We start from the raw sequence: 333,270 nt of genomic DNA on the forward strand, positions 1-333,270 counted from the left end.
CGGTGACAGCGGTGGCAGTAGCTGGGGTGGCTAGTCCGCAGTATCACTAGTTCAACCTGCCATGTTTCAAAGATCCGGGCCTGATACGCTCAGGCGGTTCATCCGAACGATTTCCGGTGTGTTGGCGCTGTTCTTTTTTGCAGCGCCGGCATCAGCCGCCGAATGGCGTGCATTGGTGATCGGCATCGATGACTACCGGCACGTTTCCCCGCTCAAGGGGGCCGTGAATGATGCCAAGGACATTGCCAGCACGTTGAGCGCCGCCGGTGTCCGCGATCTCCAGACGCTTTACAACGAGGAGGCAACCCGTTCGGGGGTTCTGACCGCTTGGCAGGAGCTGATTGAGAGATCCGCGGAAGACGACGTTCTTGTCCTGTCCTACGCAGGGCACGGAGCGCAGGAGGACGAGTGGGTCGAAGGCTCGGAAACCGACGGTCTCGACGAGGTTTTCCTGCTGGCCGGATTTGATGTTTCCGCTCCAGGCAATGGAGAACGGCTTCGCGACGATGATGTTGCCGCCATGCTTCGCGCGGCCGGTGGGCGCAGCGTCCTGGTTCTGGCTGACAGCTGTCACTCGGGCACCATGACAAGGTCTATCGATCCGCGCATTACCCGGCTCGGTACACGCCTGATCGGATTGCCGCCTTTTGAAAACGATGTATTGCGCGAACTGCCCTTGCACCCTGTTTTGGAGGACAAGCAGACGGGAGGCAGTGATCTGCAAGAACTCCCGAACGTCATTTATGTCGGGGCGACCGTCGATGGTCAGGTGATCCCTGAATTGATGATCGCAGGCGAACCCCGCGGCGCTCTGAGCTGGTCCTTTGCCAGAGGCGTGGAGGGACGAGCCGACCTCAACAGGGACGGCGGCATTTCCATGCAGGAACTCACCCTGTTCTTGAAGGAAACCGTGCGCGTTGCGACCGAGGGCAGGCAGACACCCAGCCTGACCGTTGGCGGCGAAACGCGTGCTGCGGTGCTGCCGCGTGTAAAGGACGACATTCTCGAGCGAGGCAACGCGCAGCTGACCATATCCGCAAGCACGAACGAAGCGCTGCCAGTTCTAAACAGTTTGTCTCAGCGCCATTCCGGGGCGCTCAGCATCGTGGATGACGGAAACGCGGATCTCTTCTGGGATGTGGAAGAAGGCGACGTTCTGACGAAGTTCGGCGATGTGGTCCTCAGAGAGAGAGCCAGCAATGCCGACAGGTTCGGCGATGTCGTTTCCAAGTGGCTCTTTTTGTCCGAGCTTTACGCCCTGTCCCGCGAACGCCAACCGGTGGAAGGTTCATTGGCTCCGGCGGTCGGACACATTCCAGAAGGCTCGCCCTTGCGCGTCGGACTGAGATCGGAGGACAGCGGTTTCATGGCTGTCTTTGCGCTCGAAGCTGACGGGACATTGCGTCTGTTGGCTCCGGACAAGAAAGCTGATCCGCTCGGCAAAGACACCAAGCTGGATGCCAATGCGCCCTACGTCCTGAACCTTCGTGCAGCTCTTCCGTTCGGCGCTGACCATATCGTGCTGATCCGCTCCCGCGAACCGATGCCACAGCTGGTTGGTGTCCTATCCGCGATGGAAGGGCGCCCGCTCGACCCGACCTTGTCTCCAAAGCTTCTGAGTCTCATCGGCAAATCGGCTGAAGCCTTGGGAATAACAGGCGTTTACACCGAGCCGGCCGGTTAACAGAGCGCGTAAACGCGGGGTTTCTCAAGGGATTGGCCGCCAAAAAGCGGCTTTGTGTGACCATAGCCACATTCAAATCGCTATAGTCTGCTATTATTTAACAAGGATTGGCGCCGGCCTCGAAAACGAGAGCGTGGCGCAGAACGCTGATTGATTGGAGACTGTGATGACACTTTTATTTAGTCGTTTCACCAAGCGAAGTTTGAACGCCAAGGGATTGGCTGCTGCATTTGCGTTTTCCGCTGCCGCGACCGGGGCTGCTTTAGCCGAACCGGTTGCTCTGGTACTCGACAAGTCGGAAGGCGTTTCCGTCTCCGCATTCTCGGAGTTGGTGCCAGGCGACGTTGTCGACCTTGGCAAGGAAGGGCATATCGATCTGCTTGATTATTCCGCCTGCCAGGAAGTTCGCATCAAGTCAGGTACTTTGAGCGTTTCTTCGGAGAGCATTATTCTCGACGGCGGTGAAACGCAGGTTCTGCGTGCAGGCAATTGCCTTCAGGCCGACAGTGGTTCCAATACGCAGACTGCCGACAAAGGGCTGACGGTGACGCTTCGCGGCCTGACGCTGGAAAACAAGAAAGCGGCATCTCTCATGCTGCGTTTCGACGAGAAGGCAAAGGACCAGTATGGTTCGGTATTCGTCTCCTTCGGTGGCGGTGAACCGAAGCGTTTTGACGTCCTCGATCATATCGTGACCGAGATGCCGGATCGAGGCAGCGAGGAAGAAGCCGTTGAAGTTGAACTGTTTCTTCAAGGAAAAGCGCCTGATTTTGGCGTTGAGATGCGCAAGATCACGATTGATCCGGTCCAGGTTGGACGGAAGACTGCGGTCGTCATCGTGAAATGACCTCAGCGGGCCAGCCAGCGGATACAGCCTTTGGCCGAAAGCAGCTAGTTTTCCTGATTGCTCTTGTAGCGATAGCTGCCAGTATTGCCTTGGGCTTTTCTGCGAAAAAGGCCATTTGGGAAGGCTGGGTGATTGATCGCCTGTTTCAGGCCCGGACCATGCTCACGGATGCAGGAGAAAACAATCCGGCTCCGGTTGCCGTGGTTGGCCTGGACCAGGCCTCGCTTGATTCTGAACGTCTGTCTCCCATACCCCGCGTCCTGATGACACCCGTTCTTGCCGAGGCCGGGCAAGCGATACTTGATGCCGGAGCTGTGGCTCTGGGTTTCGATTTCGTTTTTGCCTACAGCGCCGACAGCTTTGCGGACCCGAGCACAGGCGAAGCGCGACTGAGCGGTTTCGATCGCCCGTTTCAGGCTTTTGTCTATCGAAACCGGGGACGGATCTTTATCGCCCACACGGAAATTGGTGTACCCCACCGCAGTTTTTCCGCGGCGATCGGGGAGGGCGGTGTCCGATCGGTCATCGTTTCGACGGACATTGACGGCGTTGTCAGGCAGCACACGCCGGAAACACCGCTGAATGACTCGGACCATCTGATAGACGCTTTGCTCGGTGTCGCGGGGTCCGATGTCTCCGAAGCCTATACCGCGATCCCGACCTCCAGGCTTGCGACATCTCTTCCGTATTTCTCTCTGATTGACGTTTTGACCCTGAAGCAGAACGAAGAAGGCCGGCAGCAGCTGAAGGAGTTCGCAAACGGCAGGATCGTTCTGCTCGGAGGATTGCTTCCTTTCGAGGATGAGCATCTCTATTCGGACCGGTTCCTGCCGGCGACCGCAGATGACAATGCAGAAACGGGGCCGGGCGGCCGGCCAAGGGTTCAACCGCAAACCGCCGGTGTCTTCATTCTGGCTGACCTGATCGGGTCTGCCCTGTCAGGCCGCACAGCGATAGCACCCCCAGCCGGTGTCCTTAGTGTGATCGCGGCCCTATTTGCGGTTATCGGCGCTGTCGTCGGGCTGTTTCTGCCCCTGGTGGTGTTGCCGGTGGCAGCGGTGCTGGGAACATTGGCGGGTCTTTTCCTCAGCCTGGTTGGTCTGGAGCTGGGCATCCTCTTGTCTCCAGGCGTGGCACCGGTCAGTTGCGTCGGTGCGATGGTTATCTCCGCGGTCGGCAAGGTTATCGTTCTGCAGCGCCGCCAGCGGTCATTGGTCAGGCTGTTCGGGCACTATCTGGCTCCCGACGTGATCAAGCATATGGCTCGGTCCGAGCAATTGCCCGAGCTGGGAGGCGACACGCGTCATGTCGTCGTTGCCTTCATCGATATCGTCGGGTTTACGAAGATGTCGGAGAAGCTCGCGGACCAGGATGTGGTGCGCGTGGTCAATGCTTGTTTCGACGCAATCGGACAATCGATAACCAAGCATCAGGGCTACATCGACAAATACATTGGCGACGCCATCATGGCGGTCTGGAATGCTCCGAACACCGTTGAAAATCCCGAAAAGGCCGCCGTCGACGCGGCCCACGAAATCATCAACCTGCTCGACCATATCCGGCAGATCACCGACCAGCAGGAGTTGGATTTGCGCATTGCCTTGAATGCGGGACCGGTTTTGGTCGGTGACATTGGCGGTGAACACCGCCGGTCATTTACGGTGATGGGCACGACCGTCAACACGGCAAGCAGGATCGAATCCGTTGCCAAGGACAAGAAAGTGCGCCTTGCCATCAGCCAGTCGGTCGCTGACGGATTGCCAAAAAGCTATCCCTTGAGTGAAATTTGGACGGGCCAGTTGCGCGGACTCAGCACGGACCTTTCCGTCTATACGCTTGATGTTGCTGAAATCTATATGGAATCTGCGCCGAAGGACGCCGAGCGGCAATCCGGGCAGGAGAGTTCCAATCTGGTTGAATTTCCACGCTGATTGCCGCAGCGGCAATCCGACACCGGTCGCTTTGCATCTGGCGCTATCATCCGGCATGATCTGTAAAGTCGCTTGGACAAAAAAGGTGGCGATCTAGCCGCAAGAGCGCTCAGAACTGCGCCCGGGATACCCAGATGGCTCAATGGCCTGACAACCAAAATGCCGGTCAACATCGCCCGGAATTCGACCGTACGGTGATCCGGCCCGCCGGACAGCCGGCGCCGCCGCCACCAATTGCGCCGGAAGCACAAGCCCCTCGTGTAACCGAAAGTCGCGCCCAGGCGCCAAAAAAGTCTCCGTTCTTTGTTTACGCCATTCTAGCGGTTCTGTTTCTGGTCATCGGCGGTGGGATAGGAGGTCTGGCGCATCTCTTTTCCTCCGGTGCAATTTCCTTTTCTGCGCCTGATACGGCCGTGGTCGACCAGACAGCGCCGCCAACACAAGAGACGGCACAAACCGAACCGAAGGCTGAGGATACGGTCGATGCCACCACTCCCGACGAGGTCATTGAGACAGTCACACCGGAGACGACTGCCGATGCCGGTTTGACGTCCGATGAGGAACTGGACGTTCCGGCCGATCCGTTTTTCGACATGGCTGTTTCAGCCGTTATCCCCCTTGCTGGTGACCCGGTTTTGTTGAGCGATGGCGCATCGGCGGAGAGGATCGAGCTTTCCGAACGGTCTGTGCCGGAGAACACCGAAGCAAAGGGCGTTGCCAAACTGCCTACCCCAACCGCTTTCGTGCTCGACAGCCGGATGCTGAATGAAGACGGTGATCTGGTCATCCGGGCACCCGGCAGCGAAACGGATTTTCAGTTCGGCAACTTCGGCGGCGGAGAGGAATCCGACGGATTGGTAGTTGAAGACGAGGGCGAAACGGGAACTGAGGCCGCGCCTGATCTTCCGGTGTTTTTAAAGCCACCAACCGATACCCTGAACCTTTACCTGACCGAACGGCCCATTGGGCAAGGACCAAGCCGGATTGAAGTCCGCACCGAAGTCACCAAGGCCGGTAAGCTGGAAGCCTTTTTGAAGGATCGCGGGTTTGACGGTGATGCCTCCAAGCCGCTTGTGACATTTGTCGAAGAGGAGTTCGGGAAAAGCGATTTGGTCGCGGGCGACAAGATCGCGATCAGAGGTTCGAGGATGCCCAACCGGCTTGGGCGCATCGGAGACTATTATCGTCCCGTTCAGCTGTCGCTCTATTCAACGGAGGGATATCTCGGAACGGCGTCCTACTCGGCAAACAGGGATGGCGAAGCCTATGTCCACGGTGCCGATCCCTGGTTCGGCAAGGAAATCGCGCGAAAGAAAGTCGCGGGCGATCAAAGCGCAACAGCCGGCAAGACGCACCGGCTGATCGATGGGCTTTACGCGACCGCGGTAAGGAACGCCGTTCCCGCATCCATCGTCGGTGAGGCGATCGCCTATCTGGCGCCATCCACGGACCTCAAGAGAGCGATCAAACCGGATGAGCGGTTCACGCTTGTCTTTACCGACGCGCCACGCGATGAAAAGCGGGGCGGGGGCAGGGTGCTGTTTGCCGGCGTCCGCACGGGAGATGAATGGTCCGTCCGGTGTTATGTCCTGAAAGCGCCCGGCAACCGCGGCTTTGCCTGCGTCAGCGAAGGCGGCAAGATCAGTCTTTCCGGGGCGATGCTTGTTCCGGTGAAGGGTGTTTTGACATCAAAGTTCGGAATGCGGTTTCACCCGATCAAGAAAACGCAGCGCCTTCACGCAGGCGTGGATTGGGCAGCACCGACCGGCACACCCATCCGGGCCGCGTTTTCCGGCAAGGTCACGTATAAGAACGTGCGCGGCGGATATGGAAACTTCATTGAGCTCACGCACAAGGACGGCATCACCACCCGGTACGCCCACATGCACGAATATGCAGATGGTATCGAGATGGGTTCAGTTGTTCAGGCCGGCGACCTGATCGGTTATGTCGGAACAACAGGCCTTTCGACAGGACCGCATTTGCACTTCGAGATCCGGCAAAGAGGCGAGCCGACCGACCCGCTTGCTTTCGAAATGGAAACCGGCGCAGACGCACCGCAATCGGTCGCGAGCAGCGACCTCAAGAACTACCGTGGCACAATCGGTGAAATCCTGAGCACGAACTGAGGCAGAACCACAGCTGCCGGCAGCCGCAATATGGAGTGCGGCTGCCGGAGTTTCTTGTCAGCTTCAGCTGGCGCCTTCCGGCTCGATCTCAAGCCCTTCGTCGCCTGCCTTGATCGAGACTTTCGATATCTCCTCGCCATTCATTTGTGCCGTCAAGAAGGCACGCGAGAGCTTGGGCAGGAGATCGTTCGTCAGGATGTTGTCGATCATCCGTCCACCGCTGTCCGGATCCCGGCAAAGCGACACGATATGGGCGACCACGTCGTCGCCGAACGTCAGCTCCGCCTCCCTGTTCTCTTTCACCCGCTTGACGATCCGGTTGAGCTGCAGCCGTATGATGAAGCCGAGCATGGACGGCGACAGCGGGTAATACGGGATGGTGACAATCCGGCCAAGCAGGGCGGGCGGGAAGACGTCCAGCAGCGCAGGGCGCAGCGTTTCTGCAAGCTCTTCCGCGTCCGGTGCATTCGGGTCGGTCGCTGCCATGTTCGGGTCACTGGAAACCGGCGCGTCCAGCATGTGTCCCGCGGCATTCATGATGATGTCGGTACCGACATTGGACGTCAGCAGGATCAAGGTGTTGCGGAAATCGATCTTCCGCCCCATGCCGTCTTCCATCCAGCCCTTATCGAAGACCTGAAAGAAGATCTCGTGGACGTCGGGGTGAGCCTTTTCGACTTCATCGAGAAGCACAACAGAATAGGGCTTCCTTCTAACGGCCTCTGTCAGCCGTCCGCCTTCGCCATAACCGACATATCCTGGAGGGGCTCCCTTGAGGCCGGAAACCGAGTGGGCTTCCTGGAATTCGGACATGTTGATCGTAATCAGGCTGTCCTCGCCCCCGTAAAGGGTCTCCGCCAGCGCAAGAGCCGTTTCCGTCTTACCGACACCTGACGGGCCGCACAGCATGAACACGCCGATCGGCTTGTCCGGGTTCCCAAGTTGGGCACGGCTGGTCTCGATCCTCTTGGCGATCATGGCAAGTCCGTGTGCCTGGCCGATCACGCGCTTGTTGAGGCTGTCGGTGAGATTGAGAATGGTCTCCATCTCGTCCTGGACCATGCGGCCCACGGGAATGCCCGTCCAGTCGGAAATGATGCTGGCAACCGCCTCGTCATCCACATAGGCATAGACCATGCGGTCGTCCTCGGGGATCTGCGAAAGCTCGGCACGTTTTTCGGCAAGCGCGGTTTTGATCGCCTCTTCGTCTTCCAGATCAACGTCCAGATCGAGCTCGATATCGTCAATCGAAACGAGAGCCGGTCCTTCGTGCTCAGGATCTTCGATGTCGGAACTTTCCGGATGCGGGGCGGGTTCGCCGCCCCTTAGCTGCGTCAGCGCGGCATTAAGACGCCGGATGCCGGCAACCAGGTTGCGTTCGTGCTCCCAGTCCTCGCGAACCTTCTCGATATCGTTTTCGGTCTCGTCAATGGCCACATTGAGCGCGTCAAGCTGCTCCTGATGCTCCATGCCGAGTTCCGTATCGTTGGTGAGCGCCTGTTTTTCGGTCTCCAAAAAGCCTTTTCTGGCAACAAGGTCAGACAGTTTCGCCGGTTGCGCTGCCTGGGAAATGTTAACCCGCGCAGAGGCCGTGTCCAGAACGCTGACCGCCTTGTCCGGAAGCTGGCGGGCCGGAATGTAGCGGTGTGACAGCGAGACGGCGGATTTGACGGCGCTGTCCAGGATCCGTACCTGGTGGTGCTCCTCCATCGGCCCGAGCAGCCCGCGCACCATGGCAAAACACTTTTCCTCATCCGGCTCATCCACCTGGACGGGCTGGAAACGCCGGGTCAGGGCAGGGTCCTTTTCAAAATGCTGCCGGTACTCCGACCAGGTGGTGGCGGCAACAGTGCGCAGTGTTCCACGGGCAAGTGCCGGCTTGAGCAGGTTGGCCGCATCGCCTGTTCCGGCCGCGCCTCCCGCTCCAATCAGCGTATGCGCCTCATCGATGAAAAGAATGGTTGGAACGATCGAGGCGTGGACGGCGTCGATAACAGCCCTAAGGCGCTTTTCGAACTCGCCTTTCATGGAGGCACCCGCTTGCAGCAGGCCGAGGTCAAGAGCGCAAAGGCGCGTTCCAATCAGGGCCGGCGGCACATCGCCGGCAACGATCTTCTGGGCAAAACCTTCAACGATTGCGGTTTTGCCGACACCCGCTTCCCCTGTCAGGATCGGGTTGTTCTGACGGCGACGCATCAGCACATCGATCACCTGGCGGATCTCTTCGTCCCTGCCGACAATCGGATCGAATTCCTCCGCCCGCGCTCTCGCGGTGAAGTCGACGGTAAACTGCGTAAGGGCATCTTCACCGACACCGCTTCCGGGGGCTGCTTCGGCCGCTTCAGCACCGGGAGCTGCTGCGGCTGTCGCCGGGCCCGACCCATCAATCGGTCTCGCTCCTGTTTCGGCAGAGGCGCCGGCAATCTTATCGAGATCCCTGATCAGGATGTCGCGGTTCAGGTTCTCCAGAGCTCCTGAATAGCTGCGGAACTGGCGCCACGTCGTCTTGTCGCCCATCGCCGCGATCAGCACATAGGCGGACCGTATCTTGTAGTCACCGTAGCGCAGCGTCCCCTCGAACCAGGCACGCTCAAGCGCCTCCTGGAACGGGGCCGCCATGGACGGAAGCTCCGTCTGATTGATCTTGAGCTCGGCGATGGCTTTTTGCAGATCGCCGTGAACCTCGCCGACATCAATACCGAAATGGCGCAGGATGTGAATGAAATCGGTGTTTTCGTCGCGCGCGAGATAGTAAAGCCAGTGCAGGATTTCCAGATGGCGGTGACCGGAACTTTTGGTCAGGCGCATCGCCTTTTCCAGGCAGTCGTAACTGACCGTCGTGAGTTTGTTGGCAACTGTTTCAACAAGAATGTCGCTCATGGCATCGGCCTTTCAAATTTGAGACCTATTGATAAACAGCGGTATGCCGGCGCACCGGACGGAAACGGGTGTCCGTCAGCATGTCGGCTTCTTCGTCGGTCTCGTCTTCTTCGGAAATTTCGGCTTCCGCGGGCTTGAGCCAACCGATATGGCCAAGGGTCGCGGAATTGTTTCGATCCATCTGGACCGCAGAGGCACATCGTCTGGGAAGAGCGAGTTCGATCTCGTACTCGATCTCGAGGCCCAGATAAAAATCTATGAGATCAAAGAGTTTTTCGGTCCATGGGTTTGGTTTGGTTCGCGTTGGCGGGAGAAACTTGCGGTACTCCTCAAGAGATTTTGTGAAGATCCGGATGCGGATCTTGTCGCTAACGCTGTAGATCCTGGCTCCAACAATCGTGTCCCTACCAAGCTGCCCGACCCCGCCGGGGCCGAAGCCGCCGATGCTGAGCTGGTCATCAGGCTCAAGATGCAGCCAAGTTCCAACACATTGGTCGATATCCACCCTTACGCCGAAGACACCGGCAATGAGTGACTTGAGGCGTGCCGCGCTCTTGACCTTAGGTGATGTCAGTCCTGCATAAAGAAGTTTCAGCCTGTCATCGATCCGGTCCAGATCGGAATAAACCGGACTGCCGATACCGATGCCTGAACCAAGATATGCAAGGAACCGGTCATCGTCCTGGCGGTCATGCTGCACGATCGGCCGGGCATCGGCCCAGGCGCGGAAAAAGAGCTGAATGAAGCGGTTGTTGAAGACGTCAAGGAAACGCGGAAAGCTGTCTTCGCCGCGCAACCCGCGCATGATCGCTTCATCAGTCAAGGCGGAGGGCAGCGCACCTTGCGGGCCAAGGAGCCCGAGGAAACGTTCCATCAAGACAAGTCCACCGTCTGCATCCCGAGTCGCGCGCTCAATCGTTGACGTTGCGAATTCGCTGGAAGGGTCTTGTCCGAAACGGACGATATCTTCCATCAGGCGCCGGCTTTTGCCGATCCGTGGGGGGGCGGGTTCGTCCTCTTTTTTGGGGTCAATGCCGTTGGTGTCGGCGCCGGGAGCTGTCTGTCCCTCCAGCATGCGCAAAACGGCAAGGAGATCATGCCCGCCGGGATGCTCTCGAATGCGCTCGCTAAGCGCTGCCAGCAAGGACGCATATTGCTGCTGCACCGGAACTTCTATCCGCGGTTCAGCTGGCGGTTCAGGCTCTTCCGCAGGGTCCTCCGTGACCGGGGCTTCAGCGGTTTCTTCCTGTTCCGAAGGGTCCGGTTCTGAGACGTCCGAAGGTGCCTCGGCTTCGGACGGCTCGACATCGCTTTCTACCGTGTGCGGTTCGGGCGCGGGCGATATTATCGCGTCTTCAGCCGCTTCAAGGCCATCAGGTGTTTCCGTCTCATCCGTATAGGGGGCGGGCAGGGGCTCCTGGTCGGTGTCTTCGCTATCGGGCCAGACGGAAGGAGACGATGCGAATTGCACAACGGTCTTGTCGCCCGATGCTGCGGGCGCCTTGGGTCTGACCTGCGTGGTCTCTTCCTTGTTGTCGGCGTCGCTCATAGGATCCCTTTTGCGCCGATCCTCGGCGGCCACTTCATGATTGTGCCGCGTTCCGTCGTTGCGATCACGCATTGCGTGAAGTGATTGATGGACGCGTACTCGGCGATAAACCGGTCAAGAACAGCGCCGAGAAGAAATGCGCTCGCACCTTCGAAAGCCTTGTCGTCGAGCGTGACCGTGACTTCAAGCCCGCGGGCGACACCTGTTCCCGATTTTTGCTGCAGGCGACGCACCACGGGACGTGTCGAAACAGATCTGACCGACTGCGCCTGGCGGTCGGCAGCATTGTCGGAAAGAGGCGCAAAAATGCTCAGGATATCCGCGAAGGACCGGCCGTCGCGGCCGGCGGCATCATGAATCAGCCCGGTGTGGTTGAGAGCAAGAATGTTGATAAGCCGCCAGGAAATTGCACCGGCATGCCCTTCTTCGCCAAGTCTTTCATTGTACGACAAGAGTGGCGGGCGAGGCGATGTTGGTCCGGCAACGCAATCGACCTTGAGGCTGACATCTTCCAGGATTCGAAAGTCGCCAATGGACGACTTATCCGGATTCGTGCCGACAGGCAGGTCTGCGGCCAGGGCCCGGTTGGAGGCCATGACTTTCAGAGAGAGTTCCGCAAGCCTCTTGTTGCCGCTTTGCAGAAGGGCTGCTGCTTGCGCCCCGCTTGAAATCGTGACGAAGGTTTCCGTACCGATATAGGAACTGGGCTGCATCCGCCGAACTTCGCTGGACGACTGGCGGCGAGGCAGGCGGCGAATGGTATAGAACCATTCATGTCCGGCTTTCTCCGTGTCCGGGGCAACGCTGTAAAGCGGTTCGACGACCCTTTTCTCGCCTCCTGAAAAATGTGCGTTCACCTCGGTGACGGAATGCACTTCGTAGTCGAGAGGGCGCGTCCGGTCCGTTATCACGGCGAACTCGTGTTGCCCTTTCTTGATCGGCACCCGGTCGGTAGGCCGCTCGAACAGATTGACGGCCGGTGCGCTATGGAGCGAGAAGATCTTGTGCTCGACATGGGCCGGCAGGCGCGTATCAGCCTCGTCAAATACGAAAACAATCTCGAATGACTTTGCCTTGACCCGATCCAGATAGCGGCGCAGACCGGTGAGGCGAAAGCCAAGAAAGCTGCGTGGAAAGTTGAAGTAGTCTCTGAGGTAATCGAAACCGACGAACATACGACGGTCATTACGCAAGAGAGCGTCTTCCTCATCGAAGCCCAATTGTTCGATTGCGGTGATCGGCAGCCGCTGCAGGGTCGCTTGACCGAACGCATCTTCCGTTCGCAGGTAAACTGCGATCGTATGGCCGAAAATCTGTTCGTAGATTTTGGCAGCGAGGTCAATCGGGCCGATCAGCCGGATCGGTAGCTCGTCGATCCGGCAGCCGGAAACCTGGTATTCGGGTTTCTTGAGCGCCTCTTCCTCGGAGACTTCATTCTCCGGGTCTTCCGCCATCCGGTGCGTGAGCTTTATGGAAAGTCCGGCACGTGCGCGCCGGTCTTCCGCCATATCAGCACCCAGTCCGGACACCTGCGCTGCTGAGCTCAAATACTTGGCGCCCGTGAGTTGCAAGGGCGTCATCACAATTGGGGCTGCCAAGGTGAAACGGCATCTGACTTCGCCCTGTCTTTCCCGAAAGACGGCCTCCATCGGCGCATGCCGGTCGATCTTGATCCCGGCCCTAAGGTTGGCATCGCCGTATTTGGGCGTAACGCGGGCGAGCACCATGGAAGGAATGGGGGCTAGTGCGGTCGGGTAAAGTTGCTCAAAAAGGTTGGACGTAAACTCGGCGAATTCATGCTTCATCTTGAGCTGAACGCGCGCCGCCAGGTAAGCGGTGCCTTCCAAGAGCCCCGACAGCATCGGGTCGGAGCGGTCTTCCAGCAGCCCGCCAAGACGTTCGGCAACGGCCGGGTAAGCCTCCGCAAAAGCTGCGCCCTGTTCGCGCAGATAGATCAGTTCCTGATTGTAAAGGTCCAGAAATTCCCGGTTCATCCAGTCGCCCCGATAATCTTGATGCGACCGAAAGCAGGGTCGACATCAGCTATGAATTCGCTGCCGATCCGGACCGGATCGCAGCGGATCTCGGCCTTGATCAGGAACCGGACCTTGAAGGTTTCGCTCTCTACGTTTTCATCGCGCACGACCTGCAGGGTGCGCGGCTCCATCCGCGGCTCGAAGCGAATGAGCGCCTCACGGATATCGTCAGCCAGTCTTTCGATCCGGATCGTGTCGACGACATGCACCGAGAGGTCCGGGAGGCCGAAGTTCAAGATGGAGTTTTCCACTTCCGGAAAATCGGAAAGATCCTGGGTGGAATTGAGATTCACCGTATTGAGCAGCGCCTGGAGGTCGCGTCTGACTTCAGCCAGAAGGGTTTGTTCGGACACTCCGTAGGAGCGTGACAAGCGACGTCCCGATTTGAGCGATTTGGCCTTGGAGACCTCTTTCTGGCGCTCTTGTGCTGCCTTGTAGTCCGGGTCGTCCATCGCCCGGAAGGCCCACATCAGCGGCGAGTGCATTTTCACATTTGATTTTGCCATCGGCAACGCTCACGCGACTCCAGCCCCGAATGATCCGCAAGAGGCCTGACGGCAAGAAACTGGTTCTTTCGCCCTGTTTGAAGACCACGCCCCTAAAAAACCGGCTGCCGCCCATGCGGGCGGCAGCCAACTCGGCAAATGCCTTATTTCTTTTCGTTCGCAGCAATGTCCCATGCGAATTCCGGAGCTGCACCCTTGGAACCATCCGGCTTCTGTTCGGTGTAGATGAGTTTGTATTCACCGAAGTTCAGCGTGGTGTTTTCCGTGATGCGGTCGTCGGAACCGCTGCCGCCGGTCGAAATGCTGGTGACAATGATGTCCTTCATTTCGATCTTGATGTACTCGAGCGGATTGTCGCCCGCAGCCTTGCGGCAGTAGAACCAGCCAGCCGGGATGTGTTTACCCGTCGACAGGTGCTGCATCAGAACCGGTGTCGATTTGTCGACGTACTTGGTAATGCTCAGATCCTGGAAATGTGCCTTACCGGAACCGGAACCGGAACCCATGTGCGTGGTGCCGGACTGCGATGCGCCCCAGGACCAGGACAGAATGTCGATCTCGTCCTTGTGGGTTTTGTCCTGAGCTTCACCCTTGATGCCTTCAAGTTTCAGAAAATAATCAACAGCCATTTTGAATAATCCTCTTTGTAGTTATGCCGGAAATGATTGGCCGGCGTCGTAATTCCAATTATTGACATCTACCTCGGACCTTCTGGTCCAAACCCCTGGGCGCGTTCGCGTCTCGTTTGCACCTCCACCCGGTAAAACCGGGGTGCATCCTGGAGGGATGCCTGCCGGTCGGACGGGCAATCGCCCGACCGGCAATTCTTGAAAATCAATTGCCGTCTTGCGGAATTCTCGAGGCGAGGCTCATACCGATATCCATGCCTTCGAGTTGATAGTGCGGGCGCAGGAAGAACTGGGCCCTGTAGTAACCCGGATTTTCCTCGTCATCGATAATCGTGACCTTTGCCTCGCGGAGCGGCTTACGTGCTTTGGTTTCCTCGGTCGAATTGTCCGGGTCGCCGTCAACGTAGTCCATGATCCAGTCGTTCAGCCAACGCTGCAGCTGTGCAGATTCCTTGGTCGAACCGATCTTGTTGCGCACCATCACTTTCAGATAGTGGGCAAACCGCGTGGTTGCGAACATGTAGGGCAGCCTTGCTGAAAGGTTGTCCGAAGCGGTCGCATCCTTACCGTCAGGTCCGGAGAACTGACGCGGCTTGAAGACCGACTGTGCACCCAGGAAGGCAGCCTGGTCGGTGTTCTTGCGGTGGATCAGCGGGATCAGGCCAAGACGCGAAATCTCATGCTCGCGGCGATCGGAAATCGCGATCTCAGCCGGACATTTCTGATCAACGCCACCGTCATCCGTTTCAAAGACGTGCGTGGGCAGGTCTTCCACAAGCCCGCCGCTTTCAACGCCGCGGATACGAACAGTCCAGCCGTACTCCTTGTAGGCACGGTTGATGTTGGTTGCCATGGCGTAGGCGGAGCTCATCCAGCCATAGTTTTCGTGGCTGTCTTCGCCGAACTCTTCCTCGAACGCGAACTCTTCCACGGGATCGGATTTCGCGCCGTAGGGCTGACGTGCCAGGACACGCGGCAGCGAGAGGCCCAGATAGCGGGAATCTTCCGATTCCCTGAGCGTACGCCACTGTGCATGGATTTCGGTGTCGAAAACTTTGGACAGGTCGCGCTTTGCCGGCAATTCAGTCCAGCTTTCCATTTGCATGAGCTGAGGATCAGCCGCTGCAAGGAAAGGAGCGTGTGCCGCTGCTGCGATCTTCGCCATACCGCGCAAGACTGTAATGTCCTGCGGGTCGTAGGAGAACTCGTAGTCGCCGACAAGACAACCATAAGGCTGACCGCCAAGTTGGCCGAATTCGGCTTCGTAGATCTGCTTGAACAGCGGGCTCTGGTCCCACTTGGCACCACGATAGCTCTTGAAGACGCCGGCAAGTTCCCGTTTGGAAATGTTCAGGAACTGCAGTTTCAAAGACGCATCTGTTTCCGAATTGTGGACCAGATAGTCGATGCCACGCCACGCGCTTTCAAGTTTCTGGAACTTGGGAGCGTGGATGATCTCGTTCACCTGCGCCGTCAACTTCTCGTCAAGCTTGGCGATCATCTCGTCGATCGTGTCATACACGTCGTCCTTGATCAGCGCCTGGTCCGAAAGAGCCTCCGACAGGAACGTCGACATCGCGTTGTCAACGAGTTCGTTGGCCGTTTCATTCTCGCTCTTGATGCGGAAATTCTGTTTCAGAATGGAAGCGAATTCCTCGGGGCTTTTTTCACCCGTGGCTTCGCCGGCAGCTGCACCACTCGTTTGAGCGCTCGTATCGGTGTTGCTCATTTATGCCTCCTCTTTGTCGCCTTCCGCAGCGCCATCATCCGACTTCCCCTTGTCGGCTTCCATCTGCTGGGCAAGCGCAGCCATCAGCGCGGGGTCGCGTGTCAGCTCCTCCAGCTGACTGATTGCCTGAACACGACCGTCCATCATCGTGCGCAGTGACGCCAGGCTGTTGCGCGCATCCAGCAGTTTCTTGAGAGCCGGAACCTGCTCTGCAACCTTGCCGGGCGTGAAGTCGTCCATGTTCTTGAATTTCAACTGGACGCTCATCTTGGAATTGTCTTCACCTGAGAGCTTGTCTTCCACCGTGAAGGACGTGCCAGGTTCAATGGCTTCCATACGCTTGGTAAAATTGTCCATGTCGATATCGAGGAACTTGCGCTCATCAATGTCAGACTTTTCAACGCCAGGGCTATCTCCCGAAAGATCGGCCATAACGCCCATCACAAAGGGCAGCTCGACTTTCTGTTCCGCGTCAAATGGATCTTCGTAAAAAATATGGACCCGCGGAGGCCTGTTGCGCTTAATGAAGCTTTGCCCGCTATTTGATGCCATTGTACTTGCCTTTCGTATTCTTGACCTCGGAATAAAGTTGGTCAAATTCAGTCAAATACTCGCGCAGGGCGTATTTAATATTTTTGCCTGTTAATTCTGCGCTTTATCTAATGATTTACATTTACTTCGTTTGCTTCGGATTTGAAGTGATCACAGTCACATCATCGTCGCTTTACAATTTTTCCTCAAATATTGAGGACCTGTTGGGCTCCTGTGTCAAGGACAAGAGTGCAAACTCCAAATGCGTAAATGCCTCTCGTCCGATTGAGATGATCTTCACCTCATTCATCTTCTGGTCGCAGGAACAGGTTGAGCAGGCCGGTAAAGGATCCGGAACTCATGTTCTGAGCTTCGTCCAGAAGCATTGGTATCGGGCTCGTTGGCTCGTTTGCCGAGTAGTAGCCCTTGACTGCCGAGATACCCTTGATCGCGTCAGCACGGCTTTCGATTACCAGAACGGAAAAGTCATCGATGTTGCCTAGATCACGTTCTTCGCCTTCGTTGAGTTCGAGCAGTCTGTCGTTTGAAAGCTGGAGTCCGCTGGCGCCGAGAATGAGCGAGACCTCATCAAATCTTCGCGGCATCAGTATCTTCAATGCGTCGAGGTAGGACTTGCCGACGAGACCACGCGCCTCGCGCACCAGAAACAGGGCAGGGTGCGAGGGCTCACGATTGGCAAAATAATCTTCAACCGCGTCGAGGATCAGTTTGGCCTGGGCAGCATTCCTGATTTCCAGATTTGACGTCGCAGACGGACCGGCCTCGGCAGAGTCTTCTGAATCGGTTCCCTCAGCAGCCTCTTCAGCTTCTTCCGGGGACATGCGTCCCAGACGTAGATTCAGTTCAGCTTCCATTTCGTTCAGAAGCGTGCAGAGGTTCTCATAATTGGGAGGCGCAGCCTTTGCCTCGGCTTCCTTCAGCTTGTCGGTACAGGTCTGAGCGATTGCCTCAAGTTCGTCGGGCAATTCGGACAGATCCTTCAGGACATCGTCGATGACCTCCTGCTCCAGTTCGCCTGAGGTTAGCGCAGCCTCGATCGCGCCGAGGGAGATTGTATGTTCATCGGGGCGGGCGGTCGCATCACCATTTGCGATTTGTATTGCGCGGTAGCTGATCGGGCCGCTGCGCCGGGTCTTCAAGAGAGGTGCTGCTTCTAGCGGCAGAACAACGGTCGGGCGATTGTTGAGCGATTCGAGCGCTCCAACGCGCTCCATGAAGCCGAAGTCCGCATCCATCGGGTGAACGGTATCCCAATGGTCTTCGAGCAATTTTCGCACGATCCTGATGACGTTTGCGAACAGGTGCAACTGGCCGTTCAACAGGGCGAACTGGGACAACATGATCAGCAACCGGAGGTCTCTCGATTGCTTGAGGAAGCCCTCCATTTGCTTGAAGATGTCGGTGAACTCGATTTCGGACCGGTCGAAGTCGGTAAAACGCTCGGGCAGCATCTCTTCGCAGGAATCCATGAGCGCTGCAAACGCCGGCTCTGTATCGTAGAGATCCGGGCCGCATCCGGCGCCAGGCGACAATTCGCTGCCATATGTTTCCGGATCGAAATTCATCTAAATGCTCTGCCCCAAGAATGCATGTCCCTGCCGGATTTCGCTCCGGCAGGGCAAATTTTGAAAAACTTTATTGTTCGAAAACCAGTTTGCTCTCGACCCGGCGGTTGGCGGGGTCATTGACGTCGGCGACCTTCGGACGCGTTTTACCGTATCCCACGGTTTTCAGACGGTCTCGGCCAACTCCGATTGAAACCAGAAACTCGGTAACTGCCTGTGCTCGATCTTCGGAAAGCCGCTGATTGTAATTCAGCGAGCCGATCCCGTCGGTATGACCTTCGATGACGAAAACTGCGCTCGAAAGTTCAGGATCGGCAATGCCCTTGGCAAATTCCCGCAGGTTCGCCTGTGCCGTCGGACTGAGACGTGCTGAAGCGTATTCGAAGGAAACAAGCAGGTTGAAGCCAGCGTCAATCGCTTTTGTGTCCGGATCGACAACGAGTGTTTCGGCGGTCTGGCCTTCACCGTTTTGAGCATCCGGATTTTCGGGTGTGACGGCGACCTGGCCGCCTTCCTGTTTGGCGGCATCCGGGTTGCATTCGTCCCGTGTGCCGATGCAAAGGGCGCGTGTTGCGCCGCTTGGTTTCAGCGAACGGGTTTTAAGCTGTTTAAAGTGCTGGGACACTTCGTCGGCCGAGTATGTGGCATCTTGCGCAAAAGCGGTTCCAGCGCCAAGGCCGGAACCGGCAATGACGATCGAAAATGCTGCTGCAAGAAGCATCGGGCGCGGCCGAAAAAGACCAGTCACATTGTGCTTGCGCGTGCTTGCACAGGTGGTTTTGTGTTCGGTCACGATTTCATTCCTCCCTGTTGGGGTTCGTGCGTGGTGTGTCGCTAGGGCGTCAACAAACATCGTGGCAGAAAATCTAAATATTACTGTGGCGAAAGTCACTAAAGTACGTTTTGATGAGAGTATGTCCGATTGCTGGGAATAAGCAAGAGGATTGAGGCGTGAGAATTTGGTGAGATAAGTGTGAAAATTTAGTCGGATGGTAAAGATTCTAAGGAGTCACCTTTTTTTATGCGATACATTTAGTTAAGCCGTCAAACAACGCTTGGTAAATTTCGAAATCGGCGTTTAAACTATTTGCAACATTTGTGTTATCGAGCACATCATTTTTGCCGGAAACGCCGTAGGTATTTGTCAGACGGCTGCGTATTGAAGATGCCGTCGGCAACTGAAGTATTTCCGAGGAGAACTCCGTGGCCACTGGACAACTCAGACAAACCAACCGAATGGCCGAATTGAAGACGGTCTTTGGCGAGGATGAGCTCTCCCTTGTCTCTATTGATTGCGACGAAGGATTGAGTGACGATTTTGAAATCCGGCTGGACGTTGTCAGCCAGCAGGAAGATTTGGATTTCGATCAGGCAATTGCGACACATATGACCGTGAGGGTCGACACCAATAATGGCGATACCCGGTTTTTCGACGGGCTTTTGACGGATGCCCGATGGGCTGGTCACAAGGACGGCTATTATCGGTACAAGCTGCTTCTTCGGCCCTGGTTCTGGCTTCTCACCAAGAATGCCAATTGCCGGATCTTCATGGACAAGTCGGCCCCCGAAATCATCAAGGAAGTTTTGGGCGAGCACGATTTCTCGGACTTCGAGGACAAGCTCACCGAATCATACGATCCCATCCACTACTGTGTGCAGTATCGGGAGTCGGATTACGACTTCTGTTGCCGTCTCATGGAAGAATTCGGGATGTCGTATTTCTTTGAGCACGATGACGGCAAGCACGTGATGATTTTGGCTGATTCGAAGTCATCCTACAGTCCCATCGAGGGCGATCCGGAGATCCCGTTTATCCCGCTCGGCGGCGAAAGCCAGCGCGATGAGGAGCACCTGTACGACTGGGTTCCGGGCCGCAAGTTCAGGACCGGCAAATTCGCAGTCAACGACTACGATTTCGAAAAGCCGGGTGCCTCGCTTGAGGCGGACAAGGACGCCGGTTCCGCGTACCGTGCCGGATCTCTGGAAAATTATGACTATCCGGGTCGGTACAAGGAAAAGGACAAAGGCACAAAATACAGCAACATTCGTTTGGAAGCTGAGCAGGCCGCCGACAATCGCATCGAGACTGCCGGTGAAGTGGCACGTCTTTATCCAGGTGGTTTGTTCACTCTGAAGGACCATCCGCATGGCCCGCAGAACAAGGAATACCTTGTGGTCAGGGCAAACCATCACATCATTGCGGAAAGCTATCGCTCAGGCGAGGCTGGTACCCAGGGCGAGGCCTACACGGGCATCTACAATGTTCTGTCGACCGACATTCCGTTTCGCACACCGGCGCGAACAGCCAAACCGCGTATTCCCGGACCGCAGACAGCCAAGGTTGTCGGTCAGGGCGAAATCGACGTCGACGAGTACGGTCAGATCATGGTCGAGTTTCACTGGGACCGTGACAAGACCCAATCGCGCCGCGTTCGCGTTGCGCAGGTCTGGTCCGGAAAAAACTGGGGCGGCATCTATATTCCGCGCGTCGACCAGGAGGTGATCGTCCAATTCCTGGAAGGCGACCCCGACCAGCCGATCGTGATCGGAACGGTCTATAATGCCGACAACATGCCGCCTTACTCGCTGCCCGGTGAAAAGAATAAGGCCGGTGTAAAGTCAGACTCCACCGTCGGTGGCGGCGGTTACAACGAGTTTGTTCTGGACGATTCCAAGGGCCAGGAGAAAGTCGGTATCCACGCTCAGAAGGACATGGAAACCGTTGTAGAAAACAACGACGACCTTCACGTGAAAAACAACCGGACGACAAAGATCGACATGAACCGAACCGAAGAAGTCGGTGTCAACGTCACCGAAGACATTGGTATGATGTGGACCGTTGAAGCTGGTGTGATGATCGAGTTCAAGGTCGGTTCCAGCAAGATCGTCATGACACCGGCATCCATCGATATCAAATCCCCGATCATCAACATTCAGGCGGACGGGTTTTTGAACGCCAAAGGTGCAATCACCACGGTTGAAGGCAGCGCATTCCACCTGGTCAAGGGCGGCGTGGTCATGATCAACTGATGCTGACATTCGATGAAACTGTTGGACCGCACACGGAGCAAGTTTGATGGGATCTCGTATCCGCTTCACAAAGGCAAAACAGGTTTTTGAAACCTATCCGGAGCTTTCGGAAAAAGTAGCGCTTCCCACTGCTGACCCGACGCCCCAGGAGTATGCGCAGTCGTTGCTCCAGGGGACGGAGCCGACATCGTCCCTGACGTTTTTCGCGCATGCGCTGCCGAAGAGGGAAGCCGTCTGGTGGGGCACAAAATGCGTGACCGGTCTTGACGACAAAAGGAGCGCAGAGGACGAGGCGGTGCTCGAACTGGTGGAAAACTGGGTCCGCGAGGGCGATGAAGAGGCGCGTGTCGCCGTTCACAACGCGGTAGAAGATATGAACGGCAACAGTCCGTCGCTGTGGATCGGCCGCGCTGCGAGCTGGTCGGGCGGCTCGCTTTCTCCCAATCCCGATTATCGTGTGGACATGCCACCACATCTGACGGCCGTCGGCGTAAATGTCGCCATGCAGGTTGCGATAGGATCGCTCGGTCCAAAAGCCCGCACAGATGCGCTTGAAACCTGCATATCTGCAGGACTGTCCTTCGCAGAAGGCGGTGTCATGCCCGTCGTGCATGTTAAAGGTCAAGACGTCACTTGAATCGGCCGGGAGAACGGTGGGAATGCGCATAACGCTCCAGATCGAAAACGTGGACCGGTTACAGACCGGTGGACAGGTGTCCTATTCCTGTTCCGATCGCGGATTCGATATCGGCCGTCACGAGCATCTAGACTGGAGCCTGCCCGACCCGCAGCGCGTTGTTTCGGGTAAGCATTGCGAGGTCCGCTACGAGAGTGGACAGTTCGTACTCGTTGACGTTTCGACAAACGGCACGTTTCTCAACGGCAGCCCGAACCGGATGGACAAGGCGCATGTGCTGCGCTCGGGCGACCGTGTCATGATCGGCGATTATATCATTGCCGTGACGCTGGACGGCGAGGCAAGTGCCGGAGCCGGGTTCGGCGGCGCGGCAACTGCAGCCCCCGAACCGGCCTTTCAAGCCCAAACACCACACTGGCAATCGCCGGAACCTGCTGCTCCGGCAGCACACGAATCGCAATGGCCCTCAGCGTCACCCTCTGCACCGCCTCCGTATCCTGTTCAGGAGGGCGGTGGTCCCTGGGGGCCTCCGACAACAGGCATGGAAGGGCGCCACGCTCCGCCATCCCAGGCGCCGGGTATCGGCACGCCGGCTGACGACGTCTGGAGCCAGCAGGGACACGGCTGGGGCAGTGCCGACCCCGGGCTCTACGATCCGCAATCGCGCCCCCCGGACGCGCAACCGGTAAGACCCGCGCAAGCCGATCCGATGGATCACCTGGCCGCACAGCCGGAGCTGCATTCGCCGGAGCCGACGCCGCAGCCGCCGGCACCGGCCGCAAGCGTTTCTCCGCAGGCACCTGCTTTCCCGGCAGCCCCGGACGCACCGGCATCACAGGAGCCGTCCGAGCCCTTGTTCAAAATGCCGGACTTGGCTGCCGCGGAAGAACCGGTTGCACCTGCGGACGAGGACAAGGCGCCACCACCACCACCGCCGCCGCCGCCTGTACCGGAGCCCGCGCCTGAAATCGTAGCCCGCGAATCCGTTCCAGCCGATCCGATTGATTCACCGTTTCCAGAAGCGCCGGCAAAGAGTGAACCAGCGGCGGAAGAAACGCCTGCCCAACTTTCAGAAACGGCGCCTGAAAGCAACGTCCAGACAGAACCGGACGTCGCACCAGAGGCAGCGCCGGCAAGTCCTGCAGCGCAACCCACACAAGCCGAAAACGCCGTCTCGCCTGAGCAGCAATCAGGTGCACCCGTCAGCAGCCCGGATCTTCTGAAGGCCTTTGCAGAAGGTGCGGGTATTCCCGAGGCCGTGCTTGCGGACCGTGACCCGGAAGAATTTGCGAAGGAACTCGGTGAAATACTCCAAGGCGTTACCGGCGATCTGATGGGGTTGCTTCAGGCCCGCAGTCAGGTGAAGGCCATGACCCGCAACGCCAACCGCACGCTTATCAGCCGCAGCGGTAACAACGCGCTGAAGTTCTCGCCGACCCCGCAGATGGCGCTGCAAACAATGTTGGCGCATAATGTCGAGGAAACCGGTTATCTGCCCATGTCCAAAGCCATGAGCGAATCGTTCAAGGACATCCAGAAACACCATGTCTGGACCTATGCCGCCATGCAAAAGGCGGCAGCACGTTTCGACAGCACCTTGTCGCCTGGCGCGATTGAGGAAGAAGGGCAGGTCGCCAAAAGTACTTTTGGAAGCCAGAAGGCCAAACTCTGGGAGCGCATGCAGGAGCGTTGGAACTCGCTCTCCAGTGCGTATGATGATGGTCTGGTCGGCGTTTTCACGCAATACTTCACGGAAAGCTACGAAGAATTATCAAGTCAAGAACCCGAGCAATAATCCGGGCGATCATACTTTAAGAATTTTTGACATTCCAAGGACGCGCCGGCGCCTGAAAGTTAAGGGAGCAGAGCCTTTATGTCGTGGTATAGCAAGGTTGCATGGACCGAGGGCCTGTTTTTAAGGCCGCATCATCTACAGCAAAGCGACCGCTATGCGGAGCATTTGCTGGATGAACGTGTCAGGCTTGCCTCGCCTTATCCCTGGGGTTTTTCGGAAATCGAGATTGACCAGGATGTCGGCCAGCAGTGCCGATTTGCGCTGCGTTATGGCCGGGGGATCTTTCCGGACGGTACGGTGTTCAATTTCCCTGCGGACGGCACGCCACCTCCGGCAATCGATGTTCCTGAGGACGCTGCCGGCCAGATCGTCTGGCTGGGTATTCCGGAAACGACCGTGAACGCGGTGGAGGTGTCCAACGGCAGGGAAGATGCGGCAACGCGTTACATGCAGGGCCGTGAGACGATCATCGATTCGACTTCCGCCATTCGGCAGGAAGAGGAAATCGACGTCGCTCATCCGCGTCTGGTTTATTCCATTCGCTCGACGCCTCATCCAGGTCATGTCTGCCTGCCGGTTGCCCGGATCACCGAGATCAAGGACCGCATTGTCATAACGGATGGAACGTTTGCACCACCTGTTCTTGCGTGTCATGTCCATCCGGTCGTCACAGGCTGGATCGATTCCGTCATCGGCTGGGTCGAACGCAAGCTCAGCGAACTGGCGCGATATGCTGCCGATACGTCTGCCGGAGGCGGTTTGCAGAATTTCGATTATCTGACGCTGCAGATGCTCAACCGGCTTCATCCCCAGCTCATGCATTTGAGAAAATCGGCCTACGTGCATCCGGAGCGGCTCTATTCTGAGTTCCTTATGCTGGCCGGTGAACTGGCAACCTTTGCCACTGAGGAGCGCCGTGCGCGGAATTATCCGGTTTATGATCACGATAAGCTGCACGACATCTTCAAGCCGGTTCTCGCAGACATTCAGGCGTTTCTGTCCGCCGGCTACGACCGCAGGGCGATCCGGCTGCCGCTGGAACAGCTTGCGCCGAACGCTTTCAAGTCGACCATTGTCGACCGCAATCTGTTCTCTCAGGCGAGCTTTGTCATCGAAGTCGCCGCACGCCGCCCATTGACGGAAATCCAGAACGAGTTTCCGCGACTGTTCAAGGTCGGGCCGTTCGGCCAGATGCGGCAGATCGTCTATTCAAACTTGCCGGGCATTCCACTGATCCATATGCCCGTGCCGCCCGCGCAGATCCGCGCTCTCACGGACCGGGTCTATTTCCGGCTCGACAAGACCACGCCGCTTTGGCGCGAGTTCAGTCAGGATTCGGCAATCGGACTGCAGTTTTCAGGCAACTGGCCGGACTTGCAGCTTGAATTCTATGCAATTCGGGAGGGCCGGTAATGTCCGACAGCGACGATCCCTTTGGCGTTTCCAAACGCAAGGGAAAAACGATTGTCCGGCCCAATCCCGGTGGCCGTTGGAGCGAAACACCTCCGGCGAACGCACCGCAACAGCCCTCTGCGCCGCCGCCACCTGCTTCGCCGCCTGGACAGGCAGCACCGCCGCCGCCACCGCCGTCTTCTCAGCCGCCGGGAGCACCGGACCCTTGGCAGGGTGGTCGCGGAACCGGACCAGATCCTTATGCACCGACACCGGCTGGCTATGAGTATGGTCAGCAAAAGGCGCCGGACATCAGAACGCCACCACCGGCGCAGCCGACACCGCCACCTCCGCAGCAACCTGCTGCCGCATCGCCGCCTCCCGGACACCAGCCTGCAGGCCAGTTGGCACAGACGCCGGACATAAATCAGATACGGGTCGCCAATCGCAATCCGATTTCGCGCGCCGCCGCTCCCTTGCTTCTCCTGTTGGGTCGTCTGCATCTGACAATGACCGACGCCCAGTTCGATGCCTTGATGCGCGACGTCTACAACGCAATCAAGACGTTTGAAAAGGAGCTGCGCAACGCGGGCATCACCGACGACCAGATCCAGTCGGCTGCCTACGCGCTTTGCGCGACGTCGGACGATATCGTCCAGAACCTGCCTTCGGCGGGCCGGCATCAGTGGACGCAATATTCCATGCTGACCCAGTTCTTCGGGCAGGCGACCGGTGGTGTCGAGTTCTTCCAGGTTCTGGAAAAGGCCAAGCAGGACCCGGGGCGCAATTACGGCGTTCTTGAAGTCATGCACTCCTGTTTGTCGCTCGGGTTTTACGGCAAATACCGGGCAATCCAGGGAGGACAGCAAGGGCTCGAACGCGAACGCCGGGACCTGCATGAAATTCTGAGACGTGTGCGGCCCCGTCCGGGCGACGATCTGTCTCCGCACTGGCGCGGACTGGAACTTCTGCAAAAGCGGACCCGGTTCTCGGTACCGATCTGGTCTGTCGCAGCAGTCGCCGGTGCCTTGCTGCTCGGTGGGTATGTCACCTTGATGCTGCTGCTATCCAGCGGAAGTGAAGTGTTGGCGAGCCGGGCTGTGGCACTCTACCCGACAGGACCGATTGAACTTGCCCGTGAGGGCTATCAGCCGAAGCCGCCGCCGCCATTGGCTCCACCTGCAGATGCGACGATCGATACGGTGTCCGCGCAGCTTGCCGGTATCGACGGATTGGAAATCTCCCAGGCCGGACCGGCGATCATGCTCAGGATGCGTGCACAATTCGATGTCGCCGCAGCGACGTTGCGTCCGGAATTCCAGCTGCTGGTTGAACAGGTCAGTCAGACCCTGGACAATGTCGACGGCGAAATTCTTGTGGTCGGCCACACGGACAGTGACCCGATCCGCAACAATCCGCGCTTCCCGACCAATTGGCATCTGTCTGTAGAGCGCGCGAAGAGCGTCGCAGGGGTGATGCAATCCATCCTGCAGACACCGGACAGGGTCCAGGTGGAAGGCCGCGGCGCAGACGAGCCCATCGCTCCCAATACCAGCCGCGACGGCAAGGCGCTCAACCGCCGGGTGGAGGTGTTCCTGAAGCCTCCCACCAAGGGTTTGGTGATCAATAACTAAAGCTACTCCGGGACAACGCAGAACAAGGCAACATCAATGAAATTCTGGCTCGGAATAACTGCAATTGTGATCGGCATTATTGCCCTTATCGCCCTTATCTGGTTCGGCGGGCCGTTTCTTGCCATCGCGGGTGTGCGTCCGTTCGAACCGCTCTGGGTGAGATTGCTTCTGGCGTTTCTCATTCTGGCGACCATTGGTGGCTGGACGGCTTACAGGATCTACAAGCGCATTGCGGCCAATCGGGCACTGGAACAAGAAATCCTTCAGCCCAAGGCCAGTGAGGAAGATCTTCAGATCATGTCGGAGCGCATGAAAGATGCGCTGAAGACACTCAAGACTGCCAGCGGCAATACGCGGACCTATCTCTACGATTTGCCTTGGTATCTGATGATCGGTCCTCCCGGCTCCGGGAAAACCACGGCGCTGATGCATTCCGGTCTGAAATTCGCCAATTCCAGAGGCAAGGGTGAAGCCCAGAAGCTCGAAGGCCTTGGCGGCACGCGCTACTGCGACTGGTGGTTTGCGGAAAACGCGGTTCTGATCGATACCGCGGGCCGGTATACGACGCAGGATTCCGACGAGGAACACGACAGCGAATCCTGGCTCGGTTTCCTAAAGATCCTGCGCAAGGCCAGACCGCGCCAACCTGTCAACGGCGTGATGGTTTCCATCAGTCTAGAAGACCTGATGACGCTTTCCGATGCGGAGTTGAAGCTCCATACGGACGCGATCCGGGCTCGGCTGATTGAACTCTACAAAACGCTGAAGATCGACTTTCCGGTCTATGTGATTTTCACCAAGGCCGACACGATTGCGGGCTTCATGGAGTTCTTCGGCTCCTATCCGGAGAGCCGGCGCAATCTCGTCTGGGGCGCGACCTTCCAGACGCGCGAAAAAAACAAGAACATGGTCGCCGAAACGCCGGCGGAGTTCGATCTGCTGATCGAGCGTCTCAATGAGGAAATGGCCGACAGACTTCAGGAAGAACCCGACCCAAGGGCACGCCTGATGCTCTACGGTTTCCCGACGCAGGTGGCCGCACTCAAGGATCGCATTACCGGTTTTCTGAACGCCATTTTCGAACCCAGCCGCTATTACCCGAACGCGGTGCTCAGAGGGTTCTATTTCACCTCCGGTACGCAAACCGGTACGGCGATCGACCGCGTCATCGGGTCAATGAAACAGGCGTTCGGCACGGCCTATCAGGCTGCAGCGCTTTCGGGTCAAGGCAAGAGCTATTTTCTGCGTGATCTGCTCACCAAGGTGATCATTGGGGAAGCCGGTTGGGTCAGTCACAATCGCCAGGCCGTGCGCATGGCAACCGCGGCACGTATTGCGGCTTATTCGGCCATTGTTTTGCTCACGCTTGGGCTCGGCAGCTTATGGGCGGTCAGCTATTTCAACAACCGCGCGCTGATCGATGAAACCGCCAAGGCCATGGCTGCCGTGCGGGCCGAAGGCGAGGGGGTGCTGGAGCAAAGGGTCGTGCGCGACGATGCCTTGCGCGATTCAGCCTACATCCTGTCGCTTCTGCGCGCGCTTCCGGCCGGCTATGACAGCCGAAACGATCCGACGCCGCTTATGGAAAAATTCGGCCTGAGCCAACGCGAACGGCTGGAAGCGGCCGGTATCACGTCCTACCGCAGCGGGCTGGAACGGCTCTTGCGGCCGCGTCTTCTGCTTCGGATCGAAGAGCAGATGACCGACGTCCTGGATAACCGGACAGGACCGGGCGGCCAGGATATCGATACTCTCTACAATCTGATCAAGCTCTATCGCATGGTTGCCGGCGACGCGCCGGAAATCGACAAGGACCAGATCAAGAATTCCTTCCGCGCCGACTTCCTGCAAAGTTTCCCGGGACGCCAGGGAGAAGTGCTCCGCAACGAGCTGAATGCCCATATTGCCGCGATGCTGGATCTTGATTTCGGTGGCAACGTGCTAACGGACCAGCTTGACGGCGTGCTTGTAGCCGAGGTCCAGCGGGAACTGGCCAGGGTCAGCCTCGCGGAACGCGGCTACGCCTTGCTGAAATCGAGGTCGAAGGGCCTGACCAGCGAAGACTGGATCGCCGAACAACGCGGCGGTCCGGACATGGAAACCGTGTTCGAGACGGAAAACGGCGATACGCTCGATACTGTCGTTGTCGACCGGTTTTACACCTATCCCGGCTTCCATTTGTCGGTCCTGCCAAATCTGGCAGGCATTCGCGAAGAACTCGAACGTGACAAATGGGTCTTTGGCGACATCAGCGAGGCCGATGCGTTTTCCGACCAGTACCAGTCGCTTCCCTCTGAAATCCTTGCGCTTTACACCAAGGATTACATAGCGGCCTGGGAAGGCGCGCTCAGCAACTTGAAATTCAAGTCGATGCGCAATGACAAGCCGCTCTACACGACGCTGCAGGCAGTCTCCGCGCCGACGTCGCCCGTGGTCCAGTTGCTGGAAAGCATCCGCAATGAAACCCTTTTGACGCAAGACCTCTCCGAGCAAGGCATCGCCGGTTCTCTTGGTGGCGGAAATGCCGGGGAGGCGGGAACGGAAGCCGCGCAGAAAATTTTCCAGTACTACGTTCTGGACAGGTCAGGAGGACTGAAGCGTATCGGTCTTGAAGCCGGTATCAAGGCGCTCGCGCCGGGCGGTGTGTCGAGTGCACTCGATGCCGCGACCGGCGGTGACGGCCCGGCCATCATTCCGGGCAAGGCAGTTGAGGACCATTTCCGTCCCTATCACGTGCTTGTCGAGGGGGAGAACAGCCGTAAGATCGACGCACTGCTACTCAACTTCAAGAACATCCTCGACAATCTGCTGGTCGTTGCCAACAACCCGGTCCAGAGCGAGACCGCCAATTCCAATGTGCAGATCCAGGCATCACTTCTCAGAAGCAACGCCACGCGTTTCCCGCAACCGTTCGACAAGCTGATCCTGCAGTCGGCCAAGGAATTTGATGAGGAGTACAAGGAAACCTCGATCACGCAGCTCAACGAAAAACTGAAGTCCCAGGTAGTTGAAGAGTGCCGCCGGATCGTCGCGCGCAACTATCCGTTCACGAACGGGCGGTCGGAAGTGCCGATGACGGAGTTCGCCAAGCTCTTCTCGCCGAACGGCATCATGCAACAGTTTTTCGATCAGAACCTGAAAGCGCTCGTCGACACATCTTCTCGGCCCTGGAACTGGAAACCCGAAGTCACGCAGGCCGACCGTCTGTCCAACGCGACGTTGCGCCAATTCGAGCGTGCGGATCTCATCAAGCAGGCGTTCTTCCCGACCGGCAACGCGTTTCCTTCTATCGGTCTGCAGGTCGTGCCAAGGGCTTTGTCCCAGCAGGCCGACGCAGCAAGCCTTGAAGTCAACGGCAATCTGGTTCTGGTCACGCGCGGCCCCGGCTTCAATGCAGACATTGAACCGCTGCCTGCAAGCTTCGATTGGCCGAGCAATACTGCCACACCGCGTGTCGTATTGGTCATTCAGCCGGAAGTTCCGGGCTACCGTTCCCGCCAGGAGGTGCATGGTGATTGGGCGTTTTACCGGTTCGTTCGCGCCAACAGGGTCAGCTCGGGCCAGAACAAATTTGTTATTCGGAAAACGCTCGGCGGAAGACAGGTTGCCTTCACGGTGACACTCCGCACAAAACCGAACCCGTTCTTCCTGTCCGCCGTCGGCGACTTTACGTGCCCGACGAGTTTCTGAAGGACGCTGAATGGACATTCAGAACGGATATTTCGGAAAGCTGCCTGACCGGGCCGACTTTGTGATTGGGAGATGTCCGGAGGGCTTCCTGCGACATTGGGAACCGTTTTTGATGAAGGGACTTGCACAGTCGAGACAAGACTTGGGCAGCGCGTGGGAAGAAACTTATATGACCATGCCTGTCTGGCGGTTCTGGCTGGTTCCGGAGATCGAAGGCGGGACGATGCGCGACGCGGTTGCCGGCGCTCTCATGCCGAGTGTCGACAAGGTCGGGCGAAAGTTCCCGCTGACGGTTGCCTCGCCGGCCAGGACGGGAGACGACAACGGCAGACCGGAGGAGGCCTGGTATGACCGGGTCGAGACGGTTCTTCTCGACGTCCTTGATGAGGAAAGCAGCCTCCAGGCGTTCCAACAAGCTGTCGCCACACTTGAGGACCCCTCGGCCGTCAGCGCCGATGATCCATCGCTGGCATACAGCACCCTTGCGGCGGCACCGGAAACTGATGGCAAGATCCAATCGTTTTTCTGGTGCCGGGCGGGCGACCAATTTTTTGGATTTCAGTGTTCCGGATTACCGGACGCGGAAGCATTTCGCTGGCTGCTCCTCCCTGAAGAGCATGGCGAAGACACGAGCGAAAGTGAAACGGCAGGGCACACGCATGGGCGATATCATCCGGAGGATAATCGGACATGACACTTTCAGTGCACGAGGATTTGCAAGGATTTTCGTTCGGATTGACCCATGTCGGGCGTGTTCGCGAAGAAAACCAGGATGCCTTTTACTGCGACGAGAACAAGGGTGTCTTTGCAGTCATGGACGGAGCGGGTGGTCTGAACGGTGGAGCCATTGCCTCCGGGCTCGTGAAAGAAGCTTTGACAACGATCAGAGTGCCGCAAAATGCAGTGGATCTGCTTGATCAGTTCGAAGGCCGGGTGATCGACGCCAAAGAGCAGATCGAGAAAGCGTCTGCAAAAGCAAACGGTGCTGCGATGGGAACAACGATCGCCGCGCTTTTAACCTTCGGCTCCAATTTCGCCTGTCTGTGGGCCGGTGACAGCCGGGTCTACCGGTTCCGGGACGGGAAAATGGAGCAACTGACAACGGATCACACAGAGGCCCAGGAACTGGTCGATCAGAATGTGCTTACGGAAGAAGAAGCCAAGCTGTTTTCAAGGCGCCACGTGATCACCCGCGCAATCGGATCCGGCGTTGACCTTGAGCTGGAGCTGGTCTCCGGAAATCTGCGGCTCGGTGATCGCTTTCTTTTGTGCTCGGATGGCTTGACGGGGCATCTCGACGATACAGTTATTTCAACATTCATGCTGGACGGTACCAAGAAATCGGTCGCACAGGGTCTGCTGAACGGAGCACTGGACCAGGGGGGCGCAGACAACGTAACCGTGGTCGTCGTGGATATTGACCGCGTCTCTTATGATGAAGGAGAAGTCCGCTGATGAATCCCGACGATCATTTGCTGCCGTCCGGGTCCAGGCTCAACAATCTTTACGAGATTGAAGAGCATATTGCCGACGGCGGTATCGGGACAGTGTATCGTGCGAGGGACGTTGAGAGCGGCGATCCGGTTGCCATCAAGGTTCTTCTTGCTCGAATGGCAAAGGATCCTCTGATCCTCGATCTTTTCAAGCGTGAAGCCAAGATCCTTCGAAAACTGAAGCACGATGCGCTGACGCAATACTTTGTTTTCGCCAAGGAGCCGACGCTCGGTGTCTATTACCTTGCGATGGAATTTGTCGCTGGTCCCTCGCTTAAGTCGCGCCTGGAAGCTGGGCCACTTGAACCGGAGGCTGTCTACCGGCTGGTCATCAGGCTCGCGTCCGCGCTTCAGGCCGTGCATGATCGGGAGGTCATCCACCGCGACCTGTCCCCGGACAATATCATTCTCCAGAACGGTGACGTTGGCCAGGCGAAAATCATCGATTTCGGTATATCGCGCGCCAATACGGCCGGACCGACAATCATCGGCGACGGCTTTGCCGGCAAGGTCAACTATGTCTCGCCGGAACAGGTCGGTCTGTTCGACGGCAAAGTGACGGCGAGAAGCGACATTTATTCGCTGGGGCTCGTCATCACCGAGGCACTGACCGGCAAACAGCCCGATATGGGGGGCACCCAGGTCGAGATGGTTGAAAAGCGGCGGGCGGTGCCGTCGCTTGAGGGGGTAGACAACCGGTTTCGACCGCTTCTTGAAGCCATGCTTCAGCCTGAACCGGCGAACAGGCCTGCCTCCATGGCGGAGATCGCGGAATGGACGCTTGGTGCTCCTATGCGCCAGCCGATTGAAGACAAGACAATCATCAGACCTTCGGGACCACCTCCAGAGCAGTCCGTTCTGGACCAACCTAACCAGCCGGCGCAATGGGGACGCCGTGTGCTTGTCGCCCTGTCTCTTCTTGGATTTGCAGGAGCAGGTGCGGCGGGGGTCTATTTCCTCGTCGGACAAACGGTCCCCGACCCGAACCAGAAACCTGTTTTGATCGCTGAGCCGCGCGAAAACGCGCCGCCGAAGCCGATCGCTCAGATCGACGATGGGGCAGAGGACGACGACGGCGGCGGCTCGACAGCCCAATCGGGTGGCTCCGGAGAGGGAACGGACGCCACTGGTAACAGCGAGGATTTGACCTCCCAAAAGGGAACCGAGATTGCTTCGCTGCCGCCCAATACCCTGGATAACGGGCAACAGCAAAATACTCCCCCCTCAACAAACCTGAGGCCGGAAGATCGTATCCGGAACTATGTGAACAACTACCAGGCGGGCGACTGTATGTATCTGCAGCCTGTCCAGATCGCCAGCAGGTCCGCCGAAATCGAAGGCTTTGCATCCAGAACGCCGCCATTCATCACTTTCGACAGCGAGTTCACCCAGACGCAGGGCTTTGAGGCCAAGATCCAGGTCAATCTTGTGAGCGATGCGCAATGCCCGGCGATTTCCTTTCTGAGGGCGACACCACAAGGCAATGAGCAGACTGAACTGCGCCTTGATATGCAAAGAACGGTCATTCCGAACGGGGAAAATATGGCCGGAAGAATCTCCGGCTATGATCCCTCGACCGGTGAATTGGGTCTGATTTTCGTCACCAGCAACGGAGAAGTCGTCAATCTGTCTCCCTATTTGCAGAGCGATGACGGCGGTGCAGGATTTGTTGTCCCGCTGAACCTGAAAACACCGTCCGACGAGACGGGGTTGATTATTTCAATGGTTGGGTCGGACATGGCTGCAAATTTGTCGAAGCGCCGGGAAAAGCAGGCAAATGCCTATTTTGAAGCCCTGCAGCAGGATCTGCCGGTCTTGCGGGCAACGGCAACGACGGTCAAAGTGGTGCCTTGACCCGTTTGCTTGACCGGGACCTGACGACGTTGACCTGATGAAGCGCTATACGAAACCGATCCATGTACCGCAGCCGTTGAAGCATCGCACCGCGGACAGTTCGCTGGCCTTGATCAACGTCGTCTTTTTGCTGCTGCTGTTCCTGCTCGTGTCGGGCACGCTTCGTCCGCCGCTGCCGGAAGAGTTCGAATGGGCGGAGACGATCTCTGAGGACGGAAGGGGAGACATTCAGAACAGCCTTGTTCTGTCGCGAACCGGTGCCGTTTGGTTCGATGGCAATGCGCTCGAAGATGAAGACCTCGAAACAACGCTCGCTGACCTCGCTCAAACCCGGGACAGCTTGTCGGTGCAGGTGGATCGCAGAGCGAAGATGGAAGCCGTTGCGATGCTCGCGAAACAGCTTCAATCGGCAGGTATCAAACAGCTGAGTTTCGTCACAATTGAAACGGATCGACCGTGACGACCGCCGTCTACAATCAAACCGGCGAAGCGCGGATACCCGCCTATGTCTGGACGGCGGGGCTGGGCTTGTCGGTCGGGGCCCACCTTGCGGTGGTCATTTACGGGCTGCCCTATTTGTCGTGGGATACGGAGCAGCTTCCCGAACCGGCTGCGACCGAAATCACCATCGAGAGCAATGATCTGAATTTTGAAACCGCGGCGGTCGTGGAGTCGGTCGCTGCAGAAACCGCAACGCCGGATGCTGTCGCGGTTCCACCTTCTGAAGCAGTACCGGTACCCGTCGAACCGTTGCCGAGCGTTGAAACGGTACCCGATTCAAGCGATGTCCTGACACCGGCAGAAACCGTCGCGGCAAATCCGGAAACCGTGCTGCCTGACCAGGTTGAAACCAGTCAGGTGGAGCCGGGCGCGGCTGTTTTGCCGGAGCGTATCGAAACGAGCGAGGCCCAAGCCGTTCCTCAATCAGCCGCTGAGCCCCTCACAAGCGCGGCCGCTGAACAGGTTGTTGCAACAGCGCCGGAAACCGCAGCCGTTGCGCCGAGCCAATCAGTGGCCGTCAGCGTCGCTCCGCCTGTAAGCACTGTTGTCGTCGGTAAAGAGATCGAACCTGCGGCCGTCCAGCAGGTGCCTGAAACCCCCACGGTCGTGACTGCGCAGCCGTCAACCGCGATTGTACTACCTTCAACGGTCCCAACCGATGATGAAGGGATCGTGGTCGTGACCGCACCGGCGACGACGGCTCAGCCGACAAACACCACGCAAACCCAGGCAGAAACGGCCAATGTGAGCTCGGTAACTCCCGTCCAGTCCGTTGAGCAGGCGTCAAGCCCGGTTGCAGTGGCCCCCGGATCGGTTGTCGCTCCGGTGACTGCCGCACCTGCGACCGCCCCGTCCGTTGCCGTTTCCAGCAGTTCTCAGGTCAGTACCGTGACTTCTGTTACGGCGCCGGTGGTCACGTCGAACACGCTGCAGGTCGAAGCCGGATCAGTGCAGGCGGTTGATCCGGTCGAAGAGCAGATTGCGGCGATACGGCCGTCTGAAATAGGTTTGCCGTCAATCGAGCCGAGCGATCCCGATCCGTCGAATGTGCCTGCGGCGCCTGTTACCACCGACCCGGCGTCGAATGTGTCACCAACGGAAATCGCGACAATCGATCCGCTTGCGGACGTTACGGCCTATGTTTCCAGCTATAACGTTGGCGAATGCGCGCATTTGACTGTCATGTCCGCGGGGACCGACACCGCGCAGGTGACAGCCTTCGGTGCGACCATCGCGCCGTTTGTTCAGTTTGATCAGAAGTTCAAGGCCGACCAGGGCTACGAGGCTAATATTGAAGTGCGTCTCGTCACGGGACGGCAATGCGCGCTTCTGAATGCACTCGGACCCGAAAACGGCGTCGAAGCTGCTGGCCTTGTTGAGCTGGACAACACCGTTGTGAAAAGCGGCACGCGCGTTTCTGGAGTCATCCAGCGAGATTTGCCGATCGGTCGCATCGCACAGGCGGAAGCTGCTGGTCTTGAGCTGAACGGGAAGGGACCGCCCGAGCTCTATCTCATTGACGATGCCGGCCAGATCCACGACGGCAGGAGTTTCGTGCGCCATGAGACAAGCACTGTGAGGGTTGGAGGGTGGCGATTTGCGGTTCCCGTGACGCTTATCTCTGGAAGTCCATCCGAGACCGCGCTGATCTTGACGGTCTGGAACCGGCCGAAGAGCAATCAGCCACCGGAGTTCAGAAGCTTGCCGGCGGATCGCATTGCAAGCGTGCTCGCTGAACCCGGCGTTTACTCGCTGTCCGCCTTCAAGGTCTCACGTTGACGGCGCCGGACTTGCAGCACCGGCAGTGAAAACGCCGGTCAGCAGAACTTCAAGCGCCGCACGTTCCTTTTCCAGCCGGGTTTCGAACCAGGTCACCGCGACGGAAACGGGGATAGCGACGGCCAGCCCGCAGGCCGTGGTCAAGAGAGCAACCCAGATGCCACCTGCAAGTGTCGCCGGGTTTGCAGAAGATCCGGATTCCTGGAGCGTCTGGAAGGTGTCGATCATCCCGAGCACGGTCCCGAACAGGCCGAGCAAAGGCGCGATCTGAGTAACAAGGTCGAGGGCCTTGAGCCAGCTTGCCAGGTGAAACAGGCGGTCAGCCGCACGCGCGGAAATCTCCTCGCGCAAACGTTCCTCGCGAATATCGCGTTCCTGCGCATTCATGGGTTGCTGGTCCAGCATCTGGATCGCATCCATGGCGCCGCGCACGAGAGCGGCTGACAAGGACCTGTCTTTCAAAAGCGCCTGGGTAGCCTTGGCACGTTCTCCGGTCCGCCACAACGTAACAGCCTGCCTGACAAGAACATGACGCCCGACCCGCGCATTTGAGAACTGGAAAGCCTTTGCAAGAATGGCGGCAAGCGCAAGAACGGAGATGGCCAGGAGAACCAGAACCACCGGTCCTCCAAGTTCGAGCAGCGAAGAAGACGACTCAACCATTCAACGACCGTTCCTTCCGGCAGGTAGTGTCACGATCAGTCTCCGAACTGGATTGCGGTACGGTTCTTCAAATCGAGGAGATCCGGGCAGTAAACATCCGTGACGCTTGCAGGCACACAGTTCAGAACGTCATTGATATGCAGCCTGGAAAGGCTGTCGCAGGCCTTGCCGGCAAGGTCAAACTGCAGGACTTTGGTCTTTCCGGCCGAAATGCGTGAAAAATCAAGGCGAAGAAACTGATCGACCAGACCGTCGACATTAAAGGCCACGATTTCCAGGCCAAGCTGGTTGATGGGTCTCTCAAGGCCATTGGTCGCGATTACGGAGAGCCGGCAGCCGCCATCTTGTGTCGGTTGGACATGGTTGAGTTCAAGACTGATCTTGCCGGTCGGATCCTGTGCCTGCGCCGGCGCCGCCAAAACGGCCAGAACATACCCCAGTAAAATCAGACAAGCCGGTATTCGCATGTAACCCCCCAAAAAACTCCAAGTCGAAAACCTTGGCTGAAACAGCCTGTTGCGGTCATCAGACACAAATATCAGTCATAAGACAACAGCACTGTCCAGTCTTCTGCACCGTCTGTTTCAATCTTGAAAAAATCGGCTTCGATCAAGCCCCGTTGCCAGCACTGATCCCCGTCGAACAAGACAAATTTCTCTTCACGTATGCAGAGTGTGATGTCACCCCCGAGGCGGCTTTCACCAAAACCGTCGGCAACGTGAAGATAATATTTTTCTTGCTTAAGCGGTTCCTGAAGGATCTGACTGCAGGCATTGGCCGTGATTGTCCACCAGCCCTCCGTGCGCAATCCGTCTTCCGTGTCAAAACCGATCGCAACATTCACCAGATCGACAGATCCATTGCACACTCTGAGGCCTGCCTGCGCCGGCAAAGCACCAAGCAAACCCGACAGGAAGACAGAGACCGCAAACGTCAGCCCCACGGGCCATCGATTGCCCGATCGTAAAAGACTTCTGGACGAGAATGTTTGTGCCATAAACGGGTCACCAGGTCGGTATTCGTACCGTAACGCTAAGGAAATAAAGGCTTATGGTCAATTTGGCTTTTCCTGTTGAGCTTTATAGCGAAGTACGTGACATTAACGGGATCAGTGTTGCGGAAAATCTTTAAGAACCACCGATGCTTTCGATACACAGTCCAATTGGCAAACGACGGCGGATACCGCTGACGCCGCTGATCGACGTGATTTTCATCCTCGTCATGTTTTTCCTGCTGTCTTCGTCATTCGGGATATGGCGCCCGCTGGATATCAGCTTGGGCGGAGAGGAGGTTGCGGAACGCACCGAAAGCACGGCTGTTTCCACGCCGCCGGTCCTGATTGTTTTGAAGGTTCTGCCGGCAACAGGGGCCCAAGAGCTGATCGTGAACGGGCTGACCATAGAACTTGACGGACTGGCCGGGGAGCTGAACAGGCTTGCCGACGCCGGTGCCCAGACCGCGGTGCTGGTTCCGGACGATGCCACGGACTTTCAGCAAGTTGTCCGTATTCTCGATGAAGCGAAATCCTCCCGGATCAAAAGCGTCAGCCTGAAGCTGCAATAAACGCGGGGCAAAACAAAACGGCCCGGCGTGTTGCCGGGCCGTCTATGTTTTTCAGGTGGCTGGCTCAGCGGCCGATTGCGCCACCGATGATGCCACCGACAACACCGCCGATGAAGGCTGCGCCTGCAGGGTTCACGCCACCGCCGCGATTGTTGTTCTGCGTGTTCGTGGCGCGCTGTGGCTGTCTGTTGTTGTTGGTCGTGGTCGTCTGCCGCGTTGTTGTGCTCCGCGACGCCGAAGCCGCCCGCTGCTTGCGCTTGATTTCAGCGATGTAGGCAGTGTACTGCGCGGCCGTCTGGTTGGTCAGCAGCAACTGCTGTGCCGCGGTGAAGTATCCGGACGGAACCTGACCGTTAGCCGTCTGCCAGGCAACGATGCCGGCACGTGTCTTCGGACCGAAGGCACCATCAGGACGGCCGACATTGTGTCCCGTAAGGTTCAGGCGTGTCTGGATTTCCCGCCGTGCAGAGCGGTTCCATCCAAGCGCTGCTTCTGTTTCTGCCGTACCGGGAATTGCGGTCTGCGGGTTCGGCAGGGTCGCACTCGCACCGGCGGCATTCGCTGCCGGAGCTGCTCCAGGCGTGGTCGCCGGGTTGACTGCGGCCACCTGAGAGCTGGTGCTCAGGCGCTTGATCGAGTTGCGCGCAAAGTCAGCGAACGTACCGTTCGGATAGGCCGACAGGTAGGATTCGTAGTCGGCAATCGTGTCGCTTGATTTGGCAGCTTCCCAGATCAGCTTTTCACGTTCCCAGTCAAGATTGCGCTGTGCGGTTGCCGGAGCAGGTGCTGCAACAGCCGGCTGCTGCGGAACTTCGGTGGCCGTGTTGCCCAGGGAGGCGACTTCGGTGCCCTCAGCGGACGCGACGCTCTTGTTCAGGAAGACTTCGCCGATAAGGGAAGCATTCACCCAGGGGCGCTGACGCTTTTCCGTGGCATCATAGACATCACCGGTAACGCGGGTCATCACGGTCTGGATGGAGGCGTTGGGCGTATCGATGTGGCGGATGAGAGCCGACGTGAACGGGGAATTGCTGCCTTCGCCGTCGAGCGCAACATCGCCCGGGCTGGTCGCAAACGCTATCACGGAACCTTCACCGCCGGTTTCCTCGACCTTGATCTCGGCAAGACCTGCGCCGACGTTACCAGACCGGCTGGGGCCCATGCGGCGAGCGAGTGTGCGCGCCAGCGGGTTGTCGCGGCAGGCATCCAGGAACACCATCTGAACCTTCACGTCCTTGGACATCTGGCGCATGATGAAGTCGACCGAGATCGTTTCGAAATCGAGAGACGTTTCGTCTTCGATCTTGGCGTCGATCGGAACCAGCAGGTTCTGTCCGGCAACCTGCATGCCGTGGCCGGCATAAAACAGGAGCGCGATTTCCGCACCGTAGGCTTTCTTGGCGAACTCCATCACGGAACGGCGCATGTCGTTATAGGTTTGGTCCTGACCCGCGACGACTTCGAAGCCGAGACTCTTCAGCTTTGTAGCCATCTGTTCCGCGTCGTTTGACGGGTTGGGAAGGGGTACTGTGTGTTCGTAAGCACCGTTGCCGATAACCAGGGCAACGCGCTTTGCAAGTGCCGGGGCTGTTCCCGCAATGAGTATTGCCAGCACGGCGATCATTCGTGTGAACATGTCCTGTCCTCTCGTCGATCAATGTTGCCTGTCGGATTTTCCGATCTTCGTTGGAGGTTTGTTTCCTCTTGTTTCCAGAGTTACCCCTGCGGCATGAATTCTTCTGTAATACGTGTCACAACTATTTGTTTTGGTGAAATCATACTTAAAACCAATGGATCGCTGTTCCACCCAACAGCTTCCGTATTATTTCGAATTCCGCATCGCATTATATCCAATCTCAATTCGCAATACCACGATTCCTCGCAGTTTTCCGGGCTTTTTTCTATCACATCTGTGTAGGTTCCGAGGCACCTTTGACAAATTTAGAAAAGTTGACTGGTTCCGGCGAGTCAGATCCCGAAAGATTTCTCGTTTTTTCCCGAAACACCAATTGAGTGACGAAGATCACGCTTCCTTGCGACCCGGGTCCAAGTTCGTGCCGAGCTGTCATTTGCGGACAATCACTTTGGATATCCAGGCTCGACTGGAAGCGTTACAGCAATCTTTGACTGTCGGGATGTGCAGACGGAGTATCTAGATCAGCTGATACGGCACGGCAGCACACGGGCAGGCAGTTCATGCCCACCGGCAGCGGATATCGAAATAGAATTTGTAGAAGAGAAAATGGCACGCCCAACGGGACTCGAACCCGTGTTTCCGCCGTGAAAGGGCGGCGTCCTAGACCGCTAGACGATGGGCGCGCGGTCGACGCGGCTGCGTCGTGGGGAGGCTTATAGGCGGGAATGAACCCGCCCGCAAGAGCCTTCGTGACAATTTTTTGCAGGCCCGGCATTCCGGGCCCGCGTGTGTTGCAAAAGTCCCGGAATCACCACTCGCCGGTGTTCGGCATGGAAGCCCAGGGCTCTTTGATTTCAAGAGCTTCGCCCTTCTGAAGCAATTCGAAGGAAATATTGTCCGGCGAACGAACAAACGCCATGTGACCGTCGCGCGGCGGGCGGTTGATCGTTACGCCCTTGCTCTGAAGGTTTTCACAGAAGGCATAGATGTCATCGACCTCAAAAGCCAGGTGACCGAAGTTGCGGCCGCCCGAGTATTCTTCCGGATCCCAATTGTAAGTCAGTTCAAGCAACGGAGCCTTGTTTGCCTTGGCAGCATGGATGTCGTGCGGCCCGGCAAGAAAGATCAGCGTGAAGCGTCCCTTTTCGCTTTCGTGACGGCGGATTTCCGTCATGCCCATCTTGTTGCAATAAAAGTCGAGGGATTCTTCAATGTCGGTTACACGAACCATCGTGTGCAGATAACGCATAGCTTGTCCTTTTCCTCAGACGAGGGATCTAGCGAGAGGTGGCCGGCCGGCTCATGACACTCATCACCAGCCTTTCAGATGCCAGGGACTTTGTCGCCCATTTATTCAAGGATGACGGCCTCAGCATCGTGGCGTTGACCGGTGCGGGAATTTCAACGGAATCGGGAATTCCGGATTTCCGGTCCCCGGGAGGGATATGGTCCCAGCGACAACCGGTTCAATACCAGGATTTCATAGTTTCTGAAAAGAGCCGGCTCAAGGATTGGGATCAGCGCTTTGAAATGATGCGTTTTTTCGACCAGGCCGAGCCGAACGCAGCACATCTTGCGCTCACCGCGCTCGCCCATAAAGGCGCACTAAGGTGTCTCATCACGCAGAATGTTGACGGACTGCATCGAAAAGCAGGTTTCCCGGCGGACAAGCTGATCGAGATTCACGGCAACTCGACCTATGCCACGTGTCTTGACTGTGGCAGGCGGGCCGAACTGGAGGGGCAACGCACATATGTGGACGCCGGCCAAAGCCCGCGTTGTGACGAATGCGGCGGCTTGCTCAAGGCCGCTGTTGTCAATTTCGGCCAACAGATGCCCGAGGCTGAACTGGAACGGGCATTTCAGGCTGCCCAGACCTGCGACCTGTTCCTGGTGCTCGGATCGTCCCTGGTCGTCCATCCCGTCGCCCAGTTGCCGGTGACCGCCGTGCGCTACCGTGCCGAACTCGTGATTCTCAACGGGCAAGAAACACCGCTCGATTCGCTCGCTTCTACTGTCATTCGGACACCATTGGCGCAAACTTTTGCAAATTTCGGCGAATAAAAAGCGCAAAACCTGTAAATGGTCTGTGGTTAGTTCCACAATTTCGCTTCTCGCAATTAGTCGCAATGTTATCCTTTTATTAGGAATCGGCTGTGAGGTGAGTCGCAACTTGCCCTCAGCTTAATGATGCGGACGAGAGACGGGATAAAATCGCTATGGGGGTCAAAACCGCACGCGAACCCCGCGCGCTAGACACGGCAACAGAAGACGTAGCCGTTGATGTATTCGAGGTTGCCGGAACCATAAAATGGTTCGATGTCGGAAAGGGCTACGGCTTCATCGTACCGGACAACGGCGAAGGCGACATACTGCTTCACGTGACCTGCCTCAGGCGGGACGGTTACCAGACAGCATATGAAGGGGCACGCGTCGTTTGCGAGGTTCTGGATCGTCCGCGCGGACTTCAGGCCTTTCGCATTCTGTCGATGGACGAAACAACTGCGACCCATCCTTCGCAGCTGCCACCGTCCAGAACCCATGTTCAGGTCGTTCCCGAAGGCGGCTTTGAAAAGGCGACCGTCAAGTGGTTCAATCGGGTCAAGGGCTTCGGCTTCCTGACCCAGGGCGAGGGCACCGAAGACATTTTCATTCATATGGAAACACTGCGCCGGTTCGGGATTACGGAATTGCGTCCTGGCCAGGATGTGATGGTGCGCTTCGGCGAAGGCCCGAAAGGCCGGATGGCCGCCGAAATCCGGCCAATGGGAGCAGGGACCCACATCCCGGCGTCGCACTAGCGGCCACGCTCATTCATCGTTACTTTGCGGCCGGACCTGATCCGGCCTTTTGTTTGCCGCTCTTCTGCGCTGAATTGAAACAAAGACACAGCTTCGATAAAGACCAGGGACGCCGGTCCGGATGGCACCGGATGTCTGTCTGGCACGAATAAGGTTCAGCATGGTTTTTCGTATTTTCCGAGTGATAACGCCTTTTTTCCTCGCACTCCTCGTTAGTGTCGCGGCAATGACAACCGCCTCCCGGTCGCAAAACGCACAAGAAACGCTGCGCCAGGAAAACCTCGTGGTTCAGTCCGGAGACCAGACCCACCGGTTCTTGGTCGAGGTGGCCGAAACCGATAGGCAACGCTCGCGCGGGCTGATGTACCGCGAAGAAATGGCGGCCGACCACGGCATGCTCTTTATTTTCGACGGCGAGGGCGAGCGGTTTTTCTGGATGAAGAACACACCGCTGCCGCTGGACATTATCTATATTGGCGCGACCGGTGAGATCGTCAGCATCGCCGCAGACACGACACCCTTTTCCGAAAAGGTCATCCCGTCGGGCGAAGCGGCGAAATTCGTGCTGGAACTCAACGCCGGCACGTCAGCGAGCCTGGGCATTGATGTCGGCGACAAGGTTTCGAGCCCGTCGATGGCGGGTGAGTGAAAGGCAACCACAGTTATGATCCGACTGTTCTTAGCAGTGGGAAAACCGATATGACGCCTCTTGACGCCTGCACCGAACGCGGATACACCGCACGCATTCAACGGATCGGGGTATAGCGCAGCCTGGTAGCGCATCTGGTTTGGGACCAGAGGGTCGCAAGTTCGAATCTTGCTGCCCCGACCATTTTCTCCTGACAGTTTCATTACTTGACCGCGCCGGGTGCCGCGCTTTTCTGTCGCTTGTTGGCGCTTTGGTCAGGGTTAAAAAACACTTAATAAACGGTGTCGAAACGAGAAGCCGGTGGCTCGGTTTGTTCGAATTTGGGACGAAAATCGCTCGATTGACGAACCAAAATAAAATCGTCCTCGACGCTCGCTATCGCGTGCACGCTAAACTTCTGAAAAATATAAGAAAAAACATTTGGCCAGAAACGGTGTGCTTTGGCCGGACACTTGCTTTGGATCCCTCAAAACAAGGGACTGAAGGAGTAGCGCCGTGTTCCCGAAAACCTCTAAGCAACCTGCCGGCGGCTTTTTCGGCAGATCGAAGACACCGAAGAAACCGAAAACACCACTCTTGGAAGATGTGTACCTGTTCGACTTGAATGCCGTTGCACCGGGTGCCTTCGGGCAGATCGACAACGACTTTGCCGACTACGTTCAAAGCTTTGCCCGCTTCAGGTCCTGCTATCTGATTTCGAGCCTGAGCTACAACGAGGTGATGCTCAGACTACCGGAACGGTTGAGGCAGGCCTTCAAGGGCGTTTATGTCTCTTCTGGAGCCGAATACTGGAGCGGCGACGAGGTGGTCGAACGGCAGGACCACGAGTTTTCAGACGACCTCTATGAGTTTCTTGCAAAAGCTGTTCAAAGCAGCAACTACCCGGACAAAAAGCCTCCGCTGATCGAGCAGGGGCCCTCCACATTGCGGGTCTGTCTTGCCGGCACGCAGTCGACAATCGGCGAGCTGAAGGCCTACCTGCAGTGGGAGACCGAACACCGGGAGATCCCGGTGCTCATCCGGGAACTCAAGGCACGGTTTCCGGATCACAACGTCTACCAGGATACGGGCGAGAGTTTTGTGATCATGCCCGATTCCTTTTCGAGCGCGCAGGTTCATGAAAGCATTACAAGCCGGCACAAGAACGTCCGGCTGATCGGATGTTTTTCACCTGGGTCCGTCGAAAGCTTCGCAGATCCTCTGTGCAAGATGTTGAGCAGCGCCGGTCTGCTGACGGTCGTAGGCGGGCCGAGCGATCTCAGTCATCTCCTGAGCTACGAATTCCGGCGCAATTCGGAGCACGCCCGGCTATCTCTTCCGGCCCGGCGTCACGCGTCCGGAGTGCACTAGCTGCCCATTGTTCGATGCGTTATCGGCGACGAGGCCGTAGCGGCGAAGCCCGTACCTGGACTTCTCGTTGTTCCTTGCCGGCTTGAGTTTCCGTTTGAGTTGCACTCAGATGGACCATCTTTGCTCAAACAGAAACAGGGATACCATGGACACTTGGGTGGCGCAGGCAGTTGGCAGGATCAACGCGGATTCGCACAGGTCCGCGGACACACACCTGTTCAAACTGCAGGTGCCGCGCCTTGAAGGCGTGGACATTTATCTGAAAGACGAAAGCACGCACCCGACCGGCAGCCTGAAACACAGGCTGGCGCGCTCGCTATTTCTCTATGCCTTGTGCAACGGCAAGATCAGGGAAGGGACGACCGTGGTGGAGGCGTCCTCCGGCAGCACCGCCGTGTCTGAAGCCTATTTTGCAAGAATGATCGGCGCACCGTTCATTGCTGTCGTGCCGGAAAGCACGGCGCACAGCAAAATCCGCCTGATCGAGCTTTATGGAGGAAAGATCCACTTTGTCGGGTCTGCACCCGAAATGCATGACGCTGCTGTCGAGCTGGCGCGCTCGATTGACGGCTATTTCATGGATCAGTTCACTTATGCGGAACGGGCGACGGACTGGCGCGGCAACAACAACATCGCCGAAAGTATTTTCCGGCAGATGGAATTCGAACCGCATCCCGTTCCCAAAAGGATTGTGATGAGCGCCGGGACAGGAGGCACGTCCGCAACGCTTGGCCGGTACGTGCGCTACAAAGGTTTCGACACGGCATTGACGGTGGTCGACCCGGAATACTCGGTGTTTTACGACAGCTACTTCACCGGCGACAGCACGCTGACCTCGGACAAGTCGAGCCGCATTGAAGGCATTGGTAGACCGGAAGTGGAACACTCGTTTCAGCCCGATGTCATCGACGACATGATGAAAGTGCCCGATGCCGCCAGTGTTGCGACAATCCTGTGGCTGGAAAAACTGATCGGGCGCAAGGCCGGTGGCTCGACCGGAACAAACCTCTGGGGCGTCCTGTCATTTGCCAGGAACATGATGGACGCCGGCGAGCACGGCTCGCTTGTGACCCTGATGTGCGACAGCGGTCAACGCTACCTGGACACCTATTACGATCCGGACTGGGTGCGCGACCATATCGGTGATTTGAGTGCGTATGAAAACGAATTGGAGAGCTGGAACTAGACCGTTTCCTTTGCGCAAGGAGCGGTACCCGGCGAACTGTGCTTGCAAAGTCAGCTTTCTGAAAATCGGGCGGACCTCAGTTCAACCGGTCGAACTTCAGCGGTCAAACGCCTGCAGCAACAGCGACATGACATTCAAAAATTCGTCCTGACGATCCTGCGGCAGTTCGTTCACACTGGAAACGCCGTAGTCCAGGGTCAGGATCATGTCCCACATTTCGCCGAGATTTGCCTCGTCTACCGCAGCCTTCAGCTTGATCGGAGACGGCGATGACGGAATGGCATGCTCGGGAACATACGCTCCGATATTTTTGTATAGTTTATGATGCATATGTCCCGCTCTTTGTTTCTTGAGTGCTTCGACTTCTCGTATGGCCGTGGAACCGGCTCTTGAAAATCGTTGAAGTCAGCAGGCTGCAAAGCTCAACGGTCGGTATCGAACTTCACGCTAAAGTAGCTACTAGCACACAATGCAGGTAACTGTCATCTCAAGCACGGACGATAATCCTCAGAGTGTAAACAGCTATTTTGCCCACGCACAGTTGAGGTCCCACGCGGGTCTTTGCGGCGGGCAAGTCCAACAACGGTGTTGACTTCCGGCCAAAAGGCGGGAAAAAGCTCCTAAGAGAATGTGAGACCTTGAAGATCTGTTTTAGGGACACCGTCATATGGTTGCGCGCATCTATCGTCCGGCGAAAACAGCAATGCAGTCCGGCAAGGCCAAGACCCACCGCTGGGTCCTGGACTATGAGCCGGAAGTCGCAAAGTCTGTGGAACCGCTGATGGGTTACACGTCGTCTTCCGACATGAAGCAGCAGGTTCGCCTGTACTTCGACACGCAGGAAGAAGCCGTCGCTTATGCCAAGCGCCATGGTATCGCCCACCGTGTCGAGAAAGCTCATGAGCGCAAGGTCAAGGGCGCGGCCTACGCGGATAATTTCAAGTTCAACCGGGTCGCCCCCTGGACACACTGAGACGCGGTTTCCGCATTGCGCGGTTCTGACGCTTTTGGTCCGAAATGGATTGCCTGTTGAAAGCGTCATACACGGATCGACATGATCCGCACAACCGTTGTTTAAGAACATGCGCAGCCGGTTTTCGGCTGTTACACAATCAGGCCCCGTAGCTCAGCTGGATAGAGCACTCGCCTTCTAAGCGAATGGTCGCAGGTTCGAATCCTGCCGGGGTCGCCATTCTCCCGCCAAGTATCTGAAAAACATGAGTTATCGCAACCTGTGTATCCAGGTTGTTTAACGTCACGATGATGACGAAGTCATAGCCGCATGCGCGGAACATCGTCCGGATCGAGCTTCAACTCGATCAAAAGCGGCCGGTCGCGCGCTTCAATCGCCAAAAGAGCGGCGTCCAGATCCTCGGCAGAGGCAACCACAAGGCCTTTGCCGCCTAGCGCAGTGGCAACCTCCGCAAAGGAGGGCCAGTCGAACATGGACAAACCCGGATCCATCTTGCGGTCAAGGAACTGAATGTGTTCAGCACCGTAAGCGGAATCGTTACACAGGATTACGATGAGGTCCTGTTTGAGCCTGACGGCCGTGTTGAATTCGTTGACCCCGCCCATCATGAAGCCACCGTCACCGGTGAAGAGCACAACCGGTCTGTCGGGCGCAGCAAGCGCGGCGCCGATTGCTTCCTGCAGACCCAGGCCGATCGATCCGAAATTGACCGTTGCGAGAAAGCTCTTGGGGCCGGGGGCTGAGATCCGGCACCAGACCTCGGTCATGAAGCGCCCACCGTCGGTGGCAAGGACCCGGTCCTTGGGCAGGATTTCCTCGAGCCGGTCGAGAGCATGTTCGAAGTTCACGAAACCGGGTTTGGCCTTTGCCGGATCTCCGGCCGGATGGGCTGTAAGAGCCGGGACGTCCAGTTCTCCTGTAAATCCGCTCGGTGGAATTTCCGCTTCATCGAGCCACCAGACGATGTTATCGGCCGTCAGGCCCGCATCGGCGATCAAGGCTGCATCCGGGTGGTAATTCCGGGCGACTTCAGTACCGCTTTCGTTGACTTGAACCACGCGCTTGTTCTTCATCAGCTTGCCCTGATCGGTGGTGAAATGGTGCAGGCTGGCTCCGAAGGCGACGACGCAGTCGCACTTGTCGATAACCTCATAGGCGGCGGGTGTGCTGAGCGTGCCGAAGATATCGATGTTGTAGGGATGGCCGTTGAAGAGGCCCTTTGCCTTTAGCGTCGTCGCAAGCGGGGCCTCGAGCCGGTCCGCGAGACGGATGATCTGGTCGCGCGCGCTTGTCGCGCCACCACCCGCCAGGATGATCGGGCGCTTGGCCGAGGCGATCATGCCGATGGCAGCATCCACATTGTCTCCTTCGGGCACATAGGCGGGATTGTCGAAAACCTCGAAGACTTTTGTCTCGTGCGTTGCTTCCTGCCACATGTGGTCGGCGGGCATGTTGAGCACGATCGGGCGCTTTTCGATCCGGGCACGGTAAAAGGCGTGGGCGATATCGTAGGAGGCAGTATGCGGCGCGCGGACCTGCTCAAAGCCGGCGCCTGCGACTTTGGCGAGCTCGCGCTGATCGATGTTCTGCAGGTTCTGCGGTGTCATGACGGGCGTATCGCCCGCCAGCAGCACCATCGGGATATTGCCGCGCGCGCCCTCGGCAAGCGCCGTGATGCAGTTGGTGAGAGCCGGGCCGTGGGTTACTGTTGCAACACCCATCCGGCCGGAAACATGGGAATAGGCAAGGGCCATCAACACCGCGCTGCCCTCATAGGCGACCGGCACGAATGTGCCGCCGCAGGCGCGCACATAATGGTCCACCATGAACAGGTTGGCGTCGCCCATGAGACCGAACAGCGTATCGATGTCGTGATCCTGTATAGATCGCGCAATCGACTGAAAGGCATAGGTTTTTTCATCGCTCATTTTCGAACCCGAAGCTTGCTGGTTCACGATTGAATTCGCAGGAACCGGAAGAGAGATGCACTCACCGGTTGGCGGCGATCCGTTTGGCTCGATTTATGAGCGGTAGGTCAATCATTTGTCCAGCCACCTGAAAGACAGCCTTGCCCGAGGTCGCGGCGTCTTCACTGGCCGCCAGCACACGGTCAGCCCAGTCGAGTTCTTCAGCGGTCGGCGCAAAGACCTCGTTCAGCACTTTCACCTGAGCCGGATGAACCGCATAACCTCCCGAAGACCCGAGGCTTCTGGCATAACGCGCCGCGGTTTCCAGTGCGTCCAGATCCCGGAAATCAGCCATGGAGGCCGGGACAACAAGAGGGGAAATATGCGCTGCGCGAGCTGCCTGGATTACGTCGAATCCGGCCCGGCGGAGCAGGTCTTCGCTCGTCTTTGTGCCCATCTCGGTGGCGTAATCCTCGACCCCCAATGTCAGTCCTACCATTCTGGGGGACGCCGCTGCGATTTTTTCCGCGCTGAGCACCGCACCGGGAGATTCCAGCATTGCGACCAATCGGATCGACCCCTTGGCAAGGCCGCGTTCCACCTCCAGTTCGCCCACGACATTGTCGATGGCGGCGACATCGCCGGCGCTGTTGCAACGCGCCAGATGAAGCGCCGAAACACCTGCAATCACCGATGCTTCCAGATCTCGGATCGCGTCCAGCCAGAGCGGATTGATCCGCACCGTCACATCGACGTCAGGCGAGAGCTGCTTGACGGCGTGCGCTAGTGCGTTGCGTGCTTCTGTCTTGCGGTCTTGCGCAATGCTGGCCTCAAGATCAAGCACAACGGCGCTAGCGCCGCGCGATGGAACGCTTTTTACGAAACGGTCTTCCAGAACCGGCACAAAGAGCAGGGACTTCCACATCAGAAAATGCCCCTTTCTGCGAGCAGGGCGCGCTCTTTGGCGTTATAGCCGAGCTCGGCCAGCAAATCGGCCGTATCCTGACCAAGCCCGGGCGCGGGCCGCCGGACCGTCCCGGGCGTCTCACTGAGGCGCGGAAACACCTGGTGCATGGGTAAGCGCTCCATGTCCGGATCGTCATAGTCCTGCAGGACGCCGCGGCCGCGGATATAGGGATGATCAATCAGGTCGGCGATGTCGCAGATGGGGCCGACGGTGACACCTTCGGCTTCGTAATAATCGAGGTTCTCTTCCAGGGTGCGTGTCTGCATTGCCTCTGAAATGATCGCGTCGAGGCTCTCATGGTTCTCCACGCGGGCACGGGACGTCGCATAGCGTGGATCCTCGATAAGCTCCGGTCGTCCAATGGCGTGGGCGAGTTTCTCCCACATGGATTGCATGGAGGCCGACATCACCACGTGTTTGCCATCCTTTGTTGGGTAGAGATTGCGTGGTGCGGCGACGTCGCTGCTGTTGCCGCGCCGGACCGGGCCCTTGCCGGTGGCCTCATAGGCGGCGGCCCAGGGACCGAGAATGCCGAACAAGGGCTCGAACAGGGAAAGGTCGATCACCTGGCCTTTCGTGTCTCCCTTCATGCGCGCGATAACGGCGGCGAGCACCCCGCCAAAGCCGGCCATGCCTGCGACCATGTCGGCCAGCGCCAACGGTGGCAGGAGCGGGGGCTTGTCTTCCCATCCGGTCATGGTGGCAAAGCCCGACATGCCCTCGATCAGGCTGCCAAAGCCGGGCTTCTTGGCATAAGGGCCTGTCTGACCCCATCCGGAAACGCGCGTGATGATCAGGTTCTCGTTGCGTTGCCACAGAACGTCCGGACCGAGGTTCCACTTTTCAAGGGTTCCAGGGACAAAGTTCTCGGTCAGGATATCGGCCGTCTCCACCAGCTTCAGCAGGATTTCGCGCCCTTCTTCGCTGCGAACGTCCAGCGACAGGCTCTTCTTGGAACGGGCATAGACTTTCCACCAGGCCTCGGCTTCGCCGAAACGGCGCAGGTCGTCACCGGTGCCGGGCCGTTCGATCTTGATGACTTCGGCGCCGAAATCGGCCAGCATGTGCGTCATCATGTTGCCTGCCGCGAGACGGGTCATATCGACCACACGCAGCCCGTGGATCGGACCTTCGGCATCTGGGGTGTAGGGCGTTTTCATCGACAATTCCCTTGATTATCCGTCGGAAAGACGTGCGCGGTCGCGGACCAGGATCCAGGCGACGAACGGCGTCGCAACGACAAGGACGAGGGCGAAGACATGATCGAAAATGGCTGCCGGATTGCGGCTGAGCAGCACGACGGACTGCCGGATCGAGAGCTCGATCATTGGTCCGAGCACCAGTCCGATGATGAAACACACCACGGAAATCTCGAGCCGGACCATCAGGTATCCCAGCACTGCGAAACCCAGCATCAGCCAGACTGCAAAGAAGCCGCCCTGGCTGACATATATGCCGACCACGCAAAGCAGCAGTACGATCGGGTAGACCACATAGGGCGGAACTTTGACGATCAGGGCAAAGACGCGGAGGCCAAAGCTGCCAATAACCAGAACCATGACATTCGCCATGATCATCGCGGCAAAGAGGCCATAGATGAGCTGCGCGTCGCGTTGGAAGATCAGCGGACCCGGTGTGACGCCGTGAATAAGGAATGCCCCGACCAGAAGGGCTGCCGTGAGATTTCCCGGAATGCCCAGTGTCAGCAACGGGATCAGGTTCGCGCCGGAAACAGCGGAATTGGCACTCTCGGTGGCTGCGATGCCCTCAGTCGCACCGGTTCCGAGTTTCTCCGGTTGCTTGGAAAATCGCTTGGTTGCTGCATAGCTGAGGAAGGCGGCAAGCGTGGTGCCGAGGCCCGGCAAGGCGCCGATGGCCGTGCCGATCCCTGCACCTCGGAATATCGGCATCTTCAACGCGAGGAATTCGGAGAGGGTTAGCCGGTCTTGCCTGGCTTCCGTGGCGACCGCTTCGACATCGCGGCGACGGTAGTGACGGCCTTCTTGCAGACGCATGATAATTTCCGGCACTGCAAGCACGCCGATGGCAACGGCGGCCAGCGGCAAGCCGTCGAACAGTTCCACAAAGCCGAAAGTGAAGCGGGGCGACGCGGTTTCCGGATCGACGCCGACCGTTGCCAGGAGCGCGCCGAACGCAGCCGCAAAAATTCCTTTTGCCAGGGACTTGCCGGAGAGCGAGGCGATCAGGGTCAGCGATATGATCAGGATCGCGGCAAGTTCCACCGGTCCCGCCTGAAGGGCGAAGATCGCAAGGGTTGGTGCAAGCAGGATAAGCACCAGGTCAGAGCAGCTGTCGCCGACAACGGATGAATAGAGTGCCGTTTGCAAGGCCTTGCGGGGCTTGCCAGACTTGGCAAGCGGATGGCCGTCGAGGGTCGTCGCAGCCGAATGCGGTTCACCTGGCGTGTTCAGAAGGATCGCACCGATGGCGCCGCCAAAGCCACCTCCCTTCATCACGCCGACCAGCATGCCGATCGCGGCAAGCGGGGCCATGGTGAAGGTGAGGGGGATGGCAACTGCAATGGCCATCGGCGCGTTTAGACCCGGGATCGCACCGATCACGATCCCGATCAGGACGCCGAGCGCCACCGACAGGAAAGTGGTCAACGACAAGGCATCCAAGAGGGCGGTGATAATGAAATCCATCAGGGGTTCCTCAGAACGGATCTTTCAACGCGTCTTCACGGGAGCGGCAGGCGCAGGCCCCACCAAAATCCTATGTAGATTGCCAGTGGTGCGGCGACGGCATTGAACAGATAGACCCACAGTGGTGCGCCGGTATGCAGCAACGTGAAAAGAACCAGACCCGCGGGCGCGGCAACGAGAAAACCGACATAGGGTCGTCCGGCCCAGTCTCCGACCCATTGCATAAGTACCAGCATGAAAGCCACAGAGAGCACAGAGGCGGCCAGATAAGCGACGTCTACCCGCGTCAAACCTCGGCCCGGATCGCCATGAATCTTCAGGTTTTGAACCGTCAGCACGGCACCCATGGCGACCATCAACCATGCAAGGGATTTCGGTGCCAGACTTGGTGGCAGGCCGAAGCTGCCGCCGTCATTCACCTGTGCCGGAATAATCCAGAAGATCAGCAACAGACCGAAGCCCGTGATCACAAGACCGAGGACAAGATCCTGGTTGAGTTCCACCGGCCGGGTAGGGCCGGTGGTGCGCTTCGTTCCACCTTTGCCGGCCATTGGAGTCACTCCTTGATGGCGGCCAGGAGCTCTTGATAGGCGACTGCATCTTCGGCAATGGAAGCTGCAGTGGCTGCACCGTCCTGGAAGGTCTCGAAGCCACGAAACTTGTTGTTGACGAAGTCGCGGAACGCTTCGGACTTAACAGCTTCTTCAAGGGCGGATTCGAGCTTTGCCCGCGCTTCCGGATCCATATCCTTCGGGCCAAAGAACACGGCAGCTTCGCTTGCCGCTACATCGTACCCGAGGTTCGACAGCGTCGGAATGGAAGTGTGTTCAGCAATACCTTCCGGGTTCAGGGCAGCAACCACCTTGAGTGCGCCGTCCTCATACATGGGGAGAGCGTTCGAACCGGAAAAGGCAAGGTCGACATGGCCACCAAGGACCGCTTGCCGCGCGCCAGCGCCTCCGCGGGTTGGAACAATGTTCACCTCGATACCCTCTTTGTTACCGATGTATTTGATGATGGCGCGGTCGAGCGGGATGATGGAAGCATAGTTCAGCCAACCGCGATCCTTTGCGGTCGCGATCATCCCGGCCCAGTCATCAAAAGTGGCGTCCTTCGGGCTCGCGAATACGGTACGGTAGCCATGCGTGGTGGCAACGAAGTCTACATCGTCTGCCGTGTAAGCAACATTGCCGGTAAGCGGCGTAAAGGCAAAGGTTGTCGCAACCGCGAAACCGATCGTGTAGCCGTCAGGCTTCTGCCTGCGTACATATTCGGTAGCGACAGCACCACCGGCGCCCCCCTTGTTTTCAACGATCAGTTTCTGGCCCAGGATGCTTTCCATCTCGGTTGCAAGAATGCGCGCAGCAGTGTCGCTGCCACCGCCTGCGCGGAAACCGACGACGAGCGTGATCGGCTTGTCGGGATATTCGGCATAGGCCGGAGCGACCATCGTGAACGCGGCGGCTGCGGCCAGTATGGTTCTCAAGATTTTCATGTGTCTCCTCCCGGAAATTCCGCCGAAGTTGATCCGGCGTCTGATGCCGGACACTAGGTGACTTTCACGTTAGCGAGAAATACAATATTAGAATACTGACTATTTCAAAATGCAATGGCTTTGGAGGCTGTATACGTGATCGAGAATAAGCACCTGCGCAGCTTTCTGCGGGTTCTGGATCTCGGTGGGTTCTCGCGCGCTTCCCGCTCTCTCAACATCGCCCAGCCGGCGTTGAGCCAGCACGTACGGCGTCTCGAAGAGCAACTCGGCGTCGCTCTTCTGATAAGAGGTGCTCAGGGCGTTACACCAACGCGCGCAGGGCGCCAGTTTGCAGAAAAAGCGCGCGCCATCCTGGATATGGTCGATAGTGCGGAGCGTCAGTTCAAAGGGGGACCGGACACATTGTTCGGTGAGGTGTCACTCGGTCTTCCAGGGTCTGTCTGTCCTGTTCTGGCGAGCCCGGTTATCGTTGCGGCAAAACAGCAGTTTCCGAACATACGGCTGATCGTTTCCGAGCTTATGAGCGGAGATCTTGCGGACATGCTGCGCGAAGGCCGCATGGACATTGCTGTCCTGTTCAATGTCCTGGAGACCGACGACTTCACCTCATGTCCGCTCGCGGTCGAAAACCTTCACCTCGTGGGTGCGCCGGCAGACCGCCTTCTTTCCGGGGAAACTGTCAAGGCGGGTCAAATCTCCAAATTGCCCTTGGTCGGAACGCGGCCGCCGCACGGATTGCGGCTGCTGGTCGAACGATGGTCCAACGAAACCGGGATTCCACTCGATTTCGACGTCGAAGCCGATGCGCCGGCAGTTTTGACCAACATGGCCGCGGAAGGGGTGTGTTATTCCATCCTGTCGCCCGCCGCGATCCAGCGGGACCTTGAGACAGGACATCTTGCCAGCGCCAGGGTGGTCGATCCGCCAATTGAACGCACAGCGTGCCTATGCAGTTCCAAGCGATTGGCCCCGGACCCCGCACGTACCGCGATTTTCGACCTGGTCCGGGAAACCGCGCAAGAAATGCTGAAGACCGGCGTATGGAGTGCAACTCCATTCGAGCCAAAAGAGGCGAAGCAAGTGCCCTGACGGGATTCAAAATGGCTATACGCAGGAAAGTGCTGCGGTGCTTTTGAATGTTCCTCAACTAGCGCGTGGCGTATTGACGGATCATGTGTCCGCCGTCGACGTCGAGGATTTGTCCAGTCAGATAACCGTTCGTCAGTGACGACAAGACTGCATGCGCAATCTCGGTCGGAACACCAACGCGTCCGACCAGCAAACTTTCACCCGTGCTCTGATACATTGCTTCGCGTGCGTCATCGGGCATAGAGGAATAGGCTTCGGAGCGGACCATGCCGGGCGACATGCAGTTGACGCGCACATTGGGACCAAGCTCCAGCGCCATGGCACGCGTCAGAGCCTCGACCGCTCCGTTGACGGCTCCGAGGCCGGCGCAGTTTTCGCCGGGGCGGCGGCTGAGGACACCTGAAAACAGCATGATTGATCCGCCAGAACGTATCTTGGGCAACACCTCGCGCGCGGTAACGTATGGCCCGAAGAATTTGGCATCGAACATTGCGCGTAAAGGCCCTGTTTCTGCCGTCGCAAAGGGTCCGTGAGCTGCGCTGGACGCTGAGATGACCAGGTAGTCGATCTCCGGCAAGGCTGTGGCCCAGGCTTTCACGGCGGCCTCGTTGGTCATGTCAACCTCGGTGTGGGCCGTGCCATTGCCAATCTCTTCGGCGGCCATGGCAAGCCTGGAGGCATTTCGGCTTGCAAGAATGACCTTTGCGCCCTGATGAGCAGCCATTTCTGCGACTGATCGTCCGATACCGGAGGCACCGCCGACAACCAGGATGGTTTTTCCTTCAAGAGTGAACATCACGATTTCCTTATTCTGCGGAGAGTTCCAGAACGCGAGCCGGTTTGGCCTTTCCCTCGAGCATTCCGCCGGTGGTCAGCACGATGTAGCTGCGCCCTCGCTTGGTCACGGCCGTACATCCGTCACAACCCTGTGCGAGCAACGTTGACATGTTTCCGCTCGGATCGACCGCCAGCAATTTCTCGGCATGGGTCGTGAAAATCACGCGGTCGCCATCGATCCAAAAATCATCGATCGGACCAGTTTGCGCGAACATCTCGATATCCGAGCATGGCTCTCCAGCCCTGACGGAGACGGTGTAAATCGCGCCGCGGCCGCTGTTTGACATCAACAAACGATCGCCGTCCAACTTCAGTCCGTTGACACCTGGTATCGAAGAGGGAAGGTCCGGGTTCTGTGCCAAGGTTTCATGTTTCAACCAGGCTGCGACGGATTTCGATTTCGGGTCGTAGACCCAGATCTTTCCTGCAATGGAATCGGCGATCAGAACGCGCCCGTCCGGTAGCGCGGTCATGCCGTTCAGGAAGAGGGCATCAGGCATCATTATTGTGTCGATCACCGCGCCGGTGCTGTCCAGATGAAGCAGTTGCTGGGTCCGGGTAAAGCTGGGCCCTTCGGTGAAAGATGTCCCATGTGCAGCAATCAGGTATCCGTCGCCTTGACTTAAGATACTGACTGGATGCACCTCCAATGTCGTGAAGGTGCTTTGCACATTTTCGGCGTTCAGTCTCAGCAGCTCTCGCCCAAAGTAACTGGTGACCGTCAGGTCGCCGTTCTCTGAAGTGGTAAGGTTTTCCAGAAAGGTCCCGGCAGGAAACTCGGCGAGTGTCCTGGCAGTCTCAGACAATGCAGGCGTCGTGCTCAAGAGTGTGGCCAGAAGCAATCCTGAGAGTTTCCAAGTCGACATAGGTGTCTCCCAATCCGTGTCTGCGAAAGGACTAGTCAGGAGATTGCCATAAGTGAAATGCATAATTATCATGCAGTATGCATCAGAATAATCTTCGTTCGATTGATCTGAACCTGCTCAAGGTTCTGAGTGAAATAGAAAGACAGGGTAGCGTGACGGGCGCAGCGCACGCCCTGGGTTTGGGACAGCCAGCAGTGAGCCAGTCCCTTGCAAGGCTACGCGCAACATTGCAGGACGACCTCTTTGTGCGCGGACCGAACGGCATGACCCCAACTCCCCGCATGCTTGAACTGATCGGGCCCATGCGCACTGCTCTCGACCAGATCGAAGACACGCTTTTCGGGTCGCAAACCTTTGATCCATTAGCCACGGACACGCGGTTTATGGTCGGCGCAACGGACTACACCGCTGTTATGCTCGGTTCCAGGATCATGCAGATCCTGGCTTTGGAGATGCCCCAGGCAAATCTTTCGATCCTGCGCACAGACAAATTCGATGCGGAAAAAATGCTCGCAAGTGGCGAAGTCGACATTGCACTTGGCATGTTCCCGAAGAAGGGCGACTGGATAAAGCGCAGGCGCTTGTTCAGCGAGCGTCATGTCTGTGTCTTCAATCCGAGCCTGTTGACGTTGCCAACCCGCTTGAGTGTCGAAGACTATGTTGCACATGACCATCTTCTCATCTCGCTCGATGGATCGCCCAGCGGGTTTGTGGATGGCATTCTGGAGACGCTGGGTCATCGGAGACGCGTTGCAATCACCTCTCCGTATTTCCTACAAAGCGCCTATATCCTTGAAAGCCTTCCTTTAATCGCCACACTTCCGGAGCGCTTCGTGCGCTGTTGCCCGAGCCTCTCCCACATGGCGTTGAGAGATTTGCCGTTTGATGTGCCGAGCTTCGACATTTCCGCTGCCTGGCGCGGGGGCGATGAACGCAATCCCAGACTGGCGGCTTTGATCAAGGTTGTTTTGGAGGCGGCCCGGCAAAGCGATTGAGTTCGGCGTTGCAGCGAAGAACGGTCCGTTTTACCGAAAGATAGGCGCACTGGTTGCGCGTAAAGTGACTGTTAGTCATTCAATCGCAGCCCTTGATATCCAATGTTGAGAGTTTGTCGAGAGCGGATATCGTCGAAAAAACAACGCTCTCCGAAAGCTGAATTTTTTGATTGTTTGGTCAAGTTTTAAAGCAAATCTTTTGTGCGGTGCAAGATTCGAGGAAAGATTAACTTATTCACATCTTATCAACATCTACGTATTCAGCTGTTGAAAGTCACGAATTCTACTGGACCTCAACGGCAGATGAGAGCACCATAATACCCACTACTGGTTCGGAACCGATGGCGGGGTGGCAACCGCATAACGGCCCGAAACGCCAGTAGCCCATGCCGGGGCTGGTGAGCAATCCGTCACACGATTGTGCAAGCAGGTTTCCGGGTGCCACATGGGATGCGCCGGACGCATTCACGTGAAGCGAAGGGCGTCCCGGTAGTCCGGTTAGCGGCGGGTAATCCGCAAGATCGGCGCGGACTTGAGATCATTCGGTCTTATGGCCGTGGGCCAGGAGTTCTCTGACGAGGGTTCTGGTCAGTGTAAAAGCGGAGAGTTTTGGCGCGTGTCGACTGCTCAGCGTCATGAGTCAAAGCACAATCTTCCTTTCACGCAGGGGGGCGCTGGTTTCGGCCAGCGTCCTTTTTCTTTGCCAATTTTGTGAGTGGCTCAGTTGGAAAGGCACAGCCAGGCAAGCGCCGCGAGCCTTTGAGTGCAGCGCGCTATCGAAAATACAAATGGCGTGAGGGTAGATGGGCTCGTGCCGACGTCCAGGTCGCAGAGCCGAGCGGCAAGGCAGAGGAGACTGGTACCTCTTGCCATTTGCGCTTAGTGCAAACTAACGGGAAAATCACCGGCCCAATCCCGCAGGCCGGTGCTTTCCGTTTCTGCGTGAGAAGTACCTTTAGACTCTTTCGGCCTTGCTTTGTTCAGCGTTCGACTGACCGACCATCAGCGGAGTGATTTTGGTTTTCAAAATCATGTCCAGTTCTTCGGAGCCGTCTTCCAGCGATTGGAGCGCCATGTCGAGGCAGTAGGAGCAGAACGTGCGTCCGTCCTTGTCCGCCTCTTTTTTCGTGTAGCGGATCATCCGCTTGATCGCTTCGACCGCTGGTTCCTGCTCAACCGCAGGGCGATCTGATTTAGTGACTGTCTTTGACATTATACTACCCACCAGTATTCGATTTTCATTTCGCAGCATAGCTGCCGTAACCATCCAAGAGAAGCATGATGTTGCAGCGTGACATGAGCGTGATAAGGTATTGTTGTAGTTCAGGTTGTGTGGCATTCGCGGTTGCGTTTCCAAGCTTCTGACAACGTGTGATTCAAATACGGGGAATTGATGGCAAACGCCTCCTGCTTTGCATGTCTTGGGCGTCCTTTGCTCCTGAGCAAGAACGAAGAACCTGTAGCAGTCAAAACTCGTAAAGCATTGGCGATTATGGGTTATTTGAGCCGCGTAAGCGGCATGAGTTCGCCGAGGGAATCACTCGCCGACTTGCTGTGGAGCAGTGCCGAGCGGGCCAAGGCCATGCAGTCTCTCCGACAGGCCTTGCGCCAGTTGAAGACGGCTGAAGAGGAAGCGGGATTCGATGTTGTCCAGTCCTCGAGCGGGCACGTAAAACTCGATCAATCTGCATTTTCATGCGACCTGACACAGCTTTTGCTGCTGTTAGAGAACGGCCGGGCAGAAGATTTCCGGAAGGCTGAAGAGCTCTGGCGTGGAGATTTTCTGGCTGGATTCGACGATATCGATCCGGAGTTCTCCGACTGGCTTCAAGTTGAGCGGGAGCGCGTACGCTCCGAGGTGGTTACAGCCGCATTCAGGCATCTGAACCAGATTTCGACAGTCGACGGCGGACTTCAGGTCGAGGCCGGTGCACGCTTCCTGTTGAAAATTGACCCAGCGCTCGAAGCAGCTCACCGCGTTCTGATCCGCCTTTACCTGAAACTTGGTCAGCGCGAACGCGCCGAACAGCAACTCAAAACCTGCGAGCGCGAGATGCGCCTGCATCTGGACGCCGAGCCCGATCAGGAAACACGGGCCCTTTTGGTGGAAGACGCCCCGTCCGGCGAGGCACCATTAGTGGCCAGCAGCGACAGCGCGACCAGCTCCGTTGTCCTCAACAACAACGACAACGTCATTCGCTTGCCGGAAATCTCGATTGTCACCACCGCGCTGACGGAAGGGACAATGATTGACGCCCGAAATCTCAAAGATGAGATCGTGGCTGGGTTGTCGTCGTTCAGATCGTATGACCTCTATCAGGCTGAATATTTCGGCGATGCTTCCATGCCCGATTCGACCCTCGTGCAAGGTCACGATCTTGGGAGTTACCTGCTTCGCTTCCGGCATAACGAACGAAATGGCAAGATTGCAATTCAATACGAAGACAGAACCGATGGGCGGATCATCTTCAACGAGATTGTGGATCTGACGCAGTGGGAGAGCTTGCAGGCTGCCGCAAGTCAGACAATCAGCCGAATTCATTTGTTTACGACCGGAAAGCTTAGAAATCCGAGCAACAGCGCGGCGTTTGCCCGCTGGTGTCAGGCTGAGGCGCTGATGTGGGACTTTGATCCCCAGTCGGATTGGAAAGCGCTGCAGCTGCTCAACGAGCTGGAGGAGAAGCACAGCAACTTCTCAATGGTTTTTTCCGCAAAAGCCATGATCAACATGAAACAGCTGACCCACTATCCGATCGAAAATCAGCAACTGGGTTTGGCCATGGACGAGATCCTGTCACTCAGCGAGCACGCTGTGATGCTTGATCCCTGGCAGCCCATGAACCAGCGCGCCTATGGTTGGGCTCTGATGCAGTCCAATATGTCGGATCAGGCAAGAAGGGCTTTCTTGCAGGCGGGCCGTCTCAATTCCGTGGATCCTGCAAACCTGATGTCCGTTGCAGAAGGACTTGCCCTGTCGGGAGACGTGCAGCAGGCAAAGGAAAAAGCACAGTTGGCCATGTCCTTGTTTACGACAGTGCCGCGGGTCTTTTTCGAATATTACTCGAACATTCTGTTTGCAGCCGAAGACTATGAAGCTTCATTGCAGTTCATTGAAAAAACATCACTGAAGAGCATGTCCGGACTGACGACGCGGATTGCGGCACTCATTTGCGCCGGAAAAGAACGCGAAGCCCTGGAAGTGCTTCAACGATACAATGACCGATACGCGAACGTGGTTCAAAACACGGGGTTGGGTCAGCAGGACCCGGATGAATGGGGCAAACAGGTCAACTTCTTTCAAGATCCCAAGACGCGCCAGAACTACGAGAAGGGCGTGGATCTAGTTAAGCGGTTTTTCTTTGGAGATCGCGCCTGTTTCTGATGATGCGTCTGAAAACATCCCCGCCACAGATGCCAGGTACTCGCTGTCGCCTTCTGACAACCGGCTTTGATTGAGGCGGTAGGGCAACGCCACGGGATTGTGGTGATCACCGTCAACGATTTCAAACTGGATGAGGCTGGTCACCTGCTTCGGCAGCCCGATTTCGGCAAGCGTTTTTTCCGGCGCGCTTTTCAGTTTCCGGAATTTGTCAGGATCAAGCCGTGCTTCGGCCAACAATCTCCCCAGAGCGGCGATGTTTCGTTGATGATAGGGAAAGCGCGCCATCAGATAATCCTCGCCTTTGGGAAAACAGTTAAGCCCAGCAGACGTGGTCTGCTGGGCTGCAACTTTTACTCAGGAATGTCGTCATACATGCAGGTGCCGAGCGCAAGTCTTCCGAGTTCTTCGAAATAAGACTCGTCACCGGTTTCAACACGATGCGCATCGATTTCAGCCGGAACGATGAGGTGAACCAGGTCGGCTGTGTCGGCATAAATTGTGACGTCTGCTTTGACACCGATTTCGTTCAAAACTTCACTTGGGTTTTCAACGAGCTGCTCGCGAGAAGCAGTATCCTGGATGATGGCACCAAGTTTCGCGCCAATTTCCATTTCACTTTTTGATGTCGTTCCTGCGTGCATAGTGAGCCTCCTGAAGTTAAAGTTGCTTTTTGACTTAGCAGGTGGGTGGATGGTCACGTCGCTAAGTCGAAATAAGTCAAACTTTAGTAAAAATTAATTAGATAACTATTTTTACTGTTGCTTGACCGCTTTCGAGAAGACTATAGAACGAAGAAAAAATATTGCTCAATAGAGGGAAAGTCTTTTTGCAATCAATGCAATTGTAAGGCGAGGGCAAGTATTTTGAAGATACTTAAGTGCACTTAATCCGAAGAGCAGAAAGGAAGCGGTCATGAGGGCAGATCAGACGGATGGACCGCATCTATCGGACCAGGTGAAATCTGATCTGAGGCGAGTAGGTCTATTGCTGCCAAGCACGCATCCTCAATCATCCGACGTCGAGCAAGTGCATGGCGATCTGGGTTTGTTTTTGCCGCTGCTTGCTCGATATGATGTGCGCTTGGTGCCTTTCGCGAGAAAGGGCTGCCCGATCCGTTTTTGCACGGCTATTCTGAAGCAGCAGCGTGGTGAGAGCCGTGCCGAATTGAGCTTGCCGAAACCTATTCCAGCAGGCGGGCAAGGCAACACGTTAGTTGTTGCAGCTCTTGGTTGTTTGGGGGAACTAGCTGAGCGATTGAGTCTTTGTTCGCTTGGGCAGGACGATCCGCGGGGTAAGGCTCGTGAGGGCCTGCTACCAGAAGTAGAAATTGCAAAGGTCTTCGGCTTAAGTGAAACTCCTTTAGGAAACTCTGATGCACATGTTGGGCCAGTTGGCGGCAAATCTGCTAAGGGCGAGGCCAGTTGGCGGGAAGTGCCAGAAAATCTGGTTGATTTGACGCTGCTCGGAGGAGGGGGCAAGGCTCAATTTCCGAGCACTGGTGTTCTGTTCGGCGATCTTGGAGGTATTGCCAATAAGAAGGCCGGATTTGCCTCCACGGTCGGCTGCGCAGTTTGGAGCGATCGCGACGGCGCAAGAAGCCGGGCGCTATTGGAATTGGTTGAGCGGGATGCCGTAGCGCAAGCCTGGTACAACCGCCTGGGGATAACTCGACTGAATCAGGATCAAGTTAGGTCGATTTTGCCGGATTTGCTCGTCGAATTTTTGGAGCAGGAGTCTCGTCAATGGACACTCTGCAGGGTTGATACGGACCTTTGTGCTCATGCAATGATTGCGGTCTCCTGCGAGGCCGACGGAAAAAATGCGGCATTTGGCTCGGCGGCAGGTTGGACGATGACCGAAGCCGCCAATGCTGCTCTCCGGGAAATGCTTCAATCGGAAAATGCGCTTCAGTTAATGGCAAGGGCATATCCCGAGCACGACGGAAAACCCTCCAAACGACTGACGCCTCCGAGACAGCTCGTCTACGCGCGGCAAAAATCCATTCTTGATGACTTGCCGTTTGCTTGGAACGGCCCTTTTTGTGACGAGCAACTGGATAGTACCAGATTTACTTACGAAGATCTTGTGCAAAGCTGCTTGGAACAGGGCCTTGAAATCTGGGAGTTCGACGCAACACGGCCCGATCTGAATATTCCATGCATAAAGCTGCTGTCCAAGGATCTATGCAGTTGGGAGCCCAGGTTTGGCAAACGAAGACTGTTTGAGGGAGTTGTTGAGCGCGGATTGCGGGCCCAGCCTGCTACAGAGGCTGAATTCGCACGCCGGCCATTCCCATTTTGAGGCCGTCGTAGAAGAAGCAATTGACAGGGTGCAGGCCTGGCAGTAGAAAAACCTGACTCTCGAACTCAGCTTTTTTTGAGGCGAGTGTCCGGGCGATAACTGGGTCGTCCGATCTCTGGAAGAAACTGGGCGGGGACAAACCCGCCCTTTTTTATTGCGGCGCCGGACGACCATCCGACACGGGTCTAGAAAGCGTCATGACCCAGAAATTGCGCCACTTGCCGTCGTTGCGGTTTGTCCTGGCGATGCCAACCCTTGTGACATAGGGATTAAGCAGATTTTTGTTGTGACCTGCTGATCCTTGCCAACCCCGGAAGGCGGCTGGGAGATCCGCATACCCCGCCCCAAGATTTTCCGCGCCTGCATAGTTTGCGTAGCCGGCCTTGTCGAGCCTCTGTGACAGGCCAAAGGCACTGTGTGCCCATGTGTCCATACTGTCCCGCTCGGCGATATGCCGTGCCATGTTTTGTGAAACGCCATCGAGCGCAGCGTCATGTCGAAGAGCGGGAAGTCCGTTTTCTTGTCTGTAGGCATTGATCAGCGACAGCATTTGAGAGGTGTTGACGGGCTGATCTGTCAGGACGGTCGTGTCTTCCAGATCGCTTCCACCCGGCAGAACTCCGCATGCCGTAATAGCAAAGCAGGTAATGACTACAAACAAAAAACGCGTCGATAGAGTGCGCATGGCGGCAAGTTGGTTCACATCTCGTCTCCGGGCCAGGTGACGCCTTCGTCGGCAAAGAAATGGTACGGGCCCGGGAAATTCTCAACATAGGCCATGTGCGTTACGATTCCGGTCTTTTCCGTATGGTAATGCAGGAAGTATGCGGCCGGTTCGAAATTGAACATGGCAGCCCCATCAGGTGAAAGATCAAGCGCAACCTGATGGCCGGTGCTGGGCGCCAGCGTCATGACCTTACCAGCAAAACTGGTGATGATCGGCCTGTGGATATGGCCACAGAGTATCCTGTCGACATGAGCGTGTGGTTTAAGCACCTCTTCCAGCGCATCCGCGTCGATGAGCCCCATATTGTCCATATGAACAATACCGGACAAAGAAGGCGGATGATGAAGCGCGACAAGGGTCGGTTTCGTGCTTTCCCTCAAGGTGGCGTCCAGCCAGGTGAGCTGTTCCTGGCCCAATTGTCCTTGCGGGCGACCGGGAAGATGGGAATCGAGAGCGACAAGGCGTACCGCCCCGATTGTCGCGGCATAGAAGATCTTGCCATCCTTGGTCCCCTGGAGCCCGGGAAAGTCGGCCATCTCCCGGCGCATACCGTCGCTGCTATCGTGGTTTCCCGGCATCAGGTAGACCGGTGCTTCCAGCCTGGAGAGCAACTCCCGCGCGACCGCGTATTCTCTTGGATCGCTGCGGTCCGTGAGATCGCCGGTGACCACAATCGCATCCGCCTTTGGGCTGAGCGCCTGCAGGGACCGTATTGCGCGCTCGGCCATCATGTTTGTGTCCGAAACCCGGTAGCAGGCTAAGCCTCGCGGACGAAGATGCAGGTCAGTAATCTGTGCAATCAGTGTCATCGGAATTCTCGAAGACTCATTTTGGGTTCATTGATACCGGACGATAGCCTAGCGCCGGGTGAGGGCAAGCACTTGTTTCCCTTTTTGTAAAGCTCATGTAGGAGAGGTTTCCAGGAACGCAGACGCATCGGGCGGTCAGACTTCGTCAGGCATCGGAAAAGCGATTTTATGGCAGACAAGAGCGACGATCAGACAAATCATTCGCCGGGAAGTTCAAGCAAACCCGCGGACGGACCGGCCGCTGAAGACGTGGCGGTCGAACAGGAAGCGTCTTCAGAAGCTTCCGTCACGGACGAGGCACCGCCAGTGAAAACCGCTCCAGCCCTGCGCAAACCGTTTTGGCTGAAAGTGTTCGGACACGATATCACCGCACCCTTTTTGCTCCTGCTTTTGTCGCTCGTTCTTTTTGCGCCCGGTCAATGGACAGTTCCCCCGCTCGACAGGGACGAACCGCGCTATACCCAGGCAACGAAACAAATGCTGGAAACGGATGACTACATTGACATTCGCTTTCAGGACCAGGCACGGCACAAGAAACCTGTCGGAATATACTGGCTTCAGGCTGCAGCGGTGAAACTGACAGGACATGATGTCGAAGCGCCGTTGTGGGTCTACCGGCTCCCCTCCATCATTGGGGCAACCCTCTGCGTGTTGGCAGCCTTCTGGATGGCGCGCGCTTTCATGGGCCCTGCCGGAGCCCTTCTGGTTGGCGGATTCGTTGGGCTTGCCATCATCGTCGGCGTGGAAGCCCGGCTCGCCAAGACCGACGCAGTCCTGTTCGCAACTATAATCATTGCCCAGGGCGCGATGGCGCGCATGTGGCTCAAAGATCCCGGCGAACGCATGTGGGGGCTGAGTTTCATATTCTGGACCGCTCTTGCTGCTGGCGTCCTGATCAAGGGACCAGTCGGACTGATGGTCGTCGGTCTGACGATCGTCGCACTGATGGCCATGAAGCGGAAAGTGGCCTGGTTCAAGGCAGCGGCACCGTTGGTCGGCTTTCTGTGGTTCCTGCTTCTGGTCTCGCCATGGTTCGTGGCGATCTGGATTGCAACGGACGGCACATTCTTTACCGAAGCCATCGGTAGGGACCTGCTTGGAAAAGTCGGTCAGGGGCAGGAAAGCCATGGGGCACCGCCGCTGACGCATTTTGGTGCCATGTTCGGTATTTTCTGGCCATTGCCGGCATTCCTGCTGCTGTCTATTCCGCTGATCTGGAAGGAACGGGCAAGTCCGCTCGTCGTTTTCTCCTTCGCATGGTTTGTGCCGAGCTGGATTGTTTTTGAGTTGGTTGCCACCAAGCTGCCGCACTACACAATGCCCTTGTTGCCTGCGCTGGCCATGCCGGTTGCAGCGGCTCTGCTGGATGGAGCAGGCGAGCACGCAAAAAAATGGATGCGCGTCGTCGCGGCCCTTCTGACGGCGGTTCCGCCTGTCGGGCTGGCGGTGATCGCTTTCGCCGGACCGTTTGTGCTGGGCATCTGGCCGTCGCCGCCCGGTGCCATTGTGATGGCGCTGGGAGCTGTGTTCGGCATTGCCGCAGCTTCAAAACTGTTGCGCGGTCCGGCGCTCTATGCCTTTCCCGGCGTGACGTTTAGCGCTGCATGTATCGCGATCGGCTTTTGGGGGTTCGTTGGACCGGCTCTTTCGCCCATCTGGGTCAGCCCGCGTCTTGTTGAAGCACTGGATCATATTCCCGGGTGCGAGAACCAGAGTGACCGCCAGGTCGTTACCTCCGGCTTTCATGAGCCGAGCTTCATCTTTTTGGAAGGAACGGAAACGCGCATCATTTCGCCGAAAGGGGCTGCTGAGTTTCTGGCACAGGCAGACGAAGGAGATTCCGCTTCCTGCCGTGTCGCCGCCATAGAAAGCCGGGAAGAAGCGGCGTTTTTGGCCTCGGCAAAGGAGATTGGTCTTGTGCCGGAGGTCAGAAAGAGGGTAGACGGCCTCAATATTAACGGCGGCGACAATGTCGATATCGCGCTTTACCAGAAAGCCGATAAGGGAACGGGTGCAGAAAGCGGCAATGACGAACAGCAATAACAGTTTCTGGCGAATACTCTCGCGCATGCGCGGCAATATTCGGCGGGCGCGCATGCTGTTTTCCGGCCGCAAGGAGCGGGCACGCCATATTCTTGACCCATTGCCCCCGGGCCAGCGGCCACAGGATATCTTCGCAATCTTGCTATTGACCGTCGGCGTTGCGGTCGTCGTTTTCGATGTTCCGACCTATCCCTGGCTCCGTTCGCTGCCTGGCGAATACCGCGAAGCGTTTCGCGCGTTCACCGATTTCGGCAAGGCGGACTGGATCCTGATCTCCACCGGTCTTACCTGCCTGTTCCTGCTGGCACTTGATGCAGGCCGCTACGCATTTCGTATCCGCATGGCGATCGGGTCGGTTTTTACCTACGCGACCTTCATTTTCTATTCCGTGGCCGCCACCGGTCTCATCGCAATAGCTTTCAAGTGGTCGCTCGGCCGTGCGCGCCCGAAACTCTACGAGCAGGTCGGTCCGGTCCGTTTCGATTTTCTTGCCTTTGATGGAACCTACACAAGCTTCCCGTCGGGACATTCCACGACCGTGGCCGCGTTGGCGACGGCGCTTGCCTTCATTTTCCCGGCTTATCGCTGGCTTATCGTCGTCGCGGCATTCTGGGTCGCTTTCAGCCGCGTGATGGTTGGCGCTCATTATCCGAGCGACGTCATTGCCGGGACGCTCCTGGGCATGACCTTTACATTCTTCACGGTCAGAGCCATGGCGAGGCGACGGATCGGGTTTCACTTTTCGACTTCGGGAAAAATCGAGCCGAACATGAATTCAAGATCGGCGAAGGCGTGTGTGCGTGCCGTCTGGCAAGTGGTGCGAGGTCAGCGGGGGGCTGATCGTGTCATGGTCGAGACATCCAAGGCGGAAGAAGCAGAACGGGCAACTCCATGACTACTAGCTTTCTTGAAGGCCTTGCGGCCAGCAAGGGCGCCCTTGCTGTGACAGTCGTGGTCCCGGCAAAGGACGAGGCTCAGAACCTTCCCATTCTCCTTGATGAGATCGAGGCGGCGCTCAAGGAGCGGCGCTTTGAGGTCATCGTTGTCGACGACGGCTCGACGGATGGCACCGACATAGTGCTTCAAGACTACGCCGCCACACACGACTGGCTGCGGCCGGTTCGTCACGAGGCATCCTGTGGCCAGAGCTGTGCCGTCAGAACGGGCCTGCACCATGCCCGCGGCGACGTTGTTGCGACGATTGATGGGGACGGGGAAAATAATCCCGCCTATATTCCCGAACTTCTCGACGCACTCGACGCGGCAGGTCCGGAGACCGCGCTTGCGGCCGGTCAGCGCCTTGGGCGCAAGGCCAGTCTCGCGAAGCGCTACGCTTCAAAGTTTGCCAACAAGATCCGCGGTGCCATTTTGAAAGACAAGACGCGCGACAGCGGTTGCGGTCTCAAGGCACTCCGCCGGGATGTTTTTCTGCAGCTTCCGTATTTCGACAGTTGGCACCGCTTCCTTCCGGCCCTTGTCATTAGGGAAGGCTTCGACGTAGTTCACATCGACGTTCAGGACCGGCAGCGGCGCCACGGATCCTCCAAATACGGGATCTTTGACCGCGCACTGATTGGTGTGCTTGATCTGTTTGGCGTCTGGTGGCTGCGGCGGCGGCGGAAGAAGGTTCCGACCGTCCGGACCCTGACCTGATCGAAACTTGAATCAAACAGCATAACGGGCAATGCCCCCATTGGACCGATTGGACGTACCCGATGAGCGCTCTTTACGACTGGCTGTACACCGTTTTTGTCGAACAATTCGACTTCTGGATCATCCTGGGCTTCTTCGCCCAGGCCATGTTCATGATGCGGTTTGTGATCCAGTGGATTGCGTCTGAACGTGTCGGACGGTCTATCGTCCCGGTCGCCTTCTGGTTCTTTTCCATTGCCGGAGGCACGCTTCTTCTGATCTACGCAATTCAGCGGCAGGACCCCGTCTTTATCGCAGGACAAGGCCTTGGACTGATCATCTACTTCCGGAACCTGTGGCTGATTTTCAAGGAAAAGCGCCAGGATCCGACGATCTGATTGAGCCGCACCTGTTCACCTTCGATCAGCTGAATGCCTTGTTCAGAGCCTGCTCGATATCCCTGATCAGATCGTCCGGGTCTTCCAAACCAATGTGAAGCCGGATTGTGCAACGGTTCTTGTCGTACGAAGTGGCGCTGCGGCATCCCTTGAGCTTGGCCGGAATGGCAAGGCTTTCAAACCCGCCCCACGAGTATCCGAGCCCAAAGAGCGTGAGGGCGTTCAGGAAAGAGTTCGCCTGGTCATGGGTCGTCCCGTCGACAAAGTCGAAGCCGCAAAGGCCGGAACTGCCCGAAAAGTCACGCTTCCAGATTTCGTGGCCAGGATCAGTGGGAAGGGCGGGATATCTGATCCGCCCGACTTGCTGCTGATCCTTCAGCCAATCAAGAACTGCAAGCGTGTTGCGCTGGTGCCTTTCCAGTCGCACCGAGAGGGTCCGTAACCCGCGCAGGCCCAGATAAACATCATCAGGTGCAACATGGCTTCCCATTGCTCCATGTATCGCATCAAGCCCGGCCCAGGCCTTTTCGCTTGCAGCGATTGTGCCGAGCATCGCGTCTGAGTGTCCGACAATGTACTTGGTGGCGGCCTGGATGGAGAGATCGACGCCAAGGGACAATGGCTGGAGGTAAAGCGGGGTTGCCCAGGTGTTGTCCATCAGGACGGTCGCGCCAATTTCCTTTGCGGCGGTCGCAATCGCCCGGATGTCCTGCATTTCAAAGGTGAGCGACCCCGGGGCTTCCGTAAATACGGCTGCCGTTTCGGGCCTGAAAAGGGACTTGATGTCTGCACCGAGAAGCGGGTCATAGTACTCAACGTCAACGCCGAATTTGGGCAGCACGGTATCGGCCAGGTGGCGTGTGGGCTGGTACGCCGTGTCCGTGATCAGGATATGGTCGCCAGCCTTCACGCAGGAAAGAATGGCCAGTGCCACCGCGTTCAAACCCGAGTTGGCAAGTTTAACCCCAGCAGCCCCTTCCAGTTCCCTGAGAGCGTCTTCCAGGGAATTGGTTGTCGGATTGCCACGCCGGGCATAGGAGTATTTCTGACCTCCAGGGCGCATTGTCTCGACATCCGGGTAGAGCACTGTGGAGGCGTGCACGACCGGCGGATTGACGAAGCCGTGGAACGCATGCGAATCGCGGCCGGCATGGGCGAGCAAAGTGTCGTTTGTCAGCTCTGACTTAGAGACAGGATCGGTCATTTTGTCCTTCTTGAATGGCGGCCCTTCACCGACGCCTTATCGGTTTCATTTGCGGGTCTCTATCCTGAAATTCGGCGCACGATATCTGAAAGGCGGATATGTGCAAGATCACCGGTGCAGCATCCGGGGCCGCTTTGTCTGAAACTGTTCTTGCGTTAGATGATGCGTTGACCCGGTAAAGTGTCTGCGGACACAAGGTCGACCAGAGAGTGCTTCAAGACGCGCCAGCATCGGCAAAGCATTTCTCGCTGCAGCTGGCTTGAAGGGCGTATCAAACGGACCTCAGTCTTCGGCGCTGCTGGACGGTGAGAGCCCGGCTGGATAGGACTGGTGTCGTCATTTGCTAAATCGACGCTGCAAAGAGGGCCGTCGCAGCGTTCAGTTTCCTTTGCAATTCGTTCAAAATGATTTGTAACTTAATATTAGGGTTAACGCCGCAGCGGTTTGCTGGAAATTCCATGAACCCATTTTGGGCATTGAATGAATTCGATTTAGCCATGTTCGCTATTTGTGCAGTATTGGGTGACCAATTTGTGCCCGAGGCTGCGAAATTTGACGAGATAATGACACCAAGTACTTGACCCGAAGTGCCAAATGCCATCGTATGGGCACGTCGGTTGGGACGGGAGAAATCTGGAGGAAGCCGCCGCAAAGGCGAGCGCTCGTCTGGTACGAGCCGAAAGAGGGTTTTTTCCGATCAATTCCGGCACAAAAAAAAGTATGGGTAACAAATAAAGGCTGCATATCCATGTCCAAAAAAATCCTTCCACTCGTACTCGGCGCTGCAATGGGCGTCGCTGCCACCACGGCTGCGGGTGCGACAACCTTGGAAGATGTCAAGGCTAAAGGCTTCATCCAGTGTGGTGTGAGCCAGGGTTTGCCTGGCTTCTCCAATCCGGATGCACAGGGGAACTGGACCGGTCTCGACGTTGATCTCTGCCGCGCCATGGCTGCCGCAGTGTTCGGCGATGCGTCCGCTGTAAAATTCACTCCGCTGTCTGCGAAAGAGCGTTTCACCGCTCTGCAGTCTGGTGAAGTCGATGTTCTGTCCCGTAACACCACCTGGACCATGTCTCGTGACACCCAGCTGGGCCTGAACTTTGCCGGCGTGAACTACTACGACGGTCAGGGTTTCATGGTCCGCAAGGATCTCGGCGTGACATCCGCTCTTGAGCTGTCCGGAGCTTCTGTCTGCACCAACACTGGTACGACGACCGAGCTGAACGTTGCTGACTACTTCCGTGCCAACAACATGCCGTACGAAATCGTCGCTTTCGAAAAAGCTGACGAGGTTGTTGCTGCATATGATGCCGGTCGTTGTGACGTTTACACCACGGACGCCTCCGGTCTCTACGCTCAGCGTCTGAAGCTGACCAACCCGGGCGACCACATGGTTCTGCCGGAAATCATTTCCAAAGAGCCACTTGGTCCGGTTGTGCGTCAGGGCGATGACGAGTGGTTCAACGTTGCCAAGTGGACGCTCAACGCGATGATCAACGCTGAAGAACTCGGCGTGACGTCTGAAAACGTTGACAACATGAAGTCTTCCGACAACCCGTCCGTCAAGCGTATGCTCGGCGTTGAAGGCGCGTTTGGTGAAGGCATCGGCCTGTCCAACGACTGGGCGTACAACATCATCAAAAACGTCGGCAACTACGAAGAAACCTTCAACGCCAATGTCGGTCCGGACACTCCGCTCGGCATTTCCCGCGGTGTGAACGCACTGTGGAGCAACGGTGGTTTCCTCTACGCTCCGCCGATCCGCTAATCCTCGATTGATTTGAGGATGAAAGGGGTTCCGGCGGCAAACTGCCGGAACCCTCAATAACACAAATCCACGCACCAAAAGCCGTACAACCGGCACAGGCGTGGGGGGAACAAACTGCTTCGAGGCCGATAGGGGAGCGCGACAACGCGCGTGCAGAAGCAGGTAAGACGCGAAAGAGGAGAGGCATCTAGCCGGGCTCTTTCCGTGAACTTGGGCGAGGTTCTATGTCAGTAATGGAGCAGGACTCGGCGGGGGCGCCGGCGCGTGCTTCGCTGGTGAATGATCCCAAATATCGTGGCTACTTCTATCAGCTTCTGCTGGTGGTCTTGCTGGTCACCTTGGGCTACGTCATCGTGACGAACACAATCGCTAACCTGGAACGGCAGAACATTGCCTCAGGTTGGGGATTTCTTGAAAACACCGCCGGTTTCGGCATCATCCAATCGCTTGCACCTTATTCAGAAACGTCGAGTTATGGGCAGGCGATCTTTGTTGGCTTCCTGAACACGGTCCTGGTTGCGGTTGTCGGTATCTTCTTCGCAACGATCATCGGTTTCATCGTCGGAATTGCCAGGCTTTCCAACAACTGGGTCATCAGTCGCATCGCTTATTGCTATGTGGAGCTGATCCGCAACGTGCCGTTGCTGCTCCAGATCTTCTTCTGGTATTTCGCAGTGCTGCGCGCGGTGCCTCAGAAGCGCGAAAAATGGTCGTTTTTCTTCGACACGTTTCACCTGAATATCGCCGGTCTGCGCGGACCCAAGCCGATTTGGGAACCAGGGGCGGAGTTTATCGGTTACGCGCTGATCATCGGCATCGTCGCAACGATCGCTGTGTCCCGGTGGGCGCGCAAGAAGCAGGATGCGACTGGCGAACAGTTCCCTGTTTTCTGGACCGGTCTCGGTCTGATTGTCGGCCTGCCAATTATCACCTACTTCGTGACCGGCATGCCGATGACACTGGAGCATCCGAACTTCGTTGAAGAAGGTCCTATCCTTCGGCGTGGTTTTGAGCTCGGTGTCGGCTTCAACCTGATCCCGGAATTTCTGGCATTGACCGCGGCTCTGGCGATCTACACTGCGGCCTTTATCGCTGAAATCGTGCGTGCAGGCATTCAAGCGGTCAGTCACGGCCAAACCGAGGCGGCAAACGCGCTTGGTCTGCGTCAGGGCCCGACCTTGCGTCTGGTTATCATCCCGCAGGCTATGCGGGTGATCATTCCGCCACTGACCAGCCAATATCTCAACCTGACCAAGAACTCTTCTCTGGCGGTTGCGATTGCCTTCCCGGATCTCGTTTCCGTCGGCGGCACGGTCTTGAACCAAACCGGACAGGCGATCGAAATCATTGGTATCTGGATGGCTGTTTATCTGTCTCTCAGCCTGATCACGTCGGCCTTCATGAACTGGTACAACCAGCGCATGGCGCTCGTGGAAAGATAGGGAGAGCACCATGGCCAATTCTGACACATTTCAGATCCGAACCGAGGAAGCGCCGCTGCTGCCGGCGCCGGTCTCGACCACCGGTGTGATCGGATGGATGAGGAAAAATCTGTTCTCATCCATCAGCAACACCATTCTCACGATAATCGGCATCTGGCTCGCATACTCGATCATCGCCCCGTTCATACAGTTCGCCTTCGTCGACGCTGTCTGGACCGGTGAAAACCGTGAAGCTTGTCTGCCGCAGGACGGCGGGCACAGCGGGGCCTGTTGGGCTTACGTTGAAGCTTATTTCCCGCAGTTCATTTACGGGCGCTATCCGACCGACCAGACCTGGCGCGTGGACATCGTATTCGCGTTGTTTGCGCTCCTTCTGGTGCCGCTTGCGATACCCAGTGCGCCCTTCAAGCGAACGAATGCGATCCTGTTTCTGGTCGTCCTCCCGATCGTCTCGTACTTCCTTCTGACCGGCCTGGTCATCGGCGGTGCTGTTGTCCTGCCGATCGTGGAGACTGCGGTTTGGGGCGGATTGCTTGTGACGATGGTCATCGCGGTGACCGGGATTGTTGCCTCGTTGCCGTTGGGCATTGCGCTGGCGCTCGGGCGCCGGTCGAAAATGCCGATCATCAAGCTCGTCTCGATTATCTTCATCGAGTTCTGGCGCGGGGTACCGCTGATCACCGTGCTTTTCATGTCTTCGGTGATGTTGCCGCTGTTCCTGCCGGAGGGTGTGACCTTCGACAAGTTGCTGCGCGTTCTCATCGGTGTGACACTGTTCTCGGCAGCCTATATGGCGGAGGTGGTGCGCGGCGGTCTTCAGGCGATCCCGAAGGGGCAGTATGAAGGCGCAATGGCCTTGGGGCTTCGCTTCTGGCCGATGATGTATCTCATCATTCTGCCTCAGGCGCTCAAGCTCGTGATCCCGGGCATCGTCAACACCTTCATCGGTCTGTTCAAAGACACGACCCTGGTTCTGATTGTCGGCATGTTCGATCTTCTCGGCCAGATCCAGTCGTCCTTTACCGATCCGACATGGTCGACCCCAAGCCAGGGCCACACCGGCTATCTGTTCGCTGCGATTGTGTTCTTCGTCTTCTGTTTCGGTATGTCCCGATACTCCATTTTCATGGAGAAGAAGCTGCACACGGGCCACAAACGTTAGCAAAGAAACGAAATTCGGGGCGCGCGGTCATACGCAGCGCCCCGGCCTAAAGACTTCTGGAGTGAAAATTCATGACCGAGAATGCTGTAAACGCAGAAGAGCTTGCCGCCGATCGTTCAAAGATGACGATTTCCGACACGGATGTCGCGATCGAAATCAACAACATGAACAAGTGGTACGGCGACTTTCATGTGCTGCGGGACATTAACCTGAAAGTCATGCGCGGCGAGCGGATCGTTATCTGCGGACCGTCCGGTTCCGGTAAATCAACCATGATCCGCTGCATCAACCGTCTGGAGGAACACCAGGCGGGTCAGATCGTGGTGGACGGGATCGAATTGACCAACGACCTGAAAAAGATCGACGAGATCCGCCGTGAAGTCGGCATGTGCTTTCAGCACTTCAACCTGTTTCCGCATCTGACGATCCTGGAGAACTGCACGCTGGCACCGATCTGGGTACGCAAGATGCCGAAGAAGGAAGCCGAAGACATCGCGATGCACTACCTGGAGCGCGTCAAGATCCCCGAACAGGCCCTGAAATACCCGGGTCAGCTCTCAGGTGGTCAGCAGCAGCGTGTGGCAATCGCCCGCTCGCTGTGCATGAGCCCGAAGATCATGCTGTTTGATGAGCCGACATCCGCTCTCGATCCGGAGATGATCAAGGAAGTTCTCGACGTGATGGTCGGTCTTGCCGAAGAAGGCATGACCATGCTTTGCGTAACCCACGAAATGGGCTTTGCGCGGAAAGTGGCGAACCGCGTGATCTTCATGGATCAGGGCCAGATCGTGGAGCAGAACGAGCCGGAGGATTTCTTCGTCAACCCGCAGCACGAGCGCACGAAACTGTTCCTCAGCCAGATCCTGCATCACTAACCGGACGCCTTAATGCGTCCGGCAAGAATTGCTCGCAGTATCCTTGTCTGGTTCCTGCTGCTTGCCGCAACGCTCACAATTATTATCGGCCTTGGGACGCTTGTTCCAAGGCCGTTCTCTTTTTCTGCCGAAACGGGTGAACCTGGGACCGCAGATCAGCGCCGTATTCTCGTGCTCACCAATCCGATTCACACGGACATAGCCCTTCCGGCCGATCCGGACGTTCTTGAAGCCCTGTCCTTTGTTTCAGAAGAAGGACTGGATCTCGATTATACGGGTGTCTTCTGGATCATTATCGGTTGGGGCGGACGGTCCTTCTACATTGAAACGCCCACATGGGCCGACCTGAAACCTGGCCCCGTCATAGACGCTCTGACATGGGACAGATCAGTGATGCATGTGCGCCGCGCCGGGCAGATTTCACCGTCCAACGAAAGCGTGCGCGCAATCGATTTGAACAACGCGGAGTTCGATGCGCTGCTCAACGGCATCCAGCGCAGTTTTGAGCCAGGCGAGGAGGGCCGTCCGCGGTCAATACAGGGCGCGGCTTACGACGCACACGATATCTTCTTTCCGGCAAAAGGCGGCTTTAATGCGCTCATGGGGTGCAATACGTGGACAGCGCGCATGCTGCGCATTTCCGGTGTGCGCACCGGTCTCTGGACCCCGCTGCCGTTCACGCTGAACTGGTCGCTGGATCTGCACAACGCCGGCCGGCAGGCGAGCCCAGCTACCGAATAAACCGGTGCATCCGGAAAAGTCTAGGATCCGTATCCTACGCCTCTTCGGAAATCACGTCCGTGTCGTCCCGGCCACCCCATTCGACCCATGAACCATCGTAAAGCGCGAGGTCACGCCCACCGAGGATTGTGAGCGCAAGGGTCAGAATTGCAGCAGTCACCCCGGAACCGCATGTTGTCGTGACAGGTTTTTGCGGATCGACACCCGCTTCCTGGAAAAGTTGAGCGAGCTCTTCGCGCGACCGGAAAACGCCGCTCTCATTGATCAGATGCGTGAAGGGGAGGTTGTGCGCGCCCGGCATGTGACCGGCACGCAGACCTGCGCGCGGTTCCGGCGCGGTGCCGGCAAACCGGTCGGACGATCTCGCATCGACAACCTGGCGCGAACTTGATGCGATGGTGCTGCGCATCTGCGCCAGATCGGCCACGGCACCGTGGTTGAGCCGGGACGAGAAGTGGCTTTGAAGCTTGCGCGTTTCGTCGTCGGTTACCGGGCGGTTTTCCGCTCGCCATTTTGGAAACCCACCATCCAGCACGTAGACGCTTTCTGCACCCATTGTCCGCAGCGTCCACCAGACGCGCGGAGCGGAATAAAACCCGAAATCATCATAGACGACGATTGTCTGGCCATCGCCGATGCCAAGTTTGCGCATCGCCGACGAGAACGCATGCGGTGCCGGCAACATGTGCGGCAGGTCGCTGTTCTTGTCGCAGATGTCATTGACGTCGAAGAAGACGGCGCCTGGTACGTGGGCATGGGGATAGACCGGAGGTGCATCCGGATGCGTCACGGGCGGCATCCAGGCATTGATCACGGCGAGATCGGGAGTATTAAGATGATCGGCCAGCCATTGGGTGGAAACAAGCGGATGGTCGGACATTGCAGCTCCTTAAGTCACGTAGATTCCCCGGGCTTCGTGCAAGTCTTCGAAGGATAATTCCGGATTGCGCTGTAAGTGAATGTGATCTGGACCCTTGGGAACATCGACCCAGTCGGGCTTGTGTTTGAGACTGGTATGGACGGTTTCAGGTGGTCTTGGCAACACTTGCAGAAACATTTGCAACATTCCGTCGGTTCAATCCTTCAGACCTATACGGACCCTTCTGTTCTGTTTGCCCTTGTTTTCGATCTTTCCAAGAGAAAGCTCGCCTATCTCCGAAGTGCGGGAAACGTGGGTGCCGCCACAGGGCTGCAGATCGACATCACCGCCAATCCGCACCAGCCGGACTTTTCCTGATCCGCGTGGCGGCTTGACCGACATGGTTTTCACCAGTCCCGGATTGGCATCAAGTTCCGCGTCGGTAATCCATTCGGTCGTCACCTCATGATCCTCAGCGGCGAGTGCGTTGAGCGTCGCAATCAGTGTCTCCTTGTCAATCGCTCCGCTGTCCATGTTGAAATCCAGGCGGCCCTCCCGGTCTCCGATCTGTCCGCCTGTCACCGGAAAGGGGAGCGCAACGGAGAGGAGGTGAAGCGCCGTATGGACCCGCATCAGCCGGTATCTGCGCGGCCAATCGATATGCGCGGTCACTTTGGTCCCGGCCGCCGGGAGTGTTTGTCCCTCCGTTGGCACATGAACGATGGTTGACTTGTCCGCGTCGTAAACGGCTGTTGCAATCTCGATCCGGCTTCCGTCGGCGAGTTCCAGGTAGCCGCTATCACCCGGTTGACCGCCACCGGTCGCGTAAAAAACCGTCCGGTCGAGAACAAGTCCGCCTCTATCGTTTATTTCAGCGACTTCCGCTTCGCACGTGCGCAGGTAAGCATCGTCGCGAAACAAGGGTGTGGTCATGAGGAACTCCCGGTGGATCGATCTGGATCAAAAGGATTTGTTGCATCGGATCACCGGAGAGACCGGGTTTGCAAGTGCGGCAAATGTGTTTTTGGCAAGTTCAGCGGTTCTGGGACGCATTATTTTGCGAAACAGTAGTCCATAACGATGGAAGCTGCCGCCATGTTGCCCATGTGCAGGGCCGTGGGCGTGTTCTGGTGCCCCGCATAGACGAGGTCACCGGCTGCGTAAAGACCGGCCTCTGAGGTTCGAAAGCCATCGTCGACAGCGACGTAGCCGGCATCCGTCAGCGATGCTCCAAGGTTCGCGACCAACTCGGGCAGTCGCTGGTTGGGAAAGACAAGTAGGCAATCCATTTCGATGGATTTTCCATCGGACATTTCGACCTCTGTCAGATTCCCGTCCTTGTGATGTACCCTTTTTGGCAGACCGTGCTCGATCTCGGCGCCCAGCTGTCTGATCTGTGCCAGGCGCTCCTCGCTCACGGAGATTTCCGGTGCAAGAAAGTAGGTTAGCTGGTCGGTCCAGTGCCTGTAAATTTCCGCCGCATCCACAACCTCGGGGCGGTTGGCATAAATGCCCCAACGTTGTCCGTGCCACTCAATCCCGTGACAAAAGGGACAGTTGATGATGCTGTGTCCCCAGCACGCACCAAGGCCTTCAAGATCAGGAAGACAATCCGTCATGCCTGTCGCAAGCACCACGATCTCGGCTGTCACGATGGAGCCATCTGTCAGTGTCAGCCGAAAACATCCGTCTTGCCGCTGCAAGCCGGTGATTTCGGCATCTTCGAAACGAGCATATGGATAGGACTTGATATCGCGGCGAATGGCCTGCCGGACATCCACCGGTGGCTTTTTGTCGAAACCCGGCAATGCACCGACAAACGGAGACGAGGCATTTCTGGGGGGCGTGCCGGCGTCGAACACAATTGTCTTCATCATTGAACGCGAAAGCGTCAGCGCCGCTGCAAGCCCGGCTGGGCCAGCACCAATGATTGCAACTTGCGTATCCATCAGCAATGATCTCCTGGTTCAGCTGTTGGCTTTGGCGACAAGCAGTTTCAGTGCGAAGCTGCCCATGATCCCGGCAAATACCCAGTCGAAAACGCGCATGAAGGACGGCGACGATCTGAGAAAACCTGAAAATGCGCTGGCACCGAGCACCATCAAAGCACAAATGGGCAGTCCAAGGGCAACGAAGTAAGCGCCCAGAAACAAAAGCTTGCCGACCGCATTCGGATCGCTCGCGCTGACGAATTGAGGCAGGAACGTTACGAAGAACAAGACGATCTTTGGATTGAGTATGTTGACGCCCAGGCCTTGAAGCCAAACGCGGTGGAATGGCTGTTGAGGCGTTTTGACTGTTTCGAGCGATAGCGAGGACCCGTTTCGGATCGCCTGGTAGGCGAGCCAGATCAGGTAGGCTGCACCGACGATCTTCAAGACAGTGAAACCAATTTCGGAGGCTGCAAGAAGGGCGGAGACGCCGACCGCTGCCAGGACGGTATGGATAACCAGACCGCAAGTTGCTCCCAAAACCGCTGCGATGCCTGCTTTTCTTCCCTGTGTCAGCGTTTTTCCCATGAACAGTGTCATGTCCGGTCCGGGGGTGATCGTCAGGATCAGGGCCGCCACGGTGAAAGCGCCAAGGATGGTTGCCGAAGGGATGAATTCTGGAAGCATTTGAGCCGCCTGGATTGGTTTACCTGCGTCAGCAATTCACACTAACAGCGTCGAATGTCAAACAGGTACGCGCCGTGTGCAGCCACTCACAAAATGGGGGAGAGCAGTCTCGCTCCTTGCGCGAGCACACGAAAGATATAGCTGCGCGACCGAAAAGCATCTGGCCACGTCAGCCTTGAATTCTTGAAGTCCTCTTCCAGCATTGATTCGACATTCGTGATCATGCGCTCGTGCGTGAACCACAATGTCAGTTCGAAATTGATCTGAAAGGAGCGGTTGTCGAAGTTCACCGTACCGATCGAAACCAGATCGTTATCGAGCAGAGTAACCTTCTGGTGCAGGAACCCGTCCGTGTAGCGATAGACTTTGACACCGCGCTGAACGAGCGTGTCTTCATAGGCGTGGCTGGCAAGCCAGACGGTCCAGTGGTCGCGCTTTTCTGGAAGCAATATCCGCACATCGACACCGCGCATGGCCGCTGCCGCCAGCGCTGTTTGCACATCGAGCGAGGGCACGAGGTAAGGCGTCGTGATCCAGAGGCGCTCTTTTGCCCTTGCTGCTGCCTCCACAAAGGCGATGGCACATTCTTCCAGCTTGTCGGCCGGGCCCGTCGGCATGACCAGGACGGATTCATCGCCCGGCATCGGAATTTCGCTCACCCGTGGCAACTCGATGCGTTCACCGCTGGCCCAGAGCCAGTCCTCCACGAAGGAAAGGGCGCAGGCAACTGCGGCCGGACCTTCGACCTTCACATGGGTGTCGCGCCAGCGACCGAACCATTTGTCGCGTCCCACATATTGGTCGGCCACGTTGTGGCCACCGACGTAGGCTTCCCGGAAGTCCGTTACGACCAGTTTGCGGTGATTGCGATAATTGAGCCGCATCGGCCCGAGCAGCTTCAGGAATTTGTGGTTCTCGTTGAAGCCGCACACTTCCAAGCCCGCGTCCCTGAGCTTCTTAATGTAGTCACGCGACAGGGAATGACTTCCGACATCGTCGTAAAGGAAGTAGACCTTGATGCCGTCTTTTGCCCGCTTGATCAGGGCATCTGCCATTTCGCGGCCAAGTGCGTCTTCATGGATCGCGAAAAACTGGAAAAAAATAACACTTTCGGCACGGGCAATCGCGTCCTTGACGGCATCGAACGTCTCCGTACCGTCGATGAGCAGTTCCGCGGTGTTTCCGGCAAGAAACGGAACGCCGGCAACCCGTGTCAGGACCGGCCAGTCGCGTGTCTCCTCGTGATCCGTCAGCCCAAGCTCGTCGGCGCGTCGCGCTCGTTCTGTCCGCCCGAGCGTGGTTTGTATTTTGGCGTAGTCGGAAAACGACTTCCAGCCGAAGACGAAATAGAGCGGGACCGTCAGGTAGGGCAAAAAGAACAACGACAGCAGCCACGCGACCGAGCCCTGGGAAGTCCGCGAATTCATAACTTCCCGGACAGCGCAAAGGCTGGCGGTGATATACATTGCCGCGACGAAGGTGGCGACCAGGCCGAGATTGTTGGCCATCATGTCGAGGACACCGACATCGGTGACAGCGTCCTGGATCACCGCCTCTGCGTCGGCGCCATCCTGTTTCAGGGTCGGATCGTCCTGCCCCATGATCGTTCGTGCTGCAAGAGGGTCGATCACGCGAAGGGGGCTTGTATGTCCACTTCACGCACCAGCCAATCAGGAATCGGGAGGTTCTTCGACCTCAAGAATTCCGGATTGTATAGTTTCGACTGATATCGAGTGCCGTGGTCACACAGGATGGTAACTATCGTTTTGCCAGGGCCGATTTCCTTGGCAAGACGCCGTGCGCCGGCAAGATTGATTGCCGATGAGCCACCAAGGAGCAACCCTTCCTTTTCGGCTAGATCGAAGACCAGCGGAAGGGCGTCTTCATCCGCGATCGTGTAGGCATGATCCACCTTGACGTCGTGAACGATGGGCGTGCTGCGGCCAAGACCAATGCCTTCAGACACAGACCCGCCCTCGGAGGCAACTGCTTCTCCTGTTGTGAACAGGGACTGCATTGCCGCACCGCGCGGGTCTGCGCAACCAATGACGATGCCGGGCTTGTTCTCCTGAAGATAGGTAGAAACACCCGCCAGGGTGCCACCAGTTCCGACAGCGCAAATAAACGCGTCCACGCGGCCGCCCGTTTGCGCCATGATTTCAGGGCCGGTCGTCATATAATGTGCCTTGCGATTGTCGAGGTTGTTCCACTGGTCCGCAAAAATGACGCCATTGGGCTCACTCTTTGCCATTTCATCGGCCAGCCGCCGGGCAATGTGCTGGTAATTGTTCGGGTCTTTGAAGGGCTTTGCCGGGACTTCCACGAGCTCCGCACCGCAAAGACGCAGCATGTCCTTCTTTTCCTGGCTTTGCGTTTCGGGAATCACAATGACCGTTCTGTATCCGCGCGCGCTCGCCACCAGGGCAATCCCGATACCGGTATTGCCAGCAGTCCCCTCGACAATGACGCCGCCTGGTTTCAGGTCGCCGCGCGCTTCTGCTTCCAGAATCATTTGCCGGGCCGGCCTGTCTTTGACAGACTGCCCAGGGTTCATGAATTCGGCTTTGCCAAGAATTTCGCAACCGGTTTCTTCAGATAATGCCTTGAGGCGGATCAGGGGCGTGTTGCCAATTGCGTCGACAACGGAAGCGGACACGGTCATTTTCTTAATCCTGGCTGATCTGGCCAGAAAGCGAGGCATGGCCAGATAATATGCAATGGATTCCGGACGCTAAAGGCAGCAGCACTCCGGATCAAGTTTGCAATTTAAGGACTTGGTGGAAGAATGCCAGCGAGTGATTGAATTTGAAGTCGCATTTTTCCCGAACCTATTGAAAGTGAGCATGGAGTTGTTCTTCAAAACCCCTAGATGGAAATTCAAATTCGAATATTTTTAGTGTAAGTGATGATCCGGAAAACGTTGCACAACGTACCGGCGATAGAGCAACATCTGTGTTTGGACTTAAATGAGAGCGGTAATGGAAAAGAATGTGACCGGAATGGACGAACTGCTGGCCGGCTATGCAGCCGGTACACTGTCCTATCCGGCGCAGGCGCTGATCGGCGCTCATCTGGAATTGAGCGATCTGAACAGGAATTACGTCTCTTCCCTGGAAAGCCTGGGGGGCGTAAGCCTGACGGATGCTGAACCGGTGGCGCTGTCGAACCGGGACGAGAACCTGTCTGCCATCTTTGGTGACAATACGCCGTTCGCAAATGACAATGCGTCTGCTGCGAGCGACGAAGGTCCAGTTCCCCAATCCTTGCAGTCGATAGTCGGCAAATCCTTGGATGGTCTTCCCTGGAAGACGCTTTTGCCCGGCGTCAAAGAGTGCAAGTTCGGCGAAGTTGACGGTTGCTCCACCAGCTTGCTGTGGGTGCGTGCAGGCCGGGCGATGCCGTCCCATACACATCACGGCACTGAATTGACGTTGGCCCTTCAGGGCGGCTTTAAGGATGATGACGGCCACTACATAGCCGGAGACGTTGCCTTCGCCGATGGCGACGTCGACCACAAGCCGATCGCCGACGATGGCGAGGACTGCATCTGTTTTGCGGTAACAGCCGGACGTCTCGAACTGACTGGCCCGGTCGGCCGGTGGTTCGCACCATTTATGCGCTGAAGACAGATCCGCTACCCTTGGTTTTTGCGTAAACTACGCAAAGGCCAAGGAGATACTATTGCCTCAGATCAACTACATCGGAAGACCTCAAGACGGAGCCGCCTGGATCACGGGTGCAAGCTCCGGCATTGGATACACGCTTGCGCTTGAGCTGGCGAAGAACGGTTGGAAGGTCGCAGCGACCGCCCGTTCCGCAGATGCTCTTCAGGAGCTGTGCGACAAGGCGCAGGGCTTTCCGGGCGAAGTCGTCCCGTTTCCGGGTGATGTAACTGACACCACTCACATGGCAAACCTCTGCAGGGAGATCGAGAGCAGATTCGACGGAATTGCGCTTCTGGTCGCCAATGCCGGTATTTATTTGCCGCAGGACGGTCTGGACGCGACAACGGAAGCCTTCAGGTCAAGTTTTGATGTTAATCTTATGGGGACGGTCAACGTCGTTCTTCCTGTCATCGATGTGATGAAACCAAGGGGCAGGGGACAGATCGCCGTTGTTTCGTCTGTCGCCGGATACAGCGGACTTCCGACATCGGCAGCCTATGGTGCGTCCAAGGCGGGCCTGATTAACATGGCTGAATCCCTGAAATTCGATCTGGATCTTGCAGGCATTCGCATCCAGGTGATCAATCCGGGTTTCGTCGACACACCGGCCACAAAGTCAAACCCGTTTCCCATGCCGCATCTCATCACGGCAGAAGAAGCGGCCGGCGAGATTGTCAAAGGCTTGCAGCATCCGACAAAATTTGAAATCGCATTCCCGCGCGCCTTTGTCAGACAGTTGAAAGCGCTGCGTTTCTTGCCATACCGGGCGTATTTTGCGCTGATCTCACGAACGACCGGATGGTCGAAAAAGAAAACAGGCCGGGTAAATCCCGGCCTGACTGAAGGTCGCATGAACAGTGCGGATGTCAGGGGGCCTTGACGTAAACCATCTGGCGCACGTCGATGTTGCCGGCGCGAAAGCCGGCTTCGCAATAGTGCAGGTAAAACTCCCAAAGACGTTTGAACCGATCGTCAAAACCGAGCGGGCGGATTTGGGGCCAGGCCTGGCGGAACCTTTGCCGCCACTCCGCGAGCGTGCGGGCATAGTCCTGGCCGAAGATTTTCTGTTCCGCCAGATCCAGTCCGAGGGACTTGCCGATTTCGACCAGCTTTCCGGGCGGCGGCAGCATTCCCCCCGGGAAGATGTAACGTTGGATGAAATCTGTTCCGCGACGGTAGTCGTCGAACATCTTGTCCTGGATCGTGATGATCTGAAGACCGGCTTTTCCACCCGGTTTCAGGCACTTGGACAATTGTTCGAAATAGGTCGGCCAGTATTTTTCACCAACTGCTTCAAACATTTCGATTGAAGCGATCCGGTCGAACACGCCTCTTTCGTCGCGATAGTCCTGGAACACGACATCCACTTTTTCGTTGAGGCCGGCCTTGAAGATGCGCTCGCGGGCATAATCGAACTGTTCCTGCGAAATTGTCAGAGCCCTGACGTGGGCACCGACCGTCTTGGCAACATGTTCGGCAAAACCACCCCAGCCGCAACCGATCTCCAGAACGCTATGGCCCGGCTCGATGCCGGTTTGTCTGACCAGGGAAGCGTACTTTTCGGCCTGCGCCTGTTCCAGATTGTTGGTTTCATTGCTGTAGATCGCCGAGGAATAGGTCATCGAGGGGTCGAGCCATTCCTTGTAAAAGGCGTTTCCAAGGTCGTAATGCGCCGAAATGTTCCGTTTGGAGCCGCGCCGCGTGTTCGAGTTGAGCCAGTGGCGGACCGACAGGAGTAACCGTGTCACGGGACGCCCCTGAATGGCTTCCATGGTCGATTCCTGATTGATACAGAACACTTCCAGGAAGGTGGTTACGTCCGGCGACGACCAGTAGCCGGCCATGAAGGCCTCACCAACGCCCACGTCGCCGGACTTGACGGCCATGCGGAAAAAACGCCAGTCATGAATGTTCAGGACCCCGTGTGGACCTGCTTCGCGCCCGTGGATGAGGAAGTTCCGCCCGTCCGGAAACGAGATCTCAAGCGAGCCGTAACGGATTCTCAGCGCGAGACCTGCCGCCATGCGGGCAAGGCGAGGGGCCCCCTTTAGTGCGCTGCGCAGATTGTTGTTGGTCAGGACAACAGGTTCACTCATCGCAAAACCTCTTGAGAATATTATTTGTCAGAAGCGAGCGACATTGTGCGCTCTGCAGGCCCGTTGCGGACTGCGTCCCCAGCCGGACGTGGATGAAATGGTACACGCTTGAGCCAGATTTTAAAGGCTTCCCAATGAATCGCGAGAATGACTTTCATCGAAAGGAATGGAACACGCGCACATTCCTTCAGGATCGAACGGGTCGATAACGCAGATCCTTCGCCGGCAAACGTCGCCGAGAGGAGCGGGCCGGTTCTGTCTTTTTCCAGGATTCGTACCCTGACCGTTTCCCCGGGCGGCAGCATTCTGAAATGATACTGCTGTTCCATACTGACAAACGGAGAAACGTAAAATTCCTTGCTTTGTTGCTGCCGGACACCGGCATCACTCAATTCGCCGTCTTTAATCGGAAGAGCGTATGTATGTATTCCGCCAAATGTGTTGCGAACTTCATAGACGATCGCCGTCAACCGCTCGTCTGCGTCATAGGCATAGTAGACACTGAGCGGATTGAAGCCGTATCCGACCAATCTTGGATAGCCGAGCAACAGGATTTTCGCGGGCGCTTCTATCGACTTCTGTCTCAAAAGCGATTCCACATGCCGCCTGAGACTGCTTCCGTCGCGCGCGCCATGGTCTTTTTCATGAAACGAAAGAAGATTGAAACGGTTCACGGAGAACAACCGGCTCATGCGCGACGCCGCATCAAGCCGATCGATATCAAGAAGCAGCGAGAAAACCGAATAGCTGAACCGGTGTTCTCGGGGTTTCATGCGGTGATGCATGACCTTGCCGGAATAAAGACAAGCAGCGGCTTCCGGCGGCGGTCCGTTCCCGACGAGCGTATTGGAAGCCTTTGCAGTCATTCGGCTGCTTCCAGAAATTGTGGCTGCTCGGTCTCTGTTTCCCAGGGAATTTGAGCGCCAAGCTGTTTGGCAACTGCAAGCCCTGAGGCAAGCCCGTCCTCATGGAACCCGTGGCCGTTCCACGCGCCGCAAAACCAGGTGTTGTTGACACCTTGTATTGTGCCGAGGCGTTTCTTTGCCTTCAGGGCGCGCGCGTCGAACTGCGGGTGATCATAAACGTATTTTTCGAAAGTCTTTTCAGGTGCCGGCGCCTCGAACGGGTTCAAGGTCACAAACACCGGTTTGCTGCGGTCGATGTTCTGAAGACGGTTCATCCAGTAACTGACCGTCACGTCGCGTGTCTCTCCGGCATCGCGGTCGGACATGTAGTTCCAGGACGACCAGACTCGCTTGCGTTTCGGCATTAGGTCTTCGTCTCGGTGCAGATACACTTCGTTCGGACGATAGCGGATCGATCCAAGGATATCTCGCTCGTCATCACTCGGATCACCAAGCATTGCCAGGCTCTGATCGGTATGGCTTGCCAGCACCACCTGATCGAAGACATCCGTATGGCCTGACTCGTCCTTCACATGGACCTTGTTGTCGCTGCGCGTGACTTCCGCAACAGGCGAACCCAACCGCATACTTCCCGCAAGAGGGGCCAGCAGCCGGTTTACATAGTTGCGACTACCGCCGGATATCGTGCGCCACAGCGTGGGTTCGAAAGACAGGAGACGATGGTTCTCGAAAAAGGCAACGAAACTTTCCGCCGGATAGTCGCGCATCTCATTGATCGGTGTCGACCAGATTGCCGCGCCCATGGCCAGGAGGTAATCGTTTATGAAACCCTGTGAATAGCGGTGTTTTTCCAGATAGCTTCCGAGTGTTACACCGGTCAGCTGTCCCGCATGCAGGTCAATAACCGACTGTTTGTTGAAGCGGAACATGTCCCGAAGCATAAGAAGAAACCGGGGCGAAACCAGATTTGAGCGTTGCGCAAAGATAGAATTGAGTGAGTCTCCCGACCATTCCAGCTTCCCGTTGTCCGCAGACAGCGCAAAGCTCATGTCGCTTTGCTCGGTGGCGACACCAAGGTGGTCGAGCAGCGCCGTGAAATTTGGATAGTTGCGTTCGTTGTATACGATAAAACCAGTGTCGACCGAGATCGGCGTACCGTCGTAATCAATATCGGCTGTAGCGCTGTGTCCCCCAGCTCGTGCTCTTTTTTCGTAAAGGATGACTTCGTGTTCTTTGCTGAGGGCCCAAGCTACACTGTTTCCGGAAATTCCGGAGCCGATGACGGCAATCCGCATGGTTTTTCCTTTTGTATGACTGGTCGGTCCGCAAGGACCTGCGGCCAGTGAAGTGGATTAGTCGTGTTCTGAAGCGAATACGGTCCAGGAAAAAGAGCAGATCACGCAGAGTGATGAATTTAATGAATAATTTTGCCCGCGCGCAGTCTCAATGGCGGTTTCCTGCGCGCCGTGATTGTTTTCAGGGTGTCAAAAGTGCCTGCGCATTTACGACAAAAAGCCCAAAACACAACGGGTCCGCTACAGGAGCGGACCCGATAAGTGTAAAAGGCGTCGTAATAAAACTGAATTCAATCAGGCTTGCAAAGTGTCGACGAGCCAATTCCAGGCAACTTCGACCCGGGTCCTCGCCGCATCGAAGAACGCGACAACGTTATCCCAGATCATTTGGCCGAAATCTGCGACCTGAAGCATTGTGCCGCGTTTGACGGGCTCGCTGTCAGTCTCGATCAGTTCTACGGTCGTTGCGTCCGGGCCGTCATTGACCACACGGCGCGTAACCATCAAGGCGCCTTCTGTCACCAGACGCGACTCATCTTTGCCAGCAACAACGGTGTCCTGATCCATGGATCTGACAACAACCGCGCGTCCATCTGGCAAAAGATGGGTTTCGTTCGTGTTGACTTCGGAATCGTAGATGACTTCGCCATATGAATCGATCAATTCGACCCACACCACATCTCGGCCTTCGAGTTCGATTTCACCGACCCAGATTGTGAGTTCGCTTTCCAGCGGATCTTTCTGATCAACTGTGGCTGAAGCGACGGTTACGGCAAGTCTGTCCTCAGGCAACGTAATTGTTTCCTGGGGCAGATTTTCTGCCGCTGCGCTACCCGCCAGAGCGAGGATGAGACCAAGCGCAAAGGTTCCTGCTTTCGTATTCCGTTGCATGTTCGCCTCCCAAGGCTAATACAACCAGCTCTATCGCGCTTGGGGCACTTGCGAATTCGGTCTGTTTCGACTCTTTTCCGCAATGATTTTCTAAATTTAGTGTGCGTGCGCCCCACGCTGCGCGATCACGATTTTGCCATTATCGCACCACAATCTACCTTTTGAGTGTAATGCACATCACATTTTTCAGAGATGACGCTTACTTTCCGTTAATAAATGTGGTTTCCGGCTGGTCCTTCAAGATCAATCACCGTGACGTGACTGAATCCCTCCTGTTAAAAATATCTAAGTAATTCGATTACGTCTGTATTGGTGGACGTGAGTCCAATATTGAAATCACATTAGATGGTAACTTCATTTCAAATTCTGAGCAATCTAAAATGATGTCCTAGCGTTAATTGGCGTGCCGGAAATAAGCGCAGATTGACCACGGAAAAGATCGTGCCGAACGCCATTCAATCGCGACGGCCTAGTCTCGACTGTCTAAGCCCGGTGCTGGGACAGTCAGTTACTCAGCGTTTTCCAGATATGCGTCGATTGTTTTTCGCAGCGCCTGAACGCGACCGGCATCTGTCGACCTGGTTCCGGATTGCAGGACGAAGCCCAGTCTCGTTTCCGGTGTCTCCACTCTTGTGGAAGGTGAGACAGATGAGCAGGATGCGTGGAGTTCGTCGACACCGGCCCGGCTGAGTATGCGTTCGGCATTTTCCTGCGTCACGCCAGAGCCGGCCATGAGTGAAATGCGGCCGCGTGCGGATCTGACCGCTTTTTCGAGCACACCAAGTCCCTGATCGGCCGTCGGGCTCTGTCCTGATGTCAGGATGCGTTCGAACCCGAGATCGATGGCATCCTCGATGCCTTTTCCCGCATCAGCTAGCGTGTCAAAGGCGCGGTGGAGCGTTGCGTTCAGGATTGTTCCGCGCAATGCGGCGCCGAGAAACTCTCGATCAAGACGGCGATCCTGATCTGTCGCGCCAATAGCAATTCCGCGCAGTCCTTCCTGTTCAGCAGTCTGAATGTCACGAAGCATCAGCGTCTTTTCAGCGTCCGAATATCTGAAATCGCCAGACCGGGGTCTGATCATCGCGTAGACCGGAACCGGCAGTCTTGAGGCAGCGGCCATCATTCCGGCGGACGGGGTCAGTCCGCCTTCGGCAAGGGCCGCACAAAGTTCTATGCGGTCTGCACCGTTCTCAGCAGCGATCCATGCTCCTTCGATTGTATGGACACAGACCTCCAGCAACACCGTTTTCATTCCGCCAGACCTTCAAACATGCGGCGTGCAAAGATACCTGCGCCATGCAGACCGCCGTTTTCCGCGAACCGGCCTCGTACCACGAGCGGTGTTTGATAGCGGGCCAGTACGAGCGCACGCGTCTTGCGGTCGATGAGGTCGAGCAGCTCCTGATCGTTGGACAAACCACCGCTTACGGGAATGACGTCCGGCCCCAAGGTGTTCACAAGAACTGACAGCGCACGCGACAGCAGGGTTGAAAAGGCATCTATCGTGTCGGTCGCCGCCGGATCGTTCAGATGCCACGCATCCGTGATTTCCTTGCTTGTAAGCGAAATGCCGTGAAGCGATCTATGGATGCGCTCCATCCCGCGGGCGGAGCAGGTCGCATCGACGCACCCTATCTGTCCGCAGCCGCATTGGTAGTGGTCGATCCCTGACAATTGACCGCCTGCGCTTGGATCGATAACCGGCCCGTGTCCCCATTCGCCTGCCATTCCGCCGAAACCGGTGACGAGGTGACCATTGACGACAACGCCTCCGCCTACGCCAGTTCCCAGGATGATCCCGAAAACGACGGGTTTGTTCCGACCTGTTCCATCAACTGCCTCTGCAAGCGCGAAGGCATTCGCATCATTTATCACCGCAACCGGACGGCCGAGAGCGGTGGACAGTTCCTTTTCAACTCGCCGATTGTGCAAGCACGGAATGTTTGCGACGTCCGCGATACCCGTCCGGTCGTCGTAAGCGCCTGCGAGAGAGACCGAAACCGGACGGTTTTCTGTGCCGGCGCAATTCTCGACCGCCTGGACGAAGTCCGTCCAGCTGTGGCCAGGTGTTGCAACGCGGCCTCGTTCTGCAACCGTTCCGTCGGATTGCAGCACGCCGTGGCGGATGAAGGAACCGCCGATATCGAAACAGGTGACCATCGCCTGTTCAGTCACTCCTCAGATGGAACAATTTACGACCAAATATAATACCAATATGCAACCAATTTGCTGTGCAGTAAACCGGAAAATATGTTTCGGCCAACGCGACACCATTCCTGAGGCTCATATTGGATTGCGACGCCAGCAACGTTTCTGACAGGTCTGACCAAAGCGCGCCTCAGGTATGGACGCATACATGAGGCCGGACCCTAAAGGGACGCCGCCTACAGAAACGCCCGCAGGTTGCCATTGTGCAGGATCAGGGCATTTTCGGCTTCACCGACACTCAGATCTTCACGCAACATCAGGGCGGCCACCTTCACCCGACCGTTTGCCTGGCTGAGCGCATCAGATGCTGCTTCGGCGCTACAGTTCGTAAGGTCTTGAAGAATTCGCTGCGCGCGAGCACGCAGTTTCTCATTGTCGGCGACGAGATTGACCATATGCCCACGGACAGCGTGCCCCAACCGCAGCGCGACCAGGGTAGAGATCATGTTGAGAGCCACTTTTTGGGCGCTGGCAGCGCCAAGGCGTGTGGACCCTGCAATAATCTCCGGAGGCGTTTGCAGGAGAACAGGCTTATCGACTTCCTGCAGCAGCGGCGTATCGGCATTGTTGGCAATTCCGATTGTCACAGTTCCAGCGGTCTTTGCCGCGCGCACCACGCCGAGCGTATAGGGCGTCGAACCACTTGCCGACACACCGATCAGAACGTCATCTTTTCCGAGGCCGGCCGAGAGAAAATCATTCTTTCCGGCGTCGTCGTTGTCCTCATGTACGCCGGCAAGATTTAAGAGATTTTCAGCGCCGCCAGCATAGAGAATACGCATTCTTTCGGGCGGAAAACCAAAGGTCCCTGGTAACTCAAGGCAATCCGCGAGCGCTGTCAGACCCGCGCTTCCAGCACCTGCATAGCCTATCTTTTTACCTGCCTCCGCGGCCCTTTGCAGCGCTGTGGCTGCTTTTGCGATTTGCGGGATCGCCGAAGAGGCGGCATTGAGAGCCTCGATTTGCCGCTCCAGCAAAAGCGACAAGACGTCTTCGTCCGTCTTTTGGGAGAGGCCGATGGATTGCGGATCTCGGTCTTCGGTCGTCGGCAGTTTCATGTTCTGGAAACTCAAAAATTCAGGACATTCATAGCACGAAGCTTAAGGCTGCGAACATGCCCGGTTCGCCTTGGGAAAAGGGGAGGACTCGGGTTCTAAGGGTTGAGGTGGTTCCTTTTAACACTTGATTTTAGGTTTCGATAGAGTTTAAATTGGTATCTGAAAGGTATTATTTTTCGAGCCGAGGCGCCACCTTCAATGACGGATTTCATTTCCATGCTGGAAAACGGCGACTGGCTGGCAGGGTCGAGCGGGCCAAGATATCTGCTGCTGCGCCGGCGTATCCTTCAGGCAATTGATGACGGCGTCCTGAAAGAGAATGAGCCGCTGCCTTCCGAGCGCGAGATCGCGGCCATCACCGAATTGTCCAGAGTGACGGTTCGTAAGGCGGTGGCTGGCCTGGTTGAAGATCAGATTGTTGTCCAAAAGCGCGGCAGTGGTTCTTTCGTCGCTCCGAAAGTGCAAAAGGTTGAACAGCGCCTTTCAAGCCTGACATCGTTCAGCGAAGACATGGCGCGTCGCGGACTGGAAGCGAGCAGCGAGTGGCTGCGGCGCGGCCTGTTCCCGGCCTCCCCGGAAGAGATCTTTACCCTGGGTCTCACCTCTGGCCAGCGAGTCGCGCGCGTAGACCGGCTACGCAAGGCCGATGGCATACCAATGGCAATTGAGCGGGCGTCACTTTCTGAAACCGTGCTTCCGAACCCGGAGCAGGTCTCCACGTCTCTTTACGCAGTCCTGCGATCGTCGGGAATGCAGCCGGTTCGGGCCATTCAGCGCATTTCGGCAAGAAACCTCGAACAAATGGATGCGGAAATCCTTGGAGTGCCGGTCGGTTCCGCCGGCCTCAAGATCGAACGTGTCTCTTATCATGCGTCTGGCCATGTGGTGGAGTTTACCCGCTCCGTCTATCGCGGAGATGCCTATGATTTCATTGCCGAACTCCAAATCTCGGAAGACTAGTTTCATGGTTGCCACCAAGACGCAGACCACGCCCACCCACATGCGCCGGGAAATCGAGGAAATACCGCAGGCCGCGCGCCGGCTTCTGTCGGAGGCACACCCCAAGTTTCGTGAAATCGCGGGAAAGGCGGGGGCTCCTGTTTTCCTTGCAAGCGTCGCGCGCGGATCGTCCGACCATGCCGCTACATTTCTGAAATACGCCTCGGAAATTTATCTCGGACTTGCGATGGCGTCGCTCGGGCCATCGGTGTCCTCAGTCTATGGACGGCACGTCAAACTCGATCAGGCGCTGGTCATTGCGATATCGCAATCGGGTGCCAGCCCGGACATTCTGTCCGTTGTTGAAAACGCGACAGGGCAGGGCGCCGTGACGGTCGGTCTGACCAACACGGCCGAAAGCCCGCTTGCAAAGCTTTCAACGTCGGCGGTTGATATCTGTGCCGGACCGGAGAAAAGCGTCGCTGCGACAAAGACTTTCGTCAATTCCGTTCTTGCCGGACTGCTCCTTCTGGCTGAAATCGGGGGGGACGAAATCCTGCTGAAGGCACTTGAAGAGGTTCCGGGGCATTTTGAAAAAGCGATCGGTAAGGATTGGACCGCGTTGGCCGCGCCGATAGAGGCCAAGGGGTCTCTCTACGTGGTTGGACGTGGACCTGCCCTTGCCGTCGCGAATGAAGCGGCTTTGAAGTTCAAGGAAACCTGCCAGATCCACGCGGAAGCTTATTCTTCAGCTGAAGTCATGCACGGTCCGATCTCGATTGTCGAAAACGGGTATCCGGTGCTTGCGCTAGGCGTCCGCGATGCAGCGGAACAGGGATTAGCAGAAGCCGCCGACCGCATGGCTGCGCAAGGCGGTGACGTCTTTGCAACGACCGCCAAGGTCGTAAGAGCCCAACCTCTGGAATTTGAAGCGACAGCGCATCCATTGACCGATGCGATCGTCCAGATCGTTACGTTCTATGCCTTTATCGAATGGTTCGCCCGCGAGCGCGGCTTCAATCCCGATGTTCCAAAACATCTGAAAAAAGTCACCCAAACGGTATGACAGGAACAACTGCGTATAGGTGCCGCCAAGTCTTTGATGGCGAAACGCTCCATCCCGAAGCTGCTCTTCTGGTTGAGGGAGAGACTGTGGCGGGCATTTGTGCGGTTGTTGAGGTTCCTGAAGACTGCGCAATTAAAGATCTTGGTGACGGAATTCTCTCTCCCGGATTTGTTGATCTCCAGGTCAATGGCGGTGGCGGCTTGATGCTGGGCGACGTCAAGAGCGTGCACGATGTGGAGCGGATCTGCGCGGCGCATCTGCCGCTTGGAACGACAGCGCTGACACCGACGCTGATTACCGACACACCAGAGACGACACGCAAGGTCGTCGAACTGGGGATTGAAGCCTGGGAGGCGAAAGTTCCCGGCTTTCAGGGTCTGCATCTGGAGGGGCCGCATCTTTTCAAAGGTCGAAAGGGCGCTCATGACGCTGATCTGATCAGGCCAATGACGGAAGATGACCTTGCGCTCTACCTGTGGGCCGCCCTTCACCTGCCCAGCCTGATGATAACGGTGGCACCTGAAACGGTTTCGCCCGACCAGATCAGGTCCCTCGCAGAAGCCGGAATACGTGTCAGCCTTGGCCATAGCGGCGCAAGCTACCAGGCTTGCCGCGAGGCCATGGAGGCCGGCGCGACCTGCGTTACGCATCTTTTCAATGCGATGAGCCCCTTGCAGCACCGGGAACCGGGATTGGTGGGGGCCGCGCTCGACCTCGGCGGGCTGAATGCGGGTCTGATCGCGGACGGCGTGCATGTAGACCCGGCCGCTATTCGTGTCGCACTGAGATCCAAGTCAGGGCCGGGCCGAATTTTTCTTGTAACAGATGCCATGTCACAGACAGGAACTGATGTGACATCCTTTCACCTTGGCGGGCGGGAGATTTTCCGGCGTGACGGCAAGCTTACGCTGGCAGACGGCACGCTCGCCGGGGCCGATATCGACCTTCCGTCTTCAATCAGTTACCTGACGGCGACCGTTGGTCTGGATCTGGCATCTGCGCTTGCAATGGCGACCAGCTATCCAGCAGACGTCATCAAACGCCCCTTGGGCCGGTTGGCGAAAGGCAGCCAGGCGGATTTCTTGCGTTTGGATGACAAGGGCAAAGTTGGCGGCGTTTGGATTTCCGGTCACGAGATCGACGCGTAATCCAGCACTGCCACCCTGCACGAGAGCCCGGTGCCGGCCGCTCAGCGCGCGGGTGAGATCAACGGCTGCAGCCGATCCTTTTCAAAGTGGTTTCAAACCCAATCCGGACCGTTGGCGGGTCCGTACCCTGGCGCTTGCCGCATTCAAATACGTCCGTTGCCCTGGCTATTGCGTCAGGTCAATGTGAGCGCAGGCGAGCCGTCATAGCATTTCCCCCGTATCCGGCGCCCGGATGTTTCCCGGTATGTCTGGTGAGGGAGAGGTTATGTTTCAAGTGCGATTTCATGGCCGGGGTGGCCAGGGTGTGGTCACTGCTGCCGAACTCCTGTCGATCGCAGCATTCAAAGAAGGCAAACACGCCCAGGCTTTTCCGAGCTTCGGATCGGAGCGAATGGGAGCGCCCGTCGTTTCCTATTGCCGAATTGCCGAGGGTGAAATCCGGTCCCGTGAACCGGTATCCCACCCTGACGCCCTCGTAATCCAGGATCCGACCCTGATCCATTCCGTTGACCTGTTTTCTGGTCTGGATGGCAAGGGGTATGTGCTGATCAATTCAAAAAAGACTTTTGAGGATCTTGGCATAGCCGACTATGCGGCGGGCTTTCCGCACAACCATTTCCGGGATGTCGGCGCAAGCGAAATCGCCCTCAAACACATCGGCAGGCCGCTCCCGAATGCCGCACTGCTGGGCAGTCTTGCAGCCATGAGCGGCCAGGTTTCGATCGACGCGGTCACCGAGGCGATTTCCGAGAAGTTTCCGGGCCAGATCGGAGCGGCCAATGTCGCCGCTGCACGCGAGGCTTACGAAGTCGCGGCAGCATAGGAGAGAATGAAATGCTGAAACAGCTGGAAGGATCTGCTGCTGTCGCCCAGGCCGTTGCACTCTGCCGTCCTGAAGTTGTCTGCGCCTATCCCATCACACCGCAAACGCACATCGTCGAGGGTGTCGGTGAGCTGGTGAAGTCAGGCGAACTGACGAACTGCGAATACATCAATGTTGAGTCGGAGTTTGCGGCGCTCTCCGTTGCCATCGGAGCGTCCGCTGGCGGCGCACGCGCCTATACGGCCACGGCCAGCCAGGGACTGCTGTTCATGGCGGAAGCTGTCTATAACGCTTCAGGCCTTGGGTTGCCGATTGTGATGACGCTCGGCAACAGGGCGATCGGCGCACCGATCAACATCTGGAACGACCACACCGACGCCATGTCGATGAAGGACGCCGGATGGATTCAACTTTTTGCCGAAACCAATCAGGAAGCCGCCGATCTTCACATTCAGGCCTTTCGGCTTGCCGAAGAACTCAGTTGCCCGGTGATGGTCTGCATGGACGGCTTTATTCTGACGCACGCCTACGAACGGGTGGATATTCCCACACAGGAAGAGGTTGATGCGTTTTTGCCGCCTTACGAACCTGTGCAGGTTCTCGATCCGGCCGATCCCTATTCCATTGGGGCCATGGTCGGGCCGGAAGCTTTCACCGAAGTCCGGTATCTGGCGCATCGCAAGCAACTTCAAGCGCTGGACCTCATTCCCGAAATCGGCTCCATTTTCAAAGACGTCTTCGGACGCGATTCCGGCGGTCTCGTGCATCCTTATCGTACGGACGATGCGGAGACGATCTTCGTCGCGATGGGCTCCGTCAATGGCACAATCAAGGATGTCGTTGACGCAGAACGCGAAAACGGGCGCAAGGTCGGATCCGTATCCATCTGCTCTTTCCGGCCGTTCCCCCTTGAAGAGTTGAGGCTCGCGCTTGAGGGCGCAAAGCGGATCGTCGTCGTGGAAAAGAGCCTTGCGCCAGGCCTTGGCGGTGTTCTTGCCTCCAACGTCCGCATGGCGCTCAGGGAAGCGCCGCATCCTGTTCACACGGTCATCGCCGGTCTTGGAGGGCGTCCCATCACGATGAAGGGCATCGCGGAGGTATTGCAGTCCGCCGAGGCCGGAACCTTGCCGGACGTGACCTTCCTCAGTCTCGAAAAGGCGGTTGTCGAACGGGAGGTCGCCCGTTCGGCGGACATGCGCCATTCAGGTCCGACAGCAGAAAGCATCTTGAAAGCGATCCAGAACCGGTCGGCACAAGAACGGAGCAATGTGTCATGAGCGAAGAAACGGCACTCCAGCGGGTGAAGTTCTATCAGACAGGAACGCATACGGTCGGCAACCGCCTCATGGATGAGGAAGCGCGCAGCGTTCAGTCCTCCATCGATCGCTCCAATGCGATCACGTCCGGACACCGCGCCTGTCAGGGGTGCGGGGAGGCGCTCGGCGCTCGCTTCGCACTTGATGCCGCCATGCGGTCTGCCGAGGGCAATCTTGTTGCCGTCAATGCCACAGGGTGTCTGGAGGTGTTCACGACACCTTATCCGGAAACGTCCTGGCAGGTTCCCTGGCTGCATTCGCTTTTCGGAAATGCTCCCGCTGTCGCAACTGGCGTTGCTGCGGCGATGCGGCGCAAGGGCCGGGCTGCGACGAAAGTGATTGCACAGGGCGGCGACGGCGGCACCACAGATATAGGTTTCGGATGCCTGTCTGGAATGTTCGAGCGCAACGATGACGTCTTGTACATCTGCTATGACAACCAAGCCTACATGAATACAGGCGTACAGCGTTCCTCTGCAACGCCGCCTGCAGCCCGAACCGCGACGACACCGGCCGTGGGCGATGCCCCCGGCAATGTCTTCGGGACGGGCAAGAACATGCCGCTGATCGCCATGGCGCATAACATTCCCTATGTCGCCACAGCGACGGTCGCCGACCTTCACGACCTGGAAGTGAAGGTCACGCGGGCGATGAGCATGTCGGGATCACGTTATATCCACGTGCTCGTGACCTGTCCGCTCGGCTGGGGTTCGGCGACCAACCACACGATCCTGCTCGCGCGGCTTGCGGTGGAGAGTGGTCTGTTTCCGTTGTTCGAAGCGGAACATGGCGCGGTCGTGCGAACGCAGAAAATTCGCAGGAAAGTGCCGGTAGAGGATTACCTAAAACTGCAGAAACGTTTTGCCCATCTCTTCAAGAAGGGCGCTGAAGATACCGACCGGATCGCCGCGATCCAGCGCATGGCCGACGCGAACATCGACCGCTTTGATCTTCTCGGTGAAAGGACGGCACCATGACCCACGAGCTGCCATTTGCCATCACGCTCGATCCCAGCACCAGTCTCGCAAACAAGACCGGATCATGGCGCACGGAACGGCCCGTTTATCTGGATCGTCTGCCACCTTGCAACAATGCCTGCCCGGCCGGTGAGAACATCCAGAAATGGCTGTTTCACGCCGAAGAAGGCGATTATGAGCAGGCGTTTCAGGTCATCATGGAAGACAACCCCATGCCGGGTGTCATGGGTCGCGTTTGCTATCACACCTGCGAAACCGCCTGCAATCGCGGCCAACTCGACGAGCCGGTCGCGATCCACGCGATCGAGCGTTTTCTCGGACGTATGGCATTCGAGAAGGGGTGGAAGCCGGTTATGTCCGCGCAAGACACCGGCAAGCGTGTGCTCGTTGTTGGCGCTGGTCCAAGTGGTTTGAGCGCCGCCTACCACCTGCGCCGTTTCGGTCATGACGTGACAATCCGCGAAGCCGGACCGATGGCAGGCGGCATGATGCGTTTCGGCATCCCGAAATACCGTTTGCCGCGCGACGTGCTGGACTACGAGATCCAGCGTATTCTCGATACGGGTGTCAAACTGGAACTCAACACGAAAGTGGAAGATATCGAGGCGGCGTTCGCGGATGAGGGCTTCGACGCGGTCTTTGTCGCTGTCGGTGCGCACCTGGCGAAACGGATTGATATTCCAGCACACGCAGCCGGCAAGATCCTGGATGCGGTCAGCGTTCTGAAGGAAATGGAATCCGGCGGAGAGCCGCCAAAGCTCGGCCGCCGCGTCATTGTCTACGGCGGCGGAAACACCGCAATGGACGTCGCGCGCACAGCAAAACGTCTGGGTGTGGACGAATCCATGATCGTTTACCGCCGCTCGCGCAAGGAAATGCCGGCGCACGACTTCGAGGCGACTGAAGCGGAGGACGAGGGTGTCCTGATGCACTGGCTGCGCACGATCAAGGACATCGACGGGACCAGCGTGACGGTCGAGAAGATGGTGATCGACGAAAACGGACGGCCGCAGCCAACCGGCGAGTTCGAGACCATTGAAGCCGACACGTTGATTCTTGCTCTCGGACAGGATGTCGACACTTCGTTCCTGGAAAAGGTCGACGGCGTCGAGATCGCCAGGGATGGCGTCGTGACGGTCAACAAACAGATGATGACCGGGCGCAAGGGCCTGTTTGCCGGTGGCGACATGGTCCCGGCCGAACGCACGGTGACCGTCGGCGTCGGGCATGGCAAGAAAGCCGCGAGAAACATCGATGCCTGGCTCTGCGGCGAAACCTATCAGGCGTCGCAAAAGCCCGAACTTGCGGCCTTCGAGAACATCAATCCCTGGTATTATGACGATGCTCCGCAAAGTAAGCAGGACCAGCTTGATCCGGTGCGTCGGCAGACCGGTTTTGAAGAGGTTCTGAAGGGTCTGACAGAAGACAACGCGCTCTACGAAGCACGCCGCTGCCTGTCTTGCGGCAACTGCTTTGAATGCGACAATTGTTACGGCATCTGCCCGGACAACGCGGTCGTCAAGCTTGGCCCGGGCAACCGGTTCGAGTTCAACTACGATTACTGCAAGGGTTGCGGCCTTTGCGCTCTTGAGTGTCCATGCGGCGCCATCAAGATGGTGAAAGAAGGCAGCTAGAGCCTTTGCACGGGGCGTCAGCTTCGCATGCGAACATGGTCCGGATCGTAGGGAGACGGGCGGATGACCGTTGCGGCAATCCGCTCGCCGCAAAGATCTACTTCCATCATCGTCCCCTCGACTGAACGCTCAGGGTCGACAAAGGCGTAGGCGAGGTTCAGTCCGACCCTGTGTCCCCAGTCCCCGGAGGTAACCGTCCCGACAACCTCGTCGGCTGCCATCACGGACGCGCCACCATGTGCAGGCGCGCTGTTTGTCTCCAGGCTGAGCGTAACCATTTTCCTGGTCGCACCCTTGCTGACAAGATCCTCAAGTGAAGGCTTGCCGACAAAGTCATCCTTGGAAAGCTTCACAAACCGGTCAAGGCCGGTCTCAAAGGGATCGAATTCGGTCAACAGGTCCGCCTTCCAATGGAAAAATCCTTTTTCCATTCGCATGGATTCCACCGCGCGTGCGCCAAAGAGCGACAGACCGAATGGGTCCCCGGCTTTCCGAAGAGCAAGATAGGCAGCGTAGAGCGAGGCATTCGGCACGTGGATCTCGTAAGCCAGTTCCCCGGAAAAACTCACCGACATGACGGTCGCTGGTGCAAAGCCGACAAAACACTCCCGCACGCTCAGCCAGGGAAATGCCTCCTTCGACCAGTCGCCTCGTGCGCAGGCCGAAAGGACCTTGCGCGCATTCGGTCCTGCAAGCACCAGGATCGTCTGCTCGTTTGTGAGGCTTTTGATCTGAACATCTTCGCCCTCGCGAAGGTGTTGTGACAGCCAATCCATATCGTGGAATTCGCTGGCCGCTGCCGATCCGTACCAGATGCGCTCCGGGCCTCTGTCCGTTTTCGGCAGGTTGGCGATGGTCGCCTCGCATTTGATCCGGCCATGATGATTGAGCAGATAGGTAAGGCCCACGCGGCCTTCGCGCCTTGGTAGCGTTCCGCAAACCAGTCGGTCCAGAAAAACGTGACGGTCTGCACCGGTAATTTCAAACCTGTTGAAGCCGTTGACTTCGCACAGGCCAACATTGTCGCGAACGTTTAGGACTTCTTTCTGGATAACGTCGAAGGCCTCGTCGAAACTGAAGCTCAGGGACGGGTGGAAGTCTTTGTGCGGTTTGATGTAATCAACGCGCTCCCATCCGTTTACGACCGTGAATTCCGCGCCTTCTGCTTCCAGAACCGGCGTGAGCGGCGTGGTCTTGGCCGGGCGCCCGGCAGGCCGGTGCTCATGCGGAAAGTGGAAGCGGAATTCGTTCTGATAGTCCTCGATCGCCTTCAGGGACGTAAGTTCGACATTGGCGTGGCCGGTGAACCGGCGCGGATCAAGGCACCAGGTGTCGTAGCAGGCTTCTCCGTGGACGATCTGCTGGGCAAGTAGCCAGCCATGACCGCCACCTTCTCCGAGCCCGGCACGCAGGCCGATGATGCAGAAAGCGTTGCGTTTGCCGGGGATCGGGCCGACAAGCGGAGCGCCATCGATTGTGTAGGTAATCGGCCCGTTTATGACCGATCTGATGCCCGCTTCCATGAGCGCCGGCATGCGTTCGAATGCACCTTGCAATACGTCCATGATGCGGTCGAGGTCGTCCGGGCAGAGCGCATTGACGAAGTTTGGGTCAATCCCGTCCATCCCCCAGGTCTTGCACCCCTGTTCATAAAATCCGAGAAGCAGCCCGTTTTTCTCCTGGCGGCAATAGTAGTCGCTGATCGGGCATCTGATCAGCGGCATCCGATGGCCTGCTGAAACGATCTCCGGAATGTCCTCCGTCAGGAAGTACTGATGCTCCATTGAAGCCACCGGATGATGGACGTCCATCATTGCAGCAACTTCGTTGACACGGTAACCGCACGCGTTCACGACGATGTCGCAGTCGATATCTCCCTGTTCGGTGTGCACTGTCCAGGTGTCGTCGGCATGTTGGGTGAGGTCGGTGACTGGCGTGTTCCGGTAGATTTGTGCGCCGGCTTTCCGCGCGTGATAGGCGAGGGCCTGGCACAATTGCGCCGGATCGATATCGCCGTCGAGCGGATCCCACAGTCCACCCAGCAGATTGCCTGTCGAGACGAGCGGATGACGACGAGCGCATTCGTCCGCGTCAATAACCTCAAAGTGGACATCCATTCCGCGGGCCATTGAGGCGAAATGCCGATAGCCCTGCAACTGGGCTTCAGTGTTGGCAAGCCGGATCCCGCCGTCGCCATGGTGATAATTGATCGGATACTCAGGATTTTCGGCAAGTTCCTTGTAAAGCCTGATGGAGTGGGTCTTCAGCCCCACCATGGTCTGGTTCATACCAAAATTGGTGACCTGTGCGGCCGAATGCCAGGTTGTACCGCTGGTGAGTTCGTTGCGTTCAACCAAAACCACATCGTTCCATCCTTCACGTGTAAGGTGGAAGAGTGTTGAGCAGCCGGCGATGCCGCCGCCGATGACGACAACCTTGGTGCGCGATTTCATATGGGTGACTCCGGGGCCATGTTGAAATCGCATAGAGCAGCAGCGTATCGTAGCCGACAATACGGCGAGTGATAATTTCGAAAAATTGAGAATTTAGCGCGAATAAAACAGAATTAGTTCCAATTCGGTTGCGCAGCCACAGCGGATCTTTTTGATAGGCGTATCAACGCAATCTGGAGGAACGCAAATGGCTGGAGGCCGGACGAAAAGGGGAGGCCGCAAGGAACGCTTGGCGCTACGGGCTGCCAAGCCATTGGTCGACCCGTGTCCGCCAGGCCAGTCGGGCGGACGGTACCGACCGCTCGAAGACGAAGACTTGAGGCAGATCTATCAGACAGCCTTGGATTTGCTGGCGAAACTGGGCATGGGCGAGGTGCCGGACCGGCTCAAGGAAGATCTGCTGGCGGCTGGAGCCACGGAGACAGACAATGATCGCCTGCTATTTCCGGAAGATCTTGTTCGGTCCGCAATCGATGGTGCCGCAAAGACATTCACATTCCATGGACGCGACGATTCGCGATCGATCGTGGTCGGTGGAGACAGGGTGTATTTCGGGACTGGCGGCGCGGCTGTTCAGACGCTCGATATGGAAAGCGGTTTGTATCGGCCTTCCACCCTCGAAGACCTCCACAATTTCACCCGTGTCCAGGACGTTCTGCAAAATGTCAGCTGGTTTACACGCTGTTGCGTTGCCACTGATGTGGAAGACGTCTTCGATCTCGACGTTAACACCGTCTACGCCCTTTTGAAGAACACGACAAAACCGGTCGCAACGTCCTTCACGCTTCCAGAACATGTTGGTCCGATCGTGGACATGCTGGATATCGCCGCCGGCGGGCCGGGGGCGTTCGCAAAACGTCCGTTCTTAAAAGCCCATATCAGTCCCGTCATTTCACCGCTGCGCTATGGAGAAGACGCCGTTGGCGTCGTTTATGAATGCATCCGGCACAATATTCCGATGTCGTGCATCACAGCTGCCCAGGCTGGTGCGACTGCGCCGGCGACGTTGGCCGGTTTCCTTGCACAATCGCTGGCGGAGACACTGGCGAGCCTGGTGATGGTTCATGCCATTCAGCCCGGCTTTCCGATGATCTTCTCAAACTGGCCGCTGGTCATTGATCTCAGAACGGGCGCGTTTTCCGGCGGCGGTGGTGAAACCGCTGTTCTCAATGCAGCCTCGGCGCAATTGACCAACTGGCTGGGGCTGCCTTCCGGCGTCGCGTCTTCGATGACGGACGCCAAGGCGATCGATGCGCAAGCCGGTGTCGAAAAAGGCGTGACCTCGCTGGCAGCTGCCCTTGCTGGTGGCAACCTGATCTATGAAAGCTCCGGTATGACCGCGTCGCTATTGGGCGCCAGTTTTGAAGCCTTCGTGCTTGATGACGAAATGCACTCCATGACTTACCGGGCGCTGCGCGGTGTTGAAGTTTCTCCTGAAAGCCTGGCCTTTGACGCAATCTGTGAAGCGGTTTTGGGGGAAGGACACTTCCTGGGTGGCCAGAACACCTATCAGGCGATGGAGCGTGACTATTTCTATCCTTCGCTGGCAGACAGGGACGAACCGAGGACCTGGGCGCAAAACGGTGCGCAGGATGCTTGGACAAGGGCACGCTCTCGCGCTGCGGAGATCCTTGCCGGTCATCACCCGGCCTACCTGACCGCGGAACAGGATCAGCGCATCCGGGAGAAGTTCAAAATATTTTAGAAGAAAGCAGATAAAACAACGAATTAGTCGATTAACTTGAAGCTGTCTGTTAGCCACGAATTTGATCGATGAAACGGCGCGATGACAGTTTCCAGGATGAGGTTTCTGATCGTTGTGTCGACAAGATCCAGAACGGAGCGCGAGCAGTCCGTATTTGCCAACAGCGCCAGCGTGCGCGCAAATCCTTTTCCGGGAAACCGGTGCATGTCGACATCTGAATGGAACCGCCGGGCCCGCGAGAACAGTAGCGGGGTTGTGATCGTCCAGCCTGTTCCGGCAGCCACCATGGCCAATAGGGTCTGATTGTTTCCGCATTCGAAGCGATGCGGCTGGGTAATGTCCATCCGTCTCAACTGAGCCTCGATCTGCCTGGCAATAAAGAGGTTGCTGGAAAACCGCAGAAACGGGAGATCCGCGCCGCCGCTGACGATTTCCCGGGGCGATCGGTCGACGTTTTTGGGGCAGACCAGAACAAAGGGATCGCGCAGGAGCGGCCGGTCGATGAAGTCCCGGGTCCGTTCAGTCGACTCTGCTGCAATTCCGATATCCAGCTGACGGTTGCGCAGCATTTGAACGATCGTATGGCTGAAATCCGTATGATAGAGAAAGTCGCAATTGGGCATGGTTTCAAAGAGGCTGACTGCTAGTGCGGGGATTATGTCGCTGTCGAAATCCTCGATTGTCCCAACCCGCAGGTAACTTGCCTCCGACATGTTTCCTGCTGCGGCTTCGGATTTGGCTTTGCGAAGGTCATGCAGGGCATTGTCGATATTGCGAAGAAAGATCTTTCCTTTCGGCGTCAGAACAAGCGGACGTCGGGAGTGATCAAATAGCTCGACGCGAAGCGTCTCCTCAAGGCTGCGCAGGTGGTGTGAAACGGTGCTTGCCGACAAACCGGTCTCTGAGGCGACCGCCTGGAGCGATCCTCTTTGGGCGCACAACTGGAACAGTTCCAGTCCCTTGAGACTGAGGTCCTTGATGTCAGTGTGTTGGGGCATGGATCTACCGCAAATATTTCATTGCAAAAATTTAAGCTGATTTTTTCAAATTAATACTGCTATCTTTTCAAAAAACCGAGTTGACCCTGTATATGTTGGACATTGTGTGGAAGCGTTGCCGCAAGAAAAACAAGGGCTCCGGACAATCAAAATCACGTGCGGGAGGCACGCACCCAGACCTACTTCACAAAACAAGTTCGTTCTTCGGATGATCCGGTCCATAATGTTGGACATCCTCGAGTGATACGAAAAGAACGAAACTAGTTTCATTTGCCGAAAGGGGAGAAAAATATGAAATTTGGGGAACTAACAGCTGGATCAATGAACCGTCGCAGGTTCTTGCAGACAACAGGCGCAGCCACGGTGCTGGCAAGCGGCGTCCTGTCGGGAACCGCGCAGGCCGCTCCCAAACGCGGCGGAGTTATCCGCGTCGCCAAGGGCCACGGCCAGACCACAGACACACTTAACCCGGGAACATGGGAAAACGGCTTCGTTATCGCCATGGCCTATGGCTATAACGGTTACCTGACCGGCGTTGCCCCCGATGGCTCGGTCGAGCCGCAACTTGCTGAAAGCTGGGAAGCCGATCCTGAAGCCAAGATCTGGCGCTTCAAAATGCGTCCTGGAATCACTTTCCATTCCGGCAAGGACGTGACCGCTGAAGACGTCATTGCTTCGATCAATTTCCACCTGGGTGAGGATTCGACCTCCGCTGCAAAACCGTTGCTGAGCTCTATCGAGAATATCAGCGCCGACGGTGGCGACGTGGTCTTCACGCTCTCGTCCGGTAGCGCGGACTTCCCGTTCACCTTCACCGACTACCATCTGCCCATTCTTCCGGCCAAGGACGACTCCATCGACTGGCGATCCGGCGACGGTGCAGGTCCTTACAAGCTCAGCAATTTTGACCCGGGCGTCTCGGCGACACTTGCGCGCTTTGAAAACGACTGGGACAGCGAGCGTGGCTTCTTCGACGGTGTTGAACTGCTTTCCATCGTGGACCTTAACGCCCGCACGACGGCCCTGATCTCGGGCGATGTGCATGTGATTGACAAGCTGGACCTGAAAACGGTCGGTCTCATGGGCCGCCGTCCGGAGCTGACAATCCACTCGGTTGCCGGCAACCAGCACTACACATTCGCGATGTCCACCAACAAGGACCCGTACACCGACAAGAACGTGCGGCTTGCCCTGAAACACGCCGTCAACCGCCAGGAAATGGTCGACAAGATCCTGTTCGGCTATGGCGCGGTCGGCAATGACCACCCGATCGGGCAGGGTCAGCAGTTCTTCAACAGTGAGCTGGAGCAACGCACTTACGACCCCGACAAGGCCAAGTTCCACCTGAAGGAAGCTGGCATGGACAAGCTGTCCGTTGCCCTTTCGGCAGCAGATGCGGCCTTCCCGGGCGCGGTCGATGCCGCGGTGCTTTACCAGCAGTCGGCAGCCAATGCCGGCATCGACCTGGAAATCAAGCGGGTGCCGAACGACGGCTACTGGTCTGACGTCTGGATGAAGGATCCGTTCTCTGCCGTTTACTGGGGCGGACGCCCGGTCGAAGACGCGATGTTCTCAACTGCCTATGCAGCAGGTGCTGCCTGGAACGACAGCTTCTGGGACAATGCAAGGTTCAACGAACTCCTGCTCGCAGCGCGCGCGGAACTCGACACCGACAAGCGCCGCACGATGTACTACGAAATGCAGGCCATCGTGAACGAAGACGGCGGCGTGATCATCCCGATGTTCGCCAACTACGTCTTTGCGACCGGCAAGGACATCGTGGTGAGCGACAGCATGGCGTCCAACTGGGATATGGACGGCGAGCGCTGGATGGAACGTTGGTCCTTCGCTTAAGGTAATATCCGGTGAGGGCGGGGTTCCTCGTCCTCACCATTCCTGCATGAATACGTCAGCCGACAGCTGCACCCATAAGGCGATCAGCTGCATATCGCGCGCACGCACGAACGCTCCGGTTGCAGGCGTTTCCATTTAAGCATTTTGAATGAAGAGGTGGATGGCTCCCCAGGCCGGACTCGAACCAGCGACCCAGCGATTAACAGTCGCTTGCTCTACCAACTGAGCTACTGGGGATCACCACAAACAGGGCCGATGCATCACCGCCCCGTCGATGGAGATGCGTATATCAAAGGCGTCATCCGTTTGCCAAGCCCCTGAGGGCGTTTTTTTCATCAAGCCGTCACTTTTTTGCCTGCTGTGTGGAAAAGCGTAAAGATAACAGGTTTCTAGAGACTGACGGCGGATTGGAAAACCAGGGTGAGGGCAGGCACCGTTTCTAAGTTCCGAGCGGGCCTTTCTGCCGTGGTTCGGCGCGCCAAGACGCACGATGTTGCGCTTTGGTGCGGCCAGCACTGGAATTCTCAGCCCGCGAGCGCGCTTGTCTCAAGCCAGATAACGGTTTAGGAAGGATTCTGACGGTTCCGGAAAGGGTTATGCCCGATCCGGATGAAACGGGAATCCGGTGCCTGCGAAAAGCGGTAATCCGGAGCTGCCCCCGCAACTGTAAACGGCGAGCGAGCGCACACGAACCACTGGTCCTGAGTGACCGGGAAGGAGTGCCGGACGCATCGAGCCGTGAGCCAGGAGACCGGCCGTCACAAAAGCAACCCTTGACGCTGTCGGGTGGACGGCCGGGAGAAAGATGTGAGTGAACACAAAGGGCCCCGGTCCACACTTGTTTTCGGCGGTGCACGATCCGGCAAGAGCCGGTTTGCCGAAAAACTGGCCTTAAACTCCGGTCTTGAAAAAACCTACCTGGCGACAGGCCAGGCCTTCGACGCTGAAATGACAGAGCGCATTGCCGCGCATCGCCAGCAGCGCGGCGAAGGTTGGATGACGGTCGAAGAACCGATTGATGTTGCAGCTGTTCTTGAAAACGAATGCCAAGCCGGCCGTGTGGTTCTCGTCGATTGCCTGACGCTCTGGCTGTCCAATCTGACCTTTGCGGAGAAGGATATTGCCGTTGAGACGGCAAAGCTTTGCAGCACGGTATCGCAGCTTCAGGGTGCAGCCATTTTCGTTTCGAACGAAGTCGGCATGGGGATCGTGCCGGAGAACCGACTTTCAAGGTCGTTCCGCGATGCGCAGGGACGGCTCAATCAGGATATCGCAGAAGCTTGCAGCCAGGTTGTCTTTGTGGCCGCCGGTCTGCCCCTGCTTATGAAGCCCAACACACAACTGGACATAACGCTATGACAATCAACAGCTTCGCTCAGGGACAGAAAATTCCTGCGACAATCGTCACCGGCTTTCTGGGTGCGGGCAAGACGACGCTGATCCGCAATCTTTTACAGAACGCAAATGGCAAGAAGATAGCGCTCATCGTCAACGAGTTCGGCGACATGGGGTTCGACGGGTCGCTGGTGAATGGCTGTGCTGACCCCGATTGTGCCGCTGAAGAAGTCGTGGAACTGACCAACGGCTGCATCTGCTGCACGGTTGCCGATGACTTTCTGCCGACCATGGAAATGCTGCTCTCCCGCGAAACGCCGCCGGAGCACATCGTGATCGAGACATCCGGCCTGGCGTTGCCCCAGCCGCTCGTGCGCGCCTTCTCCTGGCCGAGCGTCAAGACGAAAGTGACCGTCGACGGTGTCGTGACCGTGCTGGATGCGGCCGCGCTCGCCGAAGGCCGGATTGCGCTGGACGAGGCGGCGCTCGAAGCGCAGCGCGCGGCTGACGAGGCACTCGATCACGAAAGCCCGGTGGAGGAATTGTTCCAGGACCAGCTGCGTTGTGCGGATCTGGTCGTGCTCAACAAGGCGGATCTCGTTGCCGGTGACGCATTGAAGTCCGTCGAGGAGCGGATTCAGGCCGAAGTCCGTCCGGCGGTTCATGTCGTTGCATCCGAAAAAGGCACGCTGCCGATCGAGGTGTTGCTCGGACGCGGGTCTGCAGCAGAAGACGACATGGCAGCGAGACACGAACACCACCATCACCACGACAATGACGAAGACGGTCACGATCATCATCACCACGATCACGATGATCATCATGACCACCACCATGATCATCATCACGACCATCACCATCACGACGATTTCGAAAGTCACGTTCTGGATGTTCCGGCCTTCGACTCCCTCAAGACTGCGGAAACAAATGTTCTCGAGGCGATGGCGTTGAAGGGAGTGCTCCGGATCAAGGGCGCTATTCAGATCAACGGCAAGGCGGCACCTGCCATGGTTCAGGCCGTTGGTCCACGTGTCGAAACCTGGTTTGCAGCAGGCGCGGAAAGCTCGGGCAGGCTGGTCGTGATTGGCTTGAAGGGCTTCGATCTTGAGGCGGTTCGCGCAGCCCTTGGGCGTGTCAGGGCGGCTGCCTGATTGCTGAGCGAAAGTAGGCAAGCGGCCCTCAAACGGATAGCCGTTCGAAAGACAAGAAACAGAAGACGTAACGATGCACATACTCGCCAGCCAGACCCGCCGGATCGACGATGGAGGAGACGCCGTCGATCTGGGGCAGGGGCCAGCAGATATCCTGTTCCTGTCCGCGGCTGACACCGAACTCGGCAGTTTTTCGGCGGCGCATGCCGGGCTTGGATCGGACCGCTCGAGCCTGCGGCTTGCGAACCTGATGGCGCTTTCGCATCCCTATTCGGTTGATCTTTATGCTGAGCAGACCGTGCGCGGTTCCAGGCTGGTCATTCTGCGTATTCTTGGCGGCGTTGAATACTGGCGCTACGGCCTGGAACGCATCGAAGAGGAAGTGCGCGCATGCGGCATCGATCTCATCGTCGTTCCCGGAGACGACAAGTGGGATGATGCGCTGACCGGCAGGTCGACGCGATCGGTTGACGAGGTTCACAGGTTCTGGCGGTACTGCGTTGAGGGCGGGGCTGCAAACTACGCCAATGCGCTGCGTTTTGCCGCCCACCTGATCGGGATTGGCGAGGAACCGGCGCATCCTGTTCCGTTGCCGCGTGCTGGACTGTACTCCAAAGATCAAGCCACGCCTGACTTGGAAACGCTCAGGGCAACCTGGAAGGATCCGACCCGGCCGGTCGCCGCCATCACCTTCTATCGCGCGTTGGTACAAGGGGCGCAGACCGCACCTGTCGATGCGCTGATCGACGCACTCGACCGTTCGGGCATCAACGCATTGCCTGTCTTTGTCTCGAGCCTAAAGGAAGCCGAGTCCGTCGCCATTCTGCAAAGCCTGTTTGACGGGTGCGAGCCGGATGTTGTCTTGAACGGCACCGCTTTTGCCGTCTCCCAAGCTGGTAGGGCGCATCAGTCGACACCTCTCGACAGGATTGGGAAGCCAGTCCTGCAAGTGGTCTTTTCGTCGTCATCGAAAGAAGGCTGGCAAGAGAGCGACCAGGGCCTTTCCATCCGCGACCTGGCAATGCATGTCGTCCTGCCTGAAATTGACGGCCGCATCCTGACGCGCGCGGTTTCATTCAAGGAAGAGGGCGTATTTGACGAAGCAACCCAGTCGACCCCGGTTCGCTTTACGCCCGTTGCCGACCGCATCGAGTTCGTCGCCGATCTTGCTGCAAACTGGGCAAGGCTCGGCAAATGTCCTGCCCGTGACAAGAAGACGGCTTTGATCCTGGCAAACTATCCGAACAAGGACGGGCGCCTTGCCAATGGTGTCGGGCTCGATACACCCGCTTCCTGCGTGGCCCTGCTGGACGCGATGCGGACGGAGGGGTTCAACACAGGCGAAGCGCCGGGATGTTCAGCCGCCCTGATGGATGTTCTGACCTCTGGTGTGACCAATGCGCTCGACGGGCGTGCCAGCAAAGCGATTTTCGAAACGCTGCCGCTGGTCGATTATCATCGGTTTTTCAAAGTGTTGCCGGTTTCCGTCAAAACGGCTGTCATGGATCGCTGGGGCAACCCAGAAGAGGATCCGCATCTGGCTGACGGGAAATTCCAGCTGGCATTGCACAGGTTCGGCAACCAGGTGGTCGGCATTCAGCCCGCGCGCGGCTACAACATTGATCCGAAAGACACCTACCACGATCCGGATCTCGTGCCGCCGCACCACTATTTCGCGTTCTATATCTGGCTGCGCGAAAGTTTTGGAGCCGATGCGATTGTCCATCTGGGAAAACACGGCAATCTGGAATGGCTGCCGGGCAAGGCCCTGGCCTTGTCGCAGGACTGTTTCCCGGAAGCGGTTCTTGGACCGGTTCCGAACATCTATCCGTTTATCGTCAACGACCCTGGCGAGGGTGCACAGGCCAAGCGCCGGACCTCTGCCGTCATCGTCGATCACCTGACACCACCCCTGACGCGCGCCGAAAGCCATGGTGTTGCAGAAGAGCTGGAAACCCTGCTTGATGAATACTATCTCGCCAGCGGCGTTGATCCGCGACGTTTGAAGGCGCTCACCCGCGACATTCTCGATGCCGCCACCCGCCATGGCCTCGACAAGGATATCGGTCTTGATGAGACCATGGACGAGGACACGAGACTGGCGCGTTTGGATGCGCATCTGTGCGATCTCAAGGAGCTCCAGATCCGAAGTGGCCTCCACATTCTTGGCCAAAGCCCTAATGGTGATCAGCTGACGGATCTTCTTGCAGCGCTCGCCCGTGTGCCGCGCGGCAAGGAAGGCCATCAGATCAGCTTGCAGCGCGCGCTTGCACGCGATCTGTCCTTGCACGATTTCGATCCGCTCGATTGTAATTTTTCCGATAGCTGGACCGGACCAAAACCGGATGTTCTCAAACATGTCTCAGATGCGCCCTGGCGCTCCAACGGGGACACTGTTGAACGGATCGAGCTGCTTTCCCGCGACCTGATTTCAGGCGAAGCGGTTCCGGAACAAGACTGGCTGGAAACCCGGGCCGTCCTTGAAGAAACAAACGGATCGCTGCGCAGATCGGTGGTCACGTCTGGTGATGCTGAAACCGTTGCCGTGCTCACGGCGTTGCGCGGAGGATTTGTTGAGCCAGGTCCTTCCGGTGCTCCGTCGCGCGGCCGCCCAGATGTCCTACCGACCGGAAAGAATTTTTACTCTGTCGACGTACGTGCGGTTCCGACCGAGACCGCCTGGCGGCTTGGCTGGCAGTCGGCGGGATTGGTAGCGGAGCGATACTTTCAGGAAGAAGGCGAGTGGCCGCAATCGCTCGTGCTCACATGCTGGGGAACGGCCAACATGCGCACCGGTGGCGACGACGTCGCCCAGGCGATGGCACTGATTGGTGCCAAACCCGTTTGGGAGCAAGGGTCGGGCAGGGTGACCGGCTTTGAGGTTCTGAAACTGTCGGAACTCGGACGGCCACGCATCGATGTCACCTTGAGGGTCTCGGGGTTCTTCCGGGACGCGTTTCCGCACCAGATGGATATTTTCGACAGTGCGGTCCGCGCAATCGGGGCTCTTGGCGAACCGGCGGACGCCAATCCGATCGCCTTGCGCATGAAATCCGAAGCGCGGCGCCTTGAGAGCGAGGGGGTGGCCGCCGACGATGCTGTGCGCCGCGCGGGTTACCGTGTCTTCGGCTCGAAACCCGGCGCTTACGGCGCCGGACTTCAGGCGCTGATCGACGAGGGCATCTGGGAAGAGCGCGGCGATTTTGCCGACGCCTTTCTGACCTGGGGCGGATACGCCTATGGCGGCGGCGTATCGGGCAACAGTGCGCGGGGAGAGCTTGAGCAGCGCCTGACGTCGGTTGATGCAGTCCTGCACAATCAGGACAACCGCGAACACGATCTTTTGGACAGCGACGATTACTACCAGTTCGAGGGCGGTCTGGCGGCATCGGTTGAAGCGCTGAAAGGCGAAGCCCCGAAGATCTACCACAATGATCACTCGCGCCCCGAACGCCCAGTCATCCGGTCGCTTTCGGAGGAAATCGGCCGTGTTGTACGCGGGCGTGCGGCCAACCCCAAATGGATCAGCGGGGTCATGCGCCACGGTTACAAGGGCGCCTTCGAAATGGTGGCAACGCTCGACTACCTCTTTGCCTTTTCCGCCACGACCAGCGCAGTCGGTGACCATCACTTCGACCAGCTGTATGATGCCTATCTCAACAATGAAGATGTGCGCGAGTTCCTGCAATCAGCCAATCCTGCAGGCTATAGCGAGATGCTCACACGTTTTCAGGAAGCAATCGATCGAGGCCTCTGGACGCCGAGGCGCAATTCGACCCATTCTGATTTGAAAGAAATGAAACTCACATTCGAGGGGACCGCTGCGCCGTGACCGCCGACAAAGACAAGCCCGAGCTGAGCGAAGAAGAGCTGAATGCCCGCCATGCGGAAAAGATGCGCAAGAAGAAAGCCGCGCGCGACAAGATCATGGCGACCAAGACCATCGAGAAGGGTCTGCTGATTGTTCATACCGGCAAGGGCAAGGGAAAGTCGACGGCCGGATTCGGAATGGTGTTCCGCTCGCTTGGCCATGGGCACAAGGTTGGCGTCGTTCAGTTCGTAAAGGGCCGTATCGAGACCGGCGAACGCATGGCGCTGGAACGCTTCTCCGATCTTGTGACGATCAAGCGGATGGGCGAGGGTTTCACCTGGGAAACCCAGGACCGGCAACGCGATATCGACGCAGCCGAACAGGCCTGGGAAGCGGCCAAGGAGATGATCCTGTCGGGCGACTACCGTCTGATCTTGTGCGACGAACTCAACATCGTGCTTCGTTACGACTACATCGACATTGCCAAGGTGGTCGAGTTTTTGAAGAACGAGAAGCCGAACGACGTTCACGTGGTCATAACAGGCCGCAATGCCAAGGACGAACTCATCGATATCGCCGATCTCGTCACCGACATGACGCAGGTCAAGCATCCATTCCGGTCCGGCGTGAAGCCGCAGGAAGGCATTGAGTTTTAAGCCCAAAAACTAAAGTGTCTCCGCTTCGAATTGTGGGTAGAGCCAAGGGAGCCAAGCGGCAATGAGCAAACTCTTCGACAATGCCGCACGGTCCGCATCGCCGGCACATGAGGAACTGGTTCGAAAATACGAACTCTACAGGACGGTGGTGGAGTTTTTGGCGGCACTGACCTTCGTTATTGGCAGCATTTTCTTTTTCTACCCGAGTCTTGAGTTTTCCGGCACGTGGCTTTTTTTGATCGGCTCGATCCTGTTCGCCGTGCGGCCGACGATACGGCTGTTGCTCGAATTGCAGCTGGCAAACCTGCCGGTGCCGACTGAATTCCGCCCCTATGGTGCTGCAAAGCTCACTGAAGACGGCGATAGATGAGCCACACCACTCCTGCAATCATGATCCAGGGTACAGGATCGAATGTAGGCAAAAGCCTGATCGTTGCTGGATTGTGCCGGCTGTTCACCAATCGCGGTCTCAACGTCCGCCCGTTCAAGCCACAGAACATGTCCAACAACGCGGCAGTGACCGCAGATGGCGGCGAAATCGGCCGCGCGCAAGCCTTGCAGGCCATGGGCTGCCGCGTTCCGCTTTCCGTTCATATGAACCCCGTTCTTCTGAAGCCGGAAACGGACACTGGTGCCCAGGTCATCGTCCAGGGCAAGCGCTTCGGGACCATGAAGGCGCGCGAATACGGAAAGCAGAAAGAAAAGCTTTTACCGAAGACTCTGGAGAGTTTTTCAAAGATAGGGTCAACGGCAGATCTGATCATCGTTGAGGGGGCCGGCAGTCCCGCCGAAATCAATCTGCGCGCCGGCGACATCGCCAATATGGGGTTTGCGGAAGCTGCGGACCTGCCGGTCATCTTGTGCGCGGATATTGACCGGGGCGGGGTGATTGCGTCCGTAGTCGGGACCCATGCCGTTTTGGAACCCGCAGAACAGAACCGCATCAAGGGATTTTTCATCAACCGTTTCCGAGGCGACCCGAGCTTGTTCGATGACGGCATGCGTGAAATTTCAGCGAGAACCGGATGGCAGGGGATTGGCGTCGTGCCCTGGATTGCCGATGCGGCAAAGCTTCCGGCAGAAGATGCGCTCGGTCTTGAAGACGGGTTCGGAAGCGGGGGGCTGAAGATTGTCGTTCCGGTGATATCCAGGATCGCCAATTTCGATGATCTCGACCCGCTTCGGCTCGAACCCGGTGTAACGCTCGAACTGGTTCAGCCGGGGCAGGCGCTGCCGGGCGATGCGAATGTTGTCTTGCTGCCTGGTTCAAAATCGACGGTTGGCGATCTGGCGTTCCTGCGCCGTCAGGGATGGGATATCGATCTGAAGGCGCATCATCGCCGGGGTGGGCAAATTTTGGGTGTCTGTGGCGGCTACCAGATGCTCGGGCGGACCATCTCCGATCCTGATGGCATAGAGGGCGCTCCGGGGACAGTCGAAGGGCTCGGCTATCTTGACGTCGAAACCGTGCTGACCCCTGAAAAGTCAACGGTTTATGCGGAAGGTATTCATGTCACCAGCAACGCGCCGGTGTCCGGATACGAAATCCATATCGGCCGCACCTCCGGTCCAGATTGCGAACGGCCAATGATGCGCTTGAAAGACGGTCATCCCGATGGTGCGGTATCCGCAGATGGCCTGGTTTCGGGCACTTATGTCCACGGTCTCTTTACGCACGATGCCTTCCGCGCGGCCTATCTGAAATCCTTCGCTGTTGCCTCGGACCTTGCGTATGACCGAAGCATCGACCGGATTCTCGATGACTTGGCGGGGCACCTTGAGGGTGTTTTGGACACCGAAGCGATCCTAAGTATCGCCAAAACCTGAGAAACTAAAACGAACTCAGCAATGACCCCTTCACTCTATGAAATCCCGGTGAATGCCGCCGGGCGGCTTTTTATCATGCCCAAGCCCTCGGGCGAGTGGCTCGATGATGACATCAAGAAGCTGAAATTGATGGGCATCGACCACATTGTGTCGATGTTGACACCGGAGGAGGCAGATAGCCTCGCGCTTGCGAACGAAGGTCAAATTTGTAAACGAAACGGGATCAACTTCACCAACGTTCCGGTTGTTGATCGGGGTATACCGGAGGTTGCAATCGCAAAGGAACTTGCTTTATCTATAAACGCCGACATGCACGCAGGATCGAGGGTCGCGATTCATTGCCGGGCAGGCATTGGCAGGTCGGGTGTTGTAGCCTGTTGCGTCTTGATAGGTCTCGGAAGTCAGGCGGAGAACGCCTTGGAACAAGTGTCTGCGGCGCGCGGTGTCTTAGTGCCGGATACAATAGAACAAAGGAAATTCATTCTGGAATTCTCTTGAAACACTATTGGACAATTTTCCTTTTTTTGTTCTGCCGTAGTCAGTGGAGAAACTCATGACTGTTAAGGTGGGTTTAGTTTTGGTTCGCTTGTTCACGATATATTATTTCATGAGTATACTTTATTTTGTTCCGGCGACGATTTTGAATATTACTTCTGATGAGCCTATTGATATGCATTCTCTGTCTGTCATGTGGCAATTTTTGATTTGTATTTTGGTATTCCTCTATCCTCGCGTTGTTTTGATCGGTCTGCGCTTTCCAAAGGATGAGACCGAGCCTGAAGAAACCTACAACGTTAGTGTTGTTCAGTCAGCGGGCGTCGCGTTGATCGGTTTGGGATTCGCAATGTACGGGTTGCAGGGCCTGGTGAATTTCCAGTTTCTCCGATGGATGAGCGCGGAACACAATTTCGGAGCTATCACTCTGTCAGCTCACGAAATTGCTTCGTTTTGGACCTCAGTGTTCGAGGTCGTCGGCGGCATGTTGTTGATCGCGATTTCCGGCGGAATCTCCGACCTCATTAGCTGGCTGCGCGAACTCAAACCAAATATCGATACTGGTAGGGAAGAAAAATTGGACAATTAAGACGCGAATACGGCGAACAATGCGATTGCTAGAGCCTGAATGGTGCACGCGCCAATCATCACCATCCCGGCCCGATCAATATCGTTTCCATTCGTTTTGTGCCGCCCACGCTCGTTCAGATAAGGATCCTCCACCGTATAGCCCGGATAGGCGCGCGGGCCCGCAAGAGCGATATTGAGTGCGCCTGCCATCGCAGCTTCCGGCCAGCCGGCGTTAGGCGAGCGGTGTTTTCCGGCATCTGCAAAAATGCACGCAAGGCTTTTGCCGATCGAACCGCGCGCAATCGGTGCCGAGAATGCGATGAAAAGTCCGGAAAGTCGCGATGCTGGCAGGTTGATCAGGTCGTCAAACTTGGCCGACGCCCAACCGAAATCGAGGTATGTCTCGTTCTTGTGGCCGATCATGCTGTCCGCCGTGTTGACGGCCTTGTAGATCAGCAATCCAGGCAACCCGAAGAGTGCAAACCAGAACACCGGCGCAACGACGCCGTCCGAAAAATTCTCCGCGCAGGATTCGATTGCAGCCCGTGAAACACCGGCCTCGTCGAGCTGCTCCGGGTCGCGCCCGACGATCATGGCAACGGCCTTGCGGCCCCCCTCAAGGCCGCCCTGTTCGAGCCCGTCGCGAACCGCGGCAACGTGCCGGTAAAGACTGTTTTGCGCAATGAAAATCGCCGCGGTTACGACAATCAGTGTCTCGCCATAGGGAACAACGGCAGCAAGCGCGTGAATGGCCGCTCCTGTGATCAGTCCGCCGACGATAAGACACAGCAGCGCAACGACGCCGCCAAATTTGCGCCGGGACGCTGTCATGTCCGGCAGGTTCAGGCGTTTGTCGAAAAAGGAGATGGCCTTGCCGATCCAGACCACGGGATGAGGCAACCGACGCCAAATCCAGTCCGGGTCGCCGACGACAGCGTCAAGCAGAAGCGCGGCAAGAAGCAGCCACAGCGCATTGTCGTAGATCAGCATGGGCTGTCGTTAGAGCAATTCCGGCGAAAGGGAAACCCGGTTTTCCCTCCGCGCCTTTGCCGGTCGCGCACTCACACCTCTTTCATGGCTTCAGAAAGTGCATCGGAAAGCCGCTGCAGGTTTTCCGGCCCACCCGGCAGGCCGAGGCGGATCCAGGTTGGCGCGTAATCGAACACCCGCGTCCAGATATGGCGCCGCGCCAAGGCCTCGTGAAGGCCCTTGGCATTGCGAAGCCCCGCAAGTGCATAGAGCGGCGTACCGCCAAACACACTGAGATGGTTTTCTGATAGGGCAATGGTCAGATCGGCCATCTCATCCGCGAGGGTGCGAATGGTTGCTTCGCGCCATTCCGCGTCACGCAGCGCCTTTGCGCCAATTTCCAGGGCCGGGCCGCTGACGCTCCAGCTTTCCAGGTGAGACGACACCACCCCGGTGATCGCCGGCGGTCCGGCGAGGAAACCCAGTCTGAGGCCTGCCAGTCCGTAGAATTTCCCGAAAGACCTCAGCACGATGACATTTTCCTCGCCGACATGAGGCAAAATGCTCGCACCCGGGACAGTATCGGCAAAGGATTCGTCGAGCACGAGATAGCCGCCGCGCTCGGTCAGGGTCCGGGCGATCTCAAGCAGGCTCTTGACGTCGATCAGTTGTCCGTCCGGATTGTTCGGATTGACCAGAATGACGATTTTCGCGTCAGCCGGCTGCGCGTAGACGCTCGAAAGTTCAACGGGCGTCCGTCCGCTGCGTTCCCAGACGGCCTTGTGACTGGGGTAGGTGGGCGAGGCAAGCGCAGCAGGACCATCCGGCAAAATCAGCGGCAGAAGCGACAGCAGGATCTGTGTCCCTGGCGCGGCGACAAGATCGAGATGATCGGGAACCTGGTAGCAGCGCCGGGCTGCCGAAACGAGCTGCTCTTCAGCAACACGGGAGGGTAGGGACGTCCAGGTCTTTGCAGCCAACTCCCCCGGAATTGGATAGGCGTGCGGGTTTATCCCCGTCGACAGGTCCAGCCAGTCGTCCTTGGATCCGCCGAAACGTTCGATCGCGAGAGACAAATCACCGCCGTGTTTCACGATGTCACCCTTTGCAGTTTGCCCGCCGCTTCGTTGCAGATCCGGCGCGTGCTTTCCGTCCTTGTTTTGCCGAGACTTATCCGATTTGGAACGCTTGGTCAGTGCGTGAAACGACATGCCATTGTCAGAAACGCAAATTGACAGGAAATTTTTGGAATTTATAAGAACAAATCAGGAACAAAATGGAGTGCACGATGGCCGCAGAACGCCGGAGCCGGGGTCCGAAGGAATTTGATCGGGAAACAGTCCTCAATGCCCTGTCGCATGCGAGGAAATCACTGGTGGAGGCGAAGCGGGCCATGCGGCCCAAATCGGGCCTCGCGCGCACCGCGGAGGCGGTGATCCTCGAAATCGACGAGTTTGCCTATGTTCTGACAGGAGACCGGACCCACTTTCATGCATCTCCGCATGGATCACCTGCGCGGAAAAGCTGAAGCGGTCGATCTTACGCAGGTCAGACGCCCGACAGGGTCTCTTGCATCAGATGATCGACGATCCGGTTGAGCGTTTCCGGCGGAAGGATACCGTCATCGGCAACGTCACCTGCAAGTTCCAGCTGCTTTTCCGCTGATGTGCCATGAAGCGCAATGGTGCGGATATGCTCCACTTCTTTCTCGCAACCGAAATGGACGGCGTCGGGCCTGACCAGTTCAATCAGTTCCTCGGCGAGATCGACGAAGGGAGTGGTTTCGTTGCGGCCGAAATCGATCAGGCTGGCCGATGTTCCGTGCCGCTGTGCCTGCCAGCGGTTTTCCGCAAGCAGAAACCTCGAATAGGGACGCCAGCTCTGGTTAGCCCGGCGCAGGCGATAGAGCATGCGGCAGATGCATCTGAAGAGGGCTGCGATCGCCACAGCATCTTCAAGACGCGTACAGACATCGGTGATCCGCATTTCGAGTGTCGGAAACCGGTCGGACGGGCGCAGGTCCCACCAGATTTTGGTGGCGTCCTCAAGAACACCGGCATGGCTGAGAATATCAACGATGCGGCGGTACTCGTTGTAGCTCTCGAATCGGGGCGGCAGGCCGGTGCGCGGCAGTTCGCTGAAGACTGAAAGCCGGTAGGACTTCAGCCCGGTGATGCGTCCGCGCCAGAGCGGCGATGATGTGCTCAGGGCCAGCAGATGCGGCAAAAAATAAGAGAGCTGATTGAAGAGATCGATCCGCAGCTCGTCGTCCTCGATCCCGACATGCACATGCATCCCGCAAATCAGCATCCTTTTGACCACCAGCTGCATCGTGCGGGCAATCTGGTTGTAGCGCTCCTTGTCGGTGTGAGGCTGGTCGGTCCACTCGGCAAAGGGATGGGTTGAAGCGGCAATCGGCGCGAGATTATGGTCTGCTGCGACCCTGGCGACCGTCTTGCGGAAATAAGCTAGTTCGGCGCGGACTTCGCCAAGTGTCATGCAGACCGGTGTGCCGATCTCGATCTGGCATTGCAGAAATTCGGGACTGACCCGTCCTTCAAGCGCGCTTTCGCAGGCCGCAAAAAGTTCCTTGGGAGGCGAACTCGCCAACTTGCGGCTGGTTTTGTCGACAAGAAGGTATTCTTCCTCGACGCCGACGCTGAAACTGGGCTCAATCATCATAATAGCATCCGCAGTTTTGCCTTATCAAGTCAAGGCCCTACAGCAGATGCAGAAATGGGATGCCTGAAGCCGGCGCGGCATTGTCGTCACCAGATATTGCCTGCACCTGGTGTGTAGCTAGCGCTGACGACCGCGTTCGCGATCAGCGTGTCGCATTCAAGAACGCCGGAATGCTTTGTGAGCGCAACATTGCTTTCGGTCATGGAAGCCGCCACCTTGTACTTGCTGCCAGCTGAAATCTCGACAGTGTGCATGCCCTGGATCAGGACGCTCTTGGGCGCGTTGATGATGACATCCTGGTTCTGGACCGTGATGACACTCTCCAGATCGGCGATGCGTGCCTCCAGGTCGTTGATCCGCTGGCGCAAGGTCTCCACGAGGGCTTCGATGTTGGTGTCCTGGGAAACAAGCTGCGGCGACTTTTTTGGCCGCGGCGGTTCGACGCGCTTCATGGCTGACGTGGTGACCAAATGCGGCTGTTTGGCTGGTTGAGGTGCTTTCCCGCCTGGCGTTTTCATGACAAATCCCCGGTCTGCTTGGAAATATCCGGAACGCTAGCATGACGTTGGGGAAAGGGGTAGCGACAGCGAGACGCAATCGCCTGGCAAGTTCCTTGGGGACATAGAAATGCTGAAGAGATTGGAGGCCCCGACCGGAATCGAACCGGTGTACACGGATTTGCAATCCGCTGCGTCACCACTCCGCCACAGGGCCACCGTGTGGTGTGCGGTCAGGCTTATCAACGAGTTGCAGGGATTGGTCAAGAGGGGATTTGTCAGGGTAGGCATTTTCCACACGCCCATCCGCCGTTGCGTTCAGGCCTGATATGCGATGACTTCGTCCGTTATGAGAGCACGGCCTGAGCGCGCGATTGAGGTGATTGCTTTCCGAACCGATACAGGGTCCGGCAAGACGCATGTATGTTGAGCGTTGAGTTCCTTGGACATAAGCTCGTGAAATGAGAGCTTTAAGTGTATTCCTGATCGCCTTTTTTGCGTCGTTCAGCCCGGGTCATGGTGCGCCAGTCACCGGCAACGAACTGCTTGAAGCCTGCACCGGCGAGGATGTGACACAGGCAGCCTTCTGTGCGGTTTACATCGACGGTGTGCGGGATGGACTAGTCGGTGGATCGATAAACTCAATGCAATCGGTTGGAGCGAAGTTCGACGACATCGCTGACTTCAATTATGCGGTCAACTTGATGCTGGGTTTCTGCATATCGGAGCAATCGGCGGCCGAGCAGCAAAAGGATGCCGTCGTTGACCATCTTCAGCGAAACCCGGGGAGCCTTTATGTCAACGCGCATCGCTTGGTTTTGCGGGCGTTTCGGGAAGCCTTCCCGTGTACGGAAGACCTTGTCACGCAGCCACCGGAATAAGCTGAACGCGCTGGTTTGATCTCATTGCGGTTAGCGCGCGCCGGGCAGTTTCTGCGTTTTTTCAGTCACAGGGTCCGAACCTATGAGGGATCTGGCGGGACGGATACTTGTCAGGCCGCTTTCGCCTCGCTAATGAACGTCATCAGGAGGCGCCGGTTATCCGGCAAGTCAAAGTGAGGGCCGAAATGACGGACTATAGCCAGTCCCGCCGCAAGATGGTGGACAACCAGCTGCGCACAAACGATGTGACCGATCACCGGATCCTCGATGCCATGGAAGCTGTGCCGCGGGAGCGTTTTGTCCCGGCGTCGAAAAAGGCTGTTGCCTATATCGACGAGGACCTTCCGATCGGACCGGCCGATTCCGGACGCGCCCTGATGAAACCGCACATTTTCGCCAAGCTTCTGCAAATGGCCGACATCAAGTCGGATTACGTGGTTCTGGTGGTCGGTGCAGGCACCGGGTACAGCGCGGCGGTCATTTCAAAGCTGGCTGCATCCGTTGTCGCGTTGGAAGAGAACGAGGATCTGGCGAAATCGGCGACAGAAGTACTGGTCGATCTTGGGATCGAGAACGCTGTTGTCGTCGAGGGCCCGCTCGTGGAGGGATATGCCTCGGAAGGACCTTATGACGTGATTGTCGTAGATGGGGCCGTCGAAACATTGCCGGATGTGCTGGTTGAACAGCTGAAATCGGATGGCCGTCTGGTGGTTGTTGAAGGCCAGGGCGGTGCAGGCACAGCTCGTGTCTACCAGAAATCGGGAGACGCGGTGAGCAGCCGATTCGGGTTCAACGCATCGGTCAGCCTTCTGCCCGGATTTGCGAAAGCGGAAGAGTTCGTGTTTTAGGCGAAAGCCGGTCGCGAGCGGACGGATCTCGTTAACACCTTGCGTGTTATAAAACTGAAACAACAGTTTAACGGGTGTGTGGACTTGTTGCCATAAAGCCGCACTCCCAGAAATTCGGACTTTCGCACTCGCAAACGGTTGAAGATTGATACCCATCAGTTTACTCAACAAATCCGAGTGTGTTGATCCTGAAGGAGCGTTGGGTGTCTTGTCGTACGACAATTAGGGCAGTGGGCATCGCGCTTGGGTTGATGAGTGGCGTTGCCGCCGTTTCGTTGGCTGGAGCTATGGGCTCTCCGGCAAAAGCGGAAACGATTTGGCAATCGCTCGCATTGGCCTATGCAAATAATCCCAGTTTGAATGCTGCACGTGCGCAGTTGCGCAGCACGGACGAAGGCGTACCTCAGGCACTGTCCGGGTGGCGGCCAACCGTATCTGCATCGGCTTCCGGTGGCCGGATTTTTTCCGAAACCGATAATTTTTCGAACGTTCGGAACAATGCGTCGATCTCGTTGACGATCAGCCAGACACTGTTCAACGGCTTCCGCACGGTCAACTCGGTGCGTCAGGCGGAAGCGATTGTACGGGCGCAACGTGAGAGCCTCGTCTCCACCGAGCAGGACACGCTTCTCGATGCCGCGACGGCTTATGTCGACGTGATCCGCGACACGGCCCTTGTTTCCTTGCAGCGCAGCGACCTTGCGTTCCTCCAGGAACAGGTGCGTGCTGCCCGAGATCGCTTTGATGTCGGCGAGGGTACGAGAACCGACGTCAGCCAGGCCGAAGCCCGCGCGGCTGAAGCGCGAGCGAGCCTGAACACGGCGATGGCCAATTTGAATTCGAGTCGGGCGATCTACCGTCAGGTTATCGGAATTGAGGCGCGCAATCTTTCGGCCGATGCCCGGATCGGCAAGTACGTGCCCAAATCACTTGAGAACGCTCTGCAACTCAGTGAGGCGAACCAGCCACTGATCAGGCAGGCTCAGCACCTTGTTGATGCTGCCATCTTCAACGTCAAGGCAATTGAGGGGCAGCTGCTTCCGTCGGTTTCGCTTGATGGCAGCCTGTCGCGCAGCTGGAATCCGAGCGCAAATGCGACGATCACCGACTCGGCCCAGATCTCCGGCACCGTGAGCATTCCGATCTACCAGGCAGGAAGTGTCTCTTCCAGCGTTCGGCAGGCAAAGGAAGATCTCGGCCAGACCCGCCTTCAGCTCGATGTCACACGTGACCAGATCAGGGCGAACGTGATTTCCGCATGGGGCAATTACCAGGCGGCCGAGGCATCCATCGTTGCAGCGCAGGCCGCTGTTGAAGCCCAGCAGCTTGCCCTCGAAGGTGTGATCGAAGAACAGCGCGTCGGTCAGCGGACCACACTCGATGTTCTCGACGCGCAGCGGGAACTGGTCAATCAGCAGTCGAACCTGGTGACCGCGCAACGGAACAGGATCGTCAGCGGATATCAGCTTGTAGCCGCCGTTGGGCGATTGGACGCTGCATCTCTTGGTCTGAATGTCGCCCGCTACGATCCGGCTCAGCATTATCAGGCGGTGAGGGGCAAGTGGTTCGGTCTCACGACACCTGACGGGCGTTAAACGGTCCAATTTCAGCAAGAATCAGACGGCTGAAACCGCTCCGGTTTCGGCCGTTTTCGTTTCTGGGAAGGGCCAGGCTCGTGAAACGGAGGCGTTGTTGCAGCGCGGACGGTTTTCCACTTCTCGTGTGTTTTTGCGGACATAAGAGGGGATAAGGCACCTGTTGCAGGTGCGTTTGCTTTGCGGGCTGAGAGTTGAACAGCATAATTTCGTTTAACGAATCATTCAGTTCGTTTGAATGTGACGGAGCGTAGCTGAATCTCACGGGGGAAATCATGGCAGAGGCGAAAAAGGCTGACGAGCCGTCGATGGAGGAAATCCTCGCATCGATCCGCCGAATAATTTCCGACGAGGATTCGCAAAACGCCGATTCCGGCGAGGCTGGCACGAGTGAAGAAGCAGAAACTCCGGTAGAAGAAGCGGTTGAAGACATGGGTGACGCCTCCGAAATGTCCCAGGACGACCTGGACAAACTGTTTGATACAGCTGGCAGCGGAGACGACGACAGTTCTGATGACGCAGACGATATGGCTGCGGCAATGGAGGCTGACGCCGCCGAAGACGAAGGCGATGACGATGTCCTGGAGCTGACGGAAGAACTTGCTGTTTCAGAAGACGACGAGATGGAAATCGTCGAGGGGCTGGCCGATACGTTCGACAGTCCTGAGGGCGACATCTCGTTTGCGCAGGAACCTGAGCCCGAGCCGGAACCCGAGATTCCGGATCCGGAGCCCATTCCGCTTGCGTCGATGGAAACTGCACCGGTTCCGGACGACCTTCCCGTTGTGGCCGACGACGCGCCGCTCACATCCAACAACACCGGTGAGGCAGTCCACGCGGCTTTCGACAATCTGTCGAACATGTTTGTCGGTTCCCAGGCTCAGACTGTCGAAGAACTCGTTAAGGAAATGCTTCGTCCCATGCTGAAGGCATGGCTCGACCAGAATCTTCCAGGAATGGTCGAGCAGATGGTGCAAAAGGAAATTCAGCGTGTGACGCGCCGCCGATAGGCGACTTTTCGGAACTATGCGTCCTTGCCCTGGCCGGCGCGAATAGAGAGGCGACAAGCCCTGTAGCCGCCATCGGAAATTTCAGAACACAGATCGTACCACTCGCATCCGGTACAGGCGGCGCGGACCGAACCGTCAAGAAACGCTGTCCGCAAAACCGAAATCCGTTCTGGTGTCAGCAGCAAAACACCACCGTTTTCAAGATCAATGCCCAGAACACGGCCGACCTGCGCGAGCGCGCGAGTGTCACGGTCTCGCACGCTGTCGTCGTGACAATGGCACCCGTCTTCTGACAGCATCGGTCGGCAGATATCGTCCGGTCCGCTAACGATTTCAATCGCTTCGCCCGCATTCAGCCGCCGAATGATCTTGTTGTAACCGTGGACGAAGTCCGGCGTGTAACCCTTGCCGAGATAGGTCAGCATGCAAAGCAAGTGGTGCGGACGGATTGAGATCGTCATGTGATCGTTATGACAGTATCGGCGCGCCAACCCAAGCCGATGTTTTGCTATAGCTCGAAACTGGCGCAGATGCGCCGCTTTGTCGGTCGGAAACAACGTCAAACCGGTTGACTTGCGGAGACGCTTCCGATTTACACGGGGGCTCACGAAATTCGAATTCATCCTCCCATTGAGTGACCCTGATGCTGGAAAAGACCTACGATGCGGCCAGCGTTGAGCCGCGGATTTACGAAACCTGGGAAAAGGCGGAGGCCTTCAAGGCCGGAGCTGGTGCCAAGGACGGCGCCTCTGCCTTTTCCATCGTAATTCCGCCGCCAAATGTGACGGGGTCCTTGCACATGGGCCACGCGCTGAACAACACGTTGCAGGACATCCTGATCCGCTGGAAGCGGATGCAGGGTTTTGACGTGCTTTGGCAGCCGGGAACTGACCATGCCGGGATCGCCACGCAGATGGTGGTCGAGCGCGAGCTGATGGAAGCCCAGCAGCCAGGCCGCCGCGAGATGGGGCGCGAGGCATTTGTCGAAAGGGTCTGGGAGCAGAAACGAAAGTCCGAGGGAACAATCCTCGGTCAGTTGAAGCGCCTCGGTGCGTCCTGCGACTGGAGCCGGACCGAGTTCACGATGTCGCCCAACTTGTCAGCGGCGGTCCTCAAGGTTTTTGTCGACCTCTACAATGAAGGCCTGATCTACCGGTCCAAGCGTCTCGTCAATTGGGATCCGAAATTCGAGACCGCGATCTCGGATCTGGAAGTCGAGAATATCGAAACCGACGGCCACATGTGGCATTTCAAGTATCCGCTGGCCGGTGGCGAAACATATGAATATGTCGAGAAGGACGAAGACGGCAACGTCACGCTTCGCGAGACCCGGGACTATATCTCGATTGCCACGACACGCCCTGAAACCATGCTTGGTGACGGCGCAGTCGCGGTTCACCCGAAGGATGAGCGCTACAAGCCGATCATCGGCAAGCTTTGCGAGATCCCCGTCGGGCCGAAGGAAAACCGGCGTCTGATCCCGATCATCACCGATGACTATCCGGATCCGGAGTTTGGCTCCGGTGCGGTCAAAATCACCGGTGCGCATGATTTCAACGACTATGGCGTTGCGCAGCGGAACAACATTCCGATGTATCGCCTGATGGACACCAAGGGTGCAATGCGTGCCGACGGTGCACCATATGCCGAAGAAGCGTCAAAAGCGCAGGCGATTATCGACGGCGCGAAGTTGACCATCAACGAGGTTGACCTCATCAACATCGTACCGGACGACCTGCGCGGTCTTGACCGTTTCGAGGCGCGCAAGCGCGTCATCGAGCAGATCACGGCGGAAGGCCTCGCCGTTACGGTTCCTGCCAATCACCCTGAAGTTGCGTGGATGAAGGGACAGGCACCGGAGTGGCATCCGCTGGGGCGGGCAATTGTCCGGCCGCTGGAGGAAGATGCCGAGGGGCCGGCCGAACTGCCGCTGGTGGAATCCAAGAAGATCATGCAGCCTTTCGGCGACCGCTCGAAGGTCGTGATTGAGCCGATGTTGACGGACCAGTGGTTCGTTGATGCGAAAACGCTCGCCGGACCTGCGCTGAAAGCCGTTCAGGACGGAACCACGAAATTCGTCCCCGAGAATTGGGACAAGACCTATTTCAACTGGCTGAACGACATCCAGCCCTGGTGCATTTCGCGCCAGCTCTGGTGGGGCCACCAGATCCCGGTCTGGTACGATGAAGACGGTAACGAATACTGCGCCCAGACGGAGGAAGAGGCTCTAGAAAAGGCTGGCGGCAAGGCCCTTACGAGGGATGAGGACGTTCTCGATACCTGGTTCTCCTCGGCGCTGTGGCCGTTCTCAACACTCGGTTGGCCGCACAAGACGCCGGAGCTTGAGCGCTACTACAAGACAGATGTTCTGGTGACCGGGTTCGACATCATCTTCTTCTGGGTTGCCCGGATGATGATGCAGGGCATTCACTTCATGGATGAGGTGCCGTTTCACACGGTCTATATCAACTCCATCGTTGTCGACAGGGCCGGGAAAAAGATGTCGAAGTCTCTCGGCAACGTCCTCGACCCACTTGAGCTGATTGACACCTATGGCGCTGACGCGACCCGATTTGCGCTTGCAAGCCAGGAGGTTCAGTCGCGCCGGACCCTTCGCATGTCCGACCAGGCAGCTGAAGGCGGCCAGAGGTTTGCAACGAAGCTTTGGAACGCTGCCCGTTTCGCCGAGATGAACGGCTGCGCCCGCGTTCAAGGCTTCGATCCGGCAACGACCCAGCACACGCTCAACCGCTGGATTGCAACCGAAATGGGCCGCTGTGTTGCTGAAGTCACCGCGGCGCTCGACGAGTACCGGTTTAACGATGCAGCCGGTGCGGTCTACCGCTTCACCTGGAACACGTTCTGCGATTGGTTTCTCGAACTCGCCAAGCCGGTCTTCAACGGCGACGATGAAGCGGCAAAAAGCGAAACGCGGGCGACAACCGCCTGGGCGATCGATGAAATCCTGAAGGTTCTCCATCCTTTCATGCCGTTCCTGACGGAAGAACTGTGGGAGCGTCTCGGAGACGAGGGTGCAAAGGCCGGCAACCTGCTGATGCTGACCGAGTGGCCGGAAGAGCGGGTTTTCGATGCAGCGGCTGCTGATGAAATCAACTGGCTCGTCAATTTGATCTCTGAAATCAGGTCCGTTCGCGCGGAAATGAACGTTCCCGCCGGAGCTAAGGTTCCCGTTGTTATCAATGGTGCCAGTGACATCACGGCTGCGCGGCTGAAAACGCACGAATCTGCAATTCTCCGCCTGGCGCGCGCTGAGTCCGTTTCGCTTGCAGACGCCGCCCCCTCCGGTTCGGCACAGATTATTGTCGGAGAGGCGACTGTGTGCCTGCCGCTCGCCGGGGTTATCGATCTGAGCGCCGAAAAGGCACGGCTGAACAAGGAAGTCGGCAAACTGGAAGGTGATATCTCAAAAATCGAGAAGAAGCTCGCCAACCCGAAATTTGTCGAAAAAGCACCGGATGAGGTCGTCGAAGGCGAACGCGAAAAGGTGACCGAGGCCAAGGCAAAGCTGGACAAGGTTCAGACCGCATTGAACCGGCTGGCGGACATCGGCTGACATATGGCACAGGTTCCGGAGAGGGCAGTGTCTTTTCCGGGCCGCAATTCGGTGCTACGCACCCGAATCTGAAGTTCATCTCGTTCTTCGGCTTGCTCTGAACGGACGTCAGCTTCAAAAGGGTGACTAGCAAGTTTTTGTTTCTAGAGCGTTTTTCGATATTGAAATACACATCGGCGGATGCTGCAAATTGAAGCGTATTTCAAATTGACCACACTAGCGCGACGGCAAAAAAAGCAAGTATCCTAGCACCAGCGACTCAGTAACCTGATGGCAGACGTGATCGAACCAGGAAAATTGGCAAAGCGGATTGTTGCGAGCGCGGCTTTTGCTGCGTTTTTGGCACTTTGTGCAGGCAGCACTGCGCAGGCAGAAAAAATAGAAAACCCTGTTGCAGTATTCTCCGGCCTCGACAAGATCACTGGGCGGATCATTTCGTTCGATGTCTATATCGGGGAGACGGTGCAATTCGGTGCGCTTCAGGTCACCCCCAGAGTGTGCCACACACGTCCCCAGACTGAATCGCCATTGACGACCGGATTTGTTCAGGTCGACGAAATCACTCTGAACAACGAAGTCCGCCGCATCTTTTCCGGCTGGATGTATGCCGCAAGCCCGGGCCTGCACGCAGTTGAGCATCCCGTCTATGATATCTGGTTGACCAACTGCAAACTGGCGTCAACGGTTCCGCCGCCCGAGGACTATGACGGGCCGCCGATCAAAGGCGTTGTTGCAGAGGGCGAAGATCCGCTGGCGGGCCCGGATGATGGCGTTGACAGCGGTCCCGCCATTCCCAGAAAAAAACCGTTTCAGGGTTAGGAAACACGCCCTTCAGGAAACCCTGCGCGGGGCGTAACCCGGTTGTCTCATCTCGAACCCGGTCTTGGTCGTCTTGAAGCCAAGTGTCTCATAGAACCTGTGGGCGTTGTGATTCTGCGCGCCGGACAGCAGCATCACCTTGAAACAGCCGGCATCCCAGCAGTGATCGATTGCATTTTCCATCATTCGTTTGCCGATGCCCCGTCCTCGGCACGAGGACAGGGTGACAACATTTTCGATCATCGCGTAGGAAGCGCAGCCTCTTGTAAGATTGGGCACGATGACAAGCGTGAGAGTCGCCACCGCTTCTCCGGCAAGAAAGCCGAGCAGAATTGTCAGGCCGGGCTGATCGAGCATGATTTGAAAGGTTTGCTCGCGCTGCTCTGCTGTCGCACGAACATCTTCGGGGTTGAGATCGTGGTAGAGCGCTAGAATGTCGGCAAGGTCGTCGGGGCGAGCGGGCCGGATCAGCAATTGGTCAGGCATAAACAAAAAAGCCCGCCGGACAGGCGGGCTCTCCAGAAGCAGTCTCAGTCGATGTCGACATAATCATCTGGCGTGAGGCCAAGCCGTCCGTCGACATATGTGCCGCAACGACCGAGGAGCTCATCCATGTCATTTTCGAAAAAGTGATTGGCACCGGGAATTGTCGCATGGTCGATCACGATGCCCTTTTGGGTCTTCAGCTTGTCGACCAAGGTCTGGACATCTTTTTGCGGAACAACCTTGTCATTGTCGCCGTGAATGATCAGGCCGGAGGACGGGCAGGGAGCCAGGAACGAGAAATCGTGCAAGTTCGCGGGCGGTGCCACAGAGATGAAGCCTTCGACTTCCGGACGGCGCATCAATAGCTGCATGCCGATCCAGGCGCCGAACGAAAACCCGCCGATCCAGCAGGCGCGGGCGTCCGGATGCACGGTCTGGACCCAATCGAGCGCTGCAGCCGCGTCGGAAAGTTCTCCCTGCCCATGATCGAAAGCGCCTTGCGACCGGCCGACACCGCGGAAATTGAACCGCAGAACCGCAAAACCGCGCCGTGCGAACATGTAGTACATCTGATAGACGATCTGGTTGTTCATTGTCCCGCCGAATTGCGGGTGGAGATGCAAAACCAGAGCGATTGGCGCGTTGCGTTTTTTGGCGGGATGGAACCGGCCCTCGAGCCGGCCGGCGGGACCGTTAAAGATCACCTCAGGCATGAAGCGCTATGTCCTTGTCATTTTGTCGCGCCGATGATGGGAGGCGCACGAAATTGAGTTTTATATACGTGATTTCCCGTAAGTCTAAACTTGACTCTTTGCCTCCAAGTTTCTAGAACCTTGTTTAGAATTATTCGAAAGTTTGCGTCACACTCCGAAGACAGGCAACGCTCGGTTCGACCGGTTGGGGGGTGTTATCGTCATCACAGCGAAAAATTTCAAGTTTTTCGAACATGTGTTTGGCATTTCAGCGAATTTTCGATGCATGGAAACCGCTGAAACCGACCGTTGAGACCTGATGCCGCATCACTCAGCCCCGATTTATCTCGATTTCAACGCCGGTGCGCCGATGCGCACAAGCGTACGCGAGAGCATGGTCGAGGCTCTGGATGACACGGGAAACGCGTCTTCTGTGCATTCACACGGTAGACGAGCGCGTGGGCGCATCGAAGCCGCAAGGGAAGACGTTGCGCGCTTGTGTGGCGCGCGGGCGCGCGCCGTAACCTTCGTTTCGGGCGGAACGGAGGCCAACGTGACGGCGCTTACGCCGGTCTGGCAGGATCAGGGCGCGCCGGTCTATCTGGACAAGCTGTTCATGAGCGCCATTGAGCATCCGTCCGTCATGACGGGTGGACGCTTCCCGGTTGCCGATCAGGCCGTTGTCCCGGTTGACACGAACGGTGTGATCCTCCCGGAAGCACTGAAGCAGGTGGCCAAGGACGCCGAGCCGAGCCTGATCTCCGTGATGGCGGCAAACAACGAGACCGGCGTCATCCAACCGCTGGCCGAAATTGGCGCGATCGCGCAAGAACATGGTCACTTCTTCCACGTGGACGCCGTGCAGGCGGCAGGACGGATGCCGATCGATCTGGACAGCTGGCAAGCCGATGCGGTGACGCTTTCCGCACACAAGATCGGCGGGCCGCAAGGAATAGGCGCCCTGGTCGTGCGCTCAACCGCACGGGTTCCGGCACCCTTGATGATCGGTGGCGGTCAGGAAAACTGGCGCCGGGGTGGAACGGAGAACGTCGCCGCAGTCGCCGGGTTCGGGGCGGCAGCACGCGAAGCACTTGAAGAAACAGCAGATACGCGCCACCTGCTGGAGTTGAAGACCCGGATGGAAGCGGGACTGCGTCGCATTTGTCCGTCAACGATGATTTTTGGCGAAGATGCCGAACGGCTGGCGAACACAACCTGTTTTGCCGTTCCTGGAATTTCTGCTGAAACCGCGTTGATCGCCTTCGACCTGGAGCGCGTATCAGTTTCATCGGGATCTGCTTGCTCGTCAGGAAAGGTATCAGTCTCTCATGTCCTGACTGCAATGGGTGTCAATGAGGATCTTGCGCGATGCGCGTTGAGAGTCAGCTTGGGCTGGAACACAACCGGGACCGACATCGAACGGTTTCTGGACGTCTGGCCGAAGATCGTCGACCGGCTTAATCCGGAGGCACGCCACGAAGCGGCGTGACCGGGGAACATGGCGGAGCTCCGCCAATTAGACGGCGCAGGAGAGAGTTGGTCCTGCCGCCAGCACTATCAACGAACGGGCATCGCGCCCGTCGAATGGAGGCAAGGGATGCCAGCTGTACAGGAAACCATCGATCAAGTGAAAGCTATCGATGTCGACCAGTATAAATACGGCTTCGTGACCGACATTGAGTCGGAAAAAGGGGCCAAGGGTCTCTCCGAAGAGACAATCCGCTTTCTGTCCGCCAAGAAGAACGAGCCGGAATGGATGACGCAATGGCGTCTCGATGCCTTGCGGCGTTTCAAGCAGATGGACGAGCCCAATTGGGCACGTGTCTCCTACCCGAAGATCGATTTCGACGACCTTTATTACTGGGCCGCACCGAAGTCGGTGGAAGGTCCTAAGAGTCTCGATGAGGTTGATCCGGAGCTTCTGGCGACCTACGAGAAGCTGGGCATTCCGCTTGCCGAGCAGGAAATCCTTGCCGGGGTCGAGCCGAAGAACCGCGTCGCGGTCGATGCCGTTTTCGACTCCGTTTCGGTGGTCACAACCTTCAAGGAAGAGCTGAAAAAGGCCGGCGTCATTTTCTGCTCGATTTCCGAAGCCGTGCGCGAATATCCGGACCTGGTAAAAAAGTATCTCGGCTCCGTGGTGCCCGTCACCGACAATTACTACGCGACCCTGAACTCGGCGGTCTTCTCCGACGGTTCGTTTGTCTATATCCCGGAAGGCGTCCGCTGCCCGATGGAGCTGTCGACATACTTCCGCATCAACGAGCAGAACACGGGACAGTTTGAACGCACGCTGATCATCGCTGAAAAGGGATCCTACGTTTCCTATCTGGAAGGCTGCACGGCCCCGCAGCGCGATGAGAATCAACTCCATGCAGCTGTTGTCGAGTTGGTTGCTCTGGACGACGCGGAAATCAAGTATTCCACGGTTCAGAACTGGTTCCCGGGCGACAAGGACGGCAAGGGCGGCATTTACAACTTCGTCACCAAGCGTGGCGACTGCCGCGGCAAGAACTCCAAGATCTCATGGACCCAGGTCGAGACCGGCTCCGCGATCACATGGAAGTATCCGTCCTGCATTCTGCGCGGCGACAATTCCCGCGGAGAGTTTTACTCGATCGCAGTATCGAACGGCTACCAGCAGATCGACAGCGGCACCAAGATGATCCATCTGGGCAAGAACACATCAAGCCGAGTGATTTCCAAGGGCATTTCCGCGGGCAAATCGGAGAACACCTATCGCGGCCTGATCTCTGCGCACCGCAGGGCGTCCAATGCCCGCAACTTCACCCAGTGCGATTCGCTGTTGATCGGCCAGGAATGCGGCGCTCATACGGTGCCGTATATCGAAAGCAAGAACGCTTCGGCCCAGTTCGAGCACGAGGCGACGACGTCGAAGATTTCGGACGACCAGATGTTCTATTGCCTGCAGCGTGGCCTGTCGGAAGAAGAGGCAGTGGCACTGATCGTCAACGGCTTCGTGAAGGACGTCATCCAGCAGTTGCCGATGGAGTTCGCCGTTGAGGCTCAGAAGCTGATTTCGATCAGCCTGGAAGGATCCGTGGGCTGATCACCAGCCAACCCGAATGAACTATTTGGGCTGGAAAAGCCCGCTGTATTACGAGGACATATCTCATGCTTGAGATCAAAAACCTTCACGCACGCATCGCGGAAGACGAAACGGAAATCCTGCGCGGCGTCGACCTGACCGTCAAACCGGGCGAAGTCCATGCCATCATGGGGCCGAACGGCTCCGGCAAGTCGACCCTGTCCTACGTTCTGGCCGGCAAGGACGATTATGAGATCACCGAGGGCGAGGTCCTGTTCAACGGTGAGAACATGCTTGAGATGGAGCCGGACGAGCGCGCGGCAGCCGGTATGTTCCTGGCATTCCAGTATCCGATCGAGATCCCGGGCGTAGCCACCATGGAATTCCTGAAGACGGCGATGAACGCTCAGCGCAAGGCGCGCGGCGAAGATGCGCTGTCCATCCCGGATTTCATGAAGCGGGTGAAGGCAGCAGCCAACCATCTAAATGTCTCCATGGACATGCTGAAGCGGCCGCTCAATGTCGGTTTTTCCGGTGGCGAGAAAAAGCGCGCGGAGATCCTGCAGATGTCCCTACTAGAGCCGTCCCTGTGCGTGCTCGACGAAACCGACTCCGGGCTCGATATCGATGCGCTCAGGGTCGTATCGGAAGGTGTCAACAAATTGCGCTCTCCGGACCGCGCCATGGTGGTGATCACGCACTATCAGCGTCTTTTGGATCATATCGTTCCGGACGTGGTGCACGTTCTGTCGAAGGGCAAGATCGTCAAGTCCGGAGACAAGGATCTGGCGCTTGAGCTTGAAAAGAACGGTTACGCAGATTTCGTTGACGCCGCTTGAGGGAGCACACTGAAATGAATGCCAGCATGCCTGTCAGACACACTCAGGCCGAAAGCGACCTTTTCGAACGCTTTGAAACCAGCAAGTCCGCTCTGAGTGGATCGGTCGCTGTCACCGCGCTTCGCGAGGCTGCCGTCGACCAGATCCGCGATCGCGGACTGCCGCACCGCCGCGTCGAGGAATATAAGTACTCCGACCTTCGCGCCTTCCTGAAGTCGGCGGCTCCGCTTTCCGAAAGCGCTGACGTAGCGGCTGCGAAGGCGGTTCTGGATGCGCAGGACAGCTATGGAGAGCTTGAGCGGTATCGGATCGTTGTCGCCAATGGCGTTTACCTGCCGGAGCTTTCCGACACGGATGCGCTCGCAGGTGAGGGCGTCACGATAACCGGCCTCAATGAGGCGCTGGCTGGTGAACATGGAGCGCAACTCCTGTCATCGCCGAAGTCCGCACTGAATGACGGGCTTATTACGCTCAACACCGCTTTCGTTCAGGGTGGTGTGATTGTCGATGCAGCCGAAGGTGTGTCGCTGTCCAAGCCGGTTGAATTGGTTCAGGTCGCCACATCGCGCGGTGCCCAGGTCACCCGTAACAAGGTGACTGTCGGCAAGGGAGCAAAATTGAGGCTCCTGGAGACATTCGCTGGCGACTCAGGCCAGGGTGAGATCAACTCTGTGTTCGATTACACCGTCGCGGACAATGCATTTCTCGCAACCACCCGGCTTATCATCGGGGGCGGAGACGCTGCCCGCCTGTTCACGACGATCGCAACGCTTGGCGCGGAAGCAGAGTTCAAGTCGCTTGGTTTCATTGCGGGCCCTCGTTTCACCCGTAACCAACAGTTCATCAACTTCACCGGCGAGAATTCCGAAGCGAAAATCTACGGTGTGACGATGGCAGGCGGCGACGATCTCGCGGATCAGACACTGATCGTCGATCACGCCGTTCCTCATTGCAACAGCCGTGAGTTCTTCAAGACCGTTCTCGACGGACGCTCGAAGGGTGTCTACCAGGGGCGGATTAACGTTGCCCAGCACGCCCAGAAGACAGATGGCGAAATGATGACCCAGGCTCTGCTCTTGTCTGAAGAGGCGGAGATGGCAAACAAGCCGGAGCTGGAAATCTTTGCCGATGACGTGATTTGCGCGCATGGTGCGACCAGCGGTCAGATTGACGAAGACCTGCTGTTCTATCTACGTGCCCGCGGTATCCCCGAAGCTGAAGCCAAGACCCTGCTGGTGCTTGCGTTCCTGTCCGAAGCGATCGAGGAATACGACGAAGACGATGTCACGGAAGGCCTGGAATCGCGCGTACGTGACTGGCTGGCAGGCCACTAGACCAACTCAAGTTCGATCGGAAACGGTCGAACAGTGAAAAGTTGATCTTTTTCAGTGTGATAGAACATCGTGTGTTCGGACGAACGCACGATGCTTCAGGCCACTGGCCGATTGGTAACAAGGAGCAGCGCCGCATGACGGTCGCGACTGCACAAGAAACACTTCAGTCCCCCGGCTACGATGTCGAGGCGATCCGCCGCGACTTCCCGATCCTGTCGCGTGAAGTGTATGGCAAGCCGCTGGTTTATCTGGACAACGGTGCATCTGCCCAAAAACCGAAAGCGGTCATCGATGCCGTGACCAAGGCCTATTCGGAAGAATATGCCAACGTGCATCGCGGTCTGCATTTCCTGTCCAATACGGCGACCGACAATTACGAAGCGGCGCGCGAAAAAGTGCGTCGGTTCTTGAATGCCAAATCCGTCGATGAAGTTGTCTTCACGAAGTCGACGACGGAAGCAATCAACCTTGTTTCATATGGCCTTGGTCCGGATTTCTTCGGCGAGGGCGATGAGATCGTTCTTTCGATCATGGAGCACCATTCGAACATCGTGCCGTGGCATTTCCACCGTGAACGGCATGGTTCTGTTCTGAAATGGGTCTATGTGAAAGAGGACGGCACGTTCGATCTCGATGCGTTCGTGGATACGTTGAGCGACCGGACGAAGCTTGTCGCCATCACGCACATGTCCAACGTTCTCGGCACCGTGGTTCCAATCAGGGAAATCTGCGAAATTGCGCACGAACGGGGCATTCAGGTTCTGGTCGACGGCAGCCAGGCGGCGGTCCATATGCCCGTCGATGTTCAGGAACTTGGCTGCGACTATTACGTCTTTACCGGCCACAAGGTTTATGGTCCTTCGGGGATCGGTGTTTTGTGGGGCACTCCAGAACGGCTGAACGCATTGCGCCCGTTCAACGGCGGCGGTGAAATGATCCTCGATGTGACTGAGGACGTGATCACCTACAATGATCCTCCGCACCGTTTCGAAGCCGGAACGCCGCCAATCGTGCAGGCGATTGGCCTTGGTGCCGCGCTCGACTATATGGACGCGATCGGGCGCGAGAACATCGCGCGCCACGAAGCGGACCTGAAGGACTACGCCCACAAAAAGTTGCGGGAAATCAACTCCCTGCGTATCTTCGGCGATGCCCCCGGCAAGGGAGCTATTGTATCGTTCGAAGTGGAGGGGGCACATGCCCACGACGTCGCCACGATCATCGACCGGGCAGGTGTGGCTGTGAGGGCAGGCACACATTGCGCGCAACCACTCTTGGCAAGATATGGCGTAACCTCTACATGTCGGGCAAGCTTCGGGCTTTACAATACGCGTGAAGAGGTGGACGCGCTGTATGAGGCCTTGTTGAAAGCGCAGAGTTTTTTCGGGTAAGGACGGACCCAGCATGGAAAACGCAACGACCATCGACACCAATGCGGACGGTGAAGAGCTGCAGGCGGAAGTTTCCGCGAAGACCACGATCCCGACAGAGGAACTTGATCGCCTGACTACCGACATCGTCGGTGCGCTGAAATCTGTCTACGATCCGGAAATCCCCTGCGATATCTATGAACTGGGCCTGATTTACAAGGTCGACATCGAAGACGACCGGTCCATCAATATCGATATGACGCTCACGGCGCCCGGCTGTCCGGTCGCCGGCGAGATGCCCGGCTGGGTAGAAAATGCGGTTTCAGCTGTGGCAGGCGTGGGACCAGTCAATGTCGACATGGTATTCGATCCGCCGTGGACTCCGGAGCGCATGTCCGACGAGGCGAAAGTTGCACTCAACTGGTATTGAGTTGCAAACCTTTTATCCGGTAAGCTGAACCCCTATATCAGGATTTAGTCATCAGGAGCTGATCGAGGAAAGAATGGCTTCCGCGGGAAAATTCCAGGTCATGAGCATGACCGATTCTGCAGCCGAGCGGGTGAGGGAACTTGTCGAAGATACCGACAAGGACGCCATCGGCTTGCGTGTTGGTATCAAGAAGGGCGGCTGCGCCGGCATGGAATACACCATGGACCTGGTGGAAGACGCCAAGCCCGGCGACGATGTGATCGAGGACAAGGGTGCAAAGCTCTTCATTGATCCGTCGGCTGTGCTCTTTCTTCTGGGAACGGAAATGGACTTTGAAGTGACAAAGTTCCGCTCCGGTTTCGTGTTCAAGAACCCAAACGAAGTGTCGGCTTGTGGCTGCGGCGAATCTGTTTCGCTACAGGCTGCCGATTCAACGACTTTGGCGCGCTGACCCGCTTGGCAACCCAACTTTCCTGAACGAGAGTTTCAATGCAACTGTTTGACCGGCTCAAGTCCCATGCCGCGCCGCAATGGGCTGACTACACGCAACATGCGTTCGTTGAGCAACTTGGGACCGGCAAACTGCCGCTTGCGTGTTTCAAACATTACCTCGTTCAGGATTACCTGTTTCTGATCCAGTTTGCCCGAGCCTACGCATTGGGGATCTACAAGAGCCCGACAGTCGCTGATATGCGCCATTCATTGGAAGGCGTGAAAGCTATTCTCGATGTTGAGCTGGAGCTTCATATCGAGATCTGCGGCAAATGGGGCATGCAGCGGGAAGAAATCGAAAAGGCGCCTGAGGATACGCCGACAATGGCCTACACGCGCTTTGTTCTGGACGCAGGAATGGCCGGCGATCTGCTGGATCTTCAGGCTGCACTGGCACCGTGTATTCTGGGTTACGCGGAAATCGGCAAGAACCTGCAAGGGGCTGGCTGCGATCATCCCGAAAATCCCTATCAGCGGTGGATCCAGGAATATGCGGGCGACGGGTACCAGGAACTGGCGAGTGGATTTGAGGCCTGGTTCGAAGCCACCGGCGCGCAGGTGCTGACCGACGCGCGATACCCGCGTGTTCTGTCACTGTTTGAAAAGGCTTGCAGGCTGGAAAGCGACTTCTGGCAGATGGGCCTTAACGCCGCAGACTGAGTTTCTGGAAACGCGGTTGGGCGCTACTCCGCTAAGCGACGTTTTCCTCGCCGGCAGCGGCTTCCAGGTCTTTTTCTGTTTTGACCAGGTTCCGGCCCGCTCTTTTGGCGGCATACATGGCTTCATCGGCGCGTGAGACGATTGAATGCGCCGTGTCCGTGCTTTCGAAAATGGCAATGCCGACGGAGATTGTCACACGTCCCAGGTTCTCGCCGGTTGAGCGCTTCACCAGTTCTTTCGACATGACGGCAGAGCGGATGCGTTCGCCAATCTGCACTGCTTCTTCAAGGTCCAATTGCGGCAGGATAATCGAGAATTCTTCGCCGCCGTAGCGGCAGGCAATATCCTGGGTCTTGATGTTCTGTTTGACCGCAAGTGCTACCAGACGAAGAACCTGGTCACCGGTCTGGTGACCGTAGGTATCGTTGAACTTCTTGAAGTGATCGATATCCGTCATCAGCAAGGCGAAGCCTCTGCCGGATTCCTTGGAATGATCGATGACTTTCTCGATCGAAACTTCGAAGTGCTTGCGATTGTTGAGCGTCGTCAGTTCGTCTGTCAGGGATTCGTAACGAATCGCTTCGAGCGAGGACTGCAGGTTCTCAATATGCTTCTTGGATTCCAGAAGCTGGCTCTCCAGTTTCCGATTGGATGCCACGGCGTTCTGCGTCGACTTGACAAGATGTGTGACATACAGCTGGAGCTTTTTCGGATCCGCCACACCCTTGATCTTTTCGCCAGCCTGTTCAAGCGCACTGCCATAGTCGGACGTCGCATCCGCGCTCAACTTCAGCGAGTCGATCAGTTCCTCGACGTCTCGTGAAACCTTTGTTCCGACTTCATCAAGTCGGTCGCCCAATCTGGTCGGTGAGAGGAACCGTCCGTAAAGGTTGAGCATTTCATCTGTGTTGATGCGACCGCTGGCTTTTATTGTTTCGTTGACTGCGCGATTCAATCCTTGATTGTATCCGGCCGAGTAAGTGTACCAGAGTTCGTAAGCACGAGGGTATGCCGGCAGCGTGTTTTTCTTGATGTAGCCTATGGCGGACTCACCGTAATTGATGGTCCTTTTATGGTCGTCTTCTTCCGACATAAAACTTCTCTCGCCTTTGACTTGCGAATCCGCCCCACACGGCCACAAGTTATAAGTCCAAACTCGGCTGGAAGTTTTAAGGAGCGGTTAAGCTTAAGGCTTTTCCCGCATCAAAAGTAACGTTAGGAAGCCTTTTTAGGGCGAGGTTCCCGCAACAGGAATGCCGGGATATGAACGCCTGCGCTGAAGGCAGGCTCAGATTTGTCGCTTTTCGGCTTTTTCCCCGAAGCTTTCTGGGGCAGCGTTGAGACTGGCGCCGGTGCAGTATTTTCGGTCTGGGCGTCGATCACGTCGGTTTCCGTGTCACGTGGTTTTGATTGCGAACGGCGGCGGCTGGACGACTTGGCCTGAGACGCATCGTTGTCGTTGCTGGAATCCACGTTCTTGCCACCTTTGCCGGCTCTGCGCCGTGCCTTGCGTTCTTTCGCTGCGGCTTCAAAGTCAATCGGATCTCCAAGCCAGTCGATCGACTTGTTGATAAGGGACTCGATTGCTTCAAGATACTTTCTGTCTTCGCCTGTCACCAGCGTGTAGGCGCTTCCCGAACGGCCCGCGCGGCCTGTCCGTCCAATGCGGTGAACATAGTCCTCCGCGTTGCTGGGAACATCATAGTTGAAGACGTGGCTCACCTCGGGAATGTCCAGTCCGCGTGCGGCAACATCACTTGCAACAAGCAACTTGATGTTTCCTTTACGGAAATTGTCCAGCATCATCATGCGTGTGCGCTGGTCCATGTCGCCGTGCAACGCACCGACGTTATACTCATGCCGTTCAAGCGAACGGAAGAGGGTAGAGACATCGCGTTTGCGGTTACAGAACACAATTGCGTTTTGAAGTTCTTCCGCGTCATCCAGCAATTCGCGCAACGCAGCACGTTTGTCGTAATCCTTGGACGGAGATGCTTTGAGCGCCTGGCTCACATTTTCTGCCGTCGACGAGGTGGGTGCGACTTCGATCCGCGCCGGATTTTGCAGGAAGGTGTCTGTAAGGCGTTGAATCTCCGGCGGCATGGTCGCGGAAAAGAACAGTGTCTGACGGGTGAACGGGATCAGTTTGCAGATCCGCTCGATATCGGGAATGAAGCCCATGTCCAGCATGCGGTCGGCTTCGTCGATGACAAGGATCTCAACACCCTGCAGCAGGAGCTTGCCGCGCTCGAAATGATCGAGGAGGCGGCCGGGCGTTGCAATCAGCACATCCGTTCCCCGGTCAAGCTTCTTGTCCTGATCCGCAAATGAGACACCACCGATCAGGAGGGCGACGTTCAGCTTGTGGTTCGTGCCGTATTTCTCGAAGTTTTCCTGAACCTGCGCAGCAAGTTCCCGCGTCGGCTCCAGAATAAGTGTCCGCGGCATGCGCGCCCGGGCGCGGCCCTTTTCAAGAAGCGTCAACATCGGCAAAGTAAAACTGGCAGTCTTGCCTGTCCCGGTCTGGGCAATGCCCAGAATATCGCGCCGCTCCAGAACTTGCGGGATTGCTCCTGCCTGAATGGCGGTGGGTTCTTTATAACCAGCTGCATCAACTGCAGCGAGGACCTTCTCGCTAAGACCGAGAGTATCAAATGACATAGAGCGGTTTGCCCGGATGTTGTGATTGTTGATAGATGGCACCTAGGTAACCATTGGCGCCATCGTGCGCACACACTACATTCATGCGCTGTGGTGTCAATGCATTGCAGAGGTAAAATGCCAAGAAATTCGAGTATTTCTGCGCAAGATTTGCCATCTCAGTTAATAATGCCGCTCAAGACCACTACGAAAGTTGCTATTGCGACATTTGATCGGCTGCGTATCACGCTTCGGCACTGCGCTGAAGTTAAATAAATGTAATGGTGATTTCGCGCTTCCAATGCATGCGTTTCTTCATGTGTACCAGGAAACGGACTTGGTATGTCATCAGCCGTTGAAGCTCTAACGCGGTCTCAAGTCACACTCACCCAATCGCTCTGCGGGAAGGCAATGCGATCTAGTGAAATCTGAGTTCCTTAGATGTCAAGATCGTCGGCGAACTCGGCGTTTTCCTGGATAAACCGGAAACGTGCCTCCGGTTTGTTGCCCATGAGTCTTTCAACTGTGTCGTTGGTGACACCGATTTCCATTTCATCGACGTCGACCTTGAGCATCGATCGTTTTGACGGATCCATGGTCGTTTCTTTCAACTGTGCCGGCAGCATCTCGCCAAGGCCCTTGAACCGGCCGATCTCGACCTTCGACTTCCCCTTGAAGGCTGTCTCGAGCAATTCGTCCTTGTGGGCGTCGTCTCGTGCATAAAGCGTCTTGCCGCCTTGGCTGAGTCGGTAAAGCGGAGGAACGGCGAGGTAAAGATGACCACCTCTGATCAATTCCGGCATTTCGCGGTAAAAGAATGTGATCAGCAAGGACGCAATATGGGCTCCGTCAACATCGGCATCAGTCATGATGACGATTTTTTCGTACCGCAGATCGCTTTCCCGGTATTGCGATCTGGTGCCGCACCCAAGTGCCTGAATGAGATCGGCAAGCTGCTGGTTCGCGACCAGTTTGTCCCGGCCTGCGTTCGCCACATTGAGGATTTTACCGCGCAAGGGAAGGACGGCCTGGTTCGAACGGTTTCGAGCCTGCTTCGCGGATCCGCCAGCGGAATCGCCCTCGACAATGAACAGTTCAGTTCCGTCGGACTGGTTGGCAGAACAATCGGCCAGCTTGCCCGGCAAGCGTAGTTTGCGGACCGCGGTCTTGCGCGCGACGTCTTTCTCCTGACGTCTGCGCAACCGTTCCTCGGCCCGGTCGATGACCCACTCCAGAAGTTTGTTTGCCTGGTTCGGCGACGCTGTCAGCCAGTGGTCGAAGGCGTCGCGAACCGCCGTTTCAGCGATGCGTGTTGCTTCGTTGGTCGCGAGTTTGTCCTTGGTCTGGCCAACAAACTCCGGCTCGCGGATGAAAACGGATAACATTCCGCCTGCAGAGGTCATCACATCATCGCCGGTGATGATGCTGGCTTTTTTGTTGTTCGTCAGCTCACCGTAAGCCTTCAATCCGCGCAGGAGCGCATAGCGGAACCCGGCCTCATGGGTGCCGCCCTCAGGCGTCGGGACCGTGTTGCAGTAGGAATTGACGAACCCGTCGCCGGCAAACCAGCTAACCGCCCATTCCACAGAGCCGTGTTTTCCGGTCTTGTCGGTCCGTCCGGCAAAAATTTCCTCCACGACCCGGCGTTCAGAGGTCAGGCGTTCGGAAAGAAAATCCTTCAGGCCTCCGGGAAAGTGGAAAACAGCCTCTGTCGGCGTCGCTTCTTTTTCGGAGATCAGTTCCGGTGCACAGTGCCAGCGAATCTCGACACCACCGAAAAGATAGGCCTTTGAGCGCGCCATCTTAAGCAGCCGGGCGGGTTGAAACCTGGCTCCTTTGCCGAAGATCTCCTGGTCGGGGCGGAACCGTACCAGAGTGCCACGACGGTTCTGCGTATCGCCGACCATCTCAAGCGAACCCTGGGCCTGGCCTCTGCGGAAAGTCTGTCGGTAGAGCTTGCGGCTCCGCGCAACCTCGACGACGAGTTCCTCAGACAAGGCATTGACCACGGACACACCGACACCGTGAAGACCGCCGGAGGTCTCATAGACCTTGCTGTCGAATTTGCCGCCCGCATGGAGCGTGGTCATGATGACCTCGAGCGCGGATTTGTCCTTGAACTTGGGGTGCGGATCCACCGGGATACCGCGGCCATTGTCGATGATCGTCAGAAAACCGTCAGCTGACAGGGAAACATCGATCCAGGTCGCGTGACCGGCAACGGCTTCGTCCATCGAATTGTCGATGACTTCTGCGAACAGGTGATGGAGAGCCTTTTCGTCGGTACCGCCGATATACATACCCGGCCGCCGGCGAACCGGTTCAAGTCCCTCAAGAACTTCAATGTCTGCGGCCGAATAGTCCTCTGTCACAGGGGCTGCGGCGACTGCTCGCGGCTTCCGCGGAACGGGATTGGACACCTCCTGATCCATGGGGGCCGAGACAGCCGCGTTACCGGCAAACAAATCGTCTTTCGCACTCATTCCGTATCGCCTGAGAGGTTTAATGCTCTGATTGCTGATGTTCAGCGCCGTTACCTACACCGAATCACACTCAAGTTTGAAGGACAAATGTAGAACGGCAAAGCTTTTTGCCCTGAAGGTCCCGTTTTCAACAGGCCTGGCCGGTTACGCATCACGGAAACCGAACATCAACCAGACTGTGCTCAACTTATGTCGCGGGGAGGTGCAAGAACAGCACAGGAATTGTGCCAATTCGGCAACACTCGCAAACAGAGTCGTGCCTGAGAGGCTTGAATGAGCATGCTGCCCATGTTCAGCCATGTTTGAGCAGCAACCGTTACGCTAAAGTTCGGTTGTCCGGCGATCGATGTATGCATTGATGGTCAGGCAGGGGCCGAAGAAGAAACCCGCAAATGGTCTCATTTGGGCCCAGAATGGCCCAACTTAGGCCGAATTGATTGGCCACCTTAGGTCACTCAAAAAAGAACCGTCTGGGTGCAACCCGACGGGATGAAGAGACAGGAAATGCGCGAGGCGCGGACAAATAAAATGGCCGTCATAGACGAGCGGCGCACCGATGAAGTTCGGCCCGCGCGTAATTGTGTGGCAGGCATGCACAAGACGATTTCGATGCTCAATGGTGTTGGAAAACGGGTATCTGTGCTCGCGGTCGTGATCGCGTTGGGTCTTTGCGGCACAGCGGCGGCGTTCGACGGACAGCCGGCCCCTGACGTTGCCATTGGATCCACGGACCTGTCGCCGAGTGAGGCACTGCGCGCGGGAGCGCGGCAGTACTATTCGGGCGACAAGGAAGGTGCCCTGCATTCTCTTCAATACGCTGCTGAAAACGGTCAGCCCATGGCCGCCTGGAAACTTGGCGAGATGTACTCCAAGGGTGACGGCGTCCAGGAAGATGACTTCAAGGCGTTCCAATATTACAGCCAGATCGTCCGTGAACACGGTGAAGACAGTCCGAATGCACCCGATGCACCGTTCGTTTCAAGCGCGTTTGTCGCTCTGGGAACGTATTACCTGAACGGGATTGAAGGCGCCGTTCCAAAGAACGAAGCCCAGGCCCGGCAGGTTTTCACCCATGCGGCGTCCTATTTCGGTGATGCGGATGCGCAATATGAACTTGGCAGGATGTATCAGGACAATAACAGCCGCATGGCAGTTCGCTGGTACAATCTTGCGGCCTTGAAAGGGCATGTCGGCGCACAGGCAAGACTTGGCGAAACCTTGTTTATGATCGGCTCTTCCGATCGGAAAAAAGCGCGTGGTCTCATGTGGTTGACTGTGGCGCGAGAGCAGGCAAGCGGCGTGGATGCCGGCTGGATCAACACCATGCACGAGCAGTATTTTGCGGTTTCCTCCGAACCCGTCCGCCAGAAGGCGCGCTCCCTGGCTGATGGCTGGATAGAGCAGAATCGGCCGGACATGTTCACAGCGCAGCAGCTCGAAACCCAGTAGCCTAAGGTCTGCGTCTGCGGCTCAGTTCCAGCAATCAGATGCTTGTGTATTTGGCGTCCTAGCCGAGGTCGACGCCATTTGAAGTCGGGCCAACCTCTCCTGGCGTGGGCCGGGTCGGCATCATATCTACTGGTTCAAGATCTTCCGCATCAAGTTTGGAAAACGGGCAGGGGGCATTGCTGATCTTCCAGGACGTGTTGTTCAGGACCATCGAACAGGTCGCCATCTTCAGGCCGTTGGGGCTCTTCAGACAGATCGATTCTCCAATACCGTAGTCTTCACCCTGGTAGCGGCAGGTGCAGGAAACGTTCTGGGCAAGCGCTGTCGTCTGGAAGAACAGCACCAGCGCCGATCCGGCCAGTAACTTCTTGAAAAAATTGCCAAATGAAGATTGTTCGGCGACCGCGCAGGAAGCCGGATTTGGCGTTGGTCCGCTTTGTGTTAGCGCGGACAGGATATGTCGAAGCGTTATCCCATTACTGAAAAGATTAGCACGGAGAAGCATTCCTGCAAGTGTGCAGCGCGACAACACCGCTGCCTGATTATGTCCGGCTGGGTAAATTGCCTGCCGTGAATGCCGCGACGGTATCAGGCCGCGAGCTGCACCCAGACCGGCACATGGTCGGACGGCTTTTCCCATCCGCGCACATGTTTGTCGATGCCGCAGCCGCTCATGAGATCGGTCGCTTGTGGCGACATCAGGATATGATCGATCCGGATGCCGTTGTTTTTCTGCCAGGCACCGGCCTGATAATCCCAGAACGTGTAGGTTTCGTCTGCCTCGGTGCAGGCGCGGACTGCTTCGGTAAAGCCTAAATGGGTGAGAGATCGGAAGCGTTGCCGGCTTTCGGGCTGAAACAGGGCGTCGTCGACCCAGTTTTGCGGGTTCCGCGCGTCGACCGGGTCGGGAATGACATTGTAGTCTCCCAGCAGCAGATAGGCGCTTTCCTCCCGCAGCCTTGCTTCGGCATGTTCAAGCAGTCGATCCATCCAGGCAAGTTTATAGGGAAACTTCTCGGTCCCGAGCGGATTTCCGTTGGGCAGGTAGAGACAACCGAACCGGACGGACCCGGTATCGGTTGAAACACTCGCTTCGATGAAACGCGCCTGTTCGTCACTCTCGTCGCCCGGCAGACGGCGCTCAACGTCTTCCAGCGGCTGCTTGGAGAGGATCGCGACGCCGTTGAAACCCTTCTGTCCATGCGTTTCGACATTGTAGCCGAGGTCTTCAAAGGGCTGACGTGGGAAATTCTCGTCGACCGATTTGATTTCCTGAAGGCAAGCGACATCCGGAGAGGCTTCCTTCAACCAATCCTGGACCGTGTCGATGCGCGCCTTGACGCCGTTGATGTTCCAGGTCGCAATTTTCATCGGTCAGACTGCCTCGTTTCCCATCCCGCCCGATGACACGGATGGGAGCAAATAGGTTTCGTTCTGCGGCGAATGTCAGCCGGTATCAGATTGTGAAACTCGTCCCGCAACCACATCCAGCGACTGCGTGCGGATTGTTGATCTGAAAGGACTGTCCGATCAGGTCATCGACGAAATCAATCTCGGACCCGCCCATGTACTGCAGGGAAACGGAATCAATCAGCACGGTGGCGCCTGGCTTTTCAATCACCAGGTCGTCGTCTTCCACGGAATTGACGACGTCATATTTGTACTGCAGCCCTGAACATCCGCCGCCTTCGACGCTGACGCGCAACATGCTGCCATCAGGTTCCTTCGACAATATTCTGGCAATGCGCTTGGCAGCGCGTTCGCTGACTGTTACTCGATTTTCAAGTGTTTCGGTCATGGTCTACCGACTCGCTTAGTCTCTTGCCTGTCGCCAAGAGTGTGAAACATGATTTATTCAGATAAGTAAGTTTTGAAGCCGCCCGCGTCAATCTGCGGTGTTCGGCCAGGACGGGTGAAAGTGTTGTGAACGGTGACGGCGCGCAAATGAAGACGGAAATTGGTTTCGGGGCGCAGACCCGGGCCGACTACGCAGAAAACCCGTTCCAGAGCAGGGGACGGTTGTTTCCCGAGCCGGAAAGTCCGACGAGGACGCCGTTTCAGCGCGATCGCGACCGGATAATCCATTCTTCCGCCTTCCGCCGCCTGAAACACAAGACCCAGGTTTTTGTCTATCACGAGGGTGACCATTTCCGGACGCGTCTGACACACACGATCGAAGTGTCCCAAATCGCGCGCTCGTTGGCGCGTGCTCTGCGCCTTGACGAGGATCTCGCAGAGTGCCTTGCCCTGTCTCACGACCTTGGCCACACCCCGTTCGGGCACGAAGGCGAGGATGTCATGCATGACTGCATGGAACCGTTCGGAGGCTTCGATCACAATGCGCAATCGCTGCGCGTCGTGACGCATCTGGAGCAGCGTTATGCGGAATTCGACGGATTGAACCTGGCCTGGGAAACATTGGAAGGGCTTGTAAAACACAACGGACCACTGGTGGACCGGGACGGCAAACCGTTGGGCAAATTCAAGGGCAGCGAACTCCCGTTTGCAATCAGGGAATATGCAGCGCGGCAGGATCTATTGCTTGAAACCTGGCCGGGCGGGGAAGCCCAGGCTGCCGCGATTGCTGATGACATTGCCTATGATGCGCATGATCTGGACGACGGATTGCGGGCTGGCCTGTTCGCGATCGAGGACATGCGCGGCGTGCCGTTTCTTGCAGATATTCTGAGCGAAGTGGACGGCAAGTATCCCGGTCTTGAAGAAGGGCGCCGGATCCACGAAATCGTGCGCAGGTCAATCACCAGAATGGTCGAGGATGTCATCCGGGAGGCCGTTTCCAATCTATCTGAACTCAATCCGAAGAGTGCCCAGGACATCAGGATGGCAAGGCGAGGCATGATCGGTTTTTCGGCTGACATGGCTCAGGCTGAAAAGGAAGTGAAGAAGTTTCTTTTTTCCCACGTCTACCGGCATGAAGACGTGTTGGCGGTGCGCAGGTTGGTATCCCGCGTCGTGCGGGACTTGTTTCAGAAATTCATGTCCGACCCGGAACTGATGCCGTCGCCCTGGAACCAGGGGCTCCACGGATCTGGCGAGACGGAGGTCGCCAGAAGAATTTGCGATTACATTGCCGGCATGACCGACCGCTATGCAATAGAAGAGCATCGCAGATTGTTTGACGACACTCCCGATTTAGGGTAGGCGCTTGATCAACTTCACAGCCCTGTCGCGCCGGAGGAGAAATCCATCGAGCGCCCGGGGGTTTTGTGTTTGAAAGACCAAATCAGACCGGTGCTCAATGAACATTTTTGCGGACTTCACGCAACGCGTAAAAAAAACACTACAAAGCCTTGATCTAAAGGATGCAAATGGAGCTTCACCGGACTTGTCACGTGTCGTTGTTGAAGCGCCGAGAGATCCGGCGCACGGAGACTTCGCCACGAATGCTGCAATGGTTTTGGCAAAGCCACTTGGAATGAAGCCGCGTGATCTGGCCGAAAAACTTGTCACTGAACTCAACCATGACCCTGATATCACCGAAACGACCATTGCCGGTCCGGGGTTCATCAACCTGCGGGTTGCCCCGATCGTATGGCAGCGGATTTTGGGCAGTATTCTCAATCTCGGCCAGGACTTTGGCGCAGTCGCAAGGACGCCGCAGCCAAAGGTCAACGTGGAGTACGTGTCCGCCAATCCCACAGGCCCGATGCATGTCGGACATATCCGTGGCGCGGTTGTTGGCGACGCCCTCGCCAATTTGCTGGGCTTCGCCGGCAACGAGGTGGTCAAGGAGTATTATATCAACGACGCCGGCTCGCAGATCGACACGCTCGCACGCAGCGCATTCCTCAGATATCGCGAGGCGTTGGGGGAAGATATCGGTGACATACCCGCGGGTCTTTATCCGGGGGACTACTTGAAGCCTGTCGGCAGTCTGCTGGCTGAAAAATTCGGCGATACTCTGAAGGGCCAGCCAGAAGCTGAGTGGCTGCCGGTTGTCAAAAACGCGGCAATTGATGCAATGCTTGATCTGATCCGCGCAGACCTGGCCGCGCTCGGAGTGAAGCACGAGCTCTTCTATTCCGAAAGAACCCTGCACGAAAAGGACGGCGTAAACGGCTCGAAGATCGACGTGATGCTGGACGGTTTGCGTGAAAAGGGTCTGATTTATCAGGGCACTCTGCCACCGCCCAAGGGACAGGTGCCCGAGGACTGGGAAGACAGGGAACAGACGCTTTTCCGGGCCAGCGACTTTGGCGATGATACGGATCGCGCTCTCAAGAAGTCAGACGGCTCGTACACCTATTTCGCCGCAGATGTCGCCTATTTCCAGGACAAGTTCGAACGCGGCTTTGACGAGACAATTTACGTCTTGGGCGCCGATCATGGCGGCTACGCGAAGAGACTGGAGGCCGTCGGAAAAGCTATTTCGGGTGGCAAGACGGAGGTAATCGTCAGGTTCTGCCAGCTTGTGAAGCTGATGCGCGATGGTGAGCCGGTCAAGATGTCGAAGCGTTCGGGAGACTTTATCACCCTGCGTGAAGTCGTCGACGAAGTCGGACCGGATCCCGTCAGATTCATGATGCTCTATCGGAAGAACGATGCTCCGCTCGATTTCGATTTCAAGAAGGTAACTGAACAATCAAAGGACAATCCCGTCTTTTACGTGCAATACGGACATGCCAGGTGCCGGTCTGTTTTGCGTCAGGCGGCGGAAGAGTTGCCGGATCTGGACGCCAGGGACGATGCCCTGTCAACGGCGGACTTCACGCTGCTGGAGGACAGTGGCGAGCTCGAATTGATCGCAAAGATGGCGGAGTGGCCCAAAGTGGTGAACGCGGCGGCCGAAACACACGAACCACACAGAATCGCATTTTATCTACATGAACTGGCAAGTTCTCTGCACGGGCACTGGAATAGAGGCAAGGAAATGCCGCATTTACGTTTTATTGACGCCGGTAACTCGAAATTAACCCTGGCACGTCTTGCATTGGTTCGTGCAATATCTTTGGTGCTCGCTTCAGGTCTTTCGATTCTCGGTGTCAACGCCCCTGAAGAAATGCGCTAACAAATTAACGTGGCCGACCGCGTCGTAGGTAGCAAGACGCAACGGTGGAACTGAACCGGTTTTCGTAAAGCACATGGCAAAAGATTACGAAAATAAGCAAGCTGATCTGCATGCGTCTGCAAACGACGCGGGCGCTAACAAGCCTGCGCTGGAAGATCCATTGCTGGAACTTGCCCGGATCGTCCAGAAGAACAAGGAAACGGGGACGAATGTGACCAGCGGACGGGTTGGAAACACAGACTATTTTGCAGGCTTGGATGATTTCGCGGCAGATGTCGACGGGCCGCCGAAACCCGAGCCGACACGCGTCGAGCCTTCCTTTGCTCCGCTCACGCCAGAACCCGAAATCACTGAACAGGATATTCCACCGCAGCCCCGGCCGCAGGCGCCAGTTATTGGTGAAATCGCAAATCAGTTCATCGCGCGCCCCCGTCAGTCGCAACTCGACGAAACTCCGCGCGGCGATGCTGGACAATCCGGTCTTGCGGAAGCAAAAGCACCAGGCAACGTATCGCCGCTTTGGCCCAAACTGAACGACCCTCAGCCTCGCGAGACTCCGGAACCGCATATTCCGGCACCGCAGATTCCAGAACCACAAGTTCCGGAACTGCAAAGTCCGGCGCCGCAAATTCCGGCACTGGACCCGGCACCGAAAGTGCAGCTTTCCACGTCTCCAGCCTTTCCGGTCGAAACCCCTGCACCGGCACCGGTACCTGCTGAAGCAATAAAACCGGCCCCAGCGCCCAGTGAGTCTTTGGTGAAGGCACCGGTGATCTCGAACAAGGCGCCCGGGCTGGCTCCCGACGTTGCACTTGATCTGGAGCAGAACCTGACTGCCGAGCTGGAAGATGAACTGATCGGCGCATTGCGGCAGTCAGTGGATGAGGACCTTGGCACCGAGGACCCAAGCGGTGCGTCGGAACCGGTTGAAAGCGACCCATTCGCGGAAATCACCGAGCCTGAAGAACCCGTTCAGACAACAAGCCCTACGGCGACCGATTCGTTTGCGGCAAATGACAGGTTCCACTTCGAAGCGCCGAGAAAAGCCTTTGAACTTCCTGGCAATGCGGCTGCGCCTCTCGATGCACGGATCAAACCTGCACCGACGTCAACAGAAAGTCAGTTTCAGCCAGTTCGTCCGCGAGTTGAGCTGGAGCCGCGCCCAGAGACAGACGCGGATTTGTCTGTTGATAAGCAGCGCCCTGCCATTGATGAAAATGATCTGGTCGCTGCGTTGAACCCGGTGAAACCGGATCCGAAGCCGTACCCAGTGGCTGCACCGGCAAAGGAAAAGGAAAGTCCTGCCGGAATTGAAGCACTCTTTGCCGATCTGGACTTTCCGGACCCCGTTGACCGCTTACAAACTGAAACCAATGTCGACGACGCATCGCCGGAGCCGGTAGAGCCGAAAGACTCGTTTGAACCAGATGAACCGGTCGAGACGGCGGACGACATCGACGATATGGCCTGGCCGGATGCGGTTGAAGCCGTGCCGCAAACGGAAGATGATGAGACGCCACCGCCGCCGGAGGGCTATGATCTTGATGCCGTCGCGCGTGCTATGCAGGAGAGCGATCCGACCCTGAACGGTGCCGGCGTTTTGCCGCCGCACCCCACAGAAGAGCAGGCAGCGATACCCCAGGCAAGAGGGAGATCACGGCGTGGCCTTTATGTGACCGCTGGTGTGCTTGCCGTTGCAGCTTTGGGCGGTGCCGGGTTTTTCTTCTATGACGGCGACTCGGTGCAGGTGCCGAGCGGCCCGCCGCCGGTCATCAGCGGCCTGCAGGAACCTCTGAAAATCTATCCCGAATCGTCGCAACCTCCTGCAACGGATCAACAGCCGATCAAGTTGAATTATGATCGCGTCAACAGCACCGACGAAGCAGCGCCTGAGCGTCTGGTCGTGCCGGAAACACCGCAGCCTGTCGATTTGCCACCGGCGCCAGCAGGCGCGGAAGGCAACGCAGAGCTGGCACCGGGCGCACCCAAACGGGTAAGGACACTGGTGGTCCGCCCGGATGGAACGATCATAAACCAGGACAGCCCTGAGGCCGCCGCATCAGCGGCAACCGGCACCGAGCAACCTGTCCCGGATGCATCCGCCGCTCCAGCCCCAGCAACGATACCGACGGCAGCCGCACCCGCGATCTCGACGCCGACAGTGAGCGTGGAACCACCGCGCGTCGTTGAGACAACGCCTGTCGTCGCTGATCCCGCCCCAGCGGAAACTGTTGTTTCACCAGCGCCCGAAGCAACGCCGGCTCCGGTGGAAACGCAGATAGAAACACCGGCTGAAATTGCTTCCGCAGAACCGGCAGCGCCGACGACGCCGGCAATCGTCGCTGGGACAGAAGAACCGGTCGCGGCCGTGGCCGAGCCGGTGGAGGAGGTGGCAGCGCCTGCACCTGTTCCGACTGTCGTGCCCAGAAAGAAGCCGGCAGCGCCGGTACAAGTGGCAAGCGCACCCGCAGCGCAAGCGGCTCCAGCCGCAACGACGCAGCGCGACGGACCGCTCAACCTGACAAACACGGCGAACACACAAGCTGCGGCACCTGCAACGTCGAACACGACAAGCACCAGCGGATCGATTGCGTCCGGAACGTATATTGTTCAGGTGACCTCACAACGTTCAGCTGATGCTGCCAGCAGCGCATATAGCAGTTTGCAGCAGCGCTATCCGAGTGTTCTTGGAAACCGGAATGCTGTTATCGTTTCAGCCGATCTCGGCGATCGGGGTATCTTCTACCGTGCCCGGATACCGACCGCTTCGAGGGACGAAGCCAATTCGCTCTGTGAAAGCCTCAAAGGCGCAGGCGGCGATTGCTTCGTCCGACGCCAGCCCTGACGGCACGCCGGCAAACAAACAAATATCGAAGAAATTGAAAGGCCGGTTTTCCCGGCCTTTATTCTGCTGCGGAAACGGCTTCGGTGTTGCCGCGTCCGGTCAGTCTGGGTGCCATGTTCTTGTAGATCCGGGCGATGGCATCCATGGCAATCCTGACGGCAGGCTCGCGCCGAACATCCCTGTGCACGATGATATGTTCGGGATTTGTCAGGTCGTCGAGAGGCCCGGTGAGCGGGACAAGGTCCGGATGACTGTCCGCCATGAACACGGGAAGCAGTGCCAGGCCAGACCCTGAAACCGTCATGTTCAAGAGAGTGGTCATCGTATTGGTGCGTATCTTTGGCCGCACAATCTCTTTCGTTTCCATCCAGCGAACATGCGCGGGATACCAAAGATCGTCCGGTGCAAAGCCGAGCCAGTTGCAATCCGAATACCGCCGATCGGTCAAAGCTGACGGGTGTTCAGTCACAAAGGTTCTCGACCCGTATACGCCATAAGCCAAATCGCCGAGCTTGCGTGCGATGAGCGTGTCGGTTTCAGGCAGACAGTTGCGGATCTGCAATTCAATCCCGCGGGTCTGATGGTCTGCATCGAGGTGGCTGGAAATAATCTCCAGCTCGACATCCCCCAAAAGGGCCGTGAGGTCTTCAATTCCATCGGTAAGAACCCGGGCACGCACTTCGTCGACGGCAACGCGCACAACTTTCAAAGCTGAGCCAGACAAGTCCGGCAGCACCCGGCTCGCGGCGTCCGCGTTCCGTCGCATGTCCGCAGCAAGCGGAATGAGACGCAAACCGGCTTCTGTCGGCTTGAGGCCGCTTGGTGTCCTGTCGAACAGCCGTGCACCAACCCGGTCTTCGAAACTTTTAAGCCGCCGGCTTAGTTGCGGCTGACTGAGGTTTAACGCCTTCGCCGCACCCGATAACGAGCGCATGCGCGCGGCCGCATCAATTAATTTGAGGTCGTCCCAGTTCATGGGAGAGCTATACGAAAATACAGGAAGGCGATCAAGTGGATGCGTATCTGCATAGCCGTCATTGGAATTTTGCAGCTACTTCCGGCTCCAAATAACTGCTAGCCATTGGATCTCAGGAGCCCAGGAACCGCAATGCCGCCGAATTCGATCTACATGCGCCGAGAAAACACCGTGCTCGCCTTTGCGCTTGCGCTTGCCGGAATGTCGGCATTCACACCCGTTTTCGCGGCAGGAAAAATTGCCGATGGTCTGTTGCCGGTTGCTGTTCTGGTCTGGCTGCGTTTCCTGGGCGGCGCTGTGACGATTGTCGGCTTCGGGACGATCCGCCGCACACCGATATTCAGGCGGCTCAGCCCGCTCTGGAAGCTGCATCTGATGCGTGCCTTTTGCGGTGTCGGAGGTCTCGCCTGCACAATCTACGCAGCCAGCATACTTCCATTGGCGGATGCAACGGCAATCGGCCTGACCAAGGGGATCATTGCGATCGCACTGGCCGGCCTGATCCTCAAGGAATTGATCACAGGCCGTCATTGGATTGCCGGTCTCCTGTGCGTGATCGGTGCCTATCTTGTCGTGCGCTCAACAGGGGCCGACGGCGGCGCGTCTCAGCTTGCCCTGGACGGCGTCCTGGCAGCGCTGCTGGCAGCTGTGTTCATGGCCTGTGAAGCCCTGATCATGCGCTATATCGCACAACGCGAAGACACGGTCACGATCCTTGCTTATGTGAACGTCTTTGCCTCGGTCCTGCTGACCGTTCCGGTTCTCTGGATCATCAGCGTTCAAGATATCCCGTGGAGCAGCCTTGCGGCATTTGCGTGGCTAGGGCCACTGGCGATTGTTGGCCAATCGCTCAACATATCAGCTTACCGGCGCGCCGGTGCTGCAACTCTGGCACCGGTTTATTACGGCAGCGTCGTGCTTTCGGCGATCTTCGCTTATGCCGTATGGGGCGAGATCCCGACACCGCTGGCCGCGCTCGGTGCCTGCCTCATTATCCTCGGTGGCCTGGTACTGACACTCCCAATACCTTTCAGACGTGCGCGAAAAGTTTCCTGATCCTATCCGCAGTCATCCGTTCAGCAGCCGGTTAGCCAGGAATGGCAGGCTTTCGTCCAACCGGTAGTCGATGGACGAATGGTTGTCGTTGAACTCCCGATAGACGTGATCAACTCCGGCAGCGTCGAGTTTTCTGTTCAGTTGGCGCGCGCCGTAAACGAGATTGTACTGATCAACGGAACCGCACTCGATCCAAAGTCCTTTCAACGAGGCGAGGGCCTCATGGTACTGGTCAACGATCCGGACGGGATCCCACGCGAGCCAGGCGGCCCAGCGCTCCTCGATGAGTTCACAAGTTTCCAGGTCGACCGGCAGTCTGATGCCGCAAAAGACTTCAGGGTCAGGATCCGGATCGTAGGTTGCCGCCATGGCAAAAGTCATGAGATCATGGAGCGAATTGCCCGGATATTTGGGACCTTGCTCGAAGTCGGTCACGAAAGCCTCGATCGATCCCGCCTTTGCGATGGCGCGCAAGGCACTCGGCATTTCAGGCAGGTAGCACAGCTCGAAGGCCATGTCGCCGGAATGGCAGGCCGCCGCCGACCAGACGTCAGCGTGCTGCATGGCATGAACAATCGCGCCATAGCCACCTGAGGATTTTCCAAAAATTGCCCTCAGTCCCGGACCGCCGCATTTGAACCGGCCTTCAACCTCTTCCAGCATCTCGGTCGTAAGCCATGTCGCCCAGGGGCCCATGACCTGACTGTCGATATACTGGTTTCCCCCAAGGCGCGTGAAACAGTCCGGAAATGCGACGACGACCGGCGGCAACTCGCCGTCGTGAATGAGACGGTCCAGGCGCTCGGGCACGTTTTCTCCGAAATTCTTCCAGTTGACATGGGCCGGACCGCCTGCGGTAAACCCGACGATATCGACCAGAAGGGGCAATCCGCTGCCGTCATGGCCGTTGGGCGTATAAACCACGATCTCGCGTGTCGCCGTGTCGCCCAGGCGGTTCTGACCGAGAATTTCGGAGCGGTGCGATATCCGGTGGAGTTCGCCTGCGGGAATGTCGAGACGTGCGCGCATGGATGCCTCCTAGGTCAGCCTGCCTGATGTCCGAGGGATGTCAGTAAAAGACGTTAGATGGAATGTAGCCGTTCTGCATCGGGTCTTCCAGAATTCCCAGAAGGATGAACATTTCTCTCGCTTCCGGTCCGACCCACACGAAGACCAGAAGGAACGTGCAGGCCAGTACGAGAGTGTGTTTTGCCAGGTTCATTGCCGAGCGCTCCGATCATGAGTGCCTAGATTGCAAGTTCAGGGGATCGGCGCAAGTCTGGTGCCCGGCTTTCTTGACGGGTTCGGAGTGGCCCGCTAATCCGGAAGACATGACCAAAGCCTTTGTTTCCGGCTGTGCCGGTCCGATTCTGACAGACGACGAAATCGCCTTCTTCAGAGAGGCCGATCCCTGGGGCCTGATCCTGTTTGCCAGAAACGTCGAAACGCCCGATCAGCTCAAATCGCTGACGGCATCGTTCCGTGAAGCGGTCGGAAGGGAAAACGCCCCGGTGCTTGTCGACCAGGAAGGCGGGCGGGTACAGCGCTTAAAGCCACCCAATTGGGTGAAATACCCCGCGCCAAAGCTTTATGGTGACCTTTATGCAAGCAATCCGGAAGCGGGTGTGCGTGCAGCCAGACTTGGCGCCCAGCTTATCGCCAATGATCTTTTCGAAGTGGGAATAACAATCGACTGTTTGCCCTGCCTGGATATCCGGTTTTCCGATACCGTCGACGCGATTGGTGATCGGGCGATTTCGGGTGATCCGGATGTTGTGATCCGCCTCGGTCAGGCCATGATCGAGGGCGCGGTGGCTGGTGGCGTTCTTCCGGTGATCAAACATATTCCAGGCCACGGCAGGGCCAAGGTGGACAGCCATTTTGAGCTGCCGCGCGTCGATGCCCCTCTTTCAGAGATGAAAGACGTGGATTTCCGCCCTTTCAAGGCACTTTCCCACGTGTCATTGGGGATGACAGCCCATATTGTGTATGAAGGGATCGATCCGGAGACGGCCGGTACGCAAAGCGCCACTATTGTTCAGGAGGTCATCCGAAAGGAAATCGGCTTTGACGGGTGCCTGATGAGCGATGATATTTCGATGAAGGCGCTTGGCGAGACGTATTTTGAACGCTCAAGGAAGATCATTGAGGCCGGGTGTGACATCGTCCTGCATTGCAACGGCGACATGAATGAGATGGCCGCCGTTGCCGAGGCGGTTCCGGAGCTGGCAGGTGTATCCGCGATCAGGTGCGCTGACGCTCTGAAGGGTTGGAAAGCACCGGAACCCGGATTTGACAAAAGCGTTGCCTGGGACGAATTTCGCGCACTAACCGGGGTGCATGGCGTGTAACCGGAGCTGGAATGGCAGAATTGGAAACCCAGAGACAGATTGCCGAGGATGGATCGTTTGACCTCCTGAGCTCCGTCAATTCTGTAGAGCAGCGCGCGACTTCGGATCCTCAACTCGTTGTCGATGTGGATGGCTTCGAAGGGCCGCTGGATTTGCTGCTCGGTCTTGCACGCACGCAAAAAGTGGACCTGGCGCGAATATCAATCCTCGACCTTGTTGAGCAATATCTCGAATTTGTCGCCGAAGCGCGGCGCATGCGGCTGGAGCTGGCAGCAGACTATCTTGTGATGGCGGCCTGGCTGGCATTTCTGAAGTCGAAGCTGCTGCTGCCGGAACAAAAGGATGAGGACGAACCGACGGGTGAGGAGCTTGCAGCAGCCCTTGCATTCAGACTGCGCCGTCTTGAGGCAATGCGTGAAGTGTCCGGCAAGCTGTTGAACAGGAACCGCCAGGGACGCGAGGTTTTTCATCGCGGTGCCCCGGAAACCATGTCCGTTCAGCACAAGAGTATCTGGGAAGCCTCTATCTACGATCTTTTGTCTGCCTATGCGACGCAACGTCAGAGACAGTCTGTCACATCGGTTCGGGTCCTAAAGAGGACCGTATGGTCCCTACAGGAGGCGCGCGAGCTTTTGACCAAGCTTGTTGGCCGTGTCAGTGAGTGGGCACCTCTCAACGCCTATCTGCGTGACTATCTCTACGACAACAAGGACTGGGCGACCGTGGTCGCCAGCTCGTTTTCCGCAAGCCTGGAAATGGTCAGGGAAGGGCAGGTGGAGATCCGCCAGGGAGAGGCGTTCTCGCCAGTCTATATACGCTCGATCGTAAAGGATGCGGACGATGACGTCTGAGCCCGAACGAGACGACGAAACCGTTGTGTTGAAGGCCGGCTCGTCCGAAGCAATCAATGATCTTTCTGGCTTACGAATGGTCGAAGCCCTGCTATTCGCGTCGTCTGATCCCTTGTCGCTCGAAGAGCTTACGCTGCGCGTGCCGGAGGGGACCGATGTCCTCGGACTTCTGGAGCAGTTGCAAAAACTCTATGCGCCGCGGGGCGTCAATCTCGTCAGGGTCGCAGGCAAGTGGTGTTTCAGGACGGCGGAAGATCTTGCCTATCTGATGCACCGCAATGTCGAAGAGCAGCGCAAACTGTCGCGCGCGGCTTTGGAGACACTCGCAATCATCGCGTATCACCAACCCGTTACGCGCGCCGAGATCGAGGAAATTCGGGGCGTTTCGACGTCCAAGGGCACACTGGATGTGTTGCTGGAGACCACCTGGATCCGCATGCGAGGACGCCGCCGGACCCCCGGGCGTCCTGTTACCTATGGCACCAGCGAGCAGTTCCTGGTTCATTTCGGCCTGGAAAGCGTCAAGGATCTGCCGGGTCTTGAAGAGTTGAAAGGGGCCGGATTGCTGGACAGCGCGGTCCCGGCTTCGTTTGCAGTTCCGACACCCAATGACGATGTGACTTTGACCGAAGACGAAGATCCTTTAGAAGACGGGTCTCTCTTTGGTGAAGATGCGGATGACCCCGCAGGAGCTTGATGTCACAGGAAGATACGTCACCTAACTCAAAAGGTCTCGGGAATTCGCTCGACTGGGGCGCGCGGGGAACGGCGAGCGCGACCATTGCTGCCGGCCTGGTGTTTGAAAACATCTCGCATGACTACGATGGTGTCGCATCGGTCCGGGACTTGAGCCTGTCGATTTCTCCTGGTGAAATTCTGTGCCTCATTGGCCACTCCGGATGTGGCAAGACCACACTGATGCGGATCGCCGCCGGTGTTGAGAGGCAAAGCCGCGGCAAAGTGCTCATCAACGGCAGGGAAATCGCCGGGGACGCAGTATTCCTGCCCCCGGAGAAACGCGGCGTCGGACTGATGTTCCAGGACTATGCGCTCTTCCCGCATATGAGCATCCTTGCAAATGTGATGTTCGGCCTGACGGGACTGCCAAAAAAAGAAGCCGAGACGGCTGCGTTGTCGGCACTGGGTCGCGTCGGTCTTGCCGACTATGCGGCCGACTTTCCCCATGCACTGTCCGGTGGTGAGCAACAAAGGGTTGCCCTTGCGCGTGCGCTTGTGCCGCGCCCGGGTATCCTGCTGATGGATGAACCCTTCTCGGGCCTGGACAAACGCTTGCGCGACAATGTTCGCGATCAGACACTCGACGTAATCCGCGAAACCCGCGCCACCTGCATCATCGTAACGCACGATCCGGAAGAGGCGATGCGCATGGGTGACAGGATTGCGCTTATGCGAAGAGGCCGGCTTGTGCAGCACGGACCGGCTGCCGAACTCTATAACGATCCTGTAGATCTGTTTGCAGCACGTTTTTTCTCTGAAGTGAATCAGGTTGAGGGAAGGGTGACCTCAGCCGGTGTTGAAACGCCGCTCGGAGTGGTGAAATCAAACGGTGCTGCGCAGAACGAAAAAGTCGATGTCTGCATAAGGCCGCAGGGGATCTGCCTGAACAAGGCCGGATTGTGCGGCGTTCCGGGCCGAATTGTCTCAAAAAGGTTTGTCGGTGAAGTCGATCTCTTGTCGATTGTCATTGATGGTCTCGACCATCCGCTGAAGGCCAGGGTGCGCGCCGGCAGCGCCTGGGAGCCTGGAATGGACGTTGCAGTCGATGCTGATCCAAAGGATGTGCTTGTTTTTTCGCGCAAGGAGTCCCAAGTCTAGGCCAAAGGATGTTCAATTAGAATCGATTGAACCTTCAAAAGTTGATCGGCTTCACTTATGGGACCGTACTCTGAGACACAAATCTGGCCCTATTTGTCATCATTCTGTCTAAGAGCGGAAAATGTTCTTCAGGTGTATGTTGCAGGGTCAGGACCGTTTTTGTACAAGGGCCGTAGGGCTTTAAAGCCAATTATCAGGAGTTTGGCGTATGGGCATTAGTATTTGGCAGATCTTGATCATCGCAGTGGTGGTGGTTCTGCTGTTCGGACGTGGCAAGATTTCCGAACTTATGGGCGATGTTGCCAAGGGAATCAAAAGCTTCAAAAAGGGCATGGCCGAAGACGACACTGCCGACGCTCCGAAGACCATCGATCATCAGGCCGGCGACGCAGCACCGTCTGCGAAAGCTGAAGATCAGACCAAGGCGAGCTGATCTTAATCTGCATCGCGTCTCCTTAAGGGACGAGAGTTCTCATGTTCGATATCGGCTGGACCGAACTCATGGTGATTGCGTGTATTGCAATCATCGTCGTAGGGCCAAAAGACCTTCCGCGCATGTTGCGCACGCTTGGGCAAACACTGGGAAAAATGCGGCGCATGTCGCGTGAATTCCAGTCGACGTTCAACGATGCCTTGCGTGAAGCAGAGCAGCAGGCCGATATTGCCGACATGAAGAAGCAGGTCGAGGATGCGGCGAACTTCAACCCATTGGGTGATCTGAAGAAATCGATCGAGGAAGACGCAGCACAGAAAGCGTCAAGACCGATGACGACGAAGCCTGCTTCGGCTCAGTCGGAAACAACCTCTGAGGAAGCAAAACCGGTCGAGAGCGCAAAAGCGCCGGCAGATGAGCCGCCCGCGCCTCCACAGGACAAAGCTGCGGACAAACCGGACAAGAAACCGGCGACGGAAGACGTGAAGGCATGAGCCAGGAAGATATCGACGCTTCAAAAGCGCCCTTGATCGAACATCTGATAGAGCTGCGCCAGCGGCTGATCTGGTCGATTGCGGCTATCCTGGTCATGTTTGTGGTCTGCTTCTATTTTGCGCAGGACATCTACAATGTCCTGACGATCCCTTACCTGAGAGCGGTCGGTGAGGGGCACCCCGTGGAGATGATCTTCACAGCCCCCCAGGAATGGTTTTTCACCCAGTTGAAACTGGCGCTGTTTGGCGCGCTGTTTCTGGCCTTTCCGGTGATCGCCAGCCAGATCTACATGTTTGTCGCGCCTGGCCTCTACAAGAACGAGCGTGGCGCATTCTTGCCGTTCTTGATCGCAACGCCGATCCTGTTTCTGATTGGCGCGTGTCTTGTGTATTTCCTCGTCATGCCGATGGCGATGGGATTCTTCTTGTCACAGGAGCAGCTTCCCGGAGAAGGACAGGTCGCAATTCAGCATCTGGCCAAGGTCAGCGAGTATCTCGGGCTGATCATGATCCTGATCTTTGCGTTCGGCCTGGTGTTCCAGCTTCCGGTTGTCCTGACCCTTATGGGCCGGGCTGGCTTGGTCTCATCCGAGGATCTGAAGAAGAAACGCAAATACGCGATCGTTGGCGCATTTGCAGCTGCTGCAATTTTGACACCCCCCGATCCGATCTCGCAGATCGGTCTTGCGCTCCCAACGCTGCTTCTCTACGAAGTCTCCATTCTGTCGGTGAGGCTGGTTGAACGCCAGAGAGCGCAGCGAGAAGCTGAACGTGAAGCGGAAGACGCAACGGCTTAGCCGGTTTTCCATCGCGTCCGATTGCCTCCCGGCGGAATGAAGTGACAACGACCGTCGTTCGGGAAGCGAAGATGTTTGATATTAAGTGGATACGGGAAAACGCAGACGCCTTTGACCAAGCCTTGGCAAAACGGGGTTTTGAGGCCTCCGCTGCCAGGCTGATCGCGCTGGATGATTCCCGTCGCTCCCATATCACCAAGCTTCAGGAAGCGCAGGAACGGCGCAATGCAGCCTCCAAGGAAATCGGCAAGGCCAAAGGCTCGGGCGATGACGCCCGGGCGCAAGAGCTGATTGACGAAGTCGCTCAGATCAAGGCGTTCATCCAGTCGGGCGAAGAAGAAGAGCGCAAGCTGAATGCGGATCTGGAGACGGCAATGGCCGTTATTCCGAACCTGCCGCATGACGACGTTCCTGTCGGCGAAGACGAGAGCGACAACACGCTTTACCGGACGCATGGCGAAAAACCGGTCTTTTCGTTCAATGAGCATCCGAAAGAGCATTTCGAACTTGGTGAAGCGCTCGGCGACATGGATTTCGGAACAGCTGCCAAGCTGTCCGGGTCGCGTTTCGTGCTTTTGAAGGGGCAGATCGCAAGACTTGAGAGAGCCCTTGGCCAGTTCATGATCGATCTGCACACGCAGGAAAACGGCTATACCGAAGTATCTCCGCCGCTGCTGGTGCATTCCGATCCGCTTTACGGCACAGGCCAATTACCGAAGTTTGAGGAAGATCTCTTTAAGACCACGACGGATCATTACCTGATCCCGACGGCAGAAGTTCCGCTGACCAACCTGGTGGCCGGTGAAATCGTTCCTCAGGACAGCTTGCCGCTGCGCGTGACCGCGCTGACATACTGTTTCCGCTCTGAAGCCGGTTCTGCCGGACGCGACACGCGCGGAATGCTTCGCCAACATCAGTTTCAGAAATGCGAATTGGTCTCCGTGACGACACCGGACGAGTCGCTGAATGAGCTGGAACGCATGTTGAACTGCGCGGAGATGGTTTTGCAGCTGCTTGGTCTGCGCTACCGCGTCATGACGCTATGTACCGGCGACATGGGATTCGGTGCCCGCAAGACCTACGACATTGAAGTCTGGCTGCCAGGTCAAAATGCCTACCGTGAAATCTCGTCCTGTTCTGTTTGCGGTGATTTTCAGGCTCGGCGAATGAATGCGCGCTATCGACCCACGGACAGCAAGCAACCTGTCCACGTGCATACGCTGAATGGCTCGGGGATTGCGGTCGGGCGTGCGCTTATCGCTGTCCTTGAAAACTACCAGAACGGTGATGGTTCGGTGACGGTTCCGGAAGCTCTGCGGTCCTATATGGGCGGGCAGGAGCGAATCGGTTAGGCGCACGGGCACCGGTTCAGCAGAAGAAAAGTGGCTTTGGGCTGCGGAATCATTTCGTGCCGCCCGGATCTCATGTCGCAACGGCCATGACTGGTCAAACGCAAACCTTGAACTGATTTCGCAGGAGGCAGGGGTTCCATGCGCATCTTGATTACCAACGATGACGGCATTCACTCTCCGGGCTTGGCGGCACTGGAAAGAATTGCCCGGACGCTTTCCGATGATGTGTGGGTGATCGCGCCCGAGACAGACCAGAGCGGTGTCGCCCATTCACTCACGCTCAGTGATCCGCTTCGCTTGCGTGCCATCGACGAACGGCATTTCGCATTGAAAGGGACCCCAACGGACTGCGTCATCATGGGGGTCCACAAAGTAATGCCGGAACGGCCGGATCTGGTCCTTTCAGGCATAAACCGCGGACAGAACCTTGCAGAAGACGTCACCTATTCAGGCACCGTTGCAGGTGCGATGGAAGGTGCGATCCTTGGCATTCGGTCAATTGCAGTTTCCCAGGCTTACAATTGGGATGTGAAAGCGGAACCGAACTTTTCGGTAGCGGAGACACACGCGCCAGAGCTCTTCGCCAAACTGATCGAGTTTCCGTTGCCGCAATACTCCCTGATCAATGTCAATTTTCCCGCCTGTGATCCTGATTCGGTTAAAGGCACAAAGGTCACGGTCCAGGGGCATCACGAACAGAGCGGGCTTTCCATTGACGAGCGCCAGGACGGCCGCGGTTATCCCTATTACTGGCTGCGTTTTCGTGAGCGCGGCAAATCGGTTCTTGATAATTCGGACCTTCAGGCGATTGCGGATGGATATGTGTCTGTTTCACCGCTACGCATAGATTTGACGGCCCACGACCTGGTGAGTGATTTGGCTGGGGCGCTCAAGTAACCCTTGTTGGGAGTATTGCATGGCCGGTTTGCCACCCGGCGAAGAACGCACGGAGTTTTCGTCCGCACTGCCAGATGAGGCGGAAGCACGGGCAGCGCTCGTACTCGCGTTACGACGGCAGGGTATTGGTGCTCGCGATGTCCTGTCGGCGATGGAAAGGGTCCCAAGACGGCTCTTTCTGCCCGCACGGCACCATGGCCTTGCCTACGAAGACGTGGTCCTTCCGATTGAGTGCGGCCAGACTGTATCGTCGCCCACGCTTGTTGCATCCACTATCCAGGCGCTTTCGCTCTCTGCCGACCATTCAGTGCTCGAGATTGGCACCGGGTCGGGCTATCAGGCGGCTGTCATGTCCCATTTGGCAGCGCGGGTAGCAACGTTGGACCGGTTTGCGACCCTGACGGATCTGGCGCAAAGACGCTTTGCAGCACTTAAACTGCAAAACATTTTTGCGCGGCAAGCAGATGGCCTTGAAGGCCTGAAACAAAAAGGCCCGTTTGATCGCATTGTCGTAACTGCCGCCATTGAGGCCATTCCGGACAATTGGGTGCAGCAGCTCAAGCCCGGCGGAATTCTGGTTGCCCCCGTCGGCCAGGCCAATCAACCCCAGTCACTGATCCGATTCGTCAAAACAGAAAGCGTGATGACCGCCGAAACGCTGATGCCGATCCGAACCGTCATGTTGCGACCCGGCGTTGCACTGAAGCTCTGACCACAACACTGCACTTGCTGGACGTCCGGAAGCGCGAATCTGCGGCGCCGATTCCGCGCGCGATTTACTATGTTCGGCTCGGCCAGAAACGCAGCGTGGCAGGAACATGTAGAGAAAAAGGCCGAATTCGGGGCAATCTCCGGTCGTCTTTAGTCTTTATAAACCTTACTGGCGTCTACTCTTAACCATAACAGCCATTGTTAGCGGTATGAGTTAGGCGATGAAAAAGCGGATGCGTACCCTCCGCGGGGACCTACTGGGCAAAGCGGCAACTGTATCACTGGTCGCAGCATTACTTGCAGGATGCTCCAGCGCGGTCGAGCGTTTCGGTGAACCACCATATTATACGGGTAATACCGAAAATCAGCGTGAGATACTGAACGGCGCAACACCCCAGCCAAGCTATCAGGATATAGCGAACGGCCCGGGTGGCACGCCTGCCGGACTTCCGGCTTCCAGTTCGGCACCTGTGACAACAGGTTCGATCTCGAACAAGCCTGCAGCGATCCAATCGGCTCCGTTGCCAGCGCCGACCCAGACCGCTTCGTCAGCCCGAAAAGCACCGGTCCAGACGACGCCTGTAGCGACCTTGCCGGCACCTGAAACGGTCTCGAGTGCGAATGGAAAAAGCTGGAAGGGGTGGACCTCTGCTGGCGGGACTCGGGTTCAGGTCCGCCAGGGCGACACTCTGAACTCGATCGCGCGCAGATACGGTGTTCCCGTTCAGGCGCTGGCTTCGGTGAACGGCATCGGGAACGCCAATCAGGTCCGACCGGGCCAAAGCCTCGTTATTCCAACCTACGTCTATTCCGACCGCAACGGCCTTGCCAGTGCGACGGAAGGAGAAAGCGGTAAGGTGAGGCTGCCAAGCGCAGGCGGAAACGGCCGGGTTGTCACCGGATCGATTTCCACGAATTCCGGATCGGCTCCAAGCCCGGATCGCAAACCTTTCAAGCAGCAGACTTTTGCTGAGATCAGCACGTCCGAGACAGTTGTCCAGGAAACAGAAGTAATCCAGGTCAGTGCGCTCCCCAAGCGCAAGCCCGCAGTCGGCCAACGTCCGCTCATCACGGCATCGACAAGTTCGAAACCCACGACTGCGACGCAGCCGTCAGCTGCTCCGAGTGCACCGGTTCAGTTGGCGTCGCTGCCTAGTCCCGCGCTGACCCAGGAGCCGCGTCCGACCGAACCGATCAAAACACCTTCCGTTGCGAGCGTTCAGGAAGACGTTGAAGTCTCGAGCGAAAAATTTCGCTGGCCGGTCCGCGGACGGATAATTTCCGATTTTGGTACAAAGCCGGGTGGCGGCAAGAATGAAGGTGTAAATCTCGCGGTGCCGGAAGGAACGCCCGTCAAGGCGGCTGGCGACGGGACGGTCATCTATTCAGGAAACGAACTGAAAGGTTACGGCAACCTGGTTCTGGTGCGCCATAGTGAAGGTTGGGTGTCGGCATACGCTCATAACAGCGAGCTGAAGGTCAAGCGTGGCGACAAGATCCGCCGCGGTGACGTGATTGGCCTTGCCGGCGCAACCGGTTCGGTCAGCCAGCCCCAGGTTCACTTCGAATTGCGCAAGGGCAACAAGCCTGTCGACCCACTGAAACACCTGCCGCAGCGCTAACGAGCGGCAACACACACTCCGAAAAACCCGGCAATTCGCCGGGTTTTTTGTTTCAGGAAAGCGACTTGCCGAGCCGTCCAGCCAGATCCTGAATAAATTGGTAGGCGACACGACCTGAACGGCTGCCTCGGGTCGTCGCCCATTCAAGGGCTTGAGCGCGCAGATCATCTTCGGGGAGGCCCAGACCATAAAAGTCCGCATAGCCACGAACCATTTCCAGATAATCATCCTGGCTGCACTTGTGGAAACCAAGCCAAAGTCCGAACCGGTCGGAGAGGGAGACCTTCTCTTCAACCGCTTCTGCCGGATTGATCGCGGTTGATCGTTCGTTTTCAATCATGTCCCGCGGCAGCAGATGCCTGCGGTTGGACGTCGCGTAGAAGATCACGTTCTCGGGGCGCCCTTCAATGCCGCCTTCCAGGACAGCCTTGAGGGATTTGTAGGAAGTGTCGTCGTTGTCGAAACTCAGATCGTCGCAAAACACGATAAAGCGGTAAGGTGCGTTCCGGATCACTGACATGAGTTTCGGCAGGGATTCGATGTCTTCCCGGTGAATTTCGATCAGTTTCAGCTCGCCTGCTGCAGGATCGCGATTGATGGCTGCGTGGGCAGCCTTGACCAGAGAGGACTTGCCCATCCCGCGCGCACCCCACAAAAGCGCATTGTTGGCAGGAAGGCCGTCTGCAAACCGCCGTGTGTTGTCGAGAAGAAGATCGCGCACATGAGACACCGCGCATAAGAGCTCGATATCGACCCTGTTGACCTTTTCGATCGGAAGGAGATTGCCAGGCTCGGGGGTCCAGACAAAGGCCTCGGCGGCCTGCCAGTCCGGGTCGCCGGCACTCGCGGGAACGGCGCGGCTGATCAGGTCGATCAGGGTGTCGAGTTTGGCGTTTAAAGCGGCAAGATTGTTTTGCTCACTCATAATTCTTGCAACCCCTGTTAAAAAGGCCCATGTGAGGCCGTAGCGGCTATTAAGGTGCAGGGTTTGGTCGCGGTTGAGACGAAAACCGCTTGATAAAAGCGGCGAAGATTCCGAAAGGGGGTGCCCTTTCAACACTTCGCCACGACAGAAACCTTGGCTTCAATAGACGCTAAAACATGTTGCGCGACCAGTAGCATGGGGCAGGTAACTCGAAAACGTCAGTTATTCCCATACCGGTACGCCGGAATCGGCTTGCAAAAGCTTGAAATGAGGCGCGCCGCCGTTATAGTCCGCGCACCAGAATTCAGAGCGTTTTGTTGGCGGGCCATGTGGCTCGTCGATTCTTGAAAACGCCCCTTAGGAGAGTTGAATGTTGATCACCCCAGCCTATGCGCAGTCTGCCGGAGCAGCAGGTCCAGGCTTCTTGATTCAAATCCTGCCGTTCGTGGCGATTTTCGCGATCATGTACTTCCTGATCATCCGGCCGCAGCGCCAGCGAATGAAACAGCATCAGGAAATGGTCGCCAATCTGCGCCGCGGTGACACCATTGTGACCACTGGTGGGATTATCGGCAAAGTATCGAAGGTGGTAGACGATAGCGAACTACAGGTGGAATTGTCCGAAGGCGTCAAAGTACGCCTGGTACGGTCCATGGTTCAGGAAGTGCGTTCGAAGTCCGAGCCGGCCAAAGACAATTCCTGACGGGGCACCTGAACCGCATCGATCTATCCGCCGGGCCGGTTTGCCATCGGCCTGGCTGCTTTTAAGGCTCTGTTATGCTTCATTTCGCCCGCTGGAAAATCGTGCTGATCGTGCTTGTGGTCGCTGCAGGCATCATCACGACCCTGCCGAATTTCTTTTCCGCCAAGCAACTTGAAAGCTGGCCGGACTTCCTGCCGAAAAACCAGATGGTTCTGGGTCTCGATCTGAGGGGTGGTGCCTATCTGCTCTACGAGATCGACAAGCAGGATTACATCACCAACCGCATGAAAGCGCTGGTGAGCGATATCCGGACCACGCTCCGGGAAGACCCGAGGATCGGATATACCGGACTGGGTGAGCAAGGTGACGGCGCGCAGGTTCGCATTCGAGACCTGACGCGCCTGGCCGAGGCAGAAGAGCGGCTTGAGCCCCTGGTCAATCCGCTGGTGTCCAGCATTTTTGGCGGGCAACAGGTCAACGAATTCGAAATGACAGTCAATGACGACGGGCTCATTCGGTTCACCTACACCGAACAGGGCCTTGAAGACCGGATGACCAACATCGTCCAGCAGTCAATTGAGGTGATCCGGCGCCGCGTCGATGAACTCGGCACGACGGAACCGAGCATTCAGCGCCAGGGTGCTGAAAGAATTCTCGTGGAAGCGCCGGGCGAAGACGATCCTGAAAGACTCAAAGCGGTGATCGGCAGAACGGCGAAGCTGACGTTCCACATGGTCGACACCTCCATGACCGGTGAGCAGGCCCTGCAGAGCCGGCCACCAATTGGCACCGTGGTGGTTATGTCGCAGGATGATCCGCCGTTCCCGTACCTGCTGGAAGAAGTTCCGCTCCTTGAGGGCTCTGATCTTGTCGACGCCCAGGTGAGTTTTGATCAGCGCACCAATGAACCGGTGGTCAATTTCCGCTTCAACCAGTCGGGCGCGCGTAAATTTGCGCAAATCACAACGCAAAACGTGAACCGGCCGTTCGCGATCGTACTCGATGACGAAGTTATCTCAGCGCCAGTTATTCGGGAGCCGATCACCGGTGGTTCGGGTCAGATTTCGGGAGACTTTACCGTTGAAGGCGCAAACGACCTAGCAGTTCTTCTGCGGGCCGGTGCGTTGCCTGCGAAGTTGACGGTTATTGAAGAGCGCTCGATCGGGCCGGGTCTTGGAGCCGATTCCATCGAGGCCGGACAACTTGCCTCCATCATCGCAGGCGCTGCCGTGATCGTCTTCATGATCCTTGCCTACGGCAGGTTCGGTATCATCGCCGACTTGGCGCTAACGGCCAACATCTTCCTCATATTTGGTGCTCTGACGGTTCTGCAGGCGACGCTGACCCTGCCGGGGATTGCGGGCATCGTGCTCACGATCGGTATGGCGGTTGATGCCAACGTTCTGATTTTTGAGCGAATACGGGAAGAATCGCGTGCGGGCCGATCCGTGATTTCGGCCATTGATGCCGGTTACAGCCGCGCGCTCGGCACAATTCTTGACGCCAACATCACGACGCTGATTGCGGCTGTCATTCTGTTCCAACTCGGATCCGGACCCGTGAAAGGCTTTGCCGTCACGCTGGCGATCGGTATCTTCACCACCGTTTTCTCGGCCTTCACGTTCAGCCGGTTGCTGGTGTCGCTATGGATACGACACCGCCGCCCGTCCGAACTGCCGATCTGATCCGGGAGAAAAAAATGCTGCTAAGACTTGTTCCGGACAACACCAAGATCAAATTCATGTGGCTTCGCAAGGCCAGCTTTCCGCTGTCCATCGTGCTCGTGATTGCGTCCCTGACCGGTTTCTTCACCGTTGGTTTGAACTACGGCATCGACTTCAAGGGCGGTACCATCATCGAAATCAAGACCGATGGCCCGGCTGATATCGGCGCCATCAGGTCTGAGCTTTCCACCCTCAATCTGGGCGATGTCCAGGTCCAGGAATTCGGCGCGTCTGACGATATCCTCATTCGTGTCGAGGAACAGCCGGGCGGAGAGACGGCGCAACAGTCGGTCGTTGCCAAGGTGAGAACGATTTTCGCCGATGACAATGTCGATTTCCGCCGTGTCGAAGTGGTCGGGCCGCGCGTGTCCGGGGAGTTGGCGCGGGCAGGGGCGCTTGCCGTTGCCGCCTCGCTGTTTGCGATCCTGATCTACATCTGGTTCCGCTTCGAGTGGCAATTCGCGATTGGTGCGATCCTGACAACGGCAAACGACGTTGTCATAACGATCGGATTGTTCGTCCTGCTTCAACTCGATTTCTCCCTTTCGAGCATCGCGGCCGTCCTGACGATTATCGGGTATTCACTCAACGATACCGTGGTGGTGTATGACCGGATTCGCGAAAACCTGCGAAAATACAAGAAACGACCGCTGACAGACATCCTGGATCAGTCGATCAACGAAACCCTGTCCCGGACGACAATGACCTCTGTCACCACGTTGCTGGCGCTGATTGCGCTTTATGTCTTCGGTGGTGAAGTCATTCAGTCCTTCACGCTCGCCATGATCTTCGGGATTATCATCGGTACCTATTCCTCGATTTTCCTGGCTGCACCTTTCCTGATTCTGCTCAAGCTTCGTCCGGACGCCCTGTCTTCCAAGGACGGAGACGATGAAAAGGGTGCCAAGGCGAACGCCACGGTCTGAAGGATAGGTCGGGATGGAAATCCGGGACGCGCATTTTCCAGGGCGGGCGCCGCTGGATGCCTATGGCAATGGCGGCTTCCGCTTCGCGAACATGTCCCACCGCGGATCGATTCTGTGCGTTCCAAGCGGCATCTACGGTTGGAACATTTCTGGTCCTGCCGAGTTCAGCGAACTGGCCTTTCAGCGTGTTTTTGAAGAGCAGCCGGACATTGAAGTTCTACTGGTTGGAACGGGCACGGATTTGCATCCGCTTGCGGCGGATCTGAAAGACCGTTTCCGGGAAGCCAATATCTTGGCAGACCCGATGTCTACCGGAGCTGCAGTGCGCACGTTCAATGTGCTCTTGTCCGAAGATAGGGCAGTCGCTGCAGCTCTTTTGGCGGTGGACTGAACCGGAAAGCGAACCATATGGGCGATCATGACCACTGATTTTGATCATGCCGCCGACGTTGTGCGCCAATATGACAAGGACCGGTATCTGAGTGCGTTGCTGGCGCCGCAGACGCACCGTCCGGCGTTGCTCGCGCTATATGCATATAACGCCGAGATTGCCCGGGTCCGGGAGATTGTGTCCGAGCCGCTGCCGGGGGAGGTCCGTCTTCAGTGGTGGCGAGATCTGCTGGAAGGCACCGAACACGGCACGGCTGCTGGAAATCCTGTCGCAAGTGCGCTGCTGCAAAGCATCGAGACCTACAAGTTGCCGCGTCCGGCGCTCGTTGCCATGGCTGAAGCCCGGATCTTCGATCTCTACGACGATCCGATGCCCAGTTTGAACGATCTGGAAGGCTATGCCGGGGAAACCGTTTCCGGGCTGATCCAGCTGGCCTGCCTTGTCCTGAACGAAGGCAAGGATGCCGGGACGGCCACGGCTGCAGGTCACGCAGGGGTTGCCTACTGCCTGACTGGACTGATGCGCGCATTGCCCTGGCACGCCTCCAGGCGGCAACTGTTTTTGCCCCGTGACGTGATCGAGCGGCACGGTCTTGATCCGGAAAGTCTGTTTAGGGGTGAAACCACCCCGCAGTTGAAGGCCGTGCTCAAGGAAATGCGTGAGCATGTACGCCATCACCTCGGGCGCGTCGGCGATTTCGCAAATCAGGTGCCCGAGAAATGTCAAAACGCATTTCTGCCGCTTGTCCTTGTGAAACCATTCTTGACGAAACTCGAAGCCGAGGGGTTCGATCCCTTGCGTCAGGCGGCTGAGATATCCCAATTGCGCCGCCAATGGTTGCTCTGGCGCGCATCGGGACAGATATTCAAGAGCCTCTGACGGTCGTGACAAGCCTATTCAGCGGCAAGTTTTTGCAGGCCGAGATCGGACATCCAGGCAGCAAAATCCACCTTCGCCCGGTCGGTCATGGCGCGTTTCTTCGCCTTTGCCTTCTCTTTGCCTTTCAAACGTTTGCCGTCTTCGCCCGTTTTGGGGGCCTCGACCGGCGGAAACAGACCGAAATTCACGTTCATCGGTTGAAAGGAACCCGGTTTGCCGGCCCCGTCATTGCGTGAAATATGGCCGCCGGTAATGTGCCCCAGGAGGGCCCCCATGGCCGTCGTTTCCGGTGGCGCAATGATGTCCCGGCCGGACGTTTCCATGACGGTGAAGATCCCGGCAAGACATCCGACACTGGCTGATTCAACGTAGCCTTCGCATCCTGTGATCTGGCCCGCAAAGCGTAGTCTGGGATCTGCTTTCAGCCGAAGCGAACCGTCCAGCACTTTTGGTGAGTTCAGGAAAGTGTTGCGGTGCAAGCCGCCAAGACGTGCGAACTGGGCACTTTCGAGGCCAGGGATCATGCGGAAAATATCCGCCTGTGCGCCATATTTCAGCTTCGTCTGAAAGCCGACCATGTTGTAGAGCGTTCCAAGCGCATTGTCCTGTCGAAGCTGGACAACGGCATAGGGCTTTATGTCCGGTTCGTGCGCATTAGTCAGTCCCATCGGCTTCATCGGTCCGTGGCGGAGGGTTTCGCGGCCCCTGGACGCCATGATTTCAATCGGCAGGCAGCCATCGAAATAAGGCGTATTGGCTTCCCATTCCTTGAAATCGGCGGTATCGCCGGCGAGCAAAGCGTCGATAAAGGCCTCATATTGATCGCGGTTCATCGGACAATTGAGGTAGTCCTTGCCAGTGCCGCCGGGACCGACCTTGTCGTAACGGGACTGAAACCAGGCCTTGTTCAGGTCAATGGACTCGAAATGGACGATTGGTGCAATCGCATCGAAAAAAGCAAGGGCATCTTCTCCGCTCTTTTCCAGAACGGCATTTGACAGGGCCGGCGACGTGAGCGGACCGGTCGCGATGATCACCTTGTCCCACTCGCTCGGTGGAAGCCCCGCAATCTCTCCACGCTCCAGCGTGATATTGGGATGCTGTGTCAGGGCCTCCGTCACAGCGTCGGAAAATCCGTCGCGGTCGACGGCTAGAGCGCTACCGGCCGGAACCTGGTGCGCATCGGCGCACGCCATTATCAGAGACCCGAGTTGCCGCAATTCGTGGTGGATGAGACCGACAGCATTTTGCTCGGAGTCGTCGGAGCGGAAGGAGTTGGAACAGACCAGTTCGGCCAGACCATCAGTCTGGTGAGCGTCGGTTTTGCGAACCGGACGCATTTCGTGAAGAACGACCGACAGTCCTGCCTGGGCCATCTGCCACGCGGCTTCGGATCCGGCCAAGCCGCCGCCAATAACGTGGATGGGGGTCATGCATATTCCCTGGAATTGATGCGGAACATCTCGGAGCGGCAGGCTCCAGATAGTCCCGTCAGTTTCTGATGCCCTGATTACAGGCTCAGGCTAGTGTCCGCAATGTTTTCGGTGCCTGCAGCACGACGGGAGCCCCGCAATCCGGGAAGAAATCCAAGGCGTCAGACGGCGACAATAAGCTGTGTTTGACAGAAACCGGGCAGGTAGAGCGACAAGCCGTGCCATGGCGGAAGGTGCTTTCAGGTTTGAGCCATCGATCTCGGTTTCCCTGTCCAGCGACAGTTCAAAAAAAACGCCTGCCGGTGGGAGGAGGTACCGGCAAGCGTTTTTTGGGTCTCTGCCAAAGTCTGGCAGAGTATGTGCAGTCAGAAGGCTGGGAGGAGAACGCCTTCAGACCGCCAAGCTTTGAGTTACTTCACGGACTGACGTGCGTACCGAGCGATGTCGGAGCGGGCGATGCCCAGGTCGTCCAGTTCGCGGTTGCTCAGGTTGGACAGCTCGTCATAGGTCTGACGGAAGCGTTTCCAGTTGTTGAATTTGCGTACAACGTTATCGATCATGGTTTAGGCCTTTCGCTATCTCATGGCCATGGCACCGCGGATCGGCGTCTGGCCCGTTCGTTTCTTACAATCGGAATATAGGAAAATTGTGCGCTGCGAGGTAGTGAGAAAATTGCGAGGCAGATATGCAAAAAGCGCAATTCACCAGATAGTTAACGGATATATCTGCATTGAATGCATATCAGAAATGCGAAATGAAACATCAATATCTCGCAAGTGCGAGATAGACGCTGTCGAGGTTCGAATTGTAAAGGAGATGGGGGAGCCAAGGGCTGAACAAACGAACGCCCGCCAGTGGGAGGAGGTACTGGCGGGCGTCGTTTCGACGTGGCAGGGCTGGGAGGAGGATGCCCTGCGTGTCACACGTCCTTAGGCTGGGAGGAGGTTGCCCTTGGACGCGATCTCTGAATTTCTTAGCCGTTCAATCCACGGCGAGCAACGAACTTGATGTCGCTGGGGCTAATGCCAAGGTCCTGGAGTTCACGCGCCGACAGACGGGACAATTCGTCAACCGCACGGCGGTAATTTACCCAGGCGCTGTATTTTTTACGCGCAGTGTCAAACATCTTCTTCTTCCTTATGCGGCAGCGTTTTTCGCCATCCGCGTCGTTGTTGATTTCTTATATAATTCACCATCTGAAATAAAAGAAGTGCCAGAAGCGCATGACAGACATGCAATTGGTGCAATGCAATAAACTTTATGTGATCAAGGCTTTTGAAATAACCGAAAGGTACGAAAAAACAGTGCGCTGCACATGTAAGTGCAGCGCACATAAAATCAAGGGTGTGGTTGGTATCCGCTACTCGGCAGCGTCTGGCGCTCTTTGCGGGCGGCGTTGCAAAAGTTCACCGAGAAACTGGCCCGTATAGCTTCCAGAAATCTCGGCAACGTCCTCTGGCCGTCCGGTTGCAACCACAGTACCGCCACCGTCTCCGCCTTCCGGGCCGAGATCGATGATCCAGTCCGCCGTCTTGATGACTTCGAGATTGTGTTCGATCACAAGAACGGTGTTGCCCTGATCGACCAGCTCGTGAAGAACGTCAAGCAGTTTGGCAACGTCATGGAAATGCAAACCCGTTGTGGGTTCGTCCAGAATATAGAGCGTTCGGCCTGTCGAACGTTTTGAGAGTTCCTTTGCCAGCTTGACGCGCTGTGCCTCGCCGCCCGAAAGCGTCGTCGCCTGTTGACCGACCTTTATGTAACCGAGGCCGACCCTCGCAAGCGTTTCCATCTTGTCGCGCACCGCTGGAACAGCAGAAAAGAACTCAGCAGCTTCTTCGACTGTCATGTCGAGCACGTCAGCGATGGATTTTCCCTTGAATTCCACCTCAAGCGTTTCGCGATTGTAGCGTTTTCCCTTGCAGACGTCGCAGGTCACATAAACGTCCGGTAGGAAGTGCATCTCAATCTTGATAACACCGTCGCCCTGGCAGGCCTCGCAGCGGCCGCCCTTAACGTTAAACGAGAACCGGCCGGGCTGGTAACCACGGGCCTTGGCCTCCGGCATTCCGGCAAACCATTCCCTGATCGGTGTAAATGCGCCGGTATAGGTTGCCGGATTGGACCTCGGTGTGCGTCCGATCGGGGACTGGTCGATGTCGATGACCTTGTCCAGCATTTCCAGGCCTTCGATACGGTCATGGGGAGCAGGGTTGTCCCGTGCGCCATTAAGACGGCGCGCCGCAGCCTTGTAGAGCGTATCGATCAGGAACGTGGATTTGCCGCCGCCAGACACACCTGTAACGCAGGTAAAGGCGCCGAGAGGTACATCGACATCGATATCCTTCAGATTGTTACCGCGCGCACCTTTAACGGATAGCTTTCGCTTCTTGTTGATCTTCCGCTGTCCATCCGCGCGTGTGATCATCCGTGCCCCGGACAGATATTCGCCCGTTAGCGACTTTGGATTTGCCATAACTTCGGCGGGGCTTCCCTTCGCCACGACATCGCCGCCGTGTACGCCGGCGCCTGGACCGACATCAACCACGTAGTCGGCTGTCAGGACCGCGTCTTCATCGTGCTCCACGACAATCACCGTGTTGCCGAGGTCGCGCAGGTGCTTCAGGGTCTCCAGGAGACGTGCATTGTCCCGCTGGTGCAGACCGATGGACGGTTCGTCCAGCACGTACAAAACACCCGTCAAGCCGGAGCCGATCTGCGACGCCAAGCGGATGCGCTGGCTTTCGCCGCCCGAGAGTGTCCCTGACGATCGGGACAGGGTCAGGTACTCCAGTCCGACATCATTCAGAAACTTCAGTCTTTCCCGGATCTCTTTCAGGATGCGGCCCGCAATTTCAGACTGTTTGGCGTTCAGCTTGTCGGGAAGGGCGTCGAACCAGTCGCGCGCCTGGCGGATCGAAAACTCCGTGACCTCGCCGATATGTTTGCCCGCGATCTTGACCGCGAGCGCTTCCGGCTTCAACCGGTAGCCACTGCAGGCAGGGCAGGCATGGTCCGACTGAAACCGCGCAAGTTCTTCTCTGACCCATGAGGATTCAGTTTCGCGCCAGCGGCGCTCGATATTTCCGATGACGCCTTCGAAGGTCTTTTCCGTCCGGTAACTGCGAACGCCGTCGTCATAGACGAACTCGATCTCCGTCTTACCGGTACCGTGAAGGATGGCGTCCTGCACGTTTTCCGGAAGGTCTTTCCAGGGCGTCGACATCGTGACCTTGAAATGATTGCAAAGCGCTTCAAGCGTTTGCGCGTAGTAGGGCGACGTGGAACCCGTCTTGGCCCAGGGCAGAACCGCACCTTCGCGCAACGAAAGCGAATGGTCGGGGACAACAAGATCTTCTTCAAACGCAAGCGTTGTCCCGAGGCCGTCGCATGTCGGGCAGGCGCCGAACGGATTGTTGAAAGAGAACAATCTCGGTTCGATTTCCGGAATGGTGAAGCCGGAAACGGGACAGGCAAACTTTTCCGAAAAGATCAGCCGTTCCGGATCGCCCTTGTCGTCCGTTTTGTCGGCAAATTCGGCAATCGCGATGCCATCCGCCAATTTCAGGGCTGTTTCAAGAGAGTCAGCAAGGCGGCCAGCGATATCATCGCGCACGACAAGACGGTCCACGACAACATCGATGTCGTGCTTGAATTTCTTGTCCAGGGCAGGGGCTTCTGAAATCTCGTAAAACGTGCCGTCGATCTTGACGCGCTGAAAACCCTTTTTCATCAGCTCGGCAAGTTCCTTGCGGTACTCTCCCTTGCGCCCGCGCACCATCGGGGCAAGAAGGTAGAGACGCGCGCCGTCTTCCAGATCCATGACCCGGTCGACCATCTGGCTGACCGTCTGGCTCTCGATCGGAAGCCCGGTTGCGGGCGAGTAGGGAATACCCACCCTGGCAAACAAAAGGCGCATGTAATCGTAGATTTCGGTCACAGTTCCCACAGTCGAGCGTGGGTTCCTGGACGTTGTCTTCTGTTCGATCGAAATGGCAGGTGAGAGACCGTCGATCTGGTCGACATCCGGCTTCTGCATCATTTCCAGGAACTGACGCGCATAGGCGGACAGGCTTTCAACGTATCGCCGCTGGCCCTCAGCATAGATCGTGTCGAAGGCAAGCGACGACTTGCCCGAACCGGACAGCCCCGTCATGACGATCAGTTTGTTGCGCGGCAGATCCAGGTCTACGCCTTTGAGGTTGTGTTCTCTGGCGCCCCGGATACTGATCATCCGCGTCGGATCGTTTTTCCAGTTGTCGTCCACCCGATCACCCTTCGACGTCGTCATTTTTGTTGTCCTGCCCAAAACCATGGCGAGACCGGGGCAGCAAACGGCCACCGGCAGTTCGGATCGGCAGAACTCAATGTGTGTGTTCTGCTCCCGATATAGCAGTTAAATCCGGAACATCCAGTGAGGCGAGTTGGCGGCCTGAAAGAAAGGTCTTCCGCCCATGATGTTCCATTGAAACAGTATTACAAAAGTGATAAGAACAAAACAAGTACATTTACACCTGTTCTAGACGGCAGTCGCGACGCTACCGCGTTGAACCGATGCGGAAAGATGGCTTCATAACCTCAATCCGCACGGCGTTTCAAGGTGATGGTAGGACAATCTGAACGTAGATTGTGTCACCGTTGGCTTGTGGAAAATGGGTGTGGATTTGTGAAAAAGAGGGCGAAACGGTTGGCCTGCCGCTACGGTTCTGTTTTCTAGCTGCAGGTCAGGCGGAGCCGCCCGGCTCAAGAATATGTGAGAAACAGACCCGGGCAATCGGATATCCGCTTGGAACAAACAGGAGTGCAGGATGGCGGGCAGCGTCAATAAAGTCATTTTGGTCGGCAATTTGGGTGCCGATCCGGAGATCCGGCGGACACAGGATGGTCGGCCGATCGCTAATCTGCGCATCGCCACATCGGAAAGCTGGCGGGACCGAAATTCCGGCGAGCGCCGCGAAAAGACCGAGTGGCACCGCGTGGTCATCTTCAACGAGGGTCTATGCAAGGTGGCTGAGCAATACCTGCGCAAAGGATCAAAGGTCTACCTGGAAGGGCAACTTCAGACCCGCAAATGGCAGGATCAGTCAGGTCAGGACAGATACTCGACGGAAGTCGTTTTGCAGGGCTTTAACTCGAACCTGACAATGCTTGATGGTCGCGGTGAAGGCGGTCAGTCCGGAGGCCTGCCGGACTACGGCAATGACTCCCAGGGCGGAGGCGGCTTTGGCGGCGGTGGTTCCGGCGGTTACGGTGGCGGCTCCAGCGGGGGCGGCTTTGGTGGCCAGGGTGGCGGCGGTGGCGCCGGCCCGATGGACGACGAGATCCCGTTCTGATGAAATTAAGTGCCGGGAAGCCGTTCCAATCGGAACAGTCCCGGCATTTTCTTTTGCGTCGGTACACTAGGGTACGGACCCATAAATGAAGCCGATTTGGCGGCAGAAATGGCGAAATCTCGCAAGGAAACGTGTGAAGAGCGGGCTTTGTGCCCGGTCAAGCACGGTGACGCTGCGAGGCGAAGCTATTTTGCCGTCCTTCGGATTTGTCCGTTTTGGCCATCTGCTGCGTCGCGAAAGGCTTGAAAATGAACCACATTTCCTGCGCTTTCGCTCCTTTCATCTGGCCAAAACGATCCAAACCAAACCGACTTCCTTTATGGGTCCGTACCCTAGTCGCCGTAGTTGGGGTTATACCGCGTACGCGGATCGTCGACGAGGTCGAAATATTCTTTGTCGGTTCCAAGTCCGCAATGATAGACGGCTTCCTCGGCGCGCGTATCACCGCCGTGGCCCGGAGCGCCGTTGAGGTGGGCCAACTCGTGGATAATGGTGGCGAGCACGGTCCAACGTCCCATTCTGAAAGCCCGGTCTGCAATCCCGATCTCGCCGTTGTCGAAATACGCTTTGCCGTAAAAGGGCGCCTCGATGCCGGGCCCGTAACTTATCCAGATGCTGTCGTCATTGATCATGCTGGTGAGCGTGCGACTGTTCGGCAGCGAGCGGAAATAGGCATCGCAGCTCGGATTGTTTTTGACCATTTTGAACAGCTTGTTACGTGACCATTTCAGCTGACCGTATTGCGCGGAATCGAAATTGGTGAAGCCCGCCTGCAGGGAAATGTGATCCCCGATATTGAATTGAAATGGCATTCTCCGCGCTCCAGGTAGCCGTTACCGTTTCTGTCGCCTTGTTCCTAGAAAAGTCTCGATGGGTTGGCCGTGACGAGGATCACGCGGTAAAGCTTTTTGGCCGCAGCGGTTTGCGCCAAGCGCCGAGATGGCAGGACAAGACTGAACGGCGGATGCCGCACTGAGCCGGCGTCTTGCAATTCCGACAATGGAACAGCGGCAAATTCGTCACACTGATTTGATTTTAAACGGTGCAAATACCTGTTGCCCTTAACCCTCTAATCAAGCCTGTTATAGTATTAACCAGTTTGTTCTCCGTGTTTCGGACCGGCTGGATGGCGGATTACTGCGCCCGAGAGAGACCAAGAGACACGGAGCTGAACTGCGCGATTCGTTTTTGAAAGTGCAGTTTCTGTTTCTTGGCGGGGACGGGGGTTCGGTTGAAGGGCGAAAGACCGAACGTGGCTTAGATTGTGGGATTTCTGGGTTTAAGCAATGCAACTTGAAAATAAGCAACACGCCAAAAAGGTGCTGAGGACTGACAGCGCATCGCTTCGCGCGACAGCGTCAAATTCTCTGAAGGCATGTCTGATGGCGACCGTCCTGGCTTCCGGGGTCAGCATGGTCATGAGTGAACCTGTTGCCGCGCAGGGATTTTTCCAGCGCATGTTCAACCCTGAACATCACCGCAAACAACAGGAACGGCAGCGGCAACAGCAACTGCGCCAGAAAGTGGCAACGGTAAAGGTTGCCGCGCCGCGGTACCTCAACTATTCCCCGGATGCCTTGAAGCGGGTTTCGTTGACAGCGCTTTCCGAAAAGAAAACCGCGGAGGTCGCTCCTTCGGCGGATGTTCTGGAAACAACGGAAACTCTTTCTGTCGAAAACGACATCGGTCCTACGGAGACACCGGTTCTGACCGAGTTCGACAAATCCCGCTCGTCCCTGAAAGACCTTTCACTAACTGTTCTGCCCGAGGTTGGCGATGCGTTGCTCGCATATTATCGGGAGCATCCCGATTTTGTCTGGATCGAAGACGGCCGCGTGACGCTCAAGGCCGCGCAGATGCGCAAGGCCCTGGCTGGCGCTGACAAATACGCGCTGGTTCCGCAGGACTATTTTGTTTCGCTCCCATCGACATCGGGTCTCGACGAGAGCGAAAGAACTGCAGCAATGATGCAGTTCGAAATGGAGCTGAGTGCAGCCGTTCTGACATATGTTCTGGACGCGTCGCGGGGGCGCGTTGATCCGAACCGGATTTCCCAATATCACGATCTGCCAAGGCACGAAGTCGACCTTGTCGCAGCGCTGTCAGATATTGAGGCGACTTCCGATGTCGCAACTGCCCTGGAAGAGCATCAGCCTCAAAACGACCATTTCCGGCAACTCACGGCGGAGTTGGAGCGCCTCAAGGCGGAAGACGAAGCCGTCGATCAAATCGTCATCGCACCCGGCACCTTCCTCAAATCGGGCAAATCCAGCCCCGAAATGAAGAATATCGTCGCTGCGATCCAAAAGAACGGTTCGCCCGAGCTGAAGACAGCTCATGCCGATACGCTTCAAGCCTATGACGGTTCCGACCTTTACGCACCTGAACTGGTAGCCCTGGTCAAGGCCTTCCAGAAGGAAGCGGATCTCACGGCAGATGGTATTGTCGGCAAAAACACGATCAAGGCGCTTGTCGGAGAAACCAACGCGGCCAAGATTGCCAAGGTAGAACTGGCGATGGAACGCAGCCGCTGGATCCCCGAACAACTCGGTGACCGCAAGGTGTTTATCAACCAGGCTGCCTTTACCGCAACCTACATCGCGCCCGGGGAAGAGCCTCTTTCCATGCGGGTTGTTGTTGGCAAGAAATCCAATCAAACCAACTTCTTCTACGACAAGATCGAGGTTGTTGAGTACAACCCTTATTGGGGAGTCCCTTACTCGATCATCGTCAACGAGATGATCCCGAAGCTTGCGAAGGACCCGAGTTATCTCGACCGCGCCGGCTATGAAGTCTCGACCCCAGGCGGGCGCAAGGTTTCTTCCGCGTCGGTCAATTGGTATGCGGTTGCCTCCAAGCAGCAGTCGATCAATGTCCGTCAGTATCCGGGCCGGTCAAATGCACTTGGTGAAGTGAAGATCTTGTTCCCGAACGAGCATCACATTTACATGCACGACACGCCTGCGAAGAAACTCTTCGACAAAGACGTGCGCGCCTTCAGCCACGGTTGCATTCGCCTGCATGATCCCAAGGGCATGGCGGCAGCTGTTCTGGGCAAGTCCAAGGATTATGTGACATCCCGGATCGCAGAAGGCCGGAACGAGCAGGAACAGGTTACTGGCGACCTGCCGGTTTACGTTTCCTATTTCACCGCGTGGCCTGACATGGATGGAGAAGGCATCGCCTACTTCAGCGATATCTACGATCGCGACCGGTATCTTCTGAAGGCAATCGAAAAGACGGAAGCTGCCCGGGCAAAAGCCAGATCGGCAACCTAGACAAACACCGAAAGAACGCCGGGCAAATCGTCCGGCGTTTTTGCTCTTCAAGCGGAACCGTGCCCGCAATTGCGCGCTGTGCCAGCAAACGCTTTGATTTCATCGCGGACATTGTAAGCTCTATTGAAACTGTCGCACCGGATGGAGCCTGGCAGAAGCACTCCTTTTGCGGCCAATGCCGAGACGTTGGCCTATGGGCCGTGAAGGGTGTTTCGGTTTCCAGTCCGAAGAAACGGAAATGGAAGTGAGCGGAAATGACAGATCTACATATCGCAGAGTTGAACATTGCCCGGCTCAAGCATGACATCAATGATCCGAGGATCGCGGATTTCGTCAACAATCTGAACCGCGTGAATGCAGTTGCCGAACGCAGCGACGGGTTTGTCTGGCGGCTCAAAAACGAAGACGGCAACTCGGTATCGATGTCCGTTACGGAAGATCCCCGTGTGATACCGAACCTGTCGGTTTGGGAAGATGTTGCGTCGCTGGAGAAGTTCGTTTTTCAGACAATCCACAAACGGATATACGCTCGCCGGGCGGAGTGGTTCGATGTCATGGACAAAATGCACTTCGTCATGTGGCCGGTCGCCGTCGGGCACAAGCCTGGACTGGAAGAAGCCATGGATCGGTTGGAAAAGCTCAATAGGGACGGACCCTCGGACGAAGCATTCGATTGGCAACACGCCAAATCGGCCGAGCTGTGGCGCACAGAACGGTGCACCGGTTCTGCGGCATGAACACAGGTACCAGTAACATGACCAAGGAATGGCCGCTCTGGGAGGTGTTTATACGTGGACAACACGGGTTGAATCATCGCCACGTCGGATCGTTGCATGCGCCGGATGAGGCTATGGCGATCCGAAACGCCCGCGATGTCTACACCCGCCGTAAGGAAGGGGTCTCGATTTGGGTTGTCCCTTCCGAACGGATCATGGCTTCCGATGCAGGTCCCGCAGATGCGGATGCTCCCGAGACGGGCAAGATATATCCGCACCCGAGTTTTGACCGCGACGATCACAAGGAAGACTAAGCTTACGGCCGGTTGTCGACCACGCGTTTTGCCTTGCCTGCAGAGCGTTCTACCTGACCGGGTTCGGTGACGTCGACCGATGCCGATACGCCAACAACGCTCTTGATATGATGCGACAATTCCTTGGTCGAGGCTGCACGCGCGTCAGCTGAAGACGCTTCCGGGAGAGCTTCCACGTGGACAGTCATGACGTCCAGCCTGTCGGATTTGGTAAGCTCGATCTGGAAGTGGGGCGACAGGCCGCTGCACTTCAGGATTTGTTCCTCGATCTGCGTTGGAAAGACGTTGACGCCTCGCAGAATGATCATGTCGTCGGAACGACCGGTCACTTTTTCCATCCGGCGCATGGAGCGGGCGGTGCCGGGGAGCAGCCGCGTCAGGTCCCGCGTGCGATAGCGAACCATCGGCAGGCCCTCCTTGGTCAGCGTCGTGAAAACGAGCTCGCCGATCTCACCATCCGGCAGGACCTCTCCCGTCTCGGGATCTATGATTTCCGGGTAAAAATGGTCTTCCCAGATGTGCAGCCCGTCCTTGGTCTCTACGCATTCGTTGGCAACTCCCGGACCCAGAATTTCGGACAGGCCGTAGATGTCCACGGCATGCATGTCGAAGGCCTGTTCGATTTCTGCCCGCATGGAATTGGTCCAGGGCTCAGCTCCGAAGATGCCTGTCGCCAGCGACGTATCTCTGGGATCGAGACCCTGCTTGGCGAATTCATCCAGTATTGCCAGCAGGTATGACGGCGTCACCATGATGATCCGCGGCTTGAAGTCCATGATGAGCGTGACCTGGCGTTCCGTCATGCCTCCGGAAACCGGTACGACGGTGCAGCCGAGCTTTTCAGCACCGTAGTGAGCCCCAAGGCCACCGGTAAAAAGCCCGTAGCCATAGGCGACATGGATTATGTCGCCCGGACGTCCCCCGGAGGCGCGGATTGAGCGCGCCACGAGATGCGCCCACATGTCAATGTCGTTGGCGGTGTAGCCGACGACAGTCGGTTTCCCCGTCGTGCCGGAAGAGGCATGAACGCGGACGATCTTGTCGCGCGGAACGGCGAAAAGGCCGAATGGATACTGATCGCGGAGATCGGCCTTCGTTGTGAAGGGAAAGTGCCTCAGATCCGCAAGGCTTTTCAGATCCGTTGGATGTATGCCCTTTGCATCGAACGTCGTCCTGAAATGAGGCACATTTTCGTAGGCGTGGGTGAGGGACCATTTCAGTCGTTGCAATTGCAGGCTTTCGATTTCGTCCCTTGACGCGATTTCAATCGGATCGAGATCACCCGGCCGCGGTGCGAGATCTTCCATGAGTTCCTCCGTTGGGACGATTGGTTTTGAAACAGTTATGCACGGCGAATTTGCAAGGTCAAAGACGATAAGGGTCATCTTCTCCAAGCAGCCGAAATGTCGAGCAACGTCATGAAAAACATAAGGTTTTCCCGATGAGCTGGTTCACGGTGCCGGATCGGGCAGCTACATGGATTCAGGGGATGTTTACTTTAATGACGTAAAGTCAGCCTCAAACGTGCCGAGTGACAGTAGAGCGTTATGTTTTTCCGCAAATCAGCCAACGAAGAATATTCCCTGGACATGCCTCTTGAGCTTGAGGAAGGCCCGCCGACAATGGCGCACAAGCGTCTATTGCAGGTCTTGTCTCTCGGCGCGGCTGCGTTCCTCGGCTGGTCTGTGGTCGGGCAAGTTCGGGAGGTCGCAAAGGCCTCCGGCGAAATCGTTCCGGCAGGCAAGATACAAACCGTTGGTCATCTGGAGGGTGGAATTGTAGCCGAGGTCCTCGTTGCGGAGGGCCAGCTTGTGGAAGAAGGCACGCCGCTTGTGCGGCTTCAGGAGACAGCAACATCAAGCGATCTCGAAAAAGTGCAGACACGTTTGCAGTTCTTGGCGCGCGAAGAACAACGTTTGGCAAGCCGGTCCAATGACGACAGCGATTCCGGTCTGCGCCTTGCCGGCGAATTCAATTTCAGCGAAGCGCAACAGGCAGCCCTCAACGCGCAACAAAAAGCGCTGGAACAGGAGCAGCAGGCGCTGAAAGCCCGGATCAGCGAACGAGAAGCCGAACTTGCAAGTGTCCTGGAACGGATTTCGCTCCAACAGACCCAGGTCGAGATCGAAGAGGAAAAATATTCGATCCAGCAGACACTATTCGATCAGGGCTACACATCGAAGAGGCGGTTCCTGGATGCAAAGTCATCGCTCCAGATTGCCCAGAGCCGTATGAGCGAGCTGGTCGGATTGCGAGGACGGGCCGAGGCCCAGATTGCAGAAGCAAAGGCGAGCTTGAAACGCTCGATCGCAGCGGCAGAAGAAGAACTTGCCGAGGAACGCAGCCGCGTCGTCCAGGAGCGCAGTGAACTGGCATTTGAAGCAGAAAAACAGCGAGACCGCTTCGACCGCCTGTTTGTTCGCGCGCCGGCGAGCGGGCACGTCAAGGCCCTGAACCTGAAAGGGCCGGGCAGCGTTCTTGCGCCGGGAGACGTGGTTGCCGAAATCGTGCCGAGTGACAGCGACCTGGTTGCGGAAGTTCGCGTGTCTCCAAGAGATATCGGCCACGTGGAAGTCGGTGATGAAGCGGAGATTGCCATCACGACCTTTGATCCGAACATTCAGGGCACGCTGACGGGTGAAGTCTCTGTCGTTTCCGCGTCCAGTTTTCGCGACGAATACGGCAACTATTACTTCAAGGCCAAGATACCGCTGTCGTCGAACATGATCGGCGAGGGCGCCCGTGCCGAGACGATCTCACCGGGCATGGTGGTTGACGCCAAGATCGTGACCGGATCGAAATCGGTTATGCAATACATGCTGAAACCGGTGACGCGGGCGATCGGTGATCCGCTGAGTGAGCGATAGTTCTGCGCGTATCCAGTCCGAAGCGATCGAACGCGCAACAGCCGATTGTTTTGAACCGTCTAAAGCAATTCGGCGTCGATCTTCAGACTGCTCCCAACGGCCTTCAAATCCAATGACCGAAAGGCGCCGGCTTTCCTTAGCTGCGTCTACCGGTTGGTTTTAATCCTTGCTATGGACTACCAGCGGATCTCTTCGATTTGAGCGAAATCCACCTTTGTGCCATCGGTGAAGTCGATCGACCCGACTGCGTCATCTGACAGTTCGAGCCTGCCGTTTTCCGTGTCGGTGTTCTCGATTGACCCGCTCGTGATCGTCACGGTCCAGTCCGTACCGTATTCACCGGCTGACGTGACGCCGGGACCTCCACCAAGATCGATAACATCCGTCCAGCCGCCACCTGTGCCGCCGAAAATGTCATCATTTCCGTCGCCCAGGCCGTGCATGAAAAGGTCTGACCCATCGCCGCCGTAGAGCGTGTCGTCGTCGGCACCGCCAATTATGATGTCATCACCGGATCCACCCGAAATCGTGTCCTGGCCACCTTCGCCGAACAAAAGGTCTCGACCGCTGTTCCCGGTGATCGTATCCGCACCGGCAATGGCACCGCCTTCGACCCGGTCGCTAAATTCCCCGGTCTCGATGGTGTCGTTGCCGCCGATGCCATCGACAGAAAAAGATTGGCCGGAGCCGCTAAAACTCCCGCTCGCCGTTCCACCTGTCATTTCGTAGTCGTAGTTGCCAGTCACTGAAATCGAGAACGTTTCGGAGACTTCGCCACCACCCGAGGAGGTGGCAGTCACGGTTAGATCTATCGAGTTCTCGACCTGGCTATCAAAGAAGGAATGGCTGGCGATCGTGACAACGCCGTCTGAATCGATGCTGAACCGGTCGTCGTCGAGCGTGTAAGTGACGTCACCGCCGCCAGGGTTCATGGCCGAAACGGATATTCCGACTTCCGTGCCAACGTCCGCAACTTCATGAATAGTATTTCTCGATGTATTTGCATCGGAGAGCATCAGGTCTGTGCTCATGGTCAGGTCACCAGATGCGACATCGCCGTCTGCAAAACTGTAGTTTTCGACGTTGGAGACCGTTTTCGTCCCATCGGGTGATCCCGTTCTGGTGTCGATTACGGTGTAGCTGCCATCGCCATTGTCGTAGAAATTATAGTCGCTTTGCGCCCCGGACAGAACCATCGTGTCGGAACCGGCGCCACCATCTATGGTGTCGTTGCCGCCAAAGCCGTAGATGACATCTTCGTTTGCTGTGCCGTTGATGGTGTCACTGCCACTTGTCCCCAGTTCGATACCTACCGTTTCTTCGTAGGTCTGGTTGTCCGAATCCGTTACCTGAACGGTCACGGTGTCGCTCAGTGCCGTGCTGGCGTCATGCTCGGCGGCGAGAGAAATGTCACCGGTGTTGGTATCAATCTGGAATGCTCCGTCACCATCATCAGTGAAGGAAAAGTTGAACGTGTCGCCCGCGTCCGAATCAACAACTGTCGCAATGCCTGCGACAACGGAATCTGCGGCAAGGGTCGATTCGCTCACACCGTCAGAAACGATGACCGCATTGTTGCCCGGATCACCCCAGTTGCCGCCGCTCACGGGGTTCTGGGTCATGCCCGTCACGGAGGTCTCGCCAGTGATCGTGATCTGGTAGGGGCCTGAGGTTGATCCGGTTGCCGGGTAATCTCCGGACGTCTCCAGGGACTCGCTGTCGCTCAGCCGCCAGCTGCCGATGACAATCATATAGTCGCCGGCTTCAAGTCCACTCTCGCTGATATAGGAATCATAGGAACTCGTGCTGCTGTCGCTGCCCCGCGCGCCATCGTCATTGCTCGACACGAGCGTAAAACTGCCGCCACCATTGTCCTTGTAAAGATAAATCTGGCTGTCCAGGCTGCCGGAGTTGAAGCCATTAGCCAAAACATCGATCGTCAGGTCACCGCCTTCGTGACTGATTGACCAGTGATCTACCGAACGGGTTCCGGACCCACCGTCTACGATTTCACCCGTAACAACAGCATTCCCGCCTCCCGTCTCCGTCAGGGAGAGGTTTTCGTTGGCTGAGAAGCTCAGATCCGTCGGTGCATCATTGAGTAGATCCGCGGCGGCAACGGTACCATCCGCAAATGTGAAGTTCTCGACATTTGTGACTGTATCCGTCCCATCCGGCGATCCTGCGCGGTTATCGACGATGGTGTATGTGCCGCTGTCTTCGGTGATGGTGTAGTCGGACAGATTTCCTGAATATGTCGCTGTGTCGGTCCCTTCGCCGCCGTCGATCGTATCGTCGCCGCCACTGCCTGCCAGCGTATCACTGCCTGCGCCGCCGACGATATTGTCGTCGCCTGCAGAACCGGTGATGGAGTCGTCGCCATCTCGGCCCTCGATCTTGTCAACACCGTTCAACGTGACACCGGTGAAATCCCAATCAAGGTCGACGTCGCTTCGTTGAGCCCGCAGCGTTTCACCGCTCACCGCGCTGCCGTCGATTTCTTCGATGCCTTGTGTCGCGGCATTAAAGGTATTTTCCAGCTCGAACTCCGTTCCGGTGTCGGCTGAAAGAACAAGCCTGTCCGTTCCAGATGTGCCCGTATCTGAAATGGTGTCGGCTCGGCCATCCCCACGCAGAAGATAGGTGTCGCTGCCTTCTCCGCCCATCATTGTGTCGTTGTCGGTCCCGGCGCCGCCGTCGAGCGTATCGTCGCCCGTGCTGCCCATCAGCGTGTCGGTGCCGTCGCCGCCGTCAAGATCGCCGCCATCCGTATGAGCTGTGATGGCGTCGTTGCCGGAACCTCCGGTAATGGTGGTTTCCGCCACCCCCGTATCGGTCATCGTCACGCCGGTGTCGGCAAGTTCCAGATCTTCAACCACGTCAGCGACGCTGATGGTGAACGTTTCCTGCGACGTGGAGCCGTCCGTTGATGTCGCGGTCACGGTCAGGGAGACAGTCGGTTCCGTCTCATAGTCAAACGCAGCACCAGCCGCGACCGTTACGGTACCGTCCGCTTCAACATCGAACCGGTCGTCATCTACGGAGTAAGTCACAGTATCAGTTGCGTCACCATCAGACGCGGACGCTGTGATCCCGACGGCAGTACCGGCGGCAGCGTTCTCGGCGATTGAGTTCGCAGCCGCATCCGTGTCGGTAACAGCAGACGTGTCTTCCTCATCGACGTCGGAGACGCTGATGGTGAATGTTTCCTCGGAAGTTGATCCATCCCTGGATTCAGCCGTCACCGTCACATCGACCGTGCCTTCGGTCTCGGCGTCGAAAGTCGCACCTGTTGCGACGGTCACTGTGCCGTCGGCAGCGACCTCAAACCGATTGTCGTCGATGGAGTAGGTCACGGTGTCGCTGACATCGCCGTCCGTCGCCGAAGCCGTTATGCCTGTTGCCGCTCCGGCAGTGGCGTTTTCGGCGATTGTGTTAGCAGCGGTATCAGAGTCCGTGACGGCAGAAACATCTTCCTCATCGGCGTCTGAGACGTTGATCGTGAAGGTTTCCTGGGAAGTCGATCCGTCCGTGGATTCAGCTGTGACGGTCACGTCGATGGAACCTTCGGTTTCAGCGTCGAAAGCCGCGCCTGTTGCGACGGTCACTGTGCCATCGTCAGCAACGTCAAACCGGTCGTCGTCTACTGAATACGAGACAGAATCGGAAACGTCATCGTCGCTGGCGACGATAGTCACGCCGACTTCGGTCCCTTCCGCCGCATTTTCGGCAATTGTGTTCGCGTTCAGGTTCGTGTCCGAGACATCTGAAATGATGAATTCGTTGACGTCGGAAACGGTAATCGTGAAGGTTTCCTGGGACGTGGAACCATCGGTCGACGAGACCGTCACTGTGACATCGATTGAGCCTTCAGTCTCGGCGTCGAAGACTGCGTCGCTTGCGACGGTCACTGTGCCATCGGCAGCGACCTCGAAGCGGTCGTCGTCGACAGAGTAGGTGACCGTGTCAGTGACATCGCCATCGGAAGCGGAGGCCGTAATGCCGGTGGCAGCTCCTGCAGTGGCGTTCTCTGCAATCGTGTTGTCGGCTGCGTCCGTATCGGTGACAGCAGACACGTCTTCCTCATCGACATCCGAGACGCTGATTGTGAAGGTCTCTTCGGAGGTTGACCCATCCGTGGATTCAGCGGTGACAGTGACATCAACCGTACCTTCAGTCTCAGCGTCGAACGCGGCACCGTCCGCGACGGTCACCGTCCCATCGGCGGCGACTTCAAAGCGGTCGTCGTCCACGGAATAGGTGACCGTGTCGGTGACGTCGCCGTCGGCAGCGGAGGCGGTAATGCCTGTTGCGGCACCGGCTGTGGCATTCTCTGCGATCGTGTTGGCAGCGCCGTCCGCATCGGTAACGGCCGAAACGTCCTCTTCGTCAACGTCCGATACGCTGATTGTGAAGGTCTCTTCGGACGTCGACCCGTCCGTTGATTCAGCTGTCACGGTGACATCAACCGTGACCTCGGTCTCGGCATCGAAGACTGCGCCGCTTGCGACGGTTACTGTGCCATCCGCGGCGACTTCAAATCGGTCGTCGTCTACGGAATAGGTGACCGTGTCAGTGACATCGCCGTCGGTGGCCGAGGCGATGATTCCAGTGGCAGCTCCTGCAGTGGCGTTCTCTGCGATGGTGTTGTGTGCTGCGTCCTTATCGCTGACAGCAGACACGTCTTCCTCATCAACGTCCGAGACGCTGATTGTGAAGGTCTCTTCGGAAGTCGATCCATCCGTTGATTCAGCCGTGACAGTGACATCGACCGTGCCTTCCGTCTCAGCGTCGAAGACGGCATCGCTTGCGACGGTCACCGTGCCATCGGCGGCGACTTCAAATCGGTCGTCGTCGACAGAGTAAGTGACCGTGTCAGTGACATCGCCATCGGAAGCGGAGGCCGTAATGCCGGTGGCGGCTCCTGCAGTGGCGTTTTCGGCGATTTTGTTAGCGGCGCCGTCCGTATCCGAAACGGCCGAAACGTCCTCTTCGTCAACGTCCGAGACGCTGATTGTGAAGGTCTCTTCGGACGTCGAACCATCCGTTGATTCAGCCGTGACAGTGACATCAACCGTACCCTCGGTCTCGGCGTCGAAGACTGCACCGCTTGCGACGGTTACTGTGCCATCGGCCGCAACTTCAAAGCGGTCGTCGTCGACAGAGTAGGTGACCGTGTCAGTGACATCGCCATCGGAAGCGGAGGCCGTAATGCCTGTAGCGGCACCGGCTGTGGCATTCTCGGCAATTGTATTGTCGGTGGCATCCGCGTCGGTGACAACCGAAACGTCCTCCTCATCGACATCCGAGACGTTGATTGTGAAGGTCTCTTCGGAAGTCGATCCATCCGTTGATTCAGCCGTGACTGTGACATCAACCGTGCCCTCGGTCTCGGCGTCGAACGCGGCACCGTCCGCGACGGACACCGTGCCATCGGCCGCAACTTCAAAGCGGTCGTCGTCTACGGAATAGGTGACCGTGTCAGTGACATCGCCATCGGATGCAGCCGCATTGATGCCGGTGGCAGCTCCAGCGGTTACGTTTTCGGCGATTGTGTTAGCAGCGCCGTCCGTATCGCTGACAGCAGAGACGTCTTCTTCATCCACGTCCGAGACGCTGATCGTAAAGGTCTCTTCGGAAGTTGATCCATCCGTTGATTCAGCCGTGACTGTGACATCAACCGTGCCTTCTGTCTCGGCGTCGAACGCGGCACCGTCCGCGACGGTCACCCTCCCATCGGCGGCAACTTCGAACCGGTCGTCGTCTACGGTGTAAGTAACAGTGTCAGTGACATCGCCATCGGAAGCGGAGGCCGTAATGCCTGTGGCGGCACCGGCTGCGGCATTCTCTGCGATGGTGTTGTCGGCTGTGTCTGTATCGGTGACAGCAGACACGTCTTCCTCATCAACGTCCGAGACGCTGATTGTGAAGGTCTCTTCGGAAGTTGATCCATCCGTGGACTCTGCTGTCACAGTGACATCAATTGTGCCCTCGGTCTCAGCGTCGAAGACTGCGCCTGCTGCGACGGTTACTGTGCCGTCGTCCGCGATTTCAAAGCGGTCGTCGTCGACTGAATAGGTGACCGTGTCACTAACATTTACATCTTCAGCGTGAGCTGTAATGCCGACGGTCGTACCGGCACTGGCATTCTCGGCAATTGTATTTGACGCACTATCCGTGTCGGTCAAATTGTTTATGTCTTGCACGACAAGATCGCCGGCGAGGGTATCGCCATCCAGGAACCGGAAGTTTTCGACGTTTCGGACCGTGTCGGTACCGTCGGGCGAACCTGGTCGTGTATCCGTGACGGTGAAGCTACCGTCCGGGTTTTCAACCACATCATAGTCGTCGCGATTGCCGCTGAAGGAGGCCGTATCGTTGCCGGAGCCGCCGTCCAGCTCGTCGTCGCCCGCTCCGCTCACGAGCGTGTCGTTGCCTTCGCCGCCGTCGATTTCACCGCCATCTTCATGCGCTACGATCGTATCGTCACCGGATCCGCCCGTAATAGAGGTTTCCGATACACCTGTATCGGTGAACACCACGCCGCCGCCGTCGAGCTGCAAGTTCTCGGCAATGTCATCAAAGGTGACGGTGAATGTTTCGCTTATCGAGCGGCCGCCACTGTCGGTGGCTGTCACGATGACATCGACAGACGGTTCGGTTTCAAAGTCGATGCTTTCGCCCGCCTTTAGGCGCAACATGCCGTTTACAATCTGAAAACGGTCATCCGAGACGAAATAACTATGCGTGTCGCCGGCATCTGGGTCGGTGATCGAAAGGGCGCCGACAATTGCACCAGCTGAGTTTTCGCTAAGCACAACGCTTTGGTAGTTTGCGAGTGTTGCGTCGGCATAGACTGACAATCCCTCGCCATGAATCGTTCCGAGGAAATCGCCGCCCGTTCTGCCCTGGCTGCTGCCGCCGCCAATGGTGCCCACGCCAATGTGGTTGCCGCCGTCCCAATCGCTGTCCGTCCAACCGATCTGCTGCGCAACCAGACTGTTGGAGTCATTCATTTCATCAAGCGCAAGCACGCCCGACATCAACAGCGAGATGGTGTCGGTATCCTTGTTCAATTCCAGCGCGATGTTGTACTCGGTATCCGCCAGGATGTCGGCGCTCAGCTCAAGGTCGTTGCCATTGCCTGCATAGACATTGATGCGGCCATCCTCGATGACCACGTTGAGACCGCGTCCACCGCCACCGGTTTCAAACAGTGTCTGGGCAGTGGTGACATCGGACGCCGTGGTGAACGACATTGTAAAAACGTTGCTATCGGTCTCAAGCCCCATGTCAGAGATACTGGCGGCGCTGGTGTAACCGTCGGCGGCGACAAAATCGGCACGGTTGTCGATATTCAACGTGAGCGCGGTCGGTGCTTCGTTCACATCCTTGACCGCGATTGTGACGGCTTCTGAGTAGGTGAGGCCGTCTGCGTCCTTCACCTGGATCGTGACGACATGCTCGTCAGCATTTTCGTGATCGAGTGCGGCGCCGTCTTTCACACGGATTTCATTGCCGAAAATCTCAAAGTAGCCGGATGGATCATCGGTGATTTCGTATGTGTGGCTGTCACCATCGTCCTCATCCGTCGTGGACAGCGTAGCAACCACCGTGCCTGCAGCACTGTTTTCGTCGACAGCGGGCTGGAGATAGTCGTCGAGCGCTGCGTCTGCATAAACAGACAGGCCGTCGCCATTGATGGTTCCAAGGAAGTCCCCACCAGTGTTCCCCTGGCTGCTTCGACCGCCTATGGTGCCGACACCGATGTGATTGCCGCCGTCCCAGTCGCTGTCTGTCCAGCCGGTTTGCTGGTCAGCTAAGCTGTTGGAAACATTCATTTCGTGAAGTGGCAACTCGTCCGACATCAAAAGCGTAAGCGTGTCGGTATCCTTGTTGAGTTCAAGCGCGAAATTGTAGTCGGTCTCTGGCGAAATCTCGGCGCTGAGTTCAAGGTCGTTCCCGTTGCCGGCATATATGTTCAGGCGGCCATCCTCGATGACCACGTTCAGTCCATAGACGTTGCCGCCGGTTTCAAACAGCGTTTGCGGCGTGGTGACATCCGATGCTGTCGTGAAAGACATGGAGAACACGTTGCTATTGCTCTCCAGACCCATGTCCGAAATGCTGGTCCTGGAAACATAGTCTTGAGCAGCGGTGAAATCGGCCGCGTGTTCAGGATCCAAAATGAGCGCCGCTGGAGCCTCGTTCACGTCATTGACCGTGAGCGTGACAGCTTCGGAGTAGGTCAGACCAGCAGCGTCTTGAACTTCGATCGTGACGATATGCTCGCCAGCTGTTTCGTGATCGAGATCGGCGCCGTGCTTGACCCGGATTTCGTTGCCGACAATTTCGAAAAAGCCGGACGGGTCTTCCGTGATTTCATAGGTATGAGTGTCGTCTGCATCCTTGTCTGTCGTGGACAGGGTTGCGACAACCGTTCCCGCGGCACTGTTCTCGTCAACGGCGCCGCCGGCAACACCAATATCGGTCGGAGCCTCGTCAATCACGTTGGTTACGTCGATTGAAAATTTTTCTGAAGAATTGGATCCGTCAGACGAAAGGGCCGTCACCGTAAGGTCGATCGAACTTTCGGTCTCCGCATCGAAAACTGCACCATCTGCAATCGTTACGGTTCCGTCGCCGGAAACGACAAAACGGTCGTCGCTGACGGAGTAGATGACGGCATCTGAGATATCGGAATCTTCAGCAAAGGCGGTGATCCCGACTTCGTCGCCGGCACCCGCGTTCTCGGCGACGGCATTCTCAGCTGTGTCGATGTCGGAAACGTCGGAAACCGAGTGCTCGTTGATGTCTGAAACGCTCAGGTTGAACATCTGGGAAGACGTTGAACCATCGCTGGAAATTGCCGTAACGGTGAAGGAGACGTCACCTTCCGTGTCGGCGTCGAATGTGGCGCCTTCCGCGACGGTGACGACACCGTCGTTGTCGATTTCGAAACGCGGGTCGTCCACCTGGTAACTGACTGTGGCAGTTACATCCGGATCCGTTGCTTGCGCAGTTATGCCGACTGTTGTGCCTTGCGTAGCATTTTCGGCAATCACGTCTTCGGTGGCGTCAATGTCGGTAACCGGCGAAACGTCGCCTTCATCGACATCGTTGACGGATATCGTGAATGTTTCCGTACGGGTCTCGCCATCAGAAGCCGTGGCGAGAACCACAATATTGTGCGTTCCGGCCGTTTCTGCGTCCAGTTCTCCTGCGACGGAGACGATGCCGGTGACAGGGTCGATCGAGAACAATCCATCCGCATCGTTCAAAAGGCTGTAGGTTACGCTCGCTCCATCAGCAACGCCGGCATTTGCCGTGATGCCGGTCGCGTCGCCAACCTCTGCGTCTTCATTGACGGCATTTTCATCAACGTCTGTGTCGGAAATGGCCGTGAGCCCAGAACCAACGGTATCTGTTTCTACTTCACTTGTCTGCGAGGCGGCCGATTGACTGGACGGTGCCGGGGTGTCGGCTTGCGTTCCGTTTGTCTCAGGTTGCGGATTTGTCGCTTCGGTTTGGACCGGTCGGGGGTCGATCTCTGACCGTTGGCTTCCGGTGCCGCTATTTGAGGGACTGGGGCCGGCATTGTTTTCACGCTCATGAAGGTCCGGCGCAAGCGCGGCCCCGGACAGGCTCGCCGCTGTCTGTGCGAAACCGTCGGCAGATCCGCTGTTTGCTTGAGAATCGACACTCAGATCGACCGGAATGTCTTTGGCGAGATCGAAAGCCTGCGGTGCTTGACCGCTTTCTTCAGCGATATTGGCGTCGCCTTCGTGACTTCCAAGGTGCAAGTTGGAGTTGACCTGCTCACTGGACAAGCCCTTGTCCTGGGTCAGGTGGTAGTCATGGGCTTTGTCGAGATGCTGATCGCGCGTGTCGAGCAACCCGGAATGGAGATAGTTTTCCGAATTGATTGTGGTTCCACTGTCCGTGTCGCCGTCCGCCTTACGGGGCGTCGTCTGCTGATCCCGATTTTCGGTGTCGTTTGCCATCCGGTTGAAAGCCCGCACAATTTCCGATGATGCCACTCAACGACGTCGTCCTTAATAAAGCTGTAAAATGCGCGCTGAAATGCGGGGCTGCATTTGAATAAATTTCTGAAAACACAGCGTAAGGTAAACTGTTTTTAAACCGGAGCACCACACTTTGGTTAAGCGTGGACACGACTCTGGTTAACTTATGCTGAAATCGGTATTTTCCTCCTTCTTTCTGCCGCGTTTGAAGGTGAAGCACTCACCTAGCGGCAAGTGGATTTCCTCGCCACGGTTGCCGCGTGACGTCGTTGTCGCTTCTGTCTTCGCAAATGTCCTCGGATTGGCGATGCCGCTCGCTATCCTGCAGGTCTATGACCGGGTCCTTCCCAATTCGTCCACCGACACGTTGCTGGTTCTCATGCTGGGAGTGGTTTGCGTGCTGCTCGCAGACGGCCTCATCAAAATTGCCCGCGCCGCTGTTGTCGGCAAACTGGGAGCCAGTTTCAATCACCAGGCGCACAAGGAATTATTCCGGCGTGTCCTGGATGCCAAGCCAGAGTGTTTTGCCAGCACGCCGGTCTCCGTTCAGGTTCATCAGCTTCGCTCGTTACAGTCGATTTCAGATCACTACGGTGATCAGGGCCGATTGCTTGCCATCGATCTTCCAGCCGGTGGAATTTATCTCGCCGTGCTGATTTTCATTGCCGGACCGCTCGCACTCGTGCCGGTCTGCCTGCTTGGTCTTTTCATGTTGTTTGCCCTTAACCGCAACAAGGTGCTGCAAAAAGTCGTCGCCGACCGGGCAACCCAGGACGACCGCAAGTCCGATTTCATTCTTGAGGTGCTGTCCGGCGCAAAGACGGTCAAATCCCTGGCAATGGAGGCTCTGATCATTCGGCGCTTTGAGCGCCTGCAGCGGGACACGGCTAAACTGAGTTCAAGATATATGCGCCTGGCGGGTCAGGCACGGGACGCCTCGGCGCTCTTTGCCACGATGACAACCGTGTTTGTTGTTCTGTTCGGTGCCGTCATGGTGATCAACAACGGATTCAGCATCGGTGGCGTCGCGGCAAGCACATTGCTGTCGGGTCAGTTCGTTCAACCGTTTTTGCGGGCGATCAATCAGCTCACGGACATGCAGCGTCTGAAGCACGATTATAGCCAGGTGCAAACACTGTTCGACCTTCCAGAAGTGGAACAAAGTGAAACGCTCGCGGCCGAAACGGACGGATCGATCCGACTGGTCAACGTCTCGATGAATAGGGGCAGCAGCAAGCGGCAGGTGTTTTCGAACCTGAACCTTGCAATTGCATCTGGAGAATTTGTCGGCTTTCGCGGTTCGGATGGCAGCGGCAAGACGACACTGATGAAGTTTTTCTCCGGAGAACTGTCTCCGGAGGAAGGTCAGGTGCTTATTGGAAACTATGACTTTGCGGGCCCTTACAAGCATGCGCTCCGAAAGTCGATTGCTTATATCGACAGCAACTCTGCCGTCTTCAACGGTTCGATCCTGGACAATATTACGATGTTCGGCGCCGTATCGGATATTGCCCACGCACGCATGGCCGCAAAACTGATCGGGCTGGAAAAAGAAGTGAACCTGCTGCCAAGGGGCTACGACACGCAACTGGGTGCGGATCTTGGAGGCAAGATACCGGCGTCGACGATGCAGCGTATTTGTATCGCCAGGGCATTGGCCGGCGAGCCCAAGATTCTTATCCTGGACGAAGCAAACGCGCAGCTGGACCGGCAAGCTGAAAAAGGCCTTGTGGAAGCTTTAAGACGCCTCAAGGGACATCTTACGGTTCTCATCATTAGCCATCGCCCCTCAATGCTCGCCGTCGCCGACCGGCAATTCCAGTTACAAGATGGTCAGCTTCACGAGTTGACCGAAAATGAGCGGACGCCTCAACCGAATTCTGTGGGGCTAACGGCATGACTCGGGCGCTTTTCGACCTTGAAGAGCTGAACGCCGGAACAAACCCGGTGCATCAGCAGTGGAGCGAGTTGTCCGAGGAACTGGCAACAACCACCGTTGGCGATACCGCCTTCAGTAAGCTGGGAGAGGGGACGACCCCTGCCGAAAAGTGCCTGGTGCCGTTGCTGCGCGAGATGCACTGGCAGGGCAATGACCGGTTGCTCTTCGAGGCACTTCCGCATTTCGACCGGATTGACAGTATTCAGGATCTTCGTACGGTCCTGACACGGATCAACGTCGTTACGACGCGATACCGGGGGAGTACGGCGGAACTGGCGGGTTCACAGCTTCCCTGTTTGCGTGTTGCCGGCGGCGACATCCAGGTCATCGCCACCAGGACCGACAACGGCGACTTTCGCGCGTATTCTGGACAGTCCGGAGAGGCTGTCGTGTTGTCGGCAAAAGATGTTTCCAAGTCAGAGGTGTACCTGGTCGCGGAGCAAACCGAGGAACAGAGCCAGGTCAGAAAAAACAGAAGCTGGTCTTCGACGGCTTCGAAACAGTTTCGCGCCAGCATCGTATCCATTCTGGCAATCGGGTTTGTCCTCAATCTCATCGCACTTGGCCCGCCATTGTTCATCATGGCCATCTACGACAAGGCGATGGGCGCAAAGTCCCTCGACGTACTGCTCACCATGGCGGTCGGGATTGGCATCATCCTCTTGAGCGAATTCGCGCTCCGCAAGACCAAGAATGCCCTCCAATCCTATCTTGGTGGGCGCATCGACGCGATTGTCGGAAACAAGACGTTCGAGCGGATCCTCCATCTGCCATACGCAATGCTCGCTGAAGCGCCGATCGGAACGCAGGTGATGCGATTGCGGTACTTCGACAGTGTGCGTGACATTTTTCAAAGTTCGCTCTTCAGTGCGATGGTCGACATTCCTTTCACCCTGATTTTCATAGTCGCGATTTTCCTGATTGGCGGACCTGTCGCGTTTCCGCCGCTCGCACTGCTTGTGATCTATGCGCTGACAGCAGTCTATGTGCTGCCGAAGGTGCAGCGGGAAGTCGCCGCCGTCGGAGAGCAGAAGTCCAAACTGAACAGCTTCATGATCGAGACGTTCCGCAATCAGCGCGCGCTCAGGAATCTCTCTGCCGAGGAAGCCTGGCTTGAACGTTTCTCGAGCTTGTCAGCGGGCTTCAACAAGCTGAACGTGCACGCCCGTAACCTGACGCACACGCTCCAGATCGCTTCGCAAACCCTCATGACGATTTGCGGAGTGTTCGTGTTGGGCATTGGCGCATTGCAGGTCATGAACGCGGATATGAGCCTCGGCGCGCTGATTGCAACGATGGCGCTGTCGTGGCGCGTGCTCAACCCGATGAACCAAGCATTCCTGAGTATCACGCAATTGGCGCAGAGCAAAACCGTTCTTGAGCAAATCAACAACCTGATGAAAGTACCGCTGGAGCGGGAACCAGGCCATCTGCCGAAAATAACCAGGGACATCGAAGGAGATCTGAAGATCTCCTCGCTGGTGCTCAGATACCCTGGGGCGACCGAAGCGTCGCTGAAAGGGGTGGAACTGACGGTCAACCAGGGCGAAATGATCGCGATTACCGGGCCAAGCGGCTCGGGCAAGTCGACCCTCTTCCAGGCCATTACGGGCCTCTTTCAGCCGCAGGTCGGATCCATCCTTTTCGACGGGCTTGACGTGCGGCAGCTCGACACCGCGGAATGGCGGTCAAAGATCGGCTATGCCCCGGTAGAGCTGGATTTCTTCTATGGCACGGTCAAACAGAATCTTTTGCTCGCAGAGCCTGGAGCAAGCGACAGGAGATTGCGCGACATAACCGGCCGGCTTGGGCTGCTGCAATACCTTGAAGAGAGTTTCGAGGGTCTCGAAACCCGTCTCAACGGCGAAATCCTGAAGCAGATCCCGGATAACATGAAACAACGGATCGTGCTTTCCAGGGCACTTGTAAAGGACGTTCCGCTCTATCTGTTCGACAACCCCGGGACACATCTGGATTTTGACGGCGACCGCAGGTTTATGGAGATGATCCAGGCTCTGCACGGCAAATCGACGATCATGATCAACACGCAGCGACCGAGCCATATGAAAATGGCCGATCGCGTCGTTGTCTTCAATTCAGGCCAGATTGCGATGATGGGACCACCCAACCAGATCGTTCCTGTCCTAATGGGGCACTCTGCAAAGGCTGGCTGAACAGCGGGCCCAGAAGGCTAAACCGGGTAGCTCACATCCAACCTCACAATCAGGACGAACCGGTTGCGCGGATCCCGTCAATACTGTTCTGGAATGCGTCACCGGCTATGATCGCGTCGGCATAGGCATTCCCGAGTTTTTGTCCTTCAGACACGTCCATCGGGTAATGGACGCCGGCAATCACGCGTCCGTGGCCGATTCTGGTGGCGAGATCGAGCAGCTCGTCCGACTTTTCCGGAAAGACTTCTGCAAGCAGTCTTGCATAGACAACAGCCCGAATGGCGTGTCCGCTCGGATAGGACGCAACCGGTCGAGCGTCTCCCAACGGGTCAACAACAGAGTTTATTTCGAATGGACGGGGATAATCATAAACGGCTTTTACGGCGTCGTAGTCCGTTCTGACCTCATCGATCGCAGTGTCGATAATGGTTTTAAGGGCAGGGCCATCCACCTCGAAAATGGCATTGCCGATAACAAGTGCAAATCTTTCAAGGTTCAGCGTTGTTTCCACGAATTTCGCCTGTTCCGGCGTTCGCGTTTCCTGCACCCACAGGACAGTAGACAGTTCCTCGTGGAATTTAGGTGTGCCGAGGGCAGGAGGCTCAATGATGAGATTATGCGCATCGACGCTTGCAGGCGGCAGCAATGGCGCGGCCGTTTCAAGCGCTTGTGCCTGGGACGCTGTTACGGCGAAAACAATTGCCAGCGCTGGAAGGGTTCCAGTGAATTTATTCATTCTTTTGTACCTCCGCACGAATTTCGGGAACGTTTGTGCTTTTGCTTCCTTGACCCAAAGATGTGCGAATTTGGCGCAAATACAAATTAAGTTGCGGTAATGTTAAGTGTTTGTAATACCGAGATTACTCTAAAGTATAACGATTATTGTTAGACGTGTTTTTTAATCGCTCCAATAGCACTGATGTGTGATCTCTTTCGTGCGTTGACGGATCTTGAGGAGATCATTTGCGGCTTTGTCGGAAAGAAGGGTAGATCAAAGAATGTTGCAGTTAGCGAGAGCGTATTCGGCTGTTTTGTTCGATATGGACGGCACGCTTTTAGACTCTCGCGCGGTCGTAGAGCGGGTCCTGTCAGAGTGGGCTCTTGCCAACAGGATCGACCCGGTTTCCATGCTTGCCGTATCGCATGGACGAAGGACAATTGACGTGGTTCGGGAATTTGCGAGTGCTGATGTGAACTGTGAAGCAGAGGCGGCCAAGATAGAGGCGGCCGAAACCGCGGATGTCCGGGGTATTGTGGCAATCCCGGGGGCTGCTGATCTCATAGGCAAATTGCCGCCGCACAAGTGGGCCATCGTAACGTCCGCCGGCCGCGATCTCGCCCTTCGCCGGATAAGCGCAGCCGGTCTTCCGCTTCCCGAGGTGCTGGTAACAGCAGAAGATATCGAGCGCGGAAAACCCGATCCGTCGGGCTATTTGTTGGCTGCAGAAAGGCTCGGCACGAATGCCGGAGACTGTTTAGTCTTTGAAGATGCGTCCGCAGGCATTCAAGCAGGTCTAAATGCAGGTAGCGACGTGGTTGCGATCGGGTATGCCAGCGCGGACGGATCCAAGGCTGACTGTCCTTTGATTCCAGACTTCCGCTCGATTGATTTCCGGCTGACTTAAATCGGATTCAGGTCGCCAAGATCTTGAGTTTTTCGGGCTTTGCGTATTTTCAGGGCAATCTTTCGGATCGTACGTGCCTCGGTGAGCAAGCTTGACCAACGCTTCTGAAGATCGTCTTGCGTATAAGTTCGTTCGCCGTCAAATGAAAGCGCGCTGCACAGATACAAAGCTTTCTCGTAGTTGTTCCATTCAGCGCCCGTCATCAAGTTTCCTGCAGCGCGTTTCCAGGACGTCGAAAGGTGCATCACGGATTGAATGTCCTTCCGTTTGATTGAAGAGACCAGCCTGCGAAACAGGTAGGGCTCAGACGCCAGGTAATTGTTTCTTGCGCGGTTGGCCGCGCCCAAAACCCTTGGCGAGAACCGCCGCCAGATGAAAAAGAGGCAAAGCGACAAGACCCCGAGAAATGCGATCAGACCAATGAGGCTGCGCCACTCGGTTGTGGCTGGGGCGTCAACAGGTGCACTTGCCGCTCCCGAGACCGCTATCGGGATTGCTGGTGCGGTCACCGTTTCAATCTTTCCACTGTCCAGATTGTACCAGGAAAGGCTGATTTCGGGGATTGTGTAGTTGCCGGCAGTTTCAGCGACGAGAGCAGTTTCCGTCGTTCTGCTTCCGGACAGAATGCCCCGGTCTTCCTTTTCCTGAAGCACCGGTTCCTTCGGATAGCTTGCAAGGCCCACGATCGTGTTCTCCTCCTGAACGGGTGGGACGAACATTGGCGAAACGCCTGACACGGTTACCACAGTGGTGATTGTCAGGGCGTCGCCTTCGCGCATTTGGTCCGGGGTCCCGTCGACAGACCGTTCCAGGGTTACAGAATTCGCGCCCAGAAAAGGATCGAGTGTTTCTGCCCCGGGTGGAACTTGTCCGATGATTTCAAAGCCTCCAGACGCCGCCACGACCGAGACCGGTTCGCGCGTTTCGGGATCGGCATAGGTGACTTTGATGGTTCCGGCAGGGATCTGAAACGTCCCAGCCGCCATTGGATAAAATCTGTAGGTCCTCGATACGCCGGACCATGTTTCGCCGTTTACTGTCTCGCTTGTCGGCCCCGAGGCTCTCGACGGCAGCCGCACCATGACATTCGGAGCTTCAAAACTCGGGAACTCAGGCGGTGCGGGCAGCCACGTCGGTACAAGGATACTGACGCGATAGATGACCGGTTGCCCTGGAATGGCGCTATTCTTTTCCAGGGATGTCCTTATTTCGGGCGCGACGGCGTCTTGCCCCCACGCCGACAGGCTCAAAACGGGGAACACGCAAAGAAACACCAGAAATCGCTTCATCGTGCCCCCTGTGCGTTTTCGAGCGCAAATCGGCTTTTCAGAAAGTCGCCGGTACGTGTGTCGACGGTACGCATCCATTGTTCTGCGGTTTCCGGCATGGTTTCGCCGCTCTGCTGTTGGCTTTCGGCACCACGACCGGCCTCGTTGTCGTAAACGATGTCATCGGCGCCGATGCCGCTTTCCTCCCCGGTATCGGATTGCTCACGGGTTCTTTCGATGTAATCGAGAATGTATTGGGAGAGCTCCAGATTTGATTGAGCAGCCGTGTTCATCGGATCCCTGTCGACGGCCTTTTGAAAAGCGGCAATTGCCTCGCGATAAGAACGGGACTTGATCAGGGACATGCCTTCACCCATCGCGTCATTGGAGCTTTCCAGCCAGGCATAGAGTTCCGCCGCTTCTTCATATTTGCCGAGCTTGTAAAGCGAGAAGGCCTTCCACTGCGGATCCTGGAAAAGCTCTGAAGCTCTTTGATAGTCTTTCGCTTCAAAGGCGAGACGGCCTTGCTGGTCAGGCGTCAAAAACCAGTCACGCCAGCCATCAGCCCGGGCTTCGACCGGTGGCTGCAGCAGAACCGATAAGAGCAGAATGGCTGTCCAGCGCATTGTCCAACCACGCCTGAACCAGAACAGCAGAACGATTGCCGCAGGCCATGCAAACAGGGCGCCTCGGTCACGCCACTTTGACTGCTCGTCTTGCGACAAGGCTGCCTGGTAGGCGGCATCGATGTTCTTGAGGACCAAGTCAACGTCACGCTTGTCAATTGAAACCGTAACGACTGGGCCGACGTCAGTGTTCTTTAGCTGCTCGATATCGTTCGCATCGCGGCTGAATATCCAGAAGTGAAGGCTAATCCCTCCTGCTGCGTTTTGGTCGGCGAAAAGCGTCTGATCGGCATCTGAAAGAGTGTCGAGAAGAAAGAGAATAGACCCTGGCTCCTCCTGTCCCTCAAGCAAAGACAGCGCAAGCTCGAGCGCTTCACTTGCGGAACTGCCTTCCTTGGGCATGACGCCGGGGTCCAGTCCTTCCAGAAACGGCTTGATGACTTCCGGGTCTTCGGTCAGCGGAACGACCTGATGCGCGGAACCCGAATAGGCGATCAAGGCCGTTTTGGCACCGCTCCGCTCTGCCAAGAGATCCAGCGTCTTCTGCTTGGCTCGTTCCAGCCGGTTGGGTGGCACATCCGGCTGCATCATCGTGTCCGTGACCTTGAGCGCGACGACGAGAGGAGCGGTGTCCGAGACAAGCGGGTTTGCGACGCGCGACCAGGACGGACCGGACGTTGCCAGCGCCAACAGGGCCAGAACGATTGCGACTGTGTCTATTGGGCGCAAATGGTTCCGGTGCTCCTGACCAACCGTCAGTGCAGCAGCAAGATGTGGTGCAATCACGCTCGGCAGTTCGGTCTTGCGGGACGCTTTCCTGCGAACGTGCCACCAGAGAAGTGCAATCAGTGGAAGCGTAAGCAGCCACCAAGGGCGCAGAAAGTGGAATGCCTGGAGGTTTTGAATGAATAAGTCGAGTGTCATGCGGACCTCCGGCGAAGGGAGGCCAATTGCATCGTCAGAAGGGCAAACAAACCGATAAGCAATGCACCTGCGAAAAAATAGTGCCCAAGGGGATCCCGCGGTCGATAGCTCGCAGTTTCAACTTCCCTGGGAGCAAGCGCATCGATGCGCGTGTAGATTTCGACCAGCGCATCTTCGTCATTTGCAAAGTAATAGCGTCCGCCGCCGGCCTCGGCGATCTCTATGAGGCTTTGTTCGTCCAGACGTTGTTCGCCAGACCCTTCCGGATCGCCAACTCCAATAGTGATGATCTCGATCCCGTCGTTGGCAGCAATGCGAGCCGCATTGGTTGACGCCATTCGGCTTCCGGTGTCTGAACCGTCGCTCAAAAGGATCAGGAGCCTTTGGTCGATCTGACTGGCTTGAAAGGTTTTGATGGCAAGACCGATGGCGTCCCCGATGACGGTATGCGGTCCGGCCATGCCGACCTCGGTTTGGTCGAGCAGGGCCTTTACGGACGAAAGGTCTTCGGTAAACGGAGCCTGAACATACGCTTTTGATCCGAAGATAATCAAAGCAACCCTGTCGCCGTCGCGCGCGGATATGAAGTCACCGACGACACGTTTGACCGCGTCTAATCTCTGGGCTCTTTCGCCATCGGCAGACGGGAAATCGATCTGATCCATCGATCCGGAAATATCGATCGCGAGCATCACGCCGCGCGCCGCTTTCTCCTGAACGATTGGGTCTCCAACATGTGTTGGCTGCGCCAGCGCACATACCAGCAGGCACCAGGTAGCGGTGGCTGAGACAATTTGAAGGAGCGAGCGGCTGACCACCACCGAGCCGGCGGTCGGATCCTTGCCGGCGGCTGACGCGATTTTCCGGAAGAAGGGAAACCTGACAGATGAGACGCGCTCCTTGTGCTCCGGAACCAAAAAATAGACGAGCAGCGGAAGCGGAAGCATCAAGAAGGCAAACGGCTGGGCGAATTCAAGCATTCAGGTTTTCCCTCCGATGCGTCTTGATCCACTCTCTAATGAGCGTGCTAGCCTGGTTCCCAGCGAGTTCCTTGCCGTAAGCAGCAACTTCCAACGCTTTTCCGGGGCCATTGGAAAACCCATCCCCACCATAGGCCTTGTCGAGAAAGGCCAGCCATTCGCGGCCGAATAGAGAGGCGACCCTGGCTCTGGGGTAGGCAGCCAGGGCGGTCCGCCGGACAAGTCGCGCCATGGCGGGTGCATCACCTTTGCAAAGCTCAAGTTCCTTCAAGGCTTCCCGGCGATAGGCGTTTCGCCGCCAAATGCGCCAGATCTGCCAGATCAATAGGGAGACAAGCAGGAGTAAAAGCAGGCCAAGCCAAAGCCAGCCTGCCGTCTGCGGTACCATGGATACGGGAGGTGGTTCCGGCACCGGTTCAAGCAAGGCGATGAAGTCTGGCAGATTGAGGCCTTCCCACTCTTCCTTCATTGGCCTCGGCCTTTCTTTTCCGGACGCAGTCCGGTCAGGCGCCGAAGCTGGCTGGCCGTGTCGTCACCTGCGCTCAGCGGCAGAACCGGCACGCCGTATTTCTGCTGCCACTTGAGGATTTCAGCTATTCGGCCGGACGCGAAGTCTGACAATCTCCTGAAGGTGTCGGTCGTGCCGGTATCCAGCTCGACCTGCAGTTCTCCATCTGAAACGACGAGTTTCATGTTCTTCGGAACATCATTCGAGACTGGATCGGTCACGGGACACAAAACCACGTCATTGTGCCTTGAGAGGGCACCGATAAGTGTTCCGGTCCGTTGATCGAGACCGTCAAAATCGCTGATGACAACGACAAGGTGGTTCCGGCGGGCAATGCGGGCCACTGAGGTGAGTGGCTGGTTCAAAAGCATGGGTTGATCCACGCTTTGCGCGTCTGCCCGAAGCATCCGGTTTGCACGTTCAAGCGCGACCAGAAACCTGTTGAGCGCAGCCCGGCTCCGCTTCGGGCGAAACTCGGACACATGGTCGTCACCGAACACGACACCGCCGACACGATCAGACTGATCAAGAACTCTGAAGGCAATTACGGCCGCCGCTTCGGCAGCCGTTACGGATTTCATATTCCGCCTGGTCCCGAAAAACATGGACATGCGTTGATCGACAACCAGAAGAGCCGGGCGGTCTCTTTCCTCGCTGTAGATCCTCACATGTGCCGACCCTGTCCGGGCGGTGACTTTCCAGTCGATCGTTCGCGGATCATCGCCCGGCAGGTAGCCACGCAGCTCCTCGAAATTGAGCCCGCGTCCTCTCAGTCTGGATGCATGCCGGCCATTGAGTACGCTTGAAACAGGTTGGCTCGGGAGAAGTCTGAGTTTTCGTGCCTTTCCCTCGAGCGATCGCAGGTGTGCCAGGTCGACTCTGATCCGCGTGTCGACAGGAGCAGACGCGTCCGGGGCGCGTGCTGTGAGACCGGCTCTGGCCCGTGCGGTCATGTCACGCATCTTCGCCTCCTCAAGTCAGTGCGACCTGGGTAATGATCTCATCGACCACCTTGTCCGGAGAAACCCCGTCGCCATCTGCTTCGAAGCTCAGCGTCAGCCTGTGCCGCAAGACATCATGCGCAATCGCCCTGATATCCAGCGGATCGACATAGTCGCGCCCGCCGAGCCAGGCATGGGTTCTGCTGCACTTGTCCAGTGCGAGCGACGCGCGCGGGCTCGCGCCGATATCGATCCATCCGGCAAGGTCAGCGGTGTATTTTTCCGGCGTTCTTGTGGCCTGAACCAGATCCGCCATGTAACGGGCACTCGCGTCGGAAACATGGATGGCGGCGATCTCGGTTCGCGCCGCGAAGACTGCCTCCTGCGGGATCGGAGTGGGTGCGACTTCTGCCTTGGCCGCGGACGCGTCCTCATTCCCTTGAGATGCTATCGCGGCGGTTTCCTCGGCGCGCACCAGCTCGATGATCTTGATCTCATCTTCGGTCGGAGGATAGGTGATCAGCACGTGCATCAGGAACCTGTCCATTTGCGCTTCGGGAAGCGGGTAGGTCCCTTCCTGTTCCACCGGGTTTTGTGTTGCCATCACCATGAACAGCGGTTCCATCTTGTGCGTTTTGCCGCTGACCGTGACCTGACGCTCCTCCATCGCTTCCAGAAGTGCGGCCTGGACCTTGGCCGGAGCCCGGTTGATTTCGTCCGCCAGAACGATGTTGGCGAAGATGGGGCCCGCTTCAAAACGAAACGTGCCGCCGCCGGCGGACTGATGATACACTTCCGTACCGGTCACGTCGGACGGCAACAGATCCGGCGTGAACTGAATACGGCTGAATTCGGCCTGCATGTTTTTCGCCAAAGCCTTGATTGCGCGTGTCTTCGCAAGACCCGGCAGGCCTTCGACCAAAAGATTACCGTTTGCCAGAAGGCCGATGATCAGCCGGTCGATAACGTCCTCCTGGCCGATAATCGCACCTTGCATGCGTTGTTTGAGCTGCTGGATCTGTTGAAGAGCGTCTGACATTTTACGGGCTCCGGTCACGGTCATGACAGGTCAAGTATCTGGATTTAAGCGGCTTTTGCTCAGTCGCTCACGCCGGACCAGACACGCTTCCAGTCTTCCGCCATATCAACGATCAGCCAATCGCGGGTGTCGGCCTCGTCAAGACCCCTGACCAGCTTGCCAACGTGACTGTCCCGATCGTAGGCCCATTCACGCTCTCCATCCGTGTGGTGCACAATCAGGCCAAGGCGCGGTCCGTCGCCGGCAGTCGCCCATTCCAGCATTTCAAAGTCACCATCGGAATTACCGCCGACAAAGATAGGACGTTTTCCAATCTTGCTGTCAATTCCGACTGGTTTTCCGGCCCTGTCGTCGACAAAGGCGATACCAGGGTCTTTCAAAATGGTGGGGACGCCGTCAACCACCTCGTAGCGCGTCTTGCCCGCGCTGCCGATGACGTTTTCCGGCGGAACTCCATAGGCGTCTTCAACGAAGGCTCGCATGAAATGAATGCCGCCACCGGAAACGAGATAGGTCTCAAAACCCTGATCCCGCAGATAACGAAGCAGCTCCAGCATTGGCTGGTACGTCATCTCGGTATAGGCAAGTTCACTGGTCGGATGTTTGGCAGTCTTGAGCCAGTCCGCGACATCGGCCTGAAACTCAGGCACGGACAGGCCGGAGTGGGAAACCATGACGATCTCAAGGAGACCTTCCTCACCAGACTTTGCAACGGCTTCCATGTCGCCGGAAGCTGCGGCCTTCAACACGTCACTGGTCAGGATTGAAGGATCGTCCTTGGCTTTTTCCGCCAAGCGATCTAGGGCGTAGAGAAGTTGAAAATAAACGGGTTTTTCAGACCAAAGCGTTCCGTCATTGTCAAAGACGGCAACTCGGTCCGCCGGCGTGACGTAGTTCGCAGAGGCGGGATCGGAAACGTCCTCGACAAATTCAAGGATTCGAGACTTGGCGTCGCCTTCATGCCAGGAGGGAAGGGGGTCGGCTGCCACAGATCCGACGGAGACTGCAATAGCCGCAACAAACAAAGGAAGTCTCATTTATTCCTCCAAGGCCTGAAATCCAGTCAGTGCCCGATCCACAATGGGACCGGGCACTTGAAACGGGGATTGGCGGCGGGCTAAAGCCCGCCACCTGTCTGCTTGCGTTGGAGTTCTACTGCGCGCCGTGGGGCGTGCTGAGTTTTTCCATGACCTGGTCGAGCGAGAAGCTCGCAGCCTTCTGGCGTGGTGGGAATTCCTGGAAGGTCGACAGGAATTGCCCGACATATTGTTGCGCCGGGACCAACAGATATGCCCGGTCGATCAACCAGTCGTAGTAGGTGTTCGAGGTCTGGTAGGATCGCTCATAAGGATCGCGCCGCAAGTTGAAGATAAGCGGCACGCGCAGAGCGGTAAAGGGTTCGATCCAGGCCCGGAACGTCTTGTATTCCTTCTGCTCCATGAAGATCATCTTCCAGTCGTTATAGCGGAGCGCCGTCAGGTCACCATCGTCTGAGAAATAGAAGATCTCCCGGCGCGGGCCTTCCTCGGTATCGCCCAACAGAACGGGAAGGAAATTGTAACCGTCCAGGTGCACCTTGTATTCGCGGCCAATAGCCTGCACGCCACCCTGGATCAGCTGTTCCTTGATGTCGGGCACACCGGCAGCCGCCAGATAGGTCGGCAGCCAGTCCATATGGTGCATGATTTCGTTGGAAACACTGCCGGCTTCAATCTTGCCGGGCCAGCGAACCATGGACGGCACGCGCCAGCCACCTTCCCAGTTGGTGTTCTTTTCGCCGAAGAACGGCGTCGCAGCGGCATCCGGCCAGGTGTTGTAGTGCGGGCCGTTATCTGTCGAATAGTGAACGATGGTGTTGTCGGCAATGCCGAGTTCATCCAGAACATCAAGAAGCTGACCAACATGCAAATCATGTTCGATCATGCCAGCGGTGTATTCGTCGACATGCTTGCCGGCGATCTGATCCGCCTGGTCCCGCATTTCTGGCTTCACATGTGTGCGGAAGTGCATCCTGGTCCCGTTCCACCAGACATAAAACGGTTGGCCTTGTTCGTGCGCTCGCTTGATGAAGTCGATCGCGGCCGCGACGGTTTCCTCATCAACGGTTTCCATGCGCTTTCTGGAGAGCGGGCCAGTGTCTTCGATGGAGCCATCCGCAGATGACTTTATGACGCCGCGCGGACCGTATGTTTCGCGGAATGTCCGCCCGTCCGCCATGACCGCGTTACCGGGATAGTCTTCGTTTTCCGGTTCTTCCTCGGCGTTGAGGTGGTAGAGATTTCCGAAGAATTCGTCAAAGCCGTGGTTCGTCGGAAGGTGTTCGTCCTTGTCGCCAAGGTGGTTCTTGCCGAACTGCCCGGTCACATACCCCTGTGCCTTCAAAAGACCGGCAATCGTCGGGTCTTCTTCCTGCATGCCGAGATCGGCACCCGGCAGGCCGACTTTGGAAAGGCCGGTGCGGAACACGCTTTGTCCCATAATGTAGGACGAACGTCCGGCCGTGCAGGACTGTTCACCATAGTAATCGGTGAACATCATGCCTTCCTTGGCGACCCTGTCGATGTTGGGCGTTTCATATCCCATCAGGCCGAATGTGTAGGCGGAAATATTCGATTGCCCCACATCGTCACCCCAAATGACGAGAATGTTCGGCTTGTCTTCCGATTGCGCTAGAGCCGGCGCGTATTCGGCCAAAGCAAATGCCCCGGCCGCGCAAACTGCCAGTTTTGCGGCCAGCAAATTAAACCTGAATTTCATGACTCATTCCTTCCCAGATGCAATGGTTACGTTTCAAAAAAGTTAAACGCTCCAATGCCTTGGTTGTCGGCTTCAACATGAGAGGACGAAACTACCGTTGCGTCAATATTGAAGCTCAGATTTAATTATTGCCAGTTGAAGAAATCCGTCGCGCGAAGTCGATTTGTGTCTTCGCAAGGCGGCAGATGTCGCGCAAGAAACCCTCTTGGAAAGAGTAACAGTGACTATTTTTGCGAGGGTCGCGCAAACTCCGGAATGAGACGCTCGGGAAAAGCGATGCAAAGGAACTTGAACACTCCCAGCTGAACGAGAGCGACCTACGTAGACCTGACACGGACCGGTGAAGGTCCTGGGGCCACACGAACGTCAGATGGAAATTGCAAACGGTCTAACCTGCGTGTGAAAGAAGCCAGTCGTAGAGCTTTTGAGATGCGGCCAGAAAGTGGTCCTGGGATTCGCGAATGTAGTAGTTCCAGGGACTGGGAGGCCGGTGATCAAACGGTTCTACAAGGAGCTCGCGATCCTTGTATGTCATTGCAAGATCAATCGGCAACACGGCGACACCTGCACCATGTGAGGCCAACTCCAGAGCAATGTTGGATGCATTTGTCCTGATGGATCCTTCAAGGTCCAGGCTGTGCAGGTCAAGTGCGCGGGCAAACTCTGTCCAGTATTCCTGGCGCCCGGACACCACGATTTTTGGCACGTCGGCAAGTGTCGCGGGTTCCTTTAGCTGGCTAGCCAATTCCGGCGTGCACAAAAGCGCGAGATTTTCGCGCATGAGGAGACGTGCATTGAGCGGTTCCTCGGCAGTTCGGTTCATGAAGATGATGATGTTCGTATCCGGGTCGCCCGTATGGTCCCAAACTGTTCCCTGAAGAATAATGTCGATGTCAGGATGACTGGATCGAAAATCGGCAATCCTGCGCGAGACCCAGTTTTCCGCCAGGCTCATCGGTGCCGCGATCTTGACGGTTTTGTATTGCCGGTCGATGCGCACCGAGTTCGTGGCGGCATCGATCATCAAAAGGGCCTGCCGAAGCGTGGGCAGATAGGCTTCACCTGCCTCCGTGAGCCTGAGGCTTCTCGGATAGCGCACGAACAATTCGACCCCGAGGTGCTTCTCAAGCGATCTGATATGCATGCTGACAGCGGCCTGTGTCAGGCCCAACTCGTCGGCTGCCTTCGTGAAACTCAGGTGCCTTGCCGAGCATTCATACGATCTTACAAAATTCAGGGGCGGCGGCTTTTTGCTTGGCATTTTCGGGCCTTTAGAGGGCATTCTTTGAAATGACCCTATAATTTTTATGGCTTGGGCGAAGAAAACTCAAATGCGCTGGTGACTAATCCTCCATATTGTTTCCGGTGGAGGCGCCTCAAATGCTCAAGGACCTAAAAGGTGAGGGACGAGAGTCACAGCTTGGGTCGGCACAACGCTTTGTGCTGGATACCTCGCCTGAAACGATCCCGGAACCTGCGTTGCAGGCAGCAAGCTTGCTGATGCTGGACACGCTCGGCGTCTGCATTGCGGCCCAGCCCATGGACGCGGGAAGAATTGCCCGGGAGGCGGCAATGCGGCTTTACAATTCCGCAGAAGCTGCAGACCGGGCGCCGATGATGTTCGATGGCCGCGAGGTCAGCCGGGCCGGTGCTGCTTTTGCAGGCGCAACCCAGATCGATAATCTGGATGCGCATGACGGTTACAATCCGACAAAGGGCCATATGGGTGTCGTTATGGTACCGGCCCTCGTTGCAGCGGCTTGGGACGATCAGAAGATGCCAGGGCGCGAAGCGCTCAGCGCCTTGGTCGTCGGCTACGAGATTGCAGGCCGGGCAGGGATTGCATTGCACGACACTGTTTCCGATTACCACACATCCGGTGCCTGGAACGCACTCGGTGTCGCTGCGCTTGCTGCTCGAATTCAGGGCTTGTCGCAAGAAGAACTGCGCCACGCCTGGGGGGTTGCGGAGTATCACGGCCCGAGAAGCCAAATGATGCGCGAAATTTCCAATCCGACAATGCTGCACGATGGCTCGGGAATGGGAGCTCTGGTTGGTATGTCGGCAGCAGTTCTTGCGAAAATGGGATTTACCGGTGCTCCGGCGATAACCATCGAAGCGCCTGAATGTGCCTGCCACTGGCAGGACCTGGAGCATTTCTGGCAAATCGAACATCAGTACATCAAGCCTTATCCGGTTTGCCGTTGGGCCCATGCGGCAATCGACGCTGTCCGCGAGTTGCGCATTGAGCAAGGGATGAGGCCCGAAGACATCAAGGGTATCGAAGTCCGCAGCTTTCAAAATGCGATCAGGCTCTTCGATCGTGTGCCTGAAACAACGTCACAGGCTCAATACTCACTTGCTTTCGCCGTTGCGGTGATGGCGGTCCACGGAAAAATTGCCCTGGACCATATTTCGGGCAATGGTCTGAATGATCCGGACGTTGCGCGTCTTGTCGGGTGCACGAGCGCCATTGAAGACACCCGGCACGAAGCAAACTTTCCGTCCGGCCGATGGGCCGACGTCACCGTGCATCTGAGGGATGGACGCAGCCTGCATAGCGGAGATACCCATGCACGAGGGGGACCGGAGCGTCCGTTCTCGCGCAAAGACATCATCGAAAAGTACAATGAGTATGCGTATCCTATCCTGGGAAACGACCGGGCCAATGCGATCCGTGATGCGGTCCTTTCTCTCCCCGAAGATCACGCGCGCTTTTCCGACCTTAGCCGTCATCTTTTTGCCGCGCCCTGAAAGACGATGCCTCGACACCTGTTGAAAAACCAACTTTCCTCCGATTATTCAGAACGGGCCGACATGCCCAAAACGTATGGTTCAGGCTCTCCACAAGGCCGGACGAACTGAGGAGACCTGTCAATGTCAACGCCACATGTTGTTCTGCACATGGAGGCACCGGATGCTGCACTCTCGCTGGTCAAGTCTCGGTGTCCGGATGTGACCGTCAGCGCCTGCGATACCTATGACGGGCTGCCGCAGCACATCAGTGAAACGCGTGCTGAAGTCGTTTACTCGGTGCGCTTTGCCGGAACGCCGGGCTTTCCGCGTGCAACTCTGGTGGAAAGCGACACCGTGCGTTGGGTTTCCGTTGGAGGCTCCGGAACCGATCACCTCGCCACTTGGGACCCGGCCCGTGTCACGGTGACCAATGCTGCGGGTGTCGCCGCCGACATGATGGCAGAATACACGCTCGGAGCACTGCTTTACTTTTCGCTTGATTTGCCGGGATTCCGCGGGGCGCAAGCGGACCGGAACTGGATTGCCGGCAAGGTTCGGCCGCTGGAAGGACAAACGCTTCTCATTCTCGGCGTTGGCCAGACGGGACAGGCCATTGCGAGACGGGCAAAGGCCATGGGTCTGACCATTCTTGGTGTCCGTGCAAGGCCAACGTCAACTCCCGATGTCGACGAGGTCTATCCGGTAGACACGCTCGACGAGATCATTCCGCGAGCCGATGCCGTGGCGGTGTGCGTTCCGCTTCTGGAGCATACGCGCGGGCTACTGAACGCAGATCGCATTGGTCTGATGAAGCCCGGTGCGGTCCTGGTGGATGTCTCCAGAGGTGGCGTGGTTGACCAGACCGCGCTTGCAGGGGCGCTTGCCGCACAACGGCTGAGAGGAGCTGCCCTTGATGTATTCGAGGCGGAACCGCTCCCAGAGGACAGTCCGTTTTGGGACATGGACAATGTAATTGTCACGCCCCATTGCTCCTCGGTCTATGACGGCTGGGAGCTGAAGTCCGTGGAAATGTTCTGTAACAATCTGGTCCGCTTTCTTGCCGGTGACGCATTGAAAAATGTTGTCGATCCGCAGCGCGGCTACTGATCGGAGGTATACCATGGCCAGAGAAAGGCGTGCCGGCGGACGCAGGTCGAAAGCTGCACGGGGAAGCGATACAATCCCGCAGCTTCCGCTCAAGCCGCTCTCAAATCCGCAAGCTCCCGTCGAGTTGCTGAATGAAGAACAGATTCAGGCGCTCCATGACACCTCCATGCGCATTCTCTCCGAACTCGGCATACGCGTCATGGGTGAGAGAGTGCTCGGCATCTTCGAGCGGGCCGGTGCGATCGTGGATCGCGAAACGTCAACTGTTCGCATCGATGAAGACATGGTGATGGAAGCAGTTGCGACCGCACCAGAACGGTTCACCTTGACGCCGCGCAATCCTGAAAAAAGGCTGGAAATTGGCGGCGACGCGCTGTGCTTTGGTCTCGTTGCCGGGCCGCCCTATGTCCATGACAGGATAAATGGGAGGCGCTCCGGGAACTTGAAGGACTACGAGAACTTCATCCGTCTTGCGCAACACTTCAACGCAATTCATCTGATTGGCAATCAGGTGACCGCGCCACAGGAATTGCCGGCCAACAATCGACACCTGGACACTTACCTTGCCAATCTGACGCTGTCAGACCTCTCGTTTCATTGCACCGCAATCGGACGGGGCCGTGCCATGGACGGGATCGAAATGATGGCTATTGCCCGCGGACTGTCGTTGGACCAAATCGCCGAAGATCCGGGCGTAATCACCATCATTTCGATAAATTCTCCAAGGCTTTTCGATGAGGAAATGGGCGAAGGCCTGATCGCAATGGTCGAGCACGGGCAACCGGTGACGATCACGCCGTTTACACTGATGGGAGCCATGGCGCCGGTAACACTGCCTGCAGCGCTGGCACAGCAAAACGCCGAAGCGCTGTTCGGCGTGGTGCTCGCGCAACTGGTGAAACAGGGTGCGCCCGTCATGTACGGAGCGTTCACCTCCAACGTCGACATGCGGAGCGGGGCACCGACATTCGGAACCCCGGAAAACACCAAGGCCAACATGATCGCCGGGCAATTGGCACGGCGCTACGGTCTGCCTTACCGGACCTCCAATGCGAACACATCCAACGCGGTTGATCTGCAGGCTGCCTACGAAACCGGAATGGCCACCTGGGGTGCAGTTATGGGCGGCGGCAACATGATCTATCACGCCGCGGGATGGCTGGAAGGCGGGCTAACAGCGTCGTATGAAAAACTGATCCTGGATGTCGAGATCCTTCAGAACATCATCGAGTTCGTGCAACCCGTTGAATTTGGCGAGGAAGAGCTCGGTTTTGAAGCAATCAAGGCTGTGGACACGGGCGGCCACTTCTTTGGAACCGATCACACCATGGCCAGGTACGAAACGGCATTTTACCAGCCGATGCTGTCCGACTGGACGAACTACGAGAACTGGGAGATCGCCGGCGCGACCGAAGCCGTGGATCGTGCGACAAACCTCTGGCAACAGGCCCTGAAGGAATATGAAGAACCGCCCCTTGATGCGGCAACAAGAGAAGCGTTGGAAGCTTATGTTGCTCGGCGGAAAGAACAAATCGGTGACGGGTCTCCGTAAACCCCGAGCTCGAAATGTATGATGGAATTCCGCAAATCTCGGGCTCCGGAGCAATCGAAACGGTTCCCTTAAAGGGTGTTGAAAAGGCGCCCCGGAGCACCCGCCGGCACCTTTAGACCGAGCAATCGGCAAAGTGAATAAACCATCGCTTGGTTCGAAGTGACGACGGGTTTGCCTGTGGCCGCTTCCACATCTTCAATCACTTCGACCGAGCGCATGTCCGTGCAGGAGAGGACGATTGCCTCTACGCCTGGGCCATCGGCCTTCAGGGCAAGGTCCGAAACCTCGCCAGGTAGCAATTCGCCTTGACCATAATTCCCGAGCGCCCGGCCAATATCGGCGCGCTGCACCGTTTCGATATCGTTGCCCGCCAAAAACGAGACGGCCTGGTCGTTGATTTCTCCGAGATAGGGAGAGGCGAAGCCAACCTTCGTCGCACCAAGTTCCCGGAGTGAGGCCACAAGGGCGCCGGCTGCAGTGATAGATAAAGCACCGGACCGGTCCGCAATCCGGGCTGAAAGATCCCGGTCAAAGGCAGAACCATGCGTGAGCGTGGCAGAGGTGCAGCCGTAAAGAATGGCGGCGGGCCGGACGCCGGAGATCAGATGCAGCGTTTCGGAAATGTCGGATGACCCGAGGCCGGCCATCTGGGCCGAACCGGGAATTTCGTCGACATCGTAGCCTCCCATGCGGGCGAAATGGAATGTCACGCCAGCCGGGCGCATGAGCTGCAAATCCGGTTCCAGATTGCAGTTTGTGAATGGCACCAGCACGCCGATCTTTGGACCGCTGCGATCATCCATCATCTTAGTGTCTCCAGCGTCTTGGCCATCCGATTCATGGCGTCGGCAGGTCCAACGGTCGCGCGCAGACAATCGGGCAGACCGTACCCGGCCATTCTGCGCAGGATCAGCCCTTGTGAACGCAAGGTCTCCTCGGCGGTCGTGGCAGCTTGTGCGGACGAAAAACGGATCAGCAGGAAATTCGTCGCGCTTTCAGGCACCACGTAGCCAGCCTGGCGCAAGCGCTCGGAAATTTCCTCGCGCCTCTCCGAGGTCTTTCGAACAACGTCAAGCAAATAGGCCCTGTCCCGCAGAGCGGCACTTGCCATGCATTGAGACAAAAGTGGAATATTGTTTGGATTCAGAAGTTTGCGAACTTCTGTTGAGACGTATTTTGGAAACATGCCCCAGCCAACTCGCGCTCCGGCCAATCCGTACGCCTTCGACAAGGTCCGCGTGACGACCGTATCCCCGCGAGCGACAAGGGTGAATATCGGCGCATGGTCCTGATCATCGAATTCCGCATAAGCCTGGTCCACGACCAGCAGTATGTCAGACGAAAGAGACTCACGCAGGCGCACGATCTCGGCATTTGGTATCCTGGTGCCGGTCGGATTTCCCGGATTGCAGACAAAGACGATACGTGTCGACGGAGAAACTCTGGACAAGATCGCGTCAACAGAGACTGACAGATCCGGCTCAGGTGCGCGCACGTACTCGGACCCTGCCTGCTGGGCTGCCGTTGCAACAAACAAATATCCGTACTGCGTTCCGAGAACCGTATCTCCCGGACCCGAATAGGCTCGTATGATGCAGCCGATGAGCTCCATCGAACCGGCGCCACACAGGATTTGAGCCCGGTCGACGGGATGGGTTTCCCGGATTGCCGTACAGAGCTCGCGCCAGTCCGGATCAGGATAGAGTTCATTCCCGTTCATCGCGGTGCGGGCTGCAGACAGGGCGCGCGGGCTCGGCGGGAACGTGCTCTCGTTCTGAGCCAGGGAAACAGCACCGGGTTCTCCGAGATCCGCTAGGGCATAGCTGTCCATGGCTGCGACAGTGTTTACCGCCCGGATCATGACATGACACCATAATCACGCGCTGCGGCTTCTGAAGACACCACACCGCTGCGCAGGTCTTCTTCGGTTTGCTCCGGATCGCGTTTTTCGGGCGGCCCGAAACCGCCTCCACCGGGCGTGTCGAAAATCAACCGCTCACCCGGCTCAACACGCAATTCGCACTTTCCCGGGACGTCCTCGTTCCTGCCAGTCACGCGTATTCGACCGGCCGAACCCGGCAGTCCGCCAGCGCGGCCGGCGGCAGCATTTTTGATGCGTTCGACAGACAAAAAGACCAAAAAAGGTTCGTCGATTGCAGAAGTCATTTCGATGCGCTGACCAAGGCCGCCCCGGAATTGGCCGGGCCCACCGGTGTCCGGCAAAAGTTCCCGCCGCCAGATGGTAACTGGCGCAGCCGCCTCGGTCATTTCGACCTGGCTGCCGAAGACGCCGGAAGGATAGGCGGTCGCCGACAGACCGTCCAGATGGGGCCGTGCACCCGTTCCGCCATTGTGAACCAGTTCAATTGCAAATTCCGAACCGCCGGCAAGGGCTGCGTCCGCGGTATGGCGCAAAGGAAGATCGTACATGGAGGAAGCGCCCTCTGCGGGCACCTTGTCCGGGACGGCCTGGTGTAGACAGCCGAAAACCAGGTCCGGCATCATTTGTCCCAAGGTATGGCGCATGGCGACCGGGGCCGGGCGCTGAGCGTTCAGGATACAATCCGTCGGACCGTTCACGGTGAAGGGGGCGAGAGAACCGGCATTGTTCGGAATATCCGGGCCGATGATGCAGCGCATAGCAAAGACTGCATAGGCTGTGGCGTAGTTCAGCGGGACGTTTATTCCCTTTGGCGACAAACCCGACGTGCCTGTGAAATCGAGATGCAGCCGATCCTCAGCCACCGTCAGGGTAGCCGCCAGGGTCAGTGGCCGATCGTATCCGTCGACAACAAGTTCATTGCGATAGACACCGGACGGTATGTCGGCGATGGCCGCCAGCGTCCCCATCCTTGAGGTATCGATGATGTGGTTTCCGAGGATGGTAAGGCTGTCGATTGCGTAGCTTTCCATCAACTCAACGAGACGTTTCGCACCAGCTTCGCAGCAGGCAATCAACGCGTAAATGTCGCCTTCATTGGCGATCGGTTCGCGGGAATTCGCCCGGACAATGTCCATGAGCAGGACATTGACCTGACCTTCATCGACCAGTTTGCAGGGCGGAATGAGAAGACCCTCGTCGAAGATATCGGATCCCTCCGGACCCATGCCCTGTCCACCAAGGTCGACAAGATGCGAGGTGCACGATGTGTAGCCGACAACCTTGCCCTTGAAGAAGACCGGCATCATCAGCAGGAAATCATTGAGATGGCCGGAGGCAAGCCATGGATCGTTGGTCATGAAAATGTCGCCTGGTCGCATGTCTTCCACGGCGAAATGGGCGCGCAGGTGCTGAACGGCTTCTGCCATCGTGTTTATGTGACCCGGAGTGCCCGTGACAGCTTGCGCAAGCATCCGGCCTTCGGCATCAAAGATGCCTGCCGAGATATCACCACATTCGCGCACAATCGGCGAAAAAGCGGCTCGGATCAGGGTCTGGCCCTGTTCTTCCACCAGTGCCAGCAGACGGTTCCACATGACCTGCAGGTGAGCTTTTGACTTCGGGTTCATCGTGAGCTCCTCCGGCTCAGAATTAAGTTCGACGCCGAGTCGACGGTCATCTCGAAGTCCGCGCCGACAAAGGTTGTTGTCTGCGGCTCAACGATCAGCGCCGGACCTTGCAACGTATCACCGGGCAAGAGCTGTTCCCGCAGAACAAACCTGGCGTCGACCACGCGGCCTGTGATATCGCAATAGACCTGCCGGCTTGCTTCGGGGATGACAGCACGACCAACCGGTTCTGAACGGGGCGTTGCAAGAGAGGGTGCTTGGGTTGAATGCCTGACTGCCCAGTTCAGGATCTCAATCTCCATGCCGGGAACCGGACGCGAGAATTGCTCCGCATAGGCTGCCTCAAAAGCGGTGGTCAGCGCGGGAACATCCTCGCTTGCCAAGTCCCGGTTCGGCAGGGCGATTTCGATTTCGTGTCCCTGGCCTTTGTAGCGCATGAAGGCACTGCGAAAGGTTTCCACCTCCGCGGTTTCAGCTCCCTGCCGCACGACGTCACTTGCTTCTGAGATCATGTCCGCAAACAGCGCGTTGATGACGGCGAGCTCGATCGACGTCAGAAGCGTATAGCGGCTTCGCACAATTTCGAACGCGATCGGTGCGTAAAGAAAACCGACCGCCGATCCGACACCCGGATTGGGAGGCACAAGAACGCGCGGCACGCCTGCGCTGCGTGCCACGCGGCATGCATGCAGGGGCCCATTTCCACCGAATGCGATCATTGTTCTGCTGCCGAGATCCTTGCCGCTTTCCACGGCGTGTGCGCGCCCGGCACTGGCCATGCTTTCGTCCACAATGCGGCTTATGCCGTCCGCGGCGCCGTTGGCATCAAGATCAAGCGGCTGACCGATGGTCTTCAAGATCGCGGTGCGCGCTGCTTCGACATCAATCCGAAACTGGCCTTCGGCAAATGTTTCGGCGCGGATATATCCAAGCGCTGCGTCCGCGTCCGTGACCGTAGGCTCTTTGCCGCCACGCTGAAAGGCGACAGGTCCAGGTTCGGAGCCGGCACTTTTGGGGCCAACTGTCAGCCGGCCCAAACGGTCAACTCCGGCGATAGAGCCTCCACCCGCGCCGATCTCGATCATTTCGATAACCGGTATGCGAACCGGCATGCCTGAGCCCTTGATAAAGCGCTCTGCACGTCCGATCTCGAACTGGCGGGAGGATTGGGGTCGACCTCCGTCGATCAGACAGAGTTTGGCTGTTGTCCCGCCCATATCGAAGGACAGGACTTCACTGAGGTCCGCGGCGCCGGCAATCCTGCTTGCCAAGATAGCGCCCCCCGCAGGACCTGATTCCACCAATCTGATCGGATAACGGGAGGCGGTGTTGAGCGTCGTCATGCCGCCACCTGCCGTCATCATGAGGATCTCGCAGGTGAGCCCTTCGGCTTTAAAGGCATCCGCGAAACGATCGAGGTAGCTTGCCATCAGCGGCTGAACGTATGCATTTGCAACTGTGGTGCAAAGCCGGTCGAACTCTCGTGCCTCCGGGCTTACCTCGGAGCTCAGCGAGATAACGAGTTCGGGACGGAGTGCGTTCAACAACGCGCGCAGGCGTTGTTCATGCGCCGGATTGGCATAGGCGTGCAACAGGCAGATTGCGACCGCTTCCGCACCAAGCGTGTCCAGTTGCTCTGCCAGTGGTGCTACAGCCTCTTCATCGAGCGGAACAAGAACTTCGCCGTGAACGGACATTCGCTCCAAAACTGTCAGGGAGCGCTCTCTTGGGACAAGCAGGTCCGGTTTGGTCAGGTTGATGTCGTACTGGCTATAGCGACGCTCGTAGGCGATTTCGAGAATGTCCCGAAACCCTTCGGTTGTCACGGTGGCGACCCGTGCGCCACGCCGTTCAAGCAGGGCATTTGTCGCCAGCGTGGTGCCGTGCACGAACCCGCTTACTGAGCTGATCTCGACGTCAGCCTGCCGCAAAGTGCGGCGAACGCCCTCAAGCGCGCCTTCAGCCGGGTTCTGGTGCGTTGTCAGCGTTTTTGTGGAGGCCAGAACCTTTGCGGAGGCATCCATCAAAACGGTATCGGTGAATGTGCCACCCACGTCGGTAGCCAGTCGAAGACCGGAAAAATCAGGCATTTGGGGAATCCGAAAACTGGACGAGAATCTATCGGCGCTGCGGCGTCATTTGACAACCAGGTCGCTTCCAGTCGACCGCCTTAAGTAAGAGGCGGCGCTCGCATGCCAAGTCCAGTTTTCGATACCGGTGATCATCAAAACAGACTGCTTGAGCATCAAGCAGGCCGTCAAGGAAAACTTGACACAAGGATCATTTGCCAATGCCCCAAATTTAATTGTGCATGCCGCCTGTTGAAACTGCGTTAGTGGATAAGGACGGAACGGTTGATCTCGGGAGGAGAAACACATGCGTGAACATGCTCAAGCCGTGGTGGTCGGCGGTGGCGTCGTTGGCTGTTCCATCCTCTATCACCTTGCAAAACTTGGATGGACCGAAACCGTCCTTCTTGAGCGCGACGAACTGACGTCCGGATCCACCTGGCACGCAGCCGCCAACATTCACGGTTTGCATGACATAACCAACGTGTCGCGTCTGCAGCATTACACAATGAACCTCTACAAGACCCTGGAAGAAGAAACGGGGCAGGGATGCGGTGTTTTCCAGCCCGGCTCTCTCTACCTGGCCCAGACCGAAGACCGGGAACATCAGCTAAGGCTTCAGGAAGCCAAGGCGCGGCGATATGGCATGAACTTTCATGAAGTAAGTGTCGATGAAGCCGAACGCTTGCACCCGCTGGTCGATTTCGACAGGGTTCGCTGCATCATGTATGAGCCAGATGGCGGCAATGTCGATCCATCTGGTGTCACCCATGCCTATGCCAAGGGCGCGCGCCAGATGGGCGCCGAGATACTCCGGTTTACGGCTGTCACCGGGACCGACCAACAGCCTGACGGAAACTGGGTCGTGCGCACCGACAAGGGTGACATCCGCACGCCCTGGGTTATCAATGCGGCTGGTCTTTGGGCGCGAGAAGTCGCGGCCATGGCGGGAATTGAGTTGCCGCTCGTTCCAACGGAACATCAGTATTTCGTCACCGAGACGATGGGCGAAATCGCGTCGATGGACCGCCGCCTGCCGTCGGTGGCAGACCGCGACGGCGAATACTATCTGCGGCAGGAAGGCCTTGGGCTGCTCGTTGGAGCTTATGAGCGCGAGATGCGGTTCTGGGCGGAAGAGGGAACACCACTCGACTTTGCGCATGATCTCTTTCCAGATGATCTCGAACGCATTGAACCCAACATGATGCGGGCCATCGAACGGGTCCCGGCCTTGGCGACGGCCGGCATCAAAAGGGTGATCAACGGACCGATGATCTGGTCTCCCGACAGCTCGGCGCTGTTCGGGCCGATGCCGGAACTGAAGGGGTACTTTTGCTGCAACGGCATTATTCCCGGCTTCAGCCAGAATGGTGGCCTTGGCAAGCTGGCAGCTGAGTGGATCATTGAGGGGGAACCCTCCATGGATCTCTTTGGCTGGGATCTTGCCCGCTACGGCCACTGGGCTGGCAAGAGTTTCACGAAGGCCCGGGTTCAGGACCAGTATGCACACCGCTTCAAGATCCATTTCCCGGGCGAGGAGAGGGATGCCGGGCGCCCGGTTCGCACGCGGCCCGTCTATACAGTGCAAACGGAGATGGGAGCAAAGTTCGGACTGAATTTCGGCTGGGAGCATCCGCTCTATTTCGATGCCGGGACACCGGATAGCGCAGGATTTACCCGCCAGCCCTGGTGGGACAGCGTCGGCCGCGAGGTGCGGATGCTCCGGCAAACGGCTGGTATCATAGATATCTCGAACTTTGCGAAGTATCGCGTATCGGGACCGGACGCCGAGGCGTGGCTCAACGCGGTATTTGCAAACAATATGCCGCGTGACATAGGACGATCCCGCCTGACGCCGCTGATCGGTGAACGGGGAGGCATCGCCGGCGACTTCACCGTCACCAGGATTTCCGCTGACGCGTTCATGGTGATTGGTTCCGGCATGGCGGAACGCTTTCATCAGCGGTATTTCCAAAAAGTACCGCTGCCGAATGGGACAAGTTTCAGCAGCGAGACAGAAGCCATGTGCGGTTTCAATGTCGCGGGACCGCGCTCGCGTGACATTTTGCGGCAATTGACCGAGGCTGATCTTTCGAATGAAGCAATGCCTTTCATGCGTTCGGCGGTGCTGAAGGTTGCCGGCGTCGAATGTCTTTCCCTAAGGGTGTCCTTTACCGGCGATCTCGGATGGGAACTGCATTGTGCCGAAGCCGACCAGGCGAAGCTCTATGAGGCTTTGTTGGCGTCGGCAGCTGCGTTTGATGCCGGTCCTGTCGGAGGCCGGGCATTGTTGAGCCTTCGCCTCGAAAAGGGATATGGCTCCTGGGGCCGCGATTATTCTCTGGAATGGTGGCCGCAAGAAAGTGGTCTTGCCGGATTGATCGACACCCACAAAGATTTCCTGAACAAGAAGGCCTATCTGGCAGTTGCAGACCTGCCGCCTCGCGAGACGCTCCAACTGTTCGAACTGGACACGGAAGATTGCGATGCGTCAGGTGGCGAACCGATCTTTCTGGAGGACGGAACACCGATTGGACAGGTCACCTCAGGTGGTTACGGGTTCAGCGTCGGCAAGTCGCTTGCGCTCGGGTACATCCGGACCGGCTCTGTGTCGCCTGGAAGCACGGTTCGCATTGCAGTGCTTGGTCGGCCGCATGTTGCGCGCGTTTTGACGGAACCGCCGTTCGACGCGCAGGGCGCGCGCTTGCGCGATCGGCCTGCTGCCCCGGTGGCTGCGGAGTGATCGCAGTACGTGCTTCCGTGACCAGGGTCGACAGTGCCGATTGCCAAACAGGAGTGACCAGAACCTGAATTCGGGAAACGTGCAGACGCAGACGGCAAAAGCGCATATGCTAACGCGCGAGTGATCACCGCCAGACGCACCTTTCATATGATTGCAACCACCTCGAAATCAGTTCCAAACCATCTTTCCAAACGCGAAATCGCCGAGATTTCGATCAGAAATGCCATCGAGACCGGTCTTTACAAACCGGGTCAGGTGGTCAGTCAGCGGCAGATCTCGGAAGACCTCGGTCTGAGCGTGACGCCAATTCGCGAAGCGATTCTGGTTTTGACCAGCAACGGCATTGTCGAGCGTCACAAGCATCAATCGATCAAGGTCTCGGAAGTGAACTCCGAGAAACTGCGCCAGCTCTTTTCGGTGCGCCATATGATCGAGGAAGAAGCGGTTCGGCTTGCCGCGACCAACGCGGACGACACTCTTGTCGGCGAGCTGCAGCGCCTGAACGATATGCTGTCGAAATGCAGTGAGGAAACCGATCCGGAGGAAATCAATTCACTGGATCGAAGGTTTCACGGTCTTGTATTTGGAGCGAGCGGGAACGAGGCCCTTGTCTGGACCATAGACAGGGTCAAGAGCTCGTTTCCAATGTACGCACTCTGGCGCGAGCCGGGCCGTGTTGCGACCTCTGCACATGAACACCAGCAGATTATCGATGCTTTGCGGGAGCGTGACGGTGAAAAGGCCGCATCAGCACAAAGAATGCACCTGTCCAAAGGCCTCGACGCGACAATTGTCTATCTTGAGCGCAAATTGAAAGCGACCGCTTCACTGGCAGAATGACGCCGACAGAACGCAGGCCTTCCTCCCAATAAGACATGAGCTTGTGCCCATAATTTAAGCGGCTTTCCGAAAATTTAATCGAAAAGTCGGCGCTAAACACGTGACTCAAGATCAATTATATATAATATATAACTCAAAGAAGAAGCCGTTCTGGAGCCAATGAGGTCAGGGTATGTACGCAGGCAAGTACAGGTTTTCGCGGAGAGCTGAAGTCCTCGGAAAGTCGGTCTACGATCACGCAGAGGGCGCGATCATGTTGAGCGTCGGGTCCGCTTATCCGCCAATACTGCCCGATCTCTCCAGGGAGGCCAGCGACTCCGCGAAGGCCTATGTTGCAGAAGTGATGCAATACGGCCCGCTGATGGGGCTAGCCGATCTTCGGGAAGCCATCTCAGACTACGTCGCTGCGGATGGTGTAAAGTGCACCCCGAACGAAGTCTTGATCACAAACGGCGCCAAACACGCCACCGACTTGGCTTGCCGGGTCTTCACAGAGCCCGGCGACAAGATCATCGTCACCGCTCCGACATACATGACGACCTTGCAGTGTCTGCGCTCGCACGGGCTTACCTTCGTTGCGATCCCACAAGACAAAGACGGAATGAGAACAGACATCCTTGCTGCGCGCCTGGCAACGATGCGCGCAAATGGCGATGCTCTTCCCAAACTGCTTTTCGATGTTCCGGATTTTCATAATCCAACAGGCATTACAATGTCTCTGGAACGGAGAAAGGCACTTCTTGCGCTCGCAGAAGAGTATGATTTTGTGCTCATAGAAGACGATCCTTATCGCCGGATCCGCTTTGAGGGCGATCCCGTTCCACCTATCAAATCCATGGATACGAACGGACGTGTGATTGCCGTTGGCACGGTCTCGAAAATCCTGGCTCCAGGCTTGCGCGTCGGATGGGCGATCGGGCCCAACGAAATCGTGCGGCGCATGGCCATGCAAAAGGCGGACGGTGGGTCCTGTCCCTTCACGCAGCGTCTCGTTGTGGACGCGATCAGGTCAAACAAGCTCGCGGAACACATTGACCTCGTAACCGACCACATGCGGGTTCATCGCGACACAATGATCGACGCACTGGCGGAGTTTTTGCCAGACGCTCAGGTTCGACGCCCGAACGGAGGCTACTTCCTTTGGGCAGAACTTCCCGAAGGCGTGTCCGGTGATGCCTTGGCCGAAAAAGCGGTGGAACACGGCGTTGAAATCGGCAGTGGACGGCTTTGCTTCCCGAACGAAGACCCGGGAAATTTCATCCGTTTTTCATACAGTTACGTCGATCCGAACACAATACGGGAAGGAATTCGCCGGCTCGGAGAAGCCTACAGAAACATGGCAATCGCTGCCTAAGCCCCAGCCGGTTAATCCAACTCAAGTCGAGCAGGTCCTATCGAAACGCAAGGAAAAAATCCAAACCCTAGGAGAACAGCATGACCATCAGCCTGAAGTCGTTTGCCGCCGCGGCGGTGCTGACCGCATTTTCGTTGCCGGCCCTGGCCGAAACCTGGGATATGTCATTGCCCTGGCCAGACGGCAACTTCCATACAAAGAACGCGCGCACCTTTGTGGACGCGGTCTCTGAAGCGACCGAAGGCCGGGTCACCATCAACGTGCATCCTGGCGGCTCACTTGGTTTCAGCGGTCCGGAAATGTTGGGAGCGGTTCGCGACGGGCTGGTTCCGATCGGAGATGTTTATCTCAGCCAGCAGGTCGGCGAAGCACCGCTGCTGGGCATCGAGTCCATTCCGTTTCTGGTCAACAGTTACGAGGAGCTGAAAGAGCTCCACAAATACTTCCGCCCGGTTGTTGAGGAAATTGCCGCCGCCAACAATCAAAAGGTGCTTTATATGGTGCCGTGGCCCGCGCCCGGGATCTTCACCAGCGTGGATGCAAAGTCATTGGACGACCTGGCGGGCATCAAGATACGAACCTACAACGCAACCACCACCGAACTGTTCAATGCCATCGGCATGACAGCGGTGCAGCTACCCTGGGGTGAGGTCGTACCGTCGCTGGCAGCCGGAACGATTGACGGCGTTACCACTTCGGCGTCCTCTGGTGTTGATGGTGCCTTCTGGGAATTCCTCGACTTCTTCTATCCGACCGGTCACGTCTGGTCGTCCGACGCGATCACGGTCAACCTCGATTCCTGGGCGGCGCTCAGCGAAGCCGACCAGAATGCGATCCTGAAAGTTGCGGCCGAACTGGAGCCAACGTTCTGGCAAGTCAGCGCCGATGAAGACGCCGCCAAGATGGCAACGCTCGCGGAAAACGGACTGGCAACCGCGGAAGTCAGTGAAGACATGATCAACGCCATGCGCGCAGCGACGGCGAACATGATCGAGGAATTCCTGGCCGAGACACCTGAAGCCAAACCGGTGCTCGACGAATTTTTCGCCGCTTCAGGCCGGAACTGAGTCAGGTAAAAATGGCACCCGGTGCAGCAGATGCACCGGGTCCAGATCCGGGGGGCACGACATGCAAATCTTATCCGTTATAGACACCATTTCGCGCTGGTTTGCCGGCCTTGGCGCTCTGCTGGTCTGCGGCATTGCTGCTCTGATTATCGCGGAAGTCGTTGCACGATCGACTTTTGGGGCGTCACTAAGCTTTGCCTGGGAATACGCGGCGTATTTCTATGCCTCTGCAGTCTTTCTCGGTGCGGCCTACACGATGCGGACCGGTGGTCATGTCAGGGTGGCGTTGCTGCGCGGTTTGCTGTCAAAACGCGGCCAACACATCATGGAAATTGCAGCGACGGCCGTTGGAACCCTTTTTTCCTTCTACCTTGCCTACGCGTTGATCCAGTTTGCCTATCGGTCTTTTTCCCGCGGCAGCACGTCGCCGACGATAGACGAAACCCCTCTGGTGATCCCACAGGGTGTCCTGGCACTCGGCGCGACCCTTCTTGCATTGCAGATGGTTGCAAGGCTCGTCCGTTTGTTCATTGACGAAGCGCCTGAAGACGATGCCACCCGCGAAAAATTTACGGTCGAATGAGACCAGGCGCTGAGGAGACACGCCCATGACCGCCTATATTATCCTCACGATCGTAACCGTCCTGCTTGCAGCGCTTGGCATTGGCGTCTGGATCAGCTTCGGTCTCTTCATTGTCGGTTTCGTCGCGCTCGCGGTGTTCCGGAACATGCCGATCGATCTGCTAATGGGGCAGCTGACATGGAATGTTTCAACCACGCCGGAACTGATCGCGCTGCCGATGTTCATTCTGATGGCCGAGATTTTGTTTCGGTCCAAACTGTCTTCGTCGTTGTTTTCAGGCCTGACCCCTTGGACGACGCGTCTTCCCGGCCGTTTGCTGCATGTGAATGTTCTGGGCTGTACATTGTTTGCGGCGGTCTCGGGGTCCTCGGCCGCAACCACGGCCACGGTCGGTCGCATCACCATGACCGAATTGATGCGGCGCGGATACGATCGCGACCTGGCGATGGGTTCGCTGGCGGGCGCCGGAACACTGGGCTTCCTGATCCCTCCATCGATCATCATGATTATCTATGGGGTCCTGGCCGAGACGTCGATCTTGCGCCTCTTCATTGCCGGTATCGTTCCGGGATTTCTTCTGGCAGGCGCCTATATGGGCTTCCTTGCGATCCGTTCAAGCATGAAGGACAGCGAGTCTCCATCGGAGGAGCTGACTGCCAGTTGGGCCGACAGGCTGACCGGATTGAAACATCTCGGCCCTGTGTTGTTCCTCATCTTGGTCGTGATCGGTTCGATGTATGGCGGCATAGCCAGTCCATCCGAAGCCGCCGCCGTCGGGGTCGTGGGCGCCATGATCGTCAGCGCTCTTCAGGGCACATTGACCTGGAAGAACATGGTTGACGCCGCGTTTGGCGCGATCAGGACAATTTCCATGATCGGCCTTATCATCGCCGGCGCGAATTTTCTGTCGAGAGCAATGGGTTTTCTCGGTGTGCCACGCACGATTTCCGCGGAAATTGCGGCGCTGGAACTGTCACCCTTCGTGCTGATCGCACTTTTGCTGGTCTTTTACGTAATCCTCGGAATGGTGCTGGAGGGAATGTCCGCGATCGTGATGACGCTTCCAATCGCGTTGCCGTTGATCCTCGATGCGGGCTTCGACAAGATCTGGTTTGGTGTCTTCCTCGTGATTGTCGTTGAGATGGCCCAGATCACACCGCCGGTCGGCTTCAACCTGTTTGTGATACAGGGGCTGACGGGCGAAAAAATCAGCCGTATCGCCTGGGCAACCTTTCCGTTTTTCCTGATCATGGTTGCGCTGGTATTCTTGATTACCATCGTCCCGGGCGTCGTGACTTACCTGCCAAGCGTCGTCTCTTTCCGGGGCTGACCGATCGAGGACTGCACACCATGGCACATATAGACCTCAACTGTGATTTGGGCGAAAGCTTCGGCGCTTACACCATCGGCAACGACGCCGAAATGCTGAAACTCATCTCCTCGGCCAATATCGCCTGCGGATTTCATGGAGGTGATCCACTGGTAATGCATGACACCATCATGCAGGCCAAAGCAGAAGACGTCGGCATCGGGGCGCATCCCGGGTTCAATGACCTTTGGGGTTTCGGAAGACGGCGGATCTTGGTGCAGGACACGTCCGAAATCGAGAAGATGCTGATCTACCAGGTCGGGGCTATTCAGGGGATGGCGCACGCCTGCGGAACAAAGGTCACCCACTACAAGATACACGGTGCTTTGGGAAACATGTCCTGTGTCGATCCGGATCTGGCAATGGCGGCGGCGCGCGCGGTGAAAGCGGTCGCGCCCGATCTGATATTCGTGGTTTTGCCCATGAGTGAACTGGAAAAGGCGGGCGAGAAACTTGGCCTGCGCGTCGCACGGGAAATCTTCGCCGACCGCGCCTATGGAGATGACGGCATGCTTGTGCCTCGCGGGCAGCCTGGAGCGATGGTCGAAGACCCTAAAGAAGCCGCCGAGCGCATCTTGGGATTTGTCGAAGACGGCGCGATCCGTTCGCTGTCGGGAAAGCGCATTGAAGTACCCATCGACACGATTTGTGTGCATGGTGACAGCCCGGACGCAGTGGCCATGGCAGCGGAAGTCCGGCGCCGCCTGACGGATGCCGGTATCGAAATTCGGTCCATGGCAAAGGGACTTGCTTGAACCGAAACTCAGCGTGCCGCACAGTGAAAACACCATGCAATCAAGCAAATTTCCGAGGTTTCGTGCGAGCGGTGATACGGGTCTGACCGTTGAGCTCGGCGATCGAGTGGACCAAGAAACGAGCGCGCGGGTTCTGTCGCTTCGACAGGCGATTGAATCGCGCGGCCTGGCCGGCGTTGTCGAAGTTGTCCCTGCCTATCTGTCACTCCTGGTCCATTACACGCCACTTGAAACCAGTCAGTCCTGCTTGATTGAGGACATTCGCGCCTTGGCGGACAGTCTGAAGGGCGGGGCTGCAGCGATAGACGCGCGATCCTGGGTTCTTCCGGTGTGTTTTGACGACCCTGAATTCGCGCCCGATCTGGAGCATGTTGCGAGTTGGGCCGGCCTGAAACCCAGCGACGTTATCGCTGACATGATCAGTGTCGAGCAGACGGTCTACATGCTCGGGTTCGCTCCCGGACAACCCTATCTCGGGGATTTGCCGGATCGCCTTGCAATTCCCCGGCGGATGGATCCCATTACGGGCGTTCCGGCAGGATCAGTGCTGATTGCGACGGGAAAGACGGTGATTTACCCGGTTCAGAACCCGACGGGTTGGTACATTGTCGGAAAAACGCCAATACCCGTGTTTTCTCCCGCGTCGGCTACACCTGTTTTGCTGCAACCAGGCGACAAGGTGCGTTTGCGATCGGTCGGGAAAGCCGAGTATCAGGATATCGCGGATCGATTGCGCAACGGTGAAACTGTTCCCGGTCTGAGAGCGCACGCATGACAGTGCACCTTCAGTTCGAAGCCGCCGGGTTGATGACTTCGGTGCAGGATCTCGGCAGGTTTGGCTCGCAGGCTCTTGGCATTCCGACTTCCGGAGCACTGGACCCAATTTCACTGCGGATTGCCAATGTTCTGGTCGGCAACGAGGAAAGTGCCGCCGGGCTTGAACTCCGTTTTCTTGGACCGCGGATCAGGGTGGTTGGCGGAAAAGCAAGGGTCGCGCTTATCGGCACGAGCGCCGGACTTGAGGTTCTCGAGCCTGAGCGGCGAGCACTTCCGCCCGGCCAGAGCGTTACTCTGGCGGATGGCGAGCTTTTTCGCGTCGGGACGGTTTCGGATAGCTCCTGCTGTTACCTGGCTTTTGCCGGAGGATTTGAGCTTCCAGCGCCGTTCGGCAGCCAATCCACTTATCCGCCAGCGGCTCTAGGTGGATTTGAAGGACGGTACCTGCGTGACGGCGACCGTGTTCCGCTGAGCGGTCAACTCCTTGGCGAGGCACCGGAGCGCGGAATTGAGCTTGATTTATCGTTGTGGGGAGATGGTCCGATACGCGTCGTTCCCGGTCCCCAGGATGATTATTTTTCCGAAAATGCATGGGAAACGTTTCTGGGCTCGGACTATGAAATCGGTCAGGCCTCGAACCGCATGGGATTGCGTTTGGTAGGGCCCGAACTGGAACACACCAAGGGGTACAACATCCCTTCGGACGGGATCGTAACCGGCTCCATTCAGGTGCCGGGAAGCGGTTTGCCGATCATTTTGCTCTCCGATCGGCAAACAACCGGCGGCTATCCGAAAATTGCCAGTGTGGCGTCAGTCGATCTGCCGCGCCTCGGCCGAACCAGACCAGGAGCCCGTCTCAGCTTCGAGGCGATTGACGTCGAGACGGCAGAAACCTTGCGCCGGGAACAGGAAGTCCGCATTCGACGGCAGATCGACGCAATCAAGATTTTACCGGCCGGCGCTGAAGCCCTTCAGCAAAGACTTATGGGATCAAACCTCATAAGCGGAGTTATCAGAGGATAGCGGGTCCCCCTGCAAAAGGACGCTCGCAAAATATCGGTACTTTTGGCTCGAACCGGTGAAGTTGCCAAGTGAGATCGTCGCGCATACGCCGGTCTGCAACGAGTAGCACGAGTTCCATTGGGACGGCTTCAAGGCGTGAAGCGGTTCTCAACGAAGATCAAGTCAATAAGTTTTCTCGTAGATCGCGCATTGTTCGGCGACGTCGAGGTTTGCCACATGCGCAATTTCCGATTCTTTGTGGGCACGGTAGACAGGCGCGAAACGCTCCGGGAACCAGCCGGTGACGACGGGGTTTGACGCAAATCTTTCCAGGGCGGCGTCCAGTGTTTGCGGGAGCCGGATGAAACCGCGTTCAGCAAGCGCTTCCGGAGCAAGCAACGAAAGATCTTCTTCGGTCGGAACCGGGGCTGATAGCTGGTCTTCAACGCCCTGGCATCCTGCATGAACAATCGCCGCCAGTGCCAGGTGAGGGCAGGCCGCCGCATCACCCGCGCGGTATTCAATATTGAACTGCTTTGCGATGGAGGCCGGGTCCTTTGCGGTAACCGGACAAACGCGCAGGCTCGCCTCCCGGTCCCTGTATCCCAGGTTGTTATAGGCAGCAGACCAGCGATGCGGTGTCAGGCGCAGGTAGGATATGACCGAGGGGGCTGTCAGGGCGAGAATGCTGTCCAGGTATTTCAGGACACCTGCCGCAAAGGACGATGTCAGGTCCGACATGCCGCAAGTGCCATTGGGGTCATAGCTCACCGGGTTGCCGCTTGGGTCGAGGAAACTCATGTGAATGTGGACGCCGTTGCCGACGCTGGCCGGGTCACGGATTGGCGTATAAGTCGCGTCAAAGCCAAGGTGCTTTGCTGTTGAACGGGTGAGTTCGCGCACAATCACGGCCGCATCGGCGGCACGAACACCCTCTTCAGGACCGATCACCACTTCGATCTGGTTCTGGCCGTATTCCTTCATGATGCTGTCGGGTGTGAACCCTGCGGCAGCAATCTGCCCCATCAGCATTTCGCAAAGCTCTCTGTGGGCTTCAAAACCCCTGCGTCCATAGCCTTCGCCGAGCAACTCCGTGTCACTCTTGACCTGGAATTCATGTTCAAACGCTGCCAGCAAACGGACACCGGCAACACCTTCCAAACGATCAAGAGCGGATTTCAAGATCGAGCGCGTACAAAGTTCCCAGGGATCGCCTTCAAGAGTAACGATGTCGCCAAGCATGAAGCGTTCGACTCTTTCACCGAACTGCGCGTTCACAGCAACCTGCCGGTCTGGGATCAACAGGAGATCGCCCAAGGCACCAAACGGGCTCTCGGCAATGTTGTCGAAGCAGTTGATCTGCACGTTTGTCGGCGTCCAGCCAACGCCGCGTTGGAGCCGTTTTTCAAGCTGGTCAGCGGGAAAAGCCTTGCCGCGAACTTTGCCCGCCAGATCGCAGGTCGCCGCGAAAATCAAATCGGTCATGTCTCGCTCTCTCCGTCAAATTGCCGTGCCGCGTCCCAGGCTTCGATCCGCTGACGTGTGTTGTCCCAGTTGTCTTCCGCCACGCGCGTCACAAGCGCTTCAGTCACTGCAAGCGCCGCAGAGTAGCTGTCCCAGATGGTGCCGATTTCAATCGGGACTGCAAGGACTTCCGACGCATGACGGGTGGCGGGCGAAAGCCATTTGTCGGTCATCAGGATGACCTGGGCCTTCCGCTCCAGTGCCGCCTGTTCCGCCAACCGGGTCATGTTGGTTTGGTAACGGCGGAAATCCACAATGAAAAAGACGTCGCCCGGTCGCATGCGCAACAGATATTCCGGCCAGCCTTCCGGGTCACGCGGCAGGTGATAGACACCCTGGCGGGCCTGGCGCAAATGGAAAGACATGTGCTGGGCAACCGTGTCACTGATCCGGCCCCCGATCGCATAAACATTGCGTTTCGGGTCAGACAGAAGCGCACAGATCCGAGTGAATTGTCCTTCGGTGATTGCCTCTGTCGCAGATTGCATCTGTTTGGCTGCCCGCGAAATGAATTCGCCAAGGTAGCCGCCTTCGATGCGCTTGCCCGTTTCGCGGATCTCGACCGGTGAGCGGTCGCCTTCCTTCAGTTCAGCGATCAGGCGCCGCTGCATTTCCGGGTAACCGGAAAGACCGAGTTTCGTTACGAATCGTGAAATCGATGGGGGCGATACCTCTGCGCGCTCTGCCAGTTCCTGGATCGAAATAAGGCCGGCATACGGGTAGTCGGACAAAAGCGCAGTGGTAAGTTTTCGCTCTGATTGCGTGAGATTATTTGCGAATGTTTCGATAATGCTGCGGATCGACATGGGTCATTGATGTCTGTAAAAATTTTTTCAGTCAACTAAAATTACTTGACTATGAAAAGTTAATTTCTCTTACTTGAGGACATGACCGTAGCGCAAGCAGACCGATCCGTGCTGTTGACGACTGCCGATCCGGACCCCGTCGGAACGATTAATTTCGACAGCCCGGCGCCGGTCATCCTGGTTTGCGAGCATGCAGGGCGGGCCATTCCCGGGAGGCTGGGTGATCTTGGTATCTCGGCAGATGTCCTGAACAGTCATCGTGGCTGGGATATCGGTGCGGAAGCCGTGGCGCGCGACGTTGCCAGCCAATTGGATGCACCCTTGATCTTGCAGCGGTACAGCCGGCTGGTGATTGACGCGAACCGACCGCCGAATTCACCTTTCGCCATTCCGACGGTCAGCGACAACGCCGACATACCCGGAAATCGTGACCTGTCGGAGGATGATCGACAACTGCGGATCACCTCCATTTTCGAACCGATGAATCAGAGGATCGATGAGCTTTTTGCTGCCTCACCACGTAAGGCTGCCTTTTCAATCCATTCCTTCACGCCTGAGCTTGGCGGCGTCGAACGCCCTTGGCACGCCGGTTTTTTGAGCCGCAAGAGTATCGCCAGTTCTGAAGCGCTCATGAACTCGGTCGCCCGCGGCGCGCCAGGAATGCTTATGGCACTCAACCAGCCATACCGCATCGAAGACGATACCGACTGGTTCATTCCGCATCATGCGGAAACCCGGAACTTGCCTCACTGCCTGATCGAAATCCGCAATGACCAGATCCAGACACCGGAAGGTGTCGCGTTTTGGGCCGGGTTGCTGAGCGATGCGATCACCGATCTCCTGGAGACCTTGCCATGACGCTCACCCGCGAGCTGCCTCTCACGACTTCGCAGTCTGCGCTCCTGTTCATCGATGTTCAGAATTTTTCGGCGCACCGAAACGGCGCCGAATTCAAGGACCTGGGTAAAGACGAGTTTCAGGCGAAATATGGCTGGTTCTTCGATGAGCTCGACGCGCGCGTCATCCCGAACATGGCCGCGATTCAAGCTGCGTGCCGGTCTGCGGGTGTGGAGGTCATGTATACGACGATCGAAAGCCTGACACTCGACGGCCGGGACCGTTCACTGGACTACAAGATCACCGGGTTCCATGTCCCCAAGGGCTCTTGGGATGGAAAAGTAATCGATCAGATTGCGCCGCAAGGCGACGAAATCGTGCTTCCAAAGTCATCGTCATCTGTCTTCGTCTCCACCCATATCGACTACATCCTGCGAAATCTTGGTGTGCGGCAGTTGGTGATTTCCGGACTGATTACGGATCAATGCGTGGAAAGCGCAATTCGGGACGCCTGCGATCTTGGCTATTTGGTAACGCAGGTGACGGATGCCTGCCTGACATACTCGCAGCAGCGGCACGACAATTCTCTTCAGACAATCAAAGGCTATTGCCGTCAGGTGACGACGGCGGAGCTGATCGCTGAACTTGAACGGGTCAGCGATGATTAGCACGGCATCCGCCCTTCCTCTGGAGACCCATCCGGCACGCCTTGCTGCGGCAAACTGGGTTCGAACCGCGATATGCATCTTGCTTCTTGCCGCGGTCGTTGCCTGCCTGACATTGGCATTCGGGCGAACCGGTGAGCGCATTGCTGTGCAGCTTTGCGTGAATGTCACGGCCGTTGTCGCCCTCGGATTGTTCTGCGGAAACACCGGTATCGTGTCCTTTGGACATGGTGCCTTCATGGCACTTGGCGCCTATCTGTCCGGCATCCTGACCATGCCCGCCGGTCTGCAGCGCACGGCCCTTCCGAACTTGCCGGACTTCCTCGCAGCACATGAACTGAGCGTCTGGCTTGCCCTGCCCATCGTGGCGATTGCCGGACTGTGCTTTGCTGCGGTAACCGGCAGCGCGATCGCACGTCTTGCAGGGGCTTCTGCCACGATCGCAACGCTGGGTCTTTTAATCATCACGCATGGGATCGCAGTCGGAGCCCGCGAAATAACGCGCGGCAGTCAGACATTTTTCGGTGTGCCCCGCGTGACGGATCTGACGATTGCGCTTGGTGCGGCACTGGTTTTCATCGTGATTGCACGGCTCTATCGGGAGAGCCGCCACGGGCTTTTTGCGCGCGCAGCGCGTGATGATCCGGACGCGGCAAGTGCACTCGGTATCAGTCCGCGGCGCACACGCTTCGTTTCCTGGTGCCTGTCGGGAGCGCTGGCAACCGTGGCAGGAGCGCTCTACGGACATATGCTGGGCGCGTTTTCACCGGCATCCTTTTATCTGTCGCTGGTTTTTGCGCACGTCGCCATGATGATTGTCGGTGGCATGGCCTCGGTCGGTGGCGCGGTTGCCGGCGTTATGGTGGTCACGCTGCTTCAGGACACCGTTCGCCAGTTCGAAGGTGGCGCCGAGCTTTTGGGGTTTGTCTTTCCGGAGTTTTTCGGTCTGACCACAATCGCGCTCGGCCTCGCGATATTGCTCGTTATCTGGCTTCGGCCCCAAGGCCTTGTCGGCAGCTTTGAGCTTGGCCCCGGCGCAGACGCTCCTTTCCTGCGTCGTATTGGCCGCGGAACGAAACCGGCAAACGACCCTGAAAAGGTGGCGGAGACCATGCTCCAGGCCCGATCGCTTTCCAAGAGCTTTGCCGGGGTGAGGGCGGTAGATGATGTCAGCTTTGATGTCCCGACAGGACGGATCACGGGTCTCATCGGTCCAAATGGTGCAGGCAAGTCCACCCTGGTCAATCTGTTGACCCATCAGTACGACGCCGATGCAGGAAAGGCTCTGATCAACGGCACCGAACTGACCAAGGTCCGCCGCGAGGCTGTTGCCGGCAAAGGCGTGTCGCGTTCGTTCCAGAATTTGCGCCTATTTCGGGGGCTCACCGGATATGAAAACGTACTGGTCGGATCCTTGGCTGCAGGACGTTCCAGGCAGTTGGCGGCGCCGGTTGCCATTCGAGAGCTTGGCGACCTGGATCTTGGCGAGGTTGCCGGCAAAACGGCCGACGCCCTTCCTTACGGAGCCCGCAAACGCCTCGAGATTGCGCGATCGCTTTCGCAGGATCCATCGATCCTGCTGCTCGATGAACCGGCCGCCGGCATGAACCCCGCTGAAACGGATGACCTTGCCGACCGGCTGGTACGCACCAGCGAGGCGAGGGGGCTGGGAATACTTCTCATCGATCACGACCTGAAATTCGTGAACCGTCTTTCGAACTGGATCGTGGTCATGAACCGCGGCGAAGTGATCGCCCAGGGTCTGCCTGAAGACATAAGAACCAATCCGTCGGTCATAGAAGCCTACATAGGCCGGGGCCGGACGGCAGCGGAGGCACAGTTTGTGCCCAACAAAACCACCAGAGTGCTAACAGTCGGAGTTGATCAATGAAACTGAAATTCGCTTTTCTGGCGGCGGCTAGCGCCGCTGCAATAACGGGTACAGCAGTTGCGGATGAATACGTGATTGGTGTCATGTCAGCGCAATCTGGCTATCTTGCTCCTTACGACGGACCGGCCTATGCCGGCTTCCAGTTCTGCATCGATGAAAAAAATGCCGCCGGTGGCCTCAACGGCAACCTCAAGGTCAAGACAATCGTCAAGGACACGCGGTCCGACATCGCAGAAGGCGTCAAGGTCGTTCAGGAAATGATCGATGAAGGGGCGCAGTTCATCGTTTCTTCCGCAGACGCCGACCCGACAATCGCAGCTGCTCAGATAACCATGGCGGACAACATCCCGACGATGACTTTCGCGGGGACCGCACCGGTTCTGACACAGGTTGGCCCGCATGTTTTCGGCAGCTACCCGGCAGACAATCAGCAGGGGGCAGTTCTGGCAAGTTATGCGCGCGACCAGGGCCTGGAGCGAGTCTGGCTGGTGAAGTCACCCGACAGTGCCTACACCCTTGGGGGTCCGGAATATTTCGGGTCCGCATTTGAATCCCTTGGCGGCGAGGTCATCGGCGAGAGCCTTTATTCGCTCAACCAGCCCGACTTTTCTGCCATCGTGACCAACATCAAGGCCGCTGACCCGGCACCCGACGTTATCGTGACCTGGGCTTGGGAACCTGATTTCCCCGCGTTTATCAAGGCTCTGCGCGGCGCAGGTGTTGAAACGCAGGTTATGGGAGGAGACGTTCTCGACACGCCAACCGTTCGCGGTCTCGGCGAGGTGGTCGATGGTGTCGTCCACACGTCCGGTGGGTTCCCGGACGAAGGCTCGGCCTATGCCGATTTCATCGCGCGTTTCGAAAAGGCAACAGGCACCACGCCCGACAACAACTACTACGTCAACGGCTGTGACATCGCCAACATGATCGAACAGGCGGTCGCTGCTGCCGGATCAACCGACCCGGCGGCCGTCAGTGCAGCCATGGCCGAGATCAAGGACGGGGAGGGCGTGATGTCGAACTTCACATTCGCGGGTACCGATCGCATGCCGCTTCGGGACGTGGTCGTCGCTGGCATCACAGCGGACGGCAAGAAGGAGTTCATCCTGCGGTCAACCGCCGATCCGGAAACTCTCCCGAAACCCTGAGGCCATAGATGGAAAACGCTCTTGAAATCCGCAATCTCGACATTCGCTATGGCGCCGTTCAGGCGGTGCGCGATGTCAGCCTGACGGTGAATGCCGGTAAGGTGACCGCCCTTCTGGGCGCTAACGGGGCCGGCAAGACCACGACCGTCATGGCCGTGGCCGGAGCCCGGAAGATTGCGGCAGGGAGCGTTTCCATCTTTGGAAAGGACATGACCGGCGCACCCGAAGACGCCATTGTGCGCTCGGGTGTCGCCATCTCGCCGGAAGGGCGACGGGTGTTCGCTTCTTTGAGCGTGGAGGAAAACCTGACGCTTGCAGGCTCCGTCCTCGGCGACTCAGCGCTCATGGCGGAGAGGCGCTCCGCGATGATGGAGCGCTTTCCGATCCTGTCGGAGCGGCGCACACAACCTGCCGGATTGCTCTCCGGCGGTGAACAGCAAATGCTCGCGGTGGCGCGCGCCTTGATGAGCATGCCGAAACTGCTGCTGATGGATGAACCCTCGCTCGGCCTGGCGCCGCAAATGGTCGACCAGATTTTCGCGATTGTCGAAGAATTGCGGAACGAAGGAATTTCCATCCTGCTCGTTGAGCAAAATGCGGCCTTGTCTCTCGAAGTCGCCGACCATGCTGTGGTTCTGGCTAATGGTGAGGTTGCAGCCGAAGGGCTCCCGGAAGACTTGAAGAACAACAGCCTGCTTCACGCAGCTTATTTGGCGGCCTGATCTGATGGAACTTTTGCTGCAGCAGACGGTGAATGCGCTAAGCCTCGGCGGTGTGTACGCCATGCTGGCACTTGGGTTGGCCATCGTGTTTTCGATCGTCCGCCTCATCAATTTCGCCCACGGCGAGATCATGACGTTCGGTGGATACGGCATCTTTTTGTCGCTTGTGTTCGGATTTCCACCAGTCGCCGCATTGATCATCGGTCTGGCTGCCGCCGTGGTCATGGCATTGGCGATGGAGCGCACGGCCTTCCGCGCCATGCGCGGCGCAGATGTGGTTTCGTTGCTCATCACTAGCTTCGCGGTGTCTGAAATTCTGAAAGTTCTCTTTCAAAACGGGATTTCGGCCCGCCCGGTGCCCATTACCTTTCCCGCATCCTGGTCCGGCACCTATCAAGTAGGTGACATCACGTTTGGTGTCGTTCCGACGGTTTCCATCCTGGTCACTTTGGCGGCACTGGCGGGCCTGACATTCCTGTTGCGCAGGACAGTTTCCGGCATGGCGATGCGTGCGGCGGCAGAGGATATCGAGATGCTGCGGTTGCTTGGCATTCGCGCAAATCGCGTCGTGGCTGTGGCATTTGCCTTGTCGGGTCTGCTTGCCGGAATTGCCGCGGTGATCTGGACTGCACAACGCGGGTCAGTCGATCCGATGATGGGTTTCTTCCCCGTTTTGAAAGCGTTTATTGCCACGGTTCTGGGTGGATTGGGGAGCTTGGGCGGGGCCGTTCTTGGCGGTTTCGCGATCGGGATTGTGGAAGTTCTGGCGCAAGCCTTTCTGCCCGAAACGCTTGCACCCTACCGCGATGCCATCGTGCTGGCAGCCGTCATAGCAGCATTGCTCTGGCGCCCGGACGGTTTGCTCCCCGCAGCAAAGACCAGCAGGTCCTGAGCATACGCAAGAAGATTAGGCTCACTTGTTTGCCAAAGCATTCGACAAACGCTGACTAAGTCTCGTCCGTGCTGCGATCCTGCGAAACATCCGGGACGAAATTTCCGAGCATGAATTCTGACAGTTTCTTGAAATCTCTCTGATCCGCAAATGGATACGCACGGTTCAAAAAAGCAGCATTGAGGTCAGGCCGCGCAGCCAACGCTTCGTCGAGTGCAAGTTCAGCCTCCTTTTCCTGACCCAGGGCCTTGAATGCAGCCGCTTCGGCTGCTTTTGCCCAATGGGGTGCATTCGGCATGCGCAACGACCTTTGGGCCCAAGAGAGCGCTGTCTCAGGCTGATCGATAATCAGGTTAGAAAAACAGAGTAGAACGCAGACTGACCAACCCTGAGGATCACGGGGGCTTAGTTCAAGCACCGTTTCAAAGTGTTTGATTGCAGCTCCGGCTTTTCCGCTCAATGAAAGCGAATACCCTTTTCCGAAATGGCCATAGGCATGATTGTGGTTGAGAGCGATCGCTTCATCATAGGCTGAGATCGCCTCATCGTACTCTTGCCGAGCAAGATGCGATCGTCCGAGCGCAACATAGGAAAATGCATCCCGTTGATCCAGCTGTACGGCCTGCCGCGCGGCCACCAGCGCCTGTTCGAGTGCATCGGATCCCATCACACCTTCTTTGTATGCGTGGCACAACGCATAGGCCAAGCCGGCGTGAGCAAGTGCATAATCAGGATCGCGCTCGCACGCGGATCTTAGAACGGAAACTGCTTGCTCATGCAGTCCGCTTTTCTGTTGCCACAAGAGCCAGAGGCCTTTTTGTGTGCTTTCCCATGTTGTTAAATCTGTTTCGGGTTTTCGTCGAATTCGATCCCGTTCCGCAGAAAGCAGTTCAGGTTCAATCGCTGCAACAATTCGGTCCGTGATCGGATCGAGATTTTGCAACGAAGACTGTTCCAGGGTGCACCTTTCGCTCCAAATCTGGGACTGAGAACCGGTCGAGACGATTGAAACCTGTAGTCGCCAGGCGCTCCCGATGCGTCTGACATTGCCTTCAACAATGTAATCTGCCGACAAATCTTCAATTGCCGCATCCAGGTCTTTCTGGTTCAGACTGGCGAGCCCAAAGGAACTTAGACGAGAAATGACGCGAAGCTCCCGAAATCGGGAAAGGCCGGTAATGATGTCGTCGCAGATACCATCAATGAGCCAGTCAAATTCCGGATCGGTCGGCAAGCCTGAAAACGGGAGAACGACAATGACCGGATATTGATTGTGCTCTTTGTTTGCTGGCGCGTCCTGAGTGCCGGTGGAAGTCGTCGGGGATGAATCGGGAGGTGTTGTCGGCTCGAATTGAAATCGAAAACCCTGTTTGTAGAGGGTTCGAATGAAGCGCCGCTCTTTCGACCCTTCACCAAGCGCCTTGCGGACTTCACTTATCCTGCTGGAAACGGCGGCTTCAGAAATAAATCGTCCACCCCAAATCTTTTCGATGATCTCGTCTTTGGAAACAACGCGATCGTGGTTTTCAATGAGCAGCAACAGAAGGGAAAATACTTGAGGTTCCAGGCTCACCAAATTTGAGCCGCGAAGAAGTTCGCGCTTCTCGACGTTGAGCTCAAATTCCTCAAATCTATAGATCATGAGTTGGAGACCTGAGTCCCGGTACCAATTCCCTGTAAACTACATGAGTTTAATGCCTATCGAAATTGTTTCTTCCAGGAGAAGCTTTGGCTTTGGCCCGCATATAGAAACATGACTTCTGCCAGAAGAGAAACTGAGACTTTTCGTTTAAACCGCCGTCAGACACGGGGCTTTCCATGCGTTCGACGTTAAGAATTCCAATGGAAATCTAAAGGAATCCCGAAAGATCTTTTCCGCCTAACGACTCATTTTCACCTCGCAATCTATTGGTTCCGGTGCCTTCGGAAGCTCAGCCCGGCCAGACAGCGAAGAATGCCGATCTCAATCCCTTTGATTTTGATCGCGATCGGAAAGAGGCGAGAAATGAACAACGTTCTGAAATTTACCGCTCCGGCAGACGGTGATTTGAGCGCAACGGAAAACACCAACCCGACCGCGGATCTTGGCAGCGGCAAAGGTCTGGAAATTCGACTGCTTGGAAAACTGGAGATCACGCTCCGAGGAAAGAGGTTGGTTCTGCCGACTAAGCATGCTGCCTGTTTGATTGCATTGCTTGCACTCGAAGGACGTATGGAGCGTGAAATCGTAGCGGCCCGCTTGTGGGGCGAACGCGGCGAAGCGCAAGCGCGAGCCTCGCTGCGTCAGACGATCTATCACGTGAAAAAGGCACTCGCATCCGTTGGCGCGTGTGCGCTTGAGGTAGACCGCGGTTCAATCTGCTTGCGACAAGGTGTTTTCCGAACCGATGTCGTCAAGTTTCTTGAAGATCTTAGGACTTCGCCTGTGGCTGCGGTCAGTCAGTGCAACGGAGAGCTCTTTGGAAATCTCGGCCGGGTCGACCCTGCATTTCAGGAGTGGCTTGATGCCGAACGCAGATCATTTTCAGCCAAGATTACAAAAGGCATGGAAACAGCGTCTGAAAATTGTCGGGACAGAAAGGATTGGAAGGGACTTGAAAAACTCGCGTCATCTCGCTTGGAACATGACCCGTTCGACGAATGCGCCCTGCGTGATCAAATGGAAGCACTATCGAAAACAGGCAAACGGGCAGGTGCCCTTGCCTTGTTCGAAGAATTTAGAGACAGGCTTCGTTCTTCGCTCCAAATCGAACCGGAGGCCGCAACCAATGAGCTTCGTGGGTGCATTGCATCGCGGAATGCTGAGGAGCCTGAAAATGAGTCTTGCGGTGCGATGTCGAAAACCTCGGTCACGCCTCAAGGCAATAACGGCATTGCACTCGTTGGATCCATGCAAACCTTTGTCATACACAATCTCGCAGAGCGTGCGACAACGAAGCCCGCACTGAACAATCTGCTCGATGAAATCGTGCGCGTTGGGTCTGAGCAGCTGCGCCAACAGGCGAGCCAATCGATTGCAGAATTTTTATCCACTCAAGGATTGAGTTGAAGGGTCTTGCTTCAGGAGCTTAATGAGTGGAAGTCCCCCGGCGTGTTACGCATCCTGTCTTGGGAAGGTTTAGTGCGTGCAGACAGGAAATCGCGTTAATGCCAGTGGTCGTGACGTGGTCTGGCGTTTTCTCTTGCCTGCCTGCTGTCGTCGGATGTCATGCCGATGTCGCGTAGCAAATAAGGTGACAGGTTGTCTAAATGAGTGCGGGACGTGCGCTGCCGCTTCGCAAAAAAGTTGCAAGCGTATACCCAGGGTGCAAAAAATTTGATAGCTTCCGAGAACGAGTAACGCATGTTCAACGTCCATTTCTGGTTTATTTTCTTGCGTTATCGGTGTTTTTGCTCCGGGCAACAAACAAATCAACGACCAGCAGGCATTAGCGAGATTTATGAATGGCCCGTTCTTCGCTTCCCCCGCTTGCCGCTGTTAGAGCCTTTGAAGCGGCAGCACGTCATGGGAGCTTCACCAGTGCCGGGAGTGAGTTGGGCCTGACACAGGCGGCCGTCAGCTATCAGATAAAGGTACTGGAGGAACGTGTTGGACAGCCGCTGTTCAACAGGCGTCCTCGCGGCGTCGAACTCACCCCTGTGGGAGCCGCGTTGTCGAAGCAGGTTGGCGGCGCCCTGGATGTGATCGCTGATGCATTTGCCGAGGCGCAGGGCAACGCACAGGCGACGTTGGAGATGAGCGTAATACCCACATTCGCGACAAATTTTCTCGCGGAGCGGTTGGGGCGTTTTCAGATTGCGCATCCCAATATAGCTGTCCGGCTAGAAGTCAGCGAAACCCTGGCTGACTTTCAATCCGGCACTGTCGATGTTGCAATCCGGAGCGGCAGCGGACATTGGCCTGATCTCGAGTGCCACAAACTGATCGAGATTGCGTTCACTCCGATGCTGAGCCCCGCGCTCGCCGAAACCATTAAAGGAGTTCGTGAACCGGCTGACTTGTTGAAACTCCCTATCCTGGGAGGGGCAGATCCCTGGTGGCTGCGCTGGTTCGAACAAGCGGGCGTCGATTCAGGTGACCTTCGGGACCGGCCAAGCCAGACCTTTGGACCTCAGGTTCTGGAGGCGACCGCCGCGATCGCCGGCCAGGGCGTCGCAATGCTGACACCGGCCTTTTTCCAAGAGGCGATCAAAAACGGCCAACTTGTCCAGCCGTTTGATCTGAGTTGCAGCGACGGAACAGCTTACTGGCTCACCTATGCGCATTCGTATCGAAACACACCCAAGGTGAAGGCCTTTCGTACCTGGTTGGCGCAAGAAATGGACGTTTTTCTGGAAGGCGAGAAATAAGGCGGCTTTGTTTCGAGACTCATCGTTTTAATTGGTCCGCACCGAAGGCTAGCGACTATCGTTTGGTTCACCTCGAACCAAGGGACAGTGAAACATGATCGTGAGCAACAATCCTGCCACCTTAAGACCGGTTCCGGATGCGTATTCCGGTATTTACGCCCATGCGACGATGTTGAAGCACCCCGATAAACTGTTCTTCTTTTCCGGCCAGGTTGGCGTTGCAATGGATGGAGAGGTTGCGAGCAGTTTCTCCGGTCAGTGTCATCAGGCCATGGATCATGTAGAGGCACTTTTGACGGCGCATGATCTGGATTTGAACAACATCCTGAAGGTGACCTACTATCTGACGCGAACGCAGGATATCTCGGAACTGACGCGTCTCCGCCAGAGCCGCTGGCATGCAAACAATCCGCCTGCTATCACCACCTTGCTTGTTGCCGGGCTCGTCAGTCCCGATTGGCTGATCGAGATAGACGTTATTGCGGGCGCTTGACGTGCCAGGAGCAAAGCCCGGTTTCAGTGTCGATTGGCGAAACAGCAATGCAGGTACTGGACCTTAAAACGTCCACTGCTCACAACTCGTTGGCCAATCGACGGTCTTGCAGGGAATCGATCGGATAGGCTGCGTCGATCATTATTTCAACGAGGCTGTCATAAGCGCGTCCCCAAGCCGTCAAATCTTTCTCTGAAAAGGAGCCGTGCAATACGGTTTCCAGCATTTCAAGCAAAGCTTGGCGGACCACAAAATAGTGCTCCTTTTCGACACCGTAGGCCAGGTGTCTGAGGGCAAGATCCTTGACAATGGGCTCTAGGTCTTCAGCGTTCTGAAGTTGCGAAACCACGAACCCAAGTGTGCTCATCAGTTTCCCTGCCTGAACCGTCATGTCCTGAACGAACAGGCTGCGGGTTTCCGGAGCGATCTCGAACAGTTTTTCGTAAAACACATTGCCTGCGCGCTTCAGGTCTACCGAAAGGCGAAAATAAGATGTGCGAATAAGATCGATTTCTTCCGGGCTCAATTCCACTATTGCCTCCCGAACTGAAGAGTGAACAAACCGACTTGGGGCTGTTTAAATAACGGGGATCAGCAAGAACCTTAGGCAGCAGACAACCGGGCCACAACACGCATGCTCGCCGGGTGCCTGTGTAAAATTGCAGGGTTTCCGGCAACAGCCGTCTGAGCGCTCACTTGTCTCCTAGGGCAAAAAAGCCGCATTCATCGCTCGGAAACATGACGCGGAGTGACGTCTCAGCCTGACTGATTGAAACCCGAAAAGTCGCACGAAACCCGGACGAGAAACTGTGCGTATTCAAAGTGTTTTCTGCTGCTTGTCGCGGTAGAGCAGCGTAAAGGGGCAGAGGTTTCTTAGATCCCACACCTAGGCTGCGCGTTCCCGGTTTTGAACGTGTTGTTTCACGCGTTGGCCGCGATCATCCTCCATGATAATGCTGCCAAAAAGCTCTTTGGCAGCTTCCCGCAGCTGCCGGATAGCCGTCTGGACGCGCAGTGTCTGAACGGTATCGGGATGGACATGCAAATGTAAGGATCGCTCGAATTGAGTCTCCTGGCCGCCGACGCGGCTTAGCCCCTGATCCTTATCTGCAATGCAGGTTGGTAGCAGACCCTTGCCGAGCCCTGACCTGATCGAAACTTGCAACAAGCCCGGGTCGTTTCCAACGATATGGACTGGTTCATCTCGCTTGCGAAGCCTTTCAAGCACCTTTGCCGGCAGGCGGCGTGAGCCGCTGTCGTCCAGCATCGAGACCCATCCGAGACGGTCAGCATTTTGAGTGCGGGCGGCATAAAGGGCAAAGGGAACGTCGGTGAGCTTGATTGCGAATTCCCCCATTTGCGGCGGGTCTTCAAACCAGAGAGAAACAGTTGCGGCGGTCCAGGAGGATGCCGCGGGGCAGCCAGAACTGAGCCGGACAGACAATTTTGGATAGAGCCGCAGCAGGCTCGGAAGAAAGTGCTCGGCAAGATGGGCCAGCACCCAATGATCGCCCAAGATCCGCAACTCGCCGACAGGCTCCTTTGCCGGTGAAGCGGCGGTTTGTGTGATGCGTTCGGCGCGGCGCTCCATTTCGACGGCATCGGAAATCAGCTTCTCACCGACTTCCGTTGGAATGAGACCTGATTTCGATCGCAAAAAGAGTGTTGTCCCAAGCGCAGCTTCCAGCGCCGACAAACGGCGGCCGACTGTCGATTGATCAATTCCAAGCGTGTACGACGCGCGCGTCAGCGAACCTGAGCGCACCAATGCCAGCAAAATGCGAAGATCGTCCCAGTTCAAAGTAACCGTTCCCTCTCTTGGCTAGACCTGATCCACCAGTCTGGTGATTTGCCCGCCTTCGACCTCAAAGAGCGAGAGACCTGTGAGCCGCACTTGTTGCCCTTGCTGCCAGCCATTCGGCAGATCTTGAGCAACCGTCGCGGCGTACCGAATTTCTGCGATGGTTGTGTTGGCAACGGACAGGGAGCTGCGCACGGCCTGGTGTCTTGATGAGAATAAGCCGAGCGCAGCGCGCGCCAAATCCGCGAATTCGTCGAGCCCCGATGCGTCGGCGGTAACACTGCCGTCTGAGAGGTTCGTAAAGCGGATATCCGGCGCCAGATAAGAGAGCATTCGCTCCACGTCTCGTGCGTTATAAGCCGCAATATAGTCTGGTATTGGATCCGGAAGGATTTGACCCATCAAGAGCAGTCCTTGTCACAGCTACGAGGCACCGCCTCCTTAGCGTCAGGATCGCGGTCCCGATCTATCCAGTCCAACAAAACGCAGGCTGTTTGGCATAAGTTCAGTTTGTGGGTCACCACTTAGCGCCGACCGCACTTCTTCGGGCGCAAATCGATAGTCAGCGAACAGCTTCCGCCCCGCCGGGGTGCGCGTTTGGGAAATTGAATTCAATTGGAAGAAACTTGGCTGGGGAACCTGGATTCGAACCAGGACTAACGGAGTCAGAGTCCGCGGGTCTACCGTTAACCTATTCCCCAAAACCGCTCAGGCTACAGAGCGTCAGCCGGGCGATTGAAATCGCGGCTGAATGGTGAGCCGCATATACAGCCATCATAATCATGATTTCAAGTGTCGTTTTTGACTTTTTTGTGAAATTTGCGATGGCCGGGCCGCACAGGCTTTTCAAGTTTTGCGATCGGGGTGCTTTTCCAAGAGCAGTCAACCTGTTACAGTTTTGGCAACGAAAGATATGGCCCGGGATTGCGCCGCCTGGAAGGCAGGAGCAGCAGGGCCTGAAAGGCAAAACGTGACTGAGTCAGGTCAGGAACCGCCCGTTTCCGGGCGTCGTACCGCTGACGAGTCCGGCAACAGTGGAACTCGGTCGGAGTTCAAGGGGTCCAACCGCCGTCGCAGAAAGCGCCGGAAGGGACAGGGACCACAAGGCAAGCTCGCAGGCCCGGACAACGTGGCCGCGGCACCGACTCAAGGAGCGGGAGAATTCCCGGCTCAGGCTGTTACTGGAATCGTCGCAAATCAAAACCAAGCACAGGCGCAGGCCGTGCAGGACGGATCGATTCCATCCGCCCCTTCGAAACGCCGGAGAAAGCGCCGACGTGGCCGTTCGGATCAAACTGGCGCGGGGCATGGGCAGGGTGTCCAGTCCGCAGACCACAGCCAAGCTGTAAGCGGCCAGCCAGGTACCGATACCTTTACAAGTCCAAAGGGGAAAAAGGCGGCCAATCGGCGTGGTCGGAAGCGCTGGCAGGCTTCCAAAAACACAAAAAGCAGCCAGACGACGAAGCGTGATGAACCGCTTGCAAAAGAGGCAGCGGCGTCCGCCAATGACGGAACTCTCGCGGTAGAAGAAACGATACGGGACAAAAACGCCCTTCAAAAGGAAGGCTTCCGTCCACCGTCGTCGCGCGACGAAGCGACCGGGGTCACCCGAAACGAACCCGGCAAAAGGCGTGCGCGCACCGGTCAGCACAAAGCACCGCTTTATGCCGCGCTCGATCTGGGTACAAACAACTGCCGCTTGCTGATTGCAAGGCCGGAAGTGCGCGGATTTCGTGTTGTCGACGCCTATTCGAGGATCGTGCGTCTCGGCGAAGGTGTTGGATCCAACAAGCTACTTAGCGCGGCCGCAATGGATCGTGCCATTGATGCGCTCGCCAATTGCCACAGAAAGCTTGCCGATCGCGGTGTGCTCCGTTCTCGGCTCATTGCCACAGAAGCCTGCCGAGCCGCTGAAAACGGCATCGACTTCATAGACCGCGTTAAGGCGGAAACAGGTCTTGCGCTTGAAGTTGTCAACCGGGAAACGGAGGCGAGGCTCGCTGTCGCAGGATGTGCCTCGCTTGTCGATCATGACGCGGACGGCGTCATCCTGTTCGACATCGGCGGGGGATCATCGGAAATCGTTTGGCTGGATCTGCGCAATAGGTGTGGCGCCAGAGGCTATGCCCTCACCAGGTTTATCAGGTCCTGGATTTCGCTTCCGGTCGGGGTCGTCAATCTTGCCGAACGACATGGCGGCGTCCATGTGACGCCGGATATTTTTGAAGCCATGGTGGAGGATGCTGCCGATCATCTTGCTGCATTCAGCCTCGCAGACAATCTGTCCGAGGCGATTTCCTCCGGGCGTGTGCACATGCTCGGCACGTCCGGCACCGTGACGACGCTGGCCGGTGTCCACCTGGGGCTGAGACGGTACGACCGCAGACGTGTCGACGGCACCTGGCTCGATGACAACGATGTCGCGGCGATGATTGAACAACTGCGGCACATGCCGTATGAGGCCCGCGTGGAAAACCCCTGTATCGGCGCCGACCGCGCCGATCTTGTGCTGGCCGGCTGTGCCATTCTGGAAGCGATCCGCCGGCGCTGGAGCTGTTCGAGGCTTCGCGTTGCCGACAGGGGACTTCGTGAAGGTATCTTGACCGAATTGATGGCTGCCGATGGCGTATGGGCCAACAGGAGGTCCGGCAAGCGCCAGGATCGCAGGCGCCAAAGGAATGCAATATGAGCCGTTCAAGAAAAGGGTCTGGCGACCGGGGCCTGCACGTCAAAGTCAAAACGGCCGCCGGCAGGCGCGAATCCTCCACACGCTGGCTGGAACGTCAGCTGAACGACCCCTATGTGCGTCGGGCTAAAGCGGACGGGTACCGGTCGCGGGCGGCCTACAAGCTGATTGAGATTGACGACAAGCATAAGCTTTTGAAGCCGGGATACCGGGTGGTCGATCTTGGATGTGCGCCGGGGGGCTGGTGCCAAGTGGCTGTGGAACGGGTCCAGTCGGGTGTCGATGCACCGAAAGTTGTCGGCATAGATTACCTCGATATGGATCATGTCCGCGGAGCGACCTTTCTCAAAAAGGACTTCCTTGATGACGATGCTCCGGCGGCATTGATGGAAGCGCTCGGAGGAAAAAAGCCTGATGTCGTTCTGTCTGACATGGCTGCGCCCACGACTGGCCATAAGCAGACCGATCACCTCCGCACCACGCATCTTTTCGAGATTGCAATCGATTTCGCGCGCCGAAACCTGGTTCCGGGAGGGTCTTTCCTGGCCAAAGTGTTCAGGGGTGGTACAGAAAACGCGTTGCTTCAGGATCTGAAACGCGAATTCAAGTCGGTTTCGCATCTGAAGCCACCGGCTAGCCGGAAGGAAAGTCCGGAACTCTATGTAATCGCAAAGGGGTTTCGCGGCAGCGATCTGGATCCGGATTGAGCGCGGTGTCAGTGGCCGTGAATAAGGACGTCCGAGCGGGAAAATGAGAGCCCTTTTCTTTCTGTCACCTGCGTGTTATTGACCCGCGCCAACTTCTCCGGCAACGCCGAAGCGACTCGATAGACGCAGACTTCGAATGCGAGCCTGCGTCTCCAGCTATTCAAAAGGGAATTGGCCATGGCATCTTTTTTTGTCCCGTCGACAGGACAACAAGCTCTGACATTCGATGATGTCCTGCTGATCCCCGGCCATTCGGAGGTCTTGCCCGGCGACGTCGACCTGAAAACAAAGGTCACCCGGGAACTTGAACTCAACATTCCGATCCTGTCTTCCGCCATGGACACGGTAACGGAAGGGCGCCTGGCAATTGCCATGGCACAAGCCGGAGGCATCGGTGTCATTCACCGTAACCTGACGCTGGACCAGCAGGCCGAAGAGGTCCGCATGGTCAAGAAGTTCGAGTCGGGCATGGTCGTCAATCCGCTCGTCATTGGTCCGGATGCGACCCTGCAGGACGCAAAAGACCTGATGGAGCGATTTGGGATTTCGGGCGTTCCGGTCGTTGAAAACGGCGGCACTGGAGGCCAGACCACCGGCAAACTTGTCGGGATCCTGACCAACAGGGACGTCCGGTTCGCGTCGGACCGGCAGCAAAAGATTCATGAACTGATGACCAGCGAAAACCTCGTGACCGTCAGTGACAATGTCAGCCAGGAAGATGCCAAACGCCTCTTGCATCAGAACCGGATCGAAAAACTCCTGGTCACAGATTCAGACAACAATTGTATTGGCCTAATCACCGTCAAGGATATGGAAAAGGCGAAGCTCAACCCGAATGCGTCAAAGGACAGTCAGGGCCGGCTTCGTGTGGCTGCTGCAACCAGCGTCGGGGAGGAGGGCTTTGCCCGGGCCGAACGTTTGATTGATGCAGGCGTTGATATGGTGGTTGTGGACACGGCACATGGCCATTCCCAGAAGGTGCTGGACATGGTCGGACAGGTGAAGAAACTGTCCAATTCCGTTCAGGTTCTGGCCGGGAACGTGGCGACTTCGGAAGGTACCAAGGCTTTGGTCGACGCCGGAGCCGATGCTGTCAAGGTTGGCATCGGCCCGGGGTCCATCTGCACGACCCGGATTGTCGCCGGCGTTGGGGTCCCGCAGCTCACGGCAATTATGGAATCGGTCAACGAAGCCGAAAAACACGGCGTTCCGGTTGTTGCCGATGGCGGCATCAAATACTCGGGCGACCTAGCCAAGGCTATCGCTGCGGGGGCTGCCTCCGTCATGGTTGGATCGCTCCTTGCCGGCACGGAGGAAAGCCCGGGAGAAGTCTACCTGCACCAGGGCAGGTCTTATAAGTCCTACCGGGGCATGGGATCGGTCGGTGCAATGGCAAGGGGATCTGCAGACCGTTACTTCCAGGCGGAAGTCCGCGACAGTCTCAAGCTCGTTCCTGAAGGCATTGAAGGCCAGGTGCCCTACAAGGGCGTGTTGAGCAGTGTTCTGCATCAGCTGGCAGGAGGTCTTCGTGCAGCGATGGGGTATGTCGGTGGCCAGAACATTCAGGACTTTCAGGACAAGGCCCGGTTCGTACAGATATCCGGAGCCGGCCTTCGGGAAAGCCACGCTCATGACGTAACAATCACGCGTGAAAGCCCGAACTATCCTTCCAACATTTAACCTGTTCTTGCGGTCTGAGGTGAAGCCTTGGACCGCACCAAAGGATCAACATGAAAGACGGCGGACGCCTGGCGGCTGCAATTGAAGTCCTGAGCGAGGTGGAAAGCCGCCACAGGCCGGCACAGGTCGCACTCAGGGACTGGGGAACGTCCCACCGGTTCGCCGGATCTGGCGACAGAACCGTGATCGGCAATCTCGTCTTTGATGCATTGCGGAACAAGGCCTCGCTCGCGGCACGGATGAAGAGCGATCAGCCAAGAGCGCTTGTACTTGGAACTTACGCGCTGACCTGGAACAAGGGTGTTGAGGCGGTCGTTTCCGCCATTTCCGAAGACCGGCACGCGCCCGAACCGCTCGAGGCCAGCGAGATGTCGGCGCTCGGCGAGGACAACACGAAAGACATGCCTGCTGTCGCGAAGGCCGATGTTCCCGACTGGTTGTGGCCTGCGTTTACCACCGCCTTTGGAGACGCCGCCGTAGACGAAGGCAGTGCGCTTGCGGCCCGCGCACCCGTGGATCTACGGACCAACACTTTGAAGTCCGACCGGGACAAGGTCCTGAAGCGGTTGGCACATACACAAGCCGTTGCAGCGAAACTGTCTCCGCTCGGGATTCGAATTGACGCCAAGCCAGGTCTCGGGCGCATGCCCCACGTACAGGCCGAAGAAGGATATCGGAAAGGCTGGTTCGAACTCCAGGACGAGGCCAGCCAGTTGGCTGCGATCCTGGCTCAGGCTGCACCGGGTGAACAGGTTCTTGACTATTGTGCCGGAGGGGGCGGCAAAACGCTGGCGCTTGCCGCATCCATGCAGAACAAGGGACAGCTTTACGCCTACGATGCCGACAGGTTGCGCCTTGCGCCCATCCATGAACGTCTGCAAAGGGCAGGCGTGCGCAACATTCAGGTTCGCGATCCCGCCAGTTCGTCGCTCGAGGATCTAAACGGCCAGATGGATCTGGTATTTATCGATGCACCTTGCACAGGAACAGGTGTTTGGCGCCGCAGACCGGATTCAAAATGGCGCCTTACGGAAAAGGCGCTGGCTGACCGGATTCAGGATCAGCGTGACGTGCTCGAACATGCCGCCGATTATGTGAAGCCGGGCGGACGCCTGGTCTATGTGACCTGTTCGGTGCTGCCCGGTGAAAACCAGGCTCAGGTGGACTGGTTCTTGGAGAAAAACAACGGTTTCCAGCCAAAAAGTGTTGCTGATGCCTGGCAAACGCTTTTGCCGGGAGCAGCACCCCCCACTTACATCACCGAACGCGGTGAAATTTTGCTGACACCGGCCTCGACAGAAACAGACGGTTTTTTTGTCTCAATGCTGGAGCGGCAAGCCTGAATTAGGTGCGGTCGCGTCGTTGGAGCCCGAGCACGTTGGGCTGAGCCTCTTTGTGTGACAACGGTTTGGGCACCGGCTTTTGCAATTCGGAACGTGGTTCGGTGATGTCTGTTGTCTCTGAACGCGTAACAGAACGTTCTTCGTTGCCTGACAAACCCGCTTCGCGCTGTCCCAAACTCTCAGATTCGCTTGCCGCTGCCGTCGCTTGTGAAGCGGTCTCGAGCGAACGCATCACCTTGATCTGATGCTCGGCGATCAAGCCTTCGGCAAGTTTTCTTGTTTTGTCATCGAGCGCCTTTCCGGCGGCAATTCCGGTCAACACGCCGCGAGCCTCTTCGGGAAATTTGAGCGCGGCCAACGCAGCACCAATTGCGTTGAGAGGATCAGCTGCACGCGTGTCGAGAATGTGGGCATCAAGGGAATACTTGAGCGCCTGAATCAGGTCTCCGCGTTTTCTGGCAAGCACACTCAGTCGCACAAGAACCGATTGAGAGTCCGGTTGAAGCTTCAGCGCCGCTTCACCGGCTTCATACGCATCGTCCAGGGCGCCTTTGCCTGCAAGGGCATCTGACAGGATCTCAAGTGGCAATGGATCGGCCGGTGCTACTTCGTTCGCCCTGATTGTGAGTTCGATCACCTCGTCATAGCGTTTTCTCAACTGGAGAACGTCTGCGAGACCCAGCAGCGATTCAAAATGGGACGGATCCGCCTTGAGCGCCTTGCGGTAGGCGGCGATTGAAGCAGCGCTTTGCCCCGTCTTTGCCTGCGTTTGTGCAAAGAGTGAAAGTACGGCCGGAGAATCAGGGAGCAGATTGATGAGTTGTTTTGCAGGTGCCAATGCGTCAGCGGGTTTGCCTGCTTTTAGGTAGACGCTCGCGAGGCCATAGAGTGCGTTGCGATTTTCAGGAACGTGCGCGAGTACATCCTTGAAGTTTTGCAGGGCGTTTTCGCTATCGCCGAGCAGCAACTGGCAATTTCCAAGGCTCGCGCGTGCATTCAGATTATCAGGTTCGGCAAAGACGATGCGACGCAATTGCGATTGCGCTTCTTCAAGATAACCCGCCTGCAGCAGCGCGGATGCCGTCTTGTAGGCGATCTCCGAATCTTGTGGGGAAAGCTCCTGGGCCTTTAGGTAAGAGACAAGTGCCTTGTCGAGATTTCCCGACTGCTCCAGGGCTAGTGCTTCCTCGAACACCGTGCGGGCGTTTGCGGTCATTTCATATCCGATGCGTTGAAGACCCGATCCATGCCCGATCCATTGATGTGATTTTTGCGGTTGCCCAAATTTTAGGGAGCAGTGGGCAGCGGGTCAAAATGGAAATTCAGCCGTGCACAGCTTGTCGTTCTATCCGGTCGCGAGAGTGTCAGCCGTACAGGCGCGCAAATCGGCGCTGTGACCTTAGATTTTCCTGTGCGAGATGCGTTTCAAAGCCATATCCTGCTTCTCTTTGAAAGTCAGACCGGTTAGAAGCTGCGCATGACCCATCATGATCGCCTTCTCATCATAGACTTCGGCTCCCAGGTGACCCAGCTCATCGCCCGGCGCCTGCGTGAATTGAGTGTCTATTGCGAAATTCACCCATTTCAGAACGTTACTGACGCATTCATTGCGGAGTTCAAACCGAAGGCAGTGATTTTTTCCGGTGGCCCGTCATCTGTCTTCGCTGACGGAGCACCGATGCCGCCAAAATCGGTGTTTGAGTTAGGTGTCCCGATCCTGGGTATCTGCTATGGCCAGCAGGTCATGATGCACTTGCTCGGCGGCAAGGTTGAACGAGGTCATGGAACCGCAGAATTCGGCAGGACCTATGTTACGCCAAAGGACACGCAACTGGCGCTGCTTGAAGGCTGGTTCGATGACGATCGGGAACAGGTCTGGATGAGCCACGGCGACCACGTAAGTGAGATCGCGCCAGGCTTCGATGTTTACGGCACCTCGCCGAATGCACCCTTTGCGATCACCGCCGACACCCAACGGAAATTCTTCGCAGTTCAATTCCACCCGGAAGTGCACCACACGCCGAACGGTAAGAAGCTCTACGAAAATTTCGTTCGCCTGTCTGGCTTTACCGGCGACTGGACGATGGGTGCCTATCGCGACGATGCGATTGCCAAGATCCGTGAACAGGTCGGCGACAAGAAGGTCATTTGCGGCCTGTCCGGAGGCGTCGACAGCTCGGTCGCGGCGGTTCTGATCCATGAAGCGATTGGCGATCAACTGACGTGCGTGTTCGTCGATCATGGCCTGCTTCGGCTCAATGAAGCAGACGAAGTGGTGTCCATGTTTCGCGATCACTACAACATTCCGCTGATCCATGCGGATGAAACAGACTTGTTTCTTAATGCCCTTGAAGGGGTGTCTGATCCCGAAACGAAGCGCAAGACGATCGGCAAACTGTTTATCGACGTATTTCAAAAATACGCCAACGAGATCGACGGCGCCGAGTTTCTGGCCCAGGGAACGCTTTATCCCGACGTCATTGAAAGTGTCAGCTTTTCCGGAGGGCCGTCCGTCACCATCAAGTCTCACCACAATGTGGGTGGACTGCCGGAGAAGATGGGCTTGAAACTGGTTGAGCCGCTTCGCGAACTGTTCAAGGACGAGGTGAGGGCGCTCGGACGTGAACTTGGTCTGCCGGATCACTTTATCGGTCGGCACCCGTTCCCCGGTCCGGGACTTGCAATCCGCTGCCCGGGCGAGATTACGCGCGACAAGCTTGAAATTTTGCGCCGGGCGGATGCCGTCTATATCGACCAGATACGCAAGCATGGTCTTTATGATGACATCTGGCAGGCGTTTGTTGCGATTCTACCCGTGCGCACAGTTGGGGTCATGGGCGACGACCGGACCTACGACTATGCTTGCGCATTGCGGGCTGTCACGTCCGTCGACGGAATGACCGCGGACTATTTTCCTTTCAGCCACGAGTTCCTTGGTGAAACGGCGACGCGCATCATCAATGAGGTGCAAGGAATAAACCGGGTTACCTACGACATCACCTCCAAGCCTCCGGGCACGATCGAGTGGGAGTAACTTTCAATCGAGTTCTCACCGGATTGCAGCTCATGTGCCGCGCTTTGTTGCGTGGTCTTTGCCTTTGACAAATCGGAGTCCTTCGGCATCGACAAGAATGCGGGAGAAGTCTGTCCTCATCTGACAGCTGCCGATCGATGTGGAATATTCGCTCTGAGGGAAGATCGCGGCTTCAAGGGATGCATCACTTATGACTGCTATGGCGCCGGTCAGCGTGTAACCCAAGAGGTCTTCGAGGGAAGAAGCTGGCGGGACGATCCTGCTTTGAAGGCGCTCATGGGGGAAGCGCTCTCTGTCATGCGCCGGATTCACGAACTTCTCCTGTTGCTGCAATCCGCAAAGCAGTTTCCGTTAACCGGTAGCGAGAAGGCAGAACTTGTGAAGTGGGAGCAAAAGTTGATCCCGGAAACTGCGTGGACACAAGCAGGCCTTCGCGCGTTTCCATTGGATACAACCACGCGCGGCGTGAAGACCTTCCTGGAAACGTTGCGTCACCACGTTACGTCGCTTGCTACTGGGCACACTTGATACAAAACGCGGCCGCCGGGTCGACCTCTAGACGCTTTTCGGCGATTTCCTCATCGCAGCCAACGCAGTATCCGTAGTCGCCATCGTCAAGTCGCTTCAAGGCAGCCGATATTTTCTGGATATCAGCACGCCGTTGCCGTTCTGAGGCCTGTGCCATCGCCTGACCCTGCAGCGCATCCATGCGCGAAAGCCTGCCAACGGACTGTTGGTCGAGTGTGACCGTCGCTCTCGCGTCTTCAGAGAGTTCGCTATAAGATTCAAGTTCTTGTTTGAGAGCCATGAGCCGGTCGCGCACGGTCTTTTCATCAAACGGCATTTGTTTCCTCCAGCTAAAACAATGGAGAAAGCGGACCCAATACGCAAGCAGGGGAAATTCTGCAGCTTTGACGGGTTTCAAAGAAAGAAACGCATGACGTATTCGTGACTTTGTATCGGCGGCAACCGTTTGCAAGGATGCGCGACACTTCAAGGAGTTAGACATATGAATTTGCGAAAGATCCTGCGCCTTGCCACTATGCTGACCGCGATTATTGGGTTCCACGCGCCAGCCAGTGCAGGGGATGTTGAAATCGTCGAAGCAACGGCCAGGAAGAGCGGCGACAACTGGACGTTTTCAGTAACACTCAAACATGGCGACACCGGCTGGGATCATTACGCGGATCTCTGGCAGGTCTATGCGCCTGACGGCACGCTTTTGGGGGAACGTGTTCTTTTGCATCCCCATGTCGAAGAGCAGCCGTTCACACGTTCGCTATCCGGCGTTGTTGTTCCTGACGACCTTGACGAAGTCGTCATCCGGGCAAGGGACACCGTTCACGGCGTGTCGCCTCAGGAATACAGGCTCAAGTTGCCTCGTTAGGCCATGAGTGTGCTTTAGCCACCCATCAACGTGAGCACACCATCGGCGACGAATTGAACCGAAAGTGCAGCCAACAAGACACCCAGCAGACGCGTGATGACGAGCTGCGCAGTTTCGCCAAGCAACCGCTCCAGCTTGTCTGCAACGAGAAACGCACCCAAACAGCTAAGTAGGATGATCGCGATCACACCGCCAAGACCGGCATAGCTCACAGTATCCGGCGCCTGGCTTGAAAGAAGAATAATGGCGGAAATCGTCGCCGGGCCCGAAATCAGCGGGATCGCCAGTGGAAAGATGGCAATTTCATTGACGGTACCGTGGTGTCCCTGCGCCTCGACGGCCTTTTCTGCCGTCTCTGCTTTTCGTTCCTGTCTCTTGCCGAAGACCATTTCAATTGCGATCAGGAAAAGCAGGATGCCGCCGGCGACGCGAAAGGCTGACACGGAAATACCAAGCACATTGAGGACGGTCTGACCGGAAGCATAAAAGATCAGGAGAATGCCTGCCGCCGTAAGCGTCGCCCTTATCGCAACTTTTCGCCGGTCTGCCTGGCTCATCCCGGCGGTGACAGCCAGAAACATAGGCGCCAAACCGACTGGATCGATAGTCACGAAAAGGGTCGCAAATGCGTTGATGAAATAGTCGACCATTTCGGGTCATTTCCTTGAAAGCAGACATTGTTGAAACAGCAGATTGAAGCCTGCTTCGGGAGGGTATCACACAGCCTTGCAACGTGCCGTTTGAGGCTTGGATTCGGCCTTGTTACAGCGGTTTGAAGGCGACCGCGACCTGCTTTTGGCAAATCATTTTACAGCCCTGTGAATACTCTCCTTAAAGTACTGAAACAAAATGTCTTTTAGCTACGCGGAAAACCACTTCAAATTTGGCCCGCGCACTTGAATCGGCTATAAAAGAGGCAGCAATAACAATGAAATGAGTTCTTCTTTGGCTGACCAGGACAACAGCACCCCTTCAGACGGTTTGCCGTCCGATATCAAACCGGTCTCCATCGTCGATGAAATGAAGCGCAGCTATCTCGATTACGCCATGAGCGTGATCGTGTCCCGTGCGCTTCCCGACGTGAGAGACGGCCTGAAACCGGTTCACCGACGCATTCTCTATTCGATGCACGAAAACGGCTATGAGTGGAACAAGCCGTATCGAAAATCCGCGCGTGTCGTCGGCGATGTCATGGGTAAATATCACCCACATGGCGATAGTGCGATCTATGACGCCCTGGTGCGTATGGCGCAGGATTTCTCACTGCGTCTGCCGCTGATCGACGGGCAGGGCAATTTCGGTTCTGTTGACGGTGATCCTGCCGCAGCCATGCGTTACACCGAATGCCGCCTTGAAAAGGTTGCCCATAAACTCTTGGACGATATCGACAAGGAAACCGTCGATTTCCAGGAAAACTACGACAACTCGGAAAGCGAACCGGTCGTTTTGCCGGCGAAATTTCCGAACCTTCTCGTCAACGGTGCCGGCGGTATTGCCGTCGGCATGGCGACCAATATCCCGCCACACAATCTGGGCGAAGTGATCGATGCAGCCATCGCTGTCATGGAAAACCCGGCAATGACGCTCGGCGAGCTCATGGAAATCGTGCCTGGACCCGATTTCCCGACGGGTGCCATGATTCTTGGCCGTTCTGGTATCCGCAATGCCTATGAGACGGGTCGCGGTTCGATCGTGATGCGGGCAAAGGTCGATATCGAGGAAGTCCGCAAAGACCGCAACGCCTTGATCGTCACGGAGATTCCCTACCAGGTCAACAAATCGACCATGATCGAGAAGATCGCTGAACTTGTGCGCGACAAGCGCATCGAGGGGATCTCCGACATTCGCGACGAAAGCGACCGGTCTGGCATGCGCGTCGTGATCGAACTGAAGCGCGACGCAGTGCCTGATGTTGTGCTCAACCAGCTCTATCGCTTCAGCCAGCTGCAAACGTCGTTCGGCGCAAACATGGTTGCATTGAATGGCGGTAAACCGGAACAGCTCAATCTGTCCGACATGCTGCGCGCCTTCGTTGCCTTCCGTGAAGAGGTTGTGCAGCGCCGGACGCGTTATCTCCTCAAGAAAGCACGAGACCGGGCTCACATATTGGTCGGCCTCGGCATTGCGGTCGCAAATATTGACGAAGTCATTCACCTGATCCGAACCGCACCCGATCCGGCAACTGCACGGGCGCAGTTGATGGAGCGAGACTGGCCGGCGCGCGACGTCGAGCCGCTGATCCGGCTGATCGACGATCCTCGCCATCAGGTGCAGGAGGACGGCACTTACAAGCTGTCCGAGGAACAGGCCCGGGCCATCCTGGACCTGCGTCTGCAGCGCCTGACGGCTCTCGGCCGCGACGAAATCGACGATGAGCTGAAAAAGATCGGTGCGGAGATTTCCGACTTTCTGGACATTCTGCGCTCACGTGCACGCATCCAGGACATTGTCCGGAGCGAGATGCTGGAAATCAAGGAAGAGTTCGCAACGCCGCGCCGCACGGAGATCGTCGAGGGTGGTGCCGATTTTGACGACGAAGACCTGATCCAGCGCGAAGACATGGTCGTGACCTTCTCACATGGCGGTTACATCAAAAGGGTGCCCCTTGCGACCTACCGGGCACAGCACCGTGGCGGCAAGGGCAGAGCCGGCATGGCGACGAAGGACGAGGATTTCGTCACGCGTCTCTTCGTTGCCAATACGCACACGCCCGTTCTGTTCTTCTCCTCGCGCGGCATCTGTTACAAGATGAAGGTCTGGCGATTACCGTTGGGTGGGCCCACGTCCCGCGGCAAGGCACTTGTCAACATGTTGCCTCTCGAACAGGGCGAACAGATCACCTCCATCCTGCCATTGCCGGAAGACGAGGACAGCTGGGCCAATCTCGACGTGATGTTCGCAACCGTGCGCGGCACGGTTCGCCGCAACAAGCTCTCCGACTTCGTGAATATCAACCGTAACGGCAAGATTGCGATGAAGCTGGAGGAAGGCGACGGCATCGTCGGGGTGGACACCTGTTCGGAGCACGCCGATGTCATGCTGACGACGAATTCCGGTCAATGTATCCGCTTCCCGGTGACCGATGTCCGCGTGTTTGCGGGACGGAACTCCGTCGGCGTTCGCGGTATCCGCCTTGCTGATGAAGATCGGGTCATTTCGATGCAGATCCTGCATCACATTGACGTAGACGCCGAGGAAAGGGCTGCGTATCTGAAACTCTCCCGCGCCATGCGCGGCGAAGCTGACGAAAACGGCAACGGGGCCGATGAAGACGGCGTCGTCGCGGGTGATTTGCCGCAGGAACGCTATGCACAGATGAGCGCAGCGGAACAGATCATCCTGACGGTATCAGAAAACGGCTACGGCAAACGGACATCGTCGTTTGAGTACCGGGTGACAGGACGCGGTGGCAAAGGCATTACAGCTATGGCCGTGAACGACCGAAACGGTGGATTGGTTGCATCGTTCCCGGTCGAGGAGAGCCACCAGATCATGCTGGTAACCGATGGGGGGCAGTTGATCAGATGCCCGGTCGACGGGATCCGCATCGCCGGAAGAGCCACTCAGGGCGTGATTGTCTTCAAGACCGCTTCCGACGAGAAGGTCGTGGCCGTTGAAGGCATTTCGGAAGTTGAGGATGAAGAAGACCTTTCCGGCGAAGAGCAGGAAGGGACTGAAATCAGCGGCGATGCAGCCGGAGATGCGGACGGCAGTGGCCCGTCTTCAGATGAAGGAAATGACGGAGACGGCGAAACCGGGGATTCCGAGACCTGATACGGAAACCGTCTTCTAAAACGACAACAGCGGCCAGGGTGGAACCTGAGCCGCTGTTTGCCGTTTACGGGGAGTAGTTTGGAGGTAGTCTAATTCAGTTGGTGGTCGGGAACCGTGCGAGAATGGTTTCGTTTACGCTCGGTGCCTTCTGTTCGACAGTAACGAAGGAAACGTTACGAACCTTGTTGGCGCCAGTCAGCGAGGCTGCACATTCTTCGCTCCAAGCACCCCATGCCTGGGCGTCGCAAGAAGCGGAAGTCTTTGAAACCGCGACGCGATCGGACTTGGTGGTCGCCAGACCCTGGGTTGCCAGACTGGTGAGGCCTTCAGCCTGCGAAGCATTGCTCGGATGCATGCTCATCATGCCGGCGGCGATCATCGTCAGAAGTGCCAGAACAAAAATGGCTGCCATTTTGAAATGAACGGCCGGGTCTTTGGCTTTGGCCTGAATAGCAAAGGACGGCGCCTTGTTGCTGGCGGTCGGGTTGGATGTAACGTAGCTCCTCATGATTCTGTTTCCTGCTCACACCTTGTTTTCGATGAACTCACCTTGGACCATTGCTGAAAAGACTTATGTGATGTCGGTCACACAATGTCGCGCAGGCATAAAAATCCAGAATTGCCGGGTGTTTTCCTTGTGACCCGCCTGAAGGCAGAGTATGGAAATGGCCATGACACGTATTGCGCTTTATCCCGGATCGTTTGACCCGGTCACTAACGGCCACATGGATATTTTGCATCAGGCGCTTGCTCTTGCCGACAAGGTCGTGGTTGCCATCGGCATCCATCCCGGCAAGACCCCCTTGTTCACATTCGAAGAGCGTCTCGATCTCATTCATGAATCTGCTCGGGCAGAATACGGTGCCCAAGAAGCAGAGCGGATCGAAGTGATTTCCTTTTCAAACCTGGTCATCGACACGGCGCGTCAGCAGGGGGCGGCGTATCTGGTCCGCGGTCTGAGGGACGGGACAGATCTTGACTATGAAATGCAGATGGCTGGCATGAATGGTACCTTGGCGCCCGATATCAGGACGGTTTTTCTGCCGGCCTCTCCAAATGTGCGCCACATCACGGCCACCTTGGTAAGGCAAATCGCCAAAATGGGCGGAGAAATCTCCGCGTTCGTTCCGGAACCTGTCGCAGAACCGCTGCGATTGCGTGCACGACCGGACAATTGAAAGCCAATTTTCTCTGACCTGAACTTTAGGAGTCCCCAGTGTCACGAATTCTTGCAGTTTGCGCCGTTCTGGCGTCGTTTCTATTGCTTCCCGCCGTTTCAAGTGCCCAGGGCACTGATGCTGAAAATACCCTCTACCTGGATCTGAAGGACGGCCGTGTCGTGATCCAGCTTCGCCCGGACCTTGCACCGAACCATGTTGAGCGCATCAAGAAACTGACGCGCGATGGCTTCTATGACGGCATCGTCTTTCACCGGGTGATCGATGGCTTCATGGCGCAGACCGGTGACCCGACCGGGACCGGTATGGGTGGTTCGGAAGAACCGGATCTTGCTGCCGAGTTCTCGAATGCTCCGTTCAAGCGCGGAACGCTTGGTATGGCCAGAGCGGCCAGTCCGAACAGTGCAAACTCTCAGTTTTTTATCATGTTCGCGGATGGCGACTGGCTGAACGGGCAGTACACCGTGTTCGGTGAAGTCGTTGACGGCATGGACGTGATCGACAAGATCACCCGCGGTGAGCCACCCGCAAACCCGGACAAGATCGTCAAGATGCAGGTTGCGGCAGACGCCCAGTAAGCCAAGTACCGCACAGCCCCAAATAATGACCCAAGGAGACAGAAATGGCTGAAATCAAGGATGCCGAAAACACCCTTCTCATGGAAACGAGCAAGGGACCGATCGTGATTGAAATGAAACCGGATCTTGCGCCGGGACATGTTGCCCGCATCAAGGAACTCGTGCGCGACGGATTTTATGACGGCATCGTCTTTCATCGGGTCATCGATGGTTTCATGGCTCAGACCGGATGCCCTCAAGGCACCGGCACCGGCGGTTCAGGCCAGAAACTCCAGGCTGAATTCAGCCAGGAAAAGCACGTACGCGGCACTTGCTCGATGGCCCGGGCGATGGATCCGAATTCCGGCGACAGCCAGTTCTTTATCTGCTTCACCGATGCTCCGTGGCTCGATGGCCAGTACACCGTTTGGGGTCAAGTGATCGACGGCATGGACAACGTTGACCAGATCAAACGCGGGGAGCCCGTGGTTGATCCGGACAACATTGTTTCGCTGAAAGTGGCCGCGGACGCGGAATAACTCTGCTTTTCAGACACTTAGACGGCGCGGAAATCTTTCCGCGCCGCTTTGCTTTGCGCCGTGTGCAACGCGTGTTGACCTAGCTAGCAACGGCCTATATGAGCCGACCATCCCATAACAACTGGACAAATCTGTAACGCCATGCGCGTCGACGAATTCGATTTTGACCTGCCGAATGAACGCATTGCCTTGCGGCCGATCCGTCCGCGCGATGCGGCTCGCATGCTCGTGGTCAAGCCGGGACATGAAAACCCGCTTCAAGACAAAGGGGTACGTGACTTACCGGCATTGCTGCAGCCGGGGGATGCGCTTGTTTTCAACGATACCAAAGTCATCCCGGCCCATCTGGAAGGTCATCGACTGCGCGGAGACATAAAGGCGAACATTACTGCAACGCTTCATTTGCGCGAAGCGCCTGATCGGTGGCGAGCCTTCGCGCGGCCGGCCAAGAAGCTGAAGGTCGCAGACAAGCTGATTTTTGAAAGTGCGGACGCCCGCCTGACAGCGACGGTGACCGAGAAATTCGAGGGTGGTGAAGTTGTCCTGGTATTCGACCAGACCGGCGCGGATCTCGATATTGCCATTGCGTCGGTCGGCCACGTCCCGCTTCCACCCTATATCGCTCACAAGCGCGGCGAGGATGAACAGGACCGTCAGGACTATCAGACCATCTTTGCAGAAAAAGAGGGCGCAGTCGCAGCACCCACGGCCGGATTGCATTTTACTCCGGAGTTGCTGGCGGCTTTGGGGGAGCGGGGTATAGAGCAACACCGCGTAACCCTTCATGTCGGTGCCGGTACGTTCCTTCCTGTGAAGGCGGATGACACCTCAGACCACAAGATGCATGCGGAATGGGGCGAGATCTCCGAAGCGACTGCCGAAGCCTTGTTGGCTGTCAGGGCAAGGGGAAACAAGGTCGTCAGTGTCGGGACGACTTCTTTGAGAATCCTGGAAAGCGCGGCACAAAAGAATGGGACGATCTCGCCATTTCGAGGCGAAACGTCGATCTTTATCACGCCAGGTTACCGGTTCCGGGCGATCGATGCCCTGATGACCAACTTCCATTTGCCCAGATCGACACTCTTCATGCTGGTGTCTGCACTGTCCGGACTTGAAACCATGCACGGCGCTTACTCTCACGCAATCGGGAATCAATACCGTTTTTACAGTTATGGCGATGCTTCGCTGCTGTTTCCCGCGCCAACCGGTCAATAGAGGACAAGATGAGCGACTCCCAGAAGAGCTTCGGATTCCGGCTGATTGCGACTGATGGAACTGCCCGGCGTGGTGAAATCACGACGCCACACGGGATTGTCAGGACACCTGCCTTCATGCCAGTGGGGACCCAGGCAACCGTCAAAGCCATGTATCCTGGTCAGGTTCGTGAAGCCGGTGCGGATGTGGTCCTCGGCAATACCTATCACCTCATGCTCCGCCCGACCGCCGAACGCGTCGACAGACTGGGTGGATTGCATACATTCATGAACTGGCCACACACGATCCTGACTGACAGTGGCGGATTTCAGGTTATGTCGCTCGCACAATTGCGCAAGTTGGACGAAGACGGCGTCCGTTTTCAAAGTCATATCGATGGCCAGAAATATCACCTCACACCTGAAAGATCTGTCGAGATTCAGGGGCTGCTAGGCTCCGATATCCAGATGCAGCTTGACGAGTGTATCAAGTTGCCCAATCCGAGGGACGAGATTCAAAGGGCGATGGAATTGTCGCTGCGATGGGCAGAACGTTCCAGAAATCAGTTCGAAGCGATGGGCGGCCCGGCAAAGGGGCAGGGGCTCTACGGCATTGTCCAGGGCGGCGATCAGCCCGACCTGCGCATCCGTTCAGCAGAAGAACTCTCAAAAATGCCGTTTGAAGGGTACTCCGTCGGTGGGCTTGCTGTTGGAGAGCCGCAGGAAGTCATGTTGCGGATGCTGGACATCACGACACCCGTCATGCCGTCTGAAAAGCCCAGATATCTCATGGGCGTCGGAACGCCGGATGACCTTTTGGAAAGCGTCAAACGCGGTATTGACCAGTTCGACTGCGTGATGCCGACCCGGGCCGGCCGGCACGGTCTTGCTTACACGCGATACGGCAAGGTGAATTTGAAGAACGCAAGGCACCAGGATGATCCGCGTCCCCTCGACGAAGAGAGCGCCTGTCCTGCCGCAAGCACCTATAGCCGAGCCTACCTGCACCATCTGGTCCGCACCGGAGAGGGGCTTGCAGGCATGCTGCTGACCTGGAACAACATCGCCTATTACCAGCAGCTCATGCAGGGCATGCGGGACGCTATTGAAGCAGGCCGGTTCGAAGCCTTTTATGCTCAAACGAAAGAGGACTGGGCGCGGGGCGACATCCCGGCGCTGTGAGGTTTATCTAGGCAGCAAACCCGTCAGATTTGGTGAGATAACACCCTGAAATCCGCCAGCTGCCATCTTCCTGTTTCTCAAAGCTGTAGAGTGCCAACCAGTTCTGTCCTTTCGGTCCCGTGACGTAGACTTCCTGCGTCGGCCCGAATTGGGTCATCTTCGATTGGCCGAAGGTCACGTTGCTTGGGTTGTAAACCGGTTGGTATCCCTGACGGACCATTTCCATAAAAATTTCAGGTGTTTGAAAGCGTTTCTGAAGCGAGTTCGTGGCGAATGAAAACGCCTGGTTGGCATTTCCGGAAGCAAATGCGCTCATTTGGTTTTTGATGATGCTTTGAAAGGCCTGACTGTCCAGAGAATCGTCTGCCTTGACCGAGCCAAGTGAGAGAGAAAAGGCAATGCCGGCCGCAGCCGCTGTTTTCAAGAAAAGACCCTTCATCATCTTCAGCACCTCTTTCCGTAATGTCGCAAAAGTATACGCTGAAAACCGCGACCCGGATCTAAAGTCCACGTGAATATCCACGAGTGGATCGTTCAGAAAAACCAATGGCCTGCGCAAATGAGCGAGATAATTTCTAAGTTACACGGCTAATGAAAAAAGCATAGCCGGAGAATTTGTTCGCAATTTCAATGTCTCAGGCGTCGCCGTAGAAATTGGCAGCAGCATTGCCGGCGCGACTTTCAATAAAAAAGCGACGGGAACAACGAGCAATAAGCCGCGCTGGAAGGCTCGAGACATGAAGCAGCGTTCCTGTCAGAAATATCAATATGTGAAGAATCAATAATAGCGTGGCGAGGACCGGAAATTGGCCAATTAGCGCCACGGTATGTCACATTCGAGAACCGGGCATGGCCGTCCGGTTCTCCTAAGAAGCCTGAAACAAATCCCTTGGTTCGCCTTACTCGGCGGCCTGAGGTTGCCGGATCATTTCTTCCATGAACGGAACAAGGTCCTGCGCAAGGTTCGGGTCGTCCATCCCAAAGGCGATGTTCGCGCTCAGGAACCCGGACTTGCTGCCGCAATCATAACTGCGGCCCTCGAACTTGAGAGAGGCAAACCCCTGATTGGACATGAGGGAGAGCATGCTGTCGGTCAGCTGGATCTCACCGCCGGCGCCTTTGCCCTGGCTTGACAGGAGTTCGAAGATTTCCGGCTGCAAGATGTATCGTCCGGTAATCATCAGGTTGGATGGAGCAGTACCGGGTGCCGGCTTTTCAACCATGTTGGAGATACGGCTCGCGTTTTCGTTGATCGTCTCTGCCAGTTCCACAATGCCATACTGGTGGGTCTGATCCTCCGGCACTTCTTCCACAGCGATGATGTTGCCGCCGGTCTGCTCGTAGAGTTCGACCATCTGCCTCAGGCAGCTCACCTTGGACTTGATGATCACATCGGGAAGCAGGATCGCAAACGGCTCATCGCCGATGATATCGCGTGCGCACCAGATCGCGTGACCAAGACCCAATGGGGCCTGCTGACGGGTAAAGCTCGTTGATCCGGGTTGCGGCCGATGCTTTTCAAGAAGTTCAAGGGCTGCAGATTTGTTACGCGATTTCAGCGTGTCTTCGAGTTCGTACGCGACATCGAAATGGTCTTCAATGACGTGTTTGTTTCGGCCCGTCACAAAGACAATGTGTTCGATCCCCGCGGCGCGCGCCTCATCGACAACATATTGAATGATGGGTCGGTCCACGATCGTCAGCATTTCTTTTGGTACGGCCTTTGTCGCCGGAAGGAAACGAGTTCCGAGACCGGCAACAGGCAATACGGCTTTGCGAATGGGTTTGTTCATTTCAGGCCTTCCAAATGTAACTGTCGGGGGATATGGGCCCCATCTGTTCATGATTGGACGAAAGGGACAATAAACTCAGGGTTCTGAAGCGGTAGTTTCGAGACGAGCGCTTCCCGGGTTGCGCAGGCGATAACAATCCAAAACGATGACCTTTAGTGATATATCTTGCTGCATGTGCGAAGCAAAGATGAAACTCCGGCGGAAAAGTGGCGTCCGGTGTCGGTCTCTCTGCCTTAAATCGATTTAAAAGAACTTTCGGCAGCTGCTAATCGGACTGTTGCAGCCTGCTGAAAAGAACGGTATGGAACACGCAATTTTGCTGCGGGGCAAAACCTGTGAAGGGTTAGGGCGGTAAGTTCCGTCCAGGAATACAAGGTGACGAATGACCGAGGCGAACCGCGAAGTAACAGCTGGCAATGTAACGTTCGACAATGATGCGGCATTTAGCCTCATCGCTGGTCCATGCGCCCTGGAAAGCCGCACCCACGCGCTTGAATGTGCCGCCGCCATCAAGGAAATCACCGACAGACTCGGAATTGCGACCGTTTACAAAACGTCCTTCGACAAGGCCAACCGGACGTCGCTTTCCGGAGGACGCGGGGTCGGGCTGAAGGACGCCTTGCCGATTTTTGCGGAAATCAAGGAAACGTTCGGCATGCCTGTCGTGACGGATGTGCACACGGCCGAGCAATGTGCACCGGTCGGAGAGGTGGTTGATATTCTCCAGATACCGGCATTTTTGTGCCGGCAGACCGATCTGCTGGTCGCTGCCGCGAAAACCGGCAAGGTCGTCAACATCAAGAAGGGTCAGTTTCTGGCGCCCTGGGACATGAAGAATGTTCTGGCAAAGGTTACTGGGTCGGGAAATCCAAATGTCCTTTTGACCGAAAGGGGCGCAAGTTTCGGCTACAACACGCTGGTAAGCGATATGCGGGCGCTTCCGATCATGGCGCAGACGGGCGCTCCTGTGGTTTTTGACGCGACCCACTCCGTTCAGCAGCCCGGCGGACAGGGAGCATCGACCGGTGGCGACCGGACCATGGTGCCGGTTCTCTCCCGGGCAGCGGTTGCGGCTGGTGTTGCAGGGCTTTTCATCGAAACCCATCCGGATCCAGACACTGCCCCCTCCGACGGACCCAACATGGTGCCGATGGATCAGCTTGAAGCTTTGCTGCGTCAGCTTCAGGCGATTGATGCCGTCGTCAAGGCAAAACCGGCGGCTTGACAGTTCAAGGCTGCGCATGGCGCGCAGCTGTTTCGGGGCGATGGCTCCACAATTGGCCGCTGAAGCGGCTCCGAATGTGTCGGCGCGTCGCCGGCAAGTAGCACACACAGGTCCATGCGACAGGGGAGTTCTTTCCATGACCGCCATTATCGATATCGTCGGGCGTCAGATCTTTGACAGCCGCGGCAACCCGACTGTTGAAGTCGATGTATTCCTGGAAGACGGATCTTTCGGTCGCGCAGCAGTTCCCTCCGGCGCCTCGACCGGTGCGCATGAAGCCGTGGAATTGCGTGACGGTGGCGACCGCTACATGGGCAAAGGCGTTCAAAAGGCTGTTGATGCCGTGAACGGCGAGATCTTCGAAACCGTCGGCGGCCTCGAAGCGGAAGATCAGTTGCAGATCGACCAGGCGATGATCGAACTGGACGGCACCAGCAACAAGGCACGCCTCGGTGCGAACGCGATCCTTGGTGTCTCGCTGGCGGTTGCCAGGGCTGCTGCACAGGCCTCTGGTCTGCCGCTTTATCGGTACGTCGGCGGCACATCAGCGCGGACCCTGCCGGTTCCGATGATGAACATCATCAACGGTGGTGCCCACGCCGACAACCCGATCGACTTCCAGGAATTCATGATCATGCCGGTTGGCGCTGAGTCGCTCAGCGAAGCGGTGCGCATGGGTACAGAGATCTTCCACACATTGAAAAAAGCCCTCAATGCGGCCGGCCACAACACCAATGTGGGCGACGAGGGCGGTTTTGCACCCAATCTGGAATCCACCGACGCGGCGATCGGTTTCGTCATGAAGGCAATCGAGACCGCTGGCTATAAGCCGGGCGAAGATGTCTATCTCGCGCTCGACGCGGCCTCCACCGAATTCTTCAAGGATGGAAAATACGTTCTGGAAGGTGAGGGGAAATCTCTCGCGCCTGAGGAAATGGCCAAATATCTGGGCGATCTGGTCGCACGCTACCCGATCATATCCATCGAGGACGGTCTTGCCGAAGATGACTGGGACGGCTGGAAAGCCACGACAGACCTGATCGGTAACAAATGCCAGCTCGTCGGTGACGATCTATTCGTGACCAATTCCGAGCGTCTGCGCAAAGGTATAGATCTGGGCGTTGCAAACTCGATCCTCATCAAGGTCAACCAGATCGGCACGCTCTCAGAGACGCTTGATGCGGTTGAGACTGCGCACAAGGCAGCCTATACGGCGGTCATGTCGCATCGCTCGGGCGAGACCGAAGATTCAACAATTTCCGATCTCGCGGTCGCGACGAACTGCGGACAGATCAAGACCGGATCGCTGGCGCGTTCCGACAGGCTCGCAAAATACAACCAGCTGATCCGAATTGAGGAAGAGTTGGGGCCGCAGGCAGTTTATGCGGGCCGATCCATCCTGAAAAGTTGATCGAAGCCGGTTGTTTCGATCTTGGCAAGGAGCCTCGCGGAAACGCGGGGCTTTTCTTTTGAGTTTCAGCAGTCATCCAGATTGAAATGGTCGCAATTGCTAGCCTAGCGCACGCCTAGGTCAATCGCCCGGTTGATTTCGATGCCCCTGTTCGCCGCGTGATAAGTCGGAAACGGCAAACGGTTTGACGTCACGATTTCGCGGCGAAGCCACTCTCGCTCCTCCAACTGATGCAATGACGTCGACAAGGCCCGATCGGTGATCGGCGCCAGGTCAGACTTGATGATTGAAAAGCGCCGTGGGGATGCCGTGAGTGCCAGGATCGGCACCGTCCAGCTCCGGCGTAGCAACGCAAATTCTCGGTCATCTGGAACTGCTTTCACGATCCTGCTTGCGATTGCGGCAGCTTCTACACCTTGCGGGGTCAGGCGGAATTCCGGCCGCAGTGGATGTCCGTGACCCGGGTTTCTTTCCAAAAAACCAAGCTCGACAAGATGGTCCAGGCTCGAAGCAAAGGACGTACGGCTTGCACTTGTTGCAGCAAGCAGGGGTGCCTGACGTCCAGGCATGCCTTCATGCATCAGGGCCAGGATATTCAACGACCACGCACGGGACGTAAGCTTGACAAGCGACTTAATGTCCATAAAGTATAGTTACATTACTTTTAAACAAAAGGGAAGTTTCATGCCACTCGTCTCATTGGACAACACCATTACGCTTGCCATGTCAGTCCGGGACCGTCATGCAAGCGCAGACTGGTACGCCGCCAAACTCGGGTTCGAATTGATCCACCATATTGACGAAGCTGGATGGAGCGAAATGCAAACCAAAACAGCTGGTGTCACCCTTGGACTGGGGGAACAGACCGAGCCTGCGCCCGGTAACACGGTTCCGGTCTTTGGCGTTGCCGATATCAAGACCGCAAGAGACGCCCTTGAAACCGCCGGGGTGAGGTTCGATGGCGATACTGAGACCATTGAGGGAATGGTGAGTACGGCGACATTTTACGATCCGGACGGCAACGCCTTGATGCTGGCTCAGGATTTGTCCAAGAGCTGAGGGGAGCGAGGCAGGTAACGGTCCGGATACCCCGAGTGGTGTCGGAGCCAGCTTTGGCGGCTGTGACCTAACCCTGCTGTTCCGCTTCAGAATCCGTCCGTGTTTCGTCGGCGTGCTGCAGGGCGGCTGCGATGGTTTCGGCTTTTTCTGCACCGGCAAGAACAAACCTGCCGTCAATGATGAAACAGGGCACGCCGGTGATACCGGACTGCTGCGCTCTTTCGATCTGCGCCTCGGTCTTGTCGAGATCCGTTTCCGTTTCCAGGAGCTGCTCGACCAGGTCGGATTGCATCCCGGCCTCGTCGGAGATGCGCACCAGCGTCTCCGACTTTGTCAGATCTTCTCCGTCGAGAAAAAACGCTTTGAACAGTCGCTCGACGACTTCGTCTTGCAGATCGTCCGCGCGTGACCACAGGATCAGCCGATGGCAATCAAGCGTGTTTGGCGACAGCTTGATGTCGTCGAAGGCAAAATCAATTCCTTCTTCCTGTCCGGCGGCCTTGATCCGGCTGTAGATCGTATCGGCCTGATCCATGCCGCCGAACTTGTCACTGAGATATTTTTTTCGGTCCTTGCCCGTTTTCGGAAGCGTCGCGTCCAACTGGAAGGGGTGCCAACGCACGGCTACGTCGAGCTGCGGGACTGATTTCAACGCAGCTTCCAACCGCCGCTTGCCGATGAAGCACCAGGGACACATGACATCTGAAACGACATCGACAGTTATCGGGGAGGGAGTGGTCATGGATCTACCGAATTCTTGGTTGTTATGCCGGAATCCTAGTGATTTCCGCGCATTTTCCAACCCCAAAACGATGCATATCCCTGGATTGCGGTCCCTTTTGAAGAACACGAAAGCGTGTGAGGGTTTCCAGTTCTCTTCGGTGACCTCGAAAGAAACCTAACGCACGGTATGCGTCAAGATTGAGCTGATCCGCTTTTGAAGCCGCACGGTACCCGCCTCGTTTTTCAAGACGGCGACGGGTCCAAGATCCTTGACCAGGCATACGAGGTCTTCGTCCCGGCTCGTGGCATCGGCGATCGACAACAGTGTGGTGTTGAACTCTTCAAGCTCTTCAGGCGTGGAGACGGTGATCCCGAAACTCTCCGGTTTCAATCGCAATTCCCAGAGATCCAGTCCTCGGACGGCCAGCGCATTGCTGCAGGTCTCTAGATAGTTGGCGTAGTATTCTGTCCCGAGACCGCCTTCATTTATCTGCTGGCGAAGCCACATCTGGCTCTCCGCAAGAATCCGGTCAGCCAGCCTTCTTCGCTTACCAAAGCGGATCGCTGAAGCCATCCGCATTGTGAGTGTCTCCTTGAGGTTGTCGCCGACAATCACGTCGGAAGCCCCGTTGCGGAATAAAAGCGCGGTATCTTCTTCCTTTTCGCAAACTGCCAAAACCGGCAGGCCGGCGAACCGGGCGTCACGCCTGATCTGCCGTATGTAGTCGACGGCTTCCTCAAAGGGAGCGTCGATGACCACGGCATCAAAGGCGCGCATTGACATGAACTCGACCGCCATCTTGCCGTCGAACGCGCCGACGACCTCGACTTTCTGGTCGCTTGCGTCCTGCCACTCCAGAAAACGTCCACTCAGGCCAACGACCATCAGGCTGCTGGTCCCGGTATGATGCGGGGCCGTGCCAAAGCCAGGTATGCGGCCAAACACCTTTCGACGAAGCTGGGCCTCTTCTGTTCGCATGAGTGCACGCTGGTGAATGCAGATCAACATCAGCAACACATCGTCCGGCACAACGCGGTCAATAATTGCAGTTGCCTGGAGCCCTTCGGGCAACACGTCGTCGCCATCTGTCAGGACATAGAACGGAACGTCGCAGGTCAGCGCAGCGATTGTCGGCAAGAGCCATTCGAAGAAAGGCTGTTTTTGAGTTTCGTTCAGGCACTTGATATCCACGACGACCGCTGCTGGCAGAGCAGTCGGAAGCGAGCTGCCTCGTTCGAACATCTTTAGCAGCGACACGTCAAGATCTTCGGGCGCGTCACCATTGCTGCTCCGTTTGGGCCGCCGGCCGGCATACCAATATGGTCCACGCCACGAAAGCGACGTTTCTAAATCCATGCCCTGTCCCCACCTAGGGACCAAAGAGGTTCAGGGTTCAATCGTGGTGCGCGTCGGATATTGGCCACGAGTAAAACCAGAACTCCAAAGTCCCTCAAGGCCCCGCTTTTGTTGCCCACGCGGGTGCCATTCAAGTTCGGAAACGATCATTGAACTACGGCGATACTAGGTTCTTTGATCTAAGCCACCGCGGCCGGCAAACGCTGCGTCCGCATGGTCAGCTTTTCTCTGAAAATTGTACCATCAGGATTGCGCGGCAGTGACTGCAAAATCAGCACGCGATGCGGGATTTTGGCAAGATCCACACCTTCGGCATCCAGATAGGCAAAAAACGAGGACGCGTCGGGCACGCTGGCTGCTTCTGGAACCAGCGCAGCGTACATCCGCGCGCCGAGCGTCGGGTCTTCAACGACGAATGCGGCTGCTTCTTTTATGCCCGGATAACTCGCATATATGACATCAATAGTCTCCAGATTGCCGGTCCCGACAGCATAAACGCCCGGTATTCCAAAGCCGGCAATTCCATCGTCGGCAAGCTGAACCTTGATGTTGGTATTGAGGAAACCGGTTCCCTCCCAGCGCACGCGCCGTTGTTCACCGTTGAGGGTCCGCCAGCCGATGTTTGGAACCATCGGCCCCTTCACCAGCAAGGTGGGTGTTTGTGCCTCCACCTCTGTGACTGCAATTTCCAGAAGGGCTGGCCCGCTCTCACACCCGTTTGGCCCGTTATGCTTTCCCAAGGCTGTCGCCTTGACTTTCGCCGATGGTCCGCGCGCCTTGGCAACGAGCGCAAATTCGTCGGCAACGTGAAGGTCGACAAGCCGTCTGCGTGCGACAAACGTCGTCGGATGTGGCGCCGAGATGTTCCAGGCGGCAAGGACGGTGGTCTTTGTATTGGTCAGTTTGCGGTCGAGTGTTTGCGCCAATGGGCCAGGTGTCAGGACGACATCGGCCTGCACTTCATTTGCGTGTGCCGCGAGATTCGCAAGCGACGTCGGGTGATGAAGATGCAGCGTGCTGCCGGTCATCAGAAACGGCACCAGCCCCCCGCCAAGCCCTGTCAGGCCGCTGAGCGAGTAGGGCACCAGGATCGAGCTGCCGTCCTTGATATGGGATTCATCAACAATCATCTGACCGGCGGAGACCCAGTGATTGTGGCACCGGCTCACCGGTACGTTCTCTTCGCCACTCCGGCTCCAGCAGATCGTTGCCGTATGATCAGCCGGATCTGGACGTTCATTGGAGACGAATTGCAACTCGTCGCCCATCTCCGTGAGCATCGGTCCAAGTTCGATGAGGCCGTCCGGAATGTCTTTTCCAAGCCCGAACACAAAGCGCAGCGCAAAGAGGTCTGCCGCGACGTCCCGGGCAGCGATGCCGACATCCCGCGTCTCGACCCTGTCGGCAGCAATAAAGCCTTTTGCGCCAATCGAATTCAGCGCTTCCAGCACATTCTTTTGCCGCCAGTGCAGCGGCAGCGGGGAGACAATCAGGTCAGCGCGTAGTGCTGCCATGAAGGCAATGACGGTATCAACGGTGTTTGGCGCCTGCATACCGATGACATGGTCCGCGCTCAGCCCGACAGTCTTGTAAAACGCTGCGAGACGGTCAATTTCCCCGTCTGCTTCGCTATAGGTCAGTTTGCGCGGTTCTCCACCGGTCCATGTGGCCCGGTCCGGTGCATCTACCAGTGCAAGCCGGTCGGGATGTTCTGCAGCGGTCTTGCGGAGAAGTTCGTCAAGCGGCACATCGGACCAGGCTCCGCTTTCGTGATATTCCTTGGCAAGGCTTTCGTGGGTGGCTTTCATTTCGTCTTTCGTCCGTAGGTCCGATTATTGCGCGGTCGCAGACCACCAGGTGTCAAATTCATGTCCATAGAGGGAGTGATGATCAGGTGGAACGACGACCTTCCATCGTGCGACCCAGTCGTCAGATACGTGATAGAGCGGAACGGCGTAGGCGCCTGAAATCAGCACTCTGTCAAAGGCTCTTACCGCGTCCACGAACTCGTCGCGGCTGCGCGCGCCGACAATCACATCGATGAGAGCATCGATCGCCGGCTCGTTTGCTCCAACGAAATTGAAAGAGCCTTCGGCGTCTGCTGCTTGCGACGACCAGCGGCCGTATTGCTCCGCGCCGGGCGAAAGCGAGGCGTACCAGGTGTTGAACACCATGTCGAAGTCGCGTTTTGTCCGGCGGTCTTCAAACTGCGATGGATCGACACTACGCACGCTGACGCCAATGCCGAGAAGCTCCACCGTGCGGGCATAGGCCAGAGCAAGTTTTTCTTCGTCTTCGTTCTTGGCAAGGATTTCAAACGCAAGCTGCTGTCCGTCGGCTTCGTTGACAAGCTTGCGGTCTTTCAAAGCGTATCCGGCCGATTTGAACACGTTCAGAGCATCTCGCAGAACCTTGCGATCACGCCCGGATCCGTCAGCGTCCGCGGGGCGCCAGGTGCCGGCCATGACTTCCGGATCAACAGCGTCAGGGAAGGGGGCCAGCAACTCCTTCTCCCGCTCGCTTGCCGCGCGACCGACGGAGGAAAGCTCGGAGTTATCCCAGTACCCGACAGTTCGCGAATAAAGATCGTAGTAAAGGTTGCGGTTGACCCATTGGAAATCGAACAGCATTCGTAGCGCTTTTCTGACCCTTACATCTGAAAATTGAGCGCGTCGGGTGTTGAACGCAATTCCCTGCATCGGGGCGGGCACGCCGCGCGCAATGTCCATCTGGACAACATCGCCGTCTTTTGCCGCCGGGAAGTCAAAACCGGTCGCCCAGCGCGCCGGATCCCGGAATTGAAGCGCATTGACCAGTCCCTTCTTGAAGGCTTCCTGCAACGTGGTCTCATCGCGGAAATATTCGATGCGCATCTCGTTGAAATTGTCGAACCCGGCCTTTACCGGCAGGTCCTTTGCCCAATAGTCGGGATTTTTTTCATAGACCACGAGCCGGCCAGGTTCGATTGTCTTGAAGGTGTACGGGCCACTGCCGACCGGCGGGGTCAGTGACGACTTGTCGAAGTTCTCAGCATCGGTGTTTTTCTTTGAAAAAATGGGAGCCAGAGCGATCAGCAGCGGCAATTCCCGGTTTTCTCCATTTTCAAACACCAGTTTGAGCCGGTTCGGCTCCGTAACTTCTTTATCAACAATAGCGGCGTACCAGTTGCGGAAGGGCGGGCGACCCTTGTCCCGGATTATTTCCAGGGAAAAAATGATGTCGTCGACTGTTACGGGCGTACCGTCGGAGAATTTGGCATCCGGGTTCAATTCAAACTCGATCCATTCCCGGCTGTCGGGCATGCGCACACGTTGGGCAACCAGACCGTAGAGCGAAAACGGCTCTGCGTATGAACGAACCATCAGGCTTTCAAGAATGTTGTTGCCGAACTGGCGTTCCCGCATGCCGCGCGCTGAGGTCCAGCCTCCCTGAACGATGAAGGAGTTCAGGCTGTCGAAGGTTCCCTGGACACCGAGCGTGATCGTGCCGCCTTTTGGGGCGTCCGGATTTGCATATGGGAACGGCTCACCGGGAGCGAGAGCAGGAGACCCGTGCATGGAAATTGCGTGAGTCCAAGGGACATCCTCGTCAGACCCGTGGGCGACCCCGGTAAGAGCGGGCATCGTCAGACAAAGCAAGGTCAGGGCCATTCGCCGTGCAGGATGTGTCCCGATAGCAGCCCTCACAATTTCAAAGAAACGCATAACCACCGCCTGATTTTTCCTTGATTCCCGCCTTTGAGCCTAGCACATGGTTTGTTGCAACGCGCCTGCAACAACACACAAAGACAAAGATATACAGATTTGAATCAAACAAGAGCATTGCGTTGCATATCGGCCACCCTCTTGCCCTAATTCAGTGCCTTACCATGCAATTCACAGATCTATTGTTGTAACGGGCCTTGCGGTAAACTCCGGAATGCCTCAGAACAACGCGAAGATTTCGCACATGCACGATTGAGGACGTTTCGATGAAGAGTGTATTGAAAAGAGGATTGTTCGGATGCGCCGCTGCGGCATTCGTGGCCGTGTCTTCTTTTGCAGCTGCTCCCGCATCCGCCCAGGAAGACAAGAGCCCTTGGACAAAGGCGTGCAACACAAACCCGGAAACGCAGAAAGAAATCTGCTTCATTTCGATTGAGTTGCGCACAAATACCGGTCAGTTCCTGAGCAACATCGCCATCCAGGAGACTGAAGGCGAGGCTCGCAAGAAGTTGTTGGTTGCCGTTCCGACCGGTGTTCTGATCCAACCCGGACTGCGCATCCAGATCGACGACAGCAAGCCGGTCCAGGCGAAGTACAGCATCTGCGCCCCGAACGCCTGTTATGCCGAACTTGCGATTGACGACACTTTCGTCAATGCCATGAAACAGGGCGGCGAAATGCGCGTCGCGCCGTACAATCAGCAGGCCAAGGAAATCGTCTTCAAGATGACCCTGATCGGTTTCACCAAGGTCTATGACGGCGAACCGATGAACCTTGCCGAATTGCAGGCGCGTCAGGAAGAATTGCAGAGCGAACTGCAAAAGCGGGCAGATGAAGCGCGCCAGAAGCTGATCGACGCTCAAAAGGAAAGCCAGTAAGGCCGAGCCTTACTCGAACAAAAAGGCCGGAACGACTGTTCCGGCCTTTTTTGTGTCTGCTGAACGAAAAATGACGTTGCCTTCTAGTGGATCTCGACACTGCGCGGCAAATAAGACCCGTCCGTCTGCTCTTCGAAAATTTCCTCGACCTGAGGATGACGAACCGGTTCGCCCGTCATGTCGGGTTCCAGGTTCTGTTCGCTGACATAGGCAACATATTCGGTCTCCTCGTTTTCCGCGAGAAGATGATAGAAGGGCTGGTCGCGCACCGGACGCACGTCCTCGGGAATGGCATTCCACCATTCTTCCGTGTTGCTGAATGTCGGGTCGACATCGAAAATCACACCCCGAAAAGGGTAAATCCGGTGCCGGACGACCTGACCTATTCTAAATTTTGCCGTTCGCATGGTTACTCGTCCGCCTACTGCATGCAACGCCGGGATACCGTGTCGGCAGCCTGCTTGCAAGCGTTGTAACATTAAACACTAAACCAGAGGCCTTGCGAATTTCTAAAATCCGTAGACTTGAGCAAGGTCTGCATCCTTACTTGCGACCAGCTTGGCCAAATCGACAATGACCTTTGCCTGTTTCCAGGTTGCATCATCCTGCATCTTTCCGTCAATCATGACGGCTCCGGTTCCATCCGGCATCGCGTCCAGAATTTTCCGTGCAAAGGCAACTTCGGCAGGATCGGGCGAAAACACCCTTTTCGCGATTTCGATCTGGCTCGGATGCAGCGACCATGCACCCAAACAGCCCATCAGAAAGGCGTTGCGGAACTGGCTTTCACAAGCCTGCGGATCGGAAAAGTCACCGAAGGGGCCGTAAAACGGTTTGATCCCGTAAGAAAGGCAGGCATCAACCATCTTGGCGACGGTATAGTGCCACAAGTCCTGCTGATAGGCGGTTCGCGATCCGGTGTCACCGGCGTCTGAAAGCACAGCGTAATCCGGATGGCCGCCGCCGACACGCGTTGTCTTCATGCCCCTAGACGCAGCAAGGTCGGCAGGGCCGAGGCTCATACCGTGCATCCTCGGACTTGCAGCAGCGATTTGCTCGACGTTTTTGACACCTTCGGCAGTTTCAAGAATGGCATGGATCAGGATCGGCTTGGAAAGTCCGCCCTTGGCTTCTAGTTGCGCAAGAAGCTGGTCAAGGTAGTGAATGTCCCAGGCGCCTTCGACCTTGGGCAACATCACGACATCCAGCTTGTCTCCAATGGCTTCGACGATTTCCAGAATATCGTCCAGGAACCATGGGCTGTTCAAGCAGTTGACCCGCGTCCAGAGGCCTGTCGTTCCGAAATCGTTCTCCAGGGCCATTTGAATAAACCCGTTGCGGGCTTCGCCCTTTGCGTCGGCCGGGATAGCGTCTTCAAGATTGCCAAGCACGACATCAACCTTGTCGATCAGGTCCGGCACCTTTGCCCGCATCTTTTCGATATGCGGTGGCACAAAGTGGATCATGCGTTCAAGCGAGACGGGAATGTCGCGAAACGGCTCCGGTGCGCCAATGGCAAGCGGCTTGTAAAATGCGCGTGGGGACTTCATGAGACGGCGTTACTCCTCCAGTTCGAGCATTAGCTATAGCGCTTATGTTGCGCTGCAACTATCCCCCGATAGGAGAACACGGACGGCTCCAATCTCAGTTTTCCAGCGACTTTGCAGCGGCGGCGCGCTGTTCCTGTCTTCTTTTCAGGCTTTTGCCGGGCGGCGCCCACTTTTTGTGTATCCACATCCATTGCTCGGGATGTTCGGTGATCCACTCCTGGAAGCATTCGTGCATGAGGGCAGTGGCCGCCTTGATGTCGGCTTGGCGGTCATCGGTTTTGGGAACGGTGATGGCGCGCCCCTCAACGCGAAAATGCACGCCTTTCTTCCGGATGACCCTTCCGAGCACAATTGGAACGTTGCACGAGCGCGCAAGCGACGCCGGCACGGGGTTGGCGTAGGCCAACTGTCCAAAGAAGGGGACCTGGACGCCCCGTGCTTCCCGAAGATCTCCCATCATGGCGACGACGCCGCCGCCCTTCAAAGTACTGATAATCTTGCGCGCGGTGTCAGGGCTTTTGGAGAGCAGGCCGCCGCGGTAGAGGTCCCGGCGCAGCGAGCGCAATGCCTTGTCTGCCTTCGGGTTGCGCAAGGCCTGATAAACACCCGTGATTTCCACGTCGCGGCTCACGACCGGTTGGACGCATAGTTCCCAGTTTCCACTGTGAAACGAGACGAGCAGGCACGGTTGCTCACCGGCAAGAACCTTTTCCGTGATCTCATCCGGATCGGCCTCGAAGCGGTAGTCCTGTTTGAGGAGGCGGTCGATGTGAAACGTCTCCGCTGCGACTCGGCCGAGGTTTTCCCACATGCCTTTGACGATGGCTTCGCGTTCCTTTTCGCTCATGGACGGAAAGGCGCGTTCCAGATGAGCCAGAGCACGCTTGTGACGGGGATTGAACGGCGCGAATAGGCGCCAGCCTGCGCCCATCAGGTAGGAGGCGATATCCACGGGAATGAGCCGAAACAGATAAATTGCGAGTCTCAGAACGATCCCTTCGAAGCGATTCTGATACTTCAGGCGCTTCGGGTGTTCTCTTTGTCTTTTCTTTCGCGACATTTCAGCGTGGATACTCTCGATATTATCTGCTCACTCTGCCGACGTGGCAGCTTTGGGCCATCTCAGCCGGATTGAGCACTTGCGGTACCTGCGCAGACCTGATTGGAATGCGAAACGTCAGTCATGCTCCGCACGTGACGCGTCCTTATCCAAGCTCAACGCGAGATGCAAGCACCTTTACCTGTTCGCCCTTCATGCCGACCGTCACATTAGAACCTGGACTTTAAATGCTGGAAGTCATCACTCTGGCCTTGCCCTTCTTCGGATTGATCGTTCTTGGCTACGGCGCCGGGAAGTTCAAAAATCTGCCCGAGTCCGGCCTGGCCTGGATGAATTTTTTCGTCATCTATTTGGCGCTGCCGGCCCTGTTTTTCAGGCTCCTGTCAGAAACACCGTTCGAACAACTGGCGAATGTGTCTTTTATCGCCGCCACGACCTTCACCACATATATTGTCTTTGCCATTTCGTTTTGCATCGGCGTGGTCGCGACCCGCGGCAGCATTGCCGAATCCACGATTCTTGGAATCGCCGGAGCCTATTCGAATGTGGGCTATATGGGTCCCGGATTGACGCTTGCGGTCCTGGGCGAGCAGGCAACGGTGCCAACGGCACTCATCCTGACTTTCGACAATGCTTTGATGTTCATTCTGGCGCCGCTTCTCATGGCCGTGGCAGGAACTGAGAACGAGACGATCCTCGGAACGGTAAAGCAGATCCTGACGAAGATTTTCACGCACCCGTTCATCCTGGCGACAATCGCAGGTGTGTCCGCAGCCGCGTTCGAATTGCGCCCGCCCGAGGCGGTGAACACGCTCTTGCTTTATCTAAGCAGTGCAGCAGCACCTTGCGCCCTTTTTGCCATGGGCGTCAGCATAGCGCTTCGTCCGATAGGAAGGATACCGGTCGAGTTGCCTCTGGTCCTGGCGGTCAAGCTTTTGCTCCACCCGATCCTGATTTTTCTGCTTCTGACCTGGCTCGGCGGTTTTGATCCGAACTGGATTGCAACAGCGATCCTGATGTCCTGTCTGCCGCCGGCAACCAATGTGTTCGTCCTGGCTCAGCAATACGGCGTCTATGTTCAGCGCGCTTCAAGCTTTGTCTTGATTGGGACTGCTGTTTCCGTGGTGACTGTGACTGCGTTTATCTGGGCTCTCACATCCGGCTTTTTGCCGTTGTAGCGGTCCCGGTTCAATCAAGTAGAATGACAATATGAACAAAGCCCGGCAGACACTGGACCTGATAGGCAGCTACCCCGAACCTGTTCGCGGCGGTTTGCGTCGACTGCGGGAGATCATACTGGAAACCGCGGCATCAACCGAGGACGCAGGGACGCTCGAAGAAACTTTGAAATGGGGACAGCCGAGTTTCGTCTCTGTCAAACCGCGGACCGGCACGACAATCCGTATTGACCGTGACAAGACGGATGCCGGCGATGTTGCCCTCTTTGTCAATTGCCAGACATCTCTCGTGTCTGACTGGCGCACGCTTTTCCCGCATCTGCGTTTCGGCGGCGACCGAAGCGTGCATTTCAGCCTTGGCGAAGATCTGCCGGAAAACGAAATCCGTCATATGGTCGCGATGGCACTGACCTACCACACGCGCAAAAGCGCACGGAAAGCGCGCTGAAAGAAACCATCAACGGTTCAGTGCCTTGGCGGGTACAAACCTGTACCGGGCGCCATTCCTTCGCGCATCAGGAGCCTTCGGAACGGCCCAACCTTTCCGGCCATGTACATCCCCATGCTCCGAGCCATTTGAACCGGCAAGAACGAGGTGAGGAGGGACCGGTTCAAAAGGTCGACTGCGTTGGTACGTGTCTTGATGTCACTGCGGCGTTTGGATTCGTAAATTTCAAGAACGGCTGGCGAGCCAATGTCCTGTTGCCTGGCTTGTGCGTGCGCAACAACACTCGCCAGATCATCAATGTCCCGGAGCGACAAATTGAGCCCCTGTGCACCGATCGGTGGGAAAACATGGGCTGTTTCACCGACAAGCGCCAGCCGCTCCCCGGCGAGCCTTTGCGCATTCAGTCCGGACAATGGAAAGCTTTGCACCTCCGACGCCAGCTTGAACTCCCCTAAAATGGAATAAGCGCGCCGCTCAAGTTCCATCTCCAGGTCGTCAGATGTCAACGACAGGAGTTTGTTTGCTCCCTCGTTGGTCTCCACACAGACAATCGAAGACTGACGGCCCGGCAGGGGCACCAGCGTGTAGGGACCGGTCGGCGTGTGAAACTCGGTCGAGATGTTGTGATGCGGCAGTCTGTGGTCAACGTTGAGCACGACGGCCACCTGAGGGTAAGACCAGGCTTTGACCTCTATGCCGGCAGTCTCGCGAAGCCTGGAATTGCGGCCATCGGCAGCCACGGCCAGACGCACCTTGAAAGTCTTTCCGCCTGACGTGGATATAGTGACAAAGTCGGGAGAAAAATCGGCGGATTCCGCCGTGTCGCTTATGCAGGTCAGCGTGTCTTGCAGCTCACAAGCTTCTTCAAGTACCGCGTTCAGTTCTCTATTTAAGATGTTGAAACCAAACTCTTCAACACCAATTTCCGTAGCGTTAAATACGACTTCAGGTGCCCGTATAAGCCGTCCGGTGTCGTCGATCATCCGCATCTTTTTCAAGGATTCGGTGTTTCCCGAGAGCTTGGACCAGACGCCGATATCCTCCAACAAGCCGATCGATCGCTGCCAAAGTGCTGTGGTGCGGCCGTCAGGTCGTGCTGACTGGGGCGCCACCAACACCGTTGAAAGGCCAAGCCTTGCCAGTTTCAGCGCCGCAGTGCGTCCCGAGGGACCGCCACCAACAACGGCAACATCGAAGAGGTCCGGTTTTTTCGATTTGGGCATGGGGCAGTCCTGATTGATCGCCGTTTAGAAGAGAATGTGTCCTTCCGGTCAAATTATTCAACAGGACGAAACCACGCAGGCAAGTGTGCGTCTGCCCGACGCCTTTTCTTGATTGGTTGAATGCGCGAGATCAATTCCGTTCGGAAAAATTGCTATATGCTGCGCTTCAAACATCGTGCTGAGGCTGCTGACCTGACTACATGAGCGTTGTCACATCAAATAACGGCTCGCAAGAGCAATCGGGGCTTCACGCCAGCGGGCGCGGCTGGCCGATTGTGCTTGCCTTCGTCGCAATACTGAGCATTGGCGGGTGGACTTATCTTGTCGCAATGATTGCGGACATGGTCCCGGTAATGGACATGACCGAGGCCGGGCCCGGTATGGGACTGTTCAACCAGTTCAACATCTTCAGAGGGCTTTCCGATGAGGCGCGCGCCGCGCTCGCGGTAATTTGTCTCCCGGCGGGCGCAACCTTCGGAATGCCGACACCCGACCTGAACGGCATCGATCTGCTTAAGGTTTTTCTTATGTGGTCGATGATGTCCATGGCCATGATGCTGCCGACGGCAGTCCCGATGCTGAAAACCTACTTTGGCTGGATCGGCACCGAGGGCAATGGCGAACGGTCTGTGACCTTCGCAGTGATGGCCTGTGCGCTCGGATATCTGTCCATCTGGCTCGGTTATGCGGTGGCCGCAACGCTTGCTCAGTGGTTGCTGTCAAAAGCCGGCGGGTTGAGCGACATGATGGCGCCGGCAACACTCGCATTGACGACGTCCGTTCTTTTTGCAGCTGGTCTTTATCAGTTCACACCTGCAAAGAAATCTTGCTTGCAGCGCTGCTGGTATCCGCGTTGGGTGTTTTCAGGTGAGCGCCAAGCCGGGATGACGTCCGGTTATCGAGAGGGCCTTATTCAGGGTCTGACATGCCTAGGATGTTGCTGGGCGGTAATGACCGTCATGTTTGCGGTCGGGCTGATGAATATTGTCTGGATAGCGCTTCTCGGCGGCGTCATGGCTCTGGAAAAGACCTTCCCGAGCCGCGTTTTCCCTGCGGTAATTGGTGTTTTTCTGATTGCCTGGGCGAGTTTTCTGACCGCAACCATCTATTTCTGACTTGGCGCCAATTGTTTCTTGCAGATTTGCGACAAGGGCTATTTTTTCTGTTCACACTGTCATACGATTGCAATATTAGTCCCCGGCGACGTTTGACGAGAGTTCACCGGGGAAGAGCGAATGGCTCGATACCGGGCGCGAACTCGACTCGCGCCATGTTCTCTTGATATGAGGATTTCCCGTGACGGACTTTACGCCTGGCAAAGAGGCGCCGGAACCAGCTTTATTTCTTATCCATGTCTTGACGGCTTCCGGGGCGCCCATCGCCCTGATCGCGCTTCTGGCGGGGGCACAGGGCAATTGGGCAGAAATGTTCGCCTGGCTGGGACTGGCATTCTTTGTTGACGGCATCGACGGCCCGCTTGCGCGCCGGTTTAACGTTGCCGAGCGTTTGCCGCGCTGGTCCGGGGCGTCACTCGATTTTGTCATCGACTACGCGACATATGTCTTTCTGCCAGCATTCGCGCTGTCGTGGAGCCTGATGCTGTCGCAACCCTGGAACTGGATTTGCGGCGGGTTGGTTGTTTTCACCGGAGCGCTTTATTTCGCGGACAACGGCATGAAAACGCCCGATGGGTCCTTCAAGGGGTTTCCCGCAGGATGGAACATGGTCGTGTTCGGGTTGATGATCCTGTCGCCTTCGCAAGCCTTCACGATCGCAATTGTAATCTTGTGCTGCGCACTGACATTCGCACCGATCCGCTTTGTCCATCCCGTCCGTGTTCAGCGCTGGCGGATCGTGACCCTTCCCGTCACGCTTCTTTGGATGGGATTGGCCGCATTTGCGATCGTGGACGGTATGACTCTCAACGGGATCACGGCGATTTTGTTCACTGTCGCCAGCATTTATCTGTTTTCCGTCTCTGCAATCCAGCAACTCCTCGACCGGGTCGATTGACCTGAACAATGGTCTTTGCGGCACGCCTCGAACTGATTAATGTTCCGGCGAGGCGATAGAGCCCCTGAGTCAATTGTTGAGAGAGGCAGCAAGCCTCCTGGAGGGTTAGATGGTTCAAGCAATCCGCGTTCACGAGACCGGCGGTCCAGATGTCATGCGCTGGGAGCATGTGGATGTTGGTGAGCCAGGGCCCGGTGAAGCACGCATTCGTCAAACCGCAATCGGTTTGAACTTCATCGACACCTATTTCCGGTCCGGTCTTTATCCGGCTCCCGCCGGTTTGCCGTTCACACCGGGCAATGAAGGGGCCGGTATCGTGCAGACGGTGGGCGAGGGCGTCACTTTCCTGAAACCTGGCGACCGGGTTGCTTACGTCGGACCGCTTGGCGCTTATGCGCAGGAGCGAATCGTGCCGGCCGACAGGCTTGTCCTGATACCTGACGGTATCGACGACAAGACCGCTGCCGGCATGATGCTGAAAGGCATGACGGCTCAGTATCTTCTGCGTCAGACTTTCAACGTCGGCCCGGAAACCACACTCCTTTTTCATGCAGCTGCCGGCGGAGTTGGGCTGATTGCCGGCCAATGGGCATCGTACCTTGGAGCCACTGTCATCGGTACTGCCGGCTCAGACGAAAAAATCGCTTTGGCAAAAGCGCATGGCTACCAGCACATGATCAACTACCGCACCGAAAACTTTGTGGACCGCGTCAAGGAGATCACCGCCGGAAAAGGCTGTGACGTTGTCTATGATTCCGTCGGAAACGATACTTATCCCGGATCGCTGGATTGTCTCAAACCGCGCGGTCTTTGGGCCAGTTTCGGCCAGTCCTCCGGGCCGATCACGGACTTCAATCTGGGCTTGCTCGCGCAGAAAGGGTCTCTGTTTGCGACCCGCCCGACATTGTTCAATTACATAGCGACGCGAGAAGCCCTGGAAGCAACAGCCGGGGACCTGTTTGATGTGGTGAGCAAAGGCATCGTCAAAATCGAGATCAATCAGGAATACCGGTTGGCGGATGCCGTTCAGGCGCATCAGGATCTGGAAGGCAGAAAGACAACCGGCACGACGGTCTTTTTGCCGTAGTCCATTGGTATGGCAATGTTATCCGGTCGGGCCCAAGATCTGTCGCGCAATCTGTACAGCCCCGCCATGCGCTACTTTCTCGCGGCGGCAGAGGCGGGGTCCATTCGGGCTGCGTCGCGGGAGCTCAACGTGGCATCGTCGGCGGTCAACCGGCAAATCCTGTGGCTTGAAGAAGCACTCGGTCTGCAATTGTTTGATCGCGTCGGACGCCGGATACGCTTGTCTCAGGCGGGCGAATTGTTGCTGGCACATATCCGCAGAACCTACTCCGATTTCGAAGGGACAGTGGCGGAACTCGACGCGCTTAAGGGGCTCAGACGCGGAACCGTCTCAATTGCGTCCGTTGAAAGCGTGTCGGAAAAACTCCTGCCGTCAGTGATCGGCAGCTTTCGTAAGAGCTATCCCGGAATTCACGTCAACGTTTCGATCTCGTCTTCGCAGGAGGCCGCACGCAAAGTGGAGGCAGCGGAAGCGGATGTCGGCTTCACATTCGATCCTCCGGATGCTTCTGCGCTCACGGTGGCCTTTCAGCACGATCTCGTCATCGGCGCCCTGATGACACCCGATCATCCGCTTTCCGGGCAATCAAAACTCTGCCTGCAGGACTGCCTCGCGTTTCCAGTCGCCCTTCCGGCAGAGGGTCTGTCACTCAGGACACGGATCGATCTTGTCCGAAGTCATATTCCGGGCGCCTCCAGAACCTATGTGGAGGCCAACTCCCTGCGATTGATGCGGGCCTTGGCAAAGGAAGAAGGCGTTATCGGGTTTCAGACACTTATCGGGTGCGAAGACGATCTTGCCGCAGGTACCCTGATCTTCAAACCGTTGACAGATGCGCCGCTTCAAGCCGATCGATTATGTGTGATAACCTCGTCCTTGCGTGCGCTCGCACTTGCACCGGGAATGTTTTTTGATCATGCAGTGCTCGTCTTGAAGGACCATCTTCCTGCCATTGATGCCATTTAGGCATCATTAAGGTCTCAAATGAGCGCTTTGGTTCCATGTTTTTTTAAGGCACATTTTTTGCGACAGTTTTGCGGCATTTGGCCGCGAGAGGGAGGAATTTGATGGGGCGTTTGACCACACACGTGTTGGACACCGCTCTGGGACGGCCTGCAGAAGGCTTGAAAATCGACCTGTGGACGCAGGACGAACCACCCATGCATGTCTCTTCCCACACAACCAATGCCGACGGCCGCATTGATGGAGCCATACTTGAAGGTGATGCCTTCAAGGTCGGCACGTATGAACTGCGGTTTCATGCCGGCGATTATCTCAAGGCAACAGGTGGGTCGCTTCCAGACCCCTTGTTTCTCGATGTCATACCGATCCGGTTCGGAATTGCAGATGAGGATGGACACTACCACGTGCCGCTTCTGCTATCGCCCTTTGGATATTCCACCTATCGCGGGAGCTGAACGATGCGGGACACGATCCGCTTCCTGAAAGGGGGCGAAATCATCGAACTTGAGAATGTCGGCCCGACTGAAACCCTGCTGGATTATCTGCGTTTGCGCCGGCGCGAAACCGGCACCAAGGAAGGGTGCGGCGAAGGGGATTGCGGTGCCTGCACCGTCGCGCTCGGCCGGTTGGTCGACGGCAAGCTGATCTATCAGCCCGTGAATAGCTGTATTTTGCTGCTCGGAATGGTCGACGGGGCTGAACTCGTGACCGTCGAGGATCTGGAGCAGGACGATAGGTTGCACCCTGTGCAAACCGCCATGGTCGACTTGCACGGTTCGCAATGCGGATTTTGCACGCCCGGCTTCATCATGACGCTGTTTACGCTTTATCATGCAGAAAACGAGGAGAAGTCGCGCAAGAACGTGACGGATTGGCTGGCTGGAAATCTTTGCCGTTGCACCGGATACCGGCCCATTGTCGATGCCGCTCTCCAAGCCTGTTTCGAAGCGACCGACGACGCGTTTTCCTGGCGCTCCAACGATACGCGGGAAAAACTGCAGCTTCTGGCAGACAGCCGCGATATTTTCATCGGTGACAGCGAAAGTTTCTTTTCGGCTCCCGCCACGCTGGACGGGCTGGCCGTGCTCTATGGACAGCATCCGGAAGCAACGCTCATTGCCGGTGGGACGGATGTCGGTCTCTGGATCACCAAACAGCTCCGGGACTTGCCCAAAATGATCTGGCTTGGCCGCCTTGAGGGACTGGATCGCGTGGAAGAGAGCCCGTCCGGTGTCCTGATCGGTGCTACGGCGACGTATCAGACAACCGAACTGGCCATGACGCGGCTGTCGGAAGACCTCGGCGAACTCTGGAAGAGGATCGGCTCAAAGCAGGTGCGTGCATCCGGCACCGTCGGTGGGAACATTGCCAACGGTTCTCCCATCGGCGACACACCGCCCGCATTGATTGCCCTGGGCGCAACGCTGGAGCTTCAGTCGGGAGATGGCTCACGGGCTCTGCCGCTTGAAGAATTCTTCATCGAATATGGCCGGCAGGATCGTCATCAGGGTGAATTCGTCACCGGTCTGTTCGTACCCCGGTTGTCCAGCAATCAGGCGTTCCGCTGCTACAAGATATCGAAACGGTTTGATCAGGATATTTCATCCGTCATGGGTGCGTTCCGGTTCACGATTGAAGACAACATGATTGTCGCAACGCGGATTGCATATGGCGGCATGGCGGGAACGCCCAAGCGTGCCTTGAATGCGGAAAAGGCACTGACCGGTGCCAGCCTGGACGATCCATCGACCTGGGGCGCGGGCATGCAGGCGCTTCTGTCTGACTTTACGCCTCTGACGGACATGCGCGCGAGCGCTGAATACCGGATGGAGACAGCCAGGGCTCTTCTTGCCAAGGCGCTGATGGAGATCAGCGGCACCGCACCCGAAAATGTCCGTGTTCTGACAAGGCGGGAGGCAGACAATGACCGCGCCGCTTGACCGGAACAACCTCGTCACCCCGATGAAGCATGTCCGCAAGGGATTGCCGCATGACAGCGCGATCAAGCATGTAACTGGCAAAGCGACCTATATCGACGACATTGTCGAACCGCTCGGCACGCTGCATGTTGTGCCGGGATGGGCCAGACATGCGGTCAGGGGAAGGCTGAATGCAGTTCACCTGGAAGAGGTCCGGGCGATGCCGGGTGTCGTCGCGGTCCTGACAGCAAAAGACATTGCCGGGATCAATGACTGCTCGTCGGCTTTTGGCGATGACCCCGTTCTGGCGGAAGAGGAGGTTCTCTTTTACGGTCAGGTCGTCTTCGCTGTCGTTGCCGAGACACGGGAAGTAGCGAGAAAGGCAGCGCTCAAGGCGAACATTGATGTTGCTCCGCTGACGCCGATCCTGACCCCTGATGATGCGGTCGCAGCCGACACCACGGTGCTTCCCGATTACCAGTTCCGCCGCGGATCGCCTGAAACGGGGCTTCAGGCATCAAGCGAAGTACTTGCCGGTACAATGATGATCGGCGGTCAGGAGCACTTTTATCTTGAGGGACAGGTCGCAATGGCCATTCCCCAGGAAGACGGTGGCATGCTGGTTCATTCCTCAACCCAGCATCCAACCGAAATCCAGCATACGGTCGCCAAGGTCCTCGGAGTTCCGGATGCCGCGATCACGGCGGAAGTCCGCCGAATGGGTGGCGGGTTTGGCGGAAAGGAATCCCAGGCCAACCAATGGGCGGCATTGGCGGCACTTGCTGCCCGGAAAACAGGACGCGCCTGCAAGATGCGTCTTGATCGGGATGATGACATGATCATGACCGGCAAGCGGCACGACTTTAAGGTCAACTGGAAAATCGGACACAATGGAACCGGCAGAATTCGGGCCGTGGACATTGAGTTTCTGTCGCGGTGCGGCTACTCCGCCGATCTTTCGCTCGGCGTGAACGACAGGACGATGTTTCACGCTGATTCCAGTTACTTTTACCCGGATGCGTCTATCCGCTCCAGAAGACTGCGCACGGACACGTGTTCAAACACCGCCTTCCGCGGATTTGGCGGCCCCCAGGGAATGCTTGCGGCTGAACGAATGATCGATGCGATTGCCATTCAGCTCGGCAAGGACCCGCTGGAAATCCGCAAACTGAATTTCTATGACGGTGAGCGGAACCTGACACCCTATGGCATGCCGGTCGAGGAACACGAGGTCATGCATGACCTCATTTCGCGATTGGAAGTCAGAAGCAGGTACTGGGAGCGGCGCGAGGAGATCAAGGCTTTCAACGAGACCAACGCGGTGCTCAAGAAAGGACTGGCGCTTACGCCGGTGAAGTTCGGAATTTCCTTCACGCTCAAACATCTCAATCAGGCCGGTGCGCTGGTGCATCTTTATACGGACGGCTCGGTTCACCTGAATCATGGTGGAACAGAGATGGGGCAGGGGCTCTACCAGAAAGTTGCCCAGGTCGTGGCCGAAGAATTCGGCGTCACGATGGACAAGGTCGCCATCACGGCCACCAACACGTCCAAGGTGCCGAACACCGGGCCGACAGCAGCGTCATCCGGCACGGACCTGAATGCCATGGCTGCAAAACTGGCAGCGCAGGAAATCAAGTCCCGTCTTGTTACTATGTTGTGCGAACAGCACCAGTGCGGCCCGGAGGCCATTCACTTCGGCGACAATAAGGTCCTTGTTGGCGAGCAGGCTTACTCGCTGTCGGAAATTGCCAAACAGGCCTACGTGTCGCGCATCCAATTGTCCCATGCCGGATACTATGCGACGCCCGGTATTACCTGGGACAGGGAGAGCGTAACAGGCCGGCCCTTCTACTATTTTGCGTTTGGCGGTGCTTGCTCGGAGGTTACCGTCGACACCATGACCGGTGAAATGACGGTCGACCGGGTCGATATCCTTCATGACGTCGGCCATTCCCTCAATCCAGCCATCGATCTAGGTCAGATCGAAGGTGGCTTCGTGCAGGGGATGGGGTGGCTGACGACGGAAGAGCTTGTCTGGGATGAGGAGGGCCGTTTGCGGACGCACGCACCTTCAACCTACAAGATTCCAACGGCCTCAGATCTTCCGGCAGAGTTCAATGTTCAACTCTATGAGGGGGATGGAAACCCGCAGGAGACAGTCTACCGCTCCAAGGCTGTCGGCGAGCCACCGGTCATGCTCGCAAACTCTGTGTTTTGCGCAATCACGGACGCCATCGCGAGCCTTTCGCCGGGCCTGTTGCCCAACCTCGATGCGCCCGCAACGCCCGAAGCGATCATGAAAGCGGTTCAGGACATGCGGCGCAGAAGGTCTTCGTCATGACGGTTTGGCAGCACATCGTCGACTGTTTGAACAGCACCGGGTCTTGCGCCCTCGTGACGGTAACGCAAGTCAGCGGCTCAACCCCACGAGAGGCTGGCGCCAGAATGGTGGTTCGTCCGGACATGGCCTTTTTCGGCACGATAGGCGGAGGCACACTGGAATTCGAAGCCATCCGCAAGGCATCGGAAGCTGCCCGCATTGGCGAACCGGCTTTTCTCCAGCAATCCGTTTCACTCGGTCCAGATCTCGGTCAGTGCTGCGGCGGGCGCGCCAAGATTGCAATCGAGGTTCTGACGGCTGACGCGCTCCCGGCCGCCGAACACCTCGCATCTGTTGAGGCCGGGACCCGTACCTTCGGGACGTATGCAGAATTCTCCGACGGCCGCGTCAGCGACAGGCAGGTGCTCGAACAAGCGCCGGAGGATCCGTTTGCTCTGGAGGAAGAGGATGGTTTCCTCAGGTCGGTGACCGAGCGGTTCGGAGATGCGAGGCAGCCCCTGTTTCTCTTTGGAGCGGGCCACGTCAGCAAGGCCCTGATTCTCGCGCTTGCCCCGTTGCCGTTTTCCATTACCTGGATCGACAGCCGGGCCGACCAGTTTCCCGGAGCGGTTCCTGCCAACGTTATCAAAGTCTGTCCGAAGGATCCGGCAGCTGTGCTGGATGAAGCACCTGACGCAGCGTTTGTTCTTGTCATGACCCATTCGCATACTCTTGACGAGGAAATCATGGCACGAGCCTTGCTAGGTCAAAGGTTTGGCTATTGCGGTGTCATCGGATCGAAGACCAAGAGAGCGCGGTTCATAAAGAGATTGAAAGCACGAGGGATAGACGAGGGACTGGTGTCGAGCATGGTCTGCCCGGTCGGAAAAACAACAATAAAATCAAAGCATCCAGCCGCCATCTCGGCCGGGATTGTTGTTGACCTTCTGGAGAGGGTTGAAGCTGGCCGTCAGCTGGCTGCCTCGACTCGTGAAACTCTACAAAAAGCGACACGTGGTCAATAAATCGGCAGCGGCGTGGGGGAAAGTGTGGCAGAGACAACTCTTTCAGAGGTGGAAAACAAGACGGTCCGCGTGGACAGGGCCGACAAGGAAACCTTGTTGGATGCACAGGGGCTGACCAAGCGGTTTGGTGACATTCTCGCCAATGATCGTGTCGACCTAGTCATCAACAAAGGCGAAATCCACGCGCTTCTTGGGGAGAACGGTGCAGGCAAATCGACCCTTGTGAAAATGTTCTACGGGTCACTGGACCCGGACGGCGGTGAAATCTTCTGGGAAGGCCGAAAGGTTTCCATCGGCAATCCTGCGGCGGCACGCGAGCTTGGAATCGGTATGGTTTTCCAGCATTTCTCGCTCTTCGAAGCTCTGAATGTGGTTGAAAACATTGCACTGGCGCTCCCGAACCCCGGGAACATGTCCGAACTGGCCAGCCGTATCGAGACCGTCTCCAGGGACTACGGGTTGCCACTAAACCCGGATGATATTGTCGCGGACCTGCCGGTCGGGATCCGGCAGCGTATCGAAATCGTCCGCTGCCTGTTGCAGGAACCGCAACTGATTATCATGGACGAACCAACGTCTGTTCTGACACCGCAGGAAGCGGATCAGTTGTTTCAAACGCTCCAGCGCCTGGCGGAAGAGGGGTGTGCCGTCCTTTATATCAGCCACCGTCTTGAGGAAGTGAAACGGATCTGCCACCACGCAACAATCCTGCGTCACGGGCAGGTCGTGCGCGAATGCGACCCGACCCTTGAAACACCTGCCTCGCTCGCGAGCATGATGGTAGGTGCGGATGTCGCCTCCGTAAGCGCTGGAGACCAGGCGCCGGATATCGGCGAAACACGCCTGACTTTGCAAGAACTGAGCGCTAAGGCTGCGACGCCGTTTTCAACAGCACTCAATGGGATTTCCCTGGAGCTGCGCGCTGGAGAGGTTGTCGCCATAGCAGGTGTTGCCGGCAACGGGCAGGGGGAACTCTTCGACGCGATCTCCGGCGAGATGCCGGTGGCGCCCGCTATGGTGCACCTTGACGGGAAACCTTGCGGCAACAAAAACATCACCTGGCGACGCAAGCAAAACGCGGCATTCGTGCCGGAAGAGCGCCTCGGTCACGGCGCCGTGCCTGGCATGAAACTCTCCCAGAACATCGTGCTCACCCGCCATAGCACGGGCGACGGACTTGTCGGTGGCGGTTTTGTTTCCAATGCGAAGGCAGCCGACCTGGAAAAGCGGATCAAGCAGGCCTACGACGTGCGCATGTCGCACGACGATCCCGAAGCCCGGTCCTTGTCGGGCGGAAACCTGCAGAAATTCGTGGTCGGTCGCGAGCTCGACCGGAAGCCGGGCATTCTGGTGGTGAACCAGCCTACCTGGGGCGTCGATGCCGGTGCCGCCGCGCTGATACGCCAGGCTCTGATCGATCTCGCGCGCAGCGGATCGGCGGTTCTGGTGATCAGTCAGGACCTCGACGAGATTTTTGAGATCGCCGACAAGGTCGCTGTGATTTCGCGAGGCTACCTGTCTGCGGCAGAACCTGCCGCCGAGATGACGCGAGAGCGGGTCGGTCTGTTGATGGCCGGTGGTGCCGAAGCGCAAGGGGAGGTCGCCTGATGCGCATCGAGCTCGTCAAACGCAAAGAACACAGTCAGGCGATGGCGCTGCTGTCCCCGTTGATCGCGGTTGCATTGACGGCATTGGCTGCTGCAATCATTTTCTTAATTTCCGGCCATAATCCGCTGGAAGCACTCTATAAATTCTTTATAGAACCACTGACCCAGCAATGGTCCCTCGAAGCAACGATCGACAAGGCAACGCCCTTGATCCTGATTGGTTGCGGATTGGCTGTTTGTTACTTGTCCAACAACTGGAACATCGGCGCTGAGGGCCAGTTTGTTGTCGGGGCAATCTTCGGCTCTGTGCTTCCGGTGTTGTTTCCGTCCTTTGAGAACGTGGCGACGCTTCCGCTTATGTTGCTGTTCGGCGCAATTGGAGGGGCGCTTTGGGCGCTGATCCCGGCGCTGTTGAAGACCCGTTTCAATACAAACGAAATCCTGACCAGTCTGATGCTGGTCTATGTCGCCGGTCTCCTGCTGGACTACCTTGTGCGTGGGCCCTGGCGGGATCCTGGGGGCTACAACTTTCCAGAGTCCCGGATCTTTTCCGATGCAGCGACATTGCCGGAAGTCTTTGGCGGTACAATGAGCCTGTCCGCGCCCATCACAATTGTCGTTGCAGTTGTCCTCGCGGTCGTGCTGGCCAAAACGCTGAAAGGCTTCGAAATCAGGGTCATGGGTGAAAGCCCGCGCGCTGGAAGCTTTGCTGGTTTTTCCGCCAAGGGATTGACGATCTTCTCGTTTGCGCTTGCAGGTGCTCTCGCAGGACTTGCCGGAACCATGGAAGTTTCCGGTGCACTCAATCAGCTTCTGCCCTCCATCTCTCCGGGCTATGGCTTCACCGCCATCATCGTTGCCTTCCTGGGGCGCCTTAATCCGATTGGCATCATCATTGCCGGTTTCGTCCTGGCGCTCAGCTATATCGGCGGGGAGGGCGTTCAGTCGGCGATGGGCGTTTCGAACGAAATTGCCAGCGTAATTCAAGGCCTCCTCCTCTTCTTCGTTCTCGCCTGCGACACGCTGATCCTTTACCGGATCCGGATAACCGGGCAGCGCGCGTCAACCGGGGAGGCAAGCCATGTTTGAAGCCGTTCTTCTAACCGTCATAACGGCAGCAACCCCGCTTTTGATCGCCGCGGTCGGCGAACTCGTTGTGGAGCGGTCTGGCGTCCTCAATCTCGGTGTCGAGGGTATGATGATCATGGGGGCCGTGATCGGATTTGCAGTCGCCAACCAGACAGGATCAGGAACACTTGGTGTCTTTGCGGCCGTTGGCGCTGGAATGGCAATGTCGGCGCTCTTCGCTGTGCTGGTTCTTTTCCTGGTGGCCAACCAGGTTGCGACCGGTCTTGCCCTGACGATCCTCGGCATCGGGTTTTCCGGTATGATCGGTGAAGCTTTCATTGGCGTCCCCGGTCTCGATCTGCCGCAGCTCTACATTCCGGTCTTGTCCGAAATACCGTTCATTGGTCCGGTTTTCTTTCAACAGGACGCTCTGGTCTATATCAGCTTTGCACTTGTCGCCTTGGTCGCCTACGGCCTGTTTCGAACCAGGGTTGGTCTCGTGCTCAGGGCTGTTGGTGACAATCACGGCTCCGCACACGCCCTTGGCTACTCCGTTGTGAAAATTCGCTTCATGGCGATCCTTTTCGGCGGCGCATGCGCCGGCCTGGCGGGAGCCTATCTGTCGCTCGCCTACACGCCACAATGGGTGGAGAACATGACGGCCGGGCGCGGCTGGATTGCACTTGCGCTGGTGGTTTTCTCGTCCTGGCTGCCGCTTCGGGTGGTTGTTGGGGCGTACCTGTTCGGCGCTGTAAGCGTCCTAAACTTGCATGCACAGGCGCTGGAGTTCGACATCCCGTCGCAGCTCCTATCAAGCTTGCCGTATCTTGCGACTATTGTTGTGCTTGTCCTTATCTCCGCAAACCGCAGACTGACGCTCGTGAACACACCAGCGTGTCTAGGGAAACCGTTCGTACCAGACCGGTAATCTCCCAGCAGCCGGTCCGGCCTGAACCCGAAAGCGATCGCGGGTGAGGCTGAAGAAGAGATCGCAAAAAGAGAGATCAAAGAAGAGGGGAATGACCATATGAAATCTCTTTTGAAAGCAACCGTTGCCGCCGTGGCTTTTGCCGCTGCCGGTTCCGCTGCAAATGCAGCGGACGTCAAGGCCTGCTTCGTTTACGTCGGCCCAGTCGGTGACTTCGGCTGGACCTACCAGCACGACCAGGGTCGTCTCGCCGTCGAAGAACATTTCGGCGACAAGGTCGAGACTGCGTTCCTGGAAAGCGTTGCAGAAGGCCCTGACGCAGAGCGCGCGATTGAACGCTTTGCGCGTGAGGGCTGCAACGTGATCTTCACGACGTCCTTCGGTTACATGAACCCGACGATCAAGGTCGCCAAGAAGTTTCCTGATGTGAAATTCGAGCACGCAACCGGCTACAAGACCGCTGACAACGTTGCGACCTATAACTCCAAATTCCATCAGGGCCGCTACATCATTGGCCAAATCGCCGCCAAGCAGTCCAAAACAGGTGTCGCCGGCTATATTGCTTCCTTCCCGATCCCGGAAGTCGTTTCGGGCATCAACGCGTTCCTGCTGGGCGCGCAATCGATCAATCCGGATTTCCAGGTCAAGGTGGTCTGGGTCAACACCTGGTTCGATCCGGGCAAGGAAGCTGACGCTGCCAAGGCGCTGATCGACCAGGGTGCGGACATCATCACGCAGCATACGGATTCAACCGCCCCGCTTCAGGTGGCGCAGGAACGCGGTGTGCATGGCTTCGGCCAGGCGTCTGACATGATCAATTTCGCCAAGGATGCGCAATATACGGCTATTATCGACGACTGGGCGCCGTACTACATCGAACGTGTTCAGGAAGTTCTCGATGGAAACTGGCATTCGCACAGTTCCTGGGAAGGGCTGGCTGAAGGACACGTTGTGATGGCGCCCTATACCAACCTGCCGCCGGACGTGGTTGAGATGGCTCAGGCCACCGAGGCCAAGATCAAGGGGGGCTGGGAACCGTTCACCGGCCCGATCATCAAGCAGGACGGAACCGTTGCAGCTGAAGAAGGCGTCACGCTTGATGACGGCGCGATCCTCGGCATGAACTGGTATATTCAGGGCGTCGACGACAAGTTGCCTGAATAAAACGACTTTGCCGGCCCGCGAGAGATTTGCGGGCCGGTCACATTGACGGCTCGCCAATTCGCACCTAGCTCAATACGCAAAGTGCAACGAAATTGGACCGGCTGGTTGTCAGTGATCGCAGCAGATGGGATTGTTGCTTCCGACCTAATGCGGATGTCCTTCAATGATCCAGCGACGTGATCTCATGCTCTCAGCCATCGCGGCAGGTGGCGCTGTCTTGACAAAAGCTGGCAAGGCCGCAGCTTCCACCAAGGTTTCAAGCCAGCCGACAGACAATTCTGAAAAGAACGGCTTCGTGATCGCGCTTGGCGGTGGTGCAGCCAAGGCCTTTGCGCATATCCCGATCCTGGAAGCCCTCGACGAACTCGGTGTTGAGCCTGCTGAGATTGCCGGCACCTCAATGGGGGCGATCCTGGGAGGCCTTTATGCAAGTGGCATGAGTGGCCTGGAGATCCGAAAATACGGCATCGAACTGTTCACCCCGAAAACGCAGCTATTTCAAAAGCTTTTTTTGAAGGACGGCCGGACCTGGTCCTCGCTCTTCAACATGGTGCGCCCGGCGATCATCGAGCCGACTGTCCTGTTTGAAAAGATCTTCCCCGAGACGCTCGCCGACAATTTCTCAGATTTGCGCATTCCGTTGAGGATTGTGGCGACCGACTTCTATACGCAATCCCAGGTCATCCTGGACGAGGGACCTCTTTTGCCGGCAATTGCTGCATCATCCGCCTTGCCGATGCTGCTGACACCCGTTGAAATCAACGGCCGCGTTCTCATCGACGGCGGTTTTGTCAATCCGACGCCATTTGACATCCTCGATGACGGCAAACATTTCACCATCGGCGTCGACGTGACGGGCACTGACTTTCCAAGAACCAGCAATCTGCCGAGCGGGATGGAGACCTGGATCGGGTCGTTTTCAATCACGTTGAATTCACTCGTTACGGCGAAACTTCAGTGTGTCCACCCGGACCTCTTTGTCGATCTGCCGATCGAAACGTACAGCCCGATGGATTTCTTCAGGATCGAAGACATTCTCGCGGCAGCCGAACCGGCAAAGGAGCCGTTCAAACGCGAGCTCGCAGCGCTTTTAGACGTCAACTGACGCAAACGCGCTAGAAAGCCGGACCGCGCCTGGAAAAGATGTCCTTCAACTCTTCGGCCCGTTGCGGCGACCAGCCTTCGGGTTCGACGACAGCGGCCCAGGCATCGATATAGTCCGGTGCAACGTAATAGTGACCGAACCTTGGAACATCGAGCGCAAACATGGAATCCAGCGCAAGCTGCAACATCGTAACGACCGGAAACCAGGACAGTTTTTCAGAGACATCGGGGGCCCTCGGCTGGTTCAGCCAGGCAGGTGGGCGCACAGAACTGTCGAAGGTGAAATTGACGATCGGGTCGCTGCCATAATTGAGGAAGACTGAGCGTATCGGACCCCAGGGACGGAAATCGCCATCCAGCCCGCCATACTGGTCCATCACACGGACGAGGGATCCATTGCCGAAGGTCGGTCTCCAGGCGGGGCTTCCGGGATTTCGATGGTCGCGAACTTCAGACCAGTATCGGGAAAAGAAGGGCGATCCGGCCCACATGGCCCCCTGGATGGGATCGCCAAGCATGTCGAACAAAGGCAGGGTTGCCTGAGAATTGAAGGCGCCCTGGCTGAGGCCGTGAACATAAAACTCCGGTCGCGTATCCTTCGGCAACTCGGTCCAGTAATCGTAGACCATGTCGAACAGTTTTCTCGACTGTTCAACGCCGTAGTCGGGGTGAGCGAGCAGCGACAGAACGCTCGTCAGGTAGGAATATTGAACCGAGACCGTCGCGACATCGCCGGACAGCATGAAGTCCAGCGTGTCATGCGCACCAGGGTCCATCCAGCCGGTTCCGACAGGCACCATGACGACCAGGGTGGACCGATCAAATCCGCCAACCCTTATCAGTTCTTCAAGCGCCAGCTTGGCGCGTTCCTCGGCAGTATCTGCCGACCGCCTTCCGACATAAACGCGCACCGGTTCCTGAACGGGCCCGGATTGAAACTCTGAGATTTCTTCAATCGTCGGTGCCGTGGCGACGAAATGCCGACCCCAGCGACCCATTTCGTGCCATTTGACAAGCGAAGAGGCGCTTCCTGTCTTGAGGGGATCTTGCGGCTGCGCAACGTCAGGTTCGATCAGAATGTCGGCTGCTTCGAACGAAGCATCGGCAGCGCGGAAAGCCGACCGTACCAGTGCACCGTCGATCAGTGCCCAGAACAACCAGCCGACAAGCGCAACGGAAAGCACGATGCCTACCTTGCGCGGCAGCACCCTGTCCAGTTGACGGGCAACGAACCTGCGGATCACACCGGCGATGCGGAAAAAGATCCAAAGCCCAAGAAAAATCAGACCGCCAACGGCAAAAATATAGACAGGCGCGGCGGTGTCGAGCGGTGGTAAATCCACAGCGGCGCGGGTCGCGTTTTGCCAGGAAGCTGCCTTTGAAAGGGAATAAATCAGGATGCCGGCACTCATCGCGAGCGCAAGCGCCCACCAGATCCACACCATTGCACCCTTGAAATCGGGAATTTCCAGATAGCGCCATAGGCTCCTGACCAGCATGCCGATCTCGTAACCAAGGCTGGCGGCAACCGCTGCGAGGGCGGCCTGAACCAAAGGATCGCGTGGCATCAGGGAAGGTGTGAGCGCCGCGCCGAAACAGCTAACGGCAACAACGAGACTGACTGCCGACAAACCGTTCCGGATCACTTGAACCAACGCCATGGCGCACCTGCTTTCGGAAAAGTCTCGAGAAAATTCGTAAACGATTGATATTGTGCAATAATCTGATCGGAGATCAACCAAAAGAAATCGAAATTGCGAACAGCGAGCCCTTCCTCACGAAGGAAGCCACAGGTTCGCATTGTCTGCAAGAGCAGAGATTTCCGATAATTTCACGGTGCTAGGCAAGACAGGCGCCTTTGGGTCCAATGGCAGTGGATTGCCATCGAAAGCACTCCGAAGATGATTGGCGACCAGGGAATATGCTGGCATTCAGGATGCCATGCATGGGACGGGAAATTTGGTTTCCCGTCCGGCTGCTGCTTAAGGAAACTTACTTCGCTTTGCCGGTTCTGCGGCTCACTCTCCAAACGCCCGCAACAATGGCACCCGTGGCGATCGCTCCAAGCACCAGGGCTGCATGGAATGGCGAGCCAAAGAAGTGCGCCACGGCTTCGCCCCAACCGGACATCTCATGATGGTTTCCCGGGTGCGCAAGCGCCGGTGAAGAGGTCGCGGCAACGGCCGCAGCAACAAGAAAAGATCTCATTTGGCAATGTCTCCTTTGGCAAGACGGTTGGCAAGCACGTCGATCAGGTCGATGTCGTCGCGCTCGGTAAGCGAAACATAGGTGAAGGTCATGGTTTCCCGCTCCGACACCATGGAGCCGGGAAAGGGCATGTAGGCGAGCTCACGGGAAGCGAAGGCGGGCGAGGCTGTGCCGATTTGCCAGTTCGAGACAATCTTTGCATCGACAAGATGTTGGATAAGGCCGTCCGAACCGGGCTGATGAAACGGAACGCCGGCAAGCCTCAGATAGCTGGTCTTGTCCTCAGCCGAGCGGAAACCGTCGATGAAGCTTGTGGCAAGCGCCTGCAGTTCTTCTGCTTTTTCCGTGTCCGAGGCCCCATGCACATGGGAATGAAGGTGGTCTGATCCTGCGTGATTATGCCCATGCAGGTGCCCATGACCGTGATGATGGCCATGATCATGTGAATGATGGTGATGATGATGGTCGTGGTCGTGGGTCATCGGATCACTCCACGTCCGGACCGGCTGGAATGGAAACCGGTTTGTTGATGATCGACTTGTGAGCGCCCATTTTGCCGTGGGAGACAAGCGTGCCGAGCACATCCACGATCACTCGCGTTGCCAGGAGTGCGGTGATGTCGGAGCAGTCATAGGGCGGCGACACCTCAACAACTTCAAGTCCGCAGATGCCTTCCTTGGCGACCAGCGACACGAGTTCCAGTGCTTCGCGCGGCAGGAAGCCTCCTGGTTCGGGCCAGCCGGTGCCGGGCACGAAGCCGCAGTCGACACTGTCGATGTCGAAGGAGATATAGACCGCATCAGCGTCTTTCCACGCAAGTTCCAGCGCCCGCGCTGCGGTTTCCGCCAAGCCCATCTCTTCCACATCCCGCATCGTGAAGATGTTGGTGTTGCGCTCGCGGGCAACTTCAACGCCCTCGCGCGGAACCTGCCAGCCACCGATCCCGATCTGGACCAGGTTCACCGCTGGAACGTTGACGAGATCAGTGGCATGAAACCACGGCGTTGTGTGCATGCGCTCGTCCAAGTCCTTCTCCTGGATATCGATATGCCGATCGAAATGAACGATGCCGATGCGTTTGGATGTGCATTCTGCTATGCCGCGCACGCACGGAAACCCGATGGAATGGTCGCCGCCGATCATGATCGGCAAAGCCCCGGACGAGGCAACATGCGACACGGCGCGGGTGATCTGATCGAAAGTCTTTTCGATATTGGCCGGGATCGTGAAAATGTCACCAACATCACAGAGCGTCATCTGTTCGCGCAGGTCGACGCCCATTTCATAGTTGTAGGGCGTGTAGAGCGCGGAGATTTTACGCACGCCTTGCGGCCCGAAACGGGTGCCCGGCCGGTAGGTGGTGCCGCCGTCGAACGGAATGCCGATGACAGCTGCATCATAGGCCCCGACCTGTGTGACGTCTTCGATATAAGGCGCTTTCAGGAACGTGTTGATGCCCGCATAATGCGGCAGCTCACCGCGCGCAAATGTCGGGATCGACTTGTCAGTCAAGCTGTCGGATCCGGTGAGCCCCATGCGAAGCGCCCAGGCCTTTTCCTTCTCCCAGGCCGCTGAGGGCAGGGTGCCTTCCTTTTCAGCCGCCTTCCAACCGCGAAGCTGGAGTTTGTCGAAATCCGGATGATGCTGTCTGGCCGCCGGCTGCCGCATCATGGAACCGGCTGCTTTATGCCGTGTGGCCGGGCCGAATGGGTCAGGAATTGGCATGGACGTTCCTCATGTTTGTTTGCTGTTTGAAGGATTAGATGTGTTGGCGGCCGGCTTTGACGCGATTGATCCTGCAATGGTTTCGGGATCAATTGTCTCCGGTCCCGTAACGGGGGCAGCCAATGGAAGGTCATAGGTGATCGTCGCACCAAAGGCTTCCGGGGCCTGCGGATCGTGACGGATCTTGTCGAAAACCAGCAGACGCGTGCCGAGCTTGAAGGCCTCGTGGATGTCATGCGTGACCATGAAAACGGTCATGTTGAGGTCCTGCCAGAGACTGAGCAAAAGCGCATGCATATCGACGCGAATGCCCGGATCAAGCGCCCCGAAGGGTTCGTCCAGAAGCAATATGCTCGGCTTCTTCACCAGCGCTTGGGCAATTGCAAGGCGCTGCTGCATGCCGCCGGAAAGCTGAACCGGATATTTGTTGGCCGCAGCACTCAAGCCGATCCGCTCCAGCAGCTCTTCGATTTCGGCGATGGCAGCGCGCTTTGAGGCGCCGAAGAGCTTTCCGGTAAAGGGTGATTTTTCAAATTCACCCGCCAGAATGAGGTTCTCCGCAACGGTAAGGTGCGAGAACACCGAATATTTCTGAAAGACGATCCCGCGATCGGGTGTCGGTTCCTCGGGCAGGGCATTGCCGTCAAGCAGGATTTCACCCCGCGTTGGATGCTCTTGTGACAAGAGCATGCGCAGGAAGGTCGACTTGCCGCATCCCGATGCCCCCACAATTGTGCAGAACGATCCGGTTTCGACGTCCAGGTCGACCCGCTCGAGAACCGGGGTGCCGTCGTAATACTTGGAGACAGCCTTGACGGAAAGTTTTTTCGCGGCCTCGTTCATAGGGCATCTCCACCCAGATGATGCCAGCGGAAGGCCCGTCGCGAGATCAACAGAAGAAGGCGATCGAGCAGGAAGGCGAGCAGGGTGATCCAGACGACATACGGCAGGATCACGTCCATCGCGAGGTAGCGTCGGACCAGAAAGATCCTGTAGCCGAGACCGGTCGTTGACGCGATCGCTTCAGCCGAGATCAGGAATATCCAGGCCGGCACCAGTCCCAGCCTGAGAGCTGTTATCAGCTTCGGCAGCACCTGCGGAATGACGAGGCGCGTGATCATCTGCCAAACGGATGCGCCGAGCGTTTCCGCCTTGATGATCATTTCCCTTGGGATGTCCAGCACCGCCTGTGCGGTGGATCGGATCATTATCGGCGCGGTTCCGATCACGATCAGCGCAATCTTGGAAACCTCTCCCAGCCCGAATGTAATGAAGAGGATAGGCAGGATGGTGATCGGCGGGATCAGCGAGAAAGTCGCCAGATAGGGCGCCAGCGTGCTGCGGATATGGGGAATGAAGCCAATGGCGATCCCGATTGTGAGAGCCAGCAACGTGGAAACGGCCATACCGCTGCCAAGCCGCCACAGGCTGTCGAACGTATCGATCCACAAGAGCAGATCGCCCGACCGCCGGTCCGGAACCGCCGCCATGCGCCAGAATGCGGCCCCCATGCTTTCCAGCGAGGGCAGAAGCTTGTCCGCAGGGTTCTCAAGCCGCCGGTAGTGGCTCGCAATCGCGTAGGTCACGACTGTTGCCAGGAAGGGCAGAAGGCCAAGCGCCAGTGCGGTCACCCGGGACGGTTTCCGGTTGATGATGCGCATTTGGGATCCTAGGGCTGTCGGAGAGGAGGGTCCGGCCGAACCCGGCCGGACCCGTTGGTAAAACCCGTCGCTTAAAGCGCGCCGTCAGCCGCCATTTGCATGAAGCTCGCGTCGAAGCGCAGCTTGACGTTGTTGGTGTCGCCGTAAACCGACCCGTCCGGGAAGGCGACGCCGACAAATTCAGGGCTCGGTGCTCCTTCGCCGAGAATGCCTTTGTCGTAGAGGAACTCGGCAACGAATTTCATAGTCGCCGAGAGTTCGGCGGCTTTCGAAAATTCGACGGCCTCGGCGGGCGTATAGAACATTTTCGTCGTCGCGAGCTGGGCGTCGTAGCCTGCCAGATCCGTGCCCGAAGCTTCCGCCATCGCGGTGCGGGCGGCAATGCCTTCTTCAGAGTCAGACGACATGATCGCCATCAATTCATACCAGGCACCAACTAGTGCCTTGCCGAAATCCGGGTTGTCGGCGAGCGTTTCGGTGTTGACCATCATCACGTCGATGATTTCGCCCGGAATGCCGGCGCTGTCGAAGACCTTGGTCGCGTTTGGTTGCGCCTCGATTTCAGACAGCAGCGGGTTCCAGGTGACAACGGCGGTCACATCGTCGGTGGCATAGGCCGCGATCATGTCCGCATCCGACGTGTTGACGACGGTCAGGTCCTTTTCGCTGAGATCTACGGTGTCGAGCGCGCGGGCGAGCAGGTAATGGGAAACCGAGAGCTCGACCAGGTTGACGGTCTGGCCCTTGATATCGGCAAGTCCGCTCTTGTCTTTCAGGATGATGCCGTCATTGCCGTTGGAATAGTCGCCGACAATCAGTGCCGTGGTGTCGACACCGCCACCGGCCGGAATGGAGAGCGCGTCCATGTTGGTCATGGAGCAGCCGTCATATTCGCCTGCCGTGTACTGGTTGATCGATTCGACATAGTCGTTGATCTGCACGATCTCCACGTCGATCCCGTATTTGTCGGCCCATTTCTTCATGATGCCGCTGTCCTGAAGATAGCCCCAGGGCATCCAGCCGACATAGATCGACCAGCAGACCTTGAAGTCCTTCTTTTCCTCGGCCTGAACGGAGGGAACGGAGAGCGGCAACGAAAGCGCGGCCGCGAGTAGGGAAGCTTTGAAGAGTGATTTCAGCATCTGTGCGCGTCTCCTGTCTTCAGCCCGGTGGAAGGAACCTTCCGGGTATGAGTCTTTGAGTTTCTTGCGCACGTCCGGGAGCAGGCTCGCGCGCGCGAAACCTCGTGCAGTTGTCTCCCGGGTTTTTGTCCCGCCGTGTCACCGGACTATGTCGGCCATTGCCTATAAACGTCCGGCTTGCACCTCTCGGTCCTGCGTCGTCATCGACCGGATCCCTAGGCGCGCTGCACGAACGGAACATCGCAAGCGGTGTGCCAGTTTTTCGGATGGTGGAATTACGTGTTTTAAATTAGTGAGTTAGAGGAGAGGCGCGCTTAGGCGTTCTTCGTTGCAAGGAACGCCAGACTGACAATTGGTTAAAAAACAGGCAGGGGTGGGTAGAAATCGGTCAGTGGTTTTGCCTCTAGTCATCGGCTAGGTAATTTGCGCCGAAGCTCATGAGCAATCTTATAAACTGGGTGCGGGTTGAACAGCCAGTCTTGGTCAGGATCGCGTTGACCTGGTTGCGGATTGTGGCAACAGCCCGGTTGTTTTGCTCCGCGATTTGGGTGTTTGTCTGCCCCTCTGCCAGTTGGAGCACAAGTGCCGTTTCGGCCTGTGTGAGACCAAAGATTTTCTGAACCGGGTAGGGGTCGAGACTGACGGGTTTTGTCGTATCGAGACTGTGCAGCACATATCCGGCGAATTCACCGGAACCGATCTCTTCGGCCTTGTTCAGATGCTGCAACTCGATACAGAGATGCTCACCGTTCCGGTTGGAAATCACTTCCTTCCGGGGTCTGGCGCCGAACTGGCCGTGATTTTGGACGTCTGATTTCAGTTCCTCAAACCGTTTCTGATCGGCGTCTCGACTGAATTGCAATGCGCCGCCAGGGGCTTTGACGAAGACACCGGTGTCCTTTCGCTGGCGCCTGAATTCTTCGTTTTCCTGAACAATCCGGCCCTTGGCATCGAGGACGCAAATCCCGAGGGCAAGTCTGTCCATCGCAGCCATAAGCTGAAGCCTGTGTGTGGCAAGATGCTGCGTTGGCCGGCTGAGATCGATGGCTTTTGCAAGATGTGGCAGCACCTTGTTGAGAACGGACAGTTCTTCGGCAAGCGCCGGACCGCGACCATCCGGATACTGGAGGGTGAATTGCCCGACATTGAGATTGTCCTTGTTCAGGAACGCAATCACCCGATGCCTGAGACCAATCTCCATAAGCGACCGGACATTGGGACGAGACAGGAACTCGTCATAGTCATCATAGACGGGCTCGTCGCTGAGTGCTTCGATATCGTCCTTCATCGATATGATCGACTTGGCAACGGAACGATCAGCTATTTCCTGCTGCAGGTTGTCGTGGACGTAATCGTCCATAGCCCTTTCAGAAAACGACCCGCACATGTGAGTGATCAGAAAGGGTCTTTTGGGCAGGTTTTCGGCGTATTCGAAAATCGAGCAACTTCTCGCGCCGGCAATTTCGGCGCAGCGGTCGAGAACATCGGGCCAAAGCGACGGATCGAAAGCCGCGTCATACATGGAGAAAACCAGATCATCGGCGTGCCGATCTCGCCTTGCCGTCATTGCGTTCGGAACCTCCCGAAATAATGTGTCCTGACCCTAAGTATCATAAATTGGAAAAACGGTTGTTTTGCAACCGCTTCGGCTTGAATGTGCCTTAGGCACCGAGGTTTAGGATTCAAGATTATCGCAAGAACCCGCAGCCTGAAGGGCAAAGCCCTACAAGGCAGCACGAAAGGGAACGCACTAAGGAACGACTGAACCTAGTCTTGTGGAGCCTGACGTCACGCCGATATCTCAGCCTCGATCAGTTTTCCCAATCGCGGCATGAGTTCAAGTATCCAGTCGGCCTGCCGATTGCCGTGAATTGAAAGCCAAAGGCGTGAAGGTTTGGCGACCTCGTCGCGCGCCCACCAGGTCACCTCCAGGACGCCGCGCTCGTCGCGCCTCTTGAAGTGCCAGTGCACGCAGCCAGGATACTTTTTCAAAGTGGTCTTAAGCGTGGCATCGAGCGCTTCCTTGGCGCAGACATTTTCGACGGCACGCATGACCGCATCAGGATCCACAGACGCAGGTAAATCGATCTCAAAATCTTGCATCACGTCGCACGCCTAAGGGACAGGGCAGGAGCAATAAAGCCAGCTTGAAAACAGAGCTTAAAGGTCCGAGCGTCGGTGATTTGTTCTGGAAACGCTATTGTTTATCGAAAACAGTCGCGTGTGTTCTCCTGAATCCCACGCGACGAACACGCTTCAAGGTCTGCGCATTCTTTCTCAGCGGAAGACCATTCCGGGGAAAACGCTGAGCAAGACCACCACCAGGGCCGCAACGCCGACAAAAGGGAGTGCGGACTTGAAGATCGCACCGGCCTTCACGTTGGAGACGGTCGCGGCAACATAAAGCGCGACACCAACCGGAGGTGTCACCAGTCCGAGTGTCAGGTTCAGACACAGAACGACGCCCAGATGATAGGGATCGATTCCATATACGGATGTTGCTACCGGCAGAATGATCGGCACGACCATGATCAGGGCCGGAATGCCGTCGATGATCATGCCCACCGCCAGCATGATCACGTTGACCAGCAGCAGGAACAGGATCGGGTTCTCGGCAACGGTGACCACCCATTCGGCAAGGCTTTGAGGTATCTGCCCGTAAATCAGAATCCAGCTGAAGACGTTTGCCGTTGCCACCATGAAGAGCACAAGCGCCGCGTTGGAGCCGGCCGTCAGCAGCATTTTCGGGATTTCCCGGTCCGAGAGTTCGCGCGTCAAGAACTTGCCGATCAGATAGGCCATGACTGCAGCGATGGCCGCGGATTCAGTTGGGGTGGCAATGCCGAACAAGATACTCCCGATGATCGAAACGGGAATGACCAGCGTCAGCAATCCGTCGCGAAGCAATCCGATCCGTTCTTGCTTAGATAACGGCGGAGCGACAGGGAACGGGCTAACCAGACCGATCAGAAAAATCACCACCATGAAGCCGGCGGCCATCAGCAGACCCGGGACGATACCCGCAATGAAGAGATCGCCGATCGAAATCTGGGCGAGCACACCATAAACCACGAACATCATGGAGGGCGGGATGATCGGGGACAGCAATCCCGCCGATGTTGTGGTCGCAACCGCAAAGGTTTTCCGGTATCCGGCCCTTTCCATTTCCGGAACCATGACTTTCGACATGATGGAGATCTGCGCGGTGGCCGATCCCAGGATTGATGCCATCATCATGTTGGCGAGAATGTTCACATAGACCAATCCGCCTTTCATTGTTCCGACAACCGCCCGCGCCATCCCGATCAGACGGCTGGTGATGCCGCCGCCATTCATCATCTCACCGACCATCATGAACAGCGGGATCGCCAGCAGACCGTATTTTCCGATGCCGGACTGCAATTGAAGCGCATAGGAGCCGATGAGAGCCACGTTTCCGGTGTCCAGCACATAGACAATGGCCGAGACCGCGAGAACGATGCCGATAGGTGCTCCGATGAAAAGCAGAACCACAAACACAAAAGCAGTGATCATGGCCGAACCCCTTTTTCAGGAGGGCCGTGAAGGTCCTGAAGAAGGCACGCCGCGCTGTGGATCGTCAGCGTGATCGCAAAGACCGGCATGATCAGGAAGAACCACAAGCGGCGTACACCGATTGTGTTGGTCACTTCCTGGTAGACGCTGTTGAACGTGCTTTCGAAGAATGTTTGCAGGTCAAATCCGCTCCGCGCCAGAGTGAGAGGGTCGAACCAGACCCAGCTGGCATAGGCCAGAAACAGCGCGAAGCCAAGATTGACACACTGGACGGCAATAGACAGCCGGCGACGCATGGTTTTGGAGACCGCATCTGTAAGAAGCGTCACCGAAAAATTTCGTCTTTGGGCAAACATCAGGCTGGAACCGACAAAGGCGAAGACAACCATCAGGTTGATTGCCAGCTCATCGACCCAATACAAGGACCAGTTCACGGCTCGGCTTGTGACATTGAGTATCATCAGCAAGAGCACTGCGGCGACCAGCAACTTGAGAATGGCAGCCTCGATTTTTGCAATCCAGTCCGATGTTTTCAGCAAAACATTCATCTGCGCCCCTGTCGGTTTGGCCTTGGGCAAAGCGCCCGCGCCGTGACGCGGGCGATCACATTTACTGCGTTAGCGCATTTGCTTCTGCCTGTAGGGCGGCGATGGAAGGCGCTTTGGGTTCCCAGATGGCTTTCCATTCGGGGATCGTGTCTCCGAAGAATCCCGGCGCCGCATCGACGACATTTATCCCGGTTCCCTTGAGATCACCCAGCCATTTGGGCTCGTACTCGATGTATTGCGCAAAGAGCCAATCGATCTGCTCGGAGACGGACTGCGACAGCATCTGCTTTTCTTCGTCGCTCAAAGCCGCCCAGTACCGGCCGGACACCACCGCAACGACAGGGAACATCATCTGGCTGGTGATGGTGAGGTTGGGGGCCTGATCATAAAGCTTCAGCTTCCAGGCGAGCTCCAGGTCGATGTCCGCACCATCGACTTGTCCGTTGGCAAGAGCATCGAACAGGCCGGGCAGGGGCACCGGCGTCGGGGCCACATTCATCAGTTCGTAGAAATCGCGGAGCGGCGCAAATGGTGTGATGCGATATTTTCGCCCGGCAAGGTCTGCCGACGTCAGGCCCGGTTCACGCGAGATCAGGTGCCGCATGCCACCCAGACCGAAGCCGAGCCCTTTCATGCCAAGCTTGGTGTATTGGTCGAGCATCCCAGTTGCCGTCGGTCCGGTCAACAATTTCGACGCCTGGCTCACATTCTGCACCAGATAGGGCGTGAACAGAGCCGCCATGTCGTCAATGCGGTTGGAAAATTCGGCAACAGTCAGGAACCCCATGTCGAGGCCACCGGACTGGATCTGCTGGATCATGGTTGCCTCGTTGCCCAGCTGGCCGGACGGGAAGACCTGGGTTTCGATCTTGCCGCCGCTCTTTTCCGCAAGAGACGTACCGACACGGTCCATTGTCTGGGTCCAGAAGTGACTGGCCGGCGTGATCGTTCCGATCCGGAGTGTTTTTTCAGCAGCGGCTCGCGCAAGTCCCGGTGCGGCCAGCATGGCAGCAGCAAGAGACGTTGTTTTCAAAAAATTGCGGCGGTTCATTTGTTTCCTCCCCGTTGGTTTGGTCTTGATCAGTGAAAATACGCCCCACCGTCCACGACCAGCGTCTGACCGGTCATGAAGGCTGCGTCCTGCGAAGCGAGAAACGCCACGGCACCGACGACGTCTTCGGGCTGTTGGTCACGCGCGATGACGCGTGCCTTTTGCGAAATATCCTGGAGCTTCTCGATCTGGTGCGGATTGGCCTTGACGCCGTCGGACATCGTGAAACCGGGTGCAACGCCGTTGACGCGAATACCTGAGGCTCCCAATTCCTTGGCCAAGGCCTTCGTCATGGCATTGATGGCACCCTTGCTGGCAACGTAATGCAGCAGGTAGGGAACACCCTTGAACGGTGTGCCCGACGACATGTTCACGATCGACCCGGCACCTTGCGCCTGCATGGCCGGCAAGACAGCGGCCGTGGCAAAGGCCTGACCCATCACGTTGACATTGAGAACGCGTTGCCATTCTTCGGGTGAAATGTCGCTGAAATCCGTCAGTTTGAGCGTGGAATAAAGACCGGCATTGTTCACCAGAGTATCGATGCGATCGAAGGCATCCAACGCTTCGGTAGCCATTTTCTCGCAGGACGCCGGGTCGGAGATGTCGCAGAAGACCCCGATCGCCGGAGCGCCCGTCGCCGAAATCTCCGCAGCCGCTTCGGCCGCGCCAGAAACATCGGCAATCACAACGGCGGCACCGTCCCTTGCAAAGCGATCCGCAATGGCGCGGCCAATCCCCATGGCCCCGCCGGTCACGATGACTACATGTCTTTGGTCCATTGTTCTGTTCCCGTAGTTTCTGCGCCGCTTATCGGGCTTGCGCACTGCGCCGCAGGTCTTCAATCGTCTGTGTCGGAGTAATCAGTTCCGGGTCCACTTGAAGCTCAATCAAGCTTGGACCGGGATAGGAACAAGAGCGCTCCCACGCCGCGGCGAACTGTTCGGTCCGGGTAACGGTCTCCCCGTGACACCCATAAGATTTCGCGAGCATTGCAAAGTCGGGGTTCACCAGATCCGTTGCGCTGACGCGGCCGGGATAGTTTCGTTCCTGGTGCATCCGGATCGTGCCGTACATGCCGTTGTTCACGACGATAACATTCAAATTAGCCCGGTACTTCACAGCCGTTGCCAGCTCTTGTCCGTGCATCAGGAAACATCCGTCGCCTGCAAAACAGACAACCGTGCGGTCCGGATGGACACGGGCTGCTGCAACGGCGGCCGGCAGTCCGTACCCCATGGACCCGGAAATCGGCGCGAGCTGCGTCCGGTGTTGGCGATAGTGCAAAAACCGGTGAACCCATACGGTGTAGTTTCCGGCCCCATTGGTCACGATCGTGTCGGCTGGCAGGGTCGCTTTCAAATGCGCCATCACGTCCGCCATGGCCAGTTTTCCGCGTCCGTCCGGCAAGGTCGACCAGACCCGGTAATCGGCATTGCAAGCCGCGACATGGGCCTGCCGCTCGGACAAGCCATTTTCGGGAACGCCACGTTCTCGCAGAGCCTTGACGGTTTCCGCTGCAGGCGCGGCAATACCGAGATCCGGTGCATAGACCCGCCCGATTTCGTCCGGGTCCGGATAGACGTGAATGAGTTTTTGCAAAGGTCCTGGAATATTGACCAGGCTGTAACCGCTGGACTCCATTTCGCTGAACCGGGTGCCCAGCAGGATCAGGACGTCTGCCGACCGGATGCTTTCGGCAAGCGCAGGATTGATACCGATGCCCGCGTCGCCCGCATAACAGGAATGCGTATTGTCGAAAAAGTCCTGGCACCTGAACGATGCGGCTACCGGGACCGCCCAGTCTGAAGCAAACGCCTCAAGATCGTTGCGCGCCTGTTCCGACCAGGCACCCCCGCCGACGACAATCATCGGCTTCGCAGCGCGCTCCAAAGTTTCTAAAACTGTCGTTAGGTCGGCATCAGTCGGCGCAGCCACAGCCGCGCGAGCCGCAGCAAGTTTTGGTTGGATCACATCCGTCGTTTCAACCAGCATGTCTTCCGGTAACGCCAGAACGACCGGCCCAGGGCGACCTGACATCGCGACGTGAAACGCTCGCGAGACCATCTCGGAAACCCGCCCGGGACTGTCGATTTCCGCGACCCATTTGGCAACCTGACCGAACATTCTGCGGTAGTCGATTTCCTGAAAGGCCTCGCGTTCGCGCATATCGCGCGCCACTTGCCCGACAAACAGGATCATCGGTGTCGCGTCCTGTCGGGCGATGTGAAGCCCGGCCGACGCATTGGTCGCACCTGGTCCCCGGGTTACCATGCAGATGCCGGGACGACCCGTCAGTTTGCCATAGGCTTCCGCCATCATCGCCGCACCGCCTTCCTGGCGGCAAACGGTGACGTCGATCTGCGGAGCGTCGCTCAGTGCATCCAGCACGGCAAGATAGCTTTCGCCTGGGACCAGGAAACACTGGTCAACCTTTTGCTGAAGCAGGCATTCCACCAGAGTTTCGGCGCCGGAAAGGGCCTTGATGTGGAGCATCTCGTTCACAGCGACAGTCCTATTTCGCCGAAGTTGCGATACGTCTGGGATTTGGGTTTTGCGCGGTCTTCTTCGTTCTCGTAGTGGATCGAAGACTTGCCGCGCAGCGCATCCGGAAGGACCATTGCGCGGATGAACCGGCTCTGGATTGTGTGGTCAGCCTGGGCAAAGACTGGCAGCGGACCGGCTTCAAACCAGGCACCACCGGGGCCGAACGATGTCGACATGCCGTCCGTGTCGATCCGGATGCCGCCTTCGCGCAGACAACGGATGCCCGGACCTTGATGGGTGTGAAGCATCGCTGTGCCCGAGGGAGGGAACGACACGCTGTCAAGCCGCAGGAAACTGCCGTCTCCCGCCAGATGCGCCGGGATCTCGCCGGACAGTTTTCTTGCCGAATTCTGGGGAGGTGTCTGGGGCGGCGTATCCGACAGGTCCCAGCGCCAGATCGAGGCGCCTTCAACACCGGCCACCAAAGTGACAGGTCCGTTGGCGACAAAGCCCTCGTCATAGGCATGCACCTTGCCGTCAACAGTCACTTCACCTGCGGTGACATAGATAGCACGGGCGATCGTTTCGCCGAATGCAACACGCTGACCGTCAGAAAGATTGTCCTCAAACAAATGCAGTTTCATTTGTGTTTTCCCTCGATCGCCAGTGTTCGCGTGACGAATGCGCAGCTGCCTGAACCGATTACCGTGCCTGCATGAACGGAGCAGGCAGCAGCAGCTTGTTTTCCTGGTGTCGGACCAGAGGTCTGATTTTCTTGACGTAATTCGTCCAGTCCGGGTCCTGGACCAGCGCGTTGCGGCGTGTTTGCCGATCCTCTAAATCGGCGTAGGACCACAAATGAACGATCTGGTTCTGGGGGCCGAATTCGACCTGGTAGTAGCCCAGAAGATTGCCAAGGATCCGGGTTTGAACGGCAAGACCTTCAGCCTCGTAAAGCTTCAGATATTCCGGAACCTTGCCCACATGCAGCGTGTAGATGCGTTCTTCGACGATCATGACGCTGCCTCCAAACCGGCGAGGCAGATGTATTTCAGCTCCGTCCAGTCCTCCATGCCGTATTTCGACCCTTCACGGCCAATCCCGCTTTCCTTGACGCCGCCAAAGGGGGCGACTTCGGTTGAGATCAATCCCGTGTTGACGCCAACAATTCCGGTTTTCAGCGCATCGGCGACGCGAAATATCCGTCCGACGTCACGGCTGTAGAAAAAACCGGCCAGTCCGTATGGCGTGTCGTTCGCCATCTCGATGGCCTCTTCCTCGTTTTTGAAACGGGTGATCGCGGCGACCGGACCGAAAACCTCTTCGTGCGAAATGTCCATTGCCGGCGTAACGCCCGTCATGACTGTGGGCTGATAGTAGGTTCCACCGGCTGTGTGCCGCTGACCGCCAACACGGATTTCCGCGCCCTTGTTGCTTGCGTCCGTCACCAGGCGTTCGACCTTCGCCAGGCCGCGATCATCGATCAACGGCCCTTGAGCGACGTTTCGTTCAAGACCGTGACCGACTTGAATGCCTTCGGCCCTTGCACACAGCGCTTCAACGAAAGCGTCATGTATTCCGTCCTGAACAAAGATGCGGTTTGCCGCGATACAGGTTTGGCCAGAGTTGCGGAACTTGCAGATGTGCGCGCCTTCAAGAGCAGCTTCCAGATCGGCATCATCAAAGACGATAAAGGCGGCGTTGCCCCCGAGTTCAAGGCTCACTTTCGTTAGGTCACTGGCACAGTCACGCATCAGTTGTTTGCCGACCGCCGTGGACCCCGTAAACCCGATCTTGCGCACAAGCGGACTATCGATCAGCGCTTTGCCGATCAAGGGCGCTTCGTCGCGACCACCCGTTATGACATTAAAGACACCTGCGGGCACACCCACCTGGTCCCCAAGCGCTGCGATCGCCAAAGCGGACAGGGGAGTGGCTTCGGCTGGTTTCAAAACCATGCAGTTGCCTGCAGCAAGGGCAGGCGCTGCTTTTCGGGTCACCATTGCTGACGGGAAGTTCCAGGGCGTAATGCCGCCAACGACACCAAGCGCGTTCCGCGTGACCAGGATGCGCGCATCCGTGCGGTGCGGCGGAATGATGTCGCCGTAAAGTCTGCGGCCTTCTTCGGCGAACCAGCTGAAAAAGCTCGCCGCATACTCGATCTCGACAAGGGATTCGCTCAACGGTTTGCCTTGCTCAAGGGTCAGCAGGCTTGCCAGTTCATCAGCGTTGGCGCGCATCGCGCCAGCCCAGGCATGCAGCACGTTTGCCCTGTCTGCTGCGGTCCGGCCGCTCCAGTCCTTGAACGCGGCTTGCGCAGCCGCAATTGCAGCGTCGGTCTCCGCACCGCCCATGCGCGGCACGCTCGCCAGCGTTTCGCCGGTCGCAGGATCTGTCACATCAAGACGCTCACCGGCATCCGCGGAGATCCATTGTCCGCCCACATAGCAGTCGGAGTTCAAGAATTCTGGCAATCGGGCCAAGGCCGTTTCCTCATCGTTCGTGTGCGTAAGCACTTGTTTGTTGAACGCAGGATGGCACGGGCCTGATCAGTGGTCTTTGCCCCGGTTTCGTGCTATTTACCTTTTTGTCCGATTTTTTGGTGGTAACGGCCGAAGGGATACCGTGGCTGACGCATTGGGGATCGCCGTAGGAGCGTTTGGGCGTGTCGCATTGTTGTCAGCGACCGAACCGGTGCAGGATCACGCCCATTCTCAGGTGCACGCTCTGATCAAGATTTCGGGCCCTGACACGACCTACAGCGTCGATGGTGAGGAAGCCAAGCTCACAGACACACAAATCGTCTTGGTCAATCCCTGGGTTGTTCATTCAAACAAACGACCAGCGGGCACTGAGCCGACGGTCCTGCTGGCGCTTTACGTCGACACCTTGTGGTTTGGAGAGCATGGCAATCAAATCCTGGCCGGGTTCAAAAATCTGCCATTTGCCAGGACCGCGGTGACGGCCAGCCCCCAACTGCAGGAACAAGCGGCCGGGCTTGCCGATCAATTGATGGACATGCATAGCGACGAAGAAGAGTTCGATACGCTGTTGCGAGATCTGGTCTGGTCGGTGCTTCAGTGTTCGAAGACGGACGTGATGTCGGAGCAAAGCACCAATCGCTCCTTTGTCAGCGATCACCGTATTCGCAAGGCCGTCAAGGCGTTTCGTCAGGACCCTTCCAAGGAACTGGACCTGAACGAAGTCGCTCGCAGCGTGGGTTTGTCACGATCACAGTTCTACGCGCGATTCCGCCAATGCACTGGTCTGTCCCCGCGGACATACCTGGACACTTTGTGCTGTGAACGCGCATCGCATCTGCTCAGCGACCCCGGCATCACCATCGCAGAAATATCCGAACGCCTGGGCTTTTCCGCCCAAGGGCATTTTACGAGGTTCTTCAAATCCAAAACGGGTGTGTCCCCAAACAGCTTTCGGATGGGACACATAGAGGTTGGACGTGTGCTGATCTAGGGCTTTCCGATAAGGCTATGGATTCAAATTTAAACAACAAGCTGGCATTCGGACATTCAAATCCGGCTCAGTTTGACCTTTAGGCGCAGCTAACACGTTTTCTGCATTAGGTCGAAAGTGAGCGCCTAGACGCTCGCAGACTTTGCTTCTTGAAAAAATGGCGGTGAGGGTGTCCGCCATTCGGTTGTTTCAATTCGTGTCATTCAGAGAAAAATAGCTAACTCCGTCAGAGAGTTACTTTGGATCGATGAATTATGTTGTCACCGTTCGTATCATTCGTTAGCATCTTTATTGATGGGTGTAAAAACGGGTGAAAAGGTTGCCACGCAAAGCTCGAGAACTGTCCGCCATTGAAGTCAAACGACTTAGACATGATGGCACCAACGGAAACAAACTTCATTTTGTCGGTGGAGTCTCGGGGCTCGCATTACAACTTCTGCCAACAGGCGGAAAAACCTGGATTTTGCGAACAACCATAGGGAATAAGCGGCGAGACGTAGGGCTTGGTGGCTATCCCGAGATATCGTTGTCGGTTGCGCGCGAACGCGCTCGCGAGACAAAGAATCTCGTTCGGCAAGGTGTCGATCCGATCGAACATCGACGGGAACTGAAGTCGGGGTTAATCGCTGCACAAAAAAGAAACCTGGCTTTCTCGGAGGCCGTACAACGATACCTTGAGGCGAAAGCATCGGAGCTGAAGAACCAGAAACACAAAGAGCAATGGGCGAGTACTCTCAAAAAATATGCAGAACCAGAACTGGGTCATTTGCTTGTCTCTGACATCACAACACAGGACATTTTGAGAACGCTTCAGCCCATCTGGCACAATAAGACCGAGACAGCTTCTCGCCTAAGAGGAAGGATCGAAGCTGTCATTTCCTGGGCAACTGTTGCTGGCCACCGCAGTGGTGATAACCCTGCAAGGTGGGCAGGTAACCTTAAGGAATTGCTCCCGTCGCCTCGAAAAATTGCGAAGTCCGGTCATTGGCCGGCCCTAGACATCGGTGATGTGTCTGCTTGGTTTGCAAAACTGAGAGAAATGGATGGCATGGGAGCACGCGCACTAGAGTTTCTAACGCTCTGTGCATCAAGATCCGGTGAAGTGCGTGACGCGACCTGGCAAGAGATCAATCTTGAAAAACGTTTATGGGTCGTTCCCCCAAACCGCATGAAAAGTGGCCGCGAACACCGCGTGCCGCTGACTGACGAAGCGCTTAAGCTACTTGAAGCCCTGCCAAGACTTGAAAACTCTCACTTCGTTTTTCATTCCGCTAGAGGCGGAGTACTGTCTGACATGTCGGTATCCGCCGTGATGCGCCGCATGCAGGAAAACGCGTTGGTTCAGGGCCAAGTTGGGTGGCTTGATCCCAAAAGCGGAAGGCCCGCAGTTCCGCATGGGCTTAGGTCCACCTTCAGAGATTGGGCGGCAGAAAATGGATATCCAAGAGAGATTGCAGAGATTGCTCTTGCCCACGCCGTCGGCAGTGAGGTGGAACGTGCTTACCGTAGGTCGGATTTGATCAAACGACGACGATCGATGATGAACAGTTGGGCAAACTTTTTGTCGACCGGCCGAACCTCTAACATTCACTCGCTTGAAATCGCGAAAAATGCCTGACAAGAAAAACCCTTTCCCGCGAGATGTTGTCGACCCATTTGAACAGTTTTTGGAAGAAGGGGGAGATTGGAACCCTGCCATGCCACCGTCTCAAGTCTGGGGAGTTTGGGAAGTCGTAAAAGCACACTTTCCGAAAGTCGAACCTGAAACGATCTGTTACAAAATCTATTCTGCAGCAGAACTCGTTGAAGAATGTGATGCCGACATTTGCCAGGCATGTTCAGAAATAGCTGTGTTTGAATCTGAAAAAGTCGGCGAGTCAATTGAACTAAGCCGTAGCTTTCCGAACGTTTGGGGGGCGGCAAACATCTTTCGCAAGAAGCGGGCTGCTATCGAGTCTGGCGACGCATCGAAATGGCGTTTTGCGGCCAATAATACAAATCGAAGGATGGATATGATCGAACTGGCCGCAGAAAATGACCTCGCTAAAGAAAGAGACATCACACTTGCTGACGCCCTCATAGAAGCTATCGGACCAACCGAAGATTCTCTTCAGAAAAACAGCGAGTTTTGGACACAAAAAACTGAGGAGATAGAGGTCGCGCTGAACCGATTGAAAAAGGGTGGACGTCAGACGAATTTGCATAGAGATGAAGCGGTTCGCGCCGCAGTTGAGTTATGGGAAACACTCACTGGCCATAAGGCAACCCAACCTGCCCACGAACTCGCCACTTCAGAGAGAAAGACATCCATGACTTCTTTCGTGCAGGACGTCATTGCGATTTACAAAGACTACGGAATGTCAGGTGCAGTTTCGATAAACTCTGGTGCCTATTGGAGACGCATCCTGAAAAATCGTTAGATTTTTCCAATTTTTGGGGTTTCAAAACTAGCATTTTCCAAAGTTTGAGGTTTCTGGGGCGGGCTTCATACGTTCTTTGCTGCATGGTGTCTTCATCTGAAGTTGGAGTTTCAAATGAAGACAGATACCTATTTGTCCGACGTGGACTTATCCAAGCGTTGGGGCGTTGCGCGCCCGACGGTATGGCGCTGGCATAGGGAAGACAAATCGTTTCCCCGTTGCGTAAAACTAACCGCCGGCTGCACGCGATGGCGACTTTCCGAAATCGTGACCTGGGAAACATCAAAGACCTAACGAACATTAGGGTATTGAATCTGAAATCCCATCTCTGAATTTATTGAACTGCCGCCTATTTTTCGCGAACGAGGGAGGCGCAGTCAATCCCGAAAACATTCCTGGCTGCCATCTGTAGCCAGGTCTTAAAGTAGGGAGGGGTCGGTTGAATGACGGTAGCCCTCCCGGCGCACTTACGTGTGCCTTCGTCGTACTGTGGGGCGCTGCAAACGACGAACCCTGGTTCTAGAGCTCCGAGGGGTGCAGCCGCGAGATGACAGGTCTCAGCGAAATAGTAGGGAGCAACTTTACGGCCCTGTTCGGCACGTAAAGACCCATTGCGGCGGCCCGGCTCCGACGGACAAGATCGCTTTTGGGTATAGAGACAAAGCCTCATTGGTGGGGCTTTGCTCGTTCTATACCCAAAACAACGACCCCCACCAACAGACAAGAACTTATAAGACGAAAAGGAATAAACTGACTCACATAAACACTTTAGCATCGAGATTATTTGCTTTGCGAGATTTGAATTGCGCGCCATGCCAAACAGTTTTTGTCCTATCGCTTGTCTCCAATGGGTGCTCGACCAAACGAAGAAGAATTACACCGCGAGGCGTGGAAATATAGGGGATGCTATCAAACATGTGTTGTGACTGATAACGCTTGTGCATTCGGTCCCGACCGCGCTGGAGCGCGTAGCAATAACCTCCCTGGGCTCAAACAAAGTTGACCATTGTCGAGCATCTTGGGCAGCAGCCAGTGCGTTGCAGAATTTGCCTCCTGGATATCTGACCCGCATGGTCAAATCGCGTGGGCAGGGACGCCGAGCTCCCCAGCGCAGGAAGAACCAATGTTCTTTAAAAATCACGAAGGCCCCGGATTCAGTCTTAACGTGCATCGATTTTTGAGCGCGGTATAGCAGACCCAGCACAGGCGTTTTCTGCAACATCCTACCCACCCACCGCGGGGCAGCGGCAGCGCAGTATTTCAGTGTGTTACGATCAACGGAAATCGCATTTCCGATTCCGATAAAAAACAGAAGCGCTTACGCAAGCAGTAAGGAAAGGCGCAAGATTTCAATAATTTGATGTGTGCAAAAGTAACGAGCATAATAACAATTTGGGAAGCGGTGACATTAAGGACTGAAGATTACTTCGCGCTATCACCGTTGTTCCGGCAGCGGGTCGTGCTTGGCCGTTTTTCATTTGGAAGCTCCTGCTGTTCGCTTTGCGTGCAAAATACTTTTTTTTGAGACTACTCGTGACCGACTAAGGTCCTTGCTCTACCCGACATGTCCAAAATCTCTTCCAGCATGGCGTCGGTTTATGCCTATTTCTCGAGGAATTTATCGTGTTGGCAGAAGAGAAACCTGGAAAGTAGCCGGATAGCTTGTCTCACTCATCTGGTGGCCAGGGCTATTGGTCTGGGTGCGGTAGATGCAATTCGCAAGGTGTTTGTCGAATGAAGTTTGTGATGCCATGAGAGATATGTTTCGCGCTCCATCGTTGTCGCATTTATGCTCGGTACAGTGACATTCTTCAGGAGCGATAAAATTTACTCGTACGTTTCTTGCCTTCAATTTGATTGCGAATGTTCGGGTCATTATTTGGGCAAAGTGGAGTGTCCCGATTTCATCTGGATAGAGTGCGCCTTTGGGTCGGTTGTTTTGGAACAAACTAGGCAAATTACACCTCCAGGCGAGCATATGAACTGCGCAACGGCATGAAGGATGTGCCACAAAAGAGCAATGTTGTCCGAAATAGGTTGCTGCGCAGAAACCCAGTTTTGTTGCCTATTTAACGGCAGGTCTTTACAAGCTCTGAAAATGTCGGCTACCACTATGTCGCGGCTCTCGGCCGCACGTGTTGAGCGGTGTAGCTCATCGTTTAGCTTCTCAATTTTTAAATAGCATGTATGGCAATAAACATACTGACCTGCTCCTCTGAAATGCCTGCGTTTTGAGGAGAGTCTTTTTCCAATTGCTGGGTACAAACGATGAAGCGATCCAGGTTCTCCGAAGAACAGATCATTGGCATTTTGAAAGAGCAACAGACCGGCATTTCAGTGGCGGAGCTTTGCCGTAGTAGGGTGACAACAATACGACCTTTTACAGGTGGCGCTCAAAGTATGGCGGTATAGAAGTGTCTGAGGCCAATAGGCTTAAGGCTCTCGAAGAATAGAACGCAAAACAGAAGAAGCTGCTCGCTGAGTCGATTATTGATGTGTCGACACTTCGCGAGATACTCGGAAAAAACTGCTGACGCCCGGTTCAAGGGCGAGTGCCGTGAACTGGGCGATCGAGACCAAGGCTCGCTATGATTTTTCTGATTTCGGACCTCGAATCTGAAATTGGTGGACAATTGTCAGCGTATCCATCTGAAGACGCTGCGTTATTAAAAATTTCAACCTGAAATCAAATAAATTTGGTTGCAGTTGGTTTCCAGATGTTGCTAGGGTTTAGTTAACTTATCTAGGGTTGTCGCCAGGCGACCCGGATCGGGGGCCGTGGCTACGAGATGAGCGCGCGGGTACCGGTCGAGTTAAGGGATTGGGGCAAGGTGGACAGAAGCGATTCTGATCTCTCCGGTCGCATGGAAACTGCGAGCGGCGAAACGGGGACGGCTGTGCCGGTTAAAGCATCACAGGCGTCAATTCGCTCCACAACTGGAGCGGCAACAAGTGCTTCCCAAATTGTCGTCAGGCTGGCGCGTGACAACGAAGTTGATTTCGCTGCAGCGTACGGTCTGGTCAAGGACGCACACGAAAGAACCATCTTCCAGGATATCCCGTTTTCTGATCGCAAGGCACGGGCACTTTTCGACAAGGTTGTCCGACAGCCGGATCAGCACGGGTTGTTGCTTGCAACACTCTCAAAAGAGGAAACACCTGTTGGCTTCGCGTCGCTGAATGCCGGTGAGTATTTTTTGGGTGAAGGATCACTCGTGTGCTCGGTAACAGGGCTTTACTATGACAGCGCTCTTTCCGGGTCGATGTTGGCAGGAAAGGTGGCTCTCCGCTTGATGCAGGCGACACGGCAGTGGGCAAAAGAGCGTCAATGCAGTCATCTTATTGTTCATGTCACCAACGGCATGAGCGCCGCTCGAAGTGATCAATTCTTCCGCCGATGCGGCTTGACTACGGTAGGAGGGAACTATGTTGACACGCTTTAGTGTTGCACATCCGCTGTTGCAGACAATTCCCCGACCTAAAGTCTCAAGACTGGAATACCTTCGACAATCAAATGTCACACTTCCGTCCTTCAGAAAGAAATTAGGACGGAGCATTGCGAGTTCGATGATCCAACTAGACCGCCTAGGGTTGATCAATACTAAACCGGTAGGCTACGAAACGTCCACCACGCACGGTTTTTGTTTGATTGCCCCTATCCGTGCGAATGAGCACATTCCAGTGTCAGATACGCTTATCACCCATGCTCAATTGCCGAACCTTTACCAGAGGTTGTCAGGACTGTTTCTCCAAAAAGTAGCCATGCAATCAGTTAAGGCAATGCAATTTCAATCGTTGGCGCAGAACTACGAACAAATACTATTGAATGCGACCAATGGCAAAGACTGGATTCAGGGCTCTCTCTTTTTTCGAGGTGAGTGTTGGTCGGCTTTAACGTCCTGAAAGTCATGGATTTTTAGACGCCATTGGCTCGTAAACACTGGAGGAAGTAACATTTGCAATCGGCAAAGCGAACGTTACGAAAAATAGTGCTGCTACTTGCGGTAATTATTTTAATTCACTTAGTTATTTCGCTAAGCGCGTTTTTTTTCTGTCGTAGTATGATTTCATATCAATTAGATAGTACTGATCAATGTAATTTCAATCATTATATTTTGGGACAATCATATTTTTACAATAAGGAGGACGGTTATGAGTGATTACTCGATTAGGTTTAATGTATACAACGACTCATTAACCGGGCATGCGAATGTTACGTTCATATCGAGCGCAGGGAAGTTCACTGTCGGTGCAAATATCGAAAGTGGCTATTCGCTCAGCTATGCGGTGTCCAAATTCGGGCCGGCAGACGGTAAGATAGTTGAAGAAAAGTCCTTTGAACACGGTCGTTCTGGTGTTTCGAGTACTGTTGATGTTACCCAAGCAGAATTCAATGCTGCACTTGGTTGGGCTCTTTCTCGTGTCGATACGAACCATAACTATGGGCTGGTAACCGACGCATGCAACCACTTCGCACAAGAGGTTTACGAGCGAGCTGGGTTCAGCGGTGGTTTCGGAGAACTATTTAGCAACCGTGATTTATTGGTTGGAACAGTTCCAATTTGGAAAACAATTCCCGATGCACCACTTTTAGCGCAAGGTATAAAAAGAAACCCGTATGTTGATTCAATTACAAATATAATTTATTCGATTGATAGCATTGGAGAACTTATTGGGCAGATCAAAAATAAATGCTTTCCCGCGGGAACGGTAATACATTGCGAAGGGGAAAACAAACCTATTGAGAACATAAAAAACGGAACTAGTGTACTCTCATACTGCCCGCAATCCAAAAATGGTCGAAATCAACCTGTTTCGAAGTTGGTTTCCAATACATTTACGAACATTACTGAAGAGTGGCTTCGTCTTACCTGGTTTGAGAATGGCGAGCACAAAGAACTTCTAACGACGCCTGGTCATCAATTCTTAGATGCCCATGGTGGCTTCCGTAAAATTGAAAGCATTGTCGTCGGTGGGCAAGGGGTTGTCGTGCTCGCCGATGGATCTGAGGCTGAGGTCAAGTCAGAGAGCATTGTTTATTCTGCCGAAACTGCAGACATGTTCGAGCAAGCAGAGGGATACGTATATCCAGAGAACGGAAATACTGCGCTCAAACCGGTCTACAAGAAAGGCTGGAGAACATATAATTTCGAGGTTGAGGATTTTCATACCTATGTCGCCGGCGGTGTGCGGGTTCATAATGATTCCTGGAACGACGGTAAAGGTGTTGAATTCCACAAAGAAAGCTATTCAACAGGAAATGCTTATGCGGTAACTGATCTTGAGGGCATAGTTCCAATTGACGGTCGTGCGCTAGCCACATATCGATTTAAACAGGATTCGTCCTACGATTCCACCGCCCAAGGTCGCGCTGAAGCCGCTGCATTTGGAGCTGCTGCTGCTGGTGGTACTAATCGTGAAGTAAGCGCTGCCGCTTGGAGCGAATACAAAGCAAAAAGTACTTATGGTTTAAGCGAAGTAGACGCGAAAGCGTGGACGTCTGCGTTTATGAGTGCCCGCGATTTTTCGCGTTTTGAAGCATCGATCAAACATGGCCGTGAGAAAGGCAGAGACTATGCAGCGGCTGCCTCCTCCGCTTCCAATCGTGACTCTGGTCGAGATGTTGAGGGTTCGAAGGTTGACACGTCTCGTTCTTGGGAGACGGGTGTCGGCAAGGGTGGTTTGGGCGACTACGACAATGACGGCGAGGTGAGTGCCCGGGAATTCAACCGAGCAGAAGCGGAAGGCAGATACGGAAATTCGTCTGGAAACAACGATAGCGACGGCGAGTCCGGTGGTGGTGGGGGCGGACAAGGTAAGCCTGTTCTTCTTGACCTTGATGGCGATGGTTTGGAGGTCACGGCGCTCGACCGCTCGTCGGTGTTTCTGGATACTGAGGGTGATGGGTTTCTGCGCCGCACGGCCTGGGCCGGTGAAGGTGACGGGATTTTGTATTTCGACCCTGACGGTCGCGATGAGATTACGGAAAAGCGTCAGTTTGTCTTTACGGAGTGGGATCCGACGGCGACGAGTGATCTTGAGGCATTGGCCTCGGTCTTCGACAGCAACGGCGATGGTGTTCTGAGTTCGAGCGACACGGATTTTACCAAGTTCAAGCTGATGGTGACCAATGCCGATGGTTCGACGGTGTCGAAGACGCTGGCGGAGCTTGGCATTACCGAACTCGATCTGACGGCCGATGCAACGCATATCGAGCTTTCCGATGGGTCCGTGATTACCGGTCAGACGACGTTCAAGCGTTCCGACGGGACCACCGGGACGGCCGGCGACATGTTGCTGGCAACGGAAGTGCAGGGTCACCGGGTTGAGCAGGTCGAGACGACGGACGGCAGCGGCAACCGGGTGTTGACTTCGACCGCTTATGCCGCCGACGGCAGCAAGGCCTACGAGATCCAATCGGTGACCAGCCCGGACGGGCTGAACATCACCAACCGTTATGACGACAATGGCGACGGGGTGACCGACCGGATCCAGACGATTGTCACGGTGGTCAATCCGGATGGCAGCCGCACGGAAACGGAAACCAATCTGAGCGGCAGCGAGGCGGCATCTGCGGTTCTGGAAACGCGGATCGTGACGACCACCAGTGCCGATGGCAAGGTTGAGACCATCGAGCGGGATATGATGGGCGGCGGCTGGTATGACCAGCGCGAGGTCCGCACCGAGCATGCCGACGGCAGCCGCACGATTGAGATCAGCGACCTGGCGCAGGACGGGTCGGTGATCACCAGCCGCTCCGAAACCGTCTCGATTGACGGTCTCACCCGCATTGACGGGGCTGATCAAGATGGCGATGGCCTGGCCGATACCACCGTCACCCATACGGTCACCATTCATGCCGATGACAGCCGCACGGAAACGGTCGCGACAACCAATCGGGACGGGTCGCAGCGATCCCATGTCCAGGAAGATGTCAGCGCGGACGGGCGCACAAAGACGATCCTGCGTGATCTTGACGGTGACGGCGATACCGATACACGCGAAGAGCTTGTCATCACTGTTGCAGCTGACGGTCAGACGACCTCTGTGCTCGATGTCAGGAACGGTGACGGCTCGCTCAGAAGTTCGTCAACGACGCTCCAGTCGGACGATGCCCTGACCAGGACGACGCAGCTCGATCAGGATGGCGATGGCGATATCGATGTGAAGACCGTCGAGGCGACGGTGATCGACGTAGATGACAGCCGGGAGACCACGGTCACGGTGACCAACACCGACGGTTCGGTACGCTCAATGACCCGTGAAACGCTCGGGGCGGACAAGGTCAGCTCTACAACCTGGGCGGATCTCAACCAAAACGGGAGTTTTGAGGCAACGGACCTGGTGTCTTCTGTTGTGATCGATGACACAACCAGTGATCGAATAGAGTTATCTTATGCACGCAATACGGATGGTTCTGTTAACGCCGTTACAACTTCAACGACAAGTGCCGACGGTCTGACGCAGACCATTACAACCGATGCGGACGGTGATAATGACACGGATCTGACTGTATCGGATGTCACGGTTCTGAACGGTGATGGCACGTCCACGCGCACGGTCACGACACGCAATCAGGACGCTTCACTTCGGACGAAAAGCGAGATTATCACCAGTGCGGACGGGTTGACTGTGACGACCCGGACGGATGTCGATGGGGATGGTCAGTTCGAGGAAAAATCCGTCGACAGCAGGGTTCTGGAGAGCGATGGGGGGACCACCCGCACGACTTCGAGCTTTGCCGGCGACGAGACGACCTTGCTGGCACAAACGGTGGTGCATGACAGCGCCGACCGGCGCGTCACCACCATCACGACCGACCGGGACGGCGATGGAAACACCGACAACCTGACTGTGCGCAGCGAAGGGTCGGATGGAGCGGTGACGCTCACTGAAACGGTTACTGCCAATGACGGCACGGTGCTTGGACGAACGGTTACCAGCACCAGCGCAAACGGTCTTGTCAGCGAAACGGCAGTGGACGTTGACGGTGATCTTGCTGCCGACGTGACGCGCAAAAGCCAGACAGTCTTGAACGCCGATGGCAGTCAGACAACGACCCAGCAAAGCGAAAACGCGGATCTGACGCTTCGAAGTGCGTCTTCTGTGACAGTCAGCGACGATGGTCTTGTGACCGTGACCGGCACCGACCGGGATGGCGACGGCACCGAGGAGCGGGTTGTGACCAGCACAAGCGTGCTGGAGAACAACGGCGGCACGACGACGACGGTGGAAAGCCGGTCAGCGAACAACAGCCTCTTGAGCCTGACCCGGACAGAGGTCAGCGACGACGGTCTGGTCACGGTCAACCGCTCCGATGCGGATGGTGACGGCAGCTACGATCTCGTTGAGACCATCACGACCACCCTCAATGCGGACGGATCGACGGAAACCGTTAACGAACTGCGGGACGGGGCAGGTGTCCTGCGCAGCAAGTCGACACAGACCGTATCGGACAATGCCAGGTCTGTTCTTACCGAGGAGGATGTCGACGGCGACGGGCTCACAGACTTCAGGACGACGCAGACGATTGCCGACACCGGCATCGCCGAAGCATTGACGCAACATCTGGCGTCAGACGGCAGCCTTCAGAACCAGACAAGGTCCGTTACCAGCGCCAATGGCCTGGTCGCCAAGTCAGAAACGGACGCGAATGGCGACGGCACCTTTGAAACAGTGACAACGGCGACGCGTGTCTTGAACGCGGACGGGTCCGAGACCGTTACGACTGAACTGAAAGGTGTAGATGGGACGCTATGGAGCAGCAGCACCGCAACAACAGGTGACGACGGGCTGTCGAGCGGTCTTGTCGACGACATGGACGGAGACGGCAGCGCTGATCGGACAACAGCACGCCAGACGGTGATTGCAGCCGACGGGACGGTTACCAGCACGACGGATGTGACTGCGCGCAGCGGTGCGCTTGTTGAAAAAACCGTTGAGACTGCAAGCGGCGACGGCCGCACGACCTCGCTTCATATCGACCGCGATGGAGACGGCCAGAACGATGAAGAGATGGTGATCACCGTCGGCAACGACGGGACGACCACGACAACGTCCTCCTACTTTGCCGCAAGCGGAGCGTTGCTGGCCGGAATGGTCTCTGCCGAAAGCGGCACCGGGCTCAGCAGGACCGTAAGCTATGATCTTGATGGTGACGGCGCCGATGATCGGACACTTGCCGATACCACGGTACTTGGTTCAAACGGCAGTCGAACCCGGACGATCGAACACAGGGACGGCCAGGGTGGCCTTTTGGCGAAAGAGCAGGTCATCACCTCCGATGATGGTCTTGCCACGACCGTTTCCCTGGATCTTGACGGCGATGGCACATTTGAAACGGCAACGGCCCTTACCACGGTATTTGCCGGCGATGGCTCCACGCTGGAAAACTGGGAAACGCGTGACACTGGCGGAACGCTGACCGCGTCGCAGGCCCGGACCAGCAGTGGCGACGGGCTTTTGGTCACCCAGTCGACAGACTTTGATGCGGATGGCAGTGCCGACCGGATCACGAGCCTGCAGTTGGGCGCTTCCGGTGGCAGCACGGAAACCGAAAGCTTCCATGGAGCTGGGGGCACATTGCTGCGCAGCTCCACAACGAGTGTCAGTGCCGACGGGCGCACGACGACGTCAACGCTCGATCGGGACGGTGACGGGTCCGATGACCTGGAGATGGTCACGCAGGTTGACCTCAGCCGCACGGAGACAACCACCTACACCGACCGGGCAGGTGACGGCAGCGCGGACGCGGTGATTACCAAGACGACATCCGGCAACGGCATGGTGCAAAGCTATGCCTTCGACATTGACGGTGACGGATCTGCAGATATCACCCGCGTCACGACAGTCTCTTTTGATGCGGCCGGCAATGAGATCAGCGTCTTTGAGGAGCGCAATGCGGACGGTGAGCTGGAGTTTTCCAGCACGACAACGACATCGGCCAACGGCTTGACCTCAAAGACCGTTGTTGATTCCGATGGCGACGGCGAAACCGACAATACGGAATACACGGTCACGACACTGAATGCCGATGGTTCGACCACGACCGGAAGCAAGGACTGGTTCGCCAACGGCGTGACCCGTTCGAGCTTTGAAGAAACGGTGAGCGCGGATGGCAGAACCGTCACCCGCTCCTATGATTTTGATGGCGATGGCGCCGTCGACAAGACGATGGTGTCGGAAACCGGGGCCGATGGCAGTCTGACGGTCACCGAAACGGCGATTGGTGACGTCGATGCTGAGACCAGAAGTTCTGTCACCACAACGTCTTCCGACGGCCTTGTGACGACGATCTTAAGAGACGGTGTGGAGCAGACCATCACCCGGTCTCCGACGGAAAACGGCAGCTATAGCTGGGACAACGGTGTTACAGCGTCGGAAACGCAGACTCACATTCTTGTATCGCACACGGTTGATGGCCTGGGGCTTGAGACCTGGGAAGTGCGCGAGACGGTCAACGGGGTCTCCACGGTCTTCACCCAGACATTCGACGATGCGGCAAAGGCGCGTTTGCTCGCGGAAGCAGCCCGAATTTATGACAGCGTGTTCGACCGGGACATGGATCTCTCGGAAATCGAGGTTCTGGTTCGCTTTGCCTTAAGCGGTCAGCTGGACAGGGCGGCGCTCGCGGATGCGCTGCTAAACTCCGATGAGTATGAAGCGCGCTACGGAATATTGAGTGATACCGGCTTCATTGCGCGGCTCTATCACAATACGCTCGGGCGCGAACCGTCCCTGGACGAGCTGGAAGATCACCTTGCAGACCTCACGGCCGGGACGAAGACGCGCGCGCAGATTGCGGCGGAACTGGCTGAAAGCGCCGAACATCTGGTGGTTGGCAACGGTCATACCGAGACGAACAATCACGATGTCTTCCTGATGGATGTGAAAGAGGAAGACAAGCTTCAGCTTTCCTTTGATCAAAGCCTCGCCGAACTTGAAACGAACGATGCGTCCATTCTGATCGGAAGCTCCGCCGGCGAAACGCTCGACGGCACCGGATACGGGGCAGTTTACGGACAAAGCGGCGACGACACGCTGAACGGCGCTGTTGAAGCATCGTCGCTTGTGGGCGGTGACGGCGACGACACGCTGAAGGGCAACACCGGTGACGACAACCTGTCCGGCGGCTCCGGCAACGATCGCCTCGAAGGTGGCGACGGCGAAGATACCTACTACTACGAACGCGGCGACGGCGACGACGTCATTCTGGATACCGGAAGCGGCGACAACGGTGACACGCTCTTGTTCGGTAAAGGCATCTCCGCCGAGGACCTCAACATCGGCTATTCGGGCGACGATCTCCTGATCACCTTCTTCGAACAGAGCGAAGAGGACAAGTACACCGCAAATGCGGTTGGCTTGCCGCCACTGACCGGCTCCATTCGCATCGAAAACTGGGCAACGTCGTTGGACGGCAGGATCGAAATGCTGTCCTTTGCCGACGGAACGTCGATCGATCTGGCGAAAAAGTCCTTCATCATGGCTTCGCCAAAGAACCTGCCCGAGACGCTCCAGCAAGACTCGATCGTCACCCTCGTCGACCTCAACAATGACGGCAACCTCGACAAGATCGAGTCCACCGACGACGGCTCGATCTGGACACGTCTGGGCGATGGCCAGGGCGGGTTCAGCGCAGCTCAGGCCCAGGGGCGTGATCTGGCGACGAACGTCCTGGAAAAGACGGGTGGGGGTAACACTTCGAGCGATCGTTGGGCCTATTCGGCAGAAAGCTTTACCGGTGCTGGAATCCTGACGACGACGGTTGTTCAAACGGACAAAATAGTAACGGCAGGCCTTTCATCTGGTAACCGAGAAGCCAACTGGTCATCGATTGACTATGCAATACACGAATATGCCGGCACGCTTCGAGTTTTTGAAAGCGGCACGGACAGGGGGTCGTTCGGGAATTACGCGGTAGGCGACGAGCTCTCGATCGAACGTTTGAGTGACGGCACGGTCCGGTATTTGAAGAATGGGGAAGTATTCTACACAAGTGGGATTACTTCTGATCCTTCGATAGCATTACGGGCCGATGCGACCTTCCATCACCTTGGTGGGCGTCTCGGGGATACGTCGCTCCAAGCAGGCAGCGCACCGGCTGCGCTCGTAACCTGGGAACCCGATCAGGACGTTTCTCTTGTCAGCGCCAACATTACGGTATCAACGAGCTACGAAGACCTGAACGACGACGACATCGTTGATGCTATATTGGCGTCTGATGACGGGTCTATCTGGACACGTCTGGGCGACGGTCAGGGCGGGTTCGGGGCAGCTCAGGTCCAGGGACGTGATCTGGCGACGAATGCGATCCAGAAGGTTGGTGGGACGCATGGCCAGTGGGACCGGGGGGCTTACTCGGAAGAAGGATTGGTCGGCGCTGGGGCACTGACAACAACAGTTGCGCTCACCAACAGATCGGCCATGTTGGGTCTCTCAGCAGACCCGGGCGATTCAGGATATCATTCGATCGATTACACGCTTTTGCAGAACGCAGATGGTACATTGCGTGTCTATGAAAGCGGTGTGCATAAGGGCACGTTCGGTAACTATCATATTGGTGATGAACTGGGTATCGAACGTCTTGCCGATGGGACAGTTCAGTACCTAAAGAACGGTTTAGTATTCTATACAAGTAGCCTCGTGTCGGATATTGCCACGACGCTCTATGCGGACGCGAGCCTTCACTATCATAGCAGTCGCTTGGGCGACACTTATCTACGGTCTGGTAGTGGCGAAGATGAATTGATTACTTGGGTTGCTGACCCTGATCTTTCGATTGCCACATCAGTCGGCACAGTTTCAGTCTCCTACGAAGACCTGAACGACGACGACATCGTTGACGCTATATTGGCGTCTGATGACGGGTCTATCTGGACACGTCTGGGTGATGGTCAGGGTGGTTTCGGGACAGCTCAGGTCCAGGGCCGTGACCTTGCGACGAATGCGATCCAGAAGGTTGGTGGGACGCATGGCCAGTGGGACCGGGGGGCTTACTCGGAAGAAGGATTGGTCGGCGCTGGGGCACTGACAACAACAGTTGCGCTCACCAACAGATCGGCCATGTTGGGTCTCTCAGCAGACCCGGGCGATTCAGGATATCATTCGATCGATTACACGCTTTTGCAGAATGCAGATGGTACATTGCGTGTCTATGAAAGCGGTGTGCATAAGGGCACGTTCGGTAACTATCATATTGGTGATGAACTGGGTATCGAACGTCTTGCCGATGGGACAGTTCAGTACCTAAAGAACGGTTTAGTATTCTATACAAGTAGCCTCGTGTCGGATATTGCCACGACGCTCTATGCGGACGCGAGCCTTCACTATCATAGCAGTCGCTTGGGCGACACTTATCTACGGTCTGGTAGTGGCGAAGATGAATTGATTACTTGGGTTGCTGACCCTGATCTTTCGATTGCCACATCAGTCGGCACAGTTTCAGTCTCCTACGAAGACCTGAACGACGACGACATCGTTGACGCTGTATTGACGTCTGATGATGGGTCGATCTGGACACGTCTGGGTGATGGTCAGGGTGGGTTCGGTGCGGCTGTGGCCCAAGGCCGCGACCTTGCGACGATCGTGCTTGAGAAGACTGGTGGGAGCAACACCTCGAGTGATCGTTGGGCATATTCCCAAGAGAGCTTTACCGGTGCCGGCGTTCTGACCACAACGGTAATTCAGTCGAATAAACAGGTTACGTTCGGACTGTCTTCTGGAGA

The 333,270-nt window shown here is 56.8% G+C and carries 278 protein-coding genes, 6 tRNA genes, 1 pseudogene and 1 riboswitch; of the genes and pseudogenes, 161 read left to right on the forward strand and 124 right to left on the reverse strand.

Annotation, left to right across the window (positions count from 1 at the left end; all coding sequences use genetic code 11):
• The first annotated feature begins 61 nt into the window (after positions 1-61).
• The 4 genes from RBB47_RS08765 (at position 62) to RBB47_RS08780 (ending at position 6,591) form a co-directional block, all read left to right on the forward strand.
• Positions 62-1,684 (forward strand): caspase family protein, encoded by a 1,623-nt coding sequence (locus RBB47_RS08765; RefSeq protein ID WP_305985402.1) that lies wholly within the window; start codon positions 62-64, stop codon positions 1,682-1,684.
• Positions 1,685-1,850: 166 nt separating this feature from the next.
• On the forward strand, positions 1,851-2,531 hold the full coding sequence (locus tag RBB47_RS08770; RefSeq protein WP_305985403.1) for a hypothetical protein: 681 nt from the start codon (positions 1,851-1,853) through the stop codon (positions 2,529-2,531).
• A complete protein-coding gene (locus tag RBB47_RS08775; protein ID WP_305985404.1) occupies positions 2,528-4,462 on the forward strand; it encodes an adenylate/guanylate cyclase domain-containing protein in 1,935 nt (644 codons plus the stop codon). Before RBB47_RS08770 ends, RBB47_RS08775 begins: the two co-directional genes overlap by 4 nt.
• Before the next feature lie 134 nt (positions 4,463-4,596).
• A complete protein-coding gene (locus RBB47_RS08780) occupies positions 4,597-6,591 on the forward strand; it encodes a M23 family metallopeptidase (protein WP_305985405.1) in 1,995 nt (664 codons plus the stop codon).
• Between the two features lie 63 nt (positions 6,592-6,654).
• Here the strand turns inward: RBB47_RS08780 and tssH are convergent, their stop codons facing one another.
• The 9 genes from tssH to RBB47_RS08825 form a co-directional block, all read right to left on the reverse strand.
• Positions 6,655-9,471 carry a type VI secretion system ATPase TssH gene (tssH, locus tag RBB47_RS08785; RefSeq protein WP_305985406.1) on the reverse strand — a complete coding sequence of 939 codons (2,817 nt, stop codon included), beginning with the start codon at positions 9,469-9,471 and terminating at the stop codon, positions 6,655-6,657.
• Positions 9,472-9,496: 25 nt separating this feature from the next.
• Positions 9,497-11,020, reverse strand: a complete 1,524-nt coding sequence (tssG, locus tag RBB47_RS08790) for a type VI secretion system baseplate subunit TssG (protein WP_305985407.1) — start codon at positions 11,018-11,020, stop codon at positions 9,497-9,499.
• The gene (gene tssF / locus RBB47_RS08795) at positions 11,017-13,014 is read right to left on the reverse strand and encodes a type VI secretion system baseplate subunit TssF (protein ID WP_305985408.1); all 1,998 of its coding nucleotides are present in this window, start codon (positions 13,012-13,014) and stop codon (positions 11,017-11,019) included. Before tssF ends, tssG begins: the two co-directional genes overlap by 4 nt.
• A complete protein-coding gene (gene tssE / locus RBB47_RS08800) occupies positions 13,011-13,562 on the reverse strand; it encodes a type VI secretion system baseplate subunit TssE (protein ID WP_305985409.1) in 552 nt (183 codons plus the stop codon). The genes tssF and tssE overlap by 4 nt, the downstream gene beginning before the upstream one ends.
• A gap of 143 nt (positions 13,563-13,705) precedes the next feature.
• Positions 13,706-14,191 carry a type VI secretion system tube protein Hcp gene (locus tag RBB47_RS08805; protein WP_305985410.1) on the reverse strand — a complete coding sequence of 162 codons (486 nt, stop codon included), beginning with the start codon at positions 14,189-14,191 and terminating at the stop codon, positions 13,706-13,708.
• 205 nt (positions 14,192-14,396) lie between these two features.
• Entirely contained in the window at positions 14,397-15,920 is a 1,524-nt protein-coding gene (gene tssC, locus RBB47_RS08810; RefSeq protein ID WP_305985411.1) for a type VI secretion system contractile sheath large subunit, read from the reverse strand.
• The gene (gene tssB, locus RBB47_RS08815) at positions 15,921-16,472 is read right to left on the reverse strand and encodes a type VI secretion system contractile sheath small subunit (RefSeq protein ID WP_305985412.1); all 552 of its coding nucleotides are present in this window, start codon (positions 16,470-16,472) and stop codon (positions 15,921-15,923) included.
• A 281-nt stretch (positions 16,473-16,753) separates the two neighbouring features.
• On the reverse strand, positions 16,754-18,037 hold the full coding sequence (locus tag RBB47_RS08820; RefSeq protein ID WP_305985413.1) for an ImpA family type VI secretion system protein: 1,284 nt from the start codon (positions 18,035-18,037) through the stop codon (positions 16,754-16,756).
• Between the two features lie 70 nt (positions 18,038-18,107).
• Positions 18,108-18,830 (reverse strand): OmpA family protein, encoded by a 723-nt coding sequence (locus RBB47_RS08825; RefSeq protein ID WP_305985414.1) that lies wholly within the window; start codon positions 18,828-18,830, stop codon positions 18,108-18,110.
• A 410-nt stretch (positions 18,831-19,240) separates the two neighbouring features.
• Here RBB47_RS08825 and RBB47_RS08830 point away from each other — a divergent pair, with 410 nt between their 5' ends.
• The 11 genes from RBB47_RS08830 to RBB47_RS08880 all read left to right on the forward strand — a co-directional run bounded on the left by RBB47_RS08830 (position 19,241) and on the right by RBB47_RS08880 (position 35,842).
• On the forward strand, positions 19,241-21,067 hold the full coding sequence (locus tag RBB47_RS08830) for a type VI secretion system Vgr family protein (protein ID WP_305985415.1): 1,827 nt from the start codon (positions 19,241-19,243) through the stop codon (positions 21,065-21,067).
• A 46-nt stretch (positions 21,068-21,113) separates the two neighbouring features.
• Entirely contained in the window at positions 21,114-21,704 is a 591-nt protein-coding gene (locus RBB47_RS08835) for a hypothetical protein (protein WP_305985416.1), read from the forward strand.
• Between the two features lie 22 nt (positions 21,705-21,726).
• The gene (gene tagH / locus RBB47_RS08840) at positions 21,727-23,499 is read left to right on the forward strand and encodes a type VI secretion system-associated FHA domain protein TagH (RefSeq protein WP_305985417.1); all 1,773 of its coding nucleotides are present in this window, start codon (positions 21,727-21,729) and stop codon (positions 23,497-23,499) included.
• Between the two features lie 78 nt (positions 23,500-23,577).
• A complete protein-coding gene (gene tssK, locus RBB47_RS08845) occupies positions 23,578-24,912 on the forward strand; it encodes a type VI secretion system baseplate subunit TssK (RefSeq protein WP_305985418.1) in 1,335 nt (444 codons plus the stop codon).
• Positions 24,912-26,525: a type IVB secretion system protein IcmH/DotU gene (gene icmH / locus RBB47_RS08850; protein ID WP_305985419.1), complete on the forward strand. Its 1,614-nt coding sequence runs from the start codon at positions 24,912-24,914 to the stop codon at positions 26,523-26,525. The genes tssK and icmH overlap by 1 nt, the downstream gene beginning before the upstream one ends.
• A 36-nt stretch (positions 26,526-26,561) precedes the next feature.
• On the forward strand, positions 26,562-30,215 hold the full coding sequence (gene tssM, locus RBB47_RS08855) for a type VI secretion system membrane subunit TssM (protein WP_305985420.1): 3,654 nt from the start codon (positions 26,562-26,564) through the stop codon (positions 30,213-30,215).
• Positions 30,216-30,225: 10 nt separating this feature from the next.
• Positions 30,226-30,909 (forward strand): type VI secretion system-associated protein TagF, encoded by a 684-nt coding sequence (gene tagF / locus RBB47_RS08860; protein ID WP_305985421.1) that lies wholly within the window; start codon positions 30,226-30,228, stop codon positions 30,907-30,909.
• Positions 30,906-31,670, forward strand: coding sequence for a PP2C family serine/threonine-protein phosphatase (locus tag RBB47_RS08865; protein WP_305985422.1), 765 nt, complete (start codon positions 30,906-30,908; stop codon positions 31,668-31,670). The genes tagF and RBB47_RS08865 overlap by 4 nt, the downstream gene beginning before the upstream one ends.
• The gene (locus RBB47_RS08870) at positions 31,670-33,562 is read left to right on the forward strand and encodes a serine/threonine-protein kinase (RefSeq protein WP_305985423.1); all 1,893 of its coding nucleotides are present in this window, start codon (positions 31,670-31,672) and stop codon (positions 33,560-33,562) included. The genes RBB47_RS08865 and RBB47_RS08870 overlap by 1 nt, the downstream gene beginning before the upstream one ends.
• 37 nt (positions 33,563-33,599) lie before the next feature.
• Positions 33,600-34,022 carry a biopolymer transporter ExbD gene (locus tag RBB47_RS08875; RefSeq protein WP_305985424.1) on the forward strand — a complete coding sequence of 141 codons (423 nt, stop codon included), beginning with the start codon at positions 33,600-33,602 and terminating at the stop codon, positions 34,020-34,022.
• Complete coding sequence (locus RBB47_RS08880) at positions 34,019-35,842, forward strand: hypothetical protein (protein ID WP_305985425.1); 1,824 nt, start codon at positions 34,019-34,021, stop codon at positions 35,840-35,842. The genes RBB47_RS08875 and RBB47_RS08880 overlap by 4 nt, the downstream gene beginning before the upstream one ends.
• Here RBB47_RS08880 and RBB47_RS08885 read toward each other — a convergent pair.
• From RBB47_RS08885 to RBB47_RS08895, 3 genes are all read right to left on the reverse strand, one after another.
• Entirely contained in the window at positions 35,834-36,505 is a 672-nt protein-coding gene (locus RBB47_RS08885; RefSeq protein ID WP_305985426.1) for a MotA/TolQ/ExbB proton channel family protein, read from the reverse strand. The genes RBB47_RS08880 and RBB47_RS08885 overlap by 9 nt on opposite strands.
• Positions 36,506-36,540: 35 nt before the next feature.
• On the reverse strand, positions 36,541-36,972 hold the full coding sequence (locus tag RBB47_RS08890) for a hypothetical protein (RefSeq protein WP_305985427.1): 432 nt from the start codon (positions 36,970-36,972) through the stop codon (positions 36,541-36,543).
• 71 nt (positions 36,973-37,043) lie between these two features.
• Positions 37,044-37,448 carry a DUF1036 domain-containing protein gene (locus tag RBB47_RS08895; protein ID WP_305985428.1) on the reverse strand — a complete coding sequence of 135 codons (405 nt, stop codon included), beginning with the start codon at positions 37,446-37,448 and terminating at the stop codon, positions 37,044-37,046.
• Positions 37,449-37,645: 197 nt separating this feature from the next.
• Between RBB47_RS08895 and RBB47_RS08900 the strand changes: the two genes are divergently transcribed.
• Complete coding sequence (locus RBB47_RS08900) at positions 37,646-38,068, forward strand: biopolymer transporter ExbD (RefSeq protein WP_305985429.1); 423 nt, start codon at positions 37,646-37,648, stop codon at positions 38,066-38,068.
• Between the two features lie 64 nt (positions 38,069-38,132).
• Here RBB47_RS08900 and RBB47_RS08905 read toward each other — a convergent pair whose 3' ends face one another.
• The 3 genes from RBB47_RS08905 to gloA all read right to left on the reverse strand — a co-directional run bounded on the left by RBB47_RS08905 (position 38,133) and on the right by gloA (position 40,953).
• Positions 38,133-39,704 (reverse strand): caspase family protein, encoded by a 1,572-nt coding sequence (locus RBB47_RS08905; RefSeq protein ID WP_305985430.1) that lies wholly within the window; start codon positions 39,702-39,704, stop codon positions 38,133-38,135.
• Between the two features lie 607 nt (positions 39,705-40,311).
• Positions 40,312-40,387, reverse strand: a tRNA-Glu gene (locus tag RBB47_RS08910).
• 125 nt (positions 40,388-40,512) lie between these two features.
• Positions 40,513-40,953: a lactoylglutathione lyase gene (gene gloA, locus RBB47_RS08915; protein WP_305985431.1), complete on the reverse strand. Its 441-nt coding sequence runs from the start codon at positions 40,951-40,953 to the stop codon at positions 40,513-40,515.
• 53 nt (positions 40,954-41,006) lie between these two features.
• Here gloA and RBB47_RS08920 point away from each other — a divergent pair, with 53 nt between their 5' ends.
• The 6 genes from RBB47_RS08920 (at position 41,007) to RBB47_RS08945 (ending at position 45,690) form a co-directional block, all read left to right on the forward strand.
• A complete protein-coding gene (locus tag RBB47_RS08920; RefSeq protein ID WP_305985432.1) occupies positions 41,007-41,768 on the forward strand; it encodes a Sir2 family NAD-dependent protein deacetylase in 762 nt (253 codons plus the stop codon).
• A gap of 155 nt (positions 41,769-41,923) precedes the next feature.
• Positions 41,924-42,505 carry a cold-shock protein gene (locus tag RBB47_RS08925; RefSeq protein WP_305985433.1) on the forward strand — a complete coding sequence of 194 codons (582 nt, stop codon included), beginning with the start codon at positions 41,924-41,926 and terminating at the stop codon, positions 42,503-42,505.
• Between the two features lie 226 nt (positions 42,506-42,731).
• Positions 42,732-43,154: a DUF192 domain-containing protein gene (locus RBB47_RS08930; protein ID WP_305985434.1), complete on the forward strand. Its 423-nt coding sequence runs from the start codon at positions 42,732-42,734 to the stop codon at positions 43,152-43,154.
• A 106-nt stretch (positions 43,155-43,260) separates the two neighbouring features.
• A tRNA-Pro gene (locus tag RBB47_RS08935) sits at positions 43,261-43,337 on the forward strand.
• Between the two features lie 312 nt (positions 43,338-43,649).
• The gene (locus RBB47_RS08940; RefSeq protein ID WP_305985435.1) at positions 43,650-44,504 is read left to right on the forward strand and encodes a hypothetical protein; all 855 of its coding nucleotides are present in this window, start codon (positions 43,650-43,652) and stop codon (positions 44,502-44,504) included.
• Between the two features lie 157 nt (positions 44,505-44,661).
• Positions 44,662-45,690: a PLP-dependent cysteine synthase family protein gene (locus RBB47_RS08945; RefSeq protein ID WP_371932763.1), complete on the forward strand. Its 1,029-nt coding sequence runs from the start codon at positions 44,662-44,664 to the stop codon at positions 45,688-45,690.
• A 96-nt stretch (positions 45,691-45,786) separates the two neighbouring features.
• Here the strand turns inward: RBB47_RS08945 and RBB47_RS08950 are convergent, their stop codons facing one another.
• Positions 45,787-46,020 carry a hypothetical protein gene (locus tag RBB47_RS08950; protein WP_305985437.1) on the reverse strand — a complete coding sequence of 78 codons (234 nt, stop codon included), beginning with the start codon at positions 46,018-46,020 and terminating at the stop codon, positions 45,787-45,789.
• Between the two features lie 337 nt (positions 46,021-46,357).
• Here RBB47_RS08950 and RBB47_RS08955 point away from each other — a divergent pair, with 337 nt between their 5' ends.
• Positions 46,358-46,663: an ETC complex I subunit gene (locus RBB47_RS08955; RefSeq protein WP_305985438.1), complete on the forward strand. Its 306-nt coding sequence runs from the start codon at positions 46,358-46,360 to the stop codon at positions 46,661-46,663.
• Positions 46,664-46,805: 142 nt separating this feature from the next.
• Positions 46,806-46,882, forward strand: a tRNA-Arg gene (locus tag RBB47_RS08960).
• An 80-nt stretch (positions 46,883-46,962) separates the two neighbouring features.
• Here the strand turns inward: RBB47_RS08960 and RBB47_RS08965 are convergent.
• The 6 genes from RBB47_RS08965 to RBB47_RS08990 all read right to left on the reverse strand — a co-directional run bounded on the left by RBB47_RS08965 (position 46,963) and on the right by RBB47_RS08990 (position 53,698).
• Positions 46,963-48,591, reverse strand: a complete 1,629-nt coding sequence (locus RBB47_RS08965; protein WP_305985439.1) for a thiamine pyrophosphate-binding protein — start codon at positions 48,589-48,591, stop codon at positions 46,963-46,965.
• 61 nt (positions 48,592-48,652) lie between these two features.
• The gene (locus tag RBB47_RS08970; protein WP_305985440.1) at positions 48,653-49,495 is read right to left on the reverse strand and encodes a CoA ester lyase; all 843 of its coding nucleotides are present in this window, start codon (positions 49,493-49,495) and stop codon (positions 48,653-48,655) included.
• A complete protein-coding gene (locus RBB47_RS08975) occupies positions 49,495-50,697 on the reverse strand; it encodes a CaiB/BaiF CoA-transferase family protein (RefSeq protein WP_305985441.1) in 1,203 nt (400 codons plus the stop codon). Before RBB47_RS08975 ends, RBB47_RS08970 begins: the two co-directional genes overlap by 1 nt.
• A 15-nt stretch (positions 50,698-50,712) precedes the next feature.
• Complete coding sequence (locus RBB47_RS08980; RefSeq protein WP_305985442.1) at positions 50,713-52,203, reverse strand: tripartite tricarboxylate transporter permease; 1,491 nt, start codon at positions 52,201-52,203, stop codon at positions 50,713-50,715.
• Positions 52,204-52,238: 35 nt separating this feature from the next.
• The gene (locus RBB47_RS08985; protein ID WP_305985443.1) at positions 52,239-52,754 is read right to left on the reverse strand and encodes a tripartite tricarboxylate transporter TctB family protein; all 516 of its coding nucleotides are present in this window, start codon (positions 52,752-52,754) and stop codon (positions 52,239-52,241) included.
• A gap of 5 nt (positions 52,755-52,759) precedes the next feature.
• The gene (locus RBB47_RS08990; RefSeq protein ID WP_305985444.1) at positions 52,760-53,698 is read right to left on the reverse strand and encodes a tripartite tricarboxylate transporter substrate binding protein; all 939 of its coding nucleotides are present in this window, start codon (positions 53,696-53,698) and stop codon (positions 52,760-52,762) included.
• 135 nt (positions 53,699-53,833) lie between these two features.
• On the opposite strand from RBB47_RS08990, the gene RBB47_RS08995 reads away from it, so the two are divergent.
• Positions 53,834-54,787, forward strand: a complete 954-nt coding sequence (locus RBB47_RS08995) for a LysR family transcriptional regulator (protein ID WP_305985445.1) — start codon at positions 53,834-53,836, stop codon at positions 54,785-54,787.
• Positions 54,788-54,845: 58 nt separating this feature from the next.
• On the opposite strand, the gene RBB47_RS09000 is transcribed toward RBB47_RS08995, so the two are convergent.
• Together RBB47_RS09000 and RBB47_RS09005 are read right to left on the reverse strand one after the other, a co-directional pair.
• Positions 54,846-55,583, reverse strand: a complete 738-nt coding sequence (locus RBB47_RS09000; protein WP_305985446.1) for an SDR family oxidoreductase — start codon at positions 55,581-55,583, stop codon at positions 54,846-54,848.
• Between the two features lie 10 nt (positions 55,584-55,593).
• Complete coding sequence (locus RBB47_RS09005; protein WP_305985447.1) at positions 55,594-56,490, reverse strand: hypothetical protein; 897 nt, start codon at positions 56,488-56,490, stop codon at positions 55,594-55,596.
• Between the two features lie 77 nt (positions 56,491-56,567).
• Here RBB47_RS09005 and RBB47_RS09010 point away from each other — a divergent pair, with 77 nt between their 5' ends.
• On the forward strand, positions 56,568-57,485 hold the full coding sequence (locus RBB47_RS09010; protein WP_305985448.1) for a LysR substrate-binding domain-containing protein: 918 nt from the start codon (positions 56,568-56,570) through the stop codon (positions 57,483-57,485).
• Positions 57,486-58,440: 955 nt separating this feature from the next.
• Here the strand turns inward: RBB47_RS09010 and RBB47_RS09015 are convergent.
• Complete coding sequence (locus RBB47_RS09015; RefSeq protein ID WP_305985449.1) at positions 58,441-58,698, reverse strand: hypothetical protein; 258 nt, start codon at positions 58,696-58,698, stop codon at positions 58,441-58,443.
• A 306-nt stretch (positions 58,699-59,004) separates the two neighbouring features.
• Here RBB47_RS09015 and RBB47_RS09020 point away from each other — a divergent pair, with 306 nt between their 5' ends.
• Positions 59,005-60,867, forward strand: coding sequence for a BTAD domain-containing putative transcriptional regulator (locus RBB47_RS09020; protein ID WP_305985450.1), 1,863 nt, complete (start codon positions 59,005-59,007; stop codon positions 60,865-60,867).
• Here the strand turns inward: RBB47_RS09020 and RBB47_RS09025 are convergent.
• Together RBB47_RS09025 and RBB47_RS09030 are read right to left on the reverse strand one after the other, a co-directional pair.
• Complete coding sequence (locus RBB47_RS09025; RefSeq protein WP_305985451.1) at positions 60,826-61,152, reverse strand: hypothetical protein; 327 nt, start codon at positions 61,150-61,152, stop codon at positions 60,826-60,828. The two genes, RBB47_RS09020 and RBB47_RS09025, sit on opposite strands and share 42 nt — an antisense overlap.
• 65 nt (positions 61,153-61,217) lie before the next feature.
• Positions 61,218-61,508 (reverse strand): hypothetical protein, encoded by a 291-nt coding sequence (locus RBB47_RS09030; protein WP_305985452.1) that lies wholly within the window; start codon positions 61,506-61,508, stop codon positions 61,218-61,220.
• 271 nt (positions 61,509-61,779) lie between these two features.
• Here RBB47_RS09030 and RBB47_RS09035 point away from each other — a divergent pair, with 271 nt between their 5' ends.
• The gene (locus RBB47_RS09035; protein ID WP_305985453.1) at positions 61,780-63,168 is read left to right on the forward strand and encodes a YcaO-like family protein; all 1,389 of its coding nucleotides are present in this window, start codon (positions 61,780-61,782) and stop codon (positions 63,166-63,168) included.
• A gap of 151 nt (positions 63,169-63,319) precedes the next feature.
• Here the strand turns inward: RBB47_RS09035 and RBB47_RS09040 are convergent, their stop codons facing one another.
• Positions 63,320-63,871, reverse strand: coding sequence for a CAP domain-containing protein (locus tag RBB47_RS09040; protein WP_305985454.1), 552 nt, complete (start codon positions 63,869-63,871; stop codon positions 63,320-63,322).
• The gene (locus tag RBB47_RS09045; RefSeq protein WP_305985455.1) at positions 63,868-64,704 is read right to left on the reverse strand and encodes a phosphodiesterase; all 837 of its coding nucleotides are present in this window, start codon (positions 64,702-64,704) and stop codon (positions 63,868-63,870) included. The genes RBB47_RS09040 and RBB47_RS09045 overlap by 4 nt, the downstream gene beginning before the upstream one ends.
• A gap of 168 nt (positions 64,705-64,872) precedes the next feature.
• On the opposite strand from RBB47_RS09045, the gene RBB47_RS09050 reads away from it, so the two are divergent.
• The 4 genes from RBB47_RS09050 (at position 64,873) to RBB47_RS09065 (ending at position 68,777) form a co-directional block, all read left to right on the forward strand.
• Complete coding sequence (locus RBB47_RS09050) at positions 64,873-66,747, forward strand: glycosyltransferase family 39 protein (protein WP_305985456.1); 1,875 nt, start codon at positions 64,873-64,875, stop codon at positions 66,745-66,747.
• Positions 66,731-67,642 carry a phosphatase PAP2 family protein gene (locus RBB47_RS09055; protein ID WP_305985457.1) on the forward strand — a complete coding sequence of 304 codons (912 nt, stop codon included), beginning with the start codon at positions 66,731-66,733 and terminating at the stop codon, positions 67,640-67,642. Before RBB47_RS09050 ends, RBB47_RS09055 begins: the two co-directional genes overlap by 17 nt.
• Positions 67,639-68,400, forward strand: coding sequence for a glycosyltransferase family 2 protein (locus RBB47_RS09060; protein ID WP_305985458.1), 762 nt, complete (start codon positions 67,639-67,641; stop codon positions 68,398-68,400). Before RBB47_RS09055 ends, RBB47_RS09060 begins: the two co-directional genes overlap by 4 nt.
• Before the next feature lie 62 nt (positions 68,401-68,462).
• Positions 68,463-68,777 (forward strand): lipid-A-disaccharide synthase N-terminal domain-containing protein, encoded by a 315-nt coding sequence (locus RBB47_RS09065; RefSeq protein WP_305985459.1) that lies wholly within the window; start codon positions 68,463-68,465, stop codon positions 68,775-68,777.
• Between the two features lie 25 nt (positions 68,778-68,802).
• On the opposite strand, the gene metC is transcribed toward RBB47_RS09065, so the two are convergent.
• Positions 68,803-69,981: a cystathionine beta-lyase gene (gene metC / locus RBB47_RS09070; protein WP_305985460.1), complete on the reverse strand. Its 1,179-nt coding sequence runs from the start codon at positions 69,979-69,981 to the stop codon at positions 68,803-68,805.
• A gap of 748 nt (positions 69,982-70,729) precedes the next feature.
• Here metC and RBB47_RS09075 point away from each other — a divergent pair.
• The 5 genes from RBB47_RS09075 to RBB47_RS09095 all read left to right on the forward strand — a co-directional run bounded on the left by RBB47_RS09075 (position 70,730) and on the right by RBB47_RS09095 (position 75,969).
• Positions 70,730-71,749 (forward strand): amino acid ABC transporter substrate-binding protein, encoded by a 1,020-nt coding sequence (locus tag RBB47_RS09075; protein WP_305985461.1) that lies wholly within the window; start codon positions 70,730-70,732, stop codon positions 71,747-71,749.
• A 233-nt stretch (positions 71,750-71,982) separates the two neighbouring features.
• The gene (locus RBB47_RS09080; RefSeq protein WP_305985671.1) at positions 71,983-73,191 is read left to right on the forward strand and encodes an amino acid ABC transporter permease; all 1,209 of its coding nucleotides are present in this window, start codon (positions 71,983-71,985) and stop codon (positions 73,189-73,191) included.
• A gap of 10 nt (positions 73,192-73,201) precedes the next feature.
• Positions 73,202-74,353 (forward strand): amino acid ABC transporter permease, encoded by a 1,152-nt coding sequence (locus RBB47_RS09085; protein ID WP_305985462.1) that lies wholly within the window; start codon positions 73,202-73,204, stop codon positions 74,351-74,353.
• Positions 74,354-74,424: 71 nt separating this feature from the next.
• Complete coding sequence (locus RBB47_RS09090) at positions 74,425-75,228, forward strand: amino acid ABC transporter ATP-binding protein (RefSeq protein WP_305985463.1); 804 nt, start codon at positions 74,425-74,427, stop codon at positions 75,226-75,228.
• Positions 75,229-75,240: 12 nt separating this feature from the next.
• The gene (locus RBB47_RS09095; RefSeq protein WP_305985464.1) at positions 75,241-75,969 is read left to right on the forward strand and encodes a TIGR02117 family protein; all 729 of its coding nucleotides are present in this window, start codon (positions 75,241-75,243) and stop codon (positions 75,967-75,969) included.
• Positions 75,970-76,003: 34 nt separating this feature from the next.
• Here RBB47_RS09095 and sseA read toward each other — a convergent pair whose 3' ends face one another.
• The 6 genes from sseA to RBB47_RS09125 form a co-directional block, all read right to left on the reverse strand.
• The gene (sseA, locus tag RBB47_RS09100; RefSeq protein ID WP_305985465.1) at positions 76,004-76,849 is read right to left on the reverse strand and encodes a 3-mercaptopyruvate sulfurtransferase; all 846 of its coding nucleotides are present in this window, start codon (positions 76,847-76,849) and stop codon (positions 76,004-76,006) included.
• A gap of 195 nt (positions 76,850-77,044) precedes the next feature.
• Positions 77,045-77,761 carry an alanyl-tRNA editing protein gene (locus RBB47_RS09105; protein ID WP_305985466.1) on the reverse strand — a complete coding sequence of 239 codons (717 nt, stop codon included), beginning with the start codon at positions 77,759-77,761 and terminating at the stop codon, positions 77,045-77,047.
• A gap of 119 nt (positions 77,762-77,880) precedes the next feature.
• Positions 77,881-78,777 carry an NAD(P)/FAD-dependent oxidoreductase gene (locus RBB47_RS09110; protein ID WP_305985467.1) on the reverse strand — a complete coding sequence of 299 codons (897 nt, stop codon included), beginning with the start codon at positions 78,775-78,777 and terminating at the stop codon, positions 77,881-77,883.
• Between the two features lie 18 nt (positions 78,778-78,795).
• The gene (locus tag RBB47_RS09115; protein ID WP_305985468.1) at positions 78,796-79,446 is read right to left on the reverse strand and encodes a LysE family translocator; all 651 of its coding nucleotides are present in this window, start codon (positions 79,444-79,446) and stop codon (positions 78,796-78,798) included.
• An 86-nt stretch (positions 79,447-79,532) separates the two neighbouring features.
• Positions 79,533-81,077, reverse strand: coding sequence for a cardiolipin synthase (cls, locus tag RBB47_RS09120; RefSeq protein ID WP_371932764.1), 1,545 nt, complete (start codon positions 81,075-81,077; stop codon positions 79,533-79,535).
• Positions 81,074-82,108: a cysteine synthase A gene (locus tag RBB47_RS09125; protein WP_305985469.1), complete on the reverse strand. Its 1,035-nt coding sequence runs from the start codon at positions 82,106-82,108 to the stop codon at positions 81,074-81,076. Before RBB47_RS09125 ends, cls begins: the two co-directional genes overlap by 4 nt.
• 316 nt (positions 82,109-82,424) lie before the next feature.
• On the opposite strand from RBB47_RS09125, the gene RBB47_RS09130 reads away from it, so the two are divergent.
• Together RBB47_RS09130 and RBB47_RS09135 are read left to right on the forward strand one after the other, a co-directional pair.
• Complete coding sequence (locus RBB47_RS09130; RefSeq protein WP_305985470.1) at positions 82,425-83,069, forward strand: ChrR family anti-sigma-E factor; 645 nt, start codon at positions 82,425-82,427, stop codon at positions 83,067-83,069.
• A 58-nt stretch (positions 83,070-83,127) separates the two neighbouring features.
• The gene (locus RBB47_RS09135; RefSeq protein ID WP_305985471.1) at positions 83,128-83,991 is read left to right on the forward strand and encodes an SDR family oxidoreductase; all 864 of its coding nucleotides are present in this window, start codon (positions 83,128-83,130) and stop codon (positions 83,989-83,991) included.
• Here the strand turns inward: RBB47_RS09135 and RBB47_RS09140 are convergent.
• The 7 genes from RBB47_RS09140 to RBB47_RS09170 form a co-directional block, all read right to left on the reverse strand.
• Entirely contained in the window at positions 83,978-85,207 is a 1,230-nt protein-coding gene (locus RBB47_RS09140) for a cyclopropane-fatty-acyl-phospholipid synthase family protein (protein ID WP_305985472.1), read from the reverse strand. The two genes, RBB47_RS09135 and RBB47_RS09140, sit on opposite strands and share 14 nt — an antisense overlap.
• Positions 85,208-85,227: 20 nt before the next feature.
• Positions 85,228-86,073, reverse strand: a complete 846-nt coding sequence (locus RBB47_RS09145) for a DUF1365 domain-containing protein (RefSeq protein ID WP_305985473.1) — start codon at positions 86,071-86,073, stop codon at positions 85,228-85,230.
• Positions 86,070-87,368: an NAD(P)/FAD-dependent oxidoreductase gene (locus RBB47_RS09150; RefSeq protein WP_305985474.1), complete on the reverse strand. Its 1,299-nt coding sequence runs from the start codon at positions 87,366-87,368 to the stop codon at positions 86,070-86,072. Before RBB47_RS09150 ends, RBB47_RS09145 begins: the two co-directional genes overlap by 4 nt.
• 294 nt (positions 87,369-87,662) lie before the next feature.
• Complete coding sequence (locus RBB47_RS09155) at positions 87,663-88,259, reverse strand: hypothetical protein (protein WP_305985475.1); 597 nt, start codon at positions 88,257-88,259, stop codon at positions 87,663-87,665.
• A 508-nt stretch (positions 88,260-88,767) separates the two neighbouring features.
• A complete protein-coding gene (locus RBB47_RS09160; RefSeq protein WP_305985476.1) occupies positions 88,768-89,514 on the reverse strand; it encodes a copper homeostasis protein CutC in 747 nt (248 codons plus the stop codon).
• On the reverse strand, positions 89,511-90,437 hold the full coding sequence (locus tag RBB47_RS09165; RefSeq protein WP_305985477.1) for an ROK family protein: 927 nt from the start codon (positions 90,435-90,437) through the stop codon (positions 89,511-89,513). The genes RBB47_RS09160 and RBB47_RS09165 overlap by 4 nt, the downstream gene beginning before the upstream one ends.
• Before the next feature lie 209 nt (positions 90,438-90,646).
• A complete protein-coding gene (locus RBB47_RS09170) occupies positions 90,647-91,528 on the reverse strand; it encodes an N-acetylmuramic acid 6-phosphate etherase (protein WP_305985478.1) in 882 nt (293 codons plus the stop codon).
• A 198-nt stretch (positions 91,529-91,726) separates the two neighbouring features.
• On the opposite strand from RBB47_RS09170, the gene RBB47_RS09175 reads away from it, so the two are divergent.
• The 7 genes from RBB47_RS09175 to RBB47_RS09205 all read left to right on the forward strand — a co-directional run bounded on the left by RBB47_RS09175 (position 91,727) and on the right by RBB47_RS09205 (position 99,431).
• Complete coding sequence (locus RBB47_RS09175) at positions 91,727-92,488, forward strand: GntR family transcriptional regulator (RefSeq protein WP_305985479.1); 762 nt, start codon at positions 91,727-91,729, stop codon at positions 92,486-92,488.
• Positions 92,489-92,492: 4 nt separating this feature from the next.
• Positions 92,493-93,533, forward strand: a complete 1,041-nt coding sequence (locus tag RBB47_RS09180) for an SIS domain-containing protein (protein ID WP_305985480.1) — start codon at positions 92,493-92,495, stop codon at positions 93,531-93,533.
• On the forward strand, positions 93,530-94,681 hold the full coding sequence (nagA, locus tag RBB47_RS09185; protein WP_305985481.1) for an N-acetylglucosamine-6-phosphate deacetylase: 1,152 nt from the start codon (positions 93,530-93,532) through the stop codon (positions 94,679-94,681). The genes RBB47_RS09180 and nagA overlap by 4 nt, the downstream gene beginning before the upstream one ends.
• Positions 94,682-94,946: 265 nt before the next feature.
• On the forward strand, positions 94,947-95,504 hold the full coding sequence (locus RBB47_RS09190; protein ID WP_305985482.1) for a 2-oxoacid:acceptor oxidoreductase family protein: 558 nt from the start codon (positions 94,947-94,949) through the stop codon (positions 95,502-95,504).
• Between the two features lie 11 nt (positions 95,505-95,515).
• On the forward strand, positions 95,516-96,781 hold the full coding sequence (porA, locus tag RBB47_RS09195) for a pyruvate ferredoxin oxidoreductase (protein WP_305985483.1): 1,266 nt from the start codon (positions 95,516-95,518) through the stop codon (positions 96,779-96,781).
• Entirely contained in the window at positions 96,778-97,797 is a 1,020-nt protein-coding gene (locus RBB47_RS09200; protein WP_305985484.1) for a thiamine pyrophosphate-dependent enzyme, read from the forward strand. The genes porA and RBB47_RS09200 overlap by 4 nt, the downstream gene beginning before the upstream one ends.
• Positions 97,794-99,431 carry an NAD(P)-binding protein gene (locus RBB47_RS09205; protein WP_305985485.1) on the forward strand — a complete coding sequence of 546 codons (1,638 nt, stop codon included), beginning with the start codon at positions 97,794-97,796 and terminating at the stop codon, positions 99,429-99,431. Before RBB47_RS09200 ends, RBB47_RS09205 begins: the two co-directional genes overlap by 4 nt.
• A gap of 17 nt (positions 99,432-99,448) precedes the next feature.
• Here the strand turns inward: RBB47_RS09205 and RBB47_RS09210 are convergent, their stop codons facing one another.
• On the reverse strand, positions 99,449-101,884 hold the full coding sequence (locus tag RBB47_RS09210; protein WP_305985486.1) for an FAD-dependent oxidoreductase: 2,436 nt from the start codon (positions 101,882-101,884) through the stop codon (positions 99,449-99,451).
• A 187-nt stretch (positions 101,885-102,071) separates the two neighbouring features.
• Between RBB47_RS09210 and RBB47_RS09215 the strand changes: the two genes are divergently transcribed.
• Entirely contained in the window at positions 102,072-103,589 is a 1,518-nt protein-coding gene (locus RBB47_RS09215) for a trimethylamine methyltransferase family protein (protein WP_305985487.1), read from the forward strand.
• 23 nt (positions 103,590-103,612) lie between these two features.
• Here the strand turns inward: RBB47_RS09215 and RBB47_RS09220 are convergent, their stop codons facing one another.
• Positions 103,613-104,587, reverse strand: a complete 975-nt coding sequence (locus tag RBB47_RS09220; protein WP_305985488.1) for a LysR family transcriptional regulator — start codon at positions 104,585-104,587, stop codon at positions 103,613-103,615.
• Positions 104,588-104,878: 291 nt separating this feature from the next.
• Here RBB47_RS09220 and RBB47_RS09225 point away from each other — a divergent pair, with 291 nt between their 5' ends.
• The gene (locus RBB47_RS09225) at positions 104,879-106,441 is read left to right on the forward strand and encodes an ABC transporter substrate-binding protein (RefSeq protein WP_305985489.1); all 1,563 of its coding nucleotides are present in this window, start codon (positions 104,879-104,881) and stop codon (positions 106,439-106,441) included.
• A gap of 161 nt (positions 106,442-106,602) precedes the next feature.
• Here the strand turns inward: RBB47_RS09225 and RBB47_RS09230 are convergent.
• Positions 106,603-106,678, reverse strand: a tRNA-Asn gene (locus RBB47_RS09230).
• Between the two features lie 325 nt (positions 106,679-107,003).
• Positions 107,004-107,216, forward strand: a riboswitch (cobalamin riboswitch).
• 32 nt (positions 107,217-107,248) lie between these two features.
• On the opposite strand from RBB47_RS09230, the gene cobU reads away from it, so the two are divergent.
• From cobU to RBB47_RS09270, 8 genes are all read left to right on the forward strand, one after another.
• Positions 107,249-107,800 (forward strand): bifunctional adenosylcobinamide kinase/adenosylcobinamide-phosphate guanylyltransferase, encoded by a 552-nt coding sequence (gene cobU, locus RBB47_RS09235; protein ID WP_305985490.1) that lies wholly within the window; start codon positions 107,249-107,251, stop codon positions 107,798-107,800.
• Positions 107,797-108,927, forward strand: a complete 1,131-nt coding sequence (gene cobW / locus RBB47_RS09240; RefSeq protein ID WP_305985491.1) for a cobalamin biosynthesis protein CobW — start codon at positions 107,797-107,799, stop codon at positions 108,925-108,927. Before cobU ends, cobW begins: the two co-directional genes overlap by 4 nt.
• Before the next feature lie 73 nt (positions 108,928-109,000).
• The gene (gene cobN, locus RBB47_RS09245; protein ID WP_305985492.1) at positions 109,001-112,759 is read left to right on the forward strand and encodes a cobaltochelatase subunit CobN; all 3,759 of its coding nucleotides are present in this window, start codon (positions 109,001-109,003) and stop codon (positions 112,757-112,759) included.
• On the forward strand, positions 112,756-113,394 hold the full coding sequence (gene cobO / locus RBB47_RS09250) for a cob(I)yrinic acid a,c-diamide adenosyltransferase (protein ID WP_305985493.1): 639 nt from the start codon (positions 112,756-112,758) through the stop codon (positions 113,392-113,394). The genes cobN and cobO overlap by 4 nt, the downstream gene beginning before the upstream one ends.
• 61 nt (positions 113,395-113,455) lie before the next feature.
• Positions 113,456-113,764, forward strand: coding sequence for a YrhK family protein (locus RBB47_RS09255; protein WP_305985494.1), 309 nt, complete (start codon positions 113,456-113,458; stop codon positions 113,762-113,764).
• A complete protein-coding gene (locus tag RBB47_RS09260; RefSeq protein WP_305985495.1) occupies positions 113,761-115,221 on the forward strand; it encodes a cobyric acid synthase in 1,461 nt (486 codons plus the stop codon). The genes RBB47_RS09255 and RBB47_RS09260 overlap by 4 nt, the downstream gene beginning before the upstream one ends.
• 21 nt (positions 115,222-115,242) lie before the next feature.
• Entirely contained in the window at positions 115,243-115,719 is a 477-nt protein-coding gene (locus tag RBB47_RS09265; protein ID WP_305985496.1) for a dual specificity protein phosphatase family protein, read from the forward strand.
• Between the two features lie 55 nt (positions 115,720-115,774).
• Positions 115,775-116,305, forward strand: a complete 531-nt coding sequence (locus RBB47_RS09270) for a hypothetical protein (RefSeq protein ID WP_305985497.1) — start codon at positions 115,775-115,777, stop codon at positions 116,303-116,305.
• On the opposite strand, the gene cbiB is transcribed toward RBB47_RS09270, so the two are convergent.
• Together cbiB and cobD are read right to left on the reverse strand one after the other, a co-directional pair.
• The gene (cbiB, locus tag RBB47_RS09275; RefSeq protein WP_305985498.1) at positions 116,302-117,276 is read right to left on the reverse strand and encodes an adenosylcobinamide-phosphate synthase CbiB; all 975 of its coding nucleotides are present in this window, start codon (positions 117,274-117,276) and stop codon (positions 116,302-116,304) included. The two genes, RBB47_RS09270 and cbiB, sit on opposite strands and share 4 nt — an antisense overlap.
• A 71-nt stretch (positions 117,277-117,347) precedes the next feature.
• Complete coding sequence (gene cobD, locus RBB47_RS09280) at positions 117,348-118,466, reverse strand: threonine-phosphate decarboxylase CobD (protein WP_305985499.1); 1,119 nt, start codon at positions 118,464-118,466, stop codon at positions 117,348-117,350.
• Between the two features lie 77 nt (positions 118,467-118,543).
• Here cobD and RBB47_RS09285 point away from each other — a divergent pair, with 77 nt between their 5' ends.
• Positions 118,544-118,783 carry a hypothetical protein gene (locus RBB47_RS09285; RefSeq protein ID WP_305985500.1) on the forward strand — a complete coding sequence of 80 codons (240 nt, stop codon included), beginning with the start codon at positions 118,544-118,546 and terminating at the stop codon, positions 118,781-118,783.
• 20 nt (positions 118,784-118,803) lie between these two features.
• Here the strand turns inward: RBB47_RS09285 and RBB47_RS09290 are convergent, their stop codons facing one another.
• The 3 genes from RBB47_RS09290 to RBB47_RS09300 form a co-directional block, all read right to left on the reverse strand.
• Complete coding sequence (locus tag RBB47_RS09290; RefSeq protein WP_305985501.1) at positions 118,804-119,937, reverse strand: carboxylate-amine ligase; 1,134 nt, start codon at positions 119,935-119,937, stop codon at positions 118,804-118,806.
• Positions 119,938-120,023: 86 nt separating this feature from the next.
• The gene (locus tag RBB47_RS09295; RefSeq protein ID WP_305985502.1) at positions 120,024-120,455 is read right to left on the reverse strand and encodes a hypothetical protein; all 432 of its coding nucleotides are present in this window, start codon (positions 120,453-120,455) and stop codon (positions 120,024-120,026) included.
• A gap of 122 nt (positions 120,456-120,577) precedes the next feature.
• Positions 120,578-120,651 (reverse strand) — tRNA-Cys (locus tag RBB47_RS09300).
• Between the two features lie 244 nt (positions 120,652-120,895).
• Here RBB47_RS09300 and RBB47_RS09305 point away from each other — a divergent pair.
• The 4 genes from RBB47_RS09305 (at position 120,896) to RBB47_RS09320 (ending at position 124,768) form a co-directional block, all read left to right on the forward strand.
• Positions 120,896-121,315: a Rap1a/Tai family immunity protein gene (locus RBB47_RS09305; RefSeq protein ID WP_305985503.1), complete on the forward strand. Its 420-nt coding sequence runs from the start codon at positions 120,896-120,898 to the stop codon at positions 121,313-121,315.
• 185 nt (positions 121,316-121,500) lie between these two features.
• Positions 121,501-122,163, forward strand: a complete 663-nt coding sequence (locus RBB47_RS09310; protein WP_305985504.1) for a protein-L-isoaspartate O-methyltransferase — start codon at positions 121,501-121,503, stop codon at positions 122,161-122,163.
• 251 nt (positions 122,164-122,414) lie between these two features.
• Positions 122,415-123,758 (forward strand): TolC family outer membrane protein, encoded by a 1,344-nt coding sequence (locus tag RBB47_RS09315; protein ID WP_305985673.1) that lies wholly within the window; start codon positions 122,415-122,417, stop codon positions 123,756-123,758.
• 275 nt (positions 123,759-124,033) lie between these two features.
• The gene (locus tag RBB47_RS09320; protein ID WP_305985505.1) at positions 124,034-124,768 is read left to right on the forward strand and encodes a PopZ family protein; all 735 of its coding nucleotides are present in this window, start codon (positions 124,034-124,036) and stop codon (positions 124,766-124,768) included.
• A 14-nt stretch (positions 124,769-124,782) separates the two neighbouring features.
• Here the strand turns inward: RBB47_RS09320 and RBB47_RS09325 are convergent, their stop codons facing one another.
• Complete coding sequence (locus RBB47_RS09325; protein ID WP_305985506.1) at positions 124,783-125,229, reverse strand: DUF1284 domain-containing protein; 447 nt, start codon at positions 125,227-125,229, stop codon at positions 124,783-124,785.
• Positions 125,230-125,411: 182 nt separating this feature from the next.
• On the opposite strand from RBB47_RS09325, the gene RBB47_RS09330 reads away from it, so the two are divergent.
• Entirely contained in the window at positions 125,412-128,342 is a 2,931-nt protein-coding gene (locus RBB47_RS09330) for a valine--tRNA ligase (RefSeq protein ID WP_305985507.1), read from the forward strand.
• Positions 128,343-128,612: 270 nt separating this feature from the next.
• Positions 128,613-129,161, forward strand: a complete 549-nt coding sequence (locus RBB47_RS09335; protein WP_305985508.1) for a DUF2155 domain-containing protein — start codon at positions 128,613-128,615, stop codon at positions 129,159-129,161.
• A gap of 12 nt (positions 129,162-129,173) precedes the next feature.
• Here RBB47_RS09335 and RBB47_RS09340 read toward each other — a convergent pair whose 3' ends face one another.
• Together RBB47_RS09340 and RBB47_RS09345 are read right to left on the reverse strand one after the other, a co-directional pair.
• A complete protein-coding gene (locus RBB47_RS09340; RefSeq protein WP_305985509.1) occupies positions 129,174-129,647 on the reverse strand; it encodes a GNAT family N-acetyltransferase in 474 nt (157 codons plus the stop codon).
• A gap of 44 nt (positions 129,648-129,691) precedes the next feature.
• On the reverse strand, positions 129,692-130,360 hold the full coding sequence (locus RBB47_RS09345) for an alpha/beta hydrolase (RefSeq protein ID WP_305985510.1): 669 nt from the start codon (positions 130,358-130,360) through the stop codon (positions 129,692-129,694).
• Between the two features lie 298 nt (positions 130,361-130,658).
• On the opposite strand from RBB47_RS09345, the gene RBB47_RS09350 reads away from it, so the two are divergent.
• The 8 genes from RBB47_RS09350 (at position 130,659) to tenA (ending at position 138,513) form a co-directional block, all read left to right on the forward strand.
• Positions 130,659-131,828, forward strand: a complete 1,170-nt coding sequence (locus RBB47_RS09350; protein ID WP_305985511.1) for a cysteine desulfurase family protein — start codon at positions 130,659-130,661, stop codon at positions 131,826-131,828.
• Between the two features lie 108 nt (positions 131,829-131,936).
• Positions 131,937-133,409: a Fe-S cluster assembly protein SufB gene (gene sufB, locus RBB47_RS09355; protein WP_305985512.1), complete on the forward strand. Its 1,473-nt coding sequence runs from the start codon at positions 131,937-131,939 to the stop codon at positions 133,407-133,409.
• 65 nt (positions 133,410-133,474) lie between these two features.
• On the forward strand, positions 133,475-134,227 hold the full coding sequence (sufC, locus tag RBB47_RS09360) for a Fe-S cluster assembly ATPase SufC (protein WP_305985513.1): 753 nt from the start codon (positions 133,475-133,477) through the stop codon (positions 134,225-134,227).
• 14 nt (positions 134,228-134,241) lie between these two features.
• Positions 134,242-135,561: a Fe-S cluster assembly protein SufD gene (sufD, locus tag RBB47_RS09365; protein WP_305985514.1), complete on the forward strand. Its 1,320-nt coding sequence runs from the start codon at positions 134,242-134,244 to the stop codon at positions 135,559-135,561.
• Positions 135,562-135,695: 134 nt separating this feature from the next.
• Positions 135,696-136,952: a cysteine desulfurase gene (locus tag RBB47_RS09370; RefSeq protein ID WP_305985515.1), complete on the forward strand. Its 1,257-nt coding sequence runs from the start codon at positions 135,696-135,698 to the stop codon at positions 136,950-136,952.
• A gap of 13 nt (positions 136,953-136,965) precedes the next feature.
• Complete coding sequence (locus RBB47_RS09375) at positions 136,966-137,361, forward strand: SUF system Fe-S cluster assembly protein (RefSeq protein WP_305985516.1); 396 nt, start codon at positions 136,966-136,968, stop codon at positions 137,359-137,361.
• A 100-nt stretch (positions 137,362-137,461) separates the two neighbouring features.
• A complete protein-coding gene (gene sufA, locus RBB47_RS09380) occupies positions 137,462-137,812 on the forward strand; it encodes a Fe-S cluster assembly scaffold SufA (RefSeq protein WP_305985517.1) in 351 nt (116 codons plus the stop codon).
• Between the two features lie 38 nt (positions 137,813-137,850).
• Complete coding sequence (gene tenA, locus RBB47_RS09385) at positions 137,851-138,513, forward strand: thiaminase II (protein ID WP_305985518.1); 663 nt, start codon at positions 137,851-137,853, stop codon at positions 138,511-138,513.
• A 31-nt stretch (positions 138,514-138,544) separates the two neighbouring features.
• Here the strand turns inward: tenA and RBB47_RS09390 are convergent, their stop codons facing one another.
• The 3 genes from RBB47_RS09390 to parE form a co-directional block, all read right to left on the reverse strand.
• The gene (locus RBB47_RS09390) at positions 138,545-139,606 is read right to left on the reverse strand and encodes a GGDEF domain-containing protein (protein ID WP_305985519.1); all 1,062 of its coding nucleotides are present in this window, start codon (positions 139,604-139,606) and stop codon (positions 138,545-138,547) included.
• Between the two features lie 122 nt (positions 139,607-139,728).
• Positions 139,729-141,174, reverse strand: a complete 1,446-nt coding sequence (locus RBB47_RS09395; protein WP_305985520.1) for a DEAD/DEAH box helicase — start codon at positions 141,172-141,174, stop codon at positions 139,729-139,731.
• A 416-nt stretch (positions 141,175-141,590) separates the two neighbouring features.
• Positions 141,591-143,636: a DNA topoisomerase IV subunit B gene (parE, locus tag RBB47_RS09400; protein ID WP_305985521.1), complete on the reverse strand. Its 2,046-nt coding sequence runs from the start codon at positions 143,634-143,636 to the stop codon at positions 141,591-141,593.
• 528 nt (positions 143,637-144,164) lie between these two features.
• On the opposite strand from parE, the gene RBB47_RS09405 reads away from it, so the two are divergent.
• Entirely contained in the window at positions 144,165-145,085 is a 921-nt protein-coding gene (locus tag RBB47_RS09405) for a tetratricopeptide repeat protein (protein WP_305985522.1), read from the forward strand.
• Positions 145,086-145,143: 58 nt separating this feature from the next.
• Here RBB47_RS09405 and RBB47_RS09410 read toward each other — a convergent pair whose 3' ends face one another.
• The 3 genes from RBB47_RS09410 to erpA form a co-directional block, all read right to left on the reverse strand.
• Positions 145,144-145,428, reverse strand: a complete 285-nt coding sequence (locus tag RBB47_RS09410; protein ID WP_305985523.1) for a hypothetical protein — start codon at positions 145,426-145,428, stop codon at positions 145,144-145,146.
• Positions 145,429-145,673: 245 nt separating this feature from the next.
• On the reverse strand, positions 145,674-146,456 hold the full coding sequence (xth, locus tag RBB47_RS09415; protein WP_305985524.1) for an exodeoxyribonuclease III: 783 nt from the start codon (positions 146,454-146,456) through the stop codon (positions 145,674-145,676).
• Between the two features lie 85 nt (positions 146,457-146,541).
• Positions 146,542-146,883 (reverse strand): iron-sulfur cluster insertion protein ErpA, encoded by a 342-nt coding sequence (gene erpA, locus RBB47_RS09420; protein ID WP_305985525.1) that lies wholly within the window; start codon positions 146,881-146,883, stop codon positions 146,542-146,544.
• A 146-nt stretch (positions 146,884-147,029) separates the two neighbouring features.
• Between erpA and RBB47_RS09425 the strand changes: the two genes are divergently transcribed.
• The 3 genes from RBB47_RS09425 to RBB47_RS09435 all read left to right on the forward strand — a co-directional run bounded on the left by RBB47_RS09425 (position 147,030) and on the right by RBB47_RS09435 (position 152,959).
• Positions 147,030-148,247 (forward strand): deoxyguanosinetriphosphate triphosphohydrolase, encoded by a 1,218-nt coding sequence (locus RBB47_RS09425; protein ID WP_305985526.1) that lies wholly within the window; start codon positions 147,030-147,032, stop codon positions 148,245-148,247.
• Between the two features lie 97 nt (positions 148,248-148,344).
• Entirely contained in the window at positions 148,345-150,114 is a 1,770-nt protein-coding gene (gene argS, locus RBB47_RS09430) for an arginine--tRNA ligase (RefSeq protein ID WP_305985527.1), read from the forward strand.
• Between the two features lie 73 nt (positions 150,115-150,187).
• Positions 150,188-152,959 carry an SPOR domain-containing protein gene (locus tag RBB47_RS09435; protein ID WP_305985528.1) on the forward strand — a complete coding sequence of 924 codons (2,772 nt, stop codon included), beginning with the start codon at positions 150,188-150,190 and terminating at the stop codon, positions 152,957-152,959.
• Between the two features lie 58 nt (positions 152,960-153,017).
• Here the strand turns inward: RBB47_RS09435 and RBB47_RS09440 are convergent, their stop codons facing one another.
• Entirely contained in the window at positions 153,018-153,935 is a 918-nt protein-coding gene (locus RBB47_RS09440) for a LysR family transcriptional regulator (RefSeq protein WP_305985529.1), read from the reverse strand.
• 132 nt (positions 153,936-154,067) lie between these two features.
• Here RBB47_RS09440 and RBB47_RS09445 point away from each other — a divergent pair, with 132 nt between their 5' ends.
• Positions 154,068-154,991, forward strand: coding sequence for a DMT family transporter (locus RBB47_RS09445; RefSeq protein WP_305985530.1), 924 nt, complete (start codon positions 154,068-154,070; stop codon positions 154,989-154,991).
• Positions 154,992-155,003: 12 nt separating this feature from the next.
• On the opposite strand, the gene RBB47_RS09450 is transcribed toward RBB47_RS09445, so the two are convergent.
• On the reverse strand, positions 155,004-156,020 hold the full coding sequence (locus RBB47_RS09450) for an alpha/beta hydrolase family protein (RefSeq protein ID WP_305985531.1): 1,017 nt from the start codon (positions 156,018-156,020) through the stop codon (positions 155,004-155,006).
• Between the two features lie 40 nt (positions 156,021-156,060).
• A complete protein-coding gene (locus tag RBB47_RS09455) occupies positions 156,061-156,213 on the reverse strand; it encodes a hypothetical protein (RefSeq protein WP_305985532.1) in 153 nt (50 codons plus the stop codon).
• Between the two features lie 109 nt (positions 156,214-156,322).
• Here RBB47_RS09455 and nagZ point away from each other — a divergent pair, with 109 nt between their 5' ends.
• From nagZ to RBB47_RS09510, 11 genes are all read left to right on the forward strand, one after another.
• Complete coding sequence (gene nagZ, locus RBB47_RS09460) at positions 156,323-157,342, forward strand: beta-N-acetylhexosaminidase (RefSeq protein ID WP_305985533.1); 1,020 nt, start codon at positions 156,323-156,325, stop codon at positions 157,340-157,342.
• Between the two features lie 11 nt (positions 157,343-157,353).
• On the forward strand, positions 157,354-158,193 hold the full coding sequence (locus RBB47_RS09465; protein ID WP_305985534.1) for a ScpA family protein: 840 nt from the start codon (positions 157,354-157,356) through the stop codon (positions 158,191-158,193).
• Entirely contained in the window at positions 158,183-158,890 is a 708-nt protein-coding gene (gene scpB / locus RBB47_RS09470) for an SMC-Scp complex subunit ScpB (RefSeq protein ID WP_371932765.1), read from the forward strand. Before RBB47_RS09465 ends, scpB begins: the two co-directional genes overlap by 11 nt.
• A complete protein-coding gene (locus RBB47_RS09475; protein WP_305985535.1) occupies positions 158,890-160,029 on the forward strand; it encodes an ABC transporter ATP-binding protein in 1,140 nt (379 codons plus the stop codon). Before scpB ends, RBB47_RS09475 begins: the two co-directional genes overlap by 1 nt.
• Before the next feature lie 208 nt (positions 160,030-160,237).
• Complete coding sequence (locus RBB47_RS09480) at positions 160,238-160,462, forward strand: twin-arginine translocase TatA/TatE family subunit (RefSeq protein ID WP_305985536.1); 225 nt, start codon at positions 160,238-160,240, stop codon at positions 160,460-160,462.
• Between the two features lie 41 nt (positions 160,463-160,503).
• Positions 160,504-160,956, forward strand: a complete 453-nt coding sequence (gene tatB / locus RBB47_RS09485) for a Sec-independent protein translocase protein TatB (RefSeq protein WP_305985537.1) — start codon at positions 160,504-160,506, stop codon at positions 160,954-160,956.
• The gene (tatC, locus tag RBB47_RS09490) at positions 160,953-161,753 is read left to right on the forward strand and encodes a twin-arginine translocase subunit TatC (protein WP_305985538.1); all 801 of its coding nucleotides are present in this window, start codon (positions 160,953-160,955) and stop codon (positions 161,751-161,753) included. The genes tatB and tatC overlap by 4 nt, the downstream gene beginning before the upstream one ends.
• 71 nt (positions 161,754-161,824) lie before the next feature.
• Positions 161,825-163,105 carry a serine--tRNA ligase gene (gene serS, locus RBB47_RS09495; protein ID WP_305985539.1) on the forward strand — a complete coding sequence of 427 codons (1,281 nt, stop codon included), beginning with the start codon at positions 161,825-161,827 and terminating at the stop codon, positions 163,103-163,105.
• A gap of 138 nt (positions 163,106-163,243) precedes the next feature.
• Positions 163,244-164,002, forward strand: coding sequence for a 5'/3'-nucleotidase SurE (gene surE, locus RBB47_RS09500; RefSeq protein ID WP_305985540.1), 759 nt, complete (start codon positions 163,244-163,246; stop codon positions 164,000-164,002).
• A 19-nt stretch (positions 164,003-164,021) separates the two neighbouring features.
• Positions 164,022-164,714, forward strand: coding sequence for a protein-L-isoaspartate(D-aspartate) O-methyltransferase (locus RBB47_RS09505; RefSeq protein ID WP_305985541.1), 693 nt, complete (start codon positions 164,022-164,024; stop codon positions 164,712-164,714).
• 232 nt (positions 164,715-164,946) lie between these two features.
• On the forward strand, positions 164,947-166,335 hold the full coding sequence (locus RBB47_RS09510; protein WP_305985542.1) for a peptidoglycan DD-metalloendopeptidase family protein: 1,389 nt from the start codon (positions 164,947-164,949) through the stop codon (positions 166,333-166,335).
• Positions 166,336-166,387: 52 nt separating this feature from the next.
• Here the strand turns inward: RBB47_RS09510 and RBB47_RS09515 are convergent, their stop codons facing one another.
• Complete coding sequence (locus tag RBB47_RS09515) at positions 166,388-167,260, reverse strand: ATP-binding protein (protein ID WP_305985543.1); 873 nt, start codon at positions 167,258-167,260, stop codon at positions 166,388-166,390.
• A 370-nt stretch (positions 167,261-167,630) separates the two neighbouring features.
• Here RBB47_RS09515 and yajC point away from each other — a divergent pair, with 370 nt between their 5' ends.
• The 5 genes from yajC (at position 167,631) to RBB47_RS09540 (ending at position 171,883) form a co-directional block, all read left to right on the forward strand.
• Complete coding sequence (gene yajC / locus RBB47_RS09520; protein WP_305985544.1) at positions 167,631-167,963, forward strand: preprotein translocase subunit YajC; 333 nt, start codon at positions 167,631-167,633, stop codon at positions 167,961-167,963.
• Between the two features lie 74 nt (positions 167,964-168,037).
• The gene (secD, locus tag RBB47_RS09525) at positions 168,038-169,648 is read left to right on the forward strand and encodes a protein translocase subunit SecD (protein ID WP_305985545.1); all 1,611 of its coding nucleotides are present in this window, start codon (positions 168,038-168,040) and stop codon (positions 169,646-169,648) included.
• Between the two features lie 14 nt (positions 169,649-169,662).
• On the forward strand, positions 169,663-170,613 hold the full coding sequence (secF, locus tag RBB47_RS09530; protein ID WP_305985546.1) for a protein translocase subunit SecF: 951 nt from the start codon (positions 169,663-169,665) through the stop codon (positions 170,611-170,613).
• A gap of 13 nt (positions 170,614-170,626) precedes the next feature.
• On the forward strand, positions 170,627-171,004 hold the full coding sequence (locus tag RBB47_RS09535; protein WP_305985547.1) for an Mth938-like domain-containing protein: 378 nt from the start codon (positions 170,627-170,629) through the stop codon (positions 171,002-171,004).
• A gap of 27 nt (positions 171,005-171,031) precedes the next feature.
• Positions 171,032-171,883 carry a phytoene/squalene synthase family protein gene (locus tag RBB47_RS09540; RefSeq protein WP_305985548.1) on the forward strand — a complete coding sequence of 284 codons (852 nt, stop codon included), beginning with the start codon at positions 171,032-171,034 and terminating at the stop codon, positions 171,881-171,883.
• 14 nt (positions 171,884-171,897) lie between these two features.
• On the opposite strand, the gene trmFO is transcribed toward RBB47_RS09540, so the two are convergent.
• From trmFO to uvrA, 4 genes are all read right to left on the reverse strand, one after another.
• Positions 171,898-173,316, reverse strand: coding sequence for a methylenetetrahydrofolate--tRNA-(uracil(54)-C(5))-methyltransferase (FADH(2)-oxidizing) TrmFO (trmFO, locus tag RBB47_RS09545; RefSeq protein ID WP_305985549.1), 1,419 nt, complete (start codon positions 173,314-173,316; stop codon positions 171,898-171,900).
• A 410-nt stretch (positions 173,317-173,726) separates the two neighbouring features.
• On the reverse strand, positions 173,727-173,876 hold the full coding sequence (locus RBB47_RS09550; RefSeq protein WP_305985550.1) for a DUF1127 domain-containing protein: 150 nt from the start codon (positions 173,874-173,876) through the stop codon (positions 173,727-173,729).
• Positions 173,877-174,289: 413 nt separating this feature from the next.
• Entirely contained in the window at positions 174,290-174,442 is a 153-nt protein-coding gene (locus RBB47_RS09555) for a DUF1127 domain-containing protein (RefSeq protein WP_305985551.1), read from the reverse strand.
• A 234-nt stretch (positions 174,443-174,676) separates the two neighbouring features.
• Positions 174,677-177,550, reverse strand: a complete 2,874-nt coding sequence (gene uvrA, locus RBB47_RS09560) for an excinuclease ABC subunit UvrA (protein WP_305985677.1) — start codon at positions 177,548-177,550, stop codon at positions 174,677-174,679.
• Between the two features lie 574 nt (positions 177,551-178,124).
• Here uvrA and RBB47_RS09565 point away from each other — a divergent pair.
• Positions 178,125-178,649 (forward strand): single-stranded DNA-binding protein, encoded by a 525-nt coding sequence (locus RBB47_RS09565; protein ID WP_305985552.1) that lies wholly within the window; start codon positions 178,125-178,127, stop codon positions 178,647-178,649.
• 332 nt (positions 178,650-178,981) lie between these two features.
• Here RBB47_RS09565 and RBB47_RS09570 read toward each other — a convergent pair whose 3' ends face one another.
• A complete protein-coding gene (locus RBB47_RS09570) occupies positions 178,982-179,461 on the reverse strand; it encodes a hypothetical protein (RefSeq protein WP_305985553.1) in 480 nt (159 codons plus the stop codon).
• 570 nt (positions 179,462-180,031) lie between these two features.
• Between RBB47_RS09570 and RBB47_RS09575 the strand changes: the two genes are divergently transcribed.
• The 3 genes from RBB47_RS09575 (at position 180,032) to paaB (ending at position 182,957) form a co-directional block, all read left to right on the forward strand.
• Entirely contained in the window at positions 180,032-181,927 is a 1,896-nt protein-coding gene (locus RBB47_RS09575) for a murein L,D-transpeptidase (RefSeq protein WP_305985554.1), read from the forward strand.
• A 254-nt stretch (positions 181,928-182,181) separates the two neighbouring features.
• A complete protein-coding gene (locus RBB47_RS09580; RefSeq protein WP_305985555.1) occupies positions 182,182-182,664 on the forward strand; it encodes a DUF3291 domain-containing protein in 483 nt (160 codons plus the stop codon).
• 17 nt (positions 182,665-182,681) lie between these two features.
• Complete coding sequence (gene paaB, locus RBB47_RS09585) at positions 182,682-182,957, forward strand: 1,2-phenylacetyl-CoA epoxidase subunit PaaB (RefSeq protein ID WP_305985556.1); 276 nt, start codon at positions 182,682-182,684, stop codon at positions 182,955-182,957.
• A gap of 2 nt (positions 182,958-182,959) precedes the next feature.
• Here the strand turns inward: paaB and paaK are convergent, their stop codons facing one another.
• Positions 182,960-184,264: a phenylacetate--CoA ligase PaaK gene (gene paaK / locus RBB47_RS09590; RefSeq protein WP_305985557.1), complete on the reverse strand. Its 1,305-nt coding sequence runs from the start codon at positions 184,262-184,264 to the stop codon at positions 182,960-182,962.
• Between the two features lie 240 nt (positions 184,265-184,504).
• On the opposite strand from paaK, the gene RBB47_RS09595 reads away from it, so the two are divergent.
• The gene (locus RBB47_RS09595; protein WP_305985558.1) at positions 184,505-185,824 is read left to right on the forward strand and encodes an HlyD family type I secretion periplasmic adaptor subunit; all 1,320 of its coding nucleotides are present in this window, start codon (positions 184,505-184,507) and stop codon (positions 185,822-185,824) included.
• Between the two features lie 176 nt (positions 185,825-186,000).
• Here the strand turns inward: RBB47_RS09595 and RBB47_RS09600 are convergent, their stop codons facing one another.
• A complete protein-coding gene (locus RBB47_RS09600) occupies positions 186,001-195,864 on the reverse strand; it encodes a cadherin domain-containing protein (protein ID WP_305985559.1) in 9,864 nt (3,287 codons plus the stop codon).
• A gap of 151 nt (positions 195,865-196,015) precedes the next feature.
• On the opposite strand from RBB47_RS09600, the gene RBB47_RS09605 reads away from it, so the two are divergent.
• Complete coding sequence (locus RBB47_RS09605; RefSeq protein WP_305985560.1) at positions 196,016-197,749, forward strand: peptidase domain-containing ABC transporter; 1,734 nt, start codon at positions 196,016-196,018, stop codon at positions 197,747-197,749.
• Positions 197,746-199,962, forward strand: coding sequence for a peptidase domain-containing ABC transporter (locus tag RBB47_RS09610; protein ID WP_305985561.1), 2,217 nt, complete (start codon positions 197,746-197,748; stop codon positions 199,960-199,962). The genes RBB47_RS09605 and RBB47_RS09610 overlap by 4 nt, the downstream gene beginning before the upstream one ends.
• A 49-nt stretch (positions 199,963-200,011) precedes the next feature.
• On the opposite strand, the gene RBB47_RS09615 is transcribed toward RBB47_RS09610, so the two are convergent.
• Positions 200,012-200,698, reverse strand: coding sequence for a phosphatase PAP2 family protein (locus tag RBB47_RS09615; RefSeq protein WP_305985562.1), 687 nt, complete (start codon positions 200,696-200,698; stop codon positions 200,012-200,014).
• 262 nt (positions 200,699-200,960) lie between these two features.
• Here RBB47_RS09615 and RBB47_RS09620 point away from each other — a divergent pair, with 262 nt between their 5' ends.
• Positions 200,961-201,587: an HAD-IA family hydrolase gene (locus RBB47_RS09620; protein WP_305985563.1), complete on the forward strand. Its 627-nt coding sequence runs from the start codon at positions 200,961-200,963 to the stop codon at positions 201,585-201,587.
• Here RBB47_RS09620 and RBB47_RS09625 read toward each other — a convergent pair.
• The 9 genes from RBB47_RS09625 to RBB47_RS09665 form a co-directional block, all read right to left on the reverse strand.
• On the reverse strand, positions 201,584-202,876 hold the full coding sequence (locus RBB47_RS09625; protein WP_305985564.1) for a BatD family protein: 1,293 nt from the start codon (positions 202,874-202,876) through the stop codon (positions 201,584-201,586). The genes RBB47_RS09620 and RBB47_RS09625 overlap by 4 nt on opposite strands.
• Positions 202,873-204,405 carry a VWA domain-containing protein gene (locus RBB47_RS09630; RefSeq protein WP_305985565.1) on the reverse strand — a complete coding sequence of 511 codons (1,533 nt, stop codon included), beginning with the start codon at positions 204,403-204,405 and terminating at the stop codon, positions 202,873-202,875. The genes RBB47_RS09625 and RBB47_RS09630 overlap by 4 nt, the downstream gene beginning before the upstream one ends.
• On the reverse strand, positions 204,402-205,385 hold the full coding sequence (locus RBB47_RS09635; RefSeq protein ID WP_305985566.1) for a VWA domain-containing protein: 984 nt from the start codon (positions 205,383-205,385) through the stop codon (positions 204,402-204,404). The genes RBB47_RS09630 and RBB47_RS09635 overlap by 4 nt, the downstream gene beginning before the upstream one ends.
• Positions 205,378-205,854 (reverse strand): DUF4381 domain-containing protein, encoded by a 477-nt coding sequence (locus RBB47_RS09640; protein ID WP_305985567.1) that lies wholly within the window; start codon positions 205,852-205,854, stop codon positions 205,378-205,380. The genes RBB47_RS09635 and RBB47_RS09640 overlap by 8 nt, the downstream gene beginning before the upstream one ends.
• Positions 205,851-206,855, reverse strand: a complete 1,005-nt coding sequence (locus RBB47_RS09645; protein WP_305985568.1) for a DUF58 domain-containing protein — start codon at positions 206,853-206,855, stop codon at positions 205,851-205,853. Before RBB47_RS09645 ends, RBB47_RS09640 begins: the two co-directional genes overlap by 4 nt.
• A 10-nt stretch (positions 206,856-206,865) precedes the next feature.
• The gene (locus tag RBB47_RS09650) at positions 206,866-207,873 is read right to left on the reverse strand and encodes a MoxR family ATPase (RefSeq protein ID WP_305985569.1); all 1,008 of its coding nucleotides are present in this window, start codon (positions 207,871-207,873) and stop codon (positions 206,866-206,868) included.
• Positions 207,874-207,932: 59 nt separating this feature from the next.
• Positions 207,933-208,910: an HAD family phosphatase gene (locus RBB47_RS09655; protein ID WP_305985570.1), complete on the reverse strand. Its 978-nt coding sequence runs from the start codon at positions 208,908-208,910 to the stop codon at positions 207,933-207,935.
• Between the two features lie 115 nt (positions 208,911-209,025).
• Positions 209,026-210,630 carry an arylsulfatase gene (locus tag RBB47_RS09660; RefSeq protein ID WP_305985571.1) on the reverse strand — a complete coding sequence of 535 codons (1,605 nt, stop codon included), beginning with the start codon at positions 210,628-210,630 and terminating at the stop codon, positions 209,026-209,028.
• A gap of 388 nt (positions 210,631-211,018) precedes the next feature.
• Complete coding sequence (locus RBB47_RS09665) at positions 211,019-211,891, reverse strand: LysR substrate-binding domain-containing protein (RefSeq protein WP_305985572.1); 873 nt, start codon at positions 211,889-211,891, stop codon at positions 211,019-211,021.
• A gap of 119 nt (positions 211,892-212,010) precedes the next feature.
• Here RBB47_RS09665 and RBB47_RS09670 point away from each other — a divergent pair, with 119 nt between their 5' ends.
• The 3 genes from RBB47_RS09670 to RBB47_RS09680 all read left to right on the forward strand — a co-directional run bounded on the left by RBB47_RS09670 (position 212,011) and on the right by RBB47_RS09680 (position 216,025).
• On the forward strand, positions 212,011-213,384 hold the full coding sequence (locus tag RBB47_RS09670; protein ID WP_305985573.1) for an MmgE/PrpD family protein: 1,374 nt from the start codon (positions 212,011-212,013) through the stop codon (positions 213,382-213,384).
• A gap of 123 nt (positions 213,385-213,507) precedes the next feature.
• Positions 213,508-214,473, forward strand: coding sequence for a D-2-hydroxyacid dehydrogenase (locus tag RBB47_RS09675; protein WP_305985574.1), 966 nt, complete (start codon positions 213,508-213,510; stop codon positions 214,471-214,473).
• Between the two features lie 13 nt (positions 214,474-214,486).
• Positions 214,487-216,025, forward strand: a complete 1,539-nt coding sequence (locus RBB47_RS09680; protein WP_305985575.1) for a trimethylamine methyltransferase family protein — start codon at positions 214,487-214,489, stop codon at positions 216,023-216,025.
• A 68-nt stretch (positions 216,026-216,093) separates the two neighbouring features.
• Here the strand turns inward: RBB47_RS09680 and RBB47_RS09685 are convergent, their stop codons facing one another.
• The 4 genes from RBB47_RS09685 to RBB47_RS09700 are packed head-to-tail and all read right to left on the reverse strand — an operon-like array spanning position 216,094 to position 221,625.
• The gene (locus tag RBB47_RS09685; RefSeq protein WP_305985576.1) at positions 216,094-216,831 is read right to left on the reverse strand and encodes a hypothetical protein; all 738 of its coding nucleotides are present in this window, start codon (positions 216,829-216,831) and stop codon (positions 216,094-216,096) included.
• The gene (locus RBB47_RS09690) at positions 216,828-217,886 is read right to left on the reverse strand and encodes a histidinol-phosphate transaminase (protein WP_305985577.1); all 1,059 of its coding nucleotides are present in this window, start codon (positions 217,884-217,886) and stop codon (positions 216,828-216,830) included. Before RBB47_RS09690 ends, RBB47_RS09685 begins: the two co-directional genes overlap by 4 nt.
• Positions 217,883-219,535 (reverse strand): hydantoinase B/oxoprolinase family protein, encoded by a 1,653-nt coding sequence (locus RBB47_RS09695; RefSeq protein ID WP_305985578.1) that lies wholly within the window; start codon positions 219,533-219,535, stop codon positions 217,883-217,885. Before RBB47_RS09695 ends, RBB47_RS09690 begins: the two co-directional genes overlap by 4 nt.
• The gene (locus RBB47_RS09700) at positions 219,532-221,625 is read right to left on the reverse strand and encodes a hydantoinase/oxoprolinase family protein (RefSeq protein ID WP_305985579.1); all 2,094 of its coding nucleotides are present in this window, start codon (positions 221,623-221,625) and stop codon (positions 219,532-219,534) included. Before RBB47_RS09700 ends, RBB47_RS09695 begins: the two co-directional genes overlap by 4 nt.
• 286 nt (positions 221,626-221,911) lie before the next feature.
• Between RBB47_RS09700 and RBB47_RS09705 the strand changes: the two genes are divergently transcribed.
• The 9 genes from RBB47_RS09705 (at position 221,912) to RBB47_RS09745 (ending at position 232,115) form a co-directional block, all read left to right on the forward strand.
• Complete coding sequence (locus RBB47_RS09705; RefSeq protein ID WP_305985580.1) at positions 221,912-224,347, forward strand: FAD-dependent oxidoreductase; 2,436 nt, start codon at positions 221,912-221,914, stop codon at positions 224,345-224,347.
• 147 nt (positions 224,348-224,494) lie between these two features.
• Positions 224,495-225,187 (forward strand): GntR family transcriptional regulator, encoded by a 693-nt coding sequence (locus RBB47_RS09710; protein WP_305985581.1) that lies wholly within the window; start codon positions 224,495-224,497, stop codon positions 225,185-225,187.
• A 172-nt stretch (positions 225,188-225,359) separates the two neighbouring features.
• Entirely contained in the window at positions 225,360-226,541 is a 1,182-nt protein-coding gene (locus RBB47_RS09715) for a PLP-dependent aminotransferase family protein (protein WP_305985582.1), read from the forward strand.
• An 80-nt stretch (positions 226,542-226,621) separates the two neighbouring features.
• Positions 226,622-227,608, forward strand: a complete 987-nt coding sequence (locus RBB47_RS09720; RefSeq protein WP_305985583.1) for a TRAP transporter substrate-binding protein — start codon at positions 226,622-226,624, stop codon at positions 227,606-227,608.
• 61 nt (positions 227,609-227,669) lie between these two features.
• Positions 227,670-228,191, forward strand: coding sequence for a TRAP transporter small permease subunit (locus RBB47_RS09725; RefSeq protein WP_305985584.1), 522 nt, complete (start codon positions 227,670-227,672; stop codon positions 228,189-228,191).
• A gap of 25 nt (positions 228,192-228,216) precedes the next feature.
• Entirely contained in the window at positions 228,217-229,521 is a 1,305-nt protein-coding gene (locus RBB47_RS09730) for a TRAP transporter large permease (protein WP_305985585.1), read from the forward strand.
• Positions 229,522-229,541: 20 nt separating this feature from the next.
• Positions 229,542-230,315 carry a LamB/YcsF family protein gene (locus RBB47_RS09735; protein WP_305985586.1) on the forward strand — a complete coding sequence of 258 codons (774 nt, stop codon included), beginning with the start codon at positions 229,542-229,544 and terminating at the stop codon, positions 230,313-230,315.
• Positions 230,316-230,349: 34 nt separating this feature from the next.
• Positions 230,350-231,090, forward strand: coding sequence for a 5-oxoprolinase subunit PxpB (gene pxpB / locus RBB47_RS09740; RefSeq protein WP_305985587.1), 741 nt, complete (start codon positions 230,350-230,352; stop codon positions 231,088-231,090).
• Entirely contained in the window at positions 231,087-232,115 is a 1,029-nt protein-coding gene (locus tag RBB47_RS09745; protein ID WP_305985588.1) for a biotin-dependent carboxyltransferase family protein, read from the forward strand. Before pxpB ends, RBB47_RS09745 begins: the two co-directional genes overlap by 4 nt.
• Positions 232,116-232,277: 162 nt before the next feature.
• Here the strand turns inward: RBB47_RS09745 and RBB47_RS09750 are convergent, their stop codons facing one another.
• Positions 232,278-233,579: a glutamine synthetase family protein gene (locus RBB47_RS09750; protein ID WP_305985589.1), complete on the reverse strand. Its 1,302-nt coding sequence runs from the start codon at positions 233,577-233,579 to the stop codon at positions 232,278-232,280.
• Complete coding sequence (locus RBB47_RS09755; protein WP_305985590.1) at positions 233,576-234,424, reverse strand: MurR/RpiR family transcriptional regulator; 849 nt, start codon at positions 234,422-234,424, stop codon at positions 233,576-233,578. Before RBB47_RS09755 ends, RBB47_RS09750 begins: the two co-directional genes overlap by 4 nt.
• A gap of 81 nt (positions 234,425-234,505) precedes the next feature.
• On the opposite strand from RBB47_RS09755, the gene RBB47_RS09760 reads away from it, so the two are divergent.
• The 6 genes from RBB47_RS09760 to RBB47_RS09785 are packed head-to-tail and all read left to right on the forward strand — an operon-like array spanning position 234,506 to position 240,579.
• Positions 234,506-235,282 carry an N-formylglutamate amidohydrolase gene (locus tag RBB47_RS09760; protein ID WP_305985591.1) on the forward strand — a complete coding sequence of 259 codons (777 nt, stop codon included), beginning with the start codon at positions 234,506-234,508 and terminating at the stop codon, positions 235,280-235,282.
• Positions 235,279-235,929, forward strand: a complete 651-nt coding sequence (locus RBB47_RS09765; RefSeq protein ID WP_305985592.1) for an isochorismatase family cysteine hydrolase — start codon at positions 235,279-235,281, stop codon at positions 235,927-235,929. The genes RBB47_RS09760 and RBB47_RS09765 overlap by 4 nt, the downstream gene beginning before the upstream one ends.
• On the forward strand, positions 235,922-237,817 hold the full coding sequence (locus RBB47_RS09770; RefSeq protein ID WP_305985593.1) for an ATP-binding cassette domain-containing protein: 1,896 nt from the start codon (positions 235,922-235,924) through the stop codon (positions 237,815-237,817). The genes RBB47_RS09765 and RBB47_RS09770 overlap by 8 nt, the downstream gene beginning before the upstream one ends.
• The gene (locus RBB47_RS09775) at positions 237,814-238,965 is read left to right on the forward strand and encodes an ABC transporter substrate-binding protein (RefSeq protein WP_305985594.1); all 1,152 of its coding nucleotides are present in this window, start codon (positions 237,814-237,816) and stop codon (positions 238,963-238,965) included. Before RBB47_RS09770 ends, RBB47_RS09775 begins: the two co-directional genes overlap by 4 nt.
• An 8-nt stretch (positions 238,966-238,973) precedes the next feature.
• The gene (locus RBB47_RS09780) at positions 238,974-239,687 is read left to right on the forward strand and encodes an ABC transporter ATP-binding protein (protein ID WP_305985595.1); all 714 of its coding nucleotides are present in this window, start codon (positions 238,974-238,976) and stop codon (positions 239,685-239,687) included.
• A gap of 4 nt (positions 239,688-239,691) precedes the next feature.
• On the forward strand, positions 239,692-240,579 hold the full coding sequence (locus tag RBB47_RS09785; protein ID WP_305985596.1) for a branched-chain amino acid ABC transporter permease: 888 nt from the start codon (positions 239,692-239,694) through the stop codon (positions 240,577-240,579).
• 55 nt (positions 240,580-240,634) lie between these two features.
• Here the strand turns inward: RBB47_RS09785 and RBB47_RS09790 are convergent, their stop codons facing one another.
• Positions 240,635-242,221 carry a winged helix-turn-helix domain-containing tetratricopeptide repeat protein gene (locus RBB47_RS09790; RefSeq protein ID WP_305985597.1) on the reverse strand — a complete coding sequence of 529 codons (1,587 nt, stop codon included), beginning with the start codon at positions 242,219-242,221 and terminating at the stop codon, positions 240,635-240,637.
• 405 nt (positions 242,222-242,626) lie between these two features.
• Between RBB47_RS09790 and RBB47_RS09795 the strand changes: the two genes are divergently transcribed.
• The 3 genes from RBB47_RS09795 to RBB47_RS09805 all read left to right on the forward strand — a co-directional run bounded on the left by RBB47_RS09795 (position 242,627) and on the right by RBB47_RS09805 (position 245,422).
• Positions 242,627-243,628, forward strand: coding sequence for a BTAD domain-containing putative transcriptional regulator (locus RBB47_RS09795; RefSeq protein ID WP_305985598.1), 1,002 nt, complete (start codon positions 242,627-242,629; stop codon positions 243,626-243,628).
• A gap of 395 nt (positions 243,629-244,023) precedes the next feature.
• On the forward strand, positions 244,024-244,929 hold the full coding sequence (locus RBB47_RS09800; RefSeq protein WP_305985599.1) for a LysR substrate-binding domain-containing protein: 906 nt from the start codon (positions 244,024-244,026) through the stop codon (positions 244,927-244,929).
• Between the two features lie 94 nt (positions 244,930-245,023).
• Entirely contained in the window at positions 245,024-245,422 is a 399-nt protein-coding gene (locus RBB47_RS09805) for a RidA family protein (RefSeq protein WP_305985600.1), read from the forward strand.
• A gap of 79 nt (positions 245,423-245,501) precedes the next feature.
• On the opposite strand, the gene RBB47_RS09810 is transcribed toward RBB47_RS09805, so the two are convergent.
• The 4 genes from RBB47_RS09810 to RBB47_RS09825 form a co-directional block, all read right to left on the reverse strand.
• A complete protein-coding gene (locus RBB47_RS09810; RefSeq protein ID WP_305985601.1) occupies positions 245,502-245,954 on the reverse strand; it encodes a globin domain-containing protein in 453 nt (150 codons plus the stop codon).
• A gap of 354 nt (positions 245,955-246,308) precedes the next feature.
• On the reverse strand, positions 246,309-247,223 hold the full coding sequence (locus RBB47_RS09815) for a LysR family transcriptional regulator (protein WP_305985602.1): 915 nt from the start codon (positions 247,221-247,223) through the stop codon (positions 246,309-246,311).
• Between the two features lie 21 nt (positions 247,224-247,244).
• Positions 247,245-247,625 carry a nuclear transport factor 2 family protein gene (locus RBB47_RS09820; protein ID WP_305985603.1) on the reverse strand — a complete coding sequence of 127 codons (381 nt, stop codon included), beginning with the start codon at positions 247,623-247,625 and terminating at the stop codon, positions 247,245-247,247.
• 225 nt (positions 247,626-247,850) lie between these two features.
• Positions 247,851-247,924, reverse strand: a tRNA-Gln gene (locus RBB47_RS09825).
• 521 nt (positions 247,925-248,445) lie between these two features.
• Here RBB47_RS09825 and RBB47_RS09830 point away from each other — a divergent pair.
• The 4 genes from RBB47_RS09830 (at position 248,446) to RBB47_RS09845 (ending at position 253,639) form a co-directional block, all read left to right on the forward strand.
• Positions 248,446-249,912: a Ppx/GppA phosphatase family protein gene (locus tag RBB47_RS09830; RefSeq protein WP_305985604.1), complete on the forward strand. Its 1,467-nt coding sequence runs from the start codon at positions 248,446-248,448 to the stop codon at positions 249,910-249,912.
• On the forward strand, positions 249,909-250,616 hold the full coding sequence (locus tag RBB47_RS09835; RefSeq protein WP_305985605.1) for an RlmE family RNA methyltransferase: 708 nt from the start codon (positions 249,909-249,911) through the stop codon (positions 250,614-250,616). Before RBB47_RS09830 ends, RBB47_RS09835 begins: the two co-directional genes overlap by 4 nt.
• 177 nt (positions 250,617-250,793) lie before the next feature.
• Positions 250,794-252,296 carry an IMP dehydrogenase gene (guaB, locus tag RBB47_RS09840; RefSeq protein WP_305985606.1) on the forward strand — a complete coding sequence of 501 codons (1,503 nt, stop codon included), beginning with the start codon at positions 250,794-250,796 and terminating at the stop codon, positions 252,294-252,296.
• Between the two features lie 50 nt (positions 252,297-252,346).
• Positions 252,347-253,639, forward strand: a complete 1,293-nt coding sequence (locus tag RBB47_RS09845) for an RsmB/NOP family class I SAM-dependent RNA methyltransferase (RefSeq protein WP_305985607.1) — start codon at positions 252,347-252,349, stop codon at positions 253,637-253,639.
• Position 253,640: 1 nt separating this feature from the next.
• On the opposite strand, the gene RBB47_RS09850 is transcribed toward RBB47_RS09845, so the two are convergent.
• The gene (locus RBB47_RS09850) at positions 253,641-254,855 is read right to left on the reverse strand and encodes a lipopolysaccharide assembly protein LapB (RefSeq protein WP_305985608.1); all 1,215 of its coding nucleotides are present in this window, start codon (positions 254,853-254,855) and stop codon (positions 253,641-253,643) included.
• 261 nt (positions 254,856-255,116) lie between these two features.
• On the opposite strand from RBB47_RS09850, the gene guaA reads away from it, so the two are divergent.
• Positions 255,117-256,673: a glutamine-hydrolyzing GMP synthase gene (guaA, locus tag RBB47_RS09855; RefSeq protein ID WP_305985609.1), complete on the forward strand. Its 1,557-nt coding sequence runs from the start codon at positions 255,117-255,119 to the stop codon at positions 256,671-256,673.
• Between the two features lie 51 nt (positions 256,674-256,724).
• A complete protein-coding gene (locus RBB47_RS09860; protein WP_305985610.1) occupies positions 256,725-257,201 on the forward strand; it encodes a hypothetical protein in 477 nt (158 codons plus the stop codon).
• On the opposite strand, the gene RBB47_RS09865 is transcribed toward RBB47_RS09860, so the two are convergent.
• Complete coding sequence (locus RBB47_RS09865) at positions 257,185-257,517, reverse strand: TraR/DksA C4-type zinc finger protein (protein ID WP_305985611.1); 333 nt, start codon at positions 257,515-257,517, stop codon at positions 257,185-257,187. The two genes, RBB47_RS09860 and RBB47_RS09865, sit on opposite strands and share 17 nt — an antisense overlap.
• A gap of 165 nt (positions 257,518-257,682) precedes the next feature.
• On the opposite strand from RBB47_RS09865, the gene RBB47_RS09870 reads away from it, so the two are divergent.
• Positions 257,683-258,060, forward strand: a complete 378-nt coding sequence (locus RBB47_RS09870) for a hypothetical protein (protein ID WP_305985612.1) — start codon at positions 257,683-257,685, stop codon at positions 258,058-258,060.
• Positions 258,061-258,074: 14 nt separating this feature from the next.
• On the opposite strand, the gene RBB47_RS09875 is transcribed toward RBB47_RS09870, so the two are convergent.
• Entirely contained in the window at positions 258,075-258,710 is a 636-nt protein-coding gene (locus tag RBB47_RS09875; protein WP_305985613.1) for a MarC family protein, read from the reverse strand.
• Positions 258,711-258,993: 283 nt separating this feature from the next.
• Here RBB47_RS09875 and gyrA point away from each other — a divergent pair, with 283 nt between their 5' ends.
• On the forward strand, positions 258,994-261,834 hold the full coding sequence (gene gyrA / locus RBB47_RS09880; RefSeq protein WP_305985614.1) for a DNA gyrase subunit A: 2,841 nt from the start codon (positions 258,994-258,996) through the stop codon (positions 261,832-261,834).
• A gap of 94 nt (positions 261,835-261,928) precedes the next feature.
• Here gyrA and RBB47_RS09885 read toward each other — a convergent pair whose 3' ends face one another.
• Positions 261,929-262,342: a phosphopantetheine adenylyltransferase gene (locus tag RBB47_RS09885; protein ID WP_305985615.1), complete on the reverse strand. Its 414-nt coding sequence runs from the start codon at positions 262,340-262,342 to the stop codon at positions 261,929-261,931.
• A 163-nt stretch (positions 262,343-262,505) separates the two neighbouring features.
• Between RBB47_RS09885 and coaD the strand changes: the two genes are divergently transcribed.
• The 5 genes from coaD to tgt all read left to right on the forward strand — a co-directional run bounded on the left by coaD (position 262,506) and on the right by tgt (position 266,483).
• Positions 262,506-263,012 (forward strand): pantetheine-phosphate adenylyltransferase, encoded by a 507-nt coding sequence (coaD, locus tag RBB47_RS09890; RefSeq protein WP_305985616.1) that lies wholly within the window; start codon positions 262,506-262,508, stop codon positions 263,010-263,012.
• Positions 263,013-263,050: 38 nt separating this feature from the next.
• A complete protein-coding gene (locus RBB47_RS09895) occupies positions 263,051-263,590 on the forward strand; it encodes a peptidylprolyl isomerase (protein WP_305985617.1) in 540 nt (179 codons plus the stop codon).
• A gap of 44 nt (positions 263,591-263,634) precedes the next feature.
• Positions 263,635-264,108: a peptidylprolyl isomerase gene (locus RBB47_RS09900; protein ID WP_305985618.1), complete on the forward strand. Its 474-nt coding sequence runs from the start codon at positions 263,635-263,637 to the stop codon at positions 264,106-264,108.
• Positions 264,109-264,249: 141 nt separating this feature from the next.
• On the forward strand, positions 264,250-265,323 hold the full coding sequence (gene queA / locus RBB47_RS09905; RefSeq protein WP_305985619.1) for a tRNA preQ1(34) S-adenosylmethionine ribosyltransferase-isomerase QueA: 1,074 nt from the start codon (positions 264,250-264,252) through the stop codon (positions 265,321-265,323).
• Positions 265,324-265,331: 8 nt separating this feature from the next.
• Complete coding sequence (gene tgt, locus RBB47_RS09910; protein ID WP_305985620.1) at positions 265,332-266,483, forward strand: tRNA guanosine(34) transglycosylase Tgt; 1,152 nt, start codon at positions 265,332-265,334, stop codon at positions 266,481-266,483.
• Positions 266,484-266,490: 7 nt separating this feature from the next.
• Here tgt and RBB47_RS09915 read toward each other — a convergent pair whose 3' ends face one another.
• On the reverse strand, positions 266,491-266,925 hold the full coding sequence (locus tag RBB47_RS09915) for a DUF4864 domain-containing protein (RefSeq protein ID WP_305985621.1): 435 nt from the start codon (positions 266,923-266,925) through the stop codon (positions 266,491-266,493).
• A 457-nt stretch (positions 266,926-267,382) separates the two neighbouring features.
• Positions 267,383-268,276, reverse strand: coding sequence for a UTP--glucose-1-phosphate uridylyltransferase GalU (gene galU / locus RBB47_RS09920; protein WP_305985622.1), 894 nt, complete (start codon positions 268,274-268,276; stop codon positions 267,383-267,385).
• A 382-nt stretch (positions 268,277-268,658) separates the two neighbouring features.
• Here galU and kdsA point away from each other — a divergent pair, with 382 nt between their 5' ends.
• Both kdsA and eno read left to right on the forward strand, forming a co-directional pair.
• On the forward strand, positions 268,659-269,501 hold the full coding sequence (kdsA, locus tag RBB47_RS09925) for a 3-deoxy-8-phosphooctulonate synthase (RefSeq protein ID WP_305985623.1): 843 nt from the start codon (positions 268,659-268,661) through the stop codon (positions 269,499-269,501).
• Between the two features lie 136 nt (positions 269,502-269,637).
• Positions 269,638-270,912 (forward strand): phosphopyruvate hydratase, encoded by a 1,275-nt coding sequence (gene eno / locus RBB47_RS09930; RefSeq protein WP_305985624.1) that lies wholly within the window; start codon positions 269,638-269,640, stop codon positions 270,910-270,912.
• A gap of 104 nt (positions 270,913-271,016) precedes the next feature.
• Here eno and RBB47_RS09935 read toward each other — a convergent pair whose 3' ends face one another.
• Entirely contained in the window at positions 271,017-271,556 is a 540-nt protein-coding gene (locus tag RBB47_RS09935) for a winged helix-turn-helix transcriptional regulator (protein WP_305985625.1), read from the reverse strand.
• A gap of 40 nt (positions 271,557-271,596) precedes the next feature.
• Here RBB47_RS09935 and RBB47_RS09940 point away from each other — a divergent pair, with 40 nt between their 5' ends.
• On the forward strand, positions 271,597-271,971 hold the full coding sequence (locus tag RBB47_RS09940; protein ID WP_305985626.1) for a VOC family protein: 375 nt from the start codon (positions 271,597-271,599) through the stop codon (positions 271,969-271,971).
• A gap of 67 nt (positions 271,972-272,038) precedes the next feature.
• Here RBB47_RS09940 and RBB47_RS09945 read toward each other — a convergent pair whose 3' ends face one another.
• The 4 genes from RBB47_RS09945 to RBB47_RS09960 all read right to left on the reverse strand — a co-directional run bounded on the left by RBB47_RS09945 (position 272,039) and on the right by RBB47_RS09960 (position 277,674).
• On the reverse strand, positions 272,039-272,713 hold the full coding sequence (locus RBB47_RS09945; protein WP_305985628.1) for a DsbA family oxidoreductase: 675 nt from the start codon (positions 272,711-272,713) through the stop codon (positions 272,039-272,041).
• A gap of 156 nt (positions 272,714-272,869) precedes the next feature.
• The gene (locus RBB47_RS09950; protein WP_305985629.1) at positions 272,870-274,051 is read right to left on the reverse strand and encodes a hypothetical protein; all 1,182 of its coding nucleotides are present in this window, start codon (positions 274,049-274,051) and stop codon (positions 272,870-272,872) included.
• A 179-nt stretch (positions 274,052-274,230) separates the two neighbouring features.
• A complete protein-coding gene (locus tag RBB47_RS09955) occupies positions 274,231-275,859 on the reverse strand; it encodes a class I adenylate-forming enzyme family protein (protein ID WP_305985630.1) in 1,629 nt (542 codons plus the stop codon).
• A 24-nt stretch (positions 275,860-275,883) separates the two neighbouring features.
• On the reverse strand, positions 275,884-277,674 hold the full coding sequence (locus RBB47_RS09960; protein ID WP_305985678.1) for an extracellular solute-binding protein: 1,791 nt from the start codon (positions 277,672-277,674) through the stop codon (positions 275,884-275,886).
• Positions 277,675-278,021: 347 nt separating this feature from the next.
• On the opposite strand from RBB47_RS09960, the gene RBB47_RS09965 reads away from it, so the two are divergent.
• A complete protein-coding gene (locus tag RBB47_RS09965) occupies positions 278,022-278,633 on the forward strand; it encodes an invasion associated locus B family protein (RefSeq protein ID WP_305985631.1) in 612 nt (203 codons plus the stop codon).
• Between the two features lie 83 nt (positions 278,634-278,716).
• Here the strand turns inward: RBB47_RS09965 and hspQ are convergent, their stop codons facing one another.
• The 3 genes from hspQ to RBB47_RS09980 form a co-directional block, all read right to left on the reverse strand.
• Positions 278,717-279,040, reverse strand: a complete 324-nt coding sequence (gene hspQ, locus RBB47_RS09970; protein WP_029065428.1) for a heat shock protein HspQ — start codon at positions 279,038-279,040, stop codon at positions 278,717-278,719.
• Positions 279,041-279,142: 102 nt separating this feature from the next.
• On the reverse strand, positions 279,143-280,183 hold the full coding sequence (locus RBB47_RS09975) for a CoA ester lyase (protein WP_305985633.1): 1,041 nt from the start codon (positions 280,181-280,183) through the stop codon (positions 279,143-279,145).
• A 94-nt stretch (positions 280,184-280,277) separates the two neighbouring features.
• Positions 280,278-281,243, reverse strand: a complete 966-nt coding sequence (locus tag RBB47_RS09980) for a lysophospholipid acyltransferase family protein (RefSeq protein WP_305985634.1) — start codon at positions 281,241-281,243, stop codon at positions 280,278-280,280.
• 227 nt (positions 281,244-281,470) lie between these two features.
• Between RBB47_RS09980 and RBB47_RS09985 the strand changes: the two genes are divergently transcribed.
• Positions 281,471-282,421 carry an AEC family transporter gene (locus tag RBB47_RS09985; protein WP_305985635.1) on the forward strand — a complete coding sequence of 317 codons (951 nt, stop codon included), beginning with the start codon at positions 281,471-281,473 and terminating at the stop codon, positions 282,419-282,421.
• A gap of 31 nt (positions 282,422-282,452) precedes the next feature.
• Entirely contained in the window at positions 282,453-282,869 is a 417-nt protein-coding gene (locus RBB47_RS09990) for a DUF1801 domain-containing protein (protein WP_305985636.1), read from the forward strand.
• 17 nt (positions 282,870-282,886) lie between these two features.
• Here RBB47_RS09990 and RBB47_RS09995 read toward each other — a convergent pair whose 3' ends face one another.
• Positions 282,887-284,092, reverse strand: coding sequence for a UbiH/UbiF family hydroxylase (locus tag RBB47_RS09995; RefSeq protein WP_305985637.1), 1,206 nt, complete (start codon positions 284,090-284,092; stop codon positions 282,887-282,889).
• Positions 284,093-284,292: 200 nt separating this feature from the next.
• Between RBB47_RS09995 and RBB47_RS10000 the strand changes: the two genes are divergently transcribed.
• The 13 genes from RBB47_RS10000 (at position 284,293) to RBB47_RS10060 (ending at position 299,294) form a co-directional block, all read left to right on the forward strand.
• Entirely contained in the window at positions 284,293-285,207 is a 915-nt protein-coding gene (locus RBB47_RS10000) for a DUF2182 domain-containing protein (RefSeq protein ID WP_305985638.1), read from the forward strand.
• A gap of 181 nt (positions 285,208-285,388) precedes the next feature.
• Complete coding sequence (locus RBB47_RS10005) at positions 285,389-286,105, forward strand: phosphatidylcholine/phosphatidylserine synthase (protein WP_305985639.1); 717 nt, start codon at positions 285,389-285,391, stop codon at positions 286,103-286,105.
• Positions 286,106-286,214: 109 nt separating this feature from the next.
• Complete coding sequence (locus tag RBB47_RS10010) at positions 286,215-287,192, forward strand: quinone oxidoreductase (protein WP_305985640.1); 978 nt, start codon at positions 286,215-286,217, stop codon at positions 287,190-287,192.
• Between the two features lie 66 nt (positions 287,193-287,258).
• The gene (locus RBB47_RS10015; RefSeq protein WP_305985641.1) at positions 287,259-288,158 is read left to right on the forward strand and encodes a LysR family transcriptional regulator; all 900 of its coding nucleotides are present in this window, start codon (positions 287,259-287,261) and stop codon (positions 288,156-288,158) included.
• A 101-nt stretch (positions 288,159-288,259) separates the two neighbouring features.
• Positions 288,260-288,610, forward strand: a complete 351-nt coding sequence (gene uraH / locus RBB47_RS10020; RefSeq protein WP_305985642.1) for a hydroxyisourate hydrolase — start codon at positions 288,260-288,262, stop codon at positions 288,608-288,610.
• 3 nt (positions 288,611-288,613) lie between these two features.
• Entirely contained in the window at positions 288,614-290,095 is a 1,482-nt protein-coding gene (xdhA, locus tag RBB47_RS10025; protein WP_305985643.1) for a xanthine dehydrogenase small subunit, read from the forward strand.
• Positions 290,079-292,418 carry a xanthine dehydrogenase molybdopterin binding subunit gene (gene xdhB, locus RBB47_RS10030; protein ID WP_305985644.1) on the forward strand — a complete coding sequence of 780 codons (2,340 nt, stop codon included), beginning with the start codon at positions 290,079-290,081 and terminating at the stop codon, positions 292,416-292,418. Before xdhA ends, xdhB begins: the two co-directional genes overlap by 17 nt.
• Positions 292,415-293,422, forward strand: coding sequence for a xanthine dehydrogenase accessory protein XdhC (gene xdhC / locus RBB47_RS10035; RefSeq protein WP_305985645.1), 1,008 nt, complete (start codon positions 292,415-292,417; stop codon positions 293,420-293,422). The genes xdhB and xdhC overlap by 4 nt, the downstream gene beginning before the upstream one ends.
• 69 nt (positions 293,423-293,491) lie before the next feature.
• Positions 293,492-295,030 (forward strand): ABC transporter ATP-binding protein, encoded by a 1,539-nt coding sequence (locus RBB47_RS10040; protein WP_305985679.1) that lies wholly within the window; start codon positions 293,492-293,494, stop codon positions 295,028-295,030.
• Positions 295,030-296,118: an ABC transporter permease gene (locus RBB47_RS10045; protein WP_305985646.1), complete on the forward strand. Its 1,089-nt coding sequence runs from the start codon at positions 295,030-295,032 to the stop codon at positions 296,116-296,118. The genes RBB47_RS10040 and RBB47_RS10045 overlap by 1 nt, the downstream gene beginning before the upstream one ends.
• Positions 296,111-297,025, forward strand: a complete 915-nt coding sequence (locus RBB47_RS10050) for an ABC transporter permease (protein ID WP_305985647.1) — start codon at positions 296,111-296,113, stop codon at positions 297,023-297,025. The genes RBB47_RS10045 and RBB47_RS10050 overlap by 8 nt, the downstream gene beginning before the upstream one ends.
• A gap of 99 nt (positions 297,026-297,124) precedes the next feature.
• The gene (locus RBB47_RS10055) at positions 297,125-298,189 is read left to right on the forward strand and encodes a BMP family ABC transporter substrate-binding protein (RefSeq protein ID WP_305985648.1); all 1,065 of its coding nucleotides are present in this window, start codon (positions 297,125-297,127) and stop codon (positions 298,187-298,189) included.
• A gap of 163 nt (positions 298,190-298,352) precedes the next feature.
• Positions 298,353-299,294: a patatin-like phospholipase family protein gene (locus tag RBB47_RS10060; protein ID WP_305985649.1), complete on the forward strand. Its 942-nt coding sequence runs from the start codon at positions 298,353-298,355 to the stop codon at positions 299,292-299,294.
• Positions 299,295-299,304: 10 nt separating this feature from the next.
• On the opposite strand, the gene RBB47_RS10065 is transcribed toward RBB47_RS10060, so the two are convergent.
• The 17 genes from RBB47_RS10065 to RBB47_RS10145 all read right to left on the reverse strand — a co-directional run bounded on the left by RBB47_RS10065 (position 299,305) and on the right by RBB47_RS10145 (position 316,132).
• Entirely contained in the window at positions 299,305-300,954 is a 1,650-nt protein-coding gene (locus RBB47_RS10065; RefSeq protein WP_305985650.1) for an alpha/beta-hydrolase family protein, read from the reverse strand.
• Positions 300,955-301,285: 331 nt separating this feature from the next.
• The gene (locus RBB47_RS10070) at positions 301,286-301,501 is read right to left on the reverse strand and encodes a hypothetical protein (protein ID WP_305985651.1); all 216 of its coding nucleotides are present in this window, start codon (positions 301,499-301,501) and stop codon (positions 301,286-301,288) included.
• Positions 301,498-301,983, reverse strand: coding sequence for a hypothetical protein (locus RBB47_RS10075; protein WP_305985652.1), 486 nt, complete (start codon positions 301,981-301,983; stop codon positions 301,498-301,500). Before RBB47_RS10075 ends, RBB47_RS10070 begins: the two co-directional genes overlap by 4 nt.
• A gap of 4 nt (positions 301,984-301,987) precedes the next feature.
• Positions 301,988-303,172, reverse strand: coding sequence for an agmatinase family protein (locus RBB47_RS10080; RefSeq protein WP_305985680.1), 1,185 nt, complete (start codon positions 303,170-303,172; stop codon positions 301,988-301,990).
• 63 nt (positions 303,173-303,235) lie between these two features.
• Entirely contained in the window at positions 303,236-304,069 is an 834-nt protein-coding gene (locus RBB47_RS10085; protein WP_305985653.1) for an ABC transporter ATP-binding protein, read from the reverse strand.
• Positions 304,066-304,887 carry an ABC transporter permease gene (locus tag RBB47_RS10090; RefSeq protein ID WP_305985654.1) on the reverse strand — a complete coding sequence of 274 codons (822 nt, stop codon included), beginning with the start codon at positions 304,885-304,887 and terminating at the stop codon, positions 304,066-304,068. The genes RBB47_RS10085 and RBB47_RS10090 overlap by 4 nt, the downstream gene beginning before the upstream one ends.
• 71 nt (positions 304,888-304,958) lie before the next feature.
• Positions 304,959-306,029, reverse strand: a complete 1,071-nt coding sequence (locus RBB47_RS10095) for a putative urea ABC transporter substrate-binding protein (protein ID WP_305985655.1) — start codon at positions 306,027-306,029, stop codon at positions 304,959-304,961.
• A gap of 403 nt (positions 306,030-306,432) precedes the next feature.
• Positions 306,433-307,596 carry a helix-turn-helix transcriptional regulator gene (locus RBB47_RS10100; RefSeq protein ID WP_305985656.1) on the reverse strand — a complete coding sequence of 388 codons (1,164 nt, stop codon included), beginning with the start codon at positions 307,594-307,596 and terminating at the stop codon, positions 306,433-306,435.
• A gap of 221 nt (positions 307,597-307,817) precedes the next feature.
• Positions 307,818-308,135, reverse strand: a complete 318-nt coding sequence (locus tag RBB47_RS10105; RefSeq protein ID WP_305985657.1) for a hypothetical protein — start codon at positions 308,133-308,135, stop codon at positions 307,818-307,820.
• A 171-nt stretch (positions 308,136-308,306) separates the two neighbouring features.
• Positions 308,307-309,563 (reverse strand): TRAP transporter large permease, encoded by a 1,257-nt coding sequence (locus RBB47_RS10110; RefSeq protein ID WP_305985658.1) that lies wholly within the window; start codon positions 309,561-309,563, stop codon positions 308,307-308,309.
• The gene (locus RBB47_RS10115; protein WP_305985659.1) at positions 309,560-310,111 is read right to left on the reverse strand and encodes a TRAP transporter small permease; all 552 of its coding nucleotides are present in this window, start codon (positions 310,109-310,111) and stop codon (positions 309,560-309,562) included. The genes RBB47_RS10110 and RBB47_RS10115 overlap by 4 nt, the downstream gene beginning before the upstream one ends.
• Positions 310,112-310,172: 61 nt before the next feature.
• A complete protein-coding gene (locus tag RBB47_RS10120; protein ID WP_305985660.1) occupies positions 310,173-311,162 on the reverse strand; it encodes a TRAP transporter substrate-binding protein in 990 nt (329 codons plus the stop codon).
• Positions 311,163-311,191: 29 nt separating this feature from the next.
• Entirely contained in the window at positions 311,192-311,944 is a 753-nt protein-coding gene (locus tag RBB47_RS10125) for an SDR family NAD(P)-dependent oxidoreductase (RefSeq protein ID WP_305985661.1), read from the reverse strand.
• Positions 311,945-311,972: 28 nt separating this feature from the next.
• A complete protein-coding gene (locus tag RBB47_RS10130; RefSeq protein ID WP_305985681.1) occupies positions 311,973-313,658 on the reverse strand; it encodes a thiamine pyrophosphate-binding protein in 1,686 nt (561 codons plus the stop codon).
• Between the two features lie 5 nt (positions 313,659-313,663).
• Positions 313,664-314,293 carry a hypothetical protein gene (locus RBB47_RS10135; RefSeq protein ID WP_305985662.1) on the reverse strand — a complete coding sequence of 210 codons (630 nt, stop codon included), beginning with the start codon at positions 314,291-314,293 and terminating at the stop codon, positions 313,664-313,666.
• A 58-nt stretch (positions 314,294-314,351) separates the two neighbouring features.
• On the reverse strand, positions 314,352-314,666 hold the full coding sequence (locus tag RBB47_RS10140; RefSeq protein ID WP_305985663.1) for an NIPSNAP family protein: 315 nt from the start codon (positions 314,664-314,666) through the stop codon (positions 314,352-314,354).
• Positions 314,663-316,132 carry an NAD-dependent succinate-semialdehyde dehydrogenase gene (locus tag RBB47_RS10145; protein WP_305985664.1) on the reverse strand — a complete coding sequence of 490 codons (1,470 nt, stop codon included), beginning with the start codon at positions 316,130-316,132 and terminating at the stop codon, positions 314,663-314,665. The genes RBB47_RS10140 and RBB47_RS10145 overlap by 4 nt, the downstream gene beginning before the upstream one ends.
• Positions 316,133-316,274: 142 nt before the next feature.
• Between RBB47_RS10145 and RBB47_RS10150 the strand changes: the two genes are divergently transcribed.
• The 8 genes and pseudogenes from RBB47_RS10150 to RBB47_RS10180 form a co-directional block, all read left to right on the forward strand.
• Positions 316,275-317,123: an AraC family transcriptional regulator gene (locus RBB47_RS10150; protein ID WP_305985665.1), complete on the forward strand. Its 849-nt coding sequence runs from the start codon at positions 316,275-316,277 to the stop codon at positions 317,121-317,123.
• Positions 317,124-317,442: 319 nt separating this feature from the next.
• Complete coding sequence (locus RBB47_RS10155) at positions 317,443-318,741, forward strand: tyrosine-type recombinase/integrase (protein ID WP_305985666.1); 1,299 nt, start codon at positions 317,443-317,445, stop codon at positions 318,739-318,741.
• Positions 318,734-319,543, forward strand: a complete 810-nt coding sequence (locus RBB47_RS10160) for a hypothetical protein (RefSeq protein ID WP_305985667.1) — start codon at positions 318,734-318,736, stop codon at positions 319,541-319,543. The genes RBB47_RS10155 and RBB47_RS10160 overlap by 8 nt, the downstream gene beginning before the upstream one ends.
• 114 nt (positions 319,544-319,657) lie before the next feature.
• The gene (locus RBB47_RS31000; RefSeq protein ID WP_371932766.1) at positions 319,658-319,837 is read left to right on the forward strand and encodes a helix-turn-helix transcriptional regulator; all 180 of its coding nucleotides are present in this window, start codon (positions 319,658-319,660) and stop codon (positions 319,835-319,837) included.
• Positions 319,838-321,811: 1,974 nt separating this feature from the next.
• Positions 321,812-322,124, forward strand: a pseudogene (locus RBB47_RS10165) (transposase); the annotation flags it as partial.
• A 283-nt stretch (positions 322,125-322,407) separates the two neighbouring features.
• Positions 322,408-322,986, forward strand: a complete 579-nt coding sequence (locus RBB47_RS10170) for a GNAT family N-acetyltransferase (protein ID WP_305985668.1) — start codon at positions 322,408-322,410, stop codon at positions 322,984-322,986.
• The gene (locus tag RBB47_RS10175; RefSeq protein ID WP_305985669.1) at positions 322,970-323,446 is read left to right on the forward strand and encodes a hypothetical protein; all 477 of its coding nucleotides are present in this window, start codon (positions 322,970-322,972) and stop codon (positions 323,444-323,446) included. Before RBB47_RS10170 ends, RBB47_RS10175 begins: the two co-directional genes overlap by 17 nt.
• A 1,605-nt stretch (positions 323,447-325,051) precedes the next feature.
• Positions 325,052-333,270: DUF4214 domain-containing protein (locus tag RBB47_RS10180; RefSeq protein WP_305985670.1), on the forward strand; the 8,219-nt coding region annotated here is incomplete at its 3' end.

This window comes from Roseibium sp. MMSF_3544, assembly GCF_030732845.1.
Lineage (GTDB): Bacteria > Pseudomonadota > Alphaproteobacteria > Rhizobiales > Stappiaceae > Roseibium.

Bases quoted from the DNA above. Each gene is read 5' to 3' on its own strand.
- RBB47_RS08765 (WP_305985402.1), top strand. From the start codon at position 62: ATGTTTCAAAGATCCGGGCCTGATACGCTCAGGCGGTTCATCCGAACG.
- RBB47_RS08770 (WP_305985403.1), top strand. From the start codon at position 1,851: ATGACACTTTTATTTAGTCGTTTCACCAAGCGAAGTTTGAACGCCAAG.
- RBB47_RS08775 (WP_305985404.1), top strand. From the start codon at position 2,528: ATGACCTCAGCGGGCCAGCCAGCGGATACAGCCTTTGGCCGAAAGCAG.
- RBB47_RS08780 (WP_305985405.1), top strand. From the start codon at position 4,597: ATGGCTCAATGGCCTGACAACCAAAATGCCGGTCAACATCGCCCGGAA.
- tssH (WP_305985406.1), bottom strand. From the start codon at position 9,471: ATGAGCGACATTCTTGTTGAAACAGTTGCCAACAAACTCACGACGGTC.
- tssG (WP_305985407.1), bottom strand. From the start codon at position 11,020: ATGAGCGACGCCGACAACAAGGAAGAGACCACGCAGGTCAGACCCAAG.
- tssF (WP_305985408.1), bottom strand. From the start codon at position 13,014: ATGAACCGGGAATTTCTGGACCTTTACAATCAGGAACTGATCTATCTG.
- tssE (WP_305985409.1), bottom strand. From the start codon at position 13,562: ATGGCAAAATCAAATGTGAAAATGCACTCGCCGCTGATGTGGGCCTTC.
- RBB47_RS08805 (WP_305985410.1), bottom strand. From the start codon at position 14,191: ATGGCTGTTGATTATTTTCTGAAACTTGAAGGCATCAAGGGTGAAGCT.
- tssC (WP_305985411.1), bottom strand. From the start codon at position 15,920: ATGAGCAACACCGATACGAGCGCTCAAACGAGTGGTGCAGCTGCCGGC.
- tssB (WP_305985412.1), bottom strand. From the start codon at position 16,472: ATGGCATCAAATAGCGGGCAAAGCTTCATTAAGCGCAACAGGCCTCCG.
- RBB47_RS08820 (WP_305985413.1), bottom strand. From the start codon at position 18,037: ATGAATTTCGATCCGGAAACATATGGCAGCGAATTGTCGCCTGGCGCC.
- RBB47_RS08835 (WP_305985416.1), top strand. From the start codon at position 21,114: ATGGGATCTCGTATCCGCTTCACAAAGGCAAAACAGGTTTTTGAAACC.
- tagH (WP_305985417.1), top strand. From the start codon at position 21,727: ATGCGCATAACGCTCCAGATCGAAAACGTGGACCGGTTACAGACCGGT.
- tssK (WP_305985418.1), top strand. From the start codon at position 23,578: ATGTCGTGGTATAGCAAGGTTGCATGGACCGAGGGCCTGTTTTTAAGG.
- icmH (WP_305985419.1), top strand. From the start codon at position 24,912: ATGTCCGACAGCGACGATCCCTTTGGCGTTTCCAAACGCAAGGGAAAA.
- tssM (WP_305985420.1), top strand. From the start codon at position 26,562: ATGAAATTCTGGCTCGGAATAACTGCAATTGTGATCGGCATTATTGCC.
- tagF (WP_305985421.1), top strand. From the start codon at position 30,226: ATGGACATTCAGAACGGATATTTCGGAAAGCTGCCTGACCGGGCCGAC.
- RBB47_RS08865 (WP_305985422.1), top strand. From the start codon at position 30,906: ATGACACTTTCAGTGCACGAGGATTTGCAAGGATTTTCGTTCGGATTG.
- RBB47_RS08870 (WP_305985423.1), top strand. From the start codon at position 31,670: ATGAATCCCGACGATCATTTGCTGCCGTCCGGGTCCAGGCTCAACAAT.
- RBB47_RS08875 (WP_305985424.1), top strand. From the start codon at position 33,600: ATGAAGCGCTATACGAAACCGATCCATGTACCGCAGCCGTTGAAGCAT.
- RBB47_RS08885 (WP_305985426.1), bottom strand. From the start codon at position 36,505: ATGGTTGAGTCGTCTTCTTCGCTGCTCGAACTTGGAGGACCGGTGGTT.
- RBB47_RS08890 (WP_305985427.1), bottom strand. From the start codon at position 36,972: ATGCGAATACCGGCTTGTCTGATTTTACTGGGGTATGTTCTGGCCGTT.
- RBB47_RS08900 (WP_305985429.1), top strand. From the start codon at position 37,646: ATGCTTTCGATACACAGTCCAATTGGCAAACGACGGCGGATACCGCTG.
- RBB47_RS08905 (WP_305985430.1), bottom strand. From the start codon at position 39,704: ATGTTCACACGAATGATCGCCGTGCTGGCAATACTCATTGCGGGAACA.
- gloA (WP_305985431.1), bottom strand. From the start codon at position 40,953: ATGCGTTATCTGCACACGATGGTTCGTGTAACCGACATTGAAGAATCC.
- RBB47_RS08920 (WP_305985432.1), top strand. From the start codon at position 41,007: ATGACACTCATCACCAGCCTTTCAGATGCCAGGGACTTTGTCGCCCAT.
- RBB47_RS08925 (WP_305985433.1), top strand. From the start codon at position 41,924: ATGGGGGTCAAAACCGCACGCGAACCCCGCGCGCTAGACACGGCAACA.
- RBB47_RS08930 (WP_305985434.1), top strand. From the start codon at position 42,732: ATGACAACCGCCTCCCGGTCGCAAAACGCACAAGAAACGCTGCGCCAG.
- RBB47_RS08950 (WP_305985437.1), bottom strand. From the start codon at position 46,020: ATGCATCATAAACTATACAAAAATATCGGAGCGTATGTTCCCGAGCAT.
- RBB47_RS08955 (WP_305985438.1), top strand. From the start codon at position 46,358: ATGGTTGCGCGCATCTATCGTCCGGCGAAAACAGCAATGCAGTCCGGC.
- RBB47_RS08965 (WP_305985439.1), bottom strand. From the start codon at position 48,591: ATGAGCGATGAAAAAACCTATGCCTTTCAGTCGATTGCGCGATCTATA.
- RBB47_RS08970 (WP_305985440.1), bottom strand. From the start codon at position 49,495: ATGTGGAAGTCCCTGCTCTTTGTGCCGGTTCTGGAAGACCGTTTCGTA.
- RBB47_RS08975 (WP_305985441.1), bottom strand. From the start codon at position 50,697: ATGAAAACGCCCTACACCCCAGATGCCGAAGGTCCGATCCACGGGCTG.
- RBB47_RS08980 (WP_305985442.1), bottom strand. From the start codon at position 52,203: ATGGATTTCATTATCACCGCCCTCTTGGATGCCTTGTCGTTGACCACT.
- RBB47_RS08985 (WP_305985443.1), bottom strand. From the start codon at position 52,754: ATGGCCGGCAAAGGTGGAACGAAGCGCACCACCGGCCCTACCCGGCCG.
- RBB47_RS08990 (WP_305985444.1), bottom strand. From the start codon at position 53,698: ATGAAAATCTTGAGAACCATACTGGCCGCAGCCGCCGCGTTCACGATG.
- RBB47_RS09000 (WP_305985446.1), bottom strand. From the start codon at position 55,583: ATGTTCACTCTTGAAGGAAAAACCATCCTGGTTGTCGGCGGTGCCTCC.
- RBB47_RS09005 (WP_305985447.1), bottom strand. From the start codon at position 56,490: ATGTCGACTTGGAAACTCTCAGGATTGCTTCTGGCCACACTCTTGAGC.
- RBB47_RS09010 (WP_305985448.1), top strand. From the start codon at position 56,568: ATGCATCAGAATAATCTTCGTTCGATTGATCTGAACCTGCTCAAGGTT.
- RBB47_RS09015 (WP_305985449.1), bottom strand. From the start codon at position 58,698: ATGTCAAAGACAGTCACTAAATCAGATCGCCCTGCGGTTGAGCAGGAA.
- RBB47_RS09020 (WP_305985450.1), top strand. From the start codon at position 59,005: ATGAGTTCGCCGAGGGAATCACTCGCCGACTTGCTGTGGAGCAGTGCC.
- RBB47_RS09025 (WP_305985451.1), bottom strand. From the start codon at position 61,152: ATGGCGCGCTTTCCCTATCATCAACGAAACATCGCCGCTCTGGGGAGA.
- RBB47_RS09030 (WP_305985452.1), bottom strand. From the start codon at position 61,508: ATGCACGCAGGAACGACATCAAAAAGTGAAATGGAAATTGGCGCGAAA.
- RBB47_RS09035 (WP_305985453.1), top strand. From the start codon at position 61,780: ATGAGGGCAGATCAGACGGATGGACCGCATCTATCGGACCAGGTGAAA.
- RBB47_RS09045 (WP_305985455.1), bottom strand. From the start codon at position 64,704: ATGACACTGATTGCACAGATTACTGACCTGCATCTTCGTCCGCGAGGC.
- RBB47_RS09050 (WP_305985456.1), top strand. From the start codon at position 64,873: ATGGCAGACAAGAGCGACGATCAGACAAATCATTCGCCGGGAAGTTCA.
- RBB47_RS09055 (WP_305985457.1), top strand. From the start codon at position 66,731: ATGACGAACAGCAATAACAGTTTCTGGCGAATACTCTCGCGCATGCGC.
- RBB47_RS09060 (WP_305985458.1), top strand. From the start codon at position 67,639: ATGACTACTAGCTTTCTTGAAGGCCTTGCGGCCAGCAAGGGCGCCCTT.
- RBB47_RS09065 (WP_305985459.1), top strand. From the start codon at position 68,463: ATGAGCGCTCTTTACGACTGGCTGTACACCGTTTTTGTCGAACAATTC.
- metC (WP_305985460.1), bottom strand. From the start codon at position 69,981: ATGACCGATCCTGTCTCTAAGTCAGAGCTGACAAACGACACTTTGCTC.
- RBB47_RS09075 (WP_305985461.1), top strand. From the start codon at position 70,730: ATGTCCAAAAAAATCCTTCCACTCGTACTCGGCGCTGCAATGGGCGTC.
- RBB47_RS09080 (WP_305985671.1), top strand. From the start codon at position 71,983: ATGGAGCAGGACTCGGCGGGGGCGCCGGCGCGTGCTTCGCTGGTGAAT.
- RBB47_RS09085 (WP_305985462.1), top strand. From the start codon at position 73,202: ATGGCCAATTCTGACACATTTCAGATCCGAACCGAGGAAGCGCCGCTG.
- RBB47_RS09090 (WP_305985463.1), top strand. From the start codon at position 74,425: ATGACCGAGAATGCTGTAAACGCAGAAGAGCTTGCCGCCGATCGTTCA.
- RBB47_RS09095 (WP_305985464.1), top strand. From the start codon at position 75,241: ATGCGTCCGGCAAGAATTGCTCGCAGTATCCTTGTCTGGTTCCTGCTG.
- sseA (WP_305985465.1), bottom strand. From the start codon at position 76,849: ATGTCCGACCATCCGCTTGTTTCCACCCAATGGCTGGCCGATCATCTT.
- RBB47_RS09105 (WP_305985466.1), bottom strand. From the start codon at position 77,761: ATGACCACACCCTTGTTTCGCGACGATGCTTACCTGCGCACGTGCGAA.
- RBB47_RS09110 (WP_305985467.1), bottom strand. From the start codon at position 78,777: ATGGATACGCAAGTTGCAATCATTGGTGCTGGCCCAGCCGGGCTTGCA.
- RBB47_RS09115 (WP_305985468.1), bottom strand. From the start codon at position 79,446: ATGCTTCCAGAATTCATCCCTTCGGCAACCATCCTTGGCGCTTTCACC.
- RBB47_RS09125 (WP_305985469.1), bottom strand. From the start codon at position 82,108: ATGACCGTGTCCGCTTCCGTTGTCGACGCAATTGGCAACACGCCCCTG.
- RBB47_RS09130 (WP_305985470.1), top strand. From the start codon at position 82,425: ATGGAAAAGAATGTGACCGGAATGGACGAACTGCTGGCCGGCTATGCA.
- RBB47_RS09140 (WP_305985472.1), bottom strand. From the start codon at position 85,207: ATGAGTGAACCTGTTGTCCTGACCAACAACAATCTGCGCAGCGCACTA.
- RBB47_RS09145 (WP_305985473.1), bottom strand. From the start codon at position 86,073: ATGACTGCAAAGGCTTCCAATACGCTCGTCGGGAACGGACCGCCGCCG.
- RBB47_RS09150 (WP_305985474.1), bottom strand. From the start codon at position 87,368: ATGCGGATTGCCGTCATCGGCTCCGGAATTTCCGGAAACAGTGTAGCT.
- RBB47_RS09155 (WP_305985475.1), bottom strand. From the start codon at position 88,259: ATGCAACGGAATACGAAAGCAGGAACCTTTGCGCTTGGTCTCATCCTC.
- RBB47_RS09160 (WP_305985476.1), bottom strand. From the start codon at position 89,514: ATGAAAACGGTGTTGCTGGAGGTCTGTGTCCATACAATCGAAGGAGCA.
- RBB47_RS09170 (WP_305985478.1), bottom strand. From the start codon at position 91,528: ATGAAACTGCCGACGACCGAAGACCGAGATCCGCAATCCATCGGCCTC.
- RBB47_RS09175 (WP_305985479.1), top strand. From the start codon at position 91,727: ATGACGGATTTCATTTCCATGCTGGAAAACGGCGACTGGCTGGCAGGG.
- RBB47_RS09180 (WP_305985480.1), top strand. From the start codon at position 92,493: ATGGTTGCCACCAAGACGCAGACCACGCCCACCCACATGCGCCGGGAA.
- nagA (WP_305985481.1), top strand. From the start codon at position 93,530: ATGACAGGAACAACTGCGTATAGGTGCCGCCAAGTCTTTGATGGCGAA.
- RBB47_RS09190 (WP_305985482.1), top strand. From the start codon at position 94,947: ATGTTTCAAGTGCGATTTCATGGCCGGGGTGGCCAGGGTGTGGTCACT.
- porA (WP_305985483.1), top strand. From the start codon at position 95,516: ATGCTGAAACAGCTGGAAGGATCTGCTGCTGTCGCCCAGGCCGTTGCA.
- RBB47_RS09200 (WP_305985484.1), top strand. From the start codon at position 96,778: ATGAGCGAAGAAACGGCACTCCAGCGGGTGAAGTTCTATCAGACAGGA.
- RBB47_RS09205 (WP_305985485.1), top strand. From the start codon at position 97,794: ATGACCCACGAGCTGCCATTTGCCATCACGCTCGATCCCAGCACCAGT.
- RBB47_RS09210 (WP_305985486.1), bottom strand. From the start codon at position 101,884: ATGAAATCGCGCACCAAGGTTGTCGTCATCGGCGGCGGCATCGCCGGC.
- RBB47_RS09215 (WP_305985487.1), top strand. From the start codon at position 102,072: ATGGCTGGAGGCCGGACGAAAAGGGGAGGCCGCAAGGAACGCTTGGCG.
- RBB47_RS09220 (WP_305985488.1), bottom strand. From the start codon at position 104,587: ATGCCCCAACACACTGACATCAAGGACCTCAGTCTCAAGGGACTGGAA.
- RBB47_RS09225 (WP_305985489.1), top strand. From the start codon at position 104,879: ATGAAATTTGGGGAACTAACAGCTGGATCAATGAACCGTCGCAGGTTC.
- cobW (WP_305985491.1), top strand. From the start codon at position 107,797: ATGACAATCAACAGCTTCGCTCAGGGACAGAAAATTCCTGCGACAATC.
- cobN (WP_305985492.1), top strand. From the start codon at position 109,001: ATGCACATACTCGCCAGCCAGACCCGCCGGATCGACGATGGAGGAGAC.
- RBB47_RS09255 (WP_305985494.1), top strand. From the start codon at position 113,456: ATGAGCAAACTCTTCGACAATGCCGCACGGTCCGCATCGCCGGCACAT.
- RBB47_RS09260 (WP_305985495.1), top strand. From the start codon at position 113,761: ATGAGCCACACCACTCCTGCAATCATGATCCAGGGTACAGGATCGAAT.
- RBB47_RS09265 (WP_305985496.1), top strand. From the start codon at position 115,243: ATGACCCCTTCACTCTATGAAATCCCGGTGAATGCCGCCGGGCGGCTT.
- RBB47_RS09270 (WP_305985497.1), top strand. From the start codon at position 115,775: ATGACTGTTAAGGTGGGTTTAGTTTTGGTTCGCTTGTTCACGATATAT.
- cbiB (WP_305985498.1), bottom strand. From the start codon at position 117,276: ATGCTGATCTACGACAATGCGCTGTGGCTGCTTCTTGCCGCGCTTCTG.
- cobD (WP_305985499.1), bottom strand. From the start codon at position 118,466: ATGTCGTTTCACGCACTGACCAAGCGTTCCAAATCGGATAAGTCTCGG.
- RBB47_RS09285 (WP_305985500.1), top strand. From the start codon at position 118,544: ATGGCCGCAGAACGCCGGAGCCGGGGTCCGAAGGAATTTGATCGGGAA.
- RBB47_RS09290 (WP_305985501.1), bottom strand. From the start codon at position 119,937: ATGATGATTGAGCCCAGTTTCAGCGTCGGCGTCGAGGAAGAATACCTT.
- RBB47_RS09295 (WP_305985502.1), bottom strand. From the start codon at position 120,455: ATGAAAACGCCAGGCGGGAAAGCACCTCAACCAGCCAAACAGCCGCAT.
- RBB47_RS09305 (WP_305985503.1), top strand. From the start codon at position 120,896: ATGAGAGCTTTAAGTGTATTCCTGATCGCCTTTTTTGCGTCGTTCAGC.
- RBB47_RS09310 (WP_305985504.1), top strand. From the start codon at position 121,501: ATGACGGACTATAGCCAGTCCCGCCGCAAGATGGTGGACAACCAGCTG.
- RBB47_RS09315 (WP_305985673.1), top strand. From the start codon at position 122,415: ATGAGTGGCGTTGCCGCCGTTTCGTTGGCTGGAGCTATGGGCTCTCCG.
- RBB47_RS09320 (WP_305985505.1), top strand. From the start codon at position 124,034: ATGGCAGAGGCGAAAAAGGCTGACGAGCCGTCGATGGAGGAAATCCTC.
- RBB47_RS09325 (WP_305985506.1), bottom strand. From the start codon at position 125,229: ATGACGATCTCAATCCGTCCGCACCACTTGCTTTGCATGCTGACCTAT.
- RBB47_RS09330 (WP_305985507.1), top strand. From the start codon at position 125,412: ATGCTGGAAAAGACCTACGATGCGGCCAGCGTTGAGCCGCGGATTTAC.
- RBB47_RS09335 (WP_305985508.1), top strand. From the start codon at position 128,613: ATGGCAGACGTGATCGAACCAGGAAAATTGGCAAAGCGGATTGTTGCG.
- RBB47_RS09340 (WP_305985509.1), bottom strand. From the start codon at position 129,647: ATGCCTGACCAATTGCTGATCCGGCCCGCTCGCCCCGACGACCTTGCC.
- RBB47_RS09345 (WP_305985510.1), bottom strand. From the start codon at position 130,360: ATGCCTGAGGTGATCTTTAACGGTCCCGCCGGCCGGCTCGAGGGCCGG.
- RBB47_RS09350 (WP_305985511.1), top strand. From the start codon at position 130,659: ATGCCGCATCACTCAGCCCCGATTTATCTCGATTTCAACGCCGGTGCG.
- sufB (WP_305985512.1), top strand. From the start codon at position 131,937: ATGCCAGCTGTACAGGAAACCATCGATCAAGTGAAAGCTATCGATGTC.
- sufC (WP_305985513.1), top strand. From the start codon at position 133,475: ATGCTTGAGATCAAAAACCTTCACGCACGCATCGCGGAAGACGAAACG.
- sufD (WP_305985514.1), top strand. From the start codon at position 134,242: ATGAATGCCAGCATGCCTGTCAGACACACTCAGGCCGAAAGCGACCTT.
- RBB47_RS09370 (WP_305985515.1), top strand. From the start codon at position 135,696: ATGACGGTCGCGACTGCACAAGAAACACTTCAGTCCCCCGGCTACGAT.
- RBB47_RS09375 (WP_305985516.1), top strand. From the start codon at position 136,966: ATGGAAAACGCAACGACCATCGACACCAATGCGGACGGTGAAGAGCTG.
- sufA (WP_305985517.1), top strand. From the start codon at position 137,462: ATGAGCATGACCGATTCTGCAGCCGAGCGGGTGAGGGAACTTGTCGAA.
- tenA (WP_305985518.1), top strand. From the start codon at position 137,851: ATGCAACTGTTTGACCGGCTCAAGTCCCATGCCGCGCCGCAATGGGCT.
- RBB47_RS09390 (WP_305985519.1), bottom strand. From the start codon at position 139,606: ATGTCGGAAGAAGACGACCATAAAAGGACCATCAATTACGGTGAGTCC.
- RBB47_RS09395 (WP_305985520.1), bottom strand. From the start codon at position 141,174: ATGTCATTTGATACTCTCGGTCTTAGCGAGAAGGTCCTCGCTGCAGTT.
- parE (WP_305985521.1), bottom strand. From the start codon at position 143,636: ATGAGTGCGAAAGACGATTTGTTTGCCGGTAACGCGGCTGTCTCGGCC.
- RBB47_RS09405 (WP_305985522.1), top strand. From the start codon at position 144,165: ATGGCCGTCATAGACGAGCGGCGCACCGATGAAGTTCGGCCCGCGCGT.
- xth (WP_305985524.1), bottom strand. From the start codon at position 146,456: ATGAAAATTGCGACCTGGAACATCAACGGCGTCAAGGCGCGCATCGAC.
- erpA (WP_305985525.1), bottom strand. From the start codon at position 146,883: ATGACCGAAACACTTGAAAATCGAGTAACAGTCAGCGAACGCGCTGCC.
- RBB47_RS09425 (WP_305985526.1), top strand. From the start codon at position 147,030: ATGAAGACGGAAATTGGTTTCGGGGCGCAGACCCGGGCCGACTACGCA.
- argS (WP_305985527.1), top strand. From the start codon at position 148,345: ATGAACATTTTTGCGGACTTCACGCAACGCGTAAAAAAAACACTACAA.
- RBB47_RS09435 (WP_305985528.1), top strand. From the start codon at position 150,188: ATGGCAAAAGATTACGAAAATAAGCAAGCTGATCTGCATGCGTCTGCA.
- RBB47_RS09440 (WP_305985529.1), bottom strand. From the start codon at position 153,935: ATGAACTGGGACGACCTCAAATTAATTGATGCGGCCGCGCGCATGCGC.
- RBB47_RS09445 (WP_305985530.1), top strand. From the start codon at position 154,068: ATGCCGCCGAATTCGATCTACATGCGCCGAGAAAACACCGTGCTCGCC.
- RBB47_RS09450 (WP_305985531.1), bottom strand. From the start codon at position 156,020: ATGCGCGCACGTCTCGACATTCCCGCAGGCGAACTCCACCGGATATCG.
- RBB47_RS09455 (WP_305985532.1), bottom strand. From the start codon at position 156,213: ATGAACCTGGCAAAACACACTCTCGTACTGGCCTGCACGTTCCTTCTG.
- nagZ (WP_305985533.1), top strand. From the start codon at position 156,323: ATGACCAAAGCCTTTGTTTCCGGCTGTGCCGGTCCGATTCTGACAGAC.
- RBB47_RS09465 (WP_305985534.1), top strand. From the start codon at position 157,354: ATGGCAGAATTGGAAACCCAGAGACAGATTGCCGAGGATGGATCGTTT.
- scpB (WP_371932765.1), top strand. From the start codon at position 158,183: ATGACGTCTGAGCCCGAACGAGACGACGAAACCGTTGTGTTGAAGGCC.
- RBB47_RS09475 (WP_305985535.1), top strand. From the start codon at position 158,890: ATGTCACAGGAAGATACGTCACCTAACTCAAAAGGTCTCGGGAATTCG.
- RBB47_RS09480 (WP_305985536.1), top strand. From the start codon at position 160,238: ATGGGCATTAGTATTTGGCAGATCTTGATCATCGCAGTGGTGGTGGTT.
- tatB (WP_305985537.1), top strand. From the start codon at position 160,504: ATGTTCGATATCGGCTGGACCGAACTCATGGTGATTGCGTGTATTGCA.
- tatC (WP_305985538.1), top strand. From the start codon at position 160,953: ATGAGCCAGGAAGATATCGACGCTTCAAAAGCGCCCTTGATCGAACAT.
- serS (WP_305985539.1), top strand. From the start codon at position 161,825: ATGTTTGATATTAAGTGGATACGGGAAAACGCAGACGCCTTTGACCAA.
- surE (WP_305985540.1), top strand. From the start codon at position 163,244: ATGCGCATCTTGATTACCAACGATGACGGCATTCACTCTCCGGGCTTG.
- RBB47_RS09505 (WP_305985541.1), top strand. From the start codon at position 164,022: ATGGCCGGTTTGCCACCCGGCGAAGAACGCACGGAGTTTTCGTCCGCA.
- RBB47_RS09510 (WP_305985542.1), top strand. From the start codon at position 164,947: ATGCGTACCCTCCGCGGGGACCTACTGGGCAAAGCGGCAACTGTATCA.
- RBB47_RS09515 (WP_305985543.1), bottom strand. From the start codon at position 167,260: ATGAGTGAGCAAAACAATCTTGCCGCTTTAAACGCCAAACTCGACACC.
- yajC (WP_305985544.1), top strand. From the start codon at position 167,631: ATGTTGATCACCCCAGCCTATGCGCAGTCTGCCGGAGCAGCAGGTCCA.
- secD (WP_305985545.1), top strand. From the start codon at position 168,038: ATGCTTCATTTCGCCCGCTGGAAAATCGTGCTGATCGTGCTTGTGGTC.
- secF (WP_305985546.1), top strand. From the start codon at position 169,663: ATGCTGCTAAGACTTGTTCCGGACAACACCAAGATCAAATTCATGTGG.
- RBB47_RS09535 (WP_305985547.1), top strand. From the start codon at position 170,627: ATGGAAATCCGGGACGCGCATTTTCCAGGGCGGGCGCCGCTGGATGCC.
- RBB47_RS09540 (WP_305985548.1), top strand. From the start codon at position 171,032: ATGACCACTGATTTTGATCATGCCGCCGACGTTGTGCGCCAATATGAC.
- trmFO (WP_305985549.1), bottom strand. From the start codon at position 173,316: ATGACCCCCATCCACGTTATTGGCGGCGGCTTGGCCGGATCCGAAGCC.
- RBB47_RS09550 (WP_305985550.1), bottom strand. From the start codon at position 173,876: ATGATCGATAACGTTGTACGCAAATTCAACAACTGGAAACGCTTCCGT.
- RBB47_RS09555 (WP_305985551.1), bottom strand. From the start codon at position 174,442: ATGTTTGACACTGCGCGTAAAAAATACAGCGCCTGGGTAAATTACCGC.
- uvrA (WP_305985677.1), bottom strand. From the start codon at position 177,550: ATGATCAGTATCCGGGGCGCCAGAGAACACAACCTCAAAGGCGTAGAC.
- RBB47_RS09565 (WP_305985552.1), top strand. From the start codon at position 178,125: ATGGCGGGCAGCGTCAATAAAGTCATTTTGGTCGGCAATTTGGGTGCC.
- RBB47_RS09570 (WP_305985553.1), bottom strand. From the start codon at position 179,461: ATGCCATTTCAATTCAATATCGGGGATCACATTTCCCTGCAGGCGGGC.
- RBB47_RS09575 (WP_305985554.1), top strand. From the start codon at position 180,032: ATGGCGACCGTCCTGGCTTCCGGGGTCAGCATGGTCATGAGTGAACCT.
- RBB47_RS09580 (WP_305985555.1), top strand. From the start codon at position 182,182: ATGACAGATCTACATATCGCAGAGTTGAACATTGCCCGGCTCAAGCAT.
- paaB (WP_305985556.1), top strand. From the start codon at position 182,682: ATGACCAAGGAATGGCCGCTCTGGGAGGTGTTTATACGTGGACAACAC.
- paaK (WP_305985557.1), bottom strand. From the start codon at position 184,264: ATGGAAGATCTCGCACCGCGGCCGGGTGATCTCGATCCGATTGAAATC.
- RBB47_RS09595 (WP_305985558.1), top strand. From the start codon at position 184,505: ATGTTTTTCCGCAAATCAGCCAACGAAGAATATTCCCTGGACATGCCT.
- RBB47_RS09605 (WP_305985560.1), top strand. From the start codon at position 196,016: ATGCTGAAATCGGTATTTTCCTCCTTCTTTCTGCCGCGTTTGAAGGTG.
- RBB47_RS09610 (WP_305985561.1), top strand. From the start codon at position 197,746: ATGACTCGGGCGCTTTTCGACCTTGAAGAGCTGAACGCCGGAACAAAC.
- RBB47_RS09615 (WP_305985562.1), bottom strand. From the start codon at position 200,698: ATGAATAAATTCACTGGAACCCTTCCAGCGCTGGCAATTGTTTTCGCC.
- RBB47_RS09620 (WP_305985563.1), top strand. From the start codon at position 200,961: ATGTTGCAGTTAGCGAGAGCGTATTCGGCTGTTTTGTTCGATATGGAC.
- RBB47_RS09625 (WP_305985564.1), bottom strand. From the start codon at position 202,876: ATGAAGCGATTTCTGGTGTTTCTTTGCGTGTTCCCCGTTTTGAGCCTG.
- RBB47_RS09630 (WP_305985565.1), bottom strand. From the start codon at position 204,405: ATGACACTCGACTTATTCATTCAAAACCTCCAGGCATTCCACTTTCTG.
- RBB47_RS09635 (WP_305985566.1), bottom strand. From the start codon at position 205,385: ATGCTTGAATTCGCCCAGCCGTTTGCCTTCTTGATGCTTCCGCTTCCG.
- RBB47_RS09640 (WP_305985567.1), bottom strand. From the start codon at position 205,854: ATGAAGGAAGAGTGGGAAGGCCTCAATCTGCCAGACTTCATCGCCTTG.
- RBB47_RS09645 (WP_305985568.1), bottom strand. From the start codon at position 206,855: ATGCGTGACATGACCGCACGGGCCAGAGCCGGTCTCACAGCACGCGCC.
- RBB47_RS09650 (WP_305985569.1), bottom strand. From the start codon at position 207,873: ATGTCAGACGCTCTTCAACAGATCCAGCAGCTCAAACAACGCATGCAA.
- RBB47_RS09655 (WP_305985570.1), bottom strand. From the start codon at position 208,910: ATGAGACTTCCTTTGTTTGTTGCGGCTATTGCAGTCTCCGTCGGATCT.
- RBB47_RS09660 (WP_305985571.1), bottom strand. From the start codon at position 210,630: ATGAAATTCAGGTTTAATTTGCTGGCCGCAAAACTGGCAGTTTGCGCG.
- RBB47_RS09665 (WP_305985572.1), bottom strand. From the start codon at position 211,891: ATGCCAAGCAAAAAGCCGCCGCCCCTGAATTTTGTAAGATCGTATGAA.
- RBB47_RS09670 (WP_305985573.1), top strand. From the start codon at position 212,011: ATGCTCAAGGACCTAAAAGGTGAGGGACGAGAGTCACAGCTTGGGTCG.
- RBB47_RS09675 (WP_305985574.1), top strand. From the start codon at position 213,508: ATGTCAACGCCACATGTTGTTCTGCACATGGAGGCACCGGATGCTGCA.
- RBB47_RS09680 (WP_305985575.1), top strand. From the start codon at position 214,487: ATGGCCAGAGAAAGGCGTGCCGGCGGACGCAGGTCGAAAGCTGCACGG.
- RBB47_RS09685 (WP_305985576.1), bottom strand. From the start codon at position 216,831: ATGATGGATGATCGCAGCGGTCCAAAGATCGGCGTGCTGGTGCCATTC.
- RBB47_RS09690 (WP_305985577.1), bottom strand. From the start codon at position 217,886: ATGATCCGGGCGGTAAACACTGTCGCAGCCATGGACAGCTATGCCCTA.
- RBB47_RS09695 (WP_305985578.1), bottom strand. From the start codon at position 219,535: ATGAACCCGAAGTCAAAAGCTCACCTGCAGGTCATGTGGAACCGTCTG.
- RBB47_RS09700 (WP_305985579.1), bottom strand. From the start codon at position 221,625: ATGCCTGATTTTTCCGGTCTTCGACTGGCTACCGACGTGGGTGGCACA.
- RBB47_RS09705 (WP_305985580.1), top strand. From the start codon at position 221,912: ATGCGTGAACATGCTCAAGCCGTGGTGGTCGGCGGTGGCGTCGTTGGC.
- RBB47_RS09710 (WP_305985581.1), top strand. From the start codon at position 224,495: ATGATTGCAACCACCTCGAAATCAGTTCCAAACCATCTTTCCAAACGC.
- RBB47_RS09715 (WP_305985582.1), top strand. From the start codon at position 225,360: ATGTACGCAGGCAAGTACAGGTTTTCGCGGAGAGCTGAAGTCCTCGGA.
- RBB47_RS09720 (WP_305985583.1), top strand. From the start codon at position 226,622: ATGACCATCAGCCTGAAGTCGTTTGCCGCCGCGGCGGTGCTGACCGCA.
- RBB47_RS09725 (WP_305985584.1), top strand. From the start codon at position 227,670: ATGCAAATCTTATCCGTTATAGACACCATTTCGCGCTGGTTTGCCGGC.
- RBB47_RS09730 (WP_305985585.1), top strand. From the start codon at position 228,217: ATGACCGCCTATATTATCCTCACGATCGTAACCGTCCTGCTTGCAGCG.
- RBB47_RS09735 (WP_305985586.1), top strand. From the start codon at position 229,542: ATGGCACATATAGACCTCAACTGTGATTTGGGCGAAAGCTTCGGCGCT.
- pxpB (WP_305985587.1), top strand. From the start codon at position 230,350: ATGCAATCAAGCAAATTTCCGAGGTTTCGTGCGAGCGGTGATACGGGT.
- RBB47_RS09745 (WP_305985588.1), top strand. From the start codon at position 231,087: ATGACAGTGCACCTTCAGTTCGAAGCCGCCGGGTTGATGACTTCGGTG.
- RBB47_RS09750 (WP_305985589.1), bottom strand. From the start codon at position 233,579: ATGACCGATTTGATTTTCGCGGCGACCTGCGATCTGGCGGGCAAAGTT.
- RBB47_RS09755 (WP_305985590.1), bottom strand. From the start codon at position 234,424: ATGTCGATCCGCAGCATTATCGAAACATTCGCAAATAATCTCACGCAA.
- RBB47_RS09760 (WP_305985591.1), top strand. From the start codon at position 234,506: ATGACCGTAGCGCAAGCAGACCGATCCGTGCTGTTGACGACTGCCGAT.
- RBB47_RS09765 (WP_305985592.1), top strand. From the start codon at position 235,279: ATGACGCTCACCCGCGAGCTGCCTCTCACGACTTCGCAGTCTGCGCTC.
- RBB47_RS09770 (WP_305985593.1), top strand. From the start codon at position 235,922: ATGATTAGCACGGCATCCGCCCTTCCTCTGGAGACCCATCCGGCACGC.
- RBB47_RS09775 (WP_305985594.1), top strand. From the start codon at position 237,814: ATGAAACTGAAATTCGCTTTTCTGGCGGCGGCTAGCGCCGCTGCAATA.
- RBB47_RS09780 (WP_305985595.1), top strand. From the start codon at position 238,974: ATGGAAAACGCTCTTGAAATCCGCAATCTCGACATTCGCTATGGCGCC.
- RBB47_RS09785 (WP_305985596.1), top strand. From the start codon at position 239,692: ATGGAACTTTTGCTGCAGCAGACGGTGAATGCGCTAAGCCTCGGCGGT.
- RBB47_RS09790 (WP_305985597.1), bottom strand. From the start codon at position 242,221: ATGATCTATAGATTTGAGGAATTTGAGCTCAACGTCGAGAAGCGCGAA.
- RBB47_RS09800 (WP_305985599.1), top strand. From the start codon at position 244,024: ATGGCCCGTTCTTCGCTTCCCCCGCTTGCCGCTGTTAGAGCCTTTGAA.
- RBB47_RS09805 (WP_305985600.1), top strand. From the start codon at position 245,024: ATGATCGTGAGCAACAATCCTGCCACCTTAAGACCGGTTCCGGATGCG.
- RBB47_RS09820 (WP_305985603.1), bottom strand. From the start codon at position 247,625: ATGGGTCAAATCCTTCCGGATCCAATACCAGACTATATTGCGGCTTAT.
- RBB47_RS09835 (WP_305985605.1), top strand. From the start codon at position 249,909: ATGAGCCGTTCAAGAAAAGGGTCTGGCGACCGGGGCCTGCACGTCAAA.
- guaB (WP_305985606.1), top strand. From the start codon at position 250,794: ATGGCATCTTTTTTTGTCCCGTCGACAGGACAACAAGCTCTGACATTC.
- RBB47_RS09845 (WP_305985607.1), top strand. From the start codon at position 252,347: ATGAAAGACGGCGGACGCCTGGCGGCTGCAATTGAAGTCCTGAGCGAG.
- RBB47_RS09850 (WP_305985608.1), bottom strand. From the start codon at position 254,855: ATGACCGCAAACGCCCGCACGGTGTTCGAGGAAGCACTAGCCCTGGAG.
- guaA (WP_305985609.1), top strand. From the start codon at position 255,117: ATGACCCATCATGATCGCCTTCTCATCATAGACTTCGGCTCCCAGGTG.
- RBB47_RS09865 (WP_305985611.1), bottom strand. From the start codon at position 257,517: ATGCCGTTTGATGAAAAGACCGTGCGCGACCGGCTCATGGCTCTCAAA.
- RBB47_RS09870 (WP_305985612.1), top strand. From the start codon at position 257,683: ATGAATTTGCGAAAGATCCTGCGCCTTGCCACTATGCTGACCGCGATT.
- RBB47_RS09875 (WP_305985613.1), bottom strand. From the start codon at position 258,710: ATGGTCGACTATTTCATCAACGCATTTGCGACCCTTTTCGTGACTATC.
- gyrA (WP_305985614.1), top strand. From the start codon at position 258,994: ATGAGTTCTTCTTTGGCTGACCAGGACAACAGCACCCCTTCAGACGGT.
- RBB47_RS09885 (WP_305985615.1), bottom strand. From the start codon at position 262,342: ATGAGGAGCTACGTTACATCCAACCCGACCGCCAGCAACAAGGCGCCG.
- coaD (WP_305985616.1), top strand. From the start codon at position 262,506: ATGACACGTATTGCGCTTTATCCCGGATCGTTTGACCCGGTCACTAAC.
- RBB47_RS09900 (WP_305985618.1), top strand. From the start codon at position 263,635: ATGGCTGAAATCAAGGATGCCGAAAACACCCTTCTCATGGAAACGAGC.
- queA (WP_305985619.1), top strand. From the start codon at position 264,250: ATGCGCGTCGACGAATTCGATTTTGACCTGCCGAATGAACGCATTGCC.
- tgt (WP_305985620.1), top strand. From the start codon at position 265,332: ATGAGCGACTCCCAGAAGAGCTTCGGATTCCGGCTGATTGCGACTGAT.
- RBB47_RS09915 (WP_305985621.1), bottom strand. From the start codon at position 266,925: ATGATGAAGGGTCTTTTCTTGAAAACAGCGGCTGCGGCCGGCATTGCC.
- galU (WP_305985622.1), bottom strand. From the start codon at position 268,276: ATGAACAAACCCATTCGCAAAGCCGTATTGCCTGTTGCCGGTCTCGGA.
- kdsA (WP_305985623.1), top strand. From the start codon at position 268,659: ATGACCGAGGCGAACCGCGAAGTAACAGCTGGCAATGTAACGTTCGAC.
- eno (WP_305985624.1), top strand. From the start codon at position 269,638: ATGACCGCCATTATCGATATCGTCGGGCGTCAGATCTTTGACAGCCGC.
- RBB47_RS09935 (WP_305985625.1), bottom strand. From the start codon at position 271,556: ATGGACATTAAGTCGCTTGTCAAGCTTACGTCCCGTGCGTGGTCGTTG.
- RBB47_RS09940 (WP_305985626.1), top strand. From the start codon at position 271,597: ATGCCACTCGTCTCATTGGACAACACCATTACGCTTGCCATGTCAGTC.
- RBB47_RS09945 (WP_305985628.1), bottom strand. From the start codon at position 272,713: ATGACCACTCCCTCCCCGATAACTGTCGATGTCGTTTCAGATGTCATG.
- RBB47_RS09950 (WP_305985629.1), bottom strand. From the start codon at position 274,051: ATGGATTTAGAAACGTCGCTTTCGTGGCGTGGACCATATTGGTATGCC.
- RBB47_RS09955 (WP_305985630.1), bottom strand. From the start codon at position 275,859: ATGAAAGCCACCCACGAAAGCCTTGCCAAGGAATATCACGAAAGCGGA.
- RBB47_RS09960 (WP_305985678.1), bottom strand. From the start codon at position 277,674: ATGCCCGCTCTTACCGGGGTCGCCCACGGGTCTGACGAGGATGTCCCT.
- RBB47_RS09965 (WP_305985631.1), top strand. From the start codon at position 278,022: ATGAAGAGTGTATTGAAAAGAGGATTGTTCGGATGCGCCGCTGCGGCA.
- hspQ (WP_029065428.1), bottom strand. From the start codon at position 279,040: ATGCGAACGGCAAAATTTAGAATAGGTCAGGTCGTCCGGCACCGGATT.
- RBB47_RS09975 (WP_305985633.1), bottom strand. From the start codon at position 280,183: ATGAAGTCCCCACGCGCATTTTACAAGCCGCTTGCCATTGGCGCACCG.
- RBB47_RS09980 (WP_305985634.1), bottom strand. From the start codon at position 281,243: ATGTCGCGAAAGAAAAGACAAAGAGAACACCCGAAGCGCCTGAAGTAT.
- RBB47_RS09985 (WP_305985635.1), top strand. From the start codon at position 281,471: ATGCTGGAAGTCATCACTCTGGCCTTGCCCTTCTTCGGATTGATCGTT.
- RBB47_RS09990 (WP_305985636.1), top strand. From the start codon at position 282,453: ATGAACAAAGCCCGGCAGACACTGGACCTGATAGGCAGCTACCCCGAA.
- RBB47_RS09995 (WP_305985637.1), bottom strand. From the start codon at position 284,092: ATGCCCAAATCGAAAAAACCGGACCTCTTCGATGTTGCCGTTGTTGGT.
- RBB47_RS10000 (WP_305985638.1), top strand. From the start codon at position 284,293: ATGAGCGTTGTCACATCAAATAACGGCTCGCAAGAGCAATCGGGGCTT.
- RBB47_RS10010 (WP_305985640.1), top strand. From the start codon at position 286,215: ATGGTTCAAGCAATCCGCGTTCACGAGACCGGCGGTCCAGATGTCATG.
- RBB47_RS10015 (WP_305985641.1), top strand. From the start codon at position 287,259: ATGCGCTACTTTCTCGCGGCGGCAGAGGCGGGGTCCATTCGGGCTGCG.
- uraH (WP_305985642.1), top strand. From the start codon at position 288,260: ATGGGGCGTTTGACCACACACGTGTTGGACACCGCTCTGGGACGGCCT.
- xdhA (WP_305985643.1), top strand. From the start codon at position 288,614: ATGCGGGACACGATCCGCTTCCTGAAAGGGGGCGAAATCATCGAACTT.
- xdhB (WP_305985644.1), top strand. From the start codon at position 290,079: ATGACCGCGCCGCTTGACCGGAACAACCTCGTCACCCCGATGAAGCAT.
- xdhC (WP_305985645.1), top strand. From the start codon at position 292,415: ATGACGGTTTGGCAGCACATCGTCGACTGTTTGAACAGCACCGGGTCT.
- RBB47_RS10045 (WP_305985646.1), top strand. From the start codon at position 295,030: ATGCGCATCGAGCTCGTCAAACGCAAAGAACACAGTCAGGCGATGGCG.
- RBB47_RS10050 (WP_305985647.1), top strand. From the start codon at position 296,111: ATGTTTGAAGCCGTTCTTCTAACCGTCATAACGGCAGCAACCCCGCTT.
- RBB47_RS10055 (WP_305985648.1), top strand. From the start codon at position 297,125: ATGAAATCTCTTTTGAAAGCAACCGTTGCCGCCGTGGCTTTTGCCGCT.
- RBB47_RS10060 (WP_305985649.1), top strand. From the start codon at position 298,353: ATGATCCAGCGACGTGATCTCATGCTCTCAGCCATCGCGGCAGGTGGC.
- RBB47_RS10065 (WP_305985650.1), bottom strand. From the start codon at position 300,954: ATGGCGTTGGTTCAAGTGATCCGGAACGGTTTGTCGGCAGTCAGTCTC.
- RBB47_RS10070 (WP_305985651.1), bottom strand. From the start codon at position 301,501: ATGAGATCTTTTCTTGTTGCTGCGGCCGTTGCCGCGACCTCTTCACCG.
- RBB47_RS10075 (WP_305985652.1), bottom strand. From the start codon at position 301,983: ATGACCCACGACCACGACCATCATCATCACCATCATTCACATGATCAT.
- RBB47_RS10080 (WP_305985680.1), bottom strand. From the start codon at position 303,172: ATGATGCGGCAGCCGGCGGCCAGACAGCATCATCCGGATTTCGACAAA.
- RBB47_RS10085 (WP_305985653.1), bottom strand. From the start codon at position 304,069: ATGAACGAGGCCGCGAAAAAACTTTCCGTCAAGGCTGTCTCCAAGTAT.
- RBB47_RS10090 (WP_305985654.1), bottom strand. From the start codon at position 304,887: ATGCGCATCATCAACCGGAAACCGTCCCGGGTGACCGCACTGGCGCTT.
- RBB47_RS10095 (WP_305985655.1), bottom strand. From the start codon at position 306,029: ATGCTGAAATCACTCTTCAAAGCTTCCCTACTCGCGGCCGCGCTTTCG.
- RBB47_RS10100 (WP_305985656.1), bottom strand. From the start codon at position 307,596: ATGACGGCAAGGCGAGATCGGCACGCCGATGATCTGGTTTTCTCCATG.
- RBB47_RS10110 (WP_305985658.1), bottom strand. From the start codon at position 309,563: ATGATCACTGCTTTTGTGTTTGTGGTTCTGCTTTTCATCGGAGCACCT.
- RBB47_RS10115 (WP_305985659.1), bottom strand. From the start codon at position 310,111: ATGAATGTTTTGCTGAAAACATCGGACTGGATTGCAAAAATCGAGGCT.
- RBB47_RS10120 (WP_305985660.1), bottom strand. From the start codon at position 311,162: ATGAACCGCCGCAATTTTTTGAAAACAACGTCTCTTGCTGCTGCCATG.
- RBB47_RS10125 (WP_305985661.1), bottom strand. From the start codon at position 311,944: ATGGACCAAAGACATGTAGTCATCGTGACCGGCGGGGCCATGGGGATT.
- RBB47_RS10130 (WP_305985681.1), bottom strand. From the start codon at position 313,658: ATGCTCCACATCAAGGCCCTTTCCGGCGCCGAAACTCTGGTGGAATGC.
- RBB47_RS10135 (WP_305985662.1), bottom strand. From the start codon at position 314,293: ATGAAACTGCATTTGTTTGAGGACAATCTTTCTGACGGTCAGCGTGTT.
- RBB47_RS10140 (WP_305985663.1), bottom strand. From the start codon at position 314,666: ATGATCGTCGAAGAACGCATCTACACGCTGCATGTGGGCAAGGTTCCG.
- RBB47_RS10160 (WP_305985667.1), top strand. From the start codon at position 318,734: ATGCCTGACAAGAAAAACCCTTTCCCGCGAGATGTTGTCGACCCATTT.
- RBB47_RS31000 (WP_371932766.1), top strand. From the start codon at position 319,658: ATGAAGACAGATACCTATTTGTCCGACGTGGACTTATCCAAGCGTTGG.
- RBB47_RS10170 (WP_305985668.1), top strand. From the start codon at position 322,408: ATGGAAACTGCGAGCGGCGAAACGGGGACGGCTGTGCCGGTTAAAGCA.
- RBB47_RS10175 (WP_305985669.1), top strand. From the start codon at position 322,970: ATGTTGACACGCTTTAGTGTTGCACATCCGCTGTTGCAGACAATTCCC.